Annotated in this window: 401 protein-coding genes, 8 tRNA genes, 3 rRNA genes, 1 other RNA gene, 2 pseudogenes and 5 riboswitches (1 of these 420 only partly in view); of the genes and pseudogenes, 237 read left to right on the forward strand and 178 right to left on the reverse strand. The window is 66.7% G+C overall.

The annotated features are described in order from the left end of the window. Positions 1-2: 2 nt before the first annotated feature. On the reverse strand, positions 3-1,811 hold the full coding sequence (locus LDO22_RS16545) for a glycoside hydrolase family 13 protein (protein ID WP_224024673.1): 1,809 nt from the start codon (positions 1,809-1,811) through the stop codon (positions 3-5). A 140-nt stretch (positions 1,812-1,951) separates the two neighbouring features. On the opposite strand from LDO22_RS16545, the gene LDO22_RS16550 reads away from it, so the two are divergent. The 5 genes from LDO22_RS16550 (at position 1,952) to LDO22_RS16570 (ending at position 6,637) form a co-directional block, all read left to right on the forward strand. Beyond that, on the forward strand, positions 1,952-3,241 hold the full coding sequence (locus LDO22_RS16550) for an ABC transporter substrate-binding protein (protein ID WP_224024675.1): 1,290 nt from the start codon (positions 1,952-1,954) through the stop codon (positions 3,239-3,241). Positions 3,242-3,248: 7 nt separating this feature from the next. After that, the gene (locus LDO22_RS16555; RefSeq protein ID WP_159633636.1) at positions 3,249-4,286 is read left to right on the forward strand and encodes a sugar ABC transporter permease; all 1,038 of its coding nucleotides are present in this window, start codon (positions 3,249-3,251) and stop codon (positions 4,284-4,286) included. Next, positions 4,283-5,182: a carbohydrate ABC transporter permease gene (locus LDO22_RS16560; protein WP_159633633.1), complete on the forward strand. Its 900-nt coding sequence runs from the start codon at positions 4,283-4,285 to the stop codon at positions 5,180-5,182. The genes LDO22_RS16555 and LDO22_RS16560 overlap by 4 nt, the downstream gene beginning before the upstream one ends. After that, positions 5,179-5,427 (forward strand): hypothetical protein, encoded by a 249-nt coding sequence (locus LDO22_RS16565; RefSeq protein WP_159633630.1) that lies wholly within the window; start codon positions 5,179-5,181, stop codon positions 5,425-5,427. Before LDO22_RS16560 ends, LDO22_RS16565 begins: the two co-directional genes overlap by 4 nt. A 154-nt stretch (positions 5,428-5,581) precedes the next feature. Next, positions 5,582-6,637: a LacI family DNA-binding transcriptional regulator gene (locus LDO22_RS16570; RefSeq protein ID WP_224024677.1), complete on the forward strand. Its 1,056-nt coding sequence runs from the start codon at positions 5,582-5,584 to the stop codon at positions 6,635-6,637. A gap of 20 nt (positions 6,638-6,657) precedes the next feature. Here the strand turns inward: LDO22_RS16570 and LDO22_RS16575 are convergent, their stop codons facing one another. Both LDO22_RS16575 and LDO22_RS16580 read right to left on the reverse strand, forming a co-directional pair. Next, the gene (locus tag LDO22_RS16575) at positions 6,658-7,548 is read right to left on the reverse strand and encodes a hypothetical protein (protein ID WP_224024678.1); all 891 of its coding nucleotides are present in this window, start codon (positions 7,546-7,548) and stop codon (positions 6,658-6,660) included. A gap of 34 nt (positions 7,549-7,582) precedes the next feature. After that, positions 7,583-8,389: an exodeoxyribonuclease III gene (locus LDO22_RS16580; RefSeq protein ID WP_159633621.1), complete on the reverse strand. Its 807-nt coding sequence runs from the start codon at positions 8,387-8,389 to the stop codon at positions 7,583-7,585. A gap of 160 nt (positions 8,390-8,549) precedes the next feature. Here LDO22_RS16580 and LDO22_RS16585 point away from each other — a divergent pair, with 160 nt between their 5' ends. From LDO22_RS16585 to LDO22_RS16600, 4 genes are all read left to right on the forward strand, one after another. Continuing rightward, complete coding sequence (locus LDO22_RS16585; protein WP_224024681.1) at positions 8,550-9,674, forward strand: enoyl-CoA hydratase/isomerase family protein; 1,125 nt, start codon at positions 8,550-8,552, stop codon at positions 9,672-9,674. Continuing rightward, entirely contained in the window at positions 9,667-10,689 is a 1,023-nt protein-coding gene (mmsB, locus tag LDO22_RS16590) for a 3-hydroxyisobutyrate dehydrogenase (RefSeq protein WP_224024683.1), read from the forward strand. The genes LDO22_RS16585 and mmsB (LDO22_RS16590) overlap by 8 nt, the downstream gene beginning before the upstream one ends. Continuing rightward, positions 10,686-11,462: an enoyl-CoA hydratase gene (locus LDO22_RS16595; RefSeq protein WP_224024685.1), complete on the forward strand. Its 777-nt coding sequence runs from the start codon at positions 10,686-10,688 to the stop codon at positions 11,460-11,462. The genes mmsB (LDO22_RS16590) and LDO22_RS16595 overlap by 4 nt, the downstream gene beginning before the upstream one ends. Positions 11,463-11,581: 119 nt before the next feature. Beyond that, on the forward strand, positions 11,582-12,250 hold the full coding sequence (locus LDO22_RS16600) for a DedA family protein (RefSeq protein ID WP_159633609.1): 669 nt from the start codon (positions 11,582-11,584) through the stop codon (positions 12,248-12,250). Between the two features lie 33 nt (positions 12,251-12,283). On the opposite strand, the gene LDO22_RS16605 is transcribed toward LDO22_RS16600, so the two are convergent. The 5 genes from LDO22_RS16605 to LDO22_RS16625 all read right to left on the reverse strand — a co-directional run bounded on the left by LDO22_RS16605 (position 12,284) and on the right by LDO22_RS16625 (position 15,765). Then, positions 12,284-13,069 carry a MerR family transcriptional regulator gene (locus LDO22_RS16605; protein WP_224024687.1) on the reverse strand — a complete coding sequence of 262 codons (786 nt, stop codon included), beginning with the start codon at positions 13,067-13,069 and terminating at the stop codon, positions 12,284-12,286. A gap of 50 nt (positions 13,070-13,119) precedes the next feature. Continuing rightward, positions 13,120-13,455 carry a hypothetical protein gene (locus LDO22_RS16610; RefSeq protein ID WP_224024689.1) on the reverse strand — a complete coding sequence of 112 codons (336 nt, stop codon included), beginning with the start codon at positions 13,453-13,455 and terminating at the stop codon, positions 13,120-13,122. Between the two features lie 121 nt (positions 13,456-13,576). Further along, entirely contained in the window at positions 13,577-13,780 is a 204-nt protein-coding gene (locus tag LDO22_RS16615; RefSeq protein WP_009357211.1) for a cold-shock protein, read from the reverse strand. 132 nt (positions 13,781-13,912) lie between these two features. Then, positions 13,913-14,539 (reverse strand): response regulator transcription factor, encoded by a 627-nt coding sequence (locus LDO22_RS16620; RefSeq protein WP_224024691.1) that lies wholly within the window; start codon positions 14,537-14,539, stop codon positions 13,913-13,915. After that, the gene (locus LDO22_RS16625; RefSeq protein WP_224024693.1) at positions 14,536-15,765 is read right to left on the reverse strand and encodes a histidine kinase; all 1,230 of its coding nucleotides are present in this window, start codon (positions 15,763-15,765) and stop codon (positions 14,536-14,538) included. The genes LDO22_RS16620 and LDO22_RS16625 overlap by 4 nt, the downstream gene beginning before the upstream one ends. 197 nt (positions 15,766-15,962) lie before the next feature. On the opposite strand from LDO22_RS16625, the gene LDO22_RS16630 reads away from it, so the two are divergent. Continuing rightward, a complete protein-coding gene (locus LDO22_RS16630; RefSeq protein ID WP_201302468.1) occupies positions 15,963-16,535 on the forward strand; it encodes a heme-binding protein in 573 nt (190 codons plus the stop codon). A 10-nt stretch (positions 16,536-16,545) separates the two neighbouring features. Then, positions 16,546-17,229 carry an ankyrin repeat domain-containing protein gene (locus LDO22_RS16635; RefSeq protein WP_224024695.1) on the forward strand — a complete coding sequence of 228 codons (684 nt, stop codon included), beginning with the start codon at positions 16,546-16,548 and terminating at the stop codon, positions 17,227-17,229. Positions 17,230-17,355: 126 nt separating this feature from the next. Here LDO22_RS16635 and LDO22_RS16640 read toward each other — a convergent pair whose 3' ends face one another. From LDO22_RS16640 to LDO22_RS16655, 4 genes are read right to left on the reverse strand one after another with little or no spacing between them, the layout of a single operon-like run. Further along, entirely contained in the window at positions 17,356-18,540 is a 1,185-nt protein-coding gene (locus tag LDO22_RS16640; protein WP_159633593.1) for an acetyl-CoA acetyltransferase, read from the reverse strand. Continuing rightward, positions 18,537-19,208 carry a CoA transferase subunit B gene (locus LDO22_RS16645; RefSeq protein WP_159633590.1) on the reverse strand — a complete coding sequence of 224 codons (672 nt, stop codon included), beginning with the start codon at positions 19,206-19,208 and terminating at the stop codon, positions 18,537-18,539. Before LDO22_RS16645 ends, LDO22_RS16640 begins: the two co-directional genes overlap by 4 nt. 37 nt (positions 19,209-19,245) lie before the next feature. Continuing rightward, the gene (locus LDO22_RS16650; RefSeq protein WP_224024697.1) at positions 19,246-20,685 is read right to left on the reverse strand and encodes a TIGR00366 family protein; all 1,440 of its coding nucleotides are present in this window, start codon (positions 20,683-20,685) and stop codon (positions 19,246-19,248) included. Positions 20,686-20,738: 53 nt separating this feature from the next. Continuing rightward, positions 20,739-21,455, reverse strand: a complete 717-nt coding sequence (locus LDO22_RS16655) for a CoA transferase subunit A (RefSeq protein WP_224024699.1) — start codon at positions 21,453-21,455, stop codon at positions 20,739-20,741. A gap of 161 nt (positions 21,456-21,616) precedes the next feature. On the opposite strand from LDO22_RS16655, the gene LDO22_RS16660 reads away from it, so the two are divergent. Then, on the forward strand, positions 21,617-22,414 hold the full coding sequence (locus LDO22_RS16660) for an IclR family transcriptional regulator (protein ID WP_224027268.1): 798 nt from the start codon (positions 21,617-21,619) through the stop codon (positions 22,412-22,414). 89 nt (positions 22,415-22,503) lie between these two features. Here the strand turns inward: LDO22_RS16660 and nadE are convergent, their stop codons facing one another. Next, the gene (gene nadE / locus LDO22_RS16665) at positions 22,504-23,358 is read right to left on the reverse strand and encodes an ammonia-dependent NAD(+) synthetase (RefSeq protein WP_159633581.1); all 855 of its coding nucleotides are present in this window, start codon (positions 23,356-23,358) and stop codon (positions 22,504-22,506) included. Between the two features lie 76 nt (positions 23,359-23,434). Between nadE and LDO22_RS16670 the strand changes: the two are divergent. The 5 genes and pseudogenes from LDO22_RS16670 to LDO22_RS16690 all read left to right on the forward strand — a co-directional run. Further along, a pseudogene (locus tag LDO22_RS16670) lies at positions 23,435-24,694 on the forward strand (FAD-dependent oxidoreductase); the annotation flags it as partial. A 48-nt stretch (positions 24,695-24,742) separates the two neighbouring features. After that, positions 24,743-25,327: an orotate phosphoribosyltransferase gene (gene pyrE, locus LDO22_RS16675; RefSeq protein WP_224027269.1), complete on the forward strand. Its 585-nt coding sequence runs from the start codon at positions 24,743-24,745 to the stop codon at positions 25,325-25,327. Positions 25,328-25,485: 158 nt separating this feature from the next. Continuing rightward, positions 25,486-26,235, forward strand: a complete 750-nt coding sequence (locus LDO22_RS16680; protein WP_224024702.1) for a GAF and ANTAR domain-containing protein — start codon at positions 25,486-25,488, stop codon at positions 26,233-26,235. Positions 26,236-26,316: 81 nt separating this feature from the next. Further along, complete coding sequence (locus tag LDO22_RS16685) at positions 26,317-26,937, forward strand: hypothetical protein (RefSeq protein ID WP_224024703.1); 621 nt, start codon at positions 26,317-26,319, stop codon at positions 26,935-26,937. A gap of 69 nt (positions 26,938-27,006) precedes the next feature. Then, positions 27,007-28,047, forward strand: a complete 1,041-nt coding sequence (locus LDO22_RS16690; RefSeq protein WP_224024705.1) for a thioesterase domain-containing protein — start codon at positions 27,007-27,009, stop codon at positions 28,045-28,047. Here LDO22_RS16690 and LDO22_RS16695 read toward each other — a convergent pair. Further along, on the reverse strand, positions 28,044-28,880 hold the full coding sequence (locus LDO22_RS16695; RefSeq protein ID WP_159633566.1) for an HAD-IIA family hydrolase: 837 nt from the start codon (positions 28,878-28,880) through the stop codon (positions 28,044-28,046). The two genes, LDO22_RS16690 and LDO22_RS16695, sit on opposite strands and share 4 nt — an antisense overlap. Positions 28,881-28,951: 71 nt before the next feature. On the opposite strand from LDO22_RS16695, the gene LDO22_RS16700 reads away from it, so the two are divergent. The 3 genes from LDO22_RS16700 to LDO22_RS16710 all read left to right on the forward strand — a co-directional run bounded on the left by LDO22_RS16700 (position 28,952) and on the right by LDO22_RS16710 (position 31,176). Next, positions 28,952-29,608 (forward strand): TrmH family RNA methyltransferase, encoded by a 657-nt coding sequence (locus LDO22_RS16700; RefSeq protein ID WP_224024707.1) that lies wholly within the window; start codon positions 28,952-28,954, stop codon positions 29,606-29,608. 122 nt (positions 29,609-29,730) lie between these two features. Beyond that, positions 29,731-30,750, forward strand: coding sequence for a class II fructose-bisphosphate aldolase (gene fbaA / locus LDO22_RS16705; RefSeq protein ID WP_141158310.1), 1,020 nt, complete (start codon positions 29,731-29,733; stop codon positions 30,748-30,750). After that, the gene (locus LDO22_RS16710; RefSeq protein WP_224024709.1) at positions 30,751-31,176 is read left to right on the forward strand and encodes a DUF3151 domain-containing protein; all 426 of its coding nucleotides are present in this window, start codon (positions 30,751-30,753) and stop codon (positions 31,174-31,176) included. A gap of 70 nt (positions 31,177-31,246) precedes the next feature. Here LDO22_RS16710 and LDO22_RS16715 read toward each other — a convergent pair whose 3' ends face one another. Both LDO22_RS16715 and LDO22_RS16720 read right to left on the reverse strand, forming a co-directional pair. Next, complete coding sequence (locus LDO22_RS16715; RefSeq protein ID WP_159633557.1) at positions 31,247-31,876, reverse strand: uracil-DNA glycosylase; 630 nt, start codon at positions 31,874-31,876, stop codon at positions 31,247-31,249. A gap of 211 nt (positions 31,877-32,087) precedes the next feature. Further along, the gene (locus tag LDO22_RS16720; RefSeq protein WP_224024711.1) at positions 32,088-33,296 is read right to left on the reverse strand and encodes a cobalamin-independent methionine synthase II family protein; all 1,209 of its coding nucleotides are present in this window, start codon (positions 33,294-33,296) and stop codon (positions 32,088-32,090) included. Between the two features lie 13 nt (positions 33,297-33,309). Beyond that, a riboswitch (SAM riboswitch) is annotated at positions 33,310-33,414 on the reverse strand. Between the two features lie 97 nt (positions 33,415-33,511). Here LDO22_RS16720 and LDO22_RS16725 point away from each other — a divergent pair. From LDO22_RS16725 to LDO22_RS16745, 5 genes are all read left to right on the forward strand, one after another. Beyond that, positions 33,512-34,528: a M14 family zinc carboxypeptidase gene (locus LDO22_RS16725; RefSeq protein WP_224027270.1), complete on the forward strand. Its 1,017-nt coding sequence runs from the start codon at positions 33,512-33,514 to the stop codon at positions 34,526-34,528. Between the two features lie 234 nt (positions 34,529-34,762). Continuing rightward, complete coding sequence (locus LDO22_RS16730) at positions 34,763-36,052, forward strand: adenylosuccinate synthase (protein WP_224024713.1); 1,290 nt, start codon at positions 34,763-34,765, stop codon at positions 36,050-36,052. A gap of 178 nt (positions 36,053-36,230) precedes the next feature. After that, complete coding sequence (locus LDO22_RS16735) at positions 36,231-36,602, forward strand: DUF1508 domain-containing protein (protein ID WP_224024715.1); 372 nt, start codon at positions 36,231-36,233, stop codon at positions 36,600-36,602. A 296-nt stretch (positions 36,603-36,898) separates the two neighbouring features. Then, positions 36,899-37,450: a sigma-70 family RNA polymerase sigma factor gene (locus LDO22_RS16740; RefSeq protein WP_224024717.1), complete on the forward strand. Its 552-nt coding sequence runs from the start codon at positions 36,899-36,901 to the stop codon at positions 37,448-37,450. Beyond that, a complete protein-coding gene (locus LDO22_RS16745; RefSeq protein ID WP_224024719.1) occupies positions 37,447-38,388 on the forward strand; it encodes a hypothetical protein in 942 nt (313 codons plus the stop codon). Before LDO22_RS16740 ends, LDO22_RS16745 begins: the two co-directional genes overlap by 4 nt. 61 nt (positions 38,389-38,449) lie before the next feature. Here the strand turns inward: LDO22_RS16745 and LDO22_RS16750 are convergent, their stop codons facing one another. From LDO22_RS16750 to acs, 4 genes and pseudogenes are all read right to left on the reverse strand, one after another. Beyond that, positions 38,450-38,944, reverse strand: coding sequence for a CoA-binding protein (locus LDO22_RS16750; RefSeq protein WP_214944045.1), 495 nt, complete (start codon positions 38,942-38,944; stop codon positions 38,450-38,452). After that, positions 38,941-40,293: an O-acetylhomoserine aminocarboxypropyltransferase/cysteine synthase family protein gene (locus LDO22_RS16755; protein WP_159633536.1), complete on the reverse strand. Its 1,353-nt coding sequence runs from the start codon at positions 40,291-40,293 to the stop codon at positions 38,941-38,943. Before LDO22_RS16755 ends, LDO22_RS16750 begins: the two co-directional genes overlap by 4 nt. Then, positions 40,293-41,483 carry a dimethylsulfone monooxygenase SfnG gene (gene sfnG / locus LDO22_RS16760; protein ID WP_224024721.1) on the reverse strand — a complete coding sequence of 397 codons (1,191 nt, stop codon included), beginning with the start codon at positions 41,481-41,483 and terminating at the stop codon, positions 40,293-40,295. The genes LDO22_RS16755 and sfnG overlap by 1 nt, the downstream gene beginning before the upstream one ends. Further along, positions 41,480-43,447, reverse strand: a pseudogene (gene acs / locus LDO22_RS16765) (acetate--CoA ligase); the annotation flags it as partial. The gene sfnG and the pseudogene acs, both read right to left, overlap by 4 nt. A gap of 302 nt (positions 43,448-43,749) precedes the next feature. Here acs and LDO22_RS16770 point away from each other — a divergent pair. After that, positions 43,750-44,175: a CoA-binding protein gene (locus LDO22_RS16770; RefSeq protein WP_224024725.1), complete on the forward strand. Its 426-nt coding sequence runs from the start codon at positions 43,750-43,752 to the stop codon at positions 44,173-44,175. 24 nt (positions 44,176-44,199) lie between these two features. Here LDO22_RS16770 and LDO22_RS16775 read toward each other — a convergent pair whose 3' ends face one another. Beyond that, positions 44,200-45,234 (reverse strand): 2-oxoglutarate and iron-dependent oxygenase domain-containing protein, encoded by a 1,035-nt coding sequence (locus LDO22_RS16775; RefSeq protein WP_224024727.1) that lies wholly within the window; start codon positions 45,232-45,234, stop codon positions 44,200-44,202. A gap of 45 nt (positions 45,235-45,279) precedes the next feature. Here LDO22_RS16775 and LDO22_RS16780 point away from each other — a divergent pair, with 45 nt between their 5' ends. The 5 genes from LDO22_RS16780 (at position 45,280) to LDO22_RS16800 (ending at position 47,977) form a co-directional block, all read left to right on the forward strand. After that, positions 45,280-45,693: an MmcQ/YjbR family DNA-binding protein gene (locus LDO22_RS16780; protein WP_224024729.1), complete on the forward strand. Its 414-nt coding sequence runs from the start codon at positions 45,280-45,282 to the stop codon at positions 45,691-45,693. Further along, the gene (locus LDO22_RS16785; RefSeq protein ID WP_224024730.1) at positions 45,686-46,234 is read left to right on the forward strand and encodes a DUF1990 domain-containing protein; all 549 of its coding nucleotides are present in this window, start codon (positions 45,686-45,688) and stop codon (positions 46,232-46,234) included. The genes LDO22_RS16780 and LDO22_RS16785 overlap by 8 nt, the downstream gene beginning before the upstream one ends. Then, positions 46,231-46,551, forward strand: a complete 321-nt coding sequence (locus tag LDO22_RS16790) for a putative quinol monooxygenase (RefSeq protein WP_159633518.1) — start codon at positions 46,231-46,233, stop codon at positions 46,549-46,551. Before LDO22_RS16785 ends, LDO22_RS16790 begins: the two co-directional genes overlap by 4 nt. A 15-nt stretch (positions 46,552-46,566) precedes the next feature. Next, positions 46,567-46,860 (forward strand): DUF503 domain-containing protein, encoded by a 294-nt coding sequence (locus tag LDO22_RS16795; protein WP_159633515.1) that lies wholly within the window; start codon positions 46,567-46,569, stop codon positions 46,858-46,860. Between the two features lie 175 nt (positions 46,861-47,035). After that, positions 47,036-47,977, forward strand: coding sequence for a hypothetical protein (locus LDO22_RS16800; RefSeq protein WP_224024732.1), 942 nt, complete (start codon positions 47,036-47,038; stop codon positions 47,975-47,977). 71 nt (positions 47,978-48,048) lie between these two features. Here the strand turns inward: LDO22_RS16800 and purL are convergent, their stop codons facing one another. Genes purL through purS form a run of 3 tightly spaced genes read right to left on the reverse strand, consistent with a single transcriptional unit; the run spans position 48,049 to position 51,381 of the window. After that, the gene (purL, locus tag LDO22_RS16805; protein WP_224024734.1) at positions 48,049-50,358 is read right to left on the reverse strand and encodes a phosphoribosylformylglycinamidine synthase subunit PurL; all 2,310 of its coding nucleotides are present in this window, start codon (positions 50,356-50,358) and stop codon (positions 48,049-48,051) included. After that, positions 50,355-51,128: a phosphoribosylformylglycinamidine synthase subunit PurQ gene (gene purQ, locus LDO22_RS16810; RefSeq protein WP_224024736.1), complete on the reverse strand. Its 774-nt coding sequence runs from the start codon at positions 51,126-51,128 to the stop codon at positions 50,355-50,357. The genes purL and purQ overlap by 4 nt, the downstream gene beginning before the upstream one ends. 1 nt (position 51,129) lies before the next feature. Further along, the gene (gene purS, locus LDO22_RS16815; RefSeq protein ID WP_015935902.1) at positions 51,130-51,381 is read right to left on the reverse strand and encodes a phosphoribosylformylglycinamidine synthase subunit PurS; all 252 of its coding nucleotides are present in this window, start codon (positions 51,379-51,381) and stop codon (positions 51,130-51,132) included. 272 nt (positions 51,382-51,653) lie between these two features. On the opposite strand from purS, the gene LDO22_RS16820 reads away from it, so the two are divergent. Together LDO22_RS16820 and LDO22_RS16825 are read left to right on the forward strand one after the other, a co-directional pair. Then, positions 51,654-51,839 carry a hypothetical protein gene (locus tag LDO22_RS16820; RefSeq protein WP_159633506.1) on the forward strand — a complete coding sequence of 62 codons (186 nt, stop codon included), beginning with the start codon at positions 51,654-51,656 and terminating at the stop codon, positions 51,837-51,839. A 249-nt stretch (positions 51,840-52,088) separates the two neighbouring features. Continuing rightward, a complete protein-coding gene (locus LDO22_RS16825) occupies positions 52,089-55,220 on the forward strand; it encodes a S8 family serine peptidase (RefSeq protein WP_224024738.1) in 3,132 nt (1,043 codons plus the stop codon). Positions 55,221-55,320: 100 nt separating this feature from the next. Here LDO22_RS16825 and LDO22_RS16830 read toward each other — a convergent pair whose 3' ends face one another. The 4 genes from LDO22_RS16830 to LDO22_RS16845 all read right to left on the reverse strand — a co-directional run bounded on the left by LDO22_RS16830 (position 55,321) and on the right by LDO22_RS16845 (position 57,681). Then, positions 55,321-55,653, reverse strand: a complete 333-nt coding sequence (locus tag LDO22_RS16830) for a serine protease inhibitor (protein WP_224024740.1) — start codon at positions 55,651-55,653, stop codon at positions 55,321-55,323. Then, positions 55,650-56,555, reverse strand: a complete 906-nt coding sequence (locus LDO22_RS16835; protein ID WP_224027271.1) for a 3-methyladenine DNA glycosylase — start codon at positions 56,553-56,555, stop codon at positions 55,650-55,652. Before LDO22_RS16835 ends, LDO22_RS16830 begins: the two co-directional genes overlap by 4 nt. Positions 56,556-56,559: 4 nt before the next feature. After that, complete coding sequence (locus LDO22_RS16840) at positions 56,560-57,132, reverse strand: SSI family serine proteinase inhibitor (RefSeq protein WP_159633497.1); 573 nt, start codon at positions 57,130-57,132, stop codon at positions 56,560-56,562. A 75-nt stretch (positions 57,133-57,207) separates the two neighbouring features. Then, a complete protein-coding gene (locus LDO22_RS16845; protein ID WP_159633494.1) occupies positions 57,208-57,681 on the reverse strand; it encodes a MarR family transcriptional regulator in 474 nt (157 codons plus the stop codon). A gap of 78 nt (positions 57,682-57,759) precedes the next feature. Between LDO22_RS16845 and LDO22_RS16850 the strand changes: the two genes are divergently transcribed. After that, complete coding sequence (locus LDO22_RS16850) at positions 57,760-58,002, forward strand: hypothetical protein (protein ID WP_224024742.1); 243 nt, start codon at positions 57,760-57,762, stop codon at positions 58,000-58,002. A gap of 117 nt (positions 58,003-58,119) precedes the next feature. Then, the gene (locus LDO22_RS16855; protein WP_159633488.1) at positions 58,120-58,335 is read left to right on the forward strand and encodes a hypothetical protein; all 216 of its coding nucleotides are present in this window, start codon (positions 58,120-58,122) and stop codon (positions 58,333-58,335) included. An 81-nt stretch (positions 58,336-58,416) separates the two neighbouring features. Here LDO22_RS16855 and LDO22_RS16860 read toward each other — a convergent pair whose 3' ends face one another. The 4 genes from LDO22_RS16860 to ffs form a co-directional block, all read right to left on the reverse strand. Beyond that, positions 58,417-59,775 (reverse strand): aspartate kinase, encoded by a 1,359-nt coding sequence (locus LDO22_RS16860; RefSeq protein ID WP_224024744.1) that lies wholly within the window; start codon positions 59,773-59,775, stop codon positions 58,417-58,419. A gap of 208 nt (positions 59,776-59,983) precedes the next feature. Beyond that, entirely contained in the window at positions 59,984-60,583 is a 600-nt protein-coding gene (recR, locus tag LDO22_RS16865; RefSeq protein WP_141158226.1) for a recombination mediator RecR, read from the reverse strand. A 73-nt stretch (positions 60,584-60,656) separates the two neighbouring features. Then, positions 60,657-64,421 carry a DNA polymerase III subunit gamma and tau gene (locus LDO22_RS16870; RefSeq protein WP_224024746.1) on the reverse strand — a complete coding sequence of 1,255 codons (3,765 nt, stop codon included), beginning with the start codon at positions 64,419-64,421 and terminating at the stop codon, positions 60,657-60,659. Between the two features lie 51 nt (positions 64,422-64,472). Beyond that, positions 64,473-64,569: signal recognition particle sRNA small type (gene ffs, locus LDO22_RS16875), an RNA gene on the reverse strand. Positions 64,570-64,974: 405 nt separating this feature from the next. Here ffs and LDO22_RS16880 point away from each other — a divergent pair. Next, positions 64,975-65,059: transfer RNA gene (locus tag LDO22_RS16880), tRNA-Ser, on the forward strand. Positions 65,060-65,137: 78 nt separating this feature from the next. On the opposite strand, the gene LDO22_RS16885 is transcribed toward LDO22_RS16880, so the two are convergent. Beyond that, positions 65,138-66,073, reverse strand: coding sequence for an oxygenase MpaB family protein (locus LDO22_RS16885; protein WP_224024748.1), 936 nt, complete (start codon positions 66,071-66,073; stop codon positions 65,138-65,140). Between the two features lie 185 nt (positions 66,074-66,258). On the opposite strand from LDO22_RS16885, the gene LDO22_RS16890 reads away from it, so the two are divergent. The 3 genes from LDO22_RS16890 to LDO22_RS16900 all read left to right on the forward strand — a co-directional run bounded on the left by LDO22_RS16890 (position 66,259) and on the right by LDO22_RS16900 (position 69,624). Next, entirely contained in the window at positions 66,259-67,971 is a 1,713-nt protein-coding gene (locus tag LDO22_RS16890) for a M23 family metallopeptidase (protein ID WP_224024750.1), read from the forward strand. A 51-nt stretch (positions 67,972-68,022) separates the two neighbouring features. Next, complete coding sequence (locus tag LDO22_RS16895) at positions 68,023-68,535, forward strand: glutathione peroxidase (RefSeq protein WP_224024752.1); 513 nt, start codon at positions 68,023-68,025, stop codon at positions 68,533-68,535. Positions 68,536-68,694: 159 nt separating this feature from the next. Continuing rightward, positions 68,695-69,624: a phosphodiesterase gene (locus LDO22_RS16900; protein WP_159633470.1), complete on the forward strand. Its 930-nt coding sequence runs from the start codon at positions 68,695-68,697 to the stop codon at positions 69,622-69,624. An 85-nt stretch (positions 69,625-69,709) separates the two neighbouring features. On the opposite strand, the gene LDO22_RS16905 is transcribed toward LDO22_RS16900, so the two are convergent. Continuing rightward, positions 69,710-71,347 (reverse strand): stealth family protein, encoded by a 1,638-nt coding sequence (locus LDO22_RS16905; protein WP_224024755.1) that lies wholly within the window; start codon positions 71,345-71,347, stop codon positions 69,710-69,712. 76 nt (positions 71,348-71,423) lie between these two features. Beyond that, entirely contained in the window at positions 71,424-72,353 is a 930-nt protein-coding gene (locus LDO22_RS16910; protein ID WP_224024757.1) for a hypothetical protein, read from the reverse strand. Positions 72,354-72,501: 148 nt separating this feature from the next. On the opposite strand from LDO22_RS16910, the gene LDO22_RS16915 reads away from it, so the two are divergent. Then, a complete protein-coding gene (locus tag LDO22_RS16915) occupies positions 72,502-72,801 on the forward strand; it encodes a hypothetical protein (RefSeq protein ID WP_026264985.1) in 300 nt (99 codons plus the stop codon). After that, a complete protein-coding gene (locus LDO22_RS16920) occupies positions 72,794-73,468 on the forward strand; it encodes a LytR C-terminal domain-containing protein (RefSeq protein WP_224024759.1) in 675 nt (224 codons plus the stop codon). The genes LDO22_RS16915 and LDO22_RS16920 overlap by 8 nt, the downstream gene beginning before the upstream one ends. 9 nt (positions 73,469-73,477) lie before the next feature. Here LDO22_RS16920 and LDO22_RS16925 read toward each other — a convergent pair whose 3' ends face one another. Next, positions 73,478-74,128, reverse strand: coding sequence for a TetR/AcrR family transcriptional regulator (locus LDO22_RS16925; RefSeq protein ID WP_159633458.1), 651 nt, complete (start codon positions 74,126-74,128; stop codon positions 73,478-73,480). 35 nt (positions 74,129-74,163) lie between these two features. Continuing rightward, positions 74,164-74,862 carry a DsbA family oxidoreductase gene (locus tag LDO22_RS16930; protein WP_224024761.1) on the reverse strand — a complete coding sequence of 233 codons (699 nt, stop codon included), beginning with the start codon at positions 74,860-74,862 and terminating at the stop codon, positions 74,164-74,166. A gap of 214 nt (positions 74,863-75,076) precedes the next feature. Between LDO22_RS16930 and LDO22_RS16935 the strand changes: the two genes are divergently transcribed. Together LDO22_RS16935 and LDO22_RS16940 are read left to right on the forward strand one after the other, a co-directional pair. Then, positions 75,077-76,138, forward strand: a complete 1,062-nt coding sequence (locus LDO22_RS16935) for a glycosyltransferase family 4 protein (RefSeq protein ID WP_159633452.1) — start codon at positions 75,077-75,079, stop codon at positions 76,136-76,138. A gap of 60 nt (positions 76,139-76,198) precedes the next feature. Then, positions 76,199-78,379: a glycogen debranching N-terminal domain-containing protein gene (locus tag LDO22_RS16940; protein WP_224024763.1), complete on the forward strand. Its 2,181-nt coding sequence runs from the start codon at positions 76,199-76,201 to the stop codon at positions 78,377-78,379. 5 nt (positions 78,380-78,384) lie between these two features. Here the strand turns inward: LDO22_RS16940 and LDO22_RS16945 are convergent, their stop codons facing one another. Further along, the gene (locus LDO22_RS16945) at positions 78,385-78,918 is read right to left on the reverse strand and encodes a GNAT family N-acetyltransferase (RefSeq protein ID WP_159633446.1); all 534 of its coding nucleotides are present in this window, start codon (positions 78,916-78,918) and stop codon (positions 78,385-78,387) included. Between the two features lie 22 nt (positions 78,919-78,940). After that, the gene (locus LDO22_RS16950) at positions 78,941-79,900 is read right to left on the reverse strand and encodes a D-2-hydroxyacid dehydrogenase family protein (RefSeq protein WP_224024765.1); all 960 of its coding nucleotides are present in this window, start codon (positions 79,898-79,900) and stop codon (positions 78,941-78,943) included. Positions 79,901-80,042: 142 nt separating this feature from the next. Between LDO22_RS16950 and LDO22_RS16955 the strand changes: the two genes are divergently transcribed. Beyond that, positions 80,043-81,236 (forward strand): MFS transporter, encoded by a 1,194-nt coding sequence (locus LDO22_RS16955; RefSeq protein ID WP_224024767.1) that lies wholly within the window; start codon positions 80,043-80,045, stop codon positions 81,234-81,236. Positions 81,237-81,461: 225 nt separating this feature from the next. On the opposite strand, the gene aceB is transcribed toward LDO22_RS16955, so the two are convergent. Then, on the reverse strand, positions 81,462-83,114 hold the full coding sequence (gene aceB, locus LDO22_RS16960; RefSeq protein WP_159633437.1) for a malate synthase A: 1,653 nt from the start codon (positions 83,112-83,114) through the stop codon (positions 81,462-81,464). A 255-nt stretch (positions 83,115-83,369) separates the two neighbouring features. Continuing rightward, positions 83,370-84,686, reverse strand: coding sequence for an isocitrate lyase (aceA, locus tag LDO22_RS16965; RefSeq protein ID WP_141158209.1), 1,317 nt, complete (start codon positions 84,684-84,686; stop codon positions 83,370-83,372). A 149-nt stretch (positions 84,687-84,835) separates the two neighbouring features. On the opposite strand from aceA, the gene LDO22_RS16970 reads away from it, so the two are divergent. Next, on the forward strand, positions 84,836-86,347 hold the full coding sequence (locus tag LDO22_RS16970) for a helix-turn-helix transcriptional regulator (protein ID WP_159635840.1): 1,512 nt from the start codon (positions 84,836-84,838) through the stop codon (positions 86,345-86,347). Between the two features lie 236 nt (positions 86,348-86,583). Here the strand turns inward: LDO22_RS16970 and LDO22_RS16975 are convergent, their stop codons facing one another. Genes LDO22_RS16975 through LDO22_RS16985 form a run of 3 tightly spaced genes read right to left on the reverse strand, consistent with a single transcriptional unit; the run spans position 86,584 to position 89,706 of the window. Beyond that, positions 86,584-87,594 (reverse strand): TAXI family TRAP transporter solute-binding subunit, encoded by a 1,011-nt coding sequence (locus LDO22_RS16975; protein ID WP_224024768.1) that lies wholly within the window; start codon positions 87,592-87,594, stop codon positions 86,584-86,586. Next, positions 87,587-89,038: a HAMP domain-containing sensor histidine kinase gene (locus LDO22_RS16980; RefSeq protein ID WP_224024770.1), complete on the reverse strand. Its 1,452-nt coding sequence runs from the start codon at positions 89,036-89,038 to the stop codon at positions 87,587-87,589. Before LDO22_RS16980 ends, LDO22_RS16975 begins: the two co-directional genes overlap by 8 nt. After that, on the reverse strand, positions 89,035-89,706 hold the full coding sequence (locus LDO22_RS16985; protein WP_159633428.1) for a response regulator transcription factor: 672 nt from the start codon (positions 89,704-89,706) through the stop codon (positions 89,035-89,037). The genes LDO22_RS16980 and LDO22_RS16985 overlap by 4 nt, the downstream gene beginning before the upstream one ends. A 239-nt stretch (positions 89,707-89,945) precedes the next feature. Between LDO22_RS16985 and LDO22_RS16990 the strand changes: the two genes are divergently transcribed. After that, positions 89,946-91,340, forward strand: coding sequence for an MFS transporter (locus LDO22_RS16990; RefSeq protein ID WP_224024772.1), 1,395 nt, complete (start codon positions 89,946-89,948; stop codon positions 91,338-91,340). Between the two features lie 115 nt (positions 91,341-91,455). On the opposite strand, the gene LDO22_RS16995 is transcribed toward LDO22_RS16990, so the two are convergent. Next, the gene (locus LDO22_RS16995) at positions 91,456-91,788 is read right to left on the reverse strand and encodes a hypothetical protein (protein ID WP_224024774.1); all 333 of its coding nucleotides are present in this window, start codon (positions 91,786-91,788) and stop codon (positions 91,456-91,458) included. Positions 91,789-91,886: 98 nt separating this feature from the next. Between LDO22_RS16995 and LDO22_RS17000 the strand changes: the two genes are divergently transcribed. Then, positions 91,887-92,510, forward strand: a complete 624-nt coding sequence (locus LDO22_RS17000) for a TetR family transcriptional regulator (RefSeq protein WP_159633419.1) — start codon at positions 91,887-91,889, stop codon at positions 92,508-92,510. 83 nt (positions 92,511-92,593) lie between these two features. After that, positions 92,594-94,342 carry a pyruvate dehydrogenase gene (locus LDO22_RS17005; RefSeq protein WP_224024776.1) on the forward strand — a complete coding sequence of 583 codons (1,749 nt, stop codon included), beginning with the start codon at positions 92,594-92,596 and terminating at the stop codon, positions 94,340-94,342. 170 nt (positions 94,343-94,512) lie between these two features. Here LDO22_RS17005 and LDO22_RS17010 read toward each other — a convergent pair whose 3' ends face one another. The 7 genes from LDO22_RS17010 to LDO22_RS17040 all read right to left on the reverse strand — a co-directional run bounded on the left by LDO22_RS17010 (position 94,513) and on the right by LDO22_RS17040 (position 100,810). Beyond that, positions 94,513-95,370 (reverse strand): hydroxymethylpyrimidine/phosphomethylpyrimidine kinase, encoded by an 858-nt coding sequence (locus LDO22_RS17010; protein WP_224024778.1) that lies wholly within the window; start codon positions 95,368-95,370, stop codon positions 94,513-94,515. 51 nt (positions 95,371-95,421) lie between these two features. Beyond that, positions 95,422-96,171, reverse strand: a complete 750-nt coding sequence (locus LDO22_RS17015; RefSeq protein ID WP_224024780.1) for a dienelactone hydrolase family protein — start codon at positions 96,169-96,171, stop codon at positions 95,422-95,424. A 35-nt stretch (positions 96,172-96,206) separates the two neighbouring features. Continuing rightward, entirely contained in the window at positions 96,207-97,493 is a 1,287-nt protein-coding gene (gene tgt, locus LDO22_RS17020; RefSeq protein WP_224024782.1) for a tRNA guanosine(34) transglycosylase Tgt, read from the reverse strand. 39 nt (positions 97,494-97,532) lie between these two features. Then, positions 97,533-98,261: an SRPBCC domain-containing protein gene (locus tag LDO22_RS17025; protein ID WP_224024784.1), complete on the reverse strand. Its 729-nt coding sequence runs from the start codon at positions 98,259-98,261 to the stop codon at positions 97,533-97,535. 127 nt (positions 98,262-98,388) lie between these two features. After that, positions 98,389-99,420 carry a DUF6707 family protein gene (locus LDO22_RS17030; RefSeq protein WP_159633396.1) on the reverse strand — a complete coding sequence of 344 codons (1,032 nt, stop codon included), beginning with the start codon at positions 99,418-99,420 and terminating at the stop codon, positions 98,389-98,391. 88 nt (positions 99,421-99,508) lie between these two features. Beyond that, entirely contained in the window at positions 99,509-100,048 is a 540-nt protein-coding gene (locus tag LDO22_RS17035) for an NUDIX hydrolase family protein (protein WP_141158190.1), read from the reverse strand. A 9-nt stretch (positions 100,049-100,057) separates the two neighbouring features. Beyond that, positions 100,058-100,810: a VOC family protein gene (locus LDO22_RS17040; RefSeq protein ID WP_224027272.1), complete on the reverse strand. Its 753-nt coding sequence runs from the start codon at positions 100,808-100,810 to the stop codon at positions 100,058-100,060. Positions 100,811-100,915: 105 nt separating this feature from the next. On the opposite strand from LDO22_RS17040, the gene LDO22_RS17045 reads away from it, so the two are divergent. After that, positions 100,916-101,518: a YdeI/OmpD-associated family protein gene (locus tag LDO22_RS17045; protein ID WP_224024786.1), complete on the forward strand. Its 603-nt coding sequence runs from the start codon at positions 100,916-100,918 to the stop codon at positions 101,516-101,518. A gap of 132 nt (positions 101,519-101,650) precedes the next feature. Continuing rightward, positions 101,651-103,318 (forward strand): glycoside hydrolase family 32 protein, encoded by a 1,668-nt coding sequence (locus LDO22_RS17050; protein WP_224024788.1) that lies wholly within the window; start codon positions 101,651-101,653, stop codon positions 103,316-103,318. Here LDO22_RS17050 and LDO22_RS17055 read toward each other — a convergent pair. Then, on the reverse strand, positions 103,315-104,604 hold the full coding sequence (locus tag LDO22_RS17055; protein WP_224024790.1) for a glycoside hydrolase family 76 protein: 1,290 nt from the start codon (positions 104,602-104,604) through the stop codon (positions 103,315-103,317). The genes LDO22_RS17050 and LDO22_RS17055 overlap by 4 nt on opposite strands. 140 nt (positions 104,605-104,744) lie before the next feature. Here LDO22_RS17055 and LDO22_RS17060 point away from each other — a divergent pair, with 140 nt between their 5' ends. Together LDO22_RS17060 and LDO22_RS17065 are read left to right on the forward strand one after the other, a co-directional pair. Beyond that, on the forward strand, positions 104,745-105,539 hold the full coding sequence (locus LDO22_RS17060; protein ID WP_224024793.1) for a 3-hydroxyacyl-CoA dehydrogenase: 795 nt from the start codon (positions 104,745-104,747) through the stop codon (positions 105,537-105,539). After that, a complete protein-coding gene (locus LDO22_RS17065) occupies positions 105,536-106,741 on the forward strand; it encodes an acyl-CoA dehydrogenase family protein (protein ID WP_159633378.1) in 1,206 nt (401 codons plus the stop codon). The genes LDO22_RS17060 and LDO22_RS17065 overlap by 4 nt, the downstream gene beginning before the upstream one ends. Positions 106,742-106,753: 12 nt before the next feature. Here LDO22_RS17065 and LDO22_RS17070 read toward each other — a convergent pair whose 3' ends face one another. After that, positions 106,754-107,608: a DUF1684 domain-containing protein gene (locus tag LDO22_RS17070; RefSeq protein ID WP_224024795.1), complete on the reverse strand. Its 855-nt coding sequence runs from the start codon at positions 107,606-107,608 to the stop codon at positions 106,754-106,756. Between the two features lie 92 nt (positions 107,609-107,700). Between LDO22_RS17070 and LDO22_RS17075 the strand changes: the two genes are divergently transcribed. The 3 genes from LDO22_RS17075 (at position 107,701) to LDO22_RS17085 (ending at position 111,559) form a co-directional block, all read left to right on the forward strand. Further along, a complete protein-coding gene (locus LDO22_RS17075) occupies positions 107,701-108,240 on the forward strand; it encodes a hypothetical protein (RefSeq protein WP_224024797.1) in 540 nt (179 codons plus the stop codon). 113 nt (positions 108,241-108,353) lie between these two features. After that, positions 108,354-111,161, forward strand: a complete 2,808-nt coding sequence (gene ppc / locus LDO22_RS17080) for a phosphoenolpyruvate carboxylase (protein WP_224024799.1) — start codon at positions 108,354-108,356, stop codon at positions 111,159-111,161. A gap of 92 nt (positions 111,162-111,253) precedes the next feature. Further along, positions 111,254-111,559, forward strand: a complete 306-nt coding sequence (locus LDO22_RS17085; RefSeq protein ID WP_043449019.1) for a hypothetical protein — start codon at positions 111,254-111,256, stop codon at positions 111,557-111,559. Here the strand turns inward: LDO22_RS17085 and LDO22_RS17090 are convergent. Continuing rightward, positions 111,556-112,179 (reverse strand): DedA family protein, encoded by a 624-nt coding sequence (locus LDO22_RS17090; protein WP_224024801.1) that lies wholly within the window; start codon positions 112,177-112,179, stop codon positions 111,556-111,558. The genes LDO22_RS17085 and LDO22_RS17090 overlap by 4 nt on opposite strands. 34 nt (positions 112,180-112,213) lie before the next feature. Here LDO22_RS17090 and LDO22_RS17095 point away from each other — a divergent pair, with 34 nt between their 5' ends. Continuing rightward, positions 112,214-112,744 (forward strand): O-acetyl-ADP-ribose deacetylase, encoded by a 531-nt coding sequence (locus tag LDO22_RS17095; protein ID WP_224024803.1) that lies wholly within the window; start codon positions 112,214-112,216, stop codon positions 112,742-112,744. Here LDO22_RS17095 and LDO22_RS17100 read toward each other — a convergent pair. Further along, a complete protein-coding gene (locus tag LDO22_RS17100; RefSeq protein WP_224027273.1) occupies positions 112,716-113,708 on the reverse strand; it encodes an RluA family pseudouridine synthase in 993 nt (330 codons plus the stop codon). The two genes, LDO22_RS17095 and LDO22_RS17100, sit on opposite strands and share 29 nt — an antisense overlap. A gap of 116 nt (positions 113,709-113,824) precedes the next feature. Between LDO22_RS17100 and LDO22_RS17105 the strand changes: the two genes are divergently transcribed. Together LDO22_RS17105 and LDO22_RS17110 are read left to right on the forward strand one after the other, a co-directional pair. After that, positions 113,825-114,460 carry a helix-turn-helix domain-containing protein gene (locus tag LDO22_RS17105; protein WP_224024805.1) on the forward strand — a complete coding sequence of 212 codons (636 nt, stop codon included), beginning with the start codon at positions 113,825-113,827 and terminating at the stop codon, positions 114,458-114,460. Continuing rightward, positions 114,457-115,149, forward strand: a complete 693-nt coding sequence (locus LDO22_RS17110) for an SRPBCC domain-containing protein (protein WP_224024807.1) — start codon at positions 114,457-114,459, stop codon at positions 115,147-115,149. The genes LDO22_RS17105 and LDO22_RS17110 overlap by 4 nt, the downstream gene beginning before the upstream one ends. Before the next feature lie 33 nt (positions 115,150-115,182). Here the strand turns inward: LDO22_RS17110 and LDO22_RS17115 are convergent, their stop codons facing one another. Further along, the gene (locus tag LDO22_RS17115) at positions 115,183-116,679 is read right to left on the reverse strand and encodes a PLP-dependent aminotransferase family protein (RefSeq protein WP_224024809.1); all 1,497 of its coding nucleotides are present in this window, start codon (positions 116,677-116,679) and stop codon (positions 115,183-115,185) included. Between the two features lie 60 nt (positions 116,680-116,739). Between LDO22_RS17115 and LDO22_RS17120 the strand changes: the two genes are divergently transcribed. Then, positions 116,740-117,360, forward strand: a complete 621-nt coding sequence (locus tag LDO22_RS17120) for a hypothetical protein (protein ID WP_224024811.1) — start codon at positions 116,740-116,742, stop codon at positions 117,358-117,360. Positions 117,361-117,378: 18 nt separating this feature from the next. Here LDO22_RS17120 and LDO22_RS17125 read toward each other — a convergent pair whose 3' ends face one another. The 4 genes from LDO22_RS17125 to LDO22_RS17140 form a co-directional block, all read right to left on the reverse strand. After that, a complete protein-coding gene (locus tag LDO22_RS17125; protein ID WP_224024813.1) occupies positions 117,379-118,209 on the reverse strand; it encodes a DNA-formamidopyrimidine glycosylase family protein in 831 nt (276 codons plus the stop codon). After that, a complete protein-coding gene (locus tag LDO22_RS17130) occupies positions 118,202-123,331 on the reverse strand; it encodes a DEAD/DEAH box helicase (RefSeq protein WP_224024815.1) in 5,130 nt (1,709 codons plus the stop codon). The genes LDO22_RS17125 and LDO22_RS17130 overlap by 8 nt, the downstream gene beginning before the upstream one ends. Positions 123,332-123,457: 126 nt before the next feature. Continuing rightward, positions 123,458-125,008: an FAD-dependent oxidoreductase gene (locus LDO22_RS17135; protein WP_224024817.1), complete on the reverse strand. Its 1,551-nt coding sequence runs from the start codon at positions 125,006-125,008 to the stop codon at positions 123,458-123,460. 235 nt (positions 125,009-125,243) lie between these two features. Next, positions 125,244-125,900 carry a DUF4232 domain-containing protein gene (locus LDO22_RS17140; RefSeq protein WP_224024820.1) on the reverse strand — a complete coding sequence of 219 codons (657 nt, stop codon included), beginning with the start codon at positions 125,898-125,900 and terminating at the stop codon, positions 125,244-125,246. A 353-nt stretch (positions 125,901-126,253) separates the two neighbouring features. Here LDO22_RS17140 and LDO22_RS17145 point away from each other — a divergent pair, with 353 nt between their 5' ends. After that, positions 126,254-126,601, forward strand: coding sequence for a hypothetical protein (locus LDO22_RS17145; protein ID WP_159633338.1), 348 nt, complete (start codon positions 126,254-126,256; stop codon positions 126,599-126,601). A gap of 78 nt (positions 126,602-126,679) precedes the next feature. Here LDO22_RS17145 and LDO22_RS17150 read toward each other — a convergent pair whose 3' ends face one another. The 9 genes from LDO22_RS17150 to LDO22_RS17190 form a co-directional block, all read right to left on the reverse strand. Further along, a complete protein-coding gene (locus LDO22_RS17150; protein WP_159633334.1) occupies positions 126,680-127,324 on the reverse strand; it encodes an NAD(P)-binding domain-containing protein in 645 nt (214 codons plus the stop codon). Between the two features lie 197 nt (positions 127,325-127,521). After that, on the reverse strand, positions 127,522-129,237 hold the full coding sequence (locus LDO22_RS17155; protein ID WP_224024821.1) for a thiamine pyrophosphate-dependent enzyme: 1,716 nt from the start codon (positions 129,235-129,237) through the stop codon (positions 127,522-127,524). A 37-nt stretch (positions 129,238-129,274) separates the two neighbouring features. Beyond that, complete coding sequence (locus tag LDO22_RS17160; RefSeq protein ID WP_224024823.1) at positions 129,275-130,792, reverse strand: amino acid permease; 1,518 nt, start codon at positions 130,790-130,792, stop codon at positions 129,275-129,277. 45 nt (positions 130,793-130,837) lie between these two features. Then, complete coding sequence (locus tag LDO22_RS17165; protein ID WP_159633078.1) at positions 130,838-131,791, reverse strand: glutaminase; 954 nt, start codon at positions 131,789-131,791, stop codon at positions 130,838-130,840. After that, positions 131,788-133,383, reverse strand: a complete 1,596-nt coding sequence (locus LDO22_RS17170; protein ID WP_224024825.1) for a helix-turn-helix domain-containing protein — start codon at positions 133,381-133,383, stop codon at positions 131,788-131,790. The genes LDO22_RS17165 and LDO22_RS17170 overlap by 4 nt, the downstream gene beginning before the upstream one ends. 242 nt (positions 133,384-133,625) lie before the next feature. Further along, positions 133,626-134,384 carry a maleylpyruvate isomerase family mycothiol-dependent enzyme gene (locus LDO22_RS17175; protein ID WP_224024827.1) on the reverse strand — a complete coding sequence of 253 codons (759 nt, stop codon included), beginning with the start codon at positions 134,382-134,384 and terminating at the stop codon, positions 133,626-133,628. Further along, entirely contained in the window at positions 134,384-135,208 is an 825-nt protein-coding gene (locus LDO22_RS17180) for a fumarylacetoacetate hydrolase family protein (protein ID WP_159633069.1), read from the reverse strand. The genes LDO22_RS17175 and LDO22_RS17180 overlap by 1 nt, the downstream gene beginning before the upstream one ends. Further along, on the reverse strand, positions 135,208-136,338 hold the full coding sequence (locus LDO22_RS17185; protein WP_224024829.1) for a cupin domain-containing protein: 1,131 nt from the start codon (positions 136,336-136,338) through the stop codon (positions 135,208-135,210). The genes LDO22_RS17180 and LDO22_RS17185 overlap by 1 nt, the downstream gene beginning before the upstream one ends. Before the next feature lie 108 nt (positions 136,339-136,446). Then, the gene (locus LDO22_RS17190) at positions 136,447-137,253 is read right to left on the reverse strand and encodes an IclR family transcriptional regulator (protein WP_224024831.1); all 807 of its coding nucleotides are present in this window, start codon (positions 137,251-137,253) and stop codon (positions 136,447-136,449) included. A gap of 48 nt (positions 137,254-137,301) precedes the next feature. Here LDO22_RS17190 and LDO22_RS17195 point away from each other — a divergent pair, with 48 nt between their 5' ends. Further along, on the forward strand, positions 137,302-138,597 hold the full coding sequence (locus LDO22_RS17195) for an aromatic acid/H+ symport family MFS transporter (RefSeq protein ID WP_224024833.1): 1,296 nt from the start codon (positions 137,302-137,304) through the stop codon (positions 138,595-138,597). Then, positions 138,590-139,837, forward strand: coding sequence for an FAD-dependent oxidoreductase (locus tag LDO22_RS17200; protein WP_224024835.1), 1,248 nt, complete (start codon positions 138,590-138,592; stop codon positions 139,835-139,837). The genes LDO22_RS17195 and LDO22_RS17200 overlap by 8 nt, the downstream gene beginning before the upstream one ends. Positions 139,838-139,930: 93 nt before the next feature. Here the strand turns inward: LDO22_RS17200 and LDO22_RS17205 are convergent, their stop codons facing one another. Beyond that, a complete protein-coding gene (locus LDO22_RS17205; protein ID WP_224024838.1) occupies positions 139,931-140,467 on the reverse strand; it encodes a hypothetical protein in 537 nt (178 codons plus the stop codon). A 353-nt stretch (positions 140,468-140,820) separates the two neighbouring features. Here LDO22_RS17205 and LDO22_RS17210 point away from each other — a divergent pair, with 353 nt between their 5' ends. Continuing rightward, complete coding sequence (locus tag LDO22_RS17210; RefSeq protein ID WP_224024840.1) at positions 140,821-141,861, forward strand: LLM class flavin-dependent oxidoreductase; 1,041 nt, start codon at positions 140,821-140,823, stop codon at positions 141,859-141,861. 37 nt (positions 141,862-141,898) lie between these two features. Then, positions 141,899-142,525, forward strand: a complete 627-nt coding sequence (locus tag LDO22_RS17215) for a serine esterase (RefSeq protein ID WP_224024842.1) — start codon at positions 141,899-141,901, stop codon at positions 142,523-142,525. A 15-nt stretch (positions 142,526-142,540) separates the two neighbouring features. On the opposite strand, the gene LDO22_RS17220 is transcribed toward LDO22_RS17215, so the two are convergent. From LDO22_RS17220 to LDO22_RS17240, 5 genes are read right to left on the reverse strand one after another with little or no spacing between them, the layout of a single operon-like run. Then, positions 142,541-143,155, reverse strand: coding sequence for a TetR/AcrR family transcriptional regulator (locus LDO22_RS17220; RefSeq protein ID WP_159633046.1), 615 nt, complete (start codon positions 143,153-143,155; stop codon positions 142,541-142,543). A 50-nt stretch (positions 143,156-143,205) separates the two neighbouring features. Further along, the gene (locus LDO22_RS17225) at positions 143,206-144,387 is read right to left on the reverse strand and encodes an FAD-dependent oxidoreductase (protein ID WP_224024845.1); all 1,182 of its coding nucleotides are present in this window, start codon (positions 144,385-144,387) and stop codon (positions 143,206-143,208) included. Further along, entirely contained in the window at positions 144,384-144,581 is a 198-nt protein-coding gene (locus LDO22_RS17230) for a ferredoxin (RefSeq protein WP_159633040.1), read from the reverse strand. The genes LDO22_RS17225 and LDO22_RS17230 overlap by 4 nt, the downstream gene beginning before the upstream one ends. Continuing rightward, the gene (locus LDO22_RS17235; protein ID WP_159635789.1) at positions 144,578-145,738 is read right to left on the reverse strand and encodes a cytochrome P450; all 1,161 of its coding nucleotides are present in this window, start codon (positions 145,736-145,738) and stop codon (positions 144,578-144,580) included. The genes LDO22_RS17230 and LDO22_RS17235 overlap by 4 nt, the downstream gene beginning before the upstream one ends. Before the next feature lie 53 nt (positions 145,739-145,791). Continuing rightward, positions 145,792-147,516: an MFS transporter gene (locus LDO22_RS17240; protein WP_159633037.1), complete on the reverse strand. Its 1,725-nt coding sequence runs from the start codon at positions 147,514-147,516 to the stop codon at positions 145,792-145,794. 201 nt (positions 147,517-147,717) lie between these two features. Between LDO22_RS17240 and LDO22_RS17245 the strand changes: the two genes are divergently transcribed. The 6 genes from LDO22_RS17245 (at position 147,718) to LDO22_RS17270 (ending at position 154,542) form a co-directional block, all read left to right on the forward strand. Further along, entirely contained in the window at positions 147,718-148,731 is a 1,014-nt protein-coding gene (locus LDO22_RS17245) for a phosphotriesterase (RefSeq protein ID WP_224024847.1), read from the forward strand. Between the two features lie 37 nt (positions 148,732-148,768). After that, positions 148,769-149,722, forward strand: a complete 954-nt coding sequence (locus LDO22_RS17250; RefSeq protein WP_159633033.1) for a phosphotriesterase — start codon at positions 148,769-148,771, stop codon at positions 149,720-149,722. 67 nt (positions 149,723-149,789) lie between these two features. After that, positions 149,790-150,917, forward strand: a complete 1,128-nt coding sequence (locus LDO22_RS17255) for an NAD(P)/FAD-dependent oxidoreductase (RefSeq protein WP_224024849.1) — start codon at positions 149,790-149,792, stop codon at positions 150,915-150,917. A gap of 4 nt (positions 150,918-150,921) precedes the next feature. Beyond that, positions 150,922-151,869, forward strand: coding sequence for an alpha/beta hydrolase (locus tag LDO22_RS17260; RefSeq protein WP_224024851.1), 948 nt, complete (start codon positions 150,922-150,924; stop codon positions 151,867-151,869). Beyond that, positions 151,866-152,834 carry an MBL fold metallo-hydrolase gene (locus tag LDO22_RS17265; RefSeq protein WP_224024853.1) on the forward strand — a complete coding sequence of 323 codons (969 nt, stop codon included), beginning with the start codon at positions 151,866-151,868 and terminating at the stop codon, positions 152,832-152,834. The genes LDO22_RS17260 and LDO22_RS17265 overlap by 4 nt, the downstream gene beginning before the upstream one ends. Further along, positions 152,827-154,542, forward strand: coding sequence for a CocE/NonD family hydrolase (locus tag LDO22_RS17270; RefSeq protein ID WP_224024855.1), 1,716 nt, complete (start codon positions 152,827-152,829; stop codon positions 154,540-154,542). The genes LDO22_RS17265 and LDO22_RS17270 overlap by 8 nt, the downstream gene beginning before the upstream one ends. Here the strand turns inward: LDO22_RS17270 and LDO22_RS17275 are convergent, their stop codons facing one another. Beyond that, positions 154,543-155,598, reverse strand: a complete 1,056-nt coding sequence (locus LDO22_RS17275) for a LacI family DNA-binding transcriptional regulator (RefSeq protein ID WP_224024857.1) — start codon at positions 155,596-155,598, stop codon at positions 154,543-154,545. It abuts the gene before it with no gap. 222 nt (positions 155,599-155,820) lie between these two features. On the opposite strand from LDO22_RS17275, the gene LDO22_RS17280 reads away from it, so the two are divergent. From LDO22_RS17280 to LDO22_RS17325, 10 genes are read left to right on the forward strand one after another with little or no spacing between them, the layout of a single operon-like run. Further along, positions 155,821-157,182 carry an extracellular solute-binding protein gene (locus LDO22_RS17280; RefSeq protein WP_224024859.1) on the forward strand — a complete coding sequence of 454 codons (1,362 nt, stop codon included), beginning with the start codon at positions 155,821-155,823 and terminating at the stop codon, positions 157,180-157,182. 6 nt (positions 157,183-157,188) lie between these two features. After that, entirely contained in the window at positions 157,189-158,199 is a 1,011-nt protein-coding gene (locus tag LDO22_RS17285) for a sugar ABC transporter permease (protein ID WP_224024862.1), read from the forward strand. Continuing rightward, the gene (locus LDO22_RS17290) at positions 158,196-159,119 is read left to right on the forward strand and encodes a carbohydrate ABC transporter permease (protein ID WP_159633014.1); all 924 of its coding nucleotides are present in this window, start codon (positions 158,196-158,198) and stop codon (positions 159,117-159,119) included. The genes LDO22_RS17285 and LDO22_RS17290 overlap by 4 nt, the downstream gene beginning before the upstream one ends. Positions 159,120-159,121: 2 nt before the next feature. Then, positions 159,122-159,970 (forward strand): sugar phosphate isomerase/epimerase family protein, encoded by an 849-nt coding sequence (locus LDO22_RS17295; protein WP_224024864.1) that lies wholly within the window; start codon positions 159,122-159,124, stop codon positions 159,968-159,970. Further along, positions 159,967-161,127, forward strand: coding sequence for a Gfo/Idh/MocA family oxidoreductase (locus LDO22_RS17300; protein WP_224024866.1), 1,161 nt, complete (start codon positions 159,967-159,969; stop codon positions 161,125-161,127). Before LDO22_RS17295 ends, LDO22_RS17300 begins: the two co-directional genes overlap by 4 nt. Before the next feature lie 3 nt (positions 161,128-161,130). Next, positions 161,131-162,036, forward strand: a complete 906-nt coding sequence (locus LDO22_RS17305; RefSeq protein WP_224024867.1) for a sugar phosphate isomerase/epimerase family protein — start codon at positions 161,131-161,133, stop codon at positions 162,034-162,036. Positions 162,037-162,038: 2 nt separating this feature from the next. Further along, on the forward strand, positions 162,039-163,442 hold the full coding sequence (uxaC, locus tag LDO22_RS17310) for a glucuronate isomerase (protein ID WP_224024869.1): 1,404 nt from the start codon (positions 162,039-162,041) through the stop codon (positions 163,440-163,442). Next, positions 163,439-164,851 carry a mannitol dehydrogenase family protein gene (locus tag LDO22_RS17315; RefSeq protein WP_224024871.1) on the forward strand — a complete coding sequence of 471 codons (1,413 nt, stop codon included), beginning with the start codon at positions 163,439-163,441 and terminating at the stop codon, positions 164,849-164,851. Before uxaC ends, LDO22_RS17315 begins: the two co-directional genes overlap by 4 nt. 50 nt (positions 164,852-164,901) lie before the next feature. Continuing rightward, positions 164,902-166,131, forward strand: coding sequence for a D-mannonate dehydratase ManD (gene manD / locus LDO22_RS17320; protein WP_224024873.1), 1,230 nt, complete (start codon positions 164,902-164,904; stop codon positions 166,129-166,131). Positions 166,132-166,142: 11 nt separating this feature from the next. After that, a complete protein-coding gene (locus tag LDO22_RS17325) occupies positions 166,143-168,437 on the forward strand; it encodes a gluconokinase, GntK/IdnK-type (protein ID WP_224024875.1) in 2,295 nt (764 codons plus the stop codon). A gap of 68 nt (positions 168,438-168,505) precedes the next feature. On the opposite strand, the gene LDO22_RS17330 is transcribed toward LDO22_RS17325, so the two are convergent. Continuing rightward, on the reverse strand, positions 168,506-169,126 hold the full coding sequence (locus tag LDO22_RS17330; protein WP_224024877.1) for a Rho termination factor N-terminal domain-containing protein: 621 nt from the start codon (positions 169,124-169,126) through the stop codon (positions 168,506-168,508). A 424-nt stretch (positions 169,127-169,550) separates the two neighbouring features. Between LDO22_RS17330 and LDO22_RS17335 the strand changes: the two genes are divergently transcribed. Beyond that, a complete protein-coding gene (locus tag LDO22_RS17335) occupies positions 169,551-170,114 on the forward strand; it encodes a hypothetical protein (RefSeq protein WP_224024879.1) in 564 nt (187 codons plus the stop codon). A gap of 11 nt (positions 170,115-170,125) precedes the next feature. Here LDO22_RS17335 and LDO22_RS17340 read toward each other — a convergent pair whose 3' ends face one another. Further along, a complete protein-coding gene (locus tag LDO22_RS17340) occupies positions 170,126-170,512 on the reverse strand; it encodes a hypothetical protein (RefSeq protein WP_224024881.1) in 387 nt (128 codons plus the stop codon). Positions 170,513-170,700: 188 nt separating this feature from the next. Between LDO22_RS17340 and LDO22_RS17345 the strand changes: the two genes are divergently transcribed. Together LDO22_RS17345 and LDO22_RS17350 are read left to right on the forward strand one after the other, a co-directional pair. Beyond that, a complete protein-coding gene (locus tag LDO22_RS17345) occupies positions 170,701-171,237 on the forward strand; it encodes a GNAT family protein (protein WP_224024883.1) in 537 nt (178 codons plus the stop codon). A 177-nt stretch (positions 171,238-171,414) separates the two neighbouring features. Further along, positions 171,415-172,449, forward strand: a complete 1,035-nt coding sequence (locus tag LDO22_RS17350; RefSeq protein ID WP_224024885.1) for a zinc-dependent alcohol dehydrogenase family protein — start codon at positions 171,415-171,417, stop codon at positions 172,447-172,449. A 115-nt stretch (positions 172,450-172,564) separates the two neighbouring features. On the opposite strand, the gene LDO22_RS17355 is transcribed toward LDO22_RS17350, so the two are convergent. Further along, positions 172,565-172,654, reverse strand: a tRNA-Ser gene (locus LDO22_RS17355). A gap of 109 nt (positions 172,655-172,763) precedes the next feature. Here LDO22_RS17355 and LDO22_RS17360 point away from each other — a divergent pair. The 4 genes from LDO22_RS17360 to LDO22_RS17375 all read left to right on the forward strand — a co-directional run bounded on the left by LDO22_RS17360 (position 172,764) and on the right by LDO22_RS17375 (position 176,870). Next, complete coding sequence (locus LDO22_RS17360; protein WP_224024887.1) at positions 172,764-174,275, forward strand: HNH endonuclease signature motif containing protein; 1,512 nt, start codon at positions 172,764-172,766, stop codon at positions 174,273-174,275. 70 nt (positions 174,276-174,345) lie between these two features. Further along, positions 174,346-175,386 carry a zinc-binding alcohol dehydrogenase gene (locus tag LDO22_RS17365; RefSeq protein WP_224024889.1) on the forward strand — a complete coding sequence of 347 codons (1,041 nt, stop codon included), beginning with the start codon at positions 174,346-174,348 and terminating at the stop codon, positions 175,384-175,386. A gap of 3 nt (positions 175,387-175,389) precedes the next feature. Beyond that, complete coding sequence (locus LDO22_RS17370; RefSeq protein ID WP_224024891.1) at positions 175,390-175,785, forward strand: 6-carboxytetrahydropterin synthase; 396 nt, start codon at positions 175,390-175,392, stop codon at positions 175,783-175,785. Positions 175,786-175,787: 2 nt separating this feature from the next. Next, positions 175,788-176,870 (forward strand): glycosyltransferase family 4 protein, encoded by a 1,083-nt coding sequence (locus tag LDO22_RS17375; RefSeq protein ID WP_224024893.1) that lies wholly within the window; start codon positions 175,788-175,790, stop codon positions 176,868-176,870. Here LDO22_RS17375 and LDO22_RS17380 read toward each other — a convergent pair. Further along, positions 176,827-177,375 carry a nucleoside deaminase gene (locus LDO22_RS17380; protein WP_224024895.1) on the reverse strand — a complete coding sequence of 183 codons (549 nt, stop codon included), beginning with the start codon at positions 177,373-177,375 and terminating at the stop codon, positions 176,827-176,829. The genes LDO22_RS17375 and LDO22_RS17380 overlap by 44 nt on opposite strands. Positions 177,376-177,430: 55 nt before the next feature. Here LDO22_RS17380 and LDO22_RS17385 point away from each other — a divergent pair, with 55 nt between their 5' ends. From LDO22_RS17385 to LDO22_RS17395, 3 genes are read left to right on the forward strand one after another with little or no spacing between them, the layout of a single operon-like run. After that, complete coding sequence (locus tag LDO22_RS17385; RefSeq protein ID WP_224024897.1) at positions 177,431-178,255, forward strand: phosphatase PAP2 family protein; 825 nt, start codon at positions 177,431-177,433, stop codon at positions 178,253-178,255. A 12-nt stretch (positions 178,256-178,267) separates the two neighbouring features. Continuing rightward, positions 178,268-178,903, forward strand: coding sequence for a uracil phosphoribosyltransferase (upp, locus tag LDO22_RS17390; RefSeq protein WP_141158139.1), 636 nt, complete (start codon positions 178,268-178,270; stop codon positions 178,901-178,903). Positions 178,904-178,947: 44 nt separating this feature from the next. Further along, positions 178,948-179,397, forward strand: a complete 450-nt coding sequence (locus LDO22_RS17395; RefSeq protein ID WP_224024899.1) for a glyoxalase superfamily protein — start codon at positions 178,948-178,950, stop codon at positions 179,395-179,397. Positions 179,398-179,615: 218 nt separating this feature from the next. On the opposite strand, the gene LDO22_RS17400 is transcribed toward LDO22_RS17395, so the two are convergent. The 6 genes from LDO22_RS17400 to LDO22_RS17425 all read right to left on the reverse strand — a co-directional run bounded on the left by LDO22_RS17400 (position 179,616) and on the right by LDO22_RS17425 (position 188,608). Continuing rightward, entirely contained in the window at positions 179,616-180,335 is a 720-nt protein-coding gene (locus tag LDO22_RS17400) for a hypothetical protein (protein WP_224024901.1), read from the reverse strand. A 5-nt stretch (positions 180,336-180,340) separates the two neighbouring features. Next, a riboswitch (cyclic di-AMP (ydaO/yuaA leader) is annotated at positions 180,341-180,502 on the reverse strand. A 241-nt stretch (positions 180,503-180,743) separates the two neighbouring features. Further along, the gene (locus LDO22_RS17405; RefSeq protein WP_224024903.1) at positions 180,744-182,855 is read right to left on the reverse strand and encodes a glycosyltransferase family 39 protein; all 2,112 of its coding nucleotides are present in this window, start codon (positions 182,853-182,855) and stop codon (positions 180,744-180,746) included. Between the two features lie 6 nt (positions 182,856-182,861). Beyond that, entirely contained in the window at positions 182,862-184,964 is a 2,103-nt protein-coding gene (locus LDO22_RS17410; RefSeq protein WP_224024905.1) for a glycosyltransferase family 39 protein, read from the reverse strand. After that, complete coding sequence (locus LDO22_RS17415) at positions 184,961-186,304, reverse strand: glycosyltransferase (RefSeq protein WP_224024906.1); 1,344 nt, start codon at positions 186,302-186,304, stop codon at positions 184,961-184,963. The genes LDO22_RS17410 and LDO22_RS17415 overlap by 4 nt, the downstream gene beginning before the upstream one ends. Positions 186,305-186,378: 74 nt before the next feature. Next, positions 186,379-187,854: a HAMP domain-containing sensor histidine kinase gene (locus tag LDO22_RS17420; protein WP_224024908.1), complete on the reverse strand. Its 1,476-nt coding sequence runs from the start codon at positions 187,852-187,854 to the stop codon at positions 186,379-186,381. 13 nt (positions 187,855-187,867) lie between these two features. Continuing rightward, complete coding sequence (locus LDO22_RS17425; RefSeq protein WP_224024909.1) at positions 187,868-188,608, reverse strand: response regulator transcription factor; 741 nt, start codon at positions 188,606-188,608, stop codon at positions 187,868-187,870. Between the two features lie 225 nt (positions 188,609-188,833). Between LDO22_RS17425 and LDO22_RS21795 the strand changes: the two genes are divergently transcribed. From LDO22_RS21795 to LDO22_RS17445, 3 genes are all read left to right on the forward strand, one after another. After that, on the forward strand, positions 188,834-189,754 hold the full coding sequence (locus LDO22_RS21795) for a hypothetical protein (protein ID WP_263422186.1): 921 nt from the start codon (positions 188,834-188,836) through the stop codon (positions 189,752-189,754). Between the two features lie 568 nt (positions 189,755-190,322). Then, complete coding sequence (locus LDO22_RS17440; protein ID WP_159632957.1) at positions 190,323-191,189, forward strand: winged helix-turn-helix domain-containing protein; 867 nt, start codon at positions 190,323-190,325, stop codon at positions 191,187-191,189. A 190-nt stretch (positions 191,190-191,379) separates the two neighbouring features. Further along, complete coding sequence (locus LDO22_RS17445; protein WP_159632955.1) at positions 191,380-191,907, forward strand: histidine phosphatase family protein; 528 nt, start codon at positions 191,380-191,382, stop codon at positions 191,905-191,907. Here LDO22_RS17445 and LDO22_RS17450 read toward each other — a convergent pair. Next, the gene (locus LDO22_RS17450; protein WP_159632953.1) at positions 191,876-192,814 is read right to left on the reverse strand and encodes a LysR family transcriptional regulator; all 939 of its coding nucleotides are present in this window, start codon (positions 192,812-192,814) and stop codon (positions 191,876-191,878) included. The genes LDO22_RS17445 and LDO22_RS17450 overlap by 32 nt on opposite strands. A gap of 72 nt (positions 192,815-192,886) precedes the next feature. Between LDO22_RS17450 and LDO22_RS17455 the strand changes: the two genes are divergently transcribed. Beyond that, positions 192,887-193,891 (forward strand): EamA family transporter, encoded by a 1,005-nt coding sequence (locus LDO22_RS17455; protein ID WP_224024914.1) that lies wholly within the window; start codon positions 192,887-192,889, stop codon positions 193,889-193,891. 604 nt (positions 193,892-194,495) lie between these two features. Here LDO22_RS17455 and LDO22_RS17460 read toward each other — a convergent pair. The 5 genes from LDO22_RS17460 to LDO22_RS17480 form a co-directional block, all read right to left on the reverse strand. Further along, positions 194,496-195,143 carry a TetR/AcrR family transcriptional regulator gene (locus tag LDO22_RS17460; protein ID WP_224024916.1) on the reverse strand — a complete coding sequence of 216 codons (648 nt, stop codon included), beginning with the start codon at positions 195,141-195,143 and terminating at the stop codon, positions 194,496-194,498. After that, positions 195,140-197,176, reverse strand: a complete 2,037-nt coding sequence (locus LDO22_RS17465) for a YhgE/Pip domain-containing protein (RefSeq protein ID WP_224024918.1) — start codon at positions 197,174-197,176, stop codon at positions 195,140-195,142. The genes LDO22_RS17460 and LDO22_RS17465 overlap by 4 nt, the downstream gene beginning before the upstream one ends. Further along, positions 197,173-197,910, reverse strand: coding sequence for an ABC transporter ATP-binding protein (locus LDO22_RS17470; protein ID WP_224024920.1), 738 nt, complete (start codon positions 197,908-197,910; stop codon positions 197,173-197,175). The genes LDO22_RS17465 and LDO22_RS17470 overlap by 4 nt, the downstream gene beginning before the upstream one ends. A gap of 67 nt (positions 197,911-197,977) precedes the next feature. Next, positions 197,978-199,432 carry an NAD(P)/FAD-dependent oxidoreductase gene (locus tag LDO22_RS17475; protein ID WP_224024922.1) on the reverse strand — a complete coding sequence of 485 codons (1,455 nt, stop codon included), beginning with the start codon at positions 199,430-199,432 and terminating at the stop codon, positions 197,978-197,980. A gap of 76 nt (positions 199,433-199,508) precedes the next feature. Next, positions 199,509-199,585: transfer RNA gene (locus LDO22_RS17480), tRNA-Arg, on the reverse strand. A 276-nt stretch (positions 199,586-199,861) separates the two neighbouring features. On the opposite strand from LDO22_RS17480, the gene LDO22_RS17485 reads away from it, so the two are divergent. Beyond that, complete coding sequence (locus LDO22_RS17485; RefSeq protein ID WP_224024924.1) at positions 199,862-201,694, forward strand: phosphoenolpyruvate carboxykinase (GTP); 1,833 nt, start codon at positions 199,862-199,864, stop codon at positions 201,692-201,694. Between the two features lie 84 nt (positions 201,695-201,778). Here the strand turns inward: LDO22_RS17485 and LDO22_RS17490 are convergent, their stop codons facing one another. From LDO22_RS17490 to LDO22_RS17505, 4 genes are all read right to left on the reverse strand, one after another. After that, positions 201,779-202,939 carry a globin domain-containing protein gene (locus LDO22_RS17490; protein ID WP_224024926.1) on the reverse strand — a complete coding sequence of 387 codons (1,161 nt, stop codon included), beginning with the start codon at positions 202,937-202,939 and terminating at the stop codon, positions 201,779-201,781. A gap of 140 nt (positions 202,940-203,079) precedes the next feature. After that, complete coding sequence (locus LDO22_RS17495; protein WP_224024928.1) at positions 203,080-203,529, reverse strand: Rrf2 family transcriptional regulator; 450 nt, start codon at positions 203,527-203,529, stop codon at positions 203,080-203,082. A 15-nt stretch (positions 203,530-203,544) separates the two neighbouring features. Next, positions 203,545-204,042: a hypothetical protein gene (locus LDO22_RS17500; RefSeq protein WP_159632944.1), complete on the reverse strand. Its 498-nt coding sequence runs from the start codon at positions 204,040-204,042 to the stop codon at positions 203,545-203,547. A 6-nt stretch (positions 204,043-204,048) separates the two neighbouring features. Then, a complete protein-coding gene (locus LDO22_RS17505) occupies positions 204,049-205,467 on the reverse strand; it encodes a phosphomannomutase/phosphoglucomutase (RefSeq protein ID WP_224024931.1) in 1,419 nt (472 codons plus the stop codon). 151 nt (positions 205,468-205,618) lie between these two features. Between LDO22_RS17505 and LDO22_RS17510 the strand changes: the two genes are divergently transcribed. Beyond that, a complete protein-coding gene (locus tag LDO22_RS17510) occupies positions 205,619-207,823 on the forward strand; it encodes a RecQ family ATP-dependent DNA helicase (RefSeq protein WP_224024933.1) in 2,205 nt (734 codons plus the stop codon). Here LDO22_RS17510 and LDO22_RS17515 read toward each other — a convergent pair. From LDO22_RS17515 to LDO22_RS17530, 4 genes are all read right to left on the reverse strand, one after another. After that, positions 207,747-209,228 (reverse strand): MFS transporter, encoded by a 1,482-nt coding sequence (locus LDO22_RS17515; RefSeq protein ID WP_224024935.1) that lies wholly within the window; start codon positions 209,226-209,228, stop codon positions 207,747-207,749. The genes LDO22_RS17510 and LDO22_RS17515 overlap by 77 nt on opposite strands. A gap of 238 nt (positions 209,229-209,466) precedes the next feature. Then, positions 209,467-209,555 (reverse strand) — tRNA-Ser (locus LDO22_RS17520). A gap of 107 nt (positions 209,556-209,662) precedes the next feature. Then, positions 209,663-210,187: a GNAT family N-acetyltransferase gene (locus LDO22_RS17525; RefSeq protein WP_224024937.1), complete on the reverse strand. Its 525-nt coding sequence runs from the start codon at positions 210,185-210,187 to the stop codon at positions 209,663-209,665. 5 nt (positions 210,188-210,192) lie between these two features. Continuing rightward, complete coding sequence (locus LDO22_RS17530) at positions 210,193-212,436, reverse strand: prolyl oligopeptidase family serine peptidase (RefSeq protein WP_224024939.1); 2,244 nt, start codon at positions 212,434-212,436, stop codon at positions 210,193-210,195. Positions 212,437-212,520: 84 nt separating this feature from the next. Here LDO22_RS17530 and LDO22_RS17535 point away from each other — a divergent pair, with 84 nt between their 5' ends. Continuing rightward, complete coding sequence (locus LDO22_RS17535) at positions 212,521-214,455, forward strand: FAD/NAD(P)-binding protein (RefSeq protein WP_224024941.1); 1,935 nt, start codon at positions 212,521-212,523, stop codon at positions 214,453-214,455. A gap of 87 nt (positions 214,456-214,542) precedes the next feature. Here LDO22_RS17535 and LDO22_RS17540 read toward each other — a convergent pair whose 3' ends face one another. After that, positions 214,543-219,066 carry an ExeM/NucH family extracellular endonuclease gene (locus tag LDO22_RS17540; protein WP_224024943.1) on the reverse strand — a complete coding sequence of 1,508 codons (4,524 nt, stop codon included), beginning with the start codon at positions 219,064-219,066 and terminating at the stop codon, positions 214,543-214,545. 423 nt (positions 219,067-219,489) lie between these two features. Continuing rightward, positions 219,490-219,577, reverse strand: a tRNA-Ser gene (locus tag LDO22_RS17545). Positions 219,578-219,685: 108 nt separating this feature from the next. Here LDO22_RS17545 and LDO22_RS17550 point away from each other — a divergent pair. From LDO22_RS17550 to LDO22_RS17590, 9 genes are all read left to right on the forward strand, one after another. After that, the gene (locus LDO22_RS17550) at positions 219,686-220,669 is read left to right on the forward strand and encodes an NAD(P)H-quinone oxidoreductase (protein WP_224024944.1); all 984 of its coding nucleotides are present in this window, start codon (positions 219,686-219,688) and stop codon (positions 220,667-220,669) included. A gap of 121 nt (positions 220,670-220,790) precedes the next feature. Further along, a complete protein-coding gene (locus tag LDO22_RS17555; protein ID WP_224024946.1) occupies positions 220,791-221,396 on the forward strand; it encodes a PadR family transcriptional regulator in 606 nt (201 codons plus the stop codon). After that, positions 221,393-222,130, forward strand: coding sequence for an ABC transporter ATP-binding protein (locus LDO22_RS17560; protein ID WP_224024948.1), 738 nt, complete (start codon positions 221,393-221,395; stop codon positions 222,128-222,130). The genes LDO22_RS17555 and LDO22_RS17560 overlap by 4 nt, the downstream gene beginning before the upstream one ends. After that, on the forward strand, positions 222,130-224,985 hold the full coding sequence (locus LDO22_RS17565; protein ID WP_224024950.1) for a hypothetical protein: 2,856 nt from the start codon (positions 222,130-222,132) through the stop codon (positions 224,983-224,985). Before LDO22_RS17560 ends, LDO22_RS17565 begins: the two co-directional genes overlap by 1 nt. 145 nt (positions 224,986-225,130) lie before the next feature. Further along, positions 225,131-227,428 (forward strand): carbon starvation CstA family protein, encoded by a 2,298-nt coding sequence (locus LDO22_RS17570; protein WP_224024952.1) that lies wholly within the window; start codon positions 225,131-225,133, stop codon positions 227,426-227,428. Further along, a complete protein-coding gene (locus tag LDO22_RS17575; protein ID WP_159632931.1) occupies positions 227,428-227,631 on the forward strand; it encodes a YbdD/YjiX family protein in 204 nt (67 codons plus the stop codon). The genes LDO22_RS17570 and LDO22_RS17575 overlap by 1 nt, the downstream gene beginning before the upstream one ends. Before the next feature lie 78 nt (positions 227,632-227,709). Further along, a complete protein-coding gene (locus LDO22_RS17580) occupies positions 227,710-228,336 on the forward strand; it encodes a bacterial proteasome activator family protein (RefSeq protein ID WP_159632930.1) in 627 nt (208 codons plus the stop codon). Between the two features lie 7 nt (positions 228,337-228,343). Beyond that, a complete protein-coding gene (locus LDO22_RS17585) occupies positions 228,344-228,787 on the forward strand; it encodes a hypothetical protein (RefSeq protein WP_159632929.1) in 444 nt (147 codons plus the stop codon). A 116-nt stretch (positions 228,788-228,903) separates the two neighbouring features. Beyond that, positions 228,904-229,749 (forward strand): aldo/keto reductase, encoded by an 846-nt coding sequence (locus LDO22_RS17590; protein ID WP_224024954.1) that lies wholly within the window; start codon positions 228,904-228,906, stop codon positions 229,747-229,749. Positions 229,750-229,887: 138 nt separating this feature from the next. Here the strand turns inward: LDO22_RS17590 and LDO22_RS17595 are convergent, their stop codons facing one another. The 3 genes from LDO22_RS17595 to LDO22_RS17605 all read right to left on the reverse strand — a co-directional run bounded on the left by LDO22_RS17595 (position 229,888) and on the right by LDO22_RS17605 (position 232,371). Continuing rightward, a complete protein-coding gene (locus tag LDO22_RS17595) occupies positions 229,888-230,073 on the reverse strand; it encodes a hypothetical protein (RefSeq protein WP_159632927.1) in 186 nt (61 codons plus the stop codon). Between the two features lie 99 nt (positions 230,074-230,172). Next, on the reverse strand, positions 230,173-231,264 hold the full coding sequence (locus LDO22_RS17600) for a hypothetical protein (RefSeq protein ID WP_224024956.1): 1,092 nt from the start codon (positions 231,262-231,264) through the stop codon (positions 230,173-230,175). 72 nt (positions 231,265-231,336) lie between these two features. Further along, entirely contained in the window at positions 231,337-232,371 is a 1,035-nt protein-coding gene (locus tag LDO22_RS17605) for a hypothetical protein (RefSeq protein ID WP_224024958.1), read from the reverse strand. A gap of 131 nt (positions 232,372-232,502) precedes the next feature. Here LDO22_RS17605 and LDO22_RS17610 point away from each other — a divergent pair, with 131 nt between their 5' ends. Then, positions 232,503-233,744 carry an NAD(P)/FAD-dependent oxidoreductase gene (locus LDO22_RS17610; RefSeq protein WP_159632924.1) on the forward strand — a complete coding sequence of 414 codons (1,242 nt, stop codon included), beginning with the start codon at positions 232,503-232,505 and terminating at the stop codon, positions 233,742-233,744. Between the two features lie 65 nt (positions 233,745-233,809). Here LDO22_RS17610 and LDO22_RS17615 read toward each other — a convergent pair whose 3' ends face one another. Both LDO22_RS17615 and LDO22_RS17620 read right to left on the reverse strand, forming a co-directional pair. Then, positions 233,810-234,451, reverse strand: coding sequence for a hypothetical protein (locus LDO22_RS17615; protein ID WP_224024960.1), 642 nt, complete (start codon positions 234,449-234,451; stop codon positions 233,810-233,812). Positions 234,452-234,593: 142 nt separating this feature from the next. Further along, a complete protein-coding gene (locus LDO22_RS17620; RefSeq protein ID WP_224024962.1) occupies positions 234,594-235,529 on the reverse strand; it encodes a polysaccharide deacetylase family protein in 936 nt (311 codons plus the stop codon). A gap of 356 nt (positions 235,530-235,885) precedes the next feature. On the opposite strand from LDO22_RS17620, the gene LDO22_RS17625 reads away from it, so the two are divergent. The 3 genes from LDO22_RS17625 (at position 235,886) to LDO22_RS17635 (ending at position 237,206) form a co-directional block, all read left to right on the forward strand. Beyond that, complete coding sequence (locus LDO22_RS17625) at positions 235,886-236,101, forward strand: hypothetical protein (protein ID WP_224024964.1); 216 nt, start codon at positions 235,886-235,888, stop codon at positions 236,099-236,101. Positions 236,102-236,278: 177 nt separating this feature from the next. Then, positions 236,279-236,770, forward strand: a complete 492-nt coding sequence (locus LDO22_RS17630) for an HAD domain-containing protein (protein ID WP_224024965.1) — start codon at positions 236,279-236,281, stop codon at positions 236,768-236,770. Between the two features lie 28 nt (positions 236,771-236,798). After that, positions 236,799-237,206 (forward strand): hypothetical protein, encoded by a 408-nt coding sequence (locus LDO22_RS17635; RefSeq protein ID WP_224024967.1) that lies wholly within the window; start codon positions 236,799-236,801, stop codon positions 237,204-237,206. A gap of 103 nt (positions 237,207-237,309) precedes the next feature. On the opposite strand, the gene LDO22_RS17640 is transcribed toward LDO22_RS17635, so the two are convergent. The 4 genes from LDO22_RS17640 to tmk form a co-directional block, all read right to left on the reverse strand. Further along, positions 237,310-237,382 (reverse strand) — tRNA-Thr (locus LDO22_RS17640). A gap of 105 nt (positions 237,383-237,487) precedes the next feature. Next, positions 237,488-239,056, reverse strand: coding sequence for an alpha/beta hydrolase (locus LDO22_RS17645; protein WP_224024969.1), 1,569 nt, complete (start codon positions 239,054-239,056; stop codon positions 237,488-237,490). Continuing rightward, positions 239,053-240,216: a DNA polymerase III subunit delta' gene (locus LDO22_RS17650; protein WP_224024971.1), complete on the reverse strand. Its 1,164-nt coding sequence runs from the start codon at positions 240,214-240,216 to the stop codon at positions 239,053-239,055. Before LDO22_RS17650 ends, LDO22_RS17645 begins: the two co-directional genes overlap by 4 nt. After that, positions 240,213-240,938, reverse strand: coding sequence for a dTMP kinase (tmk, locus tag LDO22_RS17655; protein ID WP_224024973.1), 726 nt, complete (start codon positions 240,936-240,938; stop codon positions 240,213-240,215). The genes LDO22_RS17650 and tmk overlap by 4 nt, the downstream gene beginning before the upstream one ends. Before the next feature lie 133 nt (positions 240,939-241,071). Here tmk and LDO22_RS17660 point away from each other — a divergent pair, with 133 nt between their 5' ends. Both LDO22_RS17660 and LDO22_RS17665 read left to right on the forward strand, forming a co-directional pair. Beyond that, complete coding sequence (locus tag LDO22_RS17660) at positions 241,072-242,262, forward strand: aminotransferase class I/II-fold pyridoxal phosphate-dependent enzyme (RefSeq protein ID WP_224024974.1); 1,191 nt, start codon at positions 241,072-241,074, stop codon at positions 242,260-242,262. A gap of 9 nt (positions 242,263-242,271) precedes the next feature. Then, entirely contained in the window at positions 242,272-242,625 is a 354-nt protein-coding gene (locus LDO22_RS17665) for a DUF2516 family protein (protein WP_159632915.1), read from the forward strand. A 16-nt stretch (positions 242,626-242,641) separates the two neighbouring features. On the opposite strand, the gene LDO22_RS17670 is transcribed toward LDO22_RS17665, so the two are convergent. Next, positions 242,642-243,466 (reverse strand): class I SAM-dependent methyltransferase, encoded by an 825-nt coding sequence (locus LDO22_RS17670; protein ID WP_224024976.1) that lies wholly within the window; start codon positions 243,464-243,466, stop codon positions 242,642-242,644. A gap of 139 nt (positions 243,467-243,605) precedes the next feature. Between LDO22_RS17670 and LDO22_RS17675 the strand changes: the two genes are divergently transcribed. Further along, positions 243,606-244,352 (forward strand): phosphoglyceromutase, encoded by a 747-nt coding sequence (locus LDO22_RS17675; protein WP_159632913.1) that lies wholly within the window; start codon positions 243,606-243,608, stop codon positions 244,350-244,352. 145 nt (positions 244,353-244,497) lie between these two features. Here LDO22_RS17675 and phoU read toward each other — a convergent pair whose 3' ends face one another. Then, positions 244,498-245,160: a phosphate signaling complex protein PhoU gene (gene phoU / locus LDO22_RS17680; RefSeq protein ID WP_159632912.1), complete on the reverse strand. Its 663-nt coding sequence runs from the start codon at positions 245,158-245,160 to the stop codon at positions 244,498-244,500. A 206-nt stretch (positions 245,161-245,366) separates the two neighbouring features. On the opposite strand from phoU, the gene LDO22_RS17685 reads away from it, so the two are divergent. After that, positions 245,367-246,626: an ATP-binding protein gene (locus LDO22_RS17685; RefSeq protein WP_224027274.1), complete on the forward strand. Its 1,260-nt coding sequence runs from the start codon at positions 245,367-245,369 to the stop codon at positions 246,624-246,626. Next, entirely contained in the window at positions 246,623-247,303 is a 681-nt protein-coding gene (locus tag LDO22_RS17690; protein WP_142119926.1) for a response regulator transcription factor, read from the forward strand. The genes LDO22_RS17685 and LDO22_RS17690 overlap by 4 nt, the downstream gene beginning before the upstream one ends. A gap of 80 nt (positions 247,304-247,383) precedes the next feature. Here LDO22_RS17690 and LDO22_RS17695 read toward each other — a convergent pair whose 3' ends face one another. Continuing rightward, positions 247,384-247,971, reverse strand: a complete 588-nt coding sequence (locus LDO22_RS17695; RefSeq protein WP_159635768.1) for a hypothetical protein — start codon at positions 247,969-247,971, stop codon at positions 247,384-247,386. A 271-nt stretch (positions 247,972-248,242) separates the two neighbouring features. Here LDO22_RS17695 and LDO22_RS17700 point away from each other — a divergent pair, with 271 nt between their 5' ends. The 8 genes from LDO22_RS17700 (at position 248,243) to LDO22_RS17735 (ending at position 255,777) form a co-directional block, all read left to right on the forward strand. Further along, positions 248,243-248,725 carry a CarD family transcriptional regulator gene (locus tag LDO22_RS17700; protein ID WP_011690592.1) on the forward strand — a complete coding sequence of 161 codons (483 nt, stop codon included), beginning with the start codon at positions 248,243-248,245 and terminating at the stop codon, positions 248,723-248,725. A gap of 109 nt (positions 248,726-248,834) precedes the next feature. Then, a complete protein-coding gene (gene ispD / locus LDO22_RS17705; protein WP_224024978.1) occupies positions 248,835-249,617 on the forward strand; it encodes a 2-C-methyl-D-erythritol 4-phosphate cytidylyltransferase in 783 nt (260 codons plus the stop codon). Beyond that, on the forward strand, positions 249,614-250,120 hold the full coding sequence (gene ispF / locus LDO22_RS17710; RefSeq protein ID WP_159632910.1) for a 2-C-methyl-D-erythritol 2,4-cyclodiphosphate synthase: 507 nt from the start codon (positions 249,614-249,616) through the stop codon (positions 250,118-250,120). Before ispD ends, ispF begins: the two co-directional genes overlap by 4 nt. 31 nt (positions 250,121-250,151) lie before the next feature. Beyond that, on the forward strand, positions 250,152-251,618 hold the full coding sequence (cysS, locus tag LDO22_RS17715; protein WP_159632909.1) for a cysteine--tRNA ligase: 1,467 nt from the start codon (positions 250,152-250,154) through the stop codon (positions 251,616-251,618). Between the two features lie 79 nt (positions 251,619-251,697). Further along, complete coding sequence (gene rlmB, locus LDO22_RS17720) at positions 251,698-252,687, forward strand: 23S rRNA (guanosine(2251)-2'-O)-methyltransferase RlmB (RefSeq protein ID WP_159632908.1); 990 nt, start codon at positions 251,698-251,700, stop codon at positions 252,685-252,687. Between the two features lie 89 nt (positions 252,688-252,776). Further along, entirely contained in the window at positions 252,777-254,876 is a 2,100-nt protein-coding gene (gene glgX / locus LDO22_RS17725; protein WP_224024980.1) for a glycogen debranching protein GlgX, read from the forward strand. Positions 254,877-254,924: 48 nt separating this feature from the next. Then, on the forward strand, positions 254,925-255,413 hold the full coding sequence (locus tag LDO22_RS17730; protein ID WP_224024982.1) for a ribonuclease domain-containing protein: 489 nt from the start codon (positions 254,925-254,927) through the stop codon (positions 255,411-255,413). 7 nt (positions 255,414-255,420) lie between these two features. Next, positions 255,421-255,777, forward strand: a complete 357-nt coding sequence (locus LDO22_RS17735) for a barstar family protein (RefSeq protein WP_159632905.1) — start codon at positions 255,421-255,423, stop codon at positions 255,775-255,777. A 75-nt stretch (positions 255,778-255,852) separates the two neighbouring features. On the opposite strand, the gene glgP is transcribed toward LDO22_RS17735, so the two are convergent. After that, a complete protein-coding gene (glgP, locus tag LDO22_RS17740) occupies positions 255,853-258,471 on the reverse strand; it encodes an alpha-glucan family phosphorylase (protein ID WP_224024984.1) in 2,619 nt (872 codons plus the stop codon). Between the two features lie 191 nt (positions 258,472-258,662). Here glgP and LDO22_RS17745 point away from each other — a divergent pair, with 191 nt between their 5' ends. From LDO22_RS17745 to LDO22_RS17775, 7 genes are all read left to right on the forward strand, one after another. After that, positions 258,663-260,705 (forward strand): alpha-1,4-glucan--maltose-1-phosphate maltosyltransferase, encoded by a 2,043-nt coding sequence (locus LDO22_RS17745; protein ID WP_224027275.1) that lies wholly within the window; start codon positions 258,663-258,665, stop codon positions 260,703-260,705. Further along, positions 260,702-262,495, forward strand: coding sequence for a maltose alpha-D-glucosyltransferase (treS, locus tag LDO22_RS17750; RefSeq protein ID WP_224024986.1), 1,794 nt, complete (start codon positions 260,702-260,704; stop codon positions 262,493-262,495). Before LDO22_RS17745 ends, treS begins: the two co-directional genes overlap by 4 nt. A gap of 1 nt (position 262,496) precedes the next feature. Then, positions 262,497-266,195, forward strand: coding sequence for a 1,4-alpha-glucan branching enzyme (locus LDO22_RS17755; RefSeq protein ID WP_224024988.1), 3,699 nt, complete (start codon positions 262,497-262,499; stop codon positions 266,193-266,195). Positions 266,196-266,654: 459 nt separating this feature from the next. Next, positions 266,655-268,176 (forward strand): 16S ribosomal RNA (locus tag LDO22_RS17760). A 503-nt stretch (positions 268,177-268,679) separates the two neighbouring features. After that, positions 268,680-271,808 (forward strand): 23S ribosomal RNA (locus LDO22_RS17765). 157 nt (positions 271,809-271,965) lie between these two features. After that, positions 271,966-272,082 (forward strand): 5S ribosomal RNA (gene rrf, locus LDO22_RS17770). The 16S, 23S and 5S rRNA genes sit together here, the layout of an rRNA operon. A gap of 104 nt (positions 272,083-272,186) precedes the next feature. Then, complete coding sequence (locus tag LDO22_RS17775; RefSeq protein WP_224024990.1) at positions 272,187-272,714, forward strand: hypothetical protein; 528 nt, start codon at positions 272,187-272,189, stop codon at positions 272,712-272,714. On the opposite strand, the gene LDO22_RS17780 is transcribed toward LDO22_RS17775, so the two are convergent. After that, positions 272,711-273,766 (reverse strand): LacI family DNA-binding transcriptional regulator, encoded by a 1,056-nt coding sequence (locus tag LDO22_RS17780; protein ID WP_224024992.1) that lies wholly within the window; start codon positions 273,764-273,766, stop codon positions 272,711-272,713. The genes LDO22_RS17775 and LDO22_RS17780 overlap by 4 nt on opposite strands. Before the next feature lie 2 nt (positions 273,767-273,768). Next, positions 273,769-275,514 (reverse strand): glycoside hydrolase family 13 protein, encoded by a 1,746-nt coding sequence (locus tag LDO22_RS17785; RefSeq protein ID WP_224024994.1) that lies wholly within the window; start codon positions 275,512-275,514, stop codon positions 273,769-273,771. 177 nt (positions 275,515-275,691) lie between these two features. Between LDO22_RS17785 and LDO22_RS17790 the strand changes: the two genes are divergently transcribed. Next, entirely contained in the window at positions 275,692-277,062 is a 1,371-nt protein-coding gene (locus tag LDO22_RS17790) for an FAD-linked oxidase C-terminal domain-containing protein (protein ID WP_224024996.1), read from the forward strand. A gap of 3 nt (positions 277,063-277,065) precedes the next feature. Here LDO22_RS17790 and LDO22_RS17795 read toward each other — a convergent pair whose 3' ends face one another. The 4 genes from LDO22_RS17795 to LDO22_RS17810 all read right to left on the reverse strand — a co-directional run bounded on the left by LDO22_RS17795 (position 277,066) and on the right by LDO22_RS17810 (position 282,264). Then, a complete protein-coding gene (locus LDO22_RS17795; RefSeq protein WP_142131112.1) occupies positions 277,066-278,484 on the reverse strand; it encodes a DUF4032 domain-containing protein in 1,419 nt (472 codons plus the stop codon). A 151-nt stretch (positions 278,485-278,635) separates the two neighbouring features. Further along, on the reverse strand, positions 278,636-279,718 hold the full coding sequence (gene ugpC / locus LDO22_RS17800; protein ID WP_159632896.1) for a sn-glycerol-3-phosphate ABC transporter ATP-binding protein UgpC: 1,083 nt from the start codon (positions 279,716-279,718) through the stop codon (positions 278,636-278,638). 217 nt (positions 279,719-279,935) lie between these two features. Beyond that, positions 279,936-280,772, reverse strand: a complete 837-nt coding sequence (gene otsB / locus LDO22_RS17805) for a trehalose-phosphatase (protein ID WP_159632895.1) — start codon at positions 280,770-280,772, stop codon at positions 279,936-279,938. Then, positions 280,762-282,264 carry a trehalose-6-phosphate synthase gene (locus LDO22_RS17810; RefSeq protein WP_275181889.1) on the reverse strand — a complete coding sequence of 501 codons (1,503 nt, stop codon included), beginning with the start codon at positions 282,262-282,264 and terminating at the stop codon, positions 280,762-280,764. The genes otsB and LDO22_RS17810 overlap by 11 nt, the downstream gene beginning before the upstream one ends. 178 nt (positions 282,265-282,442) lie before the next feature. Here LDO22_RS17810 and LDO22_RS17815 point away from each other — a divergent pair, with 178 nt between their 5' ends. From LDO22_RS17815 to LDO22_RS17835, 5 genes are all read left to right on the forward strand, one after another. Continuing rightward, the gene (locus LDO22_RS17815) at positions 282,443-283,330 is read left to right on the forward strand and encodes a thioredoxin domain-containing protein (RefSeq protein WP_159632893.1); all 888 of its coding nucleotides are present in this window, start codon (positions 282,443-282,445) and stop codon (positions 283,328-283,330) included. Between the two features lie 148 nt (positions 283,331-283,478). Continuing rightward, positions 283,479-283,552, forward strand: a tRNA-Thr gene (locus LDO22_RS17820). 72 nt (positions 283,553-283,624) lie between these two features. Further along, positions 283,625-284,050: a ChaB family protein gene (locus tag LDO22_RS17825; protein ID WP_224024998.1), complete on the forward strand. Its 426-nt coding sequence runs from the start codon at positions 283,625-283,627 to the stop codon at positions 284,048-284,050. Positions 284,051-284,135: 85 nt separating this feature from the next. Continuing rightward, positions 284,136-286,307, forward strand: coding sequence for an elongation factor G-like protein EF-G2 (locus tag LDO22_RS17830; protein WP_224025000.1), 2,172 nt, complete (start codon positions 284,136-284,138; stop codon positions 286,305-286,307). 39 nt (positions 286,308-286,346) lie between these two features. Further along, positions 286,347-287,597 carry an MFS transporter gene (locus LDO22_RS17835; RefSeq protein WP_224025002.1) on the forward strand — a complete coding sequence of 417 codons (1,251 nt, stop codon included), beginning with the start codon at positions 286,347-286,349 and terminating at the stop codon, positions 287,595-287,597. 100 nt (positions 287,598-287,697) lie between these two features. On the opposite strand, the gene mmsB (LDO22_RS17840) is transcribed toward LDO22_RS17835, so the two are convergent. The 3 genes from mmsB (LDO22_RS17840) to chvE form a co-directional block, all read right to left on the reverse strand. After that, complete coding sequence (gene mmsB / locus LDO22_RS17840; RefSeq protein ID WP_159632888.1) at positions 287,698-288,978, reverse strand: multiple monosaccharide ABC transporter permease; 1,281 nt, start codon at positions 288,976-288,978, stop codon at positions 287,698-287,700. Positions 288,979-288,982: 4 nt separating this feature from the next. Beyond that, positions 288,983-290,512: a multiple monosaccharide ABC transporter ATP-binding protein gene (gene mmsA / locus LDO22_RS17845; RefSeq protein ID WP_224025004.1), complete on the reverse strand. Its 1,530-nt coding sequence runs from the start codon at positions 290,510-290,512 to the stop codon at positions 288,983-288,985. Positions 290,513-290,618: 106 nt separating this feature from the next. After that, positions 290,619-291,746 carry a multiple monosaccharide ABC transporter substrate-binding protein gene (gene chvE, locus LDO22_RS17850; RefSeq protein ID WP_224025006.1) on the reverse strand — a complete coding sequence of 376 codons (1,128 nt, stop codon included), beginning with the start codon at positions 291,744-291,746 and terminating at the stop codon, positions 290,619-290,621. Positions 291,747-292,013: 267 nt separating this feature from the next. On the opposite strand from chvE, the gene araB reads away from it, so the two are divergent. From araB to LDO22_RS17885, 7 genes are all read left to right on the forward strand, one after another. Next, complete coding sequence (gene araB / locus LDO22_RS17855; protein WP_224025008.1) at positions 292,014-293,774, forward strand: ribulokinase; 1,761 nt, start codon at positions 292,014-292,016, stop codon at positions 293,772-293,774. Beyond that, positions 293,771-294,499: an L-ribulose-5-phosphate 4-epimerase gene (locus tag LDO22_RS17860; RefSeq protein ID WP_224025010.1), complete on the forward strand. Its 729-nt coding sequence runs from the start codon at positions 293,771-293,773 to the stop codon at positions 294,497-294,499. The genes araB and LDO22_RS17860 overlap by 4 nt, the downstream gene beginning before the upstream one ends. Before the next feature lie 29 nt (positions 294,500-294,528). Further along, positions 294,529-296,049, forward strand: coding sequence for an L-arabinose isomerase (araA, locus tag LDO22_RS17865; protein WP_159632884.1), 1,521 nt, complete (start codon positions 294,529-294,531; stop codon positions 296,047-296,049). A gap of 39 nt (positions 296,050-296,088) precedes the next feature. Then, positions 296,089-297,120 (forward strand): LacI family DNA-binding transcriptional regulator, encoded by a 1,032-nt coding sequence (locus LDO22_RS17870; protein WP_224025012.1) that lies wholly within the window; start codon positions 296,089-296,091, stop codon positions 297,118-297,120. Positions 297,121-297,196: 76 nt separating this feature from the next. Further along, positions 297,197-297,400 carry a hypothetical protein gene (locus tag LDO22_RS17875; protein ID WP_159632882.1) on the forward strand — a complete coding sequence of 68 codons (204 nt, stop codon included), beginning with the start codon at positions 297,197-297,199 and terminating at the stop codon, positions 297,398-297,400. Positions 297,401-297,492: 92 nt separating this feature from the next. Next, entirely contained in the window at positions 297,493-297,795 is a 303-nt protein-coding gene (locus tag LDO22_RS17880) for a DUF4193 domain-containing protein (RefSeq protein WP_018762118.1), read from the forward strand. Between the two features lie 187 nt (positions 297,796-297,982). Further along, entirely contained in the window at positions 297,983-298,534 is a 552-nt protein-coding gene (locus LDO22_RS17885; protein ID WP_224025014.1) for a hypothetical protein, read from the forward strand. Positions 298,535-298,605: 71 nt separating this feature from the next. Here the strand turns inward: LDO22_RS17885 and LDO22_RS17890 are convergent, their stop codons facing one another. After that, positions 298,606-300,162 carry an APC family permease gene (locus tag LDO22_RS17890; RefSeq protein ID WP_224025016.1) on the reverse strand — a complete coding sequence of 519 codons (1,557 nt, stop codon included), beginning with the start codon at positions 300,160-300,162 and terminating at the stop codon, positions 298,606-298,608. 221 nt (positions 300,163-300,383) lie between these two features. Here LDO22_RS17890 and LDO22_RS17895 point away from each other — a divergent pair, with 221 nt between their 5' ends. Then, positions 300,384-300,863, forward strand: coding sequence for a DNA starvation/stationary phase protection protein (locus LDO22_RS17895; RefSeq protein ID WP_224025018.1), 480 nt, complete (start codon positions 300,384-300,386; stop codon positions 300,861-300,863). An 86-nt stretch (positions 300,864-300,949) separates the two neighbouring features. On the opposite strand, the gene LDO22_RS17900 is transcribed toward LDO22_RS17895, so the two are convergent. After that, the gene (locus tag LDO22_RS17900; protein ID WP_224025020.1) at positions 300,950-302,506 is read right to left on the reverse strand and encodes an MFS transporter; all 1,557 of its coding nucleotides are present in this window, start codon (positions 302,504-302,506) and stop codon (positions 300,950-300,952) included. An 83-nt stretch (positions 302,507-302,589) separates the two neighbouring features. Between LDO22_RS17900 and LDO22_RS17905 the strand changes: the two genes are divergently transcribed. The 4 genes from LDO22_RS17905 (at position 302,590) to LDO22_RS17920 (ending at position 309,295) form a co-directional block, all read left to right on the forward strand. After that, a complete protein-coding gene (locus tag LDO22_RS17905) occupies positions 302,590-303,126 on the forward strand; it encodes a TetR/AcrR family transcriptional regulator (protein ID WP_159632877.1) in 537 nt (178 codons plus the stop codon). A gap of 91 nt (positions 303,127-303,217) precedes the next feature. Next, a riboswitch (glycine riboswitch) is annotated at positions 303,218-303,315 on the forward strand. 192 nt (positions 303,316-303,507) lie between these two features. Next, a complete protein-coding gene (gcvP, locus tag LDO22_RS17910) occupies positions 303,508-306,354 on the forward strand; it encodes an aminomethyl-transferring glycine dehydrogenase (protein WP_224025022.1) in 2,847 nt (948 codons plus the stop codon). Positions 306,355-306,366: 12 nt separating this feature from the next. Beyond that, positions 306,367-307,515, forward strand: coding sequence for a glycine cleavage system aminomethyltransferase GcvT (gene gcvT, locus LDO22_RS17915; protein WP_224025024.1), 1,149 nt, complete (start codon positions 306,367-306,369; stop codon positions 307,513-307,515). A gap of 340 nt (positions 307,516-307,855) precedes the next feature. Next, on the forward strand, positions 307,856-309,295 hold the full coding sequence (locus LDO22_RS17920) for an L-serine ammonia-lyase (protein ID WP_224025027.1): 1,440 nt from the start codon (positions 307,856-307,858) through the stop codon (positions 309,293-309,295). Positions 309,296-309,344: 49 nt separating this feature from the next. Here the strand turns inward: LDO22_RS17920 and LDO22_RS17925 are convergent, their stop codons facing one another. Continuing rightward, a complete protein-coding gene (locus LDO22_RS17925) occupies positions 309,345-309,890 on the reverse strand; it encodes a TspO/MBR family protein (protein WP_159632873.1) in 546 nt (181 codons plus the stop codon). Between the two features lie 121 nt (positions 309,891-310,011). Between LDO22_RS17925 and LDO22_RS17930 the strand changes: the two genes are divergently transcribed. The 3 genes from LDO22_RS17930 (at position 310,012) to LDO22_RS17940 (ending at position 314,145) form a co-directional block, all read left to right on the forward strand. Beyond that, positions 310,012-311,145, forward strand: a complete 1,134-nt coding sequence (locus LDO22_RS17930; protein ID WP_224025029.1) for a peptidoglycan bridge formation glycyltransferase FemA/FemB family protein — start codon at positions 310,012-310,014, stop codon at positions 311,143-311,145. Positions 311,146-311,306: 161 nt separating this feature from the next. After that, positions 311,307-312,623: a peptidoglycan bridge formation glycyltransferase FemA/FemB family protein gene (locus tag LDO22_RS17935; RefSeq protein WP_224025031.1), complete on the forward strand. Its 1,317-nt coding sequence runs from the start codon at positions 311,307-311,309 to the stop codon at positions 312,621-312,623. A 34-nt stretch (positions 312,624-312,657) separates the two neighbouring features. After that, positions 312,658-314,145, forward strand: a complete 1,488-nt coding sequence (locus LDO22_RS17940) for a threonine/serine exporter family protein (protein WP_159632870.1) — start codon at positions 312,658-312,660, stop codon at positions 314,143-314,145. A 20-nt stretch (positions 314,146-314,165) separates the two neighbouring features. Here LDO22_RS17940 and LDO22_RS17945 read toward each other — a convergent pair whose 3' ends face one another. After that, positions 314,166-315,005, reverse strand: coding sequence for a siderophore-interacting protein (locus tag LDO22_RS17945; protein ID WP_224025033.1), 840 nt, complete (start codon positions 315,003-315,005; stop codon positions 314,166-314,168). Positions 315,006-315,018: 13 nt separating this feature from the next. Next, complete coding sequence (locus LDO22_RS17950; protein WP_224025035.1) at positions 315,019-315,789, reverse strand: uracil-DNA glycosylase; 771 nt, start codon at positions 315,787-315,789, stop codon at positions 315,019-315,021. Between the two features lie 131 nt (positions 315,790-315,920). On the opposite strand from LDO22_RS17950, the gene LDO22_RS17955 reads away from it, so the two are divergent. The 5 genes from LDO22_RS17955 to groL all read left to right on the forward strand — a co-directional run bounded on the left by LDO22_RS17955 (position 315,921) and on the right by groL (position 320,409). After that, positions 315,921-316,250, forward strand: coding sequence for a DUF3263 domain-containing protein (locus LDO22_RS17955; RefSeq protein ID WP_159632867.1), 330 nt, complete (start codon positions 315,921-315,923; stop codon positions 316,248-316,250). Positions 316,251-316,301: 51 nt separating this feature from the next. Further along, positions 316,302-316,943, forward strand: coding sequence for a LytR C-terminal domain-containing protein (locus tag LDO22_RS17960; RefSeq protein ID WP_224025037.1), 642 nt, complete (start codon positions 316,302-316,304; stop codon positions 316,941-316,943). A gap of 66 nt (positions 316,944-317,009) precedes the next feature. Beyond that, a complete protein-coding gene (locus LDO22_RS17965; RefSeq protein ID WP_141180812.1) occupies positions 317,010-317,216 on the forward strand; it encodes a cold-shock protein in 207 nt (68 codons plus the stop codon). Positions 317,217-317,284: 68 nt separating this feature from the next. Beyond that, a complete protein-coding gene (locus tag LDO22_RS17970) occupies positions 317,285-318,484 on the forward strand; it encodes an ABC transporter substrate-binding protein (RefSeq protein ID WP_224025039.1) in 1,200 nt (399 codons plus the stop codon). Between the two features lie 290 nt (positions 318,485-318,774). Continuing rightward, positions 318,775-320,409 carry a chaperonin GroEL gene (groL, locus tag LDO22_RS17975; RefSeq protein ID WP_159632864.1) on the forward strand — a complete coding sequence of 545 codons (1,635 nt, stop codon included), beginning with the start codon at positions 318,775-318,777 and terminating at the stop codon, positions 320,407-320,409. A gap of 88 nt (positions 320,410-320,497) precedes the next feature. Here the strand turns inward: groL and LDO22_RS17980 are convergent, their stop codons facing one another. Beyond that, positions 320,498-321,808, reverse strand: a complete 1,311-nt coding sequence (locus tag LDO22_RS17980; protein ID WP_224025041.1) for an extracellular solute-binding protein — start codon at positions 321,806-321,808, stop codon at positions 320,498-320,500. Positions 321,809-322,004: 196 nt separating this feature from the next. Between LDO22_RS17980 and LDO22_RS17985 the strand changes: the two genes are divergently transcribed. Beyond that, positions 322,005-323,081, forward strand: a complete 1,077-nt coding sequence (locus LDO22_RS17985) for a ribonuclease HI family protein (protein ID WP_224025044.1) — start codon at positions 322,005-322,007, stop codon at positions 323,079-323,081. A gap of 9 nt (positions 323,082-323,090) precedes the next feature. Here the strand turns inward: LDO22_RS17985 and LDO22_RS17990 are convergent, their stop codons facing one another. From LDO22_RS17990 to LDO22_RS18005, 4 genes are all read right to left on the reverse strand, one after another. Continuing rightward, a complete protein-coding gene (locus LDO22_RS17990) occupies positions 323,091-323,378 on the reverse strand; it encodes a WXG100 family type VII secretion target (RefSeq protein ID WP_159632861.1) in 288 nt (95 codons plus the stop codon). 107 nt (positions 323,379-323,485) lie between these two features. Next, the gene (locus LDO22_RS17995) at positions 323,486-324,994 is read right to left on the reverse strand and encodes a HAMP domain-containing sensor histidine kinase (protein ID WP_224025049.1); all 1,509 of its coding nucleotides are present in this window, start codon (positions 324,992-324,994) and stop codon (positions 323,486-323,488) included. Between the two features lie 2 nt (positions 324,995-324,996). Further along, complete coding sequence (locus LDO22_RS18000) at positions 324,997-325,707, reverse strand: response regulator transcription factor (RefSeq protein ID WP_056331118.1); 711 nt, start codon at positions 325,705-325,707, stop codon at positions 324,997-324,999. Between the two features lie 73 nt (positions 325,708-325,780). Then, entirely contained in the window at positions 325,781-326,281 is a 501-nt protein-coding gene (locus LDO22_RS18005; RefSeq protein WP_224025051.1) for a DUF427 domain-containing protein, read from the reverse strand. 244 nt (positions 326,282-326,525) lie between these two features. Here LDO22_RS18005 and LDO22_RS18010 point away from each other — a divergent pair, with 244 nt between their 5' ends. Together LDO22_RS18010 and LDO22_RS18015 are read left to right on the forward strand one after the other, a co-directional pair. Beyond that, positions 326,526-326,783 carry a hypothetical protein gene (locus LDO22_RS18010; protein ID WP_159632858.1) on the forward strand — a complete coding sequence of 86 codons (258 nt, stop codon included), beginning with the start codon at positions 326,526-326,528 and terminating at the stop codon, positions 326,781-326,783. Between the two features lie 5 nt (positions 326,784-326,788). Next, on the forward strand, positions 326,789-327,658 hold the full coding sequence (locus tag LDO22_RS18015) for an FHA domain-containing protein (RefSeq protein ID WP_224025053.1): 870 nt from the start codon (positions 326,789-326,791) through the stop codon (positions 327,656-327,658). Between the two features lie 18 nt (positions 327,659-327,676). Here the strand turns inward: LDO22_RS18015 and LDO22_RS18020 are convergent, their stop codons facing one another. From LDO22_RS18020 to LDO22_RS18030, 3 genes are read right to left on the reverse strand one after another with little or no spacing between them, the layout of a single operon-like run. After that, the gene (locus LDO22_RS18020) at positions 327,677-329,323 is read right to left on the reverse strand and encodes a DNA repair helicase XPB (protein WP_224025055.1); all 1,647 of its coding nucleotides are present in this window, start codon (positions 329,321-329,323) and stop codon (positions 327,677-327,679) included. 13 nt (positions 329,324-329,336) lie between these two features. Continuing rightward, a complete protein-coding gene (locus tag LDO22_RS18025; protein WP_224025056.1) occupies positions 329,337-331,814 on the reverse strand; it encodes a helicase-associated domain-containing protein in 2,478 nt (825 codons plus the stop codon). Positions 331,815-331,824: 10 nt separating this feature from the next. After that, on the reverse strand, positions 331,825-332,058 hold the full coding sequence (locus LDO22_RS18030; protein WP_159632854.1) for a hypothetical protein: 234 nt from the start codon (positions 332,056-332,058) through the stop codon (positions 331,825-331,827). A 224-nt stretch (positions 332,059-332,282) separates the two neighbouring features. Here LDO22_RS18030 and LDO22_RS18035 point away from each other — a divergent pair, with 224 nt between their 5' ends. Together LDO22_RS18035 and LDO22_RS18040 are read left to right on the forward strand one after the other, a co-directional pair. Next, entirely contained in the window at positions 332,283-332,666 is a 384-nt protein-coding gene (locus LDO22_RS18035; RefSeq protein ID WP_018762148.1) for a cold shock domain-containing protein, read from the forward strand. 6 nt (positions 332,667-332,672) lie between these two features. Further along, positions 332,673-333,218, forward strand: coding sequence for a DUF3027 domain-containing protein (locus tag LDO22_RS18040; protein WP_224025058.1), 546 nt, complete (start codon positions 332,673-332,675; stop codon positions 333,216-333,218). 114 nt (positions 333,219-333,332) lie between these two features. On the opposite strand, the gene serC is transcribed toward LDO22_RS18040, so the two are convergent. After that, positions 333,333-334,463 (reverse strand): phosphoserine transaminase, encoded by a 1,131-nt coding sequence (serC, locus tag LDO22_RS18045; protein WP_224025060.1) that lies wholly within the window; start codon positions 334,461-334,463, stop codon positions 333,333-333,335. A 295-nt stretch (positions 334,464-334,758) separates the two neighbouring features. Between serC and LDO22_RS18050 the strand changes: the two genes are divergently transcribed. From LDO22_RS18050 to LDO22_RS18095, 10 genes are all read left to right on the forward strand, one after another. After that, a complete protein-coding gene (locus LDO22_RS18050; protein WP_224025061.1) occupies positions 334,759-335,460 on the forward strand; it encodes a metal-dependent transcriptional regulator in 702 nt (233 codons plus the stop codon). Positions 335,461-335,566: 106 nt separating this feature from the next. Next, a riboswitch (cyclic di-AMP (ydaO/yuaA leader) is annotated at positions 335,567-335,809 on the forward strand. A gap of 10 nt (positions 335,810-335,819) precedes the next feature. Next, positions 335,820-336,641 carry a M23 family metallopeptidase gene (locus tag LDO22_RS18055; RefSeq protein ID WP_224027277.1) on the forward strand — a complete coding sequence of 274 codons (822 nt, stop codon included), beginning with the start codon at positions 335,820-335,822 and terminating at the stop codon, positions 336,639-336,641. Positions 336,642-336,753: 112 nt separating this feature from the next. Beyond that, a riboswitch (cyclic di-AMP (ydaO/yuaA leader) is annotated at positions 336,754-336,949 on the forward strand. Between the two features lie 70 nt (positions 336,950-337,019). Next, positions 337,020-337,700 (forward strand): C40 family peptidase, encoded by a 681-nt coding sequence (locus tag LDO22_RS18060; protein WP_159635756.1) that lies wholly within the window; start codon positions 337,020-337,022, stop codon positions 337,698-337,700. A gap of 164 nt (positions 337,701-337,864) precedes the next feature. Further along, on the forward strand, positions 337,865-338,629 hold the full coding sequence (locus tag LDO22_RS18065; RefSeq protein WP_224025063.1) for an NlpC/P60 family protein: 765 nt from the start codon (positions 337,865-337,867) through the stop codon (positions 338,627-338,629). Between the two features lie 265 nt (positions 338,630-338,894). Then, complete coding sequence (locus LDO22_RS18070) at positions 338,895-339,395, forward strand: HNH endonuclease (RefSeq protein WP_056331149.1); 501 nt, start codon at positions 338,895-338,897, stop codon at positions 339,393-339,395. 46 nt (positions 339,396-339,441) lie between these two features. Beyond that, complete coding sequence (locus tag LDO22_RS18075; protein WP_346347074.1) at positions 339,442-340,158, forward strand: NTP transferase domain-containing protein; 717 nt, start codon at positions 339,442-339,444, stop codon at positions 340,156-340,158. Then, on the forward strand, positions 340,155-340,448 hold the full coding sequence (locus LDO22_RS18080; RefSeq protein ID WP_224025066.1) for a DUF6457 domain-containing protein: 294 nt from the start codon (positions 340,155-340,157) through the stop codon (positions 340,446-340,448). Before LDO22_RS18075 ends, LDO22_RS18080 begins: the two co-directional genes overlap by 4 nt. Beyond that, on the forward strand, positions 340,445-341,857 hold the full coding sequence (locus LDO22_RS18085) for a molybdopterin molybdotransferase MoeA (protein ID WP_224025068.1): 1,413 nt from the start codon (positions 340,445-340,447) through the stop codon (positions 341,855-341,857). Before LDO22_RS18080 ends, LDO22_RS18085 begins: the two co-directional genes overlap by 4 nt. A gap of 79 nt (positions 341,858-341,936) precedes the next feature. Then, positions 341,937-342,815, forward strand: a complete 879-nt coding sequence (gene fdhD / locus LDO22_RS18090) for a formate dehydrogenase accessory sulfurtransferase FdhD (RefSeq protein ID WP_224025070.1) — start codon at positions 341,937-341,939, stop codon at positions 342,813-342,815. Positions 342,816-342,939: 124 nt separating this feature from the next. Then, positions 342,940-345,972: a glycoside hydrolase family 38 C-terminal domain-containing protein gene (locus tag LDO22_RS18095; RefSeq protein WP_224025072.1), complete on the forward strand. Its 3,033-nt coding sequence runs from the start codon at positions 342,940-342,942 to the stop codon at positions 345,970-345,972. A 221-nt stretch (positions 345,973-346,193) separates the two neighbouring features. On the opposite strand, the gene LDO22_RS18100 is transcribed toward LDO22_RS18095, so the two are convergent. Together LDO22_RS18100 and LDO22_RS18105 are read right to left on the reverse strand one after the other, a co-directional pair. Beyond that, positions 346,194-346,931 (reverse strand): hypothetical protein, encoded by a 738-nt coding sequence (locus LDO22_RS18100; protein ID WP_224025074.1) that lies wholly within the window; start codon positions 346,929-346,931, stop codon positions 346,194-346,196. Further along, positions 346,928-347,659: a hypothetical protein gene (locus LDO22_RS18105; RefSeq protein ID WP_159632845.1), complete on the reverse strand. Its 732-nt coding sequence runs from the start codon at positions 347,657-347,659 to the stop codon at positions 346,928-346,930. Before LDO22_RS18105 ends, LDO22_RS18100 begins: the two co-directional genes overlap by 4 nt. A gap of 262 nt (positions 347,660-347,921) precedes the next feature. Here LDO22_RS18105 and LDO22_RS18110 point away from each other — a divergent pair, with 262 nt between their 5' ends. Both LDO22_RS18110 and LDO22_RS18115 read left to right on the forward strand, forming a co-directional pair. After that, entirely contained in the window at positions 347,922-349,583 is a 1,662-nt protein-coding gene (locus tag LDO22_RS18110) for an ABC-F family ATP-binding cassette domain-containing protein (protein ID WP_224025076.1), read from the forward strand. A 2-nt stretch (positions 349,584-349,585) separates the two neighbouring features. Further along, positions 349,586-351,499 carry an ABC transporter ATP-binding protein gene (locus LDO22_RS18115; RefSeq protein ID WP_159632843.1) on the forward strand — a complete coding sequence of 638 codons (1,914 nt, stop codon included), beginning with the start codon at positions 349,586-349,588 and terminating at the stop codon, positions 351,497-351,499. Between the two features lie 22 nt (positions 351,500-351,521). Here the strand turns inward: LDO22_RS18115 and LDO22_RS18120 are convergent, their stop codons facing one another. The 3 genes from LDO22_RS18120 to LDO22_RS18130 all read right to left on the reverse strand — a co-directional run bounded on the left by LDO22_RS18120 (position 351,522) and on the right by LDO22_RS18130 (position 352,488). Beyond that, entirely contained in the window at positions 351,522-351,938 is a 417-nt protein-coding gene (locus tag LDO22_RS18120) for an NUDIX domain-containing protein (RefSeq protein ID WP_224025078.1), read from the reverse strand. Further along, positions 351,935-352,414, reverse strand: a complete 480-nt coding sequence (locus tag LDO22_RS18125; RefSeq protein WP_224025079.1) for a DUF6314 family protein — start codon at positions 352,412-352,414, stop codon at positions 351,935-351,937. Before LDO22_RS18125 ends, LDO22_RS18120 begins: the two co-directional genes overlap by 4 nt. Position 352,415: 1 nt before the next feature. Beyond that, positions 352,416-352,488, reverse strand: a tRNA-Arg gene (locus LDO22_RS18130). 85 nt (positions 352,489-352,573) lie between these two features. Here LDO22_RS18130 and LDO22_RS18135 point away from each other — a divergent pair. Then, entirely contained in the window at positions 352,574-353,347 is a 774-nt protein-coding gene (locus LDO22_RS18135; protein WP_224025080.1) for a DUF998 domain-containing protein, read from the forward strand. Here LDO22_RS18135 and LDO22_RS18140 read toward each other — a convergent pair. Beyond that, positions 353,344-353,970, reverse strand: a complete 627-nt coding sequence (locus LDO22_RS18140) for a hypothetical protein (RefSeq protein ID WP_224025081.1) — start codon at positions 353,968-353,970, stop codon at positions 353,344-353,346. The genes LDO22_RS18135 and LDO22_RS18140 overlap by 4 nt on opposite strands. A gap of 32 nt (positions 353,971-354,002) precedes the next feature. Between LDO22_RS18140 and LDO22_RS18145 the strand changes: the two genes are divergently transcribed. The 16 genes from LDO22_RS18145 to LDO22_RS18220 all read left to right on the forward strand — a co-directional run bounded on the left by LDO22_RS18145 (position 354,003) and on the right by LDO22_RS18220 (position 372,008). Next, entirely contained in the window at positions 354,003-354,833 is an 831-nt protein-coding gene (locus tag LDO22_RS18145; protein WP_224025082.1) for an inositol monophosphatase, read from the forward strand. A gap of 77 nt (positions 354,834-354,910) precedes the next feature. Then, positions 354,911-357,463: a DNA helicase PcrA gene (gene pcrA / locus LDO22_RS18150; protein ID WP_224025083.1), complete on the forward strand. Its 2,553-nt coding sequence runs from the start codon at positions 354,911-354,913 to the stop codon at positions 357,461-357,463. Positions 357,464-357,484: 21 nt separating this feature from the next. Further along, on the forward strand, positions 357,485-358,192 hold the full coding sequence (locus LDO22_RS18155) for a hypothetical protein (protein WP_224025084.1): 708 nt from the start codon (positions 357,485-357,487) through the stop codon (positions 358,190-358,192). A 224-nt stretch (positions 358,193-358,416) separates the two neighbouring features. After that, positions 358,417-359,586: an ADP-forming succinate--CoA ligase subunit beta gene (gene sucC / locus LDO22_RS18160; RefSeq protein ID WP_159632837.1), complete on the forward strand. Its 1,170-nt coding sequence runs from the start codon at positions 358,417-358,419 to the stop codon at positions 359,584-359,586. An 11-nt stretch (positions 359,587-359,597) separates the two neighbouring features. Continuing rightward, positions 359,598-360,500 carry a succinate--CoA ligase subunit alpha gene (gene sucD / locus LDO22_RS18165; protein ID WP_104996906.1) on the forward strand — a complete coding sequence of 301 codons (903 nt, stop codon included), beginning with the start codon at positions 359,598-359,600 and terminating at the stop codon, positions 360,498-360,500. A 179-nt stretch (positions 360,501-360,679) separates the two neighbouring features. Then, the gene (locus LDO22_RS18170) at positions 360,680-361,411 is read left to right on the forward strand and encodes a FadR/GntR family transcriptional regulator (protein WP_224025085.1); all 732 of its coding nucleotides are present in this window, start codon (positions 360,680-360,682) and stop codon (positions 361,409-361,411) included. A gap of 225 nt (positions 361,412-361,636) precedes the next feature. After that, positions 361,637-362,986 carry an MFS transporter gene (locus LDO22_RS18175; protein WP_224025086.1) on the forward strand — a complete coding sequence of 450 codons (1,350 nt, stop codon included), beginning with the start codon at positions 361,637-361,639 and terminating at the stop codon, positions 362,984-362,986. Positions 362,987-362,995: 9 nt separating this feature from the next. Next, the gene (locus LDO22_RS18180; RefSeq protein WP_224025087.1) at positions 362,996-363,772 is read left to right on the forward strand and encodes an SDR family NAD(P)-dependent oxidoreductase; all 777 of its coding nucleotides are present in this window, start codon (positions 362,996-362,998) and stop codon (positions 363,770-363,772) included. Positions 363,773-363,891: 119 nt separating this feature from the next. Next, positions 363,892-364,581, forward strand: coding sequence for a GntR family transcriptional regulator (locus LDO22_RS18185; protein ID WP_224025088.1), 690 nt, complete (start codon positions 363,892-363,894; stop codon positions 364,579-364,581). 130 nt (positions 364,582-364,711) lie between these two features. Next, positions 364,712-365,710: a sugar phosphate isomerase/epimerase family protein gene (locus tag LDO22_RS18190; protein ID WP_224025089.1), complete on the forward strand. Its 999-nt coding sequence runs from the start codon at positions 364,712-364,714 to the stop codon at positions 365,708-365,710. A gap of 43 nt (positions 365,711-365,753) precedes the next feature. Next, entirely contained in the window at positions 365,754-367,475 is a 1,722-nt protein-coding gene (locus LDO22_RS18195) for a dihydroxyacetone kinase family protein (protein ID WP_224025090.1), read from the forward strand. A 12-nt stretch (positions 367,476-367,487) separates the two neighbouring features. Then, complete coding sequence (locus LDO22_RS18200; protein WP_224025091.1) at positions 367,488-367,982, forward strand: ribose-5-phosphate isomerase; 495 nt, start codon at positions 367,488-367,490, stop codon at positions 367,980-367,982. Then, positions 367,979-368,932 carry a 3-hydroxyacyl-CoA dehydrogenase family protein gene (locus LDO22_RS18205; protein WP_159632829.1) on the forward strand — a complete coding sequence of 318 codons (954 nt, stop codon included), beginning with the start codon at positions 367,979-367,981 and terminating at the stop codon, positions 368,930-368,932. Before LDO22_RS18200 ends, LDO22_RS18205 begins: the two co-directional genes overlap by 4 nt. Before the next feature lie 31 nt (positions 368,933-368,963). Then, a complete protein-coding gene (locus LDO22_RS18210) occupies positions 368,964-369,731 on the forward strand; it encodes an SDR family oxidoreductase (RefSeq protein ID WP_224025092.1) in 768 nt (255 codons plus the stop codon). 83 nt (positions 369,732-369,814) lie between these two features. After that, positions 369,815-371,161 carry an MFS transporter gene (locus LDO22_RS18215; protein WP_159632827.1) on the forward strand — a complete coding sequence of 449 codons (1,347 nt, stop codon included), beginning with the start codon at positions 369,815-369,817 and terminating at the stop codon, positions 371,159-371,161. Between the two features lie 28 nt (positions 371,162-371,189). Then, on the forward strand, positions 371,190-372,008 hold the full coding sequence (locus LDO22_RS18220; RefSeq protein ID WP_224025093.1) for a triose-phosphate isomerase family protein: 819 nt from the start codon (positions 371,190-371,192) through the stop codon (positions 372,006-372,008). On the opposite strand, the gene LDO22_RS18225 is transcribed toward LDO22_RS18220, so the two are convergent. After that, complete coding sequence (locus LDO22_RS18225) at positions 371,966-372,448, reverse strand: SRPBCC family protein (RefSeq protein ID WP_159632825.1); 483 nt, start codon at positions 372,446-372,448, stop codon at positions 371,966-371,968. The genes LDO22_RS18220 and LDO22_RS18225 overlap by 43 nt on opposite strands. Then, a complete protein-coding gene (locus LDO22_RS18230) occupies positions 372,445-372,807 on the reverse strand; it encodes a metalloregulator ArsR/SmtB family transcription factor (RefSeq protein WP_224027279.1) in 363 nt (120 codons plus the stop codon). The genes LDO22_RS18225 and LDO22_RS18230 overlap by 4 nt, the downstream gene beginning before the upstream one ends. A 149-nt stretch (positions 372,808-372,956) precedes the next feature. Between LDO22_RS18230 and LDO22_RS18235 the strand changes: the two genes are divergently transcribed. The 9 genes from LDO22_RS18235 (at position 372,957) to LDO22_RS18275 (ending at position 383,522) form a co-directional block, all read left to right on the forward strand. Further along, a complete protein-coding gene (locus LDO22_RS18235; protein WP_224025094.1) occupies positions 372,957-373,361 on the forward strand; it encodes a tautomerase family protein in 405 nt (134 codons plus the stop codon). Positions 373,362-373,550: 189 nt separating this feature from the next. After that, positions 373,551-374,567 carry a 5-dehydro-2-deoxygluconokinase gene (gene iolC, locus LDO22_RS18240; protein ID WP_224025096.1) on the forward strand — a complete coding sequence of 339 codons (1,017 nt, stop codon included), beginning with the start codon at positions 373,551-373,553 and terminating at the stop codon, positions 374,565-374,567. Beyond that, entirely contained in the window at positions 374,564-375,502 is a 939-nt protein-coding gene (locus LDO22_RS18245) for a deoxyribose-phosphate aldolase (RefSeq protein ID WP_224025098.1), read from the forward strand. Before iolC ends, LDO22_RS18245 begins: the two co-directional genes overlap by 4 nt. A gap of 2 nt (positions 375,503-375,504) precedes the next feature. Next, a complete protein-coding gene (gene iolD / locus LDO22_RS18250; protein WP_224025099.1) occupies positions 375,505-377,490 on the forward strand; it encodes a 3D-(3,5/4)-trihydroxycyclohexane-1,2-dione acylhydrolase (decyclizing) in 1,986 nt (661 codons plus the stop codon). Between the two features lie 32 nt (positions 377,491-377,522). Further along, positions 377,523-379,037 (forward strand): CoA-acylating methylmalonate-semialdehyde dehydrogenase, encoded by a 1,515-nt coding sequence (locus tag LDO22_RS18255; RefSeq protein WP_224025101.1) that lies wholly within the window; start codon positions 377,523-377,525, stop codon positions 379,035-379,037. Between the two features lie 138 nt (positions 379,038-379,175). Continuing rightward, positions 379,176-380,087 (forward strand): sugar phosphate isomerase/epimerase, encoded by a 912-nt coding sequence (locus LDO22_RS18260; protein ID WP_159632819.1) that lies wholly within the window; start codon positions 379,176-379,178, stop codon positions 380,085-380,087. Between the two features lie 32 nt (positions 380,088-380,119). Beyond that, on the forward strand, positions 380,120-381,133 hold the full coding sequence (locus LDO22_RS18265; RefSeq protein WP_224025107.1) for a Gfo/Idh/MocA family oxidoreductase: 1,014 nt from the start codon (positions 380,120-380,122) through the stop codon (positions 381,131-381,133). A gap of 77 nt (positions 381,134-381,210) precedes the next feature. After that, entirely contained in the window at positions 381,211-382,086 is an 876-nt protein-coding gene (locus LDO22_RS18270; protein ID WP_224025108.1) for a sugar phosphate isomerase/epimerase family protein, read from the forward strand. Further along, a complete protein-coding gene (locus tag LDO22_RS18275) occupies positions 382,083-383,522 on the forward strand; it encodes a sugar porter family MFS transporter (RefSeq protein WP_224025110.1) in 1,440 nt (479 codons plus the stop codon). The genes LDO22_RS18270 and LDO22_RS18275 overlap by 4 nt, the downstream gene beginning before the upstream one ends. A gap of 70 nt (positions 383,523-383,592) precedes the next feature. Here the strand turns inward: LDO22_RS18275 and LDO22_RS18280 are convergent, their stop codons facing one another. Beyond that, positions 383,593-384,042, reverse strand: coding sequence for a MarR family transcriptional regulator (locus LDO22_RS18280; protein WP_159635744.1), 450 nt, complete (start codon positions 384,040-384,042; stop codon positions 383,593-383,595). 164 nt (positions 384,043-384,206) lie between these two features. Between LDO22_RS18280 and LDO22_RS18285 the strand changes: the two genes are divergently transcribed. Next, positions 384,207-385,415 carry an MFS transporter gene (locus LDO22_RS18285; RefSeq protein WP_224025112.1) on the forward strand — a complete coding sequence of 403 codons (1,209 nt, stop codon included), beginning with the start codon at positions 384,207-384,209 and terminating at the stop codon, positions 385,413-385,415. Here the strand turns inward: LDO22_RS18285 and LDO22_RS18290 are convergent. The 3 genes from LDO22_RS18290 to LDO22_RS18300 form a co-directional block, all read right to left on the reverse strand. Beyond that, entirely contained in the window at positions 385,412-386,392 is a 981-nt protein-coding gene (locus LDO22_RS18290) for a LacI family DNA-binding transcriptional regulator (protein ID WP_224027280.1), read from the reverse strand. The two genes, LDO22_RS18285 and LDO22_RS18290, sit on opposite strands and share 4 nt — an antisense overlap. Before the next feature lie 77 nt (positions 386,393-386,469). Next, the gene (iolB, locus tag LDO22_RS18295) at positions 386,470-387,363 is read right to left on the reverse strand and encodes a 5-deoxy-glucuronate isomerase (RefSeq protein ID WP_224025114.1); all 894 of its coding nucleotides are present in this window, start codon (positions 387,361-387,363) and stop codon (positions 386,470-386,472) included. Between the two features lie 16 nt (positions 387,364-387,379). After that, positions 387,380-388,120 carry a GntR family transcriptional regulator gene (locus LDO22_RS18300; protein ID WP_159632812.1) on the reverse strand — a complete coding sequence of 247 codons (741 nt, stop codon included), beginning with the start codon at positions 388,118-388,120 and terminating at the stop codon, positions 387,380-387,382. Positions 388,121-388,415: 295 nt separating this feature from the next. Between LDO22_RS18300 and LDO22_RS18305 the strand changes: the two genes are divergently transcribed. Then, entirely contained in the window at positions 388,416-389,834 is a 1,419-nt protein-coding gene (locus LDO22_RS18305) for a sugar porter family MFS transporter (RefSeq protein ID WP_224025116.1), read from the forward strand. Between the two features lie 144 nt (positions 389,835-389,978). Continuing rightward, positions 389,979-391,115: an LOG family protein gene (locus LDO22_RS18310; protein ID WP_224025118.1), complete on the forward strand. Its 1,137-nt coding sequence runs from the start codon at positions 389,979-389,981 to the stop codon at positions 391,113-391,115. A gap of 42 nt (positions 391,116-391,157) precedes the next feature. Here the strand turns inward: LDO22_RS18310 and LDO22_RS18315 are convergent, their stop codons facing one another. Then, positions 391,158-392,297, reverse strand: a complete 1,140-nt coding sequence (locus LDO22_RS18315; protein ID WP_224025120.1) for a VIT1/CCC1 transporter family protein — start codon at positions 392,295-392,297, stop codon at positions 391,158-391,160. A gap of 266 nt (positions 392,298-392,563) precedes the next feature. Here LDO22_RS18315 and LDO22_RS18320 point away from each other — a divergent pair, with 266 nt between their 5' ends. Continuing rightward, on the forward strand, positions 392,564-392,788 hold the full coding sequence (locus LDO22_RS18320; protein WP_224025122.1) for a hypothetical protein: 225 nt from the start codon (positions 392,564-392,566) through the stop codon (positions 392,786-392,788). Positions 392,789-392,863: 75 nt separating this feature from the next. Here the strand turns inward: LDO22_RS18320 and LDO22_RS18325 are convergent, their stop codons facing one another. Beyond that, positions 392,864-394,384: a sodium:solute symporter gene (locus LDO22_RS18325; protein WP_224025124.1), complete on the reverse strand. Its 1,521-nt coding sequence runs from the start codon at positions 394,382-394,384 to the stop codon at positions 392,864-392,866. A gap of 260 nt (positions 394,385-394,644) precedes the next feature. Between LDO22_RS18325 and LDO22_RS18330 the strand changes: the two genes are divergently transcribed. The 11 genes from LDO22_RS18330 (at position 394,645) to LDO22_RS18380 (ending at position 409,347) form a co-directional block, all read left to right on the forward strand. Further along, the gene (locus LDO22_RS18330) at positions 394,645-395,220 is read left to right on the forward strand and encodes a cupin domain-containing protein (RefSeq protein ID WP_224025126.1); all 576 of its coding nucleotides are present in this window, start codon (positions 394,645-394,647) and stop codon (positions 395,218-395,220) included. 171 nt (positions 395,221-395,391) lie between these two features. Further along, complete coding sequence (speB, locus tag LDO22_RS18335; RefSeq protein WP_224025128.1) at positions 395,392-396,456, forward strand: agmatinase; 1,065 nt, start codon at positions 395,392-395,394, stop codon at positions 396,454-396,456. 4 nt (positions 396,457-396,460) lie between these two features. Next, entirely contained in the window at positions 396,461-398,173 is a 1,713-nt protein-coding gene (locus tag LDO22_RS18340; protein WP_224025130.1) for a thiamine pyrophosphate-binding protein, read from the forward strand. Positions 398,174-398,327: 154 nt separating this feature from the next. Continuing rightward, positions 398,328-398,816, forward strand: a complete 489-nt coding sequence (locus LDO22_RS18345; RefSeq protein ID WP_159632803.1) for a MarR family transcriptional regulator — start codon at positions 398,328-398,330, stop codon at positions 398,814-398,816. Further along, positions 398,816-401,026 carry an MDR family MFS transporter gene (locus LDO22_RS18350; RefSeq protein ID WP_224025131.1) on the forward strand — a complete coding sequence of 737 codons (2,211 nt, stop codon included), beginning with the start codon at positions 398,816-398,818 and terminating at the stop codon, positions 401,024-401,026. Before LDO22_RS18345 ends, LDO22_RS18350 begins: the two co-directional genes overlap by 1 nt. A gap of 233 nt (positions 401,027-401,259) precedes the next feature. Then, positions 401,260-402,993: an ABC transporter ATP-binding protein gene (locus tag LDO22_RS18355; protein WP_159632801.1), complete on the forward strand. Its 1,734-nt coding sequence runs from the start codon at positions 401,260-401,262 to the stop codon at positions 402,991-402,993. After that, entirely contained in the window at positions 402,990-405,035 is a 2,046-nt protein-coding gene (locus LDO22_RS18360) for an ABC transporter ATP-binding protein (RefSeq protein WP_275966853.1), read from the forward strand. Before LDO22_RS18355 ends, LDO22_RS18360 begins: the two co-directional genes overlap by 4 nt. Before the next feature lie 38 nt (positions 405,036-405,073). Beyond that, positions 405,074-405,490: a thioesterase family protein gene (locus LDO22_RS18365; RefSeq protein ID WP_224025132.1), complete on the forward strand. Its 417-nt coding sequence runs from the start codon at positions 405,074-405,076 to the stop codon at positions 405,488-405,490. A 66-nt stretch (positions 405,491-405,556) separates the two neighbouring features. After that, positions 405,557-405,814 carry a PLD nuclease N-terminal domain-containing protein gene (locus LDO22_RS18370; protein ID WP_159632798.1) on the forward strand — a complete coding sequence of 86 codons (258 nt, stop codon included), beginning with the start codon at positions 405,557-405,559 and terminating at the stop codon, positions 405,812-405,814. Positions 405,815-405,884: 70 nt separating this feature from the next. Continuing rightward, entirely contained in the window at positions 405,885-408,116 is a 2,232-nt protein-coding gene (locus LDO22_RS18375) for an AAA family ATPase (RefSeq protein WP_224025133.1), read from the forward strand. Then, positions 408,103-409,347: an McrC family protein gene (locus tag LDO22_RS18380; RefSeq protein ID WP_224025134.1), complete on the forward strand. Its 1,245-nt coding sequence runs from the start codon at positions 408,103-408,105 to the stop codon at positions 409,345-409,347. Before LDO22_RS18375 ends, LDO22_RS18380 begins: the two co-directional genes overlap by 14 nt. Here LDO22_RS18380 and LDO22_RS18385 read toward each other — a convergent pair. Beyond that, complete coding sequence (locus LDO22_RS18385) at positions 409,316-410,980, reverse strand: HAMP domain-containing sensor histidine kinase (protein ID WP_224025135.1); 1,665 nt, start codon at positions 410,978-410,980, stop codon at positions 409,316-409,318. The genes LDO22_RS18380 and LDO22_RS18385 overlap by 32 nt on opposite strands. A 94-nt stretch (positions 410,981-411,074) precedes the next feature. On the opposite strand from LDO22_RS18385, the gene LDO22_RS18390 reads away from it, so the two are divergent. Beyond that, positions 411,075-411,839 (forward strand): response regulator transcription factor, encoded by a 765-nt coding sequence (locus LDO22_RS18390; RefSeq protein ID WP_201302455.1) that lies wholly within the window; start codon positions 411,075-411,077, stop codon positions 411,837-411,839. Here LDO22_RS18390 and LDO22_RS18395 read toward each other — a convergent pair. After that, on the reverse strand, positions 411,812-412,222 hold the full coding sequence (locus tag LDO22_RS18395) for an Hpt domain-containing protein (protein ID WP_159632795.1): 411 nt from the start codon (positions 412,220-412,222) through the stop codon (positions 411,812-411,814). The genes LDO22_RS18390 and LDO22_RS18395 overlap by 28 nt on opposite strands. A 236-nt stretch (positions 412,223-412,458) precedes the next feature. Between LDO22_RS18395 and LDO22_RS18400 the strand changes: the two genes are divergently transcribed. Then, the gene (locus LDO22_RS18400; protein WP_224025136.1) at positions 412,459-413,685 is read left to right on the forward strand and encodes a glycosyl hydrolase; all 1,227 of its coding nucleotides are present in this window, start codon (positions 412,459-412,461) and stop codon (positions 413,683-413,685) included. Between the two features lie 138 nt (positions 413,686-413,823). Here LDO22_RS18400 and LDO22_RS18405 read toward each other — a convergent pair whose 3' ends face one another. Both LDO22_RS18405 and LDO22_RS18410 read right to left on the reverse strand, forming a co-directional pair. Then, entirely contained in the window at positions 413,824-414,282 is a 459-nt protein-coding gene (locus LDO22_RS18405) for a very short patch repair endonuclease (protein ID WP_224025137.1), read from the reverse strand. Positions 414,283-414,301: 19 nt separating this feature from the next. Then, positions 414,302-414,736: a pyridoxamine 5'-phosphate oxidase family protein gene (locus LDO22_RS18410; protein WP_224025138.1), complete on the reverse strand. Its 435-nt coding sequence runs from the start codon at positions 414,734-414,736 to the stop codon at positions 414,302-414,304. 186 nt (positions 414,737-414,922) lie between these two features. Here LDO22_RS18410 and LDO22_RS18415 point away from each other — a divergent pair, with 186 nt between their 5' ends. The 4 genes from LDO22_RS18415 to LDO22_RS18430 all read left to right on the forward strand — a co-directional run bounded on the left by LDO22_RS18415 (position 414,923) and on the right by LDO22_RS18430 (position 419,637). Continuing rightward, the gene (locus LDO22_RS18415) at positions 414,923-416,650 is read left to right on the forward strand and encodes a hypothetical protein (RefSeq protein ID WP_224025139.1); all 1,728 of its coding nucleotides are present in this window, start codon (positions 414,923-414,925) and stop codon (positions 416,648-416,650) included. Positions 416,651-416,857: 207 nt separating this feature from the next. Beyond that, entirely contained in the window at positions 416,858-417,523 is a 666-nt protein-coding gene (locus tag LDO22_RS18420) for a DUF6318 family protein (protein WP_224025140.1), read from the forward strand. Positions 417,524-417,655: 132 nt separating this feature from the next. Further along, entirely contained in the window at positions 417,656-418,450 is a 795-nt protein-coding gene (locus LDO22_RS18425; RefSeq protein WP_224025141.1) for a hypothetical protein, read from the forward strand. Between the two features lie 116 nt (positions 418,451-418,566). Continuing rightward, positions 418,567-419,637, forward strand: coding sequence for an alkene reductase (locus tag LDO22_RS18430; RefSeq protein WP_224025142.1), 1,071 nt, complete (start codon positions 418,567-418,569; stop codon positions 419,635-419,637). A 234-nt stretch (positions 419,638-419,871) separates the two neighbouring features. On the opposite strand, the gene LDO22_RS18435 is transcribed toward LDO22_RS18430, so the two are convergent. Further along, positions 419,872-420,189, reverse strand: a complete 318-nt coding sequence (locus tag LDO22_RS18435) for a hypothetical protein (RefSeq protein WP_141157959.1) — start codon at positions 420,187-420,189, stop codon at positions 419,872-419,874. A 130-nt stretch (positions 420,190-420,319) separates the two neighbouring features. On the opposite strand from LDO22_RS18435, the gene LDO22_RS18440 reads away from it, so the two are divergent. Next, on the forward strand, positions 420,320-422,752 hold the full coding sequence (locus tag LDO22_RS18440) for a Tex family protein (RefSeq protein ID WP_224025144.1): 2,433 nt from the start codon (positions 420,320-420,322) through the stop codon (positions 422,750-422,752). A 46-nt stretch (positions 422,753-422,798) separates the two neighbouring features. Next, complete coding sequence (locus tag LDO22_RS18445; protein ID WP_224025145.1) at positions 422,799-423,134, forward strand: hypothetical protein; 336 nt, start codon at positions 422,799-422,801, stop codon at positions 423,132-423,134. Here LDO22_RS18445 and LDO22_RS18450 read toward each other — a convergent pair. The 6 genes from LDO22_RS18450 to LDO22_RS18480 form a co-directional block, all read right to left on the reverse strand. Beyond that, positions 423,131-423,940: a DUF2071 domain-containing protein gene (locus LDO22_RS18450; protein ID WP_224025146.1), complete on the reverse strand. Its 810-nt coding sequence runs from the start codon at positions 423,938-423,940 to the stop codon at positions 423,131-423,133. The genes LDO22_RS18445 and LDO22_RS18450 overlap by 4 nt on opposite strands. Before the next feature lie 61 nt (positions 423,941-424,001). Then, the gene (locus tag LDO22_RS18455; protein ID WP_224025147.1) at positions 424,002-424,781 is read right to left on the reverse strand and encodes an isocitrate lyase/phosphoenolpyruvate mutase family protein; all 780 of its coding nucleotides are present in this window, start codon (positions 424,779-424,781) and stop codon (positions 424,002-424,004) included. A gap of 9 nt (positions 424,782-424,790) precedes the next feature. Next, positions 424,791-426,497, reverse strand: a complete 1,707-nt coding sequence (locus LDO22_RS21800; RefSeq protein WP_263422187.1) for an HNH endonuclease signature motif containing protein — start codon at positions 426,495-426,497, stop codon at positions 424,791-424,793. 75 nt (positions 426,498-426,572) lie between these two features. Further along, on the reverse strand, positions 426,573-426,968 hold the full coding sequence (locus LDO22_RS18470) for a DUF1622 domain-containing protein (protein ID WP_224025149.1): 396 nt from the start codon (positions 426,966-426,968) through the stop codon (positions 426,573-426,575). A 69-nt stretch (positions 426,969-427,037) separates the two neighbouring features. Beyond that, entirely contained in the window at positions 427,038-427,898 is an 861-nt protein-coding gene (locus LDO22_RS18475; RefSeq protein ID WP_224025150.1) for an SDR family oxidoreductase, read from the reverse strand. Between the two features lie 3 nt (positions 427,899-427,901). Then, positions 427,902-428,819, reverse strand: coding sequence for an MSMEG_6728 family protein (locus LDO22_RS18480; RefSeq protein ID WP_224025151.1), 918 nt, complete (start codon positions 428,817-428,819; stop codon positions 427,902-427,904). 156 nt (positions 428,820-428,975) lie between these two features. Here LDO22_RS18480 and LDO22_RS18485 point away from each other — a divergent pair, with 156 nt between their 5' ends. Beyond that, on the forward strand, positions 428,976-429,563 hold the full coding sequence (locus LDO22_RS18485) for a hypothetical protein (protein ID WP_159632782.1): 588 nt from the start codon (positions 428,976-428,978) through the stop codon (positions 429,561-429,563). 182 nt (positions 429,564-429,745) lie between these two features. Here the strand turns inward: LDO22_RS18485 and LDO22_RS18490 are convergent, their stop codons facing one another. Continuing rightward, complete coding sequence (locus tag LDO22_RS18490; RefSeq protein WP_224025153.1) at positions 429,746-430,387, reverse strand: transglycosylase family protein; 642 nt, start codon at positions 430,385-430,387, stop codon at positions 429,746-429,748. 338 nt (positions 430,388-430,725) lie between these two features. Between LDO22_RS18490 and LDO22_RS18495 the strand changes: the two genes are divergently transcribed. The 3 genes from LDO22_RS18495 (at position 430,726) to LDO22_RS18505 (ending at position 433,386) form a co-directional block, all read left to right on the forward strand. After that, positions 430,726-431,760, forward strand: coding sequence for an adenosine deaminase (locus LDO22_RS18495; RefSeq protein ID WP_224027282.1), 1,035 nt, complete (start codon positions 430,726-430,728; stop codon positions 431,758-431,760). Positions 431,761-432,022: 262 nt separating this feature from the next. Then, positions 432,023-432,958: a glycosidase gene (locus tag LDO22_RS18500; protein WP_224025154.1), complete on the forward strand. Its 936-nt coding sequence runs from the start codon at positions 432,023-432,025 to the stop codon at positions 432,956-432,958. Between the two features lie 101 nt (positions 432,959-433,059). Further along, a complete protein-coding gene (locus tag LDO22_RS18505) occupies positions 433,060-433,386 on the forward strand; it encodes an acylphosphatase (RefSeq protein ID WP_224025155.1) in 327 nt (108 codons plus the stop codon). Between the two features lie 20 nt (positions 433,387-433,406). Here the strand turns inward: LDO22_RS18505 and LDO22_RS18510 are convergent, their stop codons facing one another. After that, on the reverse strand, positions 433,407-437,084 hold the full coding sequence (locus tag LDO22_RS18510) for a TM0106 family RecB-like putative nuclease (RefSeq protein WP_224025156.1): 3,678 nt from the start codon (positions 437,082-437,084) through the stop codon (positions 433,407-433,409). A 141-nt stretch (positions 437,085-437,225) separates the two neighbouring features. Next, on the reverse strand, positions 437,226-437,951 hold the full coding sequence (locus tag LDO22_RS18515; protein ID WP_224025157.1) for a GntR family transcriptional regulator: 726 nt from the start codon (positions 437,949-437,951) through the stop codon (positions 437,226-437,228). 158 nt (positions 437,952-438,109) lie between these two features. Here LDO22_RS18515 and LDO22_RS18520 point away from each other — a divergent pair, with 158 nt between their 5' ends. From LDO22_RS18520 to eda, 6 genes are all read left to right on the forward strand, one after another. Next, complete coding sequence (locus LDO22_RS18520) at positions 438,110-439,504, forward strand: MFS transporter (RefSeq protein WP_224025158.1); 1,395 nt, start codon at positions 438,110-438,112, stop codon at positions 439,502-439,504. Then, positions 439,501-440,529, forward strand: coding sequence for an L-idonate 5-dehydrogenase (locus LDO22_RS18525; protein ID WP_224025159.1), 1,029 nt, complete (start codon positions 439,501-439,503; stop codon positions 440,527-440,529). Before LDO22_RS18520 ends, LDO22_RS18525 begins: the two co-directional genes overlap by 4 nt. 49 nt (positions 440,530-440,578) lie before the next feature. Continuing rightward, complete coding sequence (gene manD, locus LDO22_RS18530; RefSeq protein ID WP_224025161.1) at positions 440,579-441,790, forward strand: D-mannonate dehydratase ManD; 1,212 nt, start codon at positions 440,579-440,581, stop codon at positions 441,788-441,790. A gap of 32 nt (positions 441,791-441,822) precedes the next feature. Continuing rightward, positions 441,823-442,752 (forward strand): PfkB family carbohydrate kinase, encoded by a 930-nt coding sequence (locus tag LDO22_RS18535; RefSeq protein WP_224027283.1) that lies wholly within the window; start codon positions 441,823-441,825, stop codon positions 442,750-442,752. Between the two features lie 65 nt (positions 442,753-442,817). Further along, positions 442,818-444,203, forward strand: coding sequence for a mannitol dehydrogenase family protein (locus LDO22_RS18540; RefSeq protein ID WP_224027284.1), 1,386 nt, complete (start codon positions 442,818-442,820; stop codon positions 444,201-444,203). Next, positions 444,196-444,822 (forward strand): bifunctional 4-hydroxy-2-oxoglutarate aldolase/2-dehydro-3-deoxy-phosphogluconate aldolase, encoded by a 627-nt coding sequence (eda, locus tag LDO22_RS18545; RefSeq protein WP_275966872.1) that lies wholly within the window; start codon positions 444,196-444,198, stop codon positions 444,820-444,822. The genes LDO22_RS18540 and eda overlap by 8 nt, the downstream gene beginning before the upstream one ends. A 2-nt stretch (positions 444,823-444,824) precedes the next feature. Here eda and LDO22_RS18550 read toward each other — a convergent pair whose 3' ends face one another. The 3 genes from LDO22_RS18550 to LDO22_RS18560 form a co-directional block, all read right to left on the reverse strand. Further along, positions 444,825-446,027 (reverse strand): TerC family protein, encoded by a 1,203-nt coding sequence (locus tag LDO22_RS18550; protein WP_224025164.1) that lies wholly within the window; start codon positions 446,025-446,027, stop codon positions 444,825-444,827. Between the two features lie 37 nt (positions 446,028-446,064). Further along, positions 446,065-447,732, reverse strand: coding sequence for a RecQ family ATP-dependent DNA helicase (locus LDO22_RS18555; RefSeq protein WP_224025166.1), 1,668 nt, complete (start codon positions 447,730-447,732; stop codon positions 446,065-446,067). Between the two features lie 191 nt (positions 447,733-447,923). Continuing rightward, positions 447,924-448,898 (reverse strand): aldo/keto reductase, encoded by a 975-nt coding sequence (locus LDO22_RS18560; protein WP_224025168.1) that lies wholly within the window; start codon positions 448,896-448,898, stop codon positions 447,924-447,926. 305 nt (positions 448,899-449,203) lie between these two features. On the opposite strand from LDO22_RS18560, the gene fdhA reads away from it, so the two are divergent. From fdhA to LDO22_RS18585, 5 genes are all read left to right on the forward strand, one after another. Continuing rightward, the gene (gene fdhA, locus LDO22_RS18565; RefSeq protein WP_159632774.1) at positions 449,204-450,415 is read left to right on the forward strand and encodes a formaldehyde dehydrogenase, glutathione-independent; all 1,212 of its coding nucleotides are present in this window, start codon (positions 449,204-449,206) and stop codon (positions 450,413-450,415) included. Positions 450,416-450,526: 111 nt separating this feature from the next. Next, entirely contained in the window at positions 450,527-450,880 is a 354-nt protein-coding gene (locus LDO22_RS18570; RefSeq protein ID WP_224025170.1) for a GNAT family N-acetyltransferase, read from the forward strand. 276 nt (positions 450,881-451,156) lie between these two features. After that, entirely contained in the window at positions 451,157-452,092 is a 936-nt protein-coding gene (locus tag LDO22_RS18575) for a serine hydrolase (protein WP_224025172.1), read from the forward strand. Between the two features lie 68 nt (positions 452,093-452,160). Beyond that, a complete protein-coding gene (locus LDO22_RS18580) occupies positions 452,161-453,522 on the forward strand; it encodes an MFS transporter (RefSeq protein WP_224025174.1) in 1,362 nt (453 codons plus the stop codon). Positions 453,523-453,566: 44 nt separating this feature from the next. Then, positions 453,567-454,316, forward strand: coding sequence for a dienelactone hydrolase family protein (locus tag LDO22_RS18585; protein WP_224025176.1), 750 nt, complete (start codon positions 453,567-453,569; stop codon positions 454,314-454,316). A 15-nt stretch (positions 454,317-454,331) separates the two neighbouring features. On the opposite strand, the gene LDO22_RS18590 is transcribed toward LDO22_RS18585, so the two are convergent. The 8 genes from LDO22_RS18590 to LDO22_RS18625 form a co-directional block, all read right to left on the reverse strand. After that, positions 454,332-454,781, reverse strand: a complete 450-nt coding sequence (locus LDO22_RS18590; protein WP_224025177.1) for a hypothetical protein — start codon at positions 454,779-454,781, stop codon at positions 454,332-454,334. A 199-nt stretch (positions 454,782-454,980) separates the two neighbouring features. After that, positions 454,981-456,276, reverse strand: coding sequence for a hemolysin family protein (locus LDO22_RS18595; protein WP_224025179.1), 1,296 nt, complete (start codon positions 456,274-456,276; stop codon positions 454,981-454,983). Between the two features lie 60 nt (positions 456,277-456,336). Further along, on the reverse strand, positions 456,337-457,095 hold the full coding sequence (locus tag LDO22_RS18600; RefSeq protein WP_224025181.1) for an SDR family oxidoreductase: 759 nt from the start codon (positions 457,093-457,095) through the stop codon (positions 456,337-456,339). A gap of 25 nt (positions 457,096-457,120) precedes the next feature. Beyond that, complete coding sequence (locus LDO22_RS18605) at positions 457,121-457,966, reverse strand: fumarylacetoacetate hydrolase family protein (protein WP_224025183.1); 846 nt, start codon at positions 457,964-457,966, stop codon at positions 457,121-457,123. Positions 457,967-458,002: 36 nt separating this feature from the next. Then, positions 458,003-458,974: an aldo/keto reductase gene (locus LDO22_RS18610; RefSeq protein ID WP_224025185.1), complete on the reverse strand. Its 972-nt coding sequence runs from the start codon at positions 458,972-458,974 to the stop codon at positions 458,003-458,005. Between the two features lie 2 nt (positions 458,975-458,976). Continuing rightward, a complete protein-coding gene (locus LDO22_RS18615) occupies positions 458,977-459,870 on the reverse strand; it encodes an amidohydrolase family protein (RefSeq protein WP_224025187.1) in 894 nt (297 codons plus the stop codon). Next, positions 459,870-460,298, reverse strand: a complete 429-nt coding sequence (locus LDO22_RS18620) for an RbsD/FucU family protein (protein WP_224025189.1) — start codon at positions 460,296-460,298, stop codon at positions 459,870-459,872. The genes LDO22_RS18615 and LDO22_RS18620 overlap by 1 nt, the downstream gene beginning before the upstream one ends. Beyond that, positions 460,295-461,373: the 3' portion of an L-fuconate dehydratase gene (locus LDO22_RS18625; protein ID WP_224025191.1), read on the reverse strand. It continues 307 nt past the right edge of the window; only the last 1,079 of its 1,386 coding nucleotides appear in the window; its start codon lies beyond the right edge, outside the window; its stop codon occupies positions 460,295-460,297. The genes LDO22_RS18620 and LDO22_RS18625 overlap by 4 nt, the downstream gene beginning before the upstream one ends.

Raw genomic sequence — 461,373 nt, forward strand, 5'->3', positions numbered from 1 at the left:
TGCTACCGGCCGCCCAGAAGGTACACGGTGCTGTCCACGGGAACCTCCCGCATCGCGGCCCATTCATCGGCCGGTTCGGGACCGCTGGAGAGCGCCACGGTGTAGCCCTCCGGCACAGGGGCGGAGGCGAAGCCCATGTTGGACAGGACCACCACATCCCCGTTCCGGAACGCCAGCAGTCCAGTGTCCGGCGCGTGTTCATCAGTCCATTCCACGCTGCCGCTGCCCATTTGCTGTGCTGACCTGAAGGCCAGCGCTGCCCGGTAGAGCTCAAGGGTTGAGCCCTCCTCGCCATCCTGCTGGTCCGAGGCCAAGGGGCCAAAGCTTTCCGGCTGGGGAAGCCAGGGCCCGGACGCGTTGGCGGAGAGTGCCCCGGAGAATCCGAACCCGGGCTGGTCCTGGACCCACGGCAGCGGGACACGGCAGCCGTCACGCCCGATTTCAGCTCCACCCGTCCGGAAGAATGTGGGGTCCTGCCGGGCGGAGTCGGGAAGCGCAGTGTGCTCGGGAAGTCCCAGTTCCTCACCCTGGTAGAGGTAGGCGGACCCAGGCAGCGCCAGCTCAACCAGCGTGGCGGCACGGGCGCGCGCAAGGCCCAGCGCCGCGTCCGGCTGTTCGTCGGCGGGGCCGATGCCTTTCGGGAACGTCGTGGGATCCTTGAGGCCAAACCGGGTGGTGTGCCGTACGGTGTCGTGGTTGCTGAGGACCCACGTACACGGGGCCCCCACTGATGCTGCCGCTGCCAGGGATGCGTCGATGGCGTCCGCCATGCGCTCGGCATCCCACCCTGCCAGCAGGAAATCGAAGTTGAAGGCCTGCTGCATTTCGTCGGGCCGGACATAGCGGGCAAGGCGCTCGGCCGGTTCCACCCAGGCCTCGGCCACCATCATGCGGTCCCCGCCATATTCGGCAAGGACGCGGTTCCAGTCCCGGTAAATGGCGTGGACCCCGTCCTGGTCGAAAAAGGGCGACGGCGGATACATGGGAGATACTGCCCTGTGGGGTTCCTCGGCATCGGTGTGGGCGTGCGGCGCATCACCGGGCAGGTGGCTTTCCCGGTGGGGTCCGGAGGTTCCCTCCACCATGGCTGCAACGCCCTCCCAGTCCGGAAGCCCTGCCTCCTTCACCAATCCGTGGGCGACGTCCACCCGGAAGCCGTCGGCGCCGCGGTCCAGCCAGAAGCGCAGCACTGAACGCATCTCCTCCTGGACTTCCGGGTTGTCCCAGTTCAGGTCCGGTTGCCGGGTGTCAAAGAGGTGCAGGTACCACTGGCCCGGTGACCCGTCGGCTTCATTCACGCGGCTCCAGGCCGGCCCGCCAAAGATGGATTTCCAGTTGTTGGGAGCCCGGTTGCCGTCGCCGGATCCCGGCACCTCGTCCTTGCCGTCCCTGAAGATATACCGGTCCCGTGCCGGGCTCCCGGGGGCGGACGCCAGCGCCTCCTGGAACCATGCATGTTCATCCGAGGTGTGGTTGGGAACGAGGTCCACAATAACCTTCAGGCCGAGGCGGTGAGCTTCCTGCAACATGGTGTCGAAGTCGGCCAGCGAGCCGAAGAGGGGGTCCACCTGGCGGTAGTCCGCCACGTCGTAACCGCCGTCTGCCTGCGGCGACTTGTAGAAGGGTGAGAGCCAGACGGCGTCCACCCCGAGGGCGCGAAGGTAGGGAAGCCTGCCGGTGACGCCGCCCAGGTCGCCCATGCCATCGCCGTTGCCATCGGCGAACGAGCGGGGGTAGATCTGGTAGACCACGGCGTCGGCCCACCAGGCAGAGGAGGCTGGACGCGGCGCGGGAACGGACGGATCGGGCATTTGGTTCCCCTCTGATAACTTTTTGATGTAAACGCTTGCATTGCAGACAGCAACCTTACTAGTGTGATGGTCACCACATCAACCTCACCTAGCAAGCGCACTGTCGACTTACTTGTCACTCAGCGAGGAGCTTCAAGCTAATGAAAACCCCGAGATTCCTGCTTCCGGCTGCCACTGCCGGCATTCTGGCCCTTACGTTGTCCGCCTGCGGTGGCGGGGGTGGAGGGGGCACCACGGGTGGTGGGGGCAGCGACGCTGACGCCAACCTCGACGGCCGCGGCCCCATCACGTATGTCCAGGGCAAGGACAACAGCAACGTTGTCCGCCCCCTGGTCGATAAGTGGAATGCGGCCCACCCGAACGAAAAGGTCACCTTCAAGGAACAGACCGACCAGGCGGACCAGCAGCACGACGACCTGGTCCAGCACTTCCAGGCCAAGCAGTCCGATTACGACGTCGTGGATGTGGACGTTGTCTGGACCGCGGAGTTCGCAGCGAAGGGCTGGCTGCAGCCGCTGAAGGACAAGATGGCGATCGACACCAGCGCCATGCTCAAGCCCACCGTGGACAGCGCCACGTACAAGGGCACCCTGTACGCGGCTCCCCAGACCTCCGACGGCGGCATCCTGTACTACCGCAAGGACCTGGTCCCCACCCCGCCCAAGACCTGGGACGAGATGATGAGCATGTGCTCCATCGCCAAGGAGAACAACATCGGCTGCTACGCAGGCCAGTTCAGCAAATATGAGGGCCTCACGGTAAATGCTTCCGAGGCCATCAACTCCGCGGGCGGATCCGTCCTTAACAAGGATGGAAAGCCGGACCTGAACACCGCCGAGGCCAAGGCCGGCCTGGGCAACCTGGCGAAGGCCTACGCTGACGGCAACATCCCCAAGGAAGCCATCACGTACAAGGAAGAGGACAGCAGGCAGGCCTTCCAGAGCGGCAAGCTCCTGTTCCTCCGCAACTGGCCGTACGCGTTCAACCTGATCACCACTGAAGGCTCATCCACTGTGAAGGACAAGACCGGCCTGGCAGCCCTGCCGGGCAAGAGCGGCCCGGGTGCCTCCTCGCTGGGTGGCCACAACCTCGCCACCAGCGTCTACTCCAAGAACAAGGCCACCGCGCTCGACTTCATGAAGTTCATGACCTCGGCCGAAACCGAGAAGTTCTACGCCACTCAGGGCTCGCTGGCACCCGTGCTTGGTTCGCTGTATGAGGACCAGGAACTCGTTGCCAAGCTGCCCTACCTGCCGGTCCTGAAGACGTCCATCGAAAACGCCGTACCGCGTCCCGTTACGCCGTTCTACCCGGCTGTCACCAAGGCAATCCAAGAGAACGCCTACTCCGCAATCAAGGGAGAAAAGTCCGTGGAAACCGCACTCTCTGACATGCAGAAGTCCATCGAATCCGCCGGTGCGGGATCGTAGTTCTGCCATGGCAACCGAACTAGGCCCGACGCCGGTCAAGTCACCGGCGTCGGGCGGTACCCCCGTCCATCACGCGCCCAAGGGCGTGGGGGAGGACAACAGGATTGCAAGCCAGGGGCGCTGGGCCTCCTGGCTCCTCGCCCCCACCATCATCGCCCTGGCCGTGGTGATCGTTTACCCGATCATCAGCGCCATCGTCATGTCCTTCCAGAAGGATGCCGGCCTGGATCCGGCCACGGGCCTCTTCACCGCGGGCGGCCCGGCGGGAATTCAGAACTACGTCAACTGGCTGGCGCAGCAGTGTTCGGCGCCGGGCGGCGGAACCGTCGCCTGCCCGCCGGGCACCCTGGGCGGCCAGTTCTGGTCCGCCACGGCCACCACGTTCTTCTTCACGGTGGTAACGGTGGCACTGGAAACCGTCCTCGGTTTCTGGATGGCCATGATCATGGCCCGCACGTTCCGCGGACGCAGCCTGGTCCGCGCCGCCGTGCTGGTGCCCTGGGCCATCCCTACCGCTGTGACGGCCAAGCTCTGGTTCTTTATCTTCGCCTTCGAAGGCATCGCCAACAAGCTGTTCAACACCACTATCCTGTGGACGGGCAGCGAGTGGCCGGCCAAGTGGGCCGTGATCATCGCCGACGTATGGAAGACCACGCCGTTCATGGCGCTGCTGATCCTGGCAGGCTTGCAGATGATCCCGGCAGAAGTCTACGAGGCAGCCAAGGTGGACGGAACCACTGCCTGGCAGCGGTTCCGGCTGATCACGCTTCCGCTGGTCAAGCCGGCCCTCATGGTGGCGATCCTGTTCCGTACGCTGGATGCGCTGCGCATGTTCGACCTGCCGTACATCCTCACCGGCGGTGCCAATAACACCACCACCTTGTCCATCCTGGTGATCAACCAAATCAGGCAAGGCTTCAATGCGGCGGCTGCGCTGTCCACCATCACCTTCATCATCATCTTCCTCGTCGCCTTCATCTTTGTCCGCTTCCTCGGGGCAAACGTGGTTGAGCAGAGTGGCGCCACAGGAAAGGGGAAGAAATGACCACGGCAACAGCAGACGCCTCGGCACTCCGGGCCCGCCAGGACAAGGGCCGCAAGGCTGCGCAGAACCGGGAAAAGTGGGCGCAGGGGCGGACCTACCTGAGCGCCGCCATCATCCTGCTCTGGTGCCTGGCACCGGCGTACTGGATGGTGGTCACCGCGTTCCGCGAGGTGGGCTTCACGTACGACACCTCGATCCTTCCCACGCACGTCACGCTGGACAACTTCACGACAGCCTTTGACACGTCCTTCGGCAACAGGTTCGGCCAGGCTCTGCTGAACAGTGTGTTCATCGGCGGGGTGGTCACGGCCGTCTCGCTGCTGATCGGTGTGTTCGCGGCCTACGCCTTGGCCCGTTTGAACTTCAAGGGCAAGTTCCTGGTGCTCGGCTTCATCCTGGGAGCCTCCATGTTCCCCGGCGTTGCCCTGATCACACCGCTCTTCCAGCTGTTCACCAACATCGGCTGGATGGGGACGTACCAGGCGCTGATCATCCCGAACATCTCCTTCGTGCTCCCGCTGACCGTCTACACCATGACCTCGTTCTTCCGGGAAATGCCCTGGGAGCTTGAGGAATCGGCCCGCGTGGACGGCTGCACCCAGGGACAGGCCTTCCGCAAGGTCATCATGCCCCTGGCTGCACCGGCAATCTTCACCACCGCAATCCTGGCGTTCATTTCCTCGTGGAATGAGTTCCTGATTGCCAGCCAGCTGTCCAGCGACGCAACCCAGCCGGTAACGGTGGCCATCGCCAACTTCGCCGGTGCACAGCCCAACCAGATCCCGTACACGGCCATCATGGCCGCAGGCACCATTGTCACCATTCCGCTGGTGATCCTGGTGCTGGTCTTCCAGCGCAAGATTGTCGCCGGCCTCACGGCAGGTGCAGTCAAGTGACGGACAACGGTTCCCGCCCCCGCATCCCGGGGGCGGGAAACCGCAGCCGGTTGGTCCGCTCGGGTGAGGACTTCGACATCATCATTGGCTTCCTCGCATTCTGGGCACTGGTCCTCCTGGTGGTCACCGTGTGGATGGAAGTAACTGCCCAGCCTGCCCTTGGATGGGCGCTGGGACTGCTGGCAACTTTGCTGGCCCTGTATGGCATGGTGCGGCTGCGCCGGAAACTCCCCGCCCGCAGGTAGGAATGTCGGCGCCGGGCCGCCGCCGTGATGGTTGGTGCCTACGCAGCCAGCGGACCAGTTAACACTGCCTGCCCGCGGAGTGGAAAAATACAGGGCCGGGGTAAACGCAGGGCCGGCCGGCCCTACGCCGCAAAGGAGTTAAAGAGGGGACACGGTGGCACGGACAACGGAAAGGTCCCAGCGGGGCGGCCATAACGGCGTCAGCATCGAGGACGTGGCGGCTGCCGCCGGAGTCTCAACAGCCACAGTCTCCCGGGCCGTCCGCGGATTGCCGCGGGTTTCGCCGGCCACCCGGAAGAAGATCCTCGAAGTCGCAGGGGACCTGGGCTACGTGGCGTCTTCGTCGGCCTCCGGCCTGGCCACCGGACGGACCAAGACCATCGGCGTCCTGGCCCCGTTCGTCAGCCGCTGGTTCTTCTCCAAAGCCATCGAGGGCGCCGACCGGGAACTGCACGCCCGCCACTATAATCTCTCGCTGTTCAACCTTGGCGGCCATGGAAGCAACCGTGAACGGCTTTTCAGCAAGACCATGGTCTACAAGCAGATCGATGCCCTGCTGGTCCTGTGTATGGCGCTCAGCCACGAGGAGATTGAGCACCTGCAGAAGATCGATATACCCCTGATTGTGGTGGGAGGGCACGTTGAGGAATGCCCGTACATCGGCATCGACGACTACGCCGCCGCCTCAACCGCGGTCCGGCACCTGATCGACCTCGGCCACCGGGACATCGCCCTGCTGCATGGCGACGACGAGACCGACCTGAACTTCGACGTCCCCCGGGTGCGCATCCTGGCCTTCAAGGACGTCATGGCGGCGGCCGGGCTGCCGACGCGGCCGGAATGGGATGAGTGGGGGGACTTCACCGTCCGCAGCGGCCAGGAAGCCTTGCGCCGGCTGTGGTCCCGGCCGGGGCAGAAGCCCACCGCCATCTTTTGTGCCTCGGACGAAATGGCCATGGGGGTCATTTTTGAGGCCAACCGCTTGGGCGTCAGCGTTCCCGGCGAACTGTCCGTGGTGGGCATCGACAACCACGACTTTGCCGATGCCATAGGCCTGACCACCGTGGGGCAACGCCCGGACGAGCAGGCCGAACTGGCCACCAAGATGCTGCTGGACGAACTGGATGGCGAGGCAGGGGCGGTGCGTTCCGCCGTCGCCCCCCACGAACTGATCATCCGGCGCACCACTGCGCCGCCCCAAAACCTGTAACAGCCAGGAACCGGGGACCGTTACGACGCGCGGGCCAGCTGCCGGATGGGGATCCAGCGTGAGGCCAGCCGCCGGTAGGCCGCGGCGGCGCCGGTCATGTCACCCTCGGCCAGGCATTCGATGCCCAGCCTGATGTCCATGGGGGACTCGTCCGGGTACACCTTGTCCGCCACGGCGCCGTAGTCCAGCTCCACCATGGAGTTCACGTGGAACAGTTCAAGCCATTCCGTCAGCTGCGCCAGGTCATCGAGCATGTCCAGGTCCGGGGCGGCGAGGGCCAGATTGGCCACCGCGTAGCGGGCCCGCTCCAGGGCGTCGGTGATGGGCGTCCAGACGCGGACGGTGAGGATGCGCCCGGCGGCTTCCACCACATCCTTGCGGTCGGACTCCATGAACAACGAGAACCAGCTGAACGGGATGCCCCAGGTTGAGGCCCGGGTATGGACGCGGACGGAACCGTCACGGGCCTTCACCAGGTCGATCCGCTCCTGGTGCCGGTCCCGCTGCTCCTCCGGAATCAGCAGCTCGGCCAGTGGACCGTGGATTCCCTCCATCAGGGCGTTCGCGGCCAGCCCGGCGCGCAGGACAAGCTGGCTGGGGCAATACAGGAGGACCGGCTCAGTGCCGGCGTCAGCACCGTCGTCGGTCGTTCCGCCTTCCGGCTCCGGCGCCGTGGTGACTCGCACCAGGTCGGTGCGGCCCGTGGGGAACGGATCGCCGCCCGTGCGGGTGATACGTCCCAGCGACGCCAGCAGTTCCGCGTTTTCGACGGCGGCGCGGGACACGGCCTGAGCGCCCGCGGCCTTGATGGCCGGGCGTTGTTCCTCCGGGAAGGCTTCCAGGGGCTCGTAGACGCGCAGGGTGGAGGAAAATGGCAGGCCGGCCTGGCCCCGGTAGAGGTTTCCCGTCATCACGGTCTCCTTGGAAGGGTCCAGGGTGCAGTCATCAGTCCGCCAGTTCCACCAGCACGGGTGCGTGGTCAGAAGCGCCCTTGCCCTTGCGTTCCTCGCGGTCGATCGAGGCGCCGGTGACGCGGGCCGCCAGCGCGGGGGAGGCCAGGACGAAGTCGATCCGCATGCCCTCCTTCTTGGGGAACCGCAGCTGGGTGTAGTCCCAGTAGGTGTAGACGCCCGGGCCCGGGGTGTAGGGGCGCACCACATCGGTGAAGCCCGCCGATTCGAACGCGTGGAACGCCGCACGCTCGGGCGGGCTGACGTGCGTGGACCGGTTGGCGATGAACAGGTCGATGTCCCAGACGTCGTCGTCGAATGGAGCGATGTTCCAGTCGCCCATCAGCGCCACCTGCGCCTGGGGGTTGTCGGTCACCAGTCCCTGGGCGTGGGTCTTAAGGCTTTCCAGCCACTTGAGCTTGTACGGCATGTGTTCGTCGTCCAGGGAGCGGCCGTTGGGGACGTAGAGGCTCCAGACGCGGATGCCGCCGCACGTGGCAGCCATGGCCCGGGCTTCCTGGACGGGATCCTTGCCGGCCTTGCCGAACGAGGGCTGGTCCAGGAACGTCCGTTCCACGTCCTCAAGCCCCACGCGGGAGGCGATGGCCACGCCGTTCCACTGGTTCACCCCGAAGTGGGCTACCTCGTAGCCCATCCGTTCAAAGAGTTCCCACGGAAAGTTGTCGTCCTTGCACTTGGTCTCCTGGATGGCCAGGACATCGCAGTCGCTGCGCTGGAGCCAGGCTTCGACGCGGTCGGCGCGGGCACGGAGCGAGTTCACATTCCAGGTAGCTATCTTCACGGTTCCTAACTTACCTTGGCAGCCGCGCGGCAGGTAAAGCCCTCGAAAGGCCCCGCCCGCGCCGCGGGCACGGTTGGTCCCGGGCAGCAGGCGGCGGGTATATTCGCACCAGAATGACCTGGATCACACGTGCGGCCACCATGCGAAGGAGCACCAGCCGATGACGGCAGCTACGGGCAACACCACGGACAGCACGGCAGGAAACGGAACCGCGGAAGTGCTTTTTGACCGCCGCGGCCGGCTCGGCGTGATCACCCTCAACAGGCCACGGGCGGTCAACGCGCTCACCGCCGGAATGGTGGACCTGCTCCTGCGGCAGCTCACCGCATGGGCAGGGGACGACGGCGTGGCGGCCGTCCTGGTGCAGGGCGCCGGGGAGCGGGGCCTGTGCGCGGGCGGAGACATCGTGGCCATCTACCGGGACATGCTGCACGGCGGAAACCGGACCGCCGGCTTCTGGCAGACCGAGTACCGCGTGAACTCGCTCATTGCCCGGTATCCCAAGCCGTATGTTGCCCTCATGGACGGCCTGGTTCTTGGCGGCGGGGTGGGTGTCTCGGCGCACGGGAATGTCCGCGTGGTCACGGAGCGGACCAGGATGGGGATGCCGGAAACCACCATCGGGTTCGCCCCCGACGTCGGCGGCACCTTCCTGCTGTCCCGCGCGCCGGGCCAGACGGGAACCCATGCGGCCCTGACCGGGGCACACCTGGACGCAGGGGATGCCCTGTTCCTGGGCCTTGCCGACCATTACGTCCCCTCGCACGCGCTGCCCCGGCTGGTGGCGGCGCTGGAGGACGAAAGCCCGGAAGCCGCCGTCGCCCGCTGCGCCGAACAGCCTCCGGCCTCGGCCCTGTCCGGGCATCGGGACTGGATCGATGCCTGCTACGCCAGCGACGATGCCGGGGAAATTGTGGCCCGGCTCCGCGCCTGGACCGGGCCCGGCCAGGAAGATGCCACGGACGCGGCGGACACCATCGAAGCCAAGTCACCCACCTCGGTCAAGGTCACCCTGGCGTCCCTGCGCCGGGCCGCAAACCTGACCCTTGATGAGGCCCTGGCCCAGGAATACCGGGTAGGAATCCGCCTCCTGGCCGGCCCTGATTTCCGCGAGGGTATCCGCGCCCAGGTGGTGGACAAGGACAGGAACCCGCAGTGGAAGCCGGCCACGCTGGCCGAGGTGCTGCCCGCGCAGATGGACAGGTTCTTCCAGCCGCTGGACGGCGGGGAACTGGACCTGCAGCCCGGGCCGGACCTGGAAGTGAAGGAGGCGGACCATGCCTGAAAAGGGCAGTGTGGCCTTTTTGGGCCTTGGACACATGGGCGGTCCCATGGCCGTGAACCTGGTCCGTGCCGGTTACCGCGTGACCGGGTTCGACGTGGTGCCGGCAGCCGTGGAGGCTGCCCGGGCACAGGGTGTTCCGGTGGCGACCAGCGCGGTCGATGCGACGGCGGGCGCCGACGTGGTGCTGACCATGTTCCCCAGCGGCCGGCACGTCCTGGACGCCTACCGGGGCGGCGCTGGAAATCCTGGACAACCGGAGGAACCCGGGCTGCTGGCTGCCGCGCGGCCCGGGACCATGTTCCTGGACTGCTCAACCATCAATGTGGAAGAGGCGCGGGAAGCAGCCCGCCTGGCCATCGAAGCGGGCCACCGTTCCGTCGATGCCCCCGTTTCCGGCGGCGTGGTGGGCGCGGAGGCAGGCACCTTGACCTTCATGGCCGGCGGTGAGGCGGAGGACTTCGAGGCAGTGCGGCCGCTCCTGGAGGTGATGGGCAAGCGGGCGGTGCACTGTGGTGCCCATGGAGCGGGCCAGGCCGCCAAAATCTGCAACAACATGATCCTGGGCGTCTCGATGATCGCAGTCAGCGAGGCTTTCGTGCTGGGGGAAAAGCTGGGCCTGACGCACCAGGCCCTGTTCGACGTCGCGTCCGCCGCGTCAGGGCAGTGCTGGGCGCTGACCACCAACTGTCCCGTGCCAGGGCCGGTCCCCACCAGCCCCGCCAACAGGGACTACCAGCCGGGATTCGCTTCGGCCCTCATGGCCAAGGACCTCAACCTGGCCGTCAACGCGCTCGACAGTACCGGGGTGGCAGGTCAGATGGGAGCGCTCGCGGCCCGGATCTACGATAGGTTTGCCGCGGAGGGCGGCGCGGGCCGCGACTTTTCCGCCATCATCACCGAAATCCGCGGCGCATCGGAGCGGCAGGCCGGCGACGGTCCCGCAGCGGAGCACGGCACGGAGTTGCCGGACCGGCGCAGGGCCACAACAGCACACGACGACGGGAGTCCCGAATGACGGAGTACGCCAACATCCTGGTGGAGCAGCAGGGCAGGGTAGGGCTGGTGACCCTCAACAGGCCCTCGGCACTGAACGCGCTGAACAAGGCCACCATGGAAGAGCTGGTGGCCGCCGTGACCGCCATGAATTCCGATCCCGGGGTCGGCGCCGTCGTGATTACCGGTTCGGGCAAGGCCTTCGCCGCGGGCGCCGACATCAAGGAGATGGCGGACCAGGGCTACATGGACATGTACGTGGCGGACTGGTTCCGGGGCTGGGAAGACTTCACCCGCCTGCGGATCCCCACCATCGCCGCGGTATCCGGCTTTGCCCTGGGCGGCGGCTGCGAACTGGCCATGATGTGCGACCTGATCATCGCGGGGGACAACGCCAAGTTCGGGCAGCCGGAAATCAACCTGGGCGTGCTCCCCGGCATGGGCGGCTCGCAGCGCCTCACGCGGGCCGTGGGCAAGGCCAAGGCCATGGACATGATCCTCACCGGCCGGTTCATCGACGCGGAGGAAGCAGAGCGGTGCGGGCTGGTCTCCCGGGTGGTTCCGGCGGCAGACGTGGTGTCCGAGGCACTCACGGCAGCCGGGGTGATCGCCGGGAAGTCAAAGCCTGCGGCGATGGCAGCGAAGGAAGCCGTGAATGCTGCCTTCGAAACGGGGCTGGCCCAGGGGGTGGTGTTTGAACGGCGGCTCTTCCACTCCCTGTTCGCCACGGAGGACCAGAAGGAAGGCATGGCGGCGTTCAGCGGGAAGCGGCAGCCGGAATTCAAGCACCGCTAGTCCGGGCCCATGCATGCCCTGCCGGGCGGGGCCGGCACGGCATGCGTCCGCCGGTCCCCGTAAGGTAGACAGTACGGGCCAGCACGCGGCCACGTCATGCAGCGGAACGGGGTAGGCGTATGTGGACGATGATCACCGGTGCAGCCAGCCCCACCGAGGGACTTACGGGCATCGTAGGCTTTGCGGCGAGGTCCATCGACACGCTGGGGGAGTGGGGTGTCGGGGCGTTTACCCTGGCGGAGACCGTGGTGCCGCCCATCCCCAGCGAGGTGATCCTGCCGCTTGCGGGCTATCTGGCCAAGCAGGGCTCCCTGAATCTCTTCCTCGTCTTTGCCACCAGTACCCTTGGTGCGTATCTGGGGGCGCTGCTGCTCTACCTGCTGGGGGCAAAGCTGGGGCTTGACCGGTCCATCCGAGGGTTGTCCAAGCTGCCGCTGGTGGACCGGGAAGACTTCGAGCACGCGGCGGGCTGGTTCCGGCGGCACGGCAGATCGTCCATTTTCTTCGGCCGCCTGCTGCCCGGGGTCCGCAGCCTGATCTCCCTGCCGGCGGGCGCGGCGGCCATGCCGCTGGGAACATTCACTCTTTTCACCCTTGCCGGCAGCGGGCTGTGGAACGGCGCCCTCATCGGGCTGGGCTACCTCCTGGGCACGCAGTACCAGCTCATAGAGGAGTACTCCAGGTTCCTGAACTACGCGGTCTATGGCGCATTGGCCGTTGCGGTGGTGCTGCTCGTCGTCCGGCGGACCAAGCGGGCCAGGGCCCAGCGGGAGGATGCCCGCCGCTGAGGCCGCCTCCCGGTGCCCTGGAGGCCGGGTGTCCTAGAGGTACGTCTCCGCGAAGCTGTGCAGGGCCTCCCGGACGAAGCGTGCCCCCTCGACACCGCCGTAATTCGCGGCGAAACGGGGGTCCTCCACGTACATGTCCGCCAGTCCGGTGACGTATCCCCGGATATCCCCGCCGCTCTGGGCCGCAGGCGTTCCGGGGATGGACTTCAGCCACGCCACGTGCCGCCCTGCCAGCTCCCGGGCTTCCGGCCCGTCCGCAGGAACCCCGGCTCCCGCAGCCGCCGTCCAGTCCCGGGCAAGGCCCTCTGCCCGGGACTTCCATTCCCGCTTTTCCGCTGCCCCCATGCCGCGCCACCATGAGTCGGATGCGGCGTAGGCGTCCTTGCCCCAGCGCTCCTGGACTTCATCCTTGTATTCGGTGTGGTCGAAGCCCTGGAACATGTTCTCTGCCATCAGCTGGCCTCCTGCCTTTACTGTTTCGATTGTTTGCCGGACGGATTCGGCCTGCAGGGCCAGCCGCTGCTGCTCCCGCGCGAGCCAGTCGAGATGGCGGCTGAGCGCCGCTACGGGATCCGCCCGGCGCTCAAGGAGCTCCGCGATCGCCGGCAGGCCCAGGCCCAGTTCCCGCAGCAAAAGGATGCGCTGGAGCTGAAGGAGGGCGGCGCCGTCGTAATACCGGTAACCGTTGTGGCCCACCCGGCTGGGCGTCAGCAGGCCGATGCGGTCATAGTGCCGGAGCGTGCGGCTGGTGGTGCCGGCGAGCCTGGCTACGTCCTGGATGGACCAGTCCTTGCCACCGGCCTCGGGGAAATCCTGCATGCACCGAGCCTAGGCATTGACGCTGCGTCAAGGTCAAGGGCGGCGGACCGTCACCCAACCCGCCGGCCGTGGGGCCTCCGGCGCCTGGCCTGGGCCACCAAACGCGTGAAGGCGAAAACAAAGATGGCCTCGATGAGCAGCATGAGGCCCAGCAGCAGCCACTGCTGCCGGCTGATGAAGACGACGCACCCGGTCAGGGCCAGGATGGTCCCCAAGGCCAGCGCGTAGACGGCGAATCCGACAGCCACCCGGGCGCTGCGGACCCCCGTCCGGAACCCGAAGCCATGCGGCTCCCCGCCGGGCTGTCCGGGGACGCGGTCCGGCGCTGCGGGGCCAAGGGAGTCAAACTCCTCCCAGGGATCCCTGTCCTGGTCCTGTCCGGTCATGAATCAATTATCCCAAATGCGGAAACCCAGAGACGCCGGGTACAAAAACAGCGGCCCCTCCAACCTGGGTTGGAGGAACCGCTGGATGGGGTCCCGGCGTATGCCGGAGGCCGCCGAAGACTTAGAGCGGGCGGATGTTCTCTGCCTGCGGGCCCTTGGGGCCCTGGGTCACATCGAATTCGACCTTCTGGTTCTCGTCCAGTGAGCGGTAGCCGCTGGTGGCGATTGCCGAGTAGTGGGCGAATACGTCAGCGGACCCGTCATCGGGGGCAATGAAGCCAAAACCCTTTTCGGCGTTGAACCATTTAACTGTGCCTGTTGCCATGGCTGCATTCCTTCATGTGACTCTGATTCTCTCCCCGGGGATCGTCCCGGAGTGTGCGGGAGTTAGTCCCCCACAGACCCCAACGTACGGGGCGCAGGCTCTGGGTGCAAGGGTATGCGCCATAAAGTGCCGTCAACGCATGCCCTCGCGCCGGATCGCGGTGGCGATGGCGGCCGCCCTGGTGTCCACCCCGAGCTTGGCGTAGATGTGCGCCAGATGGGTTTTGACCGTGGCCTCGGAGATAAAAAGCCGCCGGCCGAGTTCGCGGTTGCTGAGGCCCTCGGTGAGGAGGCCCAGCAGCTCGGCCTCCCGTGGCGTCAGGACTTCGTCGGGATTGCGGAGCTGCTGGAACAGCCGGGATGCCACCGGCGGGCTCATCACGCTTCTGCCCACGGCCGCCCCCCTGATGGCGGCAAAAATCTCCTCCGGGGCAGCATCCTTCAACAGGTAGCCCATGGCGCCGGCATCCACGGCGCGGACGATGTCGGCGTCGGAGTCGTACGTGGTGAACACCAGGATGGCCTGCCGGCCGTTGAGGTCCCTGATCCGCCTGATCGCTTCGAGCCCATCCATGCCCGGCCCCATGGCAAGGTCCATCACCACCACCGCGGGGGAGAACGCCTGGGCCAGGTGCACGGCATCCTCGCCGGACGCGGCTTCGGCCACCACCTCGATGTCCGGCTCCGTGCTGAGCAGTGCGCGCAGTCCGCTCCTGACTACCAGGTGGTCGTCCACCAGCAGGACGGTGATGTTGTTCATGCGCCCGCCTCCACCGGCAGCTGCGCCGCCACGATTGTTCCGTCGCCGGGGGCGCTCTGCACGGAGAATGTTCCGCCCAGCTGCTCCACCCGCTGCCGCATGGCCCGCAGCCCGTAGCCTCCCGTGTGCGACGGCGGAGCCGCCGCCCCCGGATCGAAGCCGGCGCCGTCGTCGTAAATATCCAAGGTCACGGCGTCCGGCAGGAAGCCCAGCGTTACCGTGGCCGCCGACGCCGCAGCGTGGAGCAGGATGTTCGACGCCGCGCTTTGCACGACGCGCAGCAGGGCGTGGCGAACATCAGGGGAGACCGGCCGCAGCTCACCGGTCACCAGCAGCGTGGTCCCGGGAACGTACTGGCGGGCGGTGGCCAGCAGTGCCTCCGGCAAGGGAACCGATTCCAAACCGGGCGAGGCCAGCTCATGGACCAGGCTCCGGGTCTCCGCCAGGTTCGCGCGGAGCAGGCTGGTGGCCTGGAGAAGGCCGTCACGGGCTGCTGCACTGGGCCATCCACGGCCGGCGGCCTCGAGCAGGAGCAAGCTGCTGGCGAGGCCCTGGGTGACAGTGTCATGGATTTCCCGCGACACCCGCTCCCGTTCGGCAATGGTGCCCGCCCGTCGCTCGCTGGCGGCCAGTTGGCCCTGGGCCAGGGAAATGTCCGCATGCAGGCGGCGCTGCTCCTCGGCGTCGTGCTGTATCCGGTCGTAAATCAATGTCAGCATAACGCCCACGGCCAAGGGCCCCAAAAGCATGGCCAGGTCGGTACCGTTGCCCAGCCGGAACAGGCCGGCTGCGGTGGCGAGTGTGATGGCGCCGGCCAGGACATAGGACGCGGCACCGCGCAGGGCGCTCCTGCAGAGGAAGAAAAGAGCGAAGGAACACCACGCGAAACTCGGTGCAGCCACAACCAGGACCGCCCAGACGGCCACCAGGGCCACCATCCAGGGGGTTCCGCGGCGGTCCTGTACCGAGAGCAGGGCCACGACGGCGTAGAGCAGGCAAGCGGCAACGGCGAGCCCCAGGACCAGGAGATTGTCGGCCGGGGTATGCCGCATGACGTAGCGGACCACCGAGGCCACCAGGAGGACGGCGAAGCCCAGGTGGACGGCTGCTTCGATGCTGCCCGGCCGGCCTGTGGCATTGGGAAGCAGCGGACGGCGGGATCCGGCGCCCTGACCGGCGGCGGCTTGGGCTTGCCCGGTGTGTTGGGTGGTGTTTCTGGCGGGCATGCTGGATCCGGATCTGGTGGCGGGAAGTGCTGCCTTCCATGCTAGGGCTCACGGGTTCTCCCGTGCCTCAGCCTTTTGGCTGATACGGCTGGCCTTTCGTCGGAGCCGGGACCAGACGAAGGCCCGATGCCAGGTCCGGTGTTTCCCGAAAGCATGGATAGCGGCAACACGATCCCTCCCTGACCTAAGGAAACACCTTGAAGAAGTCCACCAAAGCCCTCGCCGCCGCCGCAGCCGGAGCCCTCATGATCACTGCCGGAGCAACGGCTGCCGCCAACGCCGGTACCGCGGGCACTACGGAAGCACCCGTCGTCGTACCTGCCGTTGATGTCCAGCCGGCTCCGGAAACGGTGGTGCAGCAAAACCGCATTGCCGCCGGCGCCTCGGCCCAGGCCGTCACGGCGGCGCTCGCGAAGTGCCAGGCCGACAAGATGCCGTTCGTCACGGTGGCCCTCGTTGACCGCTTTGGTACTGTCCAGGCCTTGCTCCGGGGTGACAACGCCGCCGCCCACACCATCGAGGCGGCAAAGCAGAAGGCCTATACGGCAGCCGCGTTCGGTGCCCCCACCAGCGAGTTGGCCAGGCGCGTCAACGGCAACGGTCCCTCCATCGCGGATCTGCCGGGCACCCTGTTTCTCGCAGGCGGTGTTCCACTGAAGGTCAACGGTGTCTCCGTGGCCGGCATCGGCGTCGGCGGGGCCCCTGACGGCGCCCTGGATGAAGCCTGCGCGGCGGCAGGCGCGGAGGCCATCGCCGGCGCCGCGAAATAGGCTGGACGCGTTGAGGCCCGGCAGCACCGCAGCACTCATGACCGTGGCCGCGCTGGGGTTGCTCCTGGCCGCGTGCCAGGCCAGTCCCGGCCAGCCGCAGGGAGTGGATACCCCGCCGCCCGTTGCCTCGGTCAGCCCCGGTGCCGGGACGCCCGCGCCGCCCTCCTCTGCGTCCCCACCGGCGCTGACGCCCGCGGACCAGGCAAGGCTGGACCAGGACCTTATCGTGGCCGCCAAAGCCAACAACGCCGCGTTGGTGGCCGAACTCATCGGCCGGGGTGGCAACGTCAACGCCAAGGACCCTATCCAGGACTCTGCGTTCCTGTTCGCCGGAGCTGAAGGGCTCAACGACGTCCTGCAGCTGACGCTGGCCTCCGGGGCAGACGTCACCAGCACCAACCGCTACGGGGGGACGGCGTTGATCCCGGCCAGCGAGCACGGACACGTGGAAACAGTGACGATCCTCATCAACGCCGGAGTGCCTGTCAACCATGTCAACAACCTTGGCTGGACCGCCATGCAGGAGGCCATCCTGCTCAACGACGGCGGCCCGCGCCAGCAGGAGGTGGTGCGGCTGCTGCTGGCGGCCGGCGCAGACCCCCGAATCCGCGACCCGGAAGGCCGGACGGCGCTGCAGAACGCTGAGCGGCTCGGCTTTTCAGGGATAGCCGCCGTGATACGCGGCCAGGGTTAGCCGGTCGGGGTGCCGGACCGCCGGGCTTGCCCACCTTTGCCGGTTAACGACGGCGGCGCGCCGCACTCTTGGTGCGACGCGCCGCCGTCGGGCTTTGAATCCGGGGAGATTCAGCGGGCTGTCAGCTCAGACCGCTTCCAGCACGCTCACATAGTTCGCGATGCCCACGCCGCCCATGTTCTGCACAGCCGCCCGCCGTGGCGCCGGGAGCTGCATGTCGCCCGCAGTACCGGTGAGCTGCATGGCGGCGATGACGTGCTGGGAAACGCCGGTGGCACCCACCGGGTGGCCCTTGGCCTTCAGGCCGCCGGAGACGTTGATGGGAAGCTTGCCGTCCTTGAAGACCCAGCCTTCGTTTACTGCCCTGGCCCCCTGGCCGGGTTCGGCCAGGCCGATGGCCTCGTACATGAGCAGCTCGGCGATGGTGAAGCAGTCATGCACCTCGGCGAAGTCCAGGTCCGCCAGGCCGACGCCCGCCATCCCCAGCGCCAGCTGCCAGGACGCGCGGGTGGCGGCGAAGGCGGTGGGGTCCCTGCGGTCGGCGGGGAAAAAGTCGTTGGCCTGACCGAAGCCCGCGAGCCGGACCGGGGCGGTGGCGCCGCCGGTGGGGGAGACGGACAGCACGACGGCGGCCGCACCGTCGGAGACGGGCGAACAGTCGGTGCGGCGCAGCGGGTCCGCCACCATGGGGTTCCTGTCCGAGACGGTGCGGCAGAATTCCTCGCCAAGATCCTTCCGGAGCTGGGCATACGGGTTGTCGACGCCGTTGCGGTGGTTCTTGGCCGCGATGCTGCCCAGTACGTCGGAAACAGGTCCGTGCCGCTTTTCGTAGTGCTTCGCGACCTCGGCGAAAAGTCCGGTGAAGCCGGTGGTGGAGGGCTTGCCGGCCATGTCGTAGTCAGCGCCGAGCAGGGCGGCGCCCACCACGTCTGCACCGGCGTGGGTCATCTTCTCGGCGCCGATCACCAGGACGGTTTTCGCGGTGCCGGCCAGCAGCGACTTGGTGCCCTGCTGGAAGGCGGCCGACCCCGAGGCGCAGGCGTTTTCCACCCGGGTGGAGGGCACGTTGGCCAGGGCCGGGGAGACCTGCAGGGCCAGCGAGGACGGGAACGCCAGCGGCATCATGCCGGAGTTGAACTGGCCCACGTAGATCTCGTCGATCTGCCCGGGGTCGATTCCGGCATTGCCGATCGCTTCGGTGGCCACCTGGACGATCAGGGACTCGAGGGTCTCCTCCGTCAGCTTGCCGAATCGGCTGTGTCCCCAGCCGGTGAGCAGGACATCCTTGCCGAACTGTTCCTTCAGGCTCATGCCGCCACTTCCTCATTCTCGAGCCGGACCTCAAAGCCGGCTTCGGTCTTTTCCCGGATCTCGTCCACGGTGACCCCCGGAGCCAGCCGGGTCAGGGTGAGCTGCCGGCCGCCGTCGTCCGCCTTGTGCAGATCGAAGACGGCGAGGTCGCTGATGATCCGGTCCACGCAGCTGAGCCCGGTCAGCGGCAGCGTGCACTCGCGCACAATCTTTGCGCTGCCGTCCTTGGCGTTGTGCTCGGTGAGGACCACGACGCGCGGGGTCCCGGCCACCAGGTCCATGGCGCCGCCCATGCCTTTAACCATCTTTCCCGGGATGGTCCAGTTGGCCAGGTCGCCGTTGCCGGAGACCTGCATGGCGCCCAGGATGGCCACCTTGACGTGTCCGCCGCGGATCATGCCGAACGAGGTGGCGGAATCGAAGATGCTGCCGCCGGGCAGGACCGTGACGGTCTGCTTGCCGGCGTTGATCAGGTCCGCGTCCTCCTCGCCCTCGTAGGGGAAGGGGCCCATGCCCAGCAGGCCGTTCTCGCTCTGCAGGACCACCCGCACGCCGTCGGGCAGGTTGTTGGCCACCAGCGTGGGGATGCCGATCCCCAGGTTCACGTAGTCGCCGTCGTTCAGTTCCTCGGCCGCGATGGCAGCCATTTCATCCCTGGTCCATCCCATGGGGTTTCTCCTTGGTCTTGTAGCTGTTCCCGTTGACTTAGTTGGGTATTACCGGCGGCACGAACTCGAACGTCATGCCCAGCAGCCACGCGAGCAGCAGCACCACCGGCAGGTGGAACAGGAACTGCTGGAACGTGAAGCCCACCAGGTCCCGGGCCCGCAGGCCCAGCACCGCGAGCAGCGGGAGCATGAAGAACGGGTTGACGAGGTTGGGCAGGGCCTCGGCCATGTTGTAGATCTGCACGGTCCAGCCAAGGTTCATGTTCACGTCCGTGGCGGACTGCATGACGTAGGGCGCCTCCACCAGCCACTTTCCGCCGCCGGACGGGACGAACATGCCCAGGATGGCCGTATAGATGGCGATGATGACGGCGAATGCCCCGTTGCCGCCGATGCTGGTGAAGAAGTGTGCCAGGTGTTCGGACACCGACAGGCCACCGGCCCCCTGGGCCTTGGTGAGGATGGCGGCCATCGCTGCATACAGCGGAAACTGCACCAGGATTCCTGCCGTGGCGGGTACGGCCTTGGTGACCGACTGCAGGAATTTGCGTGGGGTGCCGTGCAGCACCAGCCCCAGCATCAGGAAGACCAGCAGGTATCCGTTGAGTGAACTGACCACGCTGAGGATGGGCAGGGTCAGCAGCTGGGACACCAGCCAGCCCAGGGTCAGCACGCCGGCCAGGATGGGCAGGACCCTGCTGTATTCCAGCCATTCGCCGGGCCGGGACTTTTCGGCCGGCGGTTCGGGCTGGTCATCAAGGTCGACGCCGAGATCGGCCGCCGTCTTCACGCCGGCTCCCGTCGGGGCCGAGAAGTGCGCGATGACCGTGGTCAGCAGCATCAGGATGGCCAGGGTCAGCAGGGACTGCCAGGTGAAAATGGTGGTCCCGAAATCCAGGACGCCGGTGATCTTCAGCAGCGCCGGCGGAATGGAGGCCTTGGTTGCCTGTAGCTGGGCGGCGGAGGAGGACATGCCCAGGGCCCAGACGGCACCCAGCCCCATGAAGGCCGCGGCGCCCAGTGCCCGGTAGTCCACGTGCAGGTCCTTGCGCCGGGCCACGGCCCGCGCCAGGAGGCCGCCGAAGATCAGGCTCAGGCCCCAGTTCACGAACGAGACGGACATGGACAGGACCGCCACGAAGCTGACGGCGGAGCGGGCGGAGCCGGGAACCTGGGCCAGCCGCTCAATCAGCCTGGCCACGGGCGGCGAGGTTGCCACGACGTAGCCGGTCAGTACCACCATGGCCATCTGCAGGGTGAAGGCCGTGAGGTCCCAGAACCCGTTGCCGAACGAATCGACCACAGCCTTGGGTGAGGCGCCGATGGCCAGGGCCGCGATGGCCACCAGCAGCACGCCCGCCAGGGCAAAGATATAGGCGTCCGGGAACCACTTCTGCGTCCACCCGGCCAGCGTTTCAGCCATCCGGGCCAAACCCTTCTGGCGGACGTCCTGGTGGGTGGTCTGCGTGCTGGTCATGAGGGTGTTTCTCTCCATTGAGTACTGTGTTTAAGGGGCTGGCGTGGGTCCGGTCAGGCCGGGACAAGGCCGGTGCGCGGCCGGACGGTGCGCTGCTCGATGTCCTTGACCCGGTCTGTGGCCTGCACCAGCCGCTGGACAAAGACGCCCGGGGTGGCGATGTGGTTCGGGTCCAGGTCGCCGGGCTCCACGATCACTTCCGCCTCTGCAACGGTCAGGATCCCGGCCGTGGCCACCACCGGGTTGAAGTTGCGGGCCGTGTAGCGGTAGACGAGGTTGCCATCGGTGTCCGCGGTGTGGGCGTGGACCAGTGCGACGTCGGCGCGGATGGCCCGCTCCTGGACGTATGTTTCGCCGTCGAAGACCTCGTGCGGCTTGCCTTCGGCCACCAGGGTGCCCACCCCGGTCTTGGTGTAGAAAGCCGGGATTCCTGCGCCGCCGGCGCGGAGGCGCTCAGCCAGGGTGCCCTGCGGGGTGAACTCCACCTCAAGCTTGCCGGCGAGGTACTGCTCGGCGAACAGCTTGTTTTCCCCAACGTAGGAGGCGATCACCTTGCGGACCTGGCCCGCCTCGATGAGGATGCCCAGCCCCTTGCCGTCCACACCCATGTTGTTGGAGACCACAGTGAGGTCCCGCACGCCGGAATCCCGGACGGCTTCGATGAGGTCGGCCGGGATGCCGCTCAAGCCGAACCCGCCGACGGCGAGGGTGATGCCGTCCTGCAGGGACCCTTCCAGGGCCGTGGCGGCAGAAGCCTGGAGTTTCTTCATGACGTCTCCTCGTTGAGCGCGGTAGTCCACTTAGTGGACGCTTGGGATCTGAGTTTGGAGACTACGGGCGCCCGGCAGAACGTGTCAAGAATCACTCGTTTGTGCCTTACAGTATGGACAGTAGGGTGAAAAGCATCCATATTGTGGACAAAGGGGAAGTGATGGCATCGACGCCGGTGCAGGGTGCCCAGGTGGTGGCGCGGATCGCGGAACTGCTGCGGCTGGTGGGCCGCGGCTCGGAGGGGATGCCCCTCGCGGCCCTGGTCCGGGAATCAGGCCTCACGCGCCCAACGGCCCACAGGCTCCTGACATCGCTCGCCGCGGAGGGCTTGCTGGACCATGATCCCGTCACGGGCAATTGGGTCCTGGGTCCGGAAATCCTCCTGATGGGATCGGTGGCCTCGGCACGGTTTCCCATGGAGGACATCGCCCGGCCCAGCCTGCGCCGGCTGGCCCAGGCCACGGGGGAGAGCGCCTTCTTCTCCATCCGCCGGGGCAATGAGACGGTGTGCCTCCTGCGTGAGGAGGGCAGCTTCCCTGTCCGGTCTTTTGTCCTGCATGAGGGCGTCCGCTTCCCGCTGGGCGTCGCGTCAGCCGGGACAGCCATCCTGGCCTTCCTGCCAACGAATGAGCAGGAAGAGTTGCTGGGCCGGTGGCCGGAGCATGCGGGGGCCTTCGCGGTGAACCACACGGCTGACCTGGTCCGGAAGAACCTTGCCCGCACCAGGCTGGCCGGCTACTCGGTGAACCCGGGGCTGGTCCTGGAGGGAAGCTGGGGGATGGGCGCGGCGGTGTTCGACCGTTCAGGGCGGCCCGCCTGGGCGTTGTCACTGACCGGCATTGAACCGCGGTTCAAGGCCGAACGGCAGGAGGAGCTGGGTGGCCTGCTGATGGCGGAGGCCCACAGGATTACACAGCAGCTGGGCGGACGCGCCGACGGCGGGCGCCGGGCCCGCTGAGCCGCCACGGCTGTGCCGGGATACGACGACGGCGGGTCCACCTGTCCGGTGACCCCGCCGTCGTACCCCAAAAGGTGGGGAATTCCTGCCTACAGCCCGGCGCGGGGCTCCACGGGCCCTTCGCCCTTCCACCACGTGTCAAAGATGGTCACCGGCACGGTGCGCTTGTGGCGGGTCCGGAGATACTTCTGCTCGATGGATTCGGCCACCGCGTCCGGGACCTCGCGGCCTTCGAGGTAGTCGTCGATCTGGTCGTAGCTGATGCCCAGTTCGTCCTCGTCGGTGCGGCCCGGCCGGTCGTCGAGCAGGTCTGCCGTGGGCACCTTTTCCCACACGCGCGCCGGTGCACCCAGTTCCGCCAGGAGGGCCCGGTTCTGCCGCTTGTTGAGGCCGAACAGGGGAAGGATGTCAGCCCCGCCGTCGCCGTACTTGGTGAAGAAGCCCGTGACGGACTCCGCGCCGTGGTCGGTGCCGAGCACCAGGTAGTTGAACTCGCCGGCCAGCGCATACTGGGCGATCATCCGGGTGCGGGCCTTGGTGTTTCCCTTGTGGAAGTCGGAGATCTCCGAGCCCACGGTCTTCTCGAACTCGTCCTCGAAACCATCCACCGCCGCCGAGATGTTGAACGTCCATTCGGTCTTGGCCTTGATGAAGTCCAGCGCCGCCTGGGCGTCTTCCTCATCGTGCTGCACGCCGTAGGGCAGGCGGACTGCAACGAAGTTGGCCTCTACGCCCTCGGCCTCAAGCTCATCAACCGCCAGCTGGGCCAGTCTTCCGGCGAGCGAGGAATCAAGTCCGCCGGAGATGCCCAGGACAAAGCCTTTGGTGTGGGTGGCCTTCAAGTATTCCTTGAGGAATGTGACGCGTTTGCGCACCTCCCCTGCGGGATCGATCCGGGGCTGAACGCCCATTTCTTCAATGATCTTGGCCTGGAGTTCGCGCATGGTGTCCAGCCTAGCCAGCGCTGTCAACAACCCTCAACTGTTCCGGTCAGGGCCCTGGGCGGCGTAGCTTAGGTGCATGGAGCGGACGGGATGCGCCGTGGTGGGCGGGGGCCCGGCAGGAATGATGCTGGGGCTGCTGCTGGCACGGGCCGGAGTGCATGTGGCAGTCCTGGAAAAGCACCGTGATTTCCTGCGGGATTTCCGTGGCGACACCGTGCATGCGTCCACCATCCGGCTGATCGACGAACTGGGCCTGGGCGCCGGATTCCGGGCCCTCCCGCAGAGCAGGCTGAGCAACGTCGCTGTCCCGGTCCCCGGCAGCGGGCTGGTCACGCTGGCGGCTTTTGACTCCCTGAAGCCCCCGTACAACTACGTGGCCATGATGCCCCAGTGGGACTTCCTGGATTTCCTCGCCTCGGCCGCCGCCGCGGAACCGACGTTCACCCTGCTCATGGAAACGGAAGCCACCGGCCTGGAGTTCGACGGCGGACGCGTCACCGGAGTGCGCTTCCGGTCCACCGCCGGCGGCGCGGAGGGCCCGGAACAGGTGCTGCACGCCGACGTCGTAGTGGCCGCGGACGGCAGGCATTCAGTGCTGCGACAGGCGGCCGGGATGCGGGCGAAGGAGTACCCGGTGCCCTTTGACACCTGGTGGTTCAAAATCCCGCGCCGCGCCGCCGAGCGCGGCGAAGTCGCCGGGGTGGTCCCCGCCCTGGGGGACCGCGATGCCCTGATCGCCCTCAACCGCACCGACTACTACCAGATGGGATACCTGGCCCCCAAGGGCTCGGATGCCAAAATCCGGGAAGACGGCGTGGAACACTTCCGCCAGCGGGTGGCAGCGCTGCGCCCCGACCTCGCCGACCGCGTTGATTCCATCCGCAGCCTGGCGGACCTGCACTGGCTGGACGTCAGGCTGAACCGGCTGCGGCGCTGGTACGTCGACGGTTTTCTCTGCATTGGGGACGCCGCGCACGCGATGTCCCCCGCGGGCGGGGTGGGCATCAACCTGGCCATCCAGGACGCGGTGGCAGCCGCGGAACGCCTGGCCCCTGATTTGCGCCAAGGGCGCGTGCGGACCAGGACCCTTGCTTCCATCCAGCGCCGCCGCCGCATGCCCACGGTGCTGGTCCAGGCGGTGCAGCGGGTCATGCACCGGGTGGTGTTCGTTCCGCTCTTCGCGGGCACACTGTCCGGCGACATGCTGGCCCGGGTGGGTGACCGGAGGCCGTTCTCCATCCAGCGCCTGCTTTTCTTCATCCTCCGCCACAACCCCGTGGTCAAGCGTGTCCTGCCCCGGGTCATTGCGATCGGGCCGCGCCCCGAGCACGCGCCCGGCTTCGCCCGCCCGCTCACCGTCCCGCCACCCACTAAACTTGGGGCCATGACTTCGCCCACTGACACTGCGGTAGACACCGCGGCTGCCCGCGCCCGACTGCTCGAACTGATCAAGGAACTTGCCGTGGTCCGCGGCAAGGTGATCCTCTCCAGCGGAGCCGAGGCCGATTACTACATCGACCTGCGCCGCATCACCCTGCACCATGAGGCGTCCAAGCTGGTGGGCCAGGTAATGCTGGCACTGGCGGACGACGCCGGCATCGACTTCGAGTGCGCCGGCGGGCTCACCATGGGTGCCGACCCCGTCGGCACTGCAGTGATGCACGCTGCCGCTGACGCCGGCCGGAAAGTTGACGCGTTCGTGGTCCGGAAGGCCCAGAAGTCCTACGGCATGGGCCGCCAGGTGGAAGGGCCGTCCGTTGAGGGCCGCAAGGTGCTGGTCCTGGAAGACACGTCCACCACAGGCGGCTCCGCGCTGACCGCAGTGGAAGGCGTCCGGAAAGCCAGCGGCAACGTCGTGGCCGTTGCCGTGATCGTGGACCGCGATACCGGCGCCAAGGAAAAGATCGAAGCCGAAACCGGCGTTCCCTACCTGTTCGCATTCGGCAAGGACGAGCTGGGCCTGGACTAGTCCCGTGACGGGGCCGGCCCCGGCGGCCGGCTCCGGCGGCCGGCTCCGGGACACCTGGGGGACCGGTGTTGGCCCGCCGCTGGTGGCTGATTTATTATTTGCGTTAACACCTTTCAGTTGCTTGGAGATCCTGTATTTTGCTCCCCCCACAACAGCCTTTGAGCGCGACGGACCAAGTCCAGAACCTCATCCTGGAAAGCGCCGATTTCGAGGACTTCCTCAACGAGTTGGCACGCTTCTCCGCGCACCAGATGGCAGGCGACGGCGACGACGCCCTGTGCGGCATCACGCTGCTCCGCGACCGCAAGGCAGCCACCATCGGCTGGAGCAGCGAAGCGGCGCGGGAAGTGGATGAAATCCAGTATTCCCTCGCCCAGGGACCGTGCTTGTCCGCGGCACAGGAAGAGCGCGAGGTCTACGTCCCGGACCTCTTGCAGGAGGACCGGTGGGGGCCGGACTATGCGGCTGCCGTTGCCTCCCACGGGTTGCGTTCGGTGCTGTCGCTGCCGTTCAACCTGCAGGGGGAGGCCAAGGCCGCGCTGAACCTCTACTCCGACGCCCCGCGCAAGTTTGACGGCCGGGCGGCGGACAGGGCGCGGGACTTCACCCGGGAAATTTCCGAAGCACTCCGGCTGGCTGTCCGGTTCTCGCTGCACGCAGACAGTGCGACGAACCTGCGGGCCACGCTGGAGTCGAGGACCATCATCGATATCGCCATCGGCATCGTCATGGCGCAGAACCGGTGCAGCCAGGAAGCCGCCGTCGAAATCCTCACCGAGGCGTCCAGCAACAGCAACACCAAACTCCGGGACATCGCCAAGTCGCTGGTGGATTCGGTGGGCGGCACCGCCGGAGCGCGTACCCACTACCAGGAACCGGGCAAAGTCGGCCAGGGTCGGCGGGCCTGAAGGCAGGTTGTGCGGAGGCCCGGCGAGGGTTACGCTAGCGGAGGTTGAGCCGTCGGCCATAGAACCTCTTTTGGAGTACCTATGGACCGCGCGCTAGACGCACTCGTTAACCTTGATGTCCCCGCGGACATCGTCCGGATTGAAGTCCGGGGAGCCCTTCACCACGATTCCCGTGCTGAACTGGTCCACATCATCCGCCGCGTCCGGAGGATGGGCATCCGCTGCCGTATCTGCGTCGATCTCTCGCAGGCTGAACTTGTCGAATCATCCGCGCTGGCAGGTCTCCGCGGCGACCTCAACGCCATGGACACCACGTCCCTGCCGGGCGTCCCCTCCGCCGGGGTGTCCCTTCAGCTCACCCCCGCGGCGCACGACTGGACACAATGGGACGCCTCCAGCCTCCGCCCGCTCCTGGTGGATGATGACATCAGGGAGCTTTTCCCCGGCGGTGAGTTCGCAGGTGAGTACCCCCAGTTGCCGGTGATGTGGATCGAAGGGCTGTATGGCCGTCCGCTGACGGAATACACGGAGCAGGAACTGCTGCACGCCAGCGACTCCGCTTTTGCCCTGCTGGATAACCCGGACGCCCCCGACGGCGCTGACCTGCTGGGCCGCTATAACGACATTGGCCTGGAGATCCTTCGCCGCCAGCAGGAACCGCAGGCGCCCTTCCCGGCCACGGAGGGGCAGGCCGCCAGCTGACGCTCAGCGTCACCGAACGTTAACATCCGCGGTTGCCGTGGTGACTTTCCCGGGGCTTACGGTAGGAGTGTGCCGTATGAGGGGGAAGTTAATCCACAGAGCCGGCGAGGGGTCTCCGATGCCCGGCTGCTGGCGGAAGCGGCTGCCCTCAAACGCTTTTCGCGGCGTACGTTCCTGGCCGGGGCCGGCGCCTCCGGGCTGCTGGCGGCGGACATGCTGATGACCCGTGAAGTGCAGTCGCAGCGCCGGACTACCAGGATCCTGACCATTGCGGACGACTTCGCCGATGCCTACTACCCGGACGCAAGCTGGTTCCTGTTCCCCGGGTACAAGACCAGCTGGGAAGAAGCGCAGTGGATCCTGAACACGCTCAGGGGCGCACTGAACAAGCGCGCCCGGCTCGCCGCCGTCGGATATTCCAACCTGGGGCTCAACATCACTGAGGTGGTCAACGCGATCACCGACTACATCACTGCAGAGAAGATCACCAAGCTCTTCTTTTACGGGCACAGCTTCGGCGGCATGCTCGCCACCCAGGTGGCGGCCCGGCTCCTGGCCCTGCAGGGTGTCCAGGTGCAGTTCATCCTCCTGGACTCCAGCCCCTACAGCGCCCATGACGTCCTGGACCAAAGCTGGTTCGACGGCGTGGTGTTCCTCTACGAGAGCGGCGTCAGGTTCCCCTCCACCCTGCGCGGCGGGTATGAACTGGGGGAGCGGATCATCCACAAGGACGAACGGAGCTGGCGCCAGATCCTGAACCAGACGCTGGAGCAGCTCTCACCCATTGCCCCGTCCAACGTCCTGGTCCAAACGGAGTCCGCCTACATCTACCACTTCGAGGGAAGCCTGTTCGCCGGCCACCTCGGAACAGCCAAGATGGCCTATATCGGCAACCCCAAAGACGGCACTGTTGACTATGAGACCGCGGCCGAAACCTGGGCGGTGGTGTTCAAGGACAACATGGTCTCCAGCAACCTGCAGACCACGGGTGCGGCGCCCGCCCACGCCAGCCCCGGCTGGAACCCGCAGATCTACCGGCCCCTGGTCACGGAACTGCTGGACGAGTACTTCCCGCTGCCCCGGGGCGGCTCCCGGGTCAGCATCTTCTAGATCTGGTTCTTCAGGTCCGCCACGGAATTCAGCACCTGGTTGGGCCGGAAGGGGTACGCGGCGATGTCGTCCTTGTGCGTGATGCCGCTGAGGACCAGGACGGTGTGCAGGCCTGCCTCCATGCCGGCGATGATGTCCGTGTCCATCCGGTCACCGATCATGGCGGTGGTCTCGGAGTGTGCATCGATCTGGTTCATGGCCGACCGGAACATCATGGGGTTCGGCTTGCCCACAATGTACGGTTCGCGGCCGGTGGCCTTGGTGATCAGGGCCGCGATGGCACCCGTGGCCGGCATGGGGCCGTCCTTGGAGGGGCCGGTGGCATCCGGGTTGGTGGCGATGAACCGCGCACCGGCCAGGATCAGGCGGATGGCCGTGGTGATTGCCTCAAAAGAGTACGTGCGCGTCTCGCCGAGGACCACGAAGTCCGGGCTCTGGTCGGTGAGGATGAAGCCAGCCTCGTGCAGCGCCGTCGTCAGCCCTGCTTCGCCGATGGTGTAGGCGCGGTTGCCCGATTCCGAGCCACCGGCAGACACCTGGTCCTTCAGGAACTGGGCGGTGGCCAGGGCGGAGGTCCAAATGTTCTCCTCGGGGATCTCCAGCCCGGAAGCGCGCAGGCGTGCGGCGAGGTCGCGGGGCGTGAAGATGGAGTTGTTGGTCAGCACGAGGAAGCGCTTTGAGGTGTCCACCCAGCGCTGGATCAGCTCAGCCGCCCCGGGGATGGGCTGGTTTTCATGGACCAGGACGCCGTCCATGTCCGTCAGCCAGCACTCAATCTCCTGGCCGCTCCGGTATACCGCCGGGTTGCCTGCTACCTGGTCCTCGTCTGCCATGCCCTGCCTCCGCCTGTGATGATTGCCCGAAGAGTCCAGTCTAGTGTTGAAGGGTGAACCAAACGCCCGGCATGACAGACGAACCCGACCACCAGCCCGGGGAGGCCGGACCCGCAAAGGCGGAGGTCGGCGTCGGGCCCTGGGAAGGGGACCTGCCGGAAGGCGACCACTGGGACCCTGACCTGCTGGCGGACGGCGACCGGCGCAACGTCCTGGACAAATACCGCTACTGGAAGCACGAGGCGATCGTCGCGGAGCTGGACTCCCGGCGGCACAACTTCCACGTGGCCATTGAAAACTGGCAGCACGACCTGAACATCGGCACCGTGGTGCGCACCGCCAACGCCTTCCTCGCCAAGGAAGTACACATCATCGGCCGACGGCGGTGGAACCGGCGCGGCGCCATGGTCACCGACCGCTACCAGCACGTCCGCCACCACCCCACCGTGGAGGACTTCGTCCAGTGGGCGCAGGGGGAGGGGCTGGCGATCATCGGGATCGACATCTTCCCGGACTCGGTGCCCCTGGAGACGTATGAACTGCCGCGCGACTGCGTGCTGGTATTCGGGCAGGAGGGCCCGGGCCTGACTCCGGAAGTGCACCAGGCGGCCGCCGCCACCCTGTCCATCGAGCAGTTCGGCTCCACCCGGTCCATCAACGCCGCCTCCGCCGCGGCTATTGCCATGCACGCCTGGATCCGGCGGCACGTCTTCAACCAGCACGTGTGAGTATTACCGACCGGTGACCCGAAACACCCTGCCAGCCCGGGAATGGCTAGGATGGTGCCAAGCCGTAAGCGGTCTATTTGAGGGTCATCCACCCACAGACGAAACTCAGCAGAGGAGCCAGCATGCCCATTGCAACCCCAGAGATCTACGCCGAGATGATCGACCGCGCGAAGGCGGGCGGATTCGCCTTCCCCGCCGTCAACGTCACGTCCTCGCAGACGCTGAACGCGGCACTGCGTGGCTTCGCCGAGGCAGAGTCCGACGGCATCGTGCAGGTTTCCACCGGCGGTGCCGCCTACTGGTCAGGTGCCTCCACCAAGGACATGGTGGCTGGTTCCCTGGGCTTTGCTGCCTTCGCCCGCGAGGTGGCCAAGAACTACGGTGTCAACATCGCCCTGCACACGGACCACTGCCCCAAGGACAAGCTGGACGGCTTTGTCCTGCCGCTGCTGGAAGCGTCCGAGGCTGAAGTCAAGGCCGGCCGCAACCCGCTGTTCAACTCCCACATGTGGGACGGCTCCGCAGAGACCCTGCAGGAGAACCTGAAGATCGCCCGCGACCTGCTGGCCCGCACCGCGGCAGCCAAGATGATCCTCGAGGTGGAGATCGGCACCGTCGGCGGCGAGGAAGACGGCGTGGAGAACGCCATCAACGACAAGCTCTACACCACGGTCGAGGACGCCCTGGCCACCATCGACGCCCTCGGCGCTGGTGAAAACGGCCGCTACATCACCGCCCTGACCTTCGGCAACGTGCACGGCGTCTACAAGCCCGGCGGCGTCAAGCTGCGCCCGGAGATCCTCAAGGACATCCAGGCCCAGGTGGGTGCCAAGATCGGCAAGGACAACCCGTTCGACCTCGTGTTCCACGGCGGCTCCGGCTCCTCCGACCAGGAGATCGCCGACGCCGTTTCCTACGGCGTGATCAAGATGAACATCGACACCGACACCCAGTACGCCTACACGCGTCCGGTGGCTGACCACATGTTCAAGAACTACGACGGCGTCCTGAAGGTTGACGGCGAAGTGGGCAACAAGAAGACCTACGACCCCCGCGTCTGGGGCGCCTCCGCCGAAGCCGGCCTGGCAGCCCGCGTGGTGGAAGCCACCAAGCAGCTCGGTTCGGCCGGAAAGACCTTCTAGATGTCGGACGAGTTCCGCCGGAACCTGATGGGGCCGGAGCCCACGCTCCTGCCTGCCGAAACCGAGGTGCACGGGCAGTTGGAGGCCGGCCACGAGGCATTGGACCTGGTGGCCAAGCACCCCACGTCCTCGCTGCTCTGGGCTGTGCTCGCCGAAGAAGCATGGGCGGAGGGCCGGATCATCGATTCCTACGCCTACTCCCGCGTCGGCTACCACCGCGGCCTGGACTCGCTGCGCCGCAACGGCTGGCGCGGCGTCGGGCCCATCCCGTGGGAGCACGAGCCCAACCGCGGATTCCTGCGGGCCCTCTATTCCCTGGGCAGGGCTTCCTCTGCCATCGGCGAGGCTGACGAGCCGGAGCGGATCGAAAAGTTCCTCAACGACTCGGACCCCACGGCGAAGGCAGCGATCGAGGGCAAGTTTTAGTCCTTTGCGCTTAAACAACGACGGCGGGTGGTTACCTTTCCTGGAAAGGTAACCACCCGCCGTCGGTCGCTTAAGGCTTGGCGATGCCGGTGCGTGCCATGGCGTCGGCGTAGGCCGCGCGCATGTCCTCGAGGTACTCCTCCTGGCGAGCGGGGGAACCGGCGAAGGCGCGGCCGCTCAGGGAGCGTACCTTGTAGGTCTTCAGGCCACGGCGCCACAGCAGCGGAACTTCGGTCTTCAGGAGTGCGTTGGCCAACCGGTTGGCTTCGGTTCCGTGCGCCACGATGACGGAGGCACGGGGCACCAGGGCCAGGAACTTCAGCAGCGGCTTCAGGCCTGCCTGGATCTGGTCGGGAGTGAACTTGCCGTTGGGCTCACCGGGAACGTGCCAGGGGTGGACGTTCCACGGCATCACGAACTCGGGGCGCAGGCCCAGCTTCCACTGCAGTCCCAGCATGCGGGTCGCGGCGTCCTGGTCCCCGGCCGTGATGAACCCGGACGGGTCCGCCTCGCCAATGTTGGAGAACAGGCTGATGATGCGGCATTCCTCCACGTCGTGCATGGGATCCACATAGGGGACCACGGTTCCGGGCTTGGTCTCCTGCAGGGAATCGCAGAGCTCGTTAACGGCAGCAACGCTGGGGTCGTAGCGGCGGCTCATGAGCTGTTCGTGGAATGTTTCGGGTGCCAGGGCTGTCATGAAGTGCTGGTTCTCCTGCGGGGATTGGCGTTGCTGCCGCCACGGAAACGGGCACGCGGGGGCGCGACACATCAGCGGCGGTTGATTGGGGTGGGCCGATTCCTGGTCGGCCTTACCCAGTTTAGCAAGCCCCGGGAAACGAAACGCCGGTCCCGTGCACCTGACTCAGCCAGGGCACGGAACCGGCGGGTTCCCGCTTCGCCTCCCGCAGCTACCAGAGGCGGCTGGTGGCCCGGCGGGCGCCCTCGCCGAGGGCCTCCAGCTTGGCGAAGGCGATCTGCGGGTGGACCCGCCCGCCCAGGCCGCAGTCGGTGGAGGCGATGACATTCTCACGGCCCACGACGTCGGCAAAGCGGACAATGCGGTCTGCCACCAAGTCCGGGTGTTCCACCACGTTGGTGGCGTGCGAGACGATGCCCGGGATGATCACCTTGCCCTCGGGGAGCTTGGTGTCCTCCCATACCCGCCATTCGTGTTCGTGGCGGACGTTGGCAGCCTCGAAGGAGTAGGCGCCGGCGTTCACCTGCAGCACCGATCCGATGATGTCGGCGAAGGGGATGTCGGTGGTGTGCGGACCGTGCCAGGAACCCCAGCAGACGTGCAGCCGGATCTGTTCCTGGGGCAGGTCGCGGAGGGCCCAGTTGGTGGCCTCGACGCGCAGCTGGATGAACTTCAGGTAGTCCTCCAGGGAGGGCTCGGGATTGATCTGGTCCCAGCTCTCGGCCAGGGACGGATCATCGAGCTGCACGGTCAGGCCGGCATCGATGATCGCCTTGTATTCCTCCCGCATAGCATCGGCGCAGGCGTAGACAAGTTCCTCATCCGACTTGTAGTACTCGTTGGCCACGCGGGCGCAGGAGCCGGGAGAGAGGGACGCTACGAAGCCGTCCGACAACCCGGCCGCTGCGAGGCCGGTCTTCAGGTTCCTGATGTCCGATGCCACCAGGTCCTGGCCCGTGTAGGTCAGGGGTCCGGCGATCTTGGGCTGGGTCACGCTCTTGCGGTGGGACAGGATGCCCGAGGAGGGGTCGTTGTAGGCCTCGTTGAACGCCTGCCGGTCGCGCCGGTCAGGGAATGAGGTCAGGACAATGTTGCCGGGCGAGGAGCGGTGCACCTGGGCATCGGCCCAGCGGTCCACGTTGGTTGGCTCCAGGCCGCCCAGCCGTGCAAAGGAGTAGTTCCACCAGGCGCCGTAGTCCACGGAGCTGGACATCGTGTGCCCGTATTCGCCGTCGTTGGGAATGTCGATGCCGAGGTCCTTCTGGCGCTGGACCACCTCCACCACGGAGGCCTCCAGGAGTTCCAGGAATTCAGGGGTGATGCCGTCGGTTTCCTTGGCGGCATTGGCGGCGATGAGTTCCGGGGTGCGGGGCAAGGATCCCGCGTGGGTGACGCGGATGTGGTCGGTGTTCAGGGACATGCTGGAATCTTCCTTTCCATCGGTCCTGGCAGTAGCACCTTCGGCCGGCAGGAATCCTGCTGGACCGTGGTTGCTGCGGCGTCATCGAGCCAGGTCTCTCGGCCGCTCCGGATGGTTCACTCTCACATAAATCCAGATGCCTGCCCCGGGGCAAGTCTGAGCCGCTTTATGTCGCGACGGGCTGCCCGGCGGCTTTCCTCGCCGTCTCCGGAGCCCTGGCGCTGGCCGTCGTAGCAGGACCTGCCCCGCTGGCACACGCTGTGGGCGAAGGCCCCACCTACGACGGCAACGGCCAGATCACCACGTCCAAGCTCGCCACGTACGAACAGATGGTCTCGTTCCTGAAGGACCAGGATGCCCGCCAGCCGGCAATGGAGCTGGAGGTCATCGGGCAGACGGTCAAGGGGCGCGACATCCACGTGGTCAAGTACATTTCGGACCCCGCCAAGCCCACCATCCTGTACCTGACCCAGCAGCACGGCAACGAGCAGCTCACCACCGAGGGCGCCATGGAGTTCATTAAGCACCTGGGGACCGGCAAATCCGCGGACATCCTCAAAGGCGTGAACATCCTGGTGGTGCCCATGCTCAATGCGGACGGCGCCATGGGTGACGTGAACTTCTCCCTGGACAATTACCTCGCCAAGGGGGACCGGCACCTCACCCGCTACAACGCCGAGGGTGTGGACCTGAACCGCGACCACGTGGCCAAGGTCCAGCCGGAGACCCAGGCGCTGCACAACAACGTCATGCGCAAATACCGGATCGACTACATGATCGACCTGCACCACCAGGGCACCCGGGCGGAGCGTGACGGCAAGCTGGTATCCGGCTCCATCCTGTACCCCACCACCCCCAACGCCGACCCCGCCGTCGTCGAAAAATCCAAGCAGCTCGGCGCGGTGGTCTTCAACAACGTCGACTCCACCGGCTGGGGACACCTGGGCAAGTACCAGGGCGGCAGTGCCGAAACCATCAGCCGCAACGGCATCTCCGTGGAGTACGGCATCGCCACCCTGCTCTTCGAGATGCGCGGCATGTCGGACCACTATTTGGACGGCTATGCACTCGGACAGCGCAGCAACGGCTACCTGATCAAGCAGACCGTCACCACGCTGACCTCCACGGCCGCGGCCATCGCGGACGGGTCCATTGCCGACGCCGACACCTCCTTCTGGAACACGCTCGCCGAACAGACGTCCCGGCCCGCCGGGGAGGCGGAGGACGAATAGGCGGCACCGGCCGCCGCGGCCTTTTGGCAGAAAGGACCGCGGCGGGCCACAACAGTGGACAAAGTGCCCCATCGGCTAAACTTGGGTGGTAAGAGCCCCGGAACTCTTGCTTCGCTGCGCCGTGCTGCGGCTGTGCGAAGGCCGGTATGTTCGGGGCATTCTCATGAACGGCGCTGCATGGGCCCGCCACCTGGTGGCCGGCCCGGGCAGTCCGAACGAATGGGGGAGGATCCCATGCCAGCAATTGTGATCGTAGGAGCCCAGTGGGGCGACGAAGGAAAAGGCAAGGCCACCGACCTGCTGGGCGGCCGTGTTGACTACGTCGTCAAGCCCAACGGCGGCAACAACGCCGGGCACACCGTCGTCGTAGGCGGTGAAAAGTACGAACTCAAGCTGCTGCCGGCAGGCATTCTCAGCCCCAACGCCGTTCCCATCATCGGCAACGGCTGCGTGGTGAACCTGGAGGCCCTCTTCCAGGAAATCGACGGACTCCAGGCGCGCGGCGCCGACACCTCAAAACTGCGGGTCTCCGCCAACGCCCACCTGGTGGCCCCGTACCACCAGGTGCTGGACAAGGTGACCGAACGCTTCCTCGGCAGCCGCGCCATCGGCACCACCGGCCGCGGCATCGGCCCCGCCTACATGGACAAGGTGGCCCGGCTGGGCATCCGCGTCCAGGACGTCTTCGACGAATCGATCCTGCGCCAGAAGGTGGAAGGCTCGCTGCGCCAGAAGAACGAACTCCTGGTCAAGGTCTACAACCGCCGCAGCGTTGTGGTGGACGAGATCGTGGAGTACTTCCTGTCCTTCGCCGAGCGGCTCCGCCCGCTGGTCATCGACAGCACCCTGGTCCTGAACTCGGCGCTGGACGAGGGCAAGGTAGTCCTGATGGAGGGCGGCCAGGCAACGTTCCTGGACGTGGACCACGGCACCTACCCGTTCGTGACCTCCTCCAACCCCACCGCCGGCGGCGCCTCGGTGGGTTCCGGCATCGGCCCCACCCGGATTTCGCGTTCCATCGGCATCATCAAGGCCTACACCACCCGCGTTGGTGCCGGCCCGTTCCCCACCGAACTTTTCGATGAGATGGGCATGTACCTGCAGAAGACCGGCGGCGAATTCGGCGTCAACACCGGCCGCCCGCGCCGCTGCGGCTGGTACGACGCCGTCCTGGCGCGGCACGCTTCCCGCGTGAACGGTTTCACGGACTACTTCGTCACCAAGCTGGACGTCCTGACCGGCATCGAGCAGATCCCGGTGTGCGTGGCCTACGAGGTCGACGGTGTCCGGCATGACGAGATGCCCATGACGCAGACCGAGTTCCACCACGCCAAACCGATCTTCGAGTACTTCGATGGCTGGACCGAGGACATCACGGGAGCCCGGACGCTGGCGGACCTGCCAGAGAATGCCCGCAACTATGTGCTGGCCCTGGAGAAGCTCTCCGGAACCCGGTTCTCGGCCATCGGCGTTGGCCCGGACCGCGACCAGACCATCGTGGTGAACGACCTCATCAACGACTGACGCGCCCTCCCGGAGCAGGCATGACGACGGCGGCAGGCCACCTTTCGCAGGTGGCCTGCCGCTTCTCTTTTGGTGGCGGACAGCGAATTTACACAGGCTTAACGCGCACGGTCTTGTGAGGTTTCCGGTGCCGCGGCCAGACTCGTCTGTACAACCTGGTGCCCAAGGAAGGATCGTCATGGCCGGAAGATTTGAAGCATTCGTCGACGCTGATTCGTTTTTCCGGTTCCGTCTCCTGGCTCCGGACGGGGCCGTTATCGCCGTCTCCGGCCCCTTCGAGGACAAGGCCGCTGTGGCGGCAGGGATCGCCGCGGTGCGTGAATGTGCCGGCACGGGCCTGGTCACCGACCTGTGTCCCGCCGGAACCGTAGCCCGTCCCGCGGCTGAACCCGCTGCGGCTGCTGCCGCTGTTCCGGCCGGGCTGCCCGCCGCCGTCGTGCCCGTGTGCGGAGAGGAACGCGCGCCCGCCACGCGGCACGCTTTTGCGCTGGCCAATGCGCCGCGCCGGCATGCCACGGCACGCCGGTGGACCAGGGCAGCAGCCCGCTGACAGGCGGGGAAGGAAATTCTCAGAAGTTTTTTTGAAAGCGCGTAACCCTTTGGGGTGCCCCGGCGATTACCCCTATGAAGTGCCGGTCTGGAACCTGTCCCCCATCACGTTCCAGGCCGGCTCTTTTGTCTTTCCGCAAGGGTGGCTGCACCCGCCTGGCCCGGCACCGGCCCTGTTGCCGGCGCCGTGGCGGTTCCGGCGGGGGTGGTTACCTGAGGGTAAAGTAAGGGCAGCGTTCCGGATGTACTGAGCGCCCGCCTTGCCAACACCCTTCTTTGACGGAAAGCACTACGTCAGTGACCGATGCACAGACAGACGAGGCTCCGGACCAGCCGCTTTCCGGGACTGCCGCCTTCAGCCTTGTCTACAAGACCTACGCATCACAGGTGCTGGGCTACCTCACAGCCCGGGGAGTCGAGGATCCGGAGGCCGCCATGCAGGAAGTGTTCCTTTCCGTGCTGCCCCGCCTCCACACCGTGCACGGCGGCGAATCCGGCCTGCGGACTTTTATCTTCTCCGTTGCCCACGCCCGCATGGTGGATGACCACCGGCGGCAAAGCCGGAGCCCGGTCAAGCTGCCCTTCGAGCCCGAGCTCGACCAGCGCGTGGACACCTCAGCGGAAAAGGAAGCCCTGCAGCGCATTTCGCCCCAGGAGGTCCTGACGCTGCTGGACGGTCTGCCGCAGGACCAGCGGGACGTCCTGTCGCTGCGCCTGGTGGGAGGCCTCACAGTGGAACAGACGGCTGAGACCATGGAAAAGAGCGCCGGTTCGGTGAAGCAGCTTCAGCGGCGCGCATTGTTGAAACTCCGGGAACTCGCCGCAGTGAAGGAGTACCTCGCGCCATGACACCCGCCCCGGAAAACCGCGCCGCCCTTGTTGATGACATGCTGCTGGACGCCGGCTGCCAGCTGGATGCGGACCTTCGCAACGCCCTGCTGTCGCTGGGCACCCTGGCTTCGCTGCCCGCGCCGGAACCCAGCGGTGAGCTTGCCGCACTGCTCACGGCAGGGGAACCGGGCGGGGAAGCAGCTGAACAGGCAGCTGAAGAGGTGCCGGAACAGCCCGGTGTACAGGCCACTGGACAGCCCGATGCGCTGCCTGGGGACGAACTGGCGCGCCGCCGCCGCCGGCGGCACCGCCCCACCGCGCTGGGCCTGGTGCTGGTGGCCGGGATGGGGCTGGGCGCTGGCGGGGTAGCCGCCAGCTCCAGCACTTCCGGAACCAGTCCAGTGGAGCACCTGCTGGAGGATTGGGCGCCCTGGAACGGTACAGCGGGGGAACCGTCCGCCGCCGGTTACAGCTACCGGGGCCCCCAGGTGGCTTCCGACGGGGACCTTGCCGCTGCCGGCTCACCTGCACCCGGTGAGTCCGCCGATGCCGCAAATCTTGCCTCCAGCCTCCTTCGGGATCCTGCCGGCTCCTCCCGCCACACAGGACGGGCGCACACCGGGTTCCCGCCGTGCGTCGGCCCGGTCAAACACGAGGCCGGCGCCGAAGCGTGCACGCCCGCGGCTCCCGGGACTTCTTTGCAGGGCAATGGACTTGGCAGGGGCAAGGAGAATCCCGGCGCCGCGACGGACGGGATGCCGGCAGGGCAAGGGGCTCCCGGGCCGGCGAAGGCCGGACTCCCGGCGGCCAACACCGGGCCGTCAGCCGGGGATGCAGCCGCCGAGGCACAAAAGGCGGCGGGCTCCGCGGCCAACGCGATGCCGGGGCAGGGCCAAACAAGCTCCCAGGCGGCAGGACAGGGAGCCGGGCCCAAGCCCACGTCTCCGGCGAAATAGCCGAAACACAGCAACAGCGGGCCCGTCGGACGGACCCGCTGTCGCCTCATGCAGTGCCCGGTCAGGCCATGACCTGGCGCTTGGAGGAAATCACGCCGGTATCGAAGCCGGCCAGGTGGAGTCCGCCGTGGAAGCGCGCGTGCTCGATCTTCACGCAGCGGTCCATCACCACGTTGAGCCCCGCGGCTTCCGCGCCTGCCGCGACGCCTTCGTGCCAGGAACCCAGTTGCAGCCAGAGTGTTTTGGCACCGGCGGCCACGGCCTCGTCCAGGACGCCCGGAAGGTCGTCATGCTTGCGGAACACGTCAACGATGTCCGGGCTCTCCGGCAGGTCCGCCAGGGACGCATACGTGGGCTGGCCCAGGATCTCCTTGACCACCGGGTTCACGAAGTACACCTTGTAGCGGGTGGAGGACAGCAGGTACGTGGCCACGAAGTAGCTGGCCCGCGACGGCTTGTCAGAGGCTCCAACAATGGCAATGGATTTCGCCTGCCGGAGCAGGGCCAGCCGCTCAGGTGCCGACGGGCCGGACCAGGTGCGTTCGGCGGTGCTCATGCGTTTGCTCCGATCGTGCAGGCGCCTGCGGGTTCTTGGGCGACGGCGGCGTCCCGGGCCGCGGCGTTGGAGGCTTCGGTGAGTGCCTGGTCCAGATCCCACAGGATGTCCTCGATATCCTCGAGGCCCACCGAGATGCGGACCAGGTCCTCCGGCACGCCCGCGGATTCCAGCTGGGCTGCGCTGAGCTGCTGGTGGGTGGTGGAGCCGGGGTGGATCACCAGGGTCCGGGAGTCACCCACGTTGGCCAGGTGGGAGGCCAGCTGCAGGGACTCGATGAACTTCTGCCCTGCGGCGCGCCCACCTTTGACCCCGAAGGAGAACACCGAGCCCGGGCCAAGCGGCAGGTACTTCCGGGCCCGTTCGAAGTGCGGGTGCGAAGGCAGGCCCGAGTAGTTGACGTAGGCTACCCGCTCATCGTTTTCCAGCCATTCGGCCACGGCCTGCGCGTTCTTCAGGTGCTCGTCGAGCCGCTGTGCCAGGGTCTCAACGCCCTGGAGCAGCTGGAACGCCGACTGCGGCGAAAGGGCCGGACCGATGTCCCGCAGCTGCTCGCTGCGCAGCTTGGTGAGGAACCCGTACTCACCGAAGTTGCCCCACCAGGAGACGTTGCCGTAGGAAGCCACGGGCTCAGTCATGGTGGGGAACTTGCCGTTGCCCCAGTTGAACCGGCCACTCTCCACCACTACGCCACCCAGGGTGGTGCCGTGGCCGCCCAGGAACTTGGTGGCGGAGTGGATCACGATGTCGGCACCGTGTTCGATGGGCCGCACCAGGTACGGCGTGCTCAAGGTGGCGTCGACCACCAAGGGGATGCCGGCGTCGTGCGCCACCTTTGCCAACCCCTCCAGGTCCTGGACCTCCGACGACGGGTTGGCCACCACCTCCACGAAAATGGCTTTGGTGTTGTCCCGCACCGCCGCGGCGTAGTCAGCGGGGTCGGTGCCGGGGACGAACGTGGTGTCCACGCCGAACCGGCGCAGGGTCACGTCGAGCTGGGTCACAGTTCCGCCATACAGCTGGGAAGCTGCCACGATGTGGTCGCCCGCCTGTGTCAGGGCGGCGAAGGTGATGAACTCCGCTGCCATGCCCGACGCCGTCGCGACCGCTCCGATGCCGCCCTCGAGGGACGCGATGCGCTCCTCGAACGCCGCGACGGTGGGGTTGCCGATGCGGGAGTAGATGTTGCCGTACTTCTGGAGGGCGAACAGGTTGGCGGCGTCGTTGGTGTCCTTGAAGACGAACGACGTGGTCTGGTAGATGGGAACGGCGCGGGCGCCGTGTTCGGCGTCGGGGGTGCCGCCGGCGTGCAGGGCGCGGGTGCGGAACCCGAAGGTGCGCTCAGCCATCAGACAGCCACCGCCTGGGCGGCGGGAGTGATTGAGAGGTCGAGTTCCGTGCCGTGCTTGCGGGCCAGGTCCGCCTCAAGCTCCCGGACGATCGGCAGGATGTCCCGGCCGAATGCGGCCACCTCCTCCTGGAAGTGCAGGTAGCAGGTGAGGAACAGGTTCACGCCGATCTTCTTGTATTCGACGATCCGTTCGGCGATCTGCTCCGGGGTGCCGATCAGCTGGGTCTTGAAGCCGTCGTTGTATTGGATCAGGTCCTCGAACGTGGAATCCGCCCACATGCCCTTGCCGTCCTTGGTGGCGGCACCGGCCTCCTGCACCGCGTCCCGGAACCCCTGGACGGCGGGCTTGTGCGCCTTTTCCACGATCTCGCGCAGGGTGTCCCGGGCCTCCTTCTCCGAGTCGCGCGCAATGACGAAGCCGTTCAGCCCGAAACGGGGAGCGGCCAACTGGCCGGCAGTGCCGCGGCGGGCCTCGCCGGCAGAGGCGACGACGCCGGCGATGTTGTCCTTGAAACCCTCAAGGTCCTTGCCGTTGGAGAAGTACCAGTCCGCCACGCGGCCCGCGGTGGCCTGGGCCGCCGTCGAGTTTCCACCGAAGAAGATCTCGGGGTGGGCGCGGCCGGGGACGTCCACCGGGGCGGGGTTCAGGGTGAAGTCGGTGATGTTGTAGTACTTGCCGGACTGGCTGTACTCCTTTTCGGTCCACAGGCCGCGCAGGACGTTGATGAATTCCTCGGTGCGGACGTAGCGCTCGTCGTGCTCCAGCCACTCCAGGCCGAAGTTGGTGAACTCGCTCTTCAGCCAGCCGGAGACGATGTTGACGGCGGCACGGCCGTTGGAGATGTGGTCGGCGGTGATGATGTACTTCGCCAGCACGCCCGGGTGCCACATGCCCGGGTGGACCGCGGCGATGACCTTCAGGCGCTCCGTGGCGGCCAACAGGGCCAGGCTGAACGACGTCGCCTCGTGCTGCTTGTCCGCGCCGTAGGAGGCGGCGTAGCGCGTCTGCGTCAGGGCATATTCGAAGCCGGACTCCTCGGCGATGCGCGCCAGTTTTTTGTTGTAGTCGAAGTCCCAGCCGGTGCGCTGTTCGATGGTGGATACCACCAGGCCGCCGGAGACGTTGGGCACCCAGTAGGCGAACTTGAGCGGTTCGGAGAGTCGTGCGACGTTGCTGATCTCGGTCATGAATTTTCCTTCGGTAGGGCCCGCTGGCGCAGGACGTCCTGGATACCGGCGATGGCCGGTTCGTTCTGGAGGGAGGTTGTGTCGCCCAGCGCAGTTCCCTCGAACAGCTGGGTGAGCAGCCGGCGCATGATCTTGCCGCTGCGGGTCTTGGGGACATCGGGAACCACGACGACGTCGCGTGGCTTGGCGATGGGGCCGATCTCCTTGGCCACGTGGTTGCGGAGCTCGTCGATACAGTCAGCCGGGGCCCCGGCCTTCAGCACGACGAAGGCCACCACCGCGTGGCCGGTCTTCGGATCCGCCACCGGGCAGACGCCGGCCTCCACCACGTCCGGGTGCGACACCAGGGCGGACTCGATCTCGATGGTGGAGAGCAGGTGGCCGGAGACGTTCAGGGTGTCATCCACGCGGCCCAGGATCCAGATGTCGCCGTCGGCGTCGTACTTGGCGCCGTCGCCGGCGAGGAACCAGCCCTGGTCCGCGTACTTGCTCCAGTAGGAGTCGAAGTAGCGGCGCGGGTTGCCCCAGACGGTGCGGGCGATGGCGGGTCCGGGGGAGTCAACCACGATGTTTCCCTGTACGCCCGGCGCAACGGTGTTGCCGCCGTCGTCCACGATCCTGGTGCTGACTCCCGGCAGGGGACGGGCGGCGCAGCCGGGCTTGAAGCTGCTGTCCGTCGGCGCGGGGGAGAGGATGGTGGCCCCGGTTTCGGACTGCCACCACGTGTCCACCACCGGTGCAGTGCCGGCGCCCACGTTGTTCCGCAGCCAGCGCCAGGCCTCGGGGTTGACCGCTTCCCCCACGGTCCCCAGCAGGCGGATGGAGGACAGGTCGTAGGTGTCCGGGACGCCGTCCGGGAACCAGCCCATGAGGGACCGGACCAGGGTGGGTGCCGTGTAGTACTGGGTTACGCCGTAGCGTTCGATGACCTCAAAATGCCGGCCCGGGTGCGGGGTGTTGGGAGTGCCTTCGAAGATCACCTGCGTCACGCCGTTGGACAGCGGGCCGTAGATTTCGTAGGTGTGGGCCGTGACCCAGGCGAGGTCGGCCGTGCACCAGTGCACGTCGCGGTCGCGGAGGGCCGGATCCGGGTTGCTGAACAGGTGCTCGAAGCTCCACGAAGCCTGCGTCAGGTAGCCGCCGGAGGTGTGCACCAGCCCCTTGGGCTTTCCGGTGGTGCCGGACGTGTACATGATGAACAGCGGCGTCTCGGCGTCAAACGCCTCCGGCTCGTGGACGTCCGGGGCGTTTCCGACGACGTCATGCCACCACACGTCGCGGCCTGCGGTCATGGGGACGGCGGCCAGGCCGTTGGCAGGGGTGGTGCGGTTGACCACCAGGATGTGCTCGATGGCGTTGTCCCCGGCGACGGCGGCGTCCGCGTTGTCCTTCACGGGAACGGCCACGCCGCGGCGGAACTGGCCGTCGGTGGTGACCAGGAGCTTGGCGCCGGTGTCCTCCACCCGGAACTTCAGCGCTTCGGCCGAGAAACCGCCGAACACCAGGGAGTGGATGGCGCCGATCCGGGCCACGGCGAGCGTGATGATGACTGTCTCGGGGATGACCGGGAGGTAGATGACCACGCGGTCACCCTTGGTGATGCCCAGGGCCAGGAGCGCATTGGCGGCTTTTGCCACCTCGCGCTGGAGCTCGGCGTACGTGATGGACCTGCGGTCGCCCGGCTCGCCTTCGAAGTGGAGGGCCACCTTGGCGCCGCGGCCGGCCGCGACGTGGCGGTCCACGCAGTTGGCGGCCACGTTGAGCGTGCCGCCCTCGAACCAGGTGATCTCCGGGCCGCGGGCAGCCTCCGGGTCTGCCGGAAGCCAGCGGTGCGCCGTGTGCCACGGTGTGTCCCAGTCCAGACGCAGCGCCTGCTGCTCCCAAAAGGCAACATTGTCAGGGTGGACCCCCGCGTTCAGGTCCATCGTTTCAGCGGCGCTCAAGCCCATCGTTTCACTCCATCGGTCCTGGCGGTAGCACCCGACGGAGGCAGCCTTCCGGAAAAGCCAGTTCCGGAGATCCGCGGCTGCCATCCTTGTTATCGCCGGAGCGTGGGGGAACGTCCGGCGACCAGGGTTGCTGCGGCGTCATCGATCCAGGTCTCTCGGCCGCTCGGGATGGTCAAAGACCACTACACTCCAGTGAATCCGCGAGAGCAAACTCTCGCAGCCGCCGCTTAATATTCGTTCACAGGCGCCCAACGTTGCTGTATTCGTTCTTTTATTCGGTCCTTCAGGACTTCCAGCGGGGAGCGTAGGCTGATCCCATGGGCCACACGAACGATTCTGCAGTCATTGAACGCCTCATGCGAACCAAGGGCCGCTGGGCCATCGTCGGCCTCACCACCAATGAGTGGCGCGCAGCCTACGATGTTTCGCTCTTTATCCGCGACAAGCTTGGCATGGACATCATTCCCGTCAACCTGCCCGGCGATGCTGTCCACGGCGAAACCGGGTACCGCACCCTGGCCGGCATCCCGGCCGAAAAGCAGCCCATCGACGTCGTGGATTGCTTTGTGAATTCGCAGAAGGTGGGCAGCGTGGTCGACCAGGCCATTGCCGTGGGGGCCAAAGCCGTCTGGCTGCAGCTGGGCGTCATCGATGAGGCGGCGGCGGAGCGCGCCAAGGCGGCCGGCCTCGACGTGGTGATGAACGCCTGCCCGGCGCAGCTCGCCTGGAAGTACAATCTGTAGAGCTTCAGCGGCTCCGGCAGTTAATCAGCTCCGGCCCTGCGTTAAGTGAGGATAGTGCCGCTCTGTGACGTCAGGGTGTGCGCGCATGCGGCCCTTGAGCATGTTCATTCCGAAGGAAGCCAGCAGCGGGTTGGCGGGATCGTCCGTGATGCCCCGGGCCGCCGCCTTCAGCCCGGGAGCCAGCGGAACCGGTTCGATGACCGCATCGAGCCGGGGCGACCAGAAGAACGGTACCGAGTAGCGGTCCACACCCGGCGGCGGGGCCTGGACGCGGTGGATAGTGGCTGCGAGGTATCCCTCCGTGGCTACCTCCAGCATCTCGCCGAGGTTCACCACCAGGGCTCCCGGAAGGGGCTCCACGGGCAACCACTGGCTGGTGCCGGGCGGCAGTACTTCCAGGCCACCCACGCCGTCCTGGAGCAGGAGAGTCACGAACCCGTAGTCGGCGTGCGAACCGACACCCTGGTCACCGGCGGCTTCCACCACGCCGCCCACGTAGTGCACCAGCTTGCCCATCCACGCCGGGGTGTCCCGGAACGGTTCATCGAAGTACTCCTCCGGCAGCTGCAGCGACACCGCGATGGCCCGCAGCAGCTCCATCCCTACCTCCGACATGAGCTCGGCCCACTCCATGGCGGCAGGCCTGAGCCCGGGGAACGCCTCGTCCGGCCAGAGGTTGGGCCCCTGCAGCAGCCAATAGGGCTGGTCCTCCGGGTAGTCCTTCACCGGCTCACGTTCCGGGGAGTAGTCGATCTGCTCCCTCGCGTCCGCCCGGCCCTGGGTCACTTCGGTGCCCATCCGGGTGTAGCCGCGGAAGTGCGGGGACAGCCGGTTGTCCAGCTTCATACGCTCCTCAAGCGGCAGGTTGAAGAAGCGCCCGAGGAGGTCCAGCAGCTCTTCTGCCTGGCCAGGGCGGCCCCCGTAGCCGGTGATTTGGAAGAAGCCCACATCGTGGGTGGCATGCCGCAGCTGCTCGATGAACTCCGGGCTGAAGGGCCCGTAGGGCTGCCGTGCGGTACTCAGATCCAGAACAGGTATGGCTCCCTGGTCGCGTGACATCCTCGCAGACTAGCACTGTGCAGGCCTGCTTTATAGGCTTCCTTCATGGACCCAAACGCGCTGCGGACGATCTGCCTTTCGTTTCCGGGAGCCTACGAAGATTTTCCGTTCGGACCGGAAACATCGGTCTTCAAGGTCCGGGCCCACATTGCCGGCGGCACCCGCCACGAGGCCAAGCTGTTTGCCCTGTCATCCATGGATGAGGACGACTTTTACGTGAACCTGAAGTGCGAACCGGCCCTTGCCGTGCAGCTGCGGGCGGTGCACCCGGCGATTACCGGCGCATGGCACATGAACAAGACCCATTGGAACGGTGTCCGCCTTGACGGTTCGTTGCCGGACGGGATGGTCAGGGACATGGTGGAGGACTCCTACGACCTGGTGGTGTCAGGATTGAGCCGGAAGCAGCAGGAACAACTGGGGTGGGCGCGCCTCGGGAAGGAAGGCAGCATTGACTGACAGGGCCGCGGCCAGGCTGAACTACCCGGGAGTGGGAGGCACGGAACAGGGCAGCGCTCCCGAAGGATACGGCCGTGTCCTTGAGGAGGCACGCCTGGGGACCGGACTGGACGTTTACCGTCGCGTGGCGGACGGCATCCTGGCCTGGGAGCTGCAGCGGCGGGCAGGTCTGCGCGTCCGCGCGGATTCGCCAAAGGCGGTCCCCGGCGCACGCGTGGTGAGCGGATTCGGCGTCGGGCCCTTCCGCCTGCCGGCCCCCTGCCAGGTGGTGTGGGTCCATGAGCCGACGCCGGACGGCGTGCCGCAATCGGCGGGTTTTGGCTACGGGACGCTGCCCGGACACCCTGCCCGAGGGGAGGAATCCTTTGAAGTGGAGATCAACAGCCAGGGTGAAGTATGGCTGCGGATCCGGGCGTTCAGCAGGCCTGCCAACTGGTTCTACGCGGCCGGCGGCGTGGTGACCCGTGCGGCGCAGCGCTACGTTACTTCCCGGTACATTGAAGGGGCACGCAGTCTCGCCGCGGAAGGAAAATCCCAGTGATCTTTATCGTCGTCAAGTTCAAGGTCAAGCCCGAGTGGTCCGAGCGCTGGCCGGCCCTCGTGGCGGACTTCACCGAAGCCACCCGGAAGGAACCCGGCAACCTCTGGTTCGACTGGTCCCGCAGCCTGGACGATCCCAACGAATACGTCCTCGTGGAAGCCTTCAAGGACGATGCCGCCGGCGACCACGTGAACAGCGGCCACTTCAAGAAGGCCATGACGGACATGCCGCAGGCCCTCGCCGAAACCCCCAGGATCGTCAGCCGGCAGCTCGACGGCGACGGCTGGGACCGGATGGGCGAGCTCACCATCGAGTAGGGAAGGTCCGGAGCCATGTGGATTGGCTGGATCGAGTTCGACATCCTCCTTGGCGACGTTCACAGCCTGAAGGAGAAACGGTCCGTCGTCAGGCCGCTCCTGGCCGAGCTCAAACGCCGCTTTGAGGTGTCGGTCGCCGAGGTAGGGGACCACAGCCAGTACCGGCGCACGCAGCTCGGCGTCGGCCTGGTGGCAGCGGACCGGCCACACCTTATGGAGGTGCTGGCCGCCGTCGAACGCTTTGTGGCCGGCCGGCCCGAGATCGAGCTGCTCAGCGCCCGCCAGCGCGAGCTCCACAGCGAAGACTAGCCCCACCGCCACCCTCGCCTCGCAAGCTCGGCCAGGGAACCCTGGCGGCGTGGGCCCACCCATCGATTGCTGAGAACTTGTCGTTTTCACGCGCCAAAACGACATCTGCTCAGCAATGGATGGAGGGTGTGGATAACTTCTGCGGGTGTTGTCGGGATTCTGCTCTCATGGATCGATGAAGACCCCACACCCGCTGCCGGAGGAACTCCGGGGACGCCCCTTCACTCTTGTTGACGCTTCGGTTGCCGGAGTCTCCCCGCGCCGCTGGCGGCACGGGTCGCTGACATACCGTGGCCGGGGCATCAGGGTGGAAGGCACGACGACGGAGCTCCCCTTAAGCGTTCGGGTTCGGCCCTTTATCGAGGTCAACGAGCTGTGTGCAGCCTCGCACGTGACGGCTGCGGAGCTGCATTCGCTGCCGCAGCGGCGCCAGGACGAGGCCTATGACGATTACCACCTCATCCGCCCCGAGGGTGCAGCCCACCTGGACAGGCCCCATGTCATCGTGCACCGCATGAAGCTGTTTGAGGATGAGGTCGCCACACTTAACGGAATTCCGGTGACAACGCCTGCCCGGACCTGGCTCGACATGGCCGAGTTGTTGTCCGTGGATGAAATCGTGGCCATGGGGGACGCCTGTGTCCGTGCTCCGCGCCCCGACTTCGAGGGCCGCGACTTGCCGCTGTGCAGCATATGGGACCTGCAGCGGACCATCGACAGGCACCGGGGAAAGCGGGGCCTCCGGAAGGCCAAGGAGGCCCTGGAACTCATCCGGGTCGGATCGGATTCGGCCCAGGAAACGATGCTCCGGCTCGCTATCGTCCGCGCAGGCCTGCCCGAGCCCGAGCTGAACGTTCCGATCATCACTGAGGACGGCGTCAGGCACCATGAACCGGACCTGTCTTACCGCAAATACAGGATCGGAATCGAGTACGAGGGCGAGCACCACGGAGATGAAAGCCAGATCGCCAGGGACATAACGCGCTCTGAACGGTACGCCGCCCTGGGGTGGACGGAGGTCAGGATTTCCAAACGCCACATGGTCAACGATGCGAAACCGGCCGCAGCCAAAGTTCTTGTTGCCCTGGCACAGGCCGGCTGGCGAAGGGGTTTATAAAAACGAGTGCTCCGTACTTGTCGTTCTGACGGGTCAAAACGACAAGTACGGAGCAGTCGATGGGTGGGGGGCTAGCCGAAGTACTTCGGCAGCGTCCCTTCGTGGGCTTCACGGAGGGCGTCCAGGGACAGGCCCTCCACGCCGTTGATCTCCAGCTTGCCGCTGGCCGCGTCGACCACGCCGATGCGGGTGTGCGCGAAGCCGCGGGCGGTGCACATATCCGTGAAGCGGACTTCCTCGGACCGCGGGACGCCCACAATGGCGCGACCCTGGGACTCAGAGAAGAGCGCCGTGAACAGGTCCACGCCGTCCCGGTCCATGATGTCCTGCAAGGCGATCCGGGCGCCCACGCCGTAGCGCAGCGAGGACTCAACCAGCGCAGCTGCGAGGCCGCCCTCGGAGAGGTCGTGCGCGGAGTCGATCATGCCGTCGCGCGAAGCGTTGATCAGGATCTCGCCCAGGGCGCGTTCTGCCTCAAGGTCAACCTTCGGCGGCTGCCCGCCCAAGTGGCCACGCATGTTGGCCCACTCGGAGCCGTCCAGCTCGGCGCCTGTTGTGCCCAGCATGTAGATGGCCTGGCCATCTTCACGCCAGCCGGACGGCGTGCGGCGCGCAACGTCGTCGAGCTTGCCCAGGACCGCCACCACGGGGGAGGGGTGGATGGGCGTGGTGCCCGTCTGGTTGTACAGCGAGACGTTGCCGCCTGTAACCGGGATGCCCAGCACCATGCAGGCGTCGGACAGGCCGCGGATGGCTTCTGCCAGCTGCCACATGACGTCCGGATCTTCGGGGGAACCGAAGTTCAGGCAGTCGCTGACGGCCATGGGGATGGCGCCCGCGGTGGCGACGTTGCGGTAGGCCTCGGCCAGTGCCAGCTGGGCACCGTGGTACGGATCGAGGTAGGTGTAGCGGCCGTTGGCATCAGTGGCCAGGGCCACGCCCAGGCCCGTTTCCTCGTCAACGCGGACCACGCCGGCGTCGTCGGGGAATGCCATGGAGGTGTTGCCGCCCACGTACCGGTCGTACTGGTTGGTGATCCAGGACTTGGAGCACATGTTCGGCGAGGCCACGAGTTCAGTCACGGCCGCAGCCAGCTCGGCCGGAGCGGCCGGGCGGCCGGCATCCTGCACCGAGCCGGTGAAGGTGTCGGCCTGGACGGCATCCTGCCACTCGGGGCGGGCGAACGGGCGGTCGTAGACCGGGCCGTCGTGCGCCACGGTGCGGGGATCGACGTCGACAATCACGTCGCCTTCCCACGTGATGATCAGGCGGCCGGTATCGGTCACCTCGCCCAGCCAGGAGTACTCCACGGCCCACTTGTCCATGACGGCTTCGAACGCTTCCACGTTCTCCGGGGTCACCACGGCCATCATGCGTTCCTGCGACTCGGACATCAGGATCTCGCCCGGGGTCAGCGTGGGATCGCGCAGCAGGACGGAGGTCAGCTCAACCTGCATGCCGCCGTCGCCATTGGAGGCGAGCTCCGACGTGGCGCAGGAGATGCCCGCGGCGCCGAGGTCCTGGATGCCTTCCACCAGGGAGCCCTTGAAGAGCTCCAGGCAGCACTCGATGAGGACCTTTTCCGCGAAGGGATCGCCCACCTGGACGGCGGGGCGCTTGGAGGGCTTGGTGTCGTCAAAGGATTCGGAGGCCAGCACGGAGGCGCCGCCGATGCCGTCGCCGCCGGTGCGGGCACCGAACAGGACCACCTTGTTGCCCTTGCCGGAGGCGTTGGCCAGGCGGATATCCTCGTGGCGCATGACGCCGACAGCCAGGGCGTTGACCAACGGGTTGCCCTGGTAGACGGAGTCGAAGACCATCTCTCCACCGATGTTGGGCAGGCCCAGGGAGTTGCCATAGCCGCCGATGCCCGCCACCGCGCCGTGCATGACGCGGGCAGTGTCCGGGTGGTCGATGGCGCCGAAGCGCAGCGGGTCCATGACGGCGACCGGGCGGGCGCCCATGGAGATTATGTCGCGGACAATGCCGCCGATGCCGGTCGCGGCGCCCTGGTAGGGCTCAACGAACGACGGCGAGTTGTGCGATTCGATCTTGAAGGTCACGGCCCAGCCGTCCCCCAGGTTGGTCACGCCGGCGTTTTCGCCGATGCCCACCAGCATGTCCTTCTTCATTTCCTCGGTGACCTTCTGGCCGAACTGGCGCAGGTGGTTCTTTGAGGACTTGTAGGAGCAGTGCTCGCTCCACATGACGGAGTACATGGCCAGTTCGGCGCCGGTGGGGCGGCGGCCCAGGACCTTGACGATCTCGTCGAACTCGTTCTGCTTCAGGCCCAGCTCGGCCCAGGGCAGCTCGGTGTCCGGAGTCTTGGCAGCGTTCTCGACGGTGTCGATGTTGAACTTCTTGGTGGTTTCGGTGGTCACTTGTCGCCTCCCACAATCTTGTTCAGTACGGAGGTGAAGAAGCCGAGGCCGTGGGTATCGGACCCGCCGATGCCGTCCAGCGATTCGGGGCCGAAGCCCGGTTCCACGGCGTGCTCCGGGTGCGGCATGAGGCCCACCACGTTGCCGGCGGCATTGGAGATGCCGGCGATGTCCCGGCGGGAACCGTTCGGGTTGAAGCCCACGTAACGGAAGACGACGCGGCCCTCGGCCTCAAGGGCGTCCAGGGTTTTTTCGTCGGCGATGTACTGGCCGTCCTGGTTCTTCAGCGGGATGGTGATTTCCTGGCCGGCCTGGTAGTCCAGCGTCCACGCGGTGTTGGTGTTCTCCACGCGCAGCACCTGGTCGCGGCAGAGGAACTTCAGGTGGTCGTTCTTGATCATCGAGCCGGGCAGCAGGTGCGACTCGGTGAGGATCTGGAAGCCGTTGCAAATGCCCAGGACGGGCAGCTTGGCGTCGGAGTTGGCGGCGTCGATGATCCTGGACATCAGCGGCGCGAAGCGGGCAATGGCGCCGGCACGGAGGTAGTCGCCGTAGGAGAAGCCGCCGGGAATCACGACGGCGTCCACGTCACCGAGTTCGGTGTCGCCGTGCCAAAGTTCGACGGCGGTGGCACCGGCGAGGCGCACGGCTCGGGCAGCGTCCCGGTCGTCAAGGGTTCCAGGGAAGGTGACGACGCCGATGCGGGCGCCGGCGAGGCGCGGTTCCGCCGCGACAGCGACAGCTTCGCCGATCAGGGGAAGTTCAGTCATCTCAGGCCTCGACGACCTCGACGTTGACGACGTCCTCGATCACGGGGTTGGAGAGGAGGGTTTCTGCCGCGTCGCGGGCCTGGGCCAGGATTTCCTCCGTCACCTCGCCGTCGACCGTCAGTTCGAAACGCTTGCCCTGGCGGACAGAGCTGAAGCTGGTGAAGCCCAGCCGGGGGAGAGCGCCAACGATTGCCTTCCCCTGGGGGTCCAGAATCTCGGGCTTGGGCATGACGTCAACAACGATCCGGGGCATCCGGCAACTCCTGTGCGTGAGCTTGGGTAAGGGCGCAGCGGAGTGGTGCCGTCTCACGCCGTACCGGGGGTGCCGGGGACAAAGGGGGTCACCTGCGTTGGTTCACCATGAGGTCGGGCGCTCCGCGAGCTTGCTCTCCCATTCTACCGGCCCGGGCGCATCCCTTTGAATCGCGCGGTTCCCTGCAGCGGAGCCGCGCGAAACGCCGGGGCCGCACGGCCGTTCTTTGGCTGGTTCTGGAGTTGCCGGGAGGCCTTCACTAGGATTGCTGGATGGCTGAGAATTCGAAGTCCGTGCTGTTGCCGGTGGTTGCCGCTGCCGTGTTCGCCGGTCTGGGCCGGATGGTGTTCCAGAAGGTGAAAGCGGACCGGCTGGCCCGCGAGACCCGGGTGGCCGGGCCTGTGGATGAAAAGACCAGGCAATGGATCAGTGATGTGGTGCGCACTCCCCGCCAGTAGCACGGGCAGGCTTCCTCCGCTCCTTGCAGGGCGTCCTTCGGGGCGCCCTTTTTTAGTTCCGCACTCCTTCGGTGTTCCCCGTATGACAAGCGGAATTTTCTTAAATGTGCTCTATGTCATATCGCGCTATCAGTCTGTACTCTGTGAACAGTCTGGTCGCGGCAAATTACAAAACCTGTAATTCCCTCTGCAGTGCCAGTCATTGGGGCGCCCACCAAGTATGGGCCGCACATCGTGAAAGGGTTGCACGTGAAATCAACTGGAAAGAGCCCTTCGCGGGCTGGGGGACTCCGGAAGGCGGCCGCGCTGGCCGTCGGGCTGCCCCTGATCCTGAGCTCGCTGGCCGTGGCTCCCGCCTCGGCGGCGCCTGGCGTCCAAGGCCCGGGAAATGTTTCCTCCAGCGCAAAGGACAGTCAGTTCAAGGACGGCCGGTACATTGTGGTACTCGCCGGTCCGGCCGCCGCGGCCTACGAAGGGGGAGCTGCAGGACTTGGTGCGACCAAGCCCCAGCTGGGCAGGAAGCTCGACGCCGGCAGTCCCAACTACAAGGCGTACGACGCGCACCTGCGCACCCAGCAGCGGGACGTTGCAGCGGCCCAGGGCGTCACCCCCGCCAAACAGTACACCGCAGCCCTTAACGGGTTCACGGCGGAACTGACGGCAGTGCAGGCCGCAGCACTGTCAAAGGACAGCCGGGTCCTGGCCGTGGCACCGGACGTCGAGAACAAGCCCGACTACACCACCACCGACTTCCTCAAGCTCACCGGCCCCGACGGCGCCTGGGCCCAGCAGTTCGGCGGCGAAGCCAACGCCGGCAAGGGCGTTGTGGTGGGCGTCATCGACTCCGGCTACGCGCCGGACAACCCCTTCCTGCAGGGCGAACTGCTGAAGCCGCTGCAGGGCGACCCGCAGGTCGGCGTTCCCTACCGCACCGGTGACGGCAGGATTGCCATGCTCAAAGCGGACGGCACAACCTTCGAGGGCGAATGCCAAAAAGGCCAGGGGACCGGGGCGTCCTTTGACGGATCCCTCTGCAATTCCAAGGTCATCGGCGCCCGCTACTTCGCGGATTCCTTCCTTCAGTATGTGCCCCCGGGAGAGCGTGCCCCGGAAGAGCAGATCTCCCCGGTGGACGTGGGCAGCCACGGCACGCACACCGCCACCACGGCCGCCGGCAACGCCAACATCGAACAGGTCATCGACGGAGCCAGCTTCGGAAAGAGCTCCGGCATTGCCCCCGCCGCCAAGGTTTCGGTCTACAAAGTCTGCTGGGAGGACACCAACCCGGACACGGGCGGCTGCTACTCCTCGGCGTCGGTTGAGGCCGTGGACGCGGCCATCAAGGACGGCGTCGACGTCCTGAACTATTCCATTTCGGGCAACAACAACAGCACCACCGACCCTGTGGCGCTGGCATTCCTGAACGCTGCGGCCGCCGGGATCTTCGTCTCGGCCTCCGCCGGAAACTCCGGCCCGACCGCTTCCACGGTGAACCACGCGTCCCCGTGGCTGACCACGGTTGCTGCGTCCACCTTCCCCAGTGACCTGCTGGGAACGGTCAAGGTGTCCGACGGGTCGCTGTACCGCGGCGCGTCGATCATGAAGTCGGAAGTGGCGGACAAGCCCGTTGTCGTGGCTGCTGCTGCGGCGGCCCCCGGCGCGGCCAACCCCAACCTCTGCGGTCCGGGAACGCTTGACGCCGGCAAAGTGGCGGGCAAGGTAGTCGTCTGTGACCGCGGCGTAGTGGACCGGACCGCCAAGAGCCAGGAAGTCCTGGCCAAGGGCGGCGTGGGCATGATCCTGGTCAACCTCACCAGCAGCTCCGAGGACGCCGACAACCACGTCATTCCCACCGTCCACGTCAATGCCCCCAAGAGCCTGGAACTGAAATCCAAGCTGGAAGCCAACCCGGCGCTGACCGTCAGCCTGGTCAAGGGCGACCTGACCGGCCTGCCCCCGGCAGCCGCACCCCAGATCGCCGGCTTCTCATCCCGCGGACCCACCCTGGCCTCCGGCGGTGACCTGCTCAAGCCGGACATCTCTGCCCCCGGTGTCAACGTCCTGGCCGGCGTCTCCACCATCGGCAACCACGGCGCCCAGTTCGGATTCATGTCCGGTACCTCCATGGCAGCCCCGCACATCGCCGGTTTCGGCGCGCTGGTGCTGGGCAAGCAGCCCAAATGGACCCCCGCCAGGGTGAAGTCCGCCATGATGACCACGGCCTTTCCGCTGGTCAACGCCGATGGCACCCCCAATACGGATCCGTTCCAGGGCGGCGCCGGCCACATCGACTCCACTCGGGTGCTTGATCCCGGGCTGGTCTACGACTCCGGCATCCAGGACTGGCTTGGTTTCCTGAATGGACAAGGTGTGCAGACCGGAGCGCCACAGGCAGGCACCATCGCCGCCCGCGACCTCAACCTGCCCTCGATCGCCCTGGGCAGCCTGGTTGGAGAGGTCCAGGTGAAGCGCAAGGTGACCGCCTTGGTGCCGGGCATGTACCGTCCCGAGGTGAACATGCCGGGCTTCAACGTCAACGTCGAACCCAAGGCCCTGAACTTCGCCAAGGCAGGCCAGACCCGTGACGTAACCCTGACCATCCGGAACGTCAGCGCACCAATGGGCAAATTCAGCACGGGAAGCCTCACCTGGAAGGGGCCCCGGACGGTGGCGTCACCAATCGCCATCCGCCCCGTTGACGCCCAGATCGCCCCGTCCTTCACCTTCAGCTCGGCCACGGGCACCGGCAGCGGCACCATGGAGCTTGTCTCCGGTTCGGACAATCCCATCGCCGTCGCCGTCGAAGGACTGGCGCCGCTGAGCCAGACCGCCATCACCAAGACGCCGGGCGCGTATGCCCCGACGAACGATGCGCACAATGCCCTGGTCCAGGTAAACGTGCCGGCCGGCACGTCGTTTGCCCGGCTCGGCATCCAGGCGCAGTCGAACGACGTCGACTGGGACATGGTGGTCTACGCCCCGAACGGAGCGGGTGGCCTCACGGCCACCCAGGTGGCAACAGCATCCGCCAGTGAGTTCCTGGACCTGGAATCACCCCGTCCCGGAACCTACTATGTGGTGGCCAACCTGTACGCCACACCTGACAACGGCCCCGCCACGGCCTCCGTCCAGGCCGTGACCTTCGCCGGGGACGCGGGCAATCTCACGGTGAACCCGAACCCCATCGTGGCGCCGAACGGAACCGCCACCTCGGCGACGCTGAACTGGACCGGCCTTGCTGACGGTTCCTACCTCTCACGGCTGAGCCTTGGCAGCAACGGCATCAAAACGTGGGTGAACGTGCAGGTGGGACCGGGCTCCGCGCCCGCCCCGGCCGGCGCTCCCCAGCTTGGCCTGGCGCAGGCGGTACCCGCCGCCTGACCGGGAAGACATGGGGGGAGGTCCCGGGTGGTCGTCAGGCCGCCCGGGACCTTTTTCGTTCCGGCCGCTGTCGTTCCTGGCTCGTTGCTGCCGCAGGAAGCTACGTGGCCGTCCCGCCGAGCAGGGGGCCCATGGCTTTCCAGCGGGCGATTTCGCAGCCGTCGGTACGGGAGAAGGCCGCGTGGACGGCGCGCCCACGGTACATACCCGTGACCACGGCAACCTGCGGGCCCCCGTACTGCTGCGTGCACAGTTTGGGCGGCCCCGGCTTGGGGAAAAAGATGTCTTCGCCGAACCGCTCCACGGCGGCAAGGGCGGCCACGGGCTCGGGCAGGGTGGTCCCGGCAGCCGGGTGCCCGTCCTTTGATACCAGCCGGAACACGTATTCGGGAGCGTCGGGGTGGTCCCGGATGCTGATGGTCAGGTCTATCACCGTGGCGCTCCTTCCGCGATGACCCCGAGTTCCGCTGCCAGCCGTTCGCGCAGTGCACCCGCTTCCGCTGCGAAAGAGCGCTGGTGCTCAACATAGGCGGCCTTGCCATGGGGCGTCTCAATGGGGATGGCGGGGTACCCCCAGTCGGCCAGGTCGTAGGGGGATGCCTGCATATCCATGGCCCTGATCCGCCACGACAGTTCGAAGCAGTCCATCACCAGCTCGCTGGGCAGCGCCGGCAGCAGTTTATAGGCCCATTTGTAGAGGTCCATGTTGGCATGGAGGCATCCCGGCTGCTCCATGTGCCGCTGCGATTCCCGGCTGGGCGAATGCTCGTTGAGCGGGATGGCGTCCGGGGTGTAGAACCGGAACGCGTCGAAGTGGGTGCAGCGGATCCTGTTGTCCTCCACCACCTTGTCCGTACCGGCCGCACCCAACCGCAGCCGCAGGTACTCATGCCGGAGGTCGAACTTGTCCTGCCGGTAGACCATGGCCCACTCGTGCAGTCCGAAGCAGCCAAACTGCGCCGGCCTGGCGGCGGTGCCGCGGAGGATGATGCCGGCGAAGGCCACTGCATCCCTGCGGTCGGCCAAAAAGGCGTGCCGGTCGAAGGTGACCGCGGTGCTTCCCGCAGCCAGCCCCAGGGCGGCAAGCTCGCCGTCGTCGAGCGCCCGGTAATGCTTCCAGCCGAGCCGTCCGGCTGCCTGGGCGCCGGTGAGGACTGCGCCGGCACCGGGGTGCCAGCGCTTCAGCTGGCCGGGCTTCTGGGTGTAGTAGGTGAAGAGGAAGTCTTCCACCGGGTGTTTCTGTCCCGCGGACCGCCGGGCCAGGTATGGATCGGCATAGCGGCTGACGCGCTGCAGGTGGGCCTCTTCCCTTGCCTGCGCACTGTCCGCCGCCAGGAGCTTAAGAGGCTCCACCGGATGCGCCCAATACGTCCTTGGCAGCGTCCCACGCGCTGATCTCGCATCCGTTGGTCCGCGAAAACTTTGACTCCACGGCGACGCCGTCCACCATGCCCGTGACGGCGGCTGTCTGGGGGCCGCCATACTGCTGGGTGCAGGGCTGTGAGGTTCCTGGCGCGGCCGGAGCGGCGATGGCCGGATTGGCTTTCAGCGCCGCGCAGGCGGCAGCGGCGTTGGGATGGCTGCTTTCCGCGGCCGGCTCGCCTGAGGAGCAGACCAGGGTGTAGTTGACCTCGGGCGCGCCCGGGGACGGCACCAGGGTGATGGCGAGTTCAGCGTTCCCCTTCCCCGGGCCATTGCTTGGCCGTGACGTGGCGGGGGCAGGAGCCGGCACTGAAGTTTCGGTGTCAGGGGAGGGAGCTGCAGAGCCCGGGGAGCTTCCCGGGGCCGTGGAGGTTGAGGCGGAGGAAGGCGCTGTGCCCTTGGAGGTGCCGCTGTCAGGGGTGCCGCTGCAACCGGAGATCAGCCCGGCGCCGACCGCCAGGAATGCCGCGAGCATCCGAAATTTCCGCATCAGGCCACCTCTCCTTCGTCCAGTAATTCTAGTCGCTTGGCGTACGGCGGCAGGTTTCCGTTTGGCCGCAATCACTCACTGGGAGGTGGCGGCGATCAGCCCCATCATGGACGCGTGCAGTTCGGTGACCTGTCCGCGGGTCAACCCCAGCCGCTCCATCATGGTCCCCGGGACCCGGAGCGCCTGCTCCCGCAGTGCGGCGCCTTTGGGTGTCAGTTCGACGGCGAGCGCGCGCTCATTGCCGTCCGCACGGCGACGGGTGATGAGTTCCGCCGCTTCCAGCCGGCGCAGGAGCGGGGAGATGGTGGCCGGTTCCTGGGCCAGGGCTTCGCTGATGTTCCGGACAGTGCGGGGGCTGTCTTCCCACAGGCAGAGCATGACCAGGTACTGGGGATGGGTGAGGTTCAGCTTCTCGAGCACGGGCTTGTAGGCGCCCACCACGCTGCGGGCAGCCACGGTCAGCGCAAAGCAGAGCTGATGTTCGAGGAGCAGGTCTTCCTCGTGTGCTGCGTCGGTTTCTTTTGAGTCCGTTGCCGCTGTGGCAGTCATTGGTCCTCCGATTGTTAGTGCACTAATGATTAGTGTACATTGGTGGCAGGTTGGACAGTGAGTGGAAGGAACCTCTTCATGGGCAGGGACAGGTCCGCGGACAAGGGCAATGCCTCCCAGCGCTTCATGCGCGCCACCGGCAAGTTGCGGGCCGTTTTCGGTCCCGCCAGCCGCACCGCGCTGGCGCACGACATGACTGACGAGAACCGCCTCCTGCTGGCCCAGCGCCAGGCGGAGACCCAACAGTGGGAGACCATCACCAGGCCGGACGGCAGCACGTATGTTGTCCCACGGAATCCTGAAGACCGCTCCCTGCGGTAGCGATTCCGTCGATTTACGCCGGAGCCTTTTCCGCGTCCCGGGCATAAAATGGGGGCACTGGCTCCTGCCGGGGCCTGCTGCACTTTCGCCCGATGGTCGGGAAGGGGGTGGAAAACAGTGGCACATGTCCTCACCAGCTTCATGGGCCTGACTGACAGGCTGCGCTTCGTCTTTGGTCCTGCCACCCGACTGGACGCCGACGCGCCCGTGGTGCACAAACACGACGAATTCGAGCAGGCCTCGGAAGAGGACCTTTCGCATTTCGTGGTGGAGACCGACTCAACCGGCCACCACTACGCGGTACGCCGTGAAGATTTGGAACGCGAAACCTGATTCTTCCTGGATGCTTCCAGAAACAAAAAAGCCGGGCTGCCTTCTCCTTTTGAGGAAAGGGCGCCCGGCTTTTCGTTGGCATCAGCGGCCGGTGCCGCCGTATACCGTCGCTTCGCTTTCGGTGTCGAGCCCGAACGCCTTGTGGATGACGCGCACGGCCTCGTCCAGCAGATCGGCGTGCGTGACCACCGAGATGCGGATTTCCGAGGTGGAGATCATATTAATGTTGATGCCGGCGTCGGAGAGTGCCTTGAAGAACGTGGCCGAGACGCCGGGGTGGGACCGCATGCCGGCGCCGATGAGGGACAGCTTGCCGATCTGCTCGTTGTATTCGATGGCCTCGAAGCCGATCTGGTCCTGCGCGGCGTGCAGGGCGGCCAGGGCATCGGCGCCTTCAACGATGGGCAGGGTGAAGGAGATATCGGTCTTGCCCGTGCCGTGGGTGGACACGTTCTGCACGATCATGTCGATGTTCGAGTGCGCGTCGGCGATGACCTGGAAGATTGCGGCGGCCTTGCCGGGGATGTCGGGGACGCCGACCACGGTGACCTTCGCTTCGGAACGGTCATGCGCAACGCCGGAGATGATTGGCTGCTCCAAGGCAACTCCCTCTTGAGTGGTGATCTTGTCGTCGGCGCTGGGGATGACCCAGGTGCCTTCATGCTGGCTGAATGAGGAGCGGACGTGGAGCGGGACGCCGAACCGGCGGGCATATTCCACGCAGCGCAGGTGGAGGATCTTGGCGCCGGAGGCCGCCAGTTCCAGCATCTCCTCGCTGGAGATCGTGTCGATCTTCTGGGCTGACGGGACAACGCGCGGATCGGCGGTGAAGATGCCATCCACGTCGGTGTAGATCTCGCAGACATCCGCTTCGAGGGCTGCCGCGAGTGCCACGGCCGTGGTGTCGGAACCCCCGCGGCCCAGGGTGGTGATTTCATTGGTGGCCCGGGTCATGCCCTGGAAGCCTGCCACGATGGCGATGTTGCCCTTGTCCAGGGCGGTGCGGATGCGGTGGGGGTCGACGTCGATGATCCGCGCCTTGCCGTGGATGCCGTCGGTAATCATGCCGGCCTGGGACCCGGTGAAGGACTGGGCGGAAGCGCCGAGCTTGTTGATGGCCATGGCCAGCAGCGCCATGGAAATGCGCTCGCCGGCAGACAGGAGCATGTCCATTTCGCGGGCGGGGGCGGAGTCGGTCACCTGTGCGGCGAGGTCCAGGAGCTCGTCCGTAGTGTCGCCCATTGCCGAGACAACCACCACGACCTCGTTGCCGGCCTGCTGGGCATCCACGACGCGCTTTGCAACGCGCTTGATGCCGTCAGCGTCCGCGACGGAGGAGCCGCCGAACTTCTGCACAATGAGTTGTTTGGTCACCGCGCCGGAGGCGGGTGCCGCCAGCGGCTGTGTTGCGTTGTGCACTTCGGTGGTGGGCGTACTCATGCGCGTACCTTCATCGGATCAATTGGAGTTCTGGAGGCCAGGCAGCCTGACGCTGGACGGCGCGGCTTTCCTCCACAGTTTATCGCCGCGCCCGGAGGGACGTTGAATTGTGACCACATTCCGGCCATGGGGCGCCGTGGTACCCGCGGGCAGGGCTGCGGCACGTCCGGCCCGGCGGGAGTACGACGGCGGGAGGCCGCCGGGTGCCTCAGCCCAGGGCGTTCCGGCGTCCTTCGAAGGCGCGGCCCAACGTGACCTCATCGGCATACTCCAGGTCGCCGCCCACGGGAAGTCCGGAGGCAAGGCGGGTCACTGCGATGCCGATCGTCTTGAGCATCCGGGCCAGGTAGGTGGCCGTTGCCTCACCCTCCAGGTTGGGGTCGGTGGCGATGATGACTTCCTGGATCTCGCCGTCGTTAAGCCGGGTGAGCAGTTCGCGGATCCGCAGCTGCTCCGGTCCCACGCCCGCAATGGGATTGATGGCCCCGCCGAGCACGTGGTACCGGCCACGGAACGAACGGGTGCGCTCCACCGCCAGGACGTCCTTTGACTCCTCCACGACGCAGATCACGGCGGGGTCGCGGCGGGGATCGCGGCAGATATTGCACAGTTCCTGCTCCGTGACGTTGCCGCAGACGGTGCAGAACTTCACCCGTTCCTTGACGGTGGTGATGGCCTCAACCAGCCGTTTCATGTCCTGGGGGTCGGCTTCAAGGATGTGGAATGCCAGCCGCTGTGCGGACTTGGGCCCCACGCCCGGAAGGCGTCCAAGCTCATCGATCAGCTCCTGGACAGCACCTTCGTACACGTTTCCCTCTTTAGCTTGGTGTGGATAGCGGATGGATCAGTCGGTCGGCAAGGCCCGGCGGCAGGCCGGGCCATCAATAGCGTGGAGTGACCGGGCTTCCGTCCAGGGACCGTTCCTCGATCAGTTTCCCGCCCAGGATGCGTTCGACGGCGGCCCGTCCGAAGACGCCTGATTCCTCGATGGTTTCATCGTCGGCGCTTGGTATGTCCTGGACGTAGGCGCTCGGCGCCGCGGCGGCCCTGGCCGGGGCCTTGGCCCGTCCTGCCTCAGCTTCGGGGCTGTTGGATAGCCGCTGGTACAGGCTTTGCCGCGTTTCCGTTCGTCCGGCCGCCGGTGCAGAAGTTCCTGCAGAAGCCGGCACGGCATTTCCCGGCTGCGGCCGGGAGGGTGCGGCCGGTGCCTGCGCAACGGACGCACGCGCCGCCGCCTGTGCAACCGCTGCCTGGGAAGCGGTTGGCTGTGGAACCGGTGCCTGGGCAACAGCGCCCTGGGCAGCCGAAGCATGGGTGACCGGGGCAGGTGCGGCGGCCGCCATGGCGAACTCGGGTACCGGGGAAGGATCCGGGGATTGGGCCTGGTACGGCCCCGCATCCGGCTCCGTCCGGCTGGAGCCGAAAACTGCCCCCGCAGCGCAGTCTGGCCCCGCTGCGGCAGCAGCCATGGCTGCCGGGGCCACGGGAATGGAGGGCGGCACTTGGGCGGTTGCGGGCTCGTAATGGGGGACGCTGGCGGACGCCCCAATGTTGTCATTCGCGGATGCAGGTGCCGGCTTGGCGCCGACGTTGCTCTTGTCTCCCACTACCCATACGCCGGGTGCCTGTTCCACGGCCCGGGTCCAGGGATCGTGGGCGGCACCAGCAGGCAGGGAAGCCGGTTGGCCAGCGGGTTGGGAAGCGGTGCTCGAGCCCGGGCCACCAGTCCCCTGGGGGCGCGCGGCAGCTGCAGGGTGGGCGCCGCCTGCCGCCTGGTCGGCGCCAGTGGCAGGGGAAGGTGGTGCCGGCCGGTTGCCCGGACGTGCGGAGGGCTCCCAGTCCATGGGGGGTTCCTCATCCAGCGGGGGAGCGTCCTCATCCCGCGGCGGTCCCCAATCGTCATCGGAGTAGGAATAGTCGCCTCCGGCAGGCGGGTACCCGGGGTGGGCTGAATTCGTGCCGGCAGTGGCAGCGGTCCCTGCAGCCCGGGTGCTGGCACCGGCAGTGGCACTGGGGCCAGACCCCGCAGGATCCATGCCGTGGTTGCCCCTCGCGTTGGCGTCGGCCGCCGGGCGTGCCCCCGGAGAGGGGGCACCCGGAGGGGTGGCAGTAGAAGGGGCGGCAGTTGAAGGGGCGGCTGCAGGTGCGGCCGACGGGATTGCGGCAACAGCAGAACTTCCCGAACTGCCGGAAGGGGCGGTGCTGCCCGCGGCGGGGGAGCTGCCGGCAGCGGCTGGGCTTCCGGAACTACCGCCCAGCGGCGTTCCGGTGCCCGCCGCTGCAGCGGGTACCTGCACCGCTGGGGTTGCCTGCGCAGAGGCAGAGGCAGAGGCAGAGGCAGAGGCAGAGGCAGAGGCAGGGGCCAGGCCCCAGGCAACGTCAGCTGAGGTGGCCGGAACCACCGGGCTGGCGGGAACTTTTGGGTTTGGCTCAGAGCTCGCCTGGCTGGCGCCGCCGGCAACCGCCTGGATCTGGCAGTCAATGCCGACGGTCTTGTGGATGGCTTGGCGCAGGTTGTCCGAATGGTCCGCCCTGCCGAAGGCGCCGGCAAGGCCGGACGTGGTGAAGGACAGGGTCAGGACACTGCCGTCGAACGCCTGGACCTGCGCATTGGGTTCAACGAGGGCCCAGGTGCTGCGCTTAATTTTGGACAGCGCCTGCAGGACATCCGGCCAGGCCCTGCGAAGAACCTCGACGTCGCCCATGGCCGGGGGGTTGGCCGGGGACGACCCGCCGGGTGCTTGGTGGTGCGCTGCGGGAGCCTGATGAACAGGGGCCTGCTGGCCTTGCACCTGCTGGCCTTGCACCTGCTGGCCTGGCGTTTGGGCGCCGGGGGAGTTGCTGCCAGGCCCGTGGCTGGCTGGCACCTGGTCGCTTTGGGCCTGCGGCCGGTCCGGGACGCGAGTGGCTGCGGCCTGGCCGGGCGCCGGCCGGTCTTCCTGTCCCTGCGGTGCTGCATGGGCTTGGGCTTGGGCCTGGGGCGCTGCGTTGTCTTGGGCCTGCAGCGCTGCATGGTCTTGCGGCCCTGAAGAGGCCCGCTGGGTGGGGTTGGTGGTCCCCGCGCCGGGGGCAGAACCTTGGGGGCCCTGTGGTGTCCGGGGCCGGGACGGTTCCTCGACGGGCCAGTCGCTGGTGCTGACCCGCGGGGGTGTCAGGGGACTGCGGGCGCCGTCAGGGGCGGGAGCAACCTGTTCGTCCCCGGAACCGGGCCAGGCGGGAGCAGCCGGTCCGGCCTGGGCGGACGCGGATTGGGCCCCTGCAGCCTGGGCTGCGGAAGGGTGGGCCGCAGCAGTATTGGCAGAAGGCTCCGGGGCGGCCGGCTGGTGCGCGCGCTGGGAATCCAGCGGGGAGCCGGCGGGAGTGGCAGCTGGTGCCGTGGGCTGGACTGCCGTTGGTTGGACTGGTGTTGGCTGGAACGCCGCCGGCGCCTCCGCCGATGCCGGCGCTGCCGTGGCGGGAGCACCGACGTCGTTCCCGGCGTAGTTCAGCCGCCGCTCCACCCGGTCGATCCGGGCTGCCATGCCGCGCTCATTCTGTTCAGCGCTGGGCAGCAGGATCCGGGCGCACAACAGCTCCAGGTGCAGCCGGGGGGACGTGGCCCCGGTCATTTCGGTCAGGGCCGTGTTGGTAACATCAGCGGCCCGGGAAAGCTCCGCCGCGCCAAGGTTGTGGGCCTGGTTCTGCAGCCGGGCGATCTGGTCCGCCGGCATCCCGCGCAGGATGGCGTGGGCGCTCTCGGGCATGGCCTGCACGATGATCAGGTCGCGGAAGCGCTCCAGCAGGTCCTCTACGAACCGGCGGGGATCGTGGCCCGTCTGGATGACCCGGTCCACGGCGCGGAAAACGGTGGCGGCGTCAGAAGCAGCCACGGCTTCCACGACGTCGTCCAGCAGTGAAGCGTGGGTGTAGCCGAGCAGGGCCACGGCGAGCTCATAGTCCAGCCCGTTGGGTCCGGCGCCTGCCATGAGCTGGTCCAGGACGGAGAGCGAATCGCGGACGGAGCCGCCGCCGGCGCGGATGACCAGTGACAGGACGCCAGGGGCGACGGGAACGTTTTCCTGGCGGCACAGAAGCTCCAGGTAGGCCATCAGGGGCTCCGGCGGCACCAGCCGGAACGGGTAGTGGTGGGTCCTGGAACGGATGGTTCCAATGACCTTGTCCGGCTCTGTGGTGGCGAAGATGAACTTGATGTGTTCCGGCGGCTCTTCCACGATCTTCAGCAGGGCGTTGAACCCGGCGGAGGTGACCATGTGGGCTTCGTCGATGATGAAGATCTTGTAGCGGTCCCGCACGGGGGCGTAGGTGGCGCGCTCGCGGAGGTCCCTGGCGTCGTCAACACCGCCATGGCTCGCGGCGTCAATCTCGATGACATCGAGGGAACCCGAGCCGCCGCGGGCCAGCTCAACGCAACTGGGGCAGGTTCCGCAGGGAGTGTCCGTGGGGCCTTGGGCGCAGTTGAGGCAGCGGGCCAGGATACGGGCGGACGTGGTCTTGCCGCAGCCCCTGGGGCCCGAGAAAAGGTAGGCGTGGTTGACGCGGTTTTTCCGCAAAGCCGTCATCAACGGCTCGGTGACATGCTCCTGGCCAATAACGTCAGCGAACGAGTCGGGACGGTATCTGCGGTACAGGGCGGTAGTAACTGTCACAGAGAAAACCCTACCAATCCGGGCTGACATCATGCCGCCCTGTGGGGGAATAGTAAAGACCCCCCATGCACCCGCCAGAGCCCGTCTACCCTTGCTACCTTCCGGTCCTGGGGGAGTTCAACAGGATGACGCCACATGAGGGGCCGTCAGATACTTTACCCGAACATCCGGCCCGACTCGAATCGGACCCGGCGCCGCCGCCGGAGGCCCTGGCACGCCGCCCGGCGGGTCGGCGGCAGCTGGCCGGTGGATGCCCGGGTACGGATGTCCATTGCTTATCCCCGCCCCAGCCGGGATCATGGCTATGTACACCGATTGGGGCAATCTCAAGGTTGTGAGCTGCGTGGCCTGGCTTAACGGGGTTGGACCCGGCAGCTCAACGGTGCAACAGGGAATGGGCGCATTGGGGGCGTCCATTTTCAGGTTAAGGCAACCGTCGCCGCGCCCCTTTGAGGCGGGCTGCGGCCGGCAAAAAACCGCCGCCGGATGGGCCAATTGGGCGATGCGGAAAACTTCAGGTAATCTAGTACCTGCTTTTGATTCAGAAGCAGTTGGAGAATTCGCCTAGCGGCCTATGGCGCACGCCTGGAACGCGTGTTGGGTTAACGCCCTCGGGGGTTCAAATCCCCCATTCTCCGCCGGTCAAGAACCCGGCCCCGGTACCCCGGGGCCGGGTTTTTGCTTTTTTGCCTCCGTTGCAGCCTTCCGATTCATGGTCAGGCCAGATCTGCCAGCGGTTCACCAAGCCGCCTCAGGCGCTGCCTCGCTGCTGTTTCGCTGGGACCCATCCGCCTCCGGGGACCGCCCAGGGCCAGGTGGACGACGCCGAGCACCACCTTTGTGGTTAACCGCACGGGCAGGGGAAACGGGCCCAGCCGTGGAAGAGAGAGCCCCAGCATCTGGCGGTACCGGGGTTCCAGGCTGTAGACCGCAGCGGCAAACAGGATCCGGTAGCCAGGCTTCAGCAGCGGATGCAGCGGCGCATTGCGGATGAACTCCACCGTTTCTGTGACCCGGCCGTCCGCCCGCAGCGCCCCCTGCGCGTACCAGCGTTCCAGTTGGCTGCGCATCTGCGCCTCCGTCAGCGGCGGGTCTTCCACCCCCATCAGCCGCCCGGCCTGGGCCCACTCCCGCACGTAGGCGTCCGGGCCGCCGGGGATGGGGCCGCCCCAAATCCTGTGGGCTGCGAGGAAACCGTCTGTGAAGGCCAGGTGGATCCAGTTGGCCAGCCCAGGGTCGTTGGCACTGTAGGTGCGCACTTCGCCGTCGTTGTCCTCGTAGTTGCCCTGGACTGGCTCATGCAGGCGGCGTACCCGCCGTGTTGCTTCCTCCGCGGCGTCCGTGGATCCATAGGTGACCGTAAAGATCCAGCGGATTGTGTTGGCCAGCCGGCGCAGGGGGTCGTCACGGAAGTTGGAGTGCTCGTGCACGCCCGCGAGCGCACCAGGATGGAGCGACTGCATGAGCAGTGTGCGGATTCCACCCACGATGGGCGTCATGGAGCCGTGCACCGCCCACACCGCCGAACCGGGCAGGTGGTAGCCGGCGTTGTCGCCCTCGGCCAGCTTGAGCGTCCAGTCCGGCGGGGCGTCGGCCCTGCCTGAGAAGGTCTTTTTGATTTCGTCCTGCCAGGTACGAAGGACATTGCGCATGAGACATTGTCGCCCATTTGCGCCACGCGCGGCTGGATCCGGCAGGGAAGCCCAGCTCCACCCCCTAACGACCCACAAAAAACCCGCATTGTCCGGCTATGGGGTTTCCACGCCTGCGGTCCTGTGGTCCCATGGGACATACCGTCGAGACACCGTGCGGCAGGCCACGTCGTGGAGTCAGTCAATTGGGCAAGAATTCCGTGCCCGGCAACCGCAAGCCGGACCAGCGTACCTTTCCCCCCGTTGCCCGGGCTGTCGCTGCTGCCGGCGTGCTGGCGGCCTCCGTCTGCGCCGTCAACCTTTCCGCCGGCTCCGCTGAGCCGCCACAGTTGGCGCGGTCGGTAGCCGGAACCGCGACCACTCCGGGCAGTGCCGCACCGTACGGAACGTCCGGAACGGCGAAGCTCCGGGAAGGGCACGGCGAACCAGCCCCGACGGCAACGGACCAGCTTGGCGCCACTGCCCTTCCGCCGGCCATCTTCTCCAATCCGCAGGTGGCCCTGGCCTTCCCGCACACGTCCATCGGCGGCGCCGACCAGGGCGCCACGGCGGCCCTCACGCTGGGCCCGGCCGGTGCCGGCAGGCCATTGCCCGGCTTCCTCATGGCACCACTGCAACTTCTGGACCCAAGCTCGCCGTTCGGGTTCCGGGTCAGCCCGATCAGCGGGGCAGCGGGAGACTTCCACCTGGGCCAGGATTACGCCGCCCCCTGCGGAACCCCGGTCTACGCCGCTGATTCCGGTGTTGTGCGGGCAGCCGGCTGGCACCCCTGGGGCGGTGGCAACCGGATTGAGATTGACCACGGCGACGGGCTCATCACCACCTACAACCACCTCGAATCCATTGGTGTGCACACCGGCGACCAGGTGCGGGTGGGCCAGGTCATCGCGCGCGTTGGCACCACCGGATGGTCCACGGGCTGCCACCTGCATTTCGAGGCAATCCTGAATGGCCGCTACACCAACCCCCTGAGATGGAACTTCCTCCAGCTCCGGGCGCTTGACCAGGCCCTTCCGGGTGAGATGGTTTCGTACGCGCCCGGCATGGGGTTGTCCGGCGGCAGGATCAGCTGGACCATCCCCCTCCAGGTTGATCCGGGTGACGGGCTCCCCGCAGCGGGGCTCCAGGTTTCACCCTTCCCGCCGCTTTTCGTACCCGGCCCGGCACCGTCGCCATCCCAGGCAACGGGCATCGTGCTGCCCGCTCCCAACGTGCAGTTGACGACGACGGCACCGCCGACTGCTGAACCGTCGGTAAGCGCCGCGCCGCCTTCGCCCGCGGCGGCACCCAGCGATGCTTCGACCGTCCCGGCAAGCCCGACGCCGTCTCCGTCACCGACGGAGCCATCGCCGTCGCCCACTTCACCCACCCTGACTTCACCAAGTCCCACGCCGTCGCCGACACCCACTTCGCCGACCCCGACTTCGCCAACTCCGACGTCACCAAGTCCCACGCCGTCGCCCACACCGTCGCCGTCGCCCACGGACCCTGCAAGCCCAACGCCGACGACTTCGCCGGTTCCCGCCCAGCCCACGCCCACTGAACCGGCTCCGGCGCCAACGCCGGTTGAGACCGCGCCCGCCCCCGACCCGGCTCCGGCGCCAACACCGGTGGAACCTGCCCCCGCTCCCGCCCCAGAACCGGCTCCGGCTCCTGCTCCGGTGGAGACCGCGCCCGCTCCCGCCCCGGCCCCAGCACCGGTTGAGCCGGCCCCGGCACCAACCACCACCGCCCCGGCACCTGCGCCGACCCTGCCGCCCGCGGAGCCGGCCCCGGCACCAACCACCACCGCCCCGGCACCTGCGCCGACCCTGCCGCCCGCGGAGCCTGCCCCCACGCCGACGCCAACCCCCACCCCTACCTCGACAGAACCAGTACCGACTGCACCCCCGGCCTAGGGAATTTCCACCCGGACCCGTACGGCGCCCCGCCGGCACCGAATCCCTTCCATGAACATCTCTCCTCTGACACGCAGCCACCGACCCCTCTATCCGATCCCGCTGATCCTGAACGATGGCACCAGGACATATTTCGGCCAGTTCAAGGGAAAAGTGGTGTTGGTGGTCAATGTGGCCTCCAACTGCGGCTTCACGCGGCAGTACGCAGGCCTGGAGGCCCTCTACGGCAAGTTCCGCGACAGGGGGTTCGAGGTCCTGGGCGTTCCGTGCAACCAGTTCGCAGGGCAGGAGCCGGGGACGGACAGCGACATTGCTGACTTCTGCGAACGGAATTTCGGTGTCACGTTCACGTTGACGGCCAAGGCAGAGGTCCGCGGCAGGAACCAGCACCTGCTCTATTCGGAGCTCACCAAGTTCAAGACCGGGCTATTGCCGGGGCTGGTGAAGTGGAATTTCGAGAAGTTCCTGGTCAACCGGGAGGGGGACGTGGTGGCGAGGTTCGCCCCCACGGTCGAGCCCGACTCTGCAGAGATCATCGAGGCCATCGAGCATGCGCTCGAATAAAGGGCGGCCCGCCGAATTTGCCCTGCAAAAGCGCAGTTCTTGTAACTTTTTCCACATCAGCGGCGGAGATTTACCCCATGTTTGCCAAATGTCTGATTGGATAAATATTACTGAAGGGTACAAGGGAAGAACGGCTTCCCACCGACCATAGAGGTAGCAATGGAGCACATCGAGGCCGAACACCCCCGGCCACGCCACTTCCTACTCCACCTGAGCGATCCCCACCTGTTGGGAGGTCCAGAACCCCTCTACGGAACCGTCGACAGCGAAGCCAGGCTTATCCAGCTCTTCGATGAAGTCAAAGCGTCCGGGGCCAGGCCGGAGGCCGTGATCTTCACGGGCGACCTTGCCGACAAGGGCGATGCCGAGGCGTACGTGAAGCTTCGGGCCATCGTCGAGCCGGCCTGCAAGGAGATGGGCGCCCAGGTCATCTGGGCCATGGGAAACCATGACGACCGGGCCAACTTCCGCAGGGGACTTCTTGACCAGCCCGGCAGTGACGCGCCGGTTGACCACAGCTACTTCATCAACGGGCTGCGGGTCATCACCCTGGACACCACCGTCCCGGGATTCCACCACGGCGAACTGAGTCCATCGCAGCTGGAGTGGCTGGCCCGCCAGCTGGAAACCCCTGCCCCGGACGGCACCATCCTGGCCCTCCACCACCCGCCGGTCCCGTCAGTGCTGGACCTCTCGGTGCTGGTGGAACTGCGCGATCAGGCGTCCCTGGCCGCAGTAGTGCGTAATTCGGATGTCCGCACCATCCTGGCCGGACACCTGCACTACTCCACCACCGCGAGCTTCGCCGGCGTTCCCGTCTCGGTGGCGTCGGCTTCCTGCTACACCCAGGACCTTAATGTACCTGTGGGCGGAACCCGCGGGCAGGACGGCGGCCAGGCGTTCAACCTGGTGCACGTGTATGAACACACCATCGTGCACTCCGTGGTGCCGATGGGCAGTGCCCCCACCGTTGGCGAGTATGTGTCTCCCGAGGAGACGGCCCGGCGGCTGGAGGCTGCCGGGATTAGGATCCCGGAAACCACCAAGCAGCGCGGCAGCACCAAACTCGGGGTGCCTACCAGCCGGTAATACCGGCTCCACAGAGCACTGGGGCAGGCTCCCTGACGGAGCCTGCCCCAGTGCTTTGGAAGTGAAGGGTCAATGGGCGGCCAGCCTACTTCTCCCAGGGTGCCTTGATGGGGAAGTACCTTTCCAGGAAGTCCGTCACCACTTCGGCGCGCTCGTCCGCGCTGACCTCAGGGAAGCTGCCGTCGTTCAGGCAGAAGAAATCCATGTTCCGCTTGGCCAGCAGCTTGGGCAGGTACTTCAGGCCCGAGCGCATGGTGGTGTCCACGTAGCGCACCTTCGCCGCAGTCTGCGTCACGGCGCGGCCGGTCAGCAGGGCGTAGTAGTGGTAGAAGGAATTGGTCACGGAGATGTTGTCCGCTGCACGGAACCGGCTGGCCGCCGTCTTGCGGAACTCCTCCGGGAACTCCTCCTCCATCTGGCCCACCACGCTCCGCCGCAGGGGCGCGGCAGTGTGCTCCAGGTGGCGGGTGGTGATCCGGCCGAACCGGTTCCACAGGAGCTTGCGGTTCACCCGGGCGGCGTTTTCGAACCCGCTGCGCTCGGCATCGTTCTCGCCCAGGCCAATCCTGGTTTCCGCCTCGATGAACTTGGTGATGCCGCCGGGCGTGAAGAACATGTCCGGGCCCACCGGCCGGCCAAAGAACATGTCGTCGTTGGAGTAGAGGAAGTGCTCGGACAGCCCCTCGATGTGCTGCAGCTGGCACTCCACAGCCTGTGAATTGTGCGTGGGCAGCACCGAGGGATCGGAGAAGAACTCCTCGCTCCGGACGATGGTGACGGAAGGGTGCTCCGCCAGCCAGGAAGGAGCGGGGGAGTCCGTGGCGATGAAGATCCGGCGGATCCAGGGCGCAAACATGTACACGGACCGCAGTGCGTACTTGAGTTCGTTGATCTGCCGGAACCGGGCCTCATGGTCGTCGCCTTCGCCCAGGACATGTCCCTTTTGCTGGGCGCGGCGGGCCGCGATGTATTCGGGGGAGCTGCCGTCCACCCAGGAGAACACGATGTCGATGTCGAAGCTGATGTCGCTGGCGTGGTCCGCAAACATGTTCTCGATGGTGGGCCACGTGTGTCCGTAACGCTCCACGGTGCCCCGGACCGCATCCTGGCGCAGCAGCGTCCTGCGGGTCAGGGAGTTCTCGATCGGAAGGATGAGCTGTTCTCCCTCGAAGGACCACAGCTCAATCTGGACGCCGGCAGAGGCGCCGAACTCGAAACCGCCCACCGGCTCCACCCGCGGCCGGTACAGCCGGAAGATGCGTCCCTGCCGGTTGGGGGACAGCTCGCCGTCCGCCACCAGGACGGACGTCTTCTTCTTCGCGTCCACGGTCATGGAGTAGAAGGGCTCGTCCCGGCATGCCTCCACCAGGGCAGTCCGGAGTTTCTTCCGATCCTTCCAGTCCAGGGCCAGCACGGGGCGGTCATTGTTGCCGCGGACCAGGAGGTACGACAGGCCGGCGTTCGCCAGGACGTTCCGCAGGAACAGCAGGTCTTCCACCATGGCCTGGTAGGGGGTCCTGGTGTCGTTAATCAGGGCATAGCGGCCCTTGTGCCGGACGACGTCGGCCCGGTGGCCCAGCCGCCGTTCTGCTGCTGCCGACGTGATTTCGGCGTGAAATTGTTCTTCCACTGACGCCTGGGCGCCGTAGTAGACCTCGTCCTGGACCGGTGCTTCTGTAATGGTTGTCTCCGTGCTGGTGGAAGTGGGCATTCTTACCTGCATGATAGTCCTGCCTTGGTAACGGAAGGTTTCGCGGCGCTTTTGCGGCCGGGCGGGGCATCCCCCGCCCGGCAGGGACTCAGGCGTCCAGCGCCTCCCGCCAGGCCCGCAGGAAGGCGCCGCCGGCGTCGTCGTGGATCACCGTGGACTCCAGCCCCAGGTCCGCTGCCGTCAGCACGGGGTAGGGCTTGCTGGGCACACCGTCCGCCGGCCGCACGTCCACGTGCTTCACGGGATGGTCGTTGTGGTGCAGCCAGTCCGCCATGGCGTAATCGGTGCGGGAATCGCCCACGGTCCGCCACGCCTGCGGGGTGATGCCCTGCGCCGCGAGGAGCTCCACCGCACGGCTGGCGCCCAGGTCCTTCCCCAGCCGCACGGACTCAATGTCCGTGGAAATAATGGTGGGATCCACGCGGTAGTCCACCTCGTCGTCGGAATTCGGCACGTGGTGGTCAAGCCGGACAACGCCCAGCCCGTGGCGTGCCATGAGTTCCATCGCCTCGGCGTCGAACAGCTTCTGCTCCGCCAGGTAGTCAGCGCTGGGCACGTCGATGTGCTGCTCCACCGAGACCATGGCGCGCTTGGTTTCGTCAAAGAACATGTGGGCGGCATAGTCCTCCGCCACCAGCCGGCGGATGTCATCCCCGTACGCTGCCGGGACGGCGAGTTCCCGGTCCACGTGGATGGGGCCGGGGCCGGCGGACGTATAGCTGAACCAGACCGCGCCCTTTTCACAGATGGCATGGATGACGGTTCCCGCCGGAATGCCGGCCGCGATCATCGGTTCCATGACCTGCTCGCGGATAAAGGCGTCGGAACGGCCGGTGTTGAAGATGACAGGAATCCCGGCTGCTGCGAGGGCCACCAGGTCCAGGATGATGGCGGGCTTGACGTCCCGTGTCACCGGGCTGGCCACCGGCCCGTCCACGTCCAGCAGGAGCGCCAGCGGCGGTGCGGACGGCAGGCGGATTCCGGGTGCGGACACGGCAGGGGACTCGGATACTGTCATACGTCCATTCTGTCAGCAGGACCGCCGCCGTCCCGTGCGGGCGCCCGCGGAGCAGGCCGTGTGGCGGTATGGTCACTGTTTGGCTACAACCTGGCGCGGGCCAGCCCTGCTACTTTCGCTGGGGCACCGCGGTGCCTACTGTGGCATGGTGATATTCAAAGCTGTGGGCGAGGGCCGCCCTTACCCCGACCATGGTTACAGCACTCCCAAGCAGTGGGCATCGCTGCCGCCGCGGCCGGTGCGGCTCGACGAACTGGTGACCACCAAGCGCACCCTGGACCTGGAAGCGCTGCTGGCGGAAGACTCCACATTTTTCGGTGACCTGTTCCCGCACGTGGTGCAGTACCAAGGGACCCTCTACCTGGAGGACGGACTCCACCGCGCAGTGCGGACCGCCCTGCACCAGCGCACCGCGATCCACGCCCGGGTCCTGGTGCTCGATGGCTAGCAAGCGGCCAAAGGATCCCGGCATCCTGCATGGCCACCACGTTGTTTCCGGACCTGAGCTGCGCGCCGCCATGGAAGCGGCAAGGGACGCCGACGAAACCGTCCGGGTCCGCCGCCGCGTGCTGCACGGCGTGGTGCTGGTCCTGCTCATCGGAGTGATCGCCGCAGGCATCATCGTTGCCCTGGCCATCATCAACGGCCGGCTGAAGCTGCCGTCGGCCGAGCCCGCCCGGACCCCGGTGTCATCCTGTCCGGCCCCAACGTTCGACTACACGCCCACCGATAAGATCAACCTCAACGTCTACAACTCCACCAGCCGGCCCGGCCTTGCCCGCTCCGTTGCGGACGAACTGCTGGCACGCAAGTTTGTGGTGGGGAACGTGTCGAATATCAACGCCGGCTACCGGGGCGTGGCTGCGGTGGTGTCAGGCGCCGCAGGCCAGGCGGAGGCGTTCACGGTGCAGCGCCATGTGCCCGGATCGGATTACTTCCAGGACGGCAGGACAGACGCCAGCGTGGACGTCATCCTGGCGCAGGATTACAAAGCGCTGGTCCCGCCGGAACTGGTGGACCAGACACCGGGAAAGCTCAGCTGCCCGCGGGAGAACCGGCGCACGGCGGACACGGACAAGCTGCCCGTCATGCCCGCCGCCGCTCCTACGCCCTGACCGCCGGACTCAGCCGGCCACAGCCGGGAGCTGTCCGACGCGCACGGGCCGGCCGCCGTCGTCGAACCTTGCACCGGCGCCCAACTGGATGAAGCGCACGGTCCGCGCCACGCGCGCCTCCAGTTCGGCCGGCTCGTCGCTGCCCCTCGCGGCACTTGAGGACAAGGTGCCCAGGATGAGCTGGGACTGCTGGCCCACGTCCGCCACCGGCAGGTAGCCCTGCTCCATGCCGTCACGCAGGATGCCCTGCAGCAGGACGCTGAGCTCGCCCACATGGTCGGAGAGCTTGGCAAAGGACGACGGCGACAGCACCGCCCCCATGGCAGGCCCCGGCGGGAGGTGGCGGCGGCTGAGGTCAACCACCTGGGCACGGACGTACAGCGCCAGCCGCTCCACCGGGTTCTCCAAACGGTTCAGCGATTCGCGCAGGTCGGAGAGGAACTTCTCGGTCTCGTCCAGAGCGTAGGAGATCAGCAGTTCTTCGATGTCCGCGTAGTAGTTGTACACGGCGGTGCGGCCCACACCTGCGTGCCGGGCCACATCCGTCATGGTCAGCCCCGGGAGGCCATGGGTGAAAAGGAGCTCGCCGAAAGCGGTGAGGATGCGGCGCTGGGTGTCCGCGCGTTGTTCGGCGTTGCTGGCCGCTGAAATCCTGGGCATGCAGACACTTTACCGCGATGTGTCAGTAAAAGATGCTAAACCGCGCAGCCGTCCGGGCCGCAGGCCTCAGCTTCGGAGGAATTGACCAGGACCAGCGGGTTGGCGTCCTGCCACGCCTGGTTAAGGGCAGCGGTGAACGTCTCCGTGGGCTGGGCGCCGGACAATCCGAACTTCCGGTCGATCACGAAGAACGGGACGCCGCTGATCCCGAGGCCCTGGGCCTCCTGGAAGTCGAACCGGACCTCGTCCGAGTACTTGTCGGTGGTGAAGAGTTCCTCCACCTCGCTGGCCGGCAGGCCCAGGTCCGCGCCCAAGGACGTGAGGTATTCCCGGCTGCCAATGTCCTTGCCGTGCTCAAAGTGGTCGCTGAGCAGGCGCTCCTTGGCCGCATCCTGCCTGGCGTGGGCCGCCGCGAGGTGGATCAGGCGGTGGGCGGTGAAACTGTTGGCCACCACAACCTTGTCGAACCGGTAGTCCAGGCCTTCACCCTTGCCCTGCTGCGCCACGTGCTCGAACATCTGCGAGACCTGCGGCGCCGGCATGCCCTTGCGGCTGCTCAGGTACTCCAGTTCGGTGCCGTCGTAGTGCTCCGGCAGTGTTGGGTCCAGCTGGTAGCTGCGCCACACCACGTCGACGGCTTCACGGTGGGGAAACGCTGCCAGGGCAGCCTCGAACCGGCGCTTGCCAATGAAACACCACGGGCATGCAACATCCGACCAGATCTCAATCTTCATGCCCTGCATAACCGGGCCGCCCTGGCGGCCATTCCGGCGCGTGCCGTGAGATGGGGCACATTCAGCCCTTGTGGCCGGGGCGATCCTGGGCAATAGTTCTGAGGTAGGTGAAGCAGACGCCATGGAAATGTCGAACACCGCGGGACAAGCATGTCCTGCGGATTTATGTGCCTGGCGGCTGGGGAGCTCGGGCCTCGTTTTCTGGAGGCCGGATATGCGTATCGGACTTATTGCAGGACCGTGGATTCCGATTCCACCGGTCACCTACGGCGGCATTGAAAGAGTCGTGGACACCCTGGCGCGCGGGTTCGCCGCGGCCGGACATGAAGTGCTGCTGGCAGCCCCTTCGGAAAGTACCTGCCCCGTGCCGCAGGTACCCGGGATGCGGCCGGCATCCCGCGATGAACTGGGCCTCACGATGTCTGAGCTCAGCCATGTCATCCGCGCCTACAAGGGCCTCCAGGACGTGGATATCATCCATGACCACACCCTGGCAGGCCCCCTCTACGCGCATAGGCCTCCAAAGGTGCCGGTGGTGACCACCATCCACGGGCCGCTCCACCAGGACGCAGAGGACCTGTACCGGGCCATGGGCCAGGACGTCGCCATCGTGGCGATATCGCGCGACCAGGCGTCCCATGCCCCGGAAGTCCCCGTCACGCAGGTGATCCATCACGGGATGGATGTTTCCGCTGTCCCTGTCGGAAGCGGACGCGGTGGTTACTTGTGCTTCGTGGGCCGGGCGTGCGAGGACAAGGGCCTGCTGGAGGCAATCACTATTGCGCGGCAGGCGGGCGTGCACCTGAAGATCGCCGTGAAAATGCGGGAGCCCGAGGAGATCCGCTATTTCCGCGAGGTCATCGAGCCGATACTTGGCCCCAACGAGGATTTTGTGGGGGAGGTGGATGACGCCACCAAGTACCGGCTGATGGGTGAGGCGCTGGCATTCCTGAACCCCATCCAGTGGTCCGAACCTTTCGGCCTGGTCATGATCGAGGCACTGGCCACCGGCACCCCCGTCATCGGCACGCGCATCGGCTCCGCCCCTGAGATCGTGGAACATGGCCGGACGGGTTTCCTCGGGAAGACCGAGGAACTGCGGGGCTTCGTTGAGGCGGCCGCCGGGCTCAGCAGGGAACGCTGCCGGGCATCAGTAGAGGAGCGGTTCAGCGCCCAGCGGATGGTGGCGCAGCACCTCAGGCTCTTTGATGACCTGCTGGCCGGGAGATTGCCGGGAGGGGTTCCGGTTGCCCCGCCGGTGCACCAGAATCGTTAAGGGGGGACCGGCGGGCGTTGGGCTCCCCGGCAGCATCCAGCCTGAGAAGGGAGTCCTTCCATGACCGCCTGGAACGAAGACAATGAGGCCTCCGGCTCCGATGTTGGTGCCGTCACCGTACTGGAAGGCTCTTCGTTTTGCATCTCGGCCGGAACCGGCGACATCAGCGCCGACGGCAGCACGAATGGTGCGTTCTACCAGGACACCCGGATCGTCTCGGGCTGGGTTCTGCGGATCAACGGTTCGCGGCGCGAACCGCTGTCCGCCCAGAAGGCCCAGCCTTTCGAAGCAACCTTCGTTGGCCGCGCAACATGGCCGGGAGGCCGGTTCGACAGTCCGCTGGTGGTCCGGCAGGTCCGGCACATCGGACCGGGCCTGCAGGACGACATCATCCTGGAGAATTACGCAGCGGAACCCGTTGAATGCGCCATAGAGCTGCTTGTGGACGCGGACCAGGCCGACCTCTTTGAAGTGAAGGGTGGCCGGACTACAGGCCCCGATGACACCACCCGCACAGTGGTGGATGGAAAGCTCATCATCGAAGCGTCACGGCACGGCCAGCAGCGGGGCTCCGCCATCGGGGCCAAGGATGCGGAGGTAGGCACGGATGGGCTCCGGTTCCGCGTCACCGTCCCGGCCCGCGGCAAGTGGAGCACCAGCGTGATTGTGGTGCCCCTGGTCAACGGGGAGGCCCCGGAAAAGCCCTTCATGGAGGGCCAGCTGCCGCACCACCGTGAGGGCGTGCGGCGCCACCTGGCCTGGGAAGAGAACGTGCCGCGGATCAGCATCGAGGACAGCAGCTTCCAGAACGTGCTCAACCGCAGCCAGAGCGACCTCGGTGCCTTGCGAATCTTCGATGCCCACCATCCCAACCGCGCGGCGGTCGCGGCCGGGGCGCCCTGGTTCATGGCGCTGTTTGGGCGGGACTCGCTGCTGACGTCCTACATGAGCATGATGGTCAACCCCAATCTCGCCTTGGGCACGCTCCAGACCCTGGCCGGGATCCAGGGGAAGAAAGTGGATGTGGATTCCGAAGAGGAACCCGGACGCATCCCGCACGAGGTCCGGCTGGGCGTGACCGCTGGCCTGTCGCTTGGCGGCACCGCGTATTACGGCACGGCGGATGCCACTCCGCTTTTCGTGGCAACCTTGGGCGAGCTGAGCCGCTGGGGACTGTCCCGGGATGCGATCCAGCCGCTGCTGTCCCACGCCGACCGGGCCCTGGAATGGATCGAAAAATACGGCGACCGCGACGGCGACGGCTTCGTGGAGTACCTCCGGCCCAACGAGCATGGACTGGTGAACCAGGGCTGGAAGGACTCCTGGGATGGCATCAACTTCGCGGACGGGACCATCGCGGAAGCCCCCATCGCACTCTGCGAGGTCCAGGCCTACGTATATGCGGCCTACCTGGGCAGGTCGCTGCTGGCCCACTGGACGGGCAATCCTGACCTCGAAAAGCACTGGGCCGACAAGGCGGCAGCCTTCAAGGAGGAGTTCAACAGGAAGTTCTGGCTGCCGGACAAGGGGTACTTTGCGGTGGCGCTGGACAAGGACAAACGGCATGTCGATGCGCTGACGTCCAACATCGGCCACTGCCTGTGGACGGGCATCGTGGACGAGGACAAAGCCGTGTCCGTCATGGAAAACCTGATGTCCCCGCAGATGTTCACCGGCTGGGGCATCCGTACGCTGGCCTCCGACATGGGCGCCTACAACCCCGTCAGCTACCACAACGGCTCGGTCTGGCCCCACGATACCGCGCTGGTGGCCACGGGGCTGATGCGCTACGGGTTCGTGGACGAGGCCAGGCGGGTGGCACTGGGCATCCTCGACGCAGCCCGGCACTTTGATGGCCGGCTGCCGGAACTGTTCTGCGGGTTCGACCGCGGCGAGTTCCCGGGCCCTGTTCCGTATCCCACTGCATGCTCCCCGCAGGCGTGGGCGGCGGCGGCGCCCGTGCAGCTCGCCCGGATCCTGCTCCGGTTCGATCCCGTCTTCACCCGGGGGGTGGTGCACCTGGCCCCGATCCTGCCTGAAGTCGTGGGGACATTCCGCGCAGAGAACGTTTTGTTGGATACCAGCCGGGTCACCATCACCGCCACGGGAACCCAGGGCGGCATCGACGGACTCCCGCCGGGGCTGAAGCTCCTGACGGAGCCCCGCCCACCGCTGGCCTATCCGCCGAACGGAGCCCCGGCCAACTCGCGCGTCCCGGGCCTACAGCAGTCCAGCAGCTGAACAGTTCAGGGTAGGGCGCGCTCCAGGACGAAGTCGTGCTCCACGGTGCTGCCCAGCCGGAATGATTTGGTGCCCACCTTGTGGAAACCGGACTTTTCGTAGAAACGGATGGCCCGGGCGTTCTGGCTGTTCACACCCAGCCAGGCCCCGGCGCTGCCGGATGCTGCGGCCGCCTGGAGGCTCGCGTGCATGAGTTCTGCTGCCGCGCCCAGCCCGTGATAGTCCGGGTGGACATAGCATTTGCTGATTTCCACGGACGGCAGCAGCGTCAGCACGGAATCCACGTCCGGGTCCGCTGCGGGCCTGTCCACCAGGAGGCTGTAGCCGCAGAGCTGCCCGTCGGCGTCGATGACCAGGATGGTGATGTCCGGGTCGGCGAGGTAGCCCTTGAAGTGCTCCTCGCTGAGCGTGTTGGCCAGGTGGGCGGCAATGTCGGCAGGTGACGACGACGGCGGGCAGGCCAGCGGGAAGGTGACGGCCGCCAGCCCGGCGAGGGGGCCGGCGTCGTCCGATGTTGCGGTGCGGATGGTGTGCGTCATTCGGTTGCTCCGGTAGGGAAGGTCAGGCCGTGAGGGTTCGGATGGGGGAGCCGGCAAGCCAGGCGGTGATGTTCTCCAGGGCACCGCCGTAGAACTGCCGGTAGCTTTCCTGCGTGACGTAGCCCAGGTGGGGGGAGAGCAGGGTGTTCGGCGCTGCCAGGAGCGGGTGGCCGGCCTGCAGGGGCTCCTGGTCGAAGACGTCCAGGGCGGCGCCGCGGATCCACCCTTCGTTCAATGCCCTGACCAGGGCCTCCTGGTCAACGAGCGGCCCCCGGGCGGTGTTGACCAGGATGCCCTCGGGCCCCAGCAGCCGCAGCTCGGCCTCGCCCACAGTGTTCTCGGACCGCGGGGAGAGCCTCAGATGGAGGGTGGCGATGTCGGCGAGCGTGAAGAGCTCCTCCTTGGACACCAGCCGCGCGCCGGCCTCCTTGGCTGCCTCCGCGGTTAGGTTCTGGCTCCACGCCACGACGTCCATCCCGAAAGCCTGCCCGTAGGCGGCCACCCGCCGGCCGATCTTGCCCAGCCCCACGATGCCCAGCGTCTTGCCGGCCAGCTCAAAGCCCACCGTTGACTGCCAGGTACCGGCCCGGAGCGAGCTTTCCTCGGCGGGAAGGTGCCGGGCGATGGCCAGCAGGAGGGCCCAGGTCAGTTCGGGCGCGGCCGTGGGTGAGCCGGGCGTACCGCACACCGTCACCCCGTGCTCGGACGCCGCCGCCACATCGATGGCGGCGTTTGCCATTCCGGTGGTGACCAGCAGCTCAAGCGACGGCAGTTTCTCGAACACCTCACGGGGGAACGCCGTCCGTTCCCGCATGGCGATCACAATGGTGGTGTCCGCCAAGGCCGAAACCAGCGCGTCGCGGGATGTGAAAGGTTCACGGTAGGACGTCACCGTGACCCCTTCGGCCTCCAAAGCCGTGAAGTCAGCGAAGCCGTGGGCCACGTCCTGGTAGTCATCGAGGATGGCAAGGCGGTGGGTCATCGGTGTCCTTCGCAGTGTCCTACGTCCTGGGTCACGTTCATCGTATGGCAGGGCCGTCCGGGAGGGTGCCTGAAACTCCAGCAACGCGGAGCATGATAGCAATGGGAGTGATGAATCCACGCCCATTCCCGATTTTGACCCTGTGAGCAGCCGCGTCCTGTCCCGCGTCCCGAAAAGCTGGGTCCTGCTGGCCTGCATCGGCCTGCTGGCGCTGAACCTCCGTGGCCCCTTTGTTGCCGTCGCGCCCCTGGTGGACCTCATGCAGGCGGAACTGCACTTTTCGCCGGTCATGCTGGGGCTGCTGACCAGCATCCCCGTGCTCTGCTTCTCGCTCGCGGCTCCGCTGGCGTCCCTGGCTGCGCGGAGGTTTGGTGCCGAGTTCGCCGTGACGCTGACCATCCTGGGGGTCCTGGCCGGCGTGCTGCTCCGGTCTGCGGGAGGACCGGTCCTGGTGGTGGCCGGCACGGTGGTCATCGGGGTGGCCATCACCATAGGCAACATCGCGGTGCCACTGATCATCCGCCGCGATTTCGCTCCCCGACGGCAGGGGACTGCGATGGGGATCTACACCGCAGCCCTGAACATCGGGTCCTTCCTGACCTCGGTCATCATGGCCCCGCTCGCCGCAGTGACGGGGTGGCGGCTGGCCCTGGCCGCTGTCGCCGTCCTGGCCGTCGCCGCGGTGGTGGTGTGGGTGCTGGCAGTGGGGCCCCGGACGGCTTTCCTGGCCGAGGCCGAAGACGGCGGGGACACACCCCGTGCCCCGGCAAGCCGTTCCGGCTGGATTACCGCCGGACTCACGGCCGGCTTCGGCGGCCAGGCATTCTCCTATTACGGCGTCACGGCGTGGCTGCCGAGCTACCTGCACGACGAACTGGGAATGAACGCAGCCCAGGCCGGCGCCGCGTCCTCGATCTTCCAGATCCTGGCCATCGTGGGCGGACTCGGCGTGCCTTTCGCGGCCAAATACCTGAGCACGACGGCGGTGGCGGTCACCCTGGGTACGTTGTGGCTTGCCGTTCCGGTGGGGCTGCTCTTCCTGCCGCAGCTGTGGTGGCTGTGGTCCACCTCCGGCGGGATTGCCCAGGGCGGCGGCATCACCCTGATCTTCATCGCCGTCATCAAGCTGGCCCGCGACCAGGCCTCCGCGGGGCGGATGTCCGCCACGGTCCAAGGCCTGGGCTACTGCCTCGCCGCCGTCGCCCCGCCGCTGGTGGGCTTCGTCCACGACAGCTCCGCATCATGGACGCCGGCCCTGCTGGTCATCCTGGTGTCGGTGCTGACCTTCTTCGTCAGCACCACCCTGTCCGTGCGGCAGGTGCCGAAGGGCCGCTGAGGCGCGGCCCGCCGTCGTACGTTCCCCTGGACGCCCGCTCACTTAGCGCAGTAAACACAACGACGCCCGATCACTTATAGCAACGAATACGACAACGCCCGATCACTTTCCTGGGGAAAGTGATCGGGCGTTGTGGGAGGTGCTCCGTTGCCGGACCGGCGCCCCGGATTTCGGGGGGCCTGTTGCGAAGGGCGTGCCGGCCCGGCAGACGGAAGTACTGGCGGGTCAGGCCGCGGTGAGCTCCTCGACGGTGGCCTTTTCACGGGCCTCAGTCAGGTAGCGGGCGTAGGCCGGCAGGGTGAGGAAGGACGGGAACTCGCGGCTGAGCGTGACTTCCTCGAAGATGTCGCGGGCGTCCTCGAACCGGTCGCCGTCGAAGCGTTCCAGCCGGGCGAATTCCTCGTCCAGCAGTTCCTCCACCCACTCGTGGCTGATGATCTCGCCGTGGTCCGTGATGGCCCGGGCGTAGATCCACTGCCAGAGCTGGGACCGGGAGATCTCGGCTGTGGCGGCGTCCTCCATGAGGTTGTGGATGGCCACTGCGCCGTTGCCGCGGAGCCAGGATTCGATGTAGCGGATGCCTACCTCGATGTTGTTTCGGATGCCCTGTTCGGTGATGGTGCCGGTGGTGGCGGCAACGTCGATCAGGGCGCGGTCGTCCGGGGTGACGTCCTCGCGGAGCCGGTCCAGCTGGTTGGGCTTGCTGCCGAGGACGCCGTCGAACACTTCGCGGCACACGGGCACCAGGTCGGGGTGGGCCACCCAGGAGCCGTCGAAGCCGTCGTTGGCCTCGCGGGTCTTGTCCGCGCGGACCTTTTCCAAAGCGTTGGCGTTGGCTTCGGGGTCCTTGCGGTTGGGGACGGCTGCTGCCATGCCGCCGATGGCCATGGCGCCGCGCTTGTGGCAGGCGCGGACCAGCTGTTCGGTGTAGGCGCGCATGAAAGGCTGGGTCATGGTTACCTGGCCACGGTCGGGGAGGACGAAGCGGGGCCCGCGGGTGCGGAAGTTCTTGATCAGGGAGAAGATGTAGTCCCAGCGGCCGGCGTTCAGGCCGGCGGCGTGGTCGCGCAGTTCGTAAAGGATCTCTTCCATTTCGAACGCTGCGGTGATGGTCTCGATCAGCACCGTGGCGCGGATGGTGCCCTGCGGGATGCCGAGCAGGTCCTGGGCCAGGATGAAGATGTCGTTCCACAGCCGGGCTTCGAGGTGGTTCTCGATCTTGGGCAGGTAGAAGTACGGGCCCTTGCCTTGGGCGAGCAGGCGGCGGGCGTTGTGGAAGAAGAACAGTCCGAAGTCCACGATGCCGCCGGCGATGGGCTGGCCGTCGATGAGCATGTGCTTTTCCGGCAGGTGCCAGCCGCGGGGCCGGACCACGATGGTGGGCAGCTCGCCGGCCGGGCGGAGTTTGTATTCCTTGCCTTCTTCGGACGTGAAGTCGATCCGGCGCTCCAGGGCGTCGGTGAGGTTCAGCTGGCCCTTGATGACGTTCCGCCACGTGGGGGTGGAGGAGTCCTCCATGTCAGCCAGCCACACCTTGGCACCCGAATTCAGGGCGTTGATGGTCATCTTCTTGTCCACCGGGCCCGTGATTTCGACCCGGCGGTCCTCCAGCCCGGGTGCCGGGGGAGCGACCCGCCAGGACGCATCATTGCGGATGTGCTCGGTTTCCCGCAGGAAACGCGGGTCCGCCCCGGCGGCGATGTCAGCCCGCCGTGTGCGCCGGGCCTGGAGCAGCTCCTGCCGCCGCTCGGCAGTTGCCCGGTGCAGCTTCGCGATGAACGTCAGTGCGTCCGGGGTTAGTACTTCGTCCTGCCGGCAAATAGGCTGTGCGGTCAGGGTGATGCCATTGATCGTGAAGCTGTCGGTGAAGCTGTTCATTTCAGTCTCCTTAAAGACGAAAGGGAAGTTCGACGGCGGGACTTGCCTGGGTGGGGCCGGGAAGGGAAATCCTCCGCGTGCTATCCCCATCCCCGGCGTAAGACCTCGCAAAGCTCGGTCGACGCCGGGGACAGGGCCCCTTTACGCACGCTTCCGGATTCCCCCTCCCGGCCCGCGACGGTCACGCTTGGGCGAGTGCCGCCGTCGTGCCTCTTCGGTGAGCGAAGCGAACGGCTCACCTTGGGCGCCGGGGGATTAGTGGAACTGTCCCTCTTCGGTCGATCCGACCAATGCGAGGGTCGACGCGTTCGGGTTGAGCGCCGTGGAGATGGTGTCGAAGTAGCCGGTGCCGACTTCGCGCTGGTGCTTGGTTGCGGTGTAGCCGCGGGACTCGGAGGCGAATTCCTTTTCCTGCAGTTCGACGTAGGCGCTCATGCCTTCACGGGCGTAACCGTGGGCGAGGTCGAACATCGAGTAGTTCAGGGCGTGGAAGCCGGCCAGGGTGATGAACTGGAAGGTGAAGCCCATGGCGCCGAGTTCACGCTGGAACTTGGCGATGGTGGCGTCGTCCAGGTGCTTGCGCCAGTTGAACGACGGCGAGCAGTTGTAGGAGAGCATCTGGTCCGGGAACTCGGCCTTGACGGACTCGGCGAACTTGCGGGCAAGCTCCAGGTCCGGGGTGCCGGTTTCCATCCAGATGAGGTCGGAGTAGGGGGCGTAGGCCTTGGCTCGGGCGATGCAGGGTTCGATGCCGTTGCGGACCTTGTAGAAGCCCTCGGCGGTGCGCTCGCCGGTGATGAATTCCTGGTCGCGCTCGTCGACGTCGGAGGTGATCAGGGTGGCGGCCTCGGCGTCGGTGCGGGCGATGACGACTGTGGGGGTGCCGGCGACGTCGGCTGCCAGGCGGGCGGCGTTCAGCGTGCGGACGTGCTGCTGGGTGGGGATCAGCACCTTGCCGCCGAGGTGGCCGCACTTCTTTTCCGAGGCGAGCTGGTCCTCCCAGTGAACACCTGCTGCACCGGCCTGGATCATGGATTTCATGAGTTCGTAGGCGTTCAGCGGGCCGCCGAAGCCGGCCTCGGCGTCGGCGACGATCGGGACCAGCCAGTCCTCAACGGTCTGGATGCCTTCGGAAAATTCGATCTGGTCTGCCCGGAGCAGGGCGTTGTTGATGCGGCGGACCACGGTGGGGACGGAGTTGGCCGGGTAGAGGGACTGGTCCGGGTAGGTGTGGCCGGAGTTGTTGGCGTCGGCAGCTACCTGCCAGCCGGAGAGGTAGATGGCGCGCAGGCCCGCCTTGACCTGCTGGACGGCCTGGTTGCCGGTGAGGGCGCCCAAGGCGTTGGTGTAGCCGCCGGTCTTGTGCTCCTCGGTGAGCTGCTTCCACAGCTTTTCGGAGCCGCGGCGGGCCAGGGTCTGCTCTTCGGTGACGCGGCCGCGGAGGCGGACGACGTCGGAGGCTGAGTAGTCACGGGTCACACCTTCCCAGCGGGGGTTGGCGGCCCACTCGAGCTCCAGGGCGGCGGCCTGCTCTTCGGGCGTCTGCTGGGTGGGCTCAAATGCTGCAGTCATCGTTGATCTCCTTGATTGAGCTCCGGATGGAGTAGGTGGGAACCGCGTCGTTGAGGTTCCCACCGGCTTATCCGGTGCGGTGTTTCTTTCCGTGACAACTACTTTTCAGCACTTTCAACCCCCTTTCTAGACAAAAAGTCTGGAAAGAAATGCACTTCTTCACGTATTCTTCAGAAATGTCACCTTCAAGCTGGAACAGGGACGTTTCCCAGCCGCCGTCAGCCGCCGCAGCGGAACTGGACGTCATCGCGCTGGGCCGCCGCGTCCGCCATCTCCGCAAACAAGCCGGGCTCACGCTCGATGACCTGAGCGCCGCCGTCGGCACCGCCCCCAGCCAGCTCAGCCTGATTGAAAACGGCAAACGCGAGCCCAAACTGACGCTGCTGCAGCACCTCGCCGGCGCCCTGAACGTCAGCATCGACCAGCTGCTCGGGGCCGAGCCGCCCAGCCGCCGCGCCGCCCTCGAAATCGAGCTGGAACGCTACCAGCGCGGGCCGCTGTACGAATCGCTGAACCTGCCCAAAATCCGCATCAGCTCGCGGCTTCCACTGGATGTGCTGGAAGCCCAGGTGGGGCTGCTGCACGAGCTGGAACGGAAGATGAACGAGCAGGTGGCCACCCCGGAAGAAGCCCGGCGCGCCAACGGCGAACTGCGGGCCATGATGCGGGAGCGCGGCAACTATTTCCCGGAGTACGAGGCCGAGGCGCAGAAGGTCCTCAAGGAGGTGGGTTACACCACCGGCCCGCTGAGCCAGCACGTCATCGCGGACATCGCCGAGCACCTCGGATTCACCCTGCACCACGTGGGGGATCTGCCGCATTCCACCCGTTCCGTGACGGATTTGAAGAACCGCAAAATTTACCTGACGCAGAGCCAACGGCAGGACCACGACCCCCGCTCGGTGCTGCTGCAGGCCCTGGGCCACTACGTCCTGGGCCATGAAACGCCCAAGAACTACGGTGACTTCCTGGCCCAGCGGGTAGCCACCAACTATTTCGCCGCCGCCCTGCTCCTGCCCGAGCAGGCAACCGTCGAATTTCTGCAAAAAGCTAAAGCAGCCAAGGAAATCGCGGTCGAGGACATCCGGGACGCCTTCGCAGTGTCCTACGAGACGGCAGCCCACCGGTTCACCAACCTGGCCACGAAGCATCTGGGCATCACCACACATTTCCAGAAGACCCACCAGAGCGGCATCATCTACAAGGCGTACGAGAATGACGGCGTGAACTTCCCGCAGGACCACACCGGAGCCATTGAGGGCCAGCCGTCGTGCAAGGCCTGGACCTCCCGTGCCGTGTTCGATGTGCCGGACAAGTTCAGTGCCTACAGCCAGTACACCGATACGCCGTCGGGCACGTACTGGTGCACCGCCCGCACCGAGCGGTCCGCCAGCGGCGAATTCTCGCTCAGCATTGGCGTGCCGTACCAGCACGTGAAGTGGTTCCGCGGGCGGGAAACCAGCGCACGGGCCAGGTCCAACTGCCCGGATCCCAACTGCTGCAAGCGGCCGCCTGCCGAACTGACCAACCAGTGGGCCGGGAACGCCTGGCCGTCCGCGCGTGCGCACTCGCACCTGCTGGCCGCGATGCCGCCCGGAGCTTTCCCCGGCGTGGATGAGACCGAGGTGTACAGCTTCCTGCAGGCCCACTCCGGCTCATAGGAACGCCCCATCACATCCTGCCGGTTTCCTCCCGACGCCCCATCACCTCCCGCCGGTTTCCTCCCGACGCCCCATCACTTTCCTGACGAAAGTGATCGGGCGTTTGGGAATAAGCCGCCAAAGGTGATGGGGCGTTTGGGGTTCAAGCGGCAAAAGGTGATGGGGCGTTTGGGTGTACGCCGCCAAAAGTGATGGCGCGTTGCTGGATTAAGTGCCGAAAGTGATGGGGCGTTGGGTCAGCCGTGCAGGGTCCGGTAGGCTGCCGCGGCGGCGGGGTGCAGCGGAATCCCGGCGGTGTTGATGAGGCTCTCCGCGCTGAGGAACTGCACGCCCAGGGTGGACTGGGGGATGAGTTCGCCGGCGTTGTGCACCAGCAGCTGGACAGTGCGCTCCACGGTGGCGGCGTCCAGGTCCCTGCGGCAGAGCAGCAGGTTGGGAGCACCCACCGTCCATACCGCAGGTATGTCGGGATAGCTGCCTTCCGGTATCAGGACCCGGTCGTACATCCCGCCGTACCTCCGCCGCAGTTCCGGCAGCAGCGCGGACAAATCCAGCAGTCCGAGCGCCACGTCCTGCTGCGCGCTGGCGATGGCCGCAGTGGGCACGCCGCCGGACCAGAACAGGGCATCCACGGTCCCCGCCTTCAGCGCCGCGATGCCGTCATTCAAGCCAAGACGTTCGACGGCGGCAGTTCCGGCGGAGGGCGCCGCGGCATCCGCGGAGGTGCCCAGGCCCGCTGCTTCCAGCAGCCGGGGAGTGGTAAGCGAGGTCCCCGACCCCGGCTGGCCCACGGCGACCCGCCGCCCCGCCAGCCCGGAAATGTCCCGGATCCCGCTGTCCTTCCGCACCACGCAGTGGACGTAGTTTTCGTAAACCTTCCCGATGGCGGCGATCTCCGCTCCGTCCCCGCCCGCCTGGCCGGCGGCATCGGCCAGGGCCACAGCAAAGTCCGCCCGGCCCGCCCGCAGTTCCGCGATGTTGTCCAGGCTTCCGCCGGTGGCCACGGCCCGGGCATGGCCCGCTACGCCGTGGCGTTCAAGCGCCGCGGCCAGCAACGTTGAGAACTCGAGGTAGAAGCCGCCGGGTTCGCCGCCGGCCACCACCAGGTTCTCCGGCCGGTCGCCTCCGGTGCACGCATTGAGGGCAGGCGGCAGGCATGCTGCGAGTCCGACGGCGAAGGTCCACTTGAGCGCGGACCGTCGCGGCGGCAGGGAGACAGGGGGGCCCGGGGCAAGCGTTTCACGCATTGGCATCACCACTCCTGGTGCCCGGAAGCAGCTGATCAGAAGCTGGAGCGGGAAACTCTATCCGGGCCGCGAGCCCATGCGGAGCCGCTTCGGCCAGCACCAGGCGGCCACCGTTGGCCGCGGCAAGCTGGCCCACGATCGTCATGCCCAGCCCGGTCCCGGGAACCGACGAATGCTGCGGGGACCGCCAGAATCTGGTGGCAGCCGCGGCGCGCTCCGGGGCAGGAAGCCCTGGACCGTCGTCGGAAATCTCCACCACCACCGCGCCGCCCTCCATCCGGACCGTGGCCGTCACGGTGGCACCGGGGGCGTACTTGAGGGCGTTGTTGAGGAGCTCGGCCGCCATCTGGGCCAGCTCCGCCGGGTGGCAGGAAACCAGTGCCGGGGGCTGTGGCGCCGGAGCAAGGACCAGCTTGCAGCGTGCCTGTTCTGCCAGCGGTGCTGCCCGCTCAATCTCCCCCTGGAGGACCGGGAAAGGGTCCACAGGATCCGGCGCGGGGAAGCCTTCCATGCTGCCGGCAGCCCGGAGGTACCCCTCGGAGGCCCGGTGCTCCGCGGCGGCGAGTCTCAGGACGCCGTCCAGGATCTCCTCCACCCGGTCCAGTTCCGCCATGGCGCGCTCGGCGGCATCGTGTTCACGGGCCGTCTTCAGTTCCAGCTGCAGCAGGTCCAGCCGAAGCCGGAGGGCCCCCACGGGGTTGCGCAGCTGGTGTGACGTGTCCGCTATCAGCTGCCGCTGCGCTGCCATGCTGGCGCTCACGGTCCGGGCCATCACGGTGAAGGACCGGCTCAATTCCCGCAACTCCGGTGGCCCGTCCTCCGGAAGGCGTCCCGCCCGGCCGGTGCTTTCCAGTTCGTGCACCGCCGAGTTGAGCCGCTGGACGGGCCGGAGGACCCACCCGGTGACCCGGGCCGCACCCAGCAGGAGCACGGCGGCAAGGGCAAGCGCAGCCACCCCCACCGCGAGCCACCGTTCCCGGAGCTTCTGCTGCGCGGTGCCGGCGTCCACGTCCAGCACCACGGCGCCCAGGACCTGGCTGGCGCTGCCGAAGGGCCGGAAGATCACCCGGGAGCCGGAACCGAAAGGTTCCAGTGGTTCCAGGGCGGTGTTGCTGACGTTCAGCCGGGCCAGGGACAGCGCGTCCTGCACGTCGGACCGGCCGGTATCAAGGTCCCCGGAATGAAGGGTGGCCTGCTGCACACGCACCACGATCCCTTCCCCGTACAGCCCGGAGTACGTGTCCATCTCCCGCTGCAGCCGCGCCGTGTCCCCGTCGGCGGAGGCGTCGAACGCCACCTGCGCCAGACGGTTCAGGGACGCCGCCCGGTTGATCTGCAGCTCCTGGGTCAGCTCGCGGGACGCGGAGGTGAGGATGGTGCCCGAGATCAGAAAGACCACCACCAGGCAGAGCACGCTGAGGACGCCCAGCACCCGCAGCCTCATCCGGAAGCCGCCTCCACCCGGTACCCCACCCCACGGACGTTGATGATGAAGCCGGGTTTCTGCAGTTTTGCCCGCAGCCCGGTGAGGTGGACGTCCAGGGACCGGGAGGAAGCCAGGAAGGCGTCGCCCCACAGCGCGTCAAGGATTTGTTCCCGGGTCACCACCGAGCCGGCGTGGCGTGCCAGCAGCGCGAGGAGCTCGAACTCCGTGGCGGTCAGGGCGAGCGGCGAACCTGCTTTGGAAGCGGTGCGGCGGTTCAGGTCGATCGCCACGTCATCCAGCACGATGACGTGCTCCTGCGGGGTGCCGCCGCCACGGCCCGCCCGCCGCGTCACCGCTTCGATCCTGGCGAGCAGTTCCACCAGCTTGACCGGCTTGACCAGGTAGTCGTCCGCGCCGGAACGCAGCCCGAGCACCACGCTGCGTTCGTCGTCCCGTGCGGTCAGGATCAGGATGGGGACATCGGTGACCTGGCGCAGTTTGCGCAGCACCTCCAGCCCGTCCATGTCCGGCAGGCCGAGGTCCAGGAGGATCACCTGGAAGTTCCGGTGGGACAGCAGCGCATCAGCGCCCCGCGCCAGCCGCTGCGGGTGGTGTCCGGCGCTTTCGACGGCGGCGGTGAGGGCGCCGGCCATGGCGTCGTCGTCCTCGACGATCAGCACGTCCATGGCCATCTTCCTTGCTGCGTTTCCTGTGGTGTCCGGTTCATCCCCGCCACGTGAGATTACCGCGTGGCGCCAGGATATGCCCGACGGAGGCCGGCCCGGCCGAGACGGGACACGCAGGCAAAACCTAAGGAAGTGTTAGGAAATGCCCCGCCACGTTGGCTGTGCGGTGGATCACCCATACCGTGGATGAGGCCCTCCGGCGTTGGAGGACGCACGTCACCACAAGGAGGAACTCACCGATGAGCACCCAACAAACCGCGCCCCTGACGGAGGCCGCCCAGACCCGGCGGGCCGTGGGCAACATCCTGAAGGGTTCCGCCGGCAACCTTGTGGAATGGTACGACCTCTACGTCTACACCGTCTTTGCCGCCTACTTCCAGGCCCACTTCTTCAACTCCAAGGATGAGCTGCAGGCGGGCCTCGAAGCGATGGCCGTCTTCTCGACGTCGTTCCTCATGCGGCCCATCGGTGCCTGGTTCTTTGGCCGGTACGCGGACCGCAAGGGCCGCAAGGCTGCCCTGACGCTCAGCGTCACGCTGATGTCGGCGGGTTCCTTCGCCATCGCCGTGCTGCCCACCCAGGACGTCATCGGACTGTGGGCCATGATCCTGCTGGTGCTCGTCCGCGTGATTCAGGGCTTCTCCGTGGGCGGCGAGTACGGAACCAGCGCCACCTACATGTCCGAGGCAGCCACCAGCAAGCGCCGCGGCTTCTTCTCCAGCTTCCAGTACGTCACCCTGATCGGCGGCCAGATGCTGGCCCTGCTGGTCCTGGTGATCCTGCAGAACGTCATGCCCAAGGGCGACCTGGGGGAGTGGGGCTGGCGCATCCCGTTCGCCATCGGCGGCGTGGCCGCCCTGGTGGTGCTGTGGCTCCGCCGCTCCATGGAGGAGACGGTTTCCGCCGAGCAGCTCGAGGCCGCCAAGACTCCCGCGGTTGCCGGACAGGCCCAGCCGGGCACCATGAAGCTGCTGTTCACGAGCTACTGGAAGCCGCTGCTGGTCTGCATCGGCATCACCCTGGGCGGCACCGTGGCGTTCTACACCTACACCAACTTCATCCTGAAGTTCATGAACGATACGTCCGGCATCGCCAAGACCGACACCTCCGTGATCAACTTCTGGGCGCTGTTCATCTTCATGCTGCTCCAGCCCGTCTACGGCATCATCTCGGACAAGGTGGGCCGCAAGCCGCTGCTGCTCTGGTTCGGCATCACCGGCGTGCTTTTCACCTGGCCGCTGCTCTCCACCCTGGCCGGCACCAAGGACCCGTTCACCGCGTTCCTGCTCATGATGGGTGGCCTGGTGATTGTCGGCGGCTACACCTCGATCAACGCCCTGGTAAAGGCTGAACTGTTCCCCGCCTCCATCCGCGCGCTCGGCGTTGGCCTGGGCTACGCAATCGCCAACTCGCTCTTCGGCGGCACCGTGCCGCTGATCGGCGCGGCCTTCCAGAAGGCGGAGCGGGAGGACCTGTTCTTCACCTACGTGACCATCGCCATCGCCATCTCACTGGTGGTCTACATCTTCGCCCTGAAGAACAAGAAGGCCACCCACCTGGACGACGAACAGGGCCACGCCTGGGAGCAGGCGCCGCAGGGTGGCGGCAAGGACAAGGACGCGCTCGGCGTCTAGCATTCGGGCGTCCCAACGGACGCATCGCTGTGGAGGCGTACGACGGCGGCTGCCAGGCCGCCGTCGTACGCCTCCTTTTGCGTGTGCAAAGTGAGGTATGGGGCGAGGAGCCCCTTTAGCGGCGCGTCGTCCGCCGGCGCACCAGGTACCCGTGCGCGGCGAACAGGCGGGGCAGCACCACGTACACCGCGGTAGGAACCACCACCATGGTCAGCCCCATGGCCCGGAAGACGGGGTGCCAGGTTTCCATGAGGGGTGCGGCCGCCATCATGCCAATGGCAACCAGCGGAAAAATTGCCAGCCAGGTGATGGCCGCGCGGACATGGATGGACGGCGGAGCCGCCGGAACTCCCGGCACCGGTGGGACTACGGGGACCACGGGCTGGGGAGCGGAAAGGGTTGCCGGCTGGGCAACGGCGGGGGCTGCGGGCTGTGGAACCGTGTCCATGGAAACTCCAACTGATTAGTTGCTTATTGCTTGCAAAGACACTAAACGCGCACAGGTGCAATTGCAACTACCTGGTTGGAATTGCGTAGACTTATGTCATGGCATGGAACACAGCGCGGACCAGGGAACTGCTGCTGGCCGCTGCCACGGAGGAGTTCAGTGCCAAGGGGCTCGCGGGCGCCCGGGTGGACCGCATTGCAGCCGCCGCCGGCGTGAACAAGGAGCGCATCTACCAGTACTTCGGCAAGAAGGATGAGCTGTTCGACGCCGTCCTGGCCGCCGAAATGGTCCGGGTCATGACCGAGGTGCCCATCACCGGCAGCGGGCCGGAGGCGTTCGGCGAATACGCCGGCCGCCTCTTCGACCGGCACACCACCGACGGCGTCCTGCCCAGGCTCCTGTTCTGGGAAGGCCTGGAGCGGGGCGGGGAAACAGTCAGCCGCGCCACCCGGTCCGACCACTGCGCCATCAAGGTAGGCCAGGTCCTGGACGTCCTGCCCGGAATCGACCGGACTGACGCCGCGGACCTGCTGATCACCGTCATCACCCTGTGCGACGGCTGGCCGGTCCTGCCCCAGATCGACACGCTCCTGGCGGGCAGCAGTGCTGACCGGACCACCCGTCGTCGGGCGTTCATCGTGCGGACCGCAACCCTGCTCGCTGAAGCCCTCGCCGCCGAGGTGCGGGCAGCCCCCGGAGCTGCCCTGGACCAGGCCGGCTAGGAGGCCTGCCGGGGAACCGGCCGGGTGGGCGGACTATATTGGGCCATGTCAGCACACCACCACCATCGCGGGAGTCTGCACCCATGGCCAAGGAACTTGCCACCCAGCTCATCGAACAACTCCAGGCTGCCGGCGTGCAGCGGATCTACGGGATTGTGGGCGACAGCCTCAACCCGATCGTGGATGCCGTCCGCCAGACCGGCGGCTCCGCGAAGGGCGGCATTGACTGGATCCACGTCCGCCATGAGGAAGCCGCCGCCTTTGCGGCCGCAGCCGAAGCGCAGCTCACCGGAAAGCTTGCCGTGTGCGCCGGATCCTGCGGCCCCGGAAACCTGCATCTGATCAACGGCCTGTACGACGCCAACCGCTCCGGCGCTCCGGTGCTGGCCATCGCCTCCCACATTCCCAGCAAGCAGATCGGCAGCAGCTTCTTCCAGGAGACCCACCCGGACCGCCTGTTCAACGAATGCTCGGTGTACTCGGAGCTGGTCAGCACCGCAGAGCAGGCTCCCCGGGTAATGCACAGTGCCATCCAGCACGCGCTGGGGCTTGGGGGAGTGGCCGTCGTGACCCTGCCGGGTGACATTGCCGGGCTGGAGGCCGCCGGCCCCACCCCGCTGCCTGCCACCTTCCGGCCTGCCAGCCTGGTCCCGGACCCGGCCAGCGTCCAGGCCCTCGCGGACGCCATCAACGACGCCGGCAAGGTGGCCATCTTCGCCGGCGCCGGCGTGGAAGGGGCACACAGCGAGCTGATGGCGCTCGCCGACCTGGCCAAGGCGCCGGTGGGGCACTCGCTGCGCGGCAAGGACTTCGTCCAGTACGACAACCCGTTCGATATCGGCATGACCGGGCTGCTGGGCTACGGGGCCGCGGCGGAAGGCATCGAGGACGCCGACCTGCTGGTCCTCCTGGGCACCGACTTCCCATACGACCAGTTCCTGCCGGACACCCGCACCGCGCAGGTGGACCGGGTGGCCCACCGGCTGGGCCGCCGGACCGACGTCGACATTGCCGTCCACGGCGACGTGCTGCCCACCCTGCGCGCACTGCTCCCGCTGGTGAAGGCGAAGAAGAGCCGCAGGTTCCTGGACCAGATGCTGAAGAAGCACGACCGGCTGATGAACAAGGCCGTGGGCGCCTACACCCGGAAGGTGGAGAAGAAGCAGCCCATCCACCCGGAGTACGCGGCGTCCCTGCTGGACCAGGTGGGCGCCGAGGACGCCATCTTCACCGCGGACACGGGCATGTGCAACGTCTGGACCGCGCGGTACATCAACCCGCTGGGCACCCGCCGCCTGATCGGATCCTTCCTGCACGGCTCCATGGCCAACGCCCTCCCGCACGCCATCGGCGCACAGCTGGCATTCCCCGGCCGCCAGGTCATCTCGGTGTCCGGCGACGGCGGCCTGTCCATGCTGCTGGGCGAGCTCATCACTGCCGCCGCCTACAAACTGCCCGTCAACGTGGTGGTCTTCAACAACTCCACGCTCGGCATGGTCAAGCTCGAGATGCTGGTGGACGGACTGCCCGATTTCGGTGTGGACGTCCCCGATGCCAACTACGCGGCCGTGGCACAGGCGCTGGGCTTCCATGCGGTGAGGGTCACGGATCCGGCGCAGATCGAATCGGCGTACCGGGAAGCGTTCGCCCACCCCGGCCCGTCGCTGGTGGAACTCATCACCGACCCCAAGGCGCTGTCCATCCCGCCGAAGATCTCCGGTTCCCAGGTGATCGGGTTCGCCACGGCCATGTCCAAGGTGGTGCTGAACCGCGGGGCGGGTGAGGCCGTGAGTATGGCGCGCAGCAACCTGCGCAACATCCCGCGGCGCTGACCGGGGGCAAAACCCGCCATCACATCCTGCCCATAAATCCGGAACGCGTCTGCACTTTATGCAAACGCGTTCCGGATTTTACGGCGAGAAGTGATGGGGCGTTTGGGTTATAGGGGCCAAAAGTGATGGGGCGTTTGGGTTTTAGGGGCGAAAAGTGATGGGGCGTTTGGTCAGCGGGCGCCGCCCTGCCACAGGGCGTCGAACGGGGCGCCGGAGGCAACGCGGTTGCGGATGCCGGCGGTAACGAAGTCCTTGGCGGTCCGGGCGGCCTCCAGCGGGCTGGCGCCCTTGGCCAGTTCCGCCGTTACGGCGGCGGCCAGCGAGCAGCCGGCGCCGGATACTGCCACCTCGCCCACCTTCGGGGCACTGAGGACTTCGAGGGTCTGGCCGTCGTAGAAAACGTCGACGGCGTCGGGGCCTTCCAGCCGGACCCCGCCCTTGGCCAGGACTGCTGCGCCGCTGAGCTCGTGGATGCGCACGGCAGCGGCCTTCAGCGACTCCACGTCCGTGATCTCCAGGCCGGCCAGTGATTCCGCCTCGAAGTGGTTGGGCGTGACGAAGGTGGCCAGCGGCAGGATCTGCGACTTCAGGGCCTGGTCCGTGTCCAGTGCGTGCCCCGGCTCCTGGCCCTTGCAGATCAGCACCGGGTCCAGGACAACGTTGGCGAAGCTGTTCTCCTGCAGGGCGCCGGCCACCGTGCTGATGGTGGCCGGGCTGCCCAGCATGCCGATCTTCACCGTGTCCAAAGCCGAAGGGGCGCCCGACGCCGGACCGTAGGCCGCCGTCGTCGCCTCCAGTTGATCGGCAATCACCTGCTGGTCCACCGGCACGAAGCGGTGGTTCCAGCTGTCCTTGGGGTCGAAGGACACGATGCAGGTCAGGTTGGCGATGCCGAAGACGCCCAGTTCCTGGAAGGTCTTCAGGTCGGCCTGCGCGCCGGCGCCACCGGTGGCTTCGGACCCGGCGATGGTGAGGACGACGGCGGGACGTGCGGCGGGCAGCGTTGCGTCAGGGGTAGCGGAAGTCATGCACCCATCCTGCCACCCGGCGTCGGACGCCCGCCAAACCGGCCGGCCGGGTCAGCCCTTCAGCGCCCCGTCCAGCAGGGCGCGCAGCTCACGGAAGTGCCGCTCCGTGGCTTCCGGGTGGAACGCCGAGGTGTCCGCCATGCTGTATCCGTGAGGTGCCCCTTCGTAGATCTCGTTGGATGCCTCGAGCCCGGCGTCCTTGAGCGCTTCGCCCAGGCGCGCGACGGCGTCGGGGGCCATGCTCCGGTCGTGGTCCGCGTGGCCAAAGACGAAGCGCGCCCGGGCCGTGCCAAGCCCCAGGTGAGGGCTGTCCGGATCCTCCGTTGCCAGGCCGCCACCGTGGAAGCCGCCACACGCTGCCACCAGGTCCGGGTGCGAGGTGGCGGTGCGGACCGCGAGCCGGGCACCCATGCAGTAGCCGGTGGTGCCAATAGGACCCGGCGCCACGCCGTCGAGCGCCGCCAGCGCGGAAACCCAGGCATCGATGTCCGGCAAGGCCTTGTCCGGGGTCAGCCGGCCCACCCGGGGGAACGCAGCCTTGCCGGCAGCTTCCCTGCCCTCCTGAGTGGACATGTCACCGGCCGGGGCCAGCTCGGCGACTGTTCCTTCCCGGTAGAACACGTTGGGCGCCAGCACCACGTAGCCCCAGTCGGCAATGCGCTGCGCCATCTCCTGGATGCGCGGGCGCAAGCCGAACGCGTCCATGTAGAAGATGACCCCCGGGAACGGGCCCGCTCCGGTAGAGGGGCGGGCGACAATGGCTTCGGCATGGCCTGCTGCGGCCTGGATCTCGATGAGCATTTGGTCAGGATAGCGGAGCCACCCGGGAGCCACGCTCAGGAGTAGTACCGGCCGAGGGTTTCGGCCTTGAAATCGAAGAAGGTGCCGGATTCGATGGCCAGCCGGGCGTCGTCCACCATCTTCACCACGAACCGCTCGTTGTGGATGGAGATGAGGGTGGCGGACACCATTTCCTTGGCCTTGAACAGGTGGTGGATGTAGGCCCGCGAATAGTTGGCGCAGGCGTAGCAGTCGCAGCCTTCCTGCAGCGGCCCAAAATCACGCTTGTACTTGGCGCCGGAAAGATTGAACCGGCCGTACGGGGTATAGAACGCGGAGTTGCGTGCCACCCTGGTGGGGGAGACGCAGTCAAAGGTATCCGCGCCGTTTTCGATGGCGGTGAAGATGTCATCCGGCTCGGAAATACCCAGCAGGTGCCGCGGCTTGTCTTCCGGCAGTTCCTCGTTGCACCAGCGCACGATGGTGCCCAGGTTCTCCTTCTCCAGCGCCCCGCCGATGCCGAACCCGTCGAACGGCATCGCGCCGAGGTCGCGGCAGGCTTTCCGGCGCAGGTCTTCATACTGGGCGCCTTGGATCACGCCGAACAGGGCCTGGTAGGGCTTGGCCGCCCGTTCCTCCGTCAGGCGGAAGTGTTCCTCGATGCACCGTTCCGCCCACAGCCGGGTGCGTTCCAGTGATTCCTCCTGGTACCGCCGGGAGTTCTGCAGGGTGGTCAGCTCGTCGAACGCGAACATGATGTCCGCGCCGATCTGGTGCTGGACCTGCATGGAGATCTCGGGGGAGAAGCGGTGCCGGTCGCCGTTCAGGTGGGACTTGAACCAGACGCCGTCGTCGTCAATATGGGCCAGGCGTTCCTTGCCGGGGGCCACGGCATCATCCGGTCCGGAGGCGTCCACGGATTTCATGTCGATGACCTTCTTGAACCCGGAGCCGAGGCTCATCACCTGGAATCCGCCGGAGTCGGTGAAGGTGGGGCCGGGCCAGTTCATGAAGGCACCCAGGCCGCCGGCCGCATCCAGGATGTCCGGGCCCGGCTGCAGGTACAGGTGGTAGGCGTTGGCCAGCAGCGCCTGGGCGCCCAGGTCCGCCATGGATTCCGGCAGCACGGCCTTGACGGTGGCCTTGGTGCCGACGGCGATGAACGCCGGCGTCTGGATCTCACCGTGCGGCGTGGTGATGGTGCCGGTGCGGCCCAGGAATTCCCCGTCGTTTTCCGCTACCTGAGCCGCCGTCGGCGGGCAGGACTCCGCCAGGCGGGTGCCGACCGTGAAGGAGAACTGGGATCGGGTTTCAGGCAGGGCGAAGGCGGGGTTGGCTGGCACCGTACCAGTGTGCCAGCAAACCGCGCGGCCCCAGTAAACTCAGCTGGCCGGTTCGGAAGCCGGGTAGTTCTCGGACCGCCAGGAATCCCAGGATTGCCGGATGGCCTCGAAGGCGCCGGCGCCGAGGTCGTACGTGGAAGCGATGACCAGCGAGCCGTCACCCTCCGCGCGGACATCCTTGATGGCCGGGTGGTCCGCCACCACCAGCAGCCCCTCGCCGTGTTCGGCGTAGCTGTGCACCGTGAGGCCCACCTGGTGGCTGGTCCGGTACCAGACCTTGCCGCTGATGTCCTCGCCGGTGCCGAGTGTCAATTGGTAGGGCTCGCCCGGCGCCGGGAGGTCGGAGAGCCCCAGCTTCTCAATGGCGGAGGCTTTGCCCTCGGTCAGGTGCAGGAACAGGGTGTGCCGCTTGCCGTGCGGGTGGCGTTCCAGGGCGAAGCGGAGTTGCTGCAGGAAGGTCAGCCAGCCCTGCGTGACGTCCTCGTCCCAGGCAGCCCACTCGGAGTCATGGTCCACGGCGGCGCGGGTGACACTGACCCGGGTTCCACCGGCCTCCGGGTGGAGCTCAAACGTGTCCCCGCCGTGCACGGTGAGGCTGGTGTGGTCCGGTGCTTCCTGCACGTCACTGGAGAAGTAGATCTCCTTGATCTCGGACTCCAGGTCCTCGGCCTGCCAGCCATGCCACTGGGCCACCTTGGACGGTTCACGCAGCATGGTCCAGACCTGCGGCGCGTCGGCGTTGATCACTACGCTGAGATTGTTGGTCATAGCCCCGAATGTACGCCCCGGACATAGCCTCGGGTAGGGGCAATTTCCCATTGCGGGAAGGCACCGGGAAGGCACCGGGAAGACGCCCGTAAGGCCCGCGGGAGGCGCCTCCCGGACGCCCCGCAGGTCAGGAGCGGACGGCCTCCAGCTCGTTGCTGATGCGCCGTTCCAGTTCGGACGTCCCGATGGTTTCCGAGCCGCCGTGCGCCCGCAGGAACAGCAGGGATTCCAGCCGCAGCAGCCGCCATTCGCGCTCGGCGTCATGGTTGGAGTTGTCGATGGAGCGGAAGATTTCCTTGTCGTACAGGTTGGGCTCGTTGAGCGAGCGCTGCCGCACCTTGGCTGCCATGCGCGCCTTGAACGGGTCCGTTTCCTGGTTTTCCGGGGTGCGGATCAGTTTCTCGTACACTTCGGCGCGTTCGTCCTGGCCGTCCTGCCGGCAAATGTAGCTGGCCAGCGCCAGGGAGGCCTCCACCGAGGTCCACCGGCCCGGGTTTCCGTCATAGGGCAGCACGGTGATCAGGTCTGCCACGGACAGTGCGCCGTCCGCGTCCTTGAGCGTGATGAACAGTTCGTGCGCCAGGTCGCTGAGGTCCTTCAGGCAGCTTCCGGATTTGAAGTTGACGCCCTTGGACAGCCTGTCGGCCAGGAGCAGCACGCCCTCCGCATCCGGGTGCGCCTCCGCGGCGGCCTCCACTACTGATTCGGGGGTGCCGGCCGGCGCCGGGATGAGTGCCAGTTCCTCCTCGCTGGGCCCGGTCGCTGCGGGCGGCGCCGGCGGGAGGGGAGGGACGACGACGGCGGGCGCCACATTGAGGGGACCGGTCCCGGCGCCGGGCTGCTCCTGCGCACCGTTCCGCGGGGTCAGGGTTTCCGCCGGTGGTGCGGCCTCCGGAAGGTCCGCGGGCAGCGGAAGCTGGGTGACGTCGTCGTGCGCTCCGTCCACCACTGTGACCATGGTGCCGATGGCAACCCGCAGGGTTCCGCCGCCGGAGAGGCTGGCCAGTACCAGTGCGGGGGAGCCAAAATCGTCGTGCTCGAGCTCCACCTGGTCGATTTCGGCAGTGCGCCGGCCGTCGGGGAGGAGGATGTGGCTGCCGGTGGTCAGAGATCCAGCCTGCTGTTCACGGTGGTGCCTGGCGGCTGGTGATTCGGTCATGGGAGTCCTTAAGTTCTCTTGCGGTCCGCCCTACAGTCTACAAAGGCGGGCACTCAAAACCGGGGACCCCCACGTCCCGGCGGGGTGGTCAGAAGCCCACGCCTGCAAACGCCAGGGCCTGCCGGATCAGGCCGCCGCGGCCGCCGGAAAACTCCATCTGGACGCCCGGGCTGAGGACTTCCTCCGGGGTCATCCAGGTCAGCTCCAGGGCGTCCTGGCGCGGCTCGCACTCGCCCGTCACCGGGATCACGTAGGCCAGGGACACGGCGTGTTGCCGCTCGTCCGTGAAGCCGGTCTGGGACGGTGCCGGGAAGTATTCGGCCACCGTGAACGGCACGGGGCTCAACGGCAGCTGCGGGAACGCCAGGGGGCCGAGGTCCTTTTCCATGTGCCGCAGGAGGGCGGCGCGGATGGTTTCGCGGTAGATGACGCGCCCGGACACCAGGGAACGCACCATGGTCCCGTCTGCGTCCGCCTGCAGCAGCGTGCCCACTTCGTTGACGTAGCCCAGCGGGTCCAGCCGGACCGGTACTGCCTCGACGTACACCATGGGCAGCCGCCCCCGTGCCTCAAAGAGGTCTTCTTCAGAGAGCCAGCCGGGATTCGGGTCAGGTGTGCGCACGTTCATGCTTAAGTTCTACCCCATGGGGCGCCGCTGGGAGATCCACACCGTGGCGGGCGCGTTGGGGCCGCCGGCATCCGGGTTGGCTACGTGGAGGGTGCTTCCAAACGCCTCCTCGGTCAGGCTGGCGGTGAGGCCCGCGGCGGTGAGGCGCTCCTGCAACGGTTCCAGCCCGCCGTCGTATTCGAAACCCAAGCCTGACCTGGGCTGTCCGGTGGCCGGCCGAACCAGCAGGACGCCGCCGTTTTTGGCAGTGAAGTCTGCCGTCTCGTCATTGTCCGTCACGGGCCGGGGGCGGGCGCCGATGTGCAGCAGCGTGCGGACGGCCCCCTCCGGGTCCGCGGTGTACCAGACCGCCGCAACGGCCAGGGCGGGATCGGCGTCGGCGCACTGGGCGAAATGGGCGGCCTTGTCCGCCAGGAAGCTGAACCCGTCAGGCGCGCTGATCCGGCAGGCGTCACCGTGGTCAGCAGTGACGAGTTCGGCCGGTCCGGCGCCTTCCGCCGCCCCTTCCTGTGGGGACTCCTCCTGTGCCGACAGGTTGGTGCGGCGGGCGAATTCGGCCACGTCTCCCACTTCCACCGCCAGCACCGTCCGGCCGTCCTGACCCGAATCCGCCTCCGCGGAGTGGAGCGCCACGCGGCCTGACGCCGAATCAAAGACCTGCCACCCGCCGTCGTCCTCTGTCTGCACCATCCCCAGGGTGGTGAGGAGCTGCTTCCAGGACTCGGTGCGCGAGGTGAAATGGACGGGGCGGACTCGGAGCATGGCGTTGTCCTCAGGTGGCGGATGGATCTGTAGGGCCATGATGCCACGCGAAACCGCTCTGCACACGGAGCTTGTGGCACGGGATTCCACGGGCAGAATTAGCCCATGGCCACTGAGCTTGAGGAACTGCTGCTGCCCGATGCCGCTGCCTGGCGTGCCTGGCTGGAAGTGAACCACGGCACCAGCCCGGGGGTGTGGCTGGTGCTGCACAAGAAGGGCGGGACGGTGACGGGCCTTGACTACGCGGCGGCCCTGGACGAGGCCCTGTGTTTTGGCTGGATCGACGGGCAGGGCCGGCGCCGGGACAGCGAAAGCGTGTTCCAGCGGATGACGCCGCGGCGCCCCCGGAGCGTCTGGTCGGCGCGGAACGTGGGGCACATCGCGCGGCTGGAGGAAACGGGCAAGATGACCGACGCCGGCAGGGCGGCGGTGGAGGCCGCCAAGGCCGACGGCCGCTGGGACGCCGCTTACGGCGGTCAGGCTGACGTCGAAGTTCCCGCAGACCTGGCAGCAGCCATCGCCGCCAACCCCGCCGCGCAGGCAATGTTCGATGTCCTGACGAAAACCAACCTGTTCTCCCTGGTGTACCGGACGAATTCGGCCAAGCAGGCAGCCACCCGGGAGCGCAGGATCGCTGGCTTCGTGGACATGCTGGCGCGCGGTGAGACGCCGTATCCGCAGAAGAAGCGCCCCGCCGGGCAGGGCTAGTGCCGGCTGTGTGACGCCCGGGATTCTGCTCCCGCGGGGCTGGCCGGTAAAATTGACGGTTCACTTGCGCTGGTGCCGTTCCCCGAACCCGGGGGACGGCACTTGTGCGTTCAGCGAGGGATTGACACCGCCATGCCCCCCAAAATTCCGGAAACCGTTCCCGCCGCCGTTCGGCGCCGCCCCGTCCTGTGGGCCCTGGCGGCCGTGACGGTGCTGGTGCTGGCCGGGTTGCTGGTGCTGGGCGGCAACATCCAGAGGGACGGCGGGCAAGCCGGAACCCCGCAGGCCGGTACCGGGCAGAGCGGTACCGGGCAGCCCGGTGATCCGCCGGCAGCCGCCCCCGCGGACGATCCCGGCTACCGGCCCGCGTACCACCTCACCCCTGACCAGCACTGGATGAACGATCCGCAGCGGCCCTTCTTCCTCGATGGCCGGTGGCACTATTACTACCTCTACAACGCCGACTACCCGGAAGGGAACGGCACCGAGTGGTTCCACGCCACCAGCACGGACCTGGTGCACTGGAAGAACGAAGGGGTGGCCATTCCCAAGTTCCGCAACGGCCTGGGCGACATCGAAACCGGGTCCGCGGTGGTGGACACCGAGGGGACAGCAGGATTCGGCAAGGGGGCCGTGATCGCCGTCCTCACCCAGCAGCACGACGGTGTCCAGCGCCAGTCCCTGTTCTACTCCACCGACAAGGGCTACAGCTTCCAGGCCTACGGGCAGAACCCGGTGATGGAGAACCCCGGCGCCGAGCATTGGCGGGACCCCAGGATCATCCGGGACGAGGCCACCAACCAATGGCTCATGCTGCTCGCGGAGGGCCACAAGATCGGCTTCTACACCTCCCGGGACCTCAAGCAGTGGACCTACGTTTCGGGGTTTGGCCAGGAGGGGCTGGGAATCCTCGAGTGCCCGGACTTCTTCCAGATGGACGTCGACGGCGACCCCGCCAAACGGACGTGGGTCCTGGCAGCGAGCGCCAACGGGTCCGGGGAGGGCCGCACCACCGGGCTGGCCTACTGGACCGGCAGCTTCGACGGAAAGGCCTTCGCGCCGGACGGCGGCCACCAGTGGCTGGACGGCGGGCCGGACTTCTACGCGGCCGTCACCTGGGATGACCCGCGGCTGGACGATGCGCAGCGGAAGGCGTCCCGCCACGCCATCGGCTGGATGAACAACTGGGCCTACGCCCGGCAGCTCCCCACCGGTGACTGGTACGGGTCCGCTTCCGTGGTGCGGGATATCAGGCTGGCGTCCGACGGCGGACGGCCGGCCTTGGTGTCCGCGCCCACCGCCGCGCTCCAGTCGCTGGAAGGGGATCCGGTCCAGTTGCCCGGCGGCAGCATCGGTGGCGGGACGGCACTGCCGGTTCCGGACAGCGGCGCCTTCAAGGCCGACGTCGAGCTGGCCAAGCCCGCGGACGGGACCGGTGAGGTGCGGCTGCTGCTGCAAAGCGGCGGCACCACCTACGCCACGGTGGGCTACGATTTCGCGGCCGGCCGGGCCTTCGTGGACCGCGGCGGCGATGCGGCGGCCGGCGGGAGCGGCCTGGCGGACCGGGAGGACGCCCGCGGCGAATACCGGCAGGCGCGGTCGGTGGACGCGCGGCCCACCGGGGACGCCGTCCGACTCACCGTCTACGTGGACAGGTCATCCGTGGAGGTCTTCGTGGACGGACAGGCCCTGACGTCCCTGGTGTTTCCGCCGGCGGGCCCCAGGGAAGTGCGGCTGGCGGCCGACGGTGCCGTGTCACTCCGGCACGGCACCGTCACGCCGCTGGCCGGCATCCGCTAGGCGCCAGCCGCGCTGACGGCCGCCGCGGCCTCCAGCGTCATCCATGCCTGGAGCTGGGTGGAAAGTTCGACGGCGGCGCCCGGCGGATACGCAGCGGCCGCCGGTTGGGCGGCGTGCAGCGAAAAGATGCTCTTGCCTTCCCGCCCGGCTCCCGCTTCGCCCGGCCCCACGGGGCGCCGGCCGGACCAGAACGCTTCAGCGGTGTCGGTCACCAGCCGCGCGGCCGTGGCGCGGGTGGCGTCGGGAAGCCGGCGGTCTGCTGCGGCGAGCGCCAGGTAACGGCAGAGGATCCCGGTGAAGAGGCCGCCGTCGCCCGTTCCCTCACAGCGCAGCACTGAACCACCGGCGCCGGCACCGGGGCCGGAACTGTCCGCCGGGACGGTCAGCAGCCGCTGCACCGCGTCCACCAGGACCGCGGCCCGCGCCAGGTTCGCCTCGCCCCCGAGCTCGAGGAGCGCACCCAGCACCGGGCCCTGGTTGTAGGTGTACACCGCACGTTCCAGCACAACCTCTCCGGCGGGATTCAGGCGTGCACCGTCAAGGTAGAGGGCCTGGTCCGCGTCAAAGAGCGTGGCGTCCAGCCAGTCCAGCAGCGCCTGGGCCTTGGCGTGCTGGCCGGTGCGGGCATAGAACAGGGCCACCGGCGCCGTGGCGGGAGTGTTCTTGAAGTCCCGTTTCTTGCTCCAGAACGTCCCGCCGCCCAGGTCGTCGGTGCACGCGGCGTCGAACTGCAGCGCCAGCGACGCACGGACCACGGCGTTACGGCGGCGTCCTGGACGCCGGGTCTCCTCAGCCAGGTTGTCCAGCCGAAGGGTTGCCAGGGCAAGCCACGCCATGTCGTCGTAATAGCTGTTCACGAAGGTCAGGGCGTTGCGGAGCCTGATCCCGGTGACCAGCCGTGAGGCCAGGTGCCCTGCGCTGGGCCGGCCCGGGCCGTTGAACCGGGCCGCGGGGGTGGCACCGCCGCCAAGTTCCCGCCGCCCGGTGTCCACCAGGCAGTCAACGTAATGCGCCTGCCACCAGTAATGCCAGGGGAGGGCCAGGGACGCGGCCGGCCGCATCCGGCGGAGCGCGGCACGCCACCGCGGCCCCGGCTGGGTGCCGGGCTCCTGCTCCGGCATTGAGGGGGTGGGCTGATCGGCCGCATGCCGGCCCTGCCACAGCACGGCGCCCAGGTGGGTTCCGGGCAGGAACAGCAGTTTCCGGCCGAACAGGGCGGTCACGGAACGGGCGGCGTGGTTCGCCCGGTCCTGCCAGATGGTGGGGGAGGTGCTGCTGGACGTCATGCCGTCCACCCTAACCGGGCCGCCGGAGCCGGGAGGGCAGGGAACCGGGGGTGCGTGCGGCGGCGCCGGATTTCAGTTAACATGCATTAACTGTTGCCCAAGGCCGTGCCGCGGCGTGGGACACGCATCAAGGAGGATGTATGGACATCAAAGGCAGCGTCGCACTGGTGACAGGCGGGGCGTCCGGGCTGGGCGCAGCCACCGCGCAGAGATTGTTCGACGCCGGCGCATCCGTCGTGCTCGTTGACCTGCCGTCCTCAGGCGGCCAGGCAGTGGCCGACGAACTCAACGGCCGCGCCGCAGCCGGCCAGTCCGCCGTCTTTGCCCCCGCAGACGTGACCAGCGAAACGGACGTCCGGGCCGCCGTCGGGACCGCCGCAGGGCTGGGACCGCTGCGGATCGTGGTGAACTGCGCGGGGATCGCCACCCCGGGCAAGGTCCTGGGACGGGACGGCGTGCTGCCGCTGGAAACGTTCAGCAAGGTCATCCAGGTCAACCTGATCGGGACTTTCAACGTCCTGCGCCTGGCGGCCGAGGCCATGGTGGCCACCGAGCCCGCCGCCACCCCGCTGGGCGGCCCGGAACGCGGCGTCATCATCAACACCGCCTCAGTGGCTGCCTTCGACGGGCAGATTGGCCAGCCTGCATATTCCGCTTCCAAGGGCGCCGTGGCCGCCATGACGCTGCCGATTGCCCGCGAACTGGCGCGCTCGCTGGTCCGCGTGGTCACTATCGCCCCGGGCATTTTCGAGACTCCCATGATGGCCGGCCTGCCCCAGGAAGCGCAGGACTCGCTGGGGGCGCAGGTTCCGCACCCGTCCCGGCTGGGCAAGCCCGCGGAATACGCCAACCTGGTGGCGCACATCGTGGACAACGCCATGTTGAACGGTGAAACCATCCGCCTGGACGGCGCCATCCGGATGGGACCGAAATGAGCGCGCCGGACGTATCGCAGCTGCCGGCGGCGGACTTCTTCGCCGTCGAAGCAACACTGGACCCGGCCGAACGGACCAAGCTCGCCGAACTGCGGGACTTCCTGGCCGCCGAGGTGGCACCCTACGCCGGGGACTGGTGGAACAAGGCCGAGTTTCCCGCGCACATCCTGCCCAAGCTGGCGGCCCTGGAACTGAGCACGCCCGTCCACCGCGGCTACAGCCATCTCTTCGCCGGGCTTGTCATTGCGGAGATAACCCGGGTGGACACCTCCCTGGCCACGTTTTTCCTGGTCCACCACGACCTCTTTGTCGAGTCCCTGCACACCTTCGGCACCGACGACCAGAAACAGCGGCTGCTGGCCGACGCCTCGGAACTGCGCACCACCGGCGCGTTCGCCCTCACCGAACCGCTGCACGGCTCGGACGTGGCGGGCGGCCTGGAGACCCGCGCCCGGCGGATCTCCTCCACCACGGGAGAAGCGGACGACGCCGGCGACACCTGGGTGCTGAACGGGGCCAAACGCTGGATCGGCAACGGGACGTTCTGCGACTACATGCTGGTGTGGGCGCGGGACGAGGCGGACGGCTCGGTGCGGGGCTTCATCGTGGACGCCACCCTGCCGGGGGTCAGCCGGAGCAGGATCGAGAACAAGATCGCCCTGCGCACTGTCCAGAACGCCGACATCGAGTTCCGCGACGTCAGGATTGCCGAGGCGGACCGGTTCGGCGGGATCAGCAGCTTCGAGGACACCAAGGAACTGCTCCGCAGCTCACGGATCATGGTGGCCTGGCAGGCGGTGGGCCAGCAGCTGGCGGCCTTCGACGTCGCCCGGCAGTACGCCGTGGAACGGCAACAGTTCGGCCGCCCGCTGGCCCATTTCCAGCTGATCCAGCAGCAGCTGGTGACCATGCTGGGCAACACCGTGGCCAGCATGTCCATGATGGCCGGGATCGCCAGGCTGCAGGAGGAGGGCGCCGCCGGCATGCCGCAGGTGGCGCTCGCCAAGTCCTACCTCAGCGCCCGCATGCGTGAGACGGTGGCGCTGGGCCGGTCCATCCTGGGCGGAAACGGGATTGTCACCGATTACCGGATGGCCAAGATCTTCGCCGACGCCGAGGCCATTTACACCTATGAGGGCTCGTTCGAGGTGAACACCCTGATCGTGGGCCGGGCCATCACCGGGATCTCAGCCATTTCCTGAGCTTCCCGGGCGCTACGCGGGGTAGGGCTCTTTCTCGCCGGCCTCCACCCGGATGTCGAGGCTGTTGTTCTTCACCGGCATGGGGCAGGTGCCGTAGGGGGTGAAGGCGCTGGGGTAGTTGATGGCCCGGTTGAAGTCCAGCACCACGGAGCCGTCCGGCCGGGGCCTGGGGAGGGAGAGTTTCCGCCACTCGTCCGTGGTGTCGCCGTTGGTTTCGTCGTGGAATGTGACGGTCAGGGCGCCGAGTTTCTCCTCCTCCGCCTGCAGCCGGAACTCGTGGCTGCTGCCCGGGAGGCGGAACACCACCTCGCCAACGCTGCGGTGCACGCCGTCAACCAGCGGGTTCGCGGTCCCGATCGGCACATCCACCGGTGCCGGGTACGGTTCAAACCGGCCCGTCACCTCCCAATCAGGGTTGTACGGAAAGGTGGGCACGCCGTCGAACTCCTTAAAGACCGGCGATGCCGCGTCCCGGGTCCGGATCGCATACCGGCCGCCGCGCATGGCCAGCTCCACCACCACCTGGTCACCGTCCGGGCCGCCGAACTGCACCCACATCAGCGACTCCTCGTCCGCCAGGACGGCGGACACCGTGCCGTCCACCTTTTCCCCTGTCTCCACCAGCGTGAGCCCGTCCGACGGAACCGCGGTGAGGAATGCCGTCGTACCTTTTGTTGCACCGGCGCCGTCCGTGGACCACAGGCCCGGGGCACGGTCGATGGCGGCCGGTGCGTCTTCCAGCCACTGAAAGGACGTGAGGGTCAGCCAGCCGTGCGGCGTTGCCAGGGCCTTGTTGCGGTTGGCGCGGAAGCGCTGCCAGCGCTCCTCCCTGGCGGCTGGAGCGGTGGCTGCTGGCGTGGTGGTCATGGTTCCTTCCGGTTTCGTCTGCCCCCGCTACAACCGCCGGCCAGGCATGTTCATTCCACCGCTGATTCCTTTATCCGGGGTTGAATGGAGACGTGGACATCCTTGCGGGAGTGAATCGGGAGTGGCTTGCCGCGCTCACCTGGCTGGCGGCCGCCCTTGCCGCCGCGGGCGTCCTGGCGTGGCGCCGGCGGCGGCCGGACCTCGCAGCGCCCGCCGCCGTCGCCGTCTTCATGGCAGCCAACGTGGGCGCCGGCATCTACGTCCTGAACCACCTCGCGGACGGGCGCTGGGGCGGGGACGCTCAGGCGAAACTCGCCCCGCCCGAACTCTCCGGGACCCCCGTCGTGGGCCAGTTCCTGCAGCCGCTCGACGGAGCCATGGCAGGCATGGCCGGCGGCGTCAACGATTTCATCGACTTCAGGGCCGCGTTGCCGGTGGCACTGGACTTCTTCGCGGCCGCCGGCTGGGCGCTGGCCCTCCTGGTGCCGCTGCTGCTCACGGCTGCCGTGGTCCAGGCCGGGAGGGCCCGGCGCCGCACGGCGGAGGCGGCCGCCTGGCAGGACGAGGTGCAGAACCTACGGGCTGAGCTCGACGCCGTCAAACGGCATGTGGGGTACCGCGACATCTTGTGAGACGGATTCCACTGACCCACGGGTCCGGGGGTAGCATCTTTAGCTAGTAACGTGGCTCACAGTATCCAGCGCAGTGTACGAGCCAAGTCCAAATCCCTCGAAAGATTGTTTCAATGGCTCACACTGCAACACCTCCCGAAACCGATCTTGCCTCCGAACTGCGCGCGGACGTCCGGCGTGTCTCCACCCTGCTGGGTGAATCGCTGGTCCGCCAGCACGGACCGGAACTCCTGGACCTCGTGGAGCAGGTCCGGCTCCTGACCAAGGAATCCAAAGAAGCAGCGCGCGGCGGTGCCCACGCCACCGGGCCCTGGAGCGCGCACGACGTCGTTGCCCAGGTCCGCGAACTGCTCGGCTCCCTGCCCATTGAGCAGGCAACCGACCTGGTGCGCGCCTTCGCCTTCTACTTCCACCTGGCCAACGCCGCCGAACAGGTGCACCGCGTTCGCGGCCTGCGGACCCGGGCCGAAAAGGACGGCTGGCTGGCCAAGACCGTGGCGGACATCGCCGCGCAGGCCGGACCGGACGTGCTGCAGGAAGTGGTCAACGGCCTGGACGTGCGTCCCATCTTCACCGCCCACCCCACCGAGGCGTCCCGCCGCTCCGTCCTGGACAAGATCCGCAAGCTCTCCGACGTCCTGTCCCAGTCCACGGCCGAAGGGTCCACGGCACGCCGCCGGCAGGACCGGCAGCTGGCAGAGATCATCGACCAGATGTGGCAGACCGACGAGCTGCGCCAGGTCCGGCCCACCCCCGTGGATGAGGCCCGGAACGCCATCTACTACCTGGGCGGAATCCTCACGGACGCGATGCCGGAAATGCTGTCCGAGCTCTCCGAACTGCTGGGCGAGCACGGCGTCACCCTTGCTTCCAAGGACGCCCCCATCCGGTTTGGCTCCTGGATCGGCGGTGACCGCGACGGCAACCCGAACGTCACCGCGGCCGTGACCCGCGAAATCCTGCAGATCCAGAACCAAAGCGCCATCCGGATCAGCATCGGCATGATCGATGAACTGATCTCCATCCTGTCCAACTCCACGGCCCTGGCAGGCGCGGACCAGCCGCTCCTGGAGTCCATCGACGAGGACCTGAAGAAGCTGCCCGGCCTGGACAAGCGGGTCCTGGAACTGAACGCCCAGGAGCCGTACCGGCTGAAGCTCACCTGCATCAAGGCCAAGCTCATCAACACGGGCAAGCGGGTGGCCGCCAACTCCAACCACGAGCATGGCCGCGACTACAGCGGAACCGAGGAGCTCCTGGCGGACCTGAACCTGCTGGAGCTCTCGCTCCGCAACCACTCCGCGGCCCTGGCGGCGGACGGCTCCCTGGCCCGCGTCCGCCGTGCCATCGCCTCCTTCGGCCTGCACCTGGCCACCCTGGACATCCGCGAACACGCAGACCACCACCACGACGCCGTCGGCCAGCTGATGGACCGGATCGGCGGCCCCGGACTGCGCTACGCCGAGCTGAGCCGTGAGGAACGCTTCGAGGTGCTCGGCTCCGAGCTGGCGTCCCGCCGCCCGCTGTCCGGCCACCCGATCAAGCTCGACGGCGCCGCCGACGGCACTTACGACGTCTTCCGCGAGATCCGCCGCGCCCTGCGCATGTACGGTCCGGACGTCATCGAGACCTACATCATCTCCATGACCCGCGGCGCCGACGACGTCCTGGCCGCAGCCGTCCTGGCCCGCGAAGCCGGCCTGGTGAACCTCTTCGGCGACAAGCCGTACGCCAAGCTCGGTTTTGCGCCGCTGCTGGAAACGGTGGAGGAACTGAGGGCCTCCGCCGAGATCGTCGACCAGCTGCTCTCCGACCCGTCCTACCGTGAGCTGGTGCGCCTGCGCGGCGACATCCAGGAAGTGATGCTGGGCTACTCGGACTCCAACAAGGAATCCGGCGTGATGACCAGCCAGTGGGAAATCCACAAGACGCAGCGCAAGCTGCGGGACGTCGCCGCCAAGCACGGCGTCCGCGTGCGCCTGTTCCACGGCCGTGGCGGTTCCGTGGGCCGTGGCGGCGGACCCACCTACGACGCCATCCTGGCCCAGCCCAACGGTGTCCTGGAAGGCGAAATCAAGTTCACCGAGCAGGGTGAAGTCATCTCGGACAAGTACTCCCTGCCGGAGCTGGCCCGCGAAAACCTGGAGCTGTCCCTGGCCGCCGTGCTGCAGGGTTCTGCCCTGCACCGGAACCCGCGGACCTCCGAGGACCAGCGAGAGCGGTACGGCCACGTCATGGAAGCCATCTCCGACGCCGCCTTTGACCGGTACCGGAAGCTGATCGACCACCCGGACCTGCCCGCCTACTTCATGGCCTCCACCCCGGTGGAGCAGCTGGGCTCCCTCAATATCGGTTCCCGCCCGTCCAAGCGTCCGGACTCCGGCGCCGGCCTGGGCGGCCTGCGCGCCATCCCCTGGGTATTCGGCTGGACCCAGTCCCGGCAGATCGTGCCCGGCTGGTTCGGTGTGGGCTCCGGGCTCAAGGCCGCCCGCGAGGCCGGACACTCGGCCCAGCTGGTGGAGATGATCGACCACTGGAACTTCTTCAAGTCCGTGCTGTCCAACGTCGAGATGACGCTCGCCAAAACGGACATGGATATCGCCGGCTACTACGTGTCCACCCTGGTCCCGGAGGAACTTCACCATCTGTTCCGCACCATCCGGGAAGAGTACGAACTCACGGTCGCCGAGGTGCGCAAGCTCACCGGCGAGAACATCCTCCTGGATGCCCAACCCACCCTGAAACGCTCCCTGGAAATCCGCGACCAGTACCTGGACCCCATCAGCTACCTCCAGGTGGAACTCCTGCGCCGCATCCGCACCGAGGGCGGGATCAGCGGGGCCGAGATCGATGAACGCCTCCAGCGGGCCATGCTGATCACCGTCAATGGCGTGGCGGCCGGCCTCCGCAACACCGGCTGATTCTCCAGTTGCTCCATCACGTGTGGTCCCTCACAGGCGCTGTTGGGGGCCACACGTGATGGCGCATCCGGGGGTTGGATAGGGTTGGAGGCATGCCTTCCTTCCAGACCCGCCTCAAGATCACCGGGCTCCGGCCGGGGAATCCGCCGGAGTCCGTCATGGACGCGGCCGTGGAGGCGCTGGGCACCCGCCACCACGTGGAGGCGCACCAGCTGCAGATCGCCGGCGGCGTGCCGCAGCTGAACCTGCGCTTCCTCGTGGAGGCGAGCGAGTACAGCGGTGAGAACCGCCAGGCGGTGGAATCGGCAGCCATGATGCGCGACGCCGTCGAACGCGTTGCGCTGACGGGCCCGCTCAGCGTGCTGCGGCGCAGCCGCGGCAAGTGGCTGCCCGTCTAGCCTGCGTCCGGGAGGGGCTCCTCCTCCACCGGGGACCGGTCGCCGCGGCGGCGGGTGACGAGGATGCCCACGACGGCGCCGATCACCAGACCGACGGCCACGCCAATCAGGGAGCTCGCCCAGAACGGCAGCCTGGTTGTTGACCCGGTGAAGTAGCCCAGGCCCACCAGCCAGCATGCCCACAGCACGGCACCCAGGGCCGCGCACAGGCTGAAGCCGCGGACGGACACGTTGGCCACGCCGGATGCCGCCGAGGTGGCGAGCCGTCCGCCGGGAATGAACCTGGCGCCGATGATAGTGCCGTAGGTGGAGGAACGGCCGGCCTTGGCCAGCGCCGCGTGGATGCCGCTGTGGACCCGCCGGCCCCACTTCCACCGGTCCAGCACATGGCTCAGCCGCCGCCGGAAGAGATGGAAGACCACCATGTCGCCCAGCCAGGACGCCACGGCCGCGAGCACCAGCACCAGGAACACGTTGGCCCGGCCGTCCGCGGACAGGGCGCCCCCGGTGATCACCAGCATCTCGGAGGGGATGGGCGGAAAAATGGCATCGCCGATCACCACGGGGATAACCCAGAAGTAGAGGGCCGTCCCCCAGCTGTCAACGCTGCCGAAGTCCATTGCCACAAGGTACCGCACTTGGGAAACTGGCGGCATGCGGATCTCGGTTCTGCGGGGCGACATTACGCAACGGCGCGTGGATGTGGTGGTGAATGCTGCGAACTCCTCGTTGCTGGGCGGCGGGGGAGTGGACGGGGCGCTCCACCGGGCGGCCGGGCCGGAACTGCTCGCTGCATGCAGGGAGCTGCGTGCCACCGGACTTCCGCACGGCCTCCAGACCGGAGCCGCCGTGGCAACACCTGCCTTCCGGCTGCCGGCCCGCTGGGTGATCCACACAGTGGGGCCCAACCGGCACGCAGGACAGACCAACCGCGTCCTCCTGGTGTCCTGCTTCAGCGAAAGCCTGCGGCTGGCCGACACCCTGGGGGCGCAGGACGTGGCCTTTCCCGCGGTGGGCGGCGGAGCCTACGGGTGGAGTGCCGCGCACGTGGCGCAGGCAGCGCTTGAGGCGGTGACGGGGTTCCGGACCGCCCATCCGGCCAGCGGGCTGGAGCTGGTGGAGTTCGTGCTGCACACCGCGGAGATGGAGGCGGCGTTCAGGGACGTGCTCGGACCGCTTCGCTGAGCTCCAGGCTGCTGCGGTATTCCACGGGCTTTCCCGAGATCGGGTCAACGAACCGGATGCCCCGTGCCAGCAGCTGGAGCGGCCTGGCGTAGTCGTCCGGGGCCTTGTCCAGCAGGTCGGGATAGAAGGCATCGTTCACGATCCCCAGCCCCAGCGAGGCCATATGGACCCGCAGCTGGTGGGTCTTGCCGGTGTGGGGCTCCAGCCGGTACCTGGCCAGGCGCTGAGCTGTACCGATGGCGCCTGTACCGGTGACGCCGGTGCCGCCGGCACTTGCCGGTGCGCCGCCGTCGAACGTTTCCAGCCGCTCAATCCTGGTCTCCGCGTTCGGTTCGCCGTCCACGACCTCCGCCAGCAGGTAGCTGCGGGACTTGGTCATCCGGTTGCGGACCACCACGGGAAAGTCGACGGCGGGGTGCCCCGGCGTGGGCTCGGCGGCGGACACACACTCGTACTCCTTTTGCACCTGACGCTTCTCGAAGAGCACCTGGTACTTGCCCCGGGTCTGCGGGTTGGTGGAGAAGAGCAGCACGCCGGCCGTCATGCGGTCCAGCCGGTGCATGGGGATCAGGTCCGGCAGGTCCAACTGGTTCCGCAGCCTGACCAAGGCAGATTCCTGGATGTACGTGCCGCCCGGCGTGGTGGGCAGGAAGTGCGGCTTGTCCACCACCAGCAGGTGGTGGTCCTGGTGCAGGATGCTCAGTTCCACCGGCAGCCGCGTTTCCGGCGGCAGGGTGCGGTAGTACCAGATGAAGGTGTGCTCCTGCAGCGGCGTGGCCCGGTCCAGGGGGATGCCGCCCTCGCCAACGATCTCGCCGGCGTCGAACCTGTCCTCGATGCCCTGCGGGTCGATGTGGCCCCAGCGGTGCATCATGTAGTCCATCGCGGTCTCCCACGGGCCCTCTTCCGGAAGGCGCAGGCGCGTGGCATTGACGCCGTCGCGGACGGGGAGGGGGGATTGCATCACCGGTCCATTCTACCGGCGCTGGTTTAGCCGGTCCGGCCCGCTGCCGGCCGCCACGCCCTCCGACCATAAAAAAGTTCTTGACAAGAAAAGTTGTCGGTGGGCACACTGGAGGCATGCAGGACATTGCAGTCATCGAGGACCCGGCAGCCGCCGAAGCATCCCTGGATCCCATCCGTACCCGGATCCTGCGGGAGCTGGTCCAGCCGGCCTCAGCCACGCAGCTGGCAGTGCGGATCGGCCTGCCACGGCAGAAAGTGAACTACCACCTCAAGGCGCTGGAGCGGCACGGACTGGTGGAACTCGTGGAGGAGCGCCGCAAGGGCAACGTCACCGAACGGGTCCTGCAGGCAACCGCCGCTTCCTACCTCATCTCGCCGTCAGCGCTCGCCGCCGTATCCCCGGACCCAGTCCGGTTCGCCGACCGCTTTTCGGCGTTCTGGCTGCTGGCGCTCGCCGGCCGCATGGTGCAGGAGGTGGGAAAGCTCATCGCCGGCGCCGCCGCGGCCCGGCAGAAGCTGGCCACGTTCGCGATCGACGGCGAGATCACCTTCCGCACGGCGGCTGACAGGGCTGCGTTCGCGGAGGAACTCGGCGTCGAGGTCATGCGGCTGGTGGACAAGTACCACGACGCCGGCGCATCATCCCGCGGGCGGCGGCACCGGCTCGTGGTGGCGCTGCACCCGGCCCTGAAAGAGACCAATGCCGTCACGGCAACCAACGAAACAGCAGGCAAGGAGCAGGACAAATGAGCGACAAACGGGACTTCGAGATCGTCCAGGACACCGAACTGCCCGGCACCCCCGAGCGGGTGTGGGAAGCCGTCACCCACGGAACGCCGGCCTGGATGTTCCCCACGGACCAATGGCCGGCAGTCAAAACCGTTGAGGAATACCCCCACCACCTGGTGTCGCGGATGGAGGGGCCGGACGGCTGGTTCAACCAGCTGGAGCACGTGCTGGAGCCCCTGGACGGCGGCCGCGCCCGGCTCCACTACGTCCACAGCGGCATCTTCGCGGACAACTGGGACCAGCAGTACGACGGCGCCAGCCGCCACACCGAGTTCTACCTGCACACGCTGGGCCAGTACCTGCAGTACTTCGACGGCCGCCCCGTGGTGTTCACCGACATCCAAGCCCCGGCGGCATCCCAAACACCGGACGGCTTCACCCGCCTCCGTGACGCGCTGGGCGCCGGTTCCGCGGAGCGGGGCGCCACGGTCGATGTGGAGCTCGACGGCGTGGGGCGGCTTACGGGCGAGGTGGACTTCGCGAACGAGCACTTCCTGGGCATCCGCACCCCGGATGCGCTGTACCGGTTCTTCGGCCGCAACGCGTGGGGTGCCCCCGTGGGCATGACGGTGCACGATTTCAGCGGCGCCGGCGGCGCGGAGGCCACCGCCAAGGCCTGGGGCGGCTTCCTGGAGCGCGTGTACGGGTAGCTCCCGGTTCCCGGCGGTTCCGGCAGCGGCTGGTCAGGCGATGGCGACGGCGGGCGCCTGGGTCAGTGAGCGCCGCAGCTGGGGTGCGGCGTCCAGCCGGTCCTGGGCCGCCCGCAGCGCCAGGACTGCCGTCTCGAGCTTGTCCGGCGGGAGGGTGAACGGCAGCCGCAGGTTGCGTTCAAATGCGCCGCCGATTCCGAACCGGGGCCCGGCCGCCAGCCTGATGCCGTATTCCGGGGCCAGGACGGTCAGGGCCGTGCTGATGGGGCCGGGCAGCCGGCACCACACGGAGAGGCCGCCGGCGGGCGGCGCCACCTGCCACGTGGGAAGGTGCTCCGCGAGGAGGCCGAGCAGTGTGGACCTGTTGCGGCGCAGCATCTGTAACAGGGCGGGCAGGGGCTCCTCCAGAGCCCGCACCAGGTGTGCTGCCGCGAGCTGTTCCATGACGGGCCCGCCCAGGTCCAGGGTGGTCCGGGCCGCGGCAAATCGCTGGATCATGGACTCCGAGGCGCGGATCCAGCCGGTGCGCAGCCCGCCCCAGTGGGACTTGCTCAGTGATCCGATGGACACCACGGTGCTGCCGAAACCCGCCAGGGGACTGGTGGCAACGCCGTCGAGGTTGAGGTCACGGAGGGTTTCGTCCGCCACCAGTACGGTTCCGGCCGCGGCGGCCGCGCGGGCCAGCCGGCGGCGCTGGGCATCGGGCATGATCATGCCGGTGGGGTTGTGGAAGTCCGGGACCAGGTAGGCGAGTTTTGGCTGCTGCTGGACCATGGCGGCTTCCATCGCGGGCAGGTCCCAGCCGGAATCGGCGAAGGCCACCGGCACGGGGCGGCACCGGGCGGAACGGATGGCATCCAGCGCGTGCGGGTAGCTGGGGTGCTCCACCAGGATCCGGTCCTGCCGGTCCGCCAGGGTGCGGATGATGATGGTCAGGGCGTGCTGGGCGCCGGAGGTCACCATGATCTGGCCCGGTTGTGTCGGCACGCCGGCCGCTGAGTAACGGTCCGCCACCGCCTGCCGCAGCGGCAGCAGTCCCAGGGCGTCATAGCCGAACCCGGGAAGCAATGCCGGTAGCTCCGTCAGCGCCGCGGCGAAGGCCCGGTGCACCACCTCCCCGCTGGCGGGCAGCGCCGAATAGGCCAGGTCCACCAAACCTCCGGGCGCGGTGAGCCCGGGTGCGGTGAGTCCGGGTGCTGCCAGCGGGCCGGTGGAAGGCGGCTGCGGACCGAAAAGTGCCGGGCCGAACGGGGTCAGTTCGGGGATGCGGGTCTTGCCGCGGCTGCCCTGGCCGCTGCTCAGGAAGCCTTGCTCCCGGAGGCTGGCGTAAGCCGCAGTGACGGTGGTCCGGCTGACCGCCAGGGTGGAGCACAGTGAACGCTCGCTGGGCAGGGCGGTATCCAGCGGGATGCGGCCATCCAGGATCAGCAGCCGCACGACATCAGCCAGTTCGCGGTACGCGGGCCCGGTGCCCGTGTTCCACGGGCCAAGGAGACGGGACAGGGCGAGGGCGGTAAGGGCGGCAGCCATGTAGCCAGTATTTCAGACTGGATATGTAATTCAATGCCAGTTGGCTGCGAGCATGGTTCCATGATGACCCGCAGACTTGTCCAGCTCTTCACCGGCCTCGCCATGTACGGCATCTCCCTGGCTATGTTCATCCGCGCCGGCCTGGGCCTGGACCCGTGGGACGTGTTCCACCAGGGCCTGGCCAACCGGAGCGGACTGAGCATCGGCGTGGTGGTGATCGCCGTGAGCTTCCTGGTGCTGCTGCTGTGGATCCCCCTGCGCCAGATGCCCGGCTTCGGAACCCTGTGCAACGCCATTCTGGTGGGCGTCTTCGCGGACATCGGGCTGGCCGTGATCCCGCCGGTAACCCCCCTGGCCGCCCAGATTGGCCTCCTCGCAGGGGCCGTACTGGTTAACGCCGTGGCCTCGGCCCTCTACATCGGCGCCGGCTTTGGGCCAGGCGCCCGCGACGGCCTGATGACCGGGCTGGCCCGGCGCACCGGATGGACCGTCAGGTTCTCCCGCACGTTGATCGAGGTCACCGTGCTGGCCGCCGGCTGGCTGCTGGGCGGCTCGGTGGGTGTGGGTACCGTGGTCTACGCCCTGGCGATCGGTCCGCTGGTCCATATCCTGCTGCCGCGCTTCATGGTGGCGGCCAGTCAGTCCAGCACCGTCAAGGAACCCAGCGCGTCGACCTGTTGACCTCACCCCTGCAGCACGTCAGGCGGGCGGGGGCTGGCACTTCGGGCAGAAATAGATGTCCCGCTCCTCTTCGCCGTTCGGCTTCCCCAGGAGTCCACGCTGGATGGGCGTGCCGCATTTCAGGCACGGCCGCCGTTCTCCGCCGTACACCCAGTAGCCGGGCCTGCCGGCCATCCTGCCCACCGGCAGCCCGCGGGTGTTGAGGATGGTGACGCGGCGCCCCGGACCCAGGTTGACCTCCAGGAGTTGCTTGGCGTCTGTGATCATGGTCCGCACGTCCGCGACGTCCGATACGGGAGTGGCCGGATGCACACCCGACAGGAAGCACGCTTCGCAGCGGTAGATGTTTCCGATCCCTGCGAGGTTCCGCTGGTCCAGCAGCGCGACGCCGATGGGAACCTCGGGGCGTGACCTGATGCGGCGTTCGGCTTCGTCCGGGTCCCAGTCCGGGCCCAGCAGGTCCGGGCCAAGGAAGCCAACGATCGAATCCTCGTTGGCGGTGGCCACCACTTCTACGATTCCGAGGGAGAAGCCGACGGCGTCAGCGACGGCCGTGCGCAGAACGCACCGGGCGGTGTAACCCGGCTTGCGCCACCTCCCGCCGGGCGGGTAGACCTGCCAGGCGCCTTCCATCTTCAGGTGCGAGTGGATGGTCAGCCTCTTGTCCTCCGGGCTGACCACCCGCATCAGCAGGTGCTTGCCCCTGGGGATCACCTCATCGACGGTCCAGCCGGACAGGTTCAGGGTGGCGAACCGGGGCACGCGGAAGTCCGAGGCAGTCAGTGTCTGTCCCGCCAGGGCTTCATGCAGTTGGCGGGCGGCCCGCCAGACGGAATCCCCCTCAGGCACGGATCCTCAGTCCCTTCGGCGTGGAGTAGGCGCCGGCGGAGCTGAGGGCGACGGCGACCGGGGTGTCCAGGATTCCGTGCCCGTTCACCTTCTCCATGATCAGCTTGTCCACTGCTCCCCGCGTCACCACACCCACCAGCGCCGCACCTGCCGCCGCCAGGACGGCGTCGTCTTCGCTGAAGGCCAGCAGGGTCTTGCCGCCGCGCTCCACGTAGAGGACCAGCGCACCGTCCACCAGGACAACCAGGGCCCCTGCCTTCCGGCCGGGCCGGTGGCCGGTACCGGCGTCCGTCTGCAGGGCCGGCCAGGGGAGGGCCGCACCGTACGGGTTGGCGGGATCGGTGGCGGCGAGGGCCAGGGCCACGGGTTCGGCCTTGGCCAGCTGGGTGTCCTCCGAGTAGGAACGGAGCCGGTCAACGGTGGCCGGCACCGCGAACTGGGCGGCGCCGAGGTGCTCGATGAAGTAGCCGCGGCGGCAGCGGCCGGCTTCCTCCAGCCGTGCCAGCACCTTGTACATGAGTCCGAAGCCGCCGAGGATCTGCTCAGCCATGACGGAGCCCCTGGTGACCACGCCGTAGCGGTCCAGCAGCAGTTCCGCGGTGGCACGGGCGTGGATGGTGGCATCGAGTTCAGGCTCGGGCAGGGCAGACCAGCGGCCCGCCGCGGTGGGCGGAGTGGAGGCCCCCTGCGATCCGTACCGGCCCCCGGCCAGCCCGGGGGACCCCATCAGGCCGGTGCCATGGGAACGGCCCAGGCGGCTGAGCCGCGGTGCCCTGGCCCGGGGTGCGCGGGCCACCTGGCGGTGGGCTGTGTGGCCGCCGGCAATGAGTGCCCGGACAGGGGCGAACGTGTCCCCGGTGATCCTGCCGGCCCAGGCAAGGTCCCAGAGCGCAGCCACCACTTCCTGGTCGCTGAGGACGGCGTCCATGCCTCCGGCCACCTCGGTCAGCTGGCGGAAGAAGTACCCGCCGCCGTTGTTCCGCAGGTGGTCCAGGAGCCGTTGGCCGGCGTCCCCCGGTTCAAACTCGGGTGATGGGTTGAGCGTCAGCTCCACCGAGTCCGCCAGGTGAAGGCTGATCCAGCCGTCATTCCCCGGAAGTGCGCCGGCCCCGGACCACAGGACCTCGCCGGCAGCCATCAGTTCATCCAGCATGGCCGGCTGGTAGTTGGACACCCGCGTGGCCAGCACCAGGGGTTCCCAGGCCGAGGCAGGAACGGGCACGCCCGAGAGCTGGTCGATGGCGGTGATGATGCCGTCCAGTCCCCGCAGCGAGGGCTGGCCGCGGCCACCGCCCGGGGTCCTGACATGCTGCCATGCCGGCAGGAAGCGTCCGTAGGCGGCGGCGTCCACCGGTTCCACTTCCGCGCGCAGGGCGGCCAGCGAACGACGGCGGAGCTTGCGCAGCACCTCGGCGTCGCACCATTCGCTGGCGATGGTGTGCGTGGTGCCGGCGGGGGAGCCAGCCGCAGGGGTGGGCAGTTCCTCTGTTGCCTGGGTACCGGCCTCAAGGCCGGATTCCTGCGCGGACTCCCGGGCCGATTCCTGCGCGGCGCCGTTCTTTGGCCCGTCCTGTGGTGGGGAGTCCGGGTGTGCGGCGCCTGGTGTGGTGACGTGCGGCCGGAATTCGCCCTCCACCACGCGGCCGTCGGCCGCAAGGCGTTTCAGCGCGGTGCCCACTACTGCCACGCCCAGGCCCAGGCGGGCCGCTGCCTCCGCCGCGGTGAAGGGGCCGTGGGTGCGGGCGTACCGGGAGACGAGGTCGCCCAGGGGATCGGCAACCGGCTCAATGAAGGCCAGCGGGACGCCCATGGGCAGCGGCACGCCGATGGCGTCGCGGAGGCGGGCTGCGTCTTCCACCGCCGCGAAACGTTCAACGCCACCGATGTTGACCTTGATGGCGCGGTTGGCACGCTGGAGGGCGGCCAGGTGGGCTGCCGCTTCCGCCACGGTGGCGGAGGGGGTTTCGGCGCGTGGAGCCTCCACGGGCTCAACCACCGGTTCGGCGGACTCATTGACCGCGGGTTCGGCGGCCTCAACCACCGGGCTTTCGGCAGGTTCCAGCCGCAAAGCGGCCTCCTCCGGATCCAGCGGGCCCAGCAGCCGCAGCAGGTCCGCCATGCCTTCCATGCCGCGGGCACGGCGGTCCGGGGCAAGGCGCTGCAGCTCGCGTTCGGTGGCGTCGATGACCTTGGCGTCCAGGAGTTCGCGCAGCTCCACCCGGCCCAGCAGCTCGTTGAGGAGCGTGGAGTCCAGCGCCAGGGCGGCGGCACGCCGCTCCGCGAGCGGGGAATCGCCCTCGTACAGGAACTGTGCCACGTAGCCAAAGAGGAGGGACTTGGCGAATGGCGAGGGCTGCTGCGTGGTGGTCTGCACGATCCGCAGTTCGCGCCGCTCCACGGACGCGGCGATGTCCTTCAATGCCGGCAGGTCGTAGACGTCCTGGAGGCATTCGCGCACGGTCTCCAGCACGATGGGGAAGGTGGGGTATTTCCTGGCCACGTCCAGCAGTTGCGCGGACCGCTGGCGCTGCTGCCACAGGGGCTGGCGTTTGCCGGGGGTCTGGCGGGGCAGCAGGAGCGCACGTGCGGCGCACTCGCGGAAGCGGGAGGCGAACAGGGCGCTGCCGCCTACCTCGGCCGTGACAATCTGTTCCAGTTCCTCGGGATCGAAGAGGAACAGCTCCGCGCCCGGCGGCTCGTCCTCCATCATGGGAACCCGCAGCACGATGCCGTCGTCGGCCGCCATGGCCGAGCCGTCCAGGCCGTAGCGCTGGTGGAGCCGCTGCCCCACGGCCAGGGCCCACGGCGCGTGCACCGGCATGCCGAACGGACTGTGCAGGATGACGCGCCAGTCGCCCAGTTCGTCGTGGAAGCGTTCCACCACCAGCGTGGTGTCGCTGGGAACCACCTCGGTGGCCTGTTTCTGCTCGGTGAGGTACTGGATGAGGTTGTTGGCGGCGAAGTCGTCCAGGCCGCTGGCCTTGCAGCGTTCGGTGGCAGGGCCGGCGTCGGACGCGGACAGTTCGCGGACAAACGCGCCCAGCGCGCGGCCCAGGTCCACCGGCCGGCCCAGGGAATCACCCTTCCAGAATGGCAGCTTGCCGGGCTGCCCGAACGCGGGGGAGACCAGGACGCGGTCGTGCGTGATGTCCTCGATCTTCCAGCTGGTGGCACCCAGGGCAAAGACGTCGCCCACCCGTGACTCGTAGACCATTTCCTCGTCCAGCTCGCCCACGCGGCGGCCGCCCTTGGGTGCGCGCGCCGGTTTGCCGTCCTCGGAGGGGGAAGCCGAGCCCTCCTGTTCAGTGCCGATGATGTAGACGCCGAACAGGCCGCGGTCCGGGATGGTGCCGCCGGACGTCACGGCCAGGCGCTGGGCTCCCGGCCGGCCCTCGATGGTACCGGCGTTGCGGTCCCAGATGATCCTTGGCCGGAGCTCGGCGAATTCGTCGGACGGGTACCGCCCCGCCAGCAGGTCCAGGGTTGCCTCGAAGGCCGACCGGGGGAGGGACGCGAAGGGCGCCGAGCGCCGGACGGTGCTGAACCATTCCTCCACGTCGATGCTGCCCAGCGCCGTGGCAGCCACGGTCTGCTGCGCCAGGATGTCCAGTGGGTTGGCAGGGATGCTGAGCCGCTCGATCTTGCCGTCCAGCATGCGCTCCACCGTGATGGCCGTGTGGACCAGGTCAGCGCGGTGCTTGGGGAAGAGGACGCCCTGGGAGATTTCGCCCACCTGGTGACCGGCGCGGCCCACCCGCTGCAGGCCGCTGGCCACCGAGGGTGGCGACTCCACCTGGACCACCAGGTCCACGGCGCCCATGTCGATGCCCAACTCCAGGGACGACGTTGCCACCACGCACCGCAGCCGTCCGGACTTGAGGTCGTCCTCGATGAGCGCGCGCTGGTCCTTCGACACGGAACCGTGGTGGGCGCGGGCCAGTACGGGGTCCGCGCCGGCGGAGCTTCCGGCCTGGGCCATCATGTGGGCCGGTGTGGCGGTTGACGCGGGAATGCCCGACGCCGGTCCATCCGCAGTGCCGGGCGCGGCCGACTGCCCTTCCGGGCCGGGTCCGTCCCAGCCGCCGCCCACGGCAACCAGCTGGCGCTCTGCGTAGATCTCGTTGAGCCGGGCGGTGAGGCGTTCGGCGAGGCGCCGGGAGTTGGCGAAGACGATGGTGGACTGGTTGGCCAGGACCAGGTCCACGATCTTTTCCTCCACGTGCGGCCAGATGGACGCCTGCGGCTGGAGCCCGGACGCGGGACCGGAATCGAAGGCACCGGCGGCGCCCTGCAGGTCCGACATGTCCTCCACCGGGACGGAGACCGTCAGGTCCCAGTTCTTCCGGGCCGGCGGCGCGACGATCTCCACGGGAGCCGAACCCGCAAGGAACTGCGCCACGAGTTCCCGGGGCTCCACCGTGGCGGAAAGCCCGATGCGCTGTGCAGGCTTGGGCAGGAGCGCGTCCAGCCGTTCCAGTGATACGGCAAGGTGTGCTCCACGCTTGGTGCCGGCCACGGCGTGGACCTCGTCGATGATGATGGTGTCCACCTCGGCCAGGGTCTCCCGGGCCTTTGACGTGAGCATGAGGAACAGCGATTCGGGGGTGGTGATGAGGATGTCCGGCGGGTTGCTCAGCAGCCCGCGGCGCTCCGCTGCGGGAGTATCCCCGGACCGGACCCCCACGGTGATCAGCGGGGCGGGAAGCCCAAGCCGCTTTGCGGTCTGCGTGATGCCGATCAGCGGGGACCGGAGGTTCCGTTCCACGTCCACACCCAACGCCTTCAGCGGCGAAATATAGAGGACTCGGGTCTTACGCTTAGGCGCCCGGGCGCGCTTGCCTTTCGCGGGCACCTCCGCAGCGGCAGGCTCAGGGGCGTGGGACGCTGAGACCAGCAGCCGGTCCAGCGCCCAGAGGAAGGCCGCGAGGGTTTTTCCAGAGCCGGTGGGAGCCACCACCAGCGCATGCGAGCCGGAGGAGATGGCGTTCCAGGCCCCGGCTTGCGCCGGCGTCGGCTCCGAAAACGCGCCGAGAAACCAGTCCCGGGTGGGCCGGCTGAACTGGCCCATGGGCGCAGCCGTACCGGAGGCGCTACCGCCGGCAGGACGCTGTTCCTGGTTCATGCCTCCATCATGCCCCAAGGCACCGACACCCAACTCCGCGTTTGGCACCGGCTCCGCCCCCAGCAGAAACCGGCCTGATCCAACCCAGGATGCCGCTTACTGATGTCCCGCGTAACGCAGCCCCGCTCACGCCGTCCCAGCCTGCGGCAGGTCCTTGGTGGCAGGGCCCTCAAGAAGCGTGCCCTCGTTCGTGAAGCGCGAGCCGTGGAGGGGGCAGTCCCACGTCTGTTCATTGTCGTTCCAGTGCAGGATGCCGCCCAAGTGGGTGCAGACCCCGGACAACCTGCAGGTGCTTCCACCAACGGTGGACACTGCCACCGGCCGATTGCCGTCGCGGTAGACCTTGCCCTGGCCTTCGGCCGGGGCAGTGGCCGGCTCCCCGGGAGCGGGCCAGGAAGCCCGGTCCTTGCCCCGCTTCAAGCCATCGAGCCTGCGGCCCTCGGCGGCCACCTTCCCCCAGTCAGAGGCCAGCCTGGCTGCCACACCGGCGTTCAGCGCGACGGCGGAGAACGCGCCGGCCGGTGACGTGACGCGGTGGTGGATGGTGTCAGCCCACGGCACCTGGCCGCCAAGGATGTCAGCCGATATGCCCAGCGCTGCGGCGACGGCGTTGGTCATTCCCCACTTGTTGTAGCCGGTGCCGAAGTAGATCTGGCCCTTGCCCCGGGGGAGCTTGCCGAAAAACGGCATGAGGTTGGTGGGCATGTAGTCCTGCGCGGACCACGTGTGGGTGGTGGCAGCGCCGGGGTAATGCTTTCCCGCCCAGTCCAGCAGCCCGGCGAGGTGCGCCTTCTCGGAGTCCGTCCTGCCCACGTGATGGCCGTGCCCGCCCACGAGCAGCAGGTTCTTCCCGCCCACCTCGTAGTCGCGGAGCGAATGGGTGGGCTGTTCGACGGAAATGTACATGCCCGGCGGCGGCGCCTGGTCCTCCTGCAGTTCCAGCGCTGCCGCGTACGAACGGGCCGGCTTCAGCTTGGCGAAATAGAGGCCGCGGTCCAGGACCGGGATACCGGTGGCGAGCACTACCTTGTCCGCCCTGACACTGCCCCGGTCGGTCCGGACGGCGGAGGGCGCGTCCCCGGTGACGTCGCGAAGCCGCACGCCGCTGACAATGCGCCCGCCCCGGCTCCGGATGTCCGCCACCAGCGCGTCGAGGACATCCATCGGGTTGATTTGGGCCTGGTCACGCAGGCGGACGGCGCCGTGGACGGGAAACGGCAGGCCGGCGTCGCGCACGTAGTCCACGTCCAGTCCCGCGGTGCCGGCGGCGCTCATCTCTTCCCGCAGCTTCTCGGTGCCCTGGGCGGACGCAGCGTAGGTGTAGGCGGTGCGGCGCTGGAAGGGCACATTTTGTTCTGCCAGGTAGCGCAGCAGCCACGCCTGGCCCTCCCGGTTCCCATCCACGTACGCCTGCACCTGTTTCTGCGAATACTGGCGGGCGAGCTGGGACAGGAACGTGCCCTGCAGCAGGCTTACCTTGGCAGTGGTGTTGCCGGTGGTCACGGCGCCCGGGGAGCGGGCCTCCAGTACCAGCACGCTTTGCCCGGACCTGGCCAGCAGCAGGGCGGTGACCAGCCCGGTGAGCCCTGCACCCGCCACCACGGTGTCGTACCTGGAATCCGGTTCGAACGGATCAGAGGCAAAGGGAGCCCTGCGGTCCAGCCAAATCGACGTCATGCCAGTCCAACCTGCCTTCGGTCCACAACCCTCACAAGCTTCGTGATGGGTCCGTTATGCACCCCTGCTATCCGCGGCGTATTTGCTAAGTGTACTTATGATATTGGGGTTTAAGCACGACTTCGTCCCCCTGCTCCTGGGCACTGCTGACGCCGGCCCAACCGGACGCAAAGGCGGCCCGGCTTGATAGCCGGGCCGCCTTTGTGTCACGGGGCCTTCCTGCGGGGCAAAGCGGTCAGGCGGGCTGGAATGCCCCGATGCTGAGCAGGGTGATTTCGGCGTTGCTGCAGGCCGTGGTGGGCTTCGGGATGAACAGTGAGTCGGTGTCCTCCGGCGGGTAGATCCGGTAACCGGCGGCGTCCACGACCATGCAGCCCTGGTAGTTGCGGGCCTGCGTGTAGCGGAGGACGGCGGTGCCGGTCTGGCCGGGAGCCAGGAGGACGTCCACGACGCCGGCCGAATCGTCCCGCGTGGCCGGTGCGCCGATGGGGGCTCCGGCGGCGTCCGCCACCAGGGAGACGCCGGCGTATCCCCGGAGGATGCAGGGGTCGGCACCCTTGTTGGTGAGGTTGAGCTTCATGTAGACACTGCCTGCCGCGCCGCCGCCGGATGCATCGGTGGCGGCGGTGAGCCCTGCCGCCTTGCACAGGCCGGGTTCCCCTGCCGCCGTGGTGCCGGGGGCGGGGGAGGCCGGGGTGGAGCTGGCGGGCGCCGACGATGCCGGAGGCGGCGTGGACGCCGTTCCCGTGGGGGACTGGCTGGCCTGCCCGGTGGCGGGCGACGTGGTCGTCTGGGACTGCGGCTGGCTTGGACCACATGCGGTGAGCAGCAGTGCTGCCGCTGCTATCGCCGTCGTCATGGCAAACCCCTGGGAAATTTTCTGAGACCTCATGGCACCACCTTCGCGGTAGCCGTTGCCCACGTCAACGATGCCGCATGCACTGGCAGCAATTTGATGCCCGGATCGTGATGATCCGGGCATCAAATGCGTCGTAACTGGTTGCCGGTTGCCGCGTCACCGGCCGCCGGCGTCGGGAAGTGCAGGGTTGCGCGGCACTGTCCGGCAGGGGTGCGGACAGGGCAAGGGTGTCGGGAGCTCAGGGCTCAAGGGCGCTTTGTCGGTGTACACGATCTGGCTGCTGCGCCTGGTGATGTGGAACTGTCGGGAAGCTCTCCGGGCCTGTGACGGCGTTGAGGGCGGCGTTAGACTGCCAGCGTACGTGTTGGCGATCGAAGGAGAAGTTCATGGACTACACCGGAAGCCAGTCGGAGAAGGTCGTTCACGCCGGTGAACTGGGCCGCAGCCATATTGGGCAGACAATCAGCTTCCAGCCGAACGAGTTCACCGTCGTCTTCGGGAAGCTCGCAGGCATCGCACGGACGGAAGCCATGGTCTACCTGTCCCTGGCGGGAGTGGGAAACGGCACCCACCTGAAGGACGAATACGATCTGCCCGTGACCCATGAGGTTTACGTGCCGGTGGACGTCATTTCCAACGCGGAATCCACCATCAAGGACCTGTTCGGAAAGGTCCAGGAGAACCTCCGCGGGGCCGGCCACAAGGGCGGCGAGGACCGGACGGACCGGCTGTAGCCTGGGGAAAGCGACAAAGGGAAGGCCGGCACATTCGTGCCGGCCTTCCCTTTGTCTTCCAGCTGCATACCTTCCCGGCTACGCCGCGGGAACGAACCTCAGGGCAGAGTTCCACTGGAACTGCGGCAGCTGCTCATTGGCTGAGAGCAGGATGTTCAGGAAACCGGTCTGTTCCAGCTGCCGTGCGCGGCGGAGCGGTCCCACCATGATGGGGGTCAGGCCGGCGGCAGAAGCGAAGGCGGCCACGGCGGCGACAGCGTCGTCATCGTCGCCGGCAACCAGGACGTCCAGCGGCTGGCCGGCCACCTTGCCCGCACCCAATGCGGCGGCGAAGGTGGTGTTGAACGCCTTGACCACTTTGGCTCCGGTGGTCTTCTGCAGTTCTTCCGCGGCGGAGCTGCCGGCGGGAACGGAGAGGCCTTCAAAGGTGGAGAAGTCCACCGGGTTGGTGATGTCCACGTAGACCTTGCCGTCGAGGCTGTCGCCGTAGCGGGCCACGATGTCCTTGGCGGCGTCGAAGTACACAGCCGGGATGACGATGGAACCGGTGATGGCGTCGCCCAGCACGCCGGTGCTCACCTGGCCTGTGAATTCCGCGGCCAGGGCGTCGGCCTTGGCCTTGTCCCCGTGGGCCAGGATCTGGACGCTGTTGCCTCCGTCGACGGCGCGGGCTGCAAGTCCGCGGGCCATGTTGCCGGTGCCAATGATGGTGATGTCAGTCATGATGTTCTTCTTTCCAAAGAGGCGGGATAGGAAATTCACTGCAGTCCTTCGTTGAAATGCCCTTACTTGAAGCTTCAACTACAGCAGTTGCCGTTCTATTCCGCCGACCGGCAATTAAACCCAAACGGACGACGGCGGGAGGTCCCGCCGTCGTCCGCGTCACCGGATGAAGCCTGCCGCAGCAGCGGCACGTTGCCTCAGTACGCCTTGACGCGCTGCTCCACGATGAGGTGGATGAGGGCAAACACCCCGTCATCGTCGATGGCCGCCAGCGCGGCATCCAGGGCGGCCGGCACGCCGCGGTCCTCCGTGACGGTGATGCCGAAGCCGCCGAAAGCCCTGGCCATCAGCGCAAAATCCGGGTTCTTCAACTGCGTTCCGGACACGCGCTGCGGGTAGTGCCGTTCCTGGTGCGTGCGGATGGTGCCGTACTCCTGGTTGTCCATGACCACCACGAGGGGCGTTGCACCGTACTGGGCCGCGGTGGCGAGTTCCTGCCCGTTCATGAGGAACTCGCCGTCCCCCGCGATGGTCACCACCCGCCGCCCGGGCTCAGCCAGGGAAGCGGCGATCGCGGAAGGTACTGAGTACCCCATGGAGCCGTTGCGGGCGCTGATCATGGACGCATACCGGCGGGTGGGGAAATACCGGTGGGCCCAGTTGGTGTGTTCCCCGGCCCCGAACGTCACCATCGCGTCCCCGGGAAGACGGGGCACCAGGTTGGCCATCAGGGTGTCCATCCTCGCCTGGCCCGGAGCCGGCACCGCAGAAGGGAGCGCCGCGAAGCTTTCCTGCTCTTTCCGCATCCTCGCCGTCCAGTCCTTCCACTCCTCCTTGACCGGCAGGTCAATGCCCGCCAGGTCGCGGACGAACGCGTCCGGTTTGGCCAGGATCTGCCGTGACACGGGTCCGGACCGCCCCCGCAGCGACGGGTCCGCCGTCACCAGGAAGTTCTTCTTGCTCCAGTCCTGGCGGCACACGAATCCGTCAGTGATCACATCTCCCGGCACCGTGCCCACGAACACCAGGAGGTCGGTCTCCTCCAGGAGGTCATACGTGGGGCGCGGCCGGCCGTACCCGATGGGCCCCACGTAGGATGGCGAATCGAAGGACACCGTGCCCTGCGTGCGCCATTCGGCGGCGGCCGGGATGTGGTGCCGCTCCAGCCAGGCGGTGAGCTGCCCGGCTGCCTCCTGCGTCCAGTCGTTGCCGCCGGTGACGAAGAGCGGCTTGTTGGACTCGGCCAGGGCCGCCTTCAGCGCCGCGGAGTCCGTACCGCTCAGGCCCCCTGCGGCTACGGGTATCGCAGGGTGGAGAACCGGGCTGACCTGCTGCCGGATCACGTCCTCCGGCAAGCCGACAACCACGGGTCCGGGCCGTCCGCTCATCGCCGCAAACATGGCCTCGGCCACGATTTCGGAGGCCCGCTCCGGATGGTCCAGGACCATGACGCGCTTGGCGCCGGTATCGAACCAGGACTTGATGTCGAATTCCTGGAACGCTTCCCGGTCCCGGTGGGCAAACGGGATCAGGCCCACGAAGAGCAGCATGGGGGTGGAGTCCTGCCAGGCGGTGTGCAGGCCCACATGCGCGTTCGCGGCCCCCGGCCCCCGGGTGACCATCGCGACGCCCGGCCGTTGCTGCATCTTGCCGTCCGCCTCCGCCATGTACGCGGCCCCGCCCTCATGCCGGCAGACGATGGTTTCGACGCTGGACTGGTGCAGGCCGTCCAGCACGTCGAGGAAGCTCTCGCCGGGAACCACGTAGGTGCGTTCCACGCCGTGGGCCACCAGCGAATCGACGATGACGTGCCCGGCGGATTTGAGGGCGGGCGCCACACGGTCCTGGTGGTGGACGACGGCGGCGGGCTGGGGACGGGAGGTGGTCAGGGTGGGCTGCGGCTCTGGTGTCATGGTCTTTCTTCAGCTCGGAGGGTTGCAGGCGTTGTGGTCAGGAAATGGGCGTCCGGTTGGCGATCACGGGTGCTTTCCCGGTGAAGCCTTCGCGGGTTTCGGCGATTTGGCGGATGCGGTGGCGGCAGGCGTACCAGCCGAGGACCATGAGGACGGACGCGATGGCGGTGACGAGCATGGTCAGGGGTGAGTCGATGAAGACCATGATGAGGACGCCGACGAGGAAGAGCAGGGAGAGGTAGCCGGTGTAGGGGGCGCCGAACATCCGGAAGGAGGGGCGTTCGACCCAGCCTTTGTCGGCCCAGCGTTTGAGCTGGATCTGGCACAGCACGATGGTGGCCCAGGTCATGATGATGCCGACGGAGGCGATGTTCAGGACGATTTCGAAGGCTTCGGCCGGGACGAGGTAGTTCAGCGGGACCCCGAGGAGGGAGACGACGGCGGTGATGGCGATGCCGCCGTACGGGACGCCTGCCTTGTTCATGCGGGAGGCGAACTTGGGCGCGGAGCCGTTGACGGACATGGAACGCAGGATCCGGCCCGTGGAGTAGAGCCCGGCGTTCAGGGAGGACAGGGCTGCGGTGAGGACCACGAGGTTCATGATGACGTCCACGCCCTGGACGCCGATGGAGCCGAAGAACGTCACGAAGGGGCTGACGCCTTTTTGGTAGGAGGTGAAGGGCAGCAGCAGGGCCAGGAGGATCACGGAGCCGACGTAGAACACGGCGATGCGGAAGACCACGGAGTTGATGGCCTTGGGCATGATTTTTTCGGGGTTCTCGGTTTCGCCGGCGGCGGTGCCGATGAGTTCGATGGAGGCGTAGGCGAACAGGACGCCCTGCATGAGGATGATCATGGGCAGCAGGCCGTTGGGGAAGATCCCGCCGTTATCGGACAGGAGGCTGATGCCGACCTGCTGGCCGTCCACGGGGGTGCCGAAGATGACGAAGTAGGTGCCGATGATGAGGAAGGCGACGAGGGCGGCGACCTTGATCAGGGCGAACCAGAATTCCATTTCGCCGAAGACTTTCACGGAGACCAGGTTCAGGGCCAGGACCACGACGAGGGCGGTCAGTGCCCAGGCCCACTGCGGGACATCGGCCATCCAGGGGACGTAGTTGCCGAAGAAGTGCATGTAGAGGGCGGCGGCGGTGATGTCCACGATGGTGGTGGTGGCCCAGTTGATCCAGTAGAACCAGCCGGAGACGAACGCGGCTTTTTCACCGAAGAATTCACGGGCGTAGGAAACGAACGAGCCCGAGGAGGGCCGGTGCAGGACCAGTTCGCCCAGGGCACGCAGGATCAGGAACGCGAAGAACCCGCACACCGCGTACGCGATGACCAGGGACGGGCCCGCGGCGTAGAGCCGGCCGCCGGCGCCCAGGAACAGGCCGGTACCGATCGCACCGCCAATCGCGATCATCTGGATCTGCCGCGGCTTCAGGTTCTTGTGGTAACCCTTGTCCTCCGCATGCAGGGAGGTCTCGGACGCATGCGCGTGACCACCATCAATAACGTGGTCGAACTCAACCTCTTCATTGGGGTTGTTGGGCATGGGTATTCCTTTCGATCCGAAAAAGATCTTGCTGGATGGGGAAACTTAGAAGACTGACCAGCCGGTGCGGTCGGAGAGGTCGGCCAGGGCTGCGGTGCCGGCAAGGGAATTGCCCTTGGCGTCCAGCCGCGGACTCCAGACGCAGATGGCGCACTGCCCCGGGACGATCACCAGGATCCCGCCGCCTACTCCGCTCTTGCCGGGCAGGCCCACCCGGTATGCGAATTCGCCGGCGGCGTCATACATGCCGCAGGTCAGCATGATGGAGCCGATCCGCTTGGCCTCGCTGGGGGACAGCACCCTGCCGGTTGATCCCTGGCCGTCGTTGGCAAGGAACAGGCCGGCACGGGCCAGCTGGACGCAGGTCATCATGATGGAGCACTGGCGGACGTAGTTCTCCACCACGACGGCGGCGGGCTGGGTGAGGTTGGCAAAATCCTTGAGGAAGTGCGCCAGGGCCAGGTTGCGGCTGCTGCCGGCCAGCTCACCGTCAGCAGCGGCTTCATCGATGAACGGTGCGTGGGAGCCTGGCTCCGCCTCGTGGCTCCCCGCTTGTTCGGTGAGGAACCGCAGGAGCTGCGTGGCGGCGTCGGGCGTCTCTTCCAGCAGGTGGTCGGTGACCACCAGGGCGCCGGCGTTGATGAACGGATTGCGCGGGATGCCCTTTTCGGCTTCCAACTGGACCAGTGAGTTGAAGGACGTTCCGGAGGGTTCGCGCAGCACCCGGGACCACAGGGCAGCGGACCTGCCGCCCTGCAGGGCCATGGCCAGGGTGAACACCTTGGAGATGCTTTGGATGGAAAAGGGAACGCCGGCGTCCCCGGAGCTGAAGACCTCGCCGGAGGTGGTGGCGACGGCGATGCCGAAGCGGTCGAACGGGACCGTGGCCAGGAAAGGGATGTTTCCGGGAACGCTGCCCGCGTTCTGCCTGGGCCGGTGGCGCCGGACGATGTCCTCAAGGAGGAGGCCCAGGGGCGGTGCGCTCAGTGTGGTGCTCATTTCCTGCCTGGATTGTCGGTGGAGGCGGCCCACTCCTGGAGATGGAGCAGGGCCACCAGTGAGTCGCGGGGGTTGCCGAAGTCCAGGCCGGTGACCCTGGCTGCTTTGGCAACGCGGTAATAGACGGTGTTTTTGTGCAGGTTCATGTGTTTGGCGCATTCGGAGACGTCGAAGCAGGCGTCGAAGTAGGCCTGCAGGGTTGCTGCGAGTTCGGCATCCTCCTGGAGCAGTGCCGCCATGCTGCGGTGCCGGAAGGGTGAGCTGTGGAAGTTCCGTACGGCCTCGCGGTAGAGGATTTCCGCCTCGAAATCGTCAACGGTGGCCACCGTGCCCGGTGTGGCGTTCCGCACGCAGGCCAGCAGTGCTTCCGTGATGCCGGTGACCCGGTGGATGGACAGCAGGTCCGGCGCCAGCGGTCCGACGGCGGCGAAGGGAATGATGCCCAGGTGTTTGCGGGCATCCTTGACCACTGCTTCGGCAAGTGCCCTCAGCCCCGCCTCCGCCGTGCTGGACTGCAGGTCCGGCAGGATGATGGCCGTGTCACCGTTGAACTGGCCCACGACGGCGGATGCCTTGTACGCGGCGGCGTGGATGGAGGCCAGGTTGGCCAGTTCGCCGTGCTTGAGCGCGGCGTCGTCGGCCCGGGAGTCGGCGTCGGACATGCCGATGAGGAGAAGCGCCGCGGGACGCTCCGAGGGGATCTTTCCGCTGTGGGCGCTGGCGGCGGCCTCGGCGGGACCTGACAGGATCCGTGCCACCCGGTCCTCCCGCATGTGGACGGACTGCTGGTTGCGGTAGCGGATCAGTTCGGCGGAAACCCTGGCTGCGGATCCGGTGAGGACGTACTCAACGTCCGGGCCGAAGCCCTCTCCGGTCTCCTGGAGCCAGATGTACCCCATGATCCGTTCGCCCGCGAAGAGCGCGATGGCCACCCGTTCACGCAGCCCGTCCTGGGGCCGGGCAGGCACCCGGACCGGCTGCCGGGTGCGGTGGAGTTCGCGGTATGCGCCCAGGTCCTTGAGCAGCAGCTCGTACTTCCGCGGACCGCGGCGGGACAGGATGGACGCTTTGCGGAGCTCGTCAATGTCGTTGGTGACCGTGGAGTACGCCAGGACCTTGTTGGCCGCGTCCTCGATCAGCACGTGGCTGGAGGTGAGCCTGGCCGTGGTCTGGGCGATGGCGAACAGGTCTTCCTCAAGCAGGGTGAGGACTTCGCTCTCGTAGCTGCGCGGCTGGATCCGGTCCTTTGCGATGGACAGCAGGCGGTCCCAGTCGGCGGCGGGATCAACCAGGAGGAGGCCCGAGCCCGCTGCCTGCAGGAGTTCTTCCGCTTCGGCGAGGTCTTCGCGGTTGCCCTTGACGGCTACCACCGGGGGCGGGGCCTTCAGGAGCCGCCGGAGGGCCGGCAAGGCGGAGCGGCCGCGGACACCGATGAGCAGGACAAACGCGCCGGCAGCCTGGACGGACTCGTCGTCGGCGTCGACAATAAGGAACCGTTCAATGGCCGGCGCCGAGGGGGCTGGACGGAGGATGAGGCTGGCGAAGCCAAGGGGAAGATCCGAGAGGATGTCATCCACCGTAACCGCGGCCATGGGTTTTCCTTTTGCGTCGATCCCGCCGGACGGCTCTGTCCGGTCACCTCATGCTATCCAGCGGCCGCCGTCCTGATTATGGGCCCGGTCCCAAACGCGGGGACGGATTTTTGGTTTGCAGCCCGAGGCGAAGGCCGGCTGCGTGGGAGGAGTCCGGCGGGCACGGCAAAGGCGGGCCAGCGTATGCTGGCCCGCCTTGGGTGCGGTGTGGCAGATGGCTTGCCCGGGCGCTCGATCTGCAGCTAGATCCAGGCCGGGGCCGGGGGCGCGGGGGTGACCGATCCGCCGTCGTGCTGTGCCGTGGTGCCGTCCGTGCCGCGGCCGGTGGCCCACTGTGCAATGGCGGCCAGGGAGCCGGAAACCACGGTGGGGGAGGCGGCTGCCGTGTCACCGAAGACCAGCGCAGAGGGTTGGCCGGTGACCTTGACCACGAGGTCCTTGTCCGTGCCGCGGGCGTGCCAGGCGCCGGTGATGTCCGTGAGGAGCCGTTCCAGGACGGGTGCGGGGATGTCCCGGAACGTGGCCCCGTTGTCCAGGTCAACGGCGTGCACCCACACTTCCCTGGTGCGCATCCAGACGGTTTCTTCGGCGGGAACGGTCCTGCCCTGGACGGTCTTGACCTTGTGGTGCCAGTTCTCGGCGGGCAGGTCGCGCCACTCGACGTTCAGGTGCACGGCGGAGTGGTCGAACAGGTTCCGCAGCGCGATGGGACTGAGCGTGGCGCCGAAGTCGATCTCGTGGTTGCGGACCTCCACCGAGGGGTACATGGGGGTCTCCACGCCGGTGGCTGCCCATTCGACCAGCCGTGCCACGGCCCGCGCGTTGTAGCCCACGTGGGCCACAACGTGCCGGCGGGTCCAGCCCGGCAGCAGCGAGTCCCCGTCCAGTTCCGCGTCCGTGAGCTCGTTGAGCTTGCGGGCGAAGAACGCGGTGCCGCGCCGGGCCTGCAGGAGCCCGTCGAGCAGGACGGGATCGGTGGCCTGGTCGTGCCGGGCAACCATCAGGCTTCCTTGACCACGCGGTTGGTCAGCTGGCCCAGGCCCTCGATGGTGGTGACCAGGACCTGGCCCTCCTGCAGGTAGCGCTTGGGGTCTTGGGCGTGGCCCACGCCGCCGGGGGTGCCGGTGGCGATCACGTCGCCCGGGTTCAGGGTGATGATGGTGGAGATGTAGGAGACCAGGAACTCAGGGGTGAACACCAGGTCCGAGGTGGGGGTGGACTGCTGGACTTCGCCGTCCACGGCGGAGGTCATCAGCGGGCCGGCGGTGAACTCGTCCTTGGTGACCAGGGCCGGCCCGAACGGGGTGGACTTCTCCCAGGTCTTGCCCTGCAGCCACTGGATGGTCCGGAACTGGTAGTCGCGCATGGAGACGTCGTTGAGCACGGAGTACCCGGCGATGTGCTCAGCGGCTTCGGATTCGGGGATGCGGCGGCCGGCCTTGCCGATGACGACGGCGAGTTCGGCTTCCCAGTCCACGGTGTCCGATTCCTGCGGCAGGGCCAGGTCGTCGTTGGGGCCGATCAGGGATTCGGCGTATTTGGCGAACAGGGTGGGGTGCTCGGGAACCTCCCGGCCCATTTCCTTGATGTGGTTGCGGTAGTTGTGGCCCACGCAGATGATCTTGCCGGGGGAGGGCACGACGGCGGCGAGGTCGGCGCCGTCCACTGGGTGCGTTGCGCCGTTGGCCGCCTTGGCGGTGGTTTCCCAGTTGGGGTCCTTCAGCAGGGCCCCGACGTCGGAGAAGCCCGGGATCTCGGTGAGGGTGTCGCCGTCCTGGCGGACCGCCTTGGTGCCGTCAGCGGTGCGGAGGGTGAGGAGTTTCATTACTTGGTGCGTCCTTCGATGTAGGTGCGGTTGAAGTTCAGGCGCTCAAAGATGGGTGCGTCGCTGAACCGGAACAAATCAAACTCGGATTCGGCCTGCAGGGACCAGGCGGCCCAGGACGGGACCACGAACAGGTCGCCCTTGGCCAGGACCCTGGTTTCGCCGTTGAGCGTCACGGTGCCGGTGCCGTCGAAGACCTGCCAGACGCTGGAGCCCACCTCGCGGACGGTCTCGGTCCAGGCGCCGGCCCGCAGACGGTGGAACTCCGCGCGGATGGTGGGCATGACATCCCCGCCGGTGGTGGGGTTGGTGTACCGGATGGCTGCGTGGCCCTGGGACACGGTGGCGGGGTGGCCCTCGTCCTCCAGGAGCAGCTGCTCGCGCAGGGCGGCGTCGGTGTACTTCCACCGGTAGGCGGCGATGGGGGAGTTGGTGGTGTTCTCCAGTCCGGAGAGCGGGCGCAGGCCGGGGTGGGCCCAGAGCCGCTCGGAGCGGGAGATGTCCGGGGTGGCCTCGTCCGTGACGCGTTCGGTGCCGAATTCGAAGAACCCGGCGTCGGCGTAATGGACGAACGGGATGTCCAGGCCATCGATCCACGCCATGGGCTCATCGGTGTCGTTGTGGTGGCCATGGAAGTTCCAGCCCGGGGTGAGCAGGAAGTCGCCGCGGGACATGCGTACGGGATCGCCGTTCACCACGGTCCACACGCCTTCGCCTTCGACGACGAAGCGGAAGGCGTTCTGGGAGTGGCGGTGCTCGGGGGCGGTTTCGCGGCCGCCCAGGTACTGGATGGCGGCCCAGAGGGTCGGGGTGGCGTACGGGGTCCCGGCCAGGCCGGGGTTGGCCAGGGCGATGGCCCGCCGTTCCCCGCCGCGGCCCACGGGTACCAGGTCGCCGGCGCGGGCGGCGAGCGGGTACAGGTCATCCCACCGCCATACGTGCGGTACCGCCTTGGGGGACGGGACCATGGGCATCAGGTCCGCGATCTCCGTCCACAGGGGAATCAGGTTTTCCTTGTTGAAGTCCTTGTACAGCTGCTCGAGCTGGGCAGCCTCCTCGGGGGTGGGCTCGGGAACATGGTGTTCCTGTGCCACGGATTCGTGCGTTTGGTTTTCAGCGCTGATCGACACTGGCCTTCTCCTTGCGTGCGGACTGACTGCGACGTGGATTCGACCCTAAGGAATGAGCGCTGTGATCCCCAGCATATTCTGTAGAGCAGAAAGAGCTGCCAGTCGTGGTCAGCCGCCCGCGCCGCCGTCGGCCGGATTGGCCGCGATGTCCATCTCCAGTTGGCGCCGGGTTTCCATCATCACGCCCACCAGCCCTGCGTCGAACAGTGGCCGGAACCTGGCCACCGGAGTGGCGACGCTCAAGGCGCCCACCACCATGCCCTTGCCGTTGTGCAGCGCCATCCCGAAGGCGCTGATGCCCTCCTCGGTGCCCTCGAAGTTGGCAGCGAATCCGTTGGCCCGCACCGACTCAAGTTCGCGCAGGAATGCCGGGTACTCGGCGTCGGGAATGTAGTCGCCGGCCAGCTCCGCGTTGGGGCTGCGGAACAGCTGTTCCAGCGCGGCCGGTTCCAGCTCCGCCAGGATGGCTTTGCCTCCCGATGCCTTGTGCGCCGGGAGCAATGTCCCCTGGCGGTCACCCACACGCAGAATATTCGAGCTTTCCACCGTGTCCAGGAACCGGACCTTGGTGCCCACCCGGATCATCAGGTTGACGGTCTCGTTGGTGCGGGCGCACAGGACTTCCATGTGTGGCCGGGAGATGTCGCGCAGCTGCCGGGTCCAGCTGAACCCGGCAGGGCCGGCGCCCATCGCCGGGCCCGGCACGTAACGGCGCGTTTCGTCCTGCACCGCGAAGCCGCGGTAGACCAGCATGGCCAGGAGCCGGTGGGCGGTGGACGGGGCCACGCCCAGCTCCGCCGCGGCGTCCTTGAGCCGCAGGCTGCCCACGTCCCGCAGGAGCTGCAGCAGCTGCAGGGCGTTGTCCACCGCCTCAATGGAGTAGGTGGGCTTCCGTCGGGCCGGAAGATTCTGCATAACAGAATCTTATGTGCGGAGCGGTATGGCTGCCAGCACAGTGGTGGGATGAATCACACAACTTCCGCTGCAGCGCCGCAGCGCACGGCCGCCCCCGCCCCGGGCGCCGGCCGTTCCGGGTTTCCCCGGCGTTCCGTGCTTGCCGTCCTGGTGTGCTGGCTGCTGGTCGTTTTCGACGGCTATGACCTGATCGTCTATGGGACGGTCCAGGGCTCGCTCATCAGCGATACCGGCTGGGGCCTGACCAAGGCCACCGCCGGCACCATCGGGTCGATGGCCTTCATCGGCATGATGATCGGAGCGGTCTTCGCAGGCCGCATGTCCGATACCTGGGGCCGCCGGCGCACCATCATCGGCTGCGCCGTCGTGTTCTCCCTCTTCACCATCCTCTGCGCCTTTGCCCCCAACGCGCCCGTCTTCGGCGGCCTGCGCCTCCTGGCAGGCATTGGCCTGGGCGGCCTGGTGCCGTCGGCCAATGCCCTGGTGGCAGAACTCGTTCCTGAAAAGTGGCGGTCCACCATCGCCACCCTGATGATGTCCGGCGTCCCCATCGGCGGTTCCATCGCCGCCCTCGTCGGCATTCCGCTGATTCCCGCCTTCGGCTGGCCGGTCATGTTCCTGGTCGCCGTCGTCGCCCTGGTGGTGGTCATCCCGCTGGGCATCCGCTACCTGCCGGAGACGCTGGCACCCGGCTCCAAGGGCGCAGCCCAGGGCAGCACCGCCAAGGACGCCGTCGGGTTCGGATCCCTGCTCCGTGCGCCCTACCTCGGCACCAGCCTGTTGTTCGCCATTGGCACCCTGGTGACCCTCTTCGCCTGGTACGGGCTGGGCACCTGGCTGCCCAACCTCATGCAGCTGGCAGGCTACAACCTCGGGTCCGCCCTAACGTTCGCCCTGGCCCTCAACCTGGGCGCCGTGGCGGGCTCGGTGCTCACCGCCTGGGCCGGCACCCGGTTCGGCCCCATTCCCACCGCCATCGCGGCAGCGGCCGTGGCCGCCATCGGATTGCTGGTCCTGGTGACCGGGCCGCCGGTCGCCGTCGTCTACCTCATGCTGGTGCTCGCCGGCGTGGGCACGCACGGCACCCAGTGCCTGATCATCGCCGCCGTGGCAAGCCACTACCCGGCACACCTGCGCGGCACCGCCCTTGGCTGGGCGCTCGGCGTGGGCCGGATCGGGGCTGTAGCCGCCCCGCAGGCCGGCGGGCTCCTGCTCGCGGCGGGGCTGGGCGTCAACTCGAACTTCCTGGCATTTGCCGGAGCAGCCGCAGCAGCAGCAGTCCTGCTCGCAGCCGTCGGTACCAAAATCAAGAAATCAACAGCAGTAGGAGTTTCCAATGTCTAACGTCAAAGCGTCCACCGACGTCCTGGTAGTGGGCGGCGGCATGGCCGGACTCGCCGGAGCGCTGGCGCTTCGCGAAAACGGCGCCGACGTCACCCTGGTAGAAGTGGCACCCGCCTTCGGCGAAGTAGGCGCCGGCCTGCAGATGGCCCCCAACGCCTCCCGCGTCCTCAAGCGCTGGGGCCTGCTGGAGAAGGCGCTGGAAATCGGCGTCCAGCCCAAGCACCTGGTGTTCCGCGACGCCATCACCGGCGAGGAACTCACCCGCCAGAGCCTGGGCGGCGAATTCGAGGAACGCTACGGCGCCCCCTACGTGGTGATCCACCGCAGCGACCTGCACCGGATCCTGCTCGAAGCGTGCCAGGAAGCCGGCGTCACTTTGGTGAACGACGTCCTGGTGCAGAAGGTGGAGACCGACGGCGACCGGGCCCGCGCCTACACCGCCAAGGGTGAGGTGTTCGAGGCTGACGCCATCCTGGCAGCCGACGGGCTGAAGTCCACCCTCCGCGCCACCGTTGCCAACGACGGCCCCGTTAACTCCGCCTACGTGGCGTACCGCGGCACCGTGCCCATCACCGAGGAAACCCCCGCCGCGGACCTGGAGGACGTCATCGTCTACCTCGGCCCGAACTGCCACCTGGTCCAGTACCCGCTCCGCAAGGGCCAGCTGCTCAACACCGTGGCAGTGTTCAAGTCCCCGTCGTTCGAGCGCGGCGAAGAGCAGTACGGCGGCGTGGACGAACTCCAGGCGGCCTACAAGGACTGCGTCCCCGCCGTGCAGGAAGCCCTGAAGAACCTGGCCACCGGCATCCGCTGGCCCATGTACGACCGCAACCCGATCGAGAACTGGGTCTCCGGCCGCATGGCACTGATCGGCGACGCCGCCCACCCGATGCTGCAGTACCTGGCCCAGGGCGCCTGCCAGGCACTCGAGGATGCTGCTGTGCTGCAGGACGCCGCGCAGCACAAGGTCTTCACGCCCGAAGGCATCGACGCCGGTGCATGGGAGGATGCCTTCCGCGAGTTCAACGAAACCCGCGCGGCGCGCACCGCCCGCGTCCAGACCACCGCCCGGATCTGGGGCGAGTCCTGGCACGTGGACGGCGTGGCCCGCGTCCTGCGGAACATGCTGTTCAAGAGCCGCGGCGACAACAACTTCCAGTACAACGACTGGCTGTACGGCCGCAACGAGACCGGCGCCCCGGCGGAGGTTCCTGCCGGCGCCAAGCTCGTGGGAGCCTAAGCACCACGATTCCAGGCGGGCGTACGACGGCGGGTGGCTCCCGGCGTCGTACGCCCGCCTTGCGTCGTGCCGGCCTCTAGCGTCAGCGGGGACTTACGTGGGGCAGCTCAGGTCCGGATTGTAGGAAGCGAACATGCCGTCCGGGTTGTCCCGCCAGATCCAGGCGTGAAGCGCATAGGAACCGGGGAACGGCCCGTCCTCGAAATCGAGGCCGGCGAGGGTGGGGCGTTCGGCCGCCGTCGAGATGAATTCGGCCGCCACCAGCTCGTACTGCCCGTCCTCGTCAGGCATGTAGACGAGGACCTCGGGCTTCCGGGCCTGGGTCCTGTCATCGATCAGGTCCTGCTTCGCGTAGTGGAAGCCCATGGCTCCCACGCCCGGTTTGTCGATGCATTCGGTGATCTTCCGGTATCCGTCCGCCTCCGCGTTCTCCAGCCAGCGGTAGTCGTCGGTGACATCACGCAGGGCCCTGACCAGCCGCCGCTGATCGTCATTGTGCCGCCAGTCGTCACTCTGGTCAGGGTCCCCGTGCCCGGATCCGCCGTGGGCCACAGCAGCTCCGGGAGCAAGTCCCAGGGCAAGCACGGCGGCGGATGCCATGGACAGCAGTCCCGTCCTGGTGCGTTTCATCGTTGATCTTTACCCCTTTCGAGACCGGTGTCTTCCGTTTGAGGGCTGCGACGCGGCGGGGATGTTCCCCCGTCCCGCAGCGGTATGCCGGCAGAATCCCCGGGAACTGCCGGTGAGGGTGCGGTGGGACGTCTCTTTCGTCCATCAATGCGAGTGGCGGGTCAAGTATGCTCCGGCGCCGAAACGGGCCGCTATGCTACGGGCAGGTAATAGGGACCCCCTGGTGCATCGCGTCCGGAGCGGAGGCCCTGAGGGTGCAGGCCCGTACCTATTCGCGGGCCCGGGGCAGGTCCGGGGATCGGGCGGCCGGAGCAGCTTCGGAATATTTCTGCAAAGTTGAATGTTCAACCAATGTGGACTTCGGCATTTTTACCTTTGGTGAACTATCCCGCGACGGAATAACCGGGCGCGCCCAGTCGCCGCACCAGCGGCTGGAAGAAATCATTGGGCTGGCCAAGCTGGCCGACCAGGCGGGCATCAGCTTCCTGGGCCTGGGCGAGCACCACCGCAGCGACTTCGCCTTGTCCGCCCCCGAAATGGTGCTGGCCGCGGTTGCCCGCGAGACCACCAACCTGAGGCTGGGCACCGCCGTTACCGTCCTCTCCACCCAGGACCCGGTGCGGCTCTTCGAACAGTTCGCCACCCTGGACCTCATATCCGGCGGCCGCGCCGAGATCATCGCCGGGCGCGGCGCGTTCATCGAGTCCTACCCACTGTTCGGCTACGACACCGCCGATTACGACGCCCTCTTCGACGAAAAGCTGCGCATGCTGCTGGAGCTTCGGGACAACGCCACCCTGACGTGGCAGGGCACATTGACCCAGACAATCCCCGGCATGGACATTGCCCCGCGGCCGCTGCAGGAACAGCTTCCCGTCTGGGTGGGAGTGGGTGGCACGCCGGCCAGCTTTGCCCGCGCCGGTCGCCTGGGCCTGCCCTTGTTTGTCGCGCTGCTGTCCGGACCCGAAAGGTTCCGCCGCCTGGTGGAGCTGTACCGGCACACCGCTGCCGAGACCGGGCATGACGCCGCCGCCCTGCCGGTGGGTGCCGGCGGCCACTTCTACGTGGCGCCCACCTCCCAGCAGGCACGCGATACCTTCTATCCCTATTACCGGGCATATTTCGAACAGAACATGCCCCGGCCCGTGGACCATTTCCCGCGTTCAACCTTCGATGACTGGTCCGAACCCGGCGGCGGCCTGCTGGTGGGGAGCCCGCAGCAGGTGGTGGAGAAGATCCTGGCTATCCACGAGGCCTTGGGCACCAGCCGGTACATGGCCCAGATCGGACTGGGCGGGCTGCCGTTCGCCGAAACGGCGCGTTCCATCGAGCTGCTCGCCACCGAGATCATGCCCGCAGTCAACCGGGAAATCGGGGCCCCGGCCCCCGCCTGACCCAAGCCATTTCCACCACCAACACCGAGGACACGATATGCACGCACCGTTCGCCGAACTTACCGTCGCCTGGCAGAGCCCCGACGATCCCAACCGCCCGCTCGTGGTGCTGCTGCACGGGCGCGGATCGGATGAATCGGGAATCATCGGACTGGCCAACCACCTTCCCGCCGGCCCCTCCTACGCAGCTGTCCGGGCGCCGATCCCGGCAGGGGGCGGGTTCGCCTGGTTCGCGAACCGGGGGACAGGCCGGCCCGTCGCCGAGTCGCTGGCCCAAACTATGGAATGGTTCCGGACCTGGCTGGAGCCGATCGCGCCGGAAGGACGGCCGGTGATCCTGGTTGGCTTCAGTGGCGGTGCGGCGTTCGCCGGCGGGCTGCTGCTGGCTGATCCGCAGCGTTTCGCGGGCACCGCCGTCCTTTACGGGACGCTGCCGTTCGAGGCTGGCGTCCCGACGTCGCCCGACCGGCTTGCCGGCGCCCCGGTGTTCCTGGCCCACGGTGAAGCCGACACCGTCATCCCGGCTGACCTGCTGGCCCGCACGTGGGACTACCTCCTGGGGGCCTCCGGGGCAGACACCCACGCCCGCAAGGACCCGGGCGGACACGCCCTCACCGCGGAAACTGCCGCCGAGCTTGGTGCGTGGATCACAGAACGGGCCTAGCTTCCGCTGACCTGGTCAGCCTTCGTCGCAGAGCAGGTGGTACCAGCTGTCAGCCAGTACTTCCAGTGCGTGCTCGCGGTTTGGTTCCATCTTGCGGCGGGTCCACAGCGTGGCCACGTAGTCGAGTTGAGTGAAGGCCAGGGTGCCGCGGATGTGGCGGGTTTCCGCGGCAAAGCGCCCGGCGAGCTGCATGCCGCGGACCATGTCCGTGATGACTTCCTCATGCCAGCGTTCCACCATGGTGCGCACCTCGGGGTCCACTGCCGCGGCCTCGTCCAGGACATCCAGGTAGGGGCGGAAGACCGGCCACAGCGCTGCCCGGGATTCCAGCCAGGACAGGATGCCGGCCAGCTTGCCGTCCCGCACCACCTGCACCAGGTCCGGAGCGGTTGATCCGCTGTCGGGTCCGTCGGCGCGCTCCAGGACCGCGTTAACCCGGGCCATGAAATCCCGCATCAAGTCTGCGCGGGTGGGGTAGTACGCGTAAAAGGTCACACGGGTGGTTCCGGCTGACGCGGCGATTTCATCAATGGTGGTCGCGGCGTAGCCCTTTTTGGTGAAAAGCTCCAGCGCCCGTTCCACGATGGTGTCCCGCGTGAGCTGCTTCTGGGCTTCGCGCAGCGATGGCATAGCGTCAATCCTAACGTGGAGTCCGGGCGCTGGAACCGGAGGTGGTGGCCTCAGGCCGTCACGGGTTCGGCGGCCCGGGCCACCTGTGATCCCGTGTTGGCCAGCCGCCGCAGCTTGGGAATGGGGATGCGGTAGTTGATGGCCGCGGCTGTTCCGGAACCATCCGCGTGCTCCCACCGAAGCAGCGCCGAATCGGCGCCGGCGCCCTGTTCCAGGAAGTGCGGAGTTCCCTCCACGGGCGTGAAGCCCACCGATTTGAGCGACAGTCCAAAGGCTTCCGTCCAGAAATAGGGCTGGAATTCCAGCGGCGGAGCCTCGTCCCCCAAGAGGAGGCCGACGGCGGCGGCCTTGGCCTGGTCGATCGCACTGGTCCACAGCGGTACCCGGCTCAGTCCCCGCTGGGTGGGAAAGAATGCCACGTCGCCGGCTGCGACAATGTCCGGGCGCACGCGGCCGCGGGAATCGACCCGCAGGACGCCGTCCGTGAGCAGGCCGGAGCCTTCCAGCCATTCGACGTTCGGCTCGTCGCCGACCGCGCTGACCAGCAGGTCCGCTTCCAGGACCGTTCCGTCGGCCAACGCCACCTGCGGGGTGGTCCCTGACCGGATGAGCCGGGCCTTGGAGCCGTTGACGATCCGCAGCCCGCTCGTGCGGGCCGCCGCGGTGAAAATGCCGGACAGGTAACTGCCCAGCTGCCGCACCAGCGGTTCGCCCTCGGTGACCAGGGTGACATCGCAGCCGCTGTGCAGGCAGCCGGACGCCACCTCCATGCCGAGCGGACCACCGCCCACCACGATCACCGACGGCCGGCCGGCCACCAGTTCCTTCAGCCGGACGGCGTCCTCCAGGGTGCGCAGGGTCAGCTCGCCGTCGTAGCCTGCCTCTGTGCTCCCGGCCAGCCGCCTGGCGCGGGAACCGGAAGCGATCACCAGCCCGTCGTACGGCAAGCTCCCGCCGCCGTCGAGCTTCACCACGCGTGCCCCGGCATCGAGACCTGTGGCGCTGACCCCCAGCAACTCGTCCGCGCCGTGCGTCGGTGCGGGGAGCTCGTGCGCCGCCAGCCCGTCGCCGCCGTGGAGCAGCGCCTTCGACAGGGCGGGCCGGCTGTAGGGGGAGTGGCGCTCGGCGCCCACCACGGTTAGCTCGCCGTCGAAGCCCGCTGCCCGCAGCGAGTCGCACGCGGTGAGGCCTGCGATGCCGTTGCCGACGACGACGATCCGCCGTGCCGTCACACCGTCACCAGTCTCAGGGCTGCTACGGGGCAGACGCGGACTGCGGCCTTGGCCGCCGCGACGGCCTGGTCCCCGTCCACTTCAGGGACATCGATCACCAGCTCGCCGTCGTCGTCCAGGTGCATCAGCGCCGGCGCTGCTTCCTCGCAGAGGCCGTGGCCCTCACAGCGCGGCCGGTCCAGTTCGATCCTCATGCTGCTTCCACCTCCAGTACCTGGAGCTGTTCGAAGCTCCTGGTGATATTGCTCGGAACCCGGTACCCGTCGCCCAGGGACAGTGATTTCACCCGCCGGGCCAGGGCTTCAACGATGGCGTGCCCTTCCAGGCGTGCCAGTCCCTGGCCGGCGCAGCCGTGCGGACCGTAGCCGAAGGAAAGGTGGTCCACCGGGTTCCGGGTCACGTCGAAGGTGTCCGGGTTGTCGTAGTGCCGGTGGTCCCTGTTGCCGGCACCCAGGAGGATGCCGAGCTGGGCGCCTGCCGGAACGGTCACGCCGTCGAGCTCCACCTCGCGGGTGGTGGTACGGCCCCAGATGTGCAGGGGAGTCCAGTAGCGAAGCACCTCGGCGAAGGCCGCGGGAACCAGTTCGGGGTTGTTGCGGACCAGCTCGAGCTGCTCCGGGTGGCGGCCAAACAGGGCCACGATGTTGCCGATGGAGGCGATGGTGGTGTCGACGCCGGCACCCAGGTATTGGTGGATGATATGGCCTGCGGAGCCCTCGGGGATGTCCCCGCGGGCTTCGGCGTCGAAGATGCCCCGGCCGATGGAGCCGGGCGCCAGGTCCTCCGCAGTGACCGACGAGCACCAGCCATAGAGTTCGCCGGCGATGGGGAAGCTCTCCTGGGTGCGGTGGTTCAGCGGGCCGATCACCTGCATGGCCGCCTGGCCCCAGCGCAGCATGTTCTCCTTGACGTGGCCGCCGAACCCGATCAGGTCCGCCACGATGTCCAGCGGGAAAGCGCGGGCCAGGGAATCGATTGCCTCAAACGAGCCGGTGGACACCAGTTCGGCCACGAGTTTGTCCGCCTTCTCGTCAATGGTCACCTTGAGACCGCGGAGGGCCCTGGGCGTGAGGTTCGCCGAGAGGGTGGCCCGCAGCTGGGTGTGCATGGGCGGATCCGAGGCCAGCGACGTGCCCTGCAGAGCCTCGTTCACCATCGGGTTGAACCCGAGGCTGGTGGATGAGAAGGATGCAGGATCCGCCAGGACGTCGCGGATGAGGTCGTAGCGGGTGACGGCGTAGAGGTTGTTCTTCGGCAGGTGGACCACGCCGCCCAGTTCACGCAGTGCGGCGTAGGTGGGGTAGGGGTCCACGGTGATGTCGTCATCCCAGATGTCGATATCGGATTCCATGGGGTTCACAGTTGTCTCCTTGCGGATAGATGGGGTTTCCGGGCCTGGACCGTTCATGCCTGGACGGCCTCGGCGTTGGCTTCTGTGGTTTCGGCGATGGCATCGGCCGTCGGGGCCGATGAGCGGGAGCTGATGAAAAGGGTCAGGACGGCGGACAGGACGGCGGCGATGCCCGCCGCGAGGTAGACCGCCTGGAAACCCTGGCCCAGGGACGTTCCCGCTACCCCCTGGATCTGGGGCTGGACCGAGGCCAGGGCCTTCGCCATGCCGTCCACAGCCTGGGCGGGGGCACCGCCCGCAGCGGCCTGGCCGGAGAACTGGGCAACGACGCCGTCCCAGCCGGACAGGTAACCCAGCGGCGGTACGTGCGAGAGTCCGGCCACGGCCTCGGCGGGAAGGCCCGCTCCGCCCAGGATTCCGGCCAGGGGGCCTGCGAAGGCGGTGGCACCAACGCCGAACGCGATGGCTGATCCGATCACCGGGCCCAGGGCGAAGCCCAGGTCGCGCAGCAGGTTGGTGGTGGCGGACGCCATGCCGATGTGCTGCGGCGGTACGGTGTTGATGGCCACTGCGGTGATGGAGCCTACAGTGAGCGCGAAACCGATGCCCAGCAGGAGCAGGGGCGGGATGAACGCGGTCCACGGTGTCCCGCCGAACGCCTCCGGGACACCCAGCGGGATGGTGGACAGCCAGAAGGCGGAGACTGCCATGAAACCGAAGCCGGCCGTCAGCACCCACCGTGGTGCCACATGGTGGATCAGCCAGCCCACCACCGGAATGAAGGCGAACGCCGGGCCCTGGATGAAGACGAACAGCACGCCCACCTTCCAGGCCTCAGCCAGGGCAAGGCCGCCCACGGCGACGCTGGTGCTGTAGCAGACGGCCAGGAAGGCGAACATGCCGGTGACGGCCACGATTCCGGTGATGAAGTAGGCGCTGTTCCGGAACAGGGACAGGTGGACCAGGGGCTGGTGCGTCCGTGTCTCGATCACCACGAAGGCAACCAGGAGGGCAGCACCCACAACGTAGCTGGCGATGACCTCGGCGCTGCCAAATCCGGCGTCGACCGCCTGCACGGTGGCAAAGAGCACCGCAATCAGGCCCAGCGCCAGGGTGGCCTGGCCGGGCACGTCGAGCTTCCGCCCTTCAGCGGCAGCGGAGTCCTTCGCCCGGGTGGCCATGACCAGCACCACGACGGCGATCACGGCCGCGATGTAGTAGGCGACCCGCCAGCCGCTGAAGGCATTGGGTGAGCCTGCCGCGGGCCCCGGGACGGTGAACGCCTGTGACGTCAGGCCCGCCAGCATGGGCGAGATGACCGCGCCCAGCGACAGGAAACCGGCCCAGGTGGCGATGACCTTGGCCCTCGCCCGGTGGTCCGGGGTGATGGCCGCAATCATGGAGAGCGAGATGGGAAAGAGGATGCCGGCGCCGATGCCGCCCACGGCCTGGGCCGCGATCATCATTTCCGTGTTGACTGCCAGTGCCGCCAGGACGGATCCCGCGATGCTCACGGCCGCGCCGGCGTACAGCAGCTTCCGGCGGCCGAACAGGTCACCCAACAGGCCCCAGCTGAGCTCGAACACAACGATGCCCATCATGAACATGCCGGCGATCCAGGTCAGCCCGGCGCCGGAGGTCCGGAATTCGACGGCGAAGGTTCCGTTGAGTGCGCCGGGGAGGGCATTGGTGATTTGCGCGAGGGTCACGGCGCTGTAGGCCGCGATAAAGGTGGCACGTACCGAGCCGCGGCTCGAAACGGTGGGGGTCAGGCTCATCGATGAAACTCCCTTGTTCCATTGCGAAGTTGAGTGTTATTTCCAACAGTCTGTAGTGATCCATTACACAGTGTCAAGGAAAATTCGCAATAAAAGTTTCCTTGACACTCTGTAAAGAAATGTGTGATGCTGGCTACACCGCAACGGAGCGAGGGCTCGGCGGGACCCCTACTCAAGCACCCGGATTCAAGGGAGAACTTCGTGAGCATCCATCCGGCCGCCAATTCTTATGGCGCCCCCGTCCCCACCCAGGAACAGGGCACCGTCAACACGGTCCTGGGACCGGTTCCCGCTTCTGAACTGGGCGTGATCGCCATTCATGAAGCGCTGCTGTCAGTCCTTCCGGGAGCCCAGTATGCCCCCGATATTTCAATGGACCGGGCGGACATCTTTGCGGCGCTCGCCGAAAAGCTCAGCGACTTCCGCCAGCACGGGGGCCAGGCGATCGTCGACAGCACCGGCATGTTCCACGGCAGGGACCTCAAGCTGTACGAGGCACTGTCCCGCTCCACCGGCGTGCACATCATCGCCTCCACCGGCCTTGGGCCCGAGGAGGAGCTCGGTGGCTACTTCCTGACGCCGCAGACCAACCCGCCCACCCCATGGCCGGCCGAAAAGTTCAGCGATCTCTTTGGCAAGGAAGTCACCGACGGGATGGTGGTCCCGAGGGTTGAACGCCGCGCGGCTGCCGGAATGATCGCCACAACTGCTGACCGGGCCGGCATGACCCCCACCGAGGAAAGCCTCTTCCGCGGATCCGCGCGGGCTGCCCGGGAAACCGGCGTGCCCGTGTCCATCCGCTTCGGCGCCGATGCCCTCCATGACCTGGACATCGTCCTGGACGAGCAGCTTCCCGCGGACCGCGTGCTGGTTGGCGGCCTGGACCGCCTCGACGCCGCCGGCGCCGCAGGCAAAGTGGCCGAGCGCGGCGCCTTCGTGGGCATCGATCACGTCGGCCTCAACGACCACCCCGGCTACCTCACGGACCACGGCCGGGCCGAACTGGTCCTGGAACTCGTCGGTGCCGGCCATGCGGACAAGATCATCCTTTCCGGCAATTCCATCGGAGTGGCCAAGGGCCTGCCCGAATACAACCTTCCCTACAGCCATGTCCTGGCTACGTTCGTTCCATTCCTTAAAGCCCGCGGCCTGGCCGACGACGATGCCCGGCGCATCCTCGTGGACAACCCCCGCGCCCTGCTGGCAGTCCGCTGACCACGCTTCCATCACCCTCCAAACCCGAGGTAGAACAATGACCAAGGTCAATACAGTGCTGGGAACCATTCCGGCCGAAGAACTTGAAATCGTGGCCGTCCACGAACACATCGGCTACGGCATGCCCGGATCCGAGCTGGACACCAAATGGTGGAAGACGCCGGAACAGGCCTACGAGGAAACCGTGCCCAAACTCCGGAAGTTCCGTGAATACGGCGGCGGCACCATGGTGGACGCCACCGGCATCTGCAACGGCCGCGACATCGACTACTACAAGTCCCTGTCCCGGAAGACCGGCGTCAACATCGTGGCCTGCACGGGCTTCGTGGGCGGCGACACCGCGCTGCCCCACTTTTCCCGCGCCACGGTTGACTACCTGGCCAAGGTCTTCATCCACGAAATCACCGTCGGTATCGGCGATACCGGCGCCAAGGCCGGCGTCATCAAGGTGGGCGTCAGCCGCGGCGGACGCATGACGGACCTGGACAAGCGGATCTACCGGGCCGCGGCCCGTGCCGCCGTCGTCACCGGAGCCCCGATCCTGACCCACCTGGCCATCGACGCGGAACCGGCCGTGGCCATCTTCAAGGAAGAAGGCCTGCCGCTGGACCGGGTGCTGTTCGGCCACGCCGACGACGGCCTGAACGCGCCCATCACGCCGCACGACTGGATCTACGAACAGGGCGGCCGGATCGGCTTCGACACCTTCGGGTACGACCTCGAACTTCCCGACCCGCCCTTCTGGGGCCGGAAGCGCGCCGAACGCATGGAGCACTTCGTCAAGCTCGTGAACAAGGGCTACGCGGACAAGCTCCTGGTCTCCGCCGACGCCAACTGCAGCCCCCTTGGCTGGCCCGGCGTGAAGGGCCACACCATCAACTACATCTTCGAAGACATGATCCCGGACATGCGCGCCGCCGGCATCGACGACGCCACCCTCAAACTCCTGCTCCAGGACAACCCGGCCGACTTCCTGTCCCTCCACGCCTGACCCGCACAGGCCACCGCTTCCTCCCACTTCCCCAGGCCTTGCCTGGCCCACGAAAGAGACTTATCCAATGAAGGCTGAAGACCTCAAGAACCTCAAGATCGCCATCATCGGCGCAGGTTTCGGCGGCGCTGCCGCGGCCAAGGCACTGAGCCTGCTTGGCGCAGATGTCAAGGTTTATGAGCAGGCTCCCCAGATGGGCGAGGTCGGCGCAGGCATCGGCCTGCGCCCGGCCACCATGGCCCGGTTCCGCCAGTGGGGCATCTTCGACGCGATCGCCAAGGTAAGTACGGCAAGCGACTACTTCGAAATCCTGTCAGCCACGGGTGATCCGATCATGAAGGATACCTGGCCGGAATTCGGCGAAGAGAAGCACACGTACCTCATCCACCGCCGCGACTTCATCGATGCCCTTCTCGGTGTCCTCCCCGAGGGCATGGTGCAGTTGGGCCACAGGCTGGAGAGCATAGAGGACAAGGGCGGCAGCTCCGTCCTGACCTTTGCCAACGGCGAGACCGCCGAGGCTGACCTGGTGGTCGGCGCCGACGGCATCAAGTCTTCGGTGCGCGAGCAGCTTTTCGGCGACAAGGGCCCGGTGTTCTCCGGCGAGCATGCCTACCGCGTGGTGATCTCGGCCGACGACGCCCACGGCATGGTGACTGACGACAACCTGCGCATGTACATCGGCAAGGGCACCAAGGTCTACCTGCTGCCACTGCGCCACCGCAACCAGATGTCGTTCGACATCACCGCCCTCAACCCGGACGGCACCTGGGCGCCCAGCATCACCAAGGAAGACCTCCTGAAGACGGTGGAAGGCTTCGACGAGCGCATCGTCGGCATTGCCCGCGGCCTGGACATGGACAGTGTGAACATTCGCGCCGTCTACGACATCGACCCCGTGGACACCTGGCACACCGACTCGGTGGTGCTGATGGGCGACGCCGCCCATTCGATGCTCCACCACCAGGGCCAGGGCGCCAACTCAGCCATTGAAGACGCCGGAGCGCTGGCCGACGCACTGGCCCAGGCCGGCTCGGTCAAGGAGGCATTGGCCTTGTTCCAGGCAACCCGCAAGCCCGTCACCGACGAGCTGCAGCGCATCTCCCGCCAGGGCTGGAGCGAAGAAGAGGTCAACGACGTCTTCCCGGGCCAGAAGCCAAAGTCCCAGCAGCCCGCCGCCGTGGCACAGGCCTGAGCCGATGTCGCTGCATCCCGAAATTGCCAGGATCCTCGGCACCCTCCCGCCGCCGCCACCGGGTCCGTTGAACCCTGAGGCCATGCGTGCCGGCGAAGCAGCGCAGGTTCCGCCGCTGGAGGACCGGCTCCCGCTGCACGCCGTCGAAGACGCCACTGCCGTGACTCCGGCCGGCGACGTGCCCATTCGGATTTACACACCAGTCGACACCGACGCCTACGGCCTGCTGGTCTACTTCCACGGAGGCGCCTTCTTCCTGGGCAGCCTGGACACCCACGACCACGTGGCGCGGGCCCTGGCCAAGGAAACCGGCCACAAGGTCATCTCTGTTGGCTACCGGCTTGCCCCCGAGTCCGCCTTTCCGGCGGGCCTCGAGGACTGCTACGGCGTTGTCCGCTGGGCCGCCGGGCACGGCGACACCCTGGACTGGGACGGAAAGAACCTCGCCATTGCTGGCGACAGCTCGGGCGGAACCTTCGTGGCCGCCGTCGCTGCCAAGGCCCACGACGCCGGGTTCGACCGGATCACCCACCAGGTCATGTTCTACCCGTCCCTTGACCTGGACTTTGACGAAGACCGGTACCCCTCGATGCGGGAGAACGCCGTGGGGTATGGACTCGAAACTGCGGGTTTGAAGCCTTTCAACTCCTTCTACCTCGAGAACGGCGCGGATCCGGCCGATCCCCTGGTCTCGCCCATCAAACGCGGGGACCTCACCGGGCTTCCGGCGGCGCTCATCATCACCGCCGAGCACGACCCCCTGCGGGATGAGGGCGAGCTGTATGGCCGGCGGCTGGAGGAAGCCGGCGTGCCCGCCACCGTCAGCCGGTATGCCGGGGCCGGACATGGCTTCGTCCAGCACTTCTCCTGGCTCCCGGAATACCACCGGGCCTTCGAAGAGACGGCGGGGTTCCTGAACGGCTCACCAGTAAAAACGGAGGCCGGGCAATGACCACACCTGTCGCTGTCCATCCGCTGGTCTCACCGTGGGGCCGCTTCGGCCTGTACAGCTTCTTCATTGATGCTCCGGAGCCGGCCATCGTGGATACCGGAATCGCGTCGTCCCCCGCGGAAGGAATGGCGCCGGCACTGGAGGCGATCGGCCGCCGGATCGAGGACGTCCGCTGGATCCTGCTTACCCATGGGCACATCGACCACATCGGCGGCGCGCACGCGCTGTGGGAGCTCACCGGCCGGCGGGCCAAGGTGGTCATCCACGAAGCCGATGCTCCGATGCTCCGCGCACGCCAGGCGCACGTGGACGAGTATCTATCCGGCCGGGGACAGTATCTGCAGGACCCCGACGGCGAAGCGAAGCAGATTGGCGCCGCCAACGCCGTCATCTCGGGGGAGATGGAACCGTCCATGCTGGTGCGCGGCGGTGAAACCCTCTCCCTGGGCGGTGACGTCACGGTCTCGGTGCATTCAATTCCCGGCCACACCCCAGGGTCGGTGGCCTACGTCATCGACGGGCAGGATGACGTCTTCGTAGGAGACGCCGTGCAGGTCCACGGTGCGGCCAACGGATTCCCCGGGTACGTGGATCCGTCCGGCTACCGTTCCAGCCTGGAGTACCTTCGGGACGAGGTCCGCCCGCGGCACCTGTACCTGGGGCACCCGTACCGCCGTTCGGACGGTACGCCCTACGGTGTGGAACTGGACGAGAGCCAAGCACGCGAGGCCCTCACGGAGAGCCTTGCCATCGAGGCGCACGTCGGCCAGGCCGCCTGCGGCTGCCTGGCCGACGGCCTCCAGGAGTCCCAGTCCCCGTACTCGCCCTTCGCCCCGGTTGCCCGGGAGCTTGGTTACGACGGCGATCCCACTCTTGAGCCGTCACCGTTCTTCACCACGATGAACGGCTACCGCACCCAGTCCACCACCACGTCTTTCCAGAGGAGCGTTCGCAACCATGGCTGAGTACCAGACCATCGACGCCGGCGGGCAGAAAATTGCCGTCCGCAAGGACCTGCGCGTCCCCATGCGGGACGGGGTTGAGCTTGCCGCCGACGCCTACCAGGGCGCTGGCGACAAGCCACGGCCCGCGCTGGTGGCATTGAGCCCGTACGGCAAGGAGCTCCAGGCCCTGGCCCTGACCACCCCGCCGCAACGCCGGCCCAGCCCCATGTGGGACGGCTGCATCGAAGCCGGCGACATCGCCCGGATCGTCAAGGAGGACTACGTCCACGTCATCGGCGACCTGCGCGGTTCCGGACATTCCGGCGGCGAGCACATCGGCAACTACAACGCCGGGGGAGTGTCCCTGGGCCAGGACGCGTACGACTTCATCGAGTGGGTGGCGGACCAGCCCTGGTGCGACGGCAATGTGGGCATGGTGGGCATCTCCTACTTCGGGTCCATGCAGGTCCTCGCCGCCGCCGAACGGCCGCCGCATTTGAAGGCCATCTTCGTCTCCGGCGGACACTATGACTTCTACGAGACCACCTACCATGGCGGCGTCATGTGGTTCATGCCCCGCGCTGCGCGTGAGGGCAGGGGAGGGGACTCCGGCTGGGCCTTCACGGACCGGGTGAAATCCCGGATGGTGGAGAAGTACTCCGCGGAGGAACTCAAGGAGCTCGTGGCCAAGCGGCTGCAGGACCCGGACGTGGCCGCCTGGCCCAACCTGGTCCATGTTCTGAACTACCCCACGAACCACGAGGCGTGGTTCGACATCGTCATGAACGGGCTCGACGGCGAGTGGTACGAAGAGCGCAATCCCATCACCCTGGCCCCGAACATCGACATTCCGGTGTGGCTGCAGCTGGACCAGGGCCGCGGCTGGACGCTGGATGGCACCATCGAGCTGTTCAACGCGCTCCAGGGTCCGAAGAAGCTGGACATTGGCCCGTACCCGCCCATGCAGTCCCGGCCCTTCATCGAAGAGCACGACAAGATGTTCCGCTGGTACGACTACTGGATCAAGGGCATCGACAACGGGGTGATGGACGAACCCGCCGTGTCCGTCTTCGTGGAAGGTTCCCGGGACGTGGTTACCGCCGAAGCGTGGCCGCCCAGGGACATTGACTACCGGGCCCTCTACTTGCGCCCGCGGCACAAGCTCTCCACCGAACCCGAGTTGATGGGCACCGAACATGCGGCTCCCGACGGTTTCTACCAGGCGCCGCTGACGGTCACCGACCAGGTGCAGATCATCAGCTGGAGCACCGAAACGTTTGAAGAACCCGCCGAGATGATTGGTACCGGGGCGGCGCACATCTTCGCCGAGATCGACCAGCCGGACACCAACTTCATCCTGCGCCTGTGGGATGCAGCGCCGAACGGGAAGCGGCAGCTCATCACCACCGGCTACCTGAAGGCGTCGCACCGCGAACTCGATGACCGCACCACGGAGGGCAACCCCTACCATCCACATACCCGCGCGGTTCCGGTGGAGCCGGGGAGGATCGAGGAATACGTGGTCCGCCTCTACCCGTTCGCCAACACCTTCAACCTCGGGCACCGGCTGGTAGTGGAGCTGTCCAACGGTGAGCCGCTCGCGGACGAACACAACTCGCTGCTGCCGCCGGACGCCTTCCACCTCCCGGTGGGCAGGCCGGTCACGCACAAGATCTACCGCGACGCGCACCACCAGTCCCGTCTGGTCCTGCCGTTCACGGTGGGCTGATCAGGCCGGGGCTGGGCCTGTTGATTCCCTGACGGTCAGGTGCGTTGGCATGACGGCGAGCTGCCTGCTGGCACTTCCGGACAGCGGGTTGAGCTGCGCCAGCAGCATGGACACGGCCACCCTGCCGGCCTGCTCGATAGGGCTGGAGATCGTGGTCAACGGAGGGTTGCAGAAGTCCGCGCCGAAGATGTCGTCCGAGCCAATGATGCTCATGTCGGCAGGAACCCGGATGCCGCGGGCCTGGAGGCGCTGGAGCATGCCGATGGCCAGCAGGTCGTTGAAGACGATGCATGCCGTTGCCCCCGTCCTGACGGCCGCATCCGCCGCCGCCGCGCCGGACGTGGTCTTCGGGGCGTAGGGGCCGATCCGGTGGACCTCCATACCCCGTTTGGTCGCGTCCTCCTCGAAGACTTTCCACCGCATCTGGTTGGACCAGGAGGTGGGCGGTCCGGCCACATAGCAGACTTTGTGATGGCCCAGCGAGGCGAGGTGCTCAAGGGCCTGGATGATGGCAGAGGGAGTATCGATCATCACCGTAGGGGCACTGGTGGAGGCTCGGTTGAAGGTTACTAGGGGCTGCGACTGCGATACCTCCGCAAGCTGGGCGTCCGTCAGGCGTGACGCGGCCAGGATAAAGCCGTCCGCGGACCTGCGCATCTTGTGCAGGGCATCGAGTTCCATCTCACTGGACTCCTCTGTGTCCACCAGGAGCTGGGTGACGCCGGCCGCCTTGAGCTGGTGCTGTGTGCCGCGGATGATGTCGAAATAGAACGGGTTGGTGATGTCGGGGACCAGGACAGCCACCGCGTTGGTCCGTCCGGAACTGAGGCCGCGGGCCTGGGAGCTGGGCACGTAATTGAGCTCCGCGGCAGCTTCCTCTATCCGGATCCGGGTCCGCGGGTTGACCCGGTCGGGCCGCGCGAGGGCCCGCGACACGGTGGAGGTGGCCACTCCGGCGAGCTCTGCCACGTCCCGGATGGTGGGTGGGCGGTCCCGCCGGGTGCCCGCGTCAAGGCCTGCCGGGACTGACGACGCCGTGGTTGCTGGGTCTGCCATCGCTGGGCCTTCCTCGCGGACCGGGATAAAACCGGCCATGTGGGGTTTCCAAGGCTACTCGTTCCCGGAATCCTGTTGAACTCAATCTGAGCATTTATGGCAACTTTTGGCAACCGCTTGCCATGCGCGTTGCCATCTTCCTAGACTGACTCTCGAGTCGCCTGCAGTGATCTCCGCCACAGGACGGATGTGGCCATGCGGGTGTCCTAGAGGAGAAAAACAATGAGGTTTAAATCGACTACTGGGCTCGCGGCAATTGTCACGGCTGCAGCACTCGCCCTGACCGGTTGTGGATCCGGAGGCTCCGGCAGCAGCGGAGGATCAACCAACGCGAACGGGAAAGTGGATGGTACGGGCAAGACCCTGAACGTCCTGGTCGGCGTCCTGAGCCAGTACCCCGAACAGCAGAAGCAGTGGCAGAGCGATATCGCCGCCAAGTTTAAGGCCGAGACCGGGGCGGACGTGAAATTCGAAACCTTCGCCTCGGCCAACGACGAGCTCACCCGCATCCAGACCTCGGTGGTATCAGGCCAGGGACCTGACATTTATGGCCTTGGCACAACGTTCACCCCCACGGCCTACGCCACCAAGGCGTTCGTGACCCTTTCCGATGACGACTGGAAAGCAGTGGGTGGCAAGGACCGCTTCAACCAGGCCGCCCTCGGGATTTCCGGGCCGGACAAGGACCATCAGGCCGGCATCCCCTTTGTGAGCCGTCCGTTCGTGATGGCCTACAACAAAGACCTGCTGGCCGCAGCCGGCATCGACAAGCCCGCCACCACGTGGGACGAGCTCGCAGCCCAGGCCAAGAAGATGACCAAGGGGGACACCTACGGCATCGCCACTGGCTACAAGGACAACTACGATCCCTGGAAGTTCATCTGGGCCATGTCCGTCCAGGCCGGCAACCCGCTGGTTGACGGCAACAAGCTGAAGATGGACGACCCCACCGTCAAGAAGGCCTACGAGACCTACTTCGGTTGGCTCACCCAGGACAAGGTTGTCGACCCTGCATCGGTCGGCTGGAGCAACAGCAACGCCGTGGCTGCCTTTGCCAGCGGCAAGGCCGGCTACCTGATGATGACAACCTCCAGCTCCATCCCCACGCTCGACAAGTCGGCGGTTGCCGGGAAGTACGAGTACACGCTGATGCCCACCGTTGCGCCCGGTGAAACGCAGTCCAAGTCCGACGGCGACGCGGCCAGCATCCTCTCGGGCGACAACCTGGTGGTGGCTGACTACTCGAAGCAGAAGGATTTGGCCTTCGCCTACATCAAGCTGATCACCTCCAAGGACGAGCAGCTGAACTACCAGAAGACCTTCGGCGACCTGCCTGCCAACGCCGAGGCCCTGGCCAGCCTGACAGACCCCAAGCTCAAGCCGCTGGCCGACGCCGCCGCCAAGTCCAAGGCCACGCCGTTCACCGGTGCCTGGGGCGACATCCAGCTGGGACTCCTCAACGTCACTGTCCAGTCCGTCCCCGATCTTGCCGCAGGCAAGGTGGACGACTCTGCCCTGGACCAAAGGATCAAGGACGCCCAGAACAAGGGCCAGGCTTCCCTGGACCGGGCCTCCAAAGGATAGGTTCTGATGTCAACCGACGCCTCACATGAAGTCCGGCTTGCGGCGGATACCGCCGCAGGCCGGGCACCCCGGACCACGGACGACGCCGGGCGGCAGTCCGGCCACAAGGGCGGCCCGCGCCGCAAAGGCCTGAGCGAACGCAACCGGCCGCTCTGGATGCTGATCCCCGGCGGGGCCCTGATGATCATCATCATCGTGCTCCCGCTCCTGCTGGGCATCTACATGTCGGTCCTCAACCTGGACCAGTACACCCTGCGGAAGTGGATCAGTGCGCCGCTCATCGGAGCCGAAAACTTCGTTGAAGCTGTCACTGCTTCGCCGCTGCTGCACGCCGTCTGGCTCAGCGTCAGCTACTCACTCCTGGCCATGGTGGTCACGCTGCCGCTGGGCATCGCCGCCGCGGTGGCCACCCAGAACGCCTTCAAGGGGCGGGCAGTGATCCGCTCGATCTTCCTGATCCCGTACGTCCTCCCATCCTTCGTGGTGGCCACCGTCTGGCGGACCATGCTCCAGCCCGGCGGCATCGTGGACGAAGCGTTGGGCGCAGTGGGGATCCATGTGGGGCTGTGGCTCAACGGGCCGCAGACCTTCTGGACGCTGGTCCTGGTCCAGATCTGGGCGTCCTGGCCGTTCATCTACCTGCTGGCGCTGTCCGGCCTGCAGTCCGTGGACCATGAGGTGCATGAGGCCTCGGCCCTGGACGGTGCACTGTGGTGGAACAAGTTGCGGTACGTGGTTTTCCCATACCTGAAGGGCCCGCTGTCGCTGGCCTTCCTGATCGGGATGCTGCACCACATCAACAACTTCACCCTCCCGTTCGTGCTCTTCGGCGTCCCGGCCCCCGCCGACGTCGAAGTCCTCCCCATCCTGACGTACGTCACGAGCTTCCAGAGCTTCCGGTTTGGCCTGAGCGCCGCGATGGCCTTCATCTCCCTGGTGCTCATCGCCATCCCGCTGTTCGTCTACCTGCGTGCCGTCAAGCTTGACGACGCCGAAACACCAGGAGGCAAGAAATGAGCGCCACCACAGCCACACGGCAGAGGCCGGCCACCGACCACGTCGACCGTCCCGGCTCACACCGGCAGCACGAGGTCCTGCGCCTTCTTCCCACCCCTTTGCTGATCTTCGTCCTGGTCTTCCTGGGTGCCCTGGTCCTGATTCCGGTGCTGTACATCTTCCTGGCCTCCGTGAACTCTGACATCGGGGTGGCCAACGGCGAGTTCTGGCCGTCCTCGGTCACGTTTGAGAACTACTCCAAAATCTGGACCAGCGTGGGCCTGGCCACCGGCCTCGCCAACAGCGTCCTGGTGGCCGGCGCAACCGCCGTGGTGTCCGCTGCCTTGTCCGTATCCACCGCCTTCGTCCTGGTCCGCTACACCTTCCGGGGCCGGCTGACCATCCTGCGGGGCCTGCTGGCCCTCCAGTCGGTGCCCGGAACCCTCATGGTGCTGCCGGTCTTCGTCCTGTTTTCCTCGGCTTCCACCTACCTCGGGATCCAGGTGATTGGTACCCAGTGGGGACTGTTCGTCACCTACCTGACGTTCGCCATGCCGTTCTCCACCTGGGTGATGGTCACCTACCTCCGCGGGCTTCCCAAGGAACTGGAAGAGGCAGCCCGGATCGACGGCGCCTCCAACCTGGGGGTCCTCTTCCGGATCATCCTCCCGCTGAGCTGGCCGGGCATCGTCGTCTCCGGCATCTTCGCCTTCCTGCTCGGCTGGAATGACGTCCTGTTCGCCTCGGTGATGACGCGCCCCGAAAGCCAGACCGCCGCCGTCGCACTCCAGATCTTTGGTGCCTCCCAGGAAGGCGGCGCCATTCCCTACTACGGCCAGATGATGGCGGCGGCCTTGGTGTGCGCCGCACCGGTGGTCATTCTCTACCTGATTTTCCAGCGTTACCTAGTAGGCGGGCTGACCGCCGGAGGAGTTAAATAACCATGGTTTCGACCAACCAGGTCACCTGGCAGCTGTCAGGCTTTGGCGACGAGATCGACGACGACCCCGCGGTCCAGATCGCAGTTCTGCAGGCGCTGGGCGCCAACCACATCGAAGTCCGCAGCGCGTGGGGCACCAACATCGTGGACCTCAGCGATGAGCAGCTGCAGGCACTGGCCGCACTGCTCGCCGAAAAGGACATGAAGGTTTCAGCCATCGCTTCCCCCATCGGAAAGGTGGATGTCAGCCTGCCCGTGGAGCACGAGGTGGAGCGGCTCCGCCGGGCTGTCAACGCTGCCAAGGTCCTGGACGCCAGGTACATCCGCATCTTCTCCTTCTACTACGGCGAATCGGTGCAGGTGGACAGCATCCGTGACGCCGTCATGGAACGCATGCGGGCACTCGCCGACGTTGCCGAAGAAGGCGGCGTTATCCTCCTGCACGAGAACGAAAAAGACATTTTCGGGGATGTTCCGGACCGGGTCCTGGACATCATCGAGACCGTGGACTCGCCGGCCCTGAAGGTCGCCTGGGACGCCGCGAACTTTGTCCAGGTGGGCGTCAAACCCTTCGACGAGGGCTACGCCAAGCTGCGTCCGCACCTGGAGTATCTGCAGGTCAAGGACGCCCTCTTCGCCAACGGCCACGTTGTTCCTGCCGGGGAAGGGGACGGCGATGTGCTCCGCACCGTCGAAGCACTCAAGGCCGACGGCTACGAAGGCTTCGCCTCCCTGGAACCCCACCTGGCAGGTGCGCACGGCCTGGGCGGCTTCTCCGGGCCCACCGCCTTCGGCATCGCAGCACGCGCCTTCGCAAAAGTCACCGCAGAAGCAGGAGTCCAGACCGCATGAGCACCTTGAACGTAGCCATCACCGGATGCGGCGTCATTGGGCGCACCCACGCCGTAGCCCTCCAGTCCTTCCCGGAAGCCCGGATTGTTGCCCTCGTCGACGCCATTCCGGCGGCATCCGAAGCGCTCGCCGACTTTATCGAGCAGCAGGGCGGGCAGCGGCCGCAGCAGTTCACCACTCTGGCGGATGCCTTCGCGGCGGAGGGCATTGACCTTGTTGCCCTGGCAACGCCCAGCGGCCTGCACATCCAGCAGGGCCTGGAAGTCCTGGCCGCCGGCAAGCACGTGGTCATTGAAAAACCACTGGACGTGGACCTGACGCGGGCCCAGGAAATCGAAGCCGCGGCGAAGGAAGCCGCGGGCAACGGGGTCGTGGCCTCTGTTATCAGCCAGCACCGGTTTGACCAGTCCAGTGTCGCCGTTGCGGATGCCGTGGCAAAGGGCCGCTTCGGCCGGCTGACCTCTGCCATCGCGTCCGTCGCGTGGTGGCGCAGCCAGGGCTATTACGACTCCGGTGACTGGCGGGGCACCTGGTCCATGGACGGCGGCGGCGCCCTCATGAACCAGGGCGTCCACACCGTGGACCTGCTGCTGTGGTTCATGGGACGCCCCGTGGAGATCCACGCCCACACCGCCAGGCTGGCCCACGAACGGATCGAGGTGGAGGACACTGCGGTAGCGACCATCACCTTCGAAAACGGGGGCCTGGCCGTGCTGCACGCCACCACTGCCGCCTACCCCGGCTTGACCGTCCGCGTGCAGCTGATGGGATCCGAAGGATCAGCCGTAGTGGATAACGACCGCCTGCAGTACTTCCACAGCAAGGACGCCGGCGGCGAATCCGCGGACATGGGCCTCCAGGGCGGGGGCAACCAGGCCGAGGAGGAACTGGCCAAGTACCCGGAGGAGGACTACAAGGCCGCGGATCCCACCACCTACCCCGCCGGACACGTCCGGCAGTACCGGGACATCCTGGCCGCCATTGCCGGCGGAAGGCAGCCCGGCGTCACGGTCAGCGACGCCGTCAACGCGCTCGCAGCGGTGCGGGCCGTGTACGTATCGGCCACCCTGGGCCAGCCCGTCCTCTTCGACGATGTGCTGGCGGGCAAGTACAACGACCTCGAAGTCCGCACCGGCACCGCGGCAGAAAGCGCCTGAGCCATGAAGTTTTCAGTATTTACCGCATCAACCCCGGAATGGGAGCCCGAAGAGGCTGTCCAGCACCTCGCGGACCAGGGCTGGGACGGCGTCGAATGGCGCATCACCGACCAGGCAGATGCGGCGGAACCAGGCTTCTGGGCCGGCAACAGGGCCACGGTCCCGCTCACGGGAATGGAGGACCACCTGGACCGGATCGTGGCCATCACCGGCAGCGCGGGACTGCAGTTCTCCGGAATCGGCGGGTACGCACGGTGCGACAACCACGCCGACGTGGACCGGATGCTGGCCGCCACAGCCAGGCTGGGCGCCGGCCAGGTCCGGGTAACAACGCTTCCATTGGGAACTGCGGCCTGGGGAAACGAACCGGCCAGTGGTACGCCCTACCCGGAGCTCTTCGCCGGAGCCCGCCGTGATTTTGAATGGATCGCCGAACGGGCTGAACACCATGGTGTGAAGGCACTCGTTGAGCTGCACCACCGGACCATCACCGCTTCCGCGTCGTCAGCGCTGCGGCTGCTGGACGGACTGGATCCGCGGCACGTGGGCGTCATCCACGACCTCGGCAACCTGCTCATCGAAGGGCAGGAGGACTACCTGCCGGCGTTCGAGCTCCTGGGCGACTACCTGGCCCATGTCCACGTGAAGAACGCGGTCTGGGTCAACAGCGGCGAAACCGATGAGTCCGGCGCGGCCGTCTTCCGGAACGAGTGGGCTCCACTCCGCTCGGGCCAGGGCAGCGTGCTGCAGTACTTCAAGGCACTCGCGGCCTTTGGCTATGACGGGTGGGTGACCGTGGAGGACTTCTCCACCGACCTTCCGTTGGCCGAGCGGACGGCTGACAACCTGGACTACCTTCGTTCCACCGCAGCCTTGGCGGGGCTCTCCGTCCCGGCAGGAAGGCGTTGAGCATGGGCCAGCCCATAGCGGACCACCCGGACCGGCTGCTGCCTGCCGATCCCGGCGTCCGGGACATCGCACGGTCCCTTTTCAAGAAGGTGGAAGGACTGCCGATCATTTCCCCGCACGGACACGTGGACGCGGCAATCATCGAACAGAACACCCCCTTCCCTGACCCGGCGGCGCTGCTGGTCACGCCGGACCACTACGTCACCCGCCTGATCCACGCGGGCGGGGTGCCCATGGACCAGCTGGGCCTGGGCAGCCAGCCTGCCGATTCACGGCAAGTCTGGCGCCACTTCTGCGAGGCGTGGCCGGACTTCGAGGGGACCGCGTCCGGGTATTGGATCCGGCAGGAGTTTGCCCACGTGTTCGGGCTGCCGGAGGAACCGTCCGCGGACAATGCGGACCGGCTGTATGACGCGCTGCAGGCCAAACTGTCGGAGCCGGGCTTCCGGCCGCGGGAACTGTTCAAGGAATTCAACATCGAGGTGCTCGCCACCACCGATGACCCACTGGACTCGCTGGACAGCCACGCGGCCCTGCACGCCGACCCCTCATTTGCCGCAAGGGTGCTGCCCACCTTCCGGCCGGACCAGTACCTGAACATGGCGCATCCGGTGTGGCGGGACAACGTGGACCGCCTCATCGACGCCGCAGCGGAGGGCGCTTCCGGCTACGCCGGCTACATCAAGGCCCTCGAAGCGCGCCGGCGCCACTTCGTTGAGCGCGGCGCGGTGTCCGCCGACCACGGCGTCTTCACGCCTGCCACGCTGAAATTGGACGACGGCGAGGCGGAGCGGCTTTTCGAGCGGGGCCGGGCCGGCCAGGCCAGTCCTGCAGACCGGGACGCCTTCGAAGCGCACATGATCTACCAGATGGCCCGGATGTCGGTGGAGGACGGCCTGGTGATGACCATCCACCCGGGCTCGTTCCGCAACCATCACGCGCCCACGTTCGAGGCCTTTGGCGCGGACACCGGCCATGACATTCCGGTGGCGGTCAATTACACGGAGGCGGTGCGCCCGCTGCTGCAGGACTTCGGCACGGCCAAGGACTTCCACCTGGTGCTGTTCACCCTTGATGAGACGGTCTTCTCCCGGGAGTTGGCCCCGTTGGCGGGCTTCTACCCATCGGTGTACCTGGGCGCGCCGTGGTGGTTCCTCGATGCCCCGGATGCGATGCTGCGCTTCCGGTCGGCGGTGACGGAGACGGCCGGCTTCTCGCGGTCCTCGGGCTTCATTGATGACACGCGCGCCTTCTGCTCCATCCCCGCCCGCCACGATACGGCCCGACGGATCGAGGCTTCGTTCCTGGCCCGCCTGGTGGCGGAGCACCGGATCACCGAGCAACGGGCCCACGAACTGATTGTGGACATCGTGGATGCCTCCCCGCGGCGGGTGTTCAAGCTGTGACTGACATCCCTGCCCTGGACCGCAGCCTCAAGCCCCTTCCCAAGCCGCCGGTGCGGATCGTGCACCTTGGCCTGGGCGCGTTCCACCGTTCGCACCAGGCCTGGTACACCCAGCACGCCGGTGACGCGGCGGAGTGGGGGATCGCGGCGTTTACGGGCCGCCGCCCGGATGCCGCCGAGGCGCTCTCCGCCCAGGACTGCCTTTACACCCTGGTGGAGCGGTCGGCCGGCGGGGACAGCTTTGAAGTCATCGGCAGCATCGTCGAGGCGGTGGACGGCGCGGACACCGCCCGGCTGTGCGGGCTCGTCGCCGCCAAGGACACCGCGATCGTCATGTTGACCATCACCGAGGCAGCCTACGGGCTGGCGGCGGATGGAACGTTCGACGCCGATGCGCCGGCCGTGGCGGATGACCTCCGTGCGCTGTCGGCAGCGGCGTCCGGGGGAGCGGGCACGCCCGCAACACCGCTCGGCCGCCTGGTGCTCGCCCTTGCCCGCCGCCGTGACAGCGGCGCGGGACCCATCGCCGTCGTCAGCTGTGACAACCTCTCGGCCAACGGTGACGTGGCACGCCGCGCCGTCCTGGGCCTGACCGCCGTCTGGGGCCGCGGCCTGGCGGAGTGGATCGACGCGAACGTCAGCTTCGTCAGCACCTCGGTGGACCGGATCACGCCGCGGACCACCGACGCGGACATCGCCGAAGTCGCCGAACAATGCGGCTACCGCGACAACTCGCCGGTGGTGGCCGAACCGTTCCGGAACTGGGTGCTCAGCGGTGGTTTCCCCGCCGGCAGGCCGCGATGGGAAGATGCGGGCGCCGTCATCGTGGACGACATTGAACCCTATGAAAACCGCAAGCTGTGGCTCCTGAACGGCGCCCACTCCATGCTGGCGTACGCCGGGCAGCTCCGCGGCCATGCCACGGTGGCCGACGCCCTGGCCGACCCGGCCTGCCGGAAAGCCGTGGAGGACTTCTGGGACGAGGCCGCCCGCCACCTGCCCGGTGAGGAACTGGACATTCCGCAGTACCGGCAAGCGCTCCTCGAGCGCTTCGGCAACGCCCGGATCGCGCACCGCCTGGCCCAGATCGCGGCGGATGCAACCACCAAGCTGCGGATGCGCGCGGTCCCCGCCCTCACCGCGGAACGGGCCGCCGGCCGCAGCGGTGCCGGCAGCGCGCTGATGATCGCCGCCTGGATCGACTATGCCGGCGCGATCAGCGACTTCCAGGATCCGCTCGCCTCCGCGATCCGTGACGCCAATGCCCTGGCGGGCGACGGCAGGGTCGAAACCCTGCTCCGCCTGGTCAGCGCCGGCCTCGCCGACGATCCCCAAGTTGTTTCCCTGGTCCGGGGACTCTGCGGATCCTTCACGGCGAAGGCCGTGGCTTCCGCCGCCACTCAGCCCTGAACCGTGTTTTTTGAACCCTGCTTTTACGTCCGGAAGGAACAGTTTCTCCCATGAAGATCATTGCCGCCGATGTGTTTGTCACCAGCCCGTCGCGGAATTTCGTGACGTTGCGGATCACCACCGAGGACGGTGTGACCGGTATCGGTGATGCCACGCTGAACGGTCGCGAGCTCGCTGTTGCCGCGTATCTGAAGGAGCATGTGGCGCAGCTGCTGATCGGCAAGGACCCGCACCGCATTGAGGATACGTGGCAGTTCCTGTACCGGTCCGCGTATTGGCGGCGTGGGCCGGTGACGATGGCGGCGATCGCTGCGGTGGATATGGCGTTGTGGGATATCAAGGGCAAGGTTGCCGGGTTGCCGGTGTACCAGCTGCTGGGCGGCGCGTCCCGGAATGGTTTGCGGGCGTACGGGCATGCGTCGGGTGCGGATATTGAGTCGTTGTTTGATTCGGTGCGGGAGCATCTGGAGCTGGGGTACAAGTCGATCCGGATCCAGACCGCCGTGCCCGGGATCAAGGCCGTGTACGGGGTGGCGGCGCAGGCGCAGGCGTCGGGGGAGCGGTATGACTATGAGCCGGCCGGGCGGGGCGCGTTCCCGGTGGAGGAGGACTGGGATACCCGCGCGTACCTGCGCCACCTGCCCACGGTGTTCGAGGCGGTCCGGAACGAGTTCGGCCCGGAGATCCCGCTGCTGCATGACGGGCACCACCGGATGACCCCGATCCAGGCGGCGAAGCTGGGCAAGGCCCTGGAGCCGTATGACCTGTTCTGGCTCGAGGACTGCACCCCGGCGGAGAACCAGGAGGGCCTGCGCCTGGTTCGCCAGCACACCACCACCCCGCTGGCCATCGGGGAGATTTTCAACACCGTGTACGACTACCAGACCCTGATCAAGGAACAGCTGATCGACTACGTCCGGGCAGCGTCGACCCACTTCGGCGGCATCAGCCCGTTGAAGAAGGTGATGGACTTCGCCGCGCAGTACCAGATCAAGTCCGGTTTCCACGGCCCCACCGACATTTCCCCGGTCGGTTTCGCCGCGCAGCTGCACGTGGGGTTGGCGATCCACAACTACGGGATCCAGGAATACATGCAGCACTCGGACAAGACCAACGAGGTCTTCGAGCAGTCCATGACCTTCACCGACGGGTACCTGCACCCGGGCGACAAGCCCGGCCTCGGCGTCGAATTCAACGAAGAAGCCGCCGCGGCCTACCCGTACCAGCAGGCCTACCTGCCCTACAACCGCCTGGTCGACGGCACCGTCCACGACTGGTAAGGAAGCACCCAGTGAACAAGATCCGCATCGTCGTCATGGGGGTCTCCGGCTGCGGCAAGACCACCATCGGCGACCTCGTCGCCCGCGACCTCGGCGTCCCGTTCCTGGACGGCGACTCCCTCCACCCCGTGGAAAACGTCGCCAAAATGGCCGCCGGTACACCGCTGACGGACGAGGACCGCTGGCCCTGGCTGGCAACCGTCGGCCGGGAACTGGCAGCCGCCGGGGACGGCGGACTGGTCCTGGCCTGCTCTGCCCTGCGGCGCAGCTACCGCGACGCCATCCGGGCGCAGGCACCGGACACAATCTTCCTGCACCTGCACGGCAGCAAGGAGGTCCTGAAGGCACGCACCGAAGGCCGCACCGGGCACTTCATGCCACCCGCGCTGCTGGACTCCCAGCTCGCCACCCTCGAACCGCTCCAACAGGATGAACGCGGGGTGGTGGTGGACATCGCCGCGCCCGTCGCCGACGTCGTGGCCGGAGCACTCAAGGGCATCGCCGCCGTCGTACGTTCCAACCCGGGCGTTTCCTCGCCAGGTGCCGCGGGCACCCGGCCGCGGCAGTTCGACGTCGACCTTGCCGCCGCTCCGTTCAACCTCGACGGCGACGCGGTCGCCTGGGTAGAGGGCACGATTGGTGCCATGACGCTCGAGGAAAAGATCGGGCAGCTGTTCATCAACCACAACAACGACTACTCACCGGGGTACCTCGACGCTGTGCTGGAGAACTACCACGTGGGCGGCATGCGGTACCGTCCCGGGCCCTCAGCTGCGGTCCAGGAGCACATCCGGTATGCGCAGTCCAGGTCCCGGATTCCGTTGCTGATCGCTTCCAACCCGGAGATGGGCGGGGCCGGAAGCTGCGACGACGGCACGTTCGTCTGCACGCACCTGCAGGCAGGTTCGCACCCGGACAAGGGAATTGCGCGGCAGATGGGTCGGGTGGCAGGCGTGGAAACGGCGGCGCTCGGCTGCAACTGGGCCTTCGCGCCGATCGTGGACATCCACTACAACTGGCGGAACACGGTCATCTCCACCCGTTCCTTCGGCAACACGCCGGAGGTGGTGGTGGAGCGGGCGAAAGAGTACTTCGACGGGATCAGCGAGTCTCCCACCGCCTGCGCCATCAAGCATTTCCCGGGTGACGGCGTGGATGAGCGCGACCAGCATGTGGTCACGTCCTACAACACCCTCTCCTACGAGGAGTGGGACCGGACCTACGGGCACGTGTACCGGGAGATGATCGCGCACGGCGTGCAGTCCATCATGGTGGGGCATATCGGGGCGCCGGAGGTGTCCCGGCATTTTCGGCCGGGTCTTTCGGATGCGGAAATCCTGCCGGCGACGCTGTCCCCTGAATTGCTGCAGGACCTGCTTCGCGGTGAACTGGGATTCAACGGGCTGGTGCTGACGGATGCGTCGCAGATGGTGGGCCTGACGCAGGCGATGAGGCGCAAGGACCTGGTACCTGCCACGATCGCGGCCGGCTGCGACATGTTCCTGTTCTTCCGGAATCCCGCCGAGGACTTCCAGTACATGCTGGACGGGTACAAGTCCGGGGTCATCACCGAGCAGCGGCTCCATGAAGCGCTGCGTCGGATCCTTGGGCTGAAGGCGTCCCTGGGGCTGCACCTGAAATCCTTGGACGAACTCGTGCCGCCCGCAGGGGCGCTTGCCGTCATCGGGTCCGCGGAGCACCGCGCCGTTGCCGGGCAGATCGCCGACAAGACGGTAACGCTGGTCAAGGACACCGCCGGGAACCTGCCGATCACCCCGGCGACGCATCCGCGGGTGCGGTTGTACGGGATCTCTGGCGGGGCGGATTTCACCCGGGCCGACCCGCTGGCGTACCTGGACGTGGTGAAGGAGGAACTGGAGGCTGCCGGATTCGAGGTGAGCCTGTTCCGTACGGCAGAGCAGCGTGAGGCGGCGGGGGAGGCCGGGATGAACTTCATGCGGGTCCTGGCAGAGGAAGCCACCGGTGACTACGCGGAGAAGTACGATGCCGCGTTTGTCTTCGCAAACGTGAAGGGCTTCGCGCAGGAGGCGGCCATCCGGATCAAGTGGTCCTCACCGATGGCTGCGGAAATCCCGTGGTACGTCACGGAGGTGCCTACAGTGTTCGTGTCCCTGAACCAGCCGAACCACCTGATCGACGTGCCGATGGTCAGGACGGCTGTCCACGCCCATGCCGGGAGCCGGGAGGCCATCAGGGCTGCGGTGGAGAAGATCCAGGGCAAGTCCGAATTCCAGGGGACGTTCAACGAGAACGTGTTCTGCGGGTCGTTCGACACGCGGCTTTAGGAACCAACCGAAGGAGGCGCCACCGCAGCAGCGGTGGCGCCTCCTTTATGCGTCAGGCCTGGGTCCCCCTAGGCGTCTTCACGCTCCGGATTCTCCAGCCGGAAGAAGTTGGACTGTCTCCCATCGGACCTCTGTTCCTGGTAGATGAAGTTGAGCCCGCGGTCGTCAAACGTCTTGAACCACTCCTCCCAGCTGACTTCGCGAAGGTTCGCGTCCTTCTCCCTGAAGTCGATGCGCAGGACGCCCAGGTGGTCTCCGTGTTCCGTGCCGTCAACAGTCGCCGGAACGCCGCCGCGTTCTTCCGCCCACTGCCTGATGACCTCATGGTGTGTGGTCGCGAGGCTGCGTCCTTCGCGCTCTGGCTCCTCCTCGATGGACGTAATTTCCTGCGAGTACTTCAACGACTTGGACGAGTCGTCGCCATGGCGGACCCTGCCGCCGTCGGGGCCGGCTCCCAGGTCTTCTTCGTCGTCCGCCCCGGAGCGGCTGTTGCGGCCCCGGCCGTTATCCGCGTCCTCCTGCCGGGCCTGGGCCACCTCTTTCACAAGTTCTTCCTTGCGCATGCCCGAAGCGCCGGCGATGTGCTCCTGCTTGGCATCCTTGCGGAGTTCGTCCACCTTCTTGTTGCGCAGTTCGGTTTCACTCACATCAGGCGTGTTGGGGGTCTGGTTCCCCGGCTTGTCGCTCATGGCATGTCCTCCTTTTGCGGAACGGTTGTGCATCATTGGGAAATGATAAGGCTACTTACTTTCTAGCGTGTGCCGGACGGGACCGTCAAGCATTGGGCGCATATCAGCCGTGGAGTGTGGGCGCCGGTACGGGGAGGGCTTTGGACTCTGGGTCCCCGGGGAACCCTGTCCATATGCTCCTTGCATCCGATCGCGGAGGAGAGACGCCATGACCAGCCTGATGCCGGGTTTCCTGGCTACCGTAAAGCCATCACAGCGGGGGAACCGGGCAAGTGGTCGTTTGCGCTTTGCTGGTTCGCGCTCCGCTGGTTTCCGTCCTTGGTTGCCGGCGGTTTTCGGCTTCGCTGCCGCGGACGGTTTCATTACGCATGGTCTCCTGCCCCGCACCCTGGGTGCGTGGGGAGCGACGGAGCCGGAAAGATCGATGCCCCTTCCCGGCGACGGACTGATTCCTGCTCCGGCTGAAGTGCAGACCATGGCGGTCACCATCCCCGCCCCGCCGGAGGAAGTCTGGCCATGGCTTCTGCAGATGGGGGTGGACCGTGCGGGCCTGTATTCCTACACCTGGCTGGAGAACGGGCTGCTCCATTTGGGCGTCACGAATGCAGACCGCATCCACCCCGAGTGGCAGGACCTGCAGGTGGGAGACATCATTGCCTTCACGCCGGAAGGTTATCCGGGCGGACGCAGCGGGCCGCGTGTTGTGGACATGGAGAGCTGCCGCCATCTGGTCCTGGACTTGAGCCCTGGTGCGCCGCCTGGGACGGTCACCGGGACCTGGCAATTCGTCCTCCATGATGCCGGGGACGCGGGGACCAGGCTGCTGCTCCGCACCCGGTCCGGCCCCGGACGGCCATGGGGTCTTCGACTGATGGATTTCGTCCTTCGGCCGGGCTACCTCGTCATGGATCGTGCCATGCCGTTGGGCATCAAAAAACGCGCCGGAAGGGACGCGCAAAGGAAGCCGCCGCCGTCGGCACAGCTGTGACAGCCGCGCCCTCAGCGGTCAGTGCGGAGCGCCTCGCCTGGCGTGCCGGCCCGGTTGCCCTGCTCCGAAAGCCAGTGCAGGGCATCGGGGCCGTTGGTGAAGTATGCCGTGGGAGTCAGGGACCGCTGGGAAAACGCCGCCACAACCTTGCCCATCGGGCCATCGCCAATGAGGGCGACGGCGGAGAACCCGCGGTAGGCGTTCATCCCGGCCCTGGCCTCGGGCGTCAATGCCGCAACCCCCGCGAGGTCAACAAGAAGAGGCAGGACCCGGCCGCCGCTGAGGCCTTCCAGGACCCGCGCCGCCCGGACGGCAATGTCATAGGTTATGAGGACTTCGGGGCTCCACTGCAACCGCAGCACGCCCTTGTCGAAAGAAGAAGTAAAGAATTCGTTCATTCCCGTCCTGGATTCTCATTGAGGACTTGTATTCCAGAGCTTGGACTAATTCAGGCCCATTCTGCCTGATGGTGACGACAATTGGTGCAGCGGCAGCAGGGACTCATTGCTGGCCAGGGGCAAAGTGCTGGCCCGGGACACATGGTGGGCCCCTGCGGCGCGCTTTTCCGGCTGTGTAGCCTGAACCAGTGGACTTCTCCTGTGAACTCGCTGACGGCACCGTTCTCCGTCCCGTGCAGGCTGCCGACGCAGGACCCCTGGCTGGGGCGCTCCAGGCCAACCGTTCCCACCTTGCCCCGTGGGAACCGGTCAGGGCAGAGGAGTTCTATACCGTTGAAGGCCAGCGCGAGCTGATCAGGAGAAGGCGGGATGATCTTGACGCAGGCACAGCGCTTTCCATGGTGCTGGCTGGTGGAGACGGCATTCTGGGACTCCTGACGCTCAGTTCGATCGTCCGGGGCGCCTTCCAGAACGCCCACCTGGGCTACTGGATCGCCCAGTCTGTCCAGGGCCGGGGGCTCATGACGGCAGCAGTGGCCGCGGCAACCGACATCGCGAAAGATGGGCTCGGCCTCCACCGCCTCGAAGCAGCCACCCTGGTGCACAATATGGCATCGCAGAGGGTGCTGGAAAAGAACGGCTTTGAGGCCTACGGCACCGCGCGCGCCTACCTTCGGATCGCCGGCCAGTGGCAGGATCACCGCATGTACCAGCGGCTTCTCTGACCGCCGCGCCTTTTGGGGCGCGCGGTTTGGGACAGGCCCGACGACGGCCCCCGGCGTCACGCCGTGGCCCGGGCGTGATCTTGGGGAGGTTTTTCAGCGCATCGGCGCCGCGTGGGAAGATGTCGGCCGGAGCCGCTCAGGGATGCGGGCGGCACAACGTCGATATGTGGAGGTCATGTGCGCGCGATTGTCTTGGACCAGATTGCAGGGCCGCTGGCCGTCCGGGAGGTTGGAGAGCCTGAGGTGCCGGTGGGCGGCGTCGTCATCAGCGTCGTTGCGACGGGGCTCTGCCGCAGCGACTGGCATGCCTGGGCAGGACATGACGATATAGCGCTGCCGCATGTCCCGGGCCACGAATTCGCCGGTGTCGTTGCCAGTGTTGGCCCGGGAGTGACGAAGTGGACGGCCGGCGACCGGGTTACCGCACCATTCGTCGAGGGCTGTGGCGCGTGCGAGTGGTGCCTCAGCGGCAATGCGCAGGTTTGCCCGGAGCAGCAACAGCCTGGCTTCACGCACTGGGGTTCGTTTGCCGGGCAGGTGGTGATCCACGCGGCGGACACCAATCTCGTGGCAATTCCCGAGGGCGTCAGCTTCGAGGCAGCCGCCAGCCTGGGATGCCGGTTCGCCACTGCCTACCGTGCGCTGACCGGCCGGGCCGACCTTAATGCCGATGAGTGGGTTACCGTCATCGGGGCAGGCGGCGTGGGGCTCAGCACCGTCATGATCGCCAAGGCCCTCGGCGGCAAAGTGATTGCTGTTGACCGGAACCCGGCCGCCCTTGAGGTGGCTGCGCGCCTCGGCGCGGACCACGTCCTGGTTGCAGACGGTTCAGACGTTCCGGCACAGGTGCACGCGCTCACGGGAGGTAGCCATGTCTCGGTCGACGCCGTCGGCAGCGAACAGACGTGCGCCGACGCACTCCTGAGCCTGCGCCGCCGGGGGCGGCACGTCCAGATCGGGCTCCTGCCGCCCGTGGAAGGCCACCCCCGTGTGCCCATGGCGCGGGTGATTGCGTGGGAACTGGACGTCTTTGGAAGCCACGGGATGGCCGCTGCGGACTACCCCGGAATGCTCGCCTTGATTGAGTCAGGAGCGCTCGAACCGCAGAAGTTGATCGAACGCGTGATTGGTCTGGAGGAGGCTGCCGAAATGCTGCCCCGGCTTGATACCGCCAACGTTGCGGGCATGACGATGATCGATCCGACCCGCTGAGGCTTTCGTCGCCGACCAAGCGGTAGTCCACATCATGGCGTCACTCGGGGGCACCTTTCCCGGGATGAAGAAAGGCCCTGCTTCCCTTCTACAAGGGAAGCAGGGCCTTTCTATCTGGCGGTGACGGTGGGATTTGAACCCACGTTGGCTTTTACACCAAACAACATTTCGAGTGTTGCACCTTCGGCCGCTCGGACACGTCACCAACCTCAATAGGGTACCGGAGCAAGGCCTGCATCCCCAAAACGTGCGTACCACCAGCCAGTGTCCGGCGTCCGGTCTTGATTGTCAGACCCCCTTGCCATGATGGGTTTATGGGGAAGGCAGCGGTGGTGAGGGCGTTCGGGGAGATCCGTGCTGCCCTTGCTGTGCTGAATGCCGAGGTGGACGGGGCCGGTGCGGTGCCTTTTTCTGCGGCTGACCCTCTCGCTGGTTTGGCGGATGGTTGCCTGGAGATTCTGGCCGGTTCCCGTGAGGTTGAAGCCGGGATCGCAGGGTTGAAGGCCAAGGCTGCCGTTGGGTATGCGGAGAGCGCCCACGTTGTTGCGGGCCCGGATGTTCCGGTGCGTGCGCAGGAGATGGCGGTCGCGGCGGAGATCGGATGCGTGCTGGCCCTGGGGCCGCGGGCGTCGTCGTCGTTCCTGGTCACCTCGCACGCTGTCACGGCGACGTTGCCGCGGACGTTGGAGGCGTTGCAGGCCGGGGCGATCTCCTGGAGCCACGCGGTGGTGATGGCGGACGAGACAGCGTGCCTTGATCCTGATGGGGCTGCGGCGTTGGAAGCGCATTTCCTGGACCCGGACGCCCCGGACCGGGCGAGGGGGTGCCCGGTGGGTGGGTTGCCGGCGCACCGGTTCAAGGCCAAGGCCCGTACCTGGCGGGAACGCCACCAGGCCGGGTCCATCGAACAACGCCACGCCAAAGGGGTCGCTGACCGGCGGGTGGAGTTCCGGCCGGACCAGGACGGGATGGCCTGGCTGTCCGCGTATCTGCCCGCGGACCAGGCCCTGGCCGGGTGGAACCGGCTCACCGCCGCCGCCCGGGGCATGCAGGGACCGGACGAGCCCCGCAGCATGCCCCAACTCCGGGCGGACACCTTCACCGAAGCGATCCTCACCAATGGCACACCGAACGGCGGCAACAGCACCGGCAACAGCACCGGCAACGGTGCCGGAACCGACCAGCCGTCGTCGGGTATCCGCGCGCAGGTGCTGGTCACGGTCCCGGCGTTCTCGCTGATGGGCCAGACCGATGAACCGGCGATGCTGGACGGGTACGGTCCCATCCCGCCGTCAATGGCCCGGGCACTCGTCGCCTCCGGTGCTGGCTCGTTCTACCGGGTGTTGGTGGATCCTCGGGACGGGGCACCGTTGGAGATCGGCCGGACAAGCTACCGGGTCACCGGCGCGATGCGGTCCTGGCTGCGGCTGCGGGACGGCAAATGCCCGTTCCCGGGCTGCAGCAACAACTCCCTGGACAACGACGCCGACCACATCCTCGCCTGGGCCAAGGGCGGCACCACCGGAATCAGCAACCTGGGACAGCCCTGCCCGAAACACCACAAACTCCGCCACACCACCGCCTGGAAACCCACCCCCGCCACCAAGAACGAACCACCCGGCTGGACCTCACCCACCGGCCGCCACTACCAAAGCGAACACCAGGACTGGGAACCACCTCGCTGGCCCTCGGGATTCCTGCAAGGTGAAAGGTACCTGCCAGGTGGGCACATCATGCCGGCCGAAGGGGTGGTGCCTGGAGAACCGAGCCTTGCCGAAGAGCGCAGCCTCCTCGAAGAAGCGCTCCTCCAGCACCTTGTCTCGTGAAGCAATGAACCCTGCCACGCGGCGTCGGACTTTCCCCGTCCCTGCGCGTCCGGTTAGATTCATCAGCAAGATGACAAATTCACAGACTCCCATCCACGCAACCGCATACTGGACCACTGCCAAGGAGCACGGCGAACTCAGAACCGAGGACGTGCGGGCCCCGGGGCCCGGCGAAGCGCTGGTCCGTGCCCTCTACTCCGGTATCAGCAAGGGCACGGAAATGGTGGTCCACGCCGGGGCAGTGCCGCCACGGGTCGCGGAGGAAATGCGGGCGCCGCACCAGGAAGGCCAGTTCCCCGGGCCGGTGAAATTTGGCTACCTGTCTGTCGGCATCGTGGAGGAAGGGCCCGAGGGGTGGAAAGGCCAGCGCGTCTTTTGCCTGAACCCGCACCAGGACCTCTACGTGGTTCCGGTGGAGTCCTTGACCAGGATTCCCGACGACGTCCCCTCCCGGCGTGCGGTCCTCACCGGGACGGTGGAAACAGCAGTCAACGCCCTGTGGGAAGCCGGGCCGCGGCTCGGGGACAGGGTTGCCGTCGTCGGTGCAGGCCTGGTGGGCGGCATGGTGGCCACGCTCCTGCGCACTTTTCCGCTGCAACGCCTTCAGCTGGTGGACCTGGATCCCGGCAGGAAGCAGCTCGCGGACACCCTGGGCGTGGACTTTGCACACCCCGACGACGCCCTGGACGACTGCGACATCGTGTTGCACTGCTCGGCCTCGCAGGAAGGCCTCGAACGCAGCCTGCAGCTGGTCGGCGACGAAGGCGACGTCATCGAAATGTCCTGGTACGCCAATCGGGAAGTCACTGTCCCGCTGGGGGAGGACTTCCACGCAAGGCGGTTGTCCATCAGGGCCAGCCAGGTGGGCATGGTGGCGCGTGCCCGGCGCCACCGCCGCACCAATGCGGACCGCCTGGACCTGGCCGTGTCCCTGCTGGAGGATCCCGTCTTCGACGCATTCCTGACAGGCTCTTCCAAGTTCGAGGACCTGCCCGGCGTCGTCCAAAGCCTGGCGGACGGCACCCTGGAAGCGCTGTGCCACGTCGTCGAGTACCCCGCCACCAACCAAGCACCCACTCCAGCCGCTCACCACTCCGAGAACTTGAGGTAACCCATGTTCAGCCTGACAGTCCGCCGCCACTTCATGATTGCCCACAGTCTTCCGCGTGAAGCGTTCGGCCCGGCCCAGGGGCTCCACGGGGCAACCTTCGTCGCCGAGGTGACCTTCCGTCGCCGTGCCCTGAACGATGACGCGATCGTCCTGGACATCGGCGCCGCCGGAACCATCATCGAGGAAGTGCTGGCCGGCCTGAACTACCGCAACCTCGACGAGCACCCGGATTTTGACGGCAAGCTCACCACCACGGAAGCGCTGGCCCAGTACATCGCCCAGGAAGTCGCCGCCAGGATCAAGGACAGCGACGACGGCCGCGAACTCGCGGGCCTCGACGTCACGCTGCGCGAGAATCCGGACGCGTGGGCCGCTTATTCCCTGGACCTCACCGCCTGACCGTGCGCCACATCCGGCTGCTGGTCCCCGGCAACATCCGCCACAGCTCAGGCGGCAACGTCTACAACGCCCGCCTGGTTGCAGGGTTGCGGGAACTTGGCGCGGCGGTGGACGTGATCAGTGTTGAAGGGGACTGGCCGCACGCCGGCGCCACCGAACGACGCCGGCTGGGCACCTTCCTCGAAGCAAGCGAACCTGGGGGAGGTCCCGGCCGGGCAGTGGCAATCGTCGACGGGCTGGTGGCCGTTGGTGCCCCGGCTGAGCTGGAAGCCGCGGCCCGTGCGGGACAGGAAACATGGGTGCTGGTGCATATGCCGGTGCCGGAAAGTTCAGGCGAATCAGCCCTTGCAGACGAGGCCAGGGCTCTCCGCGCAGCAGCCGGTGTGATCTGCACCAGCACCTGGGCCGCATCTGTCCTGACCGAAAGAGGGCTTCCGCGGGCACACGTCGCCCTGCCCGGAGTCGACCCCGCAGCCCAGGCCGGCGGTTCCACGCCTCCGCACCTGGCAGTCGTCGCCGCCTTGCTGCCCAACAAGGACCAGATGCTGGCGGTGGAAGCACTCGCCCTGGTCCAGGACCTCCCTTGGACCGCGTCCCTGGTGGGCTCGGACCGGGCGGACCCCGACTATGCGCGGGAAGTCCGGGCTGCCATAACGGAGAATTCGCTGCAGGAACGGGTGCGGTTCACCGGTGAGCTCGCCGGCGAAGCACTGGAAGCTGAATGGGCGCGGACGGATCTCAGCCTCCTGGTGTCCCGGCAGGAGGCGTTCGGCATGGCCGTCACCGAGTCCCTGGCCCGCGGCATCCCGGTCCTGGTCCGTGAAGGGACAGGGGCGGAGGAGGCGCTGGGGCTGGCAGGATTAACAGCGGCCGACGGCGGACCCCGGCTTCCCGGGGCAGCGCTGCCACTTCCGGAAGGTGGTCAGGAGAGCCCGCGCCTGCTGGCCGGCGTCCTGCGCCACTGGCTGCAGGACCCGGACATGAGGGAAAGCTGGCGCGCAGCAGCGCTGGAGGCGCGGACACGCCTTCCGGACTGGGGTACTACGGCAAGGGGAGTGCTGGCCCTGCTGGCGGAACCGGACTAGAGGCTGCTCCGCGGTGCCCGGCGAAAAACCCGCGCAGCAACACGGCGCACTCATCCTCGCGGACTCCCGGATACACCTCAACCCAGTGGTTGAGCCGGCGTTCGCGGAGGATGTCGAACACCGACCCTGCGGCGCCGGCCTTCTCGTCCCACGCCCCGAACACCACCCGCGGGATCCGGGCCAGGACAATCGCTCCGGCACACATCGCGCAGGGTTCCAGCGTGACCACCAGCGTGCAGTCGGACAACCGCCACCCGTCGCCGCGGCCGCCGTCGAGCCGTGCCCGTTCCTGCAGCCGTGCCGCCGCTTCACGGATGGCTACCACCTCGGCATGGGCCGTAGGGTCGCCCAGTTCCTCCCGCTGGTTCCGGCCGGAACCCAGCACCCCGCCGTCGGGCCCTATCACCACGGCGCCGATGGGAACATCCTCCGTGGCGAGTGCCCTGCGGGCTTCCGCCAAGGCAAGGCCCATCCAGGCATCATGTTTCTTTTCGGGCAACGGCATGGCTCAATGATAGTTTCGGGGATACTCAGGTTACTTACGGATGCCGGGAGGCACCATGGACACTCTTCGGGATCGGCTAGGTCTCTGGTTCAAACCTTACGCGGCGCTCGTCCTCACCATCCTTGTGGGCGGCGTCATCATCGTGTCCCTGGCACTGCTGGGTGCCGAGGTGTACGACAACGTGGTGGATTCTGCCGGCCTGGCCAACCTGGACAAGCCTGCCCTGGCCCTGGCCGAGAGCCTGCGCAGCCCCGGACTTGATGCGTTCGTTACTGGCTTCACCAACATCGGCGGCGGCATCGGCATGCCCATCCTTGCCAGTATCCTGACCGCCTGGCTGACGTTCCTCAGCCGGAACTGGCGCCCGCTCGTCCTGATCGGCGGTGCGGCGGGGGTCTCCATCATGGCCACCACCTTTGGCAAGAAACTGGTGGGCCGCACCCGCCCGGACCATGCGGACGCGGTGCCCCCCTACGAGGATTCACCCTCCTTCCCCAGCGGCCACACCCTGAATACCACCGTGGTGATCAGCCTGGTGGTCTACCTCGTCTGCCTCCAGTTCAACACCATGCTGGTGCGCGTCACCGCCATCACGGCCGGCGCGCTTTTCATCATCGCCATGGGGCTCAGCCGCGTCTTCCTAGGCCACCACTGGCTGACGGACGTCATGGCAGGGTGGCTGCTGGGCCTCACCTGGGTGGGCGTCGTGATACTGGCCCACAGGCTGTTCCACCTGGTCCGCAGGCGGGAGCACGCCGGTGCGGCTCCGTCGTTCGACCGTCCGATCGTCCGTGACGTGGTGGCAGAGGAAGTGCACCACCACGGCGGGGACGGCAAGGAGCATGCCCACGGCAGCCACAACAAGGACACCGCCGGATGATAGTTTTGGGGGATGCGTACTCTCGTTGTTGACCACCCCCTGGTCGCCCACAAGCTCACCGTCCTGCGGGACAAGAACACGCCGTCGCCGGTCTTCCGCCAGCTGACGGAAGAGCTGGTGACCCTGCTGGCCTACGAAGCCACGCGGGAGGTCCGCACGGAGCCCGTCACCATCGAAACCCCCGTCAGCACCACCATTGGCACGGCGTTCACCAAGCCCACCCCGCTGGTAGTCCCCATCCTGCGCGCAGGCCTGGGCATGCTGGAGGGCATGACCAAGCTGGTCCCCACCGCCGAGGTTGGCTTCCTGGGCATGGCCCGGGACGAGGAGACGCTGGACATCATCACCTACGCGGAGCGCCTGCCGGAGGACCTGACCGGCCGCCAGGTATTCGTCCTGGACCCCATGCTGGCCACCGGCGGCACTCTGCGCGAGGCCATCAAGTTCCTCTTCAAGCGGGGCGCGTCCGACGTCACCTGCATCTGCCTGCTGGCGGCCCCGGAGGGCCTGGCCAAGCTGGAGGAGGAACTGGGCGACGCGAACGTGCACATCGTCCTGGCCTCCATCGACGAGAAGCTCAACGAGAAGTCCTACATCGTTCCCGGCCTGGGCGATGCCGGCGACCGCCTGTACGGCATCGCAGGGTAGCCTTCCCCCTTTTCCGGCAGGATCACCGCCGCTAGCCTGTGCGGATGGACTGGAAACTCGAACTTGTCTTTGTCCCCGTGTCCGACGTCGACCGCGCCAAGGATTTCTACGTCAACAGGGTGGGCTTCAACGCCGACTATGACGAGCGGCCTTCGGACGACATCCGCTTTGTGCAGCTGACGCCGCCCGGATCCGCCTGCTCCATCTGTTTGGGGGAGGGGCTGGTGGACGCAACTCCGGGCACGGGGTCAAACCTGCAGCTGGTGGTGGACGACATCCAGGCCGCACACGACCACCTGAAGAACAACGGTGTGGACGTCAGTGATATCGAAGTGCTGCCGTGGGGCCACTTCGTGTACTTCGCCGATCCGGACGGCAACAAGTGGTCCGTCCAGTACATCCCGTGGCGGAACGCCGGGCCGGACGCAACCGAAAGCACCGCAATCACAGGCTCCGCAACCCCAACCACCGCGACCCTAACGTCCGCACCATAGGGCACTGCAGCTCAACCCGGGGTTAAGACAGCAGGGGGTTAAAACACCACTGCCCGCATCCGTTTGGATGCGGGCAGTGGTGATGCTGCAATGCTCTGCTGTGCCCCTGCCCAAGGCGTACGACGGCGGAGAGCAGGGACGCGCCGTCGGCCGCGGTCAATGCAGGGCAGGCTCCGCGGAGGGTGGTCCTTCGACGCGCAGCCGCAGGGGAGCGGTGCCTAGTACCAGTTGTGCGCCAGGTGGAAGTTCAGTGCGCCGCAGGGGGACTGGTAGCTCTTCTTGATGTAATCCAGGCCCCAGTTGATCTGGGTGCGGTAGTTGGTGAGGTAGTCCGCGCCGGAGCTGGCCATCTTCTCGGCCGGGAGGGACTGGACGATTCCGTACGCCCCGCTGCTGGGATTGGTGGCCGTGGTGGTCCAGTCGGATTCCTTGGTCCACAGGGTCTGCAGGCACTGCATCTGGTCCGGTCCCCAGCCGAATGTGGCCAGCTGGCTGGCGGCGTAGGCCTGGGCGCCAGCGGGGTCGTTGACCGCGACGGCGGGTGCCGGCTCAGGAGCCGGGGCGGGCTCGGGTGCAGGTGCCGGTGCAGGCGCTGGCGCGGCCGGCGCGGGGGCGGCGGGTGCCGGGGCCGCGGGAGCGGGCTCCGCCGCCTGGGGCGCCACTGCGATTGCGGCGGGAGCGGGGCTCTCCACCGGGTTGGAGCGGATCTCGCTCTTCTCGATGCTCATCTGGGCATCGGACGCTGCCTGGGTTGCCTGGGTCGATGACACCGGGGCCATGCTGCTGGTGGCCTGGCCGGCTGCGCCGACCCCAACCAGCACCGCGCAGGATACTGCGAGGATTCCGGCCCTGCGGCCGAGGGTGGTTTTCTTTGCCTGCTGCGTGGCCTTATGTTTAGCCTTGGCATGCAGGCGTGCTTCTGCCGTGTTTTTGGACATGATTGATCGCCTCTCACACCTGCGGAGTTAGCTGTCGGGTTCGGATGAGGGCATCCGGCCGTACGGAAAAATCACGTACTGGCTTAACCCCAAGGGCAATCATTGCCCGGGACGGTGGGTCCCCCGCCTCTGCCGTTGCTCAATCGGAAATCCGGGGAAGCGGCAGAGCTTGGCGTCAACCCGGGATATGCGGCCCGAACGGGGACCGCACCCAATCGACGGTACAGGAAGATTAAATGAAAGTCACATTTAGGTAACGGAAGTCACGGCCGGCAGCGCGTCGGGTTGTCTGACTGCGCCGGGAGTATCCCCGTAATGGACTGCCGGGCCCCCGGGCACCATTCACCCCGGGCACTCGCGTGCCAGAGCATCATGCAGCCCAAGGCCGGGTCCCCGGGGCGTCCTCCGCTAGTGGCCGGTCAGTTCGTAGACCGTAGTGCCGCCCATGATCTGCGACGTGAAATTGGCTGCCACCCACTCCGCGATCCGGGTGGCAGCGTCCGAACCGGTGGTGGAGCGCATGGCTCCGCCACCGATAAAGTAATGGATCTCTCCCCGGGCTACCAGGTCCTGGAACTGCGCCAACGTGGGGGAGGGGTCGGTGCCGTTGAAGCCGCCCACCGCCATGACCGGCAGCTCCGTTGCCAGTTGGTAACCTGCGGCGTTGTTGGAGCCCACCACGGCCGCGGCCCACGTGTAGCTTGAGGCGCTGCTCTTGAGCGCGGCGACCAGGTCAGCCGACGGCGTGGGCGCACCCAGGAGGCCACCCACGCCACCCCCGCGGCCACCCGCGAAGCCCGCGCCGCCCTGGGCGTTCGGCTGCCGGAAGCCCTGCCCCGCACTGCCCGGGTTTGTGTTGCCTTGCCCCGCAATACCTGAACCGCCGGTGCTGTTCGGGCCGGACCCGTTCCGGCTGTTCCGGACGCCGGCGGGAGCACCACCTGGCCCAACGCCGAAGCCGGCCGTGGGGCCGGCACTGACGATTGCCCCGCTGTGCGGTGTGGAGGCCGTGGAGATGGAGTAGGCCAGCGGTCCGGCGAGCGACGCCGTGATGGCCAGGGCCGCCGTCGCCCGCTGCACCGAACGCATACCCAGGAACTTGCTGAAACCGGCTCCTACTGCCCCGGCCAGCCCGCCTGCAAGGACCACCCAGCGCAGCCACGGACCGTAGGCCGAGGTGGTGCCCAGCAGGGAGAACGCCGTCAGGGCTGCCGCGGCCACTGCGGCCCCGAGCACGATTGCGGCGGCCGCCTGCTGCCTGTGCTGCCACAGCAGGACTGCGCCCAGGCCGGTCAGCCCGGCGATGCCCGGCGCCAGCGCCACGGCGTAGTAGGGGTGGATGATGCCCGCCATGAAGCTGAACACCAGGCCGGTCACCAGCACCCAGGAGCCCCAGACCAGCACGGACGCGCGCACCGGATCCGTCCGCGGTGCCCGCCGGCCGACCCACAGCAGGCCGGCCGCAAGGATCAGGGCGGAAGGCAGCAGCCAGGCGATCTGGCCACCGAACTCGTTGTTGAACATCCGGAACAGGCCGGGAACGCCCCAGCCGTTGCCGCCGCCCACGCTGCCCGTTTCGTCGCCCGTCAGCCTGCCCAGTCCGTTGTAGCCGAGGGTCAGCTCCAGGATGGAGTTGTCCTGCGAACCGCCGATGTAGGGCCGCATGCCGGCCGGCGTCAGCTGCACGGCCACGAGCCACCAGCCCGCGGAAACCACCATCGCCGCCCCGGCCGCGGCCAACCGCAGCAGGCGCCGGCCCAGCCTGCCCGGCCCCGCAACCGCGTAGGCCACGGCAAAACCGGGAACCACCAGCAGGACCTGCAGTTGCTTGGTCAGGAATCCAAAGCCCAGAAACACCCCGGCCAGCAGGAGCCAGCGCAACCGGTCCTCCTGGACCGCGCGGAGGACCGCGTACGCGGCCGCCGTCATGAGCAGCACCAGCAGGGCATCCGGGTTGTTGAACCGGAACATCAGCGTGGCAACCGGGGTGAGGGCCAACACCGCGGCTCCCAGCAAGCCCGCCCGGTGGGCAGCGGTGGCATCTCCGGTGGCATGCACCGCGGTCCGGCGCACGGACAGGTAGAGCAGCCAGGCGGCCGCTACGCCCATCAGCGCCTGAGGAACCAGGATGCTCCACGGGTTCAGCCCAAACAGCCGGACCGACAACCCCATGACCCACAGGGACGCCGGCGGCTTGTCCACCGTGATGGAGTTGGCAGCGTCCGAGGAACCGAAGAACCAGGCCGTCCAGTCCTGCGAACCCGCCTGGGCCGCGGCGGAGTAGAAGGCGTTGGCCCAGCCGGACGCCCCGAGATTCCACAAGTACAGCGCCGCCGTGCCCGCCAGCACCGCTGCCAGTTCGAGGTTCCGCCGTCGGCCGAGGGGATCCCGGCGCCGGCTGCCGGGCCTGGTCCCCCGGGCCGTGGTGGCCCCGCCCCCTCCCGACGCGTGATGCAGGCGGGGGCGCGTGGACCCGGTTGTTGGGCCTGAAGTCATGGAGCTGGGGTAGCGGCTGGCCATGGCGGGCTACTTGGCCAGGTCGTAGACGGTGGAATTGCCCACGGTCTGGGCCTGGAAGTTGGCCTGCACCCAGGCCGCCACCTCCGAGTTGCCGCCCCGGCCGCCCATCCCGCCACCCATGCCGCCGCCCTGGATGTAATATCCGATCTCACCCTTGGACACCATGTCCTGGAACTGGGCGAGCGTGGGGTACGGATCCCCGCCGTTCCAGCCGCCGAGCGCGATGACGTTGGTGTTCGTGGCAAGTTCCAGGCTTGCTGCCTGGCTGGCGCCGGAGACGATCGCGGACCACTTCGTGGTGGTGGAGGAGAGCAGCGCGGTCACCGCGGCATCGGCCGTTCCCTCACCGGGGCCGCCGGCCCCGCCGGGACCACCGGCGCCGTCGGCTGCGCCGCCCATTCCATTTGCGGGGTCAAACCCGTTTGCGGGGTCAAACCTGTCGGTTCCGGTGGCGGCGTCCGTGCCGCCGGTGCGGTCGCCGCGGAAACCAGCTGCCCGGTTCCCAAAGCCGCCTGTCGCCGAACCTGCAGGCCCCGACGTCGGAATGGAACCCGAATGCGCGGACGCTGCGGTGGCCACGGTCCAGGCACCCGCCCCGAGTCCTCCGGCCAGGAGGGATACGACGACGACGGCGGCAGCGCCCGCGCGCCGGAACCGTCCGGCGGTGCCGAGGCCGTCAACGCGGAGCAGCAGGCCGGCGGCGGCAAGGACGCCAAGGACGATGACGACGATGCGCAGCCAGGGGAGCCAGTACGCGTCGCGGCCCAGGAGGACAGCCGACCAGATGGAGGTGCCCAGGACCGTTGCGGCCAGGACAATCCTGGCCGGCCAGGACGCCCGGCCGCGCCAGAGTTCCACGGCACCGGTTCCCACCAGTGCCGCGATCCCCGGTGCCAGCGCCACAGAGTAGTAGGGGTGGACAATGCCGCTCATGAAGCTGAACACACCCGCGGTGACCAGGAGCCAGCCGCCCCACAGGATCAGCGACGCGCGGCCCATCGAGGTGCGGACTTCCCTCCGGGTGAACCAGAGGCCGGCAACCAGCAGGACGAGGGCGGCGGGCAGCAGCCAGGACACTTCGCCGCCAAAGCTCGTCCCGAACATCCGCAGCAGGCCAGCAGCGCCGCCGAATCCACTGTTGCCGCCGCCGAAACCGCCGCCGGGCCCGCCGGCCGCTCCGCCGCCGGGCATGCCTTCACCCGAGCCGGTGATGCGGGCCAGGCCGTTGTAGCCGAAGGTCAGCTCCAGGAAGCTGTTGGTGGTGGACCCGGCCATGTACGGGCGGGCTGAAGCCGGGGTCAGCTGGAAGAGGGCGATGTAGCTGCCGGCCACCACGATGATGCCTCCCAGTGCGCCCATGAGGTGTGCCAACCGGCGGCCGATCGGGGTAGGGGCGGCCCACAGGTAGGCCAGTCCCAGCGCCGGAACGACCAGGAAGCCCTGCAGCATCTTGGTGAGGAAAGCCAGCCCGATCACGGCTCCGGCCGCAACAAGCCACTTCCAGCCAGCCCGTTCGATGGCCCGGATGGTGAAGTACGCCGCCAGCACCAGGCACAGGGTGAGCATGGCGTCGGGGTTGTTGAACTTGAACATGAGCGCAGCCACTGGCGTCAGCGCCAGCGCTCCGCCGGCCAGCAGGCCTGCGGCCGGTCCTGAGACCCTCTTGACCGCCAGGTAGAGGACGCCGACGGCGGCCACGCCCATGAGTGCCTCGGGCACCAGCATGCTGAGGGACGAGAATCCGAACATGCGGCCCGCCAGGGCTGGAATCCACAGTGCCGCCGGGGGCTTGTCCACCGTGATGGCGTTTCCGGCGTCGAGCGATCCGAAGAGGAACGCGGTCCAGTCCTTGGTGCCCGCCTGGATGGCGGCGGCGTAGAACGAGTTCCCGTAGCCGGTCGCTGCAAGGTTCCACAGGTACAGGACCGCCGTGGCCACCAGGAGCGCGGCGGCCGAGGGGCGCACCCAGCGCGGTTGGCTGCCGAACGCGTAGCGCGTCCAGCGCGGGGTGGGTTGTGGAGCTCCTGTGGCAGTGGCCGGCCCACCGGCGTTTGCGGGCAGCGGTGCGGCAGTTGAGCCGGCGCCTGCCGGTGAGATGGTGGAGGTCATGGTGCACCCGTTTCTGTGGAGGTGGTGGCGTGGGTTGTCTTGTTGGTGCCGGCTCCCCGGAAGACCCAGAGCCGGAACAGCAGGAACCGCACTGCCGTGGCCGCCAGGTTCGCCGCGACCACGGTGAGGACTTCCATCCACCGGTCGGGCGTCGTGGTCCGGTGGACCAGGGCGAGCGCCCCGGAGGTGAGCACCAGGCCGATGCCGAACACAATCAAACCCTCAAAATGGTGCCGGACCGGGTTTCCGCCCTGGATCCCGAACGTGAAGCGCCGATTGGCCCCGGTATTGGCCACGGCCGTGACCAGCAGGGCCAGGAAGTTGGCCAGCTGCGGATCCATGAAACCCCGGCAGAACAGGAAGATCAGCAGGTAGGCCAGCGTTGAGGCCGCGCCGATGGCGGCGAACCGGACCAGTTGGCCGAAGAGGCTGCTGCCGCGGGTCTGTTCGCCAGCCCGGGACGACGCCGGGAGCGGACCCCTGGCAAGGGCGGCGCGCAGTTCCGGAACCGGGATGCGGCCGTAGACCAGGTCCCTGGTGAGCCGGGCCATTCCGCGGACGTCGGCCAGCGCCGTGCGGACCACGTCCACGCTGGAGTCGGGATCGTCGACCCAGTCCACGGGAACTTCGTGGACGCGCAGGCCGCAGCGCTCAGCCAGGACCAGCAGCTCGGTGTCGAAGAACCAGGAATTGTCAACGGTGTAGGGGAGGATCTGCTGCGCGACGTCGGCCCGGATGGCCTTGAACCCGCACTGGGCGTCACTGAACCGGGCTGCCATCAGCGAGTGGAGCATCAGGTTGTAGCTGCGCGAGATGAACTCCCGCTTGGGTCCGCGGACAACCCGGGAGTTGCGGGTCAGCCGGGTGCCGATTGCAAGGTCGGAATGGCCGGAAATCAGGGGGGCCAGCAACGGGGGCAGGGCTGCCAGGTCGGTGGAAAGGTCCACATCCATGTAGGCCAGGACCGGCGACGGGGACGCGAGCCATACCTTGCGCAGCGCGTTCCCCCGGCCCTTCTCATCGAGGTGGACCACGGCGACCTCCGGGAACTCGCGGGCCAGCCGTTCGGCGATCGTCAGGGTCCCGTCCGTGCTGGCGTTGTCCGCCACGGTGATCCGGAAGCTGTGCGGAAAGGTGTCGCGCAGGTGTCCGTGGAGCCTGCGGAGGCATTCCTCAAGGTCGCGCTCCTCGTTGAAGACGGGGATGGTGACATCAAGGACGGGGACTGCGGTGCGGGTGTCCACGGGGGCGCGCCGTACGGCACGTCCCGGGGAGGGAAGGCCCGGCGGCGCCACCGCGGCGTCCTGCAGGGTTCCTGAAGTGTGGTCGGTGAGCGTCATGCATCAAGAGTGGCGCCGCCTGATTTGAAGGCTTTAGGCACAACCTGTGACGCGGCTGTGTAAGTCAGGACGCTTCAGGGCTGCGCGGGCCCGGCCGCCGGAAGGCGGACCGCGAACTCGGTCCTGCCCGGACGTGACACCAGTTCCACGGTGCCGCCGTGGGCCATGACAATCGATTCGACAATGGACAGACCCAGCCCTGAAGAACCCTCGGAGCCGGAACGGGCGGCATCGGCCCGGGTGAAGCGCGAGAAGATGCTGCCCTGGAATTCGGCCGGGATGCCGGGCCCGTCGTCGGCGACCGTGACCACCACACTGCCGTCGGCCGAGCGCATCACGCCGGTGGTCACGGTGGTCCCGGCCGGGGTGTGCTTGCGGGCGTTGGAGAGCAGGTTGGCCAGCACCTGGTGGAGCTGAGTGGTGTCCCCGCGGACCGTGACGGGCTCGTCGGGCAACTGCAGCTGCCACGCGTGGTCCGGGGCCATGACCTTTTCGTCGCTGACAGTTTCCACCACCAGCTGGGTCAGGTCCACGTCCGTGGCTTCGGTTGCCTTGCCCTCATCCAGCCGTGCCAGCAGCAGCAGGTCCTCCACCAGCGCGGTCATGCGCTCCGACTGGCTTTGAACACGCCCCAGCGACTTCTGGCCGTCCTCGGTCAGGGGTTCGGTCATGCGCATCAGCTCGGTGTACCCGCGGATGGCGGTCAGCGGTGTTCGAAGTTCATGGGATGCGTCGGCAACGAACTGGCGCACCTTCGTCTCACTCCGCTGGCGTGCTTCCAGCGCACTGGAGACGTTGTCCAGCATCAGGTTCAGGGCGTGGCCCACGCTGCCCACCTCGGTGGTGGGATGCGCCGCAGAGGGCGGCACGCGGACAGCGAGCGCAACCTCACCGGCGTCCAGGGGGAGCTTGGACACTTTGGTGGCGACGTCGGACAACTGTTCCAGCGGCCGCATGGTCCGGCGGATCAGGGCAGTGCCGGCCAGCCCGATCAGGACCAGGCCGCCCAGCGAAACCAGCACCATCGTCAGGACCAGCGAGGCCTCGGTGCTTTGTTTCGTTGCCAGTGGCAGGCCGGTGATCACAACATCGCCGTATGGGGTTTCGGTTGCCATCAGCCGGTAGTCGCCGTTGGACAGCTCACGGTCCACCGGCATGCCGTCGTGGGGGAGTGCCTGCAGGGTGGCCGCGTCCCGGGCGGTCAGGGCTGTGCGGGTGGCGTCCGAGGAGAGGAAGCCCGCTTCCCGGCTGACCTGTCCGCCCACCACCCTTGCATTGAGCGTTCCCACGCTTTGTCCGCGTGCGTCGAGGGGGTCGGGACGGCCGGAGGGGTTGCCTTCCGGCGGCCGGCCGCGGGATGCCAGCTTCAGCTGGGCGTCCAGCTGGTTGGTGAGGACCACATCCATGGAGGCATAGCTGACCACGCCGATCGCACTGGAGATTGCCACCAGGAGGGCCATGGAGAGCAGGATCAGCCGGGTGCGGAGGTGCCAGGTGGAGGGGTTGAACCAGGAGCGGCCGGCAGGCCGGGGGACACCGGAAAGAGACACGCGCTTCCTCCGGCTAGTCTGCTGGCTTGATGACGTAGCCCGCGCCGCGCACGGTGTGGATCATCGGCGGATGGTTCGCTTCGATCTTCTTGCGCAGGTAGGAGATGTACAGTTCCACGATGTTTGCCTGGCCACCGAAATCGTAATCCCACACGTGGTCAAGGATCTGGGCTTTGCTCACGACGCGTTTCGGGTTTTCCATCAGGTAGCGCAGGAGTTCGAACTGGGTGGCCGTCAGCGGGATGTCGTCCCCGGCACGGGTGACTTCCCGGGTGTCCACGTTGAGTACCAGGTCGCCCACCACCAGCTCGGCGGTGTCCATGGCAGCCACCCCGGAACGCTGGACCAGGCGGTGCAGGCGGAGCAGGACTTCCTCCATGCTGAAGGGCTTGGTGACATAGTCGTCCCCGCCGGCGGCCAGCCCCACGATGCGGTCCTGGACGTCGTCCTTGGCCGTCAGGAAAAGCGCGGGTACCTCCGGCGCGAAGGCGCGGATCCTGCCCAGCAGCTCCACGCCGTCGAACCCTGGCAGCATGACATCGAGCACCAGGACGTCCGGGTGGAAGTCCTTGGCGAGCTTCACGGCAGTGGGCCCGTCGCCGGCCACGGCCACCGACCAGCCTGCCATGCGCAGGCCCATACTCATCAGTTCCGACAGGCTGGGCTCGTCATCCACCACCAGGGCGCGGATCGGGGAACCGTCCGGGTGGGTGAGCTGGGGAAGGTTGTTGGTCATGGGGTGCGGGGATGCCATGGGACAACTCTCCGATCTGTCGGTTTGCCGATGCTTTGACGTTGCTGTGTTCCGGCTGTGAGCTCCAGCCTAGCCACCTGTGACCCGGCGAGGTGGCGGCCTGGCCTGTGCCCTGGCAGGTCACAGGCAGGCTTGGTCCGCCGCACAGCCCCTGCACAGCAAAGCGGCACAGCCTGTTGGGACAACAGCGCCACCACCAACACCGACGACTTCTTGGAGAAAGCCATGGAACAGCAAGACAACGCCTACCCCGGGGCAGCAGGCCACAACGGCCAGGCGGACCCGTCCGCAGAAGGCCGAAAGCAGCCGGGCCAACCGGCCCCGGTGTGGGAAGGCGCGGCAGATGGTGCCGCCCGCGACGGTGCCGCGCAGGGCTGGGGCGCCCCCGTTCCCGGTTCGCCTTCTGCGGTGTGGGGTACGACGACGGCGCAGGGCCAGGCGCCCGACTCCGGCATGGGATGGGGCGCACCCCGGCAGTACGCACCCACTGATTCGACCCGGGCAGGGAAAGGGAATTGGACCGCGAAGAAGGGGCTCCTGGTGGGTGGCATCGCGGTGGTGGTGGCAGCGGCAGCCGGTGCCGGCGCCTATGCTGCCGGAAACGGGAGCGGAACGGCTTCAGCGAACAATGGCCAGGGCGGCACGGGTGCCATGGGCCAGTTCGGCCCGGGGAGCCAGGGCGGCATGACCGGTCCGGACGGCCAAAGCAGCATGGGTGGCGGCATGGCAGGTGGCATGGACGGCGGCATGGGAATGGACGGCGGGCCTGGTGGCATGGGGATGGGCTCGGCAGGGCTCAACGCAGCCGTCCACTCCGAATACGTTGTCCTCCAAGGCTCCAGCTACGTCACCATGGCGGGGCAGGCAGGCACCGTCACCGAGATCTCCGGCACGTCCATGACCGTAAAGAGTGAGGACGGGTTTTCCCGGACCTACGCCGTGGGATCAGACGTCCAGGTGACCCAGGGGATGCGGCAGCGGGGCGGAGGTTCCACCGGCACCACGCTCAGCCTCTCCAATGTGACCGCAGGGGCCAGCGTCCGGGTGACCGCCCTGAAGAATTCGGACACCTACACTGCCGAGACCATCCAGCTGGCCGCAGCCACCACCGCCACCACCCCCAGCCAGGGCACCAGCAGTAACTGACGGTGGCCTGAAACGATGTTTGGACTGTCCTGCCTCCGGCTCAGCGGCGTTCGCGGGCAAAAAAATCTGCTGGGGGCAGGACATCGGTTGGACACGCCGCAGAGGTCCCGGTGCGATTCCACGTCAAACGGTTGAATTCCGGACACATTCGGTAAACATCCATAAAGGCGAAGATTATTCTGAATACGTCCAAATTTTGGCCGTTTGCCGATTCGAGCGTCCCAAATCATCCCCGCTGCCGAAATAGTGACATGCGGCACAATTTTCGGATCTGTCTCACAATGCGGACGATTCGGTCCATTGTTACTTGCAAGTTGGCATTGTTACGCGGCACACTTCCAATGTGAACAAGAACTCAACAGCACCTGCAGCCGCAGAATATTGGCCCAGCACATCCGCTGCTGCCGACATGCGCTGTTGTCGAATGCACGCCTGACCTTCCCCACCCACCGAAGTTCTTAGGCATTCGCCCCCAAGCCCAGCGTCGGGCGTCCCTCCCCGGTCCGCGTGACGGGGAAACCAGCATTCGAGCCGCGGAGCCGGCCATTTCACATTGAGGTAAGCATTCATGTCAGTTGCATCCGGATACGTCCACATCTCTGTCCGTAACGCCGCCAAGGCCGGCCAGGCCACCGGCCTCCGTCCCGGCTTCGGCCCGCGTCCCTCGCTTGCTCCCTCCGCATCCGGTAGCAGCTTCCCGGCCCAGGGCTTCGCCCCGCAGGGTTACAACCCGAATTCCTACGGCCAGCTTCGCGCCGTGCATCCCGCCGAGTCCGCTCCCGTTACTGCCCCTACCCCTGTGGTGCCAGGTGCAAACCAGGTCCGCCCGGTAGCCAACGACAACGTTGCCCGCGGGTTCGTCCTCTACATGGGCATCGATGAGGAGACCGCGGCGGCAGCAGGCACCTCCATCGCCAAGCTTGCGCAGGAAATCCGCGCCTACGCCCAGTCGCTCGTCTCCGGTGCCGAAAGCTACGCAGCCGTGGCGGTCGCGCCGGCCGGCACTCCCGGTTCCGCGCTCGACGTCGTCCGCTCCACCTTTGGCGACCCCACGGTCAACTCCCGCCAGCGCACCGAAACCCCGCGCCCTGCCCAGCCGCAGGAACCGCGTCCCTCCGGTGTGCTCATCGACCTCGCCCGCCGCGAAGTCCACCTCGACGGCGAATCCCTGAACCTGACGTTCAAGGAGTTTGAGCTCCTGAACTACCTCGTCGAAAACGGCACCCGCACCGTGGGCCGTGACGAGCTCCTCGAGGGGCTGTGGCGCAACGCCGAAGAAGTGCCCAACGAGCGCACCATCGACGTCCACATCCGCCGCCTCCGCTCCAAGCTCGGCCGCCTCGCCAACACCGTCCGCACCGTACGCGGCCAGGGCTACCGGTTCTACGAGCACCCGGAGGTTGTTGTCTGGGCCGCTCCGGAGTACTCGATCTAAGTATCTTTCGCGCGCGAAGGCGACCTGCTCCCGTGGACTGGTCGCCTTCGCTCGTGTCACTGTGGGCATGCTTTTGACATCCCGTTTGTAGCTGCGCCCTGAATTCGCGGGCTTTGTCTCATTGCACGCCCATGAAAGCGTGCTCTGCGTGACGCTGCTTCTGATGGTTCCCCCCGGCTAGGCTTGGGCCATGAGTTCGCACCACGTTCGACGCCTTGTGATCATGCGCCATGCCAAGGCTGACTGGCCCGGCGGCGTGGCTGACCACGAGCGGCCGCTGGAGGAACGCGGACACCGGGAGGCGCCCCTGGCCGGGCGCTGGCTGCTCAACCACAACATCGTCCCGGACTTCATTCTGTGCTCCAGTGCCCTGCGCACCCGGCAAACCTGCACCTGGGTGTGCTCCGAACTCGGCGACAAGGCCCCCACGCCCAAACTCGAAGACGGCCTGTACGCGGCATCGGCGCTGCGGATGCTGACAGTGGTCAACCATGTGCCGGACACCGTGACCACGCTGATGCTGATCGCGCACCTGCCGGGCGTACAGGACCTGGCCATGCACCTCGCCTCGCGGGATTCCGACCACGACGCCTACATGGACGCCGCCACCCGTTTCCCCACCAACGCCCTCACCGTCCTGGAGACGGAGAAGCCGTGGGCGGAACTCGACGGCCAGGACGCCCGGATTACCCGGTTCGCGGTGCCCCGGGCCCACTAGCTGCAGCTCCACTGCCGGCAATCCCGCGCAGCAGCGCCGCCACGTGCCGGATGCCCGGGCTGGCCGTCATGGTCCTGCGATGGACCAGCCCCACCTGCCGGGCCTGGATGGGGTTAACTACAGGAACGGCCACCACGTCCGGAGGCAGTGCAGGCCGTCCCAGGCGGGGCACCAGCGCAACGGCCACGCCCTGCTCCACCAACGCAATGTGGGTCGCAAAATCGGGGTCGTAGATCCTGATGTCCGGGACCCGCCCAAGATCGGCGAAAATCCGCAGGAGCGCTTCATTGCAGATGGCGCCGTCGGGCGTACTGATCCAGCGTTCGTCCACCAGTTGTGCCGGCTCCACCTCCGCCTGGCGTGCAAGCGGATGACTGCTGTGCACCAGGACGTCCGCCACGTCCTCGCAGAGCCATTCAAGCGTCAAGTGCTCCGGGATCACCAGCGGCACCGAGTTCCAGTTGTGCACCAGGCCAAGGTCTGCCTCGCCGTTGGCAACCCTCGCCACCGCCTCGCGCGGGTCCTCGGCCAGGACGGACAGGTCAAGCGCGGCCCCCGACTGACCGATCCGCGCCAGCAGCGGGCCCACCAGCCCCCTGACGGCAGTGGAAAAGGAAACCACGCGGAGGCTGCCGGTGGGTTTGGCCGGATCCGCCAGGAGCGTGGACTCAAGCTCCTCGAGCTCGGCCAGGATGCGCCGGCCGTACGCCGCCAGGGCCAGCCCGCGCTCGGTCAGCAGGACGCCGCGGCCGCGGCGCTCCAGGACTGCGAAGCCGCCCTCCTTCTCCAGCTTCTTCACCTGCTGGGAAACGGCCGACGGGCTGAACCCCATCGCCTCCGCGGCGGCAATGACTGTGCCATGCTGCTCAATGGCCGCGAGGGCACGCAGTGACCCGATATCAATCATGAAGCAAAGGTACATGATTGAATGCTGAATTAGGCGCTGGTGCTTCATCCGCTGCTCTGCCACAGTAGGAGCGTGAACCTCCGCAATTCCCTCCTTGCCGTCGTCGTTGCCCTGCTGTGGGGCCTGAACTTCGTCGCCATTGACATCGGGCTCCACGCGGGCGGCCAAAACTTCCCCCCGCTGTTGTTCGTGGCCATGCGCTTTGTCCTGGTGGTTGTCCCGTGGATCTTCTTTGTACGGAAGCCGGAGGTCTCCTGGAAAGCCATCATCGGGGTCGGGCTTTTCATGAGCGCGGGCCAGTTCGGCCTCCTTTACCTGGCCATGGCGCTGGGCATGCCGGCGGGCCTCGCATCGCTGGTGCTGCAGGCACAGGTACTGCTGACGGTCCTGCTCGCGGCGGTGTTCCTCGGTGAGCGGCCCAGCCGGCGCCAGCTGGCGGGGGTGGCGCTCGGCGTGGCCGGACTCGCCCTCGTGGCGGTGGGACGCAGCGCCGTGGCGCCGCTGCTCCCGCTGGTCATTGTCCTGGCCGCGGCCCTGTCCTGGGCCGCCGGGAACGTCATTGCCCGGAAGGCCAGGGCAGCTTCGGGCCTGGGGCTGGTGGTGTGGTCCGGCGCCGTGGTTCCGCTTCCGCTGGCAGCGCTGTCGGTGCTGGTGGACGGGCCGGGAACCTTCTGGGAGTCGCTGTCCTCTCTTCAGGCACCCACCATGCTCAGTGCCCTGTACACCGCTGTTTTCGCCTCACTGGTGGGCTACGGAATCTGGAACCGGCTGCTGGCCACCCACCCGTCGTCGGCCGTTGTTCCGTTCACCCTGCTGGTCCCGGTAGTGGGCATGAGCGCTGCGTGGCTGGTCCTCGCGGAGGTGCCGTCACCGACGGAGCTGGCGGGCGGAATGCTCCTGTTGGGCGGCGTGGCGACGGCGGTGCTCACCCGGGCCGGAGGGCGGCGTCAGCGGCGGGGGAGCGGGCCGTTGCCGGACCTGGGTGCCGGCCTGGGCGAAGGCGGGGCGGACGACGACGGCCGCCGGGCTGCGGAGGACGTCCCCCGGGCGGGGGTTCGGGGAGCCGACGTCCGCTGAGCGGCAGATCCTTGGGCGCCGGCTCCCTGGCCGCTTGTCCTGGATGCGCCTGTCTTGGGTGCGCCGGTCCGGGGCGTGGCGGACCTGGGTGCGGCAGCGCGGGCGCCGCGCGCCGCCGTCGCGCCGGTCCGCTGTGAGGTCCCGCGCTGTGACGGGCCGCGCTGGGCCGCCTGCCGCGGCGCCTGCCTGCGCGCCGCAGCCGTCCGTCGCTGCCCCGGCCACAGGGCACCCAGGAAGAGGACCCCGAACGTGGCCACCAGGGCGCCCGCAGCGCCGATGAAGTAGTTGTCGGGATCGTCGGTAGGCAGCGGGGTGCCCAGGAAGGAGGACTGGCCGTCGAACGCCAGCTCCCACGTGCTGAGGAATGCCAGCGAAAAGCCAAGGGCGAGGGCGGTCCCGGCGCCGGCTGCAAACAGGGCAAAGCGGCGCCGCCTCGCCAGGACCTCGGCCACAGCGGCCAGGTAGGCCAGCCCCAGGACGCCCAGGAACGCGAGGAACACCGGCTCTGCGAGGGTCATGGCCGTGAGCACCAGCAGCCCTGCAGCAACGACGCCGCAGATCACCGCGAACTTTCCGCTCTTCCCCGTATGGCGCATGTGCTCCATCATCCCTGAGGAGCTGGCCCCTTCAGGACGTAGCCGCGCATGATGGCCATGATTGCTGCAACGCTTTGGTCACGGGTGCGCTCGGGGTTGTACGTCTGCCGGTCCAGGCCCACCACGAAGCACGCACCGAAGATGGCAGTTTCCAGGCTTCCCCTGGACACCGAATCGTCCACCGGGTAAGCCTCGGCCACTTTTTCCACGGCCTGGCCGATGACTTCCAGGAGCTCCCCGCGCAGGACAGAAAACGTGCCCTGCCATTCGCTGGGAATCCGCCAGTTTTCGCTGACCCACAGGCGCGCGAAGGACGGGTACTCCGCCATGAAGTCCATGGCCTGGCCGATCATCGCCTCCATGGCGAGCAGCGGGTCGCGGCCCGTTGCTCCGCCGTTGGCGGCCTCGAGCAGCCGCGCCTTGAGGATGTCCACGCCGTGCCGTAGGAGCTGCGCGATCAGCTCCGACTTGCTGCCGAAGTTGTAATAGACGGTGCCCTTGGAGACTCCGGCAGCTGCCGCGATCTCATCCACGGTGACGCTGGCGGCCCCGCGCTCGCCGATCAGCTCCATGGAGGCGTCGAAGAGCTTCTGGCGGGTGGCGTTGGTCCGGGCGGGCCGCAGCCCCTTGCCTGCGGATGTGGGTTCGGTGGTCATACCGCGATCTCCGGCTTCAGGGTCTTGAGTGTCCAGTACTTGTTCTTGCGCACCGCGAGCGTGGACATGGCCGCGCCCAGCACCGTGTAGCCCAGCAGGCCCACGAAGGTGGGGGCAATCATGGACAGGTCCCCGCCGTAGACCAGGTGCCGCATTCCGGTCACCACGTATCCCATGGGCAGGATCTGGTGCACCACATGCAGCGGCTCGGGGGTGGTCTGCCACGGGAACGTGCCCCCGGATGACACCAGCTGCAGGACCAGCAGGATGAGCACCACCAGCTTGCCGGGGGAGCCCAGCAGTGCCACGATGCCCTGGATGAGCGCGCTGAACGCCATGGCGGCGGCCAGCATCAGCAGCCACATCAGGACCGGGTGGGCGGGATTGAGGCCCAGCGCGAGGTCGGCCACCAGGGTCAACAGGGACGCCTGCACCACCGAGACCAGGAAGAAGGGCAGCCAGCCGCCCAGGGCGATCTTCCACGACGGTGCGTTGGAGGCCAGCGCCCGCTGCGTGATGGGGCGCATGGCCTGCACCAGCATGAAGATCCCGATCCACATGGCGAGGGTGAGGAAGAACGGTGCCAGTCCTGCGCCGTACGATCCGGCCTTGGCCTGCGAGACGTTGCTGACCGCCACGGGATCCGCCATCACCTGGGACAGGTTGCTCTTCTGCGCGTCGTCGGGGTTGGGGACCTGTCCGGCACCCTTGCCGATCTCATCGGAGAGGGTGCGCGAACCTGTGGCGGCCTGTCCCGCCCCGTCCGAGAGCTGGGCGGCCCCGGCATCAACCTTCCGCGCTCCGTCGGCAAGGCCGGCGGCGCCGTCGACGGCGGACTGCTCACCGGCTGCGAGCGCGGCGGCACCCGTGTGCAGCTGGTCAGCCCCTGCCGAGGCCTGTGCGATGGCACCCTTGAGTTCCGGCATCCCGGCTGCGAGCTGGGCTGCGCCGATACTCACGGCCTCGGATCCGGTGGCCAGCTGCTGGACCTGGGCAGCATCCGCCTGGATTTTGCCCTTCGCAGCAGCCATCGGGCTGGCCGCGGCGGTGGCATCGAAATCGGCCAGGACTTTGTCCGCCTGCGCCTGGGTGAGGACGCCTGACGCGACGAGCCTGCTGTTGGACTCCACCACGCGGTTGCGCAGGCCCTGGTCCACCGCCTCCAGCTGGGCCGCCACGTCCTGCACCTTCGTGTTCAGCTGTGCGTTCCCGGCGGCAACCTGGGCGGCGCCGGAAGCGAGGGTCTGGGTGTCGGTGGGCAGGGTGGCTGTCTTGTCCTTGAGGACTGCCAGGCCGCTGCTGAGCTGACCCGCGCCGTCGGTCAGCTGGTTGGCCCCGTCCCGCAGCTTCAGCTGGCCGGCGTACAACTGGTCCGCGCCGCTGCTCAGGGCTGAGGTCCCCTCGTGGAGGGTAACCGTTCCGTCCCGGAGCGTGGCTACGCCGTCGGCCAGCTGGGACGCGCCGTCCCCCGCCTGGACCATCTTGGAGTGGATGGTGCCGAACCCGGTGAGCAGCTGGTTGGCGGTTTCCTCGCCCACTTCCTTGGCCACCGTGGTGTGCACGGCAGTGGTCAGCTTGTCCACGATGGTGCTCAGGAGGTAGTTGTTGGCATCGTTTGTGGTCACGTTCAGCATGGCCTGGCTGGCCGAGTCAAAGCTCCCGGGGGAGACCAGGTTGGCGGAGAAGTCCTTCGGGATCTTCAGCGCAAAAGCGTACTGGCCGCTGCTGACGCCGGCATCGGCTTCCGCTGAGCTTTCCACCGGCACCCAATGGAACACGTTGCCCTCCACCAGGCTGTCCGCCACCTTCGCCCCTGCCTCAAGGCGCGTACCATCGGCGTTGGTGGCGCCGGAGTCCTCCACCACCAGGGCAGCATCCAGGTTGTTGAGGTGGCCATAGGGATCCCAGTTGGCATACAGGTAGACGGCGCCGTACAGCAACGGGACCATGGTCAGCGCCAGGATGGTCAGCTTGGGCAGGAGCCCACCGGTCATGCGCTTCAGTTCGGAGCGGGCCAGCCGCAGGACAGTCACTTGGCAACCTCAGTTTCGAGTTTGGTTTCCTGGTTTTCCGCCTCACGGACGGTTTCCGCGGTCTCTGCTTCCCCGGTCTGTGCGGCGTGCTTGCCGGCGGGGGCAGGCTCGGGTGCGGCATTGCCGATCCCGGCCATGGGGCCGTTCCACGAGGCGGGGACGGCACTGACTGCCGCCACGACGGCGAGCGGCCGGCCGGCGTCGTACGCCAACTCCTGGAGGCGCGGCAGCCAGGTGAGCTCATCCGCACTGTGGCGGTCCGGCGAATCGACCACCAGCAGGTCCGTGCGGGGGTTGGCCAGCGCCAGCGCGGTCAGCAGTTCAAGCCGCCGCCCGGGTTCCAGCTGCTCGGTCCACAGACCCGCGATGTCCTCGAAGCGGTTGACCTTGAGCCAGGGGCCGCTGAGCAACGCTCCCCGGTAGCGGCGGGGTATCAGGGCGAGGTCTTCGGTCACCAGGTCGCGGACGCTGAGGTGCTCCTCGGGTTCGTTGACACCCGGGGAATCCACCAGGGCTGCGGCCAGGCGGAGCTGCTTGGTGCGGGAACCGCCGTCCCAGCTGAGCTGCCCGGCGGCTGCCTTCATCCTGCCGCTGAGCAGCAGGGACAACGCCGTGCGCTGGTCCTGCCTGTCGCCGGTCACGAGCAGCAGTTCACCGCGCGCCACCCCCAGGGAGGTGGGGGGAAGCAGCGGGTCCCGGCGTCCTTTGGCCTGGAGCTGGTGTGCTGAGAGCAAGGATTGCCTTTCGCAGAAGAAGTCTGCATCAAGACTAACCGAACTGACTGGTCAGTTCAAATAGACCTCAGAGACCGTACTTCTCCAGGAGGCGGAGCCACACCTCGCTGATGGTGGGGTAGGAGGGGACGGCATGCCACAGGCGGTCCAGGGGCACCTCGCCCACTATGGCGATGGTGGCGGCGTGCAGCAGTTCCGCCACATCCGGGCCGGTGAACGTTGCGCCGAGGAGAACCTTCCGGTCTTCGTCGACCACCAGCTGGGCCCAGCCGTCGTAGTTCTCCGAGTGGAGGGAGGAGCCGGCAACCTGGATGGGGAGCTCCACGGACGAGGCGTTGTACCCGTCCTTCCTCGCCGCCTTCAGGGTCCGTCCCACGCCGGCCAGTTCGGGGTCGGTAAAGACCACGCTGGGCACTGCATGCTGGTTGGCCGTCTGCGCGTAGCGCGTCCAGTCCTCCGGGGTCCCCTTCAGCCCGCCCCTGGCCCGGGCGGCAATGGCGTCACCCGTGGCGCGGGCCTCGTATTTGCCCTGGTGGGTGAAGAGGTTCTTGCCGGCGGCGTCGCCCACGGCGTAGAGCCAGGGATCGTCGCCGGGTATTTCGCGGACCAGGCCCGAGGCGTCCGTTGACAAGGACAGGTGGCCTGATTCGTCGGGCTCGAAACCCACGCTTTCCAGGCCCAGGCCCTCGAGTGCCGGGTGGCGGCCGGTGGAGACCAGGACCTTGTCCGAGGTGACAGTGGTTCCGTCGCCGAGGCTTACGGTGAGGGTTCCGTCGTCGTTTCCGCTGATCCGCTCGGTCGCGGTGTGCAGCCGGAGTTCGACGCCGTCCGCCCTCAGTCCCGCGGCGACCAGGGCCGCGGCCTCTTCCGGAAAAGTGCCCAGCAGTGCGCTGCGCGCCACCAGGGTAACGCTTGAACCAAGCCGCGCGAAGGCCTGGGCCAGCTCTGCTCCGGCCACACCGCCGCCCAAAACCGTCAGCCGGTCCGGGACCTCGCTGGCCGACGTTGCTTCGCGCGTTCCCCAGACCTGCACGTCCTGCAGTCCCTCAATGGGCGGCGTGTTGGGGGTGGAGCCCGTGGCAAGCACCACGGCATGCCGGGCCCGCAGGAGGTGCTGCGTGCCGTCGAGGCCGGCCACCTCGACGGCCTTCGGCCCGGTCAGCCATGCATGGCCGCGCACCAGTTCGATGCCGGTGTCCTTGACCCATGAAACCTGGCTGTCATCCTGCCAGTTGGAGGTGAAGTAGTTGCGGCGCTCCAGGACGGCGGCGGCGTCCAGGGTGCGCGTGACCGCCTCCTTGGCCCCCGGGGTGGTCTGTGCCCCGTGGAGCGCAGTGCCGGGCCGGAGGAGTGCCTTCGATGGCATGCACGCCCAGTAAGAGCATTCGCCGCCCACCAGTTCCGCTTCCACGAGGACGGCCGTCAGGCCGCCCTGGACCACGCGGTCGGCCACGTTTTCCCCTACGGCGCCTGCGCCGATAACAACAACATCAAATTCGCGCCCAGCGGCCTCGGGATTCATGACCAAAGCCTAGCCGGGGACGGCCGGCCTGACAGCACAAAAAAGGTCCGCACCGGCGAACCGGTGCGGACCTTGTTGGTGCGCCCAAAGGGATTCGAACCCCTGACCTTCTGTTCCGTAGACAGACGCTCTATCCAGCTGAGCTATGGGCGCATTCTGTGTCCCGGGAGAAGAACCGCTCTCCCCGAACCTCGAATTACTTTACGCGAGGCGGGGCCCGATGCCAAATCGAAGCGGCTGTAATCTGTGCGACTAGACCGGTCTAGGTGACCTTCGTCACTTAATGGGCGTTTTCGCGGCAACAATTCCTTGATTTCCCGCGGAATTCACTTTCGGTGACCGGATATGTCAGTCAAGCTCCCCAAAAACTCCACTGGTCCGGACCATAGCATTTAGGACACACCGATGAACCCGAGGAAGGGAACTGCAATGGGCGATCTGGCGCAGAAGCCGCTGCTTGAGAAAGCACCCACCACACATGCCGGCCTGCTGGCATGGGTCGAAGAGGTTGCTGAGCTTACGCAGCCGGACCGCATCTACTGGGTTGATGGCTCCGAAGAGGAAAACACCCGCCTCACGGACGAACTCGTTGCTGCCGGCACCCTGACCAGGCTCAACCAGGACCTGTTCCCGAATTCCTTCGCCGCGTTCTCCGACCCCGCCGATGTAGCCCGGGTTGAGGAGCAGACCTTTATTTGCTCCGAGAACAAGCGCGACGCAGGCTTCACCAATAACTGGATGGACCCGCGGGAGATGAAGGACAAGCTGCGCGGCCTGTTCGCCGGTTCCATGCGCGGCCGCACCATGTACGTCATCCCGTTCGTCATGGGACACCTCGACGCCGAGGACCCCAAGTTCGGCGTCGAAATCACGGACAGCGCCTATGTTGTTGCGTCCATGCGCATCATGGCCAACATCGGCACCGCAGTGCTGGACAAGATCACCGCGACCAACGCCTTCTTCGTTCCGGCCCTGCACTCGCTGGGTGCACCCTTGGCGCCCGGCCAGGAAGACGTGGCATGGCCCTGCAACCCGGACAAGTGGATTGTCCACTTCCCCGAGGAGCGCTCCATCTGGTCCTTCGGCTCCGGCTACGGCGGAAACGCCCTGCTCGGAAAGAAGTGCTACGCCCTGCGCATCGCCTCGGTCATGGCACGCGACGAAGGCTGGCTGGCCGAGCACATGCTCATCCTCAAGCTGACCTCTCCCGAGCGGAAGACCTACTACGTCTCCGCCGCCTTCCCCTCCGCCTGCGGCAAGACCAACCTCGCCCTGCTGGATCCCACCATCGAAGGCTGGGAAGTGGAGACGCTGGGCGATGACATCACCTGGATGCGGATCGGCAAGGAAGGCGAACTCCGCGCCACCAACCCGGAAGCAGGCCTCTTCGGCGTTGCCCCCGGCACTGGCTGGGGCACCAACCCCAACGCCATGCGCGCCATCGCCAAGGGCCACAGCATCTTCACCAACGTCGCCCTGACCGACGACGGCGGCGTGTGGTGGGAAGGAATGACGGACGAGGTTCCGGCGCACCTGACCGACTGGCAGGGCAACTCCTGGACCCCGGACTCGGACAAGCCCGCAGCACACCCGAACTCCCGCTTCTGCACGCCGATCGCACAGATCGACATGCTTGCCGAGGAGTACTACAGCCCCGAGGGCGTGGAGCTTTCGGCCATCCTCTTCGGCGGACGCCGCAAGACCACTGTTCCGCTGGTCACCCAGGCCCGCAGCTGGACCAACGGCATCTTCATGGGCTCCACCCTGTCCTCCGAGACCACGGCCGCGGCCGCCGGCCAGGTTGGCGTGCTCCGCCGCGATCCCATGGCCATGCTGCCGTTCATCGGCTACGACGCCGGCGACTACCTGAAGCACTGGATCAGCGTCTCCGGCAAGGCCAACCCGGAACGCCTGCCCCACATCTTCCTGGTGAACTGGTTCCGCCGCACGGCCGACGGCGGCTTCGCCTGGCCCGGCTTCGGCGACAACGCCCGCGTCCTCAAGTGGGCCATCGAGCGCATCGAGGGCAAGGCCGACGCCGTCGAGACCCCGATCGGATACGTCCCCGCCGGGCATGCGCTGGACCTCACCGGCCTGGACCTCACCCACGCCCACGTAGAGGACGCCGTCCGCGTCGACCGCGAGGAGTGGGACACGGAGCTCGCCTCCATCGAGGAGTGGTACGCCAAGTTCGGCGACTCGCTGCCCGAGGCCCTGCGCTCCGAGCTCGATTCCCTGAAGGCCCGGATGGCCCGGCACTAGCAGCCGCCCACCTTCCATACGACGACGGCCCCGCACCTTTTCGAAAAGGTGCGGGGCCGTCGTCGTTCACGAAGGCGCCGGAAATCAGCTGGCGAGCCAGATGTCCGGGCCGAAGACCTCGTAGTGGATCTTGGTGGCCGGGATGCCGGCGTTGATGGCCTCGTTGCGGATGTTCTTCATGAACGGCAGCGGGCCGCAGAGGTACAGGGAGGCGTCGGCCGGCAGGTCGACTTCACGCAGGGACATGAATCCCTGCTTGGCGCCGTCCACCGGCTTCTCCAGCCAAAGCTGCAGTTCGGCACCGTCCAGGCGTTCGACGTCGTCCGTCATCTGGCTGCGCAGGGCCCAGCTGTCCAGGGTGCTCTCGGCGTGAAGCACCAGGACCTGGCGGTCGGAGCCGGACTCGGCGAGGGAACGGAGGATGGAGGCGGTGGGGGTGCAGCCGATGCCGGCGGAGGCCAGGACGACGGGTCCGTCGCCTTCCTTGAGCGTGATCTCGCCGTAGGGGTTGGAGATCTCGACGACGTCGCCCACCTGGACGGTGTTGTGCAGCACGGGGGAGACCTCGCCGCCGTCGTCCAGCTTGGTGGTGAAGGTGCGGCTGGTGCCCGCGTCGCCGGAAAGGGAGTACTGGCGCACCTGGCGCAGGCCGTCGGCAACGGCCACCTTGACGCTGATGTACTGGCCGGGAAGGGCCGGGGTGACGGGGGTGTCGTCCGCGGGCTCCAGGGTGAAGGTCATGGACCCGGTCCCTGCGGGGGTCTTGGCCGCCACGCGCCACGGCATCCACATTTTGTCATTGGCCTGGGCTGCATACAGGCCCTTCTCGAGCTTGATCAGGGCATCGGCCATCAGCCAGTACACCTCGGTCCAGGCTTCGGCGATCTCGGGCGTGATGACCTCGGCCAGGTCCTCGGCGATGGCGCCGAACAGGTGCTCGTAGACCACCTGGTACTGCGGTTCGGTGATGCCCAGGGAGGCGTGGCGGTGGGCGATGCGGGAAAGGACCGTCTCCGGCAGGGTGCCCGGGTTGTTCACCAGGTGGGTGGCGAAGGCGGCGATGCTCCCGGCCAGGGCCTGCTGCTGGTTGCCGGAGCGCTGGTTGGAGCGGCTGAACAGGCCATCCATCAGTTCGGGGTGCGCCGCGAACAGGCGGGCGTAGAAGTTGGGGGTGATGGAACCGATCCGGGAGCCGACCAGCGGCAGGGTGGCCTCAATGACGGGGCGGGACTTGTCCGAGAGCATCTGTACTCCTGAGGTTATGGCCGGGGCCTTCGTCCGGCCGGATGAAAACTCATATTTGAAATGCGAGTATTTCTGCCTCAGTTCTACACCTTGTAGAAGTTTGAAATCAAACCGGGAGCAGGCAACCGGATATGGGACACTCAGAGGCCGGGGCGGAGGCCGATCATCCGGAAGACCGGCGCCATCTGAGGGGCCTGGGGAAGGTCCCCGATCACCACCGAATCAAGCTCGGCGTAAAAAGCCTCCCGCGCACGGGCCAGGGCGCCACGCAGCCTGCACTCGTTGATCAGGGGGCAGTTGCCGGCCGGGGACACGCAGTCCGCGGGATCCGTGCGGGTATCAAGCTGCCGCAGGATCTGGCCCACCGTGGCGATGCGCCCGGCATGGCTGAGCCGTGAACCGCCGGACCGGCCGCGCACCACTTCGATCAGGCCCATGGTCCGCAGCCTGGCCATGGCCTTGCTGACGTGGTTGTACGGTGTCCCCACCGAGTCCGCGATGCTCTGGGTGGTGAGCAGCGTGCCGTCCGGAACCGCTGCGAGCACCATGAGTGCCCGCAGGCTCACGTCGGCGAAGGCATTGATCTTCATTGCTGCGGGTCCGGTCTAGTCCACCCAGATGACGGGCTCGCTGGCATCTGCACCGAGCTCGCCGAATTCCCAGGACTGGGTGGTGGCGTTTGCCGAGTAGGGGAGCACTGCGGCGAAGAGCGAACCATCCCGGTGTTCAGCCGCCACGTGGATGGCGTCCGAATCCTCCTCCACCAGCAGGATGTCGCACACCACGGCAGCGGCGCGGAAGTCGTCCCGGTTCTGGCGGAGGAGCGCCTGCAGGTCGTGGATCATGGCGTCGGCGTCAAAGTCCGCGTCGCTGCCCTCTCCGGCATCCGCGGGAGAGACGGCAACCAGCCGCACTTCGCCGTCGTTCTGGACGGTCAACGCGAAGGGCAGGAAGCCGCCGTTGCGCTGGAGCTGCTCCTGGGCCGCGCTGACGCCCGTGCCCAGGAGGTTCTCCAGGTCCGTTGCCGTGGCTTCGGAGACGGAATCACGCCAGCTGTCCTGCCCGCTGTTTCCGTCCGCTGCCTGCCCGGTATGGTCAGTCATCCGGTGCTAGGCCCGCACCAGGGAAAGGACGCGGTCGCGCACGCGTTCCATGGTGGCCCGGTCCGTGGCCTCGGCGTTGAGCCGCAGGAACGGTTCGGTGTTGGACGGGCGCAGGTTGAACCAGTAGCTGCCGTCGTTGGCGGTGAACGTGCTGCCGTCCAGGTTGTCGATGGTGAGGTCCTCGTCCGCGAACGCCTGGCGCACGCGCTCCACCGCTGCCGGCTTGTCCTCCACCTCGGAGTTGATCTCGCCGGAGCTGACGTACGGCTCGTATTCGCGGGCCAGTTCGGAAAGCGGGCCGTCCTGCTCGCCCAGCGCCGCCAGGACGTGCATGGCGGCCAGCATGCCGGTGTCAGCGTTCCAGAAGTCGCGGAAGTAGAAGTGCGCGGAGTGCTCGCCGCCGAACACGGCACCTTCCTTGGCCATGACTGCCTTGATGAAGGAGTGGCCCACCCGCGTGCGGACCGCGCGTCCGCCGTCGTGCTCCACCAGTTCCGCAACGGCGCGGGAGGTGAGCAAGTTGTGGATGATGCTGGGCGTTTCCTCGCCCTGGGCCTTGGCGCGGGCGATTTCGCGGCGTGCCACCATGCCGGTGATGGCCGACGGCGAGACGGGCTCGCCCTTCTCGTCAATGACGAAGCAGCGGTCGGCGTCGCCGTCGAAGGCAAGGCCGATGTCCGCTCCGTGCTCGATCACTGCGGCCTGCAGGTCGCGGAGGTTTTCCGGCTCCAGCGGGTTGGCCGGGTGGTTGGGGAAGGAGCCGTCCAGTTCGAAGTACAGCGGAACGATGCCGAAGGGCAGCTTGGGCAGCAGCGTGTCGCCCAGCACCGCCGGGGTGGTCAGGCCGGCCATGCCGTTGCCGGCGTCCACCACTACTTTCAGGGGGCGGGAGGCGGAGAGGTCAACGAGCTTGCGGAGGTACTCGGAGTAGTCCTTGAGCACGTCGCGGACGCTGATCAGGCCGCGGGCGCCGGCGGCGGGGATGGAACCGGAGTTGAGGTACTGCTCCGCGAGGGCCTGGATGTCCTTGAGGCCGGTTTCGGAGGAGATGGGAACGGCGCCTGCCTTGGCCATCTTGATGCCGTTGTATTCGGCGGGGTTGTGGCTGGCGGTGAAGGTGGCTCCGGCGCGGTTGAGGAAGCCGCAGGCGAAGTACAGCTCGTCGGTGGAGATCAGGTCCAGGAGCTCCACGCTGGCACCCCGGGTTGCCGCTCCGTTGGCGAAGGCCTTGGAGAACTCGGGGGAGGATGGGCGCATGTCGCCGCCCACCACGATGGTCTGGCCTTCGAGCTGCAGGACATCCACGAACGCGGCCCCCACGGCTTCGACGATTTCGGCGGTGATCGACTCGCCCACAATCCCACGGACGTCGTAGGCCTTGAAGGATGCCGAGAGATCAAATGTCGTTGTCTGTTCGCTAGTCACGGGCTTTATCTTACGTGGGCGGCGCATGTGGCCAACGGGTTTGGGGAGAACTTGCGTCACAGCGGTGGCTTTGCAGCGCGTGCCCGGCAGGTTTCCACATAGCGGCGCGATCGCTGTGCGGGGTGTCGGAGGGTGCTGGGATACTGAATCAATGGCCAATAACCAGTACGCTTCCACAGTTTCCGCTACCGCAGTTGCAGAGTCGGCAGGCCCGGACGGTCCGGGGACCGCCACGCACGCCGAGGCACTGGAGGTCCTTCGGGGCCTGGTGGGGAACCCGGGCGCCGTTTTCCACGACGGCCAGTTTGAAGCCATCGAGGCATTGGTCGACGGCGGGCGGCGGGCCCTGGTGGTCCAGCGCACCGGCTGGGGCAAGTCCGCCGTGTACTTCGTGGCATCGCTGCTGCTGCGCCGCCGGGGAGCCGGGCCCACGCTGATTGTCTCGCCCCTGCTGGCCCTGATGCGGGACCAGGTGGCTGCCGCCGCCCGGGCAGGGGTCCGGGCCGTGGCCATCAACTCAGCCAACCAGCTGGAGTGGGACACGGTCCGTGAGCAGCTGGCCGCGGACGAGGTGGACGTCCTGCTGGTGTCACCGGAGCGGCTCACAAATCCGGCGTTCCGGGAAACCCAGCTGCCGGAGCTGCTCCGCCGGACCGGCCTGCTGGTCATCGACGAGGCGCACTGTATTTCGGACTGGGGCCACGATTTCCGCCCCGACTACCGCAGGATCGCGGACCTCATCACCCGGCTGCCGGACACGGTGCCGGTCCTGGCCACCACCGCCACGGCCAACTCACGGGTGGTGCACGATATCGAAGAGCAGCTCGGCGCCGGGGTCCTGACCATCCGGGGCTCCCTGGGCCGCGACTCGCTGCGGCTGGGAGTCCTGTCGCTGCCCAATTCCAAGGAGCGGCTGGGGTGGCTGCTGACCCACCTGGCAGACCTTCCCGGCAGCGGAATTATCTATACCCTGACCGTCTCCGCGGCGGAGGACACCGCCCGGCTGCTTTCCGAAGCGGGGCACAATGTGCTCGCCTACACCGGGCGGACCGATCCGGCGGACCGGGAGCGGGCAGAGCAGCTCCTGAAGGACAACCAGGTCAAGGCGCTGGTGGCCACGTCCGCGCTTGGCATGGGGTTCGACAAGCCCGATCTTGGTTTCGTCGTCCACCTGGGCGCCCCGTCGTCGCCGGTGGCCTATTACCAGCAGGTGGGCCGCGCCGGCCGTGGGGCCGCGAACGCCGACGTCCTGCTGCTGCCCGGTTCCGAGGACCGGGAGATCTGGCAGTACTTCGCCACGGCGTCCATGCCGTCCGAGGAGAAGGCGGCCGCCGTGCTGACGGCGTTGGCAGAGGCAGGAACGGCACTGTCAACGGTGGCGCTTGAAGCCCGGGTGGACCTTCGCCGCACGCCGCTTGAGCTGCTGCTGAAGGTCCTGTCCGTGGACGGGGCGGTGGAGCGGGTCGGCGGCGGCTGGCGCTCCACGGGCCAGCCCTGGGTTTACGACGCCGAGCGCTACAGCCGCATTGCGGAGGCCCGGGTGGACGAGCAGGACTCCATGGTCATCTACCAGGACACGGCCGGTTGCCGGATGGAGTACATCACGTCGGTCCTGGACGACGAGACAGCCCGTCCCTGCGGCCGGTGCGACAACTGCGCCGGCCAGTGGTTCCCTGCGGACGTGGCCGCCGACGCCACGGCGGCGGCCAGCCAGACCCTCAGCAGGGCGGGCGGCGTCCTGGAGCCGCGTCTTCAGTGGCCAAGCGGCATGGACCGTCTTGGGGTGCCGGTGAAGGGGAAACTCAAACCGGCTGAGGGCCTCTCGGAGGGGCGCGTCCTGGCCCGCCTGACGGACCTCGGCTGGGGCGGCGCCCTGCGGGAACTGTTTGCCGCCGGCGCGGAGGACCGGCCGGTGGACCCGGGCATGCTCCAGGCCTGCGTCCAGGTGTTGCGCGAGTGGGGGACCGGTGATGGCCGGAACCCGGGGTGGAGCGGGGTGGGCAGGCCGGCCGCGATCGTGGCTGTGCCGTCCCGTGGCAAGCCCCAGCTCGTGGGCTCGCTGGCCCGGGGAATCTCGGAAATCGGGCGCATCCCCTACCTTGGTGAGCTGCAGTTGGCCCACGGCGGACCCACCGGCGGCCGAGGCGGCAACAGCGCATACCGGCTGGCGGGAGTATGGGACCGGCTGGTGGTGGGTCCCGAGCTCGAGGCCGCCCTGCAGTCCGTCCAAGGCCAGCCGGTGATGCTCATCGACGACCTCACCGACAGCCGGTGGACCCTCACCGTCGCGGGGCGCGCCCTTCGGCAGGCCGGGGCGGGAGCGGTTCTGCCCCTGGTGCTGGCCCAGGCCGGCTGACTGCTGCCCCTGCGTGCCGGGGGAGCAGGATGCTGTCCACGGTGCTTGCCAGCATCAGGACGGCCATCGCCAGGAAAGCGCCGCGGAATGGGCCGGCCGGATCCTGGGCCGCGGAGGACAGGCCTTCGAAGGTCCGGATCAGCAGGGCAGCGATGGCGATGCCGGAGCCTGTGCCGAGCTGCACCAGCGTGGCGGACACGGTGTTGGCGGAGGTCAGCTGCGCCGGGGGAATGTCCGCGTACTGGACCGAGGCGTAGGCCGAAAAGCCGATGGAGCGGAAGGCGCCGCTGCACACCAGCAGTGCGGCCATCAAAGCCACCGGGGTTTCCGGTGTCAGGAAGGCACAGAGGGCGAACGTCACGGCTGATGCCAGCGAGGCGAACACCAGCATCGCCTTGAAACCGAACTTCCGGATCAACGGCGTGGTGGCCGGTTTGATCCCGATGTTCCCGACGAACACTGCTGCCACCAGGGCGCCGGCGTGCAGCGGCGACCAGCCGAACCCCGCCTGGAACATCAGCGGCAGCAGGAACGGGACGGAGCTGATGGTGACCCGGTACACGAATCCGCCCGTGGCCATGGCCCGGAACGTCCTGGTGCGGAAGACCTGCAGGTTGAACAGCGGATGGGGAGCCCGTCGCATCCACAGGACCGCCCCGGCCAGTGCCGCAATCCCGGCCGCAGCGCTGATTCCTGCCCAGGGCAGTCCCGGGTGGCTGCTGGCGAGCTCCAGGCCGGTCACCAGGGCACCGACGCCAACCGTTGTCAGGAGCATTCCCGGCCAGTCCAGCCGCCGGCCGGGATCTCCGGCCACCGCCGGAACCAGCCGCAGGGACGCCACGAAGGCGGCCACCCCCAGCGGAAGGTTGACCAGGAAGATCCAGTGCCACGACAGGTACGTCGTGAGCGCCCCGCCCACCAACGGGGCGACTACGGGTGCCAGGAGCCCGGGCCACACCAGGAACGCGGTGGCACGCAGCAGCTCGGACTTCGGGGTGCCGCGCAGCACCACCAGGGTGCCCACCGGTACCATCATGGCGCCGCCGGCACCCTGGGCAATGCGGCTCAAGGTCAAGGTGGCCAGATCCTGGCTGAGCGCACAGGCCAGGGACGACAGGGTGAACACCGCGATGGCAGTGCAGAAGATCCGCCTGGCACCAAACCGTTCCGCCAGCCAGCCGCTGAGGGGAATGCCGATGGCCACCGTCAGCAGGTAGGCGGTCATGGTGATGTTGACGTCGGCGGCGGGGATGGCAAAATCCGCCGAAATACTGGGAATGGCGGTGGTGAGGACCGTGCCGTCCAGGAATTCCATAAAGAACGCTGCCGCCACCAGGAGGGCCAGGCGCGGATTCCATGCTGTCTGGACGACGTCCGGGTGGAGTGGGTTGCTGCGTGCCGCCATGGGCCAATCCTGCCACCGCGGCTCCGGCGGCGCCCGCCGCGTCCGACTGCCGGACAGCGTTTTCCCACGGTTGCCGAGCCATGGCCCGGAGAGTCATAAGGTTGTTCGCGTTTCCGAAGCTTGAACGCCCGGATCTGCGAAGCAGCCCGGGACTGACGGGGCCCAGGCTGCAGAGGCCGTCGTGCAGCTACTCCTGGAAACGCAAAAAGGCCCCGGTCCAAGGGACCGGGGCCAAACGCGGAGACGGGGGGATTTGAACCCCCGGTCGAGTTTAACCCCGACCCTTCATTAGCAGTGAAGTCCATTCGGCCGCTCTGGCACGTCTCCAGTTGCTATTACTAGCCCACCAAGGATACGCAGATCCGGCCATGCAGTGCAAAACGGTGCCCGCCACAGGCGGCGGCCCCGGTAAACGGGGTTCGGCTGCTCCGCGCTCAGCCCTGCGCCGGGCGGACCATCCGGATCTCCGGGAGGTCCTCCCACCCCGGCAGGACGTCCGCTGCGCCGTCCGGTGCAAAGCCGAAGCGTCGGTAGAAACCGATGGCCCGGCTGTTGGCGGCTGCCACCCAGAGGCTCGCCGCCCTGGAGCCGATGGCCGCGTCCAGCAAAAGGGCGCCCAAGCCAAGACCCTGATGCGAGGCCAGCAGGTACAGCCCCCACAACTCCAGATCTCCGGAGGCAGGCGGCGGATGCCCTTCCGGGGAGCCGGGGGCAGGCAGCCGGCGGGAACCGGCGAACCCCACCACCGTCCCGCCGTCGCACGCCACCCACGCTTCGGCGGGTTCGGCCCGGTCCAGAAGGTGCTGCCAGAGCCGCAGCCGGTCTTCCGGGTCCACGGCGGCGAGGAAGGCATCGGACAGCATGCCCCGGTAGGTCTCCTGCCAGCAGCGGACGTGCACCTGGGCCAGCCGCTCCACGTCCGCGGCAACGGCCCGCCGTACCGCCAGCCCGGGTGCCATGGCGGTCAGCCTGCCAGCGCTTTCCACAGGAAGTGCTGGCTGCGCGCCTGCAGGGCAGCGGCCTGCCGGTTATCGGAGGCGCCGGCGTGGCCACCCTCCAGGGCCTCGTGGAACCACACGTTCGGGATGCCCATGGCAAGCATCCGGGCGGCCATCTTCCGTGCCTGCACGGGGCCTACCCGGTCGTCCGAGGTCGCGGTCCAGATGAACGTCTCCGGGTACTCCACCGCGTCCTTGAGCAGGTGGTAGGGCGAGAAGGTCCTGATGTACTCCCACTGCTCGGGAACGTCCGGGTCCCCGTACTCGGCAATCCACGAGTGCCCGGCGGAGAGCTTGGTGTAGCGGCGCATGTCCAGCAGGGGAACGCCGCAGGAGACGGCCCGGAACAGTTCCGGATACCGGGTGAGCATGTTCCCCACCAGGAGTCCGCCGTTGGATCCGCCCACGCAGCCCAGCCGCCGCGGCGAGGTGACCCCGCGGGAGATGAGGTCCCGTGCCACGGCTGCGAAGTCCTCGTAGGCGCGGTGCCGGTTTTCCTTCAGCGCGGCACGGTGCCAGGCCGGCCCGTATTCGCCGCCTCCGCGGATGTTCGCCACCACATACACCCCGCCGCGCGAGTGGGGGGCCTTCCCGTCGCTGCCGTCCGAGAGCGTGGTCCGCCGCTCCAGCCATGCCCTGCCCACGGTGCCGCTGTAGGCGGGCGTCCGGGACACCTCGAATCCGCCGTAGCCGGACAGCTGGGTGGGGTTCTGCCCGTCCAAAGCCAGGTCCCGCGGAGCAACCTGGAAATATGGGACCCGGGTGCCGTCGTCGGACACGGCAAAGTGCTGCTCCACCTGGTAGTCAGCGTCGGCAAAGAACGATGGCGAGGTCTTGACCACTGCATGCCGGCTCACCACGCCGGACGTCCCGGCGCTTCCGCGTTCCAGGGTGCCGCGCATCAGGGTGGTGGGGGTGGTGAAACCCGTGGCGATGAGCCAGAAGTCATTGCCCGCGCCGCCGTGCGCCGGCCCCTCGTCCTCGTCATCCACGGCGTAGGCGTTCACATCGTGCAGCGGCGGGCAGGCGTCCAGGAGCGTGGCCGCCCAGCCGCCGTCCGCGCCGCCGGACGGCCGGGACGGGTCCAGGACCCGGATCTCGGAGGAGACGTCCTTGAGCAGGTTGAGCAGGAGGAAGTTCCGGGTCCAGCTCCAGGACTGCAGGGACGTGTGCGCGTCGGGGGTGAACAGGACCGTGAGATTGCGGCTGCCGGCGAGGTAGTCCTCGAAGTTGGCGGCGAGCAGGGCCCCGGAAGGATACGTGGTGCCGTCCACAATCCAGTCCTGCTGCGGACGGAAGAGCAGCCATTCCCGGTGGGCGCTGACGTTGACGTCGGTGGGAACGTCGATCTGTACCCAGGATCCGTCCCGCAGCACAAAGTTGGAGCGGTTGAAGAAGTCGATGTAGTCCACGGCGAAAGTCCGCTCAAAGCCGGGCGTGGAGTCATGGGCCGCCACGGCCATCATGTGGTCTTCCGCTACCTCGAAGAGGCGCGGAGCCGCTGCCAGGGACTCTCCGCGCTTGAGCGTCACCGCCGTCCGCGCGTAGGAGGACGCTGTCTTGGGCAGCCCGTCCGCGGTGGAAGCAACCAGCAGCGTATCGGCATCCAGCCAGGACACGTTGCCCTTCGCTGTCGGGAGGTCAAACCCGCCGCGGGCGGGGTCCACGAAGCCGCGCGCCTCGACGTCGAACTCGCGGTAGCGGTTGGCGTCGCCGCCGTCGGGGGAGAGGGCAAGCAGCGCCAGGCGGTAGGGCTCCCCGGCTGCGGGGCGCAGGAACGTGGCGCCGTGGAACACCCACTCCTCGCCTTCGGCGCGGGACAGTTCGTCCACGTCCAGCAGCACGTCCCATTCCGGGGAGTCGGTGCAGTAGCTTTCCCAGGTGGTCCGCCGCCACAGGCCCTTGGGGTTCTGCCCGTCCTTCCAGAAGTTGTAGTACCAGTCGCCGCGCTTGCCCACCATGGCGATCCGGTCCGTGGAGTCCAGTACTTCCAGGATGCCGGTTTCCAGTTCCGCGTAGCCGCCGTCCTCCAGCAGGTCCTCGGTGCGGGAGTTTTGCTCCTTGACCCAGGCCAGCTGTTCCTCGCCGTAGATGTCCTCCAGCCACACGTTCTCGTCGACGGGTTCCGGCGCGGTTTCCCGGGAGTTGCTGCCGGAAGTGTCCCGGCCGGAGCCGGGTACGGACGCTTGATCAGCTGCTGTGGTGGTCATGCGCCCCATCCAAACAACATCCCCCATGGCTGGCAAGTCAAGCGTCCGGCGCACGCTCCGCTTCCAGCCCGTACGCTGGATGGCGTGGAAATATCGCAGAGCAACCGGGCCGTCATCATTGGTGGCGGTCCCCGCGGCACCAGCGTGCTGGAGCGGCTGCTCGCCCACACCGCCGTCGCCGGCAACCCGAAAACCGGCCTGCACATCGACGTCGTGGACCCGTGCCCGGCAGGCCCTGGACATGTGTGGCAACCGGGCCAGTCCCGGCTGTTCCTCATGAACACCCAGTCCTTCTACCCCACCCTGGTTCCCGAGGACCCTGCCCTTCCCGCTCCTGTTGCCGGCACCACGTTCGACCAGTGGCGGGCCAGGCAGCAGCGGGACCCGTTGCCGGCCCTCACCGCGGGGGACCGGGCGGAGCTGGCGGTACTGGGATCAAATGATTTTCCCAGCCGCGCCCTCTACGGACGCTACCTGCGCTGCACAGTGGAGGAATTGCTGGGCACGGCCCCCGACGGCGTCACCATCGAATTCCACGAAACGACCGCTGTGTCGGTGCGTCCCGCGGGGGACGGAATGTTCGACGTCGGCCTGGCCACCGGGGAGGGCATCCGCGCCCATTCCGTGGTGCTGGCCCTGGGGCACATCCCCTCCCGGCTGAATCCTGAACAGCGGGAGCTCCAGGCCGCCGCCGGACAACTGGGCCTGCAGTACTTTCCCCCCGCCGTCCCGGCGGACGTGGACTGGTCCCTGATCCCCGCCGGCGAGCCGGTCCTGGTCCGCGGCATGGGCCTGAACTTCTTCGACACCATGGGCCAGCTCACCGAAGGCCGCGGCGGCAAGTTCGTGTCCAACGGCGCAAGCCTGGAGTACGAACCGTCCGGCCAGGAACCCCTGATCATCGCAGCGTCCCGGCGCGGGACCCCGTACCGTGCCAAGGCGGCACTGGACGGCTACTACGCCTCCTCCATCACGCTCCGCTACCTCACCGAGGCCGCCATCGAGCGGCTGGCGAAGGCCGGGATCCGCCCTTCGTTCGACCATGACCTGTGGCCGCTGCTGCACCGCGACGCGCTGTGGGCCTACTACTCGACGCTGGTGCGCTCGCAGCCCGGCGCAGTGCCCGACGCGCCCGCATTCCTCGCAGCGCTGGAGGAAGCCCTGCAGCCGCACGCGCACAGCGTCGCGAACTGGGAGGACGGCGTTGAGAGCGTCCTGGCCGTCCACGTGGGTCCCCGGCACCGCCTGGACCTGCCCGGGCTCGCGGCTCCACTGGCAGGCCGTTCGTTCGATTCCCGCAGGGGCCACGACGCCGCCGTGGTGGAGTTCCTGCTCGACGATGCGCGCCGGTCTGCCCTGGGCGAGGACGATCCGGTCAAAATGGCCATCGCCGCGCTGCACCACGGGCGCGCCGTCCTGAAGACGGCAGTGGCCGACGGCGGCATCACCGACGAGTCATGGGTCGCCGGCCTGCGTGGCTGGTTCGAATCGTTCGTGGAGGGCCTGGCCAGCGGACCGCCGGCGCTGCGCTCCGAACAGCTCGCCGCCCTGGCTAGGGCCGGGGTGGTCAGCTTTGTTGGGCCGGACCCGAAATTCCGGGTGGACCGGAAGGCGGCCATGTTCACCGCTGCTTCGCCGTGGGTTTCCGGGCCGCCCGCCACGGCCCGGACCATGGTGGAAGCGCTGGCCCCCGGAAACCGGGTCTCGGCCAACGATTCACCGGTACTGGAGCAGCTGCTGGCCGATGGGCTGGTGCGGCCCAAGCTCATGATGACCGCCGAAGGTGCCCCCATCGAGTCCACCGGCCTGGACGTGGAGGCGCACCCGTACCGCCCGGTTGCGGCCAACGGGTCAGTGACCGAGGGCCTGTTTGTGCTGGGGCTGCAGTTGTCGTCAGCGCAGTGGGGCACCGCCATCGCCGCCGAGGCCGTCCAGCCCGGCGGCCCCGCGTACCGCAGTGGCCAGCGCACGCTCCGCGATGCGGACGAGATCGCAGCCGCCATCCTTCGCCGGGCTTAACTCACCGGGCTTAAACGGCGATGCGCCATCACTTATGGTCGCTGAACCGGCGGAACAGGGACCACAAGTGATGGCGCATCCAGGGTTTTAGCCCCGCAGGCAGGCGCGGTAGGCAGCCATGGCCTGGCCGTAGTTCGCCTGCCCCCTGACGTCAGCGGGACGGGTGGGCTTGACCGGCGGAACACAGACCGGCTGCGCCGGCGTATCGGCTCCCACCAGCACGGCCACCTTCACCACGGTGCCGGACTCGACGGCGGTGAGCACCAGGGTTGCCGCGCCCTCCGCCGCCCCGGCCGGGACAGCCAGGTCCACCGAAGCCGCACCGGCGGCCACCGGTACTGTGCCCAGCGCGGTGACCTTGCCGGCGGCATCGGTGAACGAAGCCTCCAGGGCCGTGTTCACCGGGCTGCCCAGGGAGGTCAGGTCAAGCTTCGAGACCGCCAGGGTGACGGGCCCACCGGGCTTGACCCCGTCGGCGGTGGTGTTGGTGACCGCCACCGAACGCCGCGCGAAGTCCGGAGCCACAGGGCTGCTCTTCTGGAGGTAGCCGATCCAGGCGTCCCGGTCCACCAGCCCGGAATCCCGGGTATTGGTGCCCTCGGTGAAGATCCGGAAGTTGTCGCCTCCGGTGGCCAGGAAGCTGAACGTGCCCACCCGGTAGGACCTGGCCGGGTCCAGCAGTTCACCGTTCACCCGCACCGCGGTGATCCGGTCACCCGCGGCCCGGGCGGCGTCGTAGGTGTAGTTCACGTTCTTGGACAGCCCCAGCTGCAGGTAGGCGCGGCTGGGGACCGTGCCGTCCGGGTTGGTCTGCCACTGCTGCTCCAGCAGGGTCTTGAACTGCGCACCGGTCAGCGACGTGGTCCACAGGTTGTTCACGAACGGCAGGACCGCGTTGGCCTCGGCGTAGGTGATGGTGCCGTCCGGCGCGTAGTACAGCTCGTTGCGCAGGCCGCCGGGATTCACGACGCCGATTTCCGCGCCGCCGAGGCCGGCGGGCTTCAGCGAATCGAGCAGGGAGTCGGCCACCAGGTTGCCCAGGGTGGATTCGCTGCCGCGGTCATCGCGCTTGGCGGCGCCGGTGGCATCGGTGGTGAAAGCCGTGGTGATGTCCTTGGTGACCGAACCCACGGGCTGGTTGCCCACCACAGCGGCGTCCGCCAGGGCCTTCTTGACGATGGCGTCGACGGCGGCCACGCGCGGGTAGGCAGCCACCAGGCCGGCGGCGGCGTCCGTGGTGCGCTTGACGTTCCCGGCCTTGTAGGCGGTCACCTGCTTGCTGGCGGTGTCCACGGTCAGCTGGATCTGGCCCACGTTCTCGCCGTAGTTGCCGGTCTGAACGATGGGCCGGGTCTTGCCCGCCACGTCGGGAACGGGTGCGTCCCAGGCGTATTCCTTGTGGGTGTGGCCGGTGAAGATGGCATCAACGTCGGCGGACGTTTCGGTGACCAGCCTGGCGAACGGGCCGCCGGCTGCCACTTCCTGCTCCAGGGTGGCGCCTTCCACCACACCCGAGCCGGCGCCGTCGTGATCTTCCACGATGATGACGTCGGCAATCTTGTCCGCGGTGATCTTCGCGGCCACCCGGTTGATGGCGTCCACCGGGTCCCCGAAGTCGAGGTCGGCGATGCCGGCCGGCGTCACCAGGGACGGGACCTCCTGGGTGACGGTGCCGATGACGGCCACCCTGACGCCGTTCAGGTCCAGCACGGTGTACTCCGGAAGTGCCGGCTCGGTGGTGCCCTTCTTGTAGACGTTGGCGCCCAGGTAGGGGAACTTCGCATTCGTGCCGCCGGCGATGACGCGGTCGCGCAGGTCCGCCCAGCCGCCGTCGAACTCGTGGTTGCCCACTGCGGATGCCTTCAGTTCCAAAGCGTTCAGCACGTCGATGGTGGGCTGGTCCTTGGCGACCGCCGAGGCGAACAGGGAGGCGCCGATGTTGTCGCCCGCGGACAGGAACGCCGTGGCCCCCGGAGCGGCTGCGGCGCGCAACTTCTCGATGGTGCCCGCGAACTGGACCGTATTGGCGTCGATCCTTCCGTGGAAATCGTTGATGTTCAGGAGGTTCAGGTCAACAGTGGCAGGTGTGGATGCAAGATCCAGGCCCACCACCACAGGATCGTGGTCGCTGGCGCGGAACTGGTCCGGCGTGTAGTAGTCGGTGACGTTGCTGTTGTAGCGGCTGTACTCCAGCGCCACGGATTCCACCGAGTTGATGTTCCAGATGTCCGCGCCCGTGACCACACCGTTGGCGGCGGGGGAAGCGAGGATGTGGTCGAGTGAGCCCACCAGGCCGCCGAAAAGGTAGGAGTGCTTGGCTGAGCCGTCGGGGTTGCGCGCCTTGTCATCCTGGTTGACATACCCCGCCCCCGTGAGGACGTTGATGGGGTCTTCCTTGCCATAGGAGTTGAAGTCACCGATCAGGAACACCTTGTCGGTGCCCTTGGACGCCTGCAGGGAGTTGGCGAAGTCCAGCAGGGACTTGGCCTGGGCCGTGCGGGCGAGGTTGGAGGCGCCCTGGCCCTTGTCAGTATCGTCCGGGGTTGCTGCCGAGCCCTTCGATTTGAAGTGGTTGGCGATGGCGATGAATTCCGTGCCGGCGCCGCCGCCCACGGGCTTGAACACCTGGGCCAGGGGCTTGCGGGCGCTGGCGAAGGCAACGGTGTCGTTATGGATGATGGATTCGCCTACCGGTTCCGCGGCGGCCTTCTTGAAAATGAACGCGGTGCGGATCATGTCCTCGTCGGCCAGCGGGGGCGCATTGGCGGGTGAGCGGACGTAGTCCCAGATGCCCGGGGTGGGGATGTTGAGCGCCTCCACGAGTTTGGCCAGGGCATCATCGCGGTCCTTGCCGAACTGGGCTGAGTTCTCCACCTCCATCAGGGTCACCACATCGGCGCCGGACTTGGCGATGGCGGAGGCGATCTTGTCCTGCTGGCGCTTGAAGTTCTCCGCGTTGGCTGCACCGCGGGCGTCACAGCCGCCACGGACGGTGATGGGGTTGCCGGCGCGGTCCTCGTAGAACGTGCAGCCGGAGAGCATGTCACCGGTGGTGGGGAAGTAGTTCAGGACGTTGAACGAGGCGATCTTGACGTTGCCGCCAACGGCTGCCGGGGCATCCGTCCGGGTGGCTCCGAAGCCGGCCGGCTGGACCGTAGCCTTGTTGGCCTCGGTCAGGTGGGTCAGCGGCTGGAGCTTCCAGGAATTGTTGGCGTAACCCAGCACCACGTTGGTGGTGAAGTCCACTGGCGAACCCACGCGGACGGGGTCCGCGGTGGTCAGGTACGGCAGGACCTCGGCCTTGGTGGCGGCGTCCTTCAGGAAGTTGGTGCTGGACCCGTCGTCGAGCTTGATGCCGCGGGCAGCGTTGTCAGCCACCACGGCGGTGTACTCGGCGGAGCCGAACGGTGCCACAGCTGTGGGCTGGACCAGGGGAGTGGTCCCGCCCGCCAGGCCAATCTCGCCGTACTGGTTCAGGCTGTAGTTGTCGCTCACCGTCATGGGCCCCTGGGGTGCCAGCAGCATGCCTTCCAGGGATTCGCGGAAGGTTTCCGCGGCGGGAAGGGTGAAGATGGTGGGCTTGACCTCGGGGGCAGCGTCGGTGAGCTTGGTGAGGCCTGCCGCTGCCGTGACGTTGAGCTGGGTCATGCCGTAGTACTCGGCCACCGTGCCCGTCACCTGGACGTAGTCACCGGCCTGCACCGAAGCCACGGTGGCGGGAGAGTAGACGAAGATGCCGTCGGATGCGGCGTGGTTGGTGGCCGTCAGGTCACCGCCCGTGCCGGGGGTCTGCAGGTAGTAGCCGTTGAGGCCGCCCGTGGGAAAGGCTGCGGTGACTTTGCCCTTGGTGGTGACGGTGGCTCCGGCCAGCGGGCTTTCCGTCCCGGTGCCCTGGATCTCCGCGATGGTCCTGGAAACGGGATCCGGCGAGGGCGCGGGGTCCGGAGCCGGAGCTGTGCCGCCCGAAGGTGTTGGCGTGATGGCGCCAAGGAGCGTGAAGTCAGCGGCGTTATTGTTGCTGTCCGCCCCGGCGGCCCTGTTGAGGCTCTTCACATCCGTGTTTCCGGCAGGTGCCGCAGCAGCCTGGGTCTCAAAGGTGTTGGAGGCGCCGTAGCCCAGGAGGTCTGCCACGCCGGCTGTTTCCACCACGGAACCGGTGGGAAGCGCGACGGCGGTGGGCTGCTTGGCGAGCACGATGGTTCCCGAGGCCCCGGCGAAGTTCATGGCGCCCGCCACCAGGTCAGGCTTGGGCAGGTCGGCGCCGTTGGTGCCATTGCTTCCGCCCTGCACCAGGTAGTAGCCCTTGGCCGGGATGGACCCGGACAGGGCAGCCACCCCGCTGGGCGCCGCAGCGCCGGTCCCGGAGCGGTACTGCACGGACCAGCCCTCGAGGGAGACCGGGGCGTCCGAAGTGTTATACAGCTCCACGAATTTGTTCTTGTAGGCGGCGCCGCTGCTGCCGCCGCTGAGGTAGGCCTCGTTGATGACAACGGGGGAGGTGCCGGCCGCGGCTGAGACCTCCGCGGCTGCCGGGACAGCTGCCAGCGGGGCGGCGATGAGCCCCGCGGACAACGCTGTGCCCAGCGATAACTTCCATGTTTTTTGATGCATCCGCTCTTACTTTCATTGAGGTGTCCCGGGTGGGTGGCCCGGTGGAGTGCGTCCGTGGTTGTACCGATCGGACGTGGGCCCGGACCCTGCTCCTGGTCAAGTGGTGTCCGGCACATGACAACAGCGCTGAATGAACGCAGGGTGGCTAGAGCGTGCATTCGGCGGGACGTTCCCCAGCGGAGCGGCCCGCCCTGCGGTCCGGGGCTTCCCTAGCCCGGACCGGAGGTGCTGTTGGCGGGAGTGATGCTGCCGGCAGACACGCAAATGTGCCGGCAGTCACAAACAATACCCGCGGGTAGCTTTGGGTCCCGGGTTCGGCAGGGGATTAGTCCAAAGAATTTACGTCCGCGCAACAGGGCAGGCCGGGGCTGCTTAAAGCAAAAAACCCCTGGCGGCCGGTGCCGGCTGCCAGGGGTTCCCTTGCGGAAGGTAAGAGATTCGAACTCTTGGTACGGGGTTACCGCACACTGGTTTTCAAGACCAGCTCCTTCGGCCGCTCGGACAACCTTCCTCAGCTAGTAGTGTTTCATAGGCGCTTGCCTGCAACAAAACAGGCCCGGGGAAGCGCCCGGTGCACACTGGATGCAGCCAGGATTTTAGTCAGGAACGGGAGAGGTCCATGAAAGCCGTCTACATATCGGAACCGGGCGGCCCGGAAGTGCTGGAAGTGCGGGACGTGGACGCCCCTGTGCCCGGCCAGGGCGAAGTGCTGATTGACGTGGTGGCAGCCGGCCTGAACCGGGCCGATGTCCAGCAGCGCAGGGGCTTCTACCCGCCGCCGCCGGGTGCCTCCGAGGTCCCCGGGCTGGAAGTGTCAGGACGGATCGCCGGCTTCGGACCCGGTGTCAGCAAGCCGTTCTCGCTGGGGGACAAGGTAGTGGCCCTGCTGGCAGGCGGCGGCTACGCCCAGCAGGTGGCGGTCCCGGCCGAGCAGGTGCTGCGCGTCCCCGAAGGGGTTGACCTGGTCACCGCCGCGTCGCTGCCCGAGGTGGCTGCGACGGTGTACTCAAACCTCATCATGACGGCGCAGCTGCAGCCGGGCGAGACGGTCCTCATCCACGGTGCCACCGGCGGGATCGGCACCATGGCCATCCAGCTCGCCAAGGCCTTCGGTGCCAAGGTGGCCACCACGGCCGGAAGCGATGAGAAAGTCAGCACCGCCAAAGCCTTCCTCGGGGCGGACATCGCCATCAACTACAAAGAGGAAGACTTCCCGGACAGTCTTCGGCGGCAGAACGAAGGCAAGGGGGCGGACGTCATCCTTGATGTGGTGGGGGCCAAATACCTCCCGCAGAACGTGGATGCCCTGGCCGACTACGGGCGCCTGGTGGTGATCGGCCTCCAGGGTGGCACCAAGGGCGAGTTGGACCTTGGCCTGCTGTTGAAGAAGCGGGCGGCCGTGGTGGCCACCGCGCTTCGCCCCAGGCCCGTGGCGGAAAAAGGTGCCATCATGACCGCCGTGCGCGACGCTGTGTGGCCGCTGGTGGCAGACGGCAGGATCCGTCCCCTGGTTGCCAAGACCTTCCCCCTGGACCAGGTGGGCGCGGCGCACCGGTACTTCGACAGCGGCGACCACGTGGGCAAGGTCCTCCTGGTGATGTAAGGCCCCGGATGCATACCCGGTATTGCGTTCCGAATGCTTCCGGTTTAGGCTGCCTATACGCGGTATGCACGGGTCTTGGGGGCCTGTGCATGCCGGCAATGACTAAGCCCGGGGGAGCACCATGTCGATTCGCCACAGCCTCCTCGCCCTGCTGCAGGACCAGCCACGCTATGGCTACCAGCTGCGGGTCGAGTTCGAGAACCGCACCGGAGCCACCTGGCCCCTGAATATCGGGCAGGTGTACACCACCCTGGACCGGCTGGAACGCGATTCCCTGGTGGCCAAGGAAGGCGACGACGGCGAGGGTCACGTGGTGTACAGCATCACCGCCGCCGGCAAAGCGGAGGTGCAGAGTTGGTTCGCTGCCCCCGTGGAACGGAACAATCCGCCCCGCAATGAGCTCGCCATCAAGCTGGCGCTCGCCGTCACCCTGCCCGGGGTTGATGTGCAGGCCATCATCCAGGCCCAGCGCGTGGCGTCCATCAGGGCCCTGCAGGACTACACCAAAGCCCGGCGTGACACGGCCGCGAACCAGCGGGCCACGGATACCGCCTGGCTCCTGGTACTGGACTCGCTGATCTTCCAGACCGAAGCGGAAGTCCGCTGGCTGGACCTCTGTGAGGCAAGGATGGTCCAGCAGGCGCAGGCCGCAGCCGCGGGGTCCGCCCGGAAAACGTCCAACGGGGTCACGGAAGACGCCCCGCTCAACGCGGACAGCCGCCGGTGAGCGTGCAGGGGCCTCAACAGGTCCTGGAACTTGCCCAGGTTGGCCGGACCTTTGGGGAAGGCGCGACGGCGGTCGCCGCACTCCGCGACGTCGACCTCACCATCTCCGCGGGGGAGTTCGTCGCTGTCATGGGACCTTCGGGCTCAGGCAAGTCCTCCTTGCTGGCCGTTGCCGGCGGATTGGACCGGCCGACGTCGGGCGCTGTCTTTGTCGAATCCACGCCCCTGGCCGGGCTGGGCCTGAACGAACTGGCCCGCCTGCGCCGCCGGGCCGTCGGCTACGTGTTCCAGGACTTCAACCTGGTCCCCACATTGACTGCCAGCGAAAACGTGGCGCTGCCCCTGGAACTGGACGGAACATCCGCGAGGAAGGCGCACCGGCAGGCCGCCGACGCGCTGCGGCAGGTGGGCATCCCGGAACTGGCGGACCGGTTCATGGACCAGATGTCCGGCGGCCAGCAGCAGCGCGTGGCGATCGCCAGGGCCATCGTGGGCCAGCGGCGCCTGATCCTGGCGGACGAACCCACCGGTGCACTGGATTCGACCACCGGCCACGGGGTCATGGAGGTGCTGCGGGCCCGGGCCGATGCCGGAGCCGCCGTCATGCTCGTCACCCACGAGGCCAGGCACGCCGCCTGGGCGGACCGGGTGGTCTTCCTGCGCGACGGACGCATCATTGACCAGGCGGCGGCCATGCACGACCCCACGATGCTCCTGACGCAGGCCGGACTCTGATGCCGCTTGACCTCGCTCCCGCGCCGCAGGGCCGCCGGAGCGGCCGCCGCGTTGCCTTGCGGCTGGCCCGCCGCGACATCGCCCGCCATAAGGGGCGCTCGCTCCTGATCGTCCTTCTGATCATGCTGCCGGTGGCGGGCATGACCGGCGCCGCCACCCTCTACCAGAGCTCCCAGCGTACGCCCGGGGAGATTGTCCGGTACGAACTGGGCAACACTCAGGCGAGATTCAGTGTCCTGCCGGTTCCCAGCGCTGACTCCCTGCAGGACCCACTCAATGATGGTGTCGTCGCTTCCAGCTCCGGCCGCTACGACCCGGACTTCCAGCGGACAAACCCTGCCGACGCCATTCCTGCGGGCTACGAGGTCCTTCCGCAGCGGACGCTCACGCTGACCACCGGCGTGGGCGCGGCCCTGGTTTCCTTGCCGGGCCGCGAGGTGGACGCGCTCAATCCGGCCTTTGACGGCAAGTACAGCCTGCTGGCCGGCCGCGCACCGCGCGACGGGACGGAAGTGCTCGCCTCGCCCGGGCTGATGACGCGGTTCCACCTCGCCTTCGGCCAGGAATTTACGACGTCGGCAGGAACCTTCGTCCCGGTGGGTACCATCCGTGACGCTTCCGCCGCGGACAGCAACAGCATCCTGTACCTTAAGGCCGGCCAGGCGCCCGCGGACCTGGCGCCGGGCCCTTCGACCCGCCAGTCCGTGTCCTATTACCTGGTGGGCCTTGAGCCGGTCACCTGGCAACAGATCAGGGAGGCCAACAGCGAAGGCGTGGGCGTGCTCTCCCGCAGTGTGGTGCTGGACCCGCCGCCCGCCGGCCAGCGCACGGTTCCCGGTTCCCAGCTGCACGACAACACCCCTGTCCTGGTGACCGTCTATGCCACGTTCGGCCTGGTCGGTGCGCTCGCACTGCTCGAGGTAGGCCTGCTGGCCGGTGCCGCTTTCGCCGTCGGTGCCAAGCGCCAGGTACGTGAGCTGGCACTGCTGGCCTCCTCGGGAGCGGACACTGCCACCGTCGGAGCCGTCGTCGCTGCCGGTGGACTGTGGCTTGGCAGCCTGGCCGTGGCCGCCGGCGCCGCAGTGGGGCTGGGGGCTGCTGCCGTCGTCGTCCACGTGGTCCGTTCCACCGGCTCCGCCCGGCTGGCCGGCCTGCACCCGGACCTCCTCCTGACAGCCGTGGCCATGGCCATGGGATTGGGCGCCTGCCTGCTGGCCGCATTGGTCCCGGCGCGCCAGGTGTCACGGCAGGCCGTCCTGGGTGCGCTCAAATCCGGGCGGGCGCCAGCGCCCACGGGGCGCCGCACCACGGTGGCCGGCGTCGTCGCGCTGGCACTTGCCTCAGGGCTGCTGATGGGCGGCTGGCTTCTCAGCAATTCCACGAACGATCCCGACCAGCGGGCGGAGCAACTGCCCGTGGTGGCCACCATGCTGATCGCCGGGGCGGTGGCCGCAGTTGCGGGCCTGGTAATGCTGACCGGATGGCTGATCGCCCGGCTGACGTCCCGGACGCGCTGGCTGTCCCTCTCCCTCCGGATGGCGGCGCGGGATTCGGCAAGGAACCGCGGCCGGAGCGTCCCCGCCGTGGCCGCCGTACTCGCCGCCGCCACCCTGGCCAGTGCCGCCCTGGTACTGTCCGCCAGCCAACAGGCCGGGCTGCGGGACTCGCATTACTGGGGTGCGCTGGAAAACCAGGCGTACCTGCCGCTCACGGTGGACCAGCCACTCGCTGCCAATGGCAGCATGCGGCCGCCCGTGCACATTGATGCCGGCGTGCTCTCCGCCGCGGTGGATGGTGCCCTGGGGACGGTTCAATGGACCCGGCTCATCACCGCCCCCGCAAGCCTGCGGAACTGCCCGGAGGGCCCCGCCGATCCTGGCCTGCCGGCGCTGACGGACACCTCGAATTGCCTGTTGTTTTCGCTTGCCAGGCCGCAGGCCAATACGTGCCCGACGACACCCGTGGGACGGGTAGTGGACCCGGGGGACTGGCGGTGCCGCGGGTCCATGGTCAATGAACAGTCCTCCGGCCGGGCCATCCTGGTGGGCGGCGCGGACGACATCCGGGCAGTGTTGGGCCGCGACCCCTCTGCGGAGTCCCTGGCGGTGCTGGAGGCCGGCGGGATGGTGGTGACCAACCCCGTCTTCGTCCGTGACGGATCTGTCCTGCTGCAGGCGCAGGATGTGCGGACCCAAGGGCCGGCGCCGTCAGGGCCGGGCACGGTGCCCTCAGTGGTGAGGAGCACTTCCCTGGCCGCAGCGGTTCTTGAGCCGGTGGTCCCGGTCCCATACTTCGGCGTTGTCTCGCCGGAAACCGCAGCACGCCTGGAGCTCCACGCTGAACCCGCCGGGCTGCTTATTCAGCTGGCGAAGTATCCGTCGGAGGCCGAGGTGGATGCAGCCTCCGCCGCCATCGCGGCCGTCTACCGGCAACCCGGCATGGCCTTCCGGGCCGAGCCGGGCATTTCCCAGGGCAGCCAGTGGATGACCTGGTCCATTGTGGCCGCGGCGGCCCTCATCACGTTCAGCTCAGCGGGCATCACCACCGGCCTCTCCCTGGCCGATGCCCGTACGGACCATGCCACCCTTGCCGGGGTGGGAGCCTCACCGCGGCTGCGTAAGGCCCTGGCAGGATCGCAGGCCCTTTTCACCAGTGGCGTGGGCGCCCTGCTGGGAGTGCTGGCAGGGGTGGTACCTGCGCTCCTGCTTGTCCTGTCGACGGACATGCGGACGGCAGTGGACATTCCCTGGCTGCACTTGCTGGCCCTCGTCATGGCGGTACCGGTGACGGGCGCGGTGCTTGCCTGGACCTTTACCCCGTCCGGCCTGCCCTTGTCCCGGCGCAGCCTGGCGTAAGGGCAGCCTCCGTCCCCTCATTCGTCGCCGCGTCGCTGCCGCTCACCGCACGGCCCGGCGCCGCGCCGCCGTCGGCCGCTAAAGCGCTGACCGGCGTTGGTAGGGTGCCCAGTAGGAAAAGTGGGAAATCTCTCAAGGAGGAGACATGGCCGGAGTGCCTGACCAACGGAAGAACGGATCCCGGGCGGAGGGCGGGCTGGCTACTGACCCGGATCTTCCCCCGCCTGCCGTGGACGGCGCCCGGCTCGACGCCGAGGACCGGAAATGGACTCCGGCAAAGATCGCACTCTGGGCCGCGATCGCCCTGCTGGGCGGCGTCGCCTGGTTCATGCTGGCCATCGTCCGCGGCGAGACCGTCAACGCCATCTGGTTCGTCTTTGCCTCCGTGTGCACCTACCTGATCGGGTACCGCTTCTACTCCAAGGTGATCGAACGCTACATCACCAAGCCTGACGACCGGCGCGCCACCCCGGCCGAGTACAAGGCCGACGGCAAGGACTATGTCCGCACGGACCGCAACGTGCTCTTCGGCCACCACTTCGCCGCCATCGCAGGGGCCGGCCCGCTGGTGGGCCCGGTCATCGCCGCCCAGATGGGCTACCTTCCCGGCACCATCTGGATCATCGTCGGCGTGGTCCTCGCCGGCGCCGTCCAGGACTACCTGGTGATGTTCTTCTCCATGCGCCGCGGCGGCCGCTCCCTGGGCCAGATGGCCCGCGAGGAACTCGGCGTCATCGGCGGCACGGCAGCCCTCGTTGCCACCTTGCTCATCATGGTGATCATCGTGGCCATCCTGGCCCTCGTCGTCGTCAACGCCCTGGGTGAAAGCCCGTGGGGCGTGTTCTCCGTGGGCATGACCATCCCCATCGCGCTCTTCATGGGCGTCTACCTCCGCTACCTGCGGCCCGGCAAGGTCATGGAAGTCTCCATCATCGGCTTCGTCCTGCTGATGGCCGCCATCATCGGCGGCGGTCTGGTGGCGCAGACCGAATGGGGCGCAGCCGTGTTCCACCTGGACAAGGTGACCATCGCCTGGGGCCTCATCATCTACGGCTTCATCGCCGCCATCCTGCCGGTGTGGCTGCTCCTGGCCCCGCGCGACTACCTCTCCACCTTCATGAAGATCGGCGTGATCGTGATGCTCGCGCTGGCCATCATCGTGGTCCGTCCCGAGGTCACCGTTCCCGCATTCAGCGAATTCGCCAGCCGGGAAAACGGACCCGTGTTCTCCGGGGCCCTGTTCCCCTTCCTGTTCGTCACCATCGCCTGCGGCGCCCTGTCCGGCTTCCACGCCCTCATCTCGTCCGGCACCACCCCCAAACTGGTGGAGAAGGAACGGCAGACCCGCTACATCGGCTACGGCGGCATGCTGATGGAATCCTTCGTGGCCATCATGGCCCTGGTGGCAGCCATCTCTATCGACCGCGGACTCTACTTCGCCATGAACGCCCCCGCAGCCCTCACCGGCGGAACCGTGGAAACGGCAGCCACCTGGGTCAACAGCCTGGGCCTGGCCGGGGTGAACATCAGCCCGGACCTGCTGTCCGAGACGGCCCGGAACGTGGGCGAGCAAAGCATCGTGTCCCGGACCGGCGGCGCCCCCACGCTGGCCGTGGGCCTGGCGCACATCATGCACCAGTTCGTCGGCGGCACCGCCCTCATGGGCTTCTGGTACCACTTCGCCATCATGTTCGAGGCGCTCTTCATCCTCACCGCTGTGGACGCCGGCACGCGCGTTGCCCGCTTCATGCTGCAGGACTCCATCGGCAACTTCGTCCCCAAATTCAAGGAAGCCTCCTGGCGGCCCGGTGCCTGGCTCTGCACCGCCATCATGGTGGCAGCCTGGGGCGCGGTGCTGCTGATGGGCGTCACCGATCCGCTGGGCGGCATCAACACCCTGTTCCCGCTGTTCGGCATCGCCAACCAGCTGCTCGCCGCCATCGCGCTGGCCGTGGTCCTGGCCATCGTCGCCAAGCGCGGCACCTTCAAGTACCTCTGGATCGTCGCCCTGCCGCTGGCGTTCGCCGCGGTGGTCACCATCACGGCGAGCTACCAGAAGATCTTCTCCTCCACCCCGGCTGTGGGGTACTTCGCCAACAACGCCGCCTTCAGCAAGGCGCTGGCCGACGGCAAGAAGGAGTTCGGCACCGCGAAATCGGTCGCTGCGATGGAAGCCGTGGTCCGCAACACGGCCATCCAGGGCTGGCTGTCCGTGATCTTCGTGGTGCTGAGCATCATCGTGATTGCGACGGCGGTGCTCGCCACGGCCAAGGCGTTCCGGGACCGGTCGGCAGGGGTGGCCACCACCGACAACGAGGACCCGGCTGTTCCGTCGCGCGTCTTTGCCCCCGCCGGGCTGGTGCCCACAACCGCCGAACGTGAGCTTGCTGCGGAGTGGGCGAAGGTGCCCGCAGAGGCCCGCCTTGAACGGGCCAGGCACTGATGAGCACGGGCATGGCCCTGGTGGCCAACGGGTTTCGCGGGTTTGCCCGTTACTTGGGCGGCGTCATGGGCGCGGACGCCTACGCCAAGTACCTGGAACATCACCGGGCGGCCGGGCATGCAGAAGCACCCCTGACCGAGCGGGAGTTCTGGCGGGACCGCACCGACCGCCAGGACAGCAATCCCCAGGGCCGGTGCTGCTGATTGAGCCCGCAGCGGACAAGCCTGCCACAGGGCTTCACCGGTGGGCCCTGTGCCGATGGGCCGTGAGAGTATGAACGCATGAGCGATCCCAATGACACTCAGGCAGCTGAGGACCTCCCTGTAGAAGGCACCCCCGTTGATGACAACGAGGCACCTGTCCAGGCCCCGTCTGACGGGGACGGCAGGCCGCGGGGCAGCAGCCTGCAGGACCTGGTGGATGAGCCCGCCAAAGTGATGCGGATCGGCACCATGATCCGGCAGCTCCTCGAAGAGGTGAAGTCCGCACCCCTGGATGACGCCGCGAGGGGCCGGCTCGCCGCCATCCACAAGCGCTCCATCAAGGAGCTTGAGGACGGCCTCGCACCCGAGCTGGTAGCGGAACTGGACCGGATCAACCTGCCCTTCTCCGACGACGCCACGCCCTCCGATGCCGAGCTCCGGATCGCCCAGGCCCAGCTGGTGGGATGGCTCGAAGGCTTGTTCCACGGTATCCAGACCGCCATCGCTGCCCAGCACGCCGCCCGGGAACACGCCGCAGCCCAGCTGCAGCTGCGCCAGCTGCCGCCCGGCACCATGATTGCCCCCGGCGTCGTGATTGGGGAAAACGGCGAGCCACAGCGGGCCCCGGCCGGCGCCCGGCCGGGGCAGGCTGCACGGCCCGGCCAGCGTGAGGACCCGGACCACGGCCCGGGCCAGTACCTGTAGGCCCCGCTTGGGCTTTTTCAGCGCCGCCAGGCAGGGGCGCAAGGATGACGCGGAACTGGGCAAGGGGTTGTGGCGCCGCGCGCACGACCGCTTCCATCGGGGACTGGACCGCTTCCACCAGGTCCTCGAGGGCGTGGAGGATGACCAGCTGTACGGCGAGCTGGTGGACATCGCCAACCAGCTCGCTGCCCTGCTTCCGCGCGTCCGGACTGTCTGCATGGAGGCGCAGCGGCGTGCCCCAAGCGACGGGCTGGACATACCGGCGGCCCTGGCGGACGTCCATAGATCCTTGTCCAAGGCAGGGAACTCGCTGGCAACGACGGCAGAAGCGGCGGCTATGCTGCGGCTCGCCGTGGGGCCGGTACCGGTGGGTGCAGCATCCGTCCACCGCCGCGCCGAGTCTGTCTTCCAGCAGGTGGAGGACGCCGAGAGGCAGCTTCACGCGGAATAGCTGCACGGGTGCCGCCGGAATATTCCCGATTTGGAAGCCTACTTTCCAGTTAAGCGTGTGGCTGACAGGGCCCGAATCAGGGGCGCCGGGGCGGGCAGCTTTGGCAGGATGAAAGCATGACTCTTTCACCTACCTTGACTTTCAACGACGGAAACACGATCCCTCAGCTCGGCTACGGTGTGTGGCAGGTTGAGGACGACGTGGCTGAAAAGGTCGTGCGCCAGGCGTTCGAGGCCGGCTTCCGGCACATCGACACCGCAAAGATCTACGGCAATGAGGCAGGCGTGGGCCGTGCCATTGCAAGCTCCGGCCTGTCTCCGGAAGAAATCTTCATCACCACCAAGCTGTGGAACGCGGACCAGGGCTACGAGCCCACCCTCGCCGCTTTCGAGGAGTCCATGGACCGGCTCGGCCTGGAAACCCTCGACCTGTACCTGATCCACTGGATGCAGCCCAAGCAGGACAAGTACGTTGACACCTGGAAGGCGCTGATTGAACTCCAGAAGCGCGGACGGGTGAAGTCCATCGGTGTCTCGAACTTCACTGCAGAGGGCCTGCAGCGGCTTATCGACGAAACGGGCGTGGTTCCGGCCATCCACCAGATCGAGCTGCACCCCTACTTCAGCCAGCGCGAACTGCGCGAGTTCGGTGCCGCCAAGGGCATCCTGACCCAGGCATGGTCCCCGCTGGGCCAGGGCGGGGAACTGCTGCAGGACCCGGCGGTCGTCTCCATCGCTGCCAAGCACCAGGCCACCCCGGCCCAGGTGGTCATCGCCTGGCACCTGGCGATCGGCAACGTGGTGATCCCCAAGTCTGTGACGGAGTCACGGATCAAGGAGAACTTCGCAGCCCTCGAGGTATCCCTCGATCCGGAAGACGTCGAAGCCATCAACAACCTGGACCGGACCGCCGGCGGCGAAGGCCGCATCGGACCCGATCCCGCGGTCTCCGACTTCGCCTAGGCCGCGACGGCGGCACCGGTCCCAGCGGCCGGTGGAAGCCCGCCAAGCCAAACTCCAGCCCGTGCTGCCGGCAACCGCCAGGCAGCACGGGCTGAGGCCTTTAATGTGGGCTGTACCGGGCCCGGAGGACGCGGCCGGTCAGGCAGCGATCTGGACGTGTTCCACGGTCACGGCGTCCACCACGGCCCAGCTGTCCTCGCCGTGGCAGTGCCGGCCGGCGAAGCGCTCGGCTTCTTCAAGCGTGTCAAAGACCTCGGACCGGGCCCGGCCGCAGTCGGCGTCGAAGTACGTCACGTGAAATTCCTGTGTTGCTTGGTTTTCCATGAATCCAGTCTGCAACCGGGGTCTGACATTTGTTGGAACCGACTCCGCGTGTTGTGGACCGGCCGGGCAGGGGCCGCGGGAGGGGTTGTGGCCGCCCGGTCAGCGCGCCCCTGCATCCTGGGTAGTGGCCGCGGCCGTCCGCACCTTCAGCGTAAGTGCGGCGAGTGCGAGCATTCCGAGTCCGGTCCAGACAAGGGTCCCGCTCCAGACCTCGGGAGAGAAACTCAGGGCGCCGTCGTGGAGTGCCACGCCGGCGAAATACGGGGCCCAGAACACCACCGGAGTGAGGCCTGCCGCAGCCATGAGCCGTGCGGGACGGCCAGGGGTTGGACGGACCACCGCCCACACCACTCCCACGAGGATGGAACCGACTAGGGCAACCGGGACCAGCCAGGCGTCGCGCAGCGCCACCATGACCTGCAGGGCCACGGAAGGCACCAGCGCCATGGCCGCCGGAACGGCAGGGTGCAGGCGCCAACGCAGCGACAGCAACAGGACGGGAACAAAGAGCGCGACCGTCGAGACGAGGAACGACGCCAGGGACACCATGATGCTTGAGGACGTCGGAACCGTCACCGTGGGCTGCGTCCCGGCAACGGTTGTGTACGTCTGGATGAGTCCGTGGCGGGCGAAGACCGCGAACTCCTGCAGGATGAACGCGGCAACCATGCCGGCGAGCACGGCGCTGGCGACGACCGGGAGCAGCCGTGGCCACGGCCGGGCCGGGGTGTGCCACGCGGCGGAGAAGGGTGCGCCCAGGATGAGGAAGCCGCCGGTGGCCAGGCCCAGGTGGGACGGGCTGAACAGGGCGCTGATGTTCTGCTCGATCCCGAACACCGAATGCCAGGCGAAGTCTCCTGCCCCGGATGCGAGGAAGAGTACGACGCCGGCTGCTGCGGCCCCGTAGCCGGCGGGGACGGCGTCCGTCCACCGCGTGCCCGGTGCATGCCGGCGCCAGGTCAGCGCGGCGATCCACACGGCACAGGCAGCGAAGCCCGAGTAGAGGACCGCGTGCCACGGAGTGAAGAACGTCTCGAGGTCGCGCAGGTTGTTGTGGGCCCACCCGTCAACGTAGGTCCCGGTGACGAGCCAGGCGCCCGCTGCCAGGGTGATGCTGTCTTCCCTGGCCGTGGTGGGGCGGTGGACTGATACCGGCGGAATCGCAAAGGCATGAGTTGCTGCGGCGTCCATAGCTCCAGAGTAGGTCCCGCCCGCGCCCGGGGCGAGAGGATTTTCCCGGGCCGTTCCCGTATGCGCCTTCCCTTAGTTGCTGCCCAGGCGGAGTACGCGCTCCTGCGCCAGCATGGCGGTCCGGCTGGCTTTGTCTGCCGCCCGTGCGGCCTGTTTCGCTTCGGCCGCGGTGGTGGCCAGCCGCTTGCGGGAGCGGTCAAGGCGTTCTTCGGCGGCCTTGAGCCGGCTCCTGAGTTCAGCCGTTTCCTGCAGCAGGTCCGCGATGTCCGCACGCGCCTGCTCTTCCTGCTCCCGCAGGCCGCCGGCCAGTTGGGATGCTGCTTCTTCGGCCTCCAGGGCCTCCGCGAGGGCGGCCCTGGCCCGTTCCAGCGCGGGCGGCGAGGCCGGGCGTGGAGTCTGCCGGACTGCCTCAAGCCGGGGCTTTGCCGGAGTTGGCCCGGTGCCGTGCGGCGGCGTCGTCCGCGTCTTCGATGCCGCCACGTTCGCCGCCGGAGTTTCCCCGCCCGGCGGCTTCGCTTCTGCCGTCTTCTTACCGGCCAACCGCCGTGCAGGCGGAGGAGTACCGGCGGCCCGGTTCGGCGGTGCGGCCGGAAGCAGTCCGGGGAGGGCCACCGCACCGTCCAGGTCCACGTCGTTGACGCCGTCTGCGGAGAGGACTTTCAGCAACCGCCCGCTGGCAACGGCGTTGGCTGCACCCGTGTCTGCCGTCAGGGCCCGGAGGGTTTCCTCGACGTCGGATGCCATCCCGTCGCTGATGGGCCGGCCCTGCTCCCGGGCCACAGCCCGGGCGGTGTCGACGGCGTCTGCGAGCATGGCGCGCCGCTCCCGGCCGAGTTCGCGCAGGGCAGCGGCGTCCAGCGAGTCCTGGGCGGCCCGCATCCGTACCCCAAGGTCGCCCAGCCGGGCCGGCACGTCCGGCCGCTGCCTGGCAAGCATGTTGAGCGCCCACGCGGCGACGGACGGTTTCGGCAGTCCCCGCACCGCTGCCGCGAGGTCCTTGTCCCGGCCTGCTGCCTCCTTGGCGGCGGCGGCGCGGGCTGGAATGAAGTCCTCCAGCGCCCCTGCATACAGCCGGTCGGCAATGTCCGCCAGGGCTTCGTCTTCCATGCCGCCATCTTAGGGGCCGGGAACGCTGCCTTTGGAGATTCACCGGCGTGGGAGCCCGGCACACGCCCCCCACGGCGGGTACGGGAAAAGGCACCCTGTTACTCAAACGCCGGGAGGGGTAAGTTGCACGAATGGACGATTCATATCAGGTCATCGTGGTTGGCGGCGGATTTGCCGGGAAAGCTGCGGCTGAAGAGTTGGGCCGCAAAGGTGTCCGCGTTCTGCTGCTTGACGCCAACAGTTATCAACAGTTCCAGCCACTCCTCTACCAGGTGGCTGCGTCCCAGATCGGCGTGTCCACGGTGACGCGGCCGCTGCGCGCGGAGTTCCGCGGAATCAACAGCGTCCGGGTCCTGACGGCGGAGGTGACCGCCATCGACGCGGCGAACCGGACCGTGACCACCGCGGACGGTTCCACCTACCGGGCCCAGGCCCTGGTCATTGCCACGGGGGCAGTTCCGAACTTCTTCAACACCCCTGGCGCGGATGAGCATGCCTACCCGCTGTACTCCGTGGCGGATGCAACACGGCTCAGCGCGGCCATTACCGCCATTCTGGACGAGGCCGACCGCGAGCCCGGGGCAGGCGCCGACGTCATTGTGGTGGGCGGTGGCCCCACCGGCGTGGAGACTGCCGGCGCACTGGCCGAAAACGTCAAATACCTCGTGCCGAAGTACTTCTCGCCGGAGCTGGCGGATCGCTGCCATGTCCATCTGGTGGATATGGTTCCAAACGTCCTTGCGGCCTTTTCGGAGAAATCGCAGGCGTATGCCCGGGACCGCCTCACCAAACTCGGCGTGCAGCTGCATATGGGCCAGCCCGTGGCTGACGTCCGCCCGGACGGGGTGACCCTCAAAGACGGGACGGTGATTCCTGCCCGGGTGGTGGTGTGGGCCGGCGGGCTGCAGGCCGGGCGGATCATTACCGAGTCCGGCCTGAAGCAGGGCAGGGGCGGCCGCGTGGACGTCCAGCCCGATCTGAGCGTCCCTGACGTCGAGGGCGTCTATGTGCTGGGCGACTCTGCCAACATCACCGACGCAGCCGGGAACAAGCTGCCGCAGCTCGGGTCGGTGGCCCAGCAATCGGGTAAGTGGGCGGCCCGCAACATCTACGCGGACCTTACCGGCGGTGTGCGCGAGCCCTTCCGCTACTGGGACAAGGGGTACATGGCCATGGTGGGACGCGGCGCGGCGGTCGCGGAACTGGGCCGCCGGCGCCTGCAGCTGCAGGGGCCCTTGGCATTCGTGTCATGGTTGGCGGTCCACCTGGCCCTGCTCCCCGGATTCCAGCAGAAAGTCAGGGCGCTGTTTTCCTGGGCCAACGGCTACGTCACCCACAGCCCCTCCCAGGTGGTGGTGGGCAGGCCGGATTAGGGCCCTTCACCCGGCGGATGGGGCTGGCTGCCGGGCGCCAGCCCCGGTGGGCTGGCCCGCCGTCGTCAGTTCCTTTCGAAACTCACCAGACGGCCCGCAACGGCCCACCCGGATGCCTCGTAGGAGGCGGCAGCGTCCGGATTGACCACCATATGCAGGTACTCGGCGCCATGGAGGAATGCCTCCTCCGCCATCGCAGCGAACAGGCCCCGTTCGAAGGCCTCTTTCCCGGGCCCCTGCGGGAGTTCCGTGATGGCCACCGCCGCGAAGGCATCTCGCACCTGGATGCGTCCCTTGGCGACGGGGTGGTCGAAAACGGTGATTTCGACGGCGTCATAGGTCTCCATCGGTGCCAGGGCCACCTGGGAGTTTTCAGGGAGCTCCACAGCCGCGTCGAGCCCGGCTGTCGGGGCCATGAGCAGGACCTGCTCAGCCACGGGAGCGAGGCCGCCGGGTGCCAGGCCCTCTGCGGCGCCGGCGTCAGCGCAAAGCAGGGTAAGGCGCACCCCGGGCTCGCCAGCGGCCTGCCCTGCAAGTTTCTCAGCATCAGGTCCCGGCCAGCCAGCCACGTACTCCTTGCCTGCGGGGTCCTGCCCCATGCCGGCCTCGACGACGAAGCCCGCGCCGATGGGGTCTGCGCCGCGTTCCTGGAGGTCCGCCCAGGCGGGAACCCAGCCGATTGCGGGAAGGCCGTGTTGTTCCGGCATGGGCAGTTCCTCACGTTCGGCAGCGTCAGGACAGGTCCTTCCGATGCGGCTTGGCAGGTTCCCTGTCAACGTATCGGATCGGCACGTGGGCCGCCAGCGGACCGGCACGGCGGAGCCAGGGCTGACGCTTCGGTGCAGTGGGTCAGGGCAGGTGGGCGAAGGACATGCCTGCCGCGAGCAGTTTGTCCACTGCCTGTTTCAGGCCTTCCGCTGTTCCGCCGTTGGGGTGGTTCCCGTGGCAGATGACCACGTCCCCCGCCCGGGCCTTGCCCACCTCCCTGGCAACGACGGCGGCGGGATAGGTTGCGCCGCCGTCGCCATTGATGCTGAAGCCCACCGGCTTGACGCCCAAAGCACCCAGGATGTCCGTGGCGACGTCGTCCATGTAGGCGGTGCCTGGGCGGAAGTACCGGGGACGCTTACCCGTAATGCCTGCCAGGGCGTCATCGTTCGGCATGACCTCGTCATAGACTTCCCCGGCGTTCCGGGTGCCCGGGATGCCATACGCCGTATTGCCGGTGGTGGACAGCGGCTTGTGGGAAGTCCCGTGGTTGGCCACCTCGAAGAGGGGGTCCGCCGCAAGCTGCCGCGTGGCAGCGGGGTTGGCATTGATCCAGCGGGAGTTCAGGAAGAGCGTGGCCGGGATGTGGCGTTGGCGCAGCGTGTCGAGCAGCGCCTGGTCATAGCCGCTGCCGCCGGGGCCGCCGCAAAAGTCAAAAGTAAGGGCGATTCCCTGTGATGGGGGCGGCAGTCGCGTCAGGACTCCGGGTGCCTCCAGGCCCCAGTACCGGGCCGGGTGCTTCCCGTAGGTGTCAACAATCCGGGCGCGTGACGGTACGGGCGCTGCCGGCGTGTTGGGGGCGGGCGCGTCGCCGTCGGGGCCGGAGTGCAGGACGGTCGAGCTGGTACCCGCTGCATCGTCGGGCGCCGGCGTATCCGATCCCCTCACTTGGTGCTTGGGGTGCGGCTGCAGGTCGGGCACGGCGGAGGACATCGTCAGCACTGCCGCCAGCAAAACCGCCCTGCGGCCGGGGCCCTTCCCGTCCTGGCTCATATGCCGGGGGACCTGTGGTTCCACCGCTAGTTCCCCTTCCGAAACTGTTCTGCGGCCCGTGCCCGGCTTGCCCTGTCCGGGCCGGCAGACGGGGAAGGCGCGGGCAGGCTGCAGCCTGCGGGAAATGCAGCGTCGAAGGCAGCAGCGCGCGCAACAGCAGCCTGGAAGCGGGGGGTCATACCGGGAGGATACCTTGGCTGCCTTGCCGTTTCCTGAACCTTGGCCGGCGCCGGGGCGGCGGCCGTAATAAAGCGCCCGCCGCAGGGACTTTGGTCCCTGTGCCCTCCGCCCGGGCCGGCGTTTACTTGTGGTTTGGGGTGGGCGCAGCAGCCCGCTTCAGAGTCAGTTTTGTCACCTGAGCACGGAGGCTACATCCAGCAATGAACCTCAAAGACCGGTGGGGCCGCCTTGACCCGGCAACCCAGAAGTGGCTGATCGACAACCCGGGATGCCAGATACTGCCACGAACAATCACGGCGGTGATCTCCAAAGAGAGCGGGGAGAGCCTTCCCACGGGACAGCACGGCGAGGCGGCCGTTTCCCGCGAAGACCAGGACTTCATCCGATCGAAGCTGAACGAGTTTCCAAAGGCCTGAGGCCCCGCCCGACCACGGCGTGGCCCGCGAAAATTCGGCGCACCCGCAGGTAGTAAACTCAGCGCAACATTGGCACTTGGGGGAGTGGGACATGACAGCAGCAACCTCACCGGCGGCGGCCGGGTTCACCGGCCCGGTGGTCCGTCGGACAGCCCGCGGTGCCGTTACTTTCCCGTCGTGCATCAAACCGTGAAGCCCATCATCCTGCTCGACATCGATGGCGTCCTGAATCCCGCCGTGCGCCCGGGCGGCGGGAGTGACGGGCCGCTGCTTCGGCTCTCCAACGAGAAGCGCGCCCTGGTCCGGCGCCTGGCCCGCAGCGGACGCATCGCGTGGGCGTCCACCTGGCCGGCGGACACGGTAGCCGGGCTGGAAGCCCAGCTGGAGCTCGACGTCGAACCGCTGCGGGTCACCATGGTGTTCCGGCAGTCCGACGCGGGCGTGCCGACGCCAAAACTGACATCGATTGCCCGGTGGCTGTCCAGGATGGACGCCGGCGACAACGCTGACTGGGACTCAGTCGTATGGATCGATGACGTCCTTGGCCCGGACGCCAGGGAATGGGCCAGCGGTCATGGCCAGCCGGTGCACCTCGAACAGCCTGATCCTGACCACGGCCTGGCGGAAGTCCACGTGGCACGGATCGAGGCCTTCATCGCCGGCAAGTGACGAGTTGGTTGCCAAGGAGAACAGCCCGTTGGGGACGGGTTCGGACGCCGCGCGGCGGTGGGCCGGAACCACTGCCTGGATCCTGCTCGTCTTCAGCTCGCTGGTCCTGGTCGGCTACGGGATCGCTCGTGCCGATTGGTTTCTCTGGCTGCCCACGCCGGCTGAAATGGAGCAGTCGTGGACCGGCAACCTGTTTGTCTACGCCGGGTGTGCTGTGTCCGTCGCAGCTTCCGTATGGTCACATGCCCGGGGCAACCCGGTGTGGGTGACCGTCTGTGTCGGGCTGCCAGGCGTCCTCGTGGGCTGGGCGGCGCTGGTGGACCCCTACAGCCTGCTGCGTCACCTGGCCGCCGTCGTCGCATTTCCCACGGCCCTCAGCGCCGTGGCTGAGGTCATCTGGGCCCGCGGCTACCGGCAGCGGGGGCTGGGCCGGTAACGGAGGCCATTTCCCGGGCGTGCGGTAGAAGCCGGAAAAGCCGGTTAACCAGCGAAAAACCCCGGAAACCCCTAAAAGAAGGGGCTGTCCGGGGTTTATCCCGAGCTTCCTATCAGAATCGAACTGATGACCTTTTCATTACGAGTGAAACGCTCTACCGACTGAGCTAAGGAAGCACCGCACGAAATCCCCGGCGGAACCGGGCGCTTCATGCAAGAGTCAACTGTAATAGAGTCCCCGCGCCCCGGTCAAAATGGGGTGGGCCCGGGCTGCCGGGGCGGTCAGCAGACAGTGTTGTCGGCCGGAACCTTTCCACTCACCAGGTATTTGTCCACGGAGTCCTCGAGGCAGCTGTTGGCCCGGCCGTACGCGGTGTGCCCCTCGCCTTTCCAGGTCAGCAGCGCTGCGTTCCCCAGCTGCTTGCGCAGTGATGCAGCCCAGTCGACGGGGGTTGCGGGATCGCCTGTGGTGCCGATGACAACGATGGGGGAGTCCCCGCTGTATTCCACCGGCGCCGGTGTGCGGACGTTCTTGTACGGCCAGTCCGCGCAGGTGGTCCCGCCGTAGGCAAAGAAGTAGCCAAGGGTGGGGGAGTCCTGTTCCAGCCGCTTCTCTTCGGCCCGCATGCCCGCGGCGTCCGAAACCATGGGGTAGTCAAGGCAGTTGATGGCGTTGAACGCGAAGGTCGAATTGGAGGTGTACGAACCGTCGGACGCGCGGTCGGCTCCGAGGTCGGCGAGCCGGAGCATGAGGCTCACATCTCCGGACATGGCGGCCTCAAGTGCCTGGGTGAGGGCGGGCCAGCTTTGGTCGTTGTAGAGCGGGGTGATCAGGCCGCTGACAAACGTGGTTGCGTTGACCAGCCGGCCGTCCTTGGCGGTGCGGGGCGTCTCCCGGATGGAGTTGATCAGGTCACGGATCTGCTGCACGCCGGAGTCGGCGTCGCCGCTGAGCGGGCACTTGCCCTGTTTCTGGCAGCTGGCCACGTAGGTGTGGAGCGCTTTTTCGAAGGCCCGGGCCTGGCCGCTGGTCAGCTCTTCATTGGTGATGGAGGGGTCCAGGGCGCCATCAAGGACCATGCGGCCCACGTTGTCCGGGAACAGCGAGGCGTAGGTGGACCCAAGGAACGTGCCGTAGGAGTATCCGAGGTAGTTCAGCTTGGTGTCGTTCACCACGGCCCGGAGCACGTCCAGGTCCCTGGCGGCGCTGACGGTGTCGATGTGGGCCAGGACCGGGCCGGTTTGGGCCGCGCACTGGCCGGCGATGGCCTTGTTGTCCGCCAGCGCCTCCTGCAGCCCGGCATCGGTGTCGAGGGCGTAGATCTTGGCCCGGGATGCGTCACGTTCCGCGTCCGTCATGCAGGCAACGGGGGCGGAGCGCTTGACGCCCCGCGGATCGAAACCGACAAGGTCATAAGCGTTGCGGACAGCAGCTGAAAAATGGGTTCCGGCGGCATCCTTGACGAAGTCATAGCCGGAGGCACCCGGGCCGCCGGGGTTGACCAGGAGGCTGCCCGTCTTCTTGCCCGTGCTCGGCGCCCGCAGCGCAGCAAGCTGGATGGTGTCGCCGCCCGGATTGGCGTAGTCCATGGGGACAGTCACTTTGGCGCACTGGAACTCCCCCTCGCAGGGCTGCCACACCACTTCCTGCGAGTAGAACTTTTCCAGCCCGGCAGGAGCGGACGCAACGATCGAAGGATCGGCTTTGGCGGTGGCCGTCTCCGGCGGGTTCTTGCCGCCGCCGTTGAGGAGGCTGCACGAGGCCAGGACCATTGCCAGGACCAAGGCACCCGCGGCGCGGACGGCGACCGTCAGGGACTTGTGGCGTGCGGGCAGGGGGCGGGCAGTCATCGGGTCTCCTTGGAGGGCTGGATCAGGCTGGCCGCCATGGACTCGATGGTCAGCAGCGGGGCAACATTGGTGGTGGTGATGCGGTCACGGGCTTTGTTGATGGCGTCCATCCGGGCCAGCGTGGATTCCGGAGTGCTGCGGGAGGCGAACTCCTCCAGCTCACTCCTCAACTCAACGTTGACCAGTTCCACGGCGTTCCCCAGCTGGATGACCAGTACATCCCGGTAGAACGACAGCAAATCGGTGAGCGTCCGGTCCAGAGAGTCCGTGATGGATCGCTTGGCGCGGCGTTTCTGGTCGTCTTCGAGCTGTTTCAGCTGGCTGCGCATGGCCGGGGGCAGGGTTCCGGATTCCGGCGCCCCCAAAGTGGCAAGGAGGGCGGCTTTCTCCGCGGCGTCCCGCTCCTCGTTGGAGCTGTTAGCCTCTGCGGTGGCAATTTTGACCAGCTTGTCCGCCATCATGACGGCGGCCGTTACGCCCCGCAGTCCCAGCGGAAAACGGACCGTCTCCAGGCGCCGTTCCCTTGCCGCTGGATCCCTGGCCAGCCGGCGGGCAATGCCCACATGGCTCTGCGCTGTGCGGGCTGCCTGTTCCGCCAGGGCGGGGTCCACGCCGTCGCGCCTGACGAGCAGTGCGGCGACATCCGAGGCCGGCGGCAACCTCAAGGCAACGCTGCGGCAGCGCGAGCGGATGGTGACCAGGACGTCGGCAGGCGATGGCGCACACAGCATCCACACGGTGCGCGGCGTAGGTTCCTCGATGGCCTTGAGCAGCACGTTGGTGGTCCGCTCCGCCATGCGGTCAGCGTCCTCCACCACGATGATCCGCCAACGCCCCGACGACGGCCGGTTCCCCGCCGTCGCTACGAGTTCGCGGGCCTCGTCAATGGTGATGGTGACCTTTTCGGTGCGCACGAACGTCACGTCAGAATGGGTTTCGCCCAAAATCGTGTGGCACGCCTGGCATTGTCCGCAGCCGCGCAGGCCCACGTCCTCCTGGTCGCAGTTCAACGCCGCGGCGAACGCCTTGGCCGCATTGGAGCGGCCGGACCCCGGCGGCCCGGTAAAGAGCCATGCATGCGTCAGGCCCTCACCGCTGGCAGCCTGGCGCAGTTGTTCGACGACGGCGGGCTGGCCCTGCAGGTCATCCCAGACGGTCACGAGCCACCGCCGTCGCTCGCGGCACCGGGCACGGCCGGCTGCGGAACAGCATCCTGCACGGCTGCATCCTGCACTGCTGCGAAGGGAGCATCAAGCAGGGTGTCGACCTTCGCGAGGATCCGTGCGGCCAGGTCATCGACCGGCAAATGGGCCGGCAGGACCAAATAGGAGGCGGGGCGGCGCGCCGCGAGCTCAAGGAAGGCGTCACGGATGCGGGTGTGGAACTCGTCAGCTTCGGATTCCAGGCGGTCCTCGGCTGCCTGGTCCGCTGTCCTGCGGGTACGCCCCAGCTGCGGGTCAACGTCCAGGAGGACAGTCAGGTGCGGCTGGAGGCCCGACGTGGCCCACTCATTGAGGGAACGCACAGCGTCCTGGCCCAGGTCGCGGCCGGCCCCCTGGTAGGCCACGGAAGAGTCGATGTACCGGTCAGTCAGCACAATCTCGCCACGGCCAAGCGCGGGGCGGATGACCTGGGTGGCGTGGGCAGCGCGGGAAGCCGCAAAGATCAGGGCCTCCGTGTGGGCGTCGATCTCGCCGTTGCCGTGGTCCAGGACCAGGGAGCGAAGTTTTTCGCCGACGGGAGTGCCGCCGGGTTCACGGGTCCGCAGCACCGTGTAGCCGCGGGATTCCAGTGCCGCAGCAAGCCGGGCCGCCTGGGTGGACTTGCCGGCACCATCGCCACCTTCGAATGCGATGAATACGCCGGCCCTCTGTTTGTTCACTTCTCAAGCCTACCGAGGCGCGGCGACATTCCGGGCCTCCGAATATCCCCTGTGCAGGACGGGTGGATGGACCGGCGTCCACAAAGCGACATTGCTTTTCCGCCCGATTGGACCGAACAGTACGCTTTTGACCATGAGTCTTTCCGAGCACCAGGCCGCGTCCCTTTCACCCGAGACGGTGGTGGTGGCAGCGGGACGTCCGCCACGGGAAAGGGACCAGCCGGTCAATCCTCCCATCACCCTTTCCTCCACCTATTTCGGCACCGGCCCGCTCGGTGACGGGGACCGGGGCTACGGCCGCTACTCCAACCCCACCTGGGACCCCTTTGAGGAAGCTCTTGGCCAGCTTGAGGCGGCCGCGCTTCCGGGCCTGCTCTACGCATCGGGCCTGGCGGCGGTCAGCTCGGCACTGTCCCTGATTCCCGCCGGCGGCGTGCTGGTCATGCCCAACCACAGCTACTCCGGCTCGCTGGTGATGGCCTCGGAACTCGCGCAGAAAGGCTTCATCGAACTGCGGACCGTGGACATTGCCGATACCGATGCGGTCAAGGACGCCCTCGCTTCAAAAGGCCCGGAGGGGAACGCCGCCGCAATGTTGTGGCTGGAGAGCCCCACCAACCCCATGCTGGGCATCGCTGACATGACCGACGTCGCGGAGGCCGCGCATGAGGCCGGCGCAATCGTCGTCACGGACAACACGTTCTCCACGCCCCTGGTCCAGCAGCCCCTGCTGCTGGGATCCGACGTCGTCCTGCATTCGGTGACGAAGTACCTGGCCGGGCACTCCGACGTCGTCCTCGGTGCGCTGGTCACCTCCGACCCGGAAATCCGCTCCGCACTGCTGCACCACCGCATCATCCACGGCGCCATCGCCGGGCCGTTTGAGGCGTGGCTGGCCCTGCGCGGGCTGCGGACCCTCGCGCTGCGCGTGGAGCGGTCCCAGGAATCGGCCATGATCCTGGCGGAACGCCTTGCCGCGCACCCCGCCATTGAGTCCATCCGGTTCCCGGGCCTCGATACCGATCCGGGCCATGCCCGCGCCAAAGCGCAGATGAAGGGATTCGGTTCCATCATCTGCGTGCAGGTGGCGCCCGCAGCAGGGCTCAGCGGTGCCGACGCTGCGGACAAGCTGGTGGAGGCACTGGATCTTTGGCTGCCCGCCACGTCCCTGGGCGGTGTCGAGTCCCTCATCGAACGCCGGCGCCGCCACACAGCCGAACCCGCCAGCGTCCCCGAGAACCTGGTGCGGCTGAGCGTCGGGGTGGAGAGTGTCGAAGACCTTTGGGCTGACCTGAAGCAGGCGCTGGACACGCTGGACGGCTAGGCTGGGCTTGTGGACGGTCGAATAATAATCAGTTACATAGAGCAGGCAGTGTTCTTCATCCTCGGCCTGGTGGCCCTGGGGCTTGAGCTCTGGGCGTTCGTGGACTGTGCCCGGCACCGGCCCAACGCCTTCGAAGCCACCGGCAAGCGGACCAAGACGTTCTGGCTCGCCCTTACCGGCGGGTCGGCCCTGATTGGCGTAATTTCGCTGTTCGGCGCCGGCGGAGGCCTCTTCAGCACTCTTGGCCTGTTCGGACTGGCCGCGGTTGTCGCAGCCTCCGTCTACCTGGCCGATGTCCGTCCCGCCGTGAAGGACGCAGGCCGCGGCGGCAGCCGCAACATGGGCCCTTACGGTCCCTGGTGATCCGCCCCGGCAGGGCCTAAACCTGGGGGGCCACTGCCTCCCAGTCCACCGTCAGCTCCCCAAGGCGCCACCGGGCGGGGCCGTCCTGGACCGGCCACCCGGCCGCGCGCAGGCTGCGGCACATGCCAACCCAGCGCTGCCTGTTGCCGAATGAGGCCAGCGGTGCGCTCTCAAGCCATGCCCGGTCCATCGCCTGCATGAAGGCATGAACCGGTTCTCCGGGGATGTTCCGGTGGATGAGGGCCTTGGGAAGCCGTTCGGCCACTTCCGACGGCAGTTCGAAGCTGCCGAAACGGACCGAAATACTCAGGGACAGCGGCCGGTCCCGGTCCAGCGCCACCCAGGTGACGCGCCGTCCGATTTCGTCGCAGGTGCCGTCCACGAACAAACCGCCGGGGGACAGCCGGTCCTGCACCAGCCGCCAGATACCCTGTACGTCGGCTTCCTCGTATTGCCGCAGGACATTGAACGCGCGGACCAGGACGGGGCGCCCGGGAACGGGCAGTTCAAAGCCACCGACCTGGAAGGTCAGCCCGGGGCGCTGCAGCGGAAGGGCAGCCCGCACGCGCGCGGGCTCAATTTCAATCCCGCAGACCCGCACGTCCGGCCGGATGGCGGCGAGCCTTTCATAAAGTTCGACGGCGGTGGCCGGCGTCGCGCCATAGCCCAGGTCAACCACCAGGGGGTCCGCCGCGGACCGGAGCCGACAGGCCTGCGGTCCCGTCAGCCAGCGGTCCACCCGGCGCATCCTGTTGGGGTTGGTGGTGCCGCGGGTGACGTTGCCAACCGGCCGGCCCTGCCTGGCGGGGGACGTCTTCCCGGAAAGTTGCGGGGCGTTCACCCGTTCCGCCTTTTGAACCACTGCCCAACCCTATCCCTTGCCTCCGGGCCGGTGTCCGGCCGGTACTTCCTCCCCGGCCTCCGGTAGGGGCCATGTAACGCTGGGCGGGCGGCAACACTGCTCGGCTAGGATGAAAATCATGACTTACAAGCTGATTCTGCTGCGCCACGGCCACAGCGAATGGAACGCCAAGAACCTGTTCACCGGCTGGGTGGACGTTGACCTGAACGACCAGGGCCGCGCGGAAGCAGCGCGTGGCGGCGAGCTGCTGGTGGAAAACAATATCCTCCCGGATGTGCTCTACACGTCCCTGCTGAAGCGGGCCATCAATACCGCAAACATTGCCCTGGACAAGGCCGACCGCGGCTGGATTCCGGTCAAGCGCGACTGGCGCCTGAACGAACGCCACTACGGTGCGCTGCAGGGCAAGGACAAGGCCCAGACCCTGGCCGAATACGGTGAAGAGCAGTTCATGGAGTGGCGCCGTTCCTACGACACCCCGCCGCCGCCCCTGGACGACAACAGCGAATTCAGCCAGGCCCACGACCCCCGCTACGCGGACCTGGGCGACGCCCTTCCGCGCACCGAGTGCCTGAAGGACGTCCTGGTGCGGCTCCTGCCCTACTGGGAATCGGACATCAAGGAAGACCTCAAGGCCGGCAAGACCGTCCTGGTCACCGCGCACGGCAACTCGCTCCGCGCGCTGGTCAAGCACCTGGACGGCATCAGCGATGAGGCTATCGCCGGCCTGAACATCCCGACGGGCATCCCGCTGGTGTACGACCTCGACGAAAACTTCCAGCCGATCAAGCCCGGCGGCACCTACCTCGATCCCGAGGCCGCCGAGCAGGCCATCCTGGCAGTCGCCAACCAGGGCAAGAAATAAGACTTCGCGGTTCTTCGCCGGGTGCTCGGTCGTTCCTCCCTTAGACGCACTCCGGCCGAAGAACGCGCTGCGTCAAAAGTGAAACGACGACGGCGGGCTGGTCACCTCAGGTGACCAGCCCGCCGTCGTACTCCGCGGTTTTTGTTCAGCTGTGTTCGGTGGCGTTCGGCTGCCACGCGCCGGTCACGAGGTAGGTCACCTTCTGCGCGACGGAAACACCGTGGTCTGCGAAGCGCTCGAAGTAGCGGCTGGCCAGGGCAACATCCACCGTGGTGGCGGGGGACTCCGACCACTCGGGGGCAGCGATGGCCTTGAAGACGCTCAAGTGCAGATCGTTGATGGCCGTGTTCGCCTTGAGGATGTCCCGGGCCACCTCGAGGTCGCGGCTTTCCAGCAGGACCGTCAGCTTGTCGGCGATCTCCTGGTCCAGTTCCGCCATCCGGTTGAAGGTCTCCGTCATGGACGCCGGAATCACGGTGGAGGGGTACCGAAGGCGGGCCAGCTGTGCGATATGGCGCGCCAGGTCACCCATCCGCTCCAGGGATGCGCTCATCCGGAGGGAACCCACGATCATGCGCAGGTCGCTGGCGACAGGACCCTGCAGCGCCAGGATGTCGATAGCCCGCTCATCGAGGCTGTTCTGCAGGAAGTCAATGCGCGCATCCGCAGCGATGACATCCTGGGCGAGGTCCACGTCCGCCACCTGGAATGAGGTGGTGGCTTTGTCCATCGCTTCGCTGACCAGCCGGGAGATCTCCACCAGCTGGTCACCAACCTGGGTGAGTTCTTCCTGAAAAACCTTACGCACTTAGGGCGTCCTTTCCTTGGAACTCCCGCCGGCCGCTCCAGGGCAGCAGGAATCGTGTCGCCGTTGGGCGCTCTGACCTCTAACTTTGTCATCGCCCGGTAAACGATTATGCCCACACAGGTGAACGTTAGTTGAACCGTTCGCTGTAAGTGCCTTGAGCCGGCTGGAGGCGCCGGGCAAGAGCATAAAGTGGAGCTGTGGATCCTATGCTCATTGGTCTGGTTGCCGGCCTTATCGGCCTGGCGCTTGGCACGTTCGGCGTGCTTGCCTACCGGGTCAGCGAGAAGCAGCGCGAACTGCTGGACGTCGATGCCGAAGAGATTGCCCTGCCGGCGGGAGCCGCGGAGGTGCTCGCCGTCGTCGGACGGGCCTTCGTGGTGCTGGACGACGTCGACGGCGTGGTCCGCGCCAGCCCCGCGGCCTACGCGTACGGCCTGGTCCGCGGGCACACCGTCGTGCACAAGGAACTCCTGGACATGACCGCGGGGGTCCGGCGGGACGGCGTCATCCTGGAAAAACAGCTCGAGCTTCCGCGCGGACCGCTGGGACAAGGCACCATCATCGTCCAGGTCCGGGCCGCCATGCTGGGTGAGGAATACATCCTCCTCCTGGCCGATGACCGGACCGAGATCACCCGGACAGAAGAGATCCGCAACGACTTCGTGGCCAACGTGTCGCACGAACTGAAGACCCCGGTGGGTGCCATCTCCCTGCTGGCGGAGGCCCTGGAGTCCTCCGCCGACGACGAAGAAGCTGTGCGCCGCTTTGCCAAGCGCATGCACAAGGAATCCGCACGACTGGCCGCCCTGGTCCAGGACATCATTGAACTTTCCCGCCTGCAGGGCGCCAGCGTGACGCAGCAGGGCGGCCCCGTGGACATCAACGCCGTCATCGCCGAAGCCGTGGACCGGTCCCAGCTGCCCGCCGAAAGCAAGAACATCAGCATCGTGGTGGGCGGCCGCACCGACGGCAAGGTGTTCGGGGACCAGGACCTCCTGGTCACCGCACTGCGGAACCTCATCGACAATGCCATTCGCTACTCGCCCCCGAACACCCGCGTTGGCATCGGCGTCCGGTCCCGGGACGGCCTGGTCTCCATCTCCGTGACCGACCAGGGGGACGGGCTCTCGCCGGAGGACCAGGAACGCGTCTTCGAGCGCTTCTACCGGGTGGATGCCGCCCGCTCCCGCCAGACGGGCGGCACGGGCCTTGGCCTGAGCATCGTCAAGCACGTGGCATCGAACCATGGCGGCGAGGTGACGCTGTGGTCCCAGCCCGGGCAGGGATCCACCTTCACCCTCCGGCTGCCCGAGATGGAAGGGCAGGACGGCGACGCCGGGCTGTCCCTTTCCGCCGCAACGGCACCTGCACCGGCTCCGGGGCCGGCGCACGGGGCGCCCGAACAGGCCACTCTGACCCAAGTACCCCGCGCCGCCGGCGCAACAGAACGAGGAGCTAGCGCTTGAGCAGGATTTTGATTGTTGAGGACGAGGAGTCGTTCAGCGATCCCTTGTCCTATTTGCTGGGCAAAGAAGGGTTCGAGGTTGAGGTGGTGGACAACGGGCTGGACGCCATTACCGAATTCGACCGCAACGGCGCCGACCTGGTGCTGCTGGACCTGCAGCTCCCCGGGCTTTCCGGCACGGAGGTGTGCCGCCAGCTCCGGCAGCGCTCCAGCGTCCCCGTGATCATGCTGACCGCCAAGGACTCGGAAATCGACAAAGTGGTGGGCCTGGAACTCGGCGCCGACGACTACGTCACCAAGCCCTACTCATCCCGTGAACTGGTGGCCCGCGTCCGGGCTGTCCTGCGGCGCCAGGGAGAACCTGAGGAACTGATCTCCGCCACAGTCCAGGCCGGGCCCGTCCGCATGGACATTGAACGGCACGTGGTGAGCGTGGACGGCGAGCAGGTCCTCCTTCCCCTGAAGGAGTTCGAGCTTCTGGAGATGCTCCTGCGCAACTCGGGCCGGGTGCTCACGCGCGGGCAGCTGATCGACCGTGTGTGGGGCTCGGACTACGTTGGCGACACCAAGACCCTGGACGTCCATGTGAAGCGCCTCCGCGGCAAGATCGAGCCGGACCCCTCGGCCCCCCGTTACCTGGTGACTGTCCGCGGCCTCGGCTACAAGTTCGAGCCGTAAGGCAACATCGCCAAATACCGCAAAGAGGGAGGAGCCGCATGGCTCCTCCCTCTTGGTGTCCGCTGCTTGCAGCGCCCGCTTTAGCGGGTGGTGGCGGTTGCCGTTGCCGTGGCGCCGGAGGTTGCGCCGGCGGAGGACGTTGCGCCCGCACCTGCGGAAGAAGAGGACGACGGCGTGGGCGTCGCCGAGGGGCTCGGGGTGGGGACGTAGTCCTTGTACTCCTGCAGGGTGGCGTCCAGGACGGGAACCTTGACCGTGCTGCTGACGTTGGTGCCGTTCTCGCTGATCTTGACGTCCACCAGGGAGCCCGGCTTGCCGCCGGTGGTGCTCAGGATGGCCGCGTCGGTCTTCTCGGTCAGCATGGTGGAGGAGTTGGCCTTCACCGAGACCTCGGTCTGTGAGCCCTTCGCGCCGTTGACGGTCAGCTTCACGTCCTTGGAGGAGGAGTTGTAGACGGCACCGATCAGGCGGCCGGGCTCGTTCTCGCCGGTGGAGACGATGAGGATGTTCCGCAGCTGCAGCGGACCGAGGTCTGCGCGGATGCCGTCCGAGGCGGAGTACTGATGGCTGGTCTGCTGGGGCGTGATGTAACCGCAGCCCGCGGTCAGCAGGCTGGCGCCAAGGGCAGCAGCCGTCAGTGCCAGTTTGCCGCGCTGGGCCCGGTTCATCGCAGTGGAACGCACGTCACGTACTCCTCGAGAAATTTGAAGTCTTTTTCAGCCATAGCCTATCGGCAAAGAGGGGCAAACGAGGATTCGGCGGTGTCACATCCCCCGTGGGAGCGCTCACCTGATGCACTAATCAGCGCATCCGTCAAGGGGGTGGAGGGGGTTGATTGGGCCGTTTTCCCGCGTATTTTCGCGGTTGGGAGCCCTTTCTCCGGCCGGTCATATGCCTGAATCGTGATAAACTGGTCTGCGGGAAAGGGGAAATGTCCACATGGTATTTGAGGTCGGCGAGACAGTAGTTTACCCTCACCACGGTGCTGCGAAGATTGAAGAAATCAAGATGCGCACCATCAAGGGCGAAGAGAAGATGTATCTCAAGCTCAAGGTGGCTCAGGGTGATCTGACCATTGAAGTTCCAGCAGAGAACGTTGACCTTGTTGGGGTCCGGGACGTAGTGGGCAAGGAAGGCCTGGAGCACGTGTTCGATGTGCTTCGCGCCGAGTTCACCGAGGAGCCCACCAACTGGTCACGCAGGTACAAGGCAAATCTGGAGAAGCTTGCTTCCGGTGACGTCATCAAGGTGGCAGAGGTTGTTCGCGACCTGTGGCGCCGGGATCACGACCGGGGCCTTTCCGCAGGCGAGAAGCGAATGCTGGCCAAGGCCCGCCAGATTCTGATTTCAGAACTGGCGCTGGCTGAAAAGACCGACGAGGAGAAGGCTGCAAGCGTTCTCGACGAGGTCCTGGCTTCCTAAGAATTTAGCCCCGGCTGCACGCAAGTGCCGCCGGGGCTTCTTTTTCTGGGCCCACCGCGGCGGTGCCTAAATCGCCCATCGGAAGTGGCGGCGTCGTAGGCTAGTCCGCATGAGTGAATCACCCACGCGCCTGGTCACAGCGGTCATCGTGGTTGCCGCAGGTTCCGGGCAGCGCCTCGGCTACGGCATGCCCAAGGCAGCCGTTCCGCTGGGCGGAGAACCAATCCTGATGCATGCCCTGCGCGGCATTGTCGCGTCCGGTGTGGCCACCCAGGTGTGCGTCGCGCTGCCCGCCGGCGACCAGGACCTGCGCCGGCTGTGCGACGACTTCCGGGAGGAACTTGCCGACGGCGGCCCCCTCCTGACTGTTGTCGACGGCGGATCCACCAGGGCCGGGTCCGTGCGCGCCGGGATTGCCGCACTCATGGACGGTATCGAGGCCGTCCTGGTCCATGACGCCGCACGGGCCCTCACCCCCGAATCCGTCTTCCACCGCGTCAGCGACTCCCTCGTTGCCGGCGCCGCCGCGGTCATTCCCGTGCTCCCTGTGGTGGACACGGTCAAGACTGTGGCGGCCACGGCCGGGGATGACTCGGCGATTGCCCCCGAGGTCGTCACGGGGACCGCCCGGCGCGAGGAACTGCGGGCAGTGCAGACTCCGCAGGGCTTCACGATCGGCACCCTGCTGAAGGCGCACGAGGCGGCGCAGGGCCTGGACGGCCAGCAGGCCGCAGCGGTCACCGATGACGCGATGCTCGTGGAGATGCTGGGTACCCCGGTCCATGCAGTCCGCGGGTCCACACAATCCCTGAAGATCACCACCCCCCTGGACCTCATCTTCGCCGAAGGGCTCCTTGAGGGTCCGCTTGGTGCCCGCTGGGTGGAAGGATGAGCCCGGACGTGGTCCTTCCGCGCACGGGCGTGGGAATCGATGTCCATGCGTACGCCCCGGAGGATTCCCCCCGTCCGCTGTGGCTCGGCGGCCTCCTCTGGCCCGGCGAACGCGGCCTCGCCGGACACTCCGACGGCGACGCCGTGGCCCATGCCGCCGCTGACGCCTTGTTTTCGGCCGCCGGCATCGGCGACCTCGGTACCCACTTCGGTACGGACCGTCCGGAATTCGCCGGAGCGTCCGGTGCCACCCTCCTCGCCGAGGCCGCACGGATCGTCAGGGCGGCCGGGTTCGAGATCGGCAACGTGGCCGTGCAGTTCGTGGCCAACCGGCCCAAGTTCGGGCCCCGCCGGGAAGAGTCGCAAAAGGTCCTGAGCGAGGCGGCAGGCGCCCACGTCGGCGTCACCGCAACCACCAGTGACGGCCTGGGATTCACCGGGCGCGGGGAGGGCATCTCCGCCGTAGCCACCGCCCTGGTGTATCCGCAGCCCCTACGCCCGTGAGGGGGCCGGGCCTATCAGTTAGTCTGGAGCGGTGACCCTGCGCTTCTATGACACTGCCTCCGCCGAAGTCCGGAACTTCGTCCCCCTCGTCGAGGGCAAGGTCAGCCTCTACTACTGCGGAGCCACGGTCCAGGGGATGCCGCACGTGGGCCACATACGCTCAGCCATCGCGTTCGACCAGCTCACCCGCTGGCTGCAGTACAGGGGCCTGCGCGTCACGGTTGTCCGCAACGTGACGGATATTGACGACAAGATCCTGGCCAAGTCCGAAGCCTCCTTCGCCCCCGGCTTCAGCCCGGAACCCGGGGAAGTAGCCGGCGAAGAATGGTGGGCCCTGGCGTACCGCTACGAGCAGGAGTTCCTGAAGGCCTACGACACCCTCGGTGTTTCGCGCCCCACCTACGAACCCAGGGCCACCGGTCACATTCCGGAGATGCACGCCCTGATCCAGCAGCTGATCGACCGCGGCCACGCCTACCCGGCCCTGGATGACTCGGGCGACGTGTACTTCGACGTCCGCTCCTGGAACAAGTACGGCGCGTTGACCCGGCAGAACATCGACGACATGCAGGCAGCGCCCGACGCCGATCCCCGAGGCAAGAAGGACCCCCGCGACTTTGCGCTGTGGAAGGGTTCCAAAGAAGGAGAGCCGGCCACCGCCAGCTGGTCCTCGCCCTGGGGTAACGGACGGCCCGGCTGGCACCTTGAGTGCTCCGCCATGGTCACCAAGTACCTCGGCACCGCCTTCGACATCCATGGCGGCGGACTGGACCTGCGGTTCCCGCACCACGAAAACGAGATGGCGCAGTCGCAGGCGGCCGGACACCCGTTCGCCAACTTCTGGATGCACAACGGCATGGTGACCTACCAGGGCGAAAAGATGTCCAAGTCCATTGGCAACACCATCAGCCCGGCGGAAATGCTGGAACTCGCCCCGCCCCGCGTGGTCCGCTACTACCTGGGGCAGGCGCACTACCGGTCCATCCTGGACTACCGCCCCACGTCCCTGCAGGAGGCCGCCGCCGCCGTCGAACGCATTGACGGATTCCTGGCCAAAGCTGCGGCGCGCTTCGACGGCGACACGGGCCTCGCGGACGGCCCCCACGGTTCATCCTCCGCAGCCGTGGATGCCTTCTGCGAAGCAATGGACGACGACCTCAACGTCCCGCGCGCCCTGGCCGCCCTGCACGAAACCGTCAGGGCGGGCAACACAGCCCTCGCCGAGGGTGACGACGACGCCGCCCGGAACGCGATGCACGCCGTCATCCTCATGACCGGGGTCCTGGGCCTGAACGCCGTGGCAGGCTCCGCAGCGGTGAGCACGCGTGAAGCCGAGGCGCTGGGCGTTCTGGTGGAGGCGCAGCTGTCCGCCCGGGCGGCTGCCCGCGCCGACAAGGACTGGGCAAGGTCCGATGCCATCCGGGACACCCTTAACCAGGCAGGGGTCGTCGTGGAGGACGGCCCGGACGGCGCCACCTGGAGCCTCAAGCGGGACTGAACAGGCCGCTGCCCCCGATTTTTTTCGGGTCAGTAGACTGGTATGCAGATTCAGTCAGCACAATCAAGGGTGGAACATCATGGCCAACAATGGTCGCCGATCGGTTAAAGCGAAGAAGGGCCCAACCGTCGGAACCGGTGGCCATGGCCGCAAGGCCCTCGAGGGCAAGGGCCCCACGCCCAAAGCCGAGGACCGCGTGTACCACAAGGCGCACAAGGCACGGCAGCTTTCCGAGCGGTCCGCTGCGAAGCGCGGGACCGGTGCCCGCAGCGCCGGCGCCGCCAAGTCCGGCCCCAAGGGCCGCGCCACCGAGGAAGTAGTCACCGGGCGCAACTCCGTGGTCGAGGCGCTCCGCGCGGGCATCCCCGCGAAGGCCCTCCACGTTGCCATCCGCATCGAAATGGACGACCGGGTCAAGGAATCCCTGAAGCTGGCCGCCGAACGCGGCATTCCGCTGCTGGAGACGGGCAAGCCTGAACTGGACCGGATGACGGATGACGCCGTCCACCAGGGCCTGGTGCTGCAGATCCCGCCCTACGAGTACCTGGATGCCTACGAGCTGGCCGAGGAAACCGTGGACAAGTGGAAGAAGGGGCACATCGCCAACGCGCCGCTCTTCGTGGCCCTGGACGGCATCACCGACCCCCGGAACCTGGGTGCGATCATCCGCTCCGTCTCCGCCTTCAGCGGCCACGGCGTCATCGTGCCCGAGCGCCGTTCCGTGGGCGTTACCGCCTCGGCCTGGAAAACCAGCGCCGGCGCGGCCGTCCGCGTGCCCGTGGCCCGCGCCTCCAACCTGAACAACGCCCTCAAGCAGTTTAAGACCATGGGCATCTATGTCCTGGGGCTCGACGGCGACGGCGACGTTTCACTGCCCGATCTCACCCTGGCCACCGAACCGGTGTGCATCGTGGTGGGCTCGGAAGGGAAGGGCCTGAGCCGCCTGGTGCGGGAAAACTGCGACCAGATCGTCTCCATCCCCATCGATTCCGCCATGGAATCCCTGAACGCTTCGATGGCTGTGGGAATCTCGCTGTACGAGGTTTCCCGCCAGCGCGCGGCCGGATAGTTTCACGGGTCCGTAATCCGCGGGTGGGTTCCCGGCGCCGCAGGCGCGTATGGGCAGGTCAAGTGCCGCTGACCGCTACTATTTAGGTGATGGTCATGCCGCTTTTCGACACCGCTTCCACCATGGACGCCTCCACGGCCGTTCCCCTCGGTGTCAGCGTCCCGCGCGCTGATTCCGGCGGTACCCGCCACCACGCCGGCGGACGCGCCAACGTTGCCTGCTTCGCCCCCGGCGTCGCCAGCCTGGACATCGCCTACTGCCCTCCCGGCGGCCAATGGCGGACCCAGACCCTGCCCAACATCACCAAGGGGGTCCACCACGGCATCGTGGAGGACCTGCCCTACGGATCGCGCTACGGCTTCCGCCCGACGTCGGACAGCCGGCCGTTGCCGCCGGAGCGTCCGGCAGGCAACGGCTCCGCCCGCCAGCCCCTATTGCTGGACCCATACGGCAGGGGAGTGGACCAGCAGGATGGCTTCCTTACCAGCGTCCGCACCGCCGTCGATTTCGACTGGGAAACAGACGAACGGCTGCGCCTGCCGTGGCGCAACACGATCGTCTATGAAGCGCATGTCCGCGGCCAGAGCATGCTCCATCCCGACGTGCCGGAGGAGCTCAGGGGCACCTATGCCGGCCTGGCCCACCCCGCCGTCGTCGAGCACCTCACAGGCCTGGGCATTACGTCAGTCCAGCTCCTGCCCGTCCACTTCCACATCGACGAGCCACACCTGCAGGACCTGGGCCTCAGCAACTACTGGGGGTACAACACCGCCGCCTTCTTCGCCCCGCACCCCGGCTACGCCACCCGCGCAGCCCAGGAAGCGGGCCCGCAGGCGGTCCAGGACGAGTTCAAGGCCATGGTGAAGGCACTGCACGCCGCCGGGCTGGAAGTCATCCTCGATGTCGTGTACAACCACACGGCCGAGGGCACGGCGGACGGCCCTGTCCTGAGCTTCCGCGGCCTCGGCGAAGACACCTACTACCGGGTGGACGGCCACGGCAAGTACCTCGACACCACCGGCTGCGGCAACTCCCTCAACTTCGGGGACCAGCACGTGGTCCAGCTGGTGACCGACTCCCTCCGGTACTGGGTGGACGAGTTCCACATCGACGGTTTCCGGTTCGACCTGGCAGTCACGCTGTGCCGCAACGCCGCGAACGAGTTCGACCCCCATCACCCCTTCCTCACCGCCGTCGCCGCCGACCCCGTCCTGTCCGGGGTCAAGCTGATCGCCGAACCCTGGGACATTGGCTACGGAGGCTGGCAGACGGGCCGGTTCCCCCGGGGGTGGGTTGACTGGAACGACCACTTCCGCGATGCTGTCCGGACCTTCTGGCTGGCAGACCGCGCAGCCATCGATTCCGGCGGACATGGCGGGACGATGGCAAAGCTCGCCGACGCCCTGTCCGGCTCCGCAGGCCTCTTCCAGGCGTCCGGCCGCTCGCGCCTGGCCTCGGTCAACTTCGTCACCGCCCATGACGGCTTCACCATGAACGATCTCGTGTCCTTCGACCGCAAGCACAACGAGGCCAACGGCGAGGAAAACAGGGATGGGCACGGAGACAACCGCAGCTACAACCACGGCGTGGAGGGCCCCACCGAGAACGGCGCCATCCTGGCACAGCGTGCGCAGTCGCGGCGCAACCTGATGGCCTCGCTGATGGTTTCGCTCGGCGTTCCCATGATTACTGCCGGGGACGAGCTGGCCAGGACCCAGCACGGGAACAACAACGCCTACTGCCAGGACAATGCCATCACCTGGCTGGACTGGACGCTGACGCCGGAGGCGCACGAGATGCTGCGCAGCACCAAGCGGTACATCCGGCTGCGCAAGGAGTTCCTGGCCGCCCAGCCGCATGATTTCCCGGTCCGGGATGAACAGTCCTACCTCTACTGGTTCGACCAGCACGGCCAGCCCATGTCCGCCGAGCGCTGGAACGATCCGCACCACCGCGTCCTGCAGCTCCTGCTCCGCGACGACGGCGGCGACCTTGCCGGGCTGGTGGTGGTCAACGGAGGCGCCCATGACGTCGAGGTCACCCTGCCCGACGCCGGACGGCCGGCTCCGAGCCTGTTCGAGCTCCGGCTGACCACCTCACCCCGCCACAAGCAGCGGCAGGGCATCCAGGTGGCTGCCGGGGACGTCGACCTGGCCGAGGCCAACTCCATCAGCATCTACCGCACGTAGCCACAGCACCACCAGACGCCAGTCCACCCATCCGGCAGGTAATCCCGAATGCGCAACCGCTCCATCCTCCCGCTGCTCCTCACCACCCTGGTGGTCCTGGCCGTGGTGGCCTTCGGCGGTGCCGGGCTGCTGGGCGGGCAGACGGACGGCGCGACGCCGGACGCTGGTTCCAGCCGCGCGTCCACTCCGGCTGGAACGGCCACGTCCCCGGCAGCGAACCAGTCAGCGCCCCACCGGGGAGCCAACCCGTCCAGCCTCCCGGAGATCAGGGAATCCGCGCTGCCGGTGGAGGGCCGCCGGGTGCTGGCGCTGATCCGGGCGGGCGGCCCGTTCCAGTACGGGCAGGATGACCAGGTGTTCGGAAACTTCGAGCGGGTCCTCCCAGCCCGGGACCGCGGCTACTACCGCGAGTACACCGTCCCCACCCCCGGTGAACCGGACCGGGGTGCACGGCGCATCGTGGCGGGCAGTGGCGGGGAGAAGTATTACACCGGCGATCACTACGCAACGTTCAAGTACATAGCGGAAGGCAGCTAGCACAACCATGAGAATCTTCTCCGGCGACACCTGGACCCTTGAAGAACTGCAGGAACAGGTGGCCGACGCCGGGCGCCGCAGCGTGGTGGTTCCCCCGGCGGACAGCAAGCGCGCCGTCCTGGAAACCTTCGGCGAGGTTTTGGATTTTCCCGAGCACTACGGCGTGAACCTGGATGCGTTGAACGACTCGCTCCACGACTTTGCGGACAGCATCAGCGAAAACGGCACCCCGCCTGTCACGGTCCTGTGGCAGGTGGCGGCGCCGTTCCGCGCCGACAGGTCGTTCGGCATCCTGTGCGAGATCCTGCAGGACGCGGAACGGTACGCGGGCAAGGACCTGGCCGTCACCGCAGTGCTTCTTTAAGTGACCGCGGTGCTTCCTTAAACGGAACGGCAGGCCTGCCAGGAAGCAGGCCTGCCGGTCCTTATCCGCAATGGGCTAAGCGTTGACGATCAACCCGAGCTCCGCCTTGGAGGCCAGGGCATCATGCCGGGGCAGGACGCGGACCGTGTAACCGAACGGCCCGGAGCGGTCGATGACCAGGGAGCCGCTGAACAGGTGCCGCCCGCTGCCCAGGTCTTCCTTCACCTGGAGCTCCATCATGGTGATGTCGGCAAGGGCGTCGTTCTCCTCGGCCCGGCCGTAGGCCACCTCGACGCAGACGTCCTCCGGGGTGAGGACGTTCAGCGCCACGTAGGCGTTGACCTGGAGCGTGTCACCGATCTGCGGATCCTCGGATACCCCCACCGAATCAACGTGCTCAACGTGGACCTGTGGCCAGGCGCCGCGTACCTTGGCGGACCAGGATGCCAGCGCACGGGCCTGGGCGTAGGAGTTGGCAGTGGCGCTGCGTCCCGCTTCCGCGGCGGGGCGGTACAGGATGTTCACGTAGTCGCGGAGCATGCGCTCAGCGGACACGGCCGGGCCGAGGTGCGAGAGGGTGTGCTTGATCATGGACACCCAGTGCGTGGGCACCTTCTCGCTCCGCGTGGTCGAGGGCCCCGCAGCACCAGCGCCTTCGGACACCGTTCCGCCGTAGAAGCGCGGCGCCACCTGTGTTTCCAGCAGCTCGTACAGCGCCGCCGCCTCGATGTCGTCCCGCTCCTCGGGGGAAGCGTCGTTGTTGGCCGTGGGAATCGCCCAGCCGTTCTCGCCGTCGTACATCTCATCCCACCAGCCGTCCAGGACGGAAAGGTTCAGCGAGCCGTTCAGGGCTGCCTTCATGCCCGACGTGCCGCAGGCCTCCAGCGGACGCAGCGGATTGTTCAGCCAGACGTCGCAGCCCGGGAACAGGGTCCTGGCCATGGCGATGTCGTAGTTGGGCAGGAATGCGATGCGGTGCCGGACCTCGGGATCATCCGTGAACCGCACCAGGTCCTGGATCATCTTCTTCCCGGCGTCATCGGCAGGATGCGACTTGCCGGCGATAACCAGCTGGATGGGGTGGTCCTTGTGCAGGAGCAGCGCCTTCAACCGCGCCGGTTCGCGCAGCATCAGGGTCAGCCGCTTGTAGGTGGGCACGCGGCGGGCAAAACCAATGGTGAGGATGTCAGGGTCCAGGACGTTGTCTGTCCAACCCAGCTCTGCGTCGGCCGCGCCGCGCTTCTTCCAGGCCGCCCGCAGCCTGCGGCGGACGTCCTCCACCAGGGCAGCGCGCATCTCGCGGCGCAGGGCCCAGACGTCGGCGTCGCTGACGTTGTAGGCCAGGTCCCATTTGCCCAGCGCTTCGGCCTCGCTGCCAAACTGGTCGCGGGCGAGCTTGGAGATGCGGCTGTCCACCCAGGTGGGCACGTGCACGCCGTTGGTGACCGAGGTGATGGGCACCTCGGAGTGGTCGAAGCCCGGCCAGAGGGCGGAGAACATGCCGCGCGACACCTCGCCGTGGAGCTTGGCCACGCCGTTGGCGCGCTGGGCCAGGCGCAGGCCCATGACCGCCATGTTGAACACGGCCGGGTTACCGTCCGCGTAGTTCTCCCGTCCCAATTCCAGGACACGGTCCACGGGCACGTCCGGAGCCAGTCCGGCCTGGAAGAAATGGCTGATCTGGTTAATCTCAAACCTGTCGATGCCGGCAGGCACGGGCGTGTGCGTGGTGAACACGGTGGAGGCCCGCCCGGCGGCGAGTGCTTCGTCGAATGTCAGGGCCTGTTCGCCGGACATCAGTTCCTGGATGCGCTCGATGCCAAGGAGCCCCGCGTGGCCTTCGTTGGTGTGGAACACCTCCGGCGCGGCGCTGCCCGTCAGCTTCTGGAAGGCGCGCAGGGCCTTGACCCCGCCCATCCCCAGCAGCAGCTCCTGCTGCAGCCGGTGGTCGCCGCCTCCGCCGTACAAACGGTCGGTGATGCTGCGGGCGGCGTCGTCATTGCCCGGCACGTTGGAGTCCAGGAGGAGCAGGGGAACGCGTCCGACGTCGGCCCGCCAGATGTGTGCCAGCAGCCGGCGCCCGTTGGGCAGGGGAAGGGAGACCTCCAGGGCCTTGCCGTTGCCGTCGGGGGAGGGTTCCCGGAGCAGGGTCAGCGGCAGGCCGTCCGGATCCAGGACGGGGTAGGTCTCCTGCTGCCACGCGTCGCGGGACAGTGACTGCTTGAAGTAGCCCGCCTGGTACAGCAGGCCCACCCCGATCAGGGGGACGCCGAGGTCCGAGGCAGCCTTCAAGTGGTCGCCGGCGAGGATTCCCAGGCCGCCCGAGTACTGGGGGAGGACCTCGGTGATGCCGAACTCGGGGGAGAAGTAGGCGATGGAGGCGGGTGCATCCGGGCCCAGGCCCTGGTACCAGCGCGGTTCCTGGAGGTACCGGTCAAGGTCCTGTTCTGCGGCGCGCACCCGGTCCACCACCGACTGGTCCGCGGCGAGCTGCTGGAATTCCTCCCGGCTGACCATGCCCAGGAAACCGATGGGGTCCTGCCCGCTTTCCTCCCACAGCCGCGGGTTCAGCCCGGCGAAAAGCTCCCGGGTGGGGCGGTGCCAGGACCACCGCAAATTGCTGGCCAGCCTGGCCAAAGGCCGAATGGGTTCGGGGAGGACTGTACGGACCGTAAACCTGCGGATTGCCTTCACCTGCGTCACACTAACCGACAACATGCGCGGCCGGAACCAGCTTTCGGTTTCTTTTGGGTAAATGACAGGGGCATGAAGAAATTAGGCCGCGGCACGGCGATTTTAGGGAGCAGGCTTAGCAATCCGGGTCATTTCTCGCTAACGTCGAGCCTGTGACGACTAACTCAGGAACCAGTGCCGCATCCACCAAAATGCCCCAGCGCAGTATCACCGAGGACTTGCGGTTTGGGCGTTTTCCCATCACTGCCGTGCAGCCCGTCGTCGAGGGCGGCAAATTCCCGGCCAAGGCCCTGCCCGGCGAGGCCATTGTCGTGGGCGCCACCGCCTTCCGCGAGGGGCATGACCAGCTCGGCGTCAGCGCCGTGCTCCTTGACCCCTCCGGCGCCGAGCGCCAGCGCGTCCGGCTTGCGCCACCGCGCGGGGAACGTGGCATGGGCACGGACCGCTGGGAAGGCGTGCTCACGCCGTCGGAAACGGGGAACTGGTCTTTTGTCATCGAAGCCTGGCACGACCGCTACGGCACCTGGCACCACAACGCCGAAGTGAAGATCGACGCCGGAATCGACGTCGAACTCATGCTCGCCGAAGGTGCCAAACTGCTGGGCGAAGCGTCCGCAGAGGACTTCCGGGACGAGGTGGACCGGGCAGCCCTGCGGCATGCCTCGGAGGTCCTGGGCGACCAGTCCCGCAGCACGGAGGAACGGCTTGGGGCCGGGTTCAGCCAGGAAGTCGCGGACATCGTGTCCCGCCAGCCCATCCGGGAACTCGTCACCGTTTCTGAAAAATACCCCCTCCTGGTGGAGCGGGACCGGGCCGGGCGGGGCGCCTGGTACGAGTTCTTCCCCCGGTCCGAAGGCGCCGTCAAGGACCACAACACCGGCGCCTGGACGTCAGGCAACTTCCGTACCGCCGCCAAACGGCTGGACGCCGTGGCAGCCATGGGCTTCGACGTCCTCTACATGCCCCCCATCCACCCCATCGGCGTGCAGTTCCGCAAGGGACCCAACAACACCCTGGTGGCCGGCCCCAATGATCCCGGCTCACCCTGGGCCATCGGAGCCAAGGAGGGCGGCCACGACGCCATCCACCCCGACCTCGGATCCTTCGAGGACTTCGACGCCTTCGTGGCGCGTGCCAACGAACTGGGCCTGGAGGTAGCCCTGGACCTCGCACTCCAGGCCGCCCCGGACCACCCGTGGGTGCAGTCCCATCCGGAATGGTTCACCACCAGGGTGGACGGCAGCATTGCCTACGCCGAAAACCCGCCAAAGAAGTACCAGGACATCTATCCGCTCAATTTCGATAATGATCCGGAAGGACTTTCCCGGGAAATTCTGCGGATCGTGCTGCTGTGGGTCAGCCACGGCGTAAAGATTTTCCGCGTGGATAATCCGCACACCAAACCGGTGTGGTTCTGGGAATGGCTCATTGCGGAAGTGGAAAAAGCCGAACCAGGTGTTGTGTTCCTGGCCGAAGCCTTTACCCGCCCGGCCATGATGCACGCCCTGGGCAGGGCCGGCTTCCAGCAGTCCTACACGTACTTCACGTGGCGCAACACCAAGAAGGAAATCGAGACCTACTTCGAGGAAGTCAGCCACGAATCACCGGCGTTCTTCCGGCCCAACTTCTTCGTCAACACCCCGGACATCCTCACGGAATACCTGCAGTACGGCGGACCGGCGGCGTTCCGGATCAGGGCTGTCCTGGCCGCCACCGGAAGCCCGCTCTGGGGCGTCTACGCCGGCTATGAACTGTACGAACACGTTGCCCGGCCCGGTGCGGAAGAGTACATCGACAACGAGAAGTTCGAGTACAAGGCCCGCGACTGGGACGCCGCCGCCGAGTCCGGACGCACGCTGGCCCCGTACATCACCCGGCTGAACCACATCCGGCGGGACCACCCCGCGCTGCTGGACCTGCAGAACCTGACGGTCCACCAGAGCACCGATGACTCCACTGTTGTCTACTCGAAGCACAAGACCCTTCCCGACGGCTCCAAGGACACCATCATCGTGGTGGTCAACGTGGACCCGCACGTCACCAAGGAATGCAGCGTCTCCCTGGACCTGGCGGCCCTCGAACTGGACCCGCAGGACATCACCCCGGGCGGCGGCTTCTATGTGGATGACCTTATCTCCGGCCAAAGCTGGGAGTGGGGCGAGTTCAACTACGTACGGCTTGATCCGCACGTGGAGCCCGCCCACATCCTGAGCGTGAGGAGAATGCATCAGTGAGTTTCAACCCGCAAAGTTCCGGCCACTTCACTCCCAAGAGCACGTTCGAGCTAAATGCGCCTGGCCTTCAGCATGACCCTTTGTGGTACCGCAAGGCAGTGTTCTACGAAGTACTGGTCCGGGCGTTTGCGGATGCCAACGGCGATGGGTCCGGGGATTTCTCCGGACTCATCGACCGGCTGGACTACCTCCAGTGGCTGGGCGTGGATTGCCTCTGGCTGCCCCCGTTCTTCCAGTCGCCGCTGCGGGACGGCGGCTACGACATCTCCGACTACAACTCGGTCCTGGATGAATTCGGCACCATCAGCGACTTCAAACGGCTCGTGGCAGAAGCGCATGCCCGCGGCGTCCGGGTGATCATCGACCTCCCGCTGAACCACACCTCCGACCAGCACCCCTGGTTCCAGGAATCCCGGAAGGACCCGGACGGTCCCTTCGGCGACTTCTACGTCTGGAGCGATACGGACGAGAAATACCAGGACGCACGTATCATCTTCGTCGACACGGAGGAATCGAACTGGACGTTCGATCCCATCCGCCGGCAGTTCTTCTGGCACCGGTTCTTCAGCCACCAGCCGGACCTGAACTTCGAAAATCCCAAGGTGATCGAGGCCGTCTTCGACGTTGTCCGGTTCTGGCTGGACCAGGGGATTGACGGTTTCCGCGCGGACGCCATTCCCTACCTCTTCGAGGAGGAGGGCACCAACTGCGAAAACCTTCCGGCCACCCACGAGTTCCTCCGCCGGCTGCGGGAAATGGTGGATGAACGCTATCCCGGCCGCGTGATCATCGCCGAAGCAAACCAGCCGCCCAACGAGGTGGTGGAATACTTCGGCACCGTCGATGAACCCGAGTGCCACATGGCGTTCCACTTCCCCATCATGCCCCGCCTCTACTACGCGCTGCGGGACCAAAAGGCGGCGCCCATCATCGAAACGATGCGCGACACCCCGGACATCCCCGAGGGCGCGCAATGGGGCACGTTCCTCCGCAACCACGACGAGCTGACCCTGGAAATGGTCACCGCCGATGAGCGTGCGGCAATGCTGGGCTGGTACGCCCCGGACCCGCGCATGCGGGCCAACATCGGCATCCGCCGCCGGCTGGCACCCCTGCTCGACAACTCGCGGGCCGAGATCGAACTGATCAACGCCCTCCTGCTTTCGCTTCCGGGCAGCCCGTTCCTGTACTACGGCGACGAGATTGGCATGGGGGACAACATCTGGCTGGAGGACCGCGATGCCGTCCGCACCCCCATGCAGTGGAACCCGGACCGGAACGCCGGCTTTTCCCATGCCGATCCCGGCAAGCTGTACCTGCCGCCCATCCAGTCCCTGGTGTACAACTACGCCATGGCCAACGTCGAAGCTGAGGCTGCCCACTCCGGGTCCCTGCTGCGCTGGACCCGGCAGATCCTCAGCGTCCGCAAGAACCACCCCGCGTTCGGACTGGGCGGCTTCAAGCATGTGGAAGCAGACCACGACGCCGTTCTGGCGTACCTGCGCGAACTGCCGGACACCAACCCTGCCGGGGCCGACGGGGAGACCATCCTGTGCGCCTTCAACCTCTCCCAGCATCCGGTCGCTGCCACGCTGCGGATCCCCGAATACGCAGGCCGGGGGCTCCGCGATGTGTTCGGCGGACAGATCTTCCCCGGCATCGGCGACGACGGCACCCTTACCCTGACCATCGGAAGCCACGATTTCTTCTGGCTTCGGATGCGCTCGGCGGGGTCGAACCCGTCCTCGCCGTACACCCAGGCCATGCCCATCCTGTCGATAGAGAACTGAGATGAACCAGCCAATCCTCACTCCCGCCCTCACCGCGCTGCTCAAGGAATGGCTGCCGCAGCAGCGTTGGTTCCCGGTCAAAACCCCCGATTTCGCCATCTCCCAGGCCGGCAGCCTGGGACTGGCGGACCCCAGCGGACACGCGGCGCTGGCCGTATTCCTCCTCAACGTCACCACCCAGGGGCCCGACGGCGGTCAGCGCACCGCCGTCGTCCAGGTTCCCTTGAGCTTCCGGCCGGCGCCGGCAGGGGGCATGGAGCGTGCGCTGGTGGGTGAAGCGGCAGGAATGGATCCCACCCGCCCCTGGGTGTACGACGCCGTCCACGACCCCGACTTCGTGGGCGCGTGGCTGGAGCTCATTCGGCAGGAAGGAAAGGCGGACAGCGGCACCGCGACGGGATTCCGCGTGGAAGTACCCTACCGCCTGCCCACGGCGAAGGGCGTCGTGAAGGTGCTCTCCGGTGAGCAGTCCAACAGTTCCGTCATTGTGGACGACGGCGAATCGGCCGCCATGGTGAAATTCTTCCGGGTCCTGTCGGACGGAACCAACCCGGAGATCGAGGTGGGAGCGGCACTGACCAAGGCAGGGACGTCGGAAGTCCCCGCCACCCTCGGCTGGGTCCGGGGCGAGTGGCTGGGGCACGGCAACCACACCCCAACCGGCACCGGCCAAGCTACCCGGTACGTCCAGGGTGAGCTTGCGGTGGCCCACGAATTCCTCGCCGGTGGACGCGATGCCTGGCGGCTGGCGGTGGACGCAGCCCGCTCGGGCACGGACTTCACGACGGAAGCAAGGGCCCTTGGCGCCGCCACCGCCACGGTGCACAAGCGCCTTGCGGAGGCCCTGGGGCAGTCGAGCGGGCCTGAACCCGGCAAGGGTGCAGGACCCGCCGTTGCCCAGCGCGTCCGGGCCGCCTGGGCGGAGGCGCGTGCCGCCGTCGGACCTTACGACGATGCCCTGGACGCCCTGCTGGCAAACCTGGACAAGGCACCCGAGGGGCCCCTCCAGCGCATCCACGGCGACCTGCACCTGGGCCAGATCCTCCAGGTCACCGGCCAGTCGGGCGACGGGTCCCGCTGGGCCATCCTGGACTTCGAGGGCGAGCCCCTGCGGCCCATCGCCGAACGGAACGTGCCGGACGTGCCCCTGCGCGACGTCGTCGGCATGCTGCGGTCCTTCGACTACGCCGCCGGCGCAGCCCAGCGCGAGCAGGAGGGTGCCCAGGTGCCGGACAGGTGGGTGGATGACTGCGCCGACGCCTTCCTGGCAGGGTACGCCGGGGTCATTCCCGGGACGGTGGACCAAACCTCACCGCTGTTTGTGGCATTGTGGCTGGACAAGGCGCTGTACGAAGTTGTTTATGAAATGCGTAACAGGCCCGACTGGGTGGCGATTCCAGTAAACGCCGCCAGGCGGCTCCTGGGCAGTAACGGTGCCGGCGACTCCGCCGGTGCAGCATCGGAAGGTAACGAAATGACTGGCTCAGCACGAACTGACCGCCCGGGGGTGCCCCTGCACGTGGATGAAGGCACCCTGGGCAGGATCGCGAACGGTGAACACCACGCCCCCCACTCCGTCCTGGGCGCGCACCTGGACGACTATGGGCACGTCACCATCCGGACCGTGAAGCACCTCGCCGAAGCAGTCACCGTGGTCACCCGTGCCGGTGAAGTTCCCATGGAACACGAGGCCCACGGCGTCTGGGTTGCCGTCCTGGAACCGCTGGAGCAGGGGCACGTTCCCGACTACCGCCTCACGGTCGCCTACCCGGGCAAGGACCCGGTGACCGTTGACGAGCCCTACCGCTACCTGCCCACCGTGGGCGAAGTTGACCTCCACCTCATCGGTGAAGGCCGGCACGAGAAACTGTGGCAGGTGCTCGGCGCCCATGTCCGGCATTACAAGTCGGCGCTGGGAGACGTCAACGGTGTGTCCTTTGCCGTCTGGGCCCCCAACGCGCAGGCCGTCCGCGTCAAGGGCGACTTCAACGCCTGGGACGGACGGGAACACTCCATGCGCTCCCTGGGTTCCTCCGGCGTGTGGGAGGTCTTCATCCCCGGCGTCGCCGCGGGGGCCTGCTACAAGTACGAAATCCTGACCCGGGGCGGCTACTGGGTTGAAAAGGCCGATCCGCTGGCGTTCGGCACCGAAGTTCCCCCCTTGACCGCATCCAGGGTGGTGGAACCCTCCTACGCGTTCAAGGACGAGGAATGGATGGAAGCGCGGGCCAAACGCGATCCCCACAACTCCGCCATGAGCGTGTACGAGGTGCACCTCGGATCCTGGCGCCTGGGCCTCGGCTACCGCGAGCTCGCCAAGGAACTGGTGGAGTACGTCAAGTGGCTGGGATTCACGCACGTGGAATTCATGCCCGTCGCAGAGCACCCGTTCGGCGGTTCCTGGGGTTACCAGGTCACCTCCTACTTCGCGCCCACATCCCGGTTCGGACACCCGGACGAGTTCCGCTACCTGGTGGACGCCCTCCACCAGGCAGGAATCGGCGTCCTGCTGGACTGGGTGCCCGCACACTTCCCGAAGGACGCCTGGGCCCTGGCCCGGTTTGACGGCGAGCCGCTGTACGAACACTCGGACCCGGCACTTGGCGAACACCCCGACTGGGGCACCCTGATCTTCGACTTCGGGCGCACCGAGGTCCGGAACTTCCTGGTGGCCAACGCCCTCTACTGGCTGGAGGAATTCCACATCGATGGCCTGCGCGTGGACGCGGTGGCCTCCATGCTCTACCTCGACTACTCACGCCAGGAAGGCCAGTGGCGGCCCAACCGCTTCGGCGGCAGGGAGAACCTCGAGGCCATCTCCTTCCTGCAGGAAGTCAACGCCACCGTCTACAAGACCCACCCCGGCGCCGTCATGATCGCGGAAGAATCCACGGCGTTCCCGGGCGTTACTGCGCCCACCAGCCACGGCGGCCTGGGCTTCGGCCTGAAGTGGAACATGGGCTGGATGCACGATTCCCTCAAGTACATCTCCGAGGACCCCTACAACCGCAGGTGGCACCACGGGACGGTGACGTTCTCCCTGGTTTACGCCTTCACGGAGAACTTCCTGCTGCCCATCAGCCACGACGAGGTTGTCCACGGCAAGGGCTCAATGCTCCGCAAGATGCCCGGTGACCGTTGGCAGCAGCTGGCGAACCTCCGGGCCTTCTTCGCCTACCAGTGGGCCCACCCCGGCAAGCAGCTCATCTTCATGGGCACCGAGTTCGGCCAGGAAGCCGAGTGGTCTGAACAGCACGGCCTGGACTGGTGGCTCGCCGACATCCCCGCACACAGGGGACTGCAGTTGCTCACCAAGGACCTCAACGAGCTGTACGCGTCCACCCCGGCGCTGTACACGCAGGACAATGTTCCGGCTGGTTTCCAGTGGATCAACGGTGGCGACGCGGACCGCAACGTCCTGTCCTTCATCAGGTGGGACGCCGACGGCAACCCGGTTGTCTGTGCCATCAACTTCTCCGGCGCCCCGCATGTCGGCTACACCCTGGGTGTCCCCACTGCCGGGGCCTGGACCGAGGTCCTGAACACCGACCACACCACCTACGGCGGATCCGGTGTACTGAACGACGGCGAGCTGAAGGCAGTGGACGAAGGACAGGATGGCCAGCCGGCGACGCTGACTGTCACGCTGCCTCCGCTCGGGGCGTCCTACTTCAAGCCGGGAGCATCAACGGCTGGCTGACCCCCACGGCGGTCATCCACGAAAGGCCCGGAATCCGCGTGATTCCGGGCCTTTCGGCTGCCTGCGGGACACCACGCGAGGGCCGACTGGCGATCCGGGAGGAGTGGTGGTAGAGTTTATTTCCGCGCTGCTCCACGGAGTCAGACGGAAAACCGATCCCCCAAGCATATGCTGAGGATGGTCGCGGACGCCGGTTTGACACGCAGGAAGCCAGCCGGTAACTTTGAAAAGTTGCTCCGGAGCGATCCTGAACGTTGGTTTGGGTGGTGCCGGGTGTGTCTGTTGTTTGAGAACTCAATAGTGTGCCAAGTTTGTTGATACCGATTATGTATGTAATTGGTTGAATTTGCCGAATCGTGCCGCCCCTGTGGTATTGGTTTGGTGTTTTTAGCTGGTTTCAAATTTTGTGCAGCCATTATGACCGTTATTTCCGGTGGTTTTGGTTGTGTCTGTTTGTTTTCAACGGAGAGTTTGATCCTGGCTCAGGATGAACGCTGGCGGCGTGCTTAACACATGCAAGTCGAACGATGATGCCCACTTGTGGGTGGATTAGTGGCGAACGGGTGAGTAACACGTGAGTAACCTGCCCTTGACTCTGGGATAAGCCTGGGAAACTGGGTCTAATACCGGATATGACCGACTATCGCATGGTGGTTGGTGGAAAGCTTTTGTGGTTTTGGATGGACTCGCGGCCTATCAGCTTGTTGGTGGGGTAATGGCCTACCAAGGCGACGACGGGTAGCCGGCCTGAGAGGGTGACCGGCCACACTGGGACTGAGACACGGCCCAGACTCCTACGGGAGGCAGCAGTGGGGAATATTGCACAATGGGCGCAAGCCTGATGCAGCGACGCCGCGTGAGGGATGACGGCCTTCGGGTTGTAAACCTCTTTCAGTAGGGAAGAAGCGTAAGTGACGGTACCTGCAGAAGAAGCGCCGGCTAACTACGTGCCAGCAGCCGCGGTAATACGTAGGGCGCAAGCGTTATCCGGAATTATTGGGCGTAAAGAGCTCGTAGGCGGTTTGTCGCGTCTGCCGTGAAAGTCCGGGGCTCAACTCCGGATCTGCGGTGGGTACGGGCAGACTAGAGTGATGTAGGGGAGACTGGAATTCCTGGTGTAGCGGTGAAATGCGCAGATATCAGGAGGAACACCGATGGCGAAGGCAGGTCTCTGGGCATTAACTGACGCTGAGGAGCGAAAGCATGGGGAGCGAACAGGATTAGATACCCTGGTAGTCCATGCCGTAAACGTTGGGCACTAGGTGTGGGGGACATTCCACGTTTTCCGCGCCGTAGCTAACGCATTAAGTGCCCCGCCTGGGGAGTACGGCCGCAAGGCTAAAACTCAAAGGAATTGACGGGGGCCCGCACAAGCGGCGGAGCATGCGGATTAATTCGATGCAACGCGAAGAACCTTACCAAGGCTTGACATGAACCGGAAAGACCTGGAAACAGGTCCCCCACTTGTGGTCGGTTTACAGGTGGTGCATGGTTGTCGTCAGCTCGTGTCGTGAGATGTTGGGTTAAGTCCCGCAACGAGCGCAACCCTCGTTCTATGTTGCCAGCACGTGATGGTGGGGACTCATAGGAGACTGCCGGGGTCAACTCGGAGGAAGGTGGGGACGACGTCAAATCATCATGCCCCTTATGTCTTGGGCTTCACGCATGCTACAATGGCCGGTACAAAGGGTTGCGATACTGTGAGGTGGAGCTAATCCCAAAAAGCCGGTCTCAGTTCGGATTGGGGTCTGCAACTCGACCCCATGAAGTCGGAGTCGCTAGTAATCGCAGATCAGCAACGCTGCGGTGAATACGTTCCCGGGCCTTGTACACACCGCCCGTCAAGTCACGAAAGTTGGTAACACCCGAAGCCGGTGGCCTAACCCCTTGTGGGAGGGAGCTGTCGAAGGTGGGACTGGCGATTGGGACTAAGTCGTAACAAGGTAGCCGTACCGGAAGGTGCGGCTGGATCACCTCCTTTCTAAGGAGCACCTACAACAACCGGCCTGGATGTATGTCCGGGTGTGGGGGTTGTCAGGAAGCAAGCCCGTTGCGCAGGCGATTGTCCTGCGGCGGGTGCTCATGGGTGGAATATCAACAAATAGCGGCCGTTGTGTTGTCGTGTCTTTTCCTAGTACGAACCCTGGTGGTTCTGGAACGGTGGGCGTGGTGATGTGGTGGTTTTCGTGTTTGGCACACTGTTGGGTCCTGAGGCAACAGGACCACGGGTTCGCTGTCTTCGCCTTTCGGGGTGTGGGTGGTGTTCTGGTGGGTTTGTTTGTTTCTGGTTTCCCTGCCATGACGGTCCACGCACGTGTGTGTGGGGTGTGTGGTGTGGGGTTGTTGTTTGAGAACTACATAGTGGACGCGAGCATCTTGTATAAGAAGCAATTTCCAAGATAAATGAACCTGGATCTGGTTCGTGTGCCTTTGGGTGCGCGGGACAGTTTTCGTGGTTCTCTCGAAAATGTTTTTGATCTTTGTGGTCAAGTTTTTAAGAGCACACGGTGGATGCCTTGGCATTAGGAGCCGAAGAAGGACGTAGGAATCTGCGATAAGCCTGGGGGAGTCGATAACCGGACTGTGATCCCAGGGTGTCCGAATGGGGAAACCCCGCCAAGCGCGCGAGTGACTTGGTGACCCGTACCTGAACACATAGGGTGCGTGGGGGGAACGCGGGGAAGTGAAACATCTCAGTACCCGCAGGAAGAGAAAACAATAGTGATTCCGTTAGTAGTGGCGAGCGAACGCGGATCAGGCTAAACCGTTCCATGTGTGATAGCCGGCGGGCGTTGCATGGTCGGGGTTGTGGGACTTTCCATACCAGTTCTGCCGGGCTGGTGGGGTGTGATGTGCGCGCATAGGTGAACGGTTTTGAAAGGCCGGCCAGAGAGGGTGTTAGTCCCGTAACCGTAATGTGTTTGTACCGCCTGTGAGAGTATCCCAAGTAGTACGGGGCCCGAGAAATCCCGTGCGAATCTGTCAGGACCACCTGATAAGCCTAAATACTCCCTAATGACCGATAGCGGACCAGTACCGTGAGGGAAAGGTGAAAAGTACCCCGGGAGGGGAGTGAAACAGTACCTGAAACCGTGTGCTTACAATCCGTCGGAGCCAGTCTGATTCTGGTGACGGCGTGCCTTTTGAAGAATGAGCCTGCGAGTTAGTGTTACGTCGCGAGGTTAACCCGTGTGGGGCAGCCGTAGCGAAAGCGAGTCTGAATAGGGCGTGTGAGTGGCGTGATCTAGACCCGAAGCGAAGTGATCTACCCATGGCCAGGTTGAAGCGACGGTAAGACGTCGTGGAGGACCGAACCCACTTCAGTTGAAAATGGAGGGGATGAGCTGTGGGTAGGGGTGAAAGGCCAATCAAACTTCGTGATAGCTGGTTCTCCCCGAAATGCATTTAGGTGCAGCGTTGCGTGTTTCTTGCTGGAGGTAGAGCTACTGGATGGCTAATGGGCCCTACAAGGTTACTGACGTCAGCCAAACTCCGAATGCCGGTAAGTGAGAGCGCAGCAGTGAGACTGTGGGGGATAAGCTTCATAGTCGAGAGGGAAACAGCCCAGACCACCAACTAAGGCCCCTAAGCGTGTGCTAAGTGGGAAAGGATGTGGAGTTGCCCAGACAACCAGGAGGTTGGCTTAGAAGCAGCCACCCTTAAAAGAGTGCGTAATAGCTCACTGGTCAAGTGATTCCGCGCCGACAATGTAGCGGGGCTCAAGTACACCGCCGAAGTTGTGGCATTCAGATATTTAGCTAAGCCCTTGTGGTTCAGGCGTCTGGATGGGTAGGGGAGCGTCGTGTGGGCAGTGAAGTCGCGGTGTAAACCAGCGGTGGAGCCTACACGAGTGAGAATGCAGGCATGAGTAGCGAAAGACGGGTGAGAAACCCGTCCGCCGAATGATCAAGGGTTCCAGGGTCAAGCTAATCTGCCCTGGGTAAGTCGGGACCTAAGGCGAGGCCGACAGGCGTAGTCGATGGACAACGGGTTGATATTCCCGTACCGGCGAAAAACCGTCCATGTTGAACAGGGGATACTAACCGCCCGAGACCTGCCTGACACCCCTTGTGGGTGAAGGGTTTTGGTGGAGCGCGGGACCTGATCCTGGGAGGCAAGCGTATTAACAGGTGTGACGCAGGAAGGTAGCCGAGCCGGGCGATGGTTGTCCCGGTCTAAGGATGTAGGGCGAGTGGTAGGCAAATCCGCCACTCATATAGCCTGAGATCTGATGGGACCCCCGTTTGGGGGGATTTGGTGATCCTATACTGCCGAGAAAAGCATCGACGCGAGGTTTTAGCCGCCCGTACCCCAAACCGACACAGGTGATCAGGTAGAGAATACTAAGGCGATCGAGAGAATTATGGTTAAGGAACTCGGCAAAATGCCCCCGTAACTTCGGGAGAAGGGGGGCCCCAACCTTGAACGGACTTCGCGTCCGGGAGGGGATCGGGGCCGCAGAGACCAGGGGGAAGCGACTGTTTACTAAAAACACAGGTCCGTGCGAAGTCGCAAGACGATGTATACGGACTGACTCCTGCCCGGTGCTGGAAGGTTAAGAGGACCGGTTAGCCTCACGGCGAAGCTGAGAATTTAAGCCCCAGTAAACGGCGGTGGTAACTATAACCATCCTAAGGTAGCGAAATTCCTTGTCGGGTAAGTTCCGACCTGCACGAATGGAGTAACGACTTCCCCGCTGTCTCAACCATAAACTCGGCGAAATTGCAGTACGAGTAAAGATGCTCGTTACGCGCAGCAGGACGGAAAGACCCCGAGACCTTTACTATAGTTTGGTATTGGTGTTCGGAGTGGCTTGTGTAGGATAGGTGGGAGACGTTGAAGCCCGGACGCCAGTTCGGGTGGAGTCATCGTTGAAATACCACTCTGGTCACTTTGGACATCTAACTTCGGCCCGTAATCCGGGTCAGGGACAGTGCCTGATGGGTAGTTTAACTGGGGCGGTTGCCTCCTAAAAAGTAACGGAGGCGCCCAAAGGTTCCCTCAGCCTGGTTGGCAATCAGGTGTCGAGTGTAAGTGCACAAGGGAGCTTGACTGTGAGAGAGACATCTCGAGCAGGGACGAAAGTCGGGACTAGTGATCCGGCGGTACATTGTGGAATGGCCGTCGCTCAACGGATAAAAGGTACCTCGGGGATAACAGGCTGATCTTGCCCAAGAGTCCATATCGACGGCATGGTTTGGCACCTCGATGTCGGCTCGTCGCATCCTGGGGCTGGAGTAGGTCCCAAGGGTTGGGCTGTTCGCCCATTAAAGCGGTACGCGAGCTGGGTTTAGAACGTCGTGAGACAGTTCGGTCCCTATCCGCTGCGCGCGCAGGAAATTTGAGAAGGGCTGTCCTTAGTACGAGAGGACCGGGACGGACGAACCTCTGGTGTGTCAGTTGTACTGCCAAGTGCACCGCTGATTAGCTACGTTCGGATGGGATAACCGCTGAAAGCATCTAAGCGGGAAGCTCGCTTCAAGATGAGATTTCCATACACATTATGTGTGAGAGGCCCCCAGCCAGACCACTGGGTTGATAGGCCGGATGTGGAAGCGAGGACTAACGACTCGTGAAGCTGACCGGTACTAATAGGCCAATAACTTACACCACACAGAAAAACATTCTGCTTGCGTCCACTATGTGGTTCCCAACCAACAACCCTGTTGGCGGAACCTAACAATTGAATACAACACCACCCCCTGCCCACGGGCAGGGATGTTGTAACCACAAGACTTCCCAACCCCCTGCGGGGTTCGGGTACAAGGGTTACGGCGGTCATAGCGTGGGGGAAACGCCCGGTCCCATTCCGAACCCGGAAGCTAAGACCCACAGCGCCGATGGTACTGCACCCGGGAGGGTGTGGGAGAGTAGGTCACCGCCGGACATACATTGCGAAGGGCCCTGACAAGGATCGTCAGGGCCCTTCGACTTTAACCCCAAGACCGGTGCCGCCGGACGGCCAAAGGTCCGCGGGTAGGATTGACCCTCATGAGCAGCATCTTCAGCCACGCCCAGGACCCCTCCCAAGACGACGGCCGCCAGGCCTCAGATCCCTTGGAACCCGTGGTGAACACCGTCCGCGTACCGGGACCGGTGGCCCGGGCTTTCGCAGGCTTCACCGACCACGCCCACCTGTGGTGGCCCTTGGAGCGGCACGGCGTCTATGGGGCCGGCTCCTATGTGGAGTTCGAGGAGAACCTCATCCTTGAGACGGCTGACGATGGCCGCACCAGCATCTGGGGGACCCTCGATGACTGGCAGCCGCCGCTGTCCTTCCATGCCTCCTGGCATCCCGGAACCACGGCGCTGTGGTCCACCGAGCTCCTGGTGGTGTTCCGCGCCGTTGAGGCGGAAACGGAGGTCCGGGTCTTCCATGAGGGCTGGGAAGGGGCCGAGGACCCGGTTGCCGCCCGCGAAGCCTATGTGGAGGCGTGGCCGTTGATCCTGGAACGGTTTGCACGGTTCATGGGTGCCGGCGACCCAACGGATGCCGCCCCTTCCGAAGGCCTGTCCTAGGCCATCCTCGCGGCAACGTCCGGTGGTACGGCGGTGCTGTGCCGGATCACGAATTCCGTAGGGTATTCCTGGTCCTGGGCTGCCGTAACTGCCGGACCGCCGTCGGGATCCCTGCCGGCGCCCTCCAGCAGGGCCAAAGCAGTCGCGGCCGCCAGCTTCCCCTGGCCCCGCGGGTCCTGGCTCACAGTGGTCAGCCCGAAGGTCTCTGCCAGCTCGTGCCCGTCAATCCCCACCACGGAGAGATCCTCCGGAACCCGAAGGCCGAAGTCGCGCGCGGCAAGCATGACGCCCACCGCCATCTCATCGGAGGCGGCAAAGACTGCCGTGGGCCGTTCGGTGGGTGTTCCCAGCAGCCGGCGGCCTGCCGCGTAAGCGCCCTGGATGGTGAAGTCGGCAGTGGCATGCCACTCGGGCCGAAACCCAAGCCCTGCTGCCGCCATGGCCGCCGCGAAGCCCTTTTGCCGGAGCTGAGGAAGCTTGAAGTCCCTGTTCAGCCCCGCGTCCCCGGTGATATGCGCAATCCGGGTATGTCCCAGCCCAATCAGATGGCTGGTGGCCATCTTCGCCAGGCCCTCGTCGTCGATCCTGATGGTGGACGCCCCGGGCAGGGCGCCTCCGATCACCACGATGGGACGGTGCACGGCCAGCAGCTGCCCGATCTCTTCCTCACTGAGCACCAGCGCCACGGCGATTACCGCATCCAGGCGTTTCCGCAGCAGGAAGTCGGTCAGGATGCTGTTGCGCCGCTCCGGCTGTTCACCCACGTTATAGAGCGTCAGGTCATAGCCGGCATCGAGCAGGGTTTCGGAAACGCCTTCCAGTACAGAAGAGAAGTACCAGCGCTGGACGTTGGGTACCACCAGCCCGATGTTGTGGTTCCGCCCTGAGGCGAGGCTCGACGCGTGGTAGGACGGAACGAACCCGAGTTCCCGGGCAGCCTCCTGGGCCAGCCGGCGGCTCTTGGAAGAGACGTTGGACTTGCCGCTCAGTGCCCGCGAGACGGTGGCCACCGACAGCCCGGCCCGGCTGGCAACTTCTTTGATGCCTGCCACGGTCAGAGGGCTGCTGCGGCGTCCGGTCCAAGCTGGATCCACGCGGTCTCACCGGAGGCAAGGGCGCGGCCCGCACCTGCGGGCAGGCTGCGGATCAGGACATGTCCCGCAGGCATTTCCAGCGGCTCGTGGTTCAGGTTCATAACCACCAGCGTAGTGCCGTTCAGGTAGCCCAGGGAGTAGCCGGTGCACCAGTCCTCGGCCCAGGACAAGGATCCCCTGCCCAGGTCCAGCTCCCGGCGGAAGGCCAGGGCGTCACGGTACAGGGACAGGTGCGACGACGGTGATTCCGCCTGCAGGTCCCTCGCCAGCGCCTTGAACGTGGCAGGAATGGGCAGCCAGGGGTCGCTGCCCGAGCCAAACCCCAGGTGCGGGTCCCCGCCCCGCCAGGGCAGCGGCACCCTGCAACCGTCACGGCCCAGCCGCTGGCCGCCGGTGCGGGCGAACGTGGGGTCCTGGCGCAGGTGGTCAGGAATGTCGATGCCGTCCGGCAACCCGAGCTCTTCGCCCTGGTACAGGTACGCGGCGCCGGGGAGTCCCAGCATGAACATCGAGGCAGCGGCCGCGCGGCGGCGGCCAAGATCATGGTCCGGCTGGTGATCTGCCGGGCCAATGCCGTCGCCGTCCCGCGGACCAAGCCCGTTGTACCCGAACCGGCTGGCGTGGCGGACCACGTCATGGTTCGACAGTACCCAGGTGCTGGGAGCACCTACCCCGTCGAGGACTGTCAGGGAATCGGTGATGACGGAGCGGAGGCGGTAGACGTCCAGGCCCGCGTGGAGGTACGGGAAGTTGAACGCCTGGTGCATCTCGTCGGGCCGGACCCAGTGCGCCAGCCGGTGCAGGTCCACGCTGGCCTCGGCGCAGAGGATCCGGTCGGGTCCGTATTCGTCCAGGATCAGCCGCCATGTGCGGTAGATGTCGTGGACAGCTGGTTGGCCGAACATGGGAGCCTCATGGCCCGGGTACCCGTCGCTGCTGCCGCCGTCGGCGCGGCCGCCCCAGGCGGGCAGTCCGGGGGCCTTGACCAGCGCATGGGCGACGTCCACCCGGAAACCTGAGACGCCGCGGTCCAGCCAGAAACGGAGCACGCGTTCGAATTCTGCGTGGACGGCGGGGTTGTCCCAGTTGAAGTCCGGCTGCGAGGAATCGAAGAGGTGGAGGTACCACTGCCCCGGCTGCCCGTCAGTTCCTGCCACCCGAGTCCAGGCAGGTCCGCCAAAGTGGGACTGCCAGTTGTTGGGTGGTTCCTGTCCGTCGTGGCCGGTCCCGTCCCGGAAGATGAACATGTCCCGCTCGGGGCTTCCGGCCGGCGCGGCAATGGCTGCCTGGAATGCCGGGTGCTGGTCGGAGCAGTGGTTGGGCACCAGGTCCACGATGACCCGCAGGCCCAGGCGGTGGGATTCGGCCATCATGCCGTCGAAGTCGGCCAGCGTACCGAAGACCGGGTCCACGTCGCAGTAGTCGCTGACGTCATAGCCGGCGTCACGCTGCGGGGAACGGTAGAAGGGCGAGAGCCAGACTGCATCGACTCCCAGGTCTGCGAGATGCGGGAGCTCCTGGGTAATTCCGGCCAAGTCGCCAATGCCGTCGCCGTTTAGGTCACGGAAGGACCGGGGGTAGACCTGGTAGATCACAGCAGAGCGCCACCAGCCTGGAGCGGTGTCAGCAGCATGGATGAGCGTCAGGGGCCCGGCACAAGCCAGAGTGTCCTGGGTCACAGTTTCGACAGACATGGAAGTCAGCATAGCTGCGTCACGCCGATTAACTGAAAACGCTTCCATAATTGTTTCGCGGCGCTCATCGCGCAGGCGAATGCATGCACAGCAAGGGAACTGGAAACGATTACACGGGCGGGTAGCCGCGGCATCAGCCGGCAGCGCACCTAGACTGTGAAGGTATGTCCGACGACGGGTGGAGGCTTTGTGGGAAGCATCGTTGACGAGCTGGAAGCCTTCCTGGCGCCGGGTCAGGTCGACACGGGCGAGGTCCCGCTCCGCCGGTACGCCGTAGATCAGGCGCCCGTGATCGACTTCCAGCTTCCGCTGGCCGTGGTGTTCCCCGAATCAGTGGCGGACGTGCAGGCGGTGGTGAAAGCCTGCCTCGGCAGCGGGGTGGCGATCGTCCCCCGGGGCGCCGGAACGGGTGTATCCGGCGGTGCCCATGCCACCACCAACTGCATCATCCTCTCCCTGGAGCGGATGGACCGGATCCTCGCCCTGAACCCGGACGATGAAACCGCCATGGTGGAGCCCGGTGTGGTCAATGCCGTCCTGAATGAAGCGGCCGCAGAGCATGGCCTCATGTACGCGCCGGACCCTGCCAGCTTCCGGAGCTCCACGATCGGTGGCAACGTTGCCACCAACGCCGGTGGCCTGCGCTGCGCCAAGTATGGGGTCACCCGGGACTCGATCCTGGCCCTGGATGTCGTTCTTGCGGACGGCTCCCTCATCCACACCGGCCACCAGACCTTCAAAGGCGTGGCGGGCTATGACCTCACGGGCCTCTTCGTGGGGTCCGAGGGCACGCTGGGCATCGTCGTCGGAATTACCGTGCGGCTGAAGTACCTGCCCCGGGAAGTACACACCATTGCCGCGTTCTACCCGGACTTCAGGCTTGCCGCCGCAGGCGTCCTGGCGGTGGGAAGGGCCCGCGTCCAGCCCGCCATCATGGAACTGCTCGACGGCGGCACACTGGCCCAGCTCGACGACATCCATGGCTCCGACCTCACCGCACGCGGCACATCACTGCTGCTGATCCAGACAGACGGGTTTGGGGCTGCCGCGGAAGCCGATGTGGTGCGGCAGGTCCTGCGCGAAGGCGGGGCCGCCGTCAGCACCGAGGCCAGCGCCGAAGCCGAGCGGCTGGTGGAGCTGCGACGGCACAGCAGGGGCACCGAGGTGGACGACGAGTACCGCGTGGGCGAAGACGTCGCTGTTCCCCGCTCCCGCCTGGTGGACTACGTCGCGGCACTCGAGGCCATGGCCGCCGCCCAGCAGGTGCACCTCAAGGTGGTGGCACACGCCGGCGACGGGAACCTGCACCCCACATTCTGGATCGACCGGCAGGGCCCCGACGTTGAAGCCGGCGCCATGGAGCGGCTCCAGGTGGCCCTGGACGAGTCCATTACCGCCGCTCTGGCAATGGGTGGAACCATCACGGGGGAGCACGGCGTGGGCCAGTACAAGCTGCGCTGGCTTGGCCAGGAGCAACCGGAGCCGGTCCGGGAACTCCAGCGCAGGATCAAGGAGCTGTTCGATCCTGCCGGAATCCTCAACCCCGGAAAGGCGATCTAGGCCTCAGTCGTCCGAATCCGGGTATTCGTCCTCTGACTCATCGGCACCGTAGCGGGATTCCTCGTTTTCCACCTCGAGGATCTTCAGCAGTTCGGTGTCCGGGTTCAGCATGATCGCGGCCTCGTCCCGGCGGTGCCGGAGGATCGAGTCGATGTAGGACTGCACTGCCTCTGCCAGCGGAATATGGCGCTCCTGCTTCTCCGACATGTACCACCGGTGCTCCAGGACCTCGTGCACCACCTCGGCATGCTCGAGCTTGCCGGAGAGGTCCCGGGGGATGGAGCGCACGATCGGCTCGAAGATCTGGCTCACCCACAGGTGGGCGCTGTATTCCTCATCCATCTCCGGGTTGTTGTCCGCCCGGAACGAGTCCATGTCGTTGAGGAGGCGGCGGGCCTGGTTCTCCTGCGCATCCAGGCCGGTGAGCCGCAGCAGCCGCCGCTGGTGGTGCCCTGCGTCCACCACCTTGGGCTGCAGCTGGATGGTGGAGCCGTTCTGGGTGGTTTTGATGGCATATTCCTCGACGTCGAAGCCGAGCTCGTTCAGGCGCCGGATGCGGGCGCCCACCCGCCAGCGTTCGCCCAGTTCAAAGGATTCCTTCTCGGTCAGCTCAGCCCACAGCCGCCGGTAGCTGTCCATGATCAGCTCGCTGGTGGCCACGGGGTCCACCTTCTCCTCGATGAGGCCGCCGTCCAGCAGGTCCATCAGTTCGCCGGCGATGTTGACCCGGGCAATTTCAAGGTCGTATTCGCGCTGCCCTGTGGAGAGGTCGGGGTAAAGCTCGCCCGTTTCGGCGTCCACCAGGTACGCGGCGAAGGCGCCGGCGTCGCGGCGGAACAGCGTGTTGGACAGCGAGACGTCGCCCCAGTAAAAACCGATGAGGTGCAGGCGCACCAGCAGCAGGGCCTGCGCGTCGATGAGGCGGGTGAGGGTGTCCTTGCGCAGCATCTGGGAAAAGAGGGCGCGGTAGGGCATGGAGAATTTCAGGTGCCGGGTCACGAGGACCGGGTTGAGCGGGCGTCCGTCGGGGGTGGTGCGCCCGGTGATCACCGCAACCGGCTCCACGCACGGCACATCGAAGCGGGCCAGCTTGCGGAGCATGTGGTACTCGTGCCGGGCCACGTGCTCGGAGGTTTCCTTAATGGCGATGACAGAGCCGCCCAGGTGGGCAAAGCGCACGATGTGCCGGGAGATGCCTCGGGGGAGTGCCGCGAGGTACTGCGCCGGCCACTCCTCGAGGGCGATGTGCCACGGCAGGTCCAGCAGTTCGGGATCCGCCGCTGCCGCAGTGATATTCAGCGACGATGCTACCGAGGCTGCCTTGTTGTCATCGGCACTGGCTGCCACGAACCGCGGCAGTTTACCGATCTGCGCGTAGTCGGTGGGTTCATCGTGCCACTGGGCGCTGTATTCCTCGGTCATGGGTCAATTCTTCCGTACTCGGGGCAGGGCGGCTAAATTTCGCCCGGACATCGTTAAAGGCCGACGGCGGCCCGCACCGTTTACGAAAAAGGTGCGGGCCGCCGTCGGACAAGCGGCGGTTGTGCCAGGCCCAACCGCCGGAGCCAAGGAATCAGTCGCCGAGGCGCAGGCCGGTCTTGGTGTCGAAGAGGTGCACGTGGCCCGACTGCGGACGGACGTAGATGACCTCGCCCTTCATCGGGGGACGGCGGCCGTCGACGCGGGCCACGATGTCGTGGTCCTTGCCGTCGAGGTTGGTGTGGCCGTAGACGTAGGCGTCGGCGCCGAGTTCTTCGACGACGTCCACTTCCACCTTCAGGCCTTCACCCTGGGGAGCGGTTTCCAGGTCTTCGGGACGGCTGCCCAGCGTGACCGTGGAGCCGTGTGCCTCTTCGAGGACGTCGCGCGGCACGGGGTAGACGGTGCCGCCGAACTGGACGCCGCCGTCCACCACGGGAAGCTCCAGCAGGTTCATGGCGGGGGAGCCGATGAACCCGGCAACGAAGACGTTCTTGGGGCGGTCGTAGAGGTTGCGTGGGGTGTCCACCTGCTGCAGCAGGCCGTCCTTCAGCACGGCCACGCGGTCGCCCATGGTCATGGCTTCAACCTGGTCGTGCGTCACGTAGACGGTGGTGACGCCGAGGCGGCGGGTCAGGGACGCGATCTGGGTGCGGGTCTGGACGCGGAGCTTGGCGTCCAGGTTGGACAGCGGCTCATCCATGAGGAAGACCTGGGGGTTACGAACGATGGCGCGGCCCATGGCAACACGCTGGCGCTGGCCGCCGGAGAGTGCCTTCGGCTTGCGGTCCAGGTACTGCTCAAGGTCAAGGAGCTTTGCGGCTTCGCGGACGCGCTCAGCGCGCTCTTCCTTGGAGACACCGGCGATCTTCAGGGCGAAGCCCATGTTGTCGGCCACAGTCATGTGCGGGTACAGCGCGTAGTTCTGGAAAACCATCGCGATGTCGCGGTCCTTCGGCGGAACATCGGTAACGTCACGGTCACCGATCAGGATGCGGCCGGCGTTGACGTCCTCCAGTCCTGCGAGCATGCGCAGGGAGGTGGACTTGCCGCAACCGGAGGGTCCCACGAGGACCAGGAATTCGCCATCGGCGATGTCGATGTTGAGCTTATCGACGGCGGGCTTATCTGTGCCCGGGTACAGACGCGTAGCGTTATCAAAAGTAACTGTAGCCACAGTTATCAATCCCTTCACCGGCAGGTACGTGCCGGACGATCCGTTGTGAATGGTTCATGTTTATTCAGTTTTGTTCCTGCAAAGTGCTCCGAGCCTGAGCCCGGGGCACAAAATGACGCCGCACGCTGGTTGTGCGCCACATCACACACAGAGTATGCCAGAGGTTGCGCTTCCTTGCGAAAATGTTACGAACGTCACATGTGCCGCCGGCCACGTCCTAACCTGACGCGGCCTGCGGATCCTCCTCGGCAACCGCGATGCTCCGCTCCTGGAGCAGGGCCTCCAGCAGTTCCGCAATGTGGACGGGAGCCTCCACCCGGTATTGGGCCTGGGTGAAATCAAGACCTACCTTGACCCCCACGTCGCCCGGTTCGAGCCGGCCAAAAGCGTCCTCGTCCGTGACGTCGTCGCCGGCGAACAGCACGGCAGTGGCCCCGGTGGCCTGCCGCAGGAAGGTGACACCTTCGCCCTTGGAGGCATTGACAACCGAAGTCTCCAGGACGCGTTTTCCTTCCTTCAGGAAGACTCCCTTGCGGTCCTGGAGCACCGACCGTGCTGCCGCCACTGCATCTTCTGCCACGTCGTCCTCCGCCTGGCGGGTATGCAGGACGACGCCGGCAGGCTTGTCCTCCAGGGAGGTGCCGGGCGCCTCGGCGACGATGCCGGCCAACTCGGCGCGGACCTCTTCAAGGAGCGCCTTCTGGTCCTCTTCAAGGGCCAGTTCGGTGGAGCCCGGCCCCAGCCACGCCTCGGCGCCATGGCTGCCGATCAGCAACGTGTCGACCGGCGGGGAGGCGACCTCCCGCAGGCTGGCGAGGGCGCGTCCGGAGATGAGGGCCGTCGTCGTGCGTGGCAGCACGGCGAGGCCCGCGAACGCTGCGGCGGACCGCGGAAGCGGCCGCGCATCCTGTGCGCGGCCCACGATGGGCGCCATGGTGCCATCAAAATCCATGGCCACGAGCAGGTGCTCCGTGCCGGCGATCCGGCGCAGGGCCTCCCGCAGTTCCGGGGAGAGCGCCAGCGGCGCCTTGGCGCGGCGGCCCTCAGGAGTCATCGCGGACCACCTTTTCATTCAGCGCGCGCAGGAAGTCGGCGGACCAGTGGTCCACGTCGTGGTCCAGGATCTGCTTTCGCATGGCCCTCATCCGGCGCGAGGCCTCCCGCGGGGTCAGCTCGACGGCGGTCATGATGGTGTTCTTCAGGCCGGCGATGTCGTGCGGGTTGATCAGCAGCGCCTGCTTCAGCTGGTCGGCCGCCCCGGCGAACTCGCTCAGGACCAGGGCGCCGTCGTTGTTGTTGCGCGCGGTGACATATTCCTTGGCCACGAGGTTCATCCCGTCCCGCAGGGCGGTGACCAGCATGACGTCCGCGGCCAGGTACAGCGCCACCATCTCCTCCACGGGGTAGCTGTGGTGCAGATAGCGGACGGCGGTGTTTTCGAGGGTGTCGTAGGTGCCGTTGATGTGTCCAACGGTGCCTTCCACCTCCTCGCGCAGAAGCCGGTACTGTTCCACGCGCTCCCGGCTGGGGGAGGCCACCTGGATGAGGGTCGCGTCACCCACCGTGAGCCGGCCGTCCGCCAGGAGCTCCTCGAAGGCTTTCAGCCGGTGCCGGATGCCCTTGGTGTAATCCAGCCGGTCCACGCCGAGCAGGATGGTCTTGGGGTTGCCAAGGTCCTGCCGGATCTGCCGGGCGCGTTCGATGATGTCCGGCCTGGCAGCGAGTTCGGTGATTTGCTTGACGTCGATGGAGATGGGGAAGGCCTGCGCCCGCGCGATGTGGGTCAGCTGGCCGTTGTGGTCCTTGACGTGCACCTGCTGCTGCTTGACGCTGGCACCCAGGAAGCGGCGCGCGGAGCGCATGAAGTTTCCAGCGTCGCTGGGCCGCTGGAAGCCCACCAGGTCGGCACCCAGCAGGCCGTCGATGATGGCCTGGCGCCACGGGAGCTGGGCAAAGATCTCAGGCGGCGGGAACGGGATGTGGTTGAAGAAGCCGATTCGCAGGTCCGGTCGTGCTTCGCGGAGCAACCGGGGCACCAGCTGCAGCTGGTAGTCCTGAACCCACACGGTGGCCCCCTGGTCCGCGTGGCGCACCACGGCGTCGGCGAACCTGCGGTTAACCCGGCGGTAGGCGTCCCACCAGGTGCGGTGGAACTCCGGCGGGGCGATGACGTCGTGGTACAGCGGCCAAAGGCTGGCGTTGGAGAACCCTTCGTAGTACAGCTCCACGTCATCGGTGCTGAGCTGTACTGGAACGAGGTCCATGCCGCCGTGGCTGAACGGCTCGACCGTCTCGTCGGGGGCACCATGCCAGCCCACCCAGGCGCCGTCCGTCTTGGTCATCATCGGTGCCAGGGCGGTCACCAGGCCTCCGGGCGACCGGCGCCAGCCGGAGCCGTCATCGCTGTCGTCCCCCGGTGCCACGCGGTCGACGGGCAGCCTGTTGGAGACCACCATGAAGTCGTACTTGGTATGGCCGGCGTGGCCGGAACCGGAACTGCCGGCCGTAGCTGTTCCGGCTGGTTTTTCCTGGACGGGTGTTTGCATTGCGGCCCCCTGGGGTTGCTTGTGCCTCTAAGCCACCCTAGCCGGACGGAATCATCGGGGCTATTCGTCCGTTGGTCAACCCGGAAGAATGGTTGAACCCGCAAGCTCTCAGCTTTCTCCCCTAAAATGTTGGGGTGCCACCAAGTGGTCCCCCTACGTCGACCGACCCAAGGAACTCATGAGCCCCGCAAACGAAGTACGTAAGTCCAAGGCTGAGCGAACCGCCGAGGCGCGGGAAAAAGCGCGCCTGATCCGCGAAGCGCAGGTAAAGAAGGACAAGCGCAACAAGATGCTGATCGGCTGGGGCATCGTGGCGGCGGTCGTGGCCATCCTGGTGGTGGTGGCCCTGGTGGTCACCAACAGCCTCAAGCAAAACGCACCGGTTGCGGACCAGGGCCCCGTTCCGGCCAATGCCAACGCCCACGGCGGCGTGACCCTGCTGGCCAACACGGGTGTGGCCAAGACCGAAGCGGCAACCGTTGACGCGGCTTCCGTGGGGGACGCCCCGAAGACTCCGCCCGCCGAGGTAGTGGCCCCGGGTGCCGAGGCAGAGGCAGGCAAGCCGGTGAAGGTTGTCCTCTACATCGACTTCATCTGCCCCGTCTGCAAGAACTTTGAGGCCCAGTACAACGACCAGCTCACCTCGCTGCGCAATGACGGCAAGATCACCGTGGAATACCGTGCCCTCGGCTTCCTGGACAGCCGGTCAACCACCAACTACTCGTCCCGCGCCGCCAACGCCGCGGCCTGTGTGGTCAACGCGTCACCGGAGAAGTACTCCGACTTCTTCAACGCGCTGTTTGCCAAGCAGCCCGCGGAGGGCAGCGCAGGCCTTTCGGACAACGACCTGAAGAAGATGGCCTCCGACCTGGGCGTGAACATCGACTCCTGCGTGGATGACAAGACGTACCGCCCGTTCGTGAAGTTCACCACCAAGGAAGCAGCGGCCATCGGCGTGACCGGTACGCCTACGGTGTTCGTGGACGGCAAGCAGTGGGGCAAGGGGGACAGCGCCCAGACGCCGTTCCCGGACTTCCTGCAGGCAGCCATCACGGCCAAGGGCTAAGGGCCAACAGCCAGGGCAGGGGCCCGCTCCGGATCGTCTCCGGGGCGGGCCCCTGCCGCGTCCGGCGGCGTTCCGGCGCGTTTTTACGCCCGGCGGGAGTTGGGCTAACCTTATCTAGCGCCTTCCCGGCGCACGCCCCCAGGGGCACGCCTCCTTAGCTCAGTTGGCCAGAGCACCGCTCTTGTAAAGCGGGGGTCGTCGGTTCGAATCCGACAGGGGGCTCATACACCAGCTCCGGGTCTAAGCTGGATCCATCCGAATAATCAGCCTGCTGACTAAAGGAGGATGGGTGCCATGCCCAAGACCGGCAAGAACGACCATGCCCGCAAGGACGAGCTTCCCTCGACTCTGCAGCGTTCGGACCAGAAGGCCCAGGACACGTTCGCGAAAACCTACGATTCCGCCCTCGAGTCCTACGACCAGGACGAAGAGCGCGCTGCCCGTGCAGCCTACGCCTCCCTGAAGCACAGCTATGAGAAGGTGGGCGACCACTGGGAGCCCAAGGAAAAGCGCGGCCCCTCTGACAAGCGCGCGGAGCAGGGCATCCGTTCGTCCGAACCCACCGCCGGCGGCGTCGATGCCAATGCGTCCAAGGAGCACCTCTACAAGCTCGCCAGGGAATTGGATGTCAAGGGCCGCTCGAAGATGGACAAGGACCAGCTGGTCCACGCTCTCCAGAAGGCCAACGACGCCGCTACCCGCAAAGCCCGCAGCAAATAGCCTGTGCTCTTGCCGTCCCGCCGTCCCAAGGTGTCGAATCAGAGGACACGTCCGGTCCGGTCGGCAATGATGCCAGGAGGTTCCAATGTCGGTGAAGAGCACCAGGGAGTCAGCGCGGGCAGCGGGCGGCAGGAACGGGCCTGATTCGAAGCGGGCAGACCAGGCCACCGGCATCGCGGCGCAGGACCCGGCCCGGATCCGGAACGTGGCACTGGTAGGGCACTCCGGCGCCGGGAAGACCATGCTGCTCGAGGCCCTGCTGGCAGCCAACGGCGTGATCACCCGCAAGGGCTCCATCGCGGACGGGTCCACGGTCAGCGACTCGGACCCGGCAGCGGTCCACCAGCAACGCTCGGTCACGCTGTCCCTGGTGCCGCTGATGGTCGACGACGTCAAAGTGAACCTCCTGGACACCCCCGGCTACCCCGACTTCATCGGGGAGCTGAGGGCGGGGCTCAGGGCCTCGGATGCCGCCCTTTTTGTGGTCTCCGCTGTGGACGGCATCGACGCGACCACCACCGCGCTCTGGGGCGAGTGCGCGCACATGGGCCTGCCACGCGCCGTCGTCATCACCAGGGTGGACCACCCGCGGGCGGATTACGACGGCGCCCTGGCCGCCTGCCAGAAAGCGTTCGGCGACGGCGTGCTCCCGCTGTACGTCCCGGTGCCGGCCGAAAGCGGGGCAGCCGGTCTCCTCGGCCTGCTGTCCCAGGAGGTTACTGACTACTCCTCCGGAGATCCCGCACCGGAAATCCGTCCAGCCGCCCCGGAGGAACTTGCAGCCGCCGGCGCCGCGCGGGGCGCCCTGATCGAGGGCATCATCGCCGAGAGCGAAGACGAAACGCTGATGGACCGCTACCTGGAAGGGGAGGACATCGATACAGGGGTGCTGGCGGACGACCTGGAAACCGCCGTCGCCCGGGGCTCGTTCTTTCCCGTCCTGCCAACGTCCGCCGTCACAGGACTCGGCACGGCGGAACTGCTCGATGTCCTGGTGCGCGCCTTCCCGGCACCATTGGAAGGCAAACTGCCGGACACGACCGACCTTGCAGGGGAACCGGGTGGAAGACTGTCCTGCGATCCCGATGGGCCGCTCGCCGCTGAAGTAGTGCGGACCTCCAACGATCCCTTCCTGGGCCGCATCTGCCTGGTGCGCGTCTTCTCCGGGACGCTGCGGGAAGACACGCCTGTCCACGTGGGCGGACACGGCCTCGCTGACCGCGGGCACCAGGACCACGACACCGATGAACGCGTCACCCACATTTACTCCCCGCTGGGTGCCAGCCTGCGGCCTGTTCCCTTCTCCGTGGCAGGTGACATGTGCGCCCTGGCGAAGCTGGGCAGCGCTGAAACCGGGGACACCATTTCCGCCCGGGAAAGCCCGCTGCTGCTGGCCACGTGGGAGATGCCCGAACCGCTGCTGCCGGTTGCCGTGGAAGCGGATTCCCGCAGCGACGAGGATGCGCTGGCCCGCAGCCTTGGCCGGATCGCGGCCGGGGATCCCACCCTGCGGGTGGAGCGGAACGCTGAAACGCACCAGCTGGTGCTGTGGTGCATGGGTGAGGCACACGCCGAGGTGGTCCTGGACCGGCTGCGGGAACAGGGCGTCAAGCTGCACACCGTGGACGTGGTGACACCGCTGCGGGAGACCTTCGCTGCCCCCGCCACCGGCCATGGACGCCACGTCAAGCAGTCCGGCGGCCACGGCCAGTACGCCGTGTGCGACATCCAGGTTGAACCGCTGGACCGCGGCGGCGGGTTCGAATTCGTGGACAAGACAGTGGGCGGGGTCATCCCGGGAACGTTCATCCCGTCCATCGAAAAAGGAGTCCGGGCCCAAATGGACAGGGGAGTGTCTGCGGGTTTTCCCGTGGTGGACCTGCGGGTGACCCTGACCGGCGGGAAAGCCCACAGCGTCGATTCCTCCGACGCGGCATTCCAGGCGGCGGGGGCCCTGGCCCTCCGCGAGGCGGCGGCCGCCGGAAAAATCCAGCTCCTGGAACCGGTGTCCTCCGTGTCCATCACCGTTGCCGACGAACATGTGGGCACCGTGATGAGCGATTTGTCCGGCCGGCGCGGACGCCTCACCGGCACCACCTCCTCCGGCGAAGGGCTGACGGAGATCAGCGCCGAAGTCCCGGACCAGGAACTCCTCCGGTACGCAGTGGAACTGCGGGCCCTGACGGCAGGTACGGGCCGGTTCCGCCGGCAGTACCTGCGGCACGACCCCGTTCCCCCCAACTTCAGCCCGTCCTGATCCGCCCGGCCAGGAACAGCCCGAAGGGAACGGCCGCCGGTGAACGCCGCAGCACGAAAGATCCAGAACGTCTACCTGACGCTGACGCTGGGAAACACCCTTGCGGCGTCGTTCATCTGGGGCATCAACACGCTCTTCCTGCTCGATGCCGGGCTCACCAACCTGGAAGCCTTCGCGGCCAACGCCTTCTTCACGGCAGGCATGGTGCTCTTCGAGGTGCCCACCGGGGTGGTGGCCGACAGCTGGGGGCGCCGCACGTCCTTCCTGCTGGGCACTGTGACCCTGGCCGGGTCCACCTACCTGTACTACCTGCTGTGGCAGTTGTCGGCTCCGTTCTGGTGGTGGGCAGCAGTGTCTGCACTGCTGGGCCTTGGCTTCACCTTCTTCTCGGGGGCCGTGGAGGCCTGGCTGGTGGACGCCCTCCACTTTTCCGGCTACGACGGTGGCCTCGAAGTCGTCCTGGGCCGGGGCCAGATGGTTTCCGGCATCGCCATGCTGGCCGGGTCAGTTGCGGGCGGGGTCATTGCCCAGGCCACCAACCTGGGCGTGCCGTTCCTGCTGCGCGTCGCGGTGCTGGTGGCCATGTTCGCTGTTGCCTTCCTGCTCATGCACGACGTCGGCTTCACCCCCGAGCGGTCGGCGCACCCCCTGCAGGCCACCCGCGCAGTCCTGCAGGCCTCGGTGGACGGCGGACTGAAGAACCCCCCGGTGCGGTTCATGATGCTGGCCGCCCCGTTCACGGAGGGCGTGGGATTCTACGTTTTCTACGCCCTCCAGCCCTACCTTCTGCAGCTCTTCGGCGATCCGAGGGCCTACGCCATCGCAGGCCTGGCAGCAGCCATCGTTGCCGGCGCGGACATCGTGGGCGGCTGGCTTGCCCCGCTGGTCCGGAAGCTGGTCCGCCGGCGCACCACGGTACTGATCGCCTCCACCATCACCAGCTCCGTGGTCCTGGTGGTGCTCCTGGCCACCCACATCTTCTGGCTGGCCCTGGTGCTCCTGGCGCTCTGGGCGGTGGTTGCCTCCGCCGGCACCCCCGTGCGCCAGGCGTACCTCAACGACATGATCGCCTCGAAGCAGCGGGCCACCGTCCTGAGCTTCGCCTCGCTCATGGGGTCCAGCGGGGGAGTGGTGGTGCAGCCGCTGCTCGGCAGGACCGCGGACCTCTACGGCTACCCGGCGTCACTGGCCCTGGGCGGCGCGGTGCAGCTGCTGGCGGCCCCCTTCATCGTGCTGAGCCGCCGCCGGCGCTCGCCGGCAGATGCGGCAACCGGCGTGGCCGCGCCCTGAGCAGTTGCCCGGAACCGCCACGGGCGCACGCAGGAAGGCCCCCGCTGCCAGGACTCGGTCCGGGGCGGCGGGGGCCAACAGGTGCACGGGGGGGTGTTTCCTACTTGATGCCTGCCTCCACCGTTTCGCTGGCGGCAGGCGCCGGCTTCTCTGCTGCCGGCGGAGGGCTGGTCTTGAGCTTGAAGCGCTTGCCAATGTTGCCGCCGCCACCGCTGCGGTTCTTGTTGAAGATGTCGAAGCCGACGGCGATAAGGAGCACCAGGCCCTTGATGAGCTGCTGGTAGTCGGTGCCCAGGCCCAGGATGGACATGCCGTTGTTGAGGACACCCATGATGAGGCCACCGATCATGGCTCCGGCCACTGTTCCGATGCCGCCGGTGACGGCGGCGCCGCCAATGAACGCCGCGGCGATGGAGTCGAGTTCGAAGCCGGTTCCGCCGGCCGGCTGTGCCGAGTTGAGGCGGGCAGTGAAGACCAGGCCGGCCAGTGCGGCCAGGACGCCCATGTTCACGAAGAGGCGGAAGGTAACGGCCTTGGTCTTGATGCCTGACAGCTCAGCTGCGTGGAGGTTGCCGCCGATGGCGTACGTGTGGCGCCCGAAGACGCTGTTGTTCATCAGGGCGGTGTAGGCGATTACCAGTGCGGCCAGCACCACCAGGACGATCGGCGTGCCCCGGTAGGACGCCAGCAGGAAGGTGATGACGAGCATGAGCAGGGCCGTGAAGGCGGTCTTGATGACGAACCAGACCAGGGGTTCGCTTTCGAGATCGAACTTCCGGCGGATCCTGCGCTCCTTGAGCGCCTGGATCAGCAGGGCAACCGTGGCGCCAACGCCCAGGATGACGGTGAGCCATTCCAGCACGGAGGTGCCGCCGGAGATGTCCGGGAGGAATCCTCCGCCCAGGGCCCGCAGCTCGGCGGGGAAGGGGGTGATCTGCTGGTTCTTCAGGGTGATGAGGGTCAGCCCCCGGAAGATCAGCATGCCCGCCAGCGTGACGATGAAGGCCGGGATCCCCACGTAGGCGATCCAGTAGCCCTGCCAGGCACCTACGAGGGCGCCGACCAGCAGGCAGGCTGGGATGGCGGCCCACCACGGCCAGCCCCAGTGCACGATCATGACACCGGCCACGGCGCCGATGAACCCGGCCACCGACCCGACGGAAAGGTCGATGTGCCCGGCGATGATCACCATCACCATGCCGATGGCCAGGATGAGGATGTAGCTGTTCTGGACCACCAGGTTGGTGACGTTCTGCGGTTCCAGCAGGATCCCGCCCGTCAGTCCCTGGAACAGCAGGACGATCAGGATCAGGGCAACGAAGATGCCGACCTGGCGGAGGCGGCTGGTGAGGAATCCGAGCGATTCTCGTAGGGCGGACATTTCGCTATTCCTTCTCTTTGGTCATGTAGTGCATCAGGGTCTCCTGGGTGGCCTCGGCGATGGGCACCTCACCGGTGATGTGCCCGGCAGCGAGGGTGTAAATGCGGTCGCAGATGCCCAGGAGCTCGGGGAGCTCCGAGGAAATCACAATGACGGCTTTTCCTTCGGCCGCGAGTTTGGCGATGATCGTGTAGATCTCGTACTTTGCCCCGACATCGATTCCGCGGGTGGGTTCATCGAGGATGAGCACGTCGGGGTCGGAGAACATCCATTTGCTCAGCACCACCTTCTGCTGGTTTCCGCCGGACAGCTTCCCGGTGATGGCGGCCACCGACGGGGCTTTGATGTTCATGCTCGTGCGGTAGCCGTTGGCCACCACGGTTTCCTGGTTCTTGTCCACGAAGCCGCGCTTGGCGAGCTTGCGCAGGGCTGCCAGGGAAATGTTCCGCTTGATGTCCTCGATGAGGTTCAGCCCGTAGTGCTTCCGGTCCTCGGTGGCGTAGGCGATGCCGTGCCTGATGGCGTCGGACACCGTTGCGGTGTTGATTTCCTCGCCGTACTTGTAGACCTTGCCGGAGGTGGCGGTGCCGTAGGTGCGGCCGAAGACGCTCATGGCAAGTTCGGTGCGGCCGGCACCCATGAGGCCCGCAAGGCCCACTACCTCGCCCTTCCTGACGTGGAGGTTGGCGTTGTTGACCACCATACGGCTGTGGTCCTGGGGGTGGCGCACGGACCAGTCCTCGATCCGCAGCACTTCCTCGCCGATTCGCGGCTCGCGGTCCGGGTACAGGCTCTCCAGGTCCCGGCCCACCATGCCGCGGATGATCCGCTCCTGGGTGATCTGGCCTTCGTCGAGCCGCAGGGTCTCGATGGTCCTGCCGTCCCGGATGATGGTGACGGCGTCCGCCACCTTACGGATCTCATTGAGTTTGTGGCTGATGATGATGCTGGTGACGCCCTGGCCCTTCAGGTGGAGGATCAGGTCCAGCAGGTGGCCGGAATCCTCGTCATTGAGGGCGGCCGTGGGCTCGTCCAGGATCAGCAGCTTCACTTCCTTGGACAATGCCTTGGCGATTTCCACCAGCTGCTGCTTACCGACACTGATGTGCTGCACGGGGGTGACAGGATTCTCGTCCAGGCCAACGCGGGCCAGCAGCTTGGCTGCCTCGAGGTTGGTCTTGCGCCAGTCCACCCATCCATTGGTGGCCTGTTCATTGCCCAGGTAGATGTTCTCGGCGATGGAGAGGAACGGGCTCAGGGCCAGTTCCTGGTGGATGATGACAATCCCGCGCTTTTCGCTGTCCGAGATGCTGGAGAAGTTGCAGGGTTCGTTCTCGAACAGGATCTCCCCGTCGAAGGTGTTGTGTGCATAGACGCCGGACAACACTTTCATGAGCGTTGATTTGCCGGCCCCGTTTTCACCGCAGATGGCGTGGACCTCGCCACGGTTCACATCCAGGGTGACGTCCTGCAGCGCTTTCACGCCCGGGAACGTCTTGGTGATTCCTCGCATTTGAAGAATGGGTGTGTTCATCGTCAATTCCCACTGACTGGTCGAAGCTGGGCCTTCCTGCTGCTGCAGGAGGCTGCGGGCGGGGCTGTGGCCGGATGGAGGTCCGGCCACAGCCCCCGGACGCTGACTACTTGACGTCGGAGTCCTTGTAGTAACCCGAGTCGATCAGTTCCTTCTTGTAGTTGTCCTTGGTGATGATCACGGACTTCAGCAGGAAGGCCGGGACAACCTTGACCTTGTTGTTGTAGGTCTTGGTGTCATTGGTTTCCGGTTCCTGGCCCTTGAGGACAGCATCAACCATCTTGACGGCCTGCGCGCCGAGCTGGCGGGTGTCCTTGAAGATGGTGGAGTACTGCTCGCCGGCGACGATGGACTTCACGGAACCCTTTTCGGCGTCCTGGCCGGTTACTACGGGCAGGCTTCCCTTGGCGTAGCCGCCGGTGCTGGTGAGGGCCGAGATGATGCCGATTGACAGGCCGTCATACGGGGACAGGACGCCGTTCAGCTTGGTGCCGGAGCTGTACGCGGAGGTGATGATGTCCTCCATGCGCTTCTGGGCCACGGGTGCCTGCCAGCGGAGGATCGCTGCCTGCTCAAATTTGGTCTGTCCGCTGGGGACCTTCAGGGTGCCGGCATCCATGTACGGCTTGAGGGTGTCCATGGCGCCGGTCCAGAAGAAGTTGGCGTTGTTGTCGTCGGGGCTGCCCGCGAAAAGCTCGATGTTGAAGGGGCCCTTGCCGTCCACCTTCTTGCCGCTGGCATCAACGAGGCCCAGCCCGGTCAGCAGCGAGGTGGCCTGCTGGACACCAACGGTGTAGTTGTCGAACGTGGTGTAGTAGTCGACGTTGGGCGTGCCGTTGATGAGGCGGTCGTACGCGATGACCTTGACGTTCTGCTCCTTGGCCTTGGCCAGGACGTCAGTCAGGGTGGTGCCGTCAATGGCGGCGATGATCAGGGCCTTGGCGCCCTTGGTCAGCATGTTCTCGATCTGCGACACCTGCGTGGGGATATCGTCATTGGCGAACTGCAGGTCCGTCTTGTAGCCGAGGTCCTTCAGGGACTTCTCCACGTTGGCGCCGTCAGCGATCCACCGTTCGGATGTCTGCGTGGGCATTGAAATGCCTACCAGTGAATCACTGGGCTTGGCGGCACCGCTGGATTCGCTGGCCCCGCCGCGGGAGCCGCAACCTGTGGCGCCCACCGTCAGGGCGAGGACAAGGGCCACCGCGCCCATCAGTTTTTTGATTCTCACCATTTTCTCCTTCCGCGGCAGCACTGCCGCGAAGTGTTGGTGGACCAGGCAGCACCAGTGCTCCCTGGTCCTGGCCACATTGTTGATGTGTCGGTTCAATATAGACCGGTTTGTGAACGCTAACAAGAGTGCCCGGCAGGAATTTCGGAAACTTTTCGGCTTCATTGACTTCTTCTTTGTTAGCGTTCACACTTGCTGCAGCACGTAGCTACACCCTGACCCCTACAAACCCGGTAATGAGGCCTAAGCCTCCCGGACGGAGGCAACCCCATGCCAGATGCGCTGTTCACTCCCGGCTCCGAGTCCCACCATGACCATTGCGTCATCGGGGTGGATTACGGAACCCTTTCAGGCCGTGCCGTGGTGGTGCGTGTCCGCGACGGCAAGGAACTGGGCAGCGCCGTCCATGAGTACCCCCACGCGGTGGTTACCGACGTCCTGCCCCGGGACACCGCGGGCGACGACGGCGCCCGCCTTCCCGGGGAATGGGCACTTCAGGTGCCCAACGACTACCGGGACGTCCTGCGGACCGCCGTCCCCGCCGCGGTGGCGAACGCCGGGATCGACCCCGCCGCCGTCGTCGGCATTGCCACGGATTTCACTGCCTGCACCATGGTTCCGGTCAAGTCGGACGGCACGCCCCTCAACGAACTGCCCGGCTTCGCCAACCGCCCGCACGCCTATGTAAAGCTCTGGCGCCACCATGCTGCGCAGGGCCAGGCCGACCGGATCAACCGGCTTGCCGCTGAACGGGGGGAGGACTGGCTTCCCCGCTACGGGGGCCTGATCTCCTCCGAATGGGAATTCGCCAAGGGGCTGCAGCTGCTGGAGGAGGACCCGGAGGCCTACGCCGCGATGGACCACTGGGTGGAGGCTGCGGACTGGATCGTCTGGCAGCTCTGCGGCCGGTATGTCCGCAACGCCTGCACTGCCGGCTACAAGGGCATCTACCAGGATGGCCGGTATCCGTCCGATGAGTTCCTGGCCGCCCTGAACCCGGACTTCAAAGACTTTGTCAGCTCCAAGCTGGAGCACACCATCGGCCAGCTGGGGGACGCCGCCGGCACCCTGACGGCGGAGGCAGCCGCCTGGACCGGGCTGCCGGAGGGCATCGCGGTGGCCGTGGGAAACGTTGACGCCCATGTCACGGCCCCGGCCGCGAAGGCTGTGGAATCCGGCCAGCTGGTGGCGATCATGGGCACCTCCACCTGCCACGTCATGAACGGCAGCGAGCTGCGCGAGGTGCCGGGAATGTGCGGTGCCGTGGATGGTGGAATCGTGCCGGGCCTGTGGGGCTACGAGGCCGGACAATCAGGCGTGGGAGACATCTTCGGCTGGTTCACCAAGTACGGCGTCCCGCCCGAATACCACCAGGCTGCCAAGGACGCCGGCCTGGGGATCCACGAGTACCTCACCGAACTGGCATCCCGGCAGGCCATCGGACAGCACGGCCTGATCGCGCTCGACTGGCATTCCGGCAACCGTTCGGTCCTGGTGGACCACGAGCTTTCGGGCATGGTGGTGGGCCAGACCCTGGCCACCAGGCCGGAGGATACCTACCGCGCGCTGCTGGAAGCCACAGCCTTTGGAACCCGCACCATCGTGGACGCCTTCCGCGACGCCGGGGTTCCGGTCAAGGAATTCATCGTGGCCGGCGGCCTGCTCAAGAACAGGCTCCTGATGCAGATCTACGCAGACGCCACCGGCCTGCAGCTGTCCACCATCGGCTCGGAACAGGGTCCGGCCCTGGGATCGGCCATCCACGCTGCTGTCGCAGCGGGCGAATACGCGGACATCCGTGCGGCCGCCGCGGCCATGGGCGCCGAGCCCGGGGAGGTCTACACCCCAATTCCCGAAAACGCGGCCGCTTACGAAGAACTGTTCAAGGAATACAAGGCCCTTCACGACTACTTCGGCAGGGGCGGCAACGACGTCATGCACCGGCTCAAGGCCATCCAGCGCAAAGCCGCGCGCACCGGCCTCTCCGGCGCAGGCTCCGTTTCCGAATCACCCGTGGAGGTGTCCGCATGAGCGCCTCAGCAGGCGCCGGAACCGGCCTCCTGGAAACCATCGCCCGAGTCCGGGCGGAAGTGTGCGCCCTGCACGCCGAGCTGACCCGGTACGGCCTGGTGGTGTGGACCGCGGGCAACGTCTCCGCCCGCTTGCCCGGCACCGACCTCATGGTCATCAAGCCCTCCGGTGTCTCCTACCAGGACCTGACCCCCGAGCAGATGATCGTGACCGACCTGTACGGCACCCCGGTCAGGGGCACCAACCTTGGTGGGGGCGGCACGGTCGACTGGGGCAACCCGCCGCTGTCCCCGTCGTCGGACACCGCCGCGCACGCCTATGTGTACCGGCACATGCCGGAAGTGGGCGGGGTGGTGCATACCCACTCCACCTACGCCACCGCCTGGGCCGCCCGCGGCGAAGCCATCCCGTGCGTGCTGACCATGATGGGGGACGAGTTCGGCGGGTCCATCCCAGTGGGCCCGTTCGCGCTGATCGGCGACGACTCGATCGGCCACGGGATCGTCGAGACGCTGAAGAATTCCAAGTCCCCGGCGGTCCTGATGCAGAACCACGGCCCGTTCACCATCGGCAAGGACGCCCGGTCCGCCGTGAAGGCCGCCGTCATGTGCGAGGAAGTGGCCCGCACCGTGCACATTTCCCGGCAACTGGGCGAGCCGCTGCCCATCGACCAGGACCACATCGACTCCCTCTACGCCCGCTACCAGAACGTTTACGGCCAATAACCGGCCCAAAACTCTTCCCAGGAGAATCCATGAGCACCGCAGCAAACACCTCCCTCGACGGCTACGAAGTCTGGTTCCTCACCGGCAGCCAGCACCTCTACGGGGAGGAAGTCCTCAAGCAGGTGGCCGCCCAGTCGCAGGAGATCGCCAACCAGCTCAATGCCTCCTCGTCGGTTCCCGTGCGGATCGTGTGGAAGCCGGTCCTGACCGACTCCGATGCCATCCGCCGCACCGCCCTGGAGGCAAACTCGGATGACTCGGTCATCGGAGTGACGGCCTGGATGCACACCTTCAGCCCGGCCAAGATGTGGATCCAGGGCCTGGACCTGCTGCGCAAGCCCCTGCTGCACCTGCATACGCAGGCCAACCGCGACCTGCCGTGGGCGGACATTGACTTCGACTTCATGAATCTGAACCAGGCCGCCCACGGCGACCGCGAGTTCGGCTACATCCAGTCCCGCCTGGGCATCGCCCGGAAGACCGTCGTCGGGCACGTCTCCAACCCCGAGGTGGCCCGCCAGGTGGGCTCCTGGCAGCGCGCCGCCGCCGGCTGGGCCGCCGTCCGGAGCCTGAAGCTCACCCGCTTCGGCGACAACATGCGCAACGTCGCCGTGACCGAAGGCGACAAGACCGAGGCCGAGCTGCGCTTCGGCGTCGCGGTCAACACCTGGTCCGTCAACGAGCTCGCGGACGCCGTCCACGGTGCTGCAGAGTCCGACGTCGACGCCCTGGTGGCCGAGTATGAGGACCTTTACGACGTGGTGCCGGAGCTCCGCGCAGGCGCGGCCCGGCACGAATCGCTGCGGTACGGCGCCCGGATCGAACTGGGCCTGCGCAGCTTCCTGGAAGGCAACGGCTCCGCCGCCTTCACCACGTCCTTCGAGGACCTCGGAGCCCTCCGCCAGCTGCCGGGCCTGGCCGTGCAGCGGCTCATGGCCGCCGGGTACGGGTTCGGCGCCGAGGGCGACTGGAAGACCGCCATCCTGGTCCGGGCCGCCAAGGTGATGGGCGCCGGCCTCCCCGGCGGCGCGTCCCTCATGGAGGACTACACGTACCACCTGGAACCCGGCTCCGAAAAGATCCTGGGCGCCCACATGCTCGAGGTCTGCCCCTCCCTCACGGCAGCAAAGCCGCGGCTGGAAATCCACCCCCTGGGTATCGGCGGCAAGGAAGACCCTGTCCGGTTGGTGTTCGACGCCGACGCCTCGCCAGGCGTCGTCGTCGCCCTGTCCGACATGCGGGACCGTTTCCGCCTGGTGGCCAACGCCGTCGACGTCGTTCCCCTGGACCAGCCGCTGCCCAACCTCCCCGTGGCCCGCGCGCTGTGGGAGCCGAAGCCGGACTTCGCCACCTCGGCCGCCGCCTGGCTGACCGCCGGCGCCGCCCACCACACCGTGCTCTCCACCCAGGTGGGCATGGACGTCTTCGAGGACTTCGCCGAAATCGCCAAAACCGAACTGCTCACCATCGACGAAGGCACCACCATCCGCCAGTTCAAGAAGGACCTGAACTGGAACGCGGCCTACTACAAACTGGCCGGCGGGATCTGACCCAGTGGCACGGCTGAGGTGCCGGCCCCGGCGGCTGCCATGGAGCGGAACCCCGTGACGGACGGCAGGCCACCCCGGCTGCCAACGCTCGAGGACGTGGCGGAACTGGCCGGGGTTTCGCACCAGACCGTGTCACGGGTGGTCAACAGCCACCCCAATGTCAGCTCCGGCACGCGCGGCAAGGTGGAAGCGGCGATTGCCGCACTCGGCTACCGCCGCAACACCGCCGCGCGGAGCCTGGTCACCCGGCGCTCGCAGACCATCGGCGTCCTGGGCAGCGAGCTCTCGCAGTACGGCCCTGCCAACACCCTGCTGGGAGTGGAACGTGCTGCACGGGACGCAGGATACTTCGTCAGCGTCGCAGCGCTGCGGGAGGTCAACCGGGACGCGATCCTGGACGCCGTCCGGCACTTCCTGGACCAGTCGGTGGACGGAATAGTAGTGATCGTTCCGCACCTGGAGACGCTGGCGGCCTTGGCGGAACTGCCCATTGGAGTGCCTGTGGTTGCCGTCGGTCCCACCGGAAATGACTCCGTGGGCGGGGTCAAGGTGGACCAGCGCCGCGGCGCAGAACTGGCAGTGGAACACCTCATCGGGCAGGGGCACGTCCGGATCGGACACGTCGCGGGACCGCAGGACTGGATCGACGCCGTAGCCCGCGCCGAGGGCTGGCGGGGAGCGCTGGACTCCGCCGGGCTCGAGGCAGACCTGATCATCGAGGGCGACTGGAGCGCGGGCAGCGGATACGAGATCGGCAGGCGGCTGGCAGCCGGCCGCAGCGCCACTGCGCTCTTCGTTGGCAACGACCAGATGGCCCTTGGAGTCCTGCGCGCATTGAACGAGGCAGGCATCAAGGTGCCCGGGGACGTATCCGTGGTGGGCTTCGACGACCAGCCCGAGGCCGGCTATTTCAGTCCCCCGCTGACGGTGGTCCGGCAGGACTTTGAAGAACTGGGCCGGCGGTGCATGGACATGATGCTCACTGCGTTCGATGGCACGGGCGGCCCCCGGACCCTTGTGGTGGAGCCCGAGCTCGTCCTGCGCAGCAGCACGGCCCCGCCGGTGCGGTAACGCCAGGGCCGCGGAATTAATCCGGAGGAGACGGCGGCGAAACGTGGCCACAACAATAGCTGCGTAGGTTTCAGGCATGACGCCTACCCTGTTCGTCCGGCTCCGCGGCTGGCTGCTGGACACCCTCACTTTCGACTCCGAAACGGACGCCGCCGGCGCCATGGCTGACGCCACCCGGTGGGGCTGGCTGCCGGCCTTGAGCGGGGTGTCCATCGGAGCCGGCCACGCCCGCTCGGTGCACGCGGGAACAACGGCAGAAACCGGCCCGATGTCTGGTTAAGCACACTATTGCGCCGGTAGCGGGATAATGCCCTAAACTGCTTCACTGAGGTGCCTGAAATGGCGCTGCGCAGCAACGAAAGTGAACATGCTATGGCTACCGATTACGATGCTCCACGCAAGCAGGAAGAAGAGTCGCCGGCCGACTCTCTCGAGGCCCTCCAGGCATCACGGAGCGGCAACGCGCAGACCGCGGTTATCGATGTCGACGAGAACGACACCGCTGAAGGTATCGACCTGCCCGGCGCCGACCTCTCCAACGAGGAACTGACCGTCATTGTGGTTCCCGAGCAGTCTGACGAGTTCACCTGCTCGTCGTGCTTCCTGGTCCGCCACCGGTCGCAGGTTGCCCGCGAAAAGGACGGCCTGAAGTACTGCCGCGACTGCGAAGGCTAAATTTCCATCCTGGTTTCCCGGCGCCGGCCACCTCACCCGAGGTGGCCGGCGCTTCTTTGTCCTGTGCTGCTTTGGTCCGGCTGCTTGGCCCGGTGCCGCCGTCGTTATCAAAATGACCCCTCGTTTCCGCCCGCGAACGCTCCTACGCTGGAAGCATCCAATGGCTCTCATTTTGGATGGCACTGCAATGAAAAAGTTCTTCATCTGGCTCGCAGCCGTCCTGCTGGCTGCAGGCCTGGGCCTGGTGGCTCCGGGCGCCGCCTCGGCAACCACGTCGTACTGCGGACTCACGTGGGGTTCGCTGATGAAGTCGGACGGCGCCATGGGCGGCGCACCCGTGACCAATGTCCGGACCGGGCAGCACTATTGCTTTGACCGGCTGGTGGTTGACCTAAGCGGCGCGCCGGCCCCCGGCTACACGGTCCGCTACGTCCCCCAGATCATCCAGGACGGCTCGGGAGCAGTGGTGCCAACGCGGGGCGGCGCCCGGCTGCAGGTCGTCGTCAAGGCGCCGGCCTATGACAACAACGGCCAGCCCACCTACACCCCTGCCGACAAGGCTGAGCTCTCCAACGTTTCGGGCTACCAGACCTTCCGCCAGGTGGTTTGGGCCGGAAGCTTCGAGGGCCAGACCACCATCGGGCTCGGCGTCCGTGCCCGGCTGCCGTTCCGGGTGTTCACCCTCGACGGCCCGGGCTCCGGCTCACGCCTGGTGGTCGATGTGGCGCACTACTGGTGAGCCATCCGTCGTCGCCAACACAAAAGGTGCCGTGCCCCTGGCGGGGGCACGGCACCTTTTTGGGCTGGAGCCTATTCCGGAACGACCAGCGCGGGGGTGTCCTGCTTGAGGGTTTCGCCGCGGAAGAAGCCCGGGTGAGTGCGGGACATGACCAGCATGACCACGGCACCCAGGGCCAGGATGCCCACGCCCAGGATGAACACCAGGCCCACGCCGAACACCTCGGAGCCGCTGCCGAACTCCGGTGCCAGGCTGTCCACGGCGGTCTGGACAAACACCACGAACAGGCCCACGCCGCCCACCACCGGGCATACCAGCCGCAGCACGAAGTGGCGCACGCTGTTGAACAGGCTGTGGCGGAAGTACCAGGTGCAGGCCAGGGCGGTGAGGCCGTAGTAGAAGCAGATCATGAGGCCCAGGGCCAGGATAGTGTCGTTCAGGACGTTCTCGCTGACCACGTGCATCACTGCGTAGAACCCCGCTGACATCACGCCGGCGGCGATGGTGGCGAAGCCCGGCGTGGCGAACTTCCTGCTCATTCTGCTGAAGGGTTCCGGCAGTGCGCCGTAGTGGGCCATGGCCAGCAGGCTGCGCGACGGCGACATGAAGGTTGACTGCAGGGACGCAGCGGAGCTGGAGAGCACGGCGAGGGACATCAGGATGGCGAACGGGCCCATGATGGGGGAGGCCAGTGCGGTGAAGATGTTTTCGTGGTTTTCAGCGTTGTTCAGGCCGTTGCCGGTATCACCGACGCCGGCAAACATCATGGTGGCGATGCTGACCAGCAGGTAGATGGCCAGGACGATGACGGCGGTCAGGGTGCCTGCCACGCCGGCGGTCTTCTTGCCGTTGGCCGTTTCCTCGTTCACGGTGAGGCAGACGTCCCAGCCCCAGTACACGAAGATCGACAGGGAGATGCCGGCGGCAATCTGACCGAACGTCTCGATCCTGGTGACATCGAACCACTCCCAGCTGAACGGGATGGCCGTTTCCGAGGTGGACCAGTTGGCAAAGGCCATCACGACGAACAGGCCCAGCACCAGCAACTGGAAGCCCACCAGGCTGTACTGCACCAGCTTGGTGGTGTGCAGGCCGCGGTAGCTGACCCAGACGGCCAGCGCCACGAAGACGAAGCAGGTAATGACGTTCAGGCCTTTGTTGTCCGCCAGGTCCGCCAGTTCGGGGGAGCCGGTGAGCTGTGACAGGAAGAGGTAGAAGAAGTCGACGGCGACGCCCGCCAGGTTGGACAGCACGATGATGTTTGCCGCCAGCAGGCCCCAGCCGCCCATCCAGCCCACCCACGGGCCAAAGGCCTTGGTGACCCAGGTGAAGGTGGTGCCGCTGTCCGGGGAGTCGGCGTTGAGTTCCCGGTAGGCCAGCGAGACCAGGATCATGGGGATGAACCCGATGAGGAAGATGACGGGCAGCTGGAGGCCGGCTTCATTGACGGTAGGTCCCAGTGCGCTGGTGAGTGTATATGCGGGGGCGATGGTTGAAATGCCCAGGACGACGACGGCCAGGAGCCCGAGCTGGCCGCCCTTGAGTCCCTTGGCGCTGACGCCGTCCGCGGAGGGGGCGTGGGCGTGCGGACCGGGTTTGGCAGTACTGGTGCGGATTGTCTCTGTCATGGCACCACTTTCTGGAAGGCTGTGAGACGGAGGTCACTATATGAATGGCGTTCATTTAGTATGGGGGTGGCGGGCGTGTGATGCAAGACGCAATATGAAGCACACTCGTTTATGACTGGTTTTCGAAATTAGTAAGCTCACTGAGAAATTGTCTTTGGCCCTGCCGCCGCGCCGTCCACGGCTGGTAGCGTCTGCCGTACTGGACCAATTGAGGAGGACGCATGAAAGCTTCACCGACACTGACCAACAACCTGCAGGCCGTCCTGGCGGACCTGATCGAGCTCCACATCCAGGGCAAGCAGGCGCACTGGAACATCGTGGGCACCAACTTCCGCGACCTCAACCTGCAGCTCGATGAGATCGTCGACGCCGCCCGCCAGTTCGCCGACGACACCGCCGAGCGCATGCGTGCCCTGCACGCGCTTCCCGACGGCCGCAGCTCCACCGTGGCCGGGACCACCAGTCTGGCCCAGTTCCCTGACGGCCTGATCAGCACTAAGGACGCGATCGAGCGGATCGTCGCCGCCATGGAGGCCGCCGTGGGCACCATGCGCAAGGTCCACGACGAGGTAGATGAGGAAGACCCCACTTCGGCGGACCTCCTGCACGAGTTCATCGCCAGGCTGGAGCAGTTCGCCTGGATGGTGCAGGCGGAAAACATGAAGCCCACCGCCAAGGTCACGGCCGCCGACTCCAAGTAGCGGACATCCGGCAGGGCGTCCTGCGCCGGGGCAGCCCCGGCGCAGGACGCTTTCTTTTTGCCCCGGACAGCACTGCCGTTGTACTGCTAGGCCGCTTTGGGAACTTTCCTAAGCACGACGGCGGCGAGCACTGCCGCCGTCGCCATCAGTGCCAGCCCAATTGCGGCCGTGATGTGCACGCCGGAATCGAACGCGGCGGCCGCGGCATCCCGGACTGCCCCCGCGACTGATTCCGGCAGCAGGCCGGCCGCCTCCACCGCGCCGGCCAGCGTTTCCCCGGCGTTGTGCAGTGAGGCTCCGGGCAGCATGGCCTCCAGCCCTGCCGGCAGCCGGAGGTTCTGCTGGTAGGACGCGGTCAGGATGGAGCCCAGCACGGCAGTCCCCAGCAGCGAGCCCACCTCGTAGCCCGTCTCGGAAATCGCCGCCGCAGCGCCTGATTTCGCCGGCGGGGCCGAGCCGAGGATGAGGTCGTTCGAGATGGTTTCCGCCGTGCCGACGCCCAGCGCCAGGACCAGCAGTGCTGCCAGCAGCAGGGAAGGCCCGCCGTCGTGGTTTCCGAAGGCCACCATGCTGTAGCCGACGGCGCTGAAGGACAGGCCGGCGGCCACTACGTACCCGGGGCGGACCTTCCGGACCAGCGGGACTACCACCAGGCCTGCCGCCACTGTGGCTGCCAGGGCCGGAAGCATGGCAATGCCCGCCGCGGACGGCGTCATCCCCTCCAGGAGTTGGAGGTGCTGGGCAAGGAAAAGGATGAATCCGTTGAAGGAAAACAGGGCCAGGATGTTGGCGCTGATGGCCATGCTGAACACCCTGTTCCGGAACAGCGACATGTCCAGCAGCGGGTATTCCAGGCGTTGCTGGCGGCGCACGAACACGATCCCCATGGCCACGCCAAAGGCGATGCTGCCCAGCCCGGCCGTGCCCGGGCCTTCGGTGGCTACTGACTTGATGCCGTACACCACGGGCACCATGACCAGCATGGAGAGCAGGACGCTTGGGATATCCACCCTGCCCGGCGCGGGATCCTTTGATTCCGGAATGAAGGCCGGCCCCAGAGCCAGCAGGGGCAGCATGAGCGGCACGGCCACCAGGAAAACGGCGCCCCACCAGAAGTGCTCCACCAGCCATCCACCCAGGATGGGGCCCAGGGCGGCGCCGCCGGAGAATCCCGCCGCCCAGATGGCCACTGCAAGCCGCCGGCGGTTGGGTTCCGGGAAAATATTGCGGATCAGCGACAGGGTGGACGGCATCAGCATGGCGCCGAAGAACCCGAGCGCCGCGCGGCCGGCGATCAGCCACTCCGGGGTGGGTGCGAAGGCGGTGGCGGCGGACAGTCCGGCGAAGCCCAGGCTGCCGATGACCAGCAGCCGCCGCCGCCCAATCCGGTCGCCGAGGCTTCCCATTGACACCAGCAGCCCGGCCAGGACCAGCGGATAGGAGTCCACGATCCACAGCAGCTGCAGGCCGGTCGGTTCCAGGGCGCGTGCGATGGCGGGCAGGGCAAAGGTCAGGGCCGTGTTGTCCACTGCCACCAGCAGCACGGGAAACATCAGCAGCCCCAGCGCAAGCCAATCCCGCCACGGAGGCCGCGCGGCGGTGCTGTCCCGTTGGGTGGGGGCCGGGCTGATGGAAGTCGTCATGCAATAACTGTACCGTCTGGACGGTACAGTTATTAAACGCGGGCATTCCTTCTTCCCTGCCGGTGGAGGGCATGATGGAAGGCATGCCCCGAAAGCCTGTAGCCCGTGATGCGGTCCTTGACGCCTTCGAGTCCCTGCTGATCGACGTGGGGGAGCGCGCTGCAACCCTCGACGCCGTAGCCCGGAAGGCCGGGGTGTCCAAAGGTGGCCTCCTCTATCATTTTCCCAACAAGGAAGCGCTCATCTCCGTGCTGCTTGACCGCCTGGAAGGCCTGGCCAGGCAGGACGCCGACGCGATGGCTTCCGCCAGCGAAGGTGCTGCCGCGTATTTCATCCGCTCCTCCGTCTGGGCGGATACTCCGCTTGACCGGGTCATCGTGGCTGCCACGCGGCTTGCCGAGGTGGCACATGAAGAGACCCGCCGCCGGTTCGCCGCCATCCAGCAGCGGTGGCTGGACGAGATCGCAGCAGATGTGGGGCACGGCCTGGCCAAGGCTGTCCTGTATATGGGTGACGGGTTGTACTTCAATGCCATGCTTTCCGTGGGCCCTGCGCCGGAAGGCGGAGCGGCGGCTGATGTGGAGGAACTCCTGGCTGCTTTGGAACGGCTCCGCAGGTAGTTTTCCATTTGCCGGGAGGGCTTGTGGCGTAGGACAATGGAGAGTTGTGAGGGCTGTCACCGGCCGTCATCATCAACAAATGAATAGCCTTTGATCTGCGGCGGGAGAGTTCTGCCGGAAGTACAGGCAGGCGCCGTAGGAGCAAATCCTCCCCAGGAATCTCGCAGGCCCCTGTACCGCCGCGGCGAGGCACCTCTGGAAAGCAGCAGGCAGTTGTCCGGCCTCCCTTGGGGGAAGCGAAACGGCTGTTGTGCTCACCGACGGTGCAAGCGGGTCCTGCCCAGGCAGGCAACGCGGAAACTCTCAGGTCCAATACAGAGCGGGGAGGGACCCGAATAGCTGTGGCGTACCCTGCGCCGCCTGAATAAATGGAGTTCCTTCGTGTCGGTTACCCCAGCCTCCACCACCTTCGTAGACCGCCACATTGGCGCACGCCGCCAGGACGACGTCGACGCCATGCTCAAAGCCGTTGGTTACGGCACGGTCGATTCCCTGGTGGACACCGCCGTACCCAAAGTCATCCGCCAGGAAACAGCCCTCCGCCTGCAGGATGCCCTCAGCGAAGTTGAAGTCCTTGCGGAACTGCGCAGGCTCGCCGCCAAGAACAAGACCGCTGTCCAGATGATCGGGCAGGGCTACTACGACACCGTCACGCCTGCAGTGATCCGCCGGAACGTGCTGGAAGCCCCGGCCTGGTACACCGCCTACACCCCGTACCAGCCCGAGATTTCCCAGGGCCGGCTCGAGGCACTCCTGAATTTCCAGACCATGGTCCAGGACCTGGTGGGCCTGCCCATCGCCAACGCGTCCCTGCTCGATGAAGCCACCGCCGTGGCCGAGGCCGTGCTGCTGATGCGCCGCTCCAACAAGACCAAGCCTGCAGCGGACGGCAAGACTGTCCTGGACATCGACGTGCTGCCGCAGACCATCGCCATCGTCAAGGGCCGCGCCGAGGCGCTCGGCTTCGAAGTTGAGGTCGCCGACCTGTCCAACGGCCTGCCCGACGGCGACATCAACGGCATCGTGCTCCAGCAGCCCGGTGCCTCCGGGCGGGTCTGGGACCAGTCCGCCACTATTGCGGCGGCGAAGGAGCGCGGCGCATTGGTCGCCGTGGCCGCTGACCTGCTGGCACTGACCCTGATCACTCCTCCGGGCGAGCAGGGCGCCGACATCGCCGTCGGCTCCACCCAGCGCTTCGGGGTGCCGTTGTTCTTCGGCGGCCCGCACGCCGCCTACATGGCGGTGCGCAAGGGCCTGGAGCGGTCGCTGCCCGGCCGCCTGGTGGGTGTGTCCAAGGACGACGCAGGGGTGCCCGCGTACCGCCTGGCGCTGCAGACCCGCGAGCAGCACATCCGCCGCGAAAAGGCCACGTCCAACATCTGCACGGCGCAGGCCCTGCTGGCCATCGTCTCCTCGATGTACGCCGTCTACCACGGCCCCGACGGGCTGAAGGCGATTGCGGAAACGACGCACGGCCACGCCCGGGTGCTGGCGGCCTCGCTGGCAGCTGCCGGTGTGGAGGTGCTGCACACGAGCTTCTTCGACACCCTTACCGTCCGCGTCCCCGGACGCGCTGCCGCGCTTGTCGCCGATGCCGAAGCGCGCGGCATCAACCTGCGTTCCATCGACGCCGATACCGTGGGCATCTCGCTCGACGAAACCACGACGGCGGCCATCGTCGCCGACGTCGCGGACGTCTTTGGGGCCTCCGTTGCCGCGGCTGAAGGCTTCGGACTGGAGGCCGCCGTCGGACGTTCCTCCGAATACCTGCAGCACCCGGTGTTCAACACGCACCGGTCCGAAACCCAGCTGCTGCGCTACATCCGGAAGCTGTCGGACCGGGACCTGGCGCTGGACCGCACCATGATCCCGCTGGGCTCGTGCACCATGAAGCTGAACGCCACCGCCGAGATGGAAGCCATCTCCTGGCCGGAATTCGCCTCCATCCACCCCTTTGCCCCGGACTCCCAGACCGAAGGCTGGCGTGAACTGATTGCCGACCTGGAGGCGGACCTGACCGCGATCACCGGGTACGACCAGGTGTCCATCCAGCCCAATGCCGGTTCCCAGGGCGAGCTCGCCGGCCTGCTGGCCATCCGCGGCTACCACCACTCCCGCGGCGAAGAGCAGCGCAACGTCTGCCTGATCCCCGCCTCCGCCCACGGCACCAATGCCGCCTCTGCCGTCCTGGCCGGCATGAAGGTCGTCGTCGTTGCCACGGCCGCGGACGGCACCATCAACCACGATGACCTGACGGCCAAGATCGAAGCGAACAAGGACGTCCTGTCCTGCATCATGATCACGTACCCGTCCACCCACGGCGTCTATGACGGGGACGTCCGTGAGGTCTGCGACGCCGTGCACGCGGCGGGCGGCCAGGTCTACATCGACGGCGCCAACCTGAACGCCCTGGTGGGACTGGCCCAGCCCGGCAAGTTCGGCGGCGACGTCTCCCACCTGAACCTGCACAAGACCTTCTGCATCCCCCACGGCGGCGGCGGACCCGGCGTCGGACCCGTGGCCGCCAAAGCCCACCTGGCGCCGTTCATGCCCGGCGACGCCAACAAGGCAGCGCATGAGGAAGGCCACGGGGTCGCGATCTCGGCTTCCCGCTTCGGTTCGGCCGGCGTCCTGCCGATCTCCTGGGCGTACGTGAAGCTCATGGGCGGGGAAGGGCTCACCGAGGCCACCAAGGCAGCCCTGCTCGCTGCCAATTACGTCGCAGCCCGGCTGAACGAGTACTTCCCGGTGCTGTACACCGGTGAAGGCGGCCTCGTGGCGCACGAATGCATCCTGGACCTGCGCGAACTGACCGCCAAGACCGGTGTCACGGCCGAGGATGTGGCCAAGCGCCTCATCGACTTCGGCTTCCACGCCCCCACCCTGGCGTTCCCGGTGGCCGGCACCCTGATGGTGGAGCCCACCGAGTCCGAGGACCTGGCCGAGATCGACCGCTTTATCGAAGCCATGATCACCATCCGCAAGGAAATCGACCAGGTGGCCAACGGCGACTTTGCCGTAGCGGACTCCCCCCTGCGCCGCGCACCCCACACGGCAGCCGCCGTCGTCAGCTCCGACTGGGACCGTGCCTACCCGCGCGAGCAGGCCGCGTTCCCTGCCCACCACAAGCAGGACAAGTACTTCCCGCCGGTGGGCCGGATCGACGGCGCCGCCGGAGACCGGAACCTCATCTGCTCCTGCCCGCCGCTCGAAGAGTTCGAAAACTAAAGGACCGGCACCGTGACCGAGAAATACACCGCCCTTTACGACGAACATAAAAAGCTTGGCGCCTCCTTCACCGACTTCGGCGGCTGGCAGATGCCATTGAAGTACAGCTCCGAACTGGCTGAACACCACGCCGTCCGCAGCACCGCCGGCCTGTTCGACCTCTCCCACATGGGCGAAGTCTGGGTCACCGGGCCGCAGGCCGCCGCGTTCCTGGACTACGCCCTGGTGGGAAAGATCTCCGCCATGGCCGTGGGCAAGGCCAAGTACTCGCTGATCTGCAACGAGGACGGCGGCATCATCGACGACCTCATCACCTACCGCCGTCCCGCCGCTGGAGACGGCACGGACGTCTTCCTGGTGGTGCCCAATGCGGGGAACGCCGCGGTGGTGGCGGCAGCCCTGCAGGAACGGGCCGCAGGGTTTGACGTGCTGGTGGAGGACGCCTCGGCCCGGACGTCGCTGATCGCAGTGCAGGGCCCCAAGGCACAGGAACTCCTGTTGCGCCTGGTCCCGGCCGCACAGCACTCCCTGGTGACGGAGCTGAAGTACTACGCCGCTGTGGAGGTTCCGTTCCTGGTGGGCGGCGCCGGCAAGGAACTCCTGCTCGCGCGTACCGGGTACACCGGTGAGGACGGGTTCGAGATCTTCGTGGACAACGCAGACGCCCCGGCACTGTGGCAGGCATTGGTCGCCATCGCCGACGACGGGGAGCTGACCCCGGCCGGCCTTGCCTCCCGCGACTCGCTTCGCCTGGAAGCGGGGATGCCGCTGTACGGCAACGAACTGTCCCTGCAGGGTGACCCGTTCGCTGCAGGCCTCGGCCCCGTCGTCGCGCTCTCCAAGGAAGGCGACTTTGTTGGCAAGGTTGCGCTGGCAGCAAAGAAGGAAGCCGGTGCCGGCACCACCTCCGGCCGCCGCCTCGTGGGGCTCAAAGGCAAAGGCCGCCGCGCCGGACGGGCACACTACCCCGTGCTCAAGGACGGCGCCCCGGTCGGGGAAGTCACCTCCGGCCAGCCCTCGCCCACCCTCGGCTACCCGATCGCCATGGCCTACGTCGACGTCGAGTACTCGGCACCCGGCACAGCCCTGGACATCGATCTCCGCGGCAAGGCAGAACCCTTCGAAGTTGTCGACCTCCCGTTCTACCGCCGCGCCGAGTAGTCCCTTGTTCCACCCCGTGGTCACCTTCGCGACGGCGGACCGGACATTTTCACGCCTGCGTTGGGCCCACGCCGTCAGGGTTCCCTGGCCGAGCTTGCGAGGCTAGGGAGACGGTGGGGAGCACGCTTTCGAAAAGTCCGGCTCCGCCGGCGCTCGTGGGCACGACGTTACCTGCTTGCCGCGTCGCCTTGGTGACGTGCTTGCGGAGTGGGCGGGGCATCCGGCAGCGTGCGTCTAAGGGAGCGTCACGTCCGCGCAGCGGGCGTCTTCGCGACCGAGCACGCAGAGGATGTCCTGCCCGCTCCAACCCCAACAACCTGTTTTAGTTAGGAATTTCCTCATGGCCGTTGGTGTCTTTGATCTTTTTTCGATCGGGATTGGCCCTTCAAGCTCGCATACTGTGGGGCCGATGCGGGCTGCTGCCGTGTTTGCTGAGGAGTTGAAGGCCTCGGGGAAGCTGGCGGACGTCTCCTCGCTGCGGGTGGATTTGTATGGGTCGTTGGCGGCGACGGGGCATGGGCATGGGACGATGACGGCGATCCTGTTGGGGTTGGAGGGGTTCCATCCGGAACTGATCCTGCCCGAGGAGGTGGAGGAGCGGCTGGCTTCGATCGCGGAGACCGGGATCCTGAACCTGGCCGGTGCGGTTGCGCTCCCGTACGGGGTGGGCGACATGGTGTTGCGGCCGTTGACGGTGCTGCCGCGGCACACGAACGGGATGACGTTCACCGTTACCGACGCGGCCGGGGATGTGGTGCATGCGGCGACGTTCTTCTCGGTCGGTGGCGGGTTCATCGTCCGCGAGGGGGAAGAGGACGCCGCGCAGCAGGAACTGGACGCGTCCAAGGAGGAGCTGCCGCTGCCGTTCCGGACCGCGGCAGAGCTGCTGGAGCACTGCGCGGTGACCGGGCTGGGCATCGCGGACGTGATGTTCGTGAACGAGAAGGCCTCCCGGTCCGAGGAGCAGATCCGGGCCGGGCTGGGGCATATCTGGTCGGTGATGGAGAACTGCGTGGCCACCTCGCTCAAGCGTGAGGGGGTGCTCCCAGGCGGGTTGAAGGTCCGCCGCCGCGCCCCGGACTGGTACGAGCGGCTGAAGAAGGAAACCGCCCGCCCCGAAGACACCGACAATGACGGCCAGGACGGGCAGGACCACTACGACCCCAGGTATTGGCAGGAGTGGGTTAACTTGGTGGCGTTGGCGGTGAACGAGGAAAACGCCTCCGGCGGGAGGGTGGTCACCGCCCCCACGAACGGGGCGGCCGGGATCATCCCCGCGGTGCTGTTCTACGCCCTGCACTTCGCCCCGGGCATGGACCAGGCCACCCAGGCCGACCGCGACGATGTGGTGGTGCGGTTCCTGCTCGCCGCCGGCGCGGTCGGGGTGCTCTACAAGGAACAGGCCTCGATCTCCGGGGCCGAGGTGGGCTGCCAGGGCGAGGTCGGGTCCGCGTCCTCGATGGCCGCCGCGGGCCTGGCCGAGGTCATGGGCGGCACCCCGGCCCAGGTGGAGAACGCCGCGGAGATCGCGATGGAACACAACCTCGGCCTGACGTGTGACCCGATCGGCGGGCTGGTCCAGGTCCCCTGCATCGAACGGAACGCGATCGCCGCCGCGAAAGCGATCAACGCCGCGAAAATGGCGCTCTGGGGCGACGGCACCCACCGCGTCTCCCTCGACGAAGTCATCATCACCATGCGCGAAACCGGCAAAGACATGAGCGACAAATACAAGGAAACCGCCATGGGCGGCCTCGCCGTCAACGTTGTCGAATGCTGACACCCCGCTGACACCTGACCGAATGGCGGGACGGGCGGTGCCCGTGCGCCTAATTGTGAGTTGCCGCCCACCAATTGAGGCTGGCAGCGAACACCAGCCATGAGATGTAGGGGAGCAGGAGCAGCCCTGCCGTCCGGCTGATCGGACCGAAATGCAGCACCGTCACCGTTACCGCGGCGACCAGGGCCACGATGATGGCCAGGCCCAGCCACAGGGCCGCCGTGCCAAGAGCCGGGTAAAGGGCGAAAAAGACCGGGGTCCAGGTGAGATTGAGGGCCAGCTGGATGGCGTAAACCACCATGGCCTGCCGTGTCCCAGCGGTGCGTTTACGCCAAACCAGCCATGCAGCGAGGGCCATTGCCGCATAAAGGATGGTCCACACCGGACCGAACACGCCATTGGGCGGGGACCAGGGGGCCTTGTCCGCGGCTGCATACCAGCCAGTGACATTGGCCGCCGATGCCAAACCGCCCAGCGCCGCCACCACCAAGGACGCCAACAGGAAACCGGCAAGCGCGGCGGCCTGCACCCCGGCACTGTACGGCTTCCCGCCGCTGCCCGCGGGAGCGGTGCTCTGTTCCCCATCCGGCCTCATACCCCAACCCTTGTTGAACATCCTGAGCTCCGTCAAGGTGACGCTCCACACCCGGACGGCCGCCGTCCCGGGCATGCCGGAGAAAAGCCGGGAGCGCCTGAGGCTTTAGACTTGAGGCTGCATGTCCGCACGCATCCAGAAGTACCGAAACCGCGCACAAACCCGATTGGACACGGCCCCCTTGCGAGAATTCACCGCACGTTTTGCCACAGCCGAGGAAATTGAAAACTGGGACAAGCACGTCACGGCCAACCCGAACGGCGGCAACATGCTGCAGTCCGCCGCCTACGCATCGGTCAAGAACGGAAGCGGCTGGAAAGTCCGGTTCCTGGTGCTGGAAGGCGGCGGGAACGCCAGCTATAACCTGGTGCTGGAGAAAAGCTTCCCCGTCCTGGGACGGCTCTGGTACCTCATCAAGGGCCCCGACCTGGTAGGGGCAGCAGACCTGGGCGCTGCCCTCGCAGCGTGCGCGCAGCTGGTCCGCAGCAGCAAGCTGAAGGTGTTCACCATCAAAGTGGAACCGGACATCATCGACTCAGACGAAGCGCAGCGGGAACTGGCAGCAGCCCACCTGGCCAAAGCCCCCAACATCCAGTCCAACGATTCCACCGCCCTGCTGGATATCTCCGGCACGGAAGAGGAAGTCTTTAAGGCCATGTCTTCCCGGGCCAGGAACGCAATCCGGCGCGCAGAGCGCGAGGGCTGCCAGGTGGTCCGGCAGGAACAGGGACCGGAAACCTACCGGGCCCTGTACGACCTGATGGCCAACACGGTCAACGCAAAGGGTTCCATGCCCCTGCGCAGCTATGAGTACTACGAGCGGTTCTGGGACGAGTTCTGCAACCGCGGCCAGGGCAACTTTTTCTTCGCCTACGAGGACGGAAAACCCAGTGTTGGTGCCTTCGTCATCAACTACGGGGCCAAGGCAACGTACAAAGACGGCGGTTCCACCCAGAACCGCAAGCAGTACGGGGACTCGCACCTGGTGCAGTGGACGGCCATCCGGCGGATGCAGGAACTTGGCTGCACGGAATACGACTTCTGCGGCACCCCGCCGGCTGCCCGCATTAAGGACAAGACCCACAATCTCTACGGAATGGGCATGTTCAAGACCAGCTTCACCAAGACGGTCACCGACTTTGTGGGCTGCCACGACTACATCCTGTCCCCGCTCCGGCACCGGCTCTGGGTCAACGGTGGAGAGAAAGTGTTCCGCCGGATCGAGACCGCACGAACCGGGCAGCAGTTCTACTGACCCGCTGCCGCCAGGGCCCTCTCCTGAGCGCCCCGCGCGGCCCGTACGCTGCGGGAACCCGGCCGGCCTGAACGCCGTCCGCCCTGAACACCCTCCACCCTTAACACCCTCCACCCAGTGCGTGCCCACAGGCCGCGAAGAGTCCAGAAGAAGGTCACCCCTTGAATCCAGTTTCCGCCGCGACCGGGCTTGAATACGCCAACCTCAGCGACGCCGAATTCGAGGCCTTCGCCCTGAAGCACCCGCAGAACAGCTTCCTGCAGTCCATCGACTTCGCCCGCTTCCAGCGTGCCCGGGGCCAGCAGGTGGAACTCTTCGGGGTCCGTCGCGACGGCGAACTCGTGGCCGCAGGAAAGCTCAACTACACCACCACCCGCCTGGGCTACACCGTCTGCGAGTGTGCCAAGGGCCCCCTCATGGACTACTCGGACCGGGACCTGGTGCGCGCCGTCGTCGGGCTTCTCCGCAACCACGCCGCTGAGCGCAAGGCGGCTGAACTGCGGATCTCGCCGAACATCAGGTACATCGCACGCGACGCTGATGGCGCCGAACACCCGGACGTCGAAGACAACAGGCCGCTGGTGGCGGACCTGGAACAGCTCGGATTCCAGCACCAGGGCCTGGACATGAACTTCATCAACGTCAACTGGATGTTCATCAAGAACCTGGTGGGGATCCAGGACGCCGAAGAACTGATCATGGGCACCAGCTACCGCACCCGCAAAGCCATCCGCAAGGCGGAAAAGAACGGCGTCTTCCTCGAACAGGCCACCCTGGAAACCCTCGACGATTTCTACGGCGCCCTGAGCCGGGCAGGCGACGAAAAAGGGTTCGTGTACCGCGAACGCGCCTACTACGAGAACCTGCTCCGCACCACCTCCGCGGAGTTCACCAAGCTGATGATGGCCAAGATCGACATCCCGGCCTACCGCAAATCCATCACCGAACGGCTGGCCGCGGAGTCGGCCACAGCGGCGGACCTCCGCCGCGAGGTGGAGGAGACCGGCAGCAAGAAGAAGGCCAACCGGCTCAAAGTGGTCCAGGACCTGGTGGACAGCTACGAGCGGAGCCTGAAGGACATCGAACGCTTCCCCGACTCCGTGGGAACGGCCACCGTCGCGGCCATCCACTTCGTCTGCTACGGCGACGAGGTGGTGTGCGTGATCGGCGGCACCGTCCAGGACTACATCTACTTCAACGGCGCAACCTCCCTTTACTGGGGAATGATGCTGCACGCCCTGGAGAAGGGCTACCCGCGGTACAACTTCTACGGCACGTTCGGCATCTCCGGGCAGGACGAGGAAGGCCACGGCGGCTACGAATTCAAGAAGGGATTCGGCGGGGAAGTGGTCCAGCTGGTGGGGGACTTCGTCCTCCCGGTCCGCCCCGCCGTCTTCCACGCCAACCGGCTGGCCAGGTCCGCTGCCGCTGCCGCCCGCACACTGCTGGGTAAACTGCCGCTGAAGCGCGCATCCTGAGAGTCCATCAACCGCGCACAGGGAGGAAACGGGCATGACCAACCGGCCCGAACGGCCAGGGTCCAGGCCGAAGACTGATGGCCTGCCCAAGACTGAACCACTGACCCCTGCACAGCTTCGGCAGGACGCCGCCGCCAAGAGGATGCTGCGCCGCCTGGTGCAGGGCGAGAATCCTCCCACGGCTCCGCTGAGCATCGTGGACCGGCTGGCGGGCAGCCCGTACGCCAACCCCACCATCCAGGTCGGCGGCGTGGATACGTCCGCGCGCAAAACCCTGGACTTCGCCCTGCACCTGGCTGAGACCATGTTCCGCTACGGCGCGGGCGCCCTGGAAGTCGAAACCAGCATCATCGCGGTCACGGCGGCCCTGGGGCTGAAGAACATCGAAGTGGACATCACCAACCAGTCCGTGGGCATCAACTACGCGCCCAAGGACCAGACCCCCATCGCCCTGCTGCGCGTGGTGCGGTCCTGGACCAACAACTACGCCGGGCTGGCCAAGGTGCACCAGCTGGTCACCGACATCGTGGCCGGGGGTGTGGGCCGTGACGAAGCAATCCGCAGGCTCAACGAGGCCATCACCAGCCCCAAGCCCTACCCGCGGTGGATGGTCACCGTAGCGTTCGGCATTTTCGCCGCGGTGTTCGTGGGGGTGCTGGGCGGCGGCCCGGTGTCGTCGGTGATCGCGTTCGTGGCCAATATCGGCATCAGCCTGCTGGCCCGGCAGCTGGGACGCTGGCGGGTTCCCGACTTCTTCATCACCGCGAGCTGCTCTTTCGTGGTCACCATGCTGGCGCTGCTGCTCTGGCAGCTTGGGCTCACGACGTCGCCCTCCATCGTGGTGGTGGGCGGCATCCTGCTCCTCCTGCCCACCGGGCGCCTGGTGTCCTCCGTGCAGGACGCCATCAACGGCTTCCCCGTGACCGCGGCGGGCCGGTTCCTGTCCACCCTGCTGACCTTCGGCGCCATCGTGGCGGGAATCGCCGTTGCCTTCGTCGTGGGGGAGCTGACGGGGCTGCAGCGCATCGACGTCACCCAGACCTTCCCGCCTGCCTACGATCTGTGGGTCCTGATCCTCTTCGTGGCCGCCGCTGTGATGGCCATCGGCATCACGGAACAGACCACGTGGAAGCTCCTGCTGCCCACGGCAGCCGTGGGCGTGGCCGGCTACCTGGTGCTGCTCGGCTGCGGCCAGCTGGGCATCGGGGACCGGTTTGCACCTGCCATGGCCGCCGTCGTCATTGGCCTGCTGGCACGGGTGGTAGCCCTGCGCATGGGCGCACCGCAGCTGGTGGTGGCAGTCCCCGCGGCACTCATCCTGCTGCCGGGCCTCACGATTTTCCGGTCCATGTATGTGCTCACCGTTGAGGAGTCTGAAGTCCTGGCCGGTGCCGGCGGGATGCTCAGTGCCGGCGCCATTGTGCTGGGCACGGCGGGCGGGATTGTGCTGGGCGATGTGCTGGCCCGTCCACTGACCCGCAGCCTGGCAAGCAACGAGCGGCGCCGGGCCCGCCGCCGCTAAGCCACGGCCGCCTGTCCAGGCTAAATTTGGCCGACCGGAAGCTTCTTCTCGGCCTGGAAGTCGTCCTCTACCCGGCCCTGCGCCCAGTACCCGGAGAGGGACACCTGCCGGCGCTCCAGTCCGCGCTGCTTGAACAGGACCTCGCGCAGGGCTTTCATGTAGCCGCGTTCGCCGTGCGCAAAGACATCCACCGTGCCATCGGGCCATTCCGCGTCCGCCACTGCGTTCACCAGCAGGTCGCTGGAACCCGCCGGAGCGCCGTTGCGGGGCAGCCAGGTGATGTGCAGTCCTGCCGGGGCGGCAATGGGCTGGATGTCCGCCCCGGATCCGACCTCCAGGAAGGCCAGCCCGGTTGCCCCTGCCGGCAGTGACTCGATGCAGGCGGCGATGGCGGGCAGGGCCGCCTCGTCACCGGCAAAGAGGTACCAGTCGGCCTCGGGGTTGGGGTTGTACGCGCCGCCGGGGCCGGTAAAGATCAACGGCTCACCCGGCTGGGCGTTGGCCGCCCACGGACCGGCGAACCCTTCATCGCCGTGGACCACGAAGTCGATGGCCAGCTCCCGGGCCCCGGGATCCACCCAGCGCAGCGTATAGGTGCGGGTGAACGGCCACTGCTCACGCGGCATGGTTTCCCGCACCGTCCAGAGATCCAGCGGGGAGGGGTACTCCACGCCGGGCTGTGGAAAGACGATCTTCACGTAACGGTCAACGAACCCGTTGTTGACGAAATCACCGAAGCCCTCTCCGCCGGCCACGATCCGGACCATGTGCGGGGAGAGCTGTTCCTTCCGCAGCACGGTGAGGTTGACCTGCGGACGGCTCTTCTTGGTTGCGCTGGTGGCGGCGGGGACAGTGCTCATAAGGCAAGCCTAGCTAGGGCAGCGGCGGGAGTTCCCAAGTTACGTCCCGCGCACCCTGTTCCCGGAGCAGCTGGTTTACGCGGCTGAACGGCCTGGAACCAAAGAACCCGCGGGAAGCGGACAGCGGACTGGGGTGCGGGCTGGTGACCGCAGGAGCCCCGCCCAGGAGCGGCCGGACGCCCTCAGCCTCCTTGCCCCACAACACCGCCACCAGCGGCATCCCTGACCCGTCCGGGGACTTGCGGGCGGCCAGTGCGGTGACTGCCGCCGTCGTAATTTCCTCCCAGCCCTTGCCCCGGTGGGAGCCCGCCGCGCCGGCCCGGACGGTGAGCACCCGGTTCAGGAGCAGCACCCCCTGCTCCGTCCACGCGGACAAATCCCCATGGACGCGCGGGGGAATGCCCAGGTCCGACTCCAGCTCCCGGTAAATGTTGACCAGGCTGCGGGGGAGGGGTCGGACGTGCGGGTCAACCGAAAACGACAGGCCGACGGCGTGTCCCGGCGTGGGGTAGGGGTCCTGCCCCACGATGAGGACCTTCACGTCCGCGAAGGGCTGGCGGAAGGCGCGCAGGACGTTCGACGGCGGCGGCAGGAGCTGGTGCCCGGCCGCCTCTTCGTCTGCGAGGAACGCCAGGACCTTCCGGAGCTGGGCTTCGACGCCCTGCAGCGCCGCGGCCCAGTCCGGAGCCATCAGCTCTGCCAGTGGCAGCTGCGCCAGATCGGCGAAGCCGGCGGCGTCCGCAGGGTCCTGCTGCAGCTCGAAGAGGGCGTCCGATTTAACCATCGTTCCATTGTTGCAGGGACGGAGCAGGGCCGGCCGGGAACATCCAGCCGGGCGGGCGTAAATGACACCCTTGTTATTCGGCGGCTAGCATAGGGGTAAGACATTGACCCTTACCAGCGAAGGAGTGCGCCGTGGCGGAACCGGCCCGGGAACACCTGCCGGAGCAGGATCCAGGGAACTCCCTCCTGGCGGATTTCACCCTTCGTGAGTCCTCCCTGTCCGAGCGTGAACAACAGATGCTGGCGCTGGAACGGCAGTGGTGGAAGTACGCGGGAGCCAAGGAGCAGGCCATCCGTGACCTGTTTGACCTCTCCGCCACCCATTACTACCAGCTCCTGAACGCATTGATCGACCGCGAGGATGCGCTGGCCCACGATCCCATGCTGGTCAAGAGATTGCGTAGACTACGTACGTCGCGCCACCGTGCACGTACTGCCCGGCGCCTGGGATCCGACGCTTAAGACGCCCCAGGCCGGGACAACAGCCGCAATCAACAAGGATGTCCTTCCACCATGACCAGATACGCCCGCGATGAATTCGACAAAGTCCCGGAGGCTGCGTCGCGACAAGGTGTCCACCGGACGGCCTCGGCCCCGTCCCGCGTGCGGCTGTGGCCCATCCTGGCGATGGGAGTGGCGGCCCTGGCCATAGGGTTGGTGTCCTTCCTTATCCTTCCCAAACTTGGCTTCAACACCACCGCCAGCCAGGCCTCGGCCAGCGTGGAGTCAGCTCCGCTGGCCGGCACCGGCACAGCCCCTTCGGCCACGCCTTCCGCTTCCGCGCCCGTGGCTTCCACGGTGCCCTCCGCTTCTTCCGAGCCAACCCAGGACGCCGGCCCCGCTCCGGAGTCCACGGCCCCTGCCAGCCAGCAGGCCGTCGTCGACAGGACCCAGGCCGTTGCCGTCTACAACGCCGCCGGCACGGCGGGGCTGGCCAGCCGGGTAGGCGCAACCGTCCAGGGTGACGGTTGGCGGCTCGGCCAGGTTGGTAACTGGTCCGGAGCCCCGCAAAAGTCCTCCGTGATTTTCTACGCAGGTCCCCAGCACCTGGCCAGCGCCCAGGCGCTTGCCGGTCTGCTGAACATCCCCACCGTGGTGGACAGTACCGAATTCCAGTCGCCGCTCGTTGTGGTCCTGGGCCCGGGTTACCGGTAGCCGCACGCCGTCCAGTAACGCCGGTCCGGTCTCCACCTGGCCCCCAAACGGAAAGAGTTGTTCATCATGGCACTGGGAACCGTGAAATGGTTCAACGCTGAAAAGGGCTACGGCTTCATCACCGTTGACGGCTCCGGTGATGACATTTTTGTCCACTGGTCCGCAATCCAGGGGGAGGGGTACCGTGCCCTGGCCGAGGGGCAGCGGGTGCAGCTCGATGTGGGCGAGGGTGAAAAGGGTCCGCAGGCGGAAAACGTCCGGCCGGCCCAGTGATGCCTGCTCTGCGGCGAGATGGCCGCGTCCGGGCGGCCCTCGCCCTGTCCGCGGCAGCAGTTCTTTCGATGACAGCATGCGCCGGTACCGGCGGCAACGCCAGGGTGGAAACGGCGGAGGCCTCCGGCGACGGCGTGCTGCGGGTAGGGATGATCCTGGACAATGCCGGTGACAATGCCTTCCTTAACGCTCCCCAGCTGGCTGCCGCCAAGCTCGCCGTCCAGGACATCAACGCCGCCGGCGGACACAAAGGCCGGCCGGTGGAGCTCCTCCCGGTGCACCCGGACCAGGACACGGGAAAGCAGGCGAAGGACCTCGCCGCCGCCAAAGCGGATGTGGTGATCGGACCCACCGATTCCAGCCATGCGGCCGCCGCGGTGGACGTTCTGTCCCACGCGCGCATACCGGTCATCTCGCCGGCCAACACCGCCGCAGGCCTGTCAGGGCTCGCCAGCGGAGGCTACTATTTCCGCACCGCCGCAGCCGACGTCGCCCAGGGCCCCGTGCTGGCAAAACTCGCCAAGGACTCCGGGGCGGCCACCATCACTGTGCTGTACCAGGAAGGCTCCTACGGCAAGGACCTCTCCGCTGCCGTCACAGACGCTGCGACAAAGTCCGGACTCACGGTCCTGCCCGGGGCCGGCTTCAAGGACGGTGCCGCCGCCGAAACCGCGCGCTCCACTGCAAAGGCCAAGCCTGACGCCGTCGTCCTGATTGCCCGCGAGGGCGCGCAGGACGCCCTGGCCGGGCTGGACAGCGCCGGCCTCACCGGTTCACGGATCATCCTCAGCGACGGCGCGTTTGCCCGGTACGGCTCCAGGCTCGGCTCCGGGACCCTCGAGGGCACACGCGCCGTCGTCCCCGGACAGTTGCCCACCGCTGCCTTCCAGGCAAAACTGCTGGCGGTGGACCCTGCCCTCAAGGACGTCTCCTACGCTGCCGAAACCTACGACGCCGTCACGCTGGCGGCCCTCGCCGCAGCACGTGCCCAGGATGACGCCGGACGCTCCATTGCCGGCAACCTGATTGCCGTCTCCGGAGGGGCAGCCGGCCCCGGCGCCGGAGTGCCAGCCGCCCCATGCCTGAGCTACAAGGAGTGCCTGGGCGGCCTTGCTGCCGGCCCGGACATCAACTACGACGGCGAATCGGGCCCGGTGGCCTTCGATGCCAAGGGCGATATCACCACGGCCCTCTTCTCCGTGTACACCTTCGGACCCGACAACAACCCCTCGCTGTCCGGCCGGGAGACAGCGGGCCACTCCGGCTGATCGCCCTGGGCGAAGCGGCCCCGTCCTGCGGGGTGTCACGCGTCTTTTCGCTTGCACTCTCACCTGGGGAGTGCTAATTATTGACTTAGCACTCTGACGCACCGACTGCTAAAGCAATGCCTGGTTCCGGCCGGCGGCGCACGGCACCGGTCGAGGAGCGAAAGAAACACCTCACTTCAGTGAGATCCCCGCCCGGAGGCATACAGAGGCCGCCGGCAAAGGATCGTCCGTCGCGGGCACTGCAGCGAAGGTTCATTCTTAACGACTGTCCCGAAAGGACTACTGCCGTTATGGCCAAGATCATTGCATTTGATGAAGAGGCACGCCGCGGCCTTGAGCGTGGCCTGAACACCCTCGCCGACGCCGTTAAGGTCACCCTCGGCCCGCGTGGACGCAACGTCGTCCTCGAAAAGAAGTGGGGCGCCCCCACGATCACCAACGATGGTGTTTCCATCGCCAAGGAGATCGAGCTGGACGATCCCTACGAGAAGATCGGCGCAGAGCTGGTCAAGGAAGTTGCCAAGAAGACCGACGACGTTGCCGGTGACGGCACCACCACGGCAACCGTCCTGGCCCAGGCCCTGGTCAAGGAAGGCCTGCGCAACGTTGCCGCCGGCGCCGACCCGCTGTCCCTCAAGCGCGGTATCGAAAAGGCTGTTGAGGCCGTCACCGCCGAGCTGCTGAACTCCGCCAAGGAAATCGAAACCAAGGAAGAGATCGCGGCTACCGCCTCCATCTCCGCCGGTGACGACGAGATTGGTGCCCTTATCGCCGAAGCCCTGGACAAGGTTGGCAAGGAAGGCGTCATCACGGTCGAGGAGTCCAACACCTTCGGCCTGGAGCTGGAACTCACCGAAGGCATGCGCTTCGACAAGGGTTACATCTCCGCCTACTTCGTCACCGACGCTGAGCGCCAGGAAACGGTCCTCGAGGATCCGTACATCCTGATCGTCAACTCCAAGATCTCCAACGTCAAGGAACTGGTTGCTGTCCTGGAAAAGGTCATGCAGTCCAACAAGCCGCTGCTGATCATTGCCGAGGACATCGAGGGCGAGGCCCTGGCCACCCTGATCGTGAACAAGATCCGCGGCACCTTCAAGTCCGTCGCCGTCAAGGCTCCCGGCTTCGGTGACCGCCGCAAGGCCCAGCTCGCCGACATCGCCGTCCTCACCGGCGGCCAGGTCATCTCCGAGGAAGTTGGCCTCAAGCTGGAGACTGCCGGCCTGGAGCTCCTGGGCCAGGCCCGCAAGGTTGTTGTCACCAAGGACGAGACCACCATCGTCGAAGGTGCCGGCGACGCCGACCAGATCGCCGGCCGCGTGTCCCAGATCCGCGCCGAGATCGAGAACTCCGACTCCGACTACGACCGCGAGAAGCTGCAGGAGCGCCTGGCCAAGCTGGCCGGCGGCGTTGCAGTTATCAAGGCCGGAGCTGCAACCGAGGTTGAGCTCAAGGAGCGCAAGCACCGCATTGAAGACGCCGTGCGCAACGCCAAGGCTGCAGTTGAAGAAGGCATCGTCGCCGGTGGCGGCGTGGCCCTGATCCAGGCCGGTGCCAAGGCATTTGCCAACCTTCAGCTCTCCGGCGACGAAGCAACGGGCGCCAACATCGTCCGCGTTGCCATCGACGCTCCGCTGAAGCAGATCGCCTTCAACGCCGGCATGGAGCCTGGCGTAGTTGTCGACAAGGTCCGCGGCCTGCCCGCAGGCCACGGCCTGAACGCAGCAACCGGCGAGTACGTCGACCTGCTGGCTGCCGGCGTCAACGACCCCGTAAAGGTGACCCGCTCTGCCCTGCAGAACGCTGCCTCGATCGCCGGCCTGTTCCTCACCACCGAAGCAGTGGTGGCTGACAAGCCGGAGAAGGTTTCTGCCCCCGCCGGTGGCGACGACATGGGCGGCATGGGCGGCATGGGCGGCTTCTAAGCCTCCCGGCCGGGACCTGCCCCGCCAATTACGAAAGTGCGGCCCCCTCTTCCGAGGGGGCCGCACTTTTTTGTCCCGCTGCCGGGCTCTACTTCCTGGCCGAATCCAGCATCCCCTGGACTTCCTTCTTGAAGGCTTCGGCGGCAGCCTGGGGGGTCTGCCGGTCATACAGCACTTCATCCGTGTAGCGCTTGATGACATTCTGGACGCTTCCCGCACCCACAGGAGGAACCGGGGGCGCGTCCTTGATATCCGGCGCAATGTCCTTCAGGAACCCCACCACGGTGGTGTCTGCCGGCTTGAGCGAGGACGTGATGCCGGAAACGATGTCGCTGTTGGTGGGTACCCCCCTGTCCGTCATCAGGATGGCCCCGGCCTCCGGGCGGTTGGTGAGGTAGTTGATAAACTCCGCGGCTTCCTTGGGATGCTTTGAACGGGATGAGGCGGACCAGAACATCGTCGGCTTGTAGTACATGCCGTTACTGGCCGCCGCGCCGTCGACGCTCGGAGCGCGCAGCATTTTGATGTTGCTGCCGGTGGTGGCCTCAAGCGATCCAAGTTGGTTGGTCCACCACCAGGCCATACCCACCCGGTTGGTGCCGAAGAGGCTTTGCTCAAGGCTGGCCCCGCCGTCTTCCGTCGCCACGTTCGCCGGCGGGCTGGCCCTGGAATCGCGTTGTTCCTTGAGCCGTTCCCAGAAGGAGGCGGCCGTGCCGGCCTCAAAGCCGAGCTTGCCGTCAGCGGAGTAGAGGTTTTCCCCGTGCTGGCGCAGCCAGATGATCAGGTCGGCCTCGTTGCTGCCGTAGGCGGCACCATAGGTCTTCCCGTCACTCGCGGCGCTGAGCTCCGCGGCGGTGTCCATGAATTCTTTCCACGTCCACGTCTTGTCATCCGGGACGGGTATGCCGGCCGCTTCAAATACCTTGGTGTTGGCCATGATGACGTAGGCATTCTGGCCTGTGCTCAGGCCATACTGTGCGCCGCTGTACTGGCCGGACGCGAGGGCTTCCTTGTCCAGTTTCGACGTGTCGATGCCGTCCTGCTTGGACAAGTCCATGAGGGCGCCGCGGCCGCCGTATTCGGCGATGTACTTCTGGTCCATCTGAATGACGTCGGGCGCATCGTTGGCGGCGGTCTTTGTGGCCAGCTTGTCCCAGTAGCTGGACCATTCGCCGGGCTCGGCCTTGACCTTGATGTTTGGATGGGACGCCTCAAACGCGGCGATGACCTTGTCTGTCTGTCCGTTGAGGTACTCGTTGCCCCACCATGCGAACCGCAGGGTTACCTGGCCGTTGTCGCCCGATCCGCCCGGGGCTCCGCAGCCTGTGGCCAGGATGGACAGGGCAAGGGCGGCAGCGCCAAGCTGGAAACTGCGGCGGCTTACGACTGGAATCGTCATTGATGTTCCTTCCGGGTTGGCTTCTCCGGCGCGGCCCAGCACGGTCGCCCGGCGTAGTCCAAGGATGAGAGAAACCGCTTTCTCATGTGATGCTGTGATTGTTTCGCGCATCCGGCACCCCCGTCAAGAATTTTCGGTAAACGTTTTCCCACATCTTCACCGGGCCGCTGTCGGCCGCTTCTGGCAGGATGGACCGGTGACGATTACTGCAGCGGCTGATGGTTCGGCCTTGGGAAACCCCGGCCCGGCCGGATGGGCCTGGTATGTGAATGACGATTGCTGGCGCGCCGGCGGATGGCCCCACGGGACCAACAACCAGGGGGAGCTGATGGCTGTCCTTGACCTCCTGCGCGCTACAGCGCACCTGCCCGGGGAAGACCTGCGCATCCTTTGCGACAGCCAGTACGTGATCAACTCCATTACCAAATGGATGCCGGGATGGAAGCGCAAAGGCTGGCGCAAGGCCGATGGAAAGCCTGTCCTGAACGTGGAACTGCTGAAGGAACTTGACCGCGAACTGGCCGGCAGGACCTACACCTTCGAATGGGTCAAGGGGCACGCCGGCCACGACCTCAATGAGGCAGCCGACGAGCGCGCCAGGGCTGCGGCAACCGCCTACCAGCAGGGAGTGGCAGCAAGGTCGGGTCCAGGCTTCCCCGGCGGCCAGCACCCGGGCACCTCCGGGCGCGCCGCGGCCCCGCAGCCTGCCTCCGGCGCGGGCCTTCCGCCCGCCACGCTGGACATCCCGCCCGCCGCACCGGCCCGTCCTGCAGCGGCGCCTGGCGACGTTCAGGCAGTCCGTGGCGCTGATGCTTCGGGGAGGCCGCGGGCCACTCCGGCGCCCGTCCCGGCCTTCGAGGAACTTGACCTGTTCAGCGAACTGGACAACGAAGCCCTCGAAGTGGCCGAGGCAACCCAGCAGGCCGGCTCAGTCCCGCCCGAGGCGCTGGTGGAAGAGCTCGAACGTGAGCTGCTGGGTCCCTTGGTGCGGGGGGATATCGGGCGGACCGCCGTCCTCCTTCACCCGGACTTCATGGAAATCGGGAGTTCCGGAAGGGTCTGGACCCGGGACGCCATGATGATGGCCCTGGAAGAGGACCCGGGGGAACGGACCGACATTGAAATCCTGGGTGCGGAGCGCATCGGCACCAGTGCGGTCCTGCTGACGTACCGAAGCTTTGCGCGATCCGGCACTACGCTCCGCAGTTCGCTGTGGGTCCTCGATGGGGACCGCTGGCGGTTGCGGTTCCACCAGGGGACTCCGGAGGCCTGAGCCCAGGTGTCAGCTGAACCGCTGCGCGTTCCCCTGCTCCGCCTGGGCATAGGTGGCGGCGGCAGAGGCCAAGGCGGTGTTGATGGATGCCAGTGAAGCCTCCACCCGGCCCTGGGTGATGGTCCATTCGGTGACGAGTGCCTGGAAGTTGGTGGCGGCGGAGCCCCGCCATGAACCCTGGAGTTCATCCAGTCCGCGTTTCATGGTTTGCACGTCGGCGCTGATCCGGTCCACCGTGGCCTGCACGTTGGCGGACTTCAGCTGAAGTAATTCTGTGTCGACGGAAATGATGCTCATGGCTGTGCCTCTCAGATAGGGCGGGGGAGTGGCCCCCGCGCCCGGCGGTTCCGGGCTGCTGGGACGAGCCTATGGAGCGGCGGCGGGCCGGAGCTATTGCCGGCCGGCTATATGTGGATAACCGATCCGTCGCTCCCCCTGGCGCCGGCGGTGCTTCCGGCTGGTTCCTGGCCGTCTGCGCCGCCATCCCGGGGTGGGTCTTCACGCCGCGGCAGGCTGACCACCAGGGTGGCGCCGCCGCCGTCGGTCTTCTCAACCCGCACCGAGCCGCCGTGGGATCCCACGATTGCCGCCACGATGGCGAGCCCCAGGCCGCTGCCACCCGTCTCCCTGGTGCGGGAGGTGTCCGCACGGTAGAAGCGTTCGAAGACCTTGGCCGCCTCCTCTTCGGAAATGCCCGGTCCGTGGTCCCGCACTTCGATGACGGAGCGCTCCCCGCCGTCGGCACTGCGCACCCCAACGGCGAGTTCGACAGGACTGCCCTCCGGGGTGTAGCGCAAGGCGTTGCCCACAAGGTTTCCCACCACCTGGCGCAGCTTGGCCTCATCCCCGAGCACCGGGGCAGGTGCCGCCGGTCCGCCGTCGAGCCCGGTCAGTGAAATCACCCTGGAACGGTCGCTCGCCTGCGTGTCCACCACGGCATCGTGGGCGATCAGCTGCAGGTCCACCGGCTTCTGCTGCAGGGGCCGCTGCTCATCGAGGCGGGCCAGCAGGAGCAGGTCCTCAACCATCGACCCCATGCGCTTGGCTTCGCTTTCGATCCGGCCCATGGCTGTGGCCACGTCCTCGTCCGTGGCCAGGGCGCCGTGGCGGTACAGCTCGGAGAACCCGCGGATGGTCACCAGCGGGGTACGCAGCTCGTGGGAGGCGTCGGCGGCAAAGCGGCGCATCCTGGCTTCGGAGGCGGTCCGCGCTGCAAAGGCGGTTTCAATATGCGCCAGCATGGCATTCAGCGAACTGCTGAGCCGGCCCAGCTCGGTAGTGGGGTTCTCCACTTCCACGCGGCGGGAGAGGTCGCCGGCGGCAATGGCGGCGGCCGTTTTCTCCACCCTGGCAAGAGGCCGGAAGGAACGCGACACGGTCCAGCTCGCAATGAGCGAGGCCAGCAGCAGCGTCAGCAGGCCCACCCCGGTGACAACCAGGGTGGCATGCTTGAGGACGTCGTCCACGCTCTCCAGCGGCAGCCCAATCACCACCACGGCAGTGGTTTGGCCGTTCTGGACCGTCACCGCCACCACGCGCCAGTTCTCCCCATCCGTCCCGCGGACCTGGAAGGGGGCCAGGTCGCGGGCCTGCGCCTGTTCCACCGTCATGGAGCTGATGTCCGGGTGGTCGTCGGGATCACCGCCGAACGTGTACGGCTGCTCGCCCGGCGCGAAGAGCATCAGCGAGTAGTCGGTGGGTATGGAGCTGGGAGCCTGCAGCTGGGTGAAGGAGCGTTGTTTCCGGGCGGAGTCGACGGCGGCGTTCAGTTTGTCATCCACCTGGCCCTGAAGGTAGCTGTGCAGCAGTGTCAGGGTCACCGCACCGGTCACTGTCAGGGCCACAATCAGCAGGGCCATGATCATGGCCACCAGCTGCGACCTGAGTGAGGCCGACTTCCACCGCTTCAGCAAGGTCAGCGCTTTTCGGCCGTCCGCAGGACGTAGCCCACGCCGCGCTTGGTCTGGATCAGGGCCGGCGCCTCGGGGTCGATGTCCACCTTCCGCCGCAGGTAGGAGATGTAGGACTCCACGATGGACGCATCCCCGTTGAAGTTGTATTCCCAGACGTGGTCAAGGATCTGCGACTTGGACAGGACCCGGTTGGGGTTGAGCATGAGGTAGCGCAGGAGCTTGAACTCGGTGGGGGAGAGCTCAATGACGGTGCCGCCACGGCGCACCTCATGGGCGTCGTCGTCGAGTTCGAGGTCGTCCACGCGGATGACCGCGTCGTCGTCGAGCAGGGGCTGCGTGCGGCGGAGCACGGCACGGATCCTGGCCACCACTTCGTCGAGGCTGAAGGGTTTGGTGACGTAGTCGTCGCCGCCCACGGTCAGGCCCGTTACCTTGTCCTCCGTGTCGTCCTTGGCGGTCAGGAAGAGAACGGGGAAGTGCTTGCCGGAGGCACGAAGCCGCCGGGTCACGGTGAAGCCGTCCATGTCAGGGAGCATGACGTCCAGCACGGCCAGGTCGGGGGCGTGGGTATCGGCCGCGGCGAGGGCGTCGCGGCCGTTCGCGGCCGAAACCACTTCAAAGCCGGCGAACCGGAGCGACGTGGAGAGGAGCTCGCGGATGTTGGGTTCATCATCAACGACGAGCAGCCGGGCTTCTGGACCGTTCTTGTTCATGCTCCCATCATGCTCCCAGTCTCTGGGAGTTGTCTGGATATTCGTTGTGAGCATGGTGATGGTGGGCTTGCCGTCACCAGTCCATGGTCCCCGGCTCGCCTTTGAACGGGCCCACCACCCGGCTGGTGATCCAGCCACCGTAGAAGCGGCCGGGCTGGGCCGTCACCCGTTCGCCATCCACTTCGCAGTAATCCATCCGGCCGGGATAGACCGCCACCCGGTCAGCGAGTGCCTCGAAGCCGGAGGCCGGCTCGGGATAGGACCAGGCGGCGCTGTCCGCTTCCTTGCCGCCGCCACGCACGGTCAGGTACTTCGCGGAACCCTTGAACTCGCAGAAGCTGCTGCCCGAGGCGGGCTCCAGGGAACCGGCGGCGAAAGCTGACTTGAGGATGTAGTACACCGGTGGGTGGCTGGTTTCGAGGACGCGCAGCGAATCGGTGGTATCGAGGATCAGTTCACCGCCCAGGACGATGCGGATCCGTTCAGTGCTGGGCTCGATCCGCGGCGGCCGGGGATAGTCCCAGGCCGACTCCTGCCCGGGTCCGGGCGTGGCAGGGACAATTCTTGTAGTCATGCTTCCAGTGTGCGTCCGGACGCGGCGTTCCGCACCCGGGAACCCAAATCGCGGCAAGAACGTTCCGCGTCCCACGTCTTCCCCCGCCCCTGCTGCGGGAATACAGTGATGCTTGCCGGGCGGGCAAGCCCGGCACCAGCGTTCCAACGGAGCACCGGCAGCCGTTTTTCCGCACACCCGTGGCTCCACCCCACCACCGGTAGTTTTCCGATAGCTCCTGGCCCATCGAAGGGGATTGACCATCATGACTGACCTGAGTGCGACTGACAAACCAGCTGCCAATGAACGCAGCATCCGGGACTGGGCGGACCTTGCCGAGGAGATGTGGTCCTATCTCACCGGCAAAGGTGCCGCGATCAACTACCAGTTCATCGACATGACCGTTGAGGTTCCGCGTGACATCGGCCCCGACGCGCCGCGTGCCACCTGGAAGCTCAACGGAAGCCTGCGCGTCACCACCAGTGACCGGGACGCCGCCGGAGCGGACTCGAACCGCGGTTGACGGACATGGCGGAGAACCGTCTGGACATCGATCTGGACTTTTCGTACACGGACGGGTCGGGTGCTGTCACCAACGGCCGTGCCAAGGCCGCCGGTACGGAGGTGACCGTGTCACTGGAAGGCCTCGCCCCGCTGACCGGCGGCGGCCTGCCATCGCTTGAAGAGATTAAACCGCTGGCGGAGCTGCTGGCCCGCAAAGGGATCAGCGTCACCGTTGCCGGACCTGACGGAACCATCCTCAGCCTGGGCAACGTGGACAGCCCGGCGTCACAGCGGCTGGTGACGCGCTCGCCCCATATCAAACTGGGCAAGCTCGGCTCCCTGCTGCCGCTGGTCAGGCAGGGCAGGCGGAGGCCCAGGGGCATGCCACTGCTGCCCCCAGCCACGCCCTTGCCGTTGGTCCCCACAGTCCAGCGGAACATCATCCGGCGCATCACCACCACCCACTACGCCAGGGGTGGCGGCCGGCCGCGGCTGATCTTTGTCCAGGATGCCGCCACCTGGACCGGCCAGATTCCGCGGGAGGTGGCCCTCTCCGGGGAGGTCACGACCATAGGCGGCAGCCCCGGGTCGGATGTCCAGCTGGAGGGCCTGGAGGCACTCCACGCCGAAATCAGGCACGACGAGCAGGATGAGTACGTCCTGGTGCCATTCGGGCCGGTCAGCGGAAGTGTTTCCAGGACAGGGCCTTCCGTACTGCGGACCGGGGCAAGGATCCAAATGGGGCAGTGGTGCCTTGCCTTCTTCCGGGAGGAATTCGCCGACCACGGCCGCCCCTATGGCGGCCGGAGCGGCGGCGAACTGGCCTACGAACGCCCCCAGCTGGACCCACGGACGGGAACCATGGAGCGTGACAGCTCCGAGGGCATCAGCTGAGGACGTGCAGGCCGCGGGCTATTCCGCGGCCTGCACGTCCTTGGCGTCCATGATCCGGTAGGCATAGCCCTGCTCGGCAAGGAACCGTTGGCGCTTGGCGGCGAAATCCTGGTCCAGGGTGTCCCGTGCCACCAGGGAGTAGAAGCGGGCGGCGCGGCCGTCCTTCTTGGGCCGCAGCAGCCGGCCCAGCCGTTGCGCTTCCTCCTGCCGTGACCCGAAGGAGCCGGACACCTGGATGGCCACCGAGGCTTCGGGCAGGTCGATCGAGAAGTTGGCCACCTTGGAAACCACCAGGGTCTGCAGTTCCCCGGAACGGAATGCGTCAAAAAGCTTCTGCCGTACCTTGACCGGGGTATCGCCCTTGATCACGGGTGCCTTCAGGCGTGCGCCAAGGTCATCCAGCTGGTCGATGTACTGGCCGATCACCAGCAGCTGCTCCCCGGCGTGCCGTGCCACCAGCTGCTCCACTACCTGGGTCTTGGACTCCGAGGTAGCGCAGAGCCGGTACTTGTCCGCATCATCGGCCATGGCATAGGCAACGCGTTCATCACCTGGCAGGTCCACGCGGACCTCCACGCAGTCCGCGGGCGCGATATAGCCCTGGGACTCGATGTCCTTCCACGGGGCGTCATAGCGCTTGGGCCCGATCAGGCTGAAGACCTCGCCCTCGCGCCCGTCCTCCCGGACCAGGGTGGCGGTGAGCCCAAGCCGGCGGCGGGCCTGCAGGTCGGCGGTCATCCGGAAGATCGGTGCCGGGAGGAGGTGGACTTCGTCATAAATGATCAGGCCCCAGTCGTGGCCGTCCACCAGTTCCAGATGGGGGTAGATGCCGCCGCGCCTGGTGGTGAGCACCTGGTAGGTGGCGATGGTCACCGGCCTGACCTCCTTGAGGGCGCCGGAGTATTCACCCACCTCATCCTCCGTGAGGGAGGTGCGCCTGATCAGTTCGTCCTTCCACTGCCGGGCAGCCACCGTGTTGGTGACCAGGATCAGCGTGGTGGTGGACCCAGTGGCCATGGCCGCCGCTCCCACCAGGGTCTTGCCGGCACCGCAGGGCAGGACCACCACGCCGCTGCCGCCCGCCCAGAAGTTTTCACTGGCCAGGCGCTGGTATGGCCGCAGTTCCCAGCCGTCCTCGTTGAGGGAGATAAGGTGCGGGGTGCCGTCCACGTAGCCTGCCAGGTCCTCCGCCGGCCAGCCGATCTTCAGCAGCAGCTGCTTGAGCTGGCCGCGCTGGGAGGCGTGCACCACCACCGTCTCGCCGTCGATCCTGGGCCCCAGCAGCGGCGCGATCTTCTTGGCCCGGATCACTTCCTCCAGGACGGGGTAGTCGTCCGTCCGCATGACCAGCCCGTGGCGGGGGTCTTTTTCCAGCCGCAGCCTGCCGTACCGGGACATGGTTTCCGCGACGTCAATCAACAGGGCGTGCGGCACGGGGAAGCGGGAGTACTTCAGCAGGGCGTCCAGCACCTTTTCGGCGTCCAGCCCGGCGGCCCGTGCGTTCCACAGGCCCAGCGGGGTCAGCCGGTAGCTGTGCATATGCTCGGGTGCCCGCTCCAGCTCGGCGAAAGGCGCGATGGCGTGCCGCGCTTCGGTGGCCAGCTCGTGGTCCACCTCAAGGAGGATGGTTTTGTCGCTTTGGACGATCAGGGGTCCGTCGGTCACGCGGGGAGATCCTTCACTGGCGCAGTTCCTCTGCGGCCTCGATATCGATGATGCGGTGCACGGACAGGACCCGTTCTGTGTCCTTGGCGGGATCGAAGACACGGACCCTGCCCCCGCTCACAGATAGCGGAACAACGACCTCCAGGCTGGCATTCCCCAGGCTGTCCACCACGTTCATATGGATCCGCTGCTTCAGCCGGATGGCCCTTTGCAGGGCCTCAAGCCCCAGCTGGGTGGCAGCCTCGCTGCCGGCAACGGCGCCGGGGTGGTGTCCGACGCCGGCGCCCGCCTGCCGCAGGACGCCCAGCTGGGCTTCAACCTCCTCCGCCGGGGGCGCCATCCGCGGGGCGGTGTAGACGGGGCGGGAGCTTTCCTGCGGCGTGGAAGGCCGGCGCAGGTGGGCCGCGGGTTCGGCCCCGTCCACGGACGGGGACAGTCCCAGGCTCCGGAGTGCGGCGGCCAGTTCGCGCGGCGGCGCCGATGAGGTCACAACCGTGGGTGACAGGCCGGCCAGGCCCAGCTGGGCGGCTTTCGGACCTGCCAGCAGCTCACGCAGGGCTGCTTCGTCGTCGCTTTGGATGAAGCTGGCGGCCTGGCCCACGCGGAGCCGGCCGTGCCGGGACGCTGTGTCTTCCACCAGGTACTCCAGCGGCTGCGGCACGGCGGTGGCTGAGTGTTCGCGAAGAAACGCCAGCAGGGCCGCGGCGTCGTAGCCGTGGTCGAGTGCCCGTTTGATGGACTCCGCGGAGAAGCGGTAGATGGTGGCCGGACCCTGCCCCTCGGCGTCGGCCATGACCAGGAGCTTTTCGGTCAGCGACGGTGCCAGGTAGCCGGGGGCCACAGCGGTCAGGTCCGCCTGCAGCAGCACATGGTTCAGGGCCGCAGGCAGGTGCTCGCCCAGGATGGCAAGGGCGGCATCAGGCTCGTCCTCGGCGACGGCGCTGCCCAGTTGGCTCAGGGCACCCGAACCCACCAGGCCCAGCATCTCCGCTTCGGCCAGGACCCCGCGGATCAGTGAGCTGAACCGCCGGGCCATCCGAGGCTGCGACCACTCCGCACGCTGCAGGACAGCGGCGGCGTCAAGGACGGGAGCGGCGCCGTCGGACGCGGCCGCCTGCTGGGTGAGCTCGTGCAGGATCTCCAGGATCCGTTTGCGGACCACTGGGGCGTCGGGCCGCTGCGCCCCGGCGGACAGTGCGGCGATGGTTGTTCCCGACGCCGACCGGCCGGCCGCCGCGCCCGGCGCCGAATTCACCGGCTGGCCCACCATGGACGGCACGCGCTCGCTGGCCAGCCACGCGTTCACCAGCCACAGCCATTGTTCCTGCCGGGGAAGGACCAGCCACTCCAGCTGCGGCGGCTGCACCCACGATGAGGAGTCGACGTCGAGCCGGATCAGCCCGGCCAGGCCGCACAGTTCCAGCAGCAGGCCTACCGCACCCTGGTCAATCCGCAGGTGCTCGGCCAGGCGGCGTATCTCGCGGACGCCCACACCTCCACTGCGCAGCGTGGCCAGCGGGTGTTCCCTGACGGCATACAGCAGTTCCGAGACCAGCCGCAGGGTTTCCGAGATGGAGCTCAGGGCCGCATTCCTGCGCAGCGCCGCCGTGGTCCGGCCCAGCTCGGGGACCGGTGGCGCCAGGGTGAAATCGTTGATGATCGCGCCACCGCGCAGGGCCAGCCCCACGCTGTGGGGCAGCTCCACGTGGGCGGCGTCCAGCGGAACCAGCAGCCCGCGGGCAAGGAGCCAGTCAACGGGCCCGACGTCGGCGCCCTCCGTGGTGACCGACGCTTTCCGCTGCGCCTGGGGGACGGCACCCATGGCCCAGTTCCGGAACCTGGCGAGCAGCGCCGTCGTCCGTTCCGGGGCGCCGGCGAGGATGTCCCTCAGCGCCTCCGGGGAGGAGGTCCAGTGCTGAAGGGCCAGGGCCGCCTCCATGGGCGTGGTGGCTTCGTGGATTGCGAACCCGCTGTGGTGCAGCTCGGAGACCAGCTGCACGGCGCGCTGGGCGAAGGCCGGCTGCAGGCGGACCAGCTCGGTATAGCTGCGGCCCAGGCCGGCCGGATAGATCCCCACCACGTCCTTGAGGGAGCCCACCGGGAGGTAGAACGGCCGGTCGGCGGCCGGGGAAGGGGTGCCGTGCGGGGGAGGGGCAGGGTGCACCAGGGCCAGCTCCTGCAGGGTGCCCAGGATTTGGGTGACGGTAGCCAGGGCGGAGCCGTGGATCAGTTTGTGCACTCCTTCAGCGGAGGCGCTGTGTCCGGTGTCGGTGTTGGTGCACAGATGGAGGGTTTCCAGGACCTGCATGTGCGGCCGGTCGAGCCGCTCCAGGGCGCGCTGGACGCTGACGCGGGAACTGGCGCGTGCCGCCAGTGCGGCAAAGTCCGGCACGGATGGGGATATGAGGTCCGGCCGCGCGGCGAACAGGGCCCGCAACGAATCGTCGCTGCGTGCCTCCAGGTCCTTGCCAAGCGCGCGAATGAGGGACATCAGTCCAACGTTACCGCTGCTGCGCCCTTCCCGCCCGCCGCCGGGCGGCAACACCGTCCAGGACCAGCAGGAGCATCAGGATGAAGGCCACCGGCAGGCCGTAAAGCGCGGTGTAGGTGATCCAGGCAGGAGCTACCGAGCCGGCGAAGGCAAGCGCCATGACAGCTGCCACGGCTATCAGGGACAGCACGGCAACAACTGCAGCGAGGACCATCAACGGCCGCCGGTAACGCGAGGGAGTCATGGACGCAACGCTACCGCGCCCGCAGCGGTGCGGGTAAAAGCCGGGGCCTTGCGCCTGCGGCGGAACAGTGCTGCCCAAAGCATCAATAGGCCATGCGGCAGGATAACCTTGAAGCATACAGACCAACACGGTTTCCGTTTGCCATACCCTGAACCCGCACAACAATGCGGATGCGGTGGCAGCCGGCCGTGTCTCATGACAGCAGAACGAAGAAGGTTGATTACGTGCCTACCGGCAAGGTCAAGTGGTATGACAAGGACAAGGGCTTTGGGTTCCTAGCGGGCGAAGACGGCCAGGAGGTTTTCCTGCCCAAGTCATCGTTGCCCGAGGGCGTCACGGAGCTGAAGGCCGGCACCCGGGTGGAGTTCGGAGTAGCTGACGGGCGCAAGGGCGCCCAGGCACTGGGCCTGCGGGTGCTGGACAAGACGCCATCCATTGCCAAGGCCAAGCGTCCCAGCGCCAAGGACCTCGCCCCGCTGGTGCAGGACCTGGTGACCGTCCTGGACAACCTGTCCGGGACCCTGTCCAAGGGCAAGTACCCGGACGGCAACAAGGGCAAGGCCATTGCTGCCGCCCTGCGCAAGGTCGCCGACGAGCTGGACGTTTAGGCGCCCATGACTCCCGATTCTGAACAGCTGGGCACGCCAGTGCAGGAGCAGGCCGCCAAGACTCCGGCCAAGCGCAAGGCCGGCGTGCCCGTGTGGCGCACAGGCAAGCCGGACGCCTTCCTGGCCGCGGCGGTGGACACTGCCCGGACCGCGTTGGAGGGCATCACGCCGGCGGCCACCATTGGCCCGCACCTGGCGGCCAAGAGCGAGGGCGACCGGCTGGTCACGCACCTGTTCGAGTCGAGGCTGCCCGGCTACGCAGGGTGGCAGTGGTACGCGGTGCTGACCCGCAACTCGCGCTCCAAGGTGGTTACGGTCAATGAGCTGGGCCTGCTGCCGTCCGAGGATTCGATCCTCGCCCCCGAGTGGGTGCCCTGGGCCGAACGCGTCCGCCCTGAGGACCAGCAGCAGGAGTCCGAAGCAGACGCCCCTGAAGCGAATGCCCCTGAAACGGACAGCCCTGAAGTTGACGCCCCTGCAGGGTATGGCCAGGAATCAGCGGAAGAGGCCCGGGATTCGACGGACGACGCCGGCACCCAGGCAGGAGCCTGACCGCACCTCCGCCGGGAAACCGGCCACCCCCTGGCCGGGGACAACGAAAAACGGCGCCGTCCGGGAAGAACCCGGGCGGCGCCGTCGTACGTTATGCGTACGTGCAGGCCGTGCCTACTTCCGCAGCTCGCCCACCACGTAGTCGATGCTGGACAGCAGGGCCGAGACATCGTCCGGCTCGATGGCCACGAAGGTGGCGATGCGCAGCTGGTTGCGGCCCAGCTTCCGGTAGGGCTCCGTGTCCACGATGCCGTTGGCGCGCAGGACCTTGGCAACAGCTGCCGCATCAACCGATTCGTCGAAGTCGATGGTGGCGATGACGTTGGAGCGTTCCTCCGGGTTGGCCACGAACGGGGTGGCGAAGTCGGAGGCCTCGGCCCAGCTGTAGATGCGCCCTGCGGAGTCAGCCGTGCGCGCGGCGGCAAAGTCCAGGCCGCCGTTGGAGTTCAGCCACTGGACCTGGGCGTCCAGGGTGACCAGCGTGGACAGCGAAGGCGTGTTGTACGTCTGGTTCAGGCGGGAGTTGTCGATGGCGGTCTGGAGGTCCAGGAAATCCGGGATCCACCGGCCGCTGGCCTTGATCCGCGCGGCACGGTCGATGGCGGCGGGGGAGAACAGGCCAAGCCAGAGGCCGCCGTCGGAGGCGAAGTTCTTTTGCGGGGCGAAGTAGTAGACGTCGCTCTGGGCAACGTCCACGTCCAGGCCGCCGGCCGCCGAGGTGGCGTCCACCAGCACCAGCGATCCCTCGTCGGCCCCGGAGACGCGCGTGACCGGCGCCGCCACACCGGTGGAGGTCTCATTCTGCGGCCAGGCATAGACGTCCACGCTGGCCTCGGCCTGCGCCGCCGGACGGGTGCCGGGCTCGGACTTGATAATCGAGGAGGACTCCAGGAAGGGCGCCTTGTTGGTGGCTGCGGCGAACTTTGACCCGAATTCACCGAAGGAGAGGTGCTGGGCCTTCTTCTCCACCAGGCCAAAGCTTGCGATGTCCCAGAACGCCGTGGAGCCGCCAACGCCGAGGACCACCTCATACCCCTCCGGGGCACGGAAGAACTGGCTCAGGCCGTCGCGGACGGATCCGACCAGGTTCTTGACCGGCGCCTGCCGGTGCGAGGTGCCGAGGATGGTCTTGGACGCTGCTGCCAGGGCATCAATCTGTTCCTGGCGGACCTTTGACGGGCCGGCGCCGAACCGCCCGTCCTTGGGCAGGAGGTCGGCGGGGATCGTGATGCTGGTGTCGCTCACAGGTGCTCCAATTCGGCGGGGACGAAAACTTTGGTCCGGACGGGCGGGTAAGGGGTGGCCGGCAGTGCGCGGTGGCTGCGCGGCAGGCCTGTTCCATTCTGCCTGAAGGGCAGTGGGTGCGGGAGCCGGAGGGGGCAAAGTCCAGACAATGAGACGGTCCCGTCCAGGGTGGCTGCGCAGGGGGCAGCTATTCGGACAAAGTCAAAATAGGCTAAGCTAGCCCCCGGACTACCTCGCGGGAACAGAGCGGTACGGTGGGACAACGCAAGGTACTGCGCTCGAGGAGCTGAGCTGGATGACGGATCTGATCGACACTACGGAGATGTACCTCAGGACCATCCTGGAGCTTGAGGAAGAAAACATCGTTGCCCTTCGGGCCCGTATCGCCGAGCGTCTGCGCCACTCCGGCCCCACGGTGTCCCAGACCATCGGCAGGATGGAACGCGACGGACTCGTCGTCGTCTCCGGCGACAGGCACCTGGAACTTACGGACACGGGCCGCAAGCGGGCCACCGAGGTCATGCGCAAGCACCGGCTGGCCGAACGCCTGCTGGCTGACGTCATCGGTTTGGACTGGGCCTACGTGCACGACGAAGCCTGCCGCTGGGAACACGTCATGAGCGAGCGCGTTGAGCGGCGCATCTACGAGATGCTGGACCACCCCACCGAATCGCCCTACGGCAACCCGATCCCCGGCCTCGCCGCCCTGGGCGGACAGCCGGCCACCGGCTTCGCCGACGCGGTCATCAGCCTGGTGGAGGCCATGAAGGGCTACGGCCCCGCCTCTGCCGTGACCATCAGCCGGCTGGCCGAACCCATCCAGGTGGAGCCCGAACTGCTGGCGCAGCTGGACGAAGGCGGGATCCGGCCCGGCGCCGCCGTTGCGCTGGAACGCGTGGGAGATTACATCTCCGTGCGGGTGTCCGGAATCGAAGGGGCACTGGAGCTGCCGCCCGAGGTTGCCGCGCATGTTTTTGTCGCCGTCACCCAGCCCTGAGCCGCGCCTCATACCCCAGCGAAGCGCTTCCACGCAAAGATAACGGAATTGTTACCTAGGGTCTTAAGGCCCTATAGTGGAACCAATCGTTGATACTTAAGCGTTACCCGATCCGGAGCCGAGCTCTGCCAGCGGATCGGGTGCATGAGTCGTTACTGGCAGAGGCGGGGGAACCACAATTGGCAGCGGGGGACTGCCTTGGGGTGAAGTCCGTCAGCAGCAAGCCTCTCCAGTGAAGGATTCTTCCGGGAATACCCCTGTGCAGAAGCTTGCCCATGACGGGCCGGGTCTTTGATCTCTCTGACCCGAATCCGACAGCTAACTCCGCAGGCTTTTCCAGAGAGGAACCCTTCTTGACCATGCAGACCTCCCGGGGCCGCCGCCGCGCGGCAGGCCCCCCTTCGGCACCGCGGGTTGTCGAAGATGTCGCAGCGGAGCGCCCCCGCGATCTGCATCGTGACGCGCGCCGCCGCCGGGGTCCGTTCCGGCAGGTGACGGAGTTTGCCGCCGCCAGCGGCATCGGCCAGAAAGCCGGAATCGCCCTGGCCGCCACCGGTCTGGTGCTGACGGTCACGGTGCCCGCCACCAGCCCCGTCATGGCCACCGATGCCGCCGGCAACGCGCCACTGGCAGCTTCCGCCGTCAGTCCGCAGCCCCAGATTTCCGCTGATATCGGCGCCCAGATCGACTTCAGCCGCTCGGCAGTGGTGACCCAGGCCGACCCCGACGGGAAGCTGAAGCAGCTCCTGAGCGCCCAGTCCGCCGGCTCCGTCACGCGGGCCGCCTCGGCCGGCACCCTGGCCGCACCGCTGGCATCCCTCACCACCGCGTCGCCCTTTGGCTACCGGGTGAGCCCCATCACCGGCGGCTCCGGAGACTTCCACCGCGGCCAGGACTTCGTGGCGCAGTGCGGAACGTCCGTCCTGGCGGCCGCAACCGGCACCGTGACCTTCGCAGGCTGGCACCAGTACGGCGGTGGGAACCGGGTGGTCATCGATCACGGCAATGGGCTGGAGACCACCTACAACCACCTGTCGTCGTTCAACGTCAAGGTCGGACAGACCGTCTCCCGCGGCGAGGTCGTGGCGCTCAGCGGCACCACGGGCGCCTCCACCGGCTGCCACCTGCACTTTGAGGTCCAGGTCAACGGCGAAGTGGTCGATCCCATGGGCTGGCTGTAACCGAATGAGTGTGCACTCTCAGATCGCAGTGACCTGCCGTGACCTGAATGTGACATTGAAACAAAACTGCTGTACCGTCTAACTCGCGTCAACTTTTCCGAAGTTGACGCTCTTGAGTGGATTGCCTAACTCTGCCACCGCTCAAGGTCCGTTCGCATTTCATCGTCTGGCAGGGGCGGGGGAACCAATTTTGGCCTTCATTTCCTGAAGGCCTTGGGGTTAAGTCATGAGCTTCCCAGGAAGCAGAGTGGCCGGGTGACTCCCATCCGAATCCGACAGCTCACCTCGCAGGCATTGGGAGAGGCTACCTTCGTGTCTTCACGCCATCATTCTGCGCGCCACCGTGCGCAAACGGTTCGCACCAACCCCCTGGACGCCGTGTCCAAGGCCGTCAGTGCAAATGCCGGGACCGTAGGCCGCCAGGCTGCCGTTGTGGCAGCCGCATCGGGCCTTATCCTGAGCATGGGCCTGCCCGCCACCGCAGCTGACACCACCGCCGGTGTCTCCGCATCCACCGAGTCCGGTTCGGCCCAAACGGCCCTCGCCGTCACCGCCGCCCCCACGGCCACGGTTTCCTTCGAGCGTCCCGCCGTCAAGACCACCGCAGCTCCAAAGGTGGAAGCGGTGCGTCCCCAGTCCACCGCACCGGCCGTGCGCGACGCCGCTGCCACCGCAGGCCAGGATGCTGCCCCTGCCGCCAAGGCTGCCGAGACTGTCTCCGCCGCAACCTCCGGTATTGCAGCAATCGCCTACACCGGCATTGGCCACTCCTACGTCTGGGGCGGCACCAGCCCCGTCACCGGCTGGGACTGCTCCGGGTTCGTCCAGTGGGTCTACGCCCAGGCCGGCATCAGCATCCCCCGCACCAACGCGTGGAACATCATGACCCCCACCTCCACCCCGCAGCCGGGCGATCTTGTGGTCCAGAACGGCGGCGCGCACGTGGGCATCTACGTCGGCAACGGCATGATGGTCAGCGCACTCAACCCTTCCCAGGGCACGCTGCTCCACTCGCCTGCAGCCACCGGTACCTCGTCGTACTACCACCTCAACAAGTAGTTCTTGGGCTTCACGCTCCAAGGGCTATTTCTTTGCCCAAAGCTTTTTCGCTAGAAACCACATCCCCGTTCGGGATGCGCCGGCGTACCCCCAAGATGCCGGCGCATCCAGCTTCCCTTTGCCTGCCTACACGCGGTTCGAAGGAAAAACGAAAGAGAGAACTGATGACGACTCGTGCTACCGCACGGCACCGCGCCGAGGTCACCAAAACCAACTCGATCTCTGTCATTGCCAAAGCTGTCAGCGACAACGCCGGTGGCATGGGCCGCCAGGCTGCTGTCATCGCTGCTGCTTCCGGCCTGGTCCTGACCAGCGGCATTGCGGCCAACGCCGCCGACACCAACGTCAAGCGCGATTCCGCTCCCGCGTCCCAGATGGAAGTTGAATCCGTCGTCGACGCCCCGATCTCCGCGGCTTCCACCATTGCCATCAGCTACGAGAAGCCTGCCGTTACCACCACGCCGGCTCCCGTCGCCGAGCCTGAGCCCGAGGTTCAGGTACAGGAAGCTGCACCTGCCGCCCAGCCGGCTGCTCCCAAGGTCACCGCCAAGGTTGCCACGGCTGCCGCTCCGGCCGCCCCTGCAGCCCAGGCTTCGGCCAGCGGCAAGGGTGCTGCCATCCTGTCCGCAGCCTACGCACAGCTCGGTGTCATGCAGGACTGCACCATGCTGGTGACCAACTCCCTGGCCGCCGTGGGCATCCACTTCCACGACTGGCCGGCCGGTTACCTGTCCCTGGGCCGCACCGTGAGTGCAGCCGAAGCGCAGCCGGGCGACCTTATCTACTACGCCAACGGCGGCTCGGGCATGGCCCACATCGCTGTGTACGCCGGCAACGGCATGGCCGTCCACGGTGGCTACAACGGAAACCAGACCGTGGTCTTCAGCGCGAACGTGGGTTCCGGCCCCGTCTTCATCCGCGTCAACTAATAATTCCAGTGGCTGCCTGATCCAGCGCCGGCCGCGAATTGGGCAAGGGACCCCCGCCATCAGGCGGGGGTCCCTTGCGTCTTAATGGGCTTCTCCAGTGGAGCCCTTGCCCTTCCCGTCTTCGGGCCCGGTTCGGCTCCGGGACGGCGATTACCTGATTCTGCATTTCTTTGTTTACTCTTGTGATGTCGATCCATAGCCCGGACATGCCGAGGGCAGCCGGCCCTCGTGCCCCTGACGGGTGCGGCCGTGAAGAGGTAAGTGCATGCGCACTCTCGTTCTGAATGCTGGATATGAACCGCTGGCGGTTATCACTTTCCGCCGGGCGCTGGTGCTTGTGCTCACGGGCAAGGCAAGCGTGGTGGCCGAAGGGGATGACCCGGTGGTAGGGCCCACCGACGTCCTGGGCCGCCCGTCCGTGATCCTCCTCAACCGCTACATCCGGCCCCGGTACAACCACTCGACGGCAGTCAGCCGCAGGGGTGTGCTCCGGCGCGACGGACATAAATGTGCCTACTGCGGCAAGGCGGCGCACACAATCGACCACGTTCACCCGAAGTCCCGGGGCGGTGCCGATTCATGGGAGAACCTTGTGGCCGCCTGCCTGCGGTGCAACAACGTCAAGGGCGACCACACTCCCGCGGAAATGGGCTGGACCCTTCGGTTCGTGCCCGAGCCGCCGCACGGAACGATCTGGCAGATCAAGGAACTGGAGAAGCCGACGCCGGCGTGGGATCCGTTCCTGCTCCCGGAGCGCGCCGCCTGACGCCCTCGCGCTGCCCGGCAGCCCAGCTGATCGCTAGGCTGGGGGAGTGCAAAAGAGCATGTTGGTTTTCGACGCCCTGATCCTCGCCGGGGGACGGTCATCCCGGCTGGGCGGGGTACCCAAGCAGTCCCTGGTCTACCGGGGCCAGACCCTCCTCGAGCGTGCCGTGGCCGCGGCAGCCGGCGCCCGCCGCACCGTGGTGGTCGGTGATGCGGGATCCCTGCCGGGGGAGTCCGGGGCCGCGGGTCTGCCGGCCCCGTCCACCCGGCCGTCCACCCTGCTGATGTGCCGCGAGGAGCCGCGGTTCGCCGGGCCTGCTGCCGCAATAGCCGCAGGCCTGGCCGCGCTGGCCAAGGGAGGCGAAGGGGCGCCCTACTGCCTGGTGCTGGCGTGCGACATGCCGCTGGCCTCCCAGGCGGTGGCTGTGCTGAAGGATGCCCTGACGCGCACCGATGTGGCGGACGGTGGGGGCGGCGTGATGGCTTGTTCCGGGGATGGCAGGGCCCAGCCCCTGGCAGGTTTTTACAGCATGGCTGGGTTAACAAAGGCCTGCGCGGACCTGGCAGCCCGCAACGCCCTGGTCAACGGATCTGTGCGGGCGCTCCTTGCTAGTCTGGACGTGCAGCTTGTCACGGTCCCCGCCGGGTCCACATCCGATGTGGATACCTGGGACGATGCTGCCGCGCTGGGGATTTCCGCCGGGAACCAGCGCGCGGGCCAGGACCGGTTCATGGGCGGAGCTAACGTGGGAGGCAAGTCGTGAAAAGCCAGGACGAGACGCTGGAAGAGTGGTGCAGGGCGCTTCTCCAGGCCTACAAGCTTGAAGATGTCCAGGTGGATGTCAACGCCGTGCTGGCGCTGGCCGGCGTCGCTGCCCATGCGGTTGTCAGGCCGGCCGCGCCGCTGACCACCTTCATCGCAGGCTTCGCCGCGGGACTGGCGGCTGCTCCCGGCAGGGCAATGGACGCAGCATCGATGGACGCGGCGCTGGCCGTTGCCCGTTCCCTGGCCGAAGACTACGACGCTGAAGCCGCCGGGACTCCCGGCGAATGACAGCAGAACCCCACAGCGATCCGGAGGCGCCACCGGGCAGTGATGCAGAGGCGCACAAAACTGAACAGCCGCATGATGCCCACCATCATGCGGCCCACACCTGGCAAGAAGCCCGGCAAGCTGCGTTCGATGCAGCAACCCCCATACCCCCCGGGCCGGTGGCGCTCCGGATAGCCCTGGGCCGCCGGCTTGACCGGGACATCGTGGCCCTTCAGGACATGCCCCACTACGCGTCCTCAGCCATGGACGGCTGGGCGGTCAACGGCAGCGGCCCGTGGATCCCCGTGGAGCCCGGAACGCGGCTGGCACCGCACCAGGCCAGTCCCATCGCCACGGGAGGCCTCATCCCGCCCGGCGCCAAGGCAGTTCTTCGCACCGAAAATGCTGTCCTCGGCACGGACGATGAAGGGCTCCCCATCCTGATGACCGGCGGCAAGGCGCGCCCGGGTGAGCCCCGCGCCGGAGAGCACATCCGCAAGGCCGGGGAGGAAGCATTGGAAGGGGACACCCTGGTCAAGGCAGGGGTGGAGCTCAACCCGGCACACCTGGCGCTGGCCGCCCTGGCCGGTTACGACGAGGTCCAGGTCCAGGGGAAGCCGGTGGTCCGCCTGGTGCTTACGGGGTCAGAGGTGGTGGAACAGGGCACGCCGGCCCCGGGCCAGGTGCGCGACACGTTCGGCCCCCAGTTGCCCGACGTCGTTGCCATGCTGGGCGGCATCACCGGCGGACAGCAGCGGATCGGCGATTCCTACGACGAATGGCTGGCGGCGCTTGAGGACGTGCTGCCGGAGGTGCCCGGCGCGCCGGACCTGCCCGCCGACGTCGTTATCACCACCGGGGGTACCGGGCGCTCCGGAACGGACCACCTGCGGCGGGCTGTGGCGGAGCTCGGCGGACGGCTCATCATCGACGGCGTGGCAATGCGTCCGGGACACCCCGCGGTTCTCGCCGAACTTCCGGACGGCCGCTTCGTCCTGGGGCTTCCTGGCAATCCGCTGGCGGCCATGATGGCCCTCTCCACCGTGGGTGCTCCGCTGCTGGCCGCGTTGGGGCACCACCCCATGCCGCCCGTGGAGGAAGTGCCCTGCGGGACGATGGTCGAGCCGGACCCCGGACGCACCAGGCTGATGCCGTTCCGGCTGCTGTACGGCATGGCGTCTCCGGCGCAGCATACGGGACCGGGCATGATGCGCGGGCTGGCTGCTGCCGATGGGGTCCTGGTGGTGCCGCCGCACGGAGTGCAGTTGGGCGAACTGGTGCCGGCCTTCGCGCTGCCCTGGGGGCCGCCCATTCCGCGCCGCGGTGACGGGGAGGCCAAAGCCAAACCGCGGAGCACTGCCCGGACCGGCCAGCCCAAGGCCAAGCCGGCACCCAGTGGACCCGTGGACTGGAGCGCCCTCCTGGGCTAAGCCGGTCCTGGGTTGGTCCCGTGGGCCGGGGCAGGCTCTGTTGGTGCCATGATGGAGTAATGAACAGGCAGGGTGGAACATGGGACGAGTAACCCAGCGCCGCAAGGTGCACAAATATCTCCTGGATGGTTCTCCGGGTGCCTTGGAGTACCCGGTCCGCCACCGCGAGGATGTCCTCGCCGTGGAAGAACCGCTGGAAATCCGGCTGGGCGGCCTGTCCTACTCGGTCACCATGCGCACGCCCGGCGACGATTTTGACCTGGTGGCCGGATTCCTGGTGTCCGAAGGTGTTATCTGGACCCCTGAACAGCTGGTGTCGCTGCGGTTCTGCGCCGGCGAGGACGAAAACGGCGTCCAGACATTCAACGTGGTGGAGGCCCAGTTGCGGCCGGACGTTCCACTCCCCGACACCGGCCGCAGGGTCTATACGTCCAGCTCCTGCGGCATTTGCGGGACGGACTCCATCGAAGCCGTGCAGAAGTCCTCGCACCACAGCCCGCAGGCGGACCCGCTGACGGTGGACGCCAAGGTCCTGGCCTCCCTGCCGGACCTGCTGCGGGAGTCCCAGCGCGTCTTCGATGACACGGGCGGCGTTCACGCGGCGGGCCTGTTCAGGATCGACGACGACGGCGCGCCACGGCTCCTGTGCCTGCGCGAAGACGTGGGGCGGCACAATGCGGTGGACAAAGTGGTGGGCTGGGCCCTGCGCGAAGGGCTCCTGCCGTTGGCCGGGACGGTCCTCCAAGTGTCCGGCCGGGCATCCTTCGAGCTGGTGCAGAAAGCCTCGCTCGCCGGAATTCCCGTCCTGGCCGCCGTCAGTGCCCCGTCCAGCCTCGCCGTGGAACTGGCAGAAGCGAACGGTTTGACCGTGGCGGGATTCAGCCGCGGCACCAGTTTCAACATCTATGCCGGGGACTCCCGGATCCTGAGGCCCGAACCCGCCGTCCCAAGGACGTAGCGGCGCCAACGCCCGGGCCGGCCCGCTGCCTGGGCGCAGGGGGTTGGTTGCAGTGCTGTCAGCGGGTAGATTTGTCCATCGAATGGACTCGATGATCCAGTCTCCAGCTTAAAGAGGACCTATATTGCATGACGACCGCAGGATCACGGAAGTCCGCCTGGCCAGGTTTGTGCGGGAGCGCATTGTCCCTGCCGTTTACAGCAGGACGGTCCCGCTTGCCCTGAGCAGTTGGGAAGTGCCCGGTGAGCCGGTCCCCGCGCTCGAGGCGATGCGGCAGGAGTTCCAGCCGCAGGAGCACGGTGCCCCCTGGGGTAGGCCGTGGGGTACTACCTGGCTGCGGCTGCAGGGGGAAGTGCCCGAATCCTGGGGCGGCGGCCCGGACACCACGGTGGAGGTGGTGGTGGACCTGGGGTTCACCACCGAGGCCCCGGGGTTCCAGTGCGAGGGCATCGCCTGGCGCTCCGATGGCAGCATCATCAAGGCAATATCACCCCGCAACCAGTACATCCCGCTCAAGCTGCTGGGCAGCGGCATGGCCGTGGACTTCTACGTTGAGGCGGCCGCGAACCCGGACATGGCCCAGGGCTGGACGTTTGCCGCCACCCCGTTGGGGGACAGGGCGACCGCCGGGGAAGCCCCGCAGTACCGGCTGGGAAACATCGCCATCGCCGAACTTAACCAGACCGTGTGGGAACTCCAGCAGGACATCTGGACCCTTGCCGGCCTCATGGAGCAGCTTCCGCTGGAGCTCCCGCGCCGCCACGAGATCCTCCGGGCGCTCGAACACATGATGGACGTGATGGACCCGGACGATGTTGCCGGGACCGCGGCGGCAGGGCGGCGGGCGCTTACCGACGTCCTGACCAGGCCCGCCTATGCCTCCGCGCACCAACTGGTTGCCACCGGGCATGCGCACATCGACTCCGCCTGGCTCTGGCCGGTCCGGGAAACCATCCGCAAATGCGCCCGGACGTTCTCCAACGTGGTGGCCCTGATGGACGAGGACCCCGGCTTTGTCTTCTCCTGCTCCTCCGCGCAGCAGCTGGCCTGGATCAAGGAGCTGTACCCGGACCTGTTCGGCCGGATCAGGGAAAAAGTCCGCGCCGGGCAGTTCGTCCCGGTCGGCGGCATGTGGGTCGAATCGGACACCAACATGCCCGGCGGCGAAGCCATGGCCCGGCAGTTCGTGGAGGGCAAGGGTTTCTTCCTGGACGAATTCGGCATTGAATGCAGGGAGGCGTGGCTCCCGGACTCGTTCGGCTACAGCGCGGCCCTGCCCCAGATCGTGAAGGCTGCGGGCAGCCGCTGGTTCCTCACGCAGAAGATCTCCTGGAACCAGACCAACAGGATGCCCCACCACACGTTCAACTGGGAGGGGATCGACGGCACCCGGCTCTTCACCCACTTCCCCCCGGTGGACACCTACAACTCCGACCTCAGCGGCAGGGACCTGGCCCACGCCGAACGCAACTACCGGGACCACGGCCGCGGCACCGTGTCGCTGGTGCCGTTCGGGTATGGCGACGGCGGCGGCGGCCCCACCCGCGAAATGCTTGCCGCCGCTGCACGCACGGCGGACCTGGAGGGATCGCCAAAGGTCAGGGTCGGCTCCGCGGAAAGTTTCTTCCGGCAGGCCGAGGAAGACTATCCAGCCTTGCCGGTCTGGGTGGGCGAGATGTACCTGGAGCTGCACCGCGGCACCTACACGAGCCAGGCGCGCACCAAGAAGGGCAACCGGCGCAGCGAGCACCTGCTGCGTGAAGCCGAATTGTGGTGCGCCACGGCTGCCGTCCGCGCCGCCGGTGCCTACGAGTATCCCGGCGCCGAGCTCAAACGCCTGTGGCAGCTGGTGCTGCTGCAGCAGTTCCATGACATTCTTCCCGGCAGCTCCATTGCCTGGGTACACCAGGATGCCGAGCGGAACTACCAGGCCATCGAAGCCGCCCTCGAGTCGCTGATTGGCCGCGCTGCCGCCGCCATGCTGGGCCCGGGCGACCGCAGGTTCCTGCTGAACGCCGCACCGCATGCCCGGGATGGAGTTCCCGCGCTGGCGGCGGCTGAAGCGGCGGTGGCCCCGGAACCGGTGCAGGCCACACCGCATGAAGGTGGCTACATCCTGGACAACGGGATCATCCGCGCCGTGGTGGATGCCGACGGACTGCTCTCCTCCCTCTGCGACCACGCCAGCGGCCGTGAAGCAATCGCTCCGGGCCAGCGCGGCAATCTGCTGGAGCTTCACCGGGATACCCCCAATGAGTGGGATGCCTGGGATATCGACGAGTTCTACCGGCGCAACGTTACGCAGCTGGTCCACGCAGAATCGGTCCGGCTTGCCACCGAAGGCGGCAGCGCCGTCGTTGTGGTGGAGCGGGTGGCCGGCGCCTCCCCGCTGACCCAGCGCATCACGCTTGCCCCCGGCAGTCCGTCACTGGAGATCACCACGTCAGTGGACTGGCAGGAGCGCGAAAAGCTGCTGAAGCTTGGATTTGCCCTCGACGTCCGGGCTGACAGGTCGGCTGCCGAAACGCAGTTCGGCCACGTTTTCCGGCCCACCCACACCAACACCTCGTGGGAGGCCGCGAAGTTCGAAATCTGCGCCCACCGCTGGATCCACGTGGGTGAACCCGGCTACGGCGTGGCCGTGTCCAACTCCTCCACCTACGGCCATGACGTGGGCAGGAACATCAGGGAATCCGACGGCGGAACCACCACCACGGTGCGCCTGTCCCTGCTGCGGGCGCCCAAGTTCCCCGACCCGGACGCAGACCGGGGGCGGCACGAGTTGACCGTGACCATCCGCCCGGGTGCTGACATTGCCGATGCCGTCGAGGAAGGGTACCGGACAAACCTGGCGCCCCGGCTGGTCAGCGGAGGCGCCGGCGTGGAGCCGCTGTTCTCCGTCAGCAATCCTGCCCTGGTCATCGAAGCGGTGAAACTGGCGCAGGACGGATCCGGGGACGTGGTGGTCCGGCTGTATGAGTCGCTGGGGCAGCGCTCCCAAGGAAACATTACGGCGAACTTCCCGTTGCGGGACGTTGTGCCTACGGACCTCCTGGAGCGCACCACCGAAGCTGCTGGAGTCCAGCCCACCGGCGCGGGTGCCGTACTCAGGCTCCGGCCGTTCCAGCTGGTGACACTGAGGTTTGCCCGGGCGTAGATGCGCGGCGTGCAGGCCGCGGGCTGCCGAAAAGGGCCTTAAACAGGCTGAGTGGGGGCGGTCCCCAACGATCCGCCACCACTCATCCCCCCAATGTGTGCAAAGGCCCCCGGGACTCCCGCGTTTTGGAATTTATCCCCGTTCGAAAACGCTTGGCAGCCCCGCCTTCACACATTCATGATTGTGTCACACACTAATGATTTTGTGAAAGCCCGCGAAGGTTACGTTTCGGTAGATGTCCTGCGGCTGCGGACCGTACGCGCGTTGACCACCTTGGCCGCCCAGATCAGCGCCAGTCCAACGACGAAGCACAGCACCGCGGTGTAGTTGATGATGAACTCAATTTGGCCGAGGGCCGGCGGGATCAGGGGGAACGACAAGCTCAGCCCCGTCGCCACGGCGCCAAGGCCCAGCAGGGCGGCGGCAGCCCGGACTAAACCGGGCAGGCGACTCGACACGGCGCGGACCATGGCTGGAAGCAGGGCCAACGCAACATAGGCGGGGTACGCCCTGCCCGCAGCCCCGTAATATTCGAGCAGCGCGGAGTTCCAGGGATCGGTGCCCACCACGCCCGTAAGACCTGCGGAGGAACCACTGGTGTCCATCAGGAAGAACAGTGTCACAGCGACCGCGGATATGACTGCGAGGACTGCCATTCCTGTCCGCCCGGTGATGAACCGGTAGGCGTCCTTTGCATCAAACCCCTTGGAGATGCGGATGCCCATGAAGAAGATGGCACCGAAGATCACGAACCGGAGCAGCAGATTGGCCAGGTTGAAACCCCCCAGCGCCTGGTCGATCACCAGGTACGGGCCCTGGATGCTCAACAGGATGGCCAGGGTCATCATGGCAAAGATGCCGAAGAGGGAGCGGTTCTCACCGCGGAGGGTGCTGGGAATGCGTGCCGCCGCAACGAATGCGCAGACGGCCAGCGTGGTCCATTGAAGGGTCTCGATCATCCCAGGTTCTCCCAAATCTTCTCTGTCTGCGCCTGGTCCTGCTCCTGCCGGCGCAATACTTTGCCCAGTGCCTGGAGTCTGTCTCCTGCAAGCGCGGTTAGTTCTCCGTCAGAAAGGCTGTCCAGCGCCGCCTGCCGGGCTCCCGGGGGCCAGCCGGCCTCCTCCTCCGTGATGAGGCCGGTGGCCACCAACCCGCCGGCTGGTCCCACCCCTGCAGCCAACGCCGTGGCCATGGCAAGCTCGGGGGACAAGCGGTTGGCGGTCAGCTGGGCGGAATAATTCTGTGGGGCCACGCCGGTGGCGGCCGAAACACGGTGCCGCACCTCGCCGTCGTCAATGGCGTCAACCCAGTTCTTTACGGAGGTGGCGTGCGGGGCAGCGCTGAGGGCGGGAGCGGCCGCCCCCCGCGCGGCGTCCATGGCCGGACGGGCCAGGAGGGCCCGGAGGAGGTCTGCGCTGGAGATCTGGCTCACCAGCTCGTTCCTGGTGGGCGGGCGGGGCGGACCGGCGAGGGCGCTGTAGGCATCGAACCCGGCCAGCGCTGCCACCGGGTTGATTTTGTAGGCGCGGCTGATGCTGACCACCGTACTCACCGAGACCTTGCCACGGACCAGTTGCTGGGCCAACGTGGTCCGTTTGATCCCCGAGACCCGGCAGACGTCGGCAGTGCTGGCATCGGGTGCGATGCCCTGCAGCCAGCGCTGGAACGCCTTGGCGGAAAGGGTCATGGGGTGCTCTCTGCAGAACGGGTGGTGACGACGATTTTACCGTGCCCGCCTGCCTTGCCGGCTCGTGCCCGCCATGCCGCGGATTTTGCCCCAGGGCCACTTTCCTCTATAGTTGATGGTCGAGCCCGCTGGTCCGTACACCCCCCAAGTCCGGACCAGCGGGTTCTTCTATGTCCTGCAGCCCCAGCGGCGCCGCGGCCGCAATTATGCCGCCTCTGCCGGCCGTCGACGGCTGTCCGGGCAGCGGCGAAAGGACGAATCGATGACTGCAACCCTTGTTGCCAAGGACGTCTCCGGTGGCCATGGGCACCGCACGCTTTTTTCCGGGCTCTCGCTGACGGTGGCGCCCGGGGACGTGGTGGGCGTCGTGGGTGCCAACGGGGCGGGGAAATCCACGCTGCTGCGCCTCCTTGCCGGCGTCGACCAGCCCCATGAGGGCTCCGTCAGCCTTGCCCCGGCCGATGCCTTCGTCGGCTGGCTGCCCCAGGAACACGAACGTGTTCCAGGTGAAACGGTGGCAGCCTACATCGCCCGCCGGACCGGCTGCGCAGAAGCCACCCTTGAGATGGAATCCAGCGCGGAGGGCCTTGGTTCGGGTGCTCCCGGCGCAGATGATGCGTATGCCCGGGCCTTTGACCGCTGGATGGCCTCCGGCGCCGCAGACCTGGATGACCGCATCCCTGCCGTGCTTGCGGAGCTGGGGCTGGACGCCGGCCCGGACGCGCTGATGACCGGGCTTTCCGGCGGCCAGGCGGCACGGGTGGCACTGGCTGCCCTGCTGCTGAGCCGCTTCGATGTGGTGCTGCTGGACGAGCCCACCAACGACCTCGACCTCGCCGGCCTGGCCACCCTCGAAAGCTTCGTGACAGGGTTGCGCGGCGGGGTGGTGCTGGTCAGCCATGACCGTGAATTCCTCGCCCGCTGCGTGACCAGGGTGGTGGAGCTGGACCTGGCACAGAACAGCGTTGCCGTGTACGACGGCGGCTACGACGCCTTCCTCGAGGAACGCGCAGTGGCCCGCCGGCACGCCCGCGAAAAGTACGACGAGTTCGCCGCCACCAAGGCAGACCTGGTGTCCCGGGCACGGACCCAGCGTGAGTGGAGTTCGCAGGGCGTCCGGAACGCCATGAAGAAGAACCCGGACAACGACAAGATCCGGCGCGCCGCCAGCACCGAGTCCTCCGAGAAGCAGGCCCAGAAGGTCCGGCAGATGGAATCCCGCATCGCCCGGCTGGACGTGGTGGAGGAGCCCCGGAAGGAATGGCAGCTGCAGTTCAGCATCGGCCAGGCACCGCGCTCCAGCGCCGTCGTCGCCACGTTGCGCAACGCCGTGGCACGCCAGGGGGACTTCACGCTGGGGCCGGTAAACCTCCAGCTCAACGGTGGTGAGCGGATCGGGATCACGGGCCCCAACGGCGCCGGAAAGTCCACCCTGCTGCGCCTGCTGCTGGGAACCCAGGCACCGGACGACGGCGACGCCTCCATGGGTGCCACCGTCGCCATCGGCGAAATCGACCAGGCCCGGGGACTGCTGGACGGTGCCCAGCCACTGGGCGACGCCGTCGAGGCCGTGCTGGCCGACTGGAACAGCGCGGACGTCCGTACCCTCCTGGCCAAGTTCGGACTCAAGGCGGACCACACGTCGCGGACCGTGGATTCCCTGTCGCCGGGGGAGCGGACGCGGGCAGCCCTGGCCCTGCTCCAGGCGCGCGGCGTGAACCTGCTGGTGCTTGACGAACCCACCAACCACCTCGACCTGCCGGCCATCGAGCAGCTGGAAGAGGCCCTTGAAAGCTACGACGGCGCACTGCTGCTGGTCACCCACGACCGCCGGCTGCTCGAAAACGTCCGACTCGACTACCGGTGGCACCTGGAAAACGGCACGGTCCAGGAGCTCCACCACACTGCAAGCCAGGAGAAATAACCATGAGCATGGACCGCGTGGCGTGGAGCTCGCTCTACAACATCAGCACCGCCAAGAGCGGCTCCAAGCCGTTCTCCAAGGAAACCCTGAAGCGGGTGCTGGCCTTCGCCGCTCCCCACAAGGGCAAGCTCATCGCCTTCGTGCTCTCCTCCATCGCAGCGGCCTTCCTTGCCGTCGCCACCCCGGTGCTTGCCGGCCAGGTGGTCGACGCCATCATCGCCAAGACAGATGCCGGTACCGTGATCTGGCTGGCCGTGCTGATCGCCATCGTGGCGGTGGGCGAAGCGGGGGTGGGGCTGTTGACCCGCTGGCTGTCCTCGACCATCGGCGAAGGCGTCATCGTGGACCTGCGCACCCGGGTGTTCGACCACGTGCAGCGCATGCCCATTGCCTTCTTCACCCGCACCCGGACGGGAGCCTTGGTCAGTCGCCTCAACAACGACGTCATCGGAGCGCAGTCGGCCTTTGCCGGCACGCTTTCCGGTGTGGTGAGCAACTCCGTGGCGCTGGCCCTGACCCTGATCGTGATGCTCAACAAGTCCTGGCTGGTCACCGTGCTCGCCATGGTCCTGCTGCCGATCTTCCTGATCCCGGCCCGGCGCATGGGCTCCAAACTGGCGGACCTGCGCCGCGAAGCCGCTGCGCACAACGCCGCCATGGGCACCCAGATGACGGAGCGGTTCTCCGCGCCCGGCGCCACACTGGTGAAACTCTTCGGCCGCCCGGATGAGGAATCCCGCGAATTCGCGGCCCGCGCTGGCCGCGTCCGTGACATCGGCGTCCGCATGGCCATGCTGCAGTTCACGTTCGTCACGGCCCTGACCCTGGTCTCCGCGCTCGCACTCGCGCTGGTCTACGGACTGGGCGGCTGGCTCGCCCTGGGCGGCCAGCTCGCGCCCGGCGATGTGGTGGTCCTGGCGCTGCTCCTGACACGGCTCTACGCTCCGCTCACTGCACTGTCCAACGCCCGCGTTGAAGTCATGAGCGCACTGGTCAGCTTTGAACGGGTCTTTGAGATCCTGGACCTGAAACCGCTGATCCAGCAGAAACCGGACGCCGTGCCCGTTCCTGCCGGGCCCGTGTCCGTGGAGTTCGACAACGTCCGCTTCGCCTATCCCTCCGCGGACAAGGTCTCCCTGGCCTCGTTGGAGGAGGTCTCCACCCTGGACACGCGGGGCGGCGAGGAAGTGCTGCACGGCGTCAGCTTCCGGGTGGAACCAGGCCAGACAGTGGCCCTGGTGGGCTCCTCCGGCGCCGGCAAGTCCACCATCGCCCAGTTGCTGTCGCGGCTGTACGACGTCGACTCGGGCGCCGTGCGTCTTGGCGGCACCGCGCCGGGGACGGGGCTGGACGTCCGGGACACCACCTTCGATTCGCTGCGGGACACCCTGGGCATGGTCACCCAGGACGGCCACCTGTTCCACGAAACCATCGCCTCCAACCTTCGGCTGGCCCGGCCCGACGCCACGGACGAAGACATGTGGGACGTCCTGCGCCAGGCCCGGCTGGAGACCATGATCAGGTCCCTGCCGGACGGCCTGGAGACAGTGGTGGGGGAGCGCGGCTACCGGCTTTCCGGCGGCGAACGCCAACGGCTCACCATCGCCCGGCTCCTCATTGCCCAGCCTCGGGTGGTCATCCTCGATGAGGCCACTGCCGCGCTCGACTCCACGAACGAAGCCGCTGTGCAGGCAGCCCTGGGCGCCGCACTCGAGGGGCGGACCGCCGTCGTGATTGCGCACCGGCTCTCCACCGTCCGCGCGGCGGACGCCATCCTGGTGGTGGAGGGCGGCCAGATCGTGGAACGCGGAACCCACACCGAACTGCTGGCAGCCGGCGGCCGCTACGCCGAGCTCTACCAGACGCAGTTCGCCGAGGCCACGGCAGTGGCACAGGAATCCGTCCCCGAGTTCTAAGGGCTGGACGCCCGGCCGCTGCCTAGAGGGCCCGCGAGGCCAGCAGGGGCAGGATGTGGTCCGTCAGCAGCGGCGCGAGGTCCCGGGGGAGGGCCGCGTCCGCCGGCCTGCTGATGTCCAGCCACCGGATCTCGGCGATCTCAGCCGCGGGAGTGGCCTCCCATGTGCCCGGGGCGATGAAGACGGTGGCTTCGATATCAGTGGCGGCCTCGTTCGCGGCGTCGGCGATCCACACCCCCATCAGTTCAAGCTCCTGGGGGCGGACCACGATCCCTACCTCCTCGGCGAGTTCCCTCGCGGCTGCCTGCACAGCGGTTTCGCCCGGCTCCGGCTTGCCGCCGGGGTGCATGAACATGCCGGTCCCGCGCTTCCGTACGGTCAGGAGGCGCCCGGCGTCGTCAAACACGCAGACAGCGGAGACCACGATCCGGTCCTTCATGCGGTGATCCTTGCCAGGCGCGAGACGAGCAGCAAATCCTTGCGGGGGCCGGTGACGTCCCAGCTGTAACTGAACGCGTCCGGGCCCTGGCGGGTGTAGGACACGCGGTAGGTGTCGGGGTCGCACCAGTGGGTGTCCTGGCTGGTGTCAGGAGTGAAGCTCATGCGGTGGAACGGCCTCCCGTCGGGAAAGAACACGTCCAGCGCATCGGGCTGCGGCACGGGTTTCAGGACGTATTCCCGCGAGGCGGGACCGGTAAAAGAAGGCCAGCGCATGGTGCCTTCCTCGCGAAGGGCCAGGCCGTCGTCGTCCGTTGGCGTGAAAATCACGACGCCGGAAAAGGTTCCGCGGGTGCCGTCCGCCCTGTTTAGCAGGTCCCGCTCAAGCCGCCAACGGCCAGGCTGGCCGGCGATGTGGGGTTCGTGGACGCCCAGTAGGTAGGCGCGGAGGCTTGGCTCCGGGGAAGGAGAATTCAAGTGCCCTCGATTGGAATCGAACCAACGACACCGGCTTTAGGAGAGCCGTGCTCTATCCACTGAGCTACGAGGGCGGGTGTCCGGTGGGGCTCGGCGGGGCCGGTCCGTCCGGACACGGTTACAAGCATACAAGGTGCCGGGCCGTACTACGCTCAAGGCATGAGTCCAGCCCCCACTGCCGCTCCCGCCACTGCCTTCACCCCGAACGTAGCGTCCACCCGGCAGTACATCGGGGCGTGGGCAGTACTGAGCGTGCTGCAGTACTTCGCGGCCGAGGCTGCCGTGGCCATGGCGTGGGCGGGGCCCCGTCCGTACAACCTGCGGACCGGGTACATCAGCGACCTGGGGGCGCTCCACTGCGGAATCTATTCCGGCAGGGATGTCTGTTCGCCGTTGAACTGGCTGATGAATGCGTCCTTCGTGGTCCAGGGCCTGGGGCTGCTGGTGGGCGCGGTGCTGCTGACGTCGGGGCTGCTGCGCGTGGCCGCCCGGCCCGGTACACGGGTGGACTGGCGGCGCCGGGAACCCTGGCTTGCGGCCTCCGCCGTCCGGCTGCTCACCGGAGCAGCCGGGGCCGGGACCATGGTGGTGGGGCTGGTGCCGGAGGACGCTGGCTCACCCTGGCACTACGCCGGGGCCATCACGTACTTCATCTCCGGTGGGCTGGCATTGTTGGTGCTGGGCATCCTGTGGCTGCGGAAGACCGGGATGGCGTGGTTCCTGCTGGTGTGCGGAGGCGTATCGCTGGCGGCCACGGCCACTGGAGGGCTCACCCGCATGAAGGTTCCCGAGCCCGGCACGCTGGAGCGCCTGATGGGCTACCCGGTCACGGTGGGGATGGCCGCCGCGGGGCTGGTCATTGCCCAGCGGGTGCACCGGCACCGGAAGCAACGCCGGGCTGCGGCCGCTGCCGCAAGGACAACTGGCGTTTAGGGCTCTTTCCTTTTCCGGCTGTTGAGGAACACCGCCGCGCCCCCGGCCAGAAGGCTCAGCACCAAAAGCACCCAGCCTGCAATGGTGAGGGTGGACGCCAAGGCCACCTGGCCGGCGTCGGGACCCGGCGTGCCCATCATGGCGTCAATGGCCACGTTGCCCCACAGCCGGACCACCACGAACAGCATGGGCAGGGCCCAGAGTGCCCAACGCAACGACTTCTTCGCCACGTTGGTGCCGATGAGCAGCAGCCACGTGAAGCCGAAAATCAGTGGGAAGAGCGTCCCGGCGGTCTTGTGGACGTAACTCAGCTGGCCCAGGGCATCGCCGTTCATAACGCCCTGGAGCCTGCCGATGTATCCGGCGTCAAAACCGCCGACCAGGGAATCCGGCATGGCCATGTCCTGGGACAGCTGCGTGAGCTGGGTCAGGGTCAGCAGGTGCAGGTACCAGAACAGGAACAGGCTGGCCACCACACCGGCAATGACGATCAGGTTGCTGTTTCCCTGCGCCTTTTCCGGCGTGCGCGACGTGGTGGGGTTGACCACCGGCGGCAGGTGGTGCTGCGGCACAGCCGCGTTGGCGCCGTGCTTCTTGATCCGCTGGGCAGGGGTTTTGGCCATGGCACCATTATCCCGCCCCATAAACTGAACCCATGACCACTGGCCGACACAGCGCAGCTGTTCTTGACCCCTCATTGGATGACTACGACCTGGCAGCCGCCCTGGTCCGGGAAGCCGGGCAGCTGGCGCTCCTGATGCGCATGGCCGGGCTTGAGTCGGAACAAAAGACTTCTGTGTCCGACGTCGTCACCGCGGCCGACCACGCCGCTGAAGCCTACGTCCTGGAACAACTGCGGCGCTGCCGGCCGGACGATGGGATCGTGGGCGAGGAAGGTGCTTCCGTCCAGGGCACCAGCGGCCGGACGTGGGTGATCGACCCCGTGGACGGCACCTACAACTTCCTGCACGGTTCCACGTACTGGTGCTCAGCCATCGCCCTCAAGGACCGCCGCGATGTGCTGCTGGGCGCCGTCTTCCAGCCTGAAGAGGACAAGCTGTGGCTGGGCGGGCATGACCGGCAGGCCACCTTGAACGGTGAAGCGCTGACCTCGTTTGCCGTCGACGAAGGCAGGCGCAACACCACCAGCGTCGCCGAACTCGGCGCTGCCACCTACATCCACCCCACCTGGTTGATGGACCCGATGTGTGCCATGCCGTGGCACGCTGCAGCCACCTCCGCCGCATCCCTCCGCATGCTGGGATCCGGTTCCTGCGACCTCGGCCGGGTTGCCGACGGGCAGCTGGGGTGCTGGTTCCAGCACAGCTGCCCGGAATGGGACTGGCTGCCGGGAAAGGCGATCGTTCTTGCGGCCGGCGGCGCCGTGGACACCGTCCGGGTCAACGGGCTGGAGTGGTTCATCGCAGGAGGAACGACGGCGGTCCGCGAGCTGCGTGCGGCCCTCGAGTCAGGCTCGGTGTCCTGAAGAAATCGCCCGCGCAGCGGGAGTAATCCACAGGCTGGAAGGCGTTGTCGGTCCCACCGCCTAGACTTGTAGGCACCATGGATATGTTGTTTGACCCGTACTCTGACGGACCGTTCAAGGCCGCTCCCGCCTCCACCGCCCGTACAAGGACGGAGCCTGAGGGCGTTGCCACCACGGCAGGGCCGGGCGGAATCCCGGAGCCAAACGCCGGCGGCCACAACACCTCCGGGGGCTGGCAACAGTCCAACCACGACGCCGGCACCCGGCACCACGGTGACGGTCACCAAGGCAGTCGCCGCCCCGGCGCCGCCCAGCTGCTGGAGGGACTGAACCCGCAGCAGGAGGAAGCGGTCAAGCACGGCGGATCGGCGCTGCTGATCGTCGCCGGCGCCGGATCCGGCAAGACGCGCGTGCTCAGTAACCGGATCGCGTACCTCATTGCCACCGGCCGTGCCCACCACGGCGAAATCCTGGCCATCACGTTCACCAACAAGGCGGCCGCGGAAATGCGGGAGCGCATCGAGGCGCTGGTGGGTGGCCGCGCCAAAATCATGTGGATCTCCACGTTCCACTCGTCCTGCGTCCGGATCCTGCGGCAGGAAGCGGCCAACGTCGGCCTGAAATCCAACTTCTCCATCTATGACTCCGCCGACTCCCTCCGCCTGGTCACCCAGGTTTCAAAAACCCTTGACCTGGACCCCAAGAAGTTCGCGCCAAAAGCCATCCAGCACAAGATTTCGGCGTTGAAGAACGAACTGATCGACGCCGAATCCTTTGCTTCGGCAGCCAACTACAACGACCCCTTCGAACATGCGGTGGCAGACGTCTACAAGGGCTACACGCAGCGGCTCCGCCAGGCCAACGCCATGGACTTCGACGACCTCATCGCGGAGACCGTCTACATGTTCCGCGCCTTTCCGGCGCTGGCGGAGTCCTACCGCCGCCGGTTCCGCCACGTCCTGGTGGACGAATACCAGGACACCAACCACGCCCAGTACGCCCTGGTCCGGGAGATCGTGGGGGAGGGCCCCGGTGCCTCGGAGCTCACCGTTGTTGGCGACTCGGACCAGTCCATCTATGCCTTCCGCGGCGCGGACATCCGGAACATCGTGGAGTTCGAAAAGGACTACCCGGAGGCCCGCACCATCAAGCTGGAGCAGAACTACCGTTCCACCCAGAACATCCTGAGTGCCGCCAACTCGGTCATCTCCCGCAACCCCAACCGGCCGGAGAAGCGGCTGTGGACCGCTGAGGGCGAAGGCCACAAAATCATCGGCTACGTCGGCGAAAACGAACACGACGAAGCGCAGTTCATCGCGAAGGAGATCGACCGGCTCCAGGACGAGGAGAACCTCCGCCCGGGCGACGTCGCCATCTTCTACCGCACCAACGCCCAGTCCCGTTCCATCGAGGACGTGCTGGTGCGCGTGGGCCTGCCGTACAAGGTGGTGGGCGGCACCCGCTTCTACGAGCGCAAGGAAATCAAGGACGCCCTGGCCTACCTGCGCGTCCTGGTGAACCCGGACGACGACGTCAACCTCCGCCGGGTGCTCAACGAACCCAAGCGCGGCATCGGCGACCGAGCCGAAGGCGCCGTGGCGGCCCTCGCCAGCCGCGAACGCACCTCCTTCATGGCGGCCGCCCGCCGCGCCGACCAGGCGCCCGGCATGGCCACCCGTTCGGTCAACGCCGTCCTGGGCTTCGTGAAAATGCTGGACGACCTCGCCGAGGTGGCTGCCGGGTCCGGGGCTGCCGCGGCACTCGAAGCAGTGCTCGAGCAAACCGGCTACCTTGCCGCGCTGCGGTCCAGCACCGATCCGCAGGACGAGTCCCGCGTGGAGAACCTGGCCGAGCTCGTGGCCGTGGTGCGCGAGTACGAACAGGAAAATCCCGAGGGCAGCCTCGGCGCATTCCTGGAACAGGTGTCCCTCGTGGCAGACGCCGACCAGATCCCGGATGCCCCCGGCGCGGACATTGACGCCGCCGTCGCCGAGGCCAAACGGCTGGGCGTGGTAACGCTGATGACCCTGCACACCGCCAAGGGACTGGAGTTCCCGGTGGTATTCCTCACCGGCATGGAGCACGGGCTCTTCCCGCACCAACGCTCCGCCACCGACCCCAAGGAACTGGCTGAGGAACGCCGGCTGGCCTACGTGGGCCTCACCCGCGCCCGGAAGCGGCTGTACGTGACCCGGTCCGAGGTACGCAGCATGTGGGGCCAGAGCCAATACAACCCGGCCAGCCAATTCCTCGAGGAAATCCCCGCGGAGCTCCTCGAATGGAAACGGGAAGGAACCAGCCGGCAGTCGTGGGCCGGCGGCGGTTCAATCGGCTCGGGCCGGTACAGCGGATCGTTCTGGGGCGCCGGTACCGCCCGCGGAGCCGCAGCAGATTCTTCCGCCGGCTTCAATGCCGACGTTCCGGCGTTCATCGCCAAGAACCGGGTGCAGCCGCAGAAGGAAATCATCGCCGTCAGCGTGGGGGACAAGGTCAACCACACCAGCTTCGGCAACGGAACGGTCCTGGCCCTCGAAGGCGCAGGAGACAAGACCGTGGCCAAGGTGAAGTTCGACGTCGGTGAAAAGCGCCTGCTGCTGCGCTACGCCCCGCTCACCAAACTCGACGCCTAGGAACGCCCGCGGACGGGCATAATGGAGGCCATGCGACGGACTGTATGGGGGATGCTCGCCGCCCTTTTCCTTATCACCGCCACGGGCTGCACGGTGACCACCAAGGACCCGGCCTACGTTCCGCCGGCTCCGCTGCAACCCATGGAACAGCTGGAAAAGGCCCCGCTCGCCGATGCGAAGACGTTCTCCAGCGGTGCAGATGTCCTCTCTTTCATCACCGCCGACCGGACCATCGCGTGCTCGCTCACGTCCGCCCGCGGGGAACACCTCAACTTGCCCTACGAGCAGAACCGCTACAGCGACGCCGGCAACAACAAGCTGCCCATCGTCCCGGTGGCCCACTGCGAGCTCGCCTCCTACCCGGCGCCCGAGCCAGGCGATATCAAGGACGACTGCGCCGGGACCCATCTTGGCTACCTGGGCGGAGTGGCCCTCCTGTCGCCGGACACCGCCCGCTACGGTGAATGCCGCTCCGGCGTCACATCCATGGAAGGAACCTACGGGCCCAAGGGGAGCAAGGCGGGAACGCTGACCCAGCTGCCCGTGCTTGCGGATGGGCAGAACCTGGAACGCAACGGGCTGCGCTGCTCCGCGTACAACGGCGGCGTGGCATGCGGAAACGTCTCCGCCGGCGTCGGGTTCTTCGTTTCGCCCAAACGTTACGAGCTGATTCAGGGGCCGTCCAAAAGCGGCCAGCCGCCGCAGCAGGAGGGCCAAAAAACCCCGTAATTCCGCGGTTTTTCTACGCCCCATAGAATAGTGTGCTTACTCACATAAGGGGTAGTCTGGGACGGCCCGGTCCCTCCAAAGGACTAGAGTTCCCCATGGAGCATTACGCCGCGTGGCTCGTTTCCAGACAGGCCGCCGGTGCGTGCAATCCGCAGCCCGGTCATCGTCGTACAGATGGTGTCCGACTGTACAGAAACTACTTCGACGTAGAAGGACACTAAACCGTGGACCTGTTTGAATACCAGGCGCGCGATATGTTCGAGGCGCACGGTGTACCCGTGCTTGCCGGCATCGTGGCGTACACCCCAGAAGAAGCAAAGGCAGCTGCCGAGAAGATCGGCGGCGTGACCGTTGTCAAGGCACAGGTCAAAGTAGGCGGCCGTGGCAAGGCCGGCGGCGTCAAGGTCGCAAAGTCCGCTGATGAGGCGTTTGAGCACGCCACCAACATCCTGGGCATGGACATCAAGGGCCACACCGTCAAAAAGGTGATGATTGCCCAGGGTGCGGACATCGCCGAGGAGTTCTACTTCTCCGTCCTGCTGGACCGCGCCAACCGCAACTACCTGGCCATGTGCTCGGTTGAAGGCGGCATGGAGATCGAGCAGCTCGCCGTCGAACGTCCCGAAGCGCTGGCCAAGATCGCCATCGATCCCGCCGTGGGCATCGACCAGGCCAAGGCCGACGAAATCGTCGCCGCCGCAGGCTTCGCCGAGGAACTGCGCGGCAAGGTCGCCGCCGTAATCCTCAAGCTCTGGGATGTCTTCAAGAAGGAAGACGCCACCCTGGTGGAGGTCAACCCGCTGGTCAAGACCGGCGCCGGCGACATTGTGGCCCTGGACGGCAAGGTCTCCCTGGACGAGAACGCCGACTTCCGCCACGCCAAGCACGCGCAGCTCGAGGACAAGGACGCTGCAGACCCGCTTGAGGCCAAGGCAAAGGCGCAGGACCTCAACTACGTCAAGCTCGACGGCGAAGTAGGCATCATCGGCAACGGTGCAGGCCTGGTCATGTCCACCCTGGACGTCGTCGCCTACGCCGGTGAAAACCACGGCAACGTCAAGCCCGCCAACTTCCTGGACATCGGCGGCGGCGCCTCGGCCGAGGTCATGGCCGCCGGCCTGGACGTCATCCTGGGTGACGAGCAGGTCAAGTCCGTGTTCGTCAACGTCTTCGGCGGCATCACCGCATGCGACGCCGTCGCCAAGGGCATCGTCGGCGCACTGGCCGAACTGGGCCACACCGCCAACAAGCCGCTGGTAGTCCGCCTCGACGGCAACAACGTCGAGGAAGGCCGCCGCATCCTCAACGAGGCCAACCACCCGCTGGTTACCCTGGCCGCCACCATGGACGAGGGCGCCGACAAGGCCGCCGAGCTCGCCAACGCAGCGAAGTAAAGGGACGCACCATGTCTATCTATCTGAACAAAGACTCCAAGGTCATCGTCCAGGGCATCACCGGCGGCGAAGGCACCAAGCACACCGCCCTGATGCTCAAGGCCGGCACCAACATCGTTGGCGGCGTCAACGCCCGCAAGGCCGGCACCACGGTCCTGCACGGTGAGAAGGAAATCAACGTCTACGGCACCGTCAAGGAAGCCATGGCTGAAACCGGCGCCGACGTCTCCATCGTCTTCGTGCCGCCGGCATTCACCAAGAACGCCGTTGTCGAAGCCATCGAGGCCGGCATCGGCCTGGTCGTGGTCATCACCGAGGGCGTTCCCGTCCAGGACTCCGCCGAATTCTGGGCCCTGGCCCAGTCCAAGGTGGACGCCGACGGCAACCAGGTCACCCGCATCATCGGCCCGAACTGCCCCGGCATCATCACCCCCGGCGAAGCACTGGTTGGCATCACCCCAGCCAACATCACCGGCAAGGGCCCCATCGGCCTGGTTTCCAAGTCCGGCACGCTGACCTACCAGATGATGTACGAACTGCGCGACCTGGGCTTCTCCACCGCCATCGGCATCGGCGGCGACCCCATCATCGGCACCACGCACATCGACGCCCTGGCCGCGTTCGAGGCTGACCCCGAGACCAAGGCCATCGTCATGATCGGCGAGATCGGCGGCGACGCCGAAGAGCGCGCAGCCGACTTCATCAAGGCCAACGTCACCAAGCCGGTCGTCGGCTACGTTGCCGGCTTCACCGCCCCCGAAGGCAAGACCATGGGCCACGCAGGCGCCATCGTCTCCGGCTCCGCCGGTACCGCCCAGGCCAAGAAGGAAGCCCTCGAGGCTGCCGGCGTGAAGGTCGGCAAGACGCCGTCCGAGACCGCCAAGCTGCTCCGCGAGGTCTACGCCGCCCTCTAGGCAGCACGTCACGACGCGGGGCCACCCCCGGTCCGTTTCCAGTCATGGGACGGACCTTCGGGTGGCCCCGCGTTCGCGCTTTAACGGATGACGACGGCGGGCGGCGCCTGCCCAACCCGGTCGAGTAATGTTGGGACAGGAAAAACGGGCGCCCCGGGCGCGCAGGCAGGGGATTGACGATGGCAGAAAAGCGACCCACCCTGGTCGACGCCGTCGTGGACAAGGTCCTTGAGCACATCATCAGCGGTCAAATACAGGCCGACGACGCCCTGCCGCCGGAGGCCGACATCGCCAAGGAATCGGGTGTCAGCAGGCTGACGGCCCGGGAAGCCATGAAGGTGCTCAAAGCGCAGGACGTTGTCTACGTAAAGCGCGGCCGGGGCACTTTCGTCAACCCGCCCGAGCGCTGGACCGGGCTGGACGCCATCATGCGTGCAGCCTCAAGGGGAGTGGCCTCGGACCAGGTGGCGCTCCGCCTGCTGGAGGTCCGCCGCATGGTGGAGACCGGGGCCGCCGAACTCGCTGCCTCCCGCCACCGCCCGGTTGACCTCGCCGCGCTGCAGGACAGCGTGGAGCAAATGGAGGCCGCACACCTGGCCGGAGACGTCGATGCACTGACCGTGGCCGATATCGCCTTCCATGACACCGTGCTGCGTGCATCCGGCAACCCATTCGTACCCGCCCTGCTGGGACAGCTCTCCACGCTGCTGTACGCCATGCGCCGGGAAACCTCGGCCTTCCCGGACGTGCAGCGCCACGCGATCCACCACCACAAGATGGTCCTGGCGGCCATCGCGGCGGGCGATCCCGCCACGGCGCGGTCCACCATGGATGCCCACATCACCCAGACCTTTGAGGACTACGAGCAGTTCCTTGCCATGTCCAGCCGCAGCGGAACCACCGGCCGCTAGAGGCTCGCCCGCCAGGAACCCCGCCCGGCAGGCCCGGGACCCGGTGGCCTGCCTCCCTGTCCGCGTGCACGGCGATTATGTTGACGCCCACAACCACCTGTGATTAGAATCTCAGTCAGACATCAGACATCTGATATCACCCCCCAAAATGCCGCCAGCCAAAGGAGTCTTCATGCGCGCGCATTCCCCTTTTGAGGGTCCCCACACCACTCCTGGAGGCCTGCGATGACCTCCCGCACCACTGCCCCCGCACTCAGCCAGCTGGGCGAGACCACCCTCCGCAAGGTGCGCCGCCGGCTGATGCCCCTGATCGTCCTGCTGTACTTCATCGCCTACCTCGACCGGAACAATGTCGGCTTTGCCAAGCTCGGCATGCAGGGCGACATCGGCCTGACCGAAGCCGCGTACGGCCTCGGCGCCGGCATCTTCTTCCTTGGCTACGCCTTGCTTGAGATCCCCAGCAACGGCGGCATGTACCGGTATGGTGCCCGCAAATGGATCGCCCGCATCCTGATCAGCTGGGGCATCTTCGCCACCGCCATGTTCCTGGTGAACGGCGAAGCCACGTTCTACGTCATCCGTTTCCTCCTCGGCGCGGCAGAGGCCGGATTCTTCCCGGCGATCCTTTTCTACCTGACACTCTGGTTCCCGGCAGCGCAGCGCGTAACCGTGCTGGGCATCTTCATCCTCGCCCAGCCCATCTCGAATGCCCTGGGCGCACCGGTATCGGGCATGCTCCTGAACCTGGAAGGCGTCGCAGGCCTGCACGGCTGGCAGTGGCTCTACATCCTCGAGGGCATCCCGGCCATCATCCTAGGCATCATCACGCCGTTCGTCATGACGGACCGCCCTGAACACGCCAAGTGGCTCAAGCCCGAAGAGCGTGAATGGCTCTCCACCACCATGGCCGCTGAACTGGCCCACAAGCAAAAGTCCGGAAACCACAACTTCCTGGCCGGCCTGAAGGACCCCCGCACCATTGCCTACTCGGCGCTGTACTTCGGCCTGGTGTGCGGCATTTACGGCCTGGGACTCTGGCTGCCCACCATCGTCAAGGCGCTGGGCAAGTTTGACTCAACGCAGGTGGGGTTCATTGTCTTCATCCCGTACGCCATCGCAGCGGTGTTCGTCTACTTCTGGAGCAAGCGGTCCGACCGTACAGGCAACCGCGTGTGGCATGCCAGCGTCAGCATGGTGCTTGCCGCCGTCGGCCTCCTGGGCGCCGGCTTCCTGCTCCCCGTCAATGCCGTGCTCGCCATGGTCTTCCTGACCCTGGCAGCCATGGGCATCTACTCCGCGATTGCGCCCTTCCTGGCCATGCCGTCCGCCGCGCTCACCGGCGCCGCGGCAGCAGCCGGGCTGGCCATGGTCAACTCGCTCGGCAACCTGGGCGGCTTCGTGGCCCCCTACATCGTCGGCATCCTCAAGGACGCGACCGGAAACAGCCAGACGGGCCTGGTGTTCCTGGCCGCCTGCCTCGCCGTGACCGCCGTCGCCACTTACCTTTACGCACGCAAGCGGCCTGAAGGTGTCTCCGCGCCCGGAGCCACTGTTCCTGCCGCCGATACCCACTAGGAAACAGCAATGACTACAGAGCACGCATTCCCCGCAGAACGTACCGCGGTCCTGACCGGGGCGGCATCCGCCCGGGGCATTGGCCGCGCAACCGCAGACCGGCTGGCCAGCCAGGGCTGGTCCATCGCCATCCTGGACATCAACGCCGAAGACGCCCAGGCGGCAGCGGCGGAAATTGGCTCCAGCCGTGCCGTCAAGGCCATTGGCGTGGGCGCCGACGTCTCGGATGAGGCGTCGGTGGACCGTGCCATCACGGAAATCGAGCAGTCCCTCCCGCCCATCGTGGGACTGGTCAACCTGGCCGGAATCAGTTCCCCCACTCCCTTCATGGAAACCACCGTGGAGGAATGGGACAAGGTCTTCGCGATCAACATGCGTGGCACCTTCGTGGTGTCCCAGCGCGTGCTCAAGGGAATGATTGAGCGGGAGCTGGGACGGATCGTCAGCATCTCCTCCATCTCCGCCCAGCGTGGCGGTGGAACCTACTCCAAGGTTGCCTACAGTGCCTCCAAGGCCGGCATCCTCGGGTTCACCCGCGCCCTGGCACGTGAAGTCGGTGAGCACAACATCACGGTGAACGCCATCGCACCGGGCCCGATCGACACGGACATCATGGGCGGAACGCTGAGCGATGAGCGCAAGGCCCAGATGTCCGAGGGGATCATGATGGGCCGGGTGGGAACCCGGGAGGAAGTGGCTGCCCTGATCGGGTTCCTCCTCAGCGAGGATGCCGGCTACATCACGGCCGCGACCTATGACATCAATGGCGGCCTGCAGGTTTCCTGACGCCCCTGCTTTCCCGGCGCTCCCGGAGCACGGTGCCGCACGGCCAGCGGCCGCACGGTACCGTGCCCGGGGCGCGTCATCCGCAACGTCCCGCCCTGCAGCGGCTATAGGATTTCTACATGGCAACCAAGAACCAGGCCACCGGCGGGGTGAGCAGGCAGGTCCTCGCGGACCACGTCTATGAGGCGCTTTTGGTTGCCCTCATGGACGGCCGGCTGGAAGCAGGCACCCCGGTCAGTATCGACGGGATGGCCAGGGAACTGGACGTCTCACCAACGCCCGTGCGGGAGGCGCTTGCCCGGCTGGAAGCCACCGGCATGGTTCGAAGGATGGCCCTGCGCGGCTACCGGGTAGCCCCGCTGTTCTCTCCGGAAGAGCTGGCGGACCTGATGGACGCCCGGCTGGTGATCGAACCGGCGAACGCCTTCATGGCCTGCAAGCACGCAGACCAGGAGCTGACCGGGCAGCTCCAGCAGGCCATCGAGGACCTCAAGGCCGCGCCTCGCGGCCCGTCGTTCGCCGAGTTCCGCGCGTACTGGGAAGCGGATGAACGGTTCCACCGGCTCATCGCCGAATCGGCGGACAACCAGTTCCTGCTGTCCGCATACAGCGCACTGGGTGGCCAAGTGCAGCGTTTCCGCTTTTTTGGCGGCCTGGGCGTAACGGACGCGGACTACGCCATCGCGGAACATACCGAGATCCTCAAGGCCTTTGAAGCCGGCGACGCCGAACTCGCCCGGCAAAAAATGATCGACCACATCGAGGGCGTCAAGCAGCGCTCGCAGCACGACAGCGAAGTGCGCAGCTAGCAGCACGCCCAGGGGCCGGCAGGCCCCCTCATCCCCGACTCCACCCCGGGGAGTCCACCAACGAACCCTTGACAGGATCCATAAGCAACGTAGATCCTATAGGAAATGCGATTCATGATCTGGAGTGACAATGCCGTACACCGCTGAAAACTGGCCCATCGCCGCCGCCCTGCTGCAGTTCCCCGGAACCAGGCAGGACGGAACCACCGTCCAAGATGCCCCCGCCAGCGACTGGCAGCAGGTCTTCGAGGAAGTGGCCGACGCCGGTTTCACCAACGCCGACCTCACCGACAGCTGGGTCCGCCCCGGCGATCTCTCCAGCGCCCGGCTGGACGAACTGAAGGCCGCCGCCACGGCCGCCGGCCTCGGACTTCCCTCCATCTCCGCCATCCGCCGCAGCGTGATCGAGGAAGGCAACTGGGAAGACAACCTGGCCTACACCCACCGCACCCTCGAAGCCGCAGCACAGCTTGGCTGCGAGGTTGTCTCGATCGGGCTCCACCAGGCCATCACCCCCGAGCAGCGGAAGCAGCTGTGGTTCTGGACCGTCGAGGGCCACAAGGACCCGGTGGGTGACAAGGAAAGCTGGAACAACGCCGTCACCCGCATCCGCGAAGTGGGCAAGCACGCCGCGGAACTTGGCCTCCTGGTATCCCTGGAAATGTATGAGGACACCTACCTGGGCACCGGCGATTCCTCCGTGCAGCTGGTCCAGGACATCGACCTGCCCAACGTGGGGCTGAACCCGGACCTGGGCAACCTGATCCGGCTGCACCGCCCCATCGAGGACTGGCGTGAACTGGTGCACAAGACCCTGCCGTACTCCAACTACTGGCACGTCAAGAACTACATCCGCGATGAAAACCAAGCCCGGAACCAGTACGTCGCCATGCCGGCCCCCATGGAATCAGGCCTCATCAGCTACCGCGAGGCCTTCCAGTTCGCCATCTCCGTCGGCTTCCAGGGCGTCATCTGCACGGAACACTACGGTGGCGACGGCCTGAGCGTCACCGCCGCCAACCAGGACTACCTGCGCCGCCAGGTCCTCCCCAAGCGCGACGGCTACGCCCTGGGCACCAGCCTGGTGGCCCAGGGCCGGCAAACTCCGGCGGCAGTCCCCGCACGCTAGCCGGCAGGCATCCCAACCGAGACAACCGGTTCAACGAGGAATCATGACAAAGATATTTGACGATCCAGCGCAGTTCGCAGACGACGCCCTCGACGGCTTCGTGGCCGCCAACCGACAGTATGTTGCGCGCGTTGACGGCGGCGTTGTCCGCTCCACCGAATCACCCGCCGGCCAGGTGGCACTGGTCATCGGCGGGGGCTCCGGCCACTACCCGGCCTTCGCCGGCCTGGTGGGTGCCGGGCTGGCGGCAGGAAGCGCCTGCGGCAACATGTTTGCATCCCCCTCAGCGGGGCAGGTGTACCGCGTGGCCAAGGCATCCCAGGCCGGCGGGGGAGTCCTGCTCAGCTACGGAAACTACGCCGGCGACGTCCTCCACTTCGGCCAGGCCCAGGACAAACTGAACGCCGAAGGCATCGAAACCCGGACCGTCCTGGTCACCGATGACATCGCCAGCGCTCCACTGGAGGAAATCGCCAAGCGCCGCGGCATCGCCGGGGACCTGACAGTCTTCAAAGTGGCCGGCGCGGCAGCGGAAGCCGGCCTGGACCTGGACGAGGTGGAGCGCCTCGCCATCAAGGCCAACCACCACACCCGCTCGCTCGGCGTTGCCTTTGCCGGCTGCACCCTGCCCGGAGCAGCCGAACCTCTGTTCACCGTGCCCGACGGCATGATGTCCGTGGGGCTCGGCATCCACGGTGAACCCGGCATCTCCGAGCAGCCCCTGCCCACCGCCAGCGAACTTGCCCGGCTCCTGGTGGACGGGCTGCTCAAGGACAAGCCGGACGCCGCGGGCACCAGGGTGGTGCCGATCCTGAACGGCCTGGGAACGGTCAAGTACGACGAACTCTTCCTGCTGTTCGGCAAGATCGAGGCGCTGCTGACCGGGGCCGGACTAGAGATCGTGGAACCGGAGTGCGGCGAACTGGTAACCAGCCTGGACATGTCCGGACTGTCCCTGACGCTGTTCTGGCTGGACGCGGAACTGGAGAAATTCTGGGCCGCGCCGGCTGACACCCCTGCCTTCCGCAAAGGCAACCTGGCCCCGCGCCGTGCCCGTTCGCTGGAGGCCCTGGAAGACGCCGAAGCGACTCCGGCGCTGGCTGCCACGGCAGCCTCCACCGCCCTGGCGGCCACCGCGGTGGGCGCGCTGAAGGAAGCCCGGTCCGTCGTCGTCGAACATGAGGACGCGCTTGGGAAACTGGACGCCATCGCCGGGGACGGCGACCACGGCATCGGCATGCGCCGCGGCGTTGATGCCGCCGTCGCTGCCGCCGAGAAGTCCCACGCGGCCGGCGCGGGACTCGAGGAACTCCTCACCGCAGCGGGGGAGCAGTGGGCCGAACGCGCCGGCGGCACCTCCGGGGCCCTCTGGGGCGCTGCCGTCACCGCCGTCGGCAGGACCCTTGGCAGCAAGGACTCCTACACGGCGGCGGACGCGGCCGCCGCCGTCAACGCCCTCCGCGACGCCATCATCACCCTGGGCAAGGCCGCAGCCGGGGACAAGACCATGGTGGACGCGCTGCTTCCGTTCGCCGAGACGTTCAACCGGGCAATCGACGACGGCGGCAGCCTGGCCGGGAGCCTCCGTGCGGCAGCGGAGGCGGCAGCAAAAGCCGCTGACGAGACCGCCGGGCTCAGCCCGAAGAAGGGCCGCGCCCGCCCCCTGGCCGAAAAAAGCCTGGGCCACCCCGACCCCGGTGCTGTGTCCTTCGGCCTCATCGCCCGCAGGGTGGCCGATTACGCCGCCACCATCGAAAGCCACTAAAGGAGAACCCTTATGACTGAGCAATCCCAGCCAGGCTGGCGCATCGTCGTCGGCAATGACGAAGCCGGCGTCGAATACAAGAACGCCCTGCGCGAACTGCTGGAGGCGGACCCCCGCGTCGCCTCGGTGGAGGACGTGGGAGTCGGCGCCGACGACACCACCGCCTACCCACACCTGGCCGTCGCCGCCGCCCGCAAAGTGGCCGCCGGCGAAGCGGACCGCGCCCTCCTGATCTGCGGAACCGGCCTGGGGGTCGCCATCTCCGCCAACAAGGTACCGGGCATCCGGGCCGTCACCGCGCACGACAGCTACTCCGTGGAACGCTCCGTGCTGTCCAACAACGCCCAGGTCCTGACCATGGGCCAGCGCGTCATCGGCCTGGAACTGGCCAAGAAGCTGGTGGGCGAGTGGCTCAACTACCGCTTCGATGAAAACTCCGCATCCGCGGCCAAAGTAGACGCCATCTGCTCCTATGAGGGCGCGTCGGAAGGACTTGAAACCACATGAGCACCCGTAACATCGCCGTCGTCGGCTCCGGCTACATGGGCGGCGGAATCGCCCAGGTCCTGGCACTTGCCGGAGCCCGCGTGGCCCTGGCGGACGTCTCCGCCGAAATCGCCCAAAGCAACTACGAGCGGCTGCTGAAGGAATCTGACGAGTTTGTGGCAGCAGGGCTCTTCCCGGCCAACGCCACGGACCTGCTCAAGGAAAACCTCTGGGCAGCCAAGGACATCGAAGAAGCCGTAGCGGACGCCGAATACATCGAGGAGGCCGTGCCTGAAGTCCTCGAAATCAAGCACGCCACCCTGGGCCGAATCAGCGCCGCCGCCCGGCCGGACGCCATCATCGGCTCCAACACCTCCACCATCTCCATCGCCAAGCTCGCCGAAGTGGTGGACAACCCGGAGCGCTTCCTGGGCGTCCACTTCTCCAACCCGGCACCCTTCATCCCCGGCGTGGAAGTCATCCCGCACGAGGGGACCTCCGAGGCAACCGTCCAGGCCGCCCGCACCATCGTGGGGGAGACCGGCAAGGAAACCGCCACCGTCAAGGACGTCACCGGCTTCGTGCTGAACCGGCTCCAGTACGCCCTCTTCCACGAAGCCGCGCAGGTGGTGGAGGAAGGCATCGCCACCGCCGAGGACGTGGACACCCTGGTCCGCACCACCTTCGGCTTCCGCCTGCCGTTCTTCGGCCCCTTCGCCATCGCCGACATGGCAGGCCTGGACGTGTACGCCTTCTGCTACAAGTCACTGCAGACCGGCTTCCCGGAGCGGTTCGCCACCCCGCAGATCCTCCAGGAAAAGGTCGACGCCGGCCAGCTGGGCACCAAGACCGGCTCCGGCTTCCTTGATGTCCCGGCAGAGCGCACCGCCGCCCTGGTTGCCTACCGGAACAAGGCCTACGTCGCCATGCAAAAGCTCATCGAGGACCTGGGCCCGGCCCCGCTGTCCTAGCCCTGCTTTCCTCAACCAGAAGGAACATTCCATGACAGTTTTCCCCGCAGAGCGCACGGCGATCGTCACCGGCGCAGTCTCTGAACGCGGCATCGGGCGCGCCACCGCGGACTACCTCGCCGAGCGCGGCTGGAACATCGGCGTGATCGACCTCGACGACGCCGCCAGCAAGGACCTGGCCAGGGAACTGGCCGAAAAGCACGGCGTCAAAGCCCACGGCGCCGGCGCCAACATCGGCGACGAAGCCTCGGTGCGTGCCGCCATCGACGAGATCGAAGCTGAGCTTCCCCAACTGGTGGCACTGGCAAACATCGCGGGCGTCAGCTCCCCGGTTCCCTACCTGGAGCTGGACAGCGCCGAATGGGACCGCGTCGTGAACATCAACATGAACGGCGTCCACTACGCCACCCGCCGCGCGGCCGAATCGATGGCCAGGAACCGGGTGGGACGGATCGTCAACATCTCCTCCGTCTCCGCGCAGCGCGGCGGCGGAACCTTCAGCAAGACTCCGTACTCCGTGGCGAAGGCCGGCGTCATCGGCCTGACCCGCGCCACCGCCCGCGAACTGGGCGAGTACGACATCACGGTCAATGCCATCTCACCCGGTCCGATCGACACCGACATCATGGGCGGCACCCTCAGCGAGGAACGCAAGGATGAACTCGTGAAGGACCTGGTGGTGAACCGGGTAGGCACCACCCGCGACATCGCGGCGGCCATTTCCTTCCTCATCGGTGAGGACGCCGGCTACATCTCCGGCCAGACGCTGAACGTCGACGGCGGCCTGTACATGCACTGACGGCATCCGCCCCGGATGCCACAAGCCCCGCAGGCCGCCGGCCTGCGGGGAACCACCAACGTCACCACTCGAAGGAGAGTGTTGTGTCAGAAACCACCGCAACATCCAAGGAACTCCTGGCCCGTCCGGTCCTGAAGTCCGCGATTTCCAAGGCGGCCCGCCGGCTCATGCCGATGCTGGTCATCCTCTACGTCGTTTCGTTCCTGGACCGCACCAACGTCGGCTTCGCCGAGGCGGCACTGGGCGCGGACAAGGGGGTGTCCGCCGCGGCCTTCGCCCTGGGCGCCGGTATCTTCTTCATTGGCTACGCCATCTTCGAGATCCCCAGCAACCTGCTGCTCAAGAAGGTCGGTGCCAAGATCTGGCTGGCGCGCATCGCCATCACCTGGGGCATCGTCTCCGCGTGCTTCGCGTTCGTGCAGGGCGAGACCTCGTTCGTGATCCTGCGTTTCCTCCTGGGCGTCACCGAGGCCGGGCTGTTCCCCGGCGTCATCATGTACCTCGCCGAATGGTTCCCCAACAAGGTGCGCGTCCAGATGTTCGCCATCTTCTACCTGGCCCAGCCGTTCTCCCAGATGATCGGCAACCCGCTGTCCGGCTGGCTGATCAACATTGGCGACCAGGTGCCGGGCCTGCGCGGCTGGCAGGTCATGTTCTTCGTCGAAGGCATGCTCGCCGTCCTGGCAGGCATTGCGGCGTTCTTCTTCCTGATCAACGGACCGGAGAAGGCCAAGTTCCTCAGCCGCGAGGAAAAGTACGCGCTGAAGGAGGTCATGGCACTTGAGGACAACATCAAGGACGAGCACGGCCCCCGCGGCATCCTCGCCGCCATGCGCAACGGCCGCGTCTGGTACTTCACGGTCATCTACTTCTGCCTGCAGATCGCCGTCTACGGTGTGACGTTCTTCCTGCCGCAGCAGGTGTCCTCCCTGACCGGGCAGAAGGTGGGACTCGCCGTCGGCCTCCTCATCGCCGTCCCGTGGTTCTTCGGCATCTTTGCCTGCTACTTCATCGGCAAGGCGGCCAACACCGTGGCCAAGCGACGCAAATTCGGCACCATCCTGTTCATCTCCACCGGCCTGTGCATCTTCGGCTCGGCCTGGGCGGGAACCAACCACCAGCCGGTCCTGGGCATGATCTTCATAACCCTGGCAGTCTGCAGCTTCCTGGCCGTCGGCCCCGTGGTGTGGTCCTATCCCACCGCGTTCCTCGCCGGTTCCGCTGCCGCGGCAGGCATTGGGCTGATCAACTCGCTGGGCAACCTGGGCGGCTTCGTGGCACCCATCCTGCGGACCGCAGTCAACGAAGCCACGCAATCACCAACGGGGTCCATGGGCGTCTATGCCCTGGGTGTCCTGCCGTTCGTGGCGGCAGCGATGATGTTCGCCACCAGGCGGTTCAAGAACAAGGCCGACGACCTGCTCGACTGAGCACACCACCACCCACGCAAGGAAAACGATGAGCACCTCCGGCAGCAGCACAGGCAAGGGCCCCCGCTACATCGGTGTCAGCACCAAGATGTACCTGGGCTACCAGGCAAGCCTGCGCTGGCTGTCGGAGGTGCGTTCCATCGTCGATGACAGGCCCGGACTGGGCATGGAATCCGCCAAGGAGTCCCCGGTCCGGGTCTTCGCCATCCCGTCCTTCCCTGTCCTGGAGCCCGCCGCGCGGATCCTGGCAGGTTCGCCCGTGCTCCTCGGCGCCCAGAACTGCGCCTGGGGCGACGGGCCGCTGACCGGTGAAGTCAGCCCCGGCATGCTGGCCGAACTCGGCGTCTCACTCGTCGAGATCGGCCATGCCGAACGCCGCCGGCTCTTTGGCGAGGACGACGCCGTGGTGGCACGCAAGGTGCGTGCCGCCGTCGGCCATTCCCTCACTCCGCTGCTCTGCATCGGCGAGCCGGACAGGCTCGACGCCGGAGCTGCCGCCGCCTTTTGCGTGCAGCAGGTCCGCGCCGCCACGGACGGCGACCCGGCCCTGCTGAACCGCCTGGTCCTGGCCTACGAACCGGTCTGGGCCATCGGTGCGCAGGAGCCCGCCCCACCGCGTCACGTCAACGCCGTCCTGGCGCAGATCCGCGCAGCCCTTGGCCCTGCCTGCCCGCTGATCTACGGCGGCAGCGCCGGGCCCGGGCTGCTTCCCCGGCTGCCGGCCGCGGACGGACTCTTCCTGGGCCGCTTCGCCCACGATGCCGCCAACCTTGGCCGCGTGCTGGACGAAGCCCTCCTCCTGCGTCAGACCGACGCGCCCGCCAACAGTTCGTCCAGCCGCTCATAGCCTTCGGACATGCCGCCCTCCATGCCTGAGTGCAGCATGCCGTCCCGCGCCTCCATGCTCTGGTACATGGCGTGGCCCCGCAGCCTGCACCGGCCGCCGTCGAGCTCCTCAAATGTCATGGACTCCAGGCTGACCGAGTCCGGATAGCCGCCGAACTCGAAGGTCTGCAGGGCGAACTCGTTCTCGCGCACCGTGTGGAAGATGCCACGGAACTCGTACGGCACCCCCTCCGGACCCGTGTGAATGTACCGGTAGCTCCCGCCGGTACGGAAGTCGTAGTGGTCCATTTCCATCTTCATGCCCCGCGGACCCAGCCATTGGGCCACCAGTTCCGGGTCCTTGTGAGCCCGGAACACGTCCGCCACCGGAAAGTCGAACTCCCGCTCGAAGTCGATGTAGGGGAGTCCCTCGGGTGCCGTGATCTTCAGTTGGTTGGTCATTTCCTGTCCTTTGCCTTAGGCGCCGTTTGCCCGGCGCTGGATTCAAGCACCGCATCGAGGCTGCGGAACTGCCCTTCCCGGACCAGCCTGTACTGGTCGATCCAGGCAGTGAGCGCCTCCAGCCGTGCGGGGTTCAGGTGGACGGGCCTGCGCTGGGCGTCCCTGCTGCGGGTGACCAGATTCGCCTGCTCGAGTACCTGGATGTGCTTCGAGACTGCCTGCTTGGAAATCTCGAACGGCTCGGCCAGCTCGTTAACGGTGGCCGGGCCCCGGCTTAGCCGGGCAATGATGCGTCGACGAACGGGGTCGGCCAGGGCAAGGAAAGCAACGTCCAAAGCCGCGTCGTCATCCGCCACCATTCCCGCCTTTCTTCTAATCAACATAGAGATTTATCAACCTTTTGATTGATTAAGACTACGCCCGCTCCGTTTACCTGCGCAAGGGGATCTTGCGGTGTCAAAATTAAGTTTGTTAGTATGTCAGTACAAACTATTAGAGGAGAAGCTTCATGCCACTGGTTCGCATTGACGTCAACGAAGGCCGCACTGCCGATGAGCTGCAGCAGCTGAGCCGCGGCATCCACGATGCCATCCTTGCGGAGTACGGCATCCCGGAGCGGGACTACTTCCACATCCTCACCGAACACCCGCAGGGCCAGATCTTCGCCCAGGACGCCGGCCTCGGCTTCGAGCGCACCGGGGGAGTGGTGATGATCCAGATCTTCACCCAGGGCGGCCGGTCCCAGGAGGCAAAGCAGCGGCTCTTTGCCGCGGTGGCTGAAAAGCTTGCAGCAGCGGGGGTCGCCGGCGAGGACGTCTTCATTGGCTATGTCGAAAACACTGCCGGCGACTGGTCCTTCGGGTTTGGCCGTGCCCAGTACATGACCGGCGAGTTGGCCGTTCCCCGGAAGTAGTGCTGGCGTGCCCATCCGTGGCGGGATGGCACGTTTAAACGCTTGTTGTAAGTATGTCAGTACAAACCTTTGACAGGACATTCGATCTAGGGCAAAGTAGTTCCTGTGGCCCACGCCACGGCCTGCCAGTCCCGGAACTCCTGCTCCTCAAAGGATCCGAGTTCCACACCAGAAAGGTCCACGATTCCCGTGACCCACGAGCTTCTTACGATCGGGCGCATCAGCGTTGATATTTACCCGAACGACATCGGGGTTGGCCTGGAGGACGTCAACTCCTTCGGCAAATACCTTGGCGGTTCGCCGTCCAACGTCGCCGTTGCCGCTGCCCGGCACGGCCGCCGGACCGGCGTCATCACCCGCACCGGGGACGATGCGTTCGGCACCTACCTCCACCGGGAACTGCACAAGTTCAACGTCGACGACACATTCGTTACGCCGGTCGCCGGCCTGCAGACACCGGTGACATTTTGCGCGATCAAGCCCGCCACGGACGAGTTCCCGCTGTACTTCTACGGCCGTTTCCCCACCGCTCCGGACCTGCAGATCAAGGCTGAAGAACTGGACCTGGAGGCCATCCGCGGGGCCGGTATCTTCTGGTCCACCGTGACCGGCCTGTGCCAGGAGCCTTCCCGGTCCGCGCACATCGCCGCGCACCAGGCCCGTCCCCGCACCGAACTGGCCGAAGGGCAGTTCACTGTCCTGGACCTGGACTACCGTCCCATGTTCTGGGCGTCCGAAGAGGAAGCCCGCGCAGAGGTGGCCAGGGTCCTCCCGCACGTCACCGTCGCCATCGGCAATGACAAGGAATGCGCCGTCGCCGTAGGGGAGGGAACCCCTGACGAGCAGGCGGACCGGCTGCTGGCCGCCGGCGTGGAAATCGCCGTCGTCAAGCTTGGTGCTGAAGGCGTGATGGCCAAGACGCGCACCGAGCGCGTGGTCTCCGCCCCCGTCCCGGTTGAAACCTTTAACGGCCTCGGCGCCGGCGATTCCTTCGGCGGCGCGTTCTGCCACGGACTGCTGTCCGGCTGGCCGCTGCAACAGGTACTGGACTACGCCAACGCCGCCGGCGCCATTGTGGCCTCCCGCCTGTCCTGCGCCGATGCGATGCCGACGCCGGACGAGGTCACCTCGCTGCTGGCCGAACGCGGACGTACCGTGCCGGGTACGGTCTCCGGCGCTTCCATTCCCGAAGGAGCAGCACTGTGACCCTCACACCCCTCGCCTCGAACCACGCCGTGGATGATGATCCCCGCCGCTATGAGCACCTGAGCACCATCCGCCTCGAAGACCCGGACGCCGTGGCCCGTGCCGCGAAGGCACGCCGCCGCCACCCCGGTGTTAAGGCCGGCCGCCAGAACTTCATCGTCGCCGCCGACCACCCCGCCCGCGGCGCCCTGGCTGTCGGCAGCGATCCGGTGGCCATGGCGGACCGCCGGCAGCTGCTGGACCGGCTGCAGATCGCCCTGGCCAACCCGGCCGTGGACGGTGTCCTGGCCTCCCCGGACATCATGGACGACCTGCTGCTGCTGGGCGCCCTGGACGGGAAGCTGGTGTTCGGATCGATGAACCGCGGCGGGCTGTCCGGCCTGGTCAACGAGTTCGATGACCGCTTCACCGGCCACACCGCCGCCGCTTTGGCGGCCCTGGGTGCGGACGGCGGCAAGATGCTGACCCGTATCTGCCTGGGCGACCCGGACACCGTGGTGACCCTGGAAGCGACCGCCAAGGCCATCGACTCGCTGGCGGAGCGGAGGCTGATCGCCATGGTGGAGCCGTTCCTGTCGGTCCGCGAGAACGGCCGGGTCCGCAACGATCTCTCGCCCAACGCCGTCATCAAGTCCATCGCCATCGCCGAGGGCCTGGGATCCACCAGCGCCTACACCTGGATGAAGCTTCCCGTGGTGGCGGAGATGGAACGCGTCATGGCCGCCACCACCATGCCCACGGTCCTGCTGGGCGGTGACCCGGACGGGTCCCAGGACGAGGTCTTCGCCACCTGGGGTGCCGCGCTGGCCCTCCCCGGTGTCCAGGGCCTGACGGTCGGCCGGACGCTGCTCTACCCCGCGGACGGGGACGTCGCCGGCGCCGTTGCCGCGGCAGCCTCGCTCCTGCACCACACCACAGAACTTCCGGAGAACTAGCCATGGGCACACCAACAGGAACGCGCAGAATGACGGTGGCGCAGGCCGTCGTCGAATACCTTTCCCGGCAGTACACCGTGGACACGGTGGGCGGCGTTGACTACCGTGAGCGGCTCATCCCGGGCACGTTCGGGATCTTCGGGCACGGCAACGTGGCCGGCGTGGGCCAGGCGCTGAAGCAGTACCAGCAGCTGGACCCGGCACTGATGCCGTACTACCAGGGCCGCAACGAGCAGGCCCAGGTCCACCAGGCCGTGGGCTACGCCCGGCACACCCGCCGCCGCCAGACCTACGCCATCAGCACCTCCATCGGCCCGGGTTCCTCCAACCTGCTCACCGGTGCCGCGCTGGCCACCACCAACCGGCTCCCGGTGCTGCTGCTGCCGTCGGACACGTTCGCCACCCGCGCCGCGGACCCTGTCCTGCAACAGCTCGAGCAGCCGTACGCCTACGACATCACGGTCAATGACGCGTTCCGGCCGCTGTCCAAGTTCTTCGACCGGGTGAACCGGCCGGAGCAGCTGTTCTCGGCGTTCCACCACGGCCTGCGCGTCCTCACGGACCCGGCCGAGACCGGCGCGGTGACCATTTCCCTGCCGCAGGACGTCCAGGCCGAGGCCTTCGACGTCCCGGCCGAGTTCCTGGCCGAGCGTGAGTGGCGGATCCGCCGCCCCGACGCCGACGACGAGGACATCGCCCGCGCCGCCGCAGCCATCCGGGCCGCGAAGCGCCCGCTCATCATCGCCGGCGGCGGCGTCCTCTACGCCTACGCCAACGACGAACTGGCGAAGTTCGCCGAACTGACCGGGATCCCGGTGGGCAACACCCAGGCAGGCGTCGGCGTCCTGCCGTGGGACCACCAGTTCTCCCTCGGTGCCATTGGCTCCACCGGCACGACGGCGGCCAACGCCATCGCTGCCGAGGCGGACCTGATCATCGGCATCGGCACCCGCTACGAGGACTTCACCACCGCGTCCCGGACCGCGTTCCAGAACCCGGACGTGCGCTTCGTGAACATCAACGTCGCACCCATCGACGCGTACAAGCACGGCACCACGCTGCCGATCGTCGCCGACGCCCGCAAGGCCCTGGTCAAGCTCAACGCCGCCCTGGGCGGCTACCGGGTCGGGGCGGACCTGGAACAAAAGGTCGCCGCGGAGAAGAAGCGCTGGAACGCCACGGTGGACGAAGCCTTCGACACCCGCTACACTCCGCTGCCGGCACAGAACGAGATCATCGGCGCCACCAACCGGGCCATGGACGCCCGCGACGTGGTCATCTGCGCCGCCGGGTCCCTGCCCGGGGACCTCCACAAAATGTGGCGCGTGCGGGACCCGTTCGGCTACCACGTCGAGTACGCCTACTCCTGCATGGGCTACGAGATCCCCGGCGGCCTGGGCGTTAAGCGCGCGGCCATCGCCGAAGCGGCCGGCACGACGGCGGCAGGCGGCGTTGGTGGGGAAGCGGCCCCAGTGCGGGACGTCGTCGTGATGGTGGGGGACGGCTCCTACCTGATGATGCACACCGAACTGGTCACCGCCGTCGCCGAACGCATCAAGCTGATCGTGGTCCTGATCCAGAACCACGGCTACGCCTCCATCGGGTCTCTGTCCGAATCCCTCGGGTCCCAGCGGTTCGGCACCCAGTACCGGGCGCTGAACGAGGAACAGCACAGCTTCGACGAGGGCGAGACCCTGCCGGTGGACCTGGCCCTGAACGCCGAGTCCCTGGGCGTGAAGGTCATCCGGATCGAACCGGGGGAAAAGGTCATCGCCGAACTCGAACAGGCCATCCGGGATGCGAAGGCCGCCCCCGAGAACAGTGGCCCGATCCTGATCCACGTCGAATCCGACCCCCTCCTGGACGCACCGTCCTCCGAATCCTGGTGGGACGTGCCTGTCTCCCAGGTCTCCGAACTGGACTCCACCAAACAGGCCTTCCAGACCTACGTCGACCACAAGTCACGCCAGCGCAAACTGCTCGGCTAACCACGCTTTTTCACTACTCAAGGAAGAGTCCCATGACTGCCACCACCACCGAAACAATGGTCATCAACCACTTCATCAACGGCGCCGAGACCGCCGGCGAAGGCGACCGCACCACGAACGTGTACAACCCGGCCACCGGCGCCGTGACCGGCGAACTGCGTCTGGCCAACCGCGCCGACCTGGACACCGCCGTCGCCGCCGCCCGCAAGGCCGCCGACACCTGGGGTGACATTTCCCTGGCTAAGCGCACCGCGGTGCTGTTCAAGTTCCGCGAACTCGTCGCCGCCCACGTGGACGAGCTCGCCCAGCTGGTCACCGCCGAGCACGGCAAGGTCCTCTCCGACGCCAAGGGCGAGATCGGCCGCGGCTTGGAAGTGGTCGAGTACGCCTGCGGCATCCCCACCCTGCTCAAGGGCGACTACTCGGACCAGGTCTCCACCGGCATCGACGTCTTCTCCTTCCGCGAACCCCTCGGCGTCGTCGCCGGGATCACGCCGTTCAACTTCCCCGTGATGGTGCCGCTGTGGATGGCCCCGATGGCCATCGCCACCGGCAACGCCTTCATCCTCAAGCCCTCCGAACGCGACCCCTCCGCCTCGCTGCTGCTGGCCAAGCTGTGGAAGGAAGCCGGGCTGCCGGACGGTGTGTTCCAGGTCCTGCACGGCGACAAGGAAACCGTTGACGGGCTGCTGACCCACCCGGACGTGGACGGCATTAGTTTTGTTGGGTCCACCCCGATCGCGCAGTACGTTCACGAAACCGCCACCAAGCATGGCAAGCGCGTCCAGGCCCTGGGCGGTGCGAAGAACCACGCGATCATCCTGCCCGACGCCGACCTGGACAACGCCGCCGACCACCTCGCGGCCGCCGCGTTCGGCTCCGCCGGGGAACGCTGCATGGCCATCTCCGTCGCGGTCGCCGTCGGAGACGCCGCCGATGCCCTGGTCGCCAAGGTCCAGGAACGCGCCGAAGCCGTCAAGGTCAACAACGGCACCGAACCCGGCGCCGAAATGGGCCCGGTCATCACCCCCGCCTCCAAGGAACGCATCGTCAAGATCGTCACCGAAGCTGAAACCGCGGGCGCCGCCATGGTGGTGGACGGCCGCGACCTGGTGGTCCCCGGCCACGAAAACGGCTTCTGGGTTGGCCCCACCGTCCTGGACCACGTCAAAACCGAAATGACCGCCTACAAAGAGGAAATCTTCGGACCCGTCCTCGTAGTGGTCCGCGTCGACACCCTCGAGGACGGCATCACGCTGATCAACGCCAACCCCTACGGCAACGGCACCGCCATCTTCACCTCCTCCGGCGCCGCCGCCCGTAAGTTCCAGCGCAGCGTCACCGTGGGCATGATCGGCATCAACGTTCCCTTGCCGGTGCCGGTGGCCTACCACTCCTTCGGCGGCTGGAAGGCCTCCCTCTTCGGCGATAAGCACATCTACGGACCCGAAGGCGTCAGCTTCTACACCCGCGGCAAGGTAGTCACTTCCCGCTGGCCCGAAACCCACCACGCCTCCGGCGCCTCCTACAACTTCCCCTCCAACTAGTCCCCACCGCCGCCCTCGCCTCGCAAGCTCGGCCAGGGAACCCTGGCGGCGTGGGCCCTACCCGTCGATTGCTCCGTAATTGTCGTTTTGAGCGTCCAAAACGACAATTACGGAGCAGCCGATGCAAAGGAAAAGACAATGACTGAGAACAAGCTGATCATCGGCACGGCGCCGGACTCCTGGGGCGTCTGGTTCGCGGACGACCCCAAGCAGACCCCGTGGGAACGCTTCCTCGACGAGGTGGCCGAGTCCGGCTACAAGTGGATCGAACTGGGCCCGTACGGCTACCTGCCCACCGACCCCACCCGCCTGGCGGAAGAACTGAAACAGCGCGACCTGCAGATCTCCGCCGGCACCGTCTTCACCGCCTTCCACCGCGGCCTGGACCAGTGGGAAACCGCCTGGGAACCGGCCCGCAAGGTCGCCGAACTCACCGCGGCCATGGGCGGCGGCCACATCGTGGTCATCCCGGCCATGTGGCGGGACGACGTCACCGGCGAAGCCGTGGAAAGCGGCACGCTGAGTGAAAAGGCCTGGGACGACCTGTTCGCCGGCCACAACCGCCTGGGCAAGACCCTCCTGGAAGACTTCGGCCTGAAGCAGCAGTTCCACTCCCACGCCGACTCCCACGTTGGCGCGCAGACGGATATCGAAACGCTGCTGGCCGCCACCGATCCCCAGTACCTGAACCTCTGCCTGGACACCGGCCACGCCGAGTACTGCGGCGCCTCCAGCCTGGAACTGATCAAGAACTACCCGGACCGGATCGGCTACCTGCACCTGAAGCAGATCAACCCGGACATCCTCAGGAAGGTCAACGAGGAGAACATGACCTGGGCAGCTGCCAACCTGGCCGGCGTCATGACCGAACCGCCCAACGGCCTGCCGGACCTGCGCGCGGTCATCGAAGCCGTGGAAGCGCTCAACCGGCCCATCTTCGGCATCGTGGAACAGGACATGTACCCCGTGGCCTTCGACGTACCGATGCCCATCGCCAAGCGCACCCGCAACTACCTGCTGTCCTGCGGTTCCCGCACCGCCGTCAGCTAACCCGCCCCACAGACACCACAAAGGACAGAACAATGACTGAAACCCTCCGCGTTGCCGTCATCGGCGCAGGCCGCATGGGCGCCGACCACATCCAGCGCATCAGCAAGCGCATCCACGGAGCCGAAGTTGCCGCCGTCGTGGACGTGGATCTTGCCCGCGCCCAGGCCGCTATTGAAGGCATCCCGGGCGCCGTGGCCCTGGCGGACGCTGACGAGGCCCTGAACAACGGCGACGTCAACGCCGTCCTGATCGCCACCCCCGGATTCCTGCACGAGGACATCCTGCTCAAGGCCCTCGCCAGGGACATCCCGATCCTCTGCGAAAAGCCGCTCACGCCCGACGCCGCATCGTCCTGGAAGATCGTCGAAGCCGAGGTGGCACTGGGCCACCAGCGGATCCAGGTGGGCTTCATGCGCCGCTTCGACGCCGAATACGCCACGCTGGGTTCGATCATCCGCAATCACGAACTCGGCGAGCTGCTGATGCTGCACCACCAGCACCGCAACCCGAGCACCCCTGAGGGCTTCACCAACGAGATGCTCATCAACGACTCCGTGGTCCACGAGTTCGACGCCATCCGCTTCTTCACCGGCGAGGAAATCACCAGCATCCAGGTCCGCCTGGGCAAGGCCACCAAGAACGCGCCGTCCGGCCAGCACGACCCCCAGCACGTCCTGCTGGAGACCGAATCAGGCGTCCTGGCCGACGTCGAAATCTACGTCAACGCCAAGTTTGGCTACGAGGTGGCCACCCAGGCCTCCTTCGAAGACGGCATCGTCAGCATCGGCGGCGACAAGGGCCCCTACACCCGCAGCTCAGGCCGCTGGGGCGGCAACGTCACCCCCGGCTTCGAGGAGCGCTTCGGAGCGGCGTACGACGTCGAAATCCAGTCCTGGGTGGACGCGGCACTCAAGGGCGGAATCGGCGGCCCCTCCGCCTGGGACGGGTACGCCACCGCCGCCTGCTGCGAGGCAGGCGTCGAAGCGCAGAAGAACGGCGAAAAGGTCGCCGTGAAGCTGGCTCCGAAACCCGACCTCTACAAGTAACCAGGACCGGAAAGGGGGCGGAGCCATCCGTCCCCTTTCGTGTCTCCACCCTTCCTGATCCACAATGGAGTGTTTACGTGAAAATCGCACTTGACCCCACCCCGTTCCATCACTCGCACAGCCTGCTGGAGTTCCCCAAGGTGATGGCCGACCTCGGCTACAAGTACATGCAGATGACCCCGCACGCGGACTTCATCCCGTTCTACAACCACCCCAAAGCGGACGACGAACTGGTGGGCCAGCTGGGCAAGGCCTGCAAGGACGCCGGGATTGAAATCGCCTCCATCCTCCCCGTGCTCCGCTGGTCCGGGCCCGACGAGGACGCCCGCGAAGCCGCCGTCCGCTACTGGAAGCGCGCCATCCAGATCGCCGTGGACCTGGGGGTCAGCACCATGAACACCGAGTTCAGCGGCCGGCCCGAGAAGGCGGAGGAGTCCGAGCGGGCGTTCTACCGGTCCATGGAGGAACTGCTGCCGATCATCGAGCGTGAAGGCATCGACCTGCTCATTGACCCGCACCCGGACGACTTCGTGGAGGAAGGCCTGGCCGCCATCCGCGTGATCCGGGGCGTGAACTCGAAGAACGTGGGCATGGTCTACGTGGCCTCGCACAGCTTCCACATGAAGAACTCTCCGCTGGACATCATGCGGGCCGCGGGGGACAAGCTGCGCCTGGTCCACGTGGCCGACACCATGGACCACCACGCCTCGCACGGACTGCGGTACATCACCAACCCGCCGGGCAACCCGGTCCGCGTCCACCAGCACCTGAAGATCGGCGACGGCGACGTCAATTGGGACGAATTCTTCGGCGGCCTGAAGGAAATCGGCTTCCTCGACCGGGAGGACACGGTGATGGTGTCCAGCGTCTTCGCTGAGGACGAGAACGCCGAAGAAGTGTCCCGCTACCAGCTGGAGACCATGAAGCAGTACGTCCAAAAGGTAAGCCTATGAGTTCGCCTGATTCCGGGAAGGCAGCGGTCAAGCAGCCCGGCAACCATCAGCGGGCCCTGCGGACCGTCACCATCATCTCCACCTTCGGCGGCCTGCTGTTCGGCTACGACACCGGCGTGATCAACGGCGCCCTGCCGTACATGCAGGAGGACCTGGGCCTCACTCCGCTGACCGAAGGCCTCGTCACCTCATCCCTGCTGTTCGGCGCCGCCTTTGGTGCCCTGTTCGGTGGACGCCTGGCAGACCGCAACGGCCGGCGCAAAATGATCATGGTGCTGGCGGTCATCTTCCTCGCGGGCACCATCGGCTGCACGTTCTCGCCCAATACCGAGGTAATGATCGCCGCCCGGTTCATCCTGGGACTCGCCGTGGGCGGGGCATCGGTGACCGTGCCCGTGTACCTGGCGGAAGTATCGCCGAGCAACCGGCGCGGCCGGATCGTCACCCAAAACGAACTCATGATCGTCACCGGGCAGCTGCTCGCGTTCATCTTCAACGCCTACCTGGGCAACTCGTTCGGTGAATCGCACGGCATTTGGCGCTGGATGCTGGTCATTGCCACCCTGCCGGCCATCGCGCTGTGGATCGGGATGAACTTCATGCCCGAGAGTCCCCGCTGGCTGGCTTCCATCGGCAGCTTCGGCGAGACGCTCAGCGTGCTGCAGCGGATCCGGTCGCAGGAGGAGGCCCGTAAGGAGTTCGAGGAAGTCAAGGCCATGGCCGTGGAGGACTACAAGTCCAAAATGGGTTCATGGAAGGACCTGGGCATCCCGTGGCTCCGCAGGATCTTCGTGGTGGGCCTGGGCCTCGCGGTGATCCAGCAAATCACGGGCGTGAACTCCATCATGTACTACGGCACCCAGATCCTCTCGCAGTCCGGTTTCGGCCGGGAAGCTGCCTTGACGGCCAACATCGCCAACGGGGTCATCTCGGTACTGGCCACGTTCGTGGGGATCTGGCTGCTGGGCAAGGTGGGGCGGCGCAGGATGCTGATCACCGGGCAGGTGGGAACCACCACGGCACTGCTGCTCATCGGCTTCTTCTCGCTGATCCTGCCCGAAGGCTCCGCCCGGGGCTTCGTTATCCTGGCCCTGACCGTAACGTTCCTGGCGTTCCAGCAGGGTGCCATTTCCCCGGTGACGTGGCTGATGCTCTCGGAAATCTTCCCGCTGAAGATCCGCGGCCTGGGCATGGGAGCCTCGGCCTTCCTGCTGTGGATCGTGAACTTCCTGATCGGGTTCGGTTTCCCGCAGCTGCTGGCCGCCATCGGCATCTCCAACACGTTCTTCGTCTTCGCGGTCCTGGGTGTGGGGGCCATTGCCTTCGCCGCGAAATACGTTCCCGAGACCAAGGACAAGAGCCTTGAGGACCTGGAGCACTACTTCAAGAACGTTGCAGGCGGCAAAGCCGAGGTGTCCACCGCACAGGTTTCCTGACCGGACCAGCACGCCCGGTTCCCCACAGCAACGCCCCCATGAGGATCCTCGCGGGGGCGTTGCTGTTGTCCTAGGTGCGTGCGTGCAGCCGCGGCAGCGCATCCACCAGCGGTGCCAGTTCCGGAATGGCCAGGGCCGCGTCCAGGGCACGCTCCAGCGTGGCGTCGTGGACCGGCCGCGCTTCCGCGAGCAGGCTGCTTCCACTGGCGGTGAGCTCGGTGTAGATGCCGCGGCGGTCGTCGTCGCACAGAATCCTGGTCAGCAGGCCACGGTCCTCCAGGCGGTTGACCAGCCGGGTGGTGGCGCTGGGGCTCAGCGCCGTGGCGCGCGCCAGCTGCTGCATCCGCATGTGCCACCCGTCCTGCCGGCTGAGGGCATCCAGCACCGTGTACTCCACCACGGAGAGCTTCGACTCCGCCTGGAGGCTGCGTTCCAGTTCGTTTTCGATCAGCCCGTGAAGCGCCGCGAGGGTGCGCCAGCCCTGGGCGCGGACCTCAACGGCGTCGTCCTTGATGCCCATGGTTGCTCCTTCGAAGATGGCGTAGGGCGCCATCCATTGCTCCGGTTATAGATAGTTGCTTGCGCGGCATATTTGCATGTGCAACAATAAATACCGCGTCTGCAACTATCTTAGGCGCCTTCCCGCCTCGGGAACAACCACGAACAGCTCAAAGGAGCATCCTCATGCCTGTTGGCCTGATAGCACTCGCCCTGGGTGGGTTTGGCATTGGACTCACGGAATTCGTGATCGCCGGCCTCCTTCCGCAGGTAGCCGCGGACTTTGCAGTCAGTGAAGCGTCCGCGGGCTGGTTCATCTCCGGCTACGCACTCTCCGTGGTGGTGGGAGCGCTGGGCCTGACCGCGGCCGTGACCCGCTTCCCGCGCAAACCCGTGCTGGCTGCGTTGCTGGTCCTGTTCATTGCCGGCAACCTGCTCTCCGCCACCGCGGACGGTTATTGGGCCATGATGCTGGGGCGCATCATCGCAGCCCTTTCGCATGGCGCCTTCTTTGGAATTGGGGCCGTGGTGGCGGCCGGTATGGTTCCGCCCAGCAAGAAGGCAGGGGCCATAGCACTGATGTTCACCGGGCTGACGGCGGCCAATGTCCTGGGTGTTCCCTTCGGAACCCTGCTGGGCCAGGCGGCCGGCTGGCGTGCCACGTTCTGGGCCATCACCGTCATTGGCGTAGCCGCGCTCGCCGGCATCCTTGCACTCGTCCCCGCATCGGCCGGTGCATCGGACGAGGCAGGCAGCCTCCGTTCCGAACTCCGTGCCTTCCGCTCCGGGCAGGTATGGCTCTCCATCGTGGTCACCGTCCTGGGCTTCGGCGGCATGTTTGGAGCGTTCACCTACATCGCCTACACCCTCACGGAGGTATCAGGATTCGCTGCAGCCACGGTGCCGTGGCTGCTGATCGTCTTCGGCGTGGGCCTCTTTGCGGGCAATACCCTGGGCGGTAAAGCTGCCGACCGCAACGTGGACCGGACGCTGCTCGTGGTGCTCGCCGCGCTGACCATGGTCATGGTGGCCTTTGCCTTGACGGCCGCCAATCCCGTCCTGACGGTCATCTCGCTGGTCCTGATGGGCGGCTTCGGGTTTGCCACCGTACCGGGTCTGCAGATGCGGGTCATGAAGTACGCCTCCGGTGCTCCCACCCTCGCCTCCGGCGCCAATATCGGTGCCTTCAATGTGGGTAACGCCCTGGGCGCCTGGCTGGGCGGCGTCACCATCACCGCCGGGTTCGGCTACACGTCGCCCATCTGGGCCGGCGCCCTCATCACCCTTGCGGGCGTTGCCGTCATGGCGTTCGCCGCGGCAGGTGCCAGGCGGAGCGAACAGCGCCGCGGTGGCCGCGGCACGGTCGAGGCCGCGGAGGAGCTGGTCAGCCGCTAGGCGGAGGGGTCGGACGAGCGGCGCACCATCAGGGCGGGTTCAAGCTTCCGGGTCACGGCTGGTCCGGCCGTCCCGGCAACCCGCTCCAGGATGGCCTGCGCCGCCAGCCGGCCCAGCTGCCCGGCGTGCTGGTCGATGGACGTCAGGCCAATCAGTGGCGAGGCGCCCACTTCGATGTTGTCGCAGCCAACGATCGCCATATCGCCCGGGACGGACAGTCCCCGGGACGCCAGGGCCTCCATGATGCCAATGGCGGTGAGGTCGTTGTGCGCAAAGACTGCCGTGGGAGGCGTGGCGCCCGAGTCGAGGAACTGTTCCATCACGGCCCGGCCGCCGCGTTCGGTCATGTCGCTGTGGACCAGTTGCGGCTCCAGTCCGAACTGCTTCATGGCGTGCAGGTAGCCCTCCCGCCGGGCCGTGTAGGGGAGCCAGTCAGAGATGTCCACGTGGGCAATCCGCCGGTGCCCCAGGTGGTACAGGTGCTCCACGGCGAGCGACCCGGAACGGAAGTCGTCGGTCAGGACGGAATCCACGCCGTCGGCCTCCAGCTCCCGGGTGATGACGACGGCGGGCGTCCCGCGCAGGGCCCCGGCCAGCTCCTCCGAGCTGCCGGTGTAACCGGCCAGCAGCACGCCGTCCACGCGAAGGTCCACGAAGGAACGGACGGCCTCCAGTTCCGTTCCGGGATCAGCGGAGCCGACGGCGACCATCACCTGGTTGCCGCTGCCCGCCAGCCCGTCGGTGATGCCGTCATAAATATCGGCGAAGACGGAGTTGTGCAGGTCCAGGAACAGGACGCCCAGCGTGTTGGTGCGGTGGCTCGCCAGGCGGCTGGCCAGCCTGTTGGGGGAGTAGCCCAGGGCGGCGGCGCTTTCCAGCACCGCCGTCCGCTTTGCGGGCGAAACCTTGGGGGAATCGCGCATCACCAGGGACACCAGGGCGCGGCTCACCCCGGCGTCGCGTGCCACGTCCTCCATGGTCACCGACCGAGGCGAAGGGGAAATCTGTTTCACGGAACTCCACTATGCCAGTCGCTGGCGCCCTGCCGGGGTGCCTACGCGCCGAACGGCAGCCGGGGGTCGATGTTCTGGCTCTCCCACGTCTGCCGGACCCAGCCGTGGTGTGGGTCGTCGCTGATCAGCCACTCCCGTACCGGCCCGGGGCCGGCCATGACGTTGAGGTAATAGAGGTCGTAGCCGGGTGCGGCCATGGCCGGGCCGTGCCAGCCGTAGGGGACCAGGACAACATCCCCGGTCCGTACTTCGGCGGAAACGTCGATGGGGCGCTCGTCGGAGGCGTAGACGCGCTGGTAGCCGATGGCATCGGCGTCGGCAGGTGCGCCGGATCCAGCTCCCACCTGGGTTTCGAAATAGTAGATCTCCTCGAGGGAGGTCTCGCCGTCCTTCTCCTCGTCATGCTTGTGCGGCGGGTAGGAGGACCAGTTGCCGGCCGGGGTGAGGACCTCGCACACGATGAAGCGGTCGGCTTCCAGTGCGGCGGGGGTGCCGAAGTTGTGGACCTGGCGCGAGCAGTTGCCCGCCCCGCGCAGCTCCACCGGCGTTTCCGCCGCGGACACCAGGCGGGTGGGGTGGGACGCCTGGGCCGGCGCGGTGGCAACCGCCACCCTGCCGCCGTCGGCCGAGCTGATGCTGACGGCGCGGCCGGTGCCGGAGTACAGCACATCCGTCGGGCCGGCGAACACCGAGCGGCGCCCCGCCAACGGGTAGTCCGTGCCGTCCACGGTCACCGTGAAGGACCCGTTGAGGGGCACCACGATCCGTTCCTCATCCGCGGCGGGAAGTTCGACGGCGGCGCCCGCCGGCAGGGTGGCCACCTTCAGTCCGGTGTGCGCCCAGCCGTCCACGGCAAGGGAGGAATCGGAGGTTCCGATGGACACGTCCCAGGCGCTGTCAGCGGCGGTGCCCAGGGGATAGACCCAATTGGTCATGGAGTTGGCTCCTTGGTTAGCGCTGTACGAGTGTCATTTCAAAGCTGTAGGAATCGGCGCGGTACACGTGGTGGCCGGTTTCAACCCGGCGGCCGGTATCGTCCACGGCGGTGCGTTCCATGGTGACCAGCGCCGAGCCCGCCGGGGTGTCCAGCATGGATGCCTGGTAGTCATTGGCGGTCATGGCACCGATGCGCTGGGTGGCAAGCCGGAAGTTCACGCCGCCGCGGCGAAGGATCGAATAGAGGCCTTCAGCCTTGAGCATGGCCTCATCCATCTCCGCGATGTCATCACGCACCCAGTTCTCCATGAGGGCCAGGGGTTTGCCGCCCACCCTCCGCAGCCGGGTGAAGTGGTACACCTTCGAGCCCGCGGGAAGCTGCAGCGTGGTGATCGTGGCGTCGTCCGCCTCCAGATGCGAGAAGCTCAGCACCTCGGTGGTGGGCTTCTTGCCGTTGTTGGTCAGGTCGTCGTAGAGGCTGGACAGCTCCAACGGCCGGCGGACCTGGCTGGACACCACCTGGGTTCCTACGCCCCGCTTGCGGACCAGCAGGCCGGACCGGACCAGTTCATCCATGGCCTTGCGCATGGTGGGCCGGGACAGGTTGAGCTGGGCGGCAAGGTCGATCTCGTTGTCCAGCCTGCTGCCTGGCTCCAGCACCCCGCTGTAAATCGCCGCCTCAATGCCCTGGACCACCTGGTGGTACAGGGGCACGGGGGAGGAGCGGTCGATGTTGAGTCCCAGGTTGTTCGCCACGGTGCGTTCCCTTGTCTTCGGTGTCTGCGCATTCCCCTCGTGGGAGGCTGCGCCAGCGGACACTTTGCCGCTATATGTTCGCTTGATAGGACATACTTTCCTTCTCGATCGTAGCAGGCAGGTCAGGGGGGTCAAGAGGGGTGTCAGTAAGGAGGGGCGAAGGAGGGGCGAAATTAAATTGTGCTGACATTAAGACTTTCTCTTGACGGGAACAATTAGAGCGCTCTAACGTAAGTGGCACGCATCACATTCCTGACCGGGTCTTCCGGTCCCCGAGAGAATTTGAGAGGCAACAATGCTGTTGCAGAAACACACCATGGGCGCCACCGGCAGCAAGCGCCGCGGGTACCTCGCCCGGCTCACTGTCATCTCCACCCTGGGTGGCCTGCTCTTTGGGTACGACACCGGCGTGATCTCCGGCGCCCTGCTGTACATGAACGACTCCCTCAACATGAGCGCTGTCGAGGAAGCAACCGTGGTGAGCGCGCTGCTGTTCCCGGGTGCCGCCGTCGGCGCCCTCACCGGCGGCCGCATGGCCGACAAGTTGGGCCGCCGCGGCTCGCTGCTGGTCTGCGCACTGCTCTTCCTGCTCGGTGCCATGGGCTGCGCCCTTGCGCCCACCGTGACCTTCATGATTGCCGCCCGCATCGTGCTGGGCCTCGGGGTGGGTGCCGCCGCCGTGACATGCCCGCTGTACCTGGCGGAGATGGCTCCCGCCCATCTTCGTGGCCGGATGGTCACCATCAACGAACTCATGATCGTCACCGGCCAGATGCTCGCCTTCGCCATCAACGCCCTTCTCGACGCCCTGATCCACGACAACGAGGTCTGGCGCAGCATGCTGGGCATCGCGTCCATCCCTGCACTCGCACTGCTCGCCGGCATGCTGTTGCTTCCAGAATCCCCGCGCTGGTACGCCATCCGCGGCCGCCTGGAAGACAGCCGCCGCGTCCTGAACCTGAGCCGCAGCCCGGAAGAGGCAGCCGCCGAATTCGAGGAAATTGCCCTCGCAGCACGCACCGCCAAGGAAGAACGCGGCCACGCCCTCCGCGACCTCCGCAACAACCCCTGGATGCGCCGGCTGCTCTGGATCGGCATTGGCCTGGCCACCGTCCAGCAGGCAACAGGCATCAACACCGTGAACTACTACGCCCCCACCATCCTGGAAAAGAGCGGGCTTGGCGTTAGTGCCTCGCTTGTGGCCACCGTCGGCGTCGGCGTCACCTCAGTCCTCATGACCATCCTGGGCATCTGGCTGCTCGGCTTTGTTGGGCGCCGCCGGATGCTGGTCATCGGATTCTCCGGTGTGGTCGGCTCCCAGGCCCTGCTGGCCATCGTCTTCCTCCTCCCGCAGTCCGACCTTGCCAGCTACACCATCCTGGCCGCGATGATGCTGTTCGTTGCCTTCGTCCAGTGCTTCATCGGCACCTGCGTCTGGCTCCTGCTCTCCGAAATGTTCCCGCTGGCCATCCGCGGCTTCGCCATGGGCATTGCGGTCTTCGCACTGTGGACCGTGAACGCGGCCATCTCCTTCCTGTTCCCGCTCGTGGTCAACGCCCTGGGATCCACCGGTACCTTCGGACTCTTCGTCCTGGTCAACCTGGCCTCCCTGGCGTTCGTCATCAAGTTCGTGCCGGAAACCAAGGGCCACTCCCTTGAGGACCTCGAAGCGCACTTCCGCGATGGTGAGGTTCCGGCAAAGGTCTCCGCTTAGCGACGCCTTGCCGCGGCATCGCGCGGCTCACGGCGGGGTTGGACCCAGGCCGTCCGGTATCAACCGGACGGGCACGGTCCGGCCCCGCTTTTTGCGTGGGGTGGCCTAGGCTGGCTCCATGATGTGGAGCGCGGGGCAGCAACCATGAATTTCGCCGGAAGCCTTGGTCCCCGCCCCCGCAACCTCGAAGTCCAGGACCTTGCCAGCTTCGACAGCCTGGTGGCCGGCGGTGCGGTCAACCTGCACGGCTGGCACGCGCAGTCGCTGGACCTGCGGGGCCGGTCGGCGGCACTCAAAAACGTCAGCGTCGAGGGCGCGATGTTCCTGGGCTGCCTCTTCGACGACGGCATGGAAGCCACCCTCCGCAGCCGCGGCGCCCTGATCTTCCCGCGCCTGGAGGGCGTCCCCTTCGACCCGTACCGGGCCGTCCTGTACTCGCCGGCCGAGCTGTACGCGGGACTGGCAACCGCGCCGTATGAGGAGCTGCCGGATGCGCGCATCTATCACTGGAGCATCCAGCCTGGCCAGCGCCACCGTGTGGACTCAACGCTGGCCTCGGCCCTGCATGACCACGCCATCGGTGATGCGCTGGATGAGCTGACCCGGTCTGCAGCGTGGCCCCGCCGCTCAATCGTCGGCGTGATGGGCGGCCACGCAGCGCCCCGCGGCAGCCGGGAATTTGCGGACGCTGCCCGGCTGGGCAGGCTCCTTGCCCTCGACGGCCACTCGGTGGCAACGGGCGGCGGCCCCGGGGCCATGGAGGCGGCGAACCTCGGGGCGTACCTCAGCCGGGCCTCGGACGACGAGGTGCAGGCAGCACTTGCCGCGCTCGCCGCTGTTCCCGGCTTCCGTCCCTCGGTGTCGGCGTGGGCACGTGCGGCGGCAGCCGTCGTCGAACGCCATCCGGACGGGACGCCGTCCCTCGGGATCCCCACCTGGTTCTATGGACACGAACCGCCCAACTACTTCGCCACGCACATCGCCAAGTACTTCGCCAATGCCATCCGCGAGGCCATCCTGCTGGAACTGTGCCATGGCGGAATCGTCTTCCTGCCGGGAGCGGCCGGCACCGTCCAGGAGATCTTCCAGGACGCCTGCGAGAACTATTACGGTGCCCGCGAGAAGGTGGCACCCATGGTGCTGGTGGGGCGCAGGCACTGGGAGCAGGAGTTTCCGGCTTGGCCCATGCTCCGCAGCCTGGCTGCAGGCAGGGCCATGGCGGACTACATCCACCTGGTGGACACGGTGGATGACGCAGTGGAGGTCCTCCGGCAGCGCTGAACGCTGCCGGAGGACCTCCACGAAGGATCCTTCCGCCTGGTGCTAGCCGACGGCCGTGCCGAAGAGCAGGCCCAGCAGGTACGTGATGGCTGCTGCGCCCAGGCCGATGGCAAGCTGCCGCAGGCCGCGGGTGAGCGGGGACGTGCCGGACAGCAGGCCGACGGCGGCACCGGTCGCCAGGAGCGCGATTCCCACCAGGGCGCCCGCCACTACGAGGGCAGCGACACCGGTGAGGCCGAACAGGAACGGCAGGATGGGAACGATGGCGCCGGAGGCGAAGAAGCAGAAGCTGGACAGCGCCGCACCCCAGGCCGTGCCCACTGCTTCATGCTGGTCCTCTTCCTCCGGCAGGTCCGGCTGGAGGGACAGGCTGGGATCGCAGTCGCAGGGCAGCAGGCCCATGCGCTCGGCCACCCGGTGTTCTGCCGCTTCCCGGGACATGCCGCGGGCCAGGTACACGAGGAGCAGCTCGTTGTGCTCGAGGTCAAGCTGCGGCGCGGCCGCCAGCGTGACCTGCGTGGGCCGGGTGGCCGCCAGCAGTTCCCGCTGGGAGCGGACGGAAATGAATTCGCCCGCGCCCATGGACATGGCACCGGCCAGGAGCCCGGCGATGCCGCTGAGCAGCACCACGCTGCTGGCCACGCCGGACGCGGCCATGCCCATCACCAGGGAGAGGTTGCTGACCAGGCCATCATTCGCGCCAAAGACCGCGGCGCGGAAGGTGCCGGCCAGGCGGTTGCGGCCGCGGGTGGCCAGGCCCCGCACTACTTCCTCATGGATCTGTTCATCGGCGGCCATCGCAGCGGTGGCGTTGGGGTCCTTGGCGTAGGGGGAGCGGCCCTCGGCGCGCTGGGCCAGGGCCAGGACAAATACGGAGCCGAAGTGGCGGGCCAGGAAGCCGAGGAACCGGCTACGGGCGGAGGCCCTCTTCGGCTTGCCGGCGTGCTCGCCCAGCAGTGCGAGCCAGTGGGCTTCGTGCCGGCCTTCGGCCTCGGCCAGGGCCAGGAGGATGGACCGTTCCTCGCCCTCGCGGTTCTGGGCCAGGTCCCGGTAGACGGCGGCTTCGGCGCGCTCATCGGCCAGGTACTGGCGCCACCGCTTGATGTTCGACGGCGAGGGCTGGGTTGGGTTGGGGGCCTCCGCGGGCGTGGCGTGGGATTCGGGCTGGGCGTGCTGCGACACTTTAACTCCTGGGCTGGAAAGGGCATGAACTCGCGCCTTTGCCCTGCCAGCCTACTGCGGATTTCCGCGGTTTTTTGGCTGGCAAACCTCGCTGGGAAGTTTCGGTTTACCTTAAAACGGGCGGTGTCCGCGCCCGGGTTGCAGGCTCTTCTCCGGGTCCGCTGCGGCTATTGACCCGTCCGCCCGGCCGGTGCTCTGATGAAGGTGTGGCGCAGGCTGCGCCCTACCTGAAAGAGCACGTCAGGCGAATATACGGAGGTTGAATCATGAGCACCACCGGACAGCACCCGGACATGCCGCACCTGGACGCCGTCGAAGCGGACCCCGCCTACGACTACGCCGAGGATGCACCGGTAGACGACGCGGACTGGGACGCGGAGGACGAGTTCATCGACGAGGAAGAGCCGGTGGTCCAGCCGGCCCCGGTAGTCATCGACGCCGAGGACCGCGAGGTCCCGCTGGATGACGAGGAGCGCGACACGGGGGAGTAGGACTTACGACGACGGCACCTCCTTTCGCTGCAGGGCGAAAGGAGGTGCCGTCGTCGTGCGTTCAATCCCTGCAGGTCAGCAGCCGGCGAGGACTTCCTCCGGAGTGCCTTCCTGCTCCAGCCCGGCAACGCGGCGCTGCCACGCGCGCATGACCGCGGGATCGGTGGGGCGCGTGAGCAGCGAGGCGGCAACGTACACAACGGCTGAGCTGAGCAGGCCGTAGTAGATGGGTTCGTTGGCGTAGATGCCGTCCAGCGGAACCTCGGCATTGATCTCAAGGATGATCATGGTCCCCAGGGTCACCACGGAGCCGACCGCCATGGATGCCGCGGCCGCCGGGCCGGTGCCGCGCTTCCACACCAGCCCGCCGAGGATGGCCACGAGGAGGCCGCCCACCAGGATGTCGTACGCAATGGTCAGGGCCGCGACAACGTCCTTGGTAACGATGGCGATGACAATGGCCACGATGCCCAGCGCCAGGACCCAGATCCGGTTGGCCTTGACGTCGTGTTCTGGGTTTTCGGTGTCTCCGGTGTTGACCGTCTTGCCGAACCAGCCGGCCACGAACGGCAGGACGTCGGCGCGGGCAACGGTGGCGGCGGCGATCAGGGCGCCGGAGGCGGTGGACATCATGGCCGCCACGGCAGCCGCCAGGACCAGGCCGCCGATGCCGACGGGCAGGATGTTCTGGGCAACCTCGGCGTAGACGTCGTCCTTCGCGGCGATCTTGACGTTGGATAGTGCAACGTTGGCGGCCATGCCGATCAGGGAGCCGGCAACACCGTAGAGGATGCAGTAGATGCCTGCAGTGGCGCCGCCCCAGCGGGCCACCTTGGGGGTCTTGGCGGTGAACACGCGCTGCCAGATGTCCTGCCCGATCAGCAGGCCCAGGGTGTAGACCACGAAGTAGGTGATGATCGTCTGGATGCCGATGCCGTCGATCTGGAAGAAGCTGGCGTCCACCCGGCTGCGGATCCCGTCCAGGCCGCCGGCGGCGTTCAGCGTGAAGGGCAGCATCAGGAAGAAGATGCCCACGGTCTTGATGACGAACTGGACCTGGTCCGCCAGCGTGATGGACCACATGCCGCCGATGGTGGAGTACACCAGCACGATGGCGCCGCCGATGGCAATGGCCAGTGCCCGGTCAAGGCCGAAAAGAACGACGAAGATGGTGGCGTAGGCGCCCGTGGAGGTGGCGCAGAGCATCAGCGTGTAGGCGAGCATGACGATGCCGGACGCCTCGGTGGCCCTGCTTCCGTAGCGGAGCGTGAGCATCTGGGACACCGTGTAGATCTTCAGCTTCTGGATGGTTCCGGCAAAGAGCAGGCTCAGGAGCAGGACGCCCGCACCGATGGCCACCACCAGCCACATCCCGGAGATGCCGAACTTGTAGCCAAGCCCCACGCCGCCCACGGTGGACGCTCCGCCCAGGACGACTGCGGCCATGGTTCCGGTGTACAGGAACGGGCCCAGGCGGCGTCCGGCCACCAGGAAGTCGCTGTTGTTCCTGGTGCGGGACTTGCCCCACCAGCCGAAGGCCAGCATCGCGAGAAGATACACCACCACAATGGCGATGTTGATGGCACTTGCATCCATAAATGGCTCCTTGGAGCTGTTGGGGCCGGGTGTGGGACCTTGGGCAGGCACGCCCGGAACCGCCGCGGACGAATACGGAGAGGGTCCTGCAATTGCCTTATAGGCAACAGGAGTTTCCAAAGACTAGGGTGTGACGTGAGTGACAGTCAAGGAGGCCGCGCCTGCAGCCGCGCGGGTGTGGCATGCGCGCGTCACAAAAGCGGTGCCGATTAGTATGGCTCGAGAGGGGAGCCGGACTGCCGGCCGTGAAAGGTTCGTAGATGAAGGCACTGCCAGTTGAGCCGAGCAATGTCCCTGTTGCCATCGGCTCCAGGATCCGGGCCGCCAGGCAGTCCCAGCGGCTCACCATCGAGCAGGTCGCGGATGCCACCGGGCTGACCAAAGGTTTCCTCAGCCGGGTGGAGCGGGACCTGACATCACCGTCCGTTGCCTCCCTGGTGACGCTGTGCCAGGTGCTCTCCATCTCCATCGGCGACCTTTTCGTGGCACCCGAAACCCACCTGACCAAACGCAACGACGGTCCCCGGATCTCGCTTGGCGGCCAGGGCATCGTGGAGCGGCTCCTGACGGCCCGCTCGGAGCGGCGGGTGCAAATCATCCAGGCGGTGATCGAGCCGCACGGCCGCGGTGAGTCCGAGCTTTACGCCGTGGACTGCGACGTGGATGTCCTGCACGTCATCAAGGGGTCCATCAAGCTCATCCTCACCAACGAGGAATACGACCTCGAGACGGGCGACACCGTGACCTTCCCGGGACGGGAACCCCACACCTGGGTCAACCCCACCGACAAGCCGGTCGAGGTGCTCTGGGTCCTGGTGCCCGCCGCGAGCCGCTGACCTTCCCAACTGGGTAGCAGCAGGTGTCGTTATGGACCTCCATAACGACACCTGCTGCTACCCAGTTGTGCGCCCGGGGACCTTCTTGTAAACATCTGATGCTCATTAGAAAACCGCGGTGTATGATGGCAGTCACACAGTCCCCTCAACTCCTCGAAGGAGAGGCCTCCATTGGAAGAGCTGCGCATTGAAGCCAACGGCAACCTTGGCCCCATCGATTCATCCCGGATCCCCCGCTATGCCGGAGCTGCCACGTATGCCCGCCTTCCGCGGCTGGACCAGGTGGCCAAGGCTGATGTGACGGTGGTGGGCGTGCCTTTCGACTCGGGCGTTTCCTACCGTCCGGGCGCCCGCTTCGGCGCAAACCACGTCCGCGAGGCCAGCCGCCTGCTGCGCCCCTACAACCCGGCGTGGGACGTCAGCCCGTTCGAGAACATCCAAGTGGCCGATGCCGGGGACATGGCGGTGAACCCGTTCAACATCAACGAAGCCATTGAGACCATCCAGCAGAACGCACTGGACCTCACGGCCGCCGGGAGTAAGCTGCTGACCCTGGGCGGGGACCACACCATCGCCCTGCCGCTGCTGCGTGCCGCCGCCGAACGCGCCGGCCAGCCCATCGCCATGCTGCACTTCGACGCACACCTGGATACCTGGGACACCTACTTCGGTGCCGAGTACACCCACGGCACCCCCTTCCGCCGCGCAGTGGAAGAGGGCATCCTCGACACCGAAGCGATCAGCCACATCGGCACTCGCGGCCCGCTGTACGGCAAGAAGGACCTCGACGACGACCACCGCTTTGGGTTCGGCATCGTCACCTCCGCGGACGTCTACTACCAGGGCGTCCTGGAGACCGTGGCCAAGGTACGGGACCGCATCGGCAACCGCCCGCTGTACATTTCCGTGGACATCGACGTCTTGGACCCGGCTCACGCCCCCGGCACCGGCACCCCCGAAGCGGGTGGCATTACCAGCCGTGAACTCCTGGAAATTATCCGGGGCTTCCGCGGCATGAACCTGGTGGGCGCCGACGTCGTCGAAGTCGCGCCCGCCTATGACCACGCCGAGATCACGGGTGTGGCGGCGAGCCACGTCGCGTATGAACTGGTGACTCTCATGGCGGACAACGCAGTGCCCGGTAGCCGGTTCGGGGCAGAGACCGGGTACCAGGCCCAGGCGCTCGGCCAGGAGGCCCGCCGCCCCGCCGGCTTCGCGGCCGCGGGCAAGGAGTAGGGCCATGACGGAATCCGGCGCCGTACCTGTCCCGGAGCAGGGGAGCGGTGCCCGCAACGGCGGGGACCTCGTCGTCGAAACCCTGGAAGCGCTGGGAGCCAAGACTGTGTTCGGCATTCCGGGCCAGCATGCCCTGGGACTCTTCGATGCCATGGGCCGCGGGAACCTTCGCTTTGTCTCCTCACGGGTGGAGAACAACAGCGCCTTCGCCGCGGACGGGTACTCCCGCGCCACCGGCGAAGTGGGCGTGCTGTTCCTGTCCACCGGCCCCGGCGCGCTGACCTCGCTGGCCGGACTCCAGGAGGCCTACGCCACCGGCGTCCCCATGGTGGTGGTGGCCAGCCAGATCCCTTTGGAGGGGCTCGGGGCCCGGCGCAAAGGGATGCTGCACCAGCTCGATGACCAGAAGGCCTCCGCGGCCAACGTCACCAAGAGCCAGCGGCTGATCCAGCACGCCTCAGGCATCCCCTCGGCCATTCAGGACGCCTGGACGGAGGCCATCTCCTCCCCGCAGGGCCCGGTATGGCTGGAGATCCCGCAGAACGTGCTGCTGGACCCGATTATGGTCCCGCCGGTGGAGGATGCCCTGGCAGAGGCGGCTGACAACCCGCCGCGCATCGAGCTGGTCCGCGAGGCCGTGAAGTGGCTGGAATCAGCACAGCGCCCGGCCATCATCGCCGGCGGCGGCACGCGCCGCGGCCGGGCCGAGAAGTCGCTGCTCTCCATTGCGGAGAAGCTGCGGGCTCCAGTCATCTGCACCCCGGGCGGCAACGGCGCATTCCCCTGGAACCACGAGCTGTCCCTGCAGTCCTGGATCGAGGACCGGTACATGACCGACCTCCTCGAGGACGCCGACGTCCTGGTGGTCATCGGGTCATCCCTGGGCGAGGTCACCTCCAACTACTTCACCTTTGAGCCGCGCGGCAGGATCATCCAGATCGACGCCGAACCCCGCGTCCTGGAGTCCAACCGGCCAGGCCTGGGCATCCGCGCCGACGCCGGCCAGGCGCTCGCGGCGCTTGATGAGGGTCTTGACGCGGCCCTCGAGCCGGGCAGGACAACCACACCGGACTGGCACGGCAGCACCCCGGAAGAGCTCGTCAAAGAGTCACTTGCCAAGGTCCGCGCCCGGCTGGAATCGCAGGACCTGGCCAAGGAGCTGAAGTTCATGGCGGATATCCGCGAGGCCGTGCCGGCGGACATGCAGACCTTCTGGGACATGACCATCGCCGCGTACTGGGGCTGGTCCTGCTGGGACGCCCGTGAAGGCCAGTTCCACTCCGCCCAGGGCGCCGGCGGCCTGGGCTACGCGTTTCCCGGGGCCATCGGTGCTGCCGTGGGGCTGGAGACGCTGGGCAAGCCGGCTGGTTCTGCCCGCGTCCTCGCTGTCTCCGGCGATGGCTCGTCCATGTACTCCATTGCCGAACTGGCCACCGCGAAGCAGCACAACGTGCCGGTCACCTGGCTGATTGTTGACGACGGCGGCTACGGCATCCTGCGCGAATACATGGTGGGTGCATTCGGCAAGGCCACCGCCACCGAACTGGCCCGGCCCGACTTCGTGAGGCTCGCCGAATCCTTTGGTGTGCCTGCAACGCGGGTTGCCCCGGAGGATGTGGGGGACGCGCTCAGGGCCGGATTCGCTGCGGACGGCCCCAACGTCGTCGTGGTCGAAACCCTCCTGAAGATGTTCGGCCCCACCCATCTGGCGCCCTGACTTAACGCCCCCTGCAAGCTCCCCCGCTTACCGGATCACCTCCGGCTGAAGTGGGGGAGCTTGGCGTTTAAGCCGGCAATGCCAGTAACTTCGTTTCCCTAAGCAACCTTTTCCTGATACAGTTGCTTGCAGCAACTAATTCTTAGGGAGCATCATGTCTGTCGCACCGGCCACCGCAGCCGACCTCGTCAGCCACATCTATGACCTCCAGCGTGCACTGCGCTGCGTGACCATGATCAACGTCAAAGGCCAGGACACCGGGATCGCCCTCCAGGGCGTACTCAAGTTCATCGGCGAAGGGGAGACCCGCGCAGCGCACCTGGCCGAGCGCCTGGGGGTCAGCGCGCCGGTGCTCAGCCGGCACGTGGCCGAGCTGGCTGACGCAGGCCTGGTGCTTCGCATGCCGGATCCGGACGATGGCCGGGCCCAGCTGCTGGCACTTTCCCCGCGGGGCAAGGAGAAGCTGGCGGAGCTGGTGCGGCACCGGGCGGAAACGCTCCAGGCGTACCTGTCGGACTGGAATGAAGACGACGCCGTTGCAACAGCCGCGATGCTGAACAAGCTGACGGCATCCCTGAAGAATTCCATCCGGGCAAGGGCGGCCGGAACCACCACCGAACAGAAAAACGCAGGAGTCCATTAATGGCTAACGTCACCGCCGCCGCCGCGGACCAGGAGCAGGAGCGCCAGCGCGAACGCACCGCCAGACAGGAATCGCGGCAATCCAAGCGCCACGAACCGGGCGCGCCCATGAACCACCGGCAGATCATGGAGGCCCTGACCGGCCTCCTCGCTGCCTTCTTCACCGCCATCCTCAGCAGCACCATCGTTGCCAACGCGCTGCCCACCATCATGTCCGAGCTCAAGGGCACGCAAACGGACTTCGCGTGGGTCATCACGGCGGCACTGCTGGCCAACGCGGCCACCACCCCCATCTGGGGCAAGCTGGCAGACCTTTTCGACAAGAAGGTCCTGGTCCAGCTCAGCATCGTGATCTTCGTGGCCGGCTCGGTCATGGCAGGCTTCTCCGAAAACATCCCGTTCCTGCTCACCGCCCGCGTGATCCAGGGCATCGCCATGGGCGGCCTCACCGCCCTGGCCCAGGCGATCATCGGCTCCATCATCCCGCCGCGCGAACGCGGCAAATACTCCGGCTACATGGGCGCCGTCATGGCCGTCGGCACCGCCGGCGGCCCGCTGCTGGGCGGTTTCATCGTGGACAGCTCACTCGGCTGGCGCTGGACCTTCTTCGTCTGCGTGCCGCTCGCCGTCGTCGCGCTGATCCTGCTCCAGGTCACGCTGAAGATCCCGCACGTCCGCCGTCCTGCCAAGATTGACTGGTTCGGCGCCATCCTGTTGACCTCCGGCGTCAGCCTGCTCCTGATCTGGGTTTCCTTCGCCGGGAAGGCCGACTACTACGACTGGTGGTCCTGGCAGTCGGCCGTCATGGTGGGCGGCGGCGTCCTGCTGCTCGCACTGCTGGTCCTGGTTGAGTCCAAGGTGTCCGCACCGATCATCCCGCTGAAGATCATCTCCGAGCGCACCACGGCGCTGGCCATCGTGGCTTCCGTGGCCGTCGGCGTTGCCATGTTCGGTTCCTCCACCTTCCTGGGCCAGTACTACCAGGTGGCCCGCGGTGCAACGCCCACCGAGGCCGGCCTGCTCACCCTGCCCATGATCGCCGGCAACCTCGTCGGCTCGGTGGTCTCCGGCCAGCTCATCAGCCGCTACGGCAAGTGGAAGCGCTTCCTGATCGGCGGCACCATCCTGCTGATCGGCGGCCTGGCCCTCGCCGGCACCATGGACCACACCACCGAACTCTGGCTGACCGGCCTTTACACCGGCATCTTCGGCATCGGCCTGGGCATGCTCATGCAGAACCTGGTCCTCGCCGTCCAGAACACCGTCCAGGCCAAGGACATTGGCTCCGCCAGCGCCTCCGTGGCCTTCTTCCGCTCCGTCGGCGGTGCCATCGGCGTGTCCGTCCTGGGCGCCGTCATGGCAAACCACGTCAAGGACCTGGCCACCGACGGGCTCGCCAAGCTGGGCATCCCGGCCGGCGGAAACAGCGGTGCCACGCTGGACCTCAAGGACCTGCCTGCACCGATCGCGGACGTCATGCGCGCCGCCTACGGTGATGCCACGGCCGGCATCTTCATGATCTCCGCCGTGGTGAGCGCCGTTGCCCTCATCGCCGTGATTTTCATCAACGAAGTGCCGCTGCGCAAGACGGTCGACATCACCCCCGAGGCCACGCTGCAGGCCAACGCGGCCGGTGAAGCGGGCATGACGGCCATGACCGGCCAGCTGCCCATGGTCTCCGCTGCCGCGCCGGACAGAGGCGCCCCCGCCGGGGAGATCACCCCCCGGAGCGCCGTGCGGACTGCCGCGGCTCCCGCAAAAATGTACGACGCCGGTGCTGCCGCGGCGGCAGCAGCGTCCGGCAGGGTTGCCACGGAAGACTTCGAGGAAGTCTTTGCACGCAGCTTCCGCTCGGAAGAGCTGGACCTGCGGTCCGCGGACAACGTGGACAAAGCCGCCAACGCGATTGCCAGCGCCGCTGACACCCTGCAGAAGCTGCAGGACACCCAGCATCTTCTGGCCCGCCAGCAGGCCGAACTGGGAACCATGGTGCTGGACATCCAGGAACAGCTGCGCTCCCAGCAGGAGGTGGCTGCCAGGCAGGCCGCCACGGCGGCAGAGCTCAGCCGGCTGCAGCGCAAGCTGCTGAAGGAACGCAAGATCCAGGCAGCAGCCGCGCTGTACCTGGCCGGTCACGGCCGGCACAGTGCCGCAGCCCCGACTGCCACTCCGTCCGCCGATGATTCTTCGGAGCCGAACCAGGGACTGTAGCCGGCCTGCAAGCCAGCAGTAAGCCGTCCCTGCCGGGGCCGGCCAAGCCCCCGACGGATAGCAACAAAGCCGCAGCCCGCACCCGGAAAACCCTCCGGGTGGGGGCTGCGGCTTTCCTGCATCATGCCGGCCCGGGGCGGTGTGCCGGGCCCCCGCCGTCACCAGCGGGTGGGCGCGGGAAAAGATGCTCCGCCGGAGCCCAAATGTCGGTGGGCGTTATTAGAGTTGAGTCCATGCTCCTCACCCTCATACGGCGCTACTCCAAACCGTATTTGCCGTATATCGCCGCCGTGGTCATTTTCCAGCTTGCCGCCACCATCGCCGCGCTCTACCTGCCCAGCCTGAACGCCCAGATCATCGACCAGGGCGTGGCGCGCGGAGACACCGATTTCATCTGGCGAACCGGTGCGCTGATGCTCCTTGTGGCTTTCGCCCAGGTGGCTGCGGCCATCGCCGGCGTCTATTTCGGCTCCAGGACAGCCATGGCCGTTGGCCGGGACCTGCGCCGCGCCGTGTTCGGCAAGGTCACCAGCTTCTCCGCCAAGGACGTCAATGCGTTCGGCGCGCCCACGCTGATCACCCGGGGCACCAATGATGTCCAGCAGGTGCAGATGCTCCTCCTGATGGGACTGAACTTCATGGTGGCCACGCCCATCATGTGCATTGGCGGCATCATCATGGCGCTGCGCGAGGACCTGAACCTGTCCTGGCTGGTCTGGGTGTCCGTCCCGCTGCTGGCCGTGGTGGTGGGATACCTGGTGGTCCGGCTCATGCCGCTGTTCCGCTCCATGCAACGGAAAATCGACCGGATCAACGCCGTGCTGCGCGAACAGATCATCGGCATCCGGGTGGTCCGGGCCTTCGTGCGGGAACCTTATGAGACGGACCGCTTTGGCGGCGCCAACAAGGAACTCACGGACGTCTCGCTCCGCATCGGTGCCCTGTTCGTCCTCATGTTCCCGGCCATCAGCATGATCCTGCACCTGTCCACCGCCGCCGTGCTCTGGTTTGGCGGCCAGCGCGTGGACGCCGGTGCCATGCAAGTGGGGTCTTTGACCGCGTTCCTGCAGTACCTGCTGCAGATCCTGATGGCCGTCATGATGGGAACCTTCATGGCCATGATGATCCCGCGCGCCTCCGTCTGCGCCGACCGCATCGGCGAGGTGCTCGACGTCGAGCCCTCCATCCACGACCCCCTAAACCCCGAGGCCCCGGCCGCCCTTGCCGGGGTGGTGGAGTACCGCAACGTGACCTTCGCCTACCCCGGAGCCGAGTCGCCCGTACTGAGCAACATCAGCTTCACCGCCCGGCCCGGCCAGACCATCGCCATCATCGGCTCCACAGGCGCCGGCAAGACCTCCCTCCTGTCCCTCCTGCCGCGGCTGTATGACCCCGCGGAAGGCCAGGTGCTGCTGGACGGGGTCCCCGTGGACAGGCTGGACCGTGCAGAGATCACTCGGCGCGTGGCCCTGGTACCGCAGCGCCCCTACCTGTTCTCCGGCACCATCGGGCACAATCTCCGGTTCGGCAAGACCGAGGCCACAGACCAGGAACTGTGGGACGCCCTCCTGGTCGCACAGGGCGAGTCGTTCGTCCGCGAGAAGAAGCACGGCCTGGACTCCCGGATCTCCCAGGGCGGCACCAACGTCTCCGGCGGACAGCGCCAGCGCCTCTGCATCGCACGCGCCCTGGTGACCAAGCCGCGGGTCTACCTGTTCGACGACTCCTTCTCCGCCCTTGACGTCGCCACTGACGCCCGGCTCCGCGCAGCCCTCAAGCGCACCACGTCGGACGCCACCGTGATCATCGTGGCCCAACGGATCTCCACCATCACCGAGGCCGACCAGATCCTGGTGCTGGACAACGGGCGGATCGTGGACCGCGGCACGCACGAGGAACTCCTGGAAACCTCGCCCACCTACCAGGAAATTGTTGAATCCCAGCTGAGCGTGGAGGAAGTGGCATGAGTCCCCGCAGGAAGGATGCCGATTCCGTGGAACAGGCCACACAGCCCGCCCCGCCGCAGGACGACGACTACTTCGAAGAGGAATTCACGCCCTCCGAGGCGGACGGGGACATGTTCGGTGGCATGCCCGCCAAGAAGGCCCAGCACTTCTGGCCTTCCGCGAAACGCCTCATGGGCCTCCTGAAGCCCGAGGCCATGGGCATCTACGCGGTGGTGGGCCTGGTGGTCATCTCCGTGGTCCTGAACGTCATAGCTCCCAAGATCCTGGGCCAGGCCATGGACGTCATCTTCGCCGGGGTAGTCGGCAGGCAGCTGCCGGCCGGCGCCAGCAAGGAGCAGTTCGTGGCAGGCCTGCGCCAGCAGGGCCAGGACAACTTCGCGGACATGGTTTCCAGGATGGAACTGGTACCGGGCACCGGCATCAACTTCAGCAGGCTCAGCATGCTCATCGCCATCGTCCTGCTCATGTACTTCGTGGCCAACATCTTCATGTGGCTGCAGGGGTACGTGCTGAACCGCATCGTCATGAAAGTGATCCGGCGGCTCCGCGACGATACCGAAAGCAAGCTGAACCGCCTGCCGCTGAACTACTTCGACACCCGGCAGCGCGGCGACGTGCTGTCCCGCGTGACCAACGACGTCGACAACATCCAACAGGCGCTCCAGCAGGCGTTCGCGCAGCTGGTGAACTCCGTGCTGACCGTGGTGGGCATTGTGATCATGATGTTCATCGTCTCCTGGCAACTGGCGCTGATCGCCCTGGTGGCGCTCCCGCTGTCCGGGGTGGCGGCCGGGGTGATCGGGGCCCGGAGCCAGAAGCTGTTCGCAGCCCAGTGGAAAAACACCGGGTCGCTGAATGGCCAGATCGAGGAATCCTTTTCCGGCCACGACCTGGTCCGCGTCTTCGGCCGGGACGCTGACATGCTGGCCCGGTTCGAGGAACGCAACGAGGCCCTGTACAAGGCAAGCTTCGGGGCGCAGTTCGTCTCCGGGATCATCTTCCCCGTCATGCAGTTCGTGTCCTACCTCAGCTACGTGGGCATCGCCGTGGTGGGCGGACTCCGGGTGGCCTCCGGCGCCATGTCCCTGGGCGATGCCACCGCGTTTATCCAGTACTCCCGCGAGTTCACCCAGCCGTTGGGCCAGATGGCCGGAATGGCCAACATGCTCCAGTCCGGCGTAGCGTCCTCGGAACGCGTTTTCGAATTCCTGGACGCCGACGAACAGGATGCCGAAACCGCCACCGAACACCTGCCGGCCAAAACCGACGGGCACGTGGACTTCAGGGGCGTCACCTTCAGCTACACCCCGGACAAGCCGCTCATCGAGAACCTGTCCTTCACGGCGGAGCCTGGCAACACCGTGGCCATCGTCGGGCCCACGGGAGCCGGCAAGACCACCCTGGTGAACCTGGTGATGCGCTTTTACGAGCTCAACTCGGGCTCCATCATGCTGGATGGTGTGGACGTCACCCACCTCAGCCGCTCCGAACTGCGCTCCAAGGTGGGCATGGTGCTGCAGGACGCCTGGCTGTTCGGCGGATCCATCTACGACAACATCCGCTACGGCAACCTCGACGCCACAGAGGAACAGGTCATGGCGGCCGCCAAGGCCACCTTTGTGGACCGGTTCGTCCGGGCGCTCCCCGAGGGCTACAACACCGTGATCGACGAAGAGGGCAACAACGTCAGTGCCGGCGAGAAACAGCTGATCACCATTGCCCGCGCATTTGTGGCCAACCCGTCGCTGCTGATCCTGGACGAAGCCACCAGTTCCGTGGACACCCGCACCGAGCTCCTGGTGCAGAAGGCCATGGCGGCGCTGCGCTCAGACCGGACCAGCTTCGTCATCGCGCACCGTCTCTCCACCATCCGTGATGCGGATACGATCCTGGTTATGGAGAACGGACGAATCGTGGAACAGGGCAACCATCAGGTGCTGCTCGCTGCCGGCGGGGCCTACCACCGCCTCTACATGTCGCAGTTTGCCGGGGCGGACGCCGGGGACTTCCCGGTTGACGATTCGACGGCGGTGCGCAGCTGAGCGCGCACGGCGGCCAGCGGATCGAGGTGCTGGTGCCGATGCGCTGGGGCGACATGGACGCCTATGGCCACATCAACAACGTCCAGATCGTGCGGATGCTGGAGGAAGCCCGCATCGCAGCCTTCGGACCGCCCCGGGGCGCGGGCCTTCCGGGCATTGAGCCCCCGGTGTCGCTGTTCAACGACGTCCCGGCCGGGACTCTTGCCCTGGTGGTGGACCACAAGATCCGTTACGTCCGGACACTGGAGTACCGCAACGTTCCTGCGGTGGTCCAGGTATGGATCGGTGCCGTCAAGGGCGCCAGCTTCGACATCCACTACCTGCTCCAGGACCCCGTTACCCGGGAGGACTGCGTGAAGGCGAGCAGCCATCTGGCGTTCGTGGATGAAGCCACGGGCCGGGTACAAAGGCTCAGCCAGGAACAGAAAGACCGGATGGCCCCCTACAGGCACTAAGACTCTGGACAGCCGGCACCGGACCTACTGGACTGGAACCACGTTGTACACCGAAAGGAAGCGCTCATGGCCGGCAACAAGAACCGCACCGCCCGGAAAAAGAAGACCTGGAAGGAAATGTCACCGGGTGCCAAGATGGGCACCATTGTGACGGGCCTGGTTCAGGTGTCCCTGCTGGTTGCCGCCCAGCGCGACATCTCCCGGCGGCCGGCAGAACTCATCAACGGGCCCAAGGCCGCGTGGCGGGCGGCGTCCTTCGTCAATTTCATCGGCCCCATGGGTTACTTCATCTTCGGCCGGAAGCACTCCGCCACGGGCAAGTAGTCCCCGCTGGCAGGAGGGCGGCCGGCACCCGTGGAGCGGCCGCCCAGCTTGACCCTGTAAATTTGAGGGCATGACCCCCACTGCCACTGTTGCCATGACCCGCGCCCTCGGCATCTCCAGGGAGATCGAGGACGCGGCATGGTTCGTGTTGGGTCCCGGCCTCCAAGGCAAGGCCTCGCCCCTGGACGGCCGCACCAGGACATGGTCCGTTCCGGCGGCCGCGGAGCTGCTCGACCGGCTGGACCGCGGCATCGCTGACCCCAAAGCCCCGATGATGACGAACCTCCGCGAAAACCTGGAGGGTGCCACCCGCGGAGCAAAACAGCTGGCCGTGGAGCTGCTCTTCCTCCAGTCCCTTCCGCTGGCCCACGAAGTGAAGTCCCTCAAGGTCAAGCGCGCCCGCGTGGCCGAAGCCGCCGGCTGGCTGGAACCGCCGCTGGAACTGCCAGAGGAGCTGTACGCCGGGATGACCGACCACGGCGTAATCCGGGACCGGACCGCCGAATTCAACTGGACCATCTGGGACCACCTGAAGTGGCTGTGCCGGTTCGTGCGGAACGTTGCCCAGCGGCCGGCTGCCGTGGTGCAGGCGGCTATCAAGGACCCCCTCCAGTTCCACCGCCTCGCCGCATCCACCCCCGACGACCAGCCCGCCATCCGCCGAAGCATCGAATTCCTGGCGTGGCCCAGCTACTTCGAGCCCGTCGTGGCGGACGTGGAGCGGCAGGAGATCCGCGACGCCTTCGCCTCCCTGGTGGGCGGCGCGAAAGGCGACGGGGAAGAGGACATCACCGCGGACATCCACCGCATCCGGCTGCACCTGGACGAGCAGGCCGGCCAGCGGATCGACTGGTACTCCCGCCAGCTGGTCAGCCAATGGCGCAAAGTGGGCGACCCCGGCCGGCGCGCCTGGCTGCTCCGGACCCACAGCGACCATGCCGAGCTGCTCACCGCCTGGCACGGCGAGGAGAAGGTGACCCTCGACGTCGAGCATCTCCGCACGCTGGACCCCGGCGTCACCGCCGGCCTGGTGCAGCACGCCGTGGACGAGGACTACAAGCACCTCGGCTACGTGGAACGCGAAGACACCAAAACCGCGGTCTTTGCCTTCCTGACCGTCATGAAGCCCGGGGACCTGGTGCTGTACCAGCACGCCGGAACCGTACGGCTGGGCGGCGTGCTGGGGGAGCCCCAGTACAACGACGACAACCGGCGCCTGCGCCGCAAGGTGCGCTGGTTCGACGACGGCCATACCGCCACCAGCCTTCCCCGGCACGTCCAGCGCCAGCTCGCCACCCCCGGCATCGTGGTGGACGTGACCCGCGTGGTCCAGGCGCTGCAGGCGCTGCTTCCGGCGGAGGCGGAAACCGAGCCCGACGGCGATACTGACGGCGCCGCCGTCGTCCCCCCTGTCCAGGAGGGTTTCCGCCCTCTGACGCAGGAATTCGCAGCCTCGCTGCACATGGAACTGGAGCCCCTCCAGGAGATCGCCGACCTGCTGGAGGAAAACCGCCAGCTGGTCCTCTACGGCCCTCCCGGCACGGGCAAGACCTACCTGGCCAAGCACCTCGCCGCGGAACTGGCGGACGACACCACGGACGAACGCGTCAAGCTGGTCCAGTTCCACCCGTCCTACGCCTACGAGGACTTCTTCGAGGGCTACCGGCCGGACAAGACGGATGAAGGCCAGGTGTCCTTCAAGCTGGTGGCCGGTCCGCTGCGCCGCCTCGCCGAGGAAGCCGCCAAGCCCGGCAACGAGAAAAAGCCGTACTTCCTGATCATCGATGAGATGAACCGCGCCAACCTGGCCAAGGTGTTCGGCGAGCTGTACTTCCTGCTGGAGTACCGCGATGACCGGATCTACCTGCAGTACAGCCCCAACGAGCCGTTCACGCTGCCGGACAACCTCTACATCATCGGCACCATGAACACCGCTGACCGGTCGATCGCGATGATGGACGCGGCTATCCGCCGGCGCTTCTCCTTCATCGAGCTGCACCCGCAGACGGAGCCGGTCAAGGGCTCCCTGCTCCGGTTCCTGGAGGCCCGCCAACTGGATACCACCCCGGCACTGCTGCTGGACGCGCTCAACGGGGCGATTGACGAGTGGGACCGGGACCTGATGATCGGCCCGTCCTACTTCATGAAGCCGGCAGCCCAAACCCCTGCAGGTCTGCGCCGGATCTGGAAGTACGAGCTCATGCCGCTGCTGGAGGAGCATTACCACGGCCAGCTGACGCGGGCGCAGCTGGAGGAGCGGTTCGGGCTGGACCAGCTGCTGGGACGCGTTGCAGCGCGCTGACCCCAGGGCGTCCGTGCGGCACCTGGTCCTGGACGAGCTGTCCACCGGGCTGGTTGAGCGGCTGGATGCGCCAAGCGCTTCCTTCCTGAATTCCAGTGGCCTGGCCAAGGCCTCGCCCATGGGCATGGGGCTGTACCGGATCGAGCCGGTAGGCAAGGTGGGCTCGGTGCGCACCCCCACGCTCCAGCTGGACGTCCGGCCCAAGGACCGGCTGGGGCTCAGCCGGCTCCTGTTTTTGCTCAGCTACGCGGGGGAGCAGGGGTTCCGCCCGGAGCTGGTGGCGGCGGACGAGGACCGGGAGCTGTGGAGCGCGCTGGCGGAGTCCCTGGCGCAGCTGGCCGAGCGTGCCTTGGGCCGCGGGGTCCTGCAGGGCTACCTCACCGTGGATGAATCCCTGCGCACGGTCAAGGGCCGGATCCGGATCTCGGACCAGATCTCCCGCCGCCCCGGCATGCTGGTCCCGCTGGAGGTCTCCTACGACGAGTTCACCGAGGACATCGCCGAGAACCGGATCCTGCGCGCCGCCCTGGAAAGGATGGGGCAGGTGCCCGGCGTCCGGCCCGAGGTGCTGGGGCGGCTGCGCCAGCTGAAGGGAAAGCTCGACGCCGTCACCCGCCTTCCAGCAGGCGCCCCGGTGCCGCCGTGGACGCCCACCAGGATGAACCTGCGCTACCACGCAGTGCTGCGGCTGGCGGAGCTGATCCTGCGCAACGCGTCCGCCGAGGCGGGGGAGGGCAGGCAGCAGACAGCGTCGTTCGTGGTGGACATGGCCCAGGTTTTCGAAGACTTCGTGGGAACGGCACTGCGCAGTGCGATGGCGTCATATCCGGGGGAGCTGCGGCTGCGTTACAACGCCCTCCTCAGCGAGGCGGTGCGCGATTCCGACCGGCTGTCCGTGCGCCCTGATGCCGTCCACATGCTCGGCGGACGCCCGGTGGTTGCCTACAACGCCAAGTACCGGGCGGCCTCGGATGCCGGCGCGTCGCTGACTGCCGACCACTACCAAATGCTGGCCCACTGCACCGCGCTCGCCGTGCCCACCGCCTGGCTGGTCTACGCGGGTAAAGGCGAGATGAAGCTCCGCCGCATCCTGAACACCGACATCGACATCGTGGAGTTCCCGCTGGATCTCAGCCAGCCGCCGTCGGCCATCCTGGCATCCATCCGGGACCTTGCCTCCCAATCCTGGGGCGAGGTGCTCAGGACCGCTGCACCGGAACCCGGAACGTAAACGTCGTTCCCTCGCCCAGCGTGCTCTCGACGTCGATGGTCCCGCCGTGGGCTTCCACGATCGCCTTGCTGATGGGCAGGCCCAGGCCGACGCCCGGGATGGCGGTGCGCCGGACGTTGCTGGTCCGGAAGAACTTGGCGAACACCTCGGAGGTGTCCTCCGGGCTCATGCCCATCCCCGTGTCCTTGACCCGGCAGGCCAAATGGCCGTTTTCCCGCGCCAGCGACACCACCACCTCGCCGCCGTCAGGGGAGTATTTGATGGCGTTGGACACCAGGTTGTCCAGGACCTGGGAGATCCTGGCGCTGTCCACGCGGGCCTCCAGCCGTTCCGGGGTTTCCGCCCGCAGTTCCACGCCGGCTGCGGCTGCGCGGGGCAACGCCGAGGACACGCTGCTGCGCACCAGTTCGGCAACATCCACGGCGTCGGGCGAGACGATCAGCTGGCCGTTCCGGCTGGCCAGCAGGTCTGACACCAGGGTCAGGAGGCGCTCGGAATTCCGGCGGATGATCTCCAGCATCTCCCGTTCAGGCTCGTCCGGATCATCGGCCAGCAGGATCTCAACGTAGCCCAGGATGGACGTCAGCGGGGTCCGGAATTCGTGGGAGACGCTGGAGACGAAGTCGTCCTTGGCGGTGAGTGCATTCACCAGGTCCGTGACGTCGCTGAAGACAATCACCGAGCCGGTGAAGTTGCCGTCGGAGTCCTTCATGGCCCGGGCCGTGGTCACGAGTGCCCGCTGGTCCTTCCCGTCACCCAGCCAGACCAGGTAATCGGTGAAGGTTTCGCCCAGGACGGCGCGGCGCACGGGACGCTCCTGGACGGGGATCAGGGTTTTCCGGTCCGGGCCGTAGACCAGCAGCTGCGATTCGTTGGGGTCCGCAATGTTCTTTGGCCGGGCCAGTTCATGGTTGGCCCGCTGCTTCCGGTTCATCAGGATGTCATGGCCGTCGGCATCAATAGCCAGCACGCCCAGATGCACGGTATCCAGCACAGTGTTCAGCAGCGATTCCTGGCGTTTGCTGGTCCGCAGGTTGGCCCGCAGCTGCTCGTCCTTTTCTTCCAGCTGCTTCTGCTGGCGCATCATGCTCAAGGTCAGGACGCTCACGGACACGCCGATGCCCAGCATCATGACGGGCAGCAGCAGTGAGCGCGCGAAGTCCTGCGGTGTGAAGTTGCCCTTCAGGAGCAGCGGCACCCAGATGATGGCCAGCGGTCCAAGGAAGGAGAACCACAGCGCGGCCCTCGGATAGTAGCCGGACGCGCAGAGCCAAATGACGGGGAAGACGGCCAGCAGGCTGATTCCCGTCAGGCTTTCCTGGCCGCCTTCGCGGCCTGCGCCGATGGAGATGAAGTCCAGCAGCGGGATGGCGAGGAAGCTGGTGTAGGGCAGCCGGTCCCAGGGGATCAGATAGCAGAGCGCCATGATGGCCAGCTGCGAAACAAGGAACGTAACAAAGAGGGGATTGCCCATGGTGTCCGGGAAGAACGCCCACACCAGGAAAGCCGTGAGGAGCGTGGTCACGAACAACGGCATCTGGCTCAGGGCCACCCGGTCCGTCAGCCGGTACTCATGGAAGGGCCGCTTGAAGAACCGCAGCCGGCCCGAGGACCAGGCAGTGGGGTCGCTCATGGCGCGGGGGACGCGGATGTGGGGGTGTGCGGGACCATACCAGCAGGATATCCGCAGCCAGCTATACTTCAGACGTTGGCACTGAGGGGGCTCTATGAGTGAGGCACGTGTGGGTCTGGTCATCGAAGATGACCACGACATTCGGGAACTGGTTCGCACTGTGCTGACCCAGGCTGGATTTGAGGTAACCGTCGCCAGCGGCGGCGCCGAGGGCGTCCTGATGGCCAAGAGCCTTAATCCCGATGTCATTACCCTGGACCTGGGGTTGCCCGACATCGACGGCTTTGAAGTCTCCCGGCAGATCCGCGAGTTCTCGGATGCGTACATCGTGATGCTGACGGCGCGCACCGAGGAACTGGACACCCTGATCGGGCTCGAATCGGGGGCCGATGACTACCTCACCAAGCCGTTCCGGCCGCGGGAGCTCCGCGCGCGGGTTGCGGCCATGATGCGCCGGCCACGGTCCGTTCCTGACCCGCACGAAGTTTCGGTGGATGCCTCCGCGGACAGCGCGGCCCATCCGGAGCGCGGAAACTTCACCCACAACGGCCTGGAGCTCAGCTACGCCTCCCGCACCGTCACCGTTGACGGCAAGGAGATGAACCTGACCCGTACGGAGTTCGAACTCCTTTACGCGCTCCTGGAAGCAGGACGGACGGTCAGGACCAAGTCCGACCTGGTGCGGCGGCTCCGCGACGAGGATTACGACGTCGGCAGCTACATCAGCGAAGCAGACGAACGTTCCGTGGAGGTCCACATGGGGAACCTGCGCAAAAAGCTGGGCGACTCGCCGCAGCAGCCACGGTGGCTGCAAACCGTTCGCGGGGTGGGTTACCGTTTGGCCCCGGGGCAGCACTGAGCCTGCAGCCGGTGCATGGTCTGCCGGCTGCACTGGGTGATGGGCCGCAGGTAGGTGGCGGCCAGTCTGGGCAGCGCCACCGCCATGTCTGCGTGGCGAGCCTCGGCCCGGATCTCGTTCTCCAGCTCCAAGGCCAGTCCGGCCAGGCGCTCTGCTCCCACCATCTGGCTTGACGTCTTCAGGCTCAGGACCGCGTCCATGGAGCCCTCCAGATCACCCGTGGTCAGGGCCAGCCGCAACCGGCCCAGCCGCTGGGGCAGGTACTCGATAAAGTTCCCCACGAAGACGCGGCTGTAGCCTTCCTCCTCCTCGAGTTCGTCCCGCAGCCGGTCCAGGACGGACTGGTCTACCAGCGGCCTGGGGGCATCATCTGATGTGCTCATGACACTCCTTTCTGCTGGTTTTGTAGACTCGGGAATCTGGGCGGTGGGCCCGGAACGCTTGCTCTTTTTCAGGTTAGGACTGTTCCCAGGACCTCGCAGAAGACTCGGCAAGAATTGTGGTTTTCTTGATGGGAGTGCGGATTTTTGCCCATAAAATCAAGGCCAGTGCTTTCTGCATTGACGCCACCGGCGGCCGCGGCCGCCTTTCAATCTGGGGATAGATTGCCGTGTTCCGAATGCTTAGGTCCTTATTTGTCGCGCTCATAATCGGGGTTGGATTGGCGGTTTCCGTCATCCAGCCGGCCAGCGCAGCAGCCACGTCACCGCAAGTTTCGCTCAACCCCACCTCCGGACCGGCCGGTTCCGCCGTGACGGTCGCCGGAACCGGGTTCAGGGCCTCCACCACAGGCACCGTGATCGTCGGGTCCACCACGTTCGCGTTCCAAACAACCTCGACGGGTGCGTTCAGCACAGGCATCACCATTCCGGCGGCGGCTACCGGGAATCTCACCATCACCGCCAAGACGTCGTCCATCAAGGCATCCGCCACATTCGTGGTCCAGGCGGCGCCGGCTCCGGCGCCCGCACCGGCGCCGGCCATCAGTTCCGCCGCCTTGCGCTTTGGAGCGGCAACGCCGGGGGGACCCCTGGCCAGTTCGGAACTGGACGAGGTTGCCACCGTGTCCGGGGAAATCCCTTCCATCGTGATGAGTTACAAGGATTTCCTACAGTCCCCGCCCATCACTGAGCTGGACGCTGTCCGCTCCCGCGGAGCCACGCCCCTGGTGACCTGGGAGCCGTGGGCATGGGGAGGCGGCGTCAACCAGCCGGCGTATTCGCTTGCCCGGATTACTGCCGGGGACTTCGACGGGTACATCAGCCAGTGGGGCCAGTCCCTCGCGGCCTGGGGCAAACCGGTCATGCTGCGCTTTGCCCACGAGATGAACGGCAACTGGTATCCCTGGGCCGAAGGCGTCAACGGCAACCAGCCAGGAGATTACATAGCCGCCTGGCGGCACGTGCACGACGTCGTTGCCGGCACGGGCGCCGCGAACGTCCAGTGGGTCTGGTCGCCCAACGTGCCGTACTGGGGCTCCACTGACCTGGCAGGCCTGTACCCGGGCCCGGGCTACGCGGACATCGTGGCCCTGGACGGCTACAACTGGGGCACCTCGCAAACCTGGAGCAGCTGGGTTTCCCCCGTGGACCTCCTCGGCCCCGGCATCTCCCAGCTCCGCACCCTGGCCCCCGGGAAACCCGTGCTGGTCGCGGAAACGGCGTCCAGCGAACTGGGCGGTTCCAAAGCGACCTGGAATACGGACCTGGTGTCCTACCTTGCCGCCCAGCCGGACGTGATGGGCTTTGTCTGGTTCCATATGCAAAAGGAAACAGACTGGCGCATCAACAGCAGTGACTCGTCGGCGTCGGCGTTCAAGTCCGCCCTGTTGGCTCGAAGAAGCTAGGGGATAGGGGATAGCTGCTCCGAAACTGTCAATGGCGGCTGCCTGATCGCCGGCAACCCGTTTATCCTGCCGCGCCAGGATCAAGGACAGTGGCCGGAGCAGCGAAAGATTTCCTCAAGATTGGCTGTTTACAGGCCTTCAGGCGCCGGCTTCGAGGAAGTGCACCAGCTGGGCTTCGAGTGCCGATCGATTCTTCAGTTCGCACTCCCAGACCGTCAGCACTTCCCAGCCGGCGTCTTCCAGCTTCCGGCGCTGGCCGGCGTCGCGTTCCCGGGTCCGGCTCCGTTTCGCTGCCCAGAACTCGGCGTTGGCCTTCGGGGCGTGCTTGCCCACCCTGCAGTCGTGGAAATGCCAGAAGCAGCCGTTGACGAAGATCACCTTGTGCCGGGCGGCGAAGACGAGGTCAGGATTGCCTGGCAGCCTGGTGCTGCCGGACCTGCCGTGCAGCCGGTACCGGTAGCCCCTGGCGTGCAGGAGCTGCCGCACCAGCAGCTCGGGTTTGGTGTTCTTCCCGCGGATCCGGGACATGTTCCAGCTGCGCTGCTCAGGAGTGAGCCTGTCTGCAGTGGGCTTGGCAGCGCTGGAATCGTCCGGCATCCTTCCAGTCTAGGAGGGCCTAGATCTCCCGTTCCGGCTGTTCGCCGAACACGAAGTGCCGGCCGCTGACGGAGGTTGGGTCGATCTCCACGTAGAAGTCCTTGAGCGTGGGGACCCAGGTCTTCAGGCCCAGTTCTTCGATGGCAGCGAGCTCGTCCGAGTTGCTGAGGACCCTTGCCGTCCCCCGGAGGACAACGGACCAGGCCTCCTGCGACAGGATGCCGTCGGTTTCGAACAGTACCTTGGCGTTGATTGTGAGTTGTGCCAGTTTGTTTCCAGGTGCCGTGCGCAGGTAGAGCTTCCGGTTGGAGGTCACGTAATTCACCGGGAAGATGTCCGGTTCCCCTGCGACGGAAACCACCAGCCGGCCATGCTGCGTTGCCGCCAGAAGCCGCCACGACTGCTCATCATCGAGTTCAAGGACAGGATTGCCGTCCGCGTGTTCAAACATCATGCGGCCATTCTTCTACGTGGAGTAGAAATACGCCAGAGGCTTTGTGCCCCCATTTCCCCCGCTTTATGACAGCAGAGTCAAGGCTTAACAGTTCGGAAACAGGTCTGTGACCGGGCTGTATTTCCCGCTGGATAGCGTCGCACGCAGGGCCATGACGGCTGAAGGCAAACGAAAGCGACGCACCCAATGGGCAACGACACAGACACAACGCAACTGCTGGAACCGGCGGCACCCGCTGGTGCCGCCGTCGTCGGACGTTCTCCGGCAATCCCTACGGCGGGCAACACTGCCGCCCTCAACGCCACCAAGGAAAGCCTGGAGGATTACACGCTGCGGTTCGCGCCGCGGTCCTACCGCAAGTGGAGTGCGGGCGTGGTGGCCACGAGTGCGCTGGGCGGCATCGCCTACCTGGCGGACTTCTCGATCGGGGCGAACATCGGCATCTCCTACGGGACGGTCAACGCGATCCTGGGAATCCTGGTGGCGGCCGTGGTCATCTTCGCCACCGGCTTTCCCTTGGCGTACTACGCCGCGCGCTACAACATCGACCTGGACCTGATCACCCGGGGCTCGGGCTTTGGCTACTACGGGTCGGTGGTCACCAACGTCATCTTTGCCACGTTCACTTTCATCTTTTTTGCGCTGGAGGGCTCCATCATGGCGCAGGGGCTGGAGCTGGGGCTCGGCATTCCGCAGTGGCTGGGTTACGCCGCGTCCACGGTGATCATCATCCCGCTGGTCATTTACGGCATGAACACGCTGGCCAAGCTCCAGGTGTGGACCACCCCGTTGTGGCTGCTCCTCATGGTGGTGCCTGTGGGATACCTGCTGGTCTCGCACCCGGAGAGCATCGACAGCTTCTTCGCCTACACCGGAGCAACGGGCGACGGCGGTCCCAACCTTGCGTCCGTGATGCTCGCCGCCGGCGTGTGCCTGTCCTTGATGGCGCAGATTGCCGAGCAGATCGACTACCTCCGGTTCATGCCGCCGCGCACCGAGGCCAACCGGAGCGCCTGGTGGCGCGCAGTGATCCTGGCCGGCCCGGGCTGGGTGATCTTCGGGGCCATCAAGCAGATCGTGGGCCTGTTCATCGCCATCTACCTGATCGCCACGCTGGATCCTGCCGCCTCCGCCACGGCCAATGAGCCCGTGCACCAGTTCCTGGGCGTGTACCAGGAGATGATGCCCGCGTGGCTGGCCATGACGCTGGCCGTGGTGCTGGTGGTCATCTCGCAGATCAAGATCAACGTCACCAACGCCTACTCCGGCTCGCTGGCCTGGACCAACTCTTTCACGCGCATCACCAAGACCTACCCGGGCCGGATGGTGTTCGTGGTGGTGAACCTGCTGATCGCGCTGGTCCTGATGGAAGCGAACATGTTCGATTTCCTCAACACCATCCTTGGGTTCTATGCCAACTGCGCCATGGCGTGGGTGGTCACCGTGGCGTCCGATATTGCCATCAACAAGTACCTGCTCAAGATTTCCCCCAAGGTGCCTGAGTTCCGCCGCGGCATGCTGTACGCCGTGAACCCTGTTGGCTTCGTGTCCATGCTGGTCTCCGCAGGGGTTTCGATTGCCGTGTTCTTCGGGGCATTTGGAACTGCGATCCAGCCGTACTCGCCCATCTTCGCGGTGGGTTTGGCGCTGGTCCTGCCACCAGTGCTGGCGCTGCTGACCCGCGGCCGCTACTACCTCCGCCGGACCGACGACGGGATCGACCTGCCCATGTTCGACGCCGACGGGAACCCCAGCGACGCCAAGCTCCTGTGCCACGTGACGGGGTTGGAGTTCGAACGGCCGGACATGGTGCGGTCGGCCCAGGACGCGTCCGACGGCGGTCCGCAGTATGTTTCGTCGCTCGCCTTGTCCACGGACAAGACAGGGGAGTTGGTCCTGCCCGCACAGAAGTAAGGTCCTGTTTTTCTTCATTCTTTATCGACGGGGGAGCCGGTGCACTTTATGCGCCGGCTCCCTTTATGACTTTTTGCTGGACGGACCCGGTGGTAAAACGGTGGGCGGTACCTGTGGATAAGTTTGATCGCCAAATTGTGACGTGGGCTACCCTTAAGGCACTGTTCGGAGCAAGCCGTCTTGAAACTACTGGGGGAATAGCGGCCCATGACATCACAGAACTCCTTTACGTCCCGCGCTGTGCCGTCGGGAGCAGCAGCCCTTGTTGTCGGTTTGACGCTCGCTTTGTCCGGCTGTAACTCCGGAGGGTCGCCGGGGCCGGGCGGCACTTCGTCCCAGGTAGCGGAGGAAAAACCTACTGCCAGCGCCACGGCCACTCCCACCCCAACGCCGAATGCCGTCTACAAGCCTGCCGACGCCTCCGGACCCGCCCAGAACGTTCCCGTGCCCGTGCTGCCCGAGGTGGCTAAGACGGAGACGAAGGAAGGTGCAGAAGCGTTCACTAAGCACTGGTTCGCGGTTCTGAGCTATGCATATGAGACGGGTGATGCTGCTTCATTCGAGAGTATTGCTCCTAGCCCATGCGAAGCGTGCCAGAAGGTTAGTAAGGTGATAAAAGATTGGCACTCTGAGGGGCGCTGGTTGGTTGGAGGAAAGCTCTCAACGCCTGTGGCAAATACGACATTCACCAAGGGCAAGAATGGCACGTATCAAGTCGCAGCTCAGGTTCACCAGGATCCGTTGATCTATATGAGGGCCGATGGAACCGTGGCTCGGACAGATCCTCAGGCGCCTGACCAAGGAAATCTGCTCGTCCTTTCCTACGCTGACGGAAAATGGTCAGTCGTTGAGCTCGGAAACATCGTCGGATAGAACATGTTTTCTTCGCGGCTGCTCTCTCTGCTCTTTGTGGCGGTCACGTCCGTTTTGTTCACGGCGTGCCCCGCGTTTGCGGAAGGTGGGGAAGACCCGGAATTTGGCGGTGCTTGGAATCCCGGCCTCACGATGGGTGGGCATACTTGGGATCCCGAACGGAAAGAGTTTGTTCCGGCACGCCCCGATATCGCCTCCGAAGACCCCAACGAATACAAGTACGAACTTCAGTGCCATCTTGGCGGAGGCGACTTCGATACGCCCTGCCTCGCCCGCCAGCTCGACTGCAAAGACCGTGAGGACGGCGCCAAGGGCATCCCGGTCATGTGGCTGTCGCGGCCCCGGGGTGTGCCGGGGGCTGTTTGGGCGCATCACTCGGGCCCCACCTGCCTTTACGATCCGAAGCCCGAGGACCTCCTGCCCAGGATCGCCGCGGATATCCAGCGGCAGTTCCAGAACCTCCCTGTCAATGCCGGGGCGGTCGTGGCCCAGCCCAGCCCCAACACCCTCCGAGGCGCCGAGACGAATTTCTACGCGGAAGCGGCTGAACAGCAGTTCGACATCACCATGTTCGGCCAGAAAGTCCACGTGGTGGCCACACCGGTGCAGTACACGTGGAACTACGGAGATGGCACAGTCTTCGGCCCGCAGCCTTCCATGGGCGGCCCGTTGCCGCAGGACCGGTGGGGCGAAAAGACCCGCACCAGCCACGCGTATGCCTCCACGGGCGATTTCCAGGTTGTCCTGACCACCTCGTTCCAGGGCGCGTACTCAGTGAACTCCGGGCCGCCGCTGCCGATCCCCGGCCAAGGCCAGTTCAACGCACCACCGCAAACCATCAGTGTGTGGCGTTCGCTCACCCGCAACTACGCCGACGACTGCAACGCCAATCCGCAGGGCCAGGGCTGCCCCGGTGTCGGAGGATAGCGCGGGGACCGAGGGAAACCTGTGATCCCCGTCGCACTGGCGGAAGTCCGGAATAGTTGCACGCGCCCCACAGTTGGCAAAGACAGTACGTCTTAAGCCTTCGAAAGGAACTGCGCATGCTGTTTTCCCCACTCACCCTCGGCGAACTTGAACTTCCCAACCGCCTGGTGATGGCACCCCTCACCCGCCTCCGCGCAGGTGAGAAAGGCATCCCCGGACCGCTCCTGGCCGAGCACTACCGCCAGCGCGCCTCCCTGGGCCTGATCGTCAGCGAGGGCACGTACCCCACCCCGGCCGGCCAGGCCTACCCGGGCCAGCCCGGTATCGTCACCGAAGAACAGGTTGCCGGGTGGAAGACGGTTACCGAAGCCGTCCACGCCGAAGGCGGACGCATGTTCGCACAGATCATGCATGGCGGCCGCGTTTCCCACTCCGACATCACCGGTGGGCTGCCTATCGTCGCTCCCAGCGCCGTAGCCATCGACGGCGTGGTCCGGACACCGGCCGGCAAGCAGCCGTACCCCGTGCCGCACGCCCTCACCACGGACGAACTCCCCATGGTCATCCAGGAATTCGTCAACGCTTCGCTGAACGCCATCGAGGCAGGGTTCGACGGCGTGGAACTGCACGCGGCCAACGGCTACCTCCTGCACGAGTTCCTGGCGCCGAACTCCAACGTCCGGACGGACAGCTACGGCGGTTCACCGGAAAACCGCGCCCGCTTCGTCATCGAAACCATCAACGCCGTGGTGGCAGCCCTTGGCGCGAACCGCGTGGGTGTGCGCATTTCCCCCGAGCACAACGTGCAGGGCATCGCCGAGACGGACGCAGCGGACGTTCGGGCCACCTACGAGGTCCTCGTGGACAGCATCGCACCGCTCAACCTGGCATACCTGAGCATCCTGCACCACGAGCCCACCGGCGAACTTGTCCAGGACCTTCGTGCACGCTTCGGCGGAACCTTCCTGGTGAACACCGGCTTCGGCGTGATCACCACGCGCGAAGAAGCCGTGAACCTGGTGGCGGAAGGCCACGCAGACGCCGTTGTGGTGGGACGCCCCGCCATCGCCAACCCGGACCTTGCCCGGCGCTGGAAGGAAAGCCTCCCGCTCAACGAGCCCGACGCCTCCACGTTCTACGCGGAGGGCGCCACCGGTTACACGGATTACCCTCTGTACCAGGGCTAAGCGGCGGCCCACCGGCCAACCCGGATGAAACAACGACGGCGGCACCCATCATGGGTGCCGCCGTCGTTGGCTGTCAGGGGTGCTGGTCCCGGACAGCGGCGCCGGAGGCCATCCGACGACCCCCGGCTGAAGACTTGTGTGGCCCGCCGGACTCCACTGGAAGCCGGCGGTGATCAGATGCTACTCCATCGAATGGACTCTTACCAGAGCCAGTTTTGCCACCTGGGAAGTTAGCTACAGAACGGCCTCGCGGCCTGTGCCTTCCTTCATCAGCAGGCGCCCATCCTCGATCGAAACCAGCACGCTCTTGGGTTTCCCGCTGACCTTGGTAATGGCTTTCAACCCCCGATTCGTGACCTCAACTCCCACCTGTGCGCCCTTTGCCGGCAACTCCACGGACACCTCGGATGCAATGCCGAGCAGCGGATTGGTCGAGATTCCCAGGTCCCGCCGCACCTCCTTGCCGTTGACGGTCACGGTGACGTTAGCCTCATCGAATCCCTCCTGAAACACCACAAGCAGTTCCCGCATGATGGCCTCTTCCTCGAGCATGGGCGCCAGTAACGGCATGTCCACTACAGCACTTTGCCGGGCCCAGCGGAATACCCTCCCGTCCCCTGCTGAATCCCCAACCGCACGGCGCCCGGTGGAGCCCTGCAGCGCGGTAAGGCAAGATGTTCTGGTGACTCAACTGCCTGCACCTTCCGCTGTCTCCGCCCACTCCCGCGCATCGGAGGACGATGCGATCTTCGCCCAGATCGCTGACGAATTGGCGGTCAGGGCCTGGCAGGTAAAGGCCGCGGTTGGATTGCTCGACGGCGGGGCAACGGTTCCGTTCATCGCCCGGTACCGCAAGGAAGTCACTGGTACGCTGGACGACACCCAGCTCCGTGACCTCGACGAACGCCTGCGCTACCTCCGCGAACTGGCAGACCGCCGTCGCGCAGTCCTCGAAGCGGTCGAGGCGCAGGGCCAGTTGACGCCTGAACTGCGCAAGGCGATCCTGGCCGCGGACACCAAATCGCGGCTCGAAGACATCTACCTCCCGTTCAAGTCCAAGCGCCGGACCAAGGCCCAGATTGCCCGGGAGGCCGGGCTGGAGCCGCTCGCAGCTGCGCTGCTGAAGCGGCCGGACCTGGACCCCGAACACGAGGCGGGGAAGTACCTCAACAGTGACCACGCCATCGGTGACCCCGCCGCCGCGCTCGCCGGTGCCCGGGCCATCCTTGTGGAGCGCGTGGCGCAGGACCCTGACCTCGCCGCAAACCTCCGGGACAGGATGTGGACGCAGGGCCGGATGGTTTCCCGCGTCAAAAAGGGCAAGGAAGCCGAAGGCCAGAAGTTCGCCGATTACTTCGAGTTCGCGCAGGCACCGGACCGGATGCCGTCCCACCGTGTGCTCGCGCTGTTCCGCGGGGAGAAGGACGGCGTCCTTGAGCTGGACCTCGCCGAAGCCGACCCATCGGACGACGCCGCCCTCACCGCCGCCCGCGCCCGCTACGAGTCCGCAGTTGCCAGGTTCCTCGGGGTCGCCGACCGTGGCCGTCCCGCCGACGCATGGCTGATGCAGACAGCCCAGGTGGCCTGGCGTTCACGCGTGCTGGCACGGCTCACTTCCGACCTCCGCGCCAGGTTGTTCGCCGCAGCGGAGGACGAAGCGGTCCGGGTGTTCGCCGCCAACCTCAGGGACGTCCTGCTGGCCGCCCCCGCCGGAAACCGTGCCACGCTGGGCCTCGACCCGGGACTGCGGACCGGGGTGAAAGTCGCCGTAGTGGACGGCACCGGGAAGGTGGTGGCCACCGATACCGTCTACCCGCACGCCCCGGCGCGGAAATGGGACGAAGCGCTGGCCACCTTGGTGCGTTTGGCGCGGCAGCACGCCGTCGAACTTGTGGCCATCGGCAACGGGACCGCCTCACGCGAAACGGACAAACTCGCTGCCGAACTGATCAAGCTGCTTCCCGAGGTAGACCGGAAACCCCAGAAAATCGTGGTGTCCGAGGCCGGCGCGTCGGTCTATTCCGCCTCCGCGCTCGCCGCCGCTGAACTGCCGGGAATGGACGTTTCGCTTCGCGGTGCCGTGTCCATTGCCCGGCGCCTGCAGGATCCCCTCGCCGAACTAGTCAAGATCGATCCCAAGTCCATCGGTGTAGGCCAGTACCAGCATGATGTGACCGCGTCGAAACTGGACCGGAGCCTGGACGCGGTGGTGGAGGACTGCGTGAACGCCGTCGGTGTTGACGTCAACACTGCCTCGCCTGCGCTGCTGAGCCGGGTTGCCGGCGTCGGGCCCCTGCTGAGCGAAAACATCGTGGCGTACCGGAACGAGCACGGACCCTTCAACAAGCGGGCCGACCTCAAGAAAGTGCCGCGGTTGGGCGCCAAGGCGTTCGAGCAGTGCGCAGGATTCCTCCGGATCACCGGCGGGGCCGAGCCGCTGGACGCATCAAGCGTGCACCCGGAGTCCTACGCCGTGGCGAGGAAGATCCTCGTGGCCGCCGGTTCCGCCCCGGCTTCCTCCCTGGACCCGCAGAAGTTCGTCGACGGCACGTTCGGCCTGCCCACCGTCAAGGACATCCTCGCTGAACTGGACAAACCCGGGCGTGACCCCCGGCCCGCCTTTGCCGCCGCCACGTTCTCGGAAGGCGTCGAGAAGATCTCGGACCTGGTGCCGGGCATGATCCTCGAAGGAACGGTAACCAACGTCGCGGCCTTTGGGGCGTTCGTGGATGTTGGAGTCCACCAGGACGGCCTGGTCCACGTTTCCGCCCTGTCCAACCGCTTTGTGTCCGATCCGCGCGAGGTGGTGAAGTCCGGCCAGGTGGTCCGGGTGAAGGTACTGGAGGCTGACCCGGAGCGGAAGCGGATTTCGCTCACGTTAAGGCTCGACGACGAACCCGCCGGCGGCGGCGCAAGTTCAGGCCGGCGCGATTCAGGGTCCGGTCGGCGCGATTCCGGGAGCCGAAAGACCGAGCGTGCCGGGCGTCCGGACCGCCAACAGCAGGGGAAGCAGGGATCGGGCACGTCCGGTGGGAGTGTCAGGTCCAGCCCCGCACCCCAACCTGTCAACACGGCCATGGCCGAGGCACTTCGGAAGGCCGGCCTGGGCAAGTAGCCCACCGGGTCTTTTGGCGGTGATAGCTTTTCTGCAAGGGTGGGGTATGACCTATTTCCTGGAGTACACCGTTCCCGTTGCCCCCGGCGATGCCGAGTTCGAGTTCCCCAACGATGAGATCAACCCCGGCACCACGGTTCCGCTGACCCAGACGGACGCCGACGTGGTGCACACGCCGGTTCTCCCAGCCCGCACCGGAATCGTCGGCGCAACCGTGCCCGAGGCGAAGCTCGAGGCCGAACAGCTGATTACCCACAGCCGCGCGTCGGAAGCATCCCTGTACTTCGATCCCTCCGACTCCCTCCAGGCGGGCGTGGGTACCTTGGTGAGCACGTTCAGCGAAGGCCGGGGCTGGCAGGACGTCCAGGACGCGGGTCTTTAGCCGGCACGCTCCAGGGTGCGCGGCCTGCCGAACCTTGTCCGGACTCCCGGGGAGTAAAGGACAGACTCTGGCGGACCGCTCACACTGACCCCGGCGGCTCCTACCAACCCATCACTGAGCTGGTGGACCTCAGCGCCGAAGAGCGGCCACTCGTGGTGCGTGTTCGGCACGTAGATGGTTCTGCCGTAGAAGCGGCCATGCATGCCGTACCTGGCGGTCAGGAAGATGGATAAAGGGTCGGCTGCCGCGGCGTGCAGCTTGGGAATGACCCCAAAGTTGCTGCGGGCGGCAGTGGCGCCCAGCCGGCGTACGGAGTAACCAACGGCAGATCCAGTCTGGCCGCCCGGTGTTCCGGCCGCGCCGGTGGCGTGCTGCCATCCACCGCCGTACCCCGGAAAGGGAGGCCATTGCCGGATGCGCGACCACACGTAGGGAATCCCGGCAGCGCGGGTCGCCAGGACAACGGGCAGCCGGTCTGCATCCAGGCTCAGGAACACCACTCCGCGGGTGCCGTCCGGCTCGCGGGAGTAAAGCCGGACGTTCACCTCGTTGAAGCTCCCCAGATACGGGATGCCGGGGCCTCGCCCAAGCGCTGCCTGCTCCATGCGAAAGCCGATCAGGCCAACCCAGGAACTGCCGTCGAACACATCGGGTTGAACCCCGTCCGGCGTGAACGCCGCGGCAGTGGCCTCCGGAATGCGCCAGTGAAGGAAGACGGCATCAAGCCACCGCTGGTCGGAAAGTACCGGCCTTGGAAGTGCCGGCGGCCGCGGCCACACTCCCGCGGCATACTGGTTACCGGTCAAGGTCCTCCCACTCCTTCGCTCGGTTTAGGTGACGAAGCTTCCGGTTTCCGCCCCGCAGCTCTCAGTTCAGCGGGCGTGTGTCTTCGGGAAGCTCGCCACCGGCGAGAAGCTTCGCAGCGGTGTCAGCCAGGGCAGTCAGCGCCACCCTCTGGGTCCAGGGACCATACGAAATACGGGCCACGCCCAGTTCCTGCAGCGTCGCCGGCGGCAGGGACCCGGGCACATTGATGACCGAGACCTTGTTCCAGCCGATGCCTTCCACCAGGGCAGTAACCGTGGGCTCGTCCAAAAGGCCGGGGACGAAGACTGTGGTGGCGCCGACGTCCAGGAAGGCCTTGCCGCGCGCGATGGCATCCGCAAGAACGTCTTCGGGGTCCCGGTCCTTGCCCTTGAGGAAGGCGTCGGTCCGCGCGTTCAGGACGAAGTCGATTCCCTCTGCAGCGCCGGCATGCACAACGGCTGCCATCTGGTTCACCGCGTCCTCGAGCGGGCGCATCTGGTCCTCGATATTGGCACCAACGATTCCGACTCCGATGGCCTTGCGGGTTGTCTCCCCAGGGTTCCCGTAGCCGGACTCAAGGTCAGCGCTGACCGGCAGGTGGGTAGCAGCCGCGATGCGGCCCACAAAGCTGACCATCTCGTCGACGGGAATGTTCTCGCCGTCCTCGTAGCCCAGCGTCGCGGCGATCGAGTGACTTGCCGTTGCCAGGGCAGTGGTGCCCGGGATGTCCGTGATGACTTTGGCCGTGATGGCATCCCAGACGTTGACCACCTGGAGGATCTCAGGGGCCTGGTGGAGGTGGAGAAGTTCGGAGGCTTTTGCGCTGCTGTTTTCGGTCATGGGTGAAGCCTAACGGACTGTCTTTGGACACTCTTCGCGTGGTGGGTGGGGTGGCGGGGGTGGTTTGAAGTAGCGGTTTTGCTGGGGTGTTTGGGTGGGGTCGATGTGGGGTGGGGGAATGAAGGCTGGAGTGCCGGGGGTGGTGGTGATGGTCCATTGTTCTTTGTGGACGAGGTGGTGGTGGTGGCTGCAGAGCAGGACTCCGTTGTTGGTGGTGGTGGGCCCGCCGCGTGACCAATAGGTGATGTGGTGGGCTTCGCACCAGGGTGCGGGGATGGTGCAGTTGGGGAAGGCACAGCCTTGGTCGCGGGTGGTCAGGGCGGTGCGTTGGGCGGGGGTGAAGAGACGGGTTTTGCGGCCGAGGTCGAGGATTTCGCCGGTGGCGCCCAGGAGGGCGGGGATGATGTCGGCGTCGCAGGCGATTTTGCGGAGCGTGGCGGCGGGGACGGGTCCGGTGAAGGCGAAGGTCCCGGTCCCTGTTTCCGCGCTGTGGCCTTTTCCTGTGGGTGTGGCGGGGTTGGTGGGGAAGAGGTCTTGGTAGTTGATGGTGGCGATGATGTGGGGTCGGTTGCCGCCGGTTGTGGGCAGGGTGTTGGTGGTGAGGGCTGTTTTTGCGGCGGTGATGAGGCCGTCGAGTTGTTTTTGGGCGCGGGTGCGCCGGTCCAGGTCAATCCCGCCGGGTTGGCATCCTGCCGCCTTGTCCCCGGCGGTGCGGGGGTTGGTGGCGGTGTTCATGACGGTGAGGAGGTGTTCGTATTGGTCGGTGGTGGCGAAAATCTCGAGGTGATGGAGGCCGTGGCGGGGCTTGCGGATGAAGGCGCCCTGGGTGTGGCGGAGGGCTTCTTCGGCGGGTTCGGTGCCGTCGGCGTCGATGGTGTCGGTCCAGCGTTGGGCGAGGCGGGTCAGGAAGTCAGGGTCGGTGGTGGTGGCTGTTGTGGTGAGGTGGTGTTCGATCGCGTCCAGGGTCTCGGCGGTGGTGTGGTGCTGGAGCCGGTCGAGGGTTGCCGTGATGATGGCCGCAGCATGCGAGGACACGGCAGGTCCGTACCCCGGGGACGTGATCCCGGTGTCGGAGTCGGTGTCGGTGGCCCCTGTGGTGGTGGGGGTGATTGCGGCGGCGAGATGGGGCCGGGCTGGTGGGAGTGGTTCGCCGGTGAGGCTGGTGGCCGGGAGGACCTGGTGGGCGAGGGTGAGGCGGCGGCGGGCTTCCCTGATGGGGATGTGCAGGCGCAGGCGGAGGAACTCCGCAGTGTTCCGGCACCCGTCATCGGCCGGTGACGTCACGACCGGGTGGCCGGGGCCGGCGGCCAGGCTGGGCCAGTTCCCGGCGGTCTCAGCCATGGCGGCGGACCGGGCGGCACGGGTCCTTGCTGCTGTGTTGGCATAGCTGATGGTCTGGGTGCGGGTCCGGTCCACCGCCCCGGCGCCCAGGAGCTGCAGGTACTCCACGCTCCGGGCGAGGTCCTCGGCGCGGGCGGCGAACTCGGCGGCCTCGAGATAAGAGGCAGACGCCAGCACATCCGGGGCGGCCACGGCAACGGCCGCGATCCGGACCGCCAACCCAGCCAGGAGGTCCTGGTGGCCAGGACCTGTGGCCCGCTGCTGTGAAGCCTCCCCTGGGACCGCATGAAGGTGGGCCGGGCGCGGCAGCCAGCTGCCGGCGTCGTACGCTTTCCCGCCGTACGCCGCACCAAGATGCTCCCCAATGGCCTCCATAACCACACTCTGCCAGCCACCACTGACAACGAAGAGACCCAAAGACCCCTATGTGGAAAACGTGGGCGGCGGGCCTCAGCCCGCGGGGGCGGTTGACCCGGCACGGGCCGCTGAGGGTTCTTTCTGCCACGGCCAGCGCCCGGTGATTTCCAGCTCCAGGGAAAAGCTAAGGAACGTCCTGATCAGCACGATGATGGCCAGCACCCCGACGCTGGCGAACGTAGGCGTGACGGCAACGGTGCGGATGATGTCGGCAGCGACGAGCAGTTCCAGCCCCAGCAGAATGGATCTGCCCAGCAACTGCCGGTAGGAGCGGTAGAAACTCAGCTTTTCAGCACCTGGCGGAAGAAGCCGGGGCTGATGGCCACGGATCGCCAGCGGGAGGGAGACCACCGCGCCGATCACCATCACAGCAACTCCGGCGAAGTCGACCAGCTGCCCAACCGTCTCAATAATCTGCCGGAATTCCATGCCCTGCCTCAACTCAGGCCAAGGCCCGCTGGGCGGGCCGTGGCAGTGGTCAGGGGACGGCGGACGCACTCACGGATGGCGGACGCCGTTCCCCGCTATAACGTCCTTGTACCCTTCCCGGAATGTCGGAAACGAGAAGGAAAATCCCGCGCTGCGGAGGAGACCGTTACGGCAGCGCTTGTTGCCCCCGCGGGCAGGTCCTGCGTCACCCACCTTGGGCTCAGGCAAACCAAGTTCAGCTGCCAGGAATCGCAACACCGAGCCGAGGTCGGCCGGCTCATTGTCCACGCCGATGTATACGGGGCCCGGTACAGCTGCCATCCCGGCAAGGTGCACGATGGCAGCCGCGGCGTCGTCGCGATGGATCCGGTTGGTGTAGCGCACGTCTTCAGGGATCACGGCAGAGCCCGTCTTCACCTGGTCAATCAGGCGCGTCCGGCCCGGCCCGTAGATGCCTCCCAGCCTGAGTGAGACGCCGGCCGTGCGGGTCCCCGAGAGCCTGGCTTGCAGAAGCCCCTCGGCTTCCAACAACACCCGGCCGGAAAACCCGCCCGGCTCCGCGGTGGTGGACTCATCCACCCAGCCCCCACCCGCGTCCCCGTATACGGCAGTGGAGGACACAAAGATGATCCGCTCCGGCGACACCTGGTCACGCTCCAGGGCATCAAGGACATTTTCCACCCCGCGTACATACGCAGCGCGGTATGCCTCCTCGGTAGGAGAGTCAGCAGCAACAGCGATGACGACGGCGGTGGTGTCCGCGGGGACGGGCGGCAGGTCTTTTGATCCCAAGTCAGCCGCGGCACCTTCGATGGCCGCCGGCAGCTTGGCGGGGGAGCGGCGCCAGCCCACAACCCGGTGGCCCAGGGCAGCAAACCGCAGGCCCGCCTCGGTGCCCAGGTCCCCACACCCCGCCAACAGAACCGTCATGGCCTACGGTGCCTCTACCGGGAAGAACACGCGGGGATCCTGCAGCAGGGCGGGGTACGCGAATGCCGAGCGGTCAATGATCTCCGTGACTTCGAAATTCCTGCCGAAACGGCCGTCATCGAGCGTAAGGGGGCGCCCAACCACCTGTCCGACGGCGAACCTGGCCCCGTTCTCGAACGGAACAGCAACCGGCGTTTTTCCCGGAAGGGTCCGGAAGGCCTCCTCCTGCGCCAGGCGCTTACGGGTGGGCTTCTTCATCTGCGGCCTGGGCGCCGCCTTCTTGGGGGCCCGGGAAGGCCGGCGGGAGCCATCCTCCACGTAGACGGGAGAGTAGCCGTCGTCCCCGGTCGCCGCCGCAGCGGCAGCAGCATTCCGGTTCACGGGCGGAAGCGCCACGGTGGTAAGGGACTGGGGGTCGACGTCGTCGTGCGGCTCCCGCAGGATCCACAGAATGTCCCCTTCCGGCTCTTGCGGCAGGAACTCGTGCCGCGGCTCCGGCCAGACGTAGTCCATATCCGGGACCGCGTCCGGGAAAACGCGGGTATAGAACTTGGGCTCCTTGTGCACCAGCTTGGAACGGTGGCTCAAGTGGAAGTCGGGGTCCCCGAGCCACGGCGGCATCACGATTTTGGCGGCGTAGTCAGGGTGGGCTGCCTGCGGCGCGAATTCCGCGATGTTCGCGCGGGTGTTGTCCGGGTGGCCGCGCTCGATCCATTCGTCCGCCATGGCCAGGCCATACATGGTGAGAGCGGGAACGTGGCCCATCCACATCCGGATAGCTGGATGGGTCTGCCAGCCGTACTCCGGAATCACCAGGGCGCGAAGGGTTTGCAGCGCTTCAACCCGCTGCTTGCCCAGCCGTGCGGTGTCCAGGGCTTTGGCGCTTTCGCGGAAGTCAGGGTACGGGAGGAAGGTTTGCATCTATTCAGTCTGACGGCATGCGCCGGATGTTCCAATTACAGTGCGCAGGACCACTTGAGGAAGCGCGACCTGTCCAAATAATGGACGCCTGCATACGGCTTTCAGGTTAAACCACTAAGATCACCGCAACCACCCCCGCGTTTTGGAAGCTCTCTCATGACATCTACACCTGACAAAGCCGTCGACCACGCCCGCACCGCGCTGCCCCGCTACGGGCAGATGCTGGGCCCGGAAGCCCAGGGAATCCTGGTTCTGGACGAGTTCATTATCGATCCCGCCGCCGCGCGCAAGGATCAGCACCGTTTCCGCGACGGCATGGCTGCCGTCGCCAGGACGGTCCGCCGCATCGCCGCCCTCCGGGTGGTCATCGCGCTCGTGGCCATTGGAAACCTGCCCCTGTTCCTGCTCTCCAGCGGCTGGTGGATCTACGGCGTCTCGCTGACCCTCGTGGTTGCAGTGCACACCGCCGTGACACTGCTCAACCGGCACGAGCCGCGGCTCAAGCAACGCTCCGCGCTGGAACTGCACATGCACCGGGAACGCAGCGCCAACTACCGGCAGTTGCGCGACGCGGTGAAGTACATGATCGACACCCCCAGCCGGATGAACGAGCACCTCTACCTGGAGCTGCTGGCCGTCAAGCGGGTTGCCCTGAATCTGGCACATGGCACCGTCGCCTTGCTGGACACCAGCGACGAGTCCGCCTGGAAGGTGCGGATCGTCCGCGAGCTCCCCGCCAGCTGACCGTCCGGTCCCTGCCGCCCAGGGCGGCAGGGGCTGACTGATTAAAGTACGACGCCGGCACATCCCTTATGGGGGTGTGCCGGCGTCGTACTTTGGTCAACGGAATTTGTCTATCGCCGACCTGTCTGTGGCGCCTGTGAAAGGCGCGGCGGCCGCAGCCGCTGGTGGAACGTCCCCAGGTATTAGGCGGGGAGCTGGATGACCTGTCCCTCGAACACGAGGTTCGGATCCGAAATGGTGTCCAGGTTTGCGTCGGCAAGGTGCTGCCAGCCGCCCTGGATGCCGAGCTTCTGGGCCACGATGCTCAAGGTGTCCCCGGCCTGCAGGGTGTAGGTCTCGCCGCTGAGGGGAACCGAGGTTGCATGCCGCGGCGCAGGTGCCTGCTTGACCGGAGCGCTTTGGACCGGAGCGCTCTGAACCTGGGTGCTCTGCACGGGGGTGCTCTGAACGGGGGCACTCTGGACCGGTGCTCCGCCGCCGCCGCTCAGTCCGAGCTGCGACGAGCAGGACGGCCAGGCGCCCCAGCCCTGGGATGCCTGGACCCGCTCGGCGACAGCGATCTGCTGTTCACGGCTGGCGTTCTCCGGGGAACCGGTTCCGCCATAGGCTGACCAGGTGCTGGAGGTGAACTGCAGGCCGCCGGAGAAGCCGTTGCCCGTATTGGTGGACCAGTTCCCGCCGCTCTCGCACTGGGCGAGTGCATCCCAGGTGGACGTGGGGGTCGCTGCGTTGGCCGCCGTGGCTGAGAGGGCCAAACCTGCCGCGGAGACGGCGGCCAGGGTGACTCCGCGGCGTGCGGCAGTACGGAATTTGGTGTTTTTCATGATGGTGATGCTCCTGAAGGCCACCAGCGCTGGTTCCGTCCCCGGAGATCGTCGCGCCACTGCCCGCCCCTGACGAATAGAGGTCACTATCGGTGGCTGCCGCTGGGCAGTTCTGGTGAAGGCAGCACCGGGCAATCAAGAAGCCCGCCGAACGGGCATGCATTTCACGCTAGGACATCGTTTGGGCGTTATCAAATCGAGATTCCGGCAGGCGTGTTGAGTGTGGGCCATGGCACGCTCCCCGGGTTGGACCATTCCGCTTCCAGAGGCCCGGGCAGGCGCGAAACCGGGCGGGGCACTATCCTGACCGGATGGACAACTTTCCCGGCGGCAGCACCATGCCCGAAACCGAAACGGACTTCGCGGAACCTGCGGTCCCTGCCAAGCCCCTCCCGGTGGCCGAACTGCACCTGCACATTGAGGGCACGCTGCAGCCCGAGCTCATCTTCGCCCTGGCCGAACGCAACGGCATTGCGCTGCCGTACTCCGGCCTGGACGAACTGCGCGAAAAGTACGAGTTCACAGACCTGCAGTCCTTCCTGGACCTCTACTACGCCAACATGGCCGTCCTGCGGACCGAGCAGGACTTCGCGGACATGACCCGGGCATACCTGGAGCGGGCTGCTGCCGCCGGCGTCCGGCACGCGGAAATCATGATGGACCCGCAGGCGCACGTATCCCGCGGGATTCCCCTGGAGGCCTGCGTCCAAGGTGTCGCCTCTGTCCTTGCCACGTCGGAGGAGGACTACGGCATCTCCACCATGCTGATCGCTGCATTCCTGCGTGACCTCCCGGAGGACTCCGCCCTCGAAGTCCTGGATCAACTGCTGGCCATGAATGCTCCGATCGGTGCGATCGGCCTGGACTCGGCCGAAGTGGGCAACCCGCCTTCCAAGTTTGAGCGGCTGTACGGGAAGGCGCGTGAAGCGGGCCTGCGGCTGACGGCCCACGCAGGGGAGGAGGGCCCGGCGTCGTACATTATCGAAGCCCTGGACGTCCTGGGCGTGGAACGGATCGACCACGGCATCCGCTGCATGGACGATCCCGACCTGGTGGAGCGCCTCGTGGACGCACGCATTCCCCTGACGGTCTGCCCCCTGTCCAACGTCCGGCTCCGCGCCGTGGACACCCTCGCCGATCATCCCTTGCCCGCCATGCTGGCAGCCGGCCTGAATGTCTCGGTCAATTCCGACGACCCCGCGTACTTCGGCGGGTACGTGGATGACAACTTTGCGCAGCTCACCACGGTGTTCGACCTCTCCGATTTCGACAAGGCACGCCTGGCCGCCAACTCCATCCACTCCTCCTTCGCGTCGGAGGAGCGGAAGGCGGAACTGCTGGCGGAATTGAACGGCAGGGAAGTGTCCGACTGACCCCCGCTGTGTCGAGCGCAACAGCGGTGCTTTTTGCCCGGTAAACTAGGTGCCGCAGGCGTGTCCGGGGAGTGCAGGGCGGCACCCATGCCAGCGCTTCCAGGGTTATGCAGACAGCCCTTACCCGAGACCTCCGCCTCACTTGCGGCACCATCCGCTTCACAGTCGGTCACGACACGCAGAGTTAACCAATTAAAGTCGCGCGATTTAATGGGCAGTTGGCAAGATGCCTAAGACCGATCGCTTTTATATAAGGGGAATCATGGCCAAGTCCACCGCAGAAAACACCTACCTTCGACTCAAGACCGTCCTGGATGTCCTGACCGAAGGCGTGTGGTCCGGCGATGCACTGAATGCGGGCCAGGTCCTGGCGGAGGCAACCGCCCGCGTGCCCTTCAACGACCATGAGGCCGAACTCCTCAGCGGCGGCATCCCGCGCGGCCACAAGACCCTCACCTCGGCCACCGCCAAGCTCGTGAAGGCCGGCTGGCTGATCAAGGGCCGCACCGGCTGGACCATCACCGAGGACGGCATGCGCGCCACGGTCGCCTTCCCGGACGCTGACTCCTTCGCGGCCGCGCTCGACGCCGGCACTCCCGTCCCTGCCGACACGCCGGTCCCCACGGCTCCCGCAGGCTTTGTCCGCCCCGTCTCCGCCGCCGCGGCCACACTTGAGGTTCCGGCCAAGACGGAAGCCCCGAAGAAAACCGCCAAGAAGGCCCCGGCCAAGAAGGCAGCCTCCGTTGTGGGCAAGGCAGCCAAGGCGATCGAAGACGCCGTCGAGCCCGTGGTGGCAGCCGTCCGCAAGGGCAAGACGCCCGCGAAGGACAAGGCCGCTGCTGCACCTGCTGCCGATGTTGCTGCCGAACCGCTGGAGGGTCCGGACGTCGAAACCCTGCCGCAGCCCGAAGCCGTGGCCCTGGCCGGCGACTTCAACACCATCCTGGGTGCACCCGAGAACTGGGCGCCGCAGTATGACGAGGCACAGATGGAGTTCGACTTCCTGGACCAGCTGTGGAAGAAGAGCGCCGAGCTTCCCGCCGGCTTCTACACGTTCAAGATCGCCCTCAACCGCTCGTGGACTGAGAACTACGGCGCGTTCGGCACCTTCGATGGCCCCAACCACGAGCTGCACCACGCCGGCGGCACCGTGACCATCCGTTACAACCACGCCACCCGCGACATCACCATCAACTAGCCCTTACGCAGCCCCGTCGGGTCGTAAGTAACCGTCTCCCGGGTTGGGAGACGCGGTTACTGCGACCCGATGGGGGCAGCAAGGTTTGGAGAAGGAGCACCATGGGCAGGCACGCAGACTCAGCGCACGATTCGGCGCGGGGCGGTTCGGCCCAGAACGCTGTCCGCCTGGACGCCCGGGTGTTTGGGATGGTCCAGGGTGTGGGCTTCCGCTACTGGACCATGGGCACCGCGGAGGAACTTGGATTGTCCGGCGAGGTGAGCAACCTCGACGACGGGTCGGTGTCGGTAATTGCCGAAGGCGCCGAACCGCAGGTCCGGAAACTGCTGGACTGGCTCAAGTCGGACCGGACCCCTGGGCGGGTGGAGCGGGTTGAGTCCGGCTTTTCAGCTGCCCAGGGGACCTTCGGCGGATTCCGGGCGCACTGACGGCACCCGTTTCTGTGCGGCTACTCCCGGGGGCTTAGGCCGATGAAGGCGCCAAGTTCCTCCAGCGCCGCGGGCTTGTGCGGCATGTAGCTGGTGAGCTCCGGGGAGCGGATGATCACGGCACGCCATTGTCCGCGGGACACGGACACGTTGATACGGTTCCGGTTGAGCAGGAATTCGGCACCGCGCGGGGCCTCGGCCACCGCGGAGCACGCCATGGAGACCAGCACTACCGGAGCTTCCTGGCCCTGGAATTTGTCCACGGTTCCCACCCGCACCTCCGGCAGGCCGGCCTCTGCCAAATGCTTACGGATCAGATGGACCTGGGCGTTATAGGCAGCAACCACCAGCAGGTCCTGCTGCTCGAGGGGGCGTGACTCAGCGTCCGGGCCCGGCGTCCACTTCAGGCCGAGATGGCGGCGGGCTTGGCGCACAACTTCCGCCGCCTCCTCCCGTGACGCTGTGGTGTTGCCCGCGTGGTTGACCAGGACCGTCTCCACGCCCGGGGCCAGCTGCTCCAGTTCGCGGAGGGCCGCAGCGGCAGCGGAACGCAGCTTTCCTTCATAGCTGAGATTGGACACCGCCCGGCACAGGTGCGGATGCATCCGCCATGTGTCTGCCAGGAAGTACCCCAGGCTTGAAGGCAGGGTAGCGTGGCCGGCGGCCAGCCAGCCGAGAGCGGATTCATCCACGGGTTCGGGGTGCGTGCCCTGTGTAACCTGCGGGAGCTGCTGCGGGTCGCCCAGCAGGAGCAGCCGCGTGGCTGCCACAGAGACCGCCAGGGTGTTGGCCAGCGAGAACTGGCCTGCCTCGTCAATGACCAGAAGATCCAGTGACCCTGCAGGGACTTCCTTACCCGTCACAGTCCATGCCGTGCCTCCGATCAGGCATCCGCCCGGCGACGCCAGCAGCCGGGCGACATCGCCTTCTGACGTATGGCTCCAGGGAACCTGGTGTGGAGCGGCCAGTTTCTTGCCCACCACCTGCGGATCCACTCCACCGGTTTCAATGGCCCGGCACAGCAGGTTTTCCACCACGTTGTGCGACTGGGCCACCACACCGATTTTCCATCCCTGGGCCACCAGCCTGCCGATCACATGGGCACCCACGAACGTCTTGCCTGTCCCCGGCGGCCCCTGGACGGCCAGATAGGAATGGTCCAGGTCCTGCAGTGACACGGTGATCGCCCGTGCATAGTCAGCGGTGCCGTCTTCACCAGGCAGCACTCCGGCTGGTCCTTGCCGGGAGCGGAACCGCGGCGGCAGCTTCCGCAGGATGTCCAGGCCCGGCTGCGCGGGGAGGGACGGCACGGAAGAGCCAACAGCCTGCGCTATCGCCGCGATGGCGGCTTCAATACTGGCGGTCGCGAGGGGCTGGTCCTCGGTGAGGGCCACCGGCAGGTGCGGGTAGGCGCGGACCTTTCCGGTCTCCCGCTCCGCAATGGTGATCAGGTGTTCCGGGCTGTCCGGCGCCGCTTCCAGCTCACTGATCCTGGTCCCGAACGTGAATGCCCTCGCACCGGACGCGGCCGGCGGATCGGTCATGCCATCGGGTCCAGGCGCGTCATACAGGCGGCACCAGCTGGAGTCGGGGCGGAAATCTGAGCCCTCGGTCATGGTTCCGCGGAGCTTCAGGACCCGCGTGCGCATCCGTTCCCGGGGCTTTGCCAGGGCCCAGTCCGACACAACTTCCGCCGAGGACACAACGAAGACATTCCGTTGGTCGGACCAGTTGTCCAGCGGTGCCTCGACCCGGTCGAAATGCTGCCACCAGAACTGCTTGCGCTCGCGGCGGTGGTATCCGGTGGCGGCGGCAACCATGGCGATGGCGCGCTCGTCGTCGGTCCACGGACGGTTGTCCGGCAAGCCTGCAAGGTACTCCCGCAGCCTGGTTTCCTCAGGCGACTCACCGGCGTGGGCTGAACCGTCACCGGCAGCTCCCTCGCCGGCCGCTGACAGGACCTGCCCGGCCAGAGTGGCCTGTCCGCCCGCAGCATCCATCGCTCCCAGTGCGTCCTGGCTTGGCTCTCCGGGGACACCGGCTTGTTGGCCCAGCTGAAGCAACCAGTCCCGGAGCCGGAGGGTGGAGAGGCAGTCGTACTGGTTGTAGTCCGAGATCGAGGCCAGGATGGCGTCGGCATCGTCCTGCCGCCCGTCATCACGGGCGGCGCAGTAGGCGGCGTAGGCAACCACAGAGGCCCCGGCGTCCTTGACTTCCCCGGACCGTAGGTTGTCCCCCATGTAAAGCGGTTCCAGCTTCTTGATGGAATAGGACGCTTCCGAGACCCGGATGGAGTGCCCGACCGTGGCGTACAGGTCCACCAGCAGCCCCTGCCGGAGCCAGTCGTCTACTGTGTCCTCACCGGCCTGGTGCGCCAGGGACAGGTTCCGCAGCGCCGTTTTTTCGTAGGCGGCGTAATGGTAGACGTGCATGTCCGGGTACATGGCGCGGCGTTCCTCGACGTAATCCAGGAAGTCGAGGAAGGCACGGCGCTCGCCGGAGCGGGAATGGGCCCAGAACGGCCGGAACACCGGATCCCCGGGGGCGCCCGCCACCGGGGCCTCTATGACACCAAACAGGTATTCGATGCCCCAGGCGCCGGTGGCGGGATCCTGCCAGAGCGGATCGCCCTCGAAGTCAAAGAAGATGTCGCCGGCACTGGGGGCAGGAAGCGAGCCGATCGTATGGTCGGGAAGGACGCTGAACGACACTGTATGCGGCTGTCCATCCTTGGTGAACGTCCGGGAACCTGCAGTCGGGTCCAGGCCAAGCTGCATCCGCGCCTGGGCGCGGAGCCTGGCCACCGAGTTCCTGGCCTCGCCGGCAGGCATGGCTGCCAACTCGTCGATGGTGGTGATGCCGGCCCCGTGCAGCTTCCGCCGCTGGACCACGGACATGCCAGCCACCATCAGGAGATCCCGGTGAAGCTGCACCTGCTCCGCGCAGTAGTCGCAGCGCCCGCAGTGGACGACGCCGGGCTGTTGCCACTCCACTGCGCCGTCACCGGCGCGGTGGCTGGCTGTGAGGTGGCGGAAGCGCCGGCGTCGTTCCCGGAAGACGGGCAGGAGATCCGGCAGGGAATGGCTGCTCCTGAGCCAGTCATCGCCCACCCGCGTTCCGAGTACCAGCGTGACAACCGGTGAGGGCTCCAGGCCCATCCCCAGGAGTTGGTCGCCGTAGGCGGCAAGCTGCAGCAGCGCCCCCACTTTTGCATGCCGGGCAAGTTTGGTGTCCCACACCTCGTAGCGGCCGGGGTTGCCGGTCCCGGCGGCCTCGTTGACCAGGAAGTCGGCGTAGCCCAGGAATTCGCCGTCGAAAAAGGTGGCCTGGAAAACCACGTCTGCCCCGGAACGGAGGGCGAGTTCGGTTTCGGCGTGCTTGGCCTGCAGTTCGCCGCGCAGGTTCTGGCCGCGGTCAAGGGAATAGACCCCTGCGCCGCGGCTGGCGTCCCATTCGCCGTACTTGGCCACCAGGCTGGCAAGCACGGTCCGCTCATGCTGGTCGCCCAACTCGCCGGCGCGTTTCTGCATCTCGTCAGCGGGAAACTCCGCCTTGGCGGTGCGGCCTAGCTTTTCGTCCAGGATGCGGAGCATGCGGTACTCACACTCGCTGGCTGCCACCAGGTCGCTGGCCGAAAAGACCAGGTCCGGCGGTGTGCCGGGTCCGGCATCCTTGCCGGCAGCGTCGAGCAGAAACACGGGGCCTCCCCAACTGTTCGCGGGCCGGAGGACGGTTCCCCTGGCCTGGGATCAAACGTAGCAAGAGGGGCTGACAATAGGAGTTCCCCAGGCGCGCTCCTCTACCGCGGGGCGGGATACTGGGTCAGGCCGGGGGCTTTGCTACACGAGGCGCGCCACGCTCCGCCGGGACGGACGCCGGGCAGTGCCGTCGGAGAACAGTTCCGGCGTTGCCTCCTGGATTCGCTGGACATCCTCGAAGACGGCGCGCAAGTGCAGGCGCAGGCTGCTGTCTGCGCCGGAGAGGTTGTTGGCTTCAAGCGCGTCCACCACGGCAGTGTGCTGCTCGATCAGGGTGGACACCGGCCGGGTATCCAAAAGACTCATTCGGCGGGCCCGGTCCAGGTGTGCCTTCGCTGAGTTGACGGCGGTCCACGCGGACTCGTGGCCTGCCAGCCGCAGCAGCTCCCGGTGGAAATCCTCGTCCAGTCGGAAAAATTCCTCCACGTCGCCGTGGGCGTCCGCATCGGACTGCGCCTTGAGGATTTCCCGCAGTCCGGCGATGCCCGAGCCGTCCACCGCCAGATCCCGCAGGGAGGCACATTCGATAGCCTCGCGGACAAACTGGGCTTCGGAAACCCGCCCCAGGTCCACCAGCGACACGAACGAGCCGATCTGCGGGAAGACCTGCACCAGGCCCTCCTCGCGGAGCAGTATCAGGCTCTCGCGCACCGGCGTCCGGCTGACGCCCAACTCCTGGGCCAGTTCATTCTCGGACAGCGGTTCACCCGGGGGCAGTTGCAGGGAGATGATCCGGCGGCGAAGCGTTTCCAGGGTTTGGTCCCGCACCGAGAGTCGGGGGGCAGTCTCTCTTTTGTCCGTTGGCATGGCCTCAGTCTAACCTGTTGACACACTAGAATGGTAGTGCTTGTATGGTAGTAGAAATAGACGTGCTGCCCGTCACTGTTGCCCCCAATGGCGCCCCCGGACAGCCAGCAGCTGTAACCCATCCCCTTCGAAACGCATCACCTGCAAAGGAGCAACTGATGACCGAAAGCATTGCGCCCCCCACCACCGGGCAGGCCGAGGCCCGAAGCACCCGCGACCTCGCCAAGGTTGCCATCTCCGGCTGGCTCGGCACCGCCATGGAATTTATGGACTTCCAGCTGTATTCGCTGGCTGCGGCCATCGTCTTCAACAAAATCTTCTTTCCGGACGTCAGCCCCGTTATCGGCCTGATCGCTGCGATGGCCACCTACGGCGTGGGTTACGTTGCCCGCCTGTTCGGTGCCGTCTACTTCGGCCGCATGGGTGACCGGATCGGTCGCAAGAAGGTCCTCTACATCACCATCGCCTTGATGGGGGCCTCCACTACCCTGATCGGTGTCCTCCCCACCTACGCCATGGTGGGGATCTGGGCGCCCATCCTGCTGGTGGCCCTGCGCCTCATCCAGGGATTCGGGGCCGGTGCGGAAATCGCCGGCGCCACCGTGATGCTGGCGGAATTTGCATCGGCCCGCCGCCGCGGCATCATCTCGTCCCTGGTCTGCCTGGGCACCAACTCCGGAACCCTGGGTGCCTCCGCACTGTGGGCCATCCTGGTGGCTTCGCTCTCCCAGGACCAGCTCCTGAGCTGGGGCTGGCGGATCCCCTTCCTGGCCAGCTTCGTGATCATGCTGTTCGCCATCTGGATCCGGCGCTCCATCAAGGAAAGCCCCGTCTTCGAACAGCGCGCGGATGTTGTGGACGGAGTCGCCCTGACCAAGGCAAAGATTAAGACCGCCGACCATGCCCCCGAGCCCGCCGGAACCAGCACCATCGAAGCCGCACTGCATCAGAAAAAGGGCAAGTCATTCCTCATTGCCCTTGGCCTTCGTTTTGGGCAGGCCGGCAACTCAGGGCTCGTCCAGACCTTCCTGGTGGGCTACCTTGCCACGGTCCTGCTCGCAGACAAGACGGTAGGCACCAACGCCATCATGTACGGCTCACTGCTGGGCTTCGTCACCATCCCGGTGATCGGCCTCCTCGGTGACCGCTTCGGCCGCCGCCCGATGTACCTGGCCCTCAGCGCCCTGACTGCCGTCTTCGCCGTACCGATGATGCTGATGATCACCAGTGGCAACTCCGCCATCATCACCATCGCCATGGTCATCGGCCTAAACCTCGGTGTCCTGAGCCTGTTCGCCATGGAAAGTGTCACCATGGCCGAGTTCTTCGGAGCCCGCACCCGCTTCACCCAGCTCGCCCTCGCCAAGGAAATCGGCGGGATCCTGGCCACCGCGATCGGCCCACTGCTGGCAGCCACCCTCACCGCCGTCACCGGGCACTGGTGGCCGCTCGCCGCAATGCTGATTGGCTACTCGCTGATCACCCTGGTCTCAGCCGCCGTCGGCCCCGAGGTCCGCGGCCGCGACCTGGTCCGGCTCGAGGACGCCGTATGAAAGCCGTTGTAGTCCACGGGGCCAATGATCTCCGCATTGATGACAGGCCTGAGCCAGTTGCGGGGCCGGGCGAAGTAGTGCTCGACGTCGAATGGGGCGGCATCTGCGGAAGTGACCTTTCGTACTGGCGCCACGGAGCGTCGGGAACGGCGGCGCTGAAGTCGCCGCTCGTCCTGGGCCATGAAGTGGCTGGCCGGATCGCCAAACTGGGTGCCGGCGTCGAACACCTCGAGGTGGGCCAGCCCGTGACCGTTCACCCGGCCGAACTTGTGGGCGACGGCACCATGCCGGAACGCCTGCAGGGCCGGACCAATCTCTACCCGCAGATCCGGTACTTCGGCTCTGCGGCGTTCGATCCGCACACGGACGGTGGCTTCAGCGAACGGAAGCTTGCCAAGGCATTCCAAGTCCGTCCCCTTCCCGACGGCGTGGACACCCTGCGCGGGGCGCTCGCCGAACCACTCGCCGTGGCCATGCACGCGGTGGCCCGCGCTGGAGACCTTGAAGGCCGGGACGTGCTGGTCAACGGTGCCGGACCTATCGGGTCGCTGGTCACCGCGGCCGCCAAATATGCAGGTGCCCGAACGGTGACCGCCACCGATATCAGCGATGCGTCCCTGCGGATCGCCCGTGCGATGGGTGCCGATGAGGTGCTCAACGTTTCCAACAGCCCGCTTCCGGCAGACGTGGAGCTGGTGTTCGAGGCCACCGGCATCCCTGCGGTGCTCGGAGGCGTCCTGCGGGCCACGGCCCGCGGCGGGACCATCGTCCAGGTGGGCAACCTGCCCGGAGCGCCCGCGGCTTCGGCGCTGGGGGACCTCGTTACCCGGGAAATCACCTGGATCGGGTCCTACCGGTTCGTCGATGAGATCACGGACGCGCTCCGCGCAATGGCCAACGGCCTGGACGTCTCACCTGTCATCACCCACAAATTCGGCATTGATGACGCCGAGGAAGCGATGCGGACCGCCGTGGATCCCGCCTCCGACAGCAGCAAGGTCATGCTCCGCCTCAGCGGAAACTGACAGCTCATCCCAGAAATACATTGCACATCCACCATCTGAAGGACTCCCAGTGAAGATCACCGACGCACGGGTTGTGGTTTCGTCGCCCGGACGGAACTACGTGACGCTCGTTATTGAAACCGAGGACGGCATCACCGGAATCGGCGACGCCACCCTGAACGGCCGCGAGCTGGCCGTGGCGTCGTACCTCTCCGAGCACCTCTGCCCGCTGCTGATCGGCCGTGACGCCCGCCGCATCGAGGACGCCTGGCAGTACTTTTACAAGGGCGCCTACTGGCGACGCGGCCCGGTGACCATGACAGCGATTGCGGCGATCGACGTCGCGCTCTGGGACATCAAGGGCAAGGCAGCCGGCATGCCCGTCTACGAACTCCTGGGCGGTGCGGCGCGCGAAGGAGTCATGGTCTACGGCCACGCCAGCGGCACCACGCTGGAGGACCTCAGCGCCGATTTCCAGCATCACCTGGATTTGGGCTACAAGGCCATCCGGGCCCAGGCCGCCGTCCCTGGACTGGACAAGACCTACGGCATCGCGCCCGTGGACGGGAAGCTGTACGAGCCTGCCAGCAGCAACGTGCCGCAGGAGGACACCTGGGAAACCTCCGCGTACCTGGACTTCGCGCCAAAGATGCTGGCCCACGTTCGCCAAGAGTTCGGTTATGGCGTGCACGTCCTGCACGACGTGCACCACCGCCTGACCCCCATCGAGGCAGGACGGCTCGGGGCCTCGCTGGAGCAGTACCGGCCGTTCTGGATCGAGGACCCCACGCCGGCGGAAGACCAGTCCGCGTTCCGTCTGATCCGCCAGCACACCACCACGCCTATCGCCGTCGGCGAGGTTTTCAACTCGATCTGGGACTGCCAGCAGCTCATCACCGAACGCCTGATCGACTACATCCGCACGTCCGTTTCGCACGCCGGCGGCATCACGCACCTGCGCCGGATCTTCTCCCTCGCAGACCTCTATGGCGTCCGCTCCGGCTCGCACGGCGCCGGGGACCTCTCCCCTGTCTCCTTCGCCGCCGCGCTGCATGTGGACATGAGCATCCCCAACTTCGGGGTCCAGGAATACATGGGCCACCGCGACCCGGCCGGCGAGGTCTTCAAGACCTCCTACAGCTTCGCAGACGGCTACATGCACCCCGGGGACGCACCCGGCCTGGGCGTAGAGTTCGACGAGGAGGCCGCCGCGCGCTTCCCCTTCGACCCCAAATACCTGCCGGTGAACCGGCGTCTCGACGGATCGGTGCACGACTGGTGAATGACATCCACAATCCCTTCGACGTGGTGGTGATGGGGGAGATCCTCGTCGAAGTGGCCACGGACCAGCCCTTCGGCCACGGCGTTCCGGCGCAGCTTGGCATTTCCGGCGATGCGCTCAACGTGGCCGCCGCAGCCGCCGCCGCCGGCGCCGTGGTGGGCCTGCTGTCCGTCCTGACCGACGACGACCTGGGCCAGGCCATCGCCGCCCGGATCGCCGAGCTTGGCATTTCCACCGCCCTCCTGACGTTCCGCAAGGGACAGCAGGGCGTCTACCTCGTCCACAGCGATCCCGACGGCGAACGCGAGTTCTCCTACGCCCGCAGCGGCAGCGTCGGGTCCACACTTGGCCCGGACGACGTCGACCCGGCAGTTTTCGCCGCGGCCGGCGCAGTGGTGGCGGGCGGCATCGCCTGCGCCATTTCGACGACGTCCCACGCCGCCGTCGCGAAGGCCGCCTCGGTGGCCAAGCGCTTCGTGTACGACCCCAACTTCCGCCCGCGCCTCACCTCGGTGGAGGATGCGACGGCGGCCCTCACCGAACTGGCGCCGCACGCGTTCCTGGTCACGCCGTCCTACCCCGGTGAGACGAGGACGCTGCTGGGCGCCGCCACCGCTGAGGAAGCGGCCGCCAAGCTCCGCGCGCTGGGCACGGAGAATGTGGCCGTCACCTGCGGTGCAAGAGGCGTCCAGCTCGAGGCCGGCGCGGTCTCGGCCTGGGTTCCCGCCATCCCGGCGCCCGCCGTGGTGGACCAGACCGGCGCCGGCGACGCGTTCGTGGGTACCCTCACCGCCCGCCTCGTGCTGGGCGATGACTTCCCAACGGCGGCCCGCTACGGTGCTGCCGCATCCTCCCTCGTGGTGGGCGGCAAGGGCGGCACCGGCTTCATCCCCACGTTCGGGCAGACCCGTGCACATGCCGCCGGAGAAACGGTGAAGGGAACAGTGCCATCGAACGCCTGAGTAACTCCACCCTGGCGGCCACCGGCCATAAGGCTGCGCTGCAGCGGGACGGCCTGCAGCCCGGGATCGTCCACCTTGGACTGGGCGCGTTCGCCCGTGCCCACACGGCCGTCTTCACGGAGGACGCCATGCTTGCGGCAGGCGATCCGCAATGGGGCATCGTCGGCGTCACCCAGCGTTCGGATGCCGTGGCCCGGCAGCTGGCCCCGCAGGACGGACTCTTCGCTGTGGCCGAACGGGGCGAGGGCGCCGCGCCGGCACGCGTCGTCTCCAGCATCGTTGAGGCAATTTCAGGACGGGATAAACCGGAGTTAGTGGTGGAACGAATCGGCGCCGCGGCAACGAAGATCGTCACCCTCACGATTACCGAGAAGGGCTACCGGTTCAACCCGCAAACCCGCACCCTCGACCTGGACGACACCGAGACCAGCGAAGACCTCGGCGGCAGGCCGCCGCGCACCGCCGTCGGCCAGATTGCGCGCGGCCTCCAGCGCCGCGCCCGCACCGGCGCCGGACCCATCACGGTGGTGTCCTGCGACAACCTGCCCGGAAACGGTGAACTGACCGGCACCCTGGTCCGCAACTTCGCCGTAGCCCTCCCAACCGGGGAAAGCGACGAACTCCTGGCATGGATCGACCGCAACGCCACGTTCCCGTCCACCATGGTGGACCGCATGGTGCCGGCCACCACCGACGCCGACCTGGCCGCCGTCGAACGTGAACTCGGCCTCCGCGACGAGGCCGCCGTGGTCGCCGAGCCGTTCAAGCAATGGGTCATCGAGGACAACTTCGCTGCCGCGAGGCCGCGCTGGGAAGACGCCGGTGCGCTGTTCAGCACCGACGTTGCCGCCTGGGAATCGGCGAAGCTGCGGCTGCTCAACGCCAGCCACTCAATGCTGGCCTACCTCGGCCTCGCCGCCGGCAAGGCGACCATCGCCGATGCCGTGGGCGTGGACGCATTCCGCACCGCCTGCCACCGCATGATGCTCGAAGAAGCCCTGCCCAGCATCACCCTGCCGGTGGAACTGGACGGCGAACGGTACTGCGGAGAGGTGCTCCGCCGGTTCGCCAACCCCGCACTGGGCCACACCACCGCGAAAGTGGGCAGCGACGGGTCGCAGAAAATCGGACTCCGCCTGCTTGCCACCGTCCGGGGAACGTTCGACGCCGGCCGCGAACCCAAGTGGGCCGCGCTCGCCGTCGCGGCGTGGATGCGCCACGTGGCCACCACACCGGAAACGGACCTGAACGATCCCCTGGCGAAAGAACTCGAGGCCGTCCTGCCCGAACGCCGCACCGCGGACACCGTGGTGCCTGCCCTCCTCGGGTTCCGGCCCGTCGTCGACCCCTACCTGGCCGGGCACGAAGAATTCCGGAACCTGCTCCTGCACTGGTACCGCAGCATCGACAACGGGCCCTTGAGCCTGGGAAATGAGATCAACCATGGCTGACGCATCCGGCGTCCTCAGCGTTTCACCGGTCATCCCGGTGGTCACCATCGACGACCCCCAGGATGCGGTGCCCCTTGCCCGTGCCCTGGTGGCCGGCGGCGTGGAGATCATCGAGCTCACGCTCCGGACCGACTCCGCGCTGACCTCGCTCAAGCTCATCGCGGAGGAAGTGCCGGAGATCCTTGTGGGCGCCGGCACCATCCTCACCCCTGCGCAGGCCGACGCTGCCGTGGCAGCCGGAGCCAAATTCCTGGTCAGCCCAGGGGTCACCCAGGCCCTGCTCACCGCCATGCTGTCCCTCGACGTTCCGGTGCTGCCCGGCGTCGCTACCGTGGGGGAGGTGCTCGTTGTTCTGGAACAAGGGTTGGACGCCATGAAGTTCTTCCCGGCGGGCCCCGCCGGCGGCCCGAAATACCTGGCCGCCATCGGAGCGCCGATTCCGCACGTGCGGTTCTGTCCCACGGGCGGCATCAGCCTGGCCACAGCGCCGGACTACCTGAAACTGACCAACGTGGCCTGCGTGGGCGGCAGCTGGCTCACCCCGGCAGACGCCGTCGCCGCTAAGGACTGGGCACGCATCACCACCCTGGCCAGCGGCGCAGCGGCCCTGACCCGGTAGCCTTAGCCCCCGTTGGCGGCAGCCCGCACCTGGGCTTTGTCGTGCTGGTCGTGGGCGGTCCGGATCAGGTCCAGGAACTCGGTTTCGTGGCGGATCAGCCGCTTGTACTTCTCGGGGAGCTTGCGGATCTGGTCCTCCTCACGGACCATCCTGGCAAAGATCTTGTCCCGCTCCGCCATGTCCGTCTCGTAGTTGAGGTCCACGTACTCGGTGGCATGCCGCCTCGCCCCCGAGACCGCGTTCTTGGCCTTGCCCTTGGGGCTGAAGAGAGACGCCAGGATGGTCACCACCAGCACCCCGAGGATCACGCTGAGTGACAGGCCGGTGCTGACCTCCACCACGTTGACGTGCTCGCCGTCGTTGATGAACGGCAGGGTGTTCTCGTGCAGGGCATGCAGGATGAGCTTCACGCCGATGAAGCCAAGGATGACCGCCAGGCCGTAGGAGAGGAAGATCAGCCGGTCCAGCAGGCCGTCGATCAGGAAGAACAGCTGCCGCAGGCCCATCAGCGAGAACGCGGTGGCGGTGAAAACGACGAAGACGTTCTGGGTCAGGCCGAAGATGGCCGGGATCGAGTCCAGGGCGAACAGGATGTCCGTGCCGCCAATGGCCACCATGACCAGCAGCATCGGGGTCAGGACCCGCTTGCCGTTCTCCACTGTGAAGAGTTTGTCGCCGTCGTAATGGTCGGAGGCGGGCAGCAGTTTCTTGGCAAGCCGGACGACCAGGCCGTCGGAGTCGTCATCGTGGTCGTCCGGCTTGAGCAGGTTTCCGGCCGTGAGGAGCAGGATGAGCCCGAAGATGTAGAACACCCAGGCAAAACTGTTGATCAGTGCCGCGCCCAGGAAGATGAACGCCGTGCGCGCGATCAGGGAGAACACGATGCCGAACAGCAGCACCTTCTGCTGGTCCGCGCGGGGCACCTTGAAGCTGGCCATGATGATCAGGAAGACGAAAAGGTTGTCTACTGACAATGCCTTCTCCGTGACGTAGCCGGCAAAGTATTCGGTGCCCATGTCGGCGCCCCCGAACAGCAGCACAACCAGGCCGAACACCACCGCGATGGTCACGTAGATGGCGGACCACGTGGCCGATTCCTTGAGGGAAGGGGTGTGGGCCTTGCGGACGTGGAAGAAGAAATCGAAGGCCAGCAGCCCGATGATTCCCGCAATGGTCAGGGTCCAGACATACGCAGGTACTTCCACGCGCGGGGCCTTTCGTCGGAGGGTCCTCCCAGCCTACCTAAGCGGGCTTCAGGAGTTGATGCTCCACGACGGCCGCCCGCGAAAGCGTCTTGTACCCCTCCTGCTCAAAGAGCACCGTGATGACGTCGTCCTCGTGCCGCATCACCAGGCCCGAACCCCACTCCTTGTGGACCACCGTGGACTGCAGCGGGAATGGCTCGTCGGCTGCGGAAGCCGGGACCCCGCCGTCGGACTTTCTCATCTCCGCCTGGTTGGCGGCTTCGGCGCACCCGTCGCAGTTTCGGCAGGGTTCCGGAAGGTCCTCGCCAAAGTAGCCCAGCAGGAACTGCCGGCGGCAGCCGTCGGTTTCCGCGTAGGCGCGCATCATGGTGAGCCGGGACTGGTCCACGCGCTGGCGGGCTTCGGCCAGTTCGACGGCGTCGGCCACCAGCGTGGGCAGCTTTGCCTTGGATGTCAGCCGGACTCCCCGTTTGCCGGCACTGACGGCGCCCGTCTCCTCCAGCTGGTTCACCAGCCCGGTAATGCGCCGGGCCTTGAAACCCGTCAACTCAGCGAGGGATGACCTTGGGGTGGGGGCATGGGCCGCCTTGAGGACCTTCAGTACCTCAAGGAGCGAATCTGGATCAGGGGAGTGGGTGCCGAAGAATTTCCGCAGGCCAAGGTCCTCGGAGCGGTAGTGGAGCACTGCGGAAGCGGGCTGGCCGTCCCTGCCCGCGCGTCCGATCTCTTGGTAGTAGGAGTCCAGCGACTCGGGAATGTCGGCGTGGACCACGAAACGGACGTTGGGCTTGTCGATGCCCATGCCGAACGCGGTGGTGGCCACCACCACGTCCAGCTTGTCGTTCAGGAACAGCTCGTGGATATGTTCGCGGTCCCTGGCGGAACGGCCAGCGTGGTACGCCTCGGCGCGCAGGCCCTCCTTGGCCAGCCTGGCGGCGTACTTTTCCGTGTCCTTCCGCGTGGCGGCGTACAGGAGGCCATGCCCGTTCCTGGCCAGCGCTGCCACCTGCTCAAGTACGGCCTGGCGCTTGCCCTTGTCTTCGTGGTGCCGGACCACGTCAAGGGTGATGTTGGGCCGGTCGAACCCATGCACCAGCATCAGGGGCTTCTTCATGCCAAGGCGCTCCACGATCTCATCCCGGACCGGAGGGGAAGCCGTAGCTGTCAGGGCGGCCACGGGCGGGTTCCCCAGTTGCCCGCGGACATGTCCCAGCGCCAGGTAGTCCGGCCGGAAGTCGTGTCCCCAGGAGGAGACACAGTGTGCCTCGTCCACGACGAACAGCGTGATGTCCAGTGCCTTGATCCGGTCAACGGTCGCCTGCTTGGCCAGCTGTTCCGGGGCGAGGAACAGGAATACGGCCGAGCCGTCCTCGGCGGCCCGCCAGGAGGCTTCCACTTCGGCGTCGCTGTGGGAGGAGTTGATGGCCACCGCGGCGTCCGGTCCGAGGACCTGGGACAGGCCATCCAGCTGGTCCTCCTGCAGGGCAATCAGCGGAGAAACCACGACGGCGGGACGTCCTGTTGCCTTGTGCAGGTGCAGGGCTGCGACCTGGTAGATGGCGGATTTGCCGTAGCCAGTGGGCATGACGGCCAGGACGTCGCGGCCGTCCGCGAGGGCGGCCATGCCGGCCAGTTGCCCGTCCCGGAGGCCCGGCAGGTTGAAGGATGAAGCAGCAAGGGCCCGAAGGGCAGATTCGTCGGACATGGAAACGGAGCTCCGCACAGAAGAAAACAGCAGCCGCTTGCTTCAGCCGTAGGACCACCCTACGCCAGCCCCGCCCCGCCGCCGTAAACCATTGCAGCGGCCGCTGGTCATGGACGGCCCTGGCCCGCATAAGCGGTGCTGGCCGGCAACGCTTATGCGGGCAAGGGCCGTCCGTGCGTGGTTCCCGGAGGTTACGTGTCGATGGTGGACATGTTGGGGTAGCGCGCGCCCGCAGTAGACCCAGCCGGCGCCAGCTGGTCCAGCAGCTGAAGCTCGTCCTGGGTCAGCTCCACGTCCACGGCGCCAAGGTTCTCGCGCAGGCGTTCGCGTTTCTTGGTGCCCGGGATCGGAACAATATGCTCACCCTGCGCCAGCAGCCAGGCCAGGGCCAGCTGGCCGGGAGTGCACTGTTTCCGGTCCGCCAGCTCCTTGACCCGGTCCACCAGTTCCAGGTTCCGTGTGAAGTTCTCGCCCTGGAACCGGGGGGAGTGCCTGCGGAAATCGTCCTCCGCGAAGTCGTCCGCGCTGCGGATCTGGCCGGTCAGGAAGCCACGGCCCAACGGGCTGTACGGCACAAAACCAATGCCCAGCTCCGCCAGCACGGGAAACACCTTGGTCTCGGGCTCCCGCTCCCACAGCGAGTACTCGGTCTGCAGCGCAGTGATGGGGTGGACCGCGTGCGCTCGCCGGATGGTCTCCGCGGATGCTTCGGAGAGGCCCAGGTGCCGGACCTTGCCGGCCTGGACCAGTTCCGCCATGGCGCCCACTGTGTCCTCGATGGGAACCGTTTTGTCCACCCGGTGCTGGTAGTAGAGGTCGATGTGGTCCACCCCCAGCCGATGGAGGCTGGCGTCGCATGCGGACCGGACGTATTCGGGCCGGCCGTTGATGCCCACCCAGGAACCGTCCTCCCGGCGTTCGTTGCCGAACTTGGTGGCGAGCACAACGTCCCCGCGGCGGCCGGAAATGGCCCGGCCCACAAGTTTTTCGTTCGTGAAGGGCCCGTACATGTCTGCCGTGTCCAGCAGCGATCCCCCGGCGTCCAGGAATTCGTGGATGGTGGCAACCGACTCCTGCTCGTCGCCGCCGCCGTAGAACTCGCTCATGCCCATGCAGCCAAGGCCAAGGGCGGAAACTGTCAGTTGTCCAATAGTGCGCGTTTTCATGCCGTTCTCCTCAACGGTAGAACTTGCCTGGGGACCGGCCAGCCTGCGTGCCTGGAGCCGGTTGGTACAGCCTACGCCGCGGATAACACTTCCCCACCTGAAGCCTCCGGTAAACAAGGGGCTCCTACCCCTAGACCGCTCTGTGGGCCGTGCCTAGACTGGGCGGATCCCCACCCCGGGAACCGGTACCTGACCATGCCAAACATCAGGATGCACCAACCGGCCAGGACTGTTCCCCTCCGCGGGATGTCTCACCTACCCAGATCACGGCCGTCCCACCGGACGCCTGACTACAGGAGCGATAGATGACAGGGAACAAAGCCGTTGCCTACAAAGAAGCCGGCAAGGTCGAAGTAATTGACATTGACTATCCAACGTTCGAGCTCAAGGACGGCCCCGGGGTCAACCCCGCCAACGTGGGACGCCCGGTCAACCACGGGGTCATCCTCAAAACCGTGGCCACCAACATTTGCGGGTCGGACCAGCACATGGTCCGCGGCCGCACCACGGCTCCACCCAACCTGGTGCTGGGCCATGAAATCACCGGTGAAGTGGTGGAAGTGGGCCGTGACGTCGAATTCATCAAGGTGGGCGATCTCTGCTCGGTGCCGTTCAACATCGCCTGCGGCCGCTGCCGGAACTGCAAGGAGCGCAAGACCGGCATCTGCCTGAATGTGAACCCGGATCGCCCCGGCAGCGCCTACGGCTACGTGGACATGGGCGGCTGGGTGGGCGGCCAGGCCAATTATGTCCTGGTGCCATATGCGGACTGGAACCTGCTGAAGTTCCCGGACAAGGACAAGGCCATGGAGAAGATCCTGGACCTGGCCATGCTCTCGGATATCTTCCCCACCGGGTTCCACGGTGCGGTCACAGCCGGTGTGGGTGTCGGCTCAACCGTTTACGTGGCAGGGGCCGGTCCTGTTGGCCTCGCAGCGGCGACCAGTGCGCACCTGCTGGGTGCCGCCGTCGTCATTGTGGGCGACATGAACGAGGGCCGGTTGGCGCAGGCACGCAGCTTTGGCTGTGAGACCGTGGACTTGTCCAAGGGCGATCCGAAGGATCAGATCGAGCAAATCCTCGGCGTCCCCGAGGTGGACTGCGGCGTCGACGCCGTAGGGTTCGAGGCGAAGGGCCATGGGCACGACGCCAAGGAGGCGCCCGCGACGGTCCTGAATTCCCTCATGGAGCTCACGACGGCCGGCGGTGCCCTGGGCATCCCGGGCCTGTATGTCACGGGCGATCCGGGCGGCATCGACGAGGCCGCCAAGAAGGGTGCGCTGTCGCTGAGCCTTGGCACCGGCTGGGCCAAGTCGCTGAGCTTCACCACGGGCCAGTGCCCGGTGATGAAGTACAACCGGCAGCTGATGATGGCCATCTTGAATGACCGGGTGCACATCGCCAAGAACGTCAACGCAAAGGCAATTCCGCTGGAGGACGCACCGAAGGGCTACGCGGAGTTCGACGCCGGCGCAGCCACCAAGTACGTCCTTAACCCGAACGGCTACCTCAGCTGACGCGACGGCGGGCGGGGATGTCGCCAAGGAACCTTCACTTGCGGAAATAAGAGCGGACCGGGCCGGGTTAGGCTTTGCACGGTCAGCACACCCGCAACTGAAGGAGTTCCCTTGAGCGACATCACCGTCCGCCACACCCCTGGGCGCGAACGCTTCGAGATTCTCGATGCCGGCAATGTCATCGGCAAGGCGGCGTACAAGGAGTACGACGGCGGGGAGTCGCCGCAGCGGATTTTCTACCACACGGTCATCAATGAGGAATACGGCGGTCAGGGCCTGGCCGGCCGCCTGGCCACGGCCGCCCTGGATAGCACGGTTGAGGACGGCATCGGCATCGTCCCGGTGTGCCCGTTCATCAAGAAGTTCCTGGCCAAGCACCCCGAATACCTGGGCAGCGTAGTTGCGGTTGCCCCCGCGCACCTGGAATTCCTGGAGACCGCGATCGCCGCCCGCACCCGCGGCTAGGTTTCGACGCGCAAAGGCTTGCCCTTTTGAACCCCGGTTCCGACGCGCAAAGTGGTTCCCGAGGCGCCGGCTCCCTGGCGCGGCCGGTATTCGGGCCGCGCGGGGTAATTCGCGCCTCGGCAGCGGTTTTGCGCGTCGGCAGGACCGCCCGGAGGAACACCCGGCAAGCCTTCAGGAAGCTCCCAACCTCCGGTGATTTAATCAGCATCTGTCAGCGCGGCTCAACGCCGCGCTGACCTTGTTTTGTGATTGCCGAGGCGGGACAGGAGCCCTTGTATGTCCATGCACCCCGTGGTGCCCCAACCAGGCCGCGACGCTCCGCCGCCGGCACCGGGCAAGCCGTCTTCCGGCAAAGCACGGGGCAACAGAAGACTGCTGATCCTGGCCCTTGCCGTGGTGCTGGTCATCGTCGGCACCATCACCCTGGCCGTGGTCCGGTCCGAGCCGCCGACGGGCGCAGCGGTTCCCACCGGGCCGGCGGTTCCCGCGGCACCGGTGGCGGCAGCCCCGCCGTCGTTGCAGGACAGCGTGGACAGCATCCTCAGCGAAGCCGACGAATACCGGATTGGGCTGGCGCTCGCCGACGTGTCCGGGGGCGCCGAACGGACGTTCGGCGATGAAAGCACCTTTACCGCCGCCAGCACGGCGAAGATCCTGACCGCCGCCGCCTACTACCACCTGGTGGAGAACGGGCAGGCAAGCCTTGACGAACCCATGGGCGACTACGACGCAGCCTTCCAGCTCAAAGCCATGGTCAACGACAGCAACAACGATTCCTGGCTGCTGCTCATGGACGCGGTGGGCCACCCACAGCTGACCGCCTACGCGGCCTCCATCGGCGTCGCGTACGACCCCGAACAGAACCTGCTGACCGCCGCGGACATGGCCCTGATCCTGAAGAAGCTGTACGCGGGCGAGCTCCTGGACAAGGACAACACGGAGCAGCTGCTGAGCTACATGCAGGACACCAACAACGAAGACCTCATTCCCGCCGGGTCACGGTCCGGCGTGGACGTGCACCACAAGTACGGGGAAGTGTCCGGTGAACTGCACGACGCTGCGCTCCTGAGCTACCGCGGGTCGACGTTCGCGCTGGTGATCTATACGGAGAACCCGGAGGGCGTTCCGGATGACGGGCAGGCAGAGGTGATCCGGGACCTTACCAGGGCAGTCGAGGACGCGCTGTTCCCGGTGGGACTGACGGGCAAATAGCCAACGCCACACCACGCCGGGATCCGGCCAAGTCGTCCCCGGCGTCCGCTGTGGGCCAGACTGTTACCGTGAGCAACAACCCCCGGACTGCCCTGGCCGTCGCCGGCCTCAGCCTGGGCACGGCACTGAACCCGCTGAACTCCTCCATGATCGCCGTGGCCCTGGTAGTGCTGCGCGCAGACTTCGGGCTCGACGTCGCCGCCGTCACCTGGGTGGTCACGTCCTTCTACCTGGCCTCTGCCGCCGGCCAGCCCGTCATGGGCCGGCTGGCCGACCGGTTCGGCCCGCGGCGGATGTTCCTGCTGGGCATGGGGCTGGTGGCCATCACCTGCGCCCTGGCTCCGCTGGCCCCCAACTTCGCCCTGCTCTGCGTCGCACGGGCGGTCATGGCCCTCGGCACAGCCACCGCGTATCCCAGCGCGGTGGTGATGGTGGGTGCGCTCGCGCACCAGGCAAAGGTTGATACGGCACGTCCGCTCGGCCGGCTGCAAATGGCCAACACGTCCGCCGCCGCGGTGGGTCCCGTGGTGGGCGGCCTGCTGGTGGGCTTCGTGGGCTGGGAGTCCCTGTTCCTGGTCAATGTCCCGCTGGCCCTGGCGGCGCTGCTGATTGTGCGGAAGGCCGCCCCGCCGGACAAGGCCCGGGAGCGCGGCAGCGTGGCGGAGCTGGTGCGGGACTCGGACCTCCCGGGCATCGCCGGATTCATCGGCGCGCTGCTGCTGGTCATGATGGCCGCGCTGAACGTGGCCCCGGACTACCGCTGGCTGATGCTTGCCGGTGGAACCGTCATCGCAGCGCTGTTCGCCTGGCGCGAGCTGCGCTTCGCCAAGCCATTCCTGGACCTGCGGCTGCTGGGCCGGAACAGGCCGCTGATGCTGGTGTACCTGGCCTTCGCCGTTTTCAGCAGCGTCTACTACTTCGTCTTCTTCGGCCTCCCACAACTCCTGCAGGAAGCCGGCGGCTACGATCCCGGCGTGGTGGGCCTGCTGATGCTGCCGCTGGCCGGCATGTCCGTGGTAGCCACCCCATGGGCAGTCTCTGCCATGGGAAGGTTCGGGGTCCGGCGGGTGCTGCTCGCCGGCGTCGTCCTCTTGACGGTGGCGGCGGCCCTCATGTGGCTGCTGACCGGCACACTGGCCATCCCCGTCGTGGTGGTCCTCACTGCCCTCATGGGCATCCCGTACGGGACTGTGGGCATCGCCTCCAACCAGGGCATGTTTGTGTCCACCCGGCCGCAGGACCGGGGCGTCGCTGCCGGGATCTACCAAACCTGCCGCTACGTCGGGGCGATCACCGCCACCGTGATGATCGGCGTTTTCGCGGCCGGCGGGGTGCACCAGGACAGCTGGATGCGGATGGTCCTGGCCATGCTGGTTCTCTGTGCCGTGACATTGGGGATCTCCGTATTCTGGCGGCAGCAAAAGGCGTAGCCCCACCTCTGGAAGGGCCCGGAGGAGCGTGCCATGCTGGCCCCATGGGAAACATGATGACTCTGGGCAACGCCCAAACCGCCGTCCAGGCATACATCAGTGAACCGGCCGGGATTCCCAAAGGCGGTCTGGTGGTAGTCCACGAAGTCTGGGGGCTGGTAGGCCATACCAAGGATGTGGCAGACCGGTTTGCGGCGGAAGGCTACCTCGCAGTGGCCCCTGACCTGCTGTCCGGGGCCGGGGGAACGGCCGACCTGACAGGGGAGCTGCAGGAGGCGGCGTTCGATCCGGAACAGCGCAGCAACGCCCAGCCGCGGTTGCGCAAGCACATGGCGCCGATGCGCTCCCCGGAGTATGCCAAACACGCAGTCGCCGCCCTCCGCGTGTGCTTTGACCACCTGGAAGGCGTGCCGGGACTGGCAGGGCGGGTGGCCGCGACGGGCTTCTGCCTGGGCGGGACCTACATCTTCTCCCTGGCGGTTGCCGAGCCGCGGCTGCGCGCCGCCGTGCCGTTCTACGGGCATGCCGAGTTCAAGGACTCGGAGCTGCGGGCCATCAACTGCCCGGTCCTGGCTTTTTACGGCGAGCAGGACGGGGCCCTCATGGAGGAGCTTCCCGGTCTGAAGTCTCGGATGCGCGCCGCCGGGGTGGACTTTGAGGCCGTCGTGTACCCGGGCACCGGCCATGCGTTCTTCAATGACACCAACAGGTATACCTACAACGCCCCGGCGGCCGCCGACGCCTGGGCGCGGACGCTCACTTTTTTGGAGCAGAGCCTTGGTACCCCGGCGTGACCTGCTGCCGCTGACTTAAGGGCAGTAGTGCGCCTCGCGGTCGTACTGGACGGAGTTCCCCACCTGGTGGGAATCCTCCCTTTCCCAGCACTGCCGGGTGCCGTCCGGGCCTGTCAGCGTGGTTTGCTCACGGTAGTGCTGGCCCATCTCGAAGACCTGCCCGTCGCGGACCAGAAAATGGGAGTGCGTCTGGGTGCTGATGGTCGTGGACGTGCTCCCATCATTGGAGCTTAAGGCGTCCGTGTAGTTGCTCGAAGACGAGGAGGACTCGATGCCGCTGGGGGTTGAGACGTGGTGGCTGACCACAATGCCCGTACGGCAGGTCTGGACCTCGCTGTAGGCCGTACATTCGTTGATTTTGGTGACGTCTGCGCCGCTGCTGCTTGCGGCCTGTGCTGGTGCCGCCAGGGCAGCGGCAGCAAACGCCAGGGTGGCGCCGATGAGGGTGGTGCGTTTCGTGAACATTGTGGGGTGTCCTGTCTGCCGGGGTTTGGGAGCACCGTGCCCATGTGCCCCGTGGATAGGAAGCGGATGCGGGCTCCAGCCCCTTCTGGCCGTCTAGGCCAGCCGCTCCTTAACTGTGACCAGTACCGGGCCCTGCCCGTAGGGCCTTTAGTCCCCGGGCGGGGCGCGTGCCGCCGTCGTGCCTTCCGGCCTTGGCTGGTCAGCCGGCCGGGCCGGTAACCGGTGTGACCCGGATGCGGGCGATCCGGAGCCTGTCCATGCTGAGGACAGTCAGCACGTATCCCGGGATCTGCACCCGATCGCCTGCGCGGGGCAGGCGCCCCAGCCGGTCCATCATGAACCCGGCGACGGTTTCGTAGTGGCCCTCCGGGAGGACGATCCCGGAGGCTGCCTTGAACTCCTGCAGAATCAGGCCGCCGTCCACGTCGATGAAGCCGTCGGCCACGTTGACCCGGTCCTCGTGCTCGGCACCGGTGTCGTACTCGTCATAGATTTCGCCCACCAGTTCCTCTACAAGGTCTTCGAGCGTGACCACGCCGTCGGTGCCGCCGTACTCGTCCACCACCAGGGCGATGTGCTGGTTGGTCTTGCGCATTCGGGACAGCGACGGCAGCACCCGGTTGGTCCCGGGCAGCGGAAGGATCTCGCGGGCAAGGTCCCGCACCGGCGCCTGGTCCTGCACCTCGTCGCGGGGCATCAGGTCCCGGATGTGCACAAAGCCCAGGACGTCGTCCGGGCTCCTCCCGATCACGGGGAACCGCGAGTACGGGCCGTCCCTGACCATCCTGCGGGCGTCGGCAACACTCATGGCGCCGTCGATGAAAGTCACCTCCGTACGTGGGCGCATCACCTCCTGCAGCGTCCGGTCCCCAGCGCCGAACACATCGGCGACGATGTTCCGGCTGCTCTCTTCGAGCAGTTCGCTGTCCGCCACCATGTCCCAGAGCTCCTCCGAGCTGATGCTCTCCCGCTTGGCACGGGGGTCGCCGCCAAGGAGCCTCACCACGGTATCCGTGGATACGGACAGGAGCCAGATAACGGGCCGCATGACCCGGGCGAGGCCGATCAGCGGAGGGGCCAGCACTTTGGTGAACGCGACGGGACGTTGCAGCGCCAGCCGCTTGGGGGCAAGCTCGCCCAGGACGAGGGACAGATAGGCCACCAGCAGGGTCATACCGATGAAGGACACTGGGCCGGCCGCCGCACCCAGCCCCAGGGCTTCGAGGAGGGGGACGACGTCGGGAGCGATCGTGGAGGCGCCATAGGCCGCCGAGAAGAACCCGGACAAGGTCACCCCGATCTGGACGGTGGAGAGGAACCGGTTGGGATTGCGTGCCAGGGCCGCAGTCCGGGCGCCGGTTTCACCGGACTTCTCGATCCGGCGCACCTGGCTTTCGCGCAGGGACACCAGGGCCATCTCCGCCGCAGCGAACACCCCGCCCAGCAGTACGAAACCGAGAACCAACCCAATATTGACCAGGGCGCCGCTGTCCATGACATGACCTTACCGATCAGCGGACCGGTTGGCGCGTCACGGGCGCTGCGTCAGCAGGCGTCAGGAGGCGGCAGGCCGGGGCCGGAGCCGAAGAGCCTGCATGCCGCCGTCCACTGCCAGATCCACCCCAGTGGTGGACCCGGAGAGGGGACTGGCAAGGTAAACCACCGCTGCCGCAACTTCCTCCGGGGAAACGAGGCGGCCATGCGGCTGGCGCGCTTCCAGCGCCGCCCGTTCGGCTGCAGGATCCGGTGCGGTGGCAAGGAGCCGGCTGATCCAGGGAGTGTCAGCAGTCCCCGGGTTCACGCAGTTGACCCTGATGCCTTCCTTCAGATGGTCGGCGGCCATGGCCAGGGTTAGCGACAACACCGCACCTTTGGTTGCGCTGTACAGTGCGCGCTCGGGGAGGCCGGCGGTGGCCGCAACGGAGCACGTGTTGACGATCGCCGCGTGGCTCGAGCGGCGCAGGTGCGGCAGGGCAGCCCTGGAGACGCGCACCATGCCCAGCACGTTGACATCGAACACCCGGTGCCACTCGTCGTCGTCATTTGCCTCAATGGTGCCTTGCGCACCCACACCGGCGTTGTTGACTATGACGTCGATTCCGCCCAGCTGCTGTGCAGCCTCTTCGATGGCCTGCCGGACGGAGGCGTCGTTGGAGACGTCGCAGTGGATGGTTTTTACTCCCGCCGGCGCCTGGTCGGGGTTGAGGTCCAGGACGGCGACGTCAGCCCCGCGATCCTGGAGCAGTGTTGCTGTTGCGGCCCCGATCCCCGAGCCTCCGCCGGTAACGATTGCCTTGATTCCGGCAAACTCCATTGTTTGTTCCTTCCGCTTGTACGGCTTAGCCCTGAACGAATTCCTGCCGCTGCCGGCCGAGGCCTTCTACTTCAATTTCCACCACGTCGCCGGCCTTCAGGTAGGGGAACCGGCCTGACAGGGCCACTCCTTCGGGGGTACCGGTGCAGATCAGGTCTCCCGGTTCCAGGACCAGGAACTGGCTGAGGTCGTAGATGATCTGCTCCACGCCGAAGATCAGGTCGCGGGTGGAGGAATTCTGGCGGGTTTCGCCGTTGACCCAGCTGCGCAGCCGCAAGTTCCCGGCATCCACCTCGTCGGGGGTGGCAAGGTACGGGCCGGTGGGGCAGAATCCGGCGCAGCTCTTCCCCTTGGACCACTGGCCTCCGGATACCTCCAGCTGGAAGGTACGTTCGGACAGGTCGTTGACCGTGACAAAGCCGGCAATGTGATCGCGCGCCTGCGCTGGGGAACCAAGGTAGGAGGCACGCCGGCCGATGACCACGCCCAGTTCCACTTCCCAGTCGGTTTTGGTGGAACCTCGCGGAATGGCCACGGTATCGAACGGGCCCGCCACTGTGTTGGGGGCCTTATGGAAGATGATGGGCACGGAAGGGGGAGCGGAGCCTGATTCGGCGGCGTGGGCTGCATAGTTTATACCAACGCATATGACTGAGGACGGCCTGGCGATCGGAGCGCCGATCCGGGCCCCCTCGGCCGGCAGTTCGGCCAGTTCCCCGGCGGCGAGTGCTGCTGCCGCCCGTCCTGGGCCGTCGGATTCCCAGAAGTCCGCGTCGACGTCCTTCGCCACCTGTTCCAGGGAGTAGTACTTCTGTTCGTGCATCAGGGCGGGGACTTCCTTGCCCGGGGCACCTATGCGTGCAAATTTCATTGGTTTCTTCTTTTCTTGGTTGAGGTGCGTGTACCGTCAGCTGATCAGTCCCCGGTCCCGGAGGTCAGCCCACAGCTGGTCAGGGACGGACTGGGAGGCCAGGTCCAGGTTCTGCTTCACCTGCGCCGGTGTCCGCATGCCCAGGACCACGCTGGTCACAGCCTGGTGCTGGTAAGGGTAATGAAGGGCGGCAGCTGGAAGCGTGGTTCCGTGCGACTCGCAGATGTCCGCCAGCAGGCTGGCTTTGGCCAGCAGTTCCTGCGGCGCCGGTGCGTAGTTGTAGGTGGCGTTGCCTGCCGGCCGTTCCTTGGACAGGAGCCCGGAGTTGAAGACCCCCACGTTGACCACGCCGACGCCGCGTTCCAGGCACGCGGGGAGCAGATCCTGCGCCGCGCCCTGTTCCAGCAGCGTGTACCTCCCTGCGAGCATGACCACGTCGATGTCTGTTTCGGTGACGAACCGGTGGAGCATCTCGGCCTGGTTCATGCCCGCGCCCCAGGCGCCGATCACGCCTTCGTCGCGCAACGCTGACAGTGTGGGAGCGGCACCCTCGAGGGCTTCGGTCCAGTAGTCATCGGGATCGTGGATGTAGACGATGTCGATCCGGTCCGTCCCGAGCCGCTGCAGGCTCTCCTCGATGGAGCGCAGCACGCCGTCGCGTGAGTAGTCGCGGACGCGGAGGAGATCATCGGGGACGTCGAAGCCCTCTGTGTCCTTGCCCTGCGGTGACGGGTTGGGCCGCAGGAGCCGTCCGATCTTGGTGCTGAGGAGGTAACTGCCGCGGTCGTGCCCGGCCAGCGCGGCGCCCAGGCGGCGTTCCGACAGACCCAGCCCGTAGTGCGGCGCGGTATCGAAGTACCGGACGCCGCCCTCCCAGGCCGCGGTGACGGCGTCGAGCGCTTCCTGCTCCGGAACCTGCCGGTAAAGGTTCCCGATGGGCGCTCCGCCGAAGCCGAGCACCGGAAGCTGCACACCCGTGCCAGGGATGGTGCGGGTTTCTACTTGCATTGTCAGTCCTGTTCCTGGTTAGAGGTTCTTTGTTCAGGCTCTTCCGCGAGCTGGTAGACCCGGGCGGCCGTTCCATATGCAACACTGCCCCGCTCGCCGTCGGACGCACCCGCCAGTGACTGTTCCACCACAGTGATCCAGGCCTGGTAGTTGGCCGGGCTTGTCAGGGAGACGGGGAAATCACTGCCGACCATGCAGCGTGCCGCCCCAAAAAGATGGAGGGTTTCCTGGATGACGGGGAGGGCCTGGGGCGCCAGAGGCCGGTTCGGGTCGGCTTCAGCGCCCGCCCCCGAAATCTTGACGACGACGTTGGGGCGCCTGGCCAGTTCCCGCATCCCGGTGCGCCACGCTGTGAGGTCCCCACCGGCTATCGACGGCTTGCCCATGTGATCCAGCACGATGGGCAGGTCTGGAACGCCGTCCGCGAATTCCGCCAGGGCCGGTAGCTGCCGGGAGCGGATGCACGCGTCGAAAACCAGGCCTGCCCGGGCAACCTGGCGTGCACCTGCCAGTGTTTCCCGGTCCAGCATGAATGATTCGTCCCGGTCCTGGAACAGCTGCCTGATGCCCCGTACCAGGGGGCGTTCCAGCAGCTGGTCCAGGTCCTCCGCTACAGCATCACCGCGGCTGATGGGGGCGAAAGCCACAATCCCCGCCAGCTGCGGCCAGACTGCGTGGAGGCCGGACACCCAGTCCACTTCCTTCAGGGCCTGGTCATCACGGCAGTCAGCCTGCACAAAAACAGCCGCACGGGTGTTTGCCCCGCTGTGCGGGAGGTCTTCGGGCAGGAACGGCTTGTTCAGGGTGGGTGCATCCGCAAGCCAGGTGTAGTCGAGCGCCGCGGGATCCCAGATGTGGACGTGCGAATCAACCACCAGCAATGAAGGCGTTCCCATCAAGACGTGCCGTCGGGCCGGACCCCGATGGTCAGCAGGAGGTTCGCATAGTGCCGCGTATCGCCACTGGCAATGACGACGGCGACATCGGCTGAGCGCGCGGCATCATAAAACTCAAAGCGTTGATGGGATTCGATGGAAACGTTCGTGCCAAGGGTGCGTTCGTAGCCTTTGACAGCCTCCGTCCAGTTGCCGTCCGGGGGTGCCATCACGGCTGCTGCCTCGAGGGGAACGGCGTCGACCAGCACTTCAAGGATTTGATCGATGGTCAGAAGCCCGGGTCTGAGGTTCAACGCGATGCGCCGTGCCGAGGCAGGTGCTCCGGTGTTGTGCGGGTAATTGGCGTCGGCGATGAGGATCTTCGAGCCGTGGCCGGACTCGGCGAGGGCCGCCAGGAGGCCCGGGTGGGTGAGGGTGTAGTTGATCATGCCTGTGCCTCCAGCCGTGCGCTGGCGAAGGCAGCGCGGCCGGACGGGTTGCCGGCCCGCCAGGCCTGTTCAGCCCTGCCGGGGGCGGTTCCTGCCCAGTAGCTGCCATAGGGAAAGGCGTATTCCTGCAGCGTCTGCTCCTTGAGTTCGGCTGAGTATCCCGGATTTCCCGGCATGACATAGGCGCCGTCCCTGACGATGCACGGGTCCACGAAGTGTTCGTGCAGGTGGTCCACGAACTCCGTGACGCGTCCGGCCAGGTCGCCCGAGACGGCGATGAAATCGAAGATCGACAGGTGCTGGACCAGCTCACACAGCCCCACTCCGCCGGCATGTGGGCAGACCGGGATACCGAATTTCGCAGCCATCAGCTGAACGGCGAGTACTTCGTTGACACTGGCGAGCCGGCAGGCATCCAACTGGCAGTAGTCAATGGCCCCCGCCTGGAAGAGTTGCTTGAAGAGCACGCGGTTCATGCCGTGTTCGCCGGTGGCTACCCCGATCGGCTGGACAGCCCGGCGAATTTCAGCGTGGCCAAGGACATCGTCAGGGCTGGTTGGTTCCTCGATCCACAGGGGGGTGAACTCGGAAAGCTGCTTGACCCAGTCGATGGCTTGCGGGACATCCCATACCTGGTTCGCGTCGATCATGAGGTTGCCGTCAGGGCCGATGACATCACGCGCGATGCCGAGGCGGCGGATGTCGTCCTCCAGGGACGCGCCCACCTTCAGCTTGATGTGGCGGTAGCCCTGGTCCACCGCCTCCTGGCAAAGCCGCCGGAGCTTCTCGTCGGAGTACCCCAGCCATCCCGCGGACGTGGTGTAGCACGGGTAACCGGTTTGGGTCAGTTGCCGGATGCGTTCCTCCCGGGTCGGCGCAAGGCGGGCCAATAAGCCCAGCGCCTCGTCCCGGGTCAGGGCGTCCGAGAGATAGGTCAGGTCGGCAGCGTCGACAATTTGCTCCGGAGTCATGTCCACGAGGAGCCGCCATAAGGGTTTACCCGCGCTCCGCGCTGCCAGGTCCCACACTGCGTTCATCACGGCCCCGAGGGCGAGGTGCTCCACCCCCTTGTCCG

This window comes from Arthrobacter sp. NicSoilC5 (genome assembly GCF_019977395.1).
Taxonomy (GTDB): domain Bacteria; phylum Actinomycetota; class Actinomycetes; order Actinomycetales; family Micrococcaceae; genus Arthrobacter.

Coding starts and splice junctions, on each gene's coding strand:
- LDO22_RS16545 (WP_224024673.1), bottom strand. CDS start 1,811: ATGCCCGATCCGTCCGTTCCCGCGCCGCGTCCAGCCTCCTCTGCCTGG.
- LDO22_RS16550 (WP_224024675.1), top strand. CDS start 1,952: ATGAAAACCCCGAGATTCCTGCTTCCGGCTGCCACTGCCGGCATTCTG.
- LDO22_RS16555 (WP_159633636.1), top strand. CDS start 3,249: ATGGCAACCGAACTAGGCCCGACGCCGGTCAAGTCACCGGCGTCGGGC.
- LDO22_RS16560 (WP_159633633.1), top strand. CDS start 4,283: ATGACCACGGCAACAGCAGACGCCTCGGCACTCCGGGCCCGCCAGGAC.
- LDO22_RS16575 (WP_224024678.1), bottom strand. CDS start 7,548: ATGACGGGAAACCTCTACCGGGGCCAGGCCGGCCTGCCATTTTCCTCC.
- LDO22_RS16585 (WP_224024681.1), top strand. CDS start 8,550: ATGACGGCAGCTACGGGCAACACCACGGACAGCACGGCAGGAAACGGA.
- mmsB (WP_224024683.1), top strand. CDS start 9,667: ATGCCTGAAAAGGGCAGTGTGGCCTTTTTGGGCCTTGGACACATGGGC.
- LDO22_RS16595 (WP_224024685.1), top strand. CDS start 10,686: ATGACGGAGTACGCCAACATCCTGGTGGAGCAGCAGGGCAGGGTAGGG.
- LDO22_RS16600 (WP_159633609.1), top strand. CDS start 11,582: ATGTGGACGATGATCACCGGTGCAGCCAGCCCCACCGAGGGACTTACG.
- LDO22_RS16605 (WP_224024687.1), bottom strand. CDS start 13,069: ATGCAGGATTTCCCCGAGGCCGGTGGCAAGGACTGGTCCATCCAGGAC.
- LDO22_RS16610 (WP_224024689.1), bottom strand. CDS start 13,455: ATGACCGGACAGGACCAGGACAGGGATCCCTGGGAGGAGTTTGACTCC.
- LDO22_RS16615 (WP_009357211.1), bottom strand. CDS start 13,780: ATGGCAACAGGCACAGTTAAATGGTTCAACGCCGAAAAGGGTTTTGGC.
- LDO22_RS16620 (WP_224024691.1), bottom strand. CDS start 14,539: ATGAACAACATCACCGTCCTGCTGGTGGACGACCACCTGGTAGTCAGG.
- LDO22_RS16625 (WP_224024693.1), bottom strand. CDS start 15,765: ATGCCCGCCAGAAACACCACCCAACACACCGGGCAAGCCCAAGCCGCC.
- LDO22_RS16640 (WP_159633593.1), bottom strand. CDS start 18,540: ATGAGCCTGAAGGAACAGTTCGGCAAGGATGTCCTGCTCACCGGCTGG.
- LDO22_RS16645 (WP_159633590.1), bottom strand. CDS start 19,208: ATGGGATGGACCAGGGATGAAATGGCTGCCATCGCGGCCGAGGAACTG.
- LDO22_RS16650 (WP_224024697.1), bottom strand. CDS start 20,685: ATGACCAGCACGCAGACCACCCACCAGGACGTCCGCCAGAAGGGTTTG.
- LDO22_RS16655 (WP_224024699.1), bottom strand. CDS start 21,455: ATGAAGAAACTCCAGGCTTCTGCCGCCACGGCCCTGGAAGGGTCCCTG.
- LDO22_RS16660 (WP_224027268.1), top strand. CDS start 21,617: ATGGCATCGACGCCGGTGCAGGGTGCCCAGGTGGTGGCGCGGATCGCG.
- nadE (WP_159633581.1), bottom strand. CDS start 23,358: ATGCGCGAACTCCAGGCCAAGATCATTGAAGAAATGGGCGTTCAGCCC.
- pyrE (WP_224027269.1), top strand. CDS start 24,743: ATGACTTCGCCCACTGACACTGCGGTAGACACCGCGGCTGCCCGCGCC.
- LDO22_RS16685 (WP_224024703.1), top strand. CDS start 26,317: ATGGACCGCGCGCTAGACGCACTCGTTAACCTTGATGTCCCCGCGGAC.
- LDO22_RS16695 (WP_159633566.1), bottom strand. CDS start 28,880: ATGGCAGACGAGGACCAGGTAGCAGGCAACCCGGCGGTATACCGGAGC.
- LDO22_RS16700 (WP_224024707.1), top strand. CDS start 28,952: ATGACAGACGAACCCGACCACCAGCCCGGGGAGGCCGGACCCGCAAAG.
- fbaA (WP_141158310.1), top strand. CDS start 29,731: ATGCCCATTGCAACCCCAGAGATCTACGCCGAGATGATCGACCGCGCG.
- LDO22_RS16710 (WP_224024709.1), top strand. CDS start 30,751: ATGTCGGACGAGTTCCGCCGGAACCTGATGGGGCCGGAGCCCACGCTC.
- LDO22_RS16715 (WP_159633557.1), bottom strand. CDS start 31,876: ATGACAGCCCTGGCACCCGAAACATTCCACGAACAGCTCATGAGCCGC.
- LDO22_RS16720 (WP_224024711.1), bottom strand. CDS start 33,296: ATGTCCCTGAACACCGACCACATCCGCGTCACCCACGCGGGATCCTTG.
- LDO22_RS16730 (WP_224024713.1), top strand. CDS start 34,763: ATGCCAGCAATTGTGATCGTAGGAGCCCAGTGGGGCGACGAAGGAAAA.
- LDO22_RS16735 (WP_224024715.1), top strand. CDS start 36,231: ATGGCCGGAAGATTTGAAGCATTCGTCGACGCTGATTCGTTTTTCCGG.
- LDO22_RS16745 (WP_224024719.1), top strand. CDS start 37,447: ATGACACCCGCCCCGGAAAACCGCGCCGCCCTTGTTGATGACATGCTG.
- LDO22_RS16750 (WP_214944045.1), bottom strand. CDS start 38,944: ATGAGCACCGCCGAACGCACCTGGTCCGGCCCGTCGGCACCTGAGCGG.
- LDO22_RS16755 (WP_159633536.1), bottom strand. CDS start 40,293: ATGGCTGAGCGCACCTTCGGGTTCCGCACCCGCGCCCTGCACGCCGGC.
- sfnG (WP_224024721.1), bottom strand. CDS start 41,483: ATGACCGAGATCAGCAACGTCGCACGACTCTCCGAACCGCTCAAGTTC.
- LDO22_RS16770 (WP_224024725.1), top strand. CDS start 43,750: ATGGGCCACACGAACGATTCTGCAGTCATTGAACGCCTCATGCGAACC.
- LDO22_RS16775 (WP_224024727.1), bottom strand. CDS start 45,234: ATGTCACGCGACCAGGGAGCCATACCTGTTCTGGATCTGAGTACCGCA.
- LDO22_RS16780 (WP_224024729.1), top strand. CDS start 45,280: ATGGACCCAAACGCGCTGCGGACGATCTGCCTTTCGTTTCCGGGAGCC.
- LDO22_RS16795 (WP_159633515.1), top strand. CDS start 46,567: ATGTGGATTGGCTGGATCGAGTTCGACATCCTCCTTGGCGACGTTCAC.
- LDO22_RS16800 (WP_224024732.1), top strand. CDS start 47,036: ATGAAGACCCCACACCCGCTGCCGGAGGAACTCCGGGGACGCCCCTTC.
- purQ (WP_224024736.1), bottom strand. CDS start 51,128: ATGACTGAACTTCCCCTGATCGGCGAAGCTGTCGCTGTCGCGGCGGAA.
- purS (WP_015935902.1), bottom strand. CDS start 51,381: ATGCCCCGGATCGTTGTTGACGTCATGCCCAAGCCCGAGATTCTGGAC.
- LDO22_RS16820 (WP_159633506.1), top strand. CDS start 51,654: ATGGCTGAGAATTCGAAGTCCGTGCTGTTGCCGGTGGTTGCCGCTGCC.
- LDO22_RS16840 (WP_159633497.1), bottom strand. CDS start 57,132: ATGCGGAAATTTCGGATGCTCGCGGCATTCCTGGCGGTCGGCGCCGGG.
- LDO22_RS16845 (WP_159633494.1), bottom strand. CDS start 57,681: ATGACTGCCACAGCGGCAACGGACTCAAAAGAAACCGACGCAGCACAC.
- LDO22_RS16850 (WP_224024742.1), top strand. CDS start 57,760: ATGGGCAGGGACAGGTCCGCGGACAAGGGCAATGCCTCCCAGCGCTTC.
- LDO22_RS16860 (WP_224024744.1), bottom strand. CDS start 59,775: ATGAGTACGCCCACCACCGAAGTGCACAACGCAACACAGCCGCTGGCG.
- LDO22_RS16885 (WP_224024748.1), bottom strand. CDS start 66,073: ATGCGCAATGTCCTTCGTACCTGGCAGGACGAAATCAAAAAGACCTTC.
- LDO22_RS16895 (WP_224024752.1), top strand. CDS start 68,023: ATGAACATCTCTCCTCTGACACGCAGCCACCGACCCCTCTATCCGATC.
- LDO22_RS16900 (WP_159633470.1), top strand. CDS start 68,695: ATGGAGCACATCGAGGCCGAACACCCCCGGCCACGCCACTTCCTACTC.
- LDO22_RS16905 (WP_224024755.1), bottom strand. CDS start 71,347: ATGCAGGTAAGAATGCCCACTTCCACCAGCACGGAGACAACCATTACA.
- LDO22_RS16910 (WP_224024757.1), bottom strand. CDS start 72,353: ATGACAGTATCCGAGTCCCCTGCCGTGTCCGCACCCGGAATCCGCCTG.
- LDO22_RS16920 (WP_224024759.1), top strand. CDS start 72,794: ATGGCTAGCAAGCGGCCAAAGGATCCCGGCATCCTGCATGGCCACCAC.
- LDO22_RS16925 (WP_159633458.1), bottom strand. CDS start 74,128: ATGCCCAGGATTTCAGCGGCCAGCAACGCCGAACAACGCGCGGACACC.
- LDO22_RS16930 (WP_224024761.1), bottom strand. CDS start 74,862: ATGAAGATTGAGATCTGGTCGGATGTTGCATGCCCGTGGTGTTTCATT.
- LDO22_RS16935 (WP_159633452.1), top strand. CDS start 75,077: ATGCGTATCGGACTTATTGCAGGACCGTGGATTCCGATTCCACCGGTC.
- LDO22_RS16940 (WP_224024763.1), top strand. CDS start 76,199: ATGACCGCCTGGAACGAAGACAATGAGGCCTCCGGCTCCGATGTTGGT.
- LDO22_RS16945 (WP_159633446.1), bottom strand. CDS start 78,918: ATGACGCACACCATCCGCACCGCAACATCGGACGACGCCGGCCCCCTC.
- LDO22_RS16950 (WP_224024765.1), bottom strand. CDS start 79,900: ATGACCCACCGCCTTGCCATCCTCGATGACTACCAGGACGTGGCCCAC.
- aceB (WP_159633437.1), bottom strand. CDS start 83,114: ATGAACAGCTTCACCGACAGCTTCACGATCAATGGCATCACCCTGACC.
- aceA (WP_141158209.1), bottom strand. CDS start 84,686: ATGACTGCAGCATTTGAGCCCACCCAGCAGACGCCCGAAGAGCAGGCC.
- LDO22_RS16970 (WP_159635840.1), top strand. CDS start 84,836: ATGCACTTCTTCACGTATTCTTCAGAAATGTCACCTTCAAGCTGGAAC.
- LDO22_RS16975 (WP_224024768.1), bottom strand. CDS start 87,594: ATGCGTGAAACGCTTGCCCCGGGCCCCCCTGTCTCCCTGCCGCCGCGA.
- LDO22_RS16980 (WP_224024770.1), bottom strand. CDS start 89,038: ATGAGGCTGCGGGTGCTGGGCGTCCTCAGCGTGCTCTGCCTGGTGGTG.
- LDO22_RS16985 (WP_159633428.1), bottom strand. CDS start 89,706: ATGGACGTGCTGATCGTCGAGGACGACGACGCCATGGCCGGCGCCCTC.
- LDO22_RS16990 (WP_224024772.1), top strand. CDS start 89,946: ATGAGCACCCAACAAACCGCGCCCCTGACGGAGGCCGCCCAGACCCGG.
- LDO22_RS16995 (WP_224024774.1), bottom strand. CDS start 91,788: ATGGACACGGTTCCACAGCCCGCAGCCCCCGCCGTTGCCCAGCCGGCA.
- LDO22_RS17000 (WP_159633419.1), top strand. CDS start 91,887: ATGGCATGGAACACAGCGCGGACCAGGGAACTGCTGCTGGCCGCTGCC.
- LDO22_RS17005 (WP_224024776.1), top strand. CDS start 92,594: ATGGCCAAGGAACTTGCCACCCAGCTCATCGAACAACTCCAGGCTGCC.
- LDO22_RS17010 (WP_224024778.1), bottom strand. CDS start 95,370: ATGACTTCCGCTACCCCTGACGCAACGCTGCCCGCCGCACGTCCCGCC.
- LDO22_RS17015 (WP_224024780.1), bottom strand. CDS start 96,171: ATGCTCATCGAGATCCAGGCCGCAGCAGGCCATGCCGAAGCCATTGTC.
- LDO22_RS17025 (WP_224024784.1), bottom strand. CDS start 98,261: ATGACCAACAATCTCAGCGTAGTGATCAACGCCGACGCGCCGCAGGTC.
- LDO22_RS17030 (WP_159633396.1), bottom strand. CDS start 99,420: ATGACCGAATCACCAGCCGCCAGGCACCACCGTGAACAGCAGGCTGGA.
- LDO22_RS17035 (WP_141158190.1), bottom strand. CDS start 100,048: ATGAACGTGCGCACACCTGACCCGAATCCCGGCTGGCTCTCTGAAGAA.
- LDO22_RS17040 (WP_224027272.1), bottom strand. CDS start 100,810: ATGCTCCGAGTCCGCCCCGTCCATTTCACCTCGCGCACCGAGTCCTGG.
- LDO22_RS17045 (WP_224024786.1), top strand. CDS start 100,916: ATGGCCACTGAGCTTGAGGAACTGCTGCTGCCCGATGCCGCTGCCTGG.
- LDO22_RS17050 (WP_224024788.1), top strand. CDS start 101,651: ATGCCCCCCAAAATTCCGGAAACCGTTCCCGCCGCCGTTCGGCGCCGC.
- LDO22_RS17055 (WP_224024790.1), bottom strand. CDS start 104,604: ATGACGTCCAGCAGCACCTCCCCCACCATCTGGCAGGACCGGGCGAAC.
- LDO22_RS17060 (WP_224024793.1), top strand. CDS start 104,745: ATGGACATCAAAGGCAGCGTCGCACTGGTGACAGGCGGGGCGTCCGGG.
- LDO22_RS17065 (WP_159633378.1), top strand. CDS start 105,536: ATGAGCGCGCCGGACGTATCGCAGCTGCCGGCGGCGGACTTCTTCGCC.
- LDO22_RS17070 (WP_224024795.1), bottom strand. CDS start 107,608: ATGACCACCACGCCAGCAGCCACCGCTCCAGCCGCCAGGGAGGAGCGC.
- ppc (WP_224024799.1), top strand. CDS start 108,354: ATGGCTCACACTGCAACACCTCCCGAAACCGATCTTGCCTCCGAACTG.
- LDO22_RS17085 (WP_043449019.1), top strand. CDS start 111,254: ATGCCTTCCTTCCAGACCCGCCTCAAGATCACCGGGCTCCGGCCGGGG.
- LDO22_RS17090 (WP_224024801.1), bottom strand. CDS start 112,179: ATGGACTTCGGCAGCGTTGACAGCTGGGGGACGGCCCTCTACTTCTGG.
- LDO22_RS17095 (WP_224024803.1), top strand. CDS start 112,214: ATGCGGATCTCGGTTCTGCGGGGCGACATTACGCAACGGCGCGTGGAT.
- LDO22_RS17100 (WP_224027273.1), bottom strand. CDS start 113,708: ATGCAATCCCCCCTCCCCGTCCGCGACGGCGTCAATGCCACGCGCCTG.
- LDO22_RS17105 (WP_224024805.1), top strand. CDS start 113,825: ATGCAGGACATTGCAGTCATCGAGGACCCGGCAGCCGCCGAAGCATCC.
- LDO22_RS17110 (WP_224024807.1), top strand. CDS start 114,457: ATGAGCGACAAACGGGACTTCGAGATCGTCCAGGACACCGAACTGCCC.
- LDO22_RS17115 (WP_224024809.1), bottom strand. CDS start 116,679: ATGGCTGCCGCCCTTACCGCCCTCGCCCTGTCCCGTCTCCTTGGCCCG.
- LDO22_RS17120 (WP_224024811.1), top strand. CDS start 116,740: ATGATGACCCGCAGACTTGTCCAGCTCTTCACCGGCCTCGCCATGTAC.
- LDO22_RS17130 (WP_224024815.1), bottom strand. CDS start 123,331: ATGAACCAGGAACAGCGTCCTGCCGGCGGTAGCGCCTCCGGTACGGCT.
- LDO22_RS17135 (WP_224024817.1), bottom strand. CDS start 125,008: ATGACGTCGATTTGGCTGGACCGCAGGGCTCCCTTTGCCTCTGATCCG.
- LDO22_RS17140 (WP_224024820.1), bottom strand. CDS start 125,900: ATGAGGTCTCAGAAAATTTCCCAGGGGTTTGCCATGACGACGGCGATA.
- LDO22_RS17145 (WP_159633338.1), top strand. CDS start 126,254: ATGGACTACACCGGAAGCCAGTCGGAGAAGGTCGTTCACGCCGGTGAA.
- LDO22_RS17150 (WP_159633334.1), bottom strand. CDS start 127,324: ATGACTGACATCACCATCATTGGCACCGGCAACATGGCCCGCGGACTT.
- LDO22_RS17155 (WP_224024821.1), bottom strand. CDS start 129,237: ATGACACCAGAGCCGCAGCCCACCCTGACCACCTCCCGTCCCCAGCCC.
- LDO22_RS17160 (WP_224024823.1), bottom strand. CDS start 130,792: ATGCCCAACAACCCCAATGAAGAGGTTGAGTTCGACCACGTTATTGAT.
- LDO22_RS17165 (WP_159633078.1), bottom strand. CDS start 131,791: ATGAGCACCACACTGAGCGCACCGCCCCTGGGCCTCCTCCTTGAGGAC.
- LDO22_RS17170 (WP_224024825.1), bottom strand. CDS start 133,383: ATGGCCGCGGTTACGGTGGATGACATCCTCTCGGATCTTCCCCTTGGC.
- LDO22_RS17175 (WP_224024827.1), bottom strand. CDS start 134,384: ATGGTTGCCCGGCACGACCAGGCCACCGATCCCGTCCTGCTCGACGGG.
- LDO22_RS17180 (WP_159633069.1), bottom strand. CDS start 135,208: ATGAAACTCCTCACCCTCCGCACCGCTGACGGCACCAAGGCGGTCCGC.
- LDO22_RS17190 (WP_224024831.1), bottom strand. CDS start 137,253: ATGCAGAATCTTCCGGCCCGACGGAAGCCCACCTACTCCATTGAGGCG.
- LDO22_RS17195 (WP_224024833.1), top strand. CDS start 137,302: ATGAATCACACAACTTCCGCTGCAGCGCCGCAGCGCACGGCCGCCCCC.
- LDO22_RS17200 (WP_224024835.1), top strand. CDS start 138,590: ATGTCTAACGTCAAAGCGTCCACCGACGTCCTGGTAGTGGGCGGCGGC.
- LDO22_RS17205 (WP_224024838.1), bottom strand. CDS start 140,467: ATGAAACGCACCAGGACGGGACTGCTGTCCATGGCATCCGCCGCCGTG.
- LDO22_RS17215 (WP_224024842.1), top strand. CDS start 141,899: ATGCACGCACCGTTCGCCGAACTTACCGTCGCCTGGCAGAGCCCCGAC.
- LDO22_RS17220 (WP_159633046.1), bottom strand. CDS start 143,155: ATGCCATCGCTGCGCGAAGCCCAGAAGCAGCTCACGCGGGACACCATC.
- LDO22_RS17230 (WP_159633040.1), bottom strand. CDS start 144,581: ATGAGGATCGAACTGGACCGGCCGCGCTGTGAGGGCCACGGCCTCTGC.
- LDO22_RS17235 (WP_159635789.1), bottom strand. CDS start 145,738: ATGGAATCCGATATCGACATCTGGGATGACGACATCACCGTGGACCCC.
- LDO22_RS17240 (WP_159633037.1), bottom strand. CDS start 147,516: ATGAGCCTGACCCCCACCGTTTCGAGCCGCGGCTCGGTACGTGCCACC.
- LDO22_RS17250 (WP_159633033.1), top strand. CDS start 148,769: ATGACCAAGGTCAATACAGTGCTGGGAACCATTCCGGCCGAAGAACTT.
- LDO22_RS17255 (WP_224024849.1), top strand. CDS start 149,790: ATGAAGGCTGAAGACCTCAAGAACCTCAAGATCGCCATCATCGGCGCA.
- LDO22_RS17260 (WP_224024851.1), top strand. CDS start 150,922: ATGTCGCTGCATCCCGAAATTGCCAGGATCCTCGGCACCCTCCCGCCG.
- LDO22_RS17265 (WP_224024853.1), top strand. CDS start 151,866: ATGACCACACCTGTCGCTGTCCATCCGCTGGTCTCACCGTGGGGCCGC.
- LDO22_RS17270 (WP_224024855.1), top strand. CDS start 152,827: ATGGCTGAGTACCAGACCATCGACGCCGGCGGGCAGAAAATTGCCGTC.
- LDO22_RS17275 (WP_224024857.1), bottom strand. CDS start 155,598: ATGGCAGACCCAGCAACCACGGCGTCGTCAGTCCCGGCAGGCCTTGAC.
- LDO22_RS17280 (WP_224024859.1), top strand. CDS start 155,821: ATGAGGTTTAAATCGACTACTGGGCTCGCGGCAATTGTCACGGCTGCA.
- LDO22_RS17285 (WP_224024862.1), top strand. CDS start 157,189: ATGTCAACCGACGCCTCACATGAAGTCCGGCTTGCGGCGGATACCGCC.
- LDO22_RS17290 (WP_159633014.1), top strand. CDS start 158,196: ATGAGCGCCACCACAGCCACACGGCAGAGGCCGGCCACCGACCACGTC.
- LDO22_RS17295 (WP_224024864.1), top strand. CDS start 159,122: ATGGTTTCGACCAACCAGGTCACCTGGCAGCTGTCAGGCTTTGGCGAC.
- LDO22_RS17300 (WP_224024866.1), top strand. CDS start 159,967: ATGAGCACCTTGAACGTAGCCATCACCGGATGCGGCGTCATTGGGCGC.
- LDO22_RS17305 (WP_224024867.1), top strand. CDS start 161,131: ATGAAGTTTTCAGTATTTACCGCATCAACCCCGGAATGGGAGCCCGAA.
- uxaC (WP_224024869.1), top strand. CDS start 162,039: ATGGGCCAGCCCATAGCGGACCACCCGGACCGGCTGCTGCCTGCCGAT.
- manD (WP_224024873.1), top strand. CDS start 164,902: ATGAAGATCATTGCCGCCGATGTGTTTGTCACCAGCCCGTCGCGGAAT.
- LDO22_RS17330 (WP_224024877.1), bottom strand. CDS start 169,126: ATGAGCGACAAGCCGGGGAACCAGACCCCCAACACGCCTGATGTGAGT.
- LDO22_RS17335 (WP_224024879.1), top strand. CDS start 169,551: ATGCCCCTTCCCGGCGACGGACTGATTCCTGCTCCGGCTGAAGTGCAG.
- LDO22_RS17340 (WP_224024881.1), bottom strand. CDS start 170,512: ATGAACGAATTCTTTACTTCTTCTTTCGACAAGGGCGTGCTGCGGTTG.
- LDO22_RS17360 (WP_224024887.1), top strand. CDS start 172,764: ATGGGGAAGGCAGCGGTGGTGAGGGCGTTCGGGGAGATCCGTGCTGCC.
- LDO22_RS17365 (WP_224024889.1), top strand. CDS start 174,346: ATGACAAATTCACAGACTCCCATCCACGCAACCGCATACTGGACCACT.
- LDO22_RS17370 (WP_224024891.1), top strand. CDS start 175,390: ATGTTCAGCCTGACAGTCCGCCGCCACTTCATGATTGCCCACAGTCTT.
- LDO22_RS17380 (WP_224024895.1), bottom strand. CDS start 177,375: ATGCCGTTGCCCGAAAAGAAACATGATGCCTGGATGGGCCTTGCCTTG.
- LDO22_RS17385 (WP_224024897.1), top strand. CDS start 177,431: ATGGACACTCTTCGGGATCGGCTAGGTCTCTGGTTCAAACCTTACGCG.
- upp (WP_141158139.1), top strand. CDS start 178,268: ATGCGTACTCTCGTTGTTGACCACCCCCTGGTCGCCCACAAGCTCACC.
- LDO22_RS17395 (WP_224024899.1), top strand. CDS start 178,948: ATGGACTGGAAACTCGAACTTGTCTTTGTCCCCGTGTCCGACGTCGAC.
- LDO22_RS17400 (WP_224024901.1), bottom strand. CDS start 180,335: ATGTCCAAAAACACGGCAGAAGCACGCCTGCATGCCAAGGCTAAACAT.
- LDO22_RS17405 (WP_224024903.1), bottom strand. CDS start 182,855: ATGGCCAGCCGCTACCCCAGCTCCATGACTTCAGGCCCAACAACCGGG.
- LDO22_RS17410 (WP_224024905.1), bottom strand. CDS start 184,964: ATGACCTCCACCATCTCACCGGCAGGCGCCGGCTCAACTGCCGCACCG.
- LDO22_RS17415 (WP_224024906.1), bottom strand. CDS start 186,304: ATGACGCTCACCGACCACACTTCAGGAACCCTGCAGGACGCCGCGGTG.
- LDO22_RS17425 (WP_224024909.1), bottom strand. CDS start 188,608: ATGGCATCCCCGCACCCCATGACCAACAACCTTCCCCAGCTCACCCAC.
- LDO22_RS21795 (WP_263422186.1), top strand. CDS start 188,834: ATGGAACAGCAAGACAACGCCTACCCCGGGGCAGCAGGCCACAACGGC.
- LDO22_RS17440 (WP_159632957.1), top strand. CDS start 190,323: ATGTCAGTTGCATCCGGATACGTCCACATCTCTGTCCGTAACGCCGCC.
- LDO22_RS17445 (WP_159632955.1), top strand. CDS start 191,380: ATGAGTTCGCACCACGTTCGACGCCTTGTGATCATGCGCCATGCCAAG.
- LDO22_RS17450 (WP_159632953.1), bottom strand. CDS start 192,814: ATGATTGATATCGGGTCACTGCGTGCCCTCGCGGCCATTGAGCAGCAT.
- LDO22_RS17460 (WP_224024916.1), bottom strand. CDS start 195,143: ATGACCACCGAACCCACATCCGCAGGCAAGGGGCTGCGGCCCGCCCGG.
- LDO22_RS17475 (WP_224024922.1), bottom strand. CDS start 199,432: ATGAATCCCGAGGCCGCTGGGCGCGAATTTGATGTTGTTGTTATCGGC.
- LDO22_RS17485 (WP_224024924.1), top strand. CDS start 199,862: ATGGGCGATCTGGCGCAGAAGCCGCTGCTTGAGAAAGCACCCACCACA.
- LDO22_RS17490 (WP_224024926.1), bottom strand. CDS start 202,939: ATGCTCTCGGACAAGTCCCGCCCCGTCATTGAGGCCACCCTGCCGCTG.
- LDO22_RS17495 (WP_224024928.1), bottom strand. CDS start 203,529: ATGAAGATCAATGCCTTCGCCGACGTGAGCCTGCGGGCACTCATGGTG.
- LDO22_RS17500 (WP_159632944.1), bottom strand. CDS start 204,042: ATGACTGACCATACCGGGCAGGCAGCGGACGGAAACAGCGGGCAGGAC.
- LDO22_RS17510 (WP_224024933.1), top strand. CDS start 205,619: ATGGCCAATAACCAGTACGCTTCCACAGTTTCCGCTACCGCAGTTGCA.
- LDO22_RS17515 (WP_224024935.1), bottom strand. CDS start 209,228: ATGGCGGCACGCAGCAACCCACTCCACCCGGACGTCGTCCAGACAGCA.
- LDO22_RS17525 (WP_224024937.1), bottom strand. CDS start 210,187: ATGGCACCCGGGCTGGCGGTACGGCGGGCCGTTGCCGCGGACGTGGAG.
- LDO22_RS17530 (WP_224024939.1), bottom strand. CDS start 212,436: ATGACCACCACAGCAGCTGATCAAGCGTCCGTACCCGGCTCCGGCCGG.
- LDO22_RS17540 (WP_224024943.1), bottom strand. CDS start 219,066: ATGCATCAAAAAACATGGAAGTTATCGCTGGGCACAGCGTTGTCCGCG.
- LDO22_RS17550 (WP_224024944.1), top strand. CDS start 219,686: ATGAAAGCCGTCTACATATCGGAACCGGGCGGCCCGGAAGTGCTGGAA.
- LDO22_RS17555 (WP_224024946.1), top strand. CDS start 220,791: ATGTCGATTCGCCACAGCCTCCTCGCCCTGCTGCAGGACCAGCCACGC.
- LDO22_RS17565 (WP_224024950.1), top strand. CDS start 222,130: ATGCCGCTTGACCTCGCTCCCGCGCCGCAGGGCCGCCGGAGCGGCCGC.
- LDO22_RS17570 (WP_224024952.1), top strand. CDS start 225,131: ATGGCCGGAGTGCCTGACCAACGGAAGAACGGATCCCGGGCGGAGGGC.
- LDO22_RS17575 (WP_159632931.1), top strand. CDS start 227,428: ATGAGCACGGGCATGGCCCTGGTGGCCAACGGGTTTCGCGGGTTTGCC.
- LDO22_RS17580 (WP_159632930.1), top strand. CDS start 227,710: ATGAGCGATCCCAATGACACTCAGGCAGCTGAGGACCTCCCTGTAGAA.
- LDO22_RS17590 (WP_224024954.1), top strand. CDS start 228,904: ATGACTCTTTCACCTACCTTGACTTTCAACGACGGAAACACGATCCCT.
- LDO22_RS17595 (WP_159632927.1), bottom strand. CDS start 230,073: ATGGAAAACCAAGCAACACAGGAATTTCACGTGACGTACTTCGACGCC.
- LDO22_RS17600 (WP_224024956.1), bottom strand. CDS start 231,264: ATGGACGCCGCAGCAACTCATGCCTTTGCGATTCCGCCGGTATCAGTC.
- LDO22_RS17605 (WP_224024958.1), bottom strand. CDS start 232,371: ATGGAAGACGAAGCCCTGGCGGACATTGCCGACCGGCTGTATGCAGGG.
- LDO22_RS17610 (WP_159632924.1), top strand. CDS start 232,503: ATGGACGATTCATATCAGGTCATCGTGGTTGGCGGCGGATTTGCCGGG.
- LDO22_RS17615 (WP_224024960.1), bottom strand. CDS start 234,451: ATGCCGGAACAACACGGCCTTCCCGCAATCGGCTGGGTTCCCGCCTGG.
- LDO22_RS17625 (WP_224024964.1), top strand. CDS start 235,886: ATGAACCTCAAAGACCGGTGGGGCCGCCTTGACCCGGCAACCCAGAAG.
- LDO22_RS17645 (WP_224024969.1), bottom strand. CDS start 239,056: ATGACTGCCCGCCCCCTGCCCGCACGCCACAAGTCCCTGACGGTCGCC.
- LDO22_RS17660 (WP_224024974.1), top strand. CDS start 241,072: ATGAGTCTTTCCGAGCACCAGGCCGCGTCCCTTTCACCCGAGACGGTG.
- LDO22_RS17675 (WP_159632913.1), top strand. CDS start 243,606: ATGACTTACAAGCTGATTCTGCTGCGCCACGGCCACAGCGAATGGAAC.
- LDO22_RS17685 (WP_224027274.1), top strand. CDS start 245,367: ATGCTCATTGGTCTGGTTGCCGGCCTTATCGGCCTGGCGCTTGGCACG.
- LDO22_RS17695 (WP_159635768.1), bottom strand. CDS start 247,971: ATGAACCGGGCCCAGCGCGGCAAACTGGCACTGACGGCTGCTGCCCTT.
- LDO22_RS17700 (WP_011690592.1), top strand. CDS start 248,243: ATGGTATTTGAGGTCGGCGAGACAGTAGTTTACCCTCACCACGGTGCT.
- ispD (WP_224024978.1), top strand. CDS start 248,835: ATGAGTGAATCACCCACGCGCCTGGTCACAGCGGTCATCGTGGTTGCC.
- ispF (WP_159632910.1), top strand. CDS start 249,614: ATGAGCCCGGACGTGGTCCTTCCGCGCACGGGCGTGGGAATCGATGTC.
- rlmB (WP_159632908.1), top strand. CDS start 251,698: ATGGCCAACAATGGTCGCCGATCGGTTAAAGCGAAGAAGGGCCCAACC.
- glgX (WP_224024980.1), top strand. CDS start 252,777: ATGGTCATGCCGCTTTTCGACACCGCTTCCACCATGGACGCCTCCACG.
- LDO22_RS17730 (WP_224024982.1), top strand. CDS start 254,925: ATGCGCAACCGCTCCATCCTCCCGCTGCTCCTCACCACCCTGGTGGTC.
- LDO22_RS17735 (WP_159632905.1), top strand. CDS start 255,421: ATGAGAATCTTCTCCGGCGACACCTGGACCCTTGAAGAACTGCAGGAA.
- LDO22_RS17745 (WP_224027275.1), top strand. CDS start 258,663: ATGCCCCAGCGCAGTATCACCGAGGACTTGCGGTTTGGGCGTTTTCCC.
- LDO22_RS17755 (WP_224024988.1), top strand. CDS start 262,497: ATGAACCAGCCAATCCTCACTCCCGCCCTCACCGCGCTGCTCAAGGAA.
- LDO22_RS17775 (WP_224024990.1), top strand. CDS start 272,187: ATGAGCAGCATCTTCAGCCACGCCCAGGACCCCTCCCAAGACGACGGC.
- LDO22_RS17785 (WP_224024994.1), bottom strand. CDS start 275,514: ATGCTGACTTCCATGTCTGTCGAAACTGTGACCCAGGACACTCTGGCT.
- LDO22_RS17795 (WP_142131112.1), bottom strand. CDS start 278,484: ATGACCGAGGAATACAGCGCCCAGTGGCACGATGAACCCACCGACTAC.
- otsB (WP_159632895.1), bottom strand. CDS start 280,772: ATGACTCCTGAGGGCCGCCGCGCCAAGGCGCCGCTGGCGCTCTCCCCG.
- LDO22_RS17810 (WP_275181889.1), bottom strand. CDS start 282,264: ATGCAAACACCCGTCCAGGAAAAACCAGCCGGAACAGCTACGGCCGGC.
- LDO22_RS17815 (WP_159632893.1), top strand. CDS start 282,443: ATGAGCCCCGCAAACGAAGTACGTAAGTCCAAGGCTGAGCGAACCGCC.
- LDO22_RS17825 (WP_224024998.1), top strand. CDS start 283,625: ATGCCCAAGACCGGCAAGAACGACCATGCCCGCAAGGACGAGCTTCCC.
- LDO22_RS17830 (WP_224025000.1), top strand. CDS start 284,136: ATGTCGGTGAAGAGCACCAGGGAGTCAGCGCGGGCAGCGGGCGGCAGG.
- mmsB (WP_159632888.1), bottom strand. CDS start 288,978: ATGTCCGCCCTACGAGAATCGCTCGGATTCCTCACCAGCCGCCTCCGC.
- mmsA (WP_224025004.1), bottom strand. CDS start 290,512: ATGAACACACCCATTCTTCAAATGCGAGGAATCACCAAGACGTTCCCG.
- chvE (WP_224025006.1), bottom strand. CDS start 291,746: ATGGTGAGAATCAAAAAACTGATGGGCGCGGTGGCCCTTGTCCTCGCC.
- araB (WP_224025008.1), top strand. CDS start 292,014: ATGCCAGATGCGCTGTTCACTCCCGGCTCCGAGTCCCACCATGACCAT.
- LDO22_RS17860 (WP_224025010.1), top strand. CDS start 293,771: ATGAGCGCCTCAGCAGGCGCCGGAACCGGCCTCCTGGAAACCATCGCC.
- araA (WP_159632884.1), top strand. CDS start 294,529: ATGAGCACCGCAGCAAACACCTCCCTCGACGGCTACGAAGTCTGGTTC.
- LDO22_RS17870 (WP_224025012.1), top strand. CDS start 296,089: ATGGAGCGGAACCCCGTGACGGACGGCAGGCCACCCCGGCTGCCAACG.
- LDO22_RS17875 (WP_159632882.1), top strand. CDS start 297,197: ATGACGCCTACCCTGTTCGTCCGGCTCCGCGGCTGGCTGCTGGACACC.
- LDO22_RS17880 (WP_018762118.1), top strand. CDS start 297,493: ATGGCTACCGATTACGATGCTCCACGCAAGCAGGAAGAAGAGTCGCCG.
- LDO22_RS17885 (WP_224025014.1), top strand. CDS start 297,983: ATGAAAAAGTTCTTCATCTGGCTCGCAGCCGTCCTGCTGGCTGCAGGC.
- LDO22_RS17890 (WP_224025016.1), bottom strand. CDS start 300,162: ATGACAGAGACAATCCGCACCAGTACTGCCAAACCCGGTCCGCACGCC.
- LDO22_RS17895 (WP_224025018.1), top strand. CDS start 300,384: ATGAAAGCTTCACCGACACTGACCAACAACCTGCAGGCCGTCCTGGCG.
- LDO22_RS17900 (WP_224025020.1), bottom strand. CDS start 302,506: ATGACGACTTCCATCAGCCCGGCCCCCACCCAACGGGACAGCACCGCC.
- LDO22_RS17905 (WP_159632877.1), top strand. CDS start 302,590: ATGCCCCGAAAGCCTGTAGCCCGTGATGCGGTCCTTGACGCCTTCGAG.
- LDO22_RS17920 (WP_224025027.1), top strand. CDS start 307,856: ATGGCCGTTGGTGTCTTTGATCTTTTTTCGATCGGGATTGGCCCTTCA.
- LDO22_RS17925 (WP_159632873.1), bottom strand. CDS start 309,890: ATGAGGCCGGATGGGGAACAGAGCACCGCTCCCGCGGGCAGCGGCGGG.
- LDO22_RS17930 (WP_224025029.1), top strand. CDS start 310,012: ATGTCCGCACGCATCCAGAAGTACCGAAACCGCGCACAAACCCGATTG.
- LDO22_RS17940 (WP_159632870.1), top strand. CDS start 312,658: ATGACCAACCGGCCCGAACGGCCAGGGTCCAGGCCGAAGACTGATGGC.
- LDO22_RS17945 (WP_224025033.1), bottom strand. CDS start 315,005: ATGAGCACTGTCCCCGCCGCCACCAGCGCAACCAAGAAGAGCCGTCCG.
- LDO22_RS17950 (WP_224025035.1), bottom strand. CDS start 315,789: ATGGTTAAATCGGACGCCCTCTTCGAGCTGCAGCAGGACCCTGCGGAC.
- LDO22_RS17960 (WP_224025037.1), top strand. CDS start 316,302: ATGACCAGATACGCCCGCGATGAATTCGACAAAGTCCCGGAGGCTGCG.
- LDO22_RS17965 (WP_141180812.1), top strand. CDS start 317,010: ATGGCACTGGGAACCGTGAAATGGTTCAACGCTGAAAAGGGCTACGGC.
- LDO22_RS17970 (WP_224025039.1), top strand. CDS start 317,285: ATGACAGCATGCGCCGGTACCGGCGGCAACGCCAGGGTGGAAACGGCG.
- groL (WP_159632864.1), top strand. CDS start 318,775: ATGGCCAAGATCATTGCATTTGATGAAGAGGCACGCCGCGGCCTTGAG.
- LDO22_RS17980 (WP_224025041.1), bottom strand. CDS start 321,808: ATGACGATTCCAGTCGTAAGCCGCCGCAGTTTCCAGCTTGGCGCTGCC.
- LDO22_RS17990 (WP_159632861.1), bottom strand. CDS start 323,378: ATGAGCATCATTTCCGTCGACACAGAATTACTTCAGCTGAAGTCCGCC.
- LDO22_RS18000 (WP_056331118.1), bottom strand. CDS start 325,707: ATGAACAAGAACGGTCCAGAAGCCCGGCTGCTCGTCGTTGATGATGAA.
- LDO22_RS18005 (WP_224025051.1), bottom strand. CDS start 326,281: ATGACTACAAGAATTGTCCCTGCCACGCCCGGACCCGGGCAGGAGTCG.
- LDO22_RS18010 (WP_159632858.1), top strand. CDS start 326,526: ATGACTGACCTGAGTGCGACTGACAAACCAGCTGCCAATGAACGCAGC.
- LDO22_RS18015 (WP_224025053.1), top strand. CDS start 326,789: ATGGCGGAGAACCGTCTGGACATCGATCTGGACTTTTCGTACACGGAC.
- LDO22_RS18025 (WP_224025056.1), bottom strand. CDS start 331,814: ATGTCCCTCATTCGCGCGCTTGGCAAGGACCTGGAGGCACGCAGCGAC.
- LDO22_RS18030 (WP_159632854.1), bottom strand. CDS start 332,058: ATGACTCCCTCGCGTTACCGGCGGCCGTTGATGGTCCTCGCTGCAGTT.
- LDO22_RS18040 (WP_224025058.1), top strand. CDS start 332,673: ATGACTCCCGATTCTGAACAGCTGGGCACGCCAGTGCAGGAGCAGGCC.
- LDO22_RS18050 (WP_224025061.1), top strand. CDS start 334,759: ATGACGGATCTGATCGACACTACGGAGATGTACCTCAGGACCATCCTG.
- LDO22_RS18055 (WP_224027277.1), top strand. CDS start 335,820: ATGCAGACCTCCCGGGGCCGCCGCCGCGCGGCAGGCCCCCCTTCGGCA.
- LDO22_RS18065 (WP_224025063.1), top strand. CDS start 337,865: ATGACGACTCGTGCTACCGCACGGCACCGCGCCGAGGTCACCAAAACC.
- LDO22_RS18070 (WP_056331149.1), top strand. CDS start 338,895: ATGCGCACTCTCGTTCTGAATGCTGGATATGAACCGCTGGCGGTTATC.
- LDO22_RS18085 (WP_224025068.1), top strand. CDS start 340,445: ATGACAGCAGAACCCCACAGCGATCCGGAGGCGCCACCGGGCAGTGAT.
- fdhD (WP_224025070.1), top strand. CDS start 341,937: ATGGGACGAGTAACCCAGCGCCGCAAGGTGCACAAATATCTCCTGGAT.
- LDO22_RS18100 (WP_224025074.1), bottom strand. CDS start 346,931: ATGATCGAGACCCTTCAATGGACCACGCTGGCCGTCTGCGCATTCGTT.
- LDO22_RS18105 (WP_159632845.1), bottom strand. CDS start 347,659: ATGACCCTTTCCGCCAAGGCGTTCCAGCGCTGGCTGCAGGGCATCGCA.
- LDO22_RS18110 (WP_224025076.1), top strand. CDS start 347,922: ATGACTGCAACCCTTGTTGCCAAGGACGTCTCCGGTGGCCATGGGCAC.
- LDO22_RS18115 (WP_159632843.1), top strand. CDS start 349,586: ATGAGCATGGACCGCGTGGCGTGGAGCTCGCTCTACAACATCAGCACC.
- LDO22_RS18120 (WP_224025078.1), bottom strand. CDS start 351,938: ATGAAGGACCGGATCGTGGTCTCCGCTGTCTGCGTGTTTGACGACGCC.
- LDO22_RS18135 (WP_224025080.1), top strand. CDS start 352,574: ATGAGTCCAGCCCCCACTGCCGCTCCCGCCACTGCCTTCACCCCGAAC.
- LDO22_RS18140 (WP_224025081.1), bottom strand. CDS start 353,970: ATGGCCAAAACCCCTGCCCAGCGGATCAAGAAGCACGGCGCCAACGCG.
- LDO22_RS18145 (WP_224025082.1), top strand. CDS start 354,003: ATGACCACTGGCCGACACAGCGCAGCTGTTCTTGACCCCTCATTGGAT.
- pcrA (WP_224025083.1), top strand. CDS start 354,911: ATGGATATGTTGTTTGACCCGTACTCTGACGGACCGTTCAAGGCCGCT.
- LDO22_RS18155 (WP_224025084.1), top strand. CDS start 357,485: ATGGAGGCCATGCGACGGACTGTATGGGGGATGCTCGCCGCCCTTTTC.
- sucD (WP_104996906.1), top strand. CDS start 359,598: ATGTCTATCTATCTGAACAAAGACTCCAAGGTCATCGTCCAGGGCATC.
- LDO22_RS18170 (WP_224025085.1), top strand. CDS start 360,680: ATGGCAGAAAAGCGACCCACCCTGGTCGACGCCGTCGTGGACAAGGTC.
- LDO22_RS18175 (WP_224025086.1), top strand. CDS start 361,637: ATGACCTCCCGCACCACTGCCCCCGCACTCAGCCAGCTGGGCGAGACC.
- LDO22_RS18180 (WP_224025087.1), top strand. CDS start 362,996: ATGACTACAGAGCACGCATTCCCCGCAGAACGTACCGCGGTCCTGACC.
- LDO22_RS18185 (WP_224025088.1), top strand. CDS start 363,892: ATGGCAACCAAGAACCAGGCCACCGGCGGGGTGAGCAGGCAGGTCCTC.
- LDO22_RS18190 (WP_224025089.1), top strand. CDS start 364,712: ATGCCGTACACCGCTGAAAACTGGCCCATCGCCGCCGCCCTGCTGCAG.
- LDO22_RS18195 (WP_224025090.1), top strand. CDS start 365,754: ATGACAAAGATATTTGACGATCCAGCGCAGTTCGCAGACGACGCCCTC.
- LDO22_RS18200 (WP_224025091.1), top strand. CDS start 367,488: ATGACTGAGCAATCCCAGCCAGGCTGGCGCATCGTCGTCGGCAATGAC.
- LDO22_RS18205 (WP_159632829.1), top strand. CDS start 367,979: ATGAGCACCCGTAACATCGCCGTCGTCGGCTCCGGCTACATGGGCGGC.
- LDO22_RS18210 (WP_224025092.1), top strand. CDS start 368,964: ATGACAGTTTTCCCCGCAGAGCGCACGGCGATCGTCACCGGCGCAGTC.
- LDO22_RS18220 (WP_224025093.1), top strand. CDS start 371,190: ATGAGCACCTCCGGCAGCAGCACAGGCAAGGGCCCCCGCTACATCGGT.
- LDO22_RS18225 (WP_159632825.1), bottom strand. CDS start 372,448: ATGACCAACCAACTGAAGATCACGGCACCCGAGGGACTCCCCTACATC.
- LDO22_RS18230 (WP_224027279.1), bottom strand. CDS start 372,807: ATGGTGGCGGATGACGACGCGGCTTTGGACGTTGCTTTCCTTGCCCTG.
- LDO22_RS18235 (WP_224025094.1), top strand. CDS start 372,957: ATGCCACTGGTTCGCATTGACGTCAACGAAGGCCGCACTGCCGATGAG.
- iolD (WP_224025099.1), top strand. CDS start 375,505: ATGGGCACACCAACAGGAACGCGCAGAATGACGGTGGCGCAGGCCGTC.
- LDO22_RS18255 (WP_224025101.1), top strand. CDS start 377,523: ATGACTGCCACCACCACCGAAACAATGGTCATCAACCACTTCATCAAC.
- LDO22_RS18260 (WP_159632819.1), top strand. CDS start 379,176: ATGACTGAGAACAAGCTGATCATCGGCACGGCGCCGGACTCCTGGGGC.
- LDO22_RS18265 (WP_224025107.1), top strand. CDS start 380,120: ATGACTGAAACCCTCCGCGTTGCCGTCATCGGCGCAGGCCGCATGGGC.
- LDO22_RS18275 (WP_224025110.1), top strand. CDS start 382,083: ATGAGTTCGCCTGATTCCGGGAAGGCAGCGGTCAAGCAGCCCGGCAAC.
- LDO22_RS18280 (WP_159635744.1), bottom strand. CDS start 384,042: ATGGGCATCAAGGACGACGCCGTTGAGGTCCGCGCCCAGGGCTGGCGC.
- LDO22_RS18285 (WP_224025112.1), top strand. CDS start 384,207: ATGCCTGTTGGCCTGATAGCACTCGCCCTGGGTGGGTTTGGCATTGGA.
- LDO22_RS18290 (WP_224027280.1), bottom strand. CDS start 386,392: ATGGAGGACGTGGCACGCGACGCCGGGGTGAGCCGCGCCCTGGTGTCC.
- iolB (WP_224025114.1), bottom strand. CDS start 387,363: ATGACCAATTGGGTCTATCCCCTGGGCACCGCCGCTGACAGCGCCTGG.
- LDO22_RS18305 (WP_224025116.1), top strand. CDS start 388,416: ATGCTGTTGCAGAAACACACCATGGGCGCCACCGGCAGCAAGCGCCGC.
- LDO22_RS18310 (WP_224025118.1), top strand. CDS start 389,979: ATGAATTTCGCCGGAAGCCTTGGTCCCCGCCCCCGCAACCTCGAAGTC.
- LDO22_RS18320 (WP_224025122.1), top strand. CDS start 392,564: ATGAGCACCACCGGACAGCACCCGGACATGCCGCACCTGGACGCCGTC.
- LDO22_RS18325 (WP_224025124.1), bottom strand. CDS start 394,384: ATGGATGCAAGTGCCATCAACATCGCCATTGTGGTGGTGTATCTTCTC.
- LDO22_RS18330 (WP_224025126.1), top strand. CDS start 394,645: ATGAAGGCACTGCCAGTTGAGCCGAGCAATGTCCCTGTTGCCATCGGC.
- LDO22_RS18340 (WP_224025130.1), top strand. CDS start 396,461: ATGACGGAATCCGGCGCCGTACCTGTCCCGGAGCAGGGGAGCGGTGCC.
- LDO22_RS18345 (WP_159632803.1), top strand. CDS start 398,328: ATGTCTGTCGCACCGGCCACCGCAGCCGACCTCGTCAGCCACATCTAT.
- LDO22_RS18350 (WP_224025131.1), top strand. CDS start 398,816: ATGGCTAACGTCACCGCCGCCGCCGCGGACCAGGAGCAGGAGCGCCAG.
- LDO22_RS18355 (WP_159632801.1), top strand. CDS start 401,260: ATGCTCCTCACCCTCATACGGCGCTACTCCAAACCGTATTTGCCGTAT.
- LDO22_RS18360 (WP_275966853.1), top strand. CDS start 402,990: ATGAGTCCCCGCAGGAAGGATGCCGATTCCGTGGAACAGGCCACACAG.
- LDO22_RS18365 (WP_224025132.1), top strand. CDS start 405,074: ATGCGCTGGGGCGACATGGACGCCTATGGCCACATCAACAACGTCCAG.
- LDO22_RS18370 (WP_159632798.1), top strand. CDS start 405,557: ATGGCCGGCAACAAGAACCGCACCGCCCGGAAAAAGAAGACCTGGAAG.
- LDO22_RS18375 (WP_224025133.1), top strand. CDS start 405,885: ATGACCCCCACTGCCACTGTTGCCATGACCCGCGCCCTCGGCATCTCC.
- LDO22_RS18385 (WP_224025135.1), bottom strand. CDS start 410,980: ATGAGCGACCCCACTGCCTGGTCCTCGGGCCGGCTGCGGTTCTTCAAG.
- LDO22_RS18390 (WP_201302455.1), top strand. CDS start 411,075: ATGAGTGAGGCACGTGTGGGTCTGGTCATCGAAGATGACCACGACATT.
- LDO22_RS18395 (WP_159632795.1), bottom strand. CDS start 412,222: ATGAGCACATCAGATGATGCCCCCAGGCCGCTGGTAGACCAGTCCGTC.
- LDO22_RS18400 (WP_224025136.1), top strand. CDS start 412,459: ATGCTTAGGTCCTTATTTGTCGCGCTCATAATCGGGGTTGGATTGGCG.
- LDO22_RS18405 (WP_224025137.1), bottom strand. CDS start 414,282: ATGCCGGACGATTCCAGCGCTGCCAAGCCCACTGCAGACAGGCTCACT.
- LDO22_RS18410 (WP_224025138.1), bottom strand. CDS start 414,736: ATGATGTTTGAACACGCGGACGGCAATCCTGTCCTTGAACTCGATGAT.
- LDO22_RS18415 (WP_224025139.1), top strand. CDS start 414,923: ATGGGCAACGACACAGACACAACGCAACTGCTGGAACCGGCGGCACCC.
- LDO22_RS18420 (WP_224025140.1), top strand. CDS start 416,858: ATGACATCACAGAACTCCTTTACGTCCCGCGCTGTGCCGTCGGGAGCA.
- LDO22_RS18425 (WP_224025141.1), top strand. CDS start 417,656: ATGGGTGGGCATACTTGGGATCCCGAACGGAAAGAGTTTGTTCCGGCA.
- LDO22_RS18430 (WP_224025142.1), top strand. CDS start 418,567: ATGCTGTTTTCCCCACTCACCCTCGGCGAACTTGAACTTCCCAACCGC.
- LDO22_RS18435 (WP_141157959.1), bottom strand. CDS start 420,189: ATGCTCGAGGAAGAGGCCATCATGCGGGAACTGCTTGTGGTGTTTCAG.
- LDO22_RS18445 (WP_224025145.1), top strand. CDS start 422,799: ATGACCTATTTCCTGGAGTACACCGTTCCCGTTGCCCCCGGCGATGCC.
- LDO22_RS18455 (WP_224025147.1), bottom strand. CDS start 424,781: ATGACCGAAAACAGCAGCGCAAAAGCCTCCGAACTTCTCCACCTCCAC.
- LDO22_RS21800 (WP_263422187.1), bottom strand. CDS start 426,497: ATGGAGGCCATTGGGGAGCATCTTGGTGCGGCGTACGGCGGGAAAGCG.
- LDO22_RS18470 (WP_224025149.1), bottom strand. CDS start 426,968: ATGGAATTCCGGCAGATTATTGAGACGGTTGGGCAGCTGGTCGACTTC.
- LDO22_RS18475 (WP_224025150.1), bottom strand. CDS start 427,898: ATGACGGTTCTGTTGGCGGGGTGTGGGGACCTGGGCACCGAGGCGGGC.
- LDO22_RS18480 (WP_224025151.1), bottom strand. CDS start 428,819: ATGCAAACCTTCCTCCCGTACCCTGACTTCCGCGAAAGCGCCAAAGCC.
- LDO22_RS18485 (WP_159632782.1), top strand. CDS start 428,976: ATGACATCTACACCTGACAAAGCCGTCGACCACGCCCGCACCGCGCTG.
- LDO22_RS18490 (WP_224025153.1), bottom strand. CDS start 430,387: ATGAAAAACACCAAATTCCGTACTGCCGCACGCCGCGGAGTCACCCTG.
- LDO22_RS18495 (WP_224027282.1), top strand. CDS start 430,726: ATGCCCGAAACCGAAACGGACTTCGCGGAACCTGCGGTCCCTGCCAAG.
- LDO22_RS18500 (WP_224025154.1), top strand. CDS start 432,023: ATGGCCAAGTCCACCGCAGAAAACACCTACCTTCGACTCAAGACCGTC.
- LDO22_RS18505 (WP_224025155.1), top strand. CDS start 433,060: ATGGGCAGGCACGCAGACTCAGCGCACGATTCGGCGCGGGGCGGTTCG.
- LDO22_RS18515 (WP_224025157.1), bottom strand. CDS start 437,951: ATGCCAACGGACAAAAGAGAGACTGCCCCCCGACTCTCGGTGCGGGAC.
- LDO22_RS18520 (WP_224025158.1), top strand. CDS start 438,110: ATGACCGAAAGCATTGCGCCCCCCACCACCGGGCAGGCCGAGGCCCGA.
- LDO22_RS18525 (WP_224025159.1), top strand. CDS start 439,501: ATGAAAGCCGTTGTAGTCCACGGGGCCAATGATCTCCGCATTGATGAC.
- LDO22_RS18535 (WP_224027283.1), top strand. CDS start 441,823: ATGGGGGAGATCCTCGTCGAAGTGGCCACGGACCAGCCCTTCGGCCAC.
- eda (WP_275966872.1), top strand. CDS start 444,196: ATGGCTGACGCATCCGGCGTCCTCAGCGTTTCACCGGTCATCCCGGTG.
- LDO22_RS18555 (WP_224025166.1), bottom strand. CDS start 447,732: ATGTCCGACGAATCTGCCCTTCGGGCCCTTGCTGCTTCATCCTTCAAC.
- LDO22_RS18560 (WP_224025168.1), bottom strand. CDS start 448,898: ATGAAAACGCGCACTATTGGACAACTGACAGTTTCCGCCCTTGGCCTT.
- fdhA (WP_159632774.1), top strand. CDS start 449,204: ATGACAGGGAACAAAGCCGTTGCCTACAAAGAAGCCGGCAAGGTCGAA.
- LDO22_RS18575 (WP_224025172.1), top strand. CDS start 451,157: ATGTCCATGCACCCCGTGGTGCCCCAACCAGGCCGCGACGCTCCGCCG.
- LDO22_RS18585 (WP_224025176.1), top strand. CDS start 453,567: ATGGGAAACATGATGACTCTGGGCAACGCCCAAACCGCCGTCCAGGCA.
- LDO22_RS18590 (WP_224025177.1), bottom strand. CDS start 454,781: ATGTTCACGAAACGCACCACCCTCATCGGCGCCACCCTGGCGTTTGCT.
- LDO22_RS18595 (WP_224025179.1), bottom strand. CDS start 456,276: ATGGACAGCGGCGCCCTGGTCAATATTGGGTTGGTTCTCGGTTTCGTA.
- LDO22_RS18600 (WP_224025181.1), bottom strand. CDS start 457,095: ATGGAGTTTGCCGGAATCAAGGCAATCGTTACCGGCGGAGGCTCGGGG.
- LDO22_RS18605 (WP_224025183.1), bottom strand. CDS start 457,966: ATGAAATTTGCACGCATAGGTGCCCCGGGCAAGGAAGTCCCCGCCCTG.
- LDO22_RS18610 (WP_224025185.1), bottom strand. CDS start 458,974: ATGCAAGTAGAAACCCGCACCATCCCTGGCACGGGTGTGCAGCTTCCG.
- LDO22_RS18615 (WP_224025187.1), bottom strand. CDS start 459,870: ATGGGAACGCCTTCATTGCTGGTGGTTGATTCGCACGTCCACATCTGG.
- LDO22_RS18620 (WP_224025189.1), bottom strand. CDS start 460,298: ATGATCAACTACACCCTCACCCACCCGGGCCTCCTGGCGGCCCTCGCC.